Origin of the sequence: Halomonas sp. BMC6 (genome assembly GCF_964204995.1) — a bacterium.
GTDB lineage: Bacteria > Pseudomonadota > Gammaproteobacteria > Pseudomonadales > Halomonadaceae > Vreelandella.
Genome location: NZ_CAXNSH010000001.1, coordinates 569,033 through 1,025,247, shown reverse-complemented (window position 1 = coordinate 1,025,247; position 456,215 = coordinate 569,033). Strand labels below are relative to the sequence as shown.

443 protein-coding genes, 4 tRNA genes, 6 rRNA genes, 1 other RNA gene, 4 pseudogenes, 1 CRISPR repeat array and 1 riboswitch (2 of these 460 running past the window's edge) are annotated in these 456,215 nt (G+C 57.8%); of the genes and pseudogenes, 228 read left to right on the top strand and 230 right to left on the bottom strand.

Translation table 11 applies throughout. The annotated features are described in order from the left end of the window. The 3 genes from glnL to glnA form a co-directional block, all read right to left on the bottom strand. Positions 1-172, bottom strand: the start of a protein-coding gene (gene glnL / locus AB6K10_RS04885) for a nitrogen regulation protein NR(II) (protein ID WP_339119594.1). 887 nt of this gene lie to the left of the window's left edge; 172 of the gene's 1,059 nt are visible here — the first part of the coding sequence; its start codon is at positions 170-172; its stop codon lies beyond the left edge, outside the window. Positions 173-381: 209 nt separating this feature from the next. Further along, positions 382-915 carry a DUF4124 domain-containing protein gene (locus tag AB6K10_RS04880; protein WP_368473612.1) on the bottom strand — a complete coding sequence of 178 codons (534 nt, stop codon included), beginning with the start codon at positions 913-915 and terminating at the stop codon, positions 382-384. Between the two features lie 107 nt (positions 916-1,022). Further along, positions 1,023-2,429 (bottom strand): glutamate--ammonia ligase, encoded by a 1,407-nt coding sequence (glnA, locus tag AB6K10_RS04875; protein ID WP_159340685.1) that lies wholly within the window; start codon positions 2,427-2,429, stop codon positions 1,023-1,025. A gap of 556 nt (positions 2,430-2,985) precedes the next feature. Between glnA and AB6K10_RS04870 the strand changes: the two genes are divergently transcribed. Further along, positions 2,986-3,579, top strand: a complete 594-nt coding sequence (locus AB6K10_RS04870) for a hypothetical protein (RefSeq protein ID WP_339118094.1) — start codon at positions 2,986-2,988, stop codon at positions 3,577-3,579. 54 nt (positions 3,580-3,633) lie between these two features. On the opposite strand, the gene AB6K10_RS04865 is transcribed toward AB6K10_RS04870, so the two are convergent. Continuing rightward, positions 3,634-4,659 carry an acyltransferase family protein gene (locus tag AB6K10_RS04865; RefSeq protein WP_339118093.1) on the bottom strand — a complete coding sequence of 342 codons (1,026 nt, stop codon included), beginning with the start codon at positions 4,657-4,659 and terminating at the stop codon, positions 3,634-3,636. Between the two features lie 152 nt (positions 4,660-4,811). On the opposite strand from AB6K10_RS04865, the gene AB6K10_RS04860 reads away from it, so the two are divergent. After that, positions 4,812-5,723, top strand: a complete 912-nt coding sequence (locus AB6K10_RS04860) for an esterase family protein (RefSeq protein ID WP_305947973.1) — start codon at positions 4,812-4,814, stop codon at positions 5,721-5,723. Here the strand turns inward: AB6K10_RS04860 and AB6K10_RS04855 are convergent. Continuing rightward, positions 5,672-7,318, bottom strand: a complete 1,647-nt coding sequence (locus tag AB6K10_RS04855; protein ID WP_339118092.1) for a diguanylate cyclase — start codon at positions 7,316-7,318, stop codon at positions 5,672-5,674. The genes AB6K10_RS04860 and AB6K10_RS04855 overlap by 52 nt on opposite strands. A gap of 145 nt (positions 7,319-7,463) precedes the next feature. Here AB6K10_RS04855 and AB6K10_RS04850 point away from each other — a divergent pair, with 145 nt between their 5' ends. Next, a complete protein-coding gene (locus tag AB6K10_RS04850) occupies positions 7,464-7,775 on the top strand; it encodes a hypothetical protein (RefSeq protein ID WP_159340681.1) in 312 nt (103 codons plus the stop codon). A 64-nt stretch (positions 7,776-7,839) separates the two neighbouring features. Beyond that, positions 7,840-11,289: direct repeats of the CRISPR family, unit length 28 nt; unit sequence TTTCTGAGCTGCCTGGGCGGCAGCTAAC. A 129-nt stretch (positions 11,290-11,418) separates the two neighbouring features. Here the strand turns inward: AB6K10_RS04850 and cas6f are convergent. From cas6f to cas1f, 6 genes are all read right to left on the bottom strand, one after another. Then, the gene (cas6f, locus tag AB6K10_RS04845) at positions 11,419-11,988 is read right to left on the bottom strand and encodes a type I-F CRISPR-associated endoribonuclease Cas6/Csy4 (RefSeq protein WP_339118091.1); all 570 of its coding nucleotides are present in this window, start codon (positions 11,986-11,988) and stop codon (positions 11,419-11,421) included. 3 nt (positions 11,989-11,991) lie between these two features. Continuing rightward, positions 11,992-13,017: a type I-F CRISPR-associated protein Csy3 gene (csy3, locus tag AB6K10_RS04840; RefSeq protein WP_253019220.1), complete on the bottom strand. Its 1,026-nt coding sequence runs from the start codon at positions 13,015-13,017 to the stop codon at positions 11,992-11,994. A 15-nt stretch (positions 13,018-13,032) separates the two neighbouring features. Beyond that, on the bottom strand, positions 13,033-14,001 hold the full coding sequence (csy2, locus tag AB6K10_RS04835; RefSeq protein ID WP_339118090.1) for a type I-F CRISPR-associated protein Csy2: 969 nt from the start codon (positions 13,999-14,001) through the stop codon (positions 13,033-13,035). Next, the gene (gene csy1, locus AB6K10_RS04830; RefSeq protein WP_339118089.1) at positions 13,994-15,370 is read right to left on the bottom strand and encodes a type I-F CRISPR-associated protein Csy1; all 1,377 of its coding nucleotides are present in this window, start codon (positions 15,368-15,370) and stop codon (positions 13,994-13,996) included. The genes csy2 and csy1 overlap by 8 nt, the downstream gene beginning before the upstream one ends. 224 nt (positions 15,371-15,594) lie before the next feature. Continuing rightward, entirely contained in the window at positions 15,595-18,939 is a 3,345-nt protein-coding gene (gene cas3f, locus AB6K10_RS04825) for a type I-F CRISPR-associated helicase Cas3f (RefSeq protein WP_339118088.1), read from the bottom strand. Then, positions 18,936-19,910: a type I-F CRISPR-associated endonuclease Cas1f gene (gene cas1f, locus AB6K10_RS04820; RefSeq protein ID WP_339118087.1), complete on the bottom strand. Its 975-nt coding sequence runs from the start codon at positions 19,908-19,910 to the stop codon at positions 18,936-18,938. Before cas1f ends, cas3f begins: the two co-directional genes overlap by 4 nt. A gap of 386 nt (positions 19,911-20,296) precedes the next feature. On the opposite strand from cas1f, the gene AB6K10_RS04815 reads away from it, so the two are divergent. From AB6K10_RS04815 to AB6K10_RS04795, 5 genes are all read left to right on the top strand, one after another. Next, positions 20,297-20,452: a hypothetical protein gene (locus tag AB6K10_RS04815; protein WP_159340680.1), complete on the top strand. Its 156-nt coding sequence runs from the start codon at positions 20,297-20,299 to the stop codon at positions 20,450-20,452. Then, positions 20,449-21,183, top strand: a complete 735-nt coding sequence (locus tag AB6K10_RS04810) for a metal ABC transporter ATP-binding protein (RefSeq protein ID WP_159340679.1) — start codon at positions 20,449-20,451, stop codon at positions 21,181-21,183. Before AB6K10_RS04815 ends, AB6K10_RS04810 begins: the two co-directional genes overlap by 4 nt. Further along, a complete protein-coding gene (locus AB6K10_RS04805) occupies positions 21,167-22,057 on the top strand; it encodes a metal ABC transporter permease (RefSeq protein ID WP_159340678.1) in 891 nt (296 codons plus the stop codon). Before AB6K10_RS04810 ends, AB6K10_RS04805 begins: the two co-directional genes overlap by 17 nt. 42 nt (positions 22,058-22,099) lie before the next feature. Continuing rightward, complete coding sequence (locus tag AB6K10_RS04800; RefSeq protein WP_339118086.1) at positions 22,100-23,194, top strand: metal ABC transporter solute-binding protein, Zn/Mn family; 1,095 nt, start codon at positions 22,100-22,102, stop codon at positions 23,192-23,194. Between the two features lie 147 nt (positions 23,195-23,341). Next, positions 23,342-24,016 carry a cupin domain-containing protein gene (locus AB6K10_RS04795; RefSeq protein WP_339118085.1) on the top strand — a complete coding sequence of 225 codons (675 nt, stop codon included), beginning with the start codon at positions 23,342-23,344 and terminating at the stop codon, positions 24,014-24,016. Here AB6K10_RS04795 and AB6K10_RS04790 read toward each other — a convergent pair. Together AB6K10_RS04790 and gloA are read right to left on the bottom strand one after the other, a co-directional pair. After that, positions 24,013-24,378: a DUF6164 family protein gene (locus AB6K10_RS04790; protein WP_159340675.1), complete on the bottom strand. Its 366-nt coding sequence runs from the start codon at positions 24,376-24,378 to the stop codon at positions 24,013-24,015. The genes AB6K10_RS04795 and AB6K10_RS04790 overlap by 4 nt on opposite strands. A gap of 1 nt (position 24,379) precedes the next feature. Further along, the gene (gene gloA / locus AB6K10_RS04785) at positions 24,380-24,913 is read right to left on the bottom strand and encodes a lactoylglutathione lyase (RefSeq protein WP_339118084.1); all 534 of its coding nucleotides are present in this window, start codon (positions 24,911-24,913) and stop codon (positions 24,380-24,382) included. A gap of 206 nt (positions 24,914-25,119) precedes the next feature. Between gloA and AB6K10_RS04780 the strand changes: the two genes are divergently transcribed. The 7 genes from AB6K10_RS04780 (at position 25,120) to AB6K10_RS04750 (ending at position 29,754) form a co-directional block, all read left to right on the top strand. Beyond that, positions 25,120-25,494, top strand: a complete 375-nt coding sequence (locus AB6K10_RS04780) for a DUF2237 family protein (RefSeq protein WP_159340673.1) — start codon at positions 25,120-25,122, stop codon at positions 25,492-25,494. A 125-nt stretch (positions 25,495-25,619) separates the two neighbouring features. Next, the gene (locus tag AB6K10_RS04775; RefSeq protein WP_159340672.1) at positions 25,620-25,964 is read left to right on the top strand and encodes a hypothetical protein; all 345 of its coding nucleotides are present in this window, start codon (positions 25,620-25,622) and stop codon (positions 25,962-25,964) included. A gap of 49 nt (positions 25,965-26,013) precedes the next feature. Beyond that, positions 26,014-26,105: riboswitch (TPP riboswitch) on the top strand. Positions 26,106-26,129: 24 nt separating this feature from the next. Then, complete coding sequence (gene thiM / locus AB6K10_RS04770; RefSeq protein WP_339118083.1) at positions 26,130-26,939, top strand: hydroxyethylthiazole kinase; 810 nt, start codon at positions 26,130-26,132, stop codon at positions 26,937-26,939. Next, positions 26,929-27,543 carry a thiamine phosphate synthase gene (gene thiE, locus AB6K10_RS04765; protein WP_339118082.1) on the top strand — a complete coding sequence of 205 codons (615 nt, stop codon included), beginning with the start codon at positions 26,929-26,931 and terminating at the stop codon, positions 27,541-27,543. The genes thiM and thiE overlap by 11 nt, the downstream gene beginning before the upstream one ends. Next, entirely contained in the window at positions 27,540-28,460 is a 921-nt protein-coding gene (locus AB6K10_RS04760; RefSeq protein WP_339118081.1) for a LysR family transcriptional regulator, read from the top strand. The genes thiE and AB6K10_RS04760 overlap by 4 nt, the downstream gene beginning before the upstream one ends. A gap of 92 nt (positions 28,461-28,552) precedes the next feature. Further along, a complete protein-coding gene (locus tag AB6K10_RS04755; protein WP_159340668.1) occupies positions 28,553-28,960 on the top strand; it encodes a DoxX family protein in 408 nt (135 codons plus the stop codon). A 56-nt stretch (positions 28,961-29,016) separates the two neighbouring features. Next, on the top strand, positions 29,017-29,754 hold the full coding sequence (locus AB6K10_RS04750) for a class III extradiol ring-cleavage dioxygenase (RefSeq protein ID WP_339118080.1): 738 nt from the start codon (positions 29,017-29,019) through the stop codon (positions 29,752-29,754). A 3-nt stretch (positions 29,755-29,757) separates the two neighbouring features. On the opposite strand, the gene AB6K10_RS04745 is transcribed toward AB6K10_RS04750, so the two are convergent. The 48 genes from AB6K10_RS04745 to AB6K10_RS04510 all read right to left on the bottom strand — a co-directional run bounded on the left by AB6K10_RS04745 (position 29,758) and on the right by AB6K10_RS04510 (position 65,657). Continuing rightward, complete coding sequence (locus AB6K10_RS04745; RefSeq protein ID WP_339118079.1) at positions 29,758-30,633, bottom strand: DMT family transporter; 876 nt, start codon at positions 30,631-30,633, stop codon at positions 29,758-29,760. 102 nt (positions 30,634-30,735) lie between these two features. After that, positions 30,736-32,124 (bottom strand): serine hydrolase, encoded by a 1,389-nt coding sequence (locus AB6K10_RS04740; RefSeq protein WP_339118078.1) that lies wholly within the window; start codon positions 32,122-32,124, stop codon positions 30,736-30,738. A gap of 195 nt (positions 32,125-32,319) precedes the next feature. Continuing rightward, the gene (gene rplQ / locus AB6K10_RS04735; RefSeq protein WP_044628819.1) at positions 32,320-32,706 is read right to left on the bottom strand and encodes a 50S ribosomal protein L17; all 387 of its coding nucleotides are present in this window, start codon (positions 32,704-32,706) and stop codon (positions 32,320-32,322) included. Positions 32,707-32,745: 39 nt separating this feature from the next. Next, the gene (gene rpoA, locus AB6K10_RS04730) at positions 32,746-33,741 is read right to left on the bottom strand and encodes a DNA-directed RNA polymerase subunit alpha (protein WP_016915790.1); all 996 of its coding nucleotides are present in this window, start codon (positions 33,739-33,741) and stop codon (positions 32,746-32,748) included. A gap of 125 nt (positions 33,742-33,866) precedes the next feature. Beyond that, entirely contained in the window at positions 33,867-34,487 is a 621-nt protein-coding gene (rpsD, locus tag AB6K10_RS04725; protein WP_058579838.1) for a 30S ribosomal protein S4, read from the bottom strand. Between the two features lie 12 nt (positions 34,488-34,499). After that, positions 34,500-34,886: a 30S ribosomal protein S11 gene (rpsK, locus tag AB6K10_RS04720; RefSeq protein ID WP_009099028.1), complete on the bottom strand. Its 387-nt coding sequence runs from the start codon at positions 34,884-34,886 to the stop codon at positions 34,500-34,502. 39 nt (positions 34,887-34,925) lie between these two features. Continuing rightward, positions 34,926-35,282 (bottom strand): 30S ribosomal protein S13, encoded by a 357-nt coding sequence (rpsM, locus tag AB6K10_RS04715; protein ID WP_159340664.1) that lies wholly within the window; start codon positions 35,280-35,282, stop codon positions 34,926-34,928. 121 nt (positions 35,283-35,403) lie between these two features. Then, positions 35,404-35,517, bottom strand: a complete 114-nt coding sequence (rpmJ, locus tag AB6K10_RS04710; RefSeq protein WP_009099023.1) for a 50S ribosomal protein L36 — start codon at positions 35,515-35,517, stop codon at positions 35,404-35,406. A 28-nt stretch (positions 35,518-35,545) separates the two neighbouring features. Next, positions 35,546-36,877: a preprotein translocase subunit SecY gene (gene secY / locus AB6K10_RS04705; protein WP_159340663.1), complete on the bottom strand. Its 1,332-nt coding sequence runs from the start codon at positions 36,875-36,877 to the stop codon at positions 35,546-35,548. After that, entirely contained in the window at positions 36,878-37,312 is a 435-nt protein-coding gene (gene rplO / locus AB6K10_RS04700; RefSeq protein ID WP_089674586.1) for a 50S ribosomal protein L15, read from the bottom strand. It lies immediately after the preceding gene. A 3-nt stretch (positions 37,313-37,315) separates the two neighbouring features. After that, positions 37,316-37,498 carry a 50S ribosomal protein L30 gene (rpmD, locus tag AB6K10_RS04695; protein ID WP_009723888.1) on the bottom strand — a complete coding sequence of 61 codons (183 nt, stop codon included), beginning with the start codon at positions 37,496-37,498 and terminating at the stop codon, positions 37,316-37,318. Between the two features lie 6 nt (positions 37,499-37,504). After that, positions 37,505-38,005 carry a 30S ribosomal protein S5 gene (rpsE, locus tag AB6K10_RS04690; protein ID WP_044628824.1) on the bottom strand — a complete coding sequence of 167 codons (501 nt, stop codon included), beginning with the start codon at positions 38,003-38,005 and terminating at the stop codon, positions 37,505-37,507. 11 nt (positions 38,006-38,016) lie between these two features. Beyond that, a complete protein-coding gene (gene rplR, locus AB6K10_RS04685; protein ID WP_044628825.1) occupies positions 38,017-38,367 on the bottom strand; it encodes a 50S ribosomal protein L18 in 351 nt (116 codons plus the stop codon). Positions 38,368-38,376: 9 nt separating this feature from the next. Next, positions 38,377-38,907, bottom strand: a complete 531-nt coding sequence (gene rplF / locus AB6K10_RS04680; protein ID WP_159340662.1) for a 50S ribosomal protein L6 — start codon at positions 38,905-38,907, stop codon at positions 38,377-38,379. 9 nt (positions 38,908-38,916) lie between these two features. Continuing rightward, positions 38,917-39,309 (bottom strand): 30S ribosomal protein S8, encoded by a 393-nt coding sequence (rpsH, locus tag AB6K10_RS04675; RefSeq protein WP_009723892.1) that lies wholly within the window; start codon positions 39,307-39,309, stop codon positions 38,917-38,919. Positions 39,310-39,341: 32 nt separating this feature from the next. Beyond that, the gene (rpsN, locus tag AB6K10_RS04670) at positions 39,342-39,647 is read right to left on the bottom strand and encodes a 30S ribosomal protein S14 (RefSeq protein ID WP_044628827.1); all 306 of its coding nucleotides are present in this window, start codon (positions 39,645-39,647) and stop codon (positions 39,342-39,344) included. Positions 39,648-39,657: 10 nt separating this feature from the next. Continuing rightward, positions 39,658-40,197 (bottom strand): 50S ribosomal protein L5, encoded by a 540-nt coding sequence (gene rplE, locus AB6K10_RS04665; RefSeq protein WP_044628828.1) that lies wholly within the window; start codon positions 40,195-40,197, stop codon positions 39,658-39,660. An 18-nt stretch (positions 40,198-40,215) separates the two neighbouring features. Beyond that, positions 40,216-40,530 (bottom strand): 50S ribosomal protein L24, encoded by a 315-nt coding sequence (gene rplX, locus AB6K10_RS04660; RefSeq protein ID WP_054640903.1) that lies wholly within the window; start codon positions 40,528-40,530, stop codon positions 40,216-40,218. Positions 40,531-40,544: 14 nt separating this feature from the next. Continuing rightward, positions 40,545-40,916, bottom strand: coding sequence for a 50S ribosomal protein L14 (gene rplN, locus AB6K10_RS04655; RefSeq protein WP_146803726.1), 372 nt, complete (start codon positions 40,914-40,916; stop codon positions 40,545-40,547). 50 nt (positions 40,917-40,966) lie between these two features. Continuing rightward, positions 40,967-41,227: a 30S ribosomal protein S17 gene (gene rpsQ, locus AB6K10_RS04650; protein ID WP_009723897.1), complete on the bottom strand. Its 261-nt coding sequence runs from the start codon at positions 41,225-41,227 to the stop codon at positions 40,967-40,969. Position 41,228: 1 nt separating this feature from the next. After that, on the bottom strand, positions 41,229-41,420 hold the full coding sequence (gene rpmC, locus AB6K10_RS04645) for a 50S ribosomal protein L29 (protein WP_027337514.1): 192 nt from the start codon (positions 41,418-41,420) through the stop codon (positions 41,229-41,231). Then, on the bottom strand, positions 41,420-41,833 hold the full coding sequence (gene rplP, locus AB6K10_RS04640) for a 50S ribosomal protein L16 (protein ID WP_007112000.1): 414 nt from the start codon (positions 41,831-41,833) through the stop codon (positions 41,420-41,422). Before rplP ends, rpmC begins: the two co-directional genes overlap by 1 nt. A 15-nt stretch (positions 41,834-41,848) precedes the next feature. Beyond that, entirely contained in the window at positions 41,849-42,553 is a 705-nt protein-coding gene (rpsC, locus tag AB6K10_RS04635; protein ID WP_018917731.1) for a 30S ribosomal protein S3, read from the bottom strand. An 11-nt stretch (positions 42,554-42,564) separates the two neighbouring features. Next, positions 42,565-42,897: a 50S ribosomal protein L22 gene (gene rplV, locus AB6K10_RS04630; RefSeq protein ID WP_044628831.1), complete on the bottom strand. Its 333-nt coding sequence runs from the start codon at positions 42,895-42,897 to the stop codon at positions 42,565-42,567. Between the two features lie 18 nt (positions 42,898-42,915). Next, positions 42,916-43,191, bottom strand: coding sequence for a 30S ribosomal protein S19 (gene rpsS / locus AB6K10_RS04625; RefSeq protein ID WP_009098993.1), 276 nt, complete (start codon positions 43,189-43,191; stop codon positions 42,916-42,918). 33 nt (positions 43,192-43,224) lie between these two features. After that, positions 43,225-44,055, bottom strand: a complete 831-nt coding sequence (gene rplB / locus AB6K10_RS04620) for a 50S ribosomal protein L2 (protein WP_044628832.1) — start codon at positions 44,053-44,055, stop codon at positions 43,225-43,227. A gap of 17 nt (positions 44,056-44,072) precedes the next feature. Beyond that, on the bottom strand, positions 44,073-44,369 hold the full coding sequence (gene rplW, locus AB6K10_RS04615; RefSeq protein ID WP_009723902.1) for a 50S ribosomal protein L23: 297 nt from the start codon (positions 44,367-44,369) through the stop codon (positions 44,073-44,075). Further along, the gene (gene rplD / locus AB6K10_RS04610) at positions 44,366-44,971 is read right to left on the bottom strand and encodes a 50S ribosomal protein L4 (protein ID WP_139527871.1); all 606 of its coding nucleotides are present in this window, start codon (positions 44,969-44,971) and stop codon (positions 44,366-44,368) included. The genes rplW and rplD overlap by 4 nt, the downstream gene beginning before the upstream one ends. 15 nt (positions 44,972-44,986) lie before the next feature. Next, on the bottom strand, positions 44,987-45,625 hold the full coding sequence (gene rplC / locus AB6K10_RS04605) for a 50S ribosomal protein L3 (RefSeq protein WP_339118077.1): 639 nt from the start codon (positions 45,623-45,625) through the stop codon (positions 44,987-44,989). A 148-nt stretch (positions 45,626-45,773) separates the two neighbouring features. Further along, complete coding sequence (gene rpsJ, locus AB6K10_RS04600) at positions 45,774-46,085, bottom strand: 30S ribosomal protein S10 (protein WP_009098983.1); 312 nt, start codon at positions 46,083-46,085, stop codon at positions 45,774-45,776. 159 nt (positions 46,086-46,244) lie between these two features. Further along, positions 46,245-47,438, bottom strand: coding sequence for an elongation factor Tu (gene tuf, locus AB6K10_RS04595; RefSeq protein ID WP_139527870.1), 1,194 nt, complete (start codon positions 47,436-47,438; stop codon positions 46,245-46,247). Positions 47,439-47,467: 29 nt separating this feature from the next. Then, on the bottom strand, positions 47,468-49,591 hold the full coding sequence (fusA, locus tag AB6K10_RS04590; RefSeq protein ID WP_159340660.1) for an elongation factor G: 2,124 nt from the start codon (positions 49,589-49,591) through the stop codon (positions 47,468-47,470). Between the two features lie 167 nt (positions 49,592-49,758). After that, positions 49,759-50,229: a 30S ribosomal protein S7 gene (rpsG, locus tag AB6K10_RS04585; protein WP_016915771.1), complete on the bottom strand. Its 471-nt coding sequence runs from the start codon at positions 50,227-50,229 to the stop codon at positions 49,759-49,761. Between the two features lie 137 nt (positions 50,230-50,366). Continuing rightward, positions 50,367-50,741, bottom strand: coding sequence for a 30S ribosomal protein S12 (gene rpsL / locus AB6K10_RS04580; protein ID WP_009098973.1), 375 nt, complete (start codon positions 50,739-50,741; stop codon positions 50,367-50,369). A 193-nt stretch (positions 50,742-50,934) separates the two neighbouring features. After that, on the bottom strand, positions 50,935-55,149 hold the full coding sequence (rpoC, locus tag AB6K10_RS04575) for a DNA-directed RNA polymerase subunit beta' (RefSeq protein ID WP_159340659.1): 4,215 nt from the start codon (positions 55,147-55,149) through the stop codon (positions 50,935-50,937). A 10-nt stretch (positions 55,150-55,159) separates the two neighbouring features. Then, a complete protein-coding gene (gene rpoB / locus AB6K10_RS04570; RefSeq protein WP_159340658.1) occupies positions 55,160-59,236 on the bottom strand; it encodes a DNA-directed RNA polymerase subunit beta in 4,077 nt (1,358 codons plus the stop codon). A 361-nt stretch (positions 59,237-59,597) separates the two neighbouring features. Beyond that, a complete protein-coding gene (gene rplL, locus AB6K10_RS04565; RefSeq protein WP_139527866.1) occupies positions 59,598-59,969 on the bottom strand; it encodes a 50S ribosomal protein L7/L12 in 372 nt (123 codons plus the stop codon). A 112-nt stretch (positions 59,970-60,081) separates the two neighbouring features. Next, complete coding sequence (gene rplJ / locus AB6K10_RS04560) at positions 60,082-60,588, bottom strand: 50S ribosomal protein L10 (protein ID WP_044628843.1); 507 nt, start codon at positions 60,586-60,588, stop codon at positions 60,082-60,084. Positions 60,589-60,886: 298 nt separating this feature from the next. Next, positions 60,887-61,579, bottom strand: a complete 693-nt coding sequence (rplA, locus tag AB6K10_RS04555; protein ID WP_159340657.1) for a 50S ribosomal protein L1 — start codon at positions 61,577-61,579, stop codon at positions 60,887-60,889. A gap of 2 nt (positions 61,580-61,581) precedes the next feature. Beyond that, positions 61,582-62,013 carry a 50S ribosomal protein L11 gene (rplK, locus tag AB6K10_RS04550; protein ID WP_139527863.1) on the bottom strand — a complete coding sequence of 144 codons (432 nt, stop codon included), beginning with the start codon at positions 62,011-62,013 and terminating at the stop codon, positions 61,582-61,584. A gap of 122 nt (positions 62,014-62,135) precedes the next feature. Continuing rightward, complete coding sequence (nusG, locus tag AB6K10_RS04545; protein ID WP_159340656.1) at positions 62,136-62,669, bottom strand: transcription termination/antitermination protein NusG; 534 nt, start codon at positions 62,667-62,669, stop codon at positions 62,136-62,138. Between the two features lie 8 nt (positions 62,670-62,677). Next, positions 62,678-63,061, bottom strand: coding sequence for a preprotein translocase subunit SecE (gene secE / locus AB6K10_RS04540; RefSeq protein WP_339118076.1), 384 nt, complete (start codon positions 63,059-63,061; stop codon positions 62,678-62,680). A 72-nt stretch (positions 63,062-63,133) separates the two neighbouring features. Next, positions 63,134-63,209: transfer RNA gene (locus AB6K10_RS04535), tRNA-Trp, on the bottom strand. 148 nt (positions 63,210-63,357) lie between these two features. Further along, positions 63,358-63,432 (bottom strand) — tRNA-Thr (locus AB6K10_RS04530). 15 nt (positions 63,433-63,447) lie between these two features. After that, a tRNA-Gly gene (locus tag AB6K10_RS04525) sits at positions 63,448-63,521 on the bottom strand. A gap of 106 nt (positions 63,522-63,627) precedes the next feature. Next, positions 63,628-63,711, bottom strand: a tRNA-Tyr gene (locus AB6K10_RS04520). A gap of 126 nt (positions 63,712-63,837) precedes the next feature. After that, positions 63,838-64,677 (bottom strand): type III pantothenate kinase, encoded by an 840-nt coding sequence (locus AB6K10_RS04515; protein ID WP_159340654.1) that lies wholly within the window; start codon positions 64,675-64,677, stop codon positions 63,838-63,840. Then, complete coding sequence (locus AB6K10_RS04510; RefSeq protein ID WP_305947949.1) at positions 64,674-65,657, bottom strand: biotin--[acetyl-CoA-carboxylase] ligase; 984 nt, start codon at positions 65,655-65,657, stop codon at positions 64,674-64,676. Before AB6K10_RS04510 ends, AB6K10_RS04515 begins: the two co-directional genes overlap by 4 nt. 163 nt (positions 65,658-65,820) lie before the next feature. On the opposite strand from AB6K10_RS04510, the gene typA reads away from it, so the two are divergent. The 6 genes from typA (at position 65,821) to AB6K10_RS04480 (ending at position 73,372) form a co-directional block, all read left to right on the top strand. Further along, entirely contained in the window at positions 65,821-67,647 is a 1,827-nt protein-coding gene (gene typA, locus AB6K10_RS04505; protein ID WP_159340652.1) for a translational GTPase TypA, read from the top strand. A gap of 283 nt (positions 67,648-67,930) precedes the next feature. Next, positions 67,931-69,370 (top strand): sodium-dependent transporter, encoded by a 1,440-nt coding sequence (locus AB6K10_RS04500; RefSeq protein ID WP_159340651.1) that lies wholly within the window; start codon positions 67,931-67,933, stop codon positions 69,368-69,370. 51 nt (positions 69,371-69,421) lie between these two features. Beyond that, positions 69,422-70,192 carry an ABC transporter ATP-binding protein gene (locus tag AB6K10_RS04495; protein WP_159340650.1) on the top strand — a complete coding sequence of 257 codons (771 nt, stop codon included), beginning with the start codon at positions 69,422-69,424 and terminating at the stop codon, positions 70,190-70,192. Between the two features lie 105 nt (positions 70,193-70,297). Continuing rightward, complete coding sequence (locus AB6K10_RS04490) at positions 70,298-71,026, top strand: ABC transporter ATP-binding protein (protein ID WP_159340649.1); 729 nt, start codon at positions 70,298-70,300, stop codon at positions 71,024-71,026. Positions 71,027-71,042: 16 nt separating this feature from the next. Continuing rightward, positions 71,043-72,047: a branched-chain amino acid ABC transporter permease gene (locus tag AB6K10_RS04485; protein WP_159340648.1), complete on the top strand. Its 1,005-nt coding sequence runs from the start codon at positions 71,043-71,045 to the stop codon at positions 72,045-72,047. Beyond that, positions 72,047-73,372: a branched-chain amino acid ABC transporter permease gene (locus AB6K10_RS04480; protein WP_253019238.1), complete on the top strand. Its 1,326-nt coding sequence runs from the start codon at positions 72,047-72,049 to the stop codon at positions 73,370-73,372. The genes AB6K10_RS04485 and AB6K10_RS04480 overlap by 1 nt, the downstream gene beginning before the upstream one ends. A 72-nt stretch (positions 73,373-73,444) precedes the next feature. Here the strand turns inward: AB6K10_RS04480 and AB6K10_RS04475 are convergent, their stop codons facing one another. Both AB6K10_RS04475 and AB6K10_RS04470 read right to left on the bottom strand, forming a co-directional pair. Next, positions 73,445-74,653 carry an ABC transporter substrate-binding protein gene (locus tag AB6K10_RS04475; RefSeq protein WP_339118075.1) on the bottom strand — a complete coding sequence of 403 codons (1,209 nt, stop codon included), beginning with the start codon at positions 74,651-74,653 and terminating at the stop codon, positions 73,445-73,447. Positions 74,654-74,750: 97 nt separating this feature from the next. Then, complete coding sequence (locus AB6K10_RS04470) at positions 74,751-74,999, bottom strand: hypothetical protein (RefSeq protein WP_058579851.1); 249 nt, start codon at positions 74,997-74,999, stop codon at positions 74,751-74,753. Positions 75,000-75,065: 66 nt separating this feature from the next. Between AB6K10_RS04470 and AB6K10_RS04465 the strand changes: the two genes are divergently transcribed. Beyond that, on the top strand, positions 75,066-75,875 hold the full coding sequence (locus AB6K10_RS04465) for a TlpA disulfide reductase family protein (RefSeq protein ID WP_339118074.1): 810 nt from the start codon (positions 75,066-75,068) through the stop codon (positions 75,873-75,875). 99 nt (positions 75,876-75,974) lie between these two features. After that, positions 75,975-78,923, top strand: a complete 2,949-nt coding sequence (rapA, locus tag AB6K10_RS04460; protein WP_339118073.1) for an RNA polymerase-associated protein RapA — start codon at positions 75,975-75,977, stop codon at positions 78,921-78,923. Between the two features lie 16 nt (positions 78,924-78,939). On the opposite strand, the gene AB6K10_RS04455 is transcribed toward rapA, so the two are convergent. Next, the gene (locus AB6K10_RS04455; RefSeq protein WP_339118072.1) at positions 78,940-79,842 is read right to left on the bottom strand and encodes a TIGR01777 family oxidoreductase; all 903 of its coding nucleotides are present in this window, start codon (positions 79,840-79,842) and stop codon (positions 78,940-78,942) included. Positions 79,843-80,011: 169 nt separating this feature from the next. On the opposite strand from AB6K10_RS04455, the gene AB6K10_RS04450 reads away from it, so the two are divergent. The 9 genes from AB6K10_RS04450 to AB6K10_RS04410 all read left to right on the top strand — a co-directional run bounded on the left by AB6K10_RS04450 (position 80,012) and on the right by AB6K10_RS04410 (position 88,952). Then, positions 80,012-81,076: an FAD-dependent oxidoreductase gene (locus AB6K10_RS04450; protein WP_339118071.1), complete on the top strand. Its 1,065-nt coding sequence runs from the start codon at positions 80,012-80,014 to the stop codon at positions 81,074-81,076. A 236-nt stretch (positions 81,077-81,312) separates the two neighbouring features. After that, on the top strand, positions 81,313-82,233 hold the full coding sequence (locus AB6K10_RS04445) for a MerR family transcriptional regulator (RefSeq protein WP_174788514.1): 921 nt from the start codon (positions 81,313-81,315) through the stop codon (positions 82,231-82,233). Between the two features lie 33 nt (positions 82,234-82,266). After that, positions 82,267-83,679 carry a deoxyribodipyrimidine photo-lyase gene (gene phrB / locus AB6K10_RS04440; protein ID WP_339118070.1) on the top strand — a complete coding sequence of 471 codons (1,413 nt, stop codon included), beginning with the start codon at positions 82,267-82,269 and terminating at the stop codon, positions 83,677-83,679. 101 nt (positions 83,680-83,780) lie between these two features. After that, positions 83,781-84,212: a nuclear transport factor 2 family protein gene (locus tag AB6K10_RS04435; protein WP_253019291.1), complete on the top strand. Its 432-nt coding sequence runs from the start codon at positions 83,781-83,783 to the stop codon at positions 84,210-84,212. Positions 84,213-84,275: 63 nt separating this feature from the next. Beyond that, complete coding sequence (locus AB6K10_RS04430; protein ID WP_159340639.1) at positions 84,276-85,061, top strand: SDR family oxidoreductase; 786 nt, start codon at positions 84,276-84,278, stop codon at positions 85,059-85,061. Then, positions 85,058-86,407 (top strand): NAD(P)/FAD-dependent oxidoreductase, encoded by a 1,350-nt coding sequence (locus AB6K10_RS04425; protein ID WP_305947942.1) that lies wholly within the window; start codon positions 85,058-85,060, stop codon positions 86,405-86,407. Before AB6K10_RS04430 ends, AB6K10_RS04425 begins: the two co-directional genes overlap by 4 nt. Then, the gene (locus tag AB6K10_RS04420; protein ID WP_253019283.1) at positions 86,404-87,168 is read left to right on the top strand and encodes a DUF1365 domain-containing protein; all 765 of its coding nucleotides are present in this window, start codon (positions 86,404-86,406) and stop codon (positions 87,166-87,168) included. Before AB6K10_RS04425 ends, AB6K10_RS04420 begins: the two co-directional genes overlap by 4 nt. Then, a complete protein-coding gene (locus AB6K10_RS04415; RefSeq protein WP_159340636.1) occupies positions 87,165-88,433 on the top strand; it encodes a cyclopropane-fatty-acyl-phospholipid synthase family protein in 1,269 nt (422 codons plus the stop codon). Before AB6K10_RS04420 ends, AB6K10_RS04415 begins: the two co-directional genes overlap by 4 nt. After that, complete coding sequence (locus tag AB6K10_RS04410) at positions 88,434-88,952, top strand: DUF2878 family protein (RefSeq protein WP_339118069.1); 519 nt, start codon at positions 88,434-88,436, stop codon at positions 88,950-88,952. On the opposite strand, the gene AB6K10_RS04405 is transcribed toward AB6K10_RS04410, so the two are convergent. Then, positions 88,949-90,787, bottom strand: a complete 1,839-nt coding sequence (locus AB6K10_RS04405; protein ID WP_159340634.1) for a bifunctional diguanylate cyclase/phosphodiesterase — start codon at positions 90,785-90,787, stop codon at positions 88,949-88,951. The two genes, AB6K10_RS04410 and AB6K10_RS04405, sit on opposite strands and share 4 nt — an antisense overlap. Before the next feature lie 271 nt (positions 90,788-91,058). Here AB6K10_RS04405 and fabA point away from each other — a divergent pair, with 271 nt between their 5' ends. Next, a complete protein-coding gene (fabA, locus tag AB6K10_RS04400; RefSeq protein WP_139527837.1) occupies positions 91,059-91,574 on the top strand; it encodes a 3-hydroxyacyl-[acyl-carrier-protein] dehydratase FabA in 516 nt (171 codons plus the stop codon). Between the two features lie 12 nt (positions 91,575-91,586). Next, the gene (fabB, locus tag AB6K10_RS04395; protein WP_159340633.1) at positions 91,587-92,804 is read left to right on the top strand and encodes a beta-ketoacyl-ACP synthase I; all 1,218 of its coding nucleotides are present in this window, start codon (positions 91,587-91,589) and stop codon (positions 92,802-92,804) included. A gap of 73 nt (positions 92,805-92,877) precedes the next feature. Here fabB and AB6K10_RS04390 read toward each other — a convergent pair whose 3' ends face one another. From AB6K10_RS04390 to AB6K10_RS04375, 4 genes are all read right to left on the bottom strand, one after another. Beyond that, complete coding sequence (locus AB6K10_RS04390; RefSeq protein ID WP_159340632.1) at positions 92,878-93,612, bottom strand: 1-acyl-sn-glycerol-3-phosphate acyltransferase; 735 nt, start codon at positions 93,610-93,612, stop codon at positions 92,878-92,880. Further along, a complete protein-coding gene (locus AB6K10_RS04385; RefSeq protein WP_159340631.1) occupies positions 93,609-94,502 on the bottom strand; it encodes a sugar nucleotide-binding protein in 894 nt (297 codons plus the stop codon). The genes AB6K10_RS04390 and AB6K10_RS04385 overlap by 4 nt, the downstream gene beginning before the upstream one ends. 73 nt (positions 94,503-94,575) lie before the next feature. Beyond that, complete coding sequence (gene ssb / locus AB6K10_RS04380; RefSeq protein ID WP_339118068.1) at positions 94,576-95,154, bottom strand: single-stranded DNA-binding protein; 579 nt, start codon at positions 95,152-95,154, stop codon at positions 94,576-94,578. A gap of 80 nt (positions 95,155-95,234) precedes the next feature. Then, positions 95,235-96,614 carry an MFS transporter gene (locus AB6K10_RS04375; RefSeq protein WP_285264156.1) on the bottom strand — a complete coding sequence of 460 codons (1,380 nt, stop codon included), beginning with the start codon at positions 96,612-96,614 and terminating at the stop codon, positions 95,235-95,237. Positions 96,615-96,785: 171 nt separating this feature from the next. Here AB6K10_RS04375 and uvrA point away from each other — a divergent pair, with 171 nt between their 5' ends. Continuing rightward, positions 96,786-99,635 (top strand): excinuclease ABC subunit UvrA, encoded by a 2,850-nt coding sequence (gene uvrA, locus AB6K10_RS04370; RefSeq protein WP_339118067.1) that lies wholly within the window; start codon positions 96,786-96,788, stop codon positions 99,633-99,635. Between the two features lie 123 nt (positions 99,636-99,758). Further along, a complete protein-coding gene (locus AB6K10_RS04365; RefSeq protein WP_159340627.1) occupies positions 99,759-100,496 on the top strand; it encodes a Crp/Fnr family transcriptional regulator in 738 nt (245 codons plus the stop codon). A 57-nt stretch (positions 100,497-100,553) separates the two neighbouring features. On the opposite strand, the gene AB6K10_RS04360 is transcribed toward AB6K10_RS04365, so the two are convergent. Together AB6K10_RS04360 and AB6K10_RS04355 are read right to left on the bottom strand one after the other, a co-directional pair. Next, on the bottom strand, positions 100,554-101,303 hold the full coding sequence (locus AB6K10_RS04360) for a ribonucleoside-diphosphate reductase (RefSeq protein ID WP_339118066.1): 750 nt from the start codon (positions 101,301-101,303) through the stop codon (positions 100,554-100,556). Between the two features lie 48 nt (positions 101,304-101,351). Then, positions 101,352-103,463: an adenosylcobalamin-dependent ribonucleoside-diphosphate reductase gene (locus AB6K10_RS04355; protein ID WP_339118065.1), complete on the bottom strand. Its 2,112-nt coding sequence runs from the start codon at positions 103,461-103,463 to the stop codon at positions 101,352-101,354. Positions 103,464-103,668: 205 nt separating this feature from the next. Here AB6K10_RS04355 and AB6K10_RS04350 point away from each other — a divergent pair, with 205 nt between their 5' ends. Beyond that, positions 103,669-104,247, top strand: coding sequence for a hypothetical protein (locus tag AB6K10_RS04350; RefSeq protein WP_339118064.1), 579 nt, complete (start codon positions 103,669-103,671; stop codon positions 104,245-104,247). Here AB6K10_RS04350 and AB6K10_RS04345 read toward each other — a convergent pair. From AB6K10_RS04345 to AB6K10_RS04215, 27 genes are all read right to left on the bottom strand, one after another. Next, positions 104,244-106,256 (bottom strand): diguanylate cyclase, encoded by a 2,013-nt coding sequence (locus AB6K10_RS04345; protein ID WP_305948080.1) that lies wholly within the window; start codon positions 106,254-106,256, stop codon positions 104,244-104,246. The two genes, AB6K10_RS04350 and AB6K10_RS04345, sit on opposite strands and share 4 nt — an antisense overlap. 23 nt (positions 106,257-106,279) lie before the next feature. Continuing rightward, the gene (locus AB6K10_RS04340) at positions 106,280-106,951 is read right to left on the bottom strand and encodes an OmpA family protein (RefSeq protein WP_253019275.1); all 672 of its coding nucleotides are present in this window, start codon (positions 106,949-106,951) and stop codon (positions 106,280-106,282) included. Positions 106,952-106,955: 4 nt separating this feature from the next. Then, entirely contained in the window at positions 106,956-107,771 is an 816-nt protein-coding gene (locus tag AB6K10_RS04335; protein WP_159340622.1) for a motility protein A, read from the bottom strand. 39 nt (positions 107,772-107,810) lie between these two features. Continuing rightward, positions 107,811-108,512 carry an RNA polymerase sigma factor FliA gene (locus AB6K10_RS04330; protein ID WP_253019274.1) on the bottom strand — a complete coding sequence of 234 codons (702 nt, stop codon included), beginning with the start codon at positions 108,510-108,512 and terminating at the stop codon, positions 107,811-107,813. Between the two features lie 26 nt (positions 108,513-108,538). Next, positions 108,539-108,988: a flagellar protein FlhE gene (locus tag AB6K10_RS04325; protein ID WP_253019273.1), complete on the bottom strand. Its 450-nt coding sequence runs from the start codon at positions 108,986-108,988 to the stop codon at positions 108,539-108,541. 46 nt (positions 108,989-109,034) lie between these two features. Further along, on the bottom strand, positions 109,035-109,634 hold the full coding sequence (locus tag AB6K10_RS04320; RefSeq protein WP_159340620.1) for a hypothetical protein: 600 nt from the start codon (positions 109,632-109,634) through the stop codon (positions 109,035-109,037). Then, positions 109,631-111,826 carry a flagellar biosynthesis protein FlhF gene (gene flhF / locus AB6K10_RS04315; RefSeq protein ID WP_339118063.1) on the bottom strand — a complete coding sequence of 732 codons (2,196 nt, stop codon included), beginning with the start codon at positions 111,824-111,826 and terminating at the stop codon, positions 109,631-109,633. Before flhF ends, AB6K10_RS04320 begins: the two co-directional genes overlap by 4 nt. An 18-nt stretch (positions 111,827-111,844) precedes the next feature. Beyond that, entirely contained in the window at positions 111,845-113,926 is a 2,082-nt protein-coding gene (gene flhA / locus AB6K10_RS04310) for a flagellar biosynthesis protein FlhA (RefSeq protein WP_159340618.1), read from the bottom strand. After that, positions 113,923-115,089: a flagellar biosynthesis protein FlhB gene (gene flhB, locus AB6K10_RS04305; RefSeq protein ID WP_159340617.1), complete on the bottom strand. Its 1,167-nt coding sequence runs from the start codon at positions 115,087-115,089 to the stop codon at positions 113,923-113,925. The genes flhA and flhB overlap by 4 nt, the downstream gene beginning before the upstream one ends. 133 nt (positions 115,090-115,222) lie before the next feature. Beyond that, positions 115,223-115,918 (bottom strand): protein phosphatase CheZ, encoded by a 696-nt coding sequence (gene cheZ, locus AB6K10_RS04300; RefSeq protein ID WP_159340616.1) that lies wholly within the window; start codon positions 115,916-115,918, stop codon positions 115,223-115,225. Positions 115,919-115,960: 42 nt separating this feature from the next. Continuing rightward, positions 115,961-116,350, bottom strand: coding sequence for a chemotaxis response regulator CheY (gene cheY, locus AB6K10_RS04295; protein ID WP_139527816.1), 390 nt, complete (start codon positions 116,348-116,350; stop codon positions 115,961-115,963). A gap of 53 nt (positions 116,351-116,403) precedes the next feature. After that, the gene (locus AB6K10_RS04290) at positions 116,404-118,113 is read right to left on the bottom strand and encodes a methyl-accepting chemotaxis protein (protein ID WP_285264146.1); all 1,710 of its coding nucleotides are present in this window, start codon (positions 118,111-118,113) and stop codon (positions 116,404-116,406) included. 53 nt (positions 118,114-118,166) lie between these two features. Further along, positions 118,167-119,228, bottom strand: coding sequence for a chemotaxis response regulator protein-glutamate methylesterase (locus tag AB6K10_RS04285; protein ID WP_253019269.1), 1,062 nt, complete (start codon positions 119,226-119,228; stop codon positions 118,167-118,169). Positions 119,229-119,316: 88 nt separating this feature from the next. Then, the gene (locus tag AB6K10_RS04280) at positions 119,317-120,186 is read right to left on the bottom strand and encodes a CheR family methyltransferase (protein ID WP_159340614.1); all 870 of its coding nucleotides are present in this window, start codon (positions 120,184-120,186) and stop codon (positions 119,317-119,319) included. Next, positions 120,183-122,363, bottom strand: coding sequence for a methyl-accepting chemotaxis protein (locus tag AB6K10_RS04275; protein WP_253019290.1), 2,181 nt, complete (start codon positions 122,361-122,363; stop codon positions 120,183-120,185). The genes AB6K10_RS04280 and AB6K10_RS04275 overlap by 4 nt, the downstream gene beginning before the upstream one ends. A 68-nt stretch (positions 122,364-122,431) precedes the next feature. Next, complete coding sequence (locus AB6K10_RS04270) at positions 122,432-123,712, bottom strand: methyl-accepting chemotaxis protein (RefSeq protein ID WP_339119593.1); 1,281 nt, start codon at positions 123,710-123,712, stop codon at positions 122,432-122,434. Positions 123,713-123,843: 131 nt separating this feature from the next. Next, positions 123,844-124,344, bottom strand: a complete 501-nt coding sequence (cheW, locus tag AB6K10_RS04265) for a chemotaxis protein CheW (protein ID WP_044629561.1) — start codon at positions 124,342-124,344, stop codon at positions 123,844-123,846. Then, on the bottom strand, positions 124,341-126,440 hold the full coding sequence (gene cheA / locus AB6K10_RS04260; RefSeq protein WP_305948083.1) for a chemotaxis protein CheA: 2,100 nt from the start codon (positions 126,438-126,440) through the stop codon (positions 124,341-124,343). Before cheA ends, cheW begins: the two co-directional genes overlap by 4 nt. Positions 126,441-126,485: 45 nt before the next feature. Continuing rightward, positions 126,486-127,466: a flagellar motor protein MotB gene (motB, locus tag AB6K10_RS04255; RefSeq protein ID WP_339118062.1), complete on the bottom strand. Its 981-nt coding sequence runs from the start codon at positions 127,464-127,466 to the stop codon at positions 126,486-126,488. Next, positions 127,463-128,332 carry a flagellar motor stator protein MotA gene (motA, locus tag AB6K10_RS04250; RefSeq protein ID WP_253019267.1) on the bottom strand — a complete coding sequence of 290 codons (870 nt, stop codon included), beginning with the start codon at positions 128,330-128,332 and terminating at the stop codon, positions 127,463-127,465. The genes motB and motA overlap by 4 nt, the downstream gene beginning before the upstream one ends. Positions 128,333-128,552: 220 nt before the next feature. Then, entirely contained in the window at positions 128,553-129,077 is a 525-nt protein-coding gene (flhC, locus tag AB6K10_RS04245) for a flagellar transcriptional regulator FlhC (protein WP_159340610.1), read from the bottom strand. Then, a complete protein-coding gene (gene flhD, locus AB6K10_RS04240) occupies positions 129,074-129,406 on the bottom strand; it encodes a flagellar transcriptional regulator FlhD (RefSeq protein ID WP_339118061.1) in 333 nt (110 codons plus the stop codon). Before flhD ends, flhC begins: the two co-directional genes overlap by 4 nt. A gap of 105 nt (positions 129,407-129,511) precedes the next feature. Next, positions 129,512-129,805, bottom strand: a complete 294-nt coding sequence (locus tag AB6K10_RS04235; protein ID WP_159343668.1) for an EscU/YscU/HrcU family type III secretion system export apparatus switch protein — start codon at positions 129,803-129,805, stop codon at positions 129,512-129,514. Continuing rightward, positions 129,789-131,006 (bottom strand): flagellar hook-length control protein FliK, encoded by a 1,218-nt coding sequence (locus tag AB6K10_RS04230; RefSeq protein WP_339118060.1) that lies wholly within the window; start codon positions 131,004-131,006, stop codon positions 129,789-129,791. Before AB6K10_RS04230 ends, AB6K10_RS04235 begins: the two co-directional genes overlap by 17 nt. Continuing rightward, positions 131,003-131,410 carry a flagellar protein FliT gene (fliT, locus tag AB6K10_RS04225; protein ID WP_159340607.1) on the bottom strand — a complete coding sequence of 136 codons (408 nt, stop codon included), beginning with the start codon at positions 131,408-131,410 and terminating at the stop codon, positions 131,003-131,005. Before fliT ends, AB6K10_RS04230 begins: the two co-directional genes overlap by 4 nt. Before the next feature lie 7 nt (positions 131,411-131,417). Then, positions 131,418-131,834: a flagellar export chaperone FliS gene (gene fliS / locus AB6K10_RS04220; RefSeq protein WP_253019264.1), complete on the bottom strand. Its 417-nt coding sequence runs from the start codon at positions 131,832-131,834 to the stop codon at positions 131,418-131,420. Between the two features lie 172 nt (positions 131,835-132,006). Beyond that, complete coding sequence (locus AB6K10_RS04215; protein ID WP_339118059.1) at positions 132,007-133,698, bottom strand: HD domain-containing phosphohydrolase; 1,692 nt, start codon at positions 133,696-133,698, stop codon at positions 132,007-132,009. A gap of 263 nt (positions 133,699-133,961) precedes the next feature. Between AB6K10_RS04215 and AB6K10_RS04210 the strand changes: the two genes are divergently transcribed. Then, positions 133,962-134,312, top strand: coding sequence for a flagellar protein FlaG (locus tag AB6K10_RS04210; protein ID WP_339118058.1), 351 nt, complete (start codon positions 133,962-133,964; stop codon positions 134,310-134,312). Between the two features lie 129 nt (positions 134,313-134,441). Here AB6K10_RS04210 and fliE read toward each other — a convergent pair whose 3' ends face one another. Continuing rightward, a complete protein-coding gene (fliE, locus tag AB6K10_RS04205; protein ID WP_159340603.1) occupies positions 134,442-134,768 on the bottom strand; it encodes a flagellar hook-basal body complex protein FliE in 327 nt (108 codons plus the stop codon). 256 nt (positions 134,769-135,024) lie between these two features. Between fliE and fliF the strand changes: the two genes are divergently transcribed. The 13 genes from fliF to fliR all read left to right on the top strand — a co-directional run bounded on the left by fliF (position 135,025) and on the right by fliR (position 146,907). After that, on the top strand, positions 135,025-136,791 hold the full coding sequence (gene fliF / locus AB6K10_RS04200; protein WP_253019261.1) for a flagellar basal-body MS-ring/collar protein FliF: 1,767 nt from the start codon (positions 135,025-135,027) through the stop codon (positions 136,789-136,791). Next, positions 136,784-137,788, top strand: a complete 1,005-nt coding sequence (fliG, locus tag AB6K10_RS04195; RefSeq protein ID WP_159340601.1) for a flagellar motor switch protein FliG — start codon at positions 136,784-136,786, stop codon at positions 137,786-137,788. Before fliF ends, fliG begins: the two co-directional genes overlap by 8 nt. Then, on the top strand, positions 137,781-138,539 hold the full coding sequence (locus tag AB6K10_RS04190) for a flagellar assembly protein FliH (protein WP_159340600.1): 759 nt from the start codon (positions 137,781-137,783) through the stop codon (positions 138,537-138,539). The genes fliG and AB6K10_RS04190 overlap by 8 nt, the downstream gene beginning before the upstream one ends. Positions 138,540-138,543: 4 nt before the next feature. Further along, entirely contained in the window at positions 138,544-139,932 is a 1,389-nt protein-coding gene (gene fliI / locus AB6K10_RS04185; RefSeq protein ID WP_159340599.1) for a flagellar protein export ATPase FliI, read from the top strand. Beyond that, entirely contained in the window at positions 139,933-140,385 is a 453-nt protein-coding gene (gene fliJ / locus AB6K10_RS04180; RefSeq protein WP_159340598.1) for a flagellar export protein FliJ, read from the top strand. 22 nt (positions 140,386-140,407) lie between these two features. After that, positions 140,408-142,375, top strand: coding sequence for a flagellar hook-length control protein FliK (locus AB6K10_RS04175; protein ID WP_339118057.1), 1,968 nt, complete (start codon positions 140,408-140,410; stop codon positions 142,373-142,375). 159 nt (positions 142,376-142,534) lie between these two features. Next, positions 142,535-143,011: a flagellar basal body-associated protein FliL gene (fliL, locus tag AB6K10_RS04170; protein ID WP_339118056.1), complete on the top strand. Its 477-nt coding sequence runs from the start codon at positions 142,535-142,537 to the stop codon at positions 143,009-143,011. A gap of 21 nt (positions 143,012-143,032) precedes the next feature. Next, positions 143,033-144,088, top strand: a complete 1,056-nt coding sequence (gene fliM / locus AB6K10_RS04165) for a flagellar motor switch protein FliM (RefSeq protein ID WP_159340595.1) — start codon at positions 143,033-143,035, stop codon at positions 144,086-144,088. Further along, positions 144,085-144,603, top strand: a complete 519-nt coding sequence (gene fliN / locus AB6K10_RS04160; RefSeq protein WP_339118055.1) for a flagellar motor switch protein FliN — start codon at positions 144,085-144,087, stop codon at positions 144,601-144,603. Before fliM ends, fliN begins: the two co-directional genes overlap by 4 nt. Next, positions 144,600-145,034 (top strand): flagellar biosynthetic protein FliO, encoded by a 435-nt coding sequence (gene fliO, locus AB6K10_RS04155; RefSeq protein WP_159340593.1) that lies wholly within the window; start codon positions 144,600-144,602, stop codon positions 145,032-145,034. The genes fliN and fliO overlap by 4 nt, the downstream gene beginning before the upstream one ends. After that, on the top strand, positions 145,031-145,810 hold the full coding sequence (fliP, locus tag AB6K10_RS04150; RefSeq protein WP_339118054.1) for a flagellar type III secretion system pore protein FliP: 780 nt from the start codon (positions 145,031-145,033) through the stop codon (positions 145,808-145,810). The genes fliO and fliP overlap by 4 nt, the downstream gene beginning before the upstream one ends. A gap of 32 nt (positions 145,811-145,842) precedes the next feature. Further along, the gene (fliQ, locus tag AB6K10_RS04145) at positions 145,843-146,112 is read left to right on the top strand and encodes a flagellar biosynthesis protein FliQ (RefSeq protein WP_044629584.1); all 270 of its coding nucleotides are present in this window, start codon (positions 145,843-145,845) and stop codon (positions 146,110-146,112) included. A gap of 3 nt (positions 146,113-146,115) precedes the next feature. Continuing rightward, complete coding sequence (gene fliR, locus AB6K10_RS04140) at positions 146,116-146,907, top strand: flagellar biosynthetic protein FliR (RefSeq protein WP_159340591.1); 792 nt, start codon at positions 146,116-146,118, stop codon at positions 146,905-146,907. Between the two features lie 53 nt (positions 146,908-146,960). Here fliR and flgL read toward each other — a convergent pair whose 3' ends face one another. From flgL to flgB, 11 genes are all read right to left on the bottom strand, one after another. Continuing rightward, a complete protein-coding gene (gene flgL, locus AB6K10_RS04135) occupies positions 146,961-148,205 on the bottom strand; it encodes a flagellar hook-associated protein FlgL (RefSeq protein WP_339118053.1) in 1,245 nt (414 codons plus the stop codon). A 14-nt stretch (positions 148,206-148,219) separates the two neighbouring features. Beyond that, complete coding sequence (gene flgK / locus AB6K10_RS04130; protein ID WP_339118052.1) at positions 148,220-149,878, bottom strand: flagellar hook-associated protein FlgK; 1,659 nt, start codon at positions 149,876-149,878, stop codon at positions 148,220-148,222. Between the two features lie 62 nt (positions 149,879-149,940). Continuing rightward, entirely contained in the window at positions 149,941-150,963 is a 1,023-nt protein-coding gene (gene flgJ, locus AB6K10_RS04125; protein WP_339118051.1) for a flagellar assembly peptidoglycan hydrolase FlgJ, read from the bottom strand. Next, the gene (locus AB6K10_RS04120; RefSeq protein WP_339118050.1) at positions 150,963-152,096 is read right to left on the bottom strand and encodes a flagellar basal body P-ring protein FlgI; all 1,134 of its coding nucleotides are present in this window, start codon (positions 152,094-152,096) and stop codon (positions 150,963-150,965) included. The genes flgJ and AB6K10_RS04120 overlap by 1 nt, the downstream gene beginning before the upstream one ends. 36 nt (positions 152,097-152,132) lie before the next feature. Then, positions 152,133-152,822: a flagellar basal body L-ring protein FlgH gene (locus AB6K10_RS04115; protein WP_339118049.1), complete on the bottom strand. Its 690-nt coding sequence runs from the start codon at positions 152,820-152,822 to the stop codon at positions 152,133-152,135. Positions 152,823-152,859: 37 nt separating this feature from the next. After that, entirely contained in the window at positions 152,860-153,642 is a 783-nt protein-coding gene (flgG, locus tag AB6K10_RS04110; protein ID WP_339118048.1) for a flagellar basal-body rod protein FlgG, read from the bottom strand. 30 nt (positions 153,643-153,672) lie between these two features. Further along, positions 153,673-154,431 (bottom strand): flagellar basal body rod protein FlgF, encoded by a 759-nt coding sequence (locus AB6K10_RS04105; RefSeq protein WP_339118047.1) that lies wholly within the window; start codon positions 154,429-154,431, stop codon positions 153,673-153,675. Between the two features lie 31 nt (positions 154,432-154,462). After that, positions 154,463-155,839: a flagellar hook protein FlgE gene (gene flgE, locus AB6K10_RS04100; protein WP_339118046.1), complete on the bottom strand. Its 1,377-nt coding sequence runs from the start codon at positions 155,837-155,839 to the stop codon at positions 154,463-154,465. 32 nt (positions 155,840-155,871) lie between these two features. Next, entirely contained in the window at positions 155,872-156,561 is a 690-nt protein-coding gene (locus tag AB6K10_RS04095) for a flagellar hook assembly protein FlgD (protein WP_339118045.1), read from the bottom strand. A gap of 2 nt (positions 156,562-156,563) precedes the next feature. Then, complete coding sequence (flgC, locus tag AB6K10_RS04090) at positions 156,564-156,974, bottom strand: flagellar basal body rod protein FlgC (RefSeq protein WP_159340581.1); 411 nt, start codon at positions 156,972-156,974, stop codon at positions 156,564-156,566. Between the two features lie 25 nt (positions 156,975-156,999). Next, on the bottom strand, positions 157,000-157,428 hold the full coding sequence (gene flgB, locus AB6K10_RS04085; RefSeq protein WP_159340580.1) for a flagellar basal body rod protein FlgB: 429 nt from the start codon (positions 157,426-157,428) through the stop codon (positions 157,000-157,002). 134 nt (positions 157,429-157,562) lie between these two features. Here flgB and flgA point away from each other — a divergent pair, with 134 nt between their 5' ends. The 4 genes from flgA to AB6K10_RS04065 all read left to right on the top strand — a co-directional run bounded on the left by flgA (position 157,563) and on the right by AB6K10_RS04065 (position 159,962). After that, positions 157,563-158,339: a flagellar basal body P-ring formation chaperone FlgA gene (gene flgA / locus AB6K10_RS04080; protein WP_339118044.1), complete on the top strand. Its 777-nt coding sequence runs from the start codon at positions 157,563-157,565 to the stop codon at positions 158,337-158,339. Positions 158,340-158,423: 84 nt separating this feature from the next. Next, positions 158,424-158,690 (top strand): flagellar biosynthesis anti-sigma factor FlgM, encoded by a 267-nt coding sequence (gene flgM / locus AB6K10_RS04075; RefSeq protein WP_159340579.1) that lies wholly within the window; start codon positions 158,424-158,426, stop codon positions 158,688-158,690. A gap of 10 nt (positions 158,691-158,700) precedes the next feature. Further along, entirely contained in the window at positions 158,701-159,150 is a 450-nt protein-coding gene (locus AB6K10_RS04070; protein ID WP_285264133.1) for a flagella synthesis protein FlgN, read from the top strand. Between the two features lie 71 nt (positions 159,151-159,221). Then, positions 159,222-159,962 carry an SDR family NAD(P)-dependent oxidoreductase gene (locus AB6K10_RS04065; RefSeq protein ID WP_339118043.1) on the top strand — a complete coding sequence of 247 codons (741 nt, stop codon included), beginning with the start codon at positions 159,222-159,224 and terminating at the stop codon, positions 159,960-159,962. Positions 159,963-160,100: 138 nt separating this feature from the next. On the opposite strand, the gene rrf (AB6K10_RS04060) is transcribed toward AB6K10_RS04065, so the two are convergent. From rrf (AB6K10_RS04060) to lldD, 4 genes are all read right to left on the bottom strand, one after another. Next, positions 160,101-160,216: ribosomal RNA gene (gene rrf, locus AB6K10_RS04060) — 5S ribosomal RNA — on the bottom strand. Positions 160,217-160,358: 142 nt separating this feature from the next. Beyond that, positions 160,359-163,249 (bottom strand): 23S ribosomal RNA (locus tag AB6K10_RS04055). Positions 163,250-163,542: 293 nt separating this feature from the next. Further along, a 16S ribosomal RNA gene (locus tag AB6K10_RS04050) occupies positions 163,543-165,075 on the bottom strand. The 16S, 23S and 5S rRNA genes sit together here, the layout of an rRNA operon. Positions 165,076-165,568: 493 nt before the next feature. Further along, a complete protein-coding gene (lldD, locus tag AB6K10_RS04045; RefSeq protein ID WP_305948139.1) occupies positions 165,569-166,732 on the bottom strand; it encodes an FMN-dependent L-lactate dehydrogenase LldD in 1,164 nt (387 codons plus the stop codon). A gap of 323 nt (positions 166,733-167,055) precedes the next feature. Here lldD and AB6K10_RS04040 point away from each other — a divergent pair, with 323 nt between their 5' ends. The 3 genes from AB6K10_RS04040 to AB6K10_RS04030 are packed head-to-tail and all read left to right on the top strand — an operon-like array spanning position 167,056 to position 171,111. Continuing rightward, on the top strand, positions 167,056-167,826 hold the full coding sequence (locus tag AB6K10_RS04040; protein WP_159340575.1) for a GntR family transcriptional regulator: 771 nt from the start codon (positions 167,056-167,058) through the stop codon (positions 167,824-167,826). Beyond that, complete coding sequence (locus AB6K10_RS04035) at positions 167,823-169,736, top strand: ATP-binding protein (protein WP_253019325.1); 1,914 nt, start codon at positions 167,823-167,825, stop codon at positions 169,734-169,736. The genes AB6K10_RS04040 and AB6K10_RS04035 overlap by 4 nt, the downstream gene beginning before the upstream one ends. Next, positions 169,729-171,111, top strand: a complete 1,383-nt coding sequence (locus AB6K10_RS04030; protein ID WP_159340573.1) for a sigma-54 dependent transcriptional regulator — start codon at positions 169,729-169,731, stop codon at positions 171,109-171,111. Before AB6K10_RS04035 ends, AB6K10_RS04030 begins: the two co-directional genes overlap by 8 nt. Here AB6K10_RS04030 and AB6K10_RS04025 read toward each other — a convergent pair. The 3 genes from AB6K10_RS04025 to AB6K10_RS04015 all read right to left on the bottom strand — a co-directional run bounded on the left by AB6K10_RS04025 (position 171,087) and on the right by AB6K10_RS04015 (position 173,793). After that, positions 171,087-171,758, bottom strand: coding sequence for a metal-dependent hydrolase (locus tag AB6K10_RS04025; protein WP_159340572.1), 672 nt, complete (start codon positions 171,756-171,758; stop codon positions 171,087-171,089). The two genes, AB6K10_RS04030 and AB6K10_RS04025, sit on opposite strands and share 25 nt — an antisense overlap. A gap of 90 nt (positions 171,759-171,848) precedes the next feature. Next, a complete protein-coding gene (locus tag AB6K10_RS04020) occupies positions 171,849-172,400 on the bottom strand; it encodes a gamma carbonic anhydrase family protein (protein ID WP_339118042.1) in 552 nt (183 codons plus the stop codon). Positions 172,401-172,452: 52 nt separating this feature from the next. Next, positions 172,453-173,793: a sodium-dependent transporter gene (locus tag AB6K10_RS04015; RefSeq protein ID WP_339118041.1), complete on the bottom strand. Its 1,341-nt coding sequence runs from the start codon at positions 173,791-173,793 to the stop codon at positions 172,453-172,455. A gap of 201 nt (positions 173,794-173,994) precedes the next feature. Between AB6K10_RS04015 and prlC the strand changes: the two genes are divergently transcribed. The 4 genes from prlC to AB6K10_RS03995 all read left to right on the top strand — a co-directional run bounded on the left by prlC (position 173,995) and on the right by AB6K10_RS03995 (position 179,922). Continuing rightward, positions 173,995-176,043: an oligopeptidase A gene (prlC, locus tag AB6K10_RS04010; protein ID WP_339118040.1), complete on the top strand. Its 2,049-nt coding sequence runs from the start codon at positions 173,995-173,997 to the stop codon at positions 176,041-176,043. A gap of 65 nt (positions 176,044-176,108) precedes the next feature. After that, the gene (locus AB6K10_RS04005; RefSeq protein ID WP_159340568.1) at positions 176,109-176,357 is read left to right on the top strand and encodes a YheV family putative zinc ribbon protein; all 249 of its coding nucleotides are present in this window, start codon (positions 176,109-176,111) and stop codon (positions 176,355-176,357) included. Positions 176,358-176,637: 280 nt separating this feature from the next. Beyond that, complete coding sequence (locus AB6K10_RS04000; protein WP_159340567.1) at positions 176,638-177,618, top strand: TAXI family TRAP transporter solute-binding subunit; 981 nt, start codon at positions 176,638-176,640, stop codon at positions 177,616-177,618. A gap of 99 nt (positions 177,619-177,717) precedes the next feature. After that, positions 177,718-179,922 carry a TRAP transporter fused permease subunit gene (locus AB6K10_RS03995; protein ID WP_339118039.1) on the top strand — a complete coding sequence of 735 codons (2,205 nt, stop codon included), beginning with the start codon at positions 177,718-177,720 and terminating at the stop codon, positions 179,920-179,922. A gap of 103 nt (positions 179,923-180,025) precedes the next feature. Here the strand turns inward: AB6K10_RS03995 and AB6K10_RS03990 are convergent, their stop codons facing one another. Together AB6K10_RS03990 and metF are read right to left on the bottom strand one after the other, a co-directional pair. Beyond that, the gene (locus AB6K10_RS03990; RefSeq protein WP_339118038.1) at positions 180,026-181,237 is read right to left on the bottom strand and encodes an SLC13 family permease; all 1,212 of its coding nucleotides are present in this window, start codon (positions 181,235-181,237) and stop codon (positions 180,026-180,028) included. A gap of 148 nt (positions 181,238-181,385) precedes the next feature. Continuing rightward, positions 181,386-182,225, bottom strand: a complete 840-nt coding sequence (metF, locus tag AB6K10_RS03985) for a methylenetetrahydrofolate reductase [NAD(P)H] (protein WP_044630438.1) — start codon at positions 182,223-182,225, stop codon at positions 181,386-181,388. A 140-nt stretch (positions 182,226-182,365) separates the two neighbouring features. On the opposite strand from metF, the gene AB6K10_RS03980 reads away from it, so the two are divergent. After that, on the top strand, positions 182,366-183,301 hold the full coding sequence (locus AB6K10_RS03980; protein WP_339118037.1) for an AEC family transporter: 936 nt from the start codon (positions 182,366-182,368) through the stop codon (positions 183,299-183,301). Here AB6K10_RS03980 and ligB read toward each other — a convergent pair. Both ligB and metK read right to left on the bottom strand, forming a co-directional pair. Beyond that, a complete protein-coding gene (gene ligB / locus AB6K10_RS03975) occupies positions 183,298-184,980 on the bottom strand; it encodes an NAD-dependent DNA ligase LigB (RefSeq protein ID WP_339118036.1) in 1,683 nt (560 codons plus the stop codon). The genes AB6K10_RS03980 and ligB overlap by 4 nt on opposite strands. Before the next feature lie 205 nt (positions 184,981-185,185). Beyond that, positions 185,186-186,406 (bottom strand): methionine adenosyltransferase, encoded by a 1,221-nt coding sequence (gene metK / locus AB6K10_RS03970; RefSeq protein WP_253019317.1) that lies wholly within the window; start codon positions 186,404-186,406, stop codon positions 185,186-185,188. Positions 186,407-186,652: 246 nt separating this feature from the next. Between metK and tkt the strand changes: the two genes are divergently transcribed. The 7 genes from tkt (at position 186,653) to AB6K10_RS03935 (ending at position 193,658) form a co-directional block, all read left to right on the top strand. Further along, complete coding sequence (gene tkt / locus AB6K10_RS03965; RefSeq protein WP_339118035.1) at positions 186,653-188,644, top strand: transketolase; 1,992 nt, start codon at positions 186,653-186,655, stop codon at positions 188,642-188,644. Between the two features lie 36 nt (positions 188,645-188,680). Next, entirely contained in the window at positions 188,681-189,034 is a 354-nt protein-coding gene (locus AB6K10_RS03960; RefSeq protein WP_083023722.1) for a CidA/LrgA family protein, read from the top strand. Beyond that, a complete protein-coding gene (locus AB6K10_RS03955) occupies positions 189,024-189,746 on the top strand; it encodes an LrgB family protein (RefSeq protein WP_339118034.1) in 723 nt (240 codons plus the stop codon). The genes AB6K10_RS03960 and AB6K10_RS03955 overlap by 11 nt, the downstream gene beginning before the upstream one ends. 59 nt (positions 189,747-189,805) lie before the next feature. Further along, entirely contained in the window at positions 189,806-190,834 is a 1,029-nt protein-coding gene (locus AB6K10_RS03950; RefSeq protein ID WP_339118033.1) for a glyceraldehyde 3-phosphate dehydrogenase NAD-binding domain-containing protein, read from the top strand. 59 nt (positions 190,835-190,893) lie between these two features. Continuing rightward, the gene (locus tag AB6K10_RS03945) at positions 190,894-192,063 is read left to right on the top strand and encodes a phosphoglycerate kinase (RefSeq protein ID WP_339118032.1); all 1,170 of its coding nucleotides are present in this window, start codon (positions 190,894-190,896) and stop codon (positions 192,061-192,063) included. A 64-nt stretch (positions 192,064-192,127) separates the two neighbouring features. Continuing rightward, positions 192,128-193,192, top strand: a complete 1,065-nt coding sequence (fba, locus tag AB6K10_RS03940; protein ID WP_062363362.1) for a class II fructose-bisphosphate aldolase — start codon at positions 192,128-192,130, stop codon at positions 193,190-193,192. A 121-nt stretch (positions 193,193-193,313) separates the two neighbouring features. Beyond that, on the top strand, positions 193,314-193,658 hold the full coding sequence (locus AB6K10_RS03935; RefSeq protein WP_339118031.1) for a hypothetical protein: 345 nt from the start codon (positions 193,314-193,316) through the stop codon (positions 193,656-193,658). Positions 193,659-193,666: 8 nt separating this feature from the next. Here the strand turns inward: AB6K10_RS03935 and AB6K10_RS03930 are convergent, their stop codons facing one another. Then, positions 193,667-194,002, bottom strand: coding sequence for a hypothetical protein (locus AB6K10_RS03930; RefSeq protein ID WP_285264455.1), 336 nt, complete (start codon positions 194,000-194,002; stop codon positions 193,667-193,669). 249 nt (positions 194,003-194,251) lie between these two features. Between AB6K10_RS03930 and AB6K10_RS03925 the strand changes: the two genes are divergently transcribed. The 3 genes from AB6K10_RS03925 to AB6K10_RS03915 are packed head-to-tail and all read left to right on the top strand — an operon-like array spanning position 194,252 to position 196,284. Next, positions 194,252-194,950, top strand: coding sequence for an HAD-IA family hydrolase (locus AB6K10_RS03925; RefSeq protein WP_339118030.1), 699 nt, complete (start codon positions 194,252-194,254; stop codon positions 194,948-194,950). Between the two features lies 1 nt (position 194,951). After that, on the top strand, positions 194,952-195,326 hold the full coding sequence (locus tag AB6K10_RS03920; protein WP_305948149.1) for a translation initiation factor Sui1: 375 nt from the start codon (positions 194,952-194,954) through the stop codon (positions 195,324-195,326). Positions 195,327-195,375: 49 nt separating this feature from the next. Continuing rightward, complete coding sequence (locus tag AB6K10_RS03915; RefSeq protein ID WP_339118029.1) at positions 195,376-196,284, top strand: nuclease-related domain-containing protein; 909 nt, start codon at positions 195,376-195,378, stop codon at positions 196,282-196,284. An 8-nt stretch (positions 196,285-196,292) separates the two neighbouring features. Here AB6K10_RS03915 and AB6K10_RS03910 read toward each other — a convergent pair whose 3' ends face one another. The 4 genes from AB6K10_RS03910 to AB6K10_RS03895 form a co-directional block, all read right to left on the bottom strand. Beyond that, positions 196,293-197,624, bottom strand: coding sequence for a deoxyguanosinetriphosphate triphosphohydrolase (locus AB6K10_RS03910; protein WP_253019307.1), 1,332 nt, complete (start codon positions 197,622-197,624; stop codon positions 196,293-196,295). Between the two features lie 112 nt (positions 197,625-197,736). Then, positions 197,737-197,852: ribosomal RNA gene (gene rrf, locus AB6K10_RS03905) — 5S ribosomal RNA — on the bottom strand. A 142-nt stretch (positions 197,853-197,994) separates the two neighbouring features. Next, positions 197,995-200,885: ribosomal RNA gene (locus AB6K10_RS03900) — 23S ribosomal RNA — on the bottom strand. Between the two features lie 293 nt (positions 200,886-201,178). After that, positions 201,179-202,711 (bottom strand): 16S ribosomal RNA (locus AB6K10_RS03895). A 585-nt stretch (positions 202,712-203,296) separates the two neighbouring features. Here AB6K10_RS03895 and AB6K10_RS03890 point away from each other — a divergent pair. Further along, on the top strand, positions 203,297-204,322 hold the full coding sequence (locus AB6K10_RS03890; protein WP_253018796.1) for an aspartate carbamoyltransferase: 1,026 nt from the start codon (positions 203,297-203,299) through the stop codon (positions 204,320-204,322). Positions 204,323-204,334: 12 nt separating this feature from the next. Here the strand turns inward: AB6K10_RS03890 and ruvX are convergent, their stop codons facing one another. The 7 genes from ruvX to AB6K10_RS03855 all read right to left on the bottom strand — a co-directional run bounded on the left by ruvX (position 204,335) and on the right by AB6K10_RS03855 (position 209,072). After that, complete coding sequence (ruvX, locus tag AB6K10_RS03885; protein ID WP_339118028.1) at positions 204,335-204,790, bottom strand: Holliday junction resolvase RuvX; 456 nt, start codon at positions 204,788-204,790, stop codon at positions 204,335-204,337. A gap of 21 nt (positions 204,791-204,811) precedes the next feature. Further along, positions 204,812-205,369: a YqgE/AlgH family protein gene (locus AB6K10_RS03880; RefSeq protein WP_253018778.1), complete on the bottom strand. Its 558-nt coding sequence runs from the start codon at positions 205,367-205,369 to the stop codon at positions 204,812-204,814. Positions 205,370-205,435: 66 nt separating this feature from the next. Next, the gene (gene gshB / locus AB6K10_RS03875) at positions 205,436-206,392 is read right to left on the bottom strand and encodes a glutathione synthase (RefSeq protein WP_159340549.1); all 957 of its coding nucleotides are present in this window, start codon (positions 206,390-206,392) and stop codon (positions 205,436-205,438) included. Between the two features lie 69 nt (positions 206,393-206,461). Continuing rightward, entirely contained in the window at positions 206,462-207,166 is a 705-nt protein-coding gene (locus AB6K10_RS03870; protein ID WP_159340548.1) for a S1 RNA-binding domain-containing protein, read from the bottom strand. Positions 207,167-207,304: 138 nt separating this feature from the next. Next, on the bottom strand, positions 207,305-208,072 hold the full coding sequence (locus AB6K10_RS03865; protein ID WP_159340547.1) for a 16S rRNA (uracil(1498)-N(3))-methyltransferase: 768 nt from the start codon (positions 208,070-208,072) through the stop codon (positions 207,305-207,307). Between the two features lie 3 nt (positions 208,073-208,075). Continuing rightward, entirely contained in the window at positions 208,076-208,585 is a 510-nt protein-coding gene (secB, locus tag AB6K10_RS03860) for a protein-export chaperone SecB (RefSeq protein ID WP_044628537.1), read from the bottom strand. Between the two features lie 64 nt (positions 208,586-208,649). Next, positions 208,650-209,072, bottom strand: a complete 423-nt coding sequence (locus tag AB6K10_RS03855) for a rhodanese-like domain-containing protein (RefSeq protein WP_159340546.1) — start codon at positions 209,070-209,072, stop codon at positions 208,650-208,652. 254 nt (positions 209,073-209,326) lie between these two features. Between AB6K10_RS03855 and gpmI the strand changes: the two genes are divergently transcribed. From gpmI to AB6K10_RS03840, 3 genes are all read left to right on the top strand, one after another. After that, a complete protein-coding gene (gene gpmI / locus AB6K10_RS03850; RefSeq protein ID WP_159340545.1) occupies positions 209,327-210,889 on the top strand; it encodes a 2,3-bisphosphoglycerate-independent phosphoglycerate mutase in 1,563 nt (520 codons plus the stop codon). Between the two features lie 5 nt (positions 210,890-210,894). Then, the gene (locus AB6K10_RS03845; RefSeq protein ID WP_339118027.1) at positions 210,895-212,031 is read left to right on the top strand and encodes a peptidoglycan DD-metalloendopeptidase family protein; all 1,137 of its coding nucleotides are present in this window, start codon (positions 210,895-210,897) and stop codon (positions 212,029-212,031) included. Positions 212,032-212,133: 102 nt separating this feature from the next. Continuing rightward, positions 212,134-213,435, top strand: coding sequence for a S41 family peptidase (locus AB6K10_RS03840; RefSeq protein WP_285264124.1), 1,302 nt, complete (start codon positions 212,134-212,136; stop codon positions 213,433-213,435). Here the strand turns inward: AB6K10_RS03840 and AB6K10_RS03835 are convergent, their stop codons facing one another. The 4 genes from AB6K10_RS03835 to AB6K10_RS03820 form a co-directional block, all read right to left on the bottom strand. Continuing rightward, positions 213,436-214,692: a UbiH/UbiF/VisC/COQ6 family ubiquinone biosynthesis hydroxylase gene (locus AB6K10_RS03835; RefSeq protein ID WP_339118026.1), complete on the bottom strand. Its 1,257-nt coding sequence runs from the start codon at positions 214,690-214,692 to the stop codon at positions 213,436-213,438. Between the two features lie 43 nt (positions 214,693-214,735). Next, entirely contained in the window at positions 214,736-215,974 is a 1,239-nt protein-coding gene (ubiH, locus tag AB6K10_RS03830; protein ID WP_339118025.1) for a 2-octaprenyl-6-methoxyphenyl hydroxylase, read from the bottom strand. A gap of 90 nt (positions 215,975-216,064) precedes the next feature. Next, positions 216,065-217,402 carry a Xaa-Pro aminopeptidase gene (pepP, locus tag AB6K10_RS03825; protein WP_339118024.1) on the bottom strand — a complete coding sequence of 446 codons (1,338 nt, stop codon included), beginning with the start codon at positions 217,400-217,402 and terminating at the stop codon, positions 216,065-216,067. Positions 217,403-217,426: 24 nt separating this feature from the next. Beyond that, complete coding sequence (locus AB6K10_RS03820) at positions 217,427-218,005, bottom strand: YecA family protein (protein ID WP_339118023.1); 579 nt, start codon at positions 218,003-218,005, stop codon at positions 217,427-217,429. Between the two features lie 167 nt (positions 218,006-218,172). Between AB6K10_RS03820 and AB6K10_RS03815 the strand changes: the two genes are divergently transcribed. The 3 genes from AB6K10_RS03815 to AB6K10_RS03805 all read left to right on the top strand — a co-directional run bounded on the left by AB6K10_RS03815 (position 218,173) and on the right by AB6K10_RS03805 (position 219,365). Then, complete coding sequence (locus AB6K10_RS03815; protein ID WP_305947207.1) at positions 218,173-218,481, top strand: cell division protein ZapA; 309 nt, start codon at positions 218,173-218,175, stop codon at positions 218,479-218,481. Positions 218,482-218,540: 59 nt separating this feature from the next. Then, a non-coding RNA gene (gene ssrS / locus AB6K10_RS03810) (6S RNA) lies at positions 218,541-218,723 on the top strand. Between the two features lie 6 nt (positions 218,724-218,729). After that, positions 218,730-219,365, top strand: a complete 636-nt coding sequence (locus tag AB6K10_RS03805; RefSeq protein ID WP_339118022.1) for a 5-formyltetrahydrofolate cyclo-ligase — start codon at positions 218,730-218,732, stop codon at positions 219,363-219,365. 408 nt (positions 219,366-219,773) lie between these two features. On the opposite strand, the gene ilvA is transcribed toward AB6K10_RS03805, so the two are convergent. Continuing rightward, positions 219,774-221,288, bottom strand: a complete 1,515-nt coding sequence (gene ilvA / locus AB6K10_RS03800) for a threonine ammonia-lyase, biosynthetic (protein ID WP_159340536.1) — start codon at positions 221,286-221,288, stop codon at positions 219,774-219,776. A gap of 157 nt (positions 221,289-221,445) precedes the next feature. On the opposite strand from ilvA, the gene rpiA reads away from it, so the two are divergent. Further along, positions 221,446-222,117, top strand: coding sequence for a ribose-5-phosphate isomerase RpiA (rpiA, locus tag AB6K10_RS03795; RefSeq protein ID WP_339118021.1), 672 nt, complete (start codon positions 221,446-221,448; stop codon positions 222,115-222,117). On the opposite strand, the gene waaA is transcribed toward rpiA, so the two are convergent. From waaA to AB6K10_RS03780, 3 genes are read right to left on the bottom strand one after another with little or no spacing between them, the layout of a single operon-like run. Continuing rightward, a complete protein-coding gene (gene waaA, locus AB6K10_RS03790; protein WP_339118020.1) occupies positions 222,112-223,398 on the bottom strand; it encodes a lipid IV(A) 3-deoxy-D-manno-octulosonic acid transferase in 1,287 nt (428 codons plus the stop codon). The genes rpiA and waaA overlap by 6 nt on opposite strands. Next, on the bottom strand, positions 223,398-224,828 hold the full coding sequence (hldE, locus tag AB6K10_RS03785) for a bifunctional D-glycero-beta-D-manno-heptose-7-phosphate kinase/D-glycero-beta-D-manno-heptose 1-phosphate adenylyltransferase HldE (RefSeq protein WP_339118019.1): 1,431 nt from the start codon (positions 224,826-224,828) through the stop codon (positions 223,398-223,400). Before hldE ends, waaA begins: the two co-directional genes overlap by 1 nt. Then, entirely contained in the window at positions 224,818-225,915 is a 1,098-nt protein-coding gene (locus tag AB6K10_RS03780; RefSeq protein WP_062375148.1) for a glycosyltransferase family 9 protein, read from the bottom strand. The genes hldE and AB6K10_RS03780 overlap by 11 nt, the downstream gene beginning before the upstream one ends. On the opposite strand from AB6K10_RS03780, the gene AB6K10_RS03775 reads away from it, so the two are divergent. Beyond that, a complete protein-coding gene (locus tag AB6K10_RS03775) occupies positions 225,914-226,639 on the top strand; it encodes a 3-deoxy-D-manno-octulosonic acid kinase (RefSeq protein ID WP_339118018.1) in 726 nt (241 codons plus the stop codon). The two genes, AB6K10_RS03780 and AB6K10_RS03775, sit on opposite strands and share 2 nt — an antisense overlap. Here the strand turns inward: AB6K10_RS03775 and AB6K10_RS03770 are convergent, their stop codons facing one another. Beyond that, on the bottom strand, positions 226,640-227,539 hold the full coding sequence (locus AB6K10_RS03770; RefSeq protein ID WP_339118017.1) for a glycosyltransferase family 9 protein: 900 nt from the start codon (positions 227,537-227,539) through the stop codon (positions 226,640-226,642). Beyond that, the gene (locus AB6K10_RS03765; RefSeq protein ID WP_339118016.1) at positions 227,532-228,566 is read right to left on the bottom strand and encodes a glycosyltransferase family 4 protein; all 1,035 of its coding nucleotides are present in this window, start codon (positions 228,564-228,566) and stop codon (positions 227,532-227,534) included. Before AB6K10_RS03765 ends, AB6K10_RS03770 begins: the two co-directional genes overlap by 8 nt. On the opposite strand from AB6K10_RS03765, the gene AB6K10_RS03760 reads away from it, so the two are divergent. Then, positions 228,561-229,406 carry a glycosyltransferase family 2 protein gene (locus tag AB6K10_RS03760; protein ID WP_339118015.1) on the top strand — a complete coding sequence of 282 codons (846 nt, stop codon included), beginning with the start codon at positions 228,561-228,563 and terminating at the stop codon, positions 229,404-229,406. The two genes, AB6K10_RS03765 and AB6K10_RS03760, sit on opposite strands and share 6 nt — an antisense overlap. A 66-nt stretch (positions 229,407-229,472) precedes the next feature. Then, positions 229,473-231,125, top strand: a complete 1,653-nt coding sequence (locus AB6K10_RS03755) for a sulfatase-like hydrolase/transferase (RefSeq protein WP_339118014.1) — start codon at positions 229,473-229,475, stop codon at positions 231,123-231,125. On the opposite strand, the gene waaF is transcribed toward AB6K10_RS03755, so the two are convergent. Together waaF and rfaD are read right to left on the bottom strand one after the other, a co-directional pair. Further along, positions 231,115-232,161, bottom strand: coding sequence for a lipopolysaccharide heptosyltransferase II (gene waaF / locus AB6K10_RS03750; RefSeq protein WP_062361526.1), 1,047 nt, complete (start codon positions 232,159-232,161; stop codon positions 231,115-231,117). The genes AB6K10_RS03755 and waaF overlap by 11 nt on opposite strands. Next, positions 232,154-233,110: an ADP-glyceromanno-heptose 6-epimerase gene (gene rfaD / locus AB6K10_RS03745; RefSeq protein WP_044628559.1), complete on the bottom strand. Its 957-nt coding sequence runs from the start codon at positions 233,108-233,110 to the stop codon at positions 232,154-232,156. The genes waaF and rfaD overlap by 8 nt, the downstream gene beginning before the upstream one ends. Before the next feature lie 109 nt (positions 233,111-233,219). Between rfaD and glyQ the strand changes: the two genes are divergently transcribed. The 3 genes from glyQ (at position 233,220) to gmhB (ending at position 236,991) form a co-directional block, all read left to right on the top strand. Next, the gene (glyQ, locus tag AB6K10_RS03740) at positions 233,220-234,191 is read left to right on the top strand and encodes a glycine--tRNA ligase subunit alpha (protein WP_044628560.1); all 972 of its coding nucleotides are present in this window, start codon (positions 233,220-233,222) and stop codon (positions 234,189-234,191) included. Then, positions 234,191-236,257 carry a glycine--tRNA ligase subunit beta gene (gene glyS, locus AB6K10_RS03735; protein WP_339118013.1) on the top strand — a complete coding sequence of 689 codons (2,067 nt, stop codon included), beginning with the start codon at positions 234,191-234,193 and terminating at the stop codon, positions 236,255-236,257. The genes glyQ and glyS overlap by 1 nt, the downstream gene beginning before the upstream one ends. 173 nt (positions 236,258-236,430) lie before the next feature. Continuing rightward, complete coding sequence (gene gmhB / locus AB6K10_RS03730) at positions 236,431-236,991, top strand: D-glycero-beta-D-manno-heptose 1,7-bisphosphate 7-phosphatase (RefSeq protein ID WP_339118012.1); 561 nt, start codon at positions 236,431-236,433, stop codon at positions 236,989-236,991. A gap of 113 nt (positions 236,992-237,104) precedes the next feature. On the opposite strand, the gene gyrB is transcribed toward gmhB, so the two are convergent. The 4 genes from gyrB to dnaA form a co-directional block, all read right to left on the bottom strand. Next, positions 237,105-239,525, bottom strand: coding sequence for a DNA topoisomerase (ATP-hydrolyzing) subunit B (gene gyrB, locus AB6K10_RS03725; protein WP_159340521.1), 2,421 nt, complete (start codon positions 239,523-239,525; stop codon positions 237,105-237,107). Between the two features lie 39 nt (positions 239,526-239,564). Beyond that, positions 239,565-240,668 carry a DNA replication/repair protein RecF gene (gene recF, locus AB6K10_RS03720; RefSeq protein ID WP_339118011.1) on the bottom strand — a complete coding sequence of 368 codons (1,104 nt, stop codon included), beginning with the start codon at positions 240,666-240,668 and terminating at the stop codon, positions 239,565-239,567. Between the two features lie 103 nt (positions 240,669-240,771). Then, a complete protein-coding gene (gene dnaN, locus AB6K10_RS03715; protein ID WP_253018755.1) occupies positions 240,772-241,875 on the bottom strand; it encodes a DNA polymerase III subunit beta in 1,104 nt (367 codons plus the stop codon). A gap of 59 nt (positions 241,876-241,934) precedes the next feature. Beyond that, complete coding sequence (gene dnaA / locus AB6K10_RS03710; RefSeq protein WP_159340518.1) at positions 241,935-243,404, bottom strand: chromosomal replication initiator protein DnaA; 1,470 nt, start codon at positions 243,402-243,404, stop codon at positions 241,935-241,937. Between the two features lie 534 nt (positions 243,405-243,938). On the opposite strand from dnaA, the gene rpmH reads away from it, so the two are divergent. The 4 genes from rpmH to mnmE all read left to right on the top strand — a co-directional run bounded on the left by rpmH (position 243,939) and on the right by mnmE (position 247,777). Continuing rightward, positions 243,939-244,073, top strand: coding sequence for a 50S ribosomal protein L34 (gene rpmH, locus AB6K10_RS03705; RefSeq protein WP_009723348.1), 135 nt, complete (start codon positions 243,939-243,941; stop codon positions 244,071-244,073). A gap of 13 nt (positions 244,074-244,086) precedes the next feature. Further along, on the top strand, positions 244,087-244,488 hold the full coding sequence (rnpA, locus tag AB6K10_RS03700; protein WP_159343663.1) for a ribonuclease P protein component: 402 nt from the start codon (positions 244,087-244,089) through the stop codon (positions 244,486-244,488). 115 nt (positions 244,489-244,603) lie between these two features. Then, entirely contained in the window at positions 244,604-246,286 is a 1,683-nt protein-coding gene (gene yidC / locus AB6K10_RS03695; protein WP_159343662.1) for a membrane protein insertase YidC, read from the top strand. A 120-nt stretch (positions 246,287-246,406) separates the two neighbouring features. Next, the gene (gene mnmE / locus AB6K10_RS03690; RefSeq protein WP_339118010.1) at positions 246,407-247,777 is read left to right on the top strand and encodes a tRNA uridine-5-carboxymethylaminomethyl(34) synthesis GTPase MnmE; all 1,371 of its coding nucleotides are present in this window, start codon (positions 246,407-246,409) and stop codon (positions 247,775-247,777) included. A 19-nt stretch (positions 247,778-247,796) separates the two neighbouring features. Here mnmE and AB6K10_RS03685 read toward each other — a convergent pair whose 3' ends face one another. From AB6K10_RS03685 to rdgB, 4 genes are all read right to left on the bottom strand, one after another. Next, positions 247,797-248,642, bottom strand: coding sequence for a 23S rRNA (adenine(2030)-N(6))-methyltransferase RlmJ (locus AB6K10_RS03685; RefSeq protein WP_253018753.1), 846 nt, complete (start codon positions 248,640-248,642; stop codon positions 247,797-247,799). An 87-nt stretch (positions 248,643-248,729) separates the two neighbouring features. After that, on the bottom strand, positions 248,730-249,401 hold the full coding sequence (locus AB6K10_RS03680) for an OmpA family protein (RefSeq protein WP_339118009.1): 672 nt from the start codon (positions 249,399-249,401) through the stop codon (positions 248,730-248,732). Between the two features lie 47 nt (positions 249,402-249,448). After that, a complete protein-coding gene (gene hemW, locus AB6K10_RS03675; protein ID WP_339118008.1) occupies positions 249,449-250,618 on the bottom strand; it encodes a radical SAM family heme chaperone HemW in 1,170 nt (389 codons plus the stop codon). After that, entirely contained in the window at positions 250,611-251,219 is a 609-nt protein-coding gene (rdgB, locus tag AB6K10_RS03670) for an RdgB/HAM1 family non-canonical purine NTP pyrophosphatase (RefSeq protein WP_159343657.1), read from the bottom strand. The genes hemW and rdgB overlap by 8 nt, the downstream gene beginning before the upstream one ends. A 267-nt stretch (positions 251,220-251,486) precedes the next feature. Between rdgB and AB6K10_RS03665 the strand changes: the two genes are divergently transcribed. The 6 genes from AB6K10_RS03665 to AB6K10_RS03640 all read left to right on the top strand — a co-directional run bounded on the left by AB6K10_RS03665 (position 251,487) and on the right by AB6K10_RS03640 (position 255,836). Continuing rightward, on the top strand, positions 251,487-252,179 hold the full coding sequence (locus AB6K10_RS03665) for a LuxR C-terminal-related transcriptional regulator (RefSeq protein WP_159343871.1): 693 nt from the start codon (positions 251,487-251,489) through the stop codon (positions 252,177-252,179). 23 nt (positions 252,180-252,202) lie between these two features. Beyond that, positions 252,203-252,715 carry a CsgE family curli-type amyloid fiber assembly protein gene (locus AB6K10_RS03660; RefSeq protein ID WP_305947225.1) on the top strand — a complete coding sequence of 171 codons (513 nt, stop codon included), beginning with the start codon at positions 252,203-252,205 and terminating at the stop codon, positions 252,713-252,715. After that, positions 252,715-253,125, top strand: a complete 411-nt coding sequence (locus tag AB6K10_RS03655; protein WP_285264087.1) for a curli assembly protein CsgF — start codon at positions 252,715-252,717, stop codon at positions 253,123-253,125. The genes AB6K10_RS03660 and AB6K10_RS03655 overlap by 1 nt, the downstream gene beginning before the upstream one ends. 55 nt (positions 253,126-253,180) lie before the next feature. Further along, positions 253,181-254,011 (top strand): CsgG/HfaB family protein, encoded by an 831-nt coding sequence (locus tag AB6K10_RS03650; RefSeq protein WP_044628584.1) that lies wholly within the window; start codon positions 253,181-253,183, stop codon positions 254,009-254,011. A gap of 253 nt (positions 254,012-254,264) precedes the next feature. After that, entirely contained in the window at positions 254,265-254,807 is a 543-nt protein-coding gene (locus tag AB6K10_RS03645; RefSeq protein ID WP_305947226.1) for a hypothetical protein, read from the top strand. Positions 254,808-254,867: 60 nt separating this feature from the next. Further along, positions 254,868-255,836: a hypothetical protein gene (locus tag AB6K10_RS03640; protein ID WP_305947227.1), complete on the top strand. Its 969-nt coding sequence runs from the start codon at positions 254,868-254,870 to the stop codon at positions 255,834-255,836. Positions 255,837-255,893: 57 nt separating this feature from the next. Here AB6K10_RS03640 and AB6K10_RS03635 read toward each other — a convergent pair whose 3' ends face one another. The 5 genes from AB6K10_RS03635 to AB6K10_RS03615 all read right to left on the bottom strand — a co-directional run bounded on the left by AB6K10_RS03635 (position 255,894) and on the right by AB6K10_RS03615 (position 260,743). Further along, positions 255,894-256,271, bottom strand: a complete 378-nt coding sequence (locus tag AB6K10_RS03635) for a hypothetical protein (protein WP_339118007.1) — start codon at positions 256,269-256,271, stop codon at positions 255,894-255,896. Between the two features lie 87 nt (positions 256,272-256,358). Continuing rightward, entirely contained in the window at positions 256,359-257,639 is a 1,281-nt protein-coding gene (gene hemL, locus AB6K10_RS03630) for a glutamate-1-semialdehyde 2,1-aminomutase (protein WP_339118006.1), read from the bottom strand. Between the two features lie 36 nt (positions 257,640-257,675). Continuing rightward, the gene (locus tag AB6K10_RS03625) at positions 257,676-258,485 is read right to left on the bottom strand and encodes a hydroxymethylpyrimidine/phosphomethylpyrimidine kinase (protein ID WP_339118005.1); all 810 of its coding nucleotides are present in this window, start codon (positions 258,483-258,485) and stop codon (positions 257,676-257,678) included. Further along, positions 258,485-258,916, bottom strand: coding sequence for a protoporphyrinogen oxidase HemJ (gene hemJ, locus AB6K10_RS03620; protein ID WP_159343651.1), 432 nt, complete (start codon positions 258,914-258,916; stop codon positions 258,485-258,487). The genes AB6K10_RS03625 and hemJ overlap by 1 nt, the downstream gene beginning before the upstream one ends. Before the next feature lie 27 nt (positions 258,917-258,943). Beyond that, on the bottom strand, positions 258,944-260,743 hold the full coding sequence (locus tag AB6K10_RS03615; protein ID WP_339118004.1) for a chloride channel protein: 1,800 nt from the start codon (positions 260,741-260,743) through the stop codon (positions 258,944-258,946). Between the two features lie 170 nt (positions 260,744-260,913). On the opposite strand from AB6K10_RS03615, the gene argC reads away from it, so the two are divergent. From argC to mgtE, 19 genes are all read left to right on the top strand, one after another. Continuing rightward, complete coding sequence (gene argC, locus AB6K10_RS03610) at positions 260,914-261,948, top strand: N-acetyl-gamma-glutamyl-phosphate reductase (protein ID WP_253018742.1); 1,035 nt, start codon at positions 260,914-260,916, stop codon at positions 261,946-261,948. 102 nt (positions 261,949-262,050) lie between these two features. Beyond that, positions 262,051-262,404, top strand: a complete 354-nt coding sequence (gene erpA, locus AB6K10_RS03605) for an iron-sulfur cluster insertion protein ErpA (protein WP_083025782.1) — start codon at positions 262,051-262,053, stop codon at positions 262,402-262,404. A 149-nt stretch (positions 262,405-262,553) separates the two neighbouring features. Beyond that, entirely contained in the window at positions 262,554-263,321 is a 768-nt protein-coding gene (locus AB6K10_RS03600; protein ID WP_339118003.1) for a transporter substrate-binding domain-containing protein, read from the top strand. A gap of 106 nt (positions 263,322-263,427) precedes the next feature. Further along, complete coding sequence (locus AB6K10_RS03595) at positions 263,428-264,099, top strand: amino acid ABC transporter permease (protein WP_159343647.1); 672 nt, start codon at positions 263,428-263,430, stop codon at positions 264,097-264,099. A gap of 10 nt (positions 264,100-264,109) precedes the next feature. Then, positions 264,110-264,868: an amino acid ABC transporter ATP-binding protein gene (locus tag AB6K10_RS03590; RefSeq protein WP_159343646.1), complete on the top strand. Its 759-nt coding sequence runs from the start codon at positions 264,110-264,112 to the stop codon at positions 264,866-264,868. Positions 264,869-265,446: 578 nt separating this feature from the next. Further along, a complete protein-coding gene (gene mnmG, locus AB6K10_RS03585) occupies positions 265,447-267,351 on the top strand; it encodes a tRNA uridine-5-carboxymethylaminomethyl(34) synthesis enzyme MnmG (RefSeq protein WP_339118002.1) in 1,905 nt (634 codons plus the stop codon). Next, complete coding sequence (rsmG, locus tag AB6K10_RS03580) at positions 267,348-268,013, top strand: 16S rRNA (guanine(527)-N(7))-methyltransferase RsmG (RefSeq protein WP_339118001.1); 666 nt, start codon at positions 267,348-267,350, stop codon at positions 268,011-268,013. The genes mnmG and rsmG overlap by 4 nt, the downstream gene beginning before the upstream one ends. Continuing rightward, entirely contained in the window at positions 268,013-268,780 is a 768-nt protein-coding gene (locus AB6K10_RS03575) for a ParA family protein (RefSeq protein WP_159343643.1), read from the top strand. Before rsmG ends, AB6K10_RS03575 begins: the two co-directional genes overlap by 1 nt. Positions 268,781-268,834: 54 nt before the next feature. After that, positions 268,835-269,764: a ParB/RepB/Spo0J family partition protein gene (locus AB6K10_RS03570; RefSeq protein WP_159343642.1), complete on the top strand. Its 930-nt coding sequence runs from the start codon at positions 268,835-268,837 to the stop codon at positions 269,762-269,764. A 220-nt stretch (positions 269,765-269,984) separates the two neighbouring features. Then, entirely contained in the window at positions 269,985-270,377 is a 393-nt protein-coding gene (locus AB6K10_RS03565) for an ATP synthase subunit I (protein ID WP_159343641.1), read from the top strand. A 16-nt stretch (positions 270,378-270,393) separates the two neighbouring features. Then, a complete protein-coding gene (atpB, locus tag AB6K10_RS03560; protein ID WP_058577370.1) occupies positions 270,394-271,221 on the top strand; it encodes a F0F1 ATP synthase subunit A in 828 nt (275 codons plus the stop codon). A gap of 65 nt (positions 271,222-271,286) precedes the next feature. Then, positions 271,287-271,514: a F0F1 ATP synthase subunit C gene (gene atpE, locus AB6K10_RS03555; protein WP_007112217.1), complete on the top strand. Its 228-nt coding sequence runs from the start codon at positions 271,287-271,289 to the stop codon at positions 271,512-271,514. Between the two features lie 76 nt (positions 271,515-271,590). After that, positions 271,591-272,061 (top strand): F0F1 ATP synthase subunit B, encoded by a 471-nt coding sequence (locus tag AB6K10_RS03550; protein WP_044628601.1) that lies wholly within the window; start codon positions 271,591-271,593, stop codon positions 272,059-272,061. A gap of 11 nt (positions 272,062-272,072) precedes the next feature. Beyond that, positions 272,073-272,606 (top strand): F0F1 ATP synthase subunit delta, encoded by a 534-nt coding sequence (locus AB6K10_RS03545; protein ID WP_159343640.1) that lies wholly within the window; start codon positions 272,073-272,075, stop codon positions 272,604-272,606. A 16-nt stretch (positions 272,607-272,622) separates the two neighbouring features. After that, positions 272,623-274,167, top strand: a complete 1,545-nt coding sequence (gene atpA, locus AB6K10_RS03540; protein WP_159343639.1) for a F0F1 ATP synthase subunit alpha — start codon at positions 272,623-272,625, stop codon at positions 274,165-274,167. A 65-nt stretch (positions 274,168-274,232) separates the two neighbouring features. Then, complete coding sequence (atpG, locus tag AB6K10_RS03535; RefSeq protein ID WP_159343638.1) at positions 274,233-275,120, top strand: F0F1 ATP synthase subunit gamma; 888 nt, start codon at positions 274,233-274,235, stop codon at positions 275,118-275,120. A gap of 76 nt (positions 275,121-275,196) precedes the next feature. Then, a complete protein-coding gene (atpD, locus tag AB6K10_RS03530; RefSeq protein ID WP_062361064.1) occupies positions 275,197-276,576 on the top strand; it encodes a F0F1 ATP synthase subunit beta in 1,380 nt (459 codons plus the stop codon). A gap of 24 nt (positions 276,577-276,600) precedes the next feature. After that, positions 276,601-277,029 carry a F0F1 ATP synthase subunit epsilon gene (locus AB6K10_RS03525; protein ID WP_044628606.1) on the top strand — a complete coding sequence of 143 codons (429 nt, stop codon included), beginning with the start codon at positions 276,601-276,603 and terminating at the stop codon, positions 277,027-277,029. 125 nt (positions 277,030-277,154) lie between these two features. Then, positions 277,155-278,537, top strand: coding sequence for a magnesium transporter (gene mgtE, locus AB6K10_RS03520; protein WP_159343637.1), 1,383 nt, complete (start codon positions 277,155-277,157; stop codon positions 278,535-278,537). A 6-nt stretch (positions 278,538-278,543) separates the two neighbouring features. Here the strand turns inward: mgtE and AB6K10_RS03515 are convergent, their stop codons facing one another. Next, a complete protein-coding gene (locus tag AB6K10_RS03515; protein WP_339118000.1) occupies positions 278,544-279,737 on the bottom strand; it encodes a cation diffusion facilitator family transporter in 1,194 nt (397 codons plus the stop codon). Positions 279,738-279,938: 201 nt separating this feature from the next. Here AB6K10_RS03515 and AB6K10_RS03510 point away from each other — a divergent pair, with 201 nt between their 5' ends. The 5 genes from AB6K10_RS03510 (at position 279,939) to nhaD (ending at position 286,756) form a co-directional block, all read left to right on the top strand. Beyond that, positions 279,939-280,739, top strand: coding sequence for an undecaprenyl-diphosphate phosphatase (locus AB6K10_RS03510; protein WP_339117999.1), 801 nt, complete (start codon positions 279,939-279,941; stop codon positions 280,737-280,739). A 27-nt stretch (positions 280,740-280,766) separates the two neighbouring features. Beyond that, positions 280,767-281,885 carry an FAD:protein FMN transferase gene (locus AB6K10_RS03505; protein ID WP_339117998.1) on the top strand — a complete coding sequence of 373 codons (1,119 nt, stop codon included), beginning with the start codon at positions 280,767-280,769 and terminating at the stop codon, positions 281,883-281,885. 1 nt (position 281,886) lies between these two features. Continuing rightward, positions 281,887-283,254, top strand: coding sequence for a bifunctional UDP-N-acetylglucosamine diphosphorylase/glucosamine-1-phosphate N-acetyltransferase GlmU (gene glmU, locus AB6K10_RS03500; protein WP_339117997.1), 1,368 nt, complete (start codon positions 281,887-281,889; stop codon positions 283,252-283,254). A 53-nt stretch (positions 283,255-283,307) separates the two neighbouring features. Continuing rightward, positions 283,308-285,134, top strand: coding sequence for a glutamine--fructose-6-phosphate transaminase (isomerizing) (glmS, locus tag AB6K10_RS03495; RefSeq protein WP_285264074.1), 1,827 nt, complete (start codon positions 283,308-283,310; stop codon positions 285,132-285,134). A gap of 155 nt (positions 285,135-285,289) precedes the next feature. Continuing rightward, entirely contained in the window at positions 285,290-286,756 is a 1,467-nt protein-coding gene (nhaD, locus tag AB6K10_RS03490; protein ID WP_159343631.1) for a sodium:proton antiporter NhaD, read from the top strand. Between the two features lie 120 nt (positions 286,757-286,876). Here nhaD and AB6K10_RS03485 read toward each other — a convergent pair whose 3' ends face one another. The 3 genes from AB6K10_RS03485 to AB6K10_RS03475 all read right to left on the bottom strand — a co-directional run bounded on the left by AB6K10_RS03485 (position 286,877) and on the right by AB6K10_RS03475 (position 289,686). After that, positions 286,877-287,494, bottom strand: coding sequence for a CBS domain-containing protein (locus AB6K10_RS03485; protein ID WP_339117996.1), 618 nt, complete (start codon positions 287,492-287,494; stop codon positions 286,877-286,879). A 120-nt stretch (positions 287,495-287,614) separates the two neighbouring features. Beyond that, positions 287,615-289,015, bottom strand: coding sequence for an ATP-binding protein (locus tag AB6K10_RS03480; RefSeq protein WP_253018730.1), 1,401 nt, complete (start codon positions 289,013-289,015; stop codon positions 287,615-287,617). Positions 289,016-289,023: 8 nt separating this feature from the next. Continuing rightward, entirely contained in the window at positions 289,024-289,686 is a 663-nt protein-coding gene (locus AB6K10_RS03475; RefSeq protein WP_339117995.1) for a response regulator transcription factor, read from the bottom strand. 60 nt (positions 289,687-289,746) lie between these two features. Here AB6K10_RS03475 and AB6K10_RS03470 point away from each other — a divergent pair, with 60 nt between their 5' ends. Together AB6K10_RS03470 and AB6K10_RS03465 are read left to right on the top strand one after the other, a co-directional pair. Then, on the top strand, positions 289,747-290,637 hold the full coding sequence (locus AB6K10_RS03470) for a GNAT family N-acetyltransferase (RefSeq protein WP_339117994.1): 891 nt from the start codon (positions 289,747-289,749) through the stop codon (positions 290,635-290,637). A 268-nt stretch (positions 290,638-290,905) separates the two neighbouring features. Next, positions 290,906-291,739 carry a c-type cytochrome gene (locus tag AB6K10_RS03465; protein ID WP_339117993.1) on the top strand — a complete coding sequence of 278 codons (834 nt, stop codon included), beginning with the start codon at positions 290,906-290,908 and terminating at the stop codon, positions 291,737-291,739. Positions 291,740-291,858: 119 nt separating this feature from the next. Here the strand turns inward: AB6K10_RS03465 and rep are convergent, their stop codons facing one another. Continuing rightward, positions 291,859-293,928, bottom strand: coding sequence for a DNA helicase Rep (gene rep, locus AB6K10_RS03460; RefSeq protein WP_305947237.1), 2,070 nt, complete (start codon positions 293,926-293,928; stop codon positions 291,859-291,861). Positions 293,929-294,036: 108 nt separating this feature from the next. On the opposite strand from rep, the gene AB6K10_RS03455 reads away from it, so the two are divergent. After that, entirely contained in the window at positions 294,037-294,507 is a 471-nt protein-coding gene (locus tag AB6K10_RS03455) for a tRNA (cytidine(34)-2'-O)-methyltransferase (protein ID WP_305947238.1), read from the top strand. A gap of 2 nt (positions 294,508-294,509) precedes the next feature. Here the strand turns inward: AB6K10_RS03455 and pyrE are convergent, their stop codons facing one another. Next, positions 294,510-295,175 carry an orotate phosphoribosyltransferase gene (pyrE, locus tag AB6K10_RS03450; protein ID WP_253018725.1) on the bottom strand — a complete coding sequence of 222 codons (666 nt, stop codon included), beginning with the start codon at positions 295,173-295,175 and terminating at the stop codon, positions 294,510-294,512. A gap of 141 nt (positions 295,176-295,316) precedes the next feature. Between pyrE and AB6K10_RS03445 the strand changes: the two genes are divergently transcribed. Next, complete coding sequence (locus tag AB6K10_RS03445; RefSeq protein WP_054640729.1) at positions 295,317-296,084, top strand: exodeoxyribonuclease III; 768 nt, start codon at positions 295,317-295,319, stop codon at positions 296,082-296,084. A gap of 87 nt (positions 296,085-296,171) precedes the next feature. On the opposite strand, the gene rph is transcribed toward AB6K10_RS03445, so the two are convergent. After that, positions 296,172-296,909 (bottom strand): ribonuclease PH, encoded by a 738-nt coding sequence (gene rph, locus AB6K10_RS03440; protein WP_339117992.1) that lies wholly within the window; start codon positions 296,907-296,909, stop codon positions 296,172-296,174. A gap of 119 nt (positions 296,910-297,028) precedes the next feature. On the opposite strand from rph, the gene AB6K10_RS03435 reads away from it, so the two are divergent. Both AB6K10_RS03435 and AB6K10_RS03430 read left to right on the top strand, forming a co-directional pair. Continuing rightward, a complete protein-coding gene (locus AB6K10_RS03435; protein ID WP_339117991.1) occupies positions 297,029-297,907 on the top strand; it encodes a YicC/YloC family endoribonuclease in 879 nt (292 codons plus the stop codon). 249 nt (positions 297,908-298,156) lie between these two features. After that, positions 298,157-299,425, top strand: coding sequence for a site-specific integrase (locus AB6K10_RS03430; protein WP_153843648.1), 1,269 nt, complete (start codon positions 298,157-298,159; stop codon positions 299,423-299,425). On the opposite strand, the pseudogene AB6K10_RS03425 reads toward AB6K10_RS03430, so the two are convergent. The 5 genes and pseudogenes from AB6K10_RS03425 to AB6K10_RS03405 form a co-directional block, all read right to left on the bottom strand. Then, positions 299,389-299,478: pseudogene (locus AB6K10_RS03425) on the bottom strand (integrase core domain-containing protein); the annotation flags it as partial. The gene AB6K10_RS03430 and the pseudogene AB6K10_RS03425 sit on opposite strands and share 37 nt — an antisense overlap. Next, positions 299,473-299,839: pseudogene (locus AB6K10_RS03420) on the bottom strand (transposase); the annotation flags it as partial. The pseudogenes AB6K10_RS03425 and AB6K10_RS03420, both read right to left, overlap by 6 nt. Positions 299,840-300,119: 280 nt before the next feature. Next, on the bottom strand, positions 300,120-301,112 hold the full coding sequence (locus AB6K10_RS03415; protein WP_339117985.1) for an IS30 family transposase: 993 nt from the start codon (positions 301,110-301,112) through the stop codon (positions 300,120-300,122). A 234-nt stretch (positions 301,113-301,346) separates the two neighbouring features. Then, a protein-coding gene (locus tag AB6K10_RS03410) for an IS3 family transposase (protein WP_305948193.1) occupies positions 301,347-302,434 on the bottom strand; the annotation gives its coding sequence in 2 pieces (ribosomal slippage) (positions 301,347-302,182 and positions 302,182-302,434; 1,089 coding nt in all). Between the two features lie 592 nt (positions 302,435-303,026). Next, positions 303,027-303,722 carry a hypothetical protein gene (locus AB6K10_RS03405; protein WP_153843649.1) on the bottom strand — a complete coding sequence of 232 codons (696 nt, stop codon included), beginning with the start codon at positions 303,720-303,722 and terminating at the stop codon, positions 303,027-303,029. Between the two features lie 78 nt (positions 303,723-303,800). Here AB6K10_RS03405 and AB6K10_RS03400 point away from each other — a divergent pair, with 78 nt between their 5' ends. From AB6K10_RS03400 to nadS, 5 genes are all read left to right on the top strand, one after another. Continuing rightward, positions 303,801-304,817, top strand: coding sequence for an IS30 family transposase (locus tag AB6K10_RS03400; protein ID WP_339117990.1), 1,017 nt, complete (start codon positions 303,801-303,803; stop codon positions 304,815-304,817). A gap of 328 nt (positions 304,818-305,145) precedes the next feature. Next, complete coding sequence (locus tag AB6K10_RS03395; protein WP_219862300.1) at positions 305,146-306,696, top strand: helix-turn-helix domain-containing protein; 1,551 nt, start codon at positions 305,146-305,148, stop codon at positions 306,694-306,696. Positions 306,697-306,774: 78 nt separating this feature from the next. Continuing rightward, positions 306,775-306,975, top strand: coding sequence for an AlpA family transcriptional regulator (locus AB6K10_RS03390; protein ID WP_153843651.1), 201 nt, complete (start codon positions 306,775-306,777; stop codon positions 306,973-306,975). Between the two features lie 263 nt (positions 306,976-307,238). Continuing rightward, entirely contained in the window at positions 307,239-307,949 is a 711-nt protein-coding gene (locus tag AB6K10_RS03385) for an inovirus Gp2 family protein (protein WP_153843652.1), read from the top strand. Between the two features lie 456 nt (positions 307,950-308,405). Further along, complete coding sequence (gene nadS, locus AB6K10_RS03380) at positions 308,406-308,690, top strand: NadS family protein (RefSeq protein ID WP_039181156.1); 285 nt, start codon at positions 308,406-308,408, stop codon at positions 308,688-308,690. Between the two features lie 550 nt (positions 308,691-309,240). Here the strand turns inward: nadS and cls are convergent. Continuing rightward, entirely contained in the window at positions 309,241-310,719 is a 1,479-nt protein-coding gene (gene cls, locus AB6K10_RS03375) for a cardiolipin synthase (protein WP_050980320.1), read from the bottom strand. A gap of 107 nt (positions 310,720-310,826) precedes the next feature. Here cls and AB6K10_RS03370 point away from each other — a divergent pair, with 107 nt between their 5' ends. Further along, the gene (locus AB6K10_RS03370; RefSeq protein ID WP_275443541.1) at positions 310,827-311,696 is read left to right on the top strand and encodes an MFS transporter; all 870 of its coding nucleotides are present in this window, start codon (positions 310,827-310,829) and stop codon (positions 311,694-311,696) included. A gap of 148 nt (positions 311,697-311,844) precedes the next feature. Next, positions 311,845-312,861 (top strand): IS30 family transposase, encoded by a 1,017-nt coding sequence (locus tag AB6K10_RS03365; RefSeq protein ID WP_339117990.1) that lies wholly within the window; start codon positions 311,845-311,847, stop codon positions 312,859-312,861. Between the two features lie 289 nt (positions 312,862-313,150). Here the strand turns inward: AB6K10_RS03365 and AB6K10_RS03360 are convergent, their stop codons facing one another. From AB6K10_RS03360 to AB6K10_RS03350, 3 genes are read right to left on the bottom strand one after another with little or no spacing between them, the layout of a single operon-like run. After that, positions 313,151-313,591, bottom strand: coding sequence for a DUF411 domain-containing protein (locus tag AB6K10_RS03360; protein WP_008957442.1), 441 nt, complete (start codon positions 313,589-313,591; stop codon positions 313,151-313,153). 13 nt (positions 313,592-313,604) lie between these two features. After that, entirely contained in the window at positions 313,605-313,739 is a 135-nt protein-coding gene (locus AB6K10_RS03355; RefSeq protein ID WP_008957443.1) for a hypothetical protein, read from the bottom strand. A 36-nt stretch (positions 313,740-313,775) separates the two neighbouring features. After that, the gene (locus AB6K10_RS03350) at positions 313,776-314,327 is read right to left on the bottom strand and encodes a Spy/CpxP family protein refolding chaperone (protein WP_153843653.1); all 552 of its coding nucleotides are present in this window, start codon (positions 314,325-314,327) and stop codon (positions 313,776-313,778) included. A 357-nt stretch (positions 314,328-314,684) separates the two neighbouring features. On the opposite strand from AB6K10_RS03350, the gene AB6K10_RS03345 reads away from it, so the two are divergent. The 11 genes from AB6K10_RS03345 to AB6K10_RS03295 all read left to right on the top strand — a co-directional run bounded on the left by AB6K10_RS03345 (position 314,685) and on the right by AB6K10_RS03295 (position 324,594). Beyond that, the gene (locus AB6K10_RS03345) at positions 314,685-315,056 is read left to right on the top strand and encodes a copper resistance CopC family protein (protein ID WP_153843654.1); all 372 of its coding nucleotides are present in this window, start codon (positions 314,685-314,687) and stop codon (positions 315,054-315,056) included. Positions 315,057-315,059: 3 nt separating this feature from the next. Further along, a complete protein-coding gene (locus AB6K10_RS03340; RefSeq protein WP_153843655.1) occupies positions 315,060-315,965 on the top strand; it encodes a copper resistance D family protein in 906 nt (301 codons plus the stop codon). Between the two features lie 283 nt (positions 315,966-316,248). Beyond that, positions 316,249-316,782, top strand: coding sequence for a plastocyanin/azurin family copper-binding protein (locus tag AB6K10_RS03335; protein ID WP_054641625.1), 534 nt, complete (start codon positions 316,249-316,251; stop codon positions 316,780-316,782). Between the two features lie 14 nt (positions 316,783-316,796). After that, entirely contained in the window at positions 316,797-317,462 is a 666-nt protein-coding gene (locus tag AB6K10_RS03330; protein WP_153843656.1) for a response regulator transcription factor, read from the top strand. A gap of 76 nt (positions 317,463-317,538) precedes the next feature. Further along, the gene (locus AB6K10_RS03325; protein ID WP_339117989.1) at positions 317,539-318,783 is read left to right on the top strand and encodes a sensor histidine kinase; all 1,245 of its coding nucleotides are present in this window, start codon (positions 317,539-317,541) and stop codon (positions 318,781-318,783) included. A 68-nt stretch (positions 318,784-318,851) separates the two neighbouring features. Beyond that, complete coding sequence (locus tag AB6K10_RS03320) at positions 318,852-320,732, top strand: copper resistance system multicopper oxidase (RefSeq protein ID WP_339117988.1); 1,881 nt, start codon at positions 318,852-318,854, stop codon at positions 320,730-320,732. 9 nt (positions 320,733-320,741) lie between these two features. After that, positions 320,742-321,512, top strand: a complete 771-nt coding sequence (locus AB6K10_RS03315; protein ID WP_153843659.1) for a copper resistance protein B — start codon at positions 320,742-320,744, stop codon at positions 321,510-321,512. A gap of 130 nt (positions 321,513-321,642) precedes the next feature. Continuing rightward, the gene (locus tag AB6K10_RS03310; protein ID WP_153843660.1) at positions 321,643-322,053 is read left to right on the top strand and encodes a hypothetical protein; all 411 of its coding nucleotides are present in this window, start codon (positions 321,643-321,645) and stop codon (positions 322,051-322,053) included. A 166-nt stretch (positions 322,054-322,219) separates the two neighbouring features. Then, complete coding sequence (locus AB6K10_RS03305) at positions 322,220-322,363, top strand: hypothetical protein (protein WP_339117987.1); 144 nt, start codon at positions 322,220-322,222, stop codon at positions 322,361-322,363. 66 nt (positions 322,364-322,429) lie between these two features. Continuing rightward, a protein-coding gene (locus tag AB6K10_RS03300) for an IS3 family transposase (RefSeq protein WP_305948193.1) occupies positions 322,430-323,517 on the top strand; the annotation gives its coding sequence in 2 pieces (ribosomal slippage) (positions 322,430-322,682 and positions 322,682-323,517; 1,089 coding nt in all). Between the two features lie 39 nt (positions 323,518-323,556). Beyond that, positions 323,557-324,594 carry a DcaP family trimeric outer membrane transporter gene (locus tag AB6K10_RS03295; RefSeq protein ID WP_339117986.1) on the top strand — a complete coding sequence of 346 codons (1,038 nt, stop codon included), beginning with the start codon at positions 323,557-323,559 and terminating at the stop codon, positions 324,592-324,594. Between the two features lie 143 nt (positions 324,595-324,737). On the opposite strand, the pseudogene AB6K10_RS03290 reads toward AB6K10_RS03295, so the two are convergent. The 3 genes and pseudogenes from AB6K10_RS03290 to AB6K10_RS03280 form a co-directional block, all read right to left on the bottom strand. Beyond that, positions 324,738-324,956, bottom strand: a pseudogene (locus AB6K10_RS03290) (transposase); the annotation flags it as partial. 233 nt (positions 324,957-325,189) lie between these two features. Next, the gene (locus tag AB6K10_RS03285) at positions 325,190-325,351 is read right to left on the bottom strand and encodes a four-helix bundle copper-binding protein (RefSeq protein ID WP_231125689.1); all 162 of its coding nucleotides are present in this window, start codon (positions 325,349-325,351) and stop codon (positions 325,190-325,192) included. Positions 325,352-325,940: 589 nt separating this feature from the next. Continuing rightward, entirely contained in the window at positions 325,941-326,663 is a 723-nt protein-coding gene (locus AB6K10_RS03280; RefSeq protein ID WP_022522193.1) for a cytochrome c biogenesis CcdA family protein, read from the bottom strand. A 247-nt stretch (positions 326,664-326,910) separates the two neighbouring features. On the opposite strand from AB6K10_RS03280, the gene AB6K10_RS03275 reads away from it, so the two are divergent. The 10 genes from AB6K10_RS03275 to AB6K10_RS03230 all read left to right on the top strand — a co-directional run bounded on the left by AB6K10_RS03275 (position 326,911) and on the right by AB6K10_RS03230 (position 335,076). Continuing rightward, on the top strand, positions 326,911-327,546 hold the full coding sequence (locus tag AB6K10_RS03275; protein ID WP_074211540.1) for a peroxiredoxin: 636 nt from the start codon (positions 326,911-326,913) through the stop codon (positions 327,544-327,546). 71 nt (positions 327,547-327,617) lie between these two features. Then, positions 327,618-328,025, top strand: coding sequence for a heavy metal-responsive transcriptional regulator (locus tag AB6K10_RS03270; protein WP_058579630.1), 408 nt, complete (start codon positions 327,618-327,620; stop codon positions 328,023-328,025). 78 nt (positions 328,026-328,103) lie between these two features. Further along, positions 328,104-330,578 carry a heavy metal translocating P-type ATPase gene (locus tag AB6K10_RS03265; protein ID WP_172420649.1) on the top strand — a complete coding sequence of 825 codons (2,475 nt, stop codon included), beginning with the start codon at positions 328,104-328,106 and terminating at the stop codon, positions 330,576-330,578. 33 nt (positions 330,579-330,611) lie between these two features. Further along, a complete protein-coding gene (locus tag AB6K10_RS03260; RefSeq protein ID WP_258955997.1) occupies positions 330,612-330,737 on the top strand; it encodes a hypothetical protein in 126 nt (41 codons plus the stop codon). Between the two features lie 65 nt (positions 330,738-330,802). Continuing rightward, positions 330,803-331,633, top strand: coding sequence for a thiol:disulfide interchange protein DsbG (dsbG, locus tag AB6K10_RS03255; RefSeq protein WP_022522190.1), 831 nt, complete (start codon positions 330,803-330,805; stop codon positions 331,631-331,633). 61 nt (positions 331,634-331,694) lie between these two features. Beyond that, the gene (locus tag AB6K10_RS03250; protein ID WP_053856992.1) at positions 331,695-332,372 is read left to right on the top strand and encodes a TVP38/TMEM64 family protein; all 678 of its coding nucleotides are present in this window, start codon (positions 331,695-331,697) and stop codon (positions 332,370-332,372) included. A gap of 90 nt (positions 332,373-332,462) precedes the next feature. Then, positions 332,463-332,990, top strand: a complete 528-nt coding sequence (locus AB6K10_RS03245; RefSeq protein WP_053856991.1) for a DsbE family thiol:disulfide interchange protein — start codon at positions 332,463-332,465, stop codon at positions 332,988-332,990. Positions 332,991-333,058: 68 nt separating this feature from the next. Continuing rightward, positions 333,059-333,871, top strand: a complete 813-nt coding sequence (gene lgt, locus AB6K10_RS03240; protein WP_022522187.1) for a prolipoprotein diacylglyceryl transferase — start codon at positions 333,059-333,061, stop codon at positions 333,869-333,871. Next, the gene (locus AB6K10_RS03235; RefSeq protein ID WP_022522186.1) at positions 333,868-334,410 is read left to right on the top strand and encodes a protein-disulfide reductase DsbD domain-containing protein; all 543 of its coding nucleotides are present in this window, start codon (positions 333,868-333,870) and stop codon (positions 334,408-334,410) included. Before lgt ends, AB6K10_RS03235 begins: the two co-directional genes overlap by 4 nt. After that, on the top strand, positions 334,411-335,076 hold the full coding sequence (locus AB6K10_RS03230; protein WP_153844198.1) for a sulfite exporter TauE/SafE family protein: 666 nt from the start codon (positions 334,411-334,413) through the stop codon (positions 335,074-335,076). Between the two features lie 65 nt (positions 335,077-335,141). On the opposite strand, the gene AB6K10_RS03225 is transcribed toward AB6K10_RS03230, so the two are convergent. Together AB6K10_RS03225 and AB6K10_RS03220 are read right to left on the bottom strand one after the other, a co-directional pair. Beyond that, positions 335,142-335,567 (bottom strand): MerR family transcriptional regulator, encoded by a 426-nt coding sequence (locus AB6K10_RS03225; RefSeq protein ID WP_153844197.1) that lies wholly within the window; start codon positions 335,565-335,567, stop codon positions 335,142-335,144. 282 nt (positions 335,568-335,849) lie between these two features. Next, positions 335,850-336,937, bottom strand: a protein-coding gene (locus tag AB6K10_RS03220) for an IS3 family transposase (RefSeq protein ID WP_305948193.1) whose coding sequence is annotated in 2 segments (ribosomal slippage) — positions 335,850-336,685 and positions 336,685-336,937 — 1,089 coding nt in all. Because the reading frame shifts where the segments join, the coding sequence is not laid out codon by codon here. Positions 336,938-337,013: 76 nt separating this feature from the next. On the opposite strand from AB6K10_RS03220, the gene AB6K10_RS03215 reads away from it, so the two are divergent. From AB6K10_RS03215 to AB6K10_RS03175, 9 genes are all read left to right on the top strand, one after another. Next, positions 337,014-337,250 (top strand): hypothetical protein, encoded by a 237-nt coding sequence (locus tag AB6K10_RS03215; protein WP_044630872.1) that lies wholly within the window; start codon positions 337,014-337,016, stop codon positions 337,248-337,250. A 108-nt stretch (positions 337,251-337,358) separates the two neighbouring features. Continuing rightward, positions 337,359-337,799 (top strand): DUF411 domain-containing protein, encoded by a 441-nt coding sequence (locus AB6K10_RS03210; protein ID WP_082051507.1) that lies wholly within the window; start codon positions 337,359-337,361, stop codon positions 337,797-337,799. A gap of 14 nt (positions 337,800-337,813) precedes the next feature. After that, the gene (locus tag AB6K10_RS03205) at positions 337,814-338,362 is read left to right on the top strand and encodes a TlpA disulfide reductase family protein (RefSeq protein ID WP_044630815.1); all 549 of its coding nucleotides are present in this window, start codon (positions 337,814-337,816) and stop codon (positions 338,360-338,362) included. 12 nt (positions 338,363-338,374) lie between these two features. Next, a complete protein-coding gene (locus AB6K10_RS03200) occupies positions 338,375-338,758 on the top strand; it encodes a hypothetical protein (protein ID WP_044630814.1) in 384 nt (127 codons plus the stop codon). A 16-nt stretch (positions 338,759-338,774) separates the two neighbouring features. Continuing rightward, entirely contained in the window at positions 338,775-339,518 is a 744-nt protein-coding gene (locus AB6K10_RS03195; RefSeq protein ID WP_044630813.1) for a cytochrome c biogenesis CcdA family protein, read from the top strand. 23 nt (positions 339,519-339,541) lie between these two features. Further along, on the top strand, positions 339,542-340,408 hold the full coding sequence (locus tag AB6K10_RS03190) for a YCF48-related protein (RefSeq protein ID WP_008958473.1): 867 nt from the start codon (positions 339,542-339,544) through the stop codon (positions 340,406-340,408). A gap of 52 nt (positions 340,409-340,460) precedes the next feature. Then, the gene (locus tag AB6K10_RS03185) at positions 340,461-340,871 is read left to right on the top strand and encodes a cytochrome c (RefSeq protein ID WP_231125686.1); all 411 of its coding nucleotides are present in this window, start codon (positions 340,461-340,463) and stop codon (positions 340,869-340,871) included. A gap of 265 nt (positions 340,872-341,136) precedes the next feature. Next, positions 341,137-342,129, top strand: coding sequence for an IS30 family transposase (locus AB6K10_RS03180; protein WP_339117985.1), 993 nt, complete (start codon positions 341,137-341,139; stop codon positions 342,127-342,129). A gap of 102 nt (positions 342,130-342,231) precedes the next feature. Continuing rightward, positions 342,232-343,248 (top strand): IS30 family transposase, encoded by a 1,017-nt coding sequence (locus AB6K10_RS03175; RefSeq protein WP_339117984.1) that lies wholly within the window; start codon positions 342,232-342,234, stop codon positions 343,246-343,248. Positions 343,249-343,989: 741 nt separating this feature from the next. Here AB6K10_RS03175 and lnt read toward each other — a convergent pair. Then, positions 343,990-345,522, bottom strand: a complete 1,533-nt coding sequence (gene lnt, locus AB6K10_RS03170) for an apolipoprotein N-acyltransferase (protein WP_008958330.1) — start codon at positions 345,520-345,522, stop codon at positions 343,990-343,992. Positions 345,523-345,631: 109 nt separating this feature from the next. Here lnt and AB6K10_RS03165 point away from each other — a divergent pair. Further along, positions 345,632-346,719, top strand: a protein-coding gene (locus tag AB6K10_RS03165; RefSeq protein ID WP_305948193.1) for an IS3 family transposase whose coding sequence is annotated in 2 segments (ribosomal slippage) — positions 345,632-345,884 and positions 345,884-346,719 — 1,089 coding nt in all. Because the reading frame shifts where the segments join, the coding sequence is not laid out codon by codon here. Positions 346,720-346,722: 3 nt separating this feature from the next. Here the strand turns inward: AB6K10_RS03165 and lspA are convergent. Further along, positions 346,723-347,226: a signal peptidase II gene (gene lspA, locus AB6K10_RS03160; RefSeq protein WP_339117983.1), complete on the bottom strand. Its 504-nt coding sequence runs from the start codon at positions 347,224-347,226 to the stop codon at positions 346,723-346,725. 3 nt (positions 347,227-347,229) lie between these two features. Then, positions 347,230-348,126, bottom strand: coding sequence for a cation transporter (locus tag AB6K10_RS03155; protein ID WP_339117982.1), 897 nt, complete (start codon positions 348,124-348,126; stop codon positions 347,230-347,232). Positions 348,127-348,221: 95 nt separating this feature from the next. Here AB6K10_RS03155 and cadR point away from each other — a divergent pair, with 95 nt between their 5' ends. From cadR to AB6K10_RS03115, 8 genes are all read left to right on the top strand, one after another. Beyond that, a complete protein-coding gene (cadR, locus tag AB6K10_RS03150; protein ID WP_004364961.1) occupies positions 348,222-348,629 on the top strand; it encodes a Cd(II)/Pb(II)-responsive transcriptional regulator in 408 nt (135 codons plus the stop codon). 678 nt (positions 348,630-349,307) lie between these two features. Beyond that, the gene (locus AB6K10_RS03145; protein ID WP_230805127.1) at positions 349,308-349,484 is read left to right on the top strand and encodes a DUF2933 domain-containing protein; all 177 of its coding nucleotides are present in this window, start codon (positions 349,308-349,310) and stop codon (positions 349,482-349,484) included. A 40-nt stretch (positions 349,485-349,524) separates the two neighbouring features. After that, a complete protein-coding gene (locus tag AB6K10_RS03140; RefSeq protein ID WP_022522184.1) occupies positions 349,525-349,869 on the top strand; it encodes a hypothetical protein in 345 nt (114 codons plus the stop codon). 220 nt (positions 349,870-350,089) lie between these two features. Further along, positions 350,090-351,427, top strand: a complete 1,338-nt coding sequence (locus AB6K10_RS03135) for an APC family permease (RefSeq protein ID WP_008958468.1) — start codon at positions 350,090-350,092, stop codon at positions 351,425-351,427. 27 nt (positions 351,428-351,454) lie between these two features. After that, positions 351,455-351,913: an ATPase gene (locus tag AB6K10_RS03130; protein WP_219862292.1), complete on the top strand. Its 459-nt coding sequence runs from the start codon at positions 351,455-351,457 to the stop codon at positions 351,911-351,913. 121 nt (positions 351,914-352,034) lie between these two features. Further along, entirely contained in the window at positions 352,035-352,682 is a 648-nt protein-coding gene (locus AB6K10_RS03125; RefSeq protein ID WP_023004785.1) for a Spy/CpxP family protein refolding chaperone, read from the top strand. Positions 352,683-352,759: 77 nt separating this feature from the next. Continuing rightward, complete coding sequence (locus tag AB6K10_RS03120) at positions 352,760-355,267, top strand: heavy metal translocating P-type ATPase (protein ID WP_153843594.1); 2,508 nt, start codon at positions 352,760-352,762, stop codon at positions 355,265-355,267. After that, a complete protein-coding gene (locus AB6K10_RS03115; RefSeq protein WP_016915536.1) occupies positions 355,264-355,458 on the top strand; it encodes a DUF2933 domain-containing protein in 195 nt (64 codons plus the stop codon). The genes AB6K10_RS03120 and AB6K10_RS03115 overlap by 4 nt, the downstream gene beginning before the upstream one ends. Before the next feature lie 611 nt (positions 355,459-356,069). Here the strand turns inward: AB6K10_RS03115 and radC are convergent. From radC to AB6K10_RS03085, 6 genes are all read right to left on the bottom strand, one after another. Continuing rightward, a complete protein-coding gene (gene radC / locus AB6K10_RS03110; protein WP_153843593.1) occupies positions 356,070-356,567 on the bottom strand; it encodes a DNA repair protein RadC in 498 nt (165 codons plus the stop codon). A 90-nt stretch (positions 356,568-356,657) separates the two neighbouring features. Then, complete coding sequence (locus AB6K10_RS03105; protein ID WP_153843592.1) at positions 356,658-357,269, bottom strand: lambda exonuclease family protein; 612 nt, start codon at positions 357,267-357,269, stop codon at positions 356,658-356,660. Positions 357,270-357,307: 38 nt separating this feature from the next. Continuing rightward, complete coding sequence (locus AB6K10_RS03100) at positions 357,308-358,099, bottom strand: ERF family protein (protein ID WP_219862290.1); 792 nt, start codon at positions 358,097-358,099, stop codon at positions 357,308-357,310. A gap of 62 nt (positions 358,100-358,161) precedes the next feature. After that, entirely contained in the window at positions 358,162-358,356 is a 195-nt protein-coding gene (locus AB6K10_RS03095; protein WP_219862288.1) for a hypothetical protein, read from the bottom strand. A 124-nt stretch (positions 358,357-358,480) separates the two neighbouring features. Further along, a complete protein-coding gene (locus tag AB6K10_RS03090; RefSeq protein WP_219862285.1) occupies positions 358,481-359,449 on the bottom strand; it encodes a DUF932 domain-containing protein in 969 nt (322 codons plus the stop codon). Between the two features lie 98 nt (positions 359,450-359,547). Beyond that, positions 359,548-359,886 carry a hypothetical protein gene (locus tag AB6K10_RS03085; RefSeq protein ID WP_339117981.1) on the bottom strand — a complete coding sequence of 113 codons (339 nt, stop codon included), beginning with the start codon at positions 359,884-359,886 and terminating at the stop codon, positions 359,548-359,550. A gap of 155 nt (positions 359,887-360,041) precedes the next feature. On the opposite strand from AB6K10_RS03085, the gene AB6K10_RS03080 reads away from it, so the two are divergent. After that, on the top strand, positions 360,042-360,491 hold the full coding sequence (locus tag AB6K10_RS03080; protein WP_016915518.1) for a LexA family transcriptional regulator: 450 nt from the start codon (positions 360,042-360,044) through the stop codon (positions 360,489-360,491). A 122-nt stretch (positions 360,492-360,613) separates the two neighbouring features. Here the strand turns inward: AB6K10_RS03080 and AB6K10_RS03075 are convergent, their stop codons facing one another. The 6 genes from AB6K10_RS03075 to merT form a co-directional block, all read right to left on the bottom strand. Continuing rightward, complete coding sequence (locus tag AB6K10_RS03075; protein ID WP_008957399.1) at positions 360,614-360,748, bottom strand: hypothetical protein; 135 nt, start codon at positions 360,746-360,748, stop codon at positions 360,614-360,616. 81 nt (positions 360,749-360,829) lie between these two features. Further along, entirely contained in the window at positions 360,830-362,479 is a 1,650-nt protein-coding gene (merA, locus tag AB6K10_RS03070; RefSeq protein ID WP_082051506.1) for a mercury(II) reductase, read from the bottom strand. Then, positions 362,472-362,711, bottom strand: a complete 240-nt coding sequence (gene merF, locus AB6K10_RS03065) for a mercury resistance system transport protein MerF (protein ID WP_027965777.1) — start codon at positions 362,709-362,711, stop codon at positions 362,472-362,474. The genes merA and merF (AB6K10_RS03065) overlap by 8 nt, the downstream gene beginning before the upstream one ends. Before the next feature lie 73 nt (positions 362,712-362,784). Further along, on the bottom strand, positions 362,785-363,042 hold the full coding sequence (merF, locus tag AB6K10_RS03060; RefSeq protein WP_033988342.1) for a mercury resistance system transport protein MerF: 258 nt from the start codon (positions 363,040-363,042) through the stop codon (positions 362,785-362,787). Between the two features lie 2 nt (positions 363,043-363,044). After that, positions 363,045-363,341, bottom strand: coding sequence for a mercury resistance system periplasmic binding protein MerP (gene merP / locus AB6K10_RS03055; RefSeq protein ID WP_022519794.1), 297 nt, complete (start codon positions 363,339-363,341; stop codon positions 363,045-363,047). A 13-nt stretch (positions 363,342-363,354) separates the two neighbouring features. Continuing rightward, complete coding sequence (gene merT, locus AB6K10_RS03050; RefSeq protein WP_219862281.1) at positions 363,355-363,705, bottom strand: mercuric ion transporter MerT; 351 nt, start codon at positions 363,703-363,705, stop codon at positions 363,355-363,357. A 73-nt stretch (positions 363,706-363,778) separates the two neighbouring features. Here merT and merR point away from each other — a divergent pair, with 73 nt between their 5' ends. The 4 genes and pseudogenes from merR (at position 363,779) to AB6K10_RS03030 (ending at position 366,937) form a co-directional block, all read left to right on the top strand. Further along, entirely contained in the window at positions 363,779-364,225 is a 447-nt protein-coding gene (gene merR / locus AB6K10_RS03045) for an Hg(II)-responsive transcriptional regulator (protein WP_006911920.1), read from the top strand. Between the two features lie 78 nt (positions 364,226-364,303). After that, a complete protein-coding gene (locus tag AB6K10_RS03040) occupies positions 364,304-365,605 on the top strand; it encodes an ISL3 family transposase (protein ID WP_033988338.1) in 1,302 nt (433 codons plus the stop codon). A gap of 54 nt (positions 365,606-365,659) precedes the next feature. Continuing rightward, positions 365,660-366,064, top strand: a pseudogene (locus AB6K10_RS03035) (Y-family DNA polymerase); the annotation flags it as partial. A 159-nt stretch (positions 366,065-366,223) separates the two neighbouring features. Next, positions 366,224-366,937, top strand: coding sequence for a DUF4113 domain-containing protein (locus AB6K10_RS03030; RefSeq protein WP_339119592.1), 714 nt, complete (start codon positions 366,224-366,226; stop codon positions 366,935-366,937). A 729-nt stretch (positions 366,938-367,666) separates the two neighbouring features. On the opposite strand, the gene AB6K10_RS03025 is transcribed toward AB6K10_RS03030, so the two are convergent. The 9 genes from AB6K10_RS03025 to AB6K10_RS02985 form a co-directional block, all read right to left on the bottom strand. Next, positions 367,667-370,447, bottom strand: a complete 2,781-nt coding sequence (locus AB6K10_RS03025) for an AAA domain-containing protein (RefSeq protein ID WP_339117980.1) — start codon at positions 370,445-370,447, stop codon at positions 367,667-367,669. Continuing rightward, positions 370,404-371,210: a hypothetical protein gene (locus AB6K10_RS03020; RefSeq protein ID WP_339117979.1), complete on the bottom strand. Its 807-nt coding sequence runs from the start codon at positions 371,208-371,210 to the stop codon at positions 370,404-370,406. Before AB6K10_RS03020 ends, AB6K10_RS03025 begins: the two co-directional genes overlap by 44 nt. A gap of 323 nt (positions 371,211-371,533) precedes the next feature. Next, positions 371,534-372,160, bottom strand: a complete 627-nt coding sequence (locus AB6K10_RS03015) for a hypothetical protein (RefSeq protein ID WP_339117978.1) — start codon at positions 372,158-372,160, stop codon at positions 371,534-371,536. A 79-nt stretch (positions 372,161-372,239) separates the two neighbouring features. After that, the gene (locus tag AB6K10_RS03010) at positions 372,240-375,641 is read right to left on the bottom strand and encodes a DEAD/DEAH box helicase family protein (protein WP_339117977.1); all 3,402 of its coding nucleotides are present in this window, start codon (positions 375,639-375,641) and stop codon (positions 372,240-372,242) included. A gap of 3 nt (positions 375,642-375,644) precedes the next feature. After that, a complete protein-coding gene (locus AB6K10_RS03005; protein WP_339117976.1) occupies positions 375,645-376,760 on the bottom strand; it encodes a restriction endonuclease subunit S in 1,116 nt (371 codons plus the stop codon). After that, the gene (locus AB6K10_RS03000; RefSeq protein ID WP_339117975.1) at positions 376,757-378,241 is read right to left on the bottom strand and encodes a class I SAM-dependent DNA methyltransferase; all 1,485 of its coding nucleotides are present in this window, start codon (positions 378,239-378,241) and stop codon (positions 376,757-376,759) included. Before AB6K10_RS03000 ends, AB6K10_RS03005 begins: the two co-directional genes overlap by 4 nt. A 254-nt stretch (positions 378,242-378,495) precedes the next feature. After that, complete coding sequence (locus AB6K10_RS02995) at positions 378,496-379,782, bottom strand: type II toxin-antitoxin system HipA family toxin (protein ID WP_339117974.1); 1,287 nt, start codon at positions 379,780-379,782, stop codon at positions 378,496-378,498. Further along, positions 379,772-380,065, bottom strand: coding sequence for a helix-turn-helix transcriptional regulator (locus tag AB6K10_RS02990; protein WP_339117973.1), 294 nt, complete (start codon positions 380,063-380,065; stop codon positions 379,772-379,774). The genes AB6K10_RS02995 and AB6K10_RS02990 overlap by 11 nt, the downstream gene beginning before the upstream one ends. Positions 380,066-380,194: 129 nt before the next feature. After that, the gene (locus tag AB6K10_RS02985) at positions 380,195-380,674 is read right to left on the bottom strand and encodes an Lrp/AsnC family transcriptional regulator (RefSeq protein WP_159343616.1); all 480 of its coding nucleotides are present in this window, start codon (positions 380,672-380,674) and stop codon (positions 380,195-380,197) included. Positions 380,675-380,821: 147 nt separating this feature from the next. Here AB6K10_RS02985 and AB6K10_RS02980 point away from each other — a divergent pair, with 147 nt between their 5' ends. From AB6K10_RS02980 to AB6K10_RS02970, 3 genes are all read left to right on the top strand, one after another. Continuing rightward, entirely contained in the window at positions 380,822-381,862 is a 1,041-nt protein-coding gene (locus tag AB6K10_RS02980) for a zinc-dependent alcohol dehydrogenase family protein (RefSeq protein ID WP_339117972.1), read from the top strand. A 39-nt stretch (positions 381,863-381,901) separates the two neighbouring features. Further along, positions 381,902-382,477 carry a histidine phosphatase family protein gene (locus AB6K10_RS02975; RefSeq protein WP_339117971.1) on the top strand — a complete coding sequence of 192 codons (576 nt, stop codon included), beginning with the start codon at positions 381,902-381,904 and terminating at the stop codon, positions 382,475-382,477. Between the two features lie 98 nt (positions 382,478-382,575). Continuing rightward, positions 382,576-383,451 carry a pirin family protein gene (locus AB6K10_RS02970; protein ID WP_253018688.1) on the top strand — a complete coding sequence of 292 codons (876 nt, stop codon included), beginning with the start codon at positions 382,576-382,578 and terminating at the stop codon, positions 383,449-383,451. 6 nt (positions 383,452-383,457) lie between these two features. On the opposite strand, the gene AB6K10_RS02965 is transcribed toward AB6K10_RS02970, so the two are convergent. After that, the gene (locus AB6K10_RS02965) at positions 383,458-384,069 is read right to left on the bottom strand and encodes a DNA-3-methyladenine glycosylase (protein ID WP_253018687.1); all 612 of its coding nucleotides are present in this window, start codon (positions 384,067-384,069) and stop codon (positions 383,458-383,460) included. Positions 384,070-384,276: 207 nt separating this feature from the next. Between AB6K10_RS02965 and AB6K10_RS02960 the strand changes: the two genes are divergently transcribed. After that, a complete protein-coding gene (locus AB6K10_RS02960; protein WP_253018686.1) occupies positions 384,277-385,482 on the top strand; it encodes an MFS transporter in 1,206 nt (401 codons plus the stop codon). Between the two features lie 75 nt (positions 385,483-385,557). Then, the gene (locus tag AB6K10_RS02955) at positions 385,558-385,809 is read left to right on the top strand and encodes a hypothetical protein (RefSeq protein ID WP_159343611.1); all 252 of its coding nucleotides are present in this window, start codon (positions 385,558-385,560) and stop codon (positions 385,807-385,809) included. Between the two features lie 9 nt (positions 385,810-385,818). On the opposite strand, the gene AB6K10_RS02950 is transcribed toward AB6K10_RS02955, so the two are convergent. Then, positions 385,819-386,514 (bottom strand): extensin family protein, encoded by a 696-nt coding sequence (locus tag AB6K10_RS02950; RefSeq protein ID WP_339117970.1) that lies wholly within the window; start codon positions 386,512-386,514, stop codon positions 385,819-385,821. Positions 386,515-386,649: 135 nt separating this feature from the next. On the opposite strand from AB6K10_RS02950, the gene gmk reads away from it, so the two are divergent. From gmk to AB6K10_RS02930, 4 genes are all read left to right on the top strand, one after another. Beyond that, positions 386,650-387,282 (top strand): guanylate kinase, encoded by a 633-nt coding sequence (gene gmk, locus AB6K10_RS02945; protein ID WP_253018684.1) that lies wholly within the window; start codon positions 386,650-386,652, stop codon positions 387,280-387,282. A gap of 89 nt (positions 387,283-387,371) precedes the next feature. Next, positions 387,372-387,632, top strand: a complete 261-nt coding sequence (gene rpoZ / locus AB6K10_RS02940) for a DNA-directed RNA polymerase subunit omega (RefSeq protein ID WP_188639579.1) — start codon at positions 387,372-387,374, stop codon at positions 387,630-387,632. Between the two features lie 26 nt (positions 387,633-387,658). Next, positions 387,659-389,791 (top strand): RelA/SpoT family protein, encoded by a 2,133-nt coding sequence (locus AB6K10_RS02935; protein WP_339117969.1) that lies wholly within the window; start codon positions 387,659-387,661, stop codon positions 389,789-389,791. Positions 389,792-389,885: 94 nt separating this feature from the next. Continuing rightward, positions 389,886-390,275, top strand: a complete 390-nt coding sequence (locus tag AB6K10_RS02930) for a RidA family protein (protein WP_159343606.1) — start codon at positions 389,886-389,888, stop codon at positions 390,273-390,275. Between the two features lie 97 nt (positions 390,276-390,372). On the opposite strand, the gene AB6K10_RS02925 is transcribed toward AB6K10_RS02930, so the two are convergent. Then, entirely contained in the window at positions 390,373-391,254 is an 882-nt protein-coding gene (locus tag AB6K10_RS02925) for an SDR family oxidoreductase (RefSeq protein ID WP_339117968.1), read from the bottom strand. Positions 391,255-391,398: 144 nt separating this feature from the next. Here AB6K10_RS02925 and AB6K10_RS02920 point away from each other — a divergent pair, with 144 nt between their 5' ends. Both AB6K10_RS02920 and recG read left to right on the top strand, forming a co-directional pair. After that, positions 391,399-392,328, top strand: a complete 930-nt coding sequence (locus AB6K10_RS02920; RefSeq protein ID WP_159343604.1) for a hydrogen peroxide-inducible genes activator — start codon at positions 391,399-391,401, stop codon at positions 392,326-392,328. After that, positions 392,325-394,403: an ATP-dependent DNA helicase RecG gene (gene recG, locus AB6K10_RS02915; RefSeq protein WP_339117967.1), complete on the top strand. Its 2,079-nt coding sequence runs from the start codon at positions 392,325-392,327 to the stop codon at positions 394,401-394,403. The genes AB6K10_RS02920 and recG overlap by 4 nt, the downstream gene beginning before the upstream one ends. A 27-nt stretch (positions 394,404-394,430) precedes the next feature. On the opposite strand, the gene yccS is transcribed toward recG, so the two are convergent. Beyond that, the gene (gene yccS / locus AB6K10_RS02910) at positions 394,431-396,638 is read right to left on the bottom strand and encodes a YccS family putative transporter (protein ID WP_339117966.1); all 2,208 of its coding nucleotides are present in this window, start codon (positions 396,636-396,638) and stop codon (positions 394,431-394,433) included. Between the two features lie 159 nt (positions 396,639-396,797). Between yccS and AB6K10_RS02905 the strand changes: the two genes are divergently transcribed. Further along, positions 396,798-398,021 carry an MFS transporter gene (locus tag AB6K10_RS02905; protein WP_339117965.1) on the top strand — a complete coding sequence of 408 codons (1,224 nt, stop codon included), beginning with the start codon at positions 396,798-396,800 and terminating at the stop codon, positions 398,019-398,021. Positions 398,022-398,091: 70 nt separating this feature from the next. Here AB6K10_RS02905 and AB6K10_RS02900 read toward each other — a convergent pair whose 3' ends face one another. From AB6K10_RS02900 to AB6K10_RS02890, 3 genes are all read right to left on the bottom strand, one after another. Next, positions 398,092-398,448 (bottom strand): hypothetical protein, encoded by a 357-nt coding sequence (locus AB6K10_RS02900; RefSeq protein WP_159343600.1) that lies wholly within the window; start codon positions 398,446-398,448, stop codon positions 398,092-398,094. Beyond that, complete coding sequence (locus tag AB6K10_RS02895) at positions 398,448-398,720, bottom strand: HU family DNA-binding protein (RefSeq protein ID WP_018918476.1); 273 nt, start codon at positions 398,718-398,720, stop codon at positions 398,448-398,450. Before AB6K10_RS02895 ends, AB6K10_RS02900 begins: the two co-directional genes overlap by 1 nt. A 100-nt stretch (positions 398,721-398,820) precedes the next feature. Beyond that, the gene (locus tag AB6K10_RS02890; RefSeq protein ID WP_339117964.1) at positions 398,821-400,017 is read right to left on the bottom strand and encodes an FAD-dependent oxidoreductase; all 1,197 of its coding nucleotides are present in this window, start codon (positions 400,015-400,017) and stop codon (positions 398,821-398,823) included. An 87-nt stretch (positions 400,018-400,104) separates the two neighbouring features. Here AB6K10_RS02890 and AB6K10_RS02885 point away from each other — a divergent pair, with 87 nt between their 5' ends. The 6 genes from AB6K10_RS02885 to AB6K10_RS02860 all read left to right on the top strand — a co-directional run bounded on the left by AB6K10_RS02885 (position 400,105) and on the right by AB6K10_RS02860 (position 405,238). After that, positions 400,105-400,677 (top strand): chorismate lyase, encoded by a 573-nt coding sequence (locus tag AB6K10_RS02885; protein WP_339117963.1) that lies wholly within the window; start codon positions 400,105-400,107, stop codon positions 400,675-400,677. Between the two features lie 38 nt (positions 400,678-400,715). Beyond that, entirely contained in the window at positions 400,716-401,606 is an 891-nt protein-coding gene (gene ubiA / locus AB6K10_RS02880) for a 4-hydroxybenzoate octaprenyltransferase (RefSeq protein WP_339119591.1), read from the top strand. A gap of 111 nt (positions 401,607-401,717) precedes the next feature. Then, complete coding sequence (gene phoB, locus AB6K10_RS02875; RefSeq protein ID WP_159343598.1) at positions 401,718-402,407, top strand: phosphate regulon transcriptional regulator PhoB; 690 nt, start codon at positions 401,718-401,720, stop codon at positions 402,405-402,407. 2 nt (positions 402,408-402,409) lie between these two features. Next, a complete protein-coding gene (gene phoR, locus AB6K10_RS02870) occupies positions 402,410-403,702 on the top strand; it encodes a phosphate regulon sensor histidine kinase PhoR (protein ID WP_339117962.1) in 1,293 nt (430 codons plus the stop codon). Between the two features lie 353 nt (positions 403,703-404,055). Further along, positions 404,056-404,352 (top strand): hypothetical protein, encoded by a 297-nt coding sequence (locus AB6K10_RS02865; protein WP_253018792.1) that lies wholly within the window; start codon positions 404,056-404,058, stop codon positions 404,350-404,352. A 565-nt stretch (positions 404,353-404,917) separates the two neighbouring features. Further along, positions 404,918-405,238, top strand: coding sequence for a hypothetical protein (locus tag AB6K10_RS02860; protein WP_159343596.1), 321 nt, complete (start codon positions 404,918-404,920; stop codon positions 405,236-405,238). A 72-nt stretch (positions 405,239-405,310) separates the two neighbouring features. On the opposite strand, the gene cysZ is transcribed toward AB6K10_RS02860, so the two are convergent. The 6 genes from cysZ to AB6K10_RS02830 all read right to left on the bottom strand — a co-directional run bounded on the left by cysZ (position 405,311) and on the right by AB6K10_RS02830 (position 411,262). Continuing rightward, entirely contained in the window at positions 405,311-406,042 is a 732-nt protein-coding gene (cysZ, locus tag AB6K10_RS02855) for a sulfate transporter CysZ (protein WP_285264059.1), read from the bottom strand. 69 nt (positions 406,043-406,111) lie between these two features. Then, positions 406,112-406,837 carry a phosphate signaling complex protein PhoU gene (phoU, locus tag AB6K10_RS02850; protein WP_159343594.1) on the bottom strand — a complete coding sequence of 242 codons (726 nt, stop codon included), beginning with the start codon at positions 406,835-406,837 and terminating at the stop codon, positions 406,112-406,114. A gap of 30 nt (positions 406,838-406,867) precedes the next feature. Beyond that, a complete protein-coding gene (gene pstB, locus AB6K10_RS02845; protein ID WP_159343593.1) occupies positions 406,868-407,680 on the bottom strand; it encodes a phosphate ABC transporter ATP-binding protein PstB in 813 nt (270 codons plus the stop codon). Beyond that, positions 407,674-409,086: a phosphate ABC transporter permease PstA gene (gene pstA, locus AB6K10_RS02840; RefSeq protein WP_339117961.1), complete on the bottom strand. Its 1,413-nt coding sequence runs from the start codon at positions 409,084-409,086 to the stop codon at positions 407,674-407,676. Before pstA ends, pstB begins: the two co-directional genes overlap by 7 nt. Beyond that, the gene (locus tag AB6K10_RS02835; protein ID WP_339117960.1) at positions 409,086-410,204 is read right to left on the bottom strand and encodes an ABC transporter permease subunit; all 1,119 of its coding nucleotides are present in this window, start codon (positions 410,202-410,204) and stop codon (positions 409,086-409,088) included. The genes pstA and AB6K10_RS02835 overlap by 1 nt, the downstream gene beginning before the upstream one ends. A 95-nt stretch (positions 410,205-410,299) precedes the next feature. Next, positions 410,300-411,262 (bottom strand): PstS family phosphate ABC transporter substrate-binding protein, encoded by a 963-nt coding sequence (locus AB6K10_RS02830; RefSeq protein WP_339117959.1) that lies wholly within the window; start codon positions 411,260-411,262, stop codon positions 410,300-410,302. Positions 411,263-411,378: 116 nt separating this feature from the next. On the opposite strand from AB6K10_RS02830, the gene AB6K10_RS02825 reads away from it, so the two are divergent. Continuing rightward, positions 411,379-411,792 carry an acyl-CoA thioesterase gene (locus AB6K10_RS02825; RefSeq protein ID WP_159343590.1) on the top strand — a complete coding sequence of 138 codons (414 nt, stop codon included), beginning with the start codon at positions 411,379-411,381 and terminating at the stop codon, positions 411,790-411,792. Between the two features lie 70 nt (positions 411,793-411,862). Here the strand turns inward: AB6K10_RS02825 and AB6K10_RS02820 are convergent, their stop codons facing one another. The 3 genes from AB6K10_RS02820 to hexR all read right to left on the bottom strand — a co-directional run bounded on the left by AB6K10_RS02820 (position 411,863) and on the right by hexR (position 416,241). Next, positions 411,863-412,951: a TRAP transporter substrate-binding protein gene (locus tag AB6K10_RS02820; protein ID WP_159343589.1), complete on the bottom strand. Its 1,089-nt coding sequence runs from the start codon at positions 412,949-412,951 to the stop codon at positions 411,863-411,865. Positions 412,952-413,096: 145 nt separating this feature from the next. Beyond that, positions 413,097-415,295: a DNA helicase II gene (uvrD, locus tag AB6K10_RS02815; RefSeq protein WP_339117958.1), complete on the bottom strand. Its 2,199-nt coding sequence runs from the start codon at positions 415,293-415,295 to the stop codon at positions 413,097-413,099. 91 nt (positions 415,296-415,386) lie between these two features. Beyond that, positions 415,387-416,241 carry a transcriptional regulator HexR gene (hexR, locus tag AB6K10_RS02810; RefSeq protein WP_253018661.1) on the bottom strand — a complete coding sequence of 285 codons (855 nt, stop codon included), beginning with the start codon at positions 416,239-416,241 and terminating at the stop codon, positions 415,387-415,389. A 254-nt stretch (positions 416,242-416,495) separates the two neighbouring features. Between hexR and AB6K10_RS02805 the strand changes: the two genes are divergently transcribed. Continuing rightward, complete coding sequence (locus AB6K10_RS02805) at positions 416,496-416,714, top strand: PA3496 family putative envelope integrity protein (protein WP_062374507.1); 219 nt, start codon at positions 416,496-416,498, stop codon at positions 416,712-416,714. A 48-nt stretch (positions 416,715-416,762) separates the two neighbouring features. On the opposite strand, the gene AB6K10_RS02800 is transcribed toward AB6K10_RS02805, so the two are convergent. Both AB6K10_RS02800 and AB6K10_RS02795 read right to left on the bottom strand, forming a co-directional pair. After that, complete coding sequence (locus AB6K10_RS02800) at positions 416,763-418,106, bottom strand: sodium-dependent transporter (protein WP_339117957.1); 1,344 nt, start codon at positions 418,104-418,106, stop codon at positions 416,763-416,765. A gap of 155 nt (positions 418,107-418,261) precedes the next feature. Continuing rightward, entirely contained in the window at positions 418,262-419,131 is an 870-nt protein-coding gene (locus AB6K10_RS02795; protein WP_159343586.1) for a DUF72 domain-containing protein, read from the bottom strand. Positions 419,132-419,326: 195 nt separating this feature from the next. On the opposite strand from AB6K10_RS02795, the gene AB6K10_RS02790 reads away from it, so the two are divergent. From AB6K10_RS02790 to mscL, 3 genes are all read left to right on the top strand, one after another. Continuing rightward, positions 419,327-420,697: a VOC family protein gene (locus AB6K10_RS02790; RefSeq protein WP_339117956.1), complete on the top strand. Its 1,371-nt coding sequence runs from the start codon at positions 419,327-419,329 to the stop codon at positions 420,695-420,697. Positions 420,698-420,750: 53 nt separating this feature from the next. Continuing rightward, positions 420,751-421,197 carry a type II 3-dehydroquinate dehydratase gene (gene aroQ / locus AB6K10_RS02785; RefSeq protein WP_339117955.1) on the top strand — a complete coding sequence of 149 codons (447 nt, stop codon included), beginning with the start codon at positions 420,751-420,753 and terminating at the stop codon, positions 421,195-421,197. Positions 421,198-421,307: 110 nt separating this feature from the next. Next, the gene (mscL, locus tag AB6K10_RS02780) at positions 421,308-421,799 is read left to right on the top strand and encodes a large conductance mechanosensitive channel protein MscL (protein WP_339117954.1); all 492 of its coding nucleotides are present in this window, start codon (positions 421,308-421,310) and stop codon (positions 421,797-421,799) included. Between the two features lie 57 nt (positions 421,800-421,856). On the opposite strand, the gene AB6K10_RS02775 is transcribed toward mscL, so the two are convergent. The 4 genes from AB6K10_RS02775 to hemC are packed head-to-tail and all read right to left on the bottom strand — an operon-like array spanning position 421,857 to position 426,301. Next, positions 421,857-423,119, bottom strand: coding sequence for a heme biosynthesis HemY N-terminal domain-containing protein (locus AB6K10_RS02775; RefSeq protein ID WP_339117953.1), 1,263 nt, complete (start codon positions 423,117-423,119; stop codon positions 421,857-421,859). Further along, positions 423,116-424,564: a uroporphyrinogen-III C-methyltransferase gene (locus tag AB6K10_RS02770; RefSeq protein ID WP_285263987.1), complete on the bottom strand. Its 1,449-nt coding sequence runs from the start codon at positions 424,562-424,564 to the stop codon at positions 423,116-423,118. Before AB6K10_RS02770 ends, AB6K10_RS02775 begins: the two co-directional genes overlap by 4 nt. Positions 424,565-424,607: 43 nt before the next feature. Continuing rightward, complete coding sequence (locus tag AB6K10_RS02765; RefSeq protein WP_339117952.1) at positions 424,608-425,360, bottom strand: uroporphyrinogen-III synthase; 753 nt, start codon at positions 425,358-425,360, stop codon at positions 424,608-424,610. Then, positions 425,357-426,301 (bottom strand): hydroxymethylbilane synthase, encoded by a 945-nt coding sequence (hemC, locus tag AB6K10_RS02760; RefSeq protein WP_253018649.1) that lies wholly within the window; start codon positions 426,299-426,301, stop codon positions 425,357-425,359. The genes AB6K10_RS02765 and hemC overlap by 4 nt, the downstream gene beginning before the upstream one ends. A gap of 138 nt (positions 426,302-426,439) precedes the next feature. On the opposite strand from hemC, the gene AB6K10_RS02755 reads away from it, so the two are divergent. From AB6K10_RS02755 to AB6K10_RS02720, 8 genes are all read left to right on the top strand, one after another. Beyond that, positions 426,440-428,884 (top strand): EAL domain-containing protein, encoded by a 2,445-nt coding sequence (locus tag AB6K10_RS02755; protein WP_339117951.1) that lies wholly within the window; start codon positions 426,440-426,442, stop codon positions 428,882-428,884. A 96-nt stretch (positions 428,885-428,980) separates the two neighbouring features. Next, positions 428,981-430,384 (top strand): argininosuccinate lyase, encoded by a 1,404-nt coding sequence (argH, locus tag AB6K10_RS02750; protein ID WP_159343549.1) that lies wholly within the window; start codon positions 428,981-428,983, stop codon positions 430,382-430,384. Beyond that, a complete protein-coding gene (locus AB6K10_RS02745; protein WP_217353013.1) occupies positions 430,384-430,509 on the top strand; it encodes a lipoprotein in 126 nt (41 codons plus the stop codon). The genes argH and AB6K10_RS02745 overlap by 1 nt, the downstream gene beginning before the upstream one ends. Next, positions 430,509-431,780 carry a diaminopimelate decarboxylase gene (gene lysA / locus AB6K10_RS02740; RefSeq protein WP_253018643.1) on the top strand — a complete coding sequence of 424 codons (1,272 nt, stop codon included), beginning with the start codon at positions 430,509-430,511 and terminating at the stop codon, positions 431,778-431,780. The genes AB6K10_RS02745 and lysA overlap by 1 nt, the downstream gene beginning before the upstream one ends. Then, a complete protein-coding gene (dapF, locus tag AB6K10_RS02735) occupies positions 431,780-432,613 on the top strand; it encodes a diaminopimelate epimerase (RefSeq protein ID WP_253018641.1) in 834 nt (277 codons plus the stop codon). The genes lysA and dapF overlap by 1 nt, the downstream gene beginning before the upstream one ends. Positions 432,614-432,629: 16 nt before the next feature. After that, positions 432,630-433,355 carry a DUF484 family protein gene (locus AB6K10_RS02730; protein ID WP_159343545.1) on the top strand — a complete coding sequence of 242 codons (726 nt, stop codon included), beginning with the start codon at positions 432,630-432,632 and terminating at the stop codon, positions 433,353-433,355. Beyond that, a complete protein-coding gene (locus tag AB6K10_RS02725; RefSeq protein ID WP_339117950.1) occupies positions 433,348-434,262 on the top strand; it encodes a tyrosine recombinase XerC in 915 nt (304 codons plus the stop codon). Before AB6K10_RS02730 ends, AB6K10_RS02725 begins: the two co-directional genes overlap by 8 nt. After that, positions 434,259-434,996 carry an HAD family hydrolase gene (locus AB6K10_RS02720; protein ID WP_159343543.1) on the top strand — a complete coding sequence of 246 codons (738 nt, stop codon included), beginning with the start codon at positions 434,259-434,261 and terminating at the stop codon, positions 434,994-434,996. Before AB6K10_RS02725 ends, AB6K10_RS02720 begins: the two co-directional genes overlap by 4 nt. 6 nt (positions 434,997-435,002) lie before the next feature. On the opposite strand, the gene yihA is transcribed toward AB6K10_RS02720, so the two are convergent. After that, positions 435,003-435,650 (bottom strand): ribosome biogenesis GTP-binding protein YihA/YsxC, encoded by a 648-nt coding sequence (yihA, locus tag AB6K10_RS02715; protein ID WP_159343542.1) that lies wholly within the window; start codon positions 435,648-435,650, stop codon positions 435,003-435,005. A gap of 309 nt (positions 435,651-435,959) precedes the next feature. Between yihA and AB6K10_RS02710 the strand changes: the two genes are divergently transcribed. The 10 genes from AB6K10_RS02710 (at position 435,960) to dtd (ending at position 444,674) form a co-directional block, all read left to right on the top strand. Continuing rightward, on the top strand, positions 435,960-436,589 hold the full coding sequence (locus AB6K10_RS02710) for a c-type cytochrome (RefSeq protein ID WP_159343541.1): 630 nt from the start codon (positions 435,960-435,962) through the stop codon (positions 436,587-436,589). A gap of 117 nt (positions 436,590-436,706) precedes the next feature. Beyond that, the gene (locus AB6K10_RS02705) at positions 436,707-437,339 is read left to right on the top strand and encodes a thiol:disulfide interchange protein DsbA/DsbL (protein ID WP_339117949.1); all 633 of its coding nucleotides are present in this window, start codon (positions 436,707-436,709) and stop codon (positions 437,337-437,339) included. 2 nt (positions 437,340-437,341) lie between these two features. Continuing rightward, entirely contained in the window at positions 437,342-438,190 is an 849-nt protein-coding gene (locus AB6K10_RS02700; protein WP_339117948.1) for an endonuclease/exonuclease/phosphatase family protein, read from the top strand. Between the two features lie 96 nt (positions 438,191-438,286). Continuing rightward, on the top strand, positions 438,287-438,847 hold the full coding sequence (locus tag AB6K10_RS02695) for a TRAP transporter small permease subunit (protein ID WP_339117947.1): 561 nt from the start codon (positions 438,287-438,289) through the stop codon (positions 438,845-438,847). Next, a complete protein-coding gene (locus AB6K10_RS02690) occupies positions 438,847-440,250 on the top strand; it encodes a TRAP transporter large permease subunit (protein ID WP_285263980.1) in 1,404 nt (467 codons plus the stop codon). Before AB6K10_RS02695 ends, AB6K10_RS02690 begins: the two co-directional genes overlap by 1 nt. A 172-nt stretch (positions 440,251-440,422) precedes the next feature. Further along, positions 440,423-441,535: a TRAP transporter substrate-binding protein gene (locus AB6K10_RS02685; RefSeq protein ID WP_159343537.1), complete on the top strand. Its 1,113-nt coding sequence runs from the start codon at positions 440,423-440,425 to the stop codon at positions 441,533-441,535. A gap of 139 nt (positions 441,536-441,674) precedes the next feature. Continuing rightward, positions 441,675-442,505 (top strand): bifunctional hydroxymethylpyrimidine kinase/phosphomethylpyrimidine kinase, encoded by an 831-nt coding sequence (thiD, locus tag AB6K10_RS02680; protein ID WP_339119590.1) that lies wholly within the window; start codon positions 441,675-441,677, stop codon positions 442,503-442,505. Between the two features lie 105 nt (positions 442,506-442,610). Further along, positions 442,611-443,456 carry a universal stress protein gene (locus AB6K10_RS02675; protein WP_339117946.1) on the top strand — a complete coding sequence of 282 codons (846 nt, stop codon included), beginning with the start codon at positions 442,611-442,613 and terminating at the stop codon, positions 443,454-443,456. 104 nt (positions 443,457-443,560) lie between these two features. Further along, positions 443,561-444,142 carry a chalcone isomerase family protein gene (locus tag AB6K10_RS02670; protein ID WP_285263978.1) on the top strand — a complete coding sequence of 194 codons (582 nt, stop codon included), beginning with the start codon at positions 443,561-443,563 and terminating at the stop codon, positions 444,140-444,142. Between the two features lie 94 nt (positions 444,143-444,236). Next, on the top strand, positions 444,237-444,674 hold the full coding sequence (gene dtd, locus AB6K10_RS02665) for a D-aminoacyl-tRNA deacylase (RefSeq protein WP_159343535.1): 438 nt from the start codon (positions 444,237-444,239) through the stop codon (positions 444,672-444,674). 6 nt (positions 444,675-444,680) lie between these two features. Here dtd and AB6K10_RS02660 read toward each other — a convergent pair whose 3' ends face one another. Next, entirely contained in the window at positions 444,681-446,627 is a 1,947-nt protein-coding gene (locus AB6K10_RS02660; protein WP_339117945.1) for an ATP-binding cassette domain-containing protein, read from the bottom strand. A 29-nt stretch (positions 446,628-446,656) separates the two neighbouring features. Between AB6K10_RS02660 and AB6K10_RS02655 the strand changes: the two genes are divergently transcribed. The 7 genes from AB6K10_RS02655 (at position 446,657) to AB6K10_RS02625 (ending at position 452,989) form a co-directional block, all read left to right on the top strand. Continuing rightward, on the top strand, positions 446,657-447,229 hold the full coding sequence (locus tag AB6K10_RS02655; protein ID WP_285263975.1) for a TIGR02444 family protein: 573 nt from the start codon (positions 446,657-446,659) through the stop codon (positions 447,227-447,229). 183 nt (positions 447,230-447,412) lie between these two features. Continuing rightward, positions 447,413-448,462 (top strand): TRAP transporter substrate-binding protein DctP, encoded by a 1,050-nt coding sequence (gene dctP, locus AB6K10_RS02650; RefSeq protein WP_159343532.1) that lies wholly within the window; start codon positions 447,413-447,415, stop codon positions 448,460-448,462. 271 nt (positions 448,463-448,733) lie between these two features. Beyond that, the gene (locus AB6K10_RS02645; RefSeq protein ID WP_159343531.1) at positions 448,734-449,312 is read left to right on the top strand and encodes a TRAP transporter small permease; all 579 of its coding nucleotides are present in this window, start codon (positions 448,734-448,736) and stop codon (positions 449,310-449,312) included. A gap of 28 nt (positions 449,313-449,340) precedes the next feature. Then, a complete protein-coding gene (locus AB6K10_RS02640) occupies positions 449,341-450,624 on the top strand; it encodes a TRAP transporter large permease (RefSeq protein ID WP_159343530.1) in 1,284 nt (427 codons plus the stop codon). A 21-nt stretch (positions 450,625-450,645) separates the two neighbouring features. Continuing rightward, positions 450,646-451,089, top strand: a complete 444-nt coding sequence (locus tag AB6K10_RS02635; protein ID WP_159343529.1) for a universal stress protein — start codon at positions 450,646-450,648, stop codon at positions 451,087-451,089. Positions 451,090-451,237: 148 nt separating this feature from the next. Continuing rightward, positions 451,238-451,918 carry an FKBP-type peptidyl-prolyl cis-trans isomerase gene (locus tag AB6K10_RS02630; protein WP_159343528.1) on the top strand — a complete coding sequence of 227 codons (681 nt, stop codon included), beginning with the start codon at positions 451,238-451,240 and terminating at the stop codon, positions 451,916-451,918. Positions 451,919-451,921: 3 nt separating this feature from the next. Beyond that, a complete protein-coding gene (locus tag AB6K10_RS02625) occupies positions 451,922-452,989 on the top strand; it encodes a PHB depolymerase family esterase (RefSeq protein ID WP_285263974.1) in 1,068 nt (355 codons plus the stop codon). A gap of 43 nt (positions 452,990-453,032) precedes the next feature. Here the strand turns inward: AB6K10_RS02625 and AB6K10_RS02620 are convergent, their stop codons facing one another. Both AB6K10_RS02620 and AB6K10_RS02615 read right to left on the bottom strand, forming a co-directional pair. Continuing rightward, positions 453,033-453,635 carry an SCO family protein gene (locus AB6K10_RS02620; RefSeq protein WP_305947274.1) on the bottom strand — a complete coding sequence of 201 codons (603 nt, stop codon included), beginning with the start codon at positions 453,633-453,635 and terminating at the stop codon, positions 453,033-453,035. Between the two features lie 4 nt (positions 453,636-453,639). Continuing rightward, positions 453,640-454,143, bottom strand: a complete 504-nt coding sequence (locus tag AB6K10_RS02615; RefSeq protein WP_285263973.1) for a hypothetical protein — start codon at positions 454,141-454,143, stop codon at positions 453,640-453,642. 121 nt (positions 454,144-454,264) lie between these two features. Here AB6K10_RS02615 and AB6K10_RS02610 point away from each other — a divergent pair, with 121 nt between their 5' ends. Together AB6K10_RS02610 and AB6K10_RS02605 are read left to right on the top strand one after the other, a co-directional pair. Then, positions 454,265-455,179 carry an AEC family transporter gene (locus AB6K10_RS02610; RefSeq protein ID WP_305947276.1) on the top strand — a complete coding sequence of 305 codons (915 nt, stop codon included), beginning with the start codon at positions 454,265-454,267 and terminating at the stop codon, positions 455,177-455,179. A 256-nt stretch (positions 455,180-455,435) separates the two neighbouring features. Then, the gene (locus AB6K10_RS02605) at positions 455,436-456,038 is read left to right on the top strand and encodes a glutathione S-transferase family protein (RefSeq protein ID WP_339117944.1); all 603 of its coding nucleotides are present in this window, start codon (positions 455,436-455,438) and stop codon (positions 456,036-456,038) included. 3 nt (positions 456,039-456,041) lie between these two features. Here AB6K10_RS02605 and trmB read toward each other — a convergent pair whose 3' ends face one another. Further along, on the bottom strand, positions 456,042-456,215 hold the 3' portion of the coding sequence (gene trmB / locus AB6K10_RS02600) for a tRNA (guanosine(46)-N7)-methyltransferase TrmB (RefSeq protein WP_339117943.1). It continues 576 nt past the right edge of the window; the window shows 174 of its 750 coding nt (coding positions 577-750); its start codon lies off the right edge, out of view; the stop codon is at positions 456,042-456,044.

Here is a 456,215-nt window from a genome sequence, read left to right as displayed (position 1 = left end):
CTTCATCGATGCTTTCATCACCGCCGAGCAACGTATCCAAACTGATGCCCTGCACGCGGCTGAAGCTCACCGCCAGCAGCGCTTCCGCGGCCGGGTTCATCCAGCGCACGCAGAGTTCACCGTCGAGCAGCAGAACTGCGGTGGTGAGGTGTTCGAGTAAACGCTGATACATGGCGTGTCCTGAAGCGTCGCTCCGACCAATACTCATGGGCACTGATCCATTAAAGAGGGGTGTTAGGGGAGGAGCTGCAAAAAGCGCGCCAATTCAGCGCAAACCGCGGCTTGCACGGCTTGTGGGCAGATGACGGGCGCATGGCGAGCCTTTATAGCGCAATGCGCTGTCGCCCTCGCCGCCCTAATGCACCATTATAGTGCACAAGACTATTCAGCGATAAAAATAGTCACCGGATCGGTGCGGTGCTGCACACGGCCCTGGCTATCCAGCAGCTCGGCGTACACTTGGTGCGCCCCTGCAGGCAAGCCTGCCAACCAGAAAGCGTCACTATGCAGGGCCGACTGGCTGAGTTCGCCATTCACCCGCAGTTGAATCTGATGGTCGTCTCGCAGCGGTGGCACCACCTGCACTTCCACTGGCGTCATACCGCCCCGCACGGAAGCACCGCTAGCGGGATTAGCAATCGTAAAACGGTCATAAGGCATAAACGGCTGACCCGGCCTGCCCAGGCTGCGCGGTGCCGCTGTTGAAGGGCGCGACGCCGATGGTATGCTGGGCAGCGGTGCCAGCGTAATGGCATCCCCACCCCGCTCAGGGTTATCGGTAAACGTCACGTTGCCCTGCTCATCCACCACGCGATACACCGTTTGCGACTGGGCCACGCTTACCCACAGGCACAGTAGAAGCACCGCCGCTGTGGATAAACCTATTCTGTTTTGCAAACGTCGTCTGCTTATCATTACTAGCCCCTGCGTATTTCGCTTCCATAAAAAAACCCCGCCGAGGCGGGGTTTTCTGGCTAATCACACCGCAAGGGTGATTTTAGCACCGTCATTAAAGACCGTTCTTAGCAAGAGTAGTACATGTCGAACTCAATCGGGTGAGTCGTCATGCGGATACGCTCAACGTCTTCCATCTTCAGTTCGATGTAGGCATCAATCATATCGTCGGTGAACACGCCACCTTCGGTCAGGAACGCACGGTCAGCATCGAGTGCTTCCAGTGCTTGATCCAGGCTGTTGGCAACGGTCGGTACGGACTTGCCTTCTTCCGGCGGCAGGTCGTACAGGTTCTTATCCATGGCATCGCCAGGGTGGATCTTGTTCTTGATACCGTCGATACCCGCCATCAGCATCGCGGCAAACGCCAGGTAGGGGTTGGCGGTCGGATCCGGGAAGCGAGTCTCGACACGCTTGCCTTTCGGGCTAGCGGTGTACGGAATACGGATAGACGCAGAACGGTTACGGGCACTGTAGGCCAGCATGACCGGTGCTTCGAAGCCCGGTACCAGACGCTTGTACGAGTTGGTAGAAGCGTTGGTGAAGGCGTTCAGGGCACGAGCGTGCTTGATGATACCGCCAATGTAGTACAGCGCCATTTCAGACAGGCCCGCGTACTCGTCGCCAGCAAACTGGTTCTGGCCATCTTTCCAGAACGACTGGTGTACGTGCATACCCGAACCGTTGTCGCCTACCAGCGGCTTCGGCATGAAGGTAGCGGTTTTGCCGTAAGCGTGTGCCACGTTGTGGATCACGTACTTCATTTCCTGAACTTCGTCAGCTTTCTTCACCAGCGTGTTGAATTTAACGCCGATTTCGTTCTGACCCGCGTTAGCTACTTCGTGGTGGTGTACTTCCACGGTCTGACCGATCGCTTCCAGGGTATTACACATCGCGCCACGGATATCGTGGAAGCTATCGACCGGGGGAACCGGGAAGTAGCCGCCTTTCACGCGGGGACGGTGGCCCAGGTTGCCACCTTCGACTTGGTTGCTGGTCGCCCATGCACCTTCATCAGAGGTGATTTTGTACATGGCACCTTGGATGTCGGCTTTCCAGTGTACTTCGTCGAAGATGAAGAATTCCGGCTCCGGACCGAAGAAGGCCGTGTCGCCCAGACCGGTAGACTGCAGGTACGCTTCGGCACGCTTAGCGATGGAGCGCGGGTCGCGATCGTAGCCCTGCATGGTCGCCGGCTCGATGATGTCGCAACGCAGAATCAGGGTAGCGTCTTCGGTGAAAGGGTCCAAGAAACCGGTGCCGTCTTCCGGACGCAGGATCATGTCAGACTCGTTGATGCCCTTCCAACCGTTGATGGAAGAGCCATCGAACATCTGGCCATTTTCAAAAAACTCTTCGTTCACGTCACGTGCCGGTACGGTGACGTGCTGCTCTTTACCGCGCGTGTCGGTGAAACGCAGGTCTACCCACTTAACATCATGTTCTTCGATTAGCGCGAGAGTCTTGGCTGACATAGTGTCCTCCGGTATGAGCGTGGCTTAAAGCGTGTAACTGTAAGCTATCGATAAAAGTGTTATTCAACAAATCGTTCAACACGCAATTGCATGTGGCGCGTTTGTCTTTTTTGTTCGCTTAACGTTTGTCTGACGATGGATAACAAACCGCCCAGCGATCATTTCAGACCGGCTATCGTTGTAGCACGCCTGGAGGCGTCTGCCTACGCTTCAATAGCCGCTGATGAAACTATCTATGATTCATAAGCACAGAGCATGCCAATCCTGCACCATAATGGCCATAAAAAACAGCAAGCCATTGTTTTTAAATACGAAAAATCACTAAACGTCTGCGTCTTAATGTGGCAACACATCGTCACGCTTCGTACGGAAAGGGCATCTCGTGTCTCATATGCACAAAAATAGTGCACGCAAGCCACAGAGCGCACCAAATTGGTTAGAGGAGAGGCGCTTGCACCTCCCTGTTGTTAAAAAAGTTTCTCTTGCTACGCAAAGAAACCCACATCTACAATAAATTACAATCGGAGATGCTTCATAACAAAAGGAAGCCGCGTGCATGGGTACGGTTTGCTTTATCGTAGACGCTTCAGTGACAGGGGCTTTGCTACCGCGCCACTTGCGCTCCATTCGCCAGTCCGGCCTGGCCGACCATGTGATGCCGATCATCGTCACCTGCGCGCAGGCGGACGAGCGGCTCACCGCCCTCGAACAGCGTTATCATGCCCACTGCCTGGTGACCCCCTCGCAAATGCTCGGCGCGCGCCTCAATCAGGCGGCTTATATCAGTCAAGCAGAGTGGCTGCTGATTGCGCTGCATAAAGAACCTATGGCGGCACAGCTTTGGTACCTGCTCTATCCTCAGCTCAACACGGCGATGGATGCACTGCTCATCAACGCGGCTACGCCCCGGTTTTCGGAGCGATTGCTGCTGCACTTTCTCAGTACGGCCGTGTCCGTACCGCCCTACATTGCCATTCGGCGCACCTGGTTAGAGCGCATTGGTGGCTTCGATCCCGAGCTGGATGAGCCAGCCCTGCTCGATTTTTTACAGCGCCTTTACGCTTGCCCGACCCGGCTTAAAACCTTGAGCGGCGAATCGTTGGGGTTGGCCCGTGGCTCACCAAACAGCCAGTCATCCACCTCGCCCTAGCCTTTTCTGGTTCCGCGCATCGATGCCCGCCCTGTCACCTACCCTACCCTGTACTCATACCTTCAACCGCTTACCCAACAGCATGGCCCCCATCGTCGTGGTATTGGCCGCTTTGTTGAGCAAAATAGAGCCAACGCTGCCTACGACGATGAGCAGCACCGCGTAAACCACCAGCGGCAGTGTCGTCACGCCCACGAACGTATCGGTGAGCGTGAAAAACATCGGATGCGCCAGATAAATACCAAACGAGTAAGCATTGATATAGCGCACCCAGCCAGGCGCTCTGCGTCCTTTCAAGCCACGCATCAGCGCCAGGGTGAACAGTACGAAGAAGGGAATGACCCAGACTTCCTTCGATGAGAACGCCAGCCAATGCTCGAACGTGGCCAGCACGATTACGCCGACGAACAGGAAAAGCCAACGCGGTTGGGAAAGGAGTTGCAGCCATACGGGCCGCTCGACCAGCGTAGCCGAGGGCGTTAACGGGTAGTAACGCACCAGAACCAGGGCCAAAAAAAACAGATACACCCAGCCCAGCGGTGCCACCCAGAGCAAGTAGCCCGGCGGCTCGATCTCGAAGGCATAGGCCAAGCCCCAATACGCCATGCTCACCCAGCAGGCAGCCACCAGCCACGGTACCGGGTGATAGCGCCATAGCCGCCAGCGCGTGTACGCCCAGTACGCCGCATAGAACTGCATGGCGATAATCAAAAAGTAGCCATGCCACTCGGCGTAAAGAAAATAGACTTTGGCATTTTCCCAAAACCCCACGGCGTTCTCGCTTCCCGCCAGCTGCCGCCACTGGGCCATGGAGTAGATACTCCCGTACACCACATAGGGCAACATGACGTACTTCACCCGCTGCAGCAGAAAGCCTGGCGGCACCTGTTGATCGTATCGAACGGCAAAGACGAAGACCGAAATGAACAAGAAAACCGGCGTGCCCAGCACCAGCGGTATGCGCATCAGGTCCGTGGCGACGTTATCCACACGCTGGTTGATATGATCGAGCCAATGGAATAGAAAGACGGCGACACAGCCGTAAGCGCGCAGCCAATAGATCTCCTCGATTTTTTGCATCGAACCTCCACCAAACCACCGCTGCTAAGCTGATGTATGGGCTTACGGCAATGAACACGCCGAGTTACACCGCTGTCCGACCCTTTAACCGACGGTAAATTCCTGGAGGCTTCGTGCGCAGACACTTTTCCCTCGCTCGCTTTATCCGCTGGATGAGCACGACGATCGGCGTGATGAGCGGGCTGATGCTCAGCGGCGCGACCCTGGCTGGCGACGTGTCCCGTGAACAGTTCTTCTCGCCCACCCTAGGGTACGACTATCCGTACACGGTCTATTTACCGGACGATTATGATCCACACGCCTCGACGCCCTATCCGGTGGTGTATCTACTGCATGGCTCGTTTGGTAACGAGCTCGACTGGGCCACCAAGGGGAACCTTCCCAACACCGCCGACCGGTTGATCGACGCGGGACATGTGCCCCCGGCCGTCTTCGTGATGCCCGGCAGCCGCAGCTGGTGGGTCGACGGATATAACGAAGCCGCCCGCAGCGCCTTTTTCAACGACCTGATGCCGCATATCGAGGCAACCTATCATGTCGGCACGACACGCCAGCAGCGCGGCGTCGCCGGACTCTCGGCCGGAGGGTATGGAGCCGTCAACTTCGCCCTCGAACGGCCGGAGCTGTTCGCCGCTGCGGCCGCCCTCAGCCCTGCCAGCTACGTTCCCGCCCCGCCTGAGAATTCGTCAGCCCACCGGCATCCGGCGTTTTTGAACGCGCAAGGGGCGTTCGATCAGACGCTCTGGGAGCGGCTCAATTACACTGCCCATTTGGAAAGCTACCGACTGCGCGTGACGCCGCGCCCGGAAGCCGAACGAAGCGACACACCCCCGGTGCCGCTCTATATCAGCGCTGGTCGCAGCGATGTGTACGATGCCGAGTTCCATGCCCGCCAGCTTCGTCAGGCCATGGAGCGTATACAGCCCGGCGCGGTGCGGCTCGACCTGTATCCCGGTGGCCATACCTGGCGTGTTTGGCGAGCCAGCCTGCCCGCAGCACTGACGTTCATGTTTCAGTACGTCGGCTCGCCGCAAACGGCCCTATCCGAGGCGCCAGCGGAGTAGAGAACCGCGCGATTGCGACCTTGGGCTTTGGCGTGGTACATCGCCTGATCCGCACAGTGAACCAAGGAGGCTTCATCCCGGGCATGCTGCGGAAAGAGCGCTACGCCGATACTGGCGGAGACGCGCACGTCGCCCACCGTCAGAGCAAACGGCTCGGCCAGCGCACGGCAGAGCTGGTTGGCAACGGCCAGCGCCTCCTCTTCCATGACCGGGCCGCCCAACAGCGCCACAAACTCATCACCGCCAATCCGCCCCACCATATCCGTGCCGCGCAGCCGACATCGCATACGCTGGGCAACGTCTTTCAGCAATTGATCCCCCACACCGTGTCCCCAGCGGTCATTCACCGGCTTGAAGTTATCCAAGTCGATGAACAAGAACGCCAACTGACCACCCGAGCGCAGCGCCTTGGCCAGCGCCTGCCCCAGCTCATCAAAGAACATCGCCCGGTTGGGCAGGTCGGTCAGGGTGTCGTGCTGGGCAAGATGCAGTACTCGCTGCTCCATCTCGCGCCGCGGGGTAATATCGTGGGAAATACCGAGAAAGCTGGTCACATTGCCCTGGTCATCCAACAGTGGCGCACCGTTGGTGAAGTGCCAACGCCACTCGCCGTTGGCATGCTGTACGCGGTACTCGATCAGCCCCTGCGGCTCGGCCGTCACGAACACTTTCTCGATATAGCGGCGGCACGCTTCCAAATCCTCCGGGTGCAGCACGGCACTCATATTACGGCCGAGCACATCGCTCACTTCGTGGCCTAAAATGCGCTGCCAGTTAGGAGAGATATAGGTCATCGTGCCGTCCGCGCTGAGCGTGTAGATGATATCGTTCGCCTGCTCCACCAACTGGCGAAAACGCTGCTCGCTGGATTTCAGTGCCGATTCCAGCGCTTTGCGCTGGGTAATATCGTTGGCGTACCCCGTCCACAGCACGCTGCCATCCGGCTCGCGTCGGGGTTGGTCACTGGCTTCCACCCACAGCATTTCGCCACGACGGTGGAACATTCGAAATTCCTGTTTCCACGGCGTCATCGTGCGTGCGCTCTCCAGCGAACTTTCGATGACCGCATCGCGATCCCCAGGGTGAATGTTGGCTAGCAGCGTCTGCGCATCGGCCAGCGCTTCTTCCACGCTCACCCCAAACATCTCCTCGACCCGCTGCCCCACATAGGTGTAACGCCAGCTGCCCGTGCGCGAGTAGTGCAACTGGTAAATGAAGCCCGGTAGCTGCGAGAGCAACGCATCCAACGACTCGCCAAACGGAAGCGCGGGCTGATGCAACGCCCCATACACGGCGCGATACTCGCCGTCCACCACGGGCGAGAGCTGCAGTTGCCAACGCCGTGAGGCGTCTGCCCAGGTCACCATCAGTTCCTGAACGGCCTGCTGCTGGTCACAAGCCTGTACGGCGGCCAGCACGTTAGTCACGTCGAGGGGAAAGCAGTTGGCCAGCGCCATCTCGCTGTTATCGGCGGCCCATCCCACCACGCGCCGAAAGGCTGCGTTCGCGTACACGTTCATTGCATCAGGGGCTGAACGCTCGACGACGAAAAGCGGTGTGCCCGACTGCTCGAATAGCGCTCGGTACGGATGCATCGCGGCCTCTCCACCAGGTTCCCTTAAACTCGTAAGTTAAGCGCATAGGCCACAGCTGTCTATGCACATTGGCCGAGTGCCGCCAACGCACACTACACTGAAAGCGTCTGCTTGTTTTCTAACGACTTATGTAAGGACACTGACCATGCATCAACACGTCGAATGGGACGACCCCGGCAGCGCCAGCGTCGCCGCCTTCTTCAAAAACGACCCCGACCACACGCCCCCTTACCCCGGCGCTATACTCTCTGCCCGTTATCAAGGCCGTATCGTACGGGTCAAGGTCGAAGCCTACCGGGAGGAAGATGCCGTGAGCATCGGCAGCGTCGCCGCCATTCTCGACCAGCACGGCCACCGCTTTAAATCGCATCACAAGCTCACTGTGGGCGACATGGTCCGCCTACCTGACGACAAACGCGCCATGGAACGCTGGGAAGAGGATGAGGAGAAGGAGTAAGTGATGACGGCCCCGCTAGCGGGGCTTGGCACTACCCACCACTGCCAGCGCTAACTATTCTCATATTGAACGCAGCCTGGGCGGCATCTAACGGCGACCAGCAAGAGAACGAACGCTTGCGCCTTTTCTGAGCTGCCTGGGCGGCAGCTAACCGGCCACGATCAACGAGTGACCACCGGTAGTTTTTCTGAGCTGCCTGGGCGGCAGCTAACTACGGTCGGCTTGCCATGTCACGCGACCCACTTTTCTGAGCTGCCTGGGCGGCAGCTAACCTTGACCAACTCGCCAGGCGCGGCCTGGTTAATTTCTGAGCTGCCTGGGCGGCAGCTAACGCCCGGGTCGTCGCTTCGCTTTGAATCGCGGCTTTCTGAGCTGCCTGGGCGGCAGCTAACCTGGACTGCGTACTTGAGCAACGCGATGCCATTTTCTGAGCTGCCTGGGCGGCAGCTAACTGAATCTCGCCTGTGGCCACGTCCACGTAGTGTTTCTGAGCTGCCTGGGCGGCAGCTAACTTAGACAAAGCGCTGTCGGCATTAGCGCGAGCTTTCTGAGCTGCCTGGGCGGCAGCTAACAATCCAGTCATCCAGAAGCAGAACGGCGTGAATTTCTGAGCTGCCTGGGCGGCAGCTAACAATGGCTTGCCACTCGCGGGAAAGCTCCTCGCTTTCTGAGCTGCCTGGGCGGCAGCTAACAGGCTGGGTAGGTTTGCCGGAGTCGTCAAAATTTTCTGAGCTGCCTGGGCGGCAGCTAACCGTGTCAAGCAGACTGGACAGCTGCTTCTCGTTTTCTGAGCTGCCTGGGCGGCAGCTAACTCATCGTTACACCTGGTTCTGATGGGGCCGGATTTCTGAGCTGCCTGGGCGGCAGCTAACCATCAAGACTTCTCACACCGTCAAGATGTTCATTTCTGAGCTGCCTGGGCGGCAGCTAACATGCGGACGACGACCCGCGAGCCTAGCGGGGATTTCTGAGCTGCCTGGGCGGCAGCTAACATGTTGATTTCATTAGCAGAGTGGCGCTGAACTTTTCTGAGCTGCCTGGGCGGCAGCTAACCCGGTTCAGTAATACCGGCTATTTGTCTCACTTTTCTGAGCTGCCTGGGCGGCAGCTAACGTTACCATCGCCGGGATCGGTGGGCTCTTGTTTTTCTGAGCTGCCTGGGCGGCAGCTAACAGCATCGGCTAAACCACTAATCTCAGAGCCAATTTCTGAGCTGCCTGGGCGGCAGCTAACCTGAAGCAACTGACAAGCTCGGCAGCATTGATTTTCTGAGCTGCCTGGGCGGCAGCTAACGTCTGCTACTCTTTCCGGCATTGTTTCACGCTTTTCTGAGCTGCCTGGGCGGCAGCTAACGAACATCACAAAGAATTGCAAAACCGGAGCCATTTCTGAGCTGCCTGGGCGGCAGCTAACACTGCTATAGATAAACACCGTCATTATAACTGTTTCTGAGCTGCCTGGGCGGCAGCTAACCTCGAACTCTACCCGGCCATAGCTGCCGTTTATTTCTGAGCTGCCTGGGCGGCAGCTAACCGCAATACCCACGGCAGCCTAGAGGGGGCGTGTTTCTGAGCTGCCTGGGCGGCAGCTAACACCTCCTAAGTGCAGAAGGCGGTCTTTAACGTTTTCTGAGCTGCCTGGGCGGCAGCTAACGATGATCAACCATGCGATTGAGCAATTAGAGTTTTCTGAGCTGCCTGGGCGGCAGCTAACATGTAGATGAAGAGGGCTACCCCCTTACAGAATTTCTGAGCTGCCTGGGCGGCAGCTAACGAGTACCTGGCATCGCTGCAGCGGGTGATGATTTTCTGAGCTGCCTGGGCGGCAGCTAACTATACGACAACGGCATACCGCTGACGTATGACTTTCTGAGCTGCCTGGGCGGCAGCTAACTCTAGCGCGACCTGTAATAGGTAGCTCATGTTTTTCTGAGCTGCCTGGGCGGCAGCTAACATCAATACGCTAGGCGTGGCCCAAGCCGAGGTTTTCTGAGCTGCCTGGGCGGCAGCTAACCTGGCGGAAGATGCTAGCCAAGCCATCACAGATTTCTGAGCTGCCTGGGCGGCAGCTAACGTTTTACCTTTATTGTCAGCGCCTTTTTTAATTTTCTGAGCTGCCTGGGCGGCAGCTAACGTTCTACTGGTGGCGACTCCGGCGGCTCTACTTTTCTGAGCTGCCTGGGCGGCAGCTAACCCCGCGACCAGCTGCAAGAGCTAACCGGGCTGTTTCTGAGCTGCCTGGGCGGCAGCTAACGGAAATGACCCGCACCACGGATCAATTCGTGGTTTCTGAGCTGCCTGGGCGGCAGCTAACTAAAAGAGCTTCCGCGCTTGCGCGGGCATTGTTTTCTGAGCTGCCTGGGCGGCAGCTAACGCGTGGGCCGCTGCCTGCTGTGCTCGAGCACGTTTCTGAGCTGCCTGGGCGGCAGCTAACGGCGGCCAAACGCTGGTAGCCGGGCTGTTAACTTTCTGAGCTGCCTGGGCGGCAGCTAACATGGCATTAGGCAGCAATCACACGTCAATGATTTTCTGAGCTGCCTGGGCGGCAGCTAACAGGCGCGCCACGCGCTTCGATTTTTTGCACTATTTCTGAGCTGCCTGGGCGGCAGCTAACGCTAATGACTCTTATGGGCATGGTTCGGTGCGGTTTCTGAGCTGCCTGGGCGGCAGCTAACCTCAAGTCTGAGAATGAATGGGACCACCGTCATTTCTGAGCTGCCTGGGCGGCAGCTAACGTACGCAGTCTATACGGCACAACCCTTATCAATTTCTGAGCTGCCTGGGCGGCAGCTAACGCGGTGTACGCGTCGTTGATCTCACGGATTTTTTTCTGAGCTGCCTGGGCGGCAGCTAACGGCGGCGCGGGCGTGGAGGTTGACCGCTTACTTTTCTGAGCTGCCTGGGCGGCAGCTAACTGGGCGTTTGACGATGTGGTGATCGACGTGCCTTTCTGAGCTGCCTGGGCGGCAGCTAACACTGGCAGAGGCGAAAGCAGGCGTCGGGCCACTTTCTGAGCTGCCTGGGCGGCAGCTAACCACGCGAGTGGCTCTCCAGCGCTTACCATCATTTTCTGAGCTGCCTGGGCGGCAGCTAACTGAAGCTGGTCACGCCTGCCAACGTCATCGACTTTCTGAGCTGCCTGGGCGGCAGCTAACTCTCAGGTGTGGTGTCAGTGGTTGCCTGTACCTTTCTGAGCTGCCTGGGCGGCAGCTAACCTGCTCATTCACCACCGTTTGCGCTTCCCACTTTTCTGAGCTGCCTGGGCGGCAGCTAACAAGCGGCGATCTTAGGCGCCCTCCCCAGCGACTTTCTGAGCTGCCTGGGCGGCAGCTAACTTGGTGAAAGCGGTGCGGGCGGCTGGGACGGTTTTCTGAGCTGCCTGGGCGGCAGCTAACCCGAACGCTAGTGAGGAAGGCGTCAGTAAGCATTTCTGAGCTGCCTGGGCGGCAGCTAACACTCAGCAGCAGATCGTGACAGCGCACCTGATTTTCTGAGCTGCCTGGGCGGCAGCTAACTAGAGCATATCAAATATAGTGTGCTGATTGTTAAAGAGCTTTAGGTGAAAAAAGCGGCACCACCCTTTTCAAAGTGATACCGCTAAGTGGTTGATTATTAGTTACCTATTTCGTCAACGAAAAAAAGGGTCAAAACCAGGGCACCGTCGCTTGAGGGCTTAGCCCATAGTGGTTGAATGCTCCTCCAAGCGCGGTATCCGTCGGCTTATTGTGCTCAATAAACAAGCTGAAACGCTGCTGAGTGGAGCGACTATTGATCATCATAAAAGGCAGCTCAATGCGTTTGTCGGCCACTTTGGCATATAGCTGTTTGGCTTCTTCTTCCGTGATGTTGTGACGCTTGGCATAGCGTTTGGCACGGCTGGGGCTGCCCGTATTAAACTGCCGCCTCGACACATTAATTTGCTTGGCATGGTCAGGTACCGCCAGCACTTCGCTTACGCTAACGTGGTCTCGCATCCCCGTTAGCCATGCGTCACTCATCAGCTGTTTTAGACGCGCTTGAGTGCCATGCAATCGCAAGTGTTCGCCCAAGCTTCGCGCGCGAACGCCGTGTTTATGCATGGGAAAACTGACGCCGATATCGTCGCTTTCCAGATCAAACAGCGCCCGGTGCAGTTTGTTATATAGCGCGCCCATTAGCATCGCTGGAGCAAAGTCAGGATCAGGTCGCAGCCGGATATCAATATAGTGATCCATGGCTTACCCCGCTTCGCCGAACACACCGCCTCGGATCAGCGTTGCCATCACAAAGTGCTGATTTTCCTTGGAGGGCACTTGGTCTTTAATCATCCAGTTGTCTAGCAATGAGTAAAAGTCGGCCTTCTGCTTGGGCTGGCGATACGCTTTGCCCTGGGTGGTCACCGAGCCATAAGGCTCGACAGCAATAGGCCCCAGATCCTCATCGTTTTCATTGGGGTACCAAGTGTCGATGGTACGGATGGCGTTACCCAGTTTCTGAGAGTGAATACCGGCAATCTCGCTGACGTGATACAGCGTCTTGCTCTTGTCGCCTCGGCCTCGATCAAGAATTAGCTCTTGAGAGGGGAACACCTCTTGTCCGCTACCCATGCGGACATAGGCCACCACTTCTAGCAGTAAGTGCTGCTCGCCCGCCAACGCGGAAGCGATGACACCCGCAAGCTCTTTAAGCTCGGTCGTATCCTCGAAGGCACGCAACGAAAGTGACAGTGCATCAAACGTCCACTCTTTGGTGGCTTTGCCTTGCGCTAACTGGCGAATGCTGACTTCTACTTGCTCTGCGCCCATGCGGTTGCGCCACAAAAAACGGCCATTGGCGAGGTTATTAGCGTAACGATGCGCCAGTTCGCCGAAGCCTTGTGCTTGTTTATATTCGGCAACGGCCTGTTCTAGCTTGGCTTGGTACTCAGCGTTATTACAGGCTGACGGTGTTCCAGCACCCGCAAGTACGCGCAGAGTGAAGCGGGCAACTAGGGTATCTGCATCATGGGGCAGTGTGGCTACATCGACGGTTTGTAGGTTGGGGTTTTCAATCTGCGCATCTAGTTTTGCGGGGTCTTGGTCTTTGGCTTTCAAGCGGTTGGAAATGGTGCCGCGCACCGATTTTTCGCGCACCTCAACCGGCTGCCACTGCTGTTCATCTTGCCGCTTATCCCAGTTGCTGGCGTATAGCAGTGCATCGGAAGGGTCGAGCTTGCGCTCAAACGCGAGGACGGAAGCGGTTTTGAGGGTATCATTTTTAGCCATGATAAAGCTCCTTGTTTACTGTGCTGAGGCGCGAAGGTGATAGTCGTTATTGAGACGGTAGAGGCCCGCTTCTTCGTCGTTATCAACGTACCAAAGCAGGTCTTCAGGTTGCTTCATGCGGTGCGGGCTAACCCATTCACCCATGGAATAGAGGCTTTCGACAAAGCGGAACGGGGTCTTGGTATCGCGGGCGTTGGTGACTTCACCTGGTTGGAAAAGATCTGAAATAGCGCCATAACCCACTGGAATGGGCACCAGCCAGCCGCGATAGGGCCGCTGCGCCTGCCAAACGGGCTTCTCGTTGGGTTCGCCTTCATTTTCTAACGTGCACACATGGTTAAGACGAGAGAGGTCTAACCATGCATCCAGTAAACTGGCGTCTGGATGTTGCTGTTGCAGTGTTTGAAGATGCTCGGTGAGGTAGTCATCGCGCAGTGTGAGGGCAAAGCCCGGCAGCCAGCGCCGCTTTAAGCGCGCGAACTGCGTTTGACGCCGCTCTTCATCGTCATCAAGCATGACCCATTGCGGGCGTTGTTTGTGGCTTGGTACCGCACGGTTAGGGATGACACTGCCTCCGGCAATGCGCATGCCCGATACAGTCTCTCCGATTTGTTTAGCGATATGCTCATGCTCGCTTTCTGCAGCGCCGGTATCAATCGAGAAGATCAGCGTGATATCCAGATGGATACGCCCTTCTTCTACAATTGCTGCCGTACCGCCTGTCTTATCCACCGGATTACGCGTCAGGTGAAAGCCACGGATATAACCACCCTCAGTGGCCTGGGCTTCAAAGTCATGGCAAATAACCCCAACGCGGCCTAACGAAACGGGAAGACTCGCCTCTGCTAACTTCCGCTCTAGAGCATGCATCAAACCTACAAATGCACTCATGGCAGGAAAGCCCCAAGTCATTGGGCTGGAAATCGCGTTGGCGTTTTGCACCCGCAGGCGCGGCAGGACTAGGAGGTTTTTTACTTCACTCATCGTCATCACCTCCTGGCAGGTTGGTTAAGTCTTCCGTTAGGCTTTCCATCCAGCGGCGATCACGATCCTGCAGGCGTTGATGGGTCGCATCTTTTGCGAGCGCTTTCTTCCAGTGCCGGAACTCCACATCCCCCAAAGGCAGCTTTCCGCCTAACGCGGTATTGAGCCAGCTAGCAAAGCGGTGGCGAATATCGTCGGCCCACTCCACGCTGTTTCGCGCTTCACGAAAAGCGATATCCTCTTCGGCGCGACCAGGGTCTAGCCAATACATTTCTTCTACTGATAATTCGCACTTTTCATCGTCGCTCCAGCCCGCAGGCAGGCTATGCATCTGCATGGCAAACAGCGCCAACTCATCCATCAACATGGCAGTGTAGTCATCGCGCAGGTCGCGGGTGTGCATGTCTGACGTAGGGTTCGTTTCAAGAAACTGTTTGAGGTCTTTAACCAGCGAACGTACGTCTGAACGACTACCAAAGACGCCAGGGTGAGAGAAAACCGATGCGACTTTCAGCGGTGGGCGAATATCGCGCACATTCCAACTGGGTGGCATGGAAGCTAACAAATAGTTATTACCGCCCCGCTCGCTATTCAGCTGCGAGATGTTTTGTGGCTTGGTACCGCCCATTTTCTGTGCGGCCAAGTTGGGATAACTGCGCACCGATTGCTCAGCGTATTTGCCTTCCCGTTTGGCTTTACGTGCCTCTTTGGCCTCTTCGCTAAAACGGTCATGGTTAATGGTTTGAAAGACACGGTGCGCCAGAGAGGTGGCATAGAGCGGTGCTAGCAAATGGAAGTTCTCAGCGTCATTTTCTACGTCTGCGGCATCATCTCCCACCAGCCAGTAGAGCTGTTTGCCTCGGGTATGCGAGGCATGCTCACCACGCGGTTCGGTAATCGCTGCAAAGGCGCTGATCCACGCCTGAGCTTGCTCAGGATTATCGCTTAACGCTTTTGCCAGCTCAGTGTCATTTTCCAGCGCCCGCTCAAGTAGCGACTTTCCCTCAAATTGCAGCTTCAAGAACTTATAAACATCCAAAGCTGCAGCATTTCCCACAACATCGCCCGCAAAATCAGCGGATAGCGTGTGGCTGCCAACAAGATGATGATTATTTAGCGATTCAGGTGGGGCGTAAAGATTGGAGCCTTTGGCATCCGGATGAATAGGTTTGAGGGAGTGGGTGACGACTTGCAGTTGACCAACGCGTCTGGCTGCATCGTTGATCCAGGTATCGAATTGGAACTGCTCAACCAGCGCTTGATATTTAGGATCATCAGGAGCTAGCTTTTCTGCCTTGGTATCAAAGCGCTCTTTTAAGAAGGCTTCAATCCCAGAGCGTATTTCTGACGCTCTACTATTATCTGCCATACATTCTCCTTGTCGTTATCCCACCCTGCTGGCATAGAAATGATGATAAATCACAGCGACCACATCTTTATTATTCTTTGGCCTGCAGAAGATCAGCAGTTTGTAGGTTTATGCTCTCATTTCCCAAGTCTTTTCTGGCTTGCTAATGACAGCGCTGAAGCTCTTGCTGGCATCAAAACGCTTGTACGCGAAACGCTCGCGGATACTAACGAGCATGTTTAATGTCATTTGCTCCGCCAAAACCCCAATACGGAGTGGTACCCCCATCGCTGGTTTCTAGCCGACGCAGTCACCGTGCCGAAGGTACGGGCGGCGCGTTCAAGGGAGATATTCAAGTCTTCCGCTAAGTCAGCCAGCGCCGTTAAGTAGTCGCTTGCGCCCCAGGGTTGTATCCGCTCGCCCTGTTCTTTTGATAGCTCTACCCGCACCAGCAGACTTTCTTCCACTGGAACGTAGAGTTTTTCGCCTCGCCTTGCGCCATCGTCTACACGGTGTAGCGTCCAGGTTTCACCGCCCTCATCAGGCAGCAACGCTAACGTTATTTCAGGTTCGAGCTGCTGGCGAAATGGATCACGCTGAATCAATACACCGGTTAAATGTAGTTGCGGCATCACATGCCAGCTGTAGGCTCCTAAGGGCGGAGGCTTGGGCGTTTTGCCAATTCGTAGCTCTTTTTTGGTTAACGGCTCGGCGGGCTGCTCGATCATCAGTTGGCGTAGCCGCTCGTGCTCCAGGTCTACCAGGCTATCTTTGGCGTGCAGCGTTTCCCGCGCCAGCACGCGGGGGCGGGCATCAATTACCTTGTACTCATCTTCCGTTAATAACTCACTAAGAGAGTGGCTACTTAGCCGCCATTGAAGATCTGTTTCAAAGCCAGGTTTGTGGAAGGCAGGCTTTCCAGATTGCTCTAAATGTTTGAGGTTAGTATCGAGCAGCAAGATATTGGGCGATTCACAAACTTGCTCGCGGTGTCGGCGTACGCGGCCCGCTAGTTGGATAATTGAGCGCATAGAAGAAGGCTCGACAATGGCCCAGTCGTAATCGTGATCGCGACCCACTTCTGTTACCGGCGAGCCGAGCACGATAAACAGGTGGTCGTTTTCTTCGCTGCTATCTAGCAGGCGGCGGATATCCGGCTGCTGGAAAACGCGATCTGGCTCCGCCCGTTGCAGTGTTCTGTCTAACTGGCGCTCAATGCCAGAGCGCATCACCAACGGGTGGCGTGAGTGATAAACGCAGAGGTGAATGCGAACACCTTCTGGCGCGCCCTGTTGAAACAGTGCCCTGGCCACATCTACCAGTGGGTCGATATTAGCCATGCGAACCAACCCAAAGCTGGCGCGTTTGCCCGAATGCGGGTCAACGGAGTGATGCTGCTGGTGGAGCGCTAGCGCATGTTCACGCAGTAGGGTCGCAATGGCGGGCCTTATCTCTTCAGGGCGTTTGCCCAGCGGCGGCAACGCTACAATATCCGCACGGCGGCGTACCGGGCTTTTAGCGAGGCGCTCTAACCGGCGCTTGGCAAAAGCAATGTGCGCGGCCTTGAAGGTCTCGCTACTGGCACAGCTTTCATGCTGGCGGTCGTGCTCATCGAACCAGGCGCAGCAAATATCCACCGCCAAACCCGGCTCGCCCCGGTGGCGCTGAAAGGCTTCGCGACCGCTGCGATAGGCTTCATACAAACCTTCCACCAGCGCAGGCGGCAAGGTGGCCGATGAAAGCAGCACCCGTGACCCTAGCAGCCCCGCCCAATTGACTAATCGAGTAAGCGCAGGTAGGTCGTTGATATCGAAATCGTCGATTTCATCGAGCACTAAATCGCTGCTCATCAGGCGCAGCATGGGTACGATCTGTCGCCCACCGCGTGTGCTTTCCGTGGCAGGCACGAGATGGTCAACGGTACATACCAAAATGGGCGCGGCGATTAGCGCGCGAGTGCCCGGCTCACCGCTTAAACGACGCAGCACCGGGTGGCTATCAAAATTACCGTCAAACACAACATGGGCATCTTCTTCGATCAGCGCTTGTTTGGAGGCTGAACCACTAGCTTCGGCTTCTTGCTCGTAGTGCTCAAACAGGGCTTTATTAGCGCTGCCACCCACGCGCACGGCGAGTTCATCTTCACCCAAATTCAAACGGTCACGGAGGGCTTGGCCGGTTTGCAGGGTTAATGTGCGTAGCCCCAGTGCAATACTAAAGCGCGCGCCCTGCTGAGGGTCGGCCAGGGCGTACATAATGCGCCCATTGGCGAGGGTTTTGCCGCAGCCGGTAGACGCCATGTTAATGCCAAAAAAGCCTTGGCGCTGGCTGCGCTCCCTAAGCGATTGCGCCAGGTCGAAAGCTTTATCTTGCCAGCGAAAGCGTGGGTGGCTACTGCGCTTACGAAAGCCTTTATGGCGCGCTAGACGGGGTAAGTGGCTGTCTACGCTGGGTAGTGCGCGGGCAACCGCAGCGGCATGTTTTTCAACCCCTAAAATATGCTCATCCAACGGCTGATTGGGCTTGCCGGTTTTGCGCACGGTATTGGCTATTAACGGGTAGTTAGGTTCGCCGCGCACGCGGTGCTGGAGGTCTTCCAGGCTTGAATAGTGGTGGTCGGCCAGCATTAAGCTAAGCCGGGCTAAATGCATAACGTAGCGGCTTTCCAGCCAGTGGCTACCATTGTGCAGCCGTGCCTGTAACCGCATGGCAAGCTTTGTGGCACGCTCACGCCATCGTGACGTACTAACGGGCAACCCTCTTTTAAACTGCCAGTAGGGCGCAATGCGTTTAGGATCTTGGGTCTCAGGAATCTCGTTCCACTCGGCATGAATAGAAGCAAACAACCCGCCTAGCTGCTCCGATTGAAGTGGTGCCTTTCCTCTACCCCAGCGCCGTTCAGCCTCGCCATCGCGTTCCGGGGGCTTTAACGGTAGCCGGTGGTGGCTAAGCACTAGCCAACCCAACGCAGCCGCCAGCGGGGGCAAACGGCTAAACACCGCAGAGGTGGGTGTATCTAGCCCGTCGCGCTCTAATCCCTCCAGCCAGTCTTGCTCTTGATAATTACCTTCAGCCAGACGCGCCAACCAGGCAGCGTCGTCATCACTTCCTACAAACGCTTGGAATAGGCGGAGCGATATCCACTCATGACGGTATAGGTTGCGTCCATCTACTTTGCCTTTGAGCCGCTGCTGAAAAGCATCACAAGCTTTGCCCAGATCGTGCAGTAACGCGGCCAAGGCGGTGAGCAGGAGAATATCTTCACCGCTATGCCAGTCGTTTTCATCACGGCGGCGCAGAATATCTCGGGCGGTGGTATTGGTCGGTACGGCTCCATTGAGATTGAACTGGGCAGCATCCCCCACTACCCACATCAGCTCGCTGTGGTCGTGGCCACGAATCCAGTGGCAGGCAACGGCGGTATTCTTACGGGCGGTTTTACGCAACAGCTTACGCAGAGTCTCCAGCCCAGCTTGGGTAATCGGCGTTTGCCAAGTGCGGTCACCCCGGCGCTCGGCAAACTGGTCGAGGATGCGGCGTGTTTCCTTAAGGGCATTTTTATTGCACTGGGAAATCAGCAGCACGTTCATGAATCAGTGCTCCCCAGCGCTTGGGCGACGTCCTTGAGTGTATCAATCATGAAATCGAGGGATTCGGTACGGGTTAAGCGCTCAATGCACGCTTGGCGGAACTCTTGCTCTTCATCGCCGCGCATGGCGGAAATAAACGCTTGAGGCAGGATGACGGCGTCTTTTACCAAGTCCGCCACATCAAAAACCAAGCCGCCCCGGCGGGTTTTGCCATGAAGTACCGCTAGGCCGTGGGGAATCCCCAACACCCAAGTGGCGGTGGCTGCTAATCCGTAAGCCAAATAGTTGCCGTGATCGAGAAAGCGGTTGGCGGGGTCGGTGCCTGCGCCCCGCTTGGCTCGGGTGAAATCGCCGTAATCGACTGCATTTACGGCGAGCTTAAACAGGGTTTTAGTTAATCGCGCTTCTAAGGTGAGCAGGTCGACAGTGCTGGGGGCTTGCTTGATCGCTTCGCGGTGATGGTTGAGCGCGCTGTACAGGTGATCGGTGGCAATAGTAAAGCCTGCATCTTTCATCACTCGGCTTGTCCACAGCGCTTCAATACGCGCAAGGCGCGCTTGCTGAAATGCGCGGGCGGCATCCAAGCGTTTGGCATCATCAAACCAAAAACGCACCCAATATTGCAGATACTCGGTGGGCCGGTACTCGCTTTGTGGCGTCAGCCAAGCGACATCCACATCCACTTCATTGGCAGCAAACAGCGGTGTGCCACCGCCTCCACAGAATCCGACTAACACACCCGCTTTGGCGAGTTCGCGCATGGCGGCTTGGGTAATCGAGGTGCCCGTTCCCAGCAACAGGGAAGTGGTATTGGCGATGGGGATATTCCAATAGCGAGACTTGCTGCCCTCATCGGTCACGTACTCCACCCGGCCACCGTTCACCAATACTCGGCAGTGTTGAAGGTAATACAGATTGGCACGCTTGGAATGCAGGATAGTTTTAAGATCAGAAGGCGAAAAGTCATCCATGGCCACTCTCCTATTATTTTACTGCCATCTAACCATTCTTTACTTTATAACACCATGATCGTCGCCCTCCTTCGCCTCCCTCCTGTGTGCGGTTATTGCGCTCACTTGCCATACTACGTTTGATGCTTCCTTGCCTATGGCTCATGGGCTTGGTTACATCAACGTCCATGGTGGCGCTGATGGCACCCACCAGCTCTCGCCTCTTCGTTTGCCCGCCCTTCTCCTCACTCGTTAGTGATAGCGTTGGGAAGAGCGCTTATTACGCAGCTCAAAGATTAGCGCGCTCACCGTTGTCAGCGCGCTGTGAGCGCGTAAAATATCCGCCACTTTTTTGGTTTTACCGAATGTTATGTTATAACTTATTTATACGTTAGCGAGGTCGCTCGATGAGTGAGCACATGCATCGCCATAACAAGGAAGGTCCTTGTCATTTTTCGCTGATGTCGCTGTCGGCCCGTAAGCGGCTGGGATTGGTGGCACTGCCGCTGTTTGCGCTATGGGGCCTTGTGGTGTGGGCTGGCGCTGGCGGGTGGCCGCTATGAGCGAACGTTCCTCTTCGCGCTTGCAGCTCCACGATCTGCACCTGGCGCAGGGTCGCCGCACGGTGCTCGAACATGTGGATGGCGATATCAAATCCGGCGCGATTACCGCACTCATTGGCGCGAATGGCGCCGGTAAGAGCACGCTGATTCAGGCCATCATGGGCGAACTCAGGCCCATTAGTGGCAAGGTGATATGCACGGTAGATAACGCCCGCCGCGCTTGGCTGCCTCAGCAGCTGGCGCTCGACCTGACCTTCCCAATGAGCGTGGAAGAGCTGGTGATGACCGGCAGCTGGCCTAGCCACGGGGCCATGAAAGGTTACTGTGCGGCCCACTACCGCAAAGGCCGTGACATCATGGCACGCCTGGGCATTTCTCACTTGGCTCACCGCCCGCTGGGCGAGCTGTCTGGGGGCCAGCGCCAGCGGGCGCTAATTGGCCGAACGTTGATGCAAGAGGCCGAGCTGCTGCTACTGGATGAGCCGTTTGCCAACGTGGACAGCGACACCGTCGATATCTTGATTCGTATTTTTCGCCAAATGGCCGATGAGGGCGTGACGATCATCATCGTGCTGCATGACATGGATCACCTGCGCCGCTTGGCCGACGAAGTGCTGATGCTAAGCGGTGGTCATGGCCGTTGGGTCGCGCCCAGCGCGCTGAACCAGCAGCACGCGCCTGCTCAAGTGGTGCCGTTTACCTTAGGAGGCCGCCATGCTGGCACTGCTTGATGCGTGGCTGATCGCGCCGTTCGATTACGGCTTTATGCGCCGTGCCGTGGTCGGCGGGCTAGCGCTTTCACTAGCCGCTCCGCCCCTTGGGGTATTTTTGGTGCTGCGCGGCATGAGCCTGATTGGCGATGCCATGGCCCACGCGATCTTACCCGGCGTGGCGCTGGGCTTTTTGCTAGCGGGCTTTTCGCTGCCGGTGATGAGTGTCGGTGGCGTGCTGTTTGGGGTCATGGTGGCGTTGCTGGCGGGGGCGGTCTCGAAGATGGGCGGCCAGCGGGAAGATGCGGCCATGGCGAGCTTTTTTATCATTTCGTTGGCCGCCGGGGTCATGCTGATCTCCATGGGGGGCAGCAGCGTCGACTTAACCCACGTGCTGTTCGGCTCCATTTTGGCGATTAACTCCACGGCGCTACTGCTGATCGCCTCGATCAGCACGCTGATCGTCATCACCCTGGCGGTTATTTTCCGCGCCTTGGTGGTGGAGTGTTTAGACCCGCTGTTTCTACGCGGCCAAAACCGCCGCAGCGGTTGGGTACATAGCGTCTTTTTAGGTCTGCTGGTGCTCAACTTGACGGCGGGCTTCCAAACCCTGGGCACGCTGATGGCCGTTGGCTTAATGATGTTGCCCGCCACGGCAGCGCGGTTTTGGAGCAAGCGGTTAGAGGGCTTGATGGGCATCGCCGTGGTGTTAGCGATGCTGGCCAGTACCGGCGGGCTGCTGCTGTCGTTCCATTTGGACACGCCATCTGGCCCGAGCATTATCTTACTGGCCGGGGGAGCGTACTTGTTCTCGGCGCTGTTTGGCCGCTACCACAGCTTGGCCGCGAAGTTACGGCGTAAAACCACGCCGCTGGCGATGGAGCAGTCGCATTAGCGGATGATCGTCTCACGTTTATTTCATCATCAGGAGCATGTTATGTCGCTTATCTCTTCATCGCGCTGGTTAGTCGGCGTCTCGGCCATGTTGGCACTGCCCGCGGCCATGGCGAACGAGCGGGTTCAGGTCGTCACCAGTTTCTCCATCTTGGCGGATATGGTCGAGAACGTCGGTGGAGAGCATGTGGACGTCAGCTCCCTGGTCGGCCCGGATGGCGATGCCCACGTTTACTCCCCGAGCCCTGGCGATGCCCGCGCGCTGGCCAGCGCCGATCTGGTGGTTTTCAATGGCCTGCTGTTCGAAGGCTGGATGGAGCGACTGATCGACTCCAGCGACTACCGCGGGGCGCTGGTGACGGCGACGGATGGCATCGCCCCACGTGCGTTCGCAGCGCATGACGAGCACGGGCATGACGAGCACGACGATCATGAAGCGCACGATGAACACGACCACGACGCGCACGCTCATGACGCGCATCACGACGAGCATGCAGAGGACGATCACAGCGAGCACGTCCATGGCGATGACGACCCTCATGCGTGGCAAGATCTGCAGCAGGCGAGGGTCTACGTCACCAATATTCGTGATGGCCTGATCGAGGCCGATGGTGCCAACGCGCAGAGCTACCAAGCCAATGCCGAGCGCTACCTGGCAGAGCTGGATAGCGTTGATGCCGAGATTCGTGAGCTGCTCAGCGAGATTCCTGCGTCGGCCAGCGTGATCACCGGGCACGATTCGTTTGGCTACTTCTCCAGCGCCTACGGCGTAAATTTCCTCTCGCCGGTTGGTCTCTCGACCGAAGCCGATCCCAGCGGTGCCAGCATGGCCGCCCTGATCGATGTGATCGAGCAAGAGAACGTACAGGCGCTGTTCCACGAGAACATGACCAACCAGGCGATCATTACGCAGTTGGCAGAAGAGACTGGCCTTCCCATCGCCGGCACGCTGTATGCGGATGCGCTGGCCAGTGAAGGCGATGCCAGCACCTACCTGGGCATGATGCGCCACAACGCCCAGGTGCTCCACGATGCTCTGGCAGCGCCGGGCCATAATGATCCTGGTCATGACGACCACGACCACGACCACGACCACGACCACGACCACGACCACGACGATCATGGTCATGATCACTGAGCCATGTCGTAAAGACGTGCCGTAAAGAATCGAATACCGCCTGCGCCAGGCGGTATTTTTTTGCGTTGCATTTTGTCGTGAGGATGGGGAGACTGGCTCCACCATGCGCCGCTAACGTTGTTTAAACCCCTGCAAAGAGCCACTACCATGCGCCTAAACGCCGACTTTAGCCACTTTGCCTGTGTCACGCCGGAGCAGTATCGCTGGGTCGCCTCGCCCAGCGCAGGCGTAGAACGAATGATGCTGGACCGCATTGGCGATGAGGTGGCCCGCGCCACGAGCCTGGTACGCTATGCGCCCAATAGTCAGTTCAGCCGCCACACCCACGGCGGCGGTGAAGAGATTCTCGTGCTCGAGGGCGTGTTTGCCGACGAACATGGCCGCTACCCGGCGGGCAGCTACCTGCGCAACCCCATCGGCACGGGCCATACGCCCCACATTGGCGATGAGGGCGCGCTGATTCTCGTGAAGCTCCACCAGTTCGATGAGAACGACCTGCTCCAACTCGCCATTCCCGCCCACCGTTTGCCCTGGCAGCCTGATCGTCGGCCCGGCATCACGTACAAAATGCTGCATACCTATCAAAGCGAGCGTATCAGCCTGGAGCGCTGGGAGTGTGACATCGTCACCGACTATCCTGCCCTACCGGGCGGATTGGAGCTGTTCGTGCTGGAAGGGTCGCTGTGCGATGCGGACACCGAGTACCCGGAAGGGAGCTGGTGCCGCTACCCGCCGGGGGCTGCGCCACGGCTTCGCGCAGGCCAGGCCGGGGTAATGATGTACGTCAAGCGCGGGCATCTGTCTGACGCTTCTGACGACTAGCGAGCTAGCCCAATAAACGGCAGCAGGGTGAGCAGAGCGATCATGAGCACCGCAACGATCACTAGCGTGACCTGCAGCGGGTGCGCCACGAAACGTCGCCACAACGTCGGCGCCTCATCGCGGGCCAACGCGTTTTCATGCGCTTTGCGCGCCTTTGCTTGCCGCTCGGCCTGATAGTGCGCCAGCACCGTTTCGGCATCGTCTCGCTGGGCAGGGTTGCGCAGCCAAATGGCATCGACTCCCAGGCGAAAAAAGCCCGCCTGGGTTTCGTACACATCGAAGCCATGCGCTTCCAGCAGCTGGCGAACCTCCATGGCCTCTTCGTCGGTCACGTGACGCAACCGAAACAGCAGATGCGCCATATCAATCGCCCATGGCGGCCATACGGTCTGCTTGAATCACTTCGATCCAGTAGCCGTCGGCGTCCTTGACGAAGATCACGTCCTTCATCTTGCCCTGGTCGGCGCGCTTGACGAAGGTCACGTCATGCTCATCGAACCACGCCTGCGCGGCTTCCAAATCCGGTACGCTAAAACAGATATGCCCGAAGCCCTGCGGCTCTGCATTGCCGTCATGGTAGGCAAAGTCCTGCTCGTTTTCGGTACCCCAGTTGTGGGTCAGCTCCAATAGACCTTTCTGGCTAAAGGTCCACGCGGTCCGCGCTTGGGTCTCTTCCGGCACGTTATCACCGGCCTCTACGTTAGCCAGGAAGTAGAGCGAGAACTGCATCTCCTCGAAGTCCAAGCGCCGCAGTACCTGCATTCCAAACACCTTGGAGTAGAACGCCAGCGCGCGCTCGGGGTCTTTGACCCGCAGCATGGTGTGGTTTAAGCGAAAACCCTGTGTTTGCGGGGCGGCTGGGGCAACGCCTGGATGCTGTTCACCTTGATACGACATGAGACTCTCCTTATGGGGGGTGACGCTTTCGTGGATACGGTGCAAATTCTTTGACGAACGTAGTACTTTGTACAAGGCTTAGGCTGCTAAGCGCCCGCCATTTGACCATCGCTCCAGCGCATCGGTCATAACGTGCGATGGCGCGTTTAATGTCTAGTTATGAGGGCAAGGCGCTTGGAATTCCAGCCCGGCCCGAAGGAGTCTCTATGTCCCGTGATCGAAACGTACTGGGTGAGCCACTCACGCCCTGCTGCCATGCCCCAAAAACCGGCTTCTACCGCGACGGCTTCTGTCGCGTCGGGCCTGACGATGTCGGCATCCATTCGGTGTGCGCCATGGTGACCGAGGAGTTTCTGGCTTTCTCCAAGGCTCAAGGTAACGATCTAGTGACCCCGCGCCCGGCCTTCGGCTTTCCCGGCTTGAAGCCCGGCGACCGCTGGTGCCTGTGCGCCCACCGCTGGGCCGAAGCAGCCCAAGTGGGGCTTGCACCACCGGTGATTCTCTCGGGCACAAACGAGCGCACGCTGGAGATCATCCCTCTGACCAAACTTCAGCAACACGCGCTGGATGCCGTGCACTGACCTCTCGGCACGCGCTCTGATCGAATGCGCCTGGAAAAACGATGCAGACCTTCTACACTTCTATCTCGATAGTTTTACAAATTCAACCGTGATGCCCTGCGAATGGCGTCAGATAGGAGAGCGTCATGACAGCCATCGATATGACCCTTGGCGATCGCCTGACTCTGAAGCAGCTGAGCCATGCGATTCAAAACGGCTTTTCCCCTATTGTCGAAGTCGAGTCCATGGACGGTATCTACAAGGTGCGCTTTCACCATGCCAACGGTGTATCGGACCTGAGCGACGCCGAAGGCCGCGTCAGTACCTTTTTGGGAACCGGTGAAATCCGTGACACCCTGGGCCAGCTTGGTCTGACCCACGGCGTGCTGACTTTCGCCGACCAGTGCGGCGATGAGATGATTGGCGTGTCGGGCCGTGCCATCACCCCTGATGAAATGCTTACCTACGGCACGCGCATCGCGTTTCGTTAAGTCTCTTCCGGCGGGGCTTTACAGCTCCGTCCAAGGCTAGGATAGTAGCCACCAACGACAGGGGCGCCGCCCAGCGGCTGAGAAGCACCCTTCGAACCTGAACCGGATAACGCCGGCGTAGGGAGTCGTGGTGCCTCTCACCACCTCCCTGGCCGGGAGGATACTATGACCTACCCCCCGCTTGGCGATATGCTCGCCGCTCTGCGCGAAACCACGCCGCTCGTCCACTGCATGACCAATTACGTGGCCATGAACAGCACGGCCAACCTGCTGCTGGCCACGGGGGCATCGCCCGCGATGCTGCACGCCCCCGAAGAGGTCGCCGAATTTACCGCGCTGGCAGGTGCGCTTTCTATCAATATCGGCACGCTCTCTACGCCCTGGGCCGAATCGATGCAGCTGGCGGCTCGCACGGCCAACGCAAGCCAAACGCCGTGGGTGCTAGACCCGGTGGCGGTCGGGGCAACCGCCTTTCGCCAGCAGGTGTGCCAGGCGCTGCTGCCCCACTGGCCCAGCGTCATTCGCGCCAATGCCTCTGAAGTGATGGCGCTCACCGGCTTGGCAAGCCAAGGACGCGGAGTCGATGCAACGGCATCCACCGATGACGCCGCTCAAGCAGCCATATCGCTCGCGCAACGGCAGCACTGCATCGTCGCCATGACCGGCGAGACCGACTTTTTGACCGACGGTACCCACCATTTCCGGCTGACCGGGGGCCACCCGTTGATGCCCCGTGTCACGACGCTGGGCTGTGGATTGAGTGCGCTGGTGGCCGGGTTCGTCGCCGCTAACCGCGAGCACCCGCTGACGGCAACGCTGGCCGCCCTGGCGTGCTTTAGCATCGCCGGGCATCGTGCTGGCCAACGGGCCGATGGGCCGGGCAGCTTTCAGGTTGCCCTCTTGGATGCTCTGTACCAGCTCACCCCGGATGATCTCTCGTCGCTCAGCCAGGTGGAGGCGCTCCATGCAGTGTGATCTCTCGCTCTATCTAGTCACCGATGCCATCCTGTGCGCGGACGCTGGCCTTGAGGCGACGGTGGAGGCCGCCGTCAAAGGCGGTGTCACCGTGGTACAGCTGCGCGACAAACACGCCAGCGACGCGGCGATGGTCGCCCAAGCCAAGCGGCTCAAAGCGCTGCTGGCGGGCACCAGCGTGCCGCTGATCATCAACGACCGGCTAGCCGTGGCCATCGCCAGCGGCGCCGATGGCCTGCACGTGGGGCAAAGCGATACCGCCGTACAAGAGGCGCGTGAGGTGCTGGGACCGCATGCCATTTTGGGGCTGTCGATCAACACCGTCGCGCAGCTTCGTAACGCGCCCATCGCGCTGTTGGACTATGTCGGGCTAGGCCCCATTTTCGCCACCGCCAGCAAGCAGGATCACGCTCAGCCGATAGGCTTCGATGGTTTGGCCGAACTCGTCCGCGCCTGCCCGCTGCCCAACGTGGCGATCGGCGGCTTGAAGGCGCAGCACGCCGCCCAAGTCAGGGCCGCCGGTGCCAACGGTTTAGCGGTGATTTCCGCCATCTGCGGCCAGCCTGACCCTTATCAGGCGGCGCTGGCGTTTCGCGCCCCATGAGCAAGCTCGATCAGCTCGCCGCCTTCGTCAAAGTGGCCGAGCTCGGCAGCTACACCCGTGCCGCCGAGGCCTTGGACCTCTCACGCACACGCGTCTCGCGGCAGGTCATGGCGCTGGAGGAGACGCTGGGCGCTCGCTTGATTCAGCGTACGACTCGGCGGCTGCATCTCACCGATGCCGGAGAGCGCTATCTGGCTCGCGCTCAAGCCATTCTGCTGGCCTTGGACGAGGCCGCTGCCGATGTCGGTAGCGGCACCAGCACCGTCAGTGGACGCCTGCGCATCAATGGTCCGATGAGTTTTGGTACCCGCTACCTTGCCCCGCAGGTAGCGCACTTCATGCAGGCACACCCGGCGTTAGACGTACGCTTGGACCTGAACGACCGTCGCGTGGATTTGCTGGAAGAGGGCTACGATGTCGCGATTCGCATCGGCAGCCTGCCGGATTCCAGCCTGATCGCCAAGCGTCTGACCCGCTGCCAGCTGGTGCTGTGCGCGTCCCCCGGCTACTTGGCACAGCATGGCACCCCTCAGCGCATCGAGGATCTGACCCAGCACCACTGCCTGCGCTATCGCAGCGGGCAGAACAGCGGCGACTGGCGCTTCAATCAGCAGCACGTCAGCGTCACGGGGCCACTAGAGAGCAATAATGGCGACATGCTGACGTATGCCGCCGAAGCGGGGTTAGGCATTGCCCAGCAGCCCAGCTTTCTGATTCATGAGAGCATCCAACGGGGGCACTTGGTGCCGCTTCTGTTAGACCTTCCGCCGACCTACCTAGACATACACGCCATCTACCCCGCGCGGCGCTTTCTGCCCGCCAAGGTGACGCGCTTCATCGACCAGTTGGTCGATGCCTGGGGAGACCCACCGGTATGGGAACAGGGGCTGGGATTGTCGCGCATTTCGCAACAGTGAAGTGCCAATCGGCGGGATTATCATCTCGCTCTGCTGACGTACAGTTGTCTCATCGCATCCACGGTGATGCACACACACAGCGAGAGAGAGCTATGACAACCTTAACGACCCCTGCTGCAACCCTACATGCCACCGCCTTACTGCGCATTAGCCTGGGCGTGATGGCCCTGGCCCACGGCTTAATGAAAGTGTTCGTGTTTACGCTTCCTGGCACGGTGGGCTACTTCGAATCGCTCGGCCTGCCCGGTTTCATGGCTTACTTGACCATTGCGGCCGAAGTCGGCGGCGGCCTGGCTTTGGTGCTGGGCCTATACACCCGCTGGGTGAGCCTTGCGCTAGTGCCGGTGCTGCTCGGCGCCGCCTGGGTACACCTGGGTAACGGCTGGGTATTCTCCAACCCCGGCGGCGGCTGGGAGTTCCCAGTGTTCTGGGCCGTGGCTCTCCTGGTACAGGCAGGCCTAGGCAGCGGTAGCCTCGTCATCAGCCGCCGACTGGCATGATCCAATGGCCTGCCGAGCCCCTCGTCTCGGCAGGCCAATCGACTGGAGTGCGTTCCATGTTACCGAGTCTCTTCATCTCCCACGGCTCTCCCATGCTGGCCCTCACCCCCACCCCTGCCCATCACTTCTTACGGGCACTGGGCCGCCACCTTCGCCCCAAAGCCGTCTTGGTGGTCTCTGCACATTGGGAGACGGACCACCTACAGGTCAGCCGCAGCGCCGCGCCTGCGACCCTCCATGATTTTGGCGGTTTTCCCGACGCGCTGTTTGCCGTGCAGTACCCAGCGCCCGGTGACCCCGCCTTGGCAAGCCGACTGGCCGAGCAACTAGGGGCCACAGAGGTGGAGCGCGGTCTGGATCATGGGGCCTGGGTGCCGCTGTCACTGATGTATCCTGACGCCGACGTACCAGTGGTATCGCTCTCGCTACCCAGCCGCTGGGGAGCTGAGGCGTTGCTAACGTTAGGTGAACAGCTAGCGCCGCTGCGCCAAGAAGGGATACTGGTGATCGGTTCGGGCAGCTTGACCCATAACCTCTACGAGCTACAGCCTCAAGGTAGCCAGGTGCCGACCTGGGTCGACCGTTTCGCCGAGTGGGTGCATGCACGGCTGCGAGAGGATGATCGCGACGCGCTCGTCCACTGGCAAAACGCGCCCGATGCCCAGCGCAATCACCCCACACCGGAGCACTTTCAGCCGCTGTTGGTGGCGATGGGGGCGGGCGGCCGCGCAACACAACGACACCATAGCGTCGAGCACGGCGTGCTAGCGATGGATGTCTATCAGTTTGCCTAACGTCTACGCCGTGGGGCGGCGTTTCAAGGTGGTGCGTCGGTCATGATAAGCAATGGCCAAACCACTTAGCATAATCAGCGCACTGCCTACCCAGACCCAAAGGTCCGGCAATTCTCCCCAGAACCACCAGCCCAACAGCACCGCCCACAGCATGGCGGTGTAATCAAAGGGCGCGGCAATGGCGGCAGGCGCATAGCGAAAAGCCAAGGTAATAAACGCCGTCGCCCCCACTCCCAACACGCCCGATACCAAAAATCCGAGCCAATGCCATGGCTGTGGCGTTTGCCATACCCACGGCAGGCTCACCGCGGTGACTGCCAGCGGCACCATGGTCATATAGAACACCATCGCCCACAGATGCTCGTTGGCACCATAACGTCGCGCCGTCACCATCATCAGAGCATAGAACACCGCCGCTGCGAGAACGATCATCGCGCCCAGTTGAAACGCATCGCCGCCGGGACGCACGACGATCAGCACCCCCACAAAGCCTAAAAGCGACGCCACCAGCACCGGCGGGTCGATACGCTCACCCAGCAGCGGTACGGAGAGTAGCGTCACGAACAGCGGCGCCACGAAGGCAATCGCCGTGGCCTCGGCCAACGGCAGCAGGGTCAGGCCCCATACGAAACAGACCATCGTGGCGGTGTAAATCACCCCCCGCAGCAGATGCACGCCTGGACGCCGGGTACGCAGCTTGCGCAATCCGCCACTAAAATGGGCCAGCAGAGCAATCAACGGCAGCGATACCAAGGTGCGGAAAAAGATGATCTGTAGCGGGGAGTGCACGGCGCCCAACCATTTGGACACCGCATCACCCAGGGCCAAAAACAGCACACCTAAACACATGCATAAAATGCCTTTTAGCGAGGGTGTCATCCGTCACCTCCTACGACGATTATTATTGTCTTCACAGCACCGGTAGCACTGCATAAAAAAGCCCCGCCAACCTGCGATTGGCGGGGCAGCGATGTCATGCTTTCAAAGACTCGCGTTGACCACCATGCAGTCCATCCCCTGCGCCTGGAGCGTTTGACACGCTTGTCGTGCCTGGGACTCGTTCAACGAAACGACACGTGCTCGAAATACCGTGGTTGCCCCCTGAAGCGGGTCAATGGCGACACGCCCCCCCACGCTGTTCGGCAGGCGCTGCACGGCCTGGCGGGCCAGCTGCTCTGCCTGCGCGGCTTGGCTGAACGCGCCCACCTGAATGCCCCATCCCGCCGAGGCTGCTTGCGCGCCCGGCGAGGCGTCAGCCAAAACCCGCTCTCGCTCGATGAATGCCTGTAGCGGATCTGGAGAGGCAGGAGCATCCCCACGGGCCGCCTCTGCTTCGACGAGCTGGGCCTCGACCGTTTGTGCAGGCGTGCTGCGCGCAGCGGGCGGCGTGGGGGACAGTGACGTCGCCGAGACGCTGGCCACCATCGGCTGCGTCATGGGACGCGTCGGCGCTGGCTGTCTCAACGGCTGAGCGGATCCGGTGAAACCCATGAATTCACTGGAAAAGCGAGTACTGGCCAACCACGTGCGCTGATCCCTGAGCGATGCCCGCATAAAGCTGCGATCCAACAGATCGGCCATGTGCGTATCGCGGGAGGAGGAGCTAAATCCCCCCATGACGACGGCGACCATGCGTCGACCGTCGTGCACGGCGGTCGTCGCCACGTTGAATCCCGAGGCTCGGATAAACCCGGTTTTCAACCCATCGGCACCGGGGTAGTCGCGCACAAGACGATTATGGCTGGTGTGCCGTGTGCCGCGATAGGTAAACTCCTGCAGTCCAAAATAGTGGTAGTACTGCGGAAAATCCTGCATCACCCGTACCGAAAGCGTCAGCATGTCGCGCGCGGTCGTCATCTGCTGGTCATCGGGCAAACCAGAAGCGTTACGAAAGGTGGTGGCGTTCATGCCCAGCTCGCGGGCTTTCACGGTCATTAGATTGGCAAAGCGCTGCTCGCTCCCTCCCAAGGCTTCGGCGACGACGACGGCAACATCGTTGGCCGAGCGGACGGCCAGGGCGCGAATCGCCGTATCCACCGGAATAGAACTTCCTGCCGAGAGCCACAGCTTGGTCGCCGGCATGGCCGCTGCCTGCGCAGACACGGGCAGCGGCTGATCGAGGCTCAACGTGCCGTTTTCCAGCGCTTCGAATGTGAGATAGAGCGTCATCATCTTGGTCAGCGAGGCTGGATAGCGAGGTTCATCAGCATTCTCGGCATACAGTACTTCACCGTTTTCCAGGTCCACCACGATGCCTGCATAGCGAGGGTTCGCCTGGGCAGCGGCACTGCCGAGCAACATCAAGAGCAGCGCCACCCACAGCCAATTCGCCACCCACACCGCAGAGCCCACTCCCCGAGTTGTTGCCATACCGACCTCTCGCTGATTGATCACGCACCGACGCTCGGTCGCTCTCACGACCGCTGCATTAGCCTAGCATGCCTTGTCGATAAATTGATCTTCCCTCGGTGTATTCATACGATAATCCAGCGCAGAACCATACGCTCATAAAAAAACCGACCCCTTGGGGTCGGTTTTCATTGTGCCTATTAGAAGGAGCAGCGCTTACTCAGCGACGGCTTCTTCTTCGGCAACCGGACGGTCTACGAGCTCAACGTATGCCATGGGCGCGTTGTCGCCTGTACGGTAACCGCACTTGAGAATACGGATGTAACCACCCGGACGCTCTGCGTAACGCGGACCCAGCTCGTTGAACAGTTTGCCGACGGCTTCTTTGGAGCGCGTGCGGGCAAACGCCAAACGGCGGTTTGCAACGCTGTCCTGCTTGGCCAGGGTGATCAGCGGCTCGATGACGCGACGCAGTTCCTTGGCCTTAGGCAGGGTTGTCTTGATGACTTCATGTTCGACCAGCGAGACAGACATGTTCTTGAACATGGCCTGACGGTGCGAGCTGGTACGATTCAGATGACGACCACTCTTACGATGACGCATGGTTGTGATTCCTTACCAAACTGGGACTCGAGTCGACACTCACGCGGAGGCCTTGTCGTCCTTCAGGCTAGCGGGTGGCCAATTTTCCAACCGCATACCGAGAGACAAGCCACGCGCTGCCAATACGTCTTTGATTTCATTCAAAGACTTCTTACCGAGGTTCGGGGTCTTCAACAGCTCCACTTCTGTGCGCTGAATCAGATCACCGATGTAGTAAATATTCTCGGCTTTTAGGCAGTTCGCGCTGCGTACGGTCAACTCAAGATCGTCTACGGGGCGCAATAGGATCGGATCGACGTGATCCTCTTCCTCTTCGACTTCCTGCTCTTTGTCAGCTTCCAGGTCGACGAAGGCGGCCAGCTGCTCTTGCAGAATGGTCGCACTGCGACGGATAGCCTCTTCCGGATCCAGGGTACCGTCAGTTTCCAGATCGATAATCAGCTTATCGAGGTCGGTACGCTGCTCGACACGAGCGGCTTCGACCGAGTAGGAAACGCGGCGAACAGGGCTGAAGGTGGCATCCAGCTGCAGGCGGCCAATAGCACGGGTCTCTTCATCAGAGCCACGAGCGTCAGCCGGTTCGTAACCACGACCCAGCGCGACCTTAAGCTGAATTTTCAGCTCGGCACCTTCATTGACGTGTGCAATGACGTGGTCCGGGTTGACGATTTCGACGCTATGATCAAGCGCAATGTCGCCAGCGGTGACGACGGCTGGGCCCTGCTTGTTCAGCGAGAGCACCGCCTCATCGCGGCTGTGCATCTTGATCGCAACATCTTTCAAGTTCAGGAGGATTTCGATGACATCTTCCTGCACCCCTTCGAGCGCACTGTATTCGTGCTCTACACCGGCAATTTCAGCCTCTACCACGGCTGCGCCGGGCATGGATGAAAGCAGAATGCGACGAAGTGCATTCCCCAGGGTGTGACCAAAGCCGCGCTCGAACGGTTCGAGGACGATTTTGGCATGATGTGCGCTGATTTCTTCGACCTTGATGTCGCGAGGACGAAGAAACTCTGTCACTGAACGCTGCATATGAACACCTTTCAGGCTGCCAAACGGATACTGAGTACTCTAAAGCACAATACTCAAGAGCATCTGGGCGGTTAGCTTTGCTATCCCGCCCAGGCCTCAAGAAGCAGAAACGTAAATCAAACTGCTTACTTGGAGTACAGCTCGACGATCAGGTTTTCGTTGATGTCGGCAGTCAGGTCACCGCGTTCAGGCAGAGCCTTGAAAGTGCCTTCCATCTTCTTGGCGTCGATTTCGATCCAAGCGATGTCGCCACGGTTGGCCGCAATGGTCAACGCGTTTTGAATACGGGCTTGGTTCTTCGCCTTTTCACGGATAGCCACTACGTCACCGGGCTTCACTTGGTAGGAAGCAACGTTAACGGTACGGCCATTCACGGAAATCGCCTTGTGGCTGACCAGCTGACGCGCTTCAGAGCGAGTCGAGCCGAAGCCCATGCGGTAGACGACGTTGTCCAGTCGGGATTCGAGCAGCTGCAACAACACTTCACCGGTCGCACCTTTCAGGCGAGCGGCTTCTTTGTAGTAGTTGCGGAACTGCTTTTCGAGTACGCCATACATACGGCGTACTTTTTGCTTCTCACGAAGCTGCAAGCCGTAGTCGGAAAGACGCTGACGACGCTGGCCGTGTACACCCGGGATTTGCTCGGATTTACACTTTTTCTCGAAGGGAGTCACGCCACTCTTCAGGAAGAGGTCGGTGCCTTCACGACGAGACAATTTGCACTTAGGTCCAATATAACGAGCCATGAATCTGTCTCCTTAAACGCGGCGTTTCTTAGGCGGACGGCAGCCATTATGGGGAATGGGCGTCGCGTCTACGATGCTTTGCACGCGGAAGCCGGCGGCATTCAGTGCGCGCACGGCGGATTCACGGCCGGGACCGGGGCCTTTGACCAGCACGTCTACGTTTTTCACACCATACTCGGCTGCAGCAGTCGCTGCACGTTCGCTTGCAACTTGCGCAGCGAACGGGGTGCTCTTACGAGAACCACGAAAACCCGAACCACCGGCAGTTGCCCAAGAGAGAGCATTGCCCTGGCGGTCTGTGATCGTCACGATCGTGTTGTTAAAAGAGGCATGGATGTGCGCAACGGCGTCCACTACCTGCTTTTTAACCTTTTTACGGTTACTACGCGGGTTAGCCATGTTGATGTCTATTCCTGTCTTTACGCCAGAACGTGCGTGTTATTTGCGGATCGGCTTACGCGGGCCCTTACGGGTACGCGCGTTAGTCTTGGTCCGCTGACCACGCAGCGGAAGACTACGACGATGACGCAGACCACGGTAGCAGCCTAAGTCCATGAGACGCTTGATGTTAAGCGTGACATCACGACGAAGGTCGCCTTCTACGGTGAACTTACCAACTTCAGAACGCAGGGTGTCCAGCTCGTCGCTAGACAGGTCCTGGATCTTGGCAGTCGGCGCGATACCGGCAGCAGCACAGATGTGCTGAGCGCGAGTACGGCCAATCCCGAAGATATAGGTCAGCGAGATCGCCGCATGCTTGTTGTCCGGGATATTGACGCCTGCAATACGGGCCATCAGCTTACTCCGAAATTTGAGCGGCTTGCTCGTTTATTCATCTACAAAAGGCGCAACAGCATACCCCTTTATAAGCCCTAAGGCAAGGGGTATGCCGGCACCCGCTTAATACAGCCCAGGTTTAGCCCTGGCGCTGTTTGTGCCGCGGCTCGATGCAAATGACGCGAACAGCGCCATTGCGACGAATGATCTTGCAGTTACGGCACATCTTCTTTACGGAAGCTCGAACTTTCATCGTTCTCTCCAATTCGCAACGGCGCGCCTCAGCGCGTGATGCCGCCGCTACCGTAGCCTTTCAGGTTGGACTTCTTCATCACTGAGTCATATTGATGCGACATGAGATGCGACTGCACCTGGGCCATGAAGTCCATGATGACCACCACCACGATCAGAAGCGACGTACCGCCAAAGAAGAACGGAACGTTCCACGCTACGATCAAGAACTGGGGCATCAGGGAAACCGCAGTGATATACAAGGCACCGAACAGAGTGAGACGAGTCATCACTTTGTCGATATAGCGAGCGGTCTGCTCGCCGGGGCGAATGCCCGGCAGGAAGGCGCCTGACTTTTTCAAATTGTCAGCCACATCCTTGGGGTTGAAGACCAGCGCTGTGTAAAAGAAGCAGAAGAATACCACTGCCGCCGCGAAAAGCAAGATGTAAAGCGGTTGGCCAGGGCCTAACGCTTGCGATGCACGCTGCAACCACTCCATTCCTTCGCCAGCTCCTACCCACTGACCGATCGAAGCCGGAAAGAGGAGGATGCTGGAAGCAAAGATGGCTGGAATAACACCGGCCATGTTCACCTTCAAAGGCAAGTAGCTGCTTTGGCCTGCATACATCTTATTGCCGACCTGGCGTCGCGGATAGTTCACTTTGAGGCGGCGTTGGCCGCGCTCGATGAACACCACGAACGCAACGGTGGCAATACCTAGCACTGACAGCGCTAACAGCGGAAGAACATTCCAGGCCCCTTCATTGCGAGCAAGCTCGAACGCTTGCCCCACGGCACTGGGCAGCCCAGCGACGATCCCCGCGAAGATCAGCAGCGAAATACCGTTGCCAATGCCCTTCTCGGTGATCTGCTCACCTAGCCACATCATAAACACCGCGCCCGACACAAACGTGATGATCGCAGTGAAATAGAAGCTGAAGTCAGCGCTGTAAGCGATGCCTTGGCTAGCCAGACCCACGGACATGCCGGTAGCCTGGACAAGTGCCAGTATCACCGTGCCGTAGCGGGTGTACTGGCTGATCTTGCGGCGGCCAGCCTCGCCCTCTTTCTTGAGCTGCTCAAGATGAGGGGAGACCGCAGTCATAAGCTGCATGATAATCGACGCCGAGATATAGGGCATAATGCCCAGGGCGAGGACGCTCATGCGCTCCAGGGCGCCACCCGAGAACATGTTGAACATGCCTAGGATGGTGCCCTGTTGCTCCCTAAACAAGGCAGCAAGCTGGTCAGGATTGATACCGGGAACGGGAATGTGGGCACCGATACGGTACACCACGATGGCGAGGAGCACGAAGCGCAAACGCGCCCACAGTTCACTCAGACCGCTGCCCATCGCCGGCATATTTCCTGACTTGGCCATTTAGTCCTCTACCTTGCCGCCAGCGGCTTCGATCGCTTCACGGGCACCTTTGGTGACCTTGATACCACGAACGGTAACCGCCTTGTTCAGTTCGCCAGAAAGGATGATCTTCGCGTGTTGCGTTGCATCCTTCAGCACGTTGGCTTGCTTCAGGGTTTCCATGGTGACTTCGTCACCGGCTACCTTGGCAAGCTCGGCCAGACGGACTTCTTCAGATACCAGCGACTTGGCAGACGTGAAGCCGAACTTCGGCAGACGACGCTGCAGCGGCATCTGACCGCCTTCGAAACCAGGCTTGACGCTACCGCCACTGCGAGATTTCTGACCTTTGTGGCCACGGCCACCGGTCTTACCAAGACCGGAACCGATACCACGACCAACGCGCTTTTCAGCGTGTTTGGAGCCCGGTGCCGGGCTCAGGGTATTGAGTTTCATGGATTACTCTCCCTCAACGCGCACAAGGTAGTTAACCTTGTGGATCATGCCGCGTACGGCAGGGGTGTCTTCCAGCTCAACCGTATGACCGATGCGACGCAGGCCCAGGCCTTTCATAGTAGCCTTGTGCTTGGGCAAAACGCCGATGGTGCTGCGGATCTGGGTAACCTTGATCGTTGCTGCCATGGTGCCTTACCCCGTGATCGCTTCGACAGACAGACCGCGCTTGGCGGCCACGTCTTCCGGTGCTTGCATGGAGGAGAGACCTTTGACAGTCGCCCGTACCACGTTAACCGGGTTGGTGGAACCGTAGCACTTGGCCAGTACATCGTGGACACCGGCCAGCTCTAGTACAGAGCGCATGGCGCCACCGGCGATGATACCGGTACCTTCAGAGGCCGGCTGCATGTACACCTTGGAAGCACCGTGACGGGCTTTTACCGGGTACTGCAGCGTGTTGCCTGCAAGGTTGACCTTGACCATGTTGCGACGAGCTTGGTCCATCGCTTTCTGGATTGCGACCGGCACTTCACGCGCCTTGCCACGACCGAAACCGACACGACCTTTACCATCACCAACGACGGTCAGTGCGGTGAAGCCGAAAATACGACCACCTTTGACCACCTTGGCGACGCGGTTGACCTGCACTAACTTCTCTTGCAGATCGCCGCTTTGCTGTTCGTTCTTCGCCATCGTAAAACCCTTTAGAATTCCAGGCCGCCTTCACGAGCGGCGTCGGCCAGAGCCTTGACGCGACCGTGATACTTAAAGCCAGCACGGTCGAAGGCCACCTGGGTGATGCCTGCTTCTTTAGCGCGCTCGGCAATCAGAGCACCGACCTTAGAGGCCGCGTCTGTGTTGCCGGTCGCACCCTCGCGCAGTGCTTTGTCCAGCGTAGAAGCACTGGCTAGCACTTTGCCACCATCCGGCGAGATAATCTGCGCGTAGATGTGACGCGGGGTACGGTTGACGCACAGGCGATACACGCCCAGCTCGCGAATCTTGGCGCGAGCGCGGCGGGCACGACGGAGACGAGATTCTTTCTTCGCGTTCATAACCCTGCCTTACTTCTTCTTGGCTTCTTTGCGACGCACCTGCTCGTCGGCGTACCGAACACCCTTGCCTTTGTACGGCTCAGGCGGACGGAAGGCGCGGATTTCCGCGGCGCACTGACCGAGCATCTGCTTGTCCGCGCTTTTCAGCACGATCACGGTGTTTTTCGGCGTTTCCGCTGTAACACCCTTAGGCAGTTCGTAGTCGACCGGGTGCGAGAAGCCCAGTGAAAGATTGAGCGTCTGGCCCTTAGCTTGGGCACGATAACCGACGCCAACAATTTCGAGAGTTTTTGTGAAACCCTCAGATACGCCCGTTACCAGGTTCTGAACCAAGGCGCGGGTAGTACCGGCCATTGCCCAGCTCTTGGCAGACTCACTCGGGGCGAAGGTCAGCTGGCCATCTTCTTGACCGATCACCACGTCCTGGTGAATGGTCATAGACAGCGTGCCCTGGCCGCCTTTGGCGGTCAGCTGGCCAGCGTCGATTTTGATATCGACACCAGCAGGCACTTTAACCGGATATTTCGCTATGCGGGACATTCCAGCCTCCTAGAATACGGTGCAGATGACTTCGCCACCGACGCCTGCTTGGCGCGCGGCACGATCGGTCATGACACCATTAGAGGTGGTGACAATCGCGATACCCAGACCATCGGCGACCTTAGGCAGGTTGTCCTTGCCCTTGTACTGGCGCAGAGACGGCTTGGAAACCCGCTGAATGTGCTCAATAACCGGCTTACCCTCAAAGTACTTGAGAGTAACGGTCAGCTCGGGTTTAACGCCTTCAGCCACCGTAAAGTCGGTAATGTAGCCTTCTTCCTTTAGCACGCGGGCCACTTCGACTTTCAGCTTGGAGGACGGCATGGTAGCCGTCTCCTTGGTGGCCATCTGCGCATTGCGGATACGGGTGAACATATCCGCCAGAGTGTCTTGCATGCTCATTTAATGTGCGCTCCTGATGATTCTACGTGGCGTTACCAGCTGGACTTCTTCAGACCAGGGACGTCGCCACGCATGGCGGCTTCACGCAGCTTGTTACGGCCGAGACCGAACTTGTTGTAAAAACCGTGCGGACGGCCAGTCACGCGGCAGCGGTTACGCTGACGCACCGGGCTTGAGTCGCGCGGCAGTTGCTGCAGCTTCAGCGTCGCCTCGAAACGATCTTCTTCAGAAGCGTTCACGTCCGAGATGATTTTCTTGAGCTCTGCGCGCTTAGCCGCATACTTCTCGACTAGCTGAGTACGCTTGAGCTCACGCTCTACCATACTTTTCTTAGCCATGATCCAACCCTTATTTCTTGAACGGGAAGTTCAGTGCAGCTAGCAGCGCACGACCTTCCTCGTCGGTGTTGGCGGTAGTAGTGATAGTGACGTCCAGCCCCCGAACGCGATCGATTTTATCATACTCGATCTCCGGGAAGATGATCTGCTCACGCACACCCATAGAGTAATTGCCGCGACCGTCAAAAGACTTCGGGTTAAGACCACGGAAGTCACGCACGCGGGGAATCGCAATGTTTACCAGGCGGTCCAGGAAGTCCCACATACGCTCAGAGCGCAGTGTCACTTTGATACCGATCGGCCAACCTTCGCGCACCTTGAAGCCCGCGATGGACTTGCGTGCCTTGGTCACCAGCGGCTTTTGACCAGAGAGCTTCTCCAGGTCGCCGATGGCGTTGTCGATCAGCTTTTTATCGCTGACCGCTTCGCCGATACCCATGTTCAGAGTCACTTTCGTGATCCGGGGTACCTGCATTACGTTGGCGTAGCTGAACTGCTCTTTGAGTTGAGCCACCACCTCGTTTTGATAACGTTCTTTCAAGTTCGCCATTTTGCTACCCGACTCGCGTTAGGCGTCGATCTGCGTCTGCGTCGACTTGTAGATACGTACCTTGGTACCGTCTTCCTTAACTTGGAAGCCGACGCGATCCGCCTTACCGGTCTCCGAATTGAAGATGGCTACGTTGGACGCGTGAATCGGAGCCTCACGCTCGACGATACCGCCCTGATTTCCCGCCATGGGATTGGGCTTGGTGTGACGTTTAATCATGTTCACACCGGACACCACGAAGCGGTTGTCTAACACCCGCTTAACGGTGCCGCGCTTGCCCTTATCCTTCCCGGCGATGACGATGACTTCATCGTCACGTTTGATCTTTTGCATATCCGCCTCGCTCCTTACAGCACTTCAGGCGCTAGGGAAATGATCTTCATGAACTTCTCAGTACGAAGTTCACGAGTTACCGGCCCGAAGATACGCGTGCCGATCGGCTGTTCGTTGGTGTTGTTCAACAAAACTGCCGCATTTCCATCGAAACGGATCAGCGAACCGTCACTACGACGGACGCCACTACGGGTACGAACGACTACCGCTTTCAGCACTTGGCCTTTTTTGACCTTACCGCGCGGAATCGCTTCTTTCACCGTTACTTTAATGACGTCACCAACGCGGGCGTAACGACGGTGTGAACCGCCTAGCACCTTGATGCATTGCACCCGGCGCGCTCCGCTGTTGTCGGCGACATCCAGCATTGTCTGAGTCTGAATCATCGGTTTTCTCCAAACCTAATCTGACTGCACTGGTTGGACAGACGCAGGGGTTAACCTTTGGCCTGCTCGACCACCTCGACCAGCGTCCAGGCTTTCTTCTTGGAAAGCGGACGGCACTCCTGAATGGAAACCGTATCGCCTGCCTTTGCCTGGTTCGCCTCATCATGGGCGTGCAGCTTGGTGGAGCGCTTAACGTATTTTCCGTAGATCGGGTGACGCTCACGACGCTCGATCATAACGACGATGGACTTATCCATCTTGTCGCTGACCACCTTGCCGGTCAGCGTACGTGTTTTCTTCTCTTCGGCCATCTCAATCACCTGCCTTCTCGTTGAGCACAGTCTTAACGCGGGCGATATCCCGACGGACCTGCTTGAGCAGATGAGTCTGGCTCAGTTGGCCAGTGGCCTTCTGCATGCGCAGGTTAAACTGCTCGCGGAGGAGCTCGAGGAGCTGCTCTTTGAGCTCTCCTGCGGACTTTTCACGAATTTCCTGGGCTTTCATCACATCACCGTCCGTTTCGCAAAGGTGGTGGACAGGGGCATCTTCTGGGCGGCCAGTTCAAATGCTTCACGGGCCAGCTCTTCGGATACACCTTCAATTTCGTACAGGACCCGACCCGGCTGGATCTGGGCTACCCAGTACTCAACTGAACCTTTACCCTTACCCATACGAACTTCGAGCGGCTTCTTGGAGATCGGCTTATCAGGGAATACGCGGATCCAAATCTTACCGCCACGTTTGACGTGACGTGTGATCGCACGACGGCCGGCTTCGATCTGACGCGCAGTGATGCGGCCACGACCGGTTGCTTTGAGACCGTACTCCCCGAAGCTGATCTTGCTTCCGCGATGCGCTAGGCCACGGTTGCGGCCTTTCATCATCTTGCGGAATTTCATACGCTTGGGCTGTAACATCGACTCGCTCTCCCCTTACCTGGAACCTTTCTTCTTGGGCGCGTTGCCGGCAGGCTGCTGTTGCTTAGCCTTGGCACGTACTTCCTCGATACCGCCGAGGATTTCGCCCTTGAAGATCCACACTTTGACGCCGATGACGCCGTAGGTGGTGTGAGCTTCGTAAGTGGCGTAGTCGATGTCCGCACGCAGAGTGTGCAGCGGAACGCGACCTTCGCGGTACCATTCGGTACGTGCGATTTCGGCACCACCCAGACGACCTGACAGCTGAATCTTGATGCCGCCAGCGCCAAGACGCATTGCGTTCTGTACCGCGCGCTTCATGGCACGACGGAACATCACGCGACGCTCAAGCTGACCGGCTACGTTAGCAGCGACCAGCTTGGCATCCAGCTCCGGCTTGCGAACTTCTTCGATGTTCACATGAACCGGTACGCCCATCATCTCGGTCAGATCACGACGCAGACGGTCGACATCTTCACCTTTTTTACCAATCACGATACCCGGACGGGCAGTGTGGATGGTGATGCGGGCATTGTTCGCCGGACGCTCGATGTGGATGCGGCTTACGGAAGCGTTTTTAAGACGCTCTTCCAGGAAGCTGCGCACTTCGAGATCGTTGTTGAGCTTATCGGCATAGGCGCCGCGCTCGGCATACCAGACAGAAGCATGGTCTTTGACGATGCCCAGTCGAATGCCTGTTGGATTGACTTTCTGACCCATCTGGTCGACTCCTACTTCTCGGCTACCTTGACGGTGATGTGGCAGGTGCGCTTCAAGATACGATCCGCACGGCCTTTGGCGCGCGGCTTGATACGCTTGAGCGTCATGCCCTCATCGACGCAGATGGTCGAGACACGCAGCTCGTCGATGTCCATGCCGTTGTTTTCTTCCGCATTCGCGATGGCGGACTGAAGCACTTTCTTGACCAGTTTGGCAGCCTTCTTCGGGGAGAAGGTCAGCAGGTCAAGCGCTTCGGCGACCGGTTTACCGCGCACCTGGTCAGCCACCAAACGGGCCTTCTGTGCGGATAAAGCAGCGCCACTCAGCTTAGCTGTGACTTCCATCTCTTAATCCTCTCTGGCTTACCGTTTGGCTTTCTTGTCCGCCGCATGCCCGCGATACGTGCGAGTGGCAGCGAATTCGCCCAGCTTGTGGCCAACCATTTCCTCGGAAACATGCACCGGGACGTGTTGGCGACCGTTATGGACAGCGATTGTGAGGCCTACCATGTTTGGCAGGATCATCGAACGACGCGACCAAGTCTTGATCGGTTTACGGTCGTTCTTCTCCACTGCAGCCTCTACCTTCTTCAAAAGATGAAGGTCAATGAAGGGACCTTTCTTTAGTGAACGTGGCACAGCCGTTACCTCTTAATGTCTTGGCAATTTAGATCAACGTGTCTTATTACGACGACGAACGATCAGCTTGTCGGTGCGCTTGTTCTTACGCGTCTTGTGACCCTTAGTCGGTACGCCCCACGGGGATACCGGGTGACGACCACCACTGGTGCGGCCTTCACCACCACCGTGCGGGTGATCCACCGGGTTCATCGCGACACCACGAACAGTCGGACGCACACCTCTCCAGCGCTTCGCACCGGCCTTGCCAAGTTGACGCAGGCTGTGCTCGGAGTTGCTCACTTCACCCAACGTTGCGCGGCACTCTGCCAACACTTTGCGCATTTCGCCAGAGCGAAGACGCAGCGTGGCGTAGTTACCTTCACGAGCAACCAGCTGAGCGCTAGTACCGGCACTGCGAGCAATCTGCGCGCCTTTACCCGGCTTCAGCTCGATACCGTGAACGGTAGAACCCAGCGGGATGTTGCGCAGCGGCAAGGCATTGCCTTTCTTGATGGGCGCGTTAACACCAGATTCCAGCACGTCACCCGCGCTGACACCTTTCGGTGCAATGATGTAACGACGCTCGCCATCGGCATACTTCAGCAGTGCAATGTGCGCACTGCGGTTCGGGTCGTGCTCCAGACGCTCAACGGTGGCCGGGATGCCATCTTTGGTGCGTTTGAAGTCGATCAACCGATAGTGATGACGGTGACCACCGCCCACGTGGCGGGTGGTGATGCGACCGTAGTTGTTACGGCCACCGGACTTGGACTGTTTTTCCAAAAGCGGCGCATAAGCACGGCCTTTGTACAGTTCCTCACCAACGATCTTGACGACGTGGCGACGACCGGCGGATGTGGGTTTGGTCTTGACGATTGCCATTATCCGTACTCCTGCCCTTATTCGGCGCCAGAGAAGTCTTCGAGCGTTTCACCCGCAGCCAGGGTCACATACGCTTTGCGGTAACCCTTACGCAGGCCAACGCCGTGAGCAGTACGCTTAGTTTTACCCTTGACGTTCAGCACCTGAACGCTGCCGACCTTCTTGCCGAACAGTGCTTCAACGGCTTTCTTGATCTCGGGCTTGGTAGCATCGCTTGCCACCTTGAAAACGTACTGGTTGCGCTCGGCTGCCATCGCGGCCTTTTCGGTCACGTGCGGTCCAAGCAGAACCTTGAATACGCGTTCCTGGTTCATGCCAGCTTCTCCTCGAATTTACGCAGGGCGGAGACGGTGACCAGGACCTTATCAAAGGCAACCAGGCTCACCGGATCAGCTGCAGCGACATCCACCACGTCAACGTGGGGAAGGTTGCGTGCGGCCAGATAGAGCGTTTCGTCGACTTCTTCAGTGACGATCAACACTTTCTCAAGGTTGAGCTCTTTCAGCTTGGCAGCGACCTGCTTGGTCTTCGGCGCTTCTACGCTGAACTCTTCAACAGCGACCAAGCGCTCTTGACGTACCAGCTCAGACAGGATGGAACGCATCGCCGCGCGGTACATTTTGCGGTTAACTTTCTGGGTGTAGTCCTGAGGACGCGCCGCGAAAGTCACACCGCCGCTGCGCCACAGCGGAGAGCGGATAGTACCGGCACGTGCACGGCCGGTACCCTTCTGACGCCACGGCTTTTTACCACCACCACGTACGTCGGAACGGTTCTTTTGAGCGCGCGTACCCTGACGGCCACCAGCCAAGTAGGCAGTAACGACCTGGTGCACCAGCGCTTCGTTGAATTCTTTGCCAAAAGTGGCGTCGGCTACTTCAACGGTACCCGTGCCTGCAGCAAGATTCAGATTCATTGGTAATTATCCCCTTCAGCCAGCTTTCACGGCGCTGCGAACGATAACGTCGCTACCGGTAGCACCCGGTACTGCGCCCTTGATCAGCAGCAGGTTACGCTCGGCGTCGACACGGACGATCTCAAGGCTCTGTACGGTGCAACGGGTGTTACCCATTTGACCGGCCATTTTCTTGCCTTTAAATACGCGACCCGGTGTCTGACACATGCCGATAGAACCCGGCGCACGGTGCGACAGGGAGTTACCATGGCTGTTGTCTTGGGTACGGAAGTTCCAGCGCTTAACAGCACCCTGGAAGCCTTTACCCTTAGAGGTGCCGGTCACGTCAATCATTTGACCAGCTTCGAAGAGGGATACGGTGAGTTCGCCACCCACTTCAGGAGCTTCTTCGCCTTCTGCAAGACGGAATTCCATCAGTGAACGACCAGCCTCAACACCCGCCTTGGCAAACTGTCCAGCTTGCGCTTTGGTGAGGTGCTTGGCTTTACGAGAACCTATAGTCACCTGAACCGCTGCGTAACCGTCAGACTCGATGGTCTTGACGCGTGTTACACGGTTAGGATCAACTTCAATAACGGTCACGGGCACGGATGCGCCATCTTCGGTAAAGACACGGGTCATCCCGGCCTTTTTACCGACTAAACCGATAGTCATACTCAGTCTCCTATAGTGTACGGGGCTATCACCCGCTATGGCTGCCCTTTCCAGAGCATTCCACTAGCACATTGTGTGGCGCCTCACGGCGCGGCGGCTGCTGCTCAAACATGTTCAATGAGCGCTGGGCCGCAAAGTGTCTAGTGTATTAGTCGAGCTTGATTTGCACGTCTACGCCAGCGGCGAGGTCGAGCTTCATCAGCGCATCAACGGTTTTCTCGGTCGGCTCAACGATGTCGAGCACACGCTTGTGAGTACGAATCTCATACTGATCACGCGCATCTTTGTTGACGTGCGGTGAAATCAGGATGGTATAGCGCTCGCGGTTGGTCGGCAGCGGAATCGGACCACGGACCTGAGCACCAGTACGCTTAGCGGTTTCAACGATCTCCGCTGTGGACTGATCGATCAGGCGGTGGTCGAACGCTTTCAACCGAATGCGAATCTTTTGGTTCTGCATTTGCCCTAAACTCCAATGGATGTCGACGGCGCGAGCCGTCTACCCACGCATTCAAAGGATGCGCATTATAGGCACGCCAACAGCACATGTCAAACATTTGCGATTGGTGCGCAGAAAAGGGGGCTCACAAGAGCCCCCTCTTATCATCAAGTAATCAGATTACTTGACGATTTTGGCCACAACGCCAGCACCAACGGTACGACCACCTTCGCGGATCGCGAAGCGCAGACCGTCGTCCATAGCGATCGGAGCGATCAGGGTAACAACCATTTTCACGTTGTCGCCCGGCATGACCATTTCAACGCCTTCCGGCAGTTCACAAGTACCGGTAACGTCAGTGGTACGGAAGTAGAACTGCGGACGGTAGCCTTTGAAGAACGGGGTGTGACGACCACCTTCTTCTTTGGACAGCACGTATACTTCGGCTTCGAAGACAGTGTGCGGGTTGATGGTGCCCGGCTTCGCCAGTACCTGACCACGCTCAACGTCATCACGCTTAGTACCACGCAGCAGCGCACCAACGTTCTCACCTGCACGACCTTCGTCGAGCAGCTTACGGAACATTTCTACGCCAGTAACGGTGGTTTTGGTGGTGTCGCGGATACCCACGATTTCCACTTCTTCACCGGCTTTCACGATACCGCGCTCTACACGACCGGTAACAACGGTACCACGGCCAGAAATAGAGAATACGTCTTCGATCGGCATCAGGAACGGCTGGTCGATAGCACGCTCCGGCTCAGGGATGTAGTCATCCAGAGCTTTGATCAGGTTAGCTACCGCAGTAGTACCCATGCCGTTCTCGTCTTCACCGTTCAGTGCCATCAGGGCAGAACCAGTGATGATCGGCGTGTCGTCACCCGGGAAGTCGTACTCAGACAGAAGTTCACGAACTTCCATCTCGACCAGCTCGAGCAGCTCTTCGTCATCGACCATGTCCGCTTTGTTCAGGAACACAACGATGAACGGAACGCCAACCTGACGAGACAGCAGGATGTGCTCACGAGTCTGCGGCATGGGGCCGTCAGCGGCAGAACATACCAGGATCGCGCCGTCCATCTGGGCAGCACCGGTGATCATGTTCTTGACGTAGTCAGCGTGTCCCGGGCAGTCAACGTGCGCGTAGTGACGCACTTCAGACTGGTATTCAACGTGAGATGTCGCGATGGTGATACCACGCTCACGCTCTTCCGGAGCGTTATCGATGGTATCGAATTCACGCCAGTCGCCGCCGAAAACCTCAGCAGACACGCGGGTCAGGGCCGCTGTCAGAGTCGTTTTACCGTGGTCGACGTGACCGATGGTGCCGACGTTGACGTGCGGTTTGGAACGTTCAAATTTTTCCTTAGCCACTGCTATAACCTCTTTACGTTAGCTAACGGTTAACCGTTTTGGTTGATGACGGCTTCAACGACGCTGGAGGGCGCCTCCTCGTACTTCGCGAACTCCATAGAGTAGCTCGCACGGCCCTGGGTTTGTGAGCGCAGATCGGTTGCATAACCGAACATCTCACCCAGTGGCACCGTTGCACGAATGACTTTACCAGAAGAGGAGTCATCCATGCCCTGCACCAGGCCGCGACGACGGTTCAGGTCGCCCATGACGTCACCCATAAACTCTTCGGGGGTCACGACTTCGACCTTCATCACCGGCTCCAGCAGCACGGCCTTGGCCTTCCTGGCACCTTCTTTCACTGCCATAGAAGAAGCAATCTTGAACGCAGTCTCGTTGGAGTCCACGTCATGGTAGGAACCATCGAACAGCGATACTTTAACGTCGATCATCGGGTAGCCCGCGATGACACCGTTTTGCAACTGCTCGAAAGCACCTTTCTCAACCGCAGGTACGTATTCCTTCGGAACCACACCACCTACGATCTCGGAGTTGAACTTGAAGAAGATCTCTTCTTCGCCTTCACCCTTCTCTTCTGCAGTCAGCGGCTCGATACGTAGCCACACGTGACCGTACTGACCACGACCACCGGACTGACGTACGAACTTACCTTCCTGCTCGACGCTGCCACGAATCGTTTCACGGTAGGCAACCTGCGGCTTACCGATGTTCGCTTCTACCTTGAACTCGCGACGCATACGGTCAACGATGATGTCCAGGTGCAGCTCGCCCATACCAGAAATGATGGTCTGGCCGGTCTCTTCGTCGGTCTTGACCTGGAAAGAGGGGTCTTCCTGGGCCAGTTTACCCAGTGCAACGCCCATCTTCTCTTGGTCGGCCTTGGACTTCGGCTCAACGGCAACCGAGATTACCGGATCCGGGAACTCCATGCGCTCGAGAACGATTTTGTTATCGATGTCGCACAGGGTGTCACCTGTCGTGACGTCCTTCAGACCGATACAAGCAGCGATGTCGCCTGCGAGTACTTCTTTGATCTCTTCGCGAGAGTTGGCGTGCATCTGAACGATACGACCAACACGCTCTTTCTTCTGTTTGACGGAGTTGTAGACGCCATCACCAGATTTCAGAACACCCGAGTAGACGCGGATGAAGGTCAGCGTACCAACGAAGGGGTCGGTGGCAATTTTGAACGCCAGAGCGGCGAACGGAGCGCTATCGTCTGCTTCACGCGTCGCGACGGTGCCGTCTTTGTCGTCCAGCTCACCCTCGATGGCCTTAACTTCTGTCGGCGAAGGCATGTACTCGATAACGCCGTCCAGTACCGCCTGAACACCTTTGTTCTTGAAGGCAGAACCACAGGTAACCAGGACGATTTCGTTAGCCAGCGTACGAGCACGCAGACCCGCCTTGATTTCAGCGACGGTCAGCTCGCCTTCTTCAAGGTACTTGTCCATCAGCTCTTCGGAAGCTTCGGCAGCGGCTTCGACCATCTGCTCACGGTACTCTTCAGCGGTCTCTTGCAGCTCCGCCGGAATGTCCACGAGCTCGAAGTTCATGCCCAGGCTCTCTTCGTCCCACAAGATGGCTTTCATCTCGATCAGGTCGATAACGCCTTTGAAGTCTTCTTCCGTGCCCCAGTTGATCTGGATCGGCACGGCGTTGGCACCCAGACGCTCTTTGAGCTGGTTGACCACCATGAAGAAATCAGCGCCGGTACGGTCCATCTTGTTGACGAAAACCATACGCGGAACTTCGTATTTGTTGGCCTGACGCCATACGGTCTCGGTCTGCGGCTGAACGCCGGAGGAACCGCACAGTACGACGACCGCGCCATCGAGAACACGCAGAGAACGCTCAACTTCGATGGTGAAGTCAACGTGCCCGGGGGTATCGATGATGTTGATGCGGTGCTCGTCGAACTGCTTACTCATGCCCTGCCAGAAACAGGTCGTCGCAGCTGAGGTGATAGTGATACCACGCTCCTGCTCCTGCTCCATCCAGTCCATGGTCGCCGCACCATCGTGCACTTCACCCACTTTGTGGGAAAGGCCGGTGTAAAACAGTACGCGCTCGGTTGTTGTGGTTTTACCCGCATCAACGTGTGCCACGATACCGATATTGCGATAACGCTTAAGTGGAGTCTTGCGTGCCACGGTGAAACTCCCGTTAGTTGGCGATGCTCGTTAATCCAGCGGTGTACTTTTTGCTTATGCCACCGCCGCCATCGACAACGATAGCGGCGGCGTGTTGCAACATGACGAAAATCTTTCCCACCACACCACAACTGGCAAAAAGCGACACAAACTTAGAAGCGCCGAGCTTAGAAACGATAGTGAGAGAAGGCCTTGTTGGCTTCTGCCATGCGGTGAACGTCTTCACGCTTCTTAACGGCAGAACCTTTACCTTCAGCGGCATCCAGCATTTCACCTGCCAGACGCTGAACCATCGTTTTTTCACCGCGACGACGCGCAGCGTCTACCAGCCAGCGCATGGCTAGCGCTTGACGGCGTGACGGACGAACTTCAACCGGCACCTGATAGGTCGCACCACCTACGCGGCGAGACTTCACTTCGACCATCGGCTGGATGGTTTCCAGCGCCTTGTCGAAGATTTCCAGCGGCTCTTCTTTACTACGCTCGGCAACCTTGTCCAACGCACCGTATACGATGCGCTCAGCTACGGACTTCTTGCCGCTGACCATCAGGTGGTTCATGAACTTCGCCAGACGCTCACTTCCGAACTTAGGATCCGGCAGGATTTCGCGTTTAGCTACAACTCTTCTTCTAGGCATGATAAGCCCTCAATTAAGGATCCTTCAGGTAAACCCGGGACTCACGTCGCTTTTGCGCCGCCCGACCTTACTCTTATCAGACCGTCATATTCGTGTGAAAGGTAACGCCGCAGCGCTGCACGCTGCGATAAGCCGTCTTAGGACTTCGGACGCTTAGTACCGTACTTAGAACGACCCTGCTTACGATTCTGTACGCCAGAGGTGTCCAGGGCGCCACGAACGGTGTGATAACGCACACCCGGCAAATCCTTTACACGACCGCCGCGGATCAGAACAACAGAGTGCTCTTGCAGGTTGTGACCTTCACCACCGATGTAAGAAGACACTTCAAAGCCGTTGGTCAGGCGCACACGGCAGACCTTACGCAGGGCCGAGTTCGGCTTCTTAGGGGTAGTGGTGTAAACGCGCGTACATACGCCACGTTTTTGCGGGCATGCCTGAAGCGCAGGCACGTCACTCTTGGTGACGGGGCGCTTGCGCGGCTTGCGCACTAGCTGATTAATCGTTGCCATGGTGTTTAGCTGACTCCAATGGTTGCCTTAGCCTTTAACAAGTACTAGCAGCGGATGCGGGCGCACCCGCCCCACTGTTAAAGGCTGCGCATTCTAAAGGCTGACCCTAGGTGGCGTCAAGTCTTGCCGACGGATTCGCCGCCAAGACCGTGCTCTTTGGGCCAGCCACTCGTGTTGCTCGTTGTACCGGTGGTTACAGATCGTCGTCTGAATCCAGGGCGGTCAACTGAGCGCCAAGCTCCTGCTCTACCTCGGTCGCCGAGGGGTTGAACAGACGCTCTACGTCTTCGCGCTTGCGACGACGCTCTGCGTGGTGGGTCAGACCGGTACCTGCCGGAATCAGACGTCCAACCACCACGTTCTCTTTCAGGCCGCGCAGGTAGTCGCGCTTGCCGGTGACCGCTGCTTCGGTCAGTACGCGGGTCGTTTCCTGGAACGACGCGGCGGAGATGAACGATTCAGTGGCCAAGCTGGCCTTGGTGATACCCAGCAGCAAGCGTTGATACTTGGCCGGGAACTTACCTTCTTTCTCGAGTCGTGCGTTCTGTTCGAGGACGCGCACGAGCTCGGCCTGGTCGCCGGTGATGAAGTCAGAGTCGCCGGAGTCGGTGATCTCTACCTTACGCAGCATCTGACGCACGATCACTTCGATGTGCTTGTCGTTGATGCCAACACCCTGCAGACGATAAACGTCCTGGACTTCAGCCGTGATGTACTTGGCCAGTTCCGCAACACCCAGCAGACGCAGGATATCGTGCGGGTTACTGGGGCCATCGGAGATCACTTCACCCTTCTCGACCGCTTCACCTTCGAACACGGCGATTTGACGCCATTTCGGGATCAGCGCTTCGAACGGATCGCCAGATTCCGGGGTAATCGTCAGACGACGCTTACCTTTGGTCTCTTTGCCGAAGCTCACCACACCGCTGATTTCCGCCAGAATGGCAGACTCTTTCGGTTTACGCGCTTCGAACAGGTCGGCCACGCGCGGCAGACCACCGGTGATGTCCTTGTTACCAGACGCCTCGACCGGAATACGAGCAACGACTTCACCGACGCCGATGGTGGCGCCATCGTCTACGGAGATAATCGAGTTACCCGGCAGCAGGTACTGAACCGGCGTGTTGGAGCCGGATACAGAAACGTACTCGCCAGCAGCGTCTTTCAGCATCACCATCGGGCGCTTGTCACGACCCGCCATCGGGCGTGCGGCCGATTCGATGACTTCGATAGACGATAGACCGGTCATCTCATCGACGCTGCGGTGCATGGTGACACCCTCGTCGAGATCGATGAACTGCGCCTTACCTTCTACCTCGGCAATGATCGGGTGCGTGTGCGGATCCCACTTGGCCACGACCGCACCGGCATCGACCACGTCACCGTCGCGTACGGAGAGCTCAGCACCGTAGGGCAGCTTATAGTACTCACGCTCACGACCGTGATCGTCGGCGACCGCCAGGGCGCTCGAACGAGACACCACGACCAGTTTGCCGTCGGCACGCTCAACGTGCTTGATGTTGTGCAGGCGCACTTTACCGCCGTGCTTGACCTGAACGCTATCCACCGCAGAAGAACGCGAGGCCGCACCACCGATGTGGAACGTACGCATGGTCAGCTGGGTACCCGGCTCACCGATCGACTGGGCGGCGATAACACCGACAGACTCACCGATGTTGACCTGGTGGCCACGGGCAAGGTCACGACCGTAACAGGACGAACACACGCCGTGCGCAGTGTCACAAGTAATCGTGGAGCGTACGACGATCTCGTCCACGCCCATGGTGTCCAGCGACGCACACCACTTCTCGTCCAGCAGCGTGTTGCGCGGAATCAGCACTTCTTCCGTGCTCGGATCGACCACGTCCTGCGCGACGACACGGCCCAGTACGCGCTGAGACAGCGGTACGATGATGTCGCCACCCTCGATGATCGGGTGCAGCGTCAGGCCGTTTTCGGTGCCACAGTCGGTCTCGGTAATGACCAGATCCTGCGCCACGTCGACCAGACGACGGGTCAGGTAACCGGAGTTAGCCGTTTTCAGAGCCGTATCCGCCAGACCTTTACGTGCACCGTGGGTCGAGATGAAGTACTGCAGTACGTTCAGACCTTCACGGAAGTTGGCCACGATCGGCGTTTCGATGATCGAGCCATCCGGCTTGGCCATCAGGCCACGCATACCCGCCAGCTGGCGGATCTGGGCGGCACTACCACGGGCACCGGAGTCGGCCATGATGAAGACGCTGTTGAAGGAGTCTTGCTCGACTTCATTACCGTCACGATCGACGACCGTCTCTTTCGAGATGCCAACCATCATCGCCTTGGCCACTTTATCGTTGGCCTTGGACCAGATATCGATGACCTTGTTGTACTTCTCCCCTGCCGTTACCAGACCGGAAGAGAACTGATCTTCGATCTCTTTAACTTCTGCTTCTGCCGCGTCGACGATTTCGGTTTTGGCTTCGGGGATAACGAAGTCGTTCACACCGATCGAGGCACCGGACCAGGTCGCCAGACGGAAGCCGGTGTACATCAGCTGGTCTGCGAAGATGACCGTGGGCTTCAGGCCCGCACGACGGTATACCTCGTTGATCAGGCTGGAGATCGCCTTCTTCTTCATCGGCTGATCGATCAGCGCGAACGGCACGCCTTCCGGCAGAATGCGGAATAGCAGCGCACGACCCACGGTGGTGTCGTAAAGGCGACGATGCTCGGAGCGCTCACCGGTCTCTTCGTCGACATCCACTTCATCCAGACGCACCTTGACGCGGGCATGCAGCGACACGGACTGAGTGCCGAACGCACGCTCCACCTCGTTGAGGTCAGAGAACACCATGCCTTCGCCTTTGGCGTTGATCTTCTCACGGGTCATGTAGTACAGACCCAGAACAACGTCCTGCGACGGTACGATGATCGGCTCGCCGTTAGCAGGCGACAGCACGTTGTTAGTCGCCATCATCAGCGCACGTGCTTCGAGCTGTGCTTCCAGGGTCAGCGGTACGTGAACCGCCATCTGGTCACCATCGAAGTCGGCGTTGTAGGCCGCACAGACGAGCGGGTGCAGTTGGATCGCCTTACCTTCGATCAGCAGCGGCTCGAACGCCTGGATACCCAGACGGTGCAGCGTTGGCGCACGGTTGAGCAGTACCGGGTGTTCGCGAATAACGTCGGCCAGGATGTCCCACACTTCCGGCAGCTCGCGCTCGACCATCTTCTTCGCCGCTTTGATCGTGGACGCATGGCCCAGCGACTGCAGCTTGGAGTAGATGAACGGCTTGAACAGCTCGAGCGCCATTTTCTTCGGCAGACCACACTGGTGCAGACGCAGGGTCGGACCAACGGTGATGACCGAACGGCCAGAGTAGTCCACGCGCTTACCGAGCAAGTTCTGACGGAAGCGACCCTGCTTACCCTTGATCATGTCGGCCAGGGATTTCAGCGGGCGCTTGTTGGAACCGGTAATCGCACGGCCACGGCGGCCGTTGTCCAGCAGCGCGTCGACCGCTTCCTGGAGCATCCGCTTCTCGTTGCGCACGATGATGTCCGGCGCGTTGAGGTCCAGCAGACGCTTCAGGCGGTTGTTACGGTTGATCACACGACGGTAAAGGTCGTTGAGATCCGATGTCGCGAAGCGGCCACCGTCCAGCGGTACCAGCGGACGCAGATCCGGCGGCAGCACGGGCAGCACTTCCATGACCATCCACGCCGGCGCATTGCCGGAGTGGTAGAACGCTTCCAGCAGCTTCAGGCGCTTAGACAGCTTCTTGATCTTGGTTTCAGAGTTCGTCTGCGGAATTTCTTCACGCAGATGGTTGATCTCTTCTTCCAGGTCGATGTCTTTCAGCAGCTCTTGGACCGCTTCGGCACCCATGCGGGCGTCGAAGTCATCGCCGAACTCTTCCAGCGCTTCGAAGTACTGCTCGTCGTTGAGCAGCTGACCACGCTCCAGCGTGGTCATGCCGGGGTCGATGACCACGAAGCTTTCGAAATAGAGCACGCGCTCGATATCACGCAGGGTCATATCGAGGAACATGCCGATACGCGACGGCAGAGACTTCAGGAACCAAATGTGAGCGACCGGCGATGCCAGCTCGATGTGGCCCATGCGCTCACGGCGCACGGCTGCCTTGGTGACTTCGACGCCACACTTCTCACAGATGATACCGCGGTGCTTCATGCGCTTATATTTGCCGCACAAGCACTCGTAGTCTTTGACCGGGCCGAAAATCTTGGCGCAGAACAGACCATCCCGTTCCGGCTTAAAGGTACGGTAGTTGATGGTCTCAGGCTTCTTCACCTCGCCGAAGGACCAGGAGCGAATCATGTCCGGCGACGCCAGGGTAATCTTGATCGCGTCAAACTCTTCGGACTGAGATTGCGATTTGAGTACTTTCACCAAATCTTTCATTGGACGGCTCCTAGCTCTCTAACTCGATATCGATGCCCAGCGAGCGGATTTCCTTCACGAGTACGTTGAAGGATTCCGGCATGCCTGCCTGCATGGTGTGGTCGCCATCCACGATGTTCTTGTACATCTTGGTGCGGCCTTCGACGTCGTCCGACTTGACGGTGAGCATCTCTTGCAGCGTGTACGCGGCGCCATAGGCTTCCAGCGCCCACACTTCCATCTCACCAAAGCGCTGACCACCGAACTGCGCCTTACCACCCAGCGGCTGCTGCGTAACAAGCGAGTAAGAGCCGGTAGAACGCGCGTGCATCTTGTCGTCTACCAGGTGGTTGAGCTTCAGCATGTACATGTAGCCAACGGTCACCGGACGGTCAAACGCATCGCCGGTACGGCCATCGTACAGCGTCATTTGGCCCGACTCCGGAATGTCTGCCAGCTTCAGCAGGTGCTTGATTTCGTGCTCTTTGGCACCGTCAAACACCGGCGTGGCCATCGGCACACCGCCTTTGAGGTTCTTCGCCAGCGCGATGACTTCGTCATCGGTCAGGGAGTCGATGTCCTCGACGCGGGTACCCGGCGTGTTATACACCTGGCCCAGGAAGTCACGGATTTCCGCGACCTGCTGGCCACGGGCATCACGCAGCATGGCATCGATCTTGACCCCAAGGCCGCGCGCCGCCATGCCCAGGTGGGTTTCCAGGATCTGACCAACGTTCATACGCGACGGTACACCCAGCGGGTTCAGCACCACATCCACCGGCTCGCCCTTCTCGTCGAACGGCATGTCTTCGATGGGCATGATCGCGGAGATAACACCTTTGTTACCGTGACGACCAGCCATCTTGTCACCGGGCTGGATACGACGCTTCACCGCCATGTAGACCTTGACGATTTTCAGCACGCCCGGCGCGAGATCGTCGCCCTGGGTCAGCTTGCGCTTCTTGTCTTCGAAACGCTCGTCCATCTCTTTACGACGGTTTTCGAGCTGTTCGTCGGCCTGGGCCAGCAGCTCGTTGTACGACTCGTCCTGCATGCGCAGCTTGAACCACTGCTGACGGGGCAGTTCGTCCAGGTACGCTTCGTCCAGCACGTCGCCTTTCTTCAGCTGCGGTCCACCGTTGACGGCTTGACCGGCCAGCGTGCGCTTCAGACGCTCGAAGGTGGCATCTTCGGCGATGCGGTAGGTCTCTTGAAGATCCTTACGCACTTCGTCCAGCTGCATCTGCTCGATGGAGAGCGCACGGGAGTCTTTTTCGACGCCGTCACGGGTGAAGACCTGAACGTCGATGACCGTCCCTTTCATGCCGGTGGGGGCACGCAGAGAGGTATCTTTTACGTCGGACGCTTTCTCACCGAAGATGGCGCGCAGCAGCTTCTCTTCGGGCGTCAGCTGGGTTTCGCCTTTGGGCGTAACCTTACCGACCAGAATGTCACCAGGGCCGACTTCGGCACCGATGTAGACGACGCCTGCTTCATCCAATTTGCCCAGCGCGGACTCACCGACGTTGGGAATATCGGAGGTGATCTCTTCCGGCCCCAACTTGGTGTCGCGGGACACACAGGTCAGTTCCTGAATGTGGATCGTGGTGAAACGGTCTTCTTGAACGACCCGCTCGGAGAGCAGAATGGAGTCCTCGAAGTTGTAGCCGTTCCAGGGCATGAACGCGATACGCATGTTCTGACCCAGCGCCAGATCCCCCATGTCGACGGACGGACCGTCGGCGAGGATATCGCCACGTGCCACGTTGTCGCCAGGACGCACGATGGGACGTTGGTTCATGCAGGTGTTCTGGTTAGAACGGGTGTACTTGGTCAGGTTGTAGATGTCGACACCGGCTTCACCGCCGATGATTTCATCTTCGTTGACCCGCACCACGACACGACGCGCGTCGACGGAGTCAATGACGCCGCCACGGCGCGCCACGGCACACACGCCGGAGTCGCGTGCCACGAAACGCTCCATGCCGGTACCGACCAGCGGCTTGTCGGCGCGCAGGGTCGGCACGGCCTGACGCTGCATGTTCGCACCCATCAAGGCGCGGTTAGCATCGTCGTGCTCGAGGAACGGAATCAGCGCGGCGGCCACGGAAACGACCTGACGCGGAGACACGTCCATCAGCGTCACTTGCTCGGGACGCATGAAGGTCGTCTCGCCACGGTGACGCACCTGCACCAGGTCATCGCTCAGCTTGCCAGACTCATCCACGGCGGCAGAGGCCTGCGCGATAACGAAATCGCCCTCCTCGATCGCGGAGAGATGCACCACCTCATCGGTCACCTGGCTGTTGATGACTTTACGGTAAGGCGTTTCCAGGAAGCCGTAGCTGTTGGTGTGGCTGTACGTCGCCAGTGAGTTGATCAGGCCGATGTTCGGGCCTTCCGGCGTTTCGATCGGGCATAGACGGCCATAGTGCGTGGCGTGTACGTCGCGCACTTCGAAGCCTGCACGCTCACGGGTCAGACCACCCGGGCCGAGTGCGGACACACGACGCTTGTGAGTCACCTCGGAGAGCGGGTTGTTCTGGTCCATGAACTGAGACAGCTGGCTGGAGCCAAAGAACTCTTTCACCGCCGCCGCAACGGGCTTGGCGTTGATCAGGTCTTGCGGCATCAGGCCTTCGCTTTCCGCCATGGAAAGGCGCTCTTTCACTGCGCGCTCGACACGCACCAGACCGACGCGGAACTGGTTCTCGGCCATTTCGCCCACACAGCGAATACGACGGTTACCCAGGTGATCGATATCGTCCACGTCGCCGAAGCCGTTACGAATATTGATCAACTCACGCAGGACATCGAGGATGTCTTTACGATCCAATACACCAGAGCCCGTATCGCTTTCACGACGCAGACGACGGTTGAACTTCATCCGACCGACGCCCGACAGGTCGTAGCGGTCTTCAGTGAAGAACAGGTTGTGGAACAGCGTCTCGGCAGCCTCTTTGGTGGGCGGTTCGCCGGGGCGCATCATGCGGTAAATTTCGACCAGCGCTTCCAACTGTGAGCCGGTCGTATCCAGCTTCAGGGTGTCGGAAATGAACGAACCACAGTCGAGGTCGTTGGTGTAGAGGGTTTCGATATGCGTGATACCGCCCTGCGCCATACGCTCCAGGACTTCCGGAGTGATTTCCGTATTACACGGACAGATCAGCTCACCGGTTTTGGTATCGATCTGGTCTTTGGCCAGCGTTTTGCCGAACAGGTACTCCATCGGCACTTCCAGACGCTCAAGACCCGCTTTTTCAAGCTGACGAATGTGCTTCTGGGTAATGCGGCGCCCTTCTTCCACAATCACGTTGCCTTCGCCATCTTTGATGTCGAAGGTGGCCGTTTCGCCGCGCAGGCGTGACGGTACCAGCTCCACAGAGAAACCGGTCTTCTCGATGTGGAATTTGCTGGTTTCAAAGAACTCCGTCAGGATCTCTTCGGTGCTCATGCCCAGCGCACGCATCAGTACTGACGCCGGCAGTTTGCGGCGACGGTCGATACGGACGAAGACGTTGTCTTTCGGGTCGAACTCGAAGTCGAGCCAAGAACCACGGTAAGGAATCACGCGAGCAGAGTAGAGCAACTTACCAGAAGAGTGGCTCTTGCCTTTGTCGTGATCGAAGAACACACCGGGCGAGCGGTGGAGCTGGGAAACGATAACCCGCTCAGTACCGTTGATCACGAAGGTACCGTTCTCGGTCATCAGGGGGATTTCCCCCATGTAGACTTCCTGCTCTTTGATATCCTTGATGGCCTTGTTCGAAGAGTCGCGATCATAGATGATCAAGCGAACCTTGACACGCAGCGGAGCGGAATAGGTCACGCCACGCAGCTGACACTCTTTGACATCGAATGCCGGCGTACCGAAACGGTAGCTGACGTACTCCAGGGCCGCATTACCTGAGAAGCTCTCGATCGGGAACACGGACTTGAACGCCGCGTGCAGGCCAACCTCGTGGCGCTCGTCGGGCGAACGATCCTGCTGGAGAAAGTCGTAGTAGGAATCAAGCTGGATGGCCAGCAAGTAAGGCACATCCATCACTTGGGGCAGTTTGCCGAAATCCTTGCGGATGCGTTTTTTCTCAGTATATGAGTAAGCCATCTGTATTCCCCAGCTTGTTCACCATGGGTGACCGATGCGTGGTCATCTGCCCCGCGGGCGTTTCAGACGCAGACAGCAAGCTCCTAAATCGGTAGCTCGCCGTCAAAAATCTTGATAGATAACAGTGTTACAGTAGTGCTGTTCGCGCTTTGCTGTCGCTTGCTAACATCACTCGCGCTTCACAACTTACGCGTTACAACAACGTACGCTTCACAACAACGGTCTTACTGTTTTGCTGCTTTTTACCGCAGCGCTTCTGCTGTTGCCTTGCAGCATATTACAACAGAAAAAGGCCGGCAGCGGGATAGCCCGCCGCCAGCCGTGGAAGCTTACGCAGCGCGTAAAGCCATCAGCACAAGGATTACTTGAGCTCGACGGTTGCGCCCGCTTCTTCCAGCTTCTTCTTAGCTGCTTCAGCGTCTTCTTTAGACATGGCTTCTTTGATGGTCGCCGGCGCGCCGTCAACGGCACCTTTGGCTTCTTTCAGGCCAAGACCGGTGATTTCACGAACTGCTTTGATGACGTTAACTTTCTTGTCACCAGCAGATGCCAGTACCAGGTCAAATTCAGTCTGCTCTTCAGCAGCTGCTTCGCCGCCAGCAGCCGGGCCAGCCATAACGGCCGCCGCTGCAGAAACGCCGAACTTCTCTTCCATCGCTTCGATCAGCTCGACAACTTCCATTACGGACATGTCGGCTACAGCATTGATGATATCGTCTTTGGTCAGTGCCATTGTTTCATTCCTAACTTTGCGGGAGTCTCGGTCGACCGAGAACTCAGGGTTCATTGCTTGGTTCAGGCAGCGTTGCGATCACATCGTTCACGCCGCCTGCAAGAAACGCTGCTTAGGCAGCTTCGGCTTCTTGCTTCTGGTCGCGCAGGGCGGCCAGAGTACGAACCAGCTTGCCAGCGGAGGCTTCTTTCATGACCGACATCAACTTGGCAATGGCCTCGTCGTAAGTCGGCAGGGTTGCTAGACGATCGATGTCAGCAGCCGGAATCAGCTCACCTTCGTAGGCCAGCGCTTTGACTTCGAAGTTCTTCTCGTCTTTAGCGAACTCTTTGAACAGACGAGCGGCAGCGCCCGGGTGTTCGGTAGAGAAAGCCAGCAGAGTAGGACCAACAAAGCTCTCGTTCAGACACTCCCACTGAGTGCCTTCGAGTGCGCGGCGAGCCAGCGTGTTACGAACAACACGAAGCTCAACACCGTTCTCACGGGCCTGCTTACGCAGATCGGTCATTTTGCTGACCGTAACGCCACGAGAATCGGCAACTACGACGGAGAGTGCGCCCTTGGCCGCTTCACTGACCTCGGCAACAATCGCTTTCTTGCCTTCAAGTGCTAGTGGCACAGTGATCACTCCTTCGTGCCGGAACCCATAAAGGCTCCGGTGGTTACCATCTCTTCCAAGACATACTGCTCACCTTGGAAGCCTTAGGGGATGGTGCTCACCAGAAAGCGGCTTGCGAAAAGCGTTAACCAACTGGCGGCCACACCATCTGCGCAGGCGCTCTAAGGCGATTAAGCCGCCCAATCTTCAGTAGATCTGGCGGCACCTGCGGTCTTTGACGGCGCCTCGACCGACTGAGCCAGACGAGGGACCGCAAAGTTCTTGCTCGGTACTTACTAAAAACCTGCCGACGACTCGCTTATACCAGCGCAGAGTGGTCGATGGTCAGACCCGGGCCCATGGTAGTGGACAGGGTGATTTTCTTAAAGTAGATACCTTTAGAGGAGCTCGGCTTAAGCTTCTTCAGGTCAGCTACCAGCGCTTCCAGGTTGCCCTGAACGGAAGCTGCGTCAAAGTCCACTTTACCCAGGGTAGTGTGGATGATGCCGTTCTTGTCGGTACGGAAACGCACCTGACCCGCTTTGGCGTTCTTGACCGCAGTCGCCACGTCAGGCGTTACGGTGCCTACTTTCGGGTTCGGCATCAGGCCGCGCGGGCCAAGAATTTGGCCCAGCTGACCCACAACGCGCATCGCATCTGGAGAAGCGATAACGACGTCGAAATCCATCACGCCTTTTTTGACTTGCTCAGCCAGATCGTCCATACCCACGATGTCAGCGCCGGCTTCTTTAGCAGCATCAGCGTTAGCACCCTGGGTGAAGACCGCTACGCGTACGTCTTTGCCAGTACCGTTAGGCATAACGGTGGCACCACGTACAACCTGGTCAGATTTACGCGGATCGACACCCAGGTTGATCGCAACGTCCAGAGACTCTTTGAATTTGACAGTCGACAGTTCGGACAGCAGCGCAACGGCTTCTTCCAAAGAGTATGCTTTATTCGGGTCTACTTTCTCGCGAATGACTTTCGCGCGCTTAGACAGTTTAGCCATGATCAGAGACCCTCCACGTTTAAGCCCATGCTACGAGCGCTACCAGCGATGGTGCGCACTGCGGCATCGAGATCAGCAGCCGTCATATCCGGCTCTTTGGTTTTAGCGATCTCTTCGAGCTGCTCGCGAGTCACGGTACCAACTTTCTTCTTGTTCGGCTCACCAGAACCTGACTTGATGCCCGCTGCTTTTTTCAGCAGTACGGCAGCAGGCGGCGTCTTGGTGACGAACGTGAAGCTGCGGTCAGAGTAGACAGTGATCACGACAGGCGTCGGCAGACCCGGCTCAATTTCTTGAGTCGCTGCGTTGAACGCCTTACAGAATTCCATGATGTTCACGCCGTGCTGACCCAGCGCGGGGCCTACGGGCGGACTCGGGTTGGCTTTACCTGCAGCAACCTGCAGTTTGATGTAAGCCTGTACTTTCTTGGCCATGGTAAATACTCCAGTTGGGTGATAGCGCCTGACGGCTCCCCGGTACGCGTAAAGCAGCGCTGGGCTGCTTTACATGAATCCAGGATGGCACGCACTGCGCACCACCCTGCAACATCTTAAAATTACTCTTTTTCTACCTGTGAGAACTCAAGCTCAACAGGCGTCGCACGCCCAAAGATCAGCACACTGACCTGCAGACGGCTCTTGTCGTAGTTCACTTCTTCAACAACACCGTTGAAGTCAGCAAACGGACCATCAATAACGCGGACAGACTGACCCGGCTCAAACATCGTTTTAGGCCGCGGCTTGTCGGTACCGTCTTTCACGCGACGCAAGATTGCTTCGGCTTCGCGAGTAGTAATTGCGGCGGGCTTCTCTTTGGTGCCACCAATAAAACCCATGACACGTGGCGTTTCATTCACCAAGTGCCAGGTTTCATCCACCATCTCCATCTCGACCAATACATAGCCGGGATAGAACTTGCGCTCACTCTTGCGGCGCTTGCCGTCGCGCATCTCGACCACTTCTTCCGTCGGCACCAGGATTTCGCCAAAGCGATCTTCCATGCCGTACATCTTCACACGCTCGATCAGCGAGCGCATGACATGCTTTTCAAAGCCGGAATAAGCGTGGACGACGTACCAACGTTTGGACATGAATGCTCCTAACCAATGACGCCGGACATCGCCCAGCCAAGAAGAGTATCGATCAACCACAGCATCAGACCCACCACCAATACAGCCACCAGCACAATAGCGGTGGTCTGAATGGTTTCAGGACGGGTCGGCCATACAACGCGCTGAATCTCTTTCTTGGCGCTGATGGCCAGCTCGACTAAGTCGCGACCTTTAGTGGTTGTTAAGGCGATCAAACCCGCAAGCGCACACAACACCACCACACCCAAGACGCGGTAGAGCAGGCCAACATCGGCGAAATAGGTATTACCAACGACTGCAACGACAAGCAGCGCCATAACCGCCGCCCACTTGAGCCCGTCATGGCGCGTCTGTTGCACCTCTGCGCCATGTTTTACGGAACTAGGCTTCATAAAAACGAGACTCCTAAGGGTGCAGCGAGCGACAAAGGAATTCTAGAAAAGACATACCAACCTGGGGAAGGTTGGCAGGCCAGGAGGGAATCGAACCCCCAACCTGCGGTTTTGGAGACCGCTGCTCTGCCAATTGAGCTACTGGCCTGTATCGTCATGTGCGCAAGCCAAACGCCTACGCAACAGCGGGCGCCATGATAGCGGAGAAACCTCCACCTGACAACCCCTACTTCCACCCCCACTCAATTGGAGGGAAAAGACAAAAAAAGCGAGCTTCGCTCGCTTTCTTCGCAATATGGAGCTCATGGACGGAATTGAACCGTCGACCTCACCCTTACCAAGGGTGTGCTCTACCCCTGAGCTACATGAGCCAAAACACATCAAACTGGAGCGGGCGGCGGGAATCGAACCCGCACCATCAGCTTGGAAGGCTGAGGTTCTACCATTGAACTACGCCCGCCGAACTTGCCTATAGAATGACAATCCGTTGCACGAGTAACAGTAGCTAATGCCCGCTTACCGGCGTTTCATTCCCAAACGCTGACTAGCTCAACGCTTGCTCAATCTGGTGGAGAGGGAAGGATTCGAACCTTCGAAGCTTTCGCGGCAGATTTACAGTCTGCTCCCTTTGGCCACTCGGGAACCTCTCCAGCTGTGGCGGCACATTATGCCAGCCTCCAAAGCGGTGTCAAGCCTGCAAACTCTTTATTTATCAAAGCTTGCTGGAGGCGGCGCTTCTAAAACGCTGCTTCCGCTCTGGAACGCGCTGCATTCTGTCAAAGCAGCATGGAGAATGCAAGGCCTGCGCGAATTTTTTCTAACGATACTGGCTCGGGCACTCGCGGTGCTCCCGACATCTTTCCCGCCCGCTCGGCAAACGTAAGCGGATAGCAGGCTTCCAACCCGCCGTATACCATATCGGGCCACACCGCGTGAGGCACTTGAACACCACGGGAAACCACGCGCGCATCGCCGCCGGTCAACAGCACCGGCAGCGCCACGCCCTGCTGATCACATACCTCACTATAAATGCGGTTGATGGCACTGACGGCCGCCATGTAAATGCCGTGGTTCACCGCATCCACCGTGCGTCGCCCAGGCTCCAGCAGCGCATCGGCTTCGCTTTCAGGATCGATGGCGACATTACGCGTTCCCAGCTTCAGGCTCTCTTTCATCAGCCGCAGTCCGGGAATGATAAAGCCACCCAAGTGCACACCGCCTGGCAGGACGAAGTCGATGGTGATGGCGCTGCCGCAATCCACCGCGCAACACCCTCCCGCCAACTGATAGCCCGCTAGCGCGCCCATCCAGCGGTCGACCCCTAGACGCCCTGGCTCGTCGTACCCGTTGACGACGCCAAGCGCTTCCGGCGTGGAGCGGGCCACATAGACGTGTCGTACTTGGCGGCGTAACAGCGCAACAGTCTCTTCGAGCACGGCGGCCCTGGCCACGCTGGAGATACGCACTGCCTCCACGACATCCAAGTCGGGAATGTCTGCCCCGGGACGCCACTCTTCCCGCGTCCACACGGCACCTCGTGAGCGGATCTCACTACTCTCGGCATCCTTTAGCCGCCATTTCGACAGCGTGTTGCCGATATCCAAATCCAAAATCATAGGCGCCTACGTACGCTGATCTCACCGCCCGACAGGCGTCGCGAGTGACCGTTTTCAGTAACCCAAAGGTTACCACTTTCATCCACATCTCCCGCCACGGCGTCGCTGGAACGCTCTCCTTGAATCACGCGGATGGGCAGTCCCGAGTAGGCATGGCGCTGGTTCCAAGCCTCCAACCAGGGTGCAAAGCCGTCAGCTTCGAACCCAGCCAACATGTTGAGCAGCCCCGACACCATATTCGCGGCCAGTTGATTGCGAGAGATACCCGGTTGCGCATCAAACAGCGCCGCCACTGGCTGGTCGATGGTGGCACGCAGGCTATCCGGTAGCGAGAGGTTCATACCGATACCGATGACCACTTCGCAAGGGCCTGCCGCATCACCGGTCACCTCGATCAGAATGCCGGCCAACTTACCCAGCTCATCCCCCTTTTCAGCCAGCAACACGTCGTTAGGCCACTTCAGCTTGGGCGATACGCCATACTGCTCGAGCACCTGGGAAACCACCACCCCCACCGCCAGGCTCAACCCCTCCAGCGCATTGATGCCAGACTCGAAGCGCCAGCCCATCGAGACCATCAAGCTCTGGCCCCACGGGGTCGACCACACGCGTCCACGACGGCCACGCCCAGCGGTTTGCAACTCGACGAAGCAAACTTCGCCATGCCCAGCCCCTTGGGAGAAGCGCTCGCGCAGATATTCGTTGCTGGAAGGCAGCTGATCCTCTACGAACAGCCGCGTCAGTAGATGACGCGCCTCGGCGGGCAGCCGCTCGACGATCTTGGCACCTTCTAGGGGCTCCAGCGGGTACGCGAGCCGATAGCCGCGCCCTTTGACGGCCACCAGCTCCACGCCCAGCGCCTCTAATTTCTTTAGCTGTTTCCACACGGCGGCTCGGGAAACGCCCAGCGCTTCGCCTAATTGTTCACCGGAATGAACCTCGCCATCGCTCAACAAACGCATCAGGTTACCGATGGTCATGTGCTTGCCCCAACTGGGAAAACGCCTATCTTAACGGAAGCGTCACAACAGCGAAAACTGCCGCGTTTAGGTTATTGACTTGCTGCTTTATTTAAGACAGCGCTGGTAGTCGACCGCCCCCAGACCCTATAATGCCGCCCTATTTTTCCAGCAGGATCGCGTCGTGATCGAGAATCTTCGCAACATTGCCATCATCGCCCACGTTGACCACGGTAAAACTACCTTGGTAGACAAACTGTTAAGCCAGTCCGGCACGCTCGACCGCAAGGCCGAAGGCCAAGAGCGTATCATGGACTCTAATGACCAGGAGAAGGAGCGCGGTATTACCATCCTGGCCAAAAACACCGCTATTCAGTGGCAGGATGGGAATGGTAAGGGCTACCACATCAATATCGTGGACACCCCTGGGCACGCTGACTTCGGTGGTGAGGTCGAGCGCGTCATGTCCATGGTGGACTCGGTACTGCTGCTGGTCGACGCCGTCGACGGCCCGATGCCGCAGACCCGCTTCGTGACCCAAAAAGCCTTCTCTCAAGGCCTGAAGCCGATCGTCGTCGTCAACAAGATCGACCGCCCTGGCGCGCGCCCTGACTGGGTCATCGATCAGATTTTCGACCTGTTCGACAACCTGGGTGCCACCGACGAGCAGCTCGACTTCCCGATCATCTACTGCTCGGCGCTGAACGGGATTGCCGGTATGGACCCGGAAGAGCTGTCCGACAACATGGACCCGATGTTCCAAGCCATCGTGGACATCGTCGAGCCGCCGAAGGTCGAAGTCGACGGTCCCTTCCAGATGCAGATCTCTGCCCTGGACTACAACAGCTATGTTGGCGTTATCGGCCTAGGCCGCATCACCCGCGGCAGCGTCAAGCCGAACCAGCAAATCAGCGTGATCACCAAGGAAGGCAAGACCCGTAAGGGTAAGGTCGGCCAGGTGATGACACACATGGGCCTCGAACGTGTGCAAACCGACGAAGCCACCGCTGGCGATATCGTCTGCATCACCGGCATCGAAGATCTGGCGATCTCCGACACGCTGTGCGACGTGAACAACGTCGAAGCGCTGCCGCCGCTGACCGTCGACGAGCCGACCGTTTCCATGACCTTCCAGGTCAACGACTCGCCGTTCGCCGGCAAAGACGGTAAGTTCGTCACCAGCCGTAACATTAAAGACCGTCTGGATCAGGAGCTGATCCACAACGTGGCGCTGCGCGTTGAGCAGGGCGAAACGCCCGAGAAATTCAAGGTATCAGGCCGTGGTGAACTGCACCTGTCGGTGCTGATCGAAACCATGCGTCGTGAAGGCTTCGAGCTGGCCGTGGGCCGCCCGGAAGTCATCATCAAAGAGATCGACGGCGTCAAGCAAGAGCCCTACGAAGAAGTCATCATCGACTGTGAAGAGCAGCACCAGGGCTCGATCATGGAAGAGCTCGGCTACCGTAAGGGCGAAATGACCAACATGAACCCGGACGGCAAAGGCCGCGTTCGTTTGGACTTCATCATCCCCGCCCGTGGCTTGATCGGTTTCCGTGGCCAGTTCCTGACCCTGACCTCCGGCACCGGCATTCTGACCAGCCGCTTTGACCACTACGGCCCGCTGAAGCCCGACGCCGCCATCGAGCGTCGTAACGGCGTCATGGTCTCCATGGTCGACGGTAAAGCGCTGGCGTACGCGCTTTATACGCTGCAAGAGCGCGGTAAGCTGATCGTCGATCACGGTACCGAAGTGTACGAAGGCATGCTGATCGGTATCCATAGCCGTGCCAACGATCTGGTGGTCAACCCCACCAAAGGTAAGAAGCTGGACAACATGCGCGCCTCGGGTAACGACGAAAACATCGTGCTGACGCCGCCAGTGAAGTTCACCCTGGAACAAGCCATCGAGTTCCTCGACTCCGATGAGCTGGTCGAGGTGACGCCGAGCTTCATCCGCCTGCGTAAGAAGCTGCTCAAAGAGAACGAGCGCAAGCGTTCCAGCAAAAAATAAGCTGACCGCCGCCTCAAAGCCCGCCACCGTGCGGGCTTTTTTGTGTAAGTTCGCAGCGTGGCGCTCTTTTTGCTTCTTCAGCGCCTATGGCCGAGTGGCCTGCGCCGTCGCCAAGCCAGCCCATTAACGCAACCTAAACGCTATCACGCTGGAAAGCGCCGGCGTTCTATCGCAAAGTAGCGCTATTCTCAGCGCGCCCTAGGGCCGCTGACACGCCATAATTCATACAAGTGTTTGGATACCTACCCCCATCCTTACACCCTTAATACGGACACTCCTTCACATGAGCGGTCATAACGTCTGGACGCATAAAGGCACGTTTCTGCTGGCAGCGGTTGGTTCTGCCGTCGGTCTTGGTAATCTCTGGCGCTTTCCCTATCTCACCGGTGAAAACGGGGGCGGTGCGTTCATCCTCATCTATGCGCTGACCATCTTTGCCGTAGGCATTCCCATCCTCATCGCCGAAACCATGCTGGGACGCACCAGTCGTCGAAGCCCGATCATGGGCATGCGGCATTTGACCAAAACGCATCGCACCTCACGGGCGTGGGAGTCGATTGGTTGGCTGGGCGCCGCCTCTGCCTTTTTGATTTTGAGTTTCTACTCGGTGATCGCGGGCTGGGCGCTGCACTACACCTGGCTGATGCTCACCGGCTCGCTGGTCGGCGCCGATGCCCAAACCATCAGCGACGGCTTCAACGCCCTCCTCGCCTCCCCCGGGCTGATGACGATGTACCATACGCTGTTCATCGCGGGATCTGCGCTAATCGTTGGCATGGGCATCCATAAAGGCATCGAATCGGGCCTACGCATCATGATGCCTGCGCTGTTCGTCATTCTGATCGTGGTGCTGATCTACGGCATCATCAACGGTGATGTGGGCGCTGCGGCCAGCTTCCTGTTCACCTTCAACATTGGCGATCTCAGCTTGGAAGGCTGGCTGCAGGCCATGGGGCAGTCGTTCTTCACCTTGAGTCTCGGCATGGGCGCGATCATGGCCTACGGCGCTTACATGTCCAGCGACGCCTCGCTGACGCGCACCGCTATTGCCGTGGCGTTCGTAGATACGGCCGTGGCCATGGTCGCAGGCCTGGCGATTTTCTCGCTAGTGTTTGGCGCAGGGCTGGAAACGGGCCAAGGCCCTGGGCTGATGTTCGTGACGCTGCCGCTAGCGTTTGCCGACATGCCGTTTGGCGCGCTGGTGGGCGGCGTCTTCTTCATCCTGGTGCTCGGCGCAGCGCTCAGCTCGTCGATCTCACTGATCGAGCCCGTCGCGGCGTTCCTGGTGGAGCGTTTCGACATGACCCGCCCCCAGGCCGTGACCATCATGGTCGTCGCCGCCTGGGCCATGGGTCTGCTGACCGTGGTGAGTTTCAACGTATGGGCGGAAGGCACGATCTTCCACAGCCTGTTTGGGCGCAGCGCCTTTGAGTTCATCGAACTGCTGACCAATATCTTCATGCCGCTAGGCGGCCTGATGATTGCCCTGTTTGCCGGATGGGCGCTGACCCAGAGCGAAGTCATGAAAGAGCTGGGCACTCACCCCACTTGGTTCGCTCTCTGGCGCTTTCTAGTGCGTTTCGTTGGACCGGCAGCGGTATCGTTCGTGTTCCTGCGCACAATCCCCCAGGTCGAGGGGTATCTGATTCCGACGCTCGGCTCGCTGATCATCGTGGCGGCTTTTGCGATTGGCCAGCGCCTGCGGCACTCTAACCCCTCATAATAATATCCATACAGCAGGCGGCGACGAGGCCGCCTGCCTTACGAGGACACCATGCAACCGCTTATCGAAGTACAACACGTTAATAAAGCGTTCGGTGGGCTACACGTCATCAACGATTGCTCCATCCGGGTGGAGAAAGGATCGATCACCGGCATGATCGGCCCCAACGGGGCCGGCAAGTCGACGCTGTTCAACCTGATCGCCGGCGCGCTGATGCCCGACAGCGGCCACATTCTGCTGGATGGCGAAGACATCACCTCGTTAAGCGCCGACCAGCGCTTTCATAAAGGGCTGCTGCGCACCTTCCAGATTGCCCACGAGTTCAGCCAGATGAGCGCGCTGGAAAACTTGATGATGGTGCCCCCTCAGCAGGCCGGCGAAAGCCTGTTCAACACCTGGTTCAAGCCATCGCTGGTGCGCGAACAGGAGGCCGAAGTGCGCCGCCGCGCGCTGGAGGTGATCGACTTTGTCGGGCTACACCACGTGCGCAACGAGCTGGCGGGGAATCTGTCCGGCGGCCAGAAAAAGCTCTTGGAGCTTGGCCGCACCATGATGACCGATGCCAAGATCGTTCTGCTCGATGAAATCGCCGCTGGGGTGAACCGTACCCTGCTGGGCGATTTGATGGGCAATATCGAGCGGCTCAACCGCGAAATGGGCTACACCTTCCTGGTCATCGAGCACGACATGGACATGATTTCGCGACTTTGCGATCCCGTCATCGTCCTGGCTCAGGGTAGCGTCATGGTGGAAGGGCACATCGAAGCGATACAGAACGATCCGGCGGTCATCGAGGCCTACTTCGGCTCGGACGCCGCCTAACTCCCGGCAATACGCTTCACACTGTCACGACCAACAGCCCACCCACGGCTATAACAACATGATCGCGCCTGGAGACCCCAGCGCGACGTTTGCTGAGACGCGTTTATGTCATCGACACAGGCATCACCCCAGCCACTGCTTGAAGCACGCGACGTGCACGGCGGCTATGGCAGCATGAATATCCTGAACGGGGTCAATATGACCCTGTATGCCGATGAGGTCGGCGTAATCGTCGGCCCCAACGGCGCGGGCAAGTCCACCATGCTCAAAGCGGTATTTGGGCTTTTGAACGTCAACCAGGGCGAGATCCTGCTTAACGGCCAGCCGATTCACAACTTACCGCCCAACCAGCTGGTGGAGCGCGGTATGGGCTTCGTGCCCCAGGAGAAAAACGTCTTCCCCAGTCTCTCGGTCAAAGAGAACCTGGAGATGGGCGCCTACCTGAAGCCGCAAAACGTTAAGCGCATGCTGGAACAGGTCTACGAATTCTTCCCCCCGCTGGTCGAAAAGCGCCACCAGCCTGCTGGCGAGCTGTCAGGCGGGCAGCGCCAGATGGTCGCCATGGGGCGCGCCTTAATGGCGGAACCTAGCCTGCTGCTCCTGGATGAGCCCACGGCGGGCCTATCACCGCTCTACATGAATGAGATCTTTGACCGCGTGAAGAAGATCAACGCCGCAGGCGTGGGCATTTTAATGGTCGAGCAGAACGCTAAGCAGGCCTTGGCCATTGCTGACAAGGGCTTTGTACTGGCAGCAGGCCAGAACCGCTTTACGGATACCGGGGCGGCCCTACTGGCCGACCCTGATGTCGCCAAAAGCTTTTTGGGCGGCTAGCCCGGGGGAGAAACGCGTGAACGAACTGGCTTTTTTTATTAATAACGTGGTGATTGCGGGCAGTGTCACTGGCTCGATTTACGCCATTGGCGCGATTGGCGTCACGCTGATTTTCAGCATTATGCGCTTTGCCCATTTTGCCCATGCCGACATGATGACCTTCGGTGCCTTTATGGTGCTGCTGCTCACCACGGCGTTCCCTGCCGTCGGCGCCAGCATCGGCGTGCCCACGGCGCTGATCATGCTGCCGCTGGCGATGCTGCTGACCGCGCTGCTGGCAGTGGGTATCGATAAGGCGTTTTACAAGCCGCTGCGCGCCCATGGCGTGAAACCGATCGTGATGGTGATTGGCTCGTTGGGCGTCACGCTGATGCTGCAGGGCCTCATTCGTCTGTTCTCAGGTACCGGCGGGCAGAGCCTCTACGTGGATGACCGCAAAGAGATCTTCCGCATTGCTCTACCGTTCGAGGGTGCACGGGCACCCATCGTCGTCACCGAGCCGCAGATCTATCTGTTCGTGATTACCATCGTGGCGGTGATCGCGCTACACCTATTCCTAAACCGTTCGCGGTTAGGCAAAGCCATGCGCGCCATGTCGGACAACCCGGAGCTGGCTCAGGCATCGGGCATTAATACCAATACCATCGTAGCGGTCACCTGGGTGATTGCGGGCGGCTTGGCCGCCATTGCGGGCACGCTGCTCTCGCTGGACGTAACCTTCAAGCCCGACCTGAGCTTCTTCCTGCTGCTACCGATTTTCGCGGCGGCGATTGTCGGCGGCGTGGGCCACCCCTACGGCGCGATTGCCGGTGGTTTTGTGGTGGGCTTTGCCGAAACCCTGGCGGTATTCAATTGGAACGTGCTGCTGCGCCCCTTCCAAGACAGCTTCCCCGAGTGGCTGACGCTGCCATCGAATCTCGCCTTCGTGGGCACTGAATATAAGATTGTGGTGCCGTTCTTTATTCTGGTGGCCATCTTGGTGTGGCGCCCGACCGGCCTGTTTAAAGGCAAGGTGATCTAATGAGCCATCCAACCAATACTCGAAATCCGGCCTACACGCCGAAAGACGCTACGCCACAGCGCCGCTTCCCGCTGCGCGAGCTGGTGCTGTTTGGCGCGCTGCTGGTCGCCGTCCTGGCGGTTTATGCCATGATGGGCGCGGCGTATAGCACGCGCATGCTGGTCGAAGCCGCCTGTTACGCCATTCTGGCGTTGGGCCTGACGATTCAGTGGGGCTACGCCGGGCAGTTTAATGCCGGGGTGATGGGCTTTGTGGCTCTGGGCGGCTTCTGCGCCATGCTATTTAGCGTACCGGTCAACGATGCCTTCTGGGGCACGGAGCTGCCGGGCGAACTCGGCCAAGTGCTGCTCTATGGCCTTGCGGCCACTGTGCTGGTCATCGGTGCCACCAAGCTTGACCGATTGGGCGTCCCTAAAACGTTGCGTACCGTCATCGCCGTGGTGCTGGCGGTGGTGCTCTATCTGGTGGTGATCAGTCTGCTGCGCGACGTGACCAGCCAAATCCAATCCCAGGCGGGCTTCGTGGGCGGGTTTGGCCTACCGCCCTGGGTGGGTTGGATCGTCGGCGGCGCGCTGGCCGGTGGCGTAGGCTACTTTATTGGCCATGTGTGCCTTGGCCTGCGCAGCGACTATCTCGCCATTGCCACGCTGGGCATTGCCGAGATCATCAAAGCGTTTTTGAAAAACTCCGACTGGCTCACACGCGGCACAGCAACCGTCTCGCCGCTGCCCTGGCCAACCCCTGGCCCCGCCGAGCTGGGGTTTACCCTTTCCCGCGCGATTTACCTGTCGGTGACAGCGGTGGTCATTGCGGTGATTTTCTTCCTGCTGCATCGCGCTTACCACGCTCCTTGGGGGCGGATGATTCGCGCGATACGCGATAACGAAGTCTCATCGGCGGCCATGGGGAAGGACATCAACAAGCGTCGCTTGGAGATTTTCGTGCTGGGCTGCATTTTGATGGGCCTGGGGGGCGGCATGCTGGGCACGTTCAACAGTCTGTTCGACCCACAGGGCTACTTGCCTTTGAACCACACCTTCCTGGTACTGGTAATGGTTATTCTGGGCGGCCCCGGCAATAACCTGGGCACCATCTTTGGGGCGGTGGCCGTCTACATTATCTGGATCATGTCGGAGCCACTGGCGCTTTTTTTGATGGAGCTGTTTGTCGCGCTCGGAGAGAACGCCTTTGGCTGGGAGGCACCCAGCAATATGGACAGCCGAGCGCTACAGGCGAGGGTCTTGGTGATCGGCATGCTGATTACCCTGGTACTGCGCTTTGCGCCCAAAGGGCTGCTGCCTGAAAAGATCAAAAGCCACGGTTAATACCATCAGCGCCACAAAAAAACGCCCCGCTCATTTGAGCGGGGCGTTTTGCTATCGGCAGATGGTAAGTAATTACAGATCCACCTGACCTTTGCTGGTAAAGGTGCCGTTCTCTACGGCCATCTCGACCACTACCCCCGGTACGTCGCCGTTGTCATCGAACTCGTGAGAGCCGGAGGCCCCTTCGTAGTTGATGTCGGTACCGGCAGCGATCAGCTCGACCGCTTTTTCCCACTCGCCCGGTAGAATCACTTCACCCGGCGCGCTGGAAACGTTACGCAGCGCTTCTGAAAGCCCTTCACGGTCGGTGCTGCCGTTCTGCTCGATGGCCAGCGCGATCAGGAAGGCGGCATCGTACGCCTGGGCTGCAAACACGGCGCTGGGATCGATCTCTGCTTCAGCGGCCGCGTCATTGAATAGCTCGGTGCCGGGAAGCTCTGGGCTGCCGGGCCGGGTGGCAATCATGCCATTCAACACGTCGGCACCAATCGCCTCGACTAAGCTGTCACCCACCATGCCGTCGGCCCCCACGTACTGGGTGAACATGCCGCTCTCGTAGGCCTGGCGCAGCACCGTTTGGCCGGAGGTATCGGCATACGCCAGCACGACGAGGGTATCGGCGCCGCTGGCGGAGAGTGAGCCCAGCTCCGAACGGTAGTCGGCACGGTTATCTTCGTGGGCGAGGTTCTCGGCGACTTCGCCACCACCAGCGGTAAACGCGGCGCTAAAGGCGTCCGACAGGCCACGGCCATAGTCGTTGTTGACGAAGGTGACGGCCACGTAATCGATGCCTTTATCCAGCAGCAGCTTGGCCAGAATTTCACCCTGGAAGGCATCGGACGGCACGGTACGGAAGACCAAGTCATTGTCGTCCAGCTCCGACACCGCAGGCGCCGTCGACGCAGGAGACACCATCAGTACACCGCCAGGAATCGCGGCATTGTTGGCAGCGGCAATCGTGGCACCGGTGCACAGCGCGCCGACGATGGCCGTCACGTTTTCAGAGTTCACCATACGATCGGCGGCGTTGGAGGCAGCCGACGCATCGGAACAGGTGGTGTCGCCCGATGGCATGGCCAGGGTTTGGCCACCCAAAATACCGCCCTGCTCGTTGACCTGCTCGACCGCCAGCTGCGCCCCTGCAAAGATGGGCGGTGTCAGACTCTCAATTCCCCCGGTAAAGCCGCCCAAGAAGCCAACTTTGACCTCCGCCTGGGCCATCCCGGTTAAGGCAAGTGATGAGGCCGCTACGGCAATGGCTAATGCGCGCTTATTAATCATATTGTTTGTCGCTCCCAGTGTGTTGAGTGCCCCGACTGTCCAGCGCAGGGCTCCCCTTAATCTGGAACCGTCGCGCCAAAAACACAAGCAACGGTTTCTAACGCTCGTGGTTTTCTGACGCCGACGCGTCTAGTCGCTCTGCCAAGCGCTTCTGGCGGCGCTTGTTGCGGTACATACGCACCAGCGCAATGACCAGTGCACACGCCACCATGGCGGCCAGCACGCCGCCCTGCCAGGGGCGTGCGGCGTCGCCGAGGACGGTTTCGAGGGTAATGATGAGCGCCAGGCCAAGTGCCTGGGTGCCTATGGCCAGGGCGCGCAGGGTGTCAAAAGAGGATTGCGGCATCGACATCTCCGTCATGAGTAGCGTGCATGGTATGGTGGCCCAGTGTACCTGCTTACCGGAACGACTATGAATGCCATTGCCCTCGGTCCACTGCTGATGTCGACGCCACGGCTCTACGCGTTTGCCTGTGCGCTCCTGCTGCTGTTGAGCAGCCGCTACCTGCTGGGACTGCCGGCCAAGCCCCATGGCCGCTGGTTCAACGGCTTGCTGATCGCTTGGCTCATCGGCGCGCGGATGACGTTCGTTGCCCTCCATTGGGACAGCTATAGCGCCACACCGCTGGACGCGCTGAAAGTATGGCAGCCTGGCTATCACGCCCTTGGCGGGCTGCTTGCTGGCTTGCTGTGGACCGCCTGGGCACTGCGCGCACGGCTGCTGGCGATGATCGGCGGTCTCGCCATGACGGTCGGCGCCGCCAGTCTCTGGCTGGTGCTGGTGACACTGGCCCCGCTCAGCCAGCCGTTTGCCGTGGCATCGCTGCCCGATGTGGCTCTGAAAGATCTCGACGGTAACACGGTCCACCTTCCGTCGCTGGCCAATCAAGGCGACCGAATCATCGTCAATTTATGGGCCACTTGGTGCCCGCCCTGCCTGCGCGAGATGCCGCTATTGGAAGAGGCGGATCAGCACGATGGCATCACCGTCGTCGTTGCCAACCAAGGGGAGGACTTGCTGCCCATCGCCCGCTATTTGGATGAGCAGTCGCTCCACTTTCGCTACCCACTACGCGACCCACAGCAAACCCTGATGGCACAGTTCCAGGCGCCGGGACTACCGACGACCGTGCTCTTCGACACCGACGGCAAAACCCTCGACGTGCACGTGGGTGAACTGACCCGCACCCAGTTAGAGCGCTGGTTGAGCGATAGACCTTAATCCCCCCGCTGCTTTGCGTTAGAATCCCCCGCCCTGTTAGCCGCCGGTGACCTGCCCCGGCGGCGTACGACCCGATTTTGACGACTTCCTCGAGGCATCATGAGCGATTTTTCTCCCGGCCAGCGCTGGATTAGCGACGGCGAGGCCGAGCTTGGACTCGGCACCGTGCTTAACTGCGACGCCCGTAGCGTTACCATCTTGTTCAGTGCCAGCCAGGAAACCCGCACCTACAACACCCGCCAAGCGCCGCTCACCCGTGTGATGTTCGGCAGCGGCGACCGCGTCCTCTCTGCCGATGGTTGGCAGATGATCGTCGATGACAGCAAAGAGAGCCGTGGCCTGATCACCTACATCGGCGAAGACAGCGACGGCAACCTGCGCGAGCTGCCCGAGGCCAAGCTGGCCGACACCATGCAGTTCGATCAAGCCCGCGACCGCCTGCTCACCGGTCAAGTCGACCGCAACGACTGGTTCGATCTGCGCTTTCGTACGCTGCACCACTTTCAGCGCATCGAGCAGCACAGCGCGCTGGGCTTCGCCGGGCCGCGTATCGATCTGATTCCCCATCAGCTCTACATCGCTGACGAAGTCGCCGGGCGCCATGCGCCGCGGGTTCTGCTGGCCGATGAGGTAGGCCTGGGTAAAACCATCGAGGCAGGTCTGATTCTGCATCGTCTGCTGCTGGCAGGCCGGGTAGAGCGCGCGCTGATTCTGGTTCCCGACAGCCTGACCCACCAGTGGCTGGTGGAGCTGCTGCGCCGCTTCTCGCTGAACGTCACCCTACTGGATGAGCACCAGAGCCAAGCCCACGGCAGCGCCAACCCGTTCGAGAGCGCCCAGCTCGTGCTGGCCAGCCAAGGCTGGCTGTTCGCCAACATTCATCGCCAGGACCAAGCCCTGGCCAGCCGCTTCGATCTGCTGATCGTCGATGAAGCGCATCACCTGGATTGGAGCCCGGAGAAGAGTGGCCCCGGCTACCAGTGCGTGGAGCAGCTCGCCGCCGAGATTCCCGGCCTGCTGCTGCTCACCGCCACGCCGGAGCAGATGGGGCTGGAGAGCCACTTCGCCCGCCTGCGCCTGCTAGATGCCGAGCGCTACCACGATATCGAGCGCTTCAAAGAGGAGGAGCAGCACTACGTGGCGGTGGCCGAGGCCATCGATGCTCTCGAGGAACTGCCCCAGACCGCGAGCGCCCGTGAACGCGTCGCCGCCGTAGCCGACGACCGGGATAGCCAAGCGCTGCTCGCCACGCTGTGCCATCCAGAGGCAAGCCCCGAGCAGCAGGACGCCGCCCGCGCCCAGCTGCGCGACGCGTTGCTCGACCGCCATGGCACCGGCCGCGTGATGTTCCGCAACAGCCGCCGCCATGTGGGCGGCTTCCCTGAGCGCCGCCTGCACCTGGCCGAGCTGGAGCTGCCGTCGGCTTACCGCCGCGTGTTGCGCCGCCTGGAGCGCGACGACGACTACCTGGACGAGCTGCTGATCGAAACCGGCATGGACCACCCGGACGTGCTGATCTACCCGGATGCCATGTACCGGGAGCTCAGCAACGACCCGTTGAATACCGAGTCCTGGTGGCATATCGACCCACGCGTCAACTGGCTGCTCGAAAAGCTCAGCGACGACAGCGAGACGGGCTTTGCCAACGACAAAGTACTGGTCATTGCCCACCACCGTGAAACGGCGGAAGGGCTCGCCGAGGGCTTACGGGTATTAGGCGGCTACCACGCGCCGGTCTTCCACGAAGGGCTGTCGCTCGTCGAGCGCGACCGAGCCGCCGCCGCATTTGCCAATGAAGAGGATGGCTGCCAGGTCTTGGTGTGTTCTGAGATTGGCTCCGAAGGGCGTAACTTCCAGTTCTGCCGCCATCTGGTGATGTTCGACATGCCGCAACATCCCGACCAGCTTGAACAGCGCATCGGCCGTCTGGACCGGATCGGCCAGCGCCACGCCATCGAGCTGCATGTGCCCAACTTCACCGGCAGCCCCGGCGAGCGTCTGATGCGCTGGTACCACGAGGGCATGGACGCCTTTAGCGCGCCTCACGGCATTGGCAGCGACCTGTTCGACGCCTTTGGCGATGCCTTGGCCGATGCGCTGCTCGACGATGAGATGCTCGACGAGATCATCGAAGAGACTCGGGAGATGTTCACCGCCAAGCTCGCCGAACGGGACGCGGGCCGCAACCGCCTGCTGGAACTCAACGCCTGCCGCCCCGGGCGAGCGCAGCAGGTGATCGATGCCGTGCGCGAGCTGGACGAGGATCCGGCGCTGCCTCGCTATGTGGAGCGCGCGCTGGATATCTTCGGCGTCGACAGCCAGGAGATCGGCAACGGTCTGCTGCACCTTCAGCCCAGTCAGCACATGCTGGATGGCCTGCCCGGGTTGGTCAAAGGCGAAGAGGGCTTCTCTGCCACTTACAGTCGCGCCCAGGCACTGGCGCGGGATGACGTACAGCGACTCTCCTGGGAGCATCCGCTGGTGCGCGAAATGATGGGCCGGGTCCTCGATGGTACCATGGGCAATACCGCGCTGGCGCTGCTACGCCACCCGGCGATTCCCAGCGGGCGTTTGATGGCCGAACTGGTGTTTCGCACCCACTGCCCGGCCCCCAAATCGCTGCACCTGAACCGCTTCTTGCCGCCCACCGCCGTACGCGTACTGCTGGATGAATCGGGCGCTAACCTGACCAGCAAGATCTCCTTCACCGGGTTGGGCAAAAACCTGCAGAAGGTGAATAAATCGCTGGCGCGGGATTTGATCAAGAGCCGCCACGATCAGCTTCGTGAACTGCTCACCCAAGGGGAAGGCGAAGCCGAGCGTGAACTGCCGAGTATCGTGGAAGCCGCAGAAACTCGCATGCGCGCCCAGCTGGACGCCGAGCTGGCCCGCCTGACGGCGCTAGCGGAGCATAATCCGGCGGTGCGCAGCGAAGAGCTGGAAGCGCTGACACAGGAGCGTCAGGCACTGAGCAGCGCCATCGAAAACACCCGCCTGCGACTCGACTCGGTGCGGGTGATCATCACTGTCGATCCCAACGCGAACTAACGCTCGCCACTGGCGGCTAGAGGATGGCCGCCAGCGCTTTCGAAAGCGTTGGGTACTGGAACTCGAAGCCCGCTTCGCGTAGCCGCTCGGGGCGCATGTCTGCCCCGGTCAACAGCAGCTGCGACATCTCCCCAAAGCCCGCTTTCAGCACGAACGCGGGCACCGGAAACATGGCCGGACGATGCAACTGCTTGGCCAGCGTCTGAGTGAATTCCGCGTTGGTCACCGGATGCGGAGCACTGCCGTTGAATGCTCCAGAGAGTGCCGGCTGGTTGATCAAGTAGATGATCGCCGCCACCAAGTCGTCCCGATGAATCCAGGGCATGAACTGGGTGCCATCGCCAAACCGCCCGCCTACACCTAACTTGAACGGTGGTAGCATTTTTTGCAGCGTGCCACCGCCCGCCTCGAGCACTAACCCAATGCGTAGAATGGCTAGCCGGATGCCCATGGCCTCCACGGGCTTGGCCGCCGCTTCCCACTGCGCGCACAGCCGATGGGCGAACTCGTCATGGGGAGGTGTGGACTCATCCACCACCTTGTCCCCCTGATCGCCGTAATAGCCCATCGCCGAACCGCTCACCATCACGCTCGGCAGCGGCTGGCCGTTGGCCGCGAGCTGCTCACACAGGGCGATGAGCTGCTGAGTACTCTCGACCCGTGAACGGATCAGCCGCTCTTTCTGCTCGGCGCTCCAGCGCTTTGCCGCGATGGATTCTCCAGCCAAGTTCACCAGCGCGTCCGGCGGCGTATCCACGAAGGCTTGCGCGCTGTCGCGGATGTCGCACGCCTTGGGCAGCCTGCTGCGCACCTTTTGGGGCGTTCGAGACACCACCTGAACCTCATGCCCCTGGGCGATGAGCTGTTGACAGAGCCGCTGGCCTACGAAGCCGCTGCCCCCGGTGATCAATACCCGCATGGTGTCACTCCTTTGCCGTTAAACGTGGTGTGCACGAGAATCCGCCGACGGCGGTGGCGACACGATCCACTCGACCGCTCGTACACATTGCAACCTGTTTAATTGTACGATATTTATACACAACTGCTACAATCAATTTAGACAAGCACTGCTGATACCGTGAGGATGTATGGCTGAACCGGCGAACGAGACCTTCTCTTCTGCGGCCGCGCAACGCGTGGCGATTATTGGTGCCGGGCTATCCGGGTTAGCCTGCGCTCATCGACTGGCACAGCAGGGTGTCAATGTTCAGCTATTTGATAAAGCACGCGGTCCTGGCGGGCGAATGTCGAGTAAACAGCGCCCCTCTGCCACGCTCGATTTAGGCGCTCAGGCCTTTACCGTTCGCGATGCACGCTTTGCGAGCAAAGTTGCCGAGTGGCAAGCCGCTGGCTGTGTCGCTATGTGGCCAGTACACAGCTATCAGGCTAGTGCATCCGGCTGGCAAACACACGATGACGGCCAAGTGCGCTACTGTGGAGCACCGCGCATGAGCGCGATTACCCGCCACCTCGCCGATGGGCTTAACGCTTTTCCCCATGCGGCGCTCTTATTGGAAACGACCATTACAGCACTAGAGAGCACGCCCCAAGGGTGGCAGCTTCGCGATGCCAACGACCACCAGTACGGGACGTTCGACCGTGTGGTGATCAGCGCCCCACCCCCTCAAGCAAAAGCGCTGCTGGCCGACTGGGAACTGATGCTGTCCGACGCCTGCGATGCACGACCACAGCGGGGCTGCTGGACGGCATGGGCGATCGTCGATGCTCCTCTACCGCCCCCGCCGGGCGTCGATGCCGATTGGCAGAGTCTACATGTCCAGCATCCAGCGCTACGCTTGGTGTCTCGTAATCACACCAAGCCGGGGAGAGAGCATCAGCCGGAAAGTTTGAGCCTGCTGGCCCAGCTCGACTGGAGCGACGCGCATATCGAGGAGACGCCGGAAGCCGCGGCGCAGCAGTTATGGGAGGCCTTCATCACGACGCTGCCCCCCGACACCGCGCTTCCCCCCCTCGTGGAGCTAGGCGCCCACCGATGGCGCTATGCCCAACCCGCCTCGGCGGGAAGCCAGTCGTTCTTATACAGCAAGTGCGGTTTAGCGCTGTGCGGCGACAGCTTTCGCGGCAGCCGAGTCGAGGATGCCTGGCTCTCTGGCGATGAGCTGGGAGAGGCGTTATTAGGCCGGTCGGTCTAATGTCAGCCAAGGCAGTGATGCACTTACCTGGACACAGCAAAGGTTGTACCCAGTGGCTACAAGTTGTACAAAGGTGCCTATAATAGCGTGATCCTATCTAACCGATTAGGTGCTCTTCGACGACGCGCTATACGACTACGTGACCTGGCGCCGAGCTGGCGCAACAACGCGGTCATCGCAATTATTGACAGACCCCTGCAGCGCTCGCTGCAGGCAACCAAGAGGCAATGGCGCCCATGAGCAACAAGGCGACCCACCCACCCGATACCCCGCTCTATCCGATTCGGGAAGTTTCCCGCTTAACGGGTGTGAACTCGGTCACCCTGCGCGCCTGGGAGCGACGCTACGGATTGATTCGCCCGCAGCGCACGCCCAAGGGCCACCGACTCTACGCCCAGGACGACATCAGCCGTATCGAGCGTATTTTGCAGTGGCTCAACCGCGGCGTGCCGGTCAGCCAAGTGGCCGACCTGCTCGATCAGCCCGAAACGGTCGAGACCCCCGCTCCCAACGCCGGTGACTGGGCCAGCCAGCGCCAACAGCTGCAGGCGGTGATCGAAGCCGTCGACCTGCCCAAGCTGGAAGCGCTGTATCATCAGAGCTTGGCGCTCTACCCGCTGAGCGTGGCGATCAACGAACTTTGGCAGCCCGTCATACTGACCCTGGAAGCCAAATGGGCCGCGCAGCCAGATGACCTGGTACGTCGTACGTTCGAAGCTTTTTTACGTAGCCAAGTCGGCATTCGTTTGCACTACGCGAACCAAGCGACCCGTGGCCCGCTGATCCTACTCAGCGCCATGCCCGACGATCCAGGCCCGCTGTGGGTGCTGATGTGTGCGCTCATGGCCAGCGAACAGGGTTACCGCGTGCAGCTCTTTGACCACTCGCTGTCCCTCGACGATTTGCCGCAAGCGGTGTCTCGCCTGCACTCGTCGATGGTGTTGCTCTCCAGCGGCCAGCGAGAGAGCGATCAATATATTCGGGTCGATTTACCCAAAGCGGCCGACGCCCTGGGCGTGCCTATCGGCGTTTGCGGCGAAGTCGCTCGGCTACGCGAGAACGACCTCCGAGACGGTGCCGTTCACATGTTGGGTGACGACCTTCCCCAAGCGATTGCCCGTTTGCGCCCGCTGCTGCGGGAATCCGGCATTCTGTGAGCGTAGGCCAACCGGCCCACTTAAGGAGTTTGCATGAGCTTGCAGCTTGTTTGGTTCCGCAGCGACCTTCGTATTCATGACAATTCCGCACTGGCCGCCGCGGCCGCCAAAGGGCCGGTCGTGGCGGTTTTTTTGCGCAGCATTGAGCAGTGGCGCGACCACGGTCACGGCGCCAACAAACTCGATTTTTGGGCGCGCGGCGTTAGCGCGCTCAAGGCGTCGCTCAATGGCTTGAACATCCCGCTGCTGCACCGCGATATCGAGCGCTACGACGACGCTCCTCAAGCGTTGCTGGAGATTGCCCGGGACTACGGCGTCAAACAGCTTCACTTCAACTACGAGTATCCGCTGAACGAACAGCGCCGCGATCAGGCGGTGCTGGACGCCTTTCAGCAGGCAGAGATAGGCGCTCAAGGGCACCACGACGCCGTTGCCTTTGCCCCAGGCAGCTTGCTGACCGGCAAAGGCGATTACTACGGGGTGTTTACGCCCTTTTCGAAAGCGTGGCACAAACAGGTAACGGCAGAGCAGCTTGCCCTGCGTGACACGCCTAAGGCGCAGTCGCCCCTCGACATCCCAAGCGACGCGCTTCCGTCACTGCCTGCGCTCGACGACGCGCCGCTGGATGGCCGCCAGTGGCCCGCAGGTGAGAATGCCGCCAGCGACAACTTGGAGCGCTTTCTGCGTTTTCGCGGGCGGCACTACAAAGAGCAGCGCGATTTCCCCAAGGTACGGGGCACCAGCGAGCTGTCACCCTATTTGGCACTGGGGATGATCTCTCACCGCCAGTGCCTGCAAGCGGTCATGAGCGAAAACGGTGGGCACCTGGCCGACGGCGATGCTGGCTTGACGGCCTGGGTGAACGAGCTGGTCTGGCGGGAGTTTTATCAGCACGTCGCGGTCGGCTTTCCCCAAGTATGTCGCTATCAACCGTTTCAAGAGCACACCCAGCAGCTCCAATGGCGCGATGACGACGATGGGTTTGCCGCTTGGTGCGAGGGTCGCACCGGCTACCCTATCGTGGATGCCGCCATGCGCCAGCTCGTGTCGACCGGCTGGATGCACAATCGTCTGCGCATGATTACGGCGATGTTCCTGAGCAAGCACCTGCTGATCGACTGGCGACGTGGCGAAGCCTTTTTCATGCGCCACTTGGTCGATGGCGAGTTTTGCGCCAATAACGGTGGCTGGCAGTGGGCCGCCTCGACGGGGACCGATGCGGCGCCGTACTTCCGCATTTTCAACCCGACGACCCAATCGACCCGCTTCGACCCCAATGGCGACTTCATCGCCCAGTGGCTGCCCGAGCTCGCATCGCTGCCAGCCAAAGCGCGCCATGCGCCGCCTCACGACATGCTCAACCCCATCGACTACCCGGCGCCCATCGTCGACCATAAAGCGGCGCGCCAACGGGCGCTCGACGCTTTCAAAGCGCTCTCCAAGTAACGCGCCTGACGCCTCTCCCCATAGCGGCACTGCGCCGCTATGCTCCTTAACGACGCACCTTTCCTCTTCCATGCCGTCTTACCGCTTGTAAGGAGTGTGTGATGACCAACGACACAGCTTTGGCCAACTTTTGCGCCTTCTTCAATAAACTAGACAACACCTGTACAGAAAAACTATACGAGGTATATACTGAGGAGGTTGTTTTCAACGATCCGCTACATCACATTGAAGGTCGCGAGGCGCTGGAGCGCTACTTCGCCACCATGTACGAGAACGTTGAGCGCTGCCATTTCACTTTTCACACGCAGCAACAGCAGGGAAACCAAGCCTTCGTAACGTGGACCATGGAGTTCGTTCACCCCCGCTTGGCCCGCGGCAAGCCGGTAAGCGTGGAGGGCTGCAGCGCGCTCACGTTTGCTGACGACGGAAAAGTGGCGCGTCACCGCGACTATTTCGACGCCGGGGCCATGCTCTACGAGCACCTTCCCGTCATGGGGCGTGTCATACGCTGGTTAAAGCAGCGCCTTGGTTGAATCGTGTGACCTCGTTGATCTGCACGCAGGCTGCGTGCTAACAGGCCGCTACAGGAGAGCAGGATGAGCACATGGAAAACGCCCCAACGCATCTGGTTAACCGGCGCGACGTCCGGCATTGGTGAAGCGCTGGCCAAGCAGCTGATCGAGCAAGGCCATCGCGTCGTCTTGAGCGCTCGTAATGAAGAGGCGCTGCACAAACTGTGCGATGGCCATGACAACGCCTACCCGTTGCCGCTGGATGTTAGCGACCATCAAGCCGTCCTCGCTGCGGGTGAGCAGATTCGCGAGTGGCTCGGCGCGTTGGACGTTGCGTTGTTCAATGCGGGCACCTGCGAATACCTCGATGCACGCCACTTCGATATGGCACTCGTCGAGCGGGTCTTCACTCCGAACCTATTTGGCACGCTGTACGGCGTCGACGCCGCTCTACCGCTGCTGCGTGCCGCTCGTAAGGAAGGCAAGCCCGCCCGCTTGGCCGCCACCTCGAGCGCGTCGGCCTACCTGCCGCTACCCCGCGCGGAGGCGTATGGCGCGTCGAAAGCAGCGGTCAGCTACTTCTTGGAGTCTCTGCGACTCGACCTGCACCAGGAGGGCATCGACGTGAGCTTGATTCATCCTGGCTTCGTCAAAACGCCACTCACCGACCGCAACGATTTTCCCATGCCCATGCAGGTTACCGCCGACGAAGCTGCGAAGGCGATCATTGCCGGGCTGGCCAAAGGCCGCCTGGATATTCATTTTCCACGGCGGTTTACCTATATCGTCAAATGTTTGGGAATTTTACCCCCCGCCCTGCGGCGGTGGATCGGCCTGCGCATGACGCGGCAAACCAAGGAGTCTCCATGAGCGTCACAGCGTCACAGCGCATCGCGGTTATTGGCAGCGGCATCAGCGGGATGGCTGCCGGGTGGTACCTCTCCTCACAGCACGAGGTGACCCTGTTCGAAGCCGATAGTCGACTAGGGGGCCATACGGCCACCATGGACGTTGAGGTCAACGGCGTCCCGTACGCCATCGATACCGGCTTCATCGTCTTCAATGACTGGACCTACCCCCACTTCCAACGCCTATTGGCTACCCTTGGCGTGCCCAGCCAAGCCACCGAGATGAGTTTCTCGGTGCATGAAACGGACGTCGATTTCGAGTACAACGGCCACACGTTGGCATCGCTTTTCGCCCAGCGCCGCAACCTGCTCAACCCTTCGTTCTATCGTCTGCTGCGCGACATCTTGCGCTTCAACAAGCAGGCCACCGCCGATCTGGAAAGCAAACGACTGCCCGCAGACATGACGTTGGGCGCGTACCTGGACCAACACGGCTACGGCGAAGCGTTTCAGCGTCGTTACTTGCTGCCCATGGGGGCCGCTATTTGGTCGGCGAGCATTGGTGACCTGCGCGCTTTCCCGCTGACGTTTTTCGTACGCTTTTTCCGCAACCACGGGCTGCTGTCGGTGAACCACCGTCCCCAGTGGTACACCCTCGTGGGCGGCTCCAAACGCTATATACCCAGCTTGACCGCGCCCTATGCGTCGCGCATCCGCCTCAATACCCCGGTGACCCACATTACCCGAAGCGACACGGGCGTCGTGGTGACCACGGCCCAGGGCAGCGAACGTTTCGACCAGGTCGTATTGGCGTGCCACGCCGACCAAGCCCTGGCCATGTTAGGGGATGCCTCGGCTGCCGAGCGCGAGATCCTGAGCGCAATGCCCTACCAGGACAACGAGGTGGTGCTGCACACCGACACCTCCCTGCTGCCCCGCCGCCAACGCGCGTGGGCAAGCTGGAATTATCGGCTGGATGGTCGCGGTGCCGATGAGCGGGTATCGGTGACCTACAACATGAATATCCTGCAGCGCTTAGAGGCAGACACGACGTTTTGCGTCACGCTGAACGACTCCGACAGCATCGACCCGGCCAAGGTGCTGGGCCGCTATGTCTATGCACACCCACAGTTCACGCTGGCGGGCCAGGCCGCCCAAATGCGCCACGATGAGATCTCATCGGTGGCGCGGCGCACCCACTTCTGCGGCGCTTACTGGCGCAACGGCTTTCATGAAGACGGCGTCTGGAGCGCGCTGCGCGTGGCACAGGCGCTGGGCTGTGACGAAGCCGCCGAGCCGCCCACCACGCCGACGGCGCTGCCCGCCCATGAGTTGATGCCCAACAGCGTTGGGGAGGGGTTGGGATGATTGCTGCGCCGCGCTCGCGCATCTATCGCGGTACGCTCCGCCACCGCCGCTTTACGCCCAAGACGCATACGTTTAGCTATCAGGTGTGGATGGCGTGGCTCGATCTCGACGAGCTCCCCACGCTCTTCGACGGCGTGCCGGGGTTTAGCGCACGACGCCCGGCGTTGGCACGTTTTCGCCGCGAGGATTATCTGGCCCCCACGGATCGCCCGCTGCGCACTGCCGTGCGGGAGGAGTTGACGCGCCAGCTTGGCAGCGCCCCTAACGGGCGCATTTGCATGCTGACCCAGCTGCGTACGCTCGGCACGATGTTCAATCCCATCACCGTTTACTATGCCTACGACGAACATGGCCGCTTGGCAGCGGTGCTCGGCGAGGTCACCAACATGCCCTGGCGCGAGCGCACCTGTTACGCCTGCCATGTCGAGACCGACCGCCACGCGCATCAGGCAAGCTTTGCCAAAGCCATGCACGTCTCCCCCTTCAATCCCATGGAGATGACCTATCGCTGGAAATTCAATGCGCCCGGCGATCAGCTCTATCTACATATGGAAAACTGGCAGCACGAGCAGCGCCATTTCGACGCCACGCTCACGCTCGACGCAGCCCCCGCTACGCGCGGCGTGCTGCTGGCCACCCTCGCCAAGCACCCTTGGATGAGTCTGAAAACGGTCGCGGGAATCCATTTTGAAGCGCTTCGCCTGTGGCTCAAGCGCGTCCCCGTTTATAACCACCCTAAGCGCAAGGAGACTTCAAAGTGACCACCCTGCGTACCACACCTCCCAGTAGTCAGCCCGCCCGCCAAGATCGCTTTACCCGCTGGTTAAAGCCTCGTTTGCTGGCCCAGTTGGACGCGTTTCGCGGCGGACGTATCACGCTGATCGAAGGCAACCAGTGCCATCACCTGGGCCAAGAAGGCCCGCTGCAGGTCACCGTGGTGATTCGCCACTCTCGCGCCTGGAAGCGGCTCGCCTTTGGCGGCACCGTGGGCGCTGCGGAATCCTACATGGATGGCGACTGGGATGCCGATGACTTGGTGGCCTTGGTGCGCCTGTTTGCGGCCAACCTAGAGCACGTCAATGGCAAGATGGAGAACGGCAGCGCCCGTTTCACCCGCTGGTTGCTGGGCCTGGCTTACCGCTTCCAGCGCAACAGCCTGTCCGGTTCCAAGCGCAATATCGCCGCCCATTACGACATTGGTAACGACCTCTTTGCAACGTTCCTGGATAAACGCCACTGGATGTACTCCAGCGCCGTCTTCCCCTACCCGGAAGCCAGTTTGGAAGAGGCCTCGACCTACAAACTCGACATCATGCTCGAGAAGTTGGACGTTCGTCCCGAGCATCATTTGCTGGAGATCGGCACGGGCTGGGGCGGGCTGGCCATTCATGCCGCCAAGACACGCGGCTGCCGGGTGACCACCACGACGATTTCCGAGGAGCAGCATGCACATACGGCCCAGCGCATCAAAGAAGAGGGCCTGGAAGACAAGATTACGCTGCTAAAGCAGGATTATCGGGAACTCACCGGGCGCTTTGACCGCTTGATCTCGGTGGAAATGATCGAGGCCGTGGGGCACCAGTACCTCAACACGTATCTCGAAAAGGTCGATAGTCTGCTGACCGACGATGGTCAGGCGATGCTGCAAGCGATCACCATTCGCGACCAGCGCTTCGAAGAAGCCAAGCGCGACATGGACTTCATCAAACGCTACATCTTCCCCGGCGGCTTTTTGCCCTCCCACCACGCCATGCTGTCTGGCGTGATGCGCAAAACGTCCCTCAACGTGGTGGCGCTCGATGAGATCGGTCAGCACTACGCACGGACGCTGCGGGAGTGGCGGCACCGTTTCGAGGCGAGCCTCGATCAGGTCCGCAGCCAAGGCTACGACGAGCGCTTTATCCGCATGTGGCGCTACTATCTGTGCTACTGCGAGGGAGGCTTCATCGAGCGCTCCATTGGCACCTGCCACCTACTGCTGGCAAAGCCTGCTGCAAAACCGGTACCGCTGACGGGAGCCCTGTAAATGGCATCGCCCTCCCCATGGCCCGTGCGCGCGTTGCTGTTCAACGCGCTGCGCTTCGAGGCAGGCTGGACGCTGTGCGTGCTGGGTGGCTCGTGGGTCGCTGCGGCCACGGGGGTGGCGCTGCTGGGCTGGCACTTTTGGCACTGGGCCAGACCCGGCGAATGGCGCTTCATCGGCTTGTTTGCCCTGCTAGGGCTGGTGCTGGACGGCGGGCTGCACTTGGCGGGCGGTTTCGATTTTGGTGACCAGGCGCTCGTCGCGGGCCTGCTGCCCCTATGGCTGTGGATGCTGTGGCCGCTGTTCGCCACGCTGGTGTTTCACTCGTTGGCCTGGCTGTGGCGCTATCCGCTCGTCGCCGCTGCCTGCGGTGCCATCAGCGGCCCGCTCTCTTACCTGGGTGGGGCAGCGTTGGCCAACGTGAGTTTGGCGCCGTGGCTACTGCCCGTGCAGGCAGTCATCTGGGCAGCGCTCTGTCTGGGTATTTGCCGTTACGCTGGGCGAGTCATCACGACGCGTTAGTGGGCACCTTCTGCCAGTGCGACGGGCGACCAGCGCTGCTCTAGCTCAGCAGCGGGTAACGGCTTGGCAAAGTAGAATCCCTGCACCAGCGTACAGCCCGCGTTGACCAGGAACTGGCACTGGGCTTGCGTTTCGACGCCCTCCGCGACGACTTCCAACCCCATCCCCTCGGCCATGGCCAAGACCGCCGTTACGATCGCCGCATCCGCCTGGTCGTTGGGAAGCTCGCGAATGAAGGCACGGTCCAGCTTGATCTTATCCACCGGCAGCCGCTTCAAGTAACCTAACGATGAGTAGCCGGTGCCGAAATCGTCGATGGCAATGGCGTAACCAAGCTCTCGGAGCGCCTGCAGGCGCGGCCCCATATCACCGGCCCGCTCATCCAGCAGCACCGATTCGGTCAGCTCCAGACCAATTTGTGACGGTTTGAGCTGATAGCGCTCCAGGCAGGTCGCCAGCTGGGTTTCCAGATCGCCCTGAAAGAGCTGTAGCGCGGAGATATTGATCCACACGGTCACCTTGGGCATACCGCTGTTTTGCCAGTGCGCCTGTTGAGCGCATGCTTTCTCGATCACCCAACTGCCCAGCTCGGCCATCAGGCCATGGCGCTCCGCCAGTGGAATGAACTCGCCCGGTGAAACCATACCATCTTGGGGGTGGCGCCAGCGCAGCAGTGCCTCCATGCCCATCAGCTCACCGCTGCCAGGATGGTGCTGGGTCTGGTAGTGAAGCTCTAGCTGGTCACCGGAGATCAGTGCGGCGCGCAGGTCACTGACCAGCGCAAGCTGGGGGTTATCCTGCTTATCCAGCGCTGGGCGAAAGCGCTGGCTATGGTTGCGACCCAATCGTTTGGCACTGTACAGCGCGGACTCCAGCCGCTGGAACAGCACGCCGGAATCGCGGCCATCCTCGGGGGCGCGACAGCTACCGATGGTCAATCCTAAACGCAGCGACTGATCGTTGATCTCGAACGGACTGCACATGTGGTCACGCAGGGTCATGATCCACTGATCATGATCATCGAAGGTAGTGGTGCGAATCACCAAGAACTCATCACCCCCCAGGCGGCCGACGACGCTGCCCGCCATGTAGCTGGTAAGCCGCTGAGCAAAGCGCGCCAACAGACGGTCGCCCTGCTCGACGCCCAAGCTGTCGTTGACCGATTTCAGACCATCGATGTCGATCAGCGCCATGTCCAGACTCTCGCCGGCACGCAAGTGACGAAGCCGTGAGGACATCAAATCGTGCAGGCGGCGTCGGTTAGGCAGGCCGGTCAGGGGGTCTTCGTAGCCGATGCGGCGCAGGTCGCGCTCGCGGGCTTTTTGCGCGGAAATATCGGTGAACAGGCTGATGAAGTGGGTGATCTTGCCGCGTTTGTCGGTCACCGCGCGAACCTTGAGCCACTCTGGGTACTCGTCGCCATGTTTACGACGGTTCCACATCTCCCCTTCCCACCGCCCGGTGGCTTTCAGGGTGCTCCAGAAACTTTGGTAGAAGGCTTTGTCGTGACGCTGTGCGGCCAGGGTTTCGAGCTTGCGGCCGACCATCTCCTGGCTCTCGTAGCCGGTAATGTCGGTAAAGGCGGGATTGACGGCCAACACACGGTTCTGCACATCGCTGATGACCATGGCATCCCCTGCGAGCCCCATGGCGTCTTGGGCAAGCTTCAAACGCAAGCGCTGTTGACGCACCTGGTGCCAAGCGTCCCACAACCCCAACGCCACCAGGCTGGCGGCCACCATGCGCAGCGCAGTATCGGGAATCCATACACATGCAGGCAGCGCCATGAGCGCCACCCAAACCAGCGGACGATTAAGAGAAACAGGCAGCCACATGGCGGTTCTTGTTGTCCTATCAGCAGTCACTACAAAACATCACGTGGACGACATCATGCCGCCTAACCAAAAACTTGGATAGAGCATATTACGTCAATAGGCCGTTTATTGTGCGAATTCGCCTCGACGATTGTCACAATAACGTCATTTGCTTTATCGGCAAGCCCTTAAAAAGGGTTAGAAAGTCACGATAAAGCGCCTGCGACGTGCATTCGGAGGTTTCGGGAAGTAGACTAGGCGCAACAACCATCTTCATACTCGGAACGATTCAGTGACCAAGCAACATTCCTTTGATCGCGAAGAACTGCTGGCCTGCTCGCGCGGCGAGCTTTTTGGCCCAGGCAATGCCCAGCTGCCAGCGCCTAACATGCTGATGCTTGATCGCATCACGCACATTCATGAAGAGGGCGGTGAGCATGGTAAGGGCGAGCTGATCGCCGAGCTGGATATCACCCCGGATCTGTGGTTTTTCGACTGTCACTTTCCCGGTGACCCGGTGATGCCCGGCTGCTTGGGTCTCGACGCGATGTGGCAGCTGGTCGGTTTCTACCTGGGCTGGCTCGGCCATCCTGGCCGTGGCCGTGCGCTAGGCTGCGGCGAAGTGAAATTCAGCGGCCAAATTTTGCCCGACGCTCAAAAAGTGACGTACCGCATCAACATGAAACGCGTCATTACCCGTCGGCTTATCCTAGGCATCGCCGACGGCACCGTGTCCGTCGACGGGCGCGATATCTACCAGGCTAATGACCTGCGCGTTGGCCTATTCACCTCCACTGCGAATTTCTAACAGGAGGCTCCCATGCGACGAGTGGTAGTCACCGGCCTTGGCATCGTGTCGTGCTTAGGCAACGACCAGCAACAGGTCTTAGACGCGCTCAAAAGCGGGCGCAGCGGTATTCGTTTCAAGGAAGAGTACGCCGAGCGCGGCTTCCGTAGCCATGTGGCAGGCAGCGTCGATATCGACCTAGACGCGTTGATCGACCGCAAACTGCGCCGCTTCATGGGCGATGCAGCGGCCTACGCCTACGTTTCGATGGCTCAGGCCATCGAAGACGCAGGCTTGACCGACGCGCAAGTGTCGAACGAGCGCACCGGCCTGATTGCCGGCTCGGGCGGCGCGTCCAGCGCCAACCAGGTCGAAGCCGCCGATGCAATGCGTGAGAAAGGCCTGCGCCGCGTTGGCCCTTACCGTGTGACCCGCACCATGGGCAGCACGGTGTCAGCCTGCTTGGCCACGCCGTTCAAAATCAAAGGCGTGAATTACTCCATCTCCTCTGCCTGTGCGACTTCCGCTCACTGCATCGGTAGCGCCATGGAGCAGATTCAGCTCGGCAAGCAGGACGTGGTCTTTGCTGGCGGTGGCGAAGAGGAGCACTGGACGCTGTCGTGCTTGTTCGACGCCATGGGCGCGCTCTCCACGCACTACAACGACACCCCGGACAAAGCCTCTCGCCCCTACGATCAGGCCCGCGACGGCTTCGTCATCGCGGGCGGTGGCGGCATGCTGGTGCTTGAAGAGCTCGAGCACGCGAAAGCGCGCGGCGCGAAGATCTACGGCGAGCTGGTAGGCTATGGTGCGACCTCCGACGGTCATGACATGGTCGCCCCTTCTGGAGAGGGTGCCATGCGCTGCATGCATCAGGCCATGGCCACGGTGCAGGGCGACATCGACTACATCAACACCCACGGCACGTCGACGCCGGTAGGCGACGTCGCCGAGCTGAAAGCGATCCGCAGCGTGTTCGGCAACTCCACGCCCGCCATGAGCTCGACCAAGTCGCTGACCGGCCACTCGCTGGGCGCTACCGGTGTCCAGGAAGCGATCTACTCGCTGCTGATGATGCAGCATAACTTCGTCGCCGCGTCTGCCAACGTCGAGACACTCGACGAGCAGGCCGACGGTTTCGATATCGTAACCCAGCGTCGCGACGACGTTACCCTCGAGCGCGTGCTTTCCAACAGCTTCGGCTTTGGCGGCACCAACGCCTGCCTGGTGTTCCAGCGTTACGACGGCTGAGGCACATCAGCAGCCATCAAAAACGGCGCCTTCGGGCGCCGTTTTTTGTGCTGCGTTCTCTGCCCCGCGCTGCTTAGCGCGCCGTGGGCCTGGGGACCTCGGAAATCTCCTGTAGCTGACCCTCGATCCAGGCTTCGACATCCGCCAACACCTCGTCCGGTGTGCGCCCTTCGGTCGCAATGGGGGCGCCAATGCGTACGCGGAGCACCCCTGGGCGCTTGACCCAGTGCCGCCCGGGCCAACGCTCACCGGCATTGTGAGCCACGGGAAGCACCGGCACACCGGCACGGCAGGCAACGACGCTACCGCTTTTGTTGTAGCGCTTGCGCACGCCAGGATCTACCCGTGTTCCCTCCGGAAAAATCAGGACGGACAACCCCGTCCCCAGGCGCTCAACGCCCTGGGTCAGCACCTGCTTCATGGCCCGGGCAGGCTTGGAGCGATCCAAACTGATCGGGCGTAGCAAACGCAGGCCCCACCCAAAGACCGGGATGCGCAGCAGCTCGCGTTTGAGCACGGTGCACACCGGCGGCTTCATCACTTGTAGAAAGACCGTCTCCCACTCGCACTGGTGATTGGCTTGAATTACGCAGGGGCCTGTCGGGATATTCTCCCGCCCTTGAATCTCGTAGCGCACGCCGCAGGCAATGCGAAACCACACCATCAGGAAGTAGTTATAAAGATTCAACAGCCGGTAGCGCGCCGCCAGTGGCAGAAACGGTGCGATGGGTAGAAAAAGCACGCCAATGAGCAGCATGGCAGTGAAATAACCTACATAAAACAGCAGGCTGCGTACCACATTGATCAAACTGACTCTCCTGTCCCAACGTCATCGGGCTGCTGGTCGCGCGTGAGGCACCAGGCATCCAGCATCCGTCCTACTTCCAACCGCCATGGCTTTTGATGAACGCCAAACACGTCCAGCACGCGGCGACAGTTCAACACGCGGCGCAGTTTGGCATCGTGATGGTGATTCAGCGCTTGAACGTCGCCGAGCGCGACCGTCTCCCCCCGCCCTTCCAAGTGCGTGGCCAGTTGGGTGCGCACCATCGACGTGAACGTGAACGCACTGACCGGCTCGGTACCTGCCAAATGGTAGGCCCCCCAAGCGTCGGCCCCGCAGGCCTGCTGCTGCAGCATGCCAATGAGCGCCATGGCGACCGCATCGGCCGACGTGGGGCAGAAGACGACATCTTCGGCGGCACGCACCGCTTGTCCGGTCACCAGACTGTCGATGATTTCATTCAGCCAAGCGTGGCTGCCTTCTAGCGCAAACAGCGGCCCCAAACGTACGATCAGGTGGCGATGGTATTCGGCGCGAATGCGGTCGCCGGTCTGTACGAGGCGGCGTAAACACTCGTCGCGCGGAGCAGGCACGACGTGCTCATCGATGGGGATATCGAATCCCTCCTCGTAGAGCTGATCGGACACGCACCATACCAGCGCCACCCCTTGGGTTTGACACGCATCCACGCAGCGATCCACGGCGTCCGCATGGGCTTTCACCTCGGCAGGGGTCATGCTCAGCGGATGCGCCAGCGGTGGAATGATCACCGCATCGGGCGCGATGGCCTGTAGCTGGCTCGGCGTGACGTCGAGGCCCTGTTCAATCACGAGCTCGGTATCGGTGCGCCGGCTCGCTTCCCGGGCGAGTGCTAAACTCAAGCAGTGCCCGGCATCCAGTATCAGCAGCTTCAAGACAGACCCTCTCCCTCAACCCAAGAACATAGCGGCTCGCGCGTCACCCCATGACGACGCAGCAAGACGCGAATCAGAACGGAATTTCGTCATCGAAATCGTCGAAATTGCCCGGATCGGGCGCGCCGTAGCTGCTGTTCTGCTGGTTGGGTGCAGGCTGCTGAGGCTGCGGGGCAGGGGCGTTACGCTGGGGAGCACCCTGCGACGGATAGCCACCCTGCTGAGGGCCATAGTGTTGCTGCGGCGGCGCCTGCTGAGCGGGAGTCTGCTGGGCGTAGCCACCTTGCGGCGCACCGCCGCCCTGGTAATCGCCGCTGCGGCCATCGAGCATCTGCATGTCGTTGGCGACGATTTCCGTGCTGTAGCGCTCCTGACCATTTTGATCCTGCCACTTGCGCGTTTGCAGGCGGCCTTCGATGTAGACCTTCGAACCTTTTTTCAGGTACTGCTGGGCAATCTCGGCCGTCTTATTGAACAGCACCACTCGGTGCCACTCGGTGCGCTCCTGGCGCTGGCCGCTCTGACGATCCATCCAAGTGTCGGAGGTGGCCAAGTTCAGGTTCGCCACGGCAGTGCCGGAGGGCGTGAAACGAACTTCCGGGTCTTGGCCCAGGTTGCCAATCAAGATTACTTTGTTAATACCGCGCGCCATAAGGTCGCTCCTCGTCATCATTCATCGTATACATTAACGGCTCACTGACTGCCCGTCACAGCATAGCCAGCGGTAAGTCGTTAGGTTCGTGGCGGTGACATCAATCTCGCCAGCGCCGCTTGGTCCAGCGCGTCCCGATTGACTTTCAAATAGACCAACCGCTCTTCGGGCACGACCATCACATCTTCCACACCGACCACGTCGGCGAGATGCTCCATCAACAGGTTCATCGCATCGGGCTGCGTCTCGTGCAGCGCCATCACTTCACTCGAGAGCGGCGGCGGCGAGGGCATGCGCCACATGGCCGCCCACCACCCCAGCGCCAGCACGGCACAGCCGATAAAGACAGCGTTGAGCCCCCACACGTTGGCTAACAAGCCGCCCAGCGTGCCGCCCAAAAATGCGCCTAAAAACTGGCTGGTGGAGTACACCCCCATCGCCGTTCCTTTGGCGCCGGCGGGAGCCAGCTTACTGAGCATGGAAGGCAGCGTCGCCTCCAGCAAATTAAATCCGGTAAAAAACACGAACAGCCACACGAACAGCCAGTGCCCTTGGGAGAGCGGCATCCCCAGGCTCGCCAGGCTCAAGGCAATGGCCCCAATGGCCAGCAGGCACATCAGCTTCATCCGCTGACGCTTCTCCGCGACGATGACCAGCGGCACCATGGCGACGAACGACAGTGCCATGATGCCGAGATAGGCAAGCCCATGGTACTCCACCGCTACGCCAGCGTTGAGCAGGCGAAACGGAATGGCGACGAAAATGGCCATCAGCACCAGGTGCAGGGCAAAAATCGATAGATCCAGCCGCCACAGGTCTGGCCGGGTGATCACACTCTTGAACTGCTGACGGTCCAGCCCTACGTCGCGATGACGCAACCGACGTGGCGCGGGCGGTACCCAGCGCCACAGCACGACCAGCCCCACGAGCGTCAGCAGCGCGGTAAACCAAAACACCCCGGAGAGCCCGGCCCAGGCGGCCAGCCAGGGGCCAAGCACCATGGCAATGGCGAACGAGACGCCAATCGAGAGACCGATAGTGGCCATGGCGGCGGTGCGAACCTGCTCGCGGGTTTGATCGGCGAGCAGCGCCATGATGGCGGCGGCCACGGCGCCGCCGCCCTGCAGCGCGCGCCCGGCGATCACGCCGACAATCGTATCCGCCATCGCGGCGACCACGCTGCCGACGGCAAAGATCAAAAGCCCCATGGCAATCACGCGTTTGCGCCCGATACGATCAGAGAGCAGGCCAAACGGAATCTGCAGCGACGCTTGGGTCAGGCCATAGATGCCTAGCGCTACCCCAACGAGCAGCGGCGTCGCGCCTGCCAGCGTATCGGCATAGAGCGCGAGCACCGGCAGAACCATGAAGAGTCCCAGCATACGAGACGCATAAAGGCCAGCCAAGCCGCTGATTGCACGGCGTTCAGCGGCCAGCAGCAGTGCGGAAACCTTGCGCATAGTGCCCTTGTGTATGGTGGATGGGCCAGAACGGCCTGAGGTAACCCCCCATTCTAGCGCTTTGTCATCACGCTGGAAACGCCAAGCACAGCGGCGACAGCCGAGACAGTTTTGCCGGGAAGGGTACAGCAAACGTATAATTACGCTTTTGCCACGCGATTCGAGGTGTTGATGGACAGCATTCTGGTCAGGGGTGCCCGCACCCACAACCTCAAGCAGATCGATGTGGAGCTGCCCCGTGACAAACTGATTGTCATTACCGGGCTCTCCGGCTCCGGCAAGTCATCGCTGGCGTTCGATACGCTTTACGCGGAGGGGCAGCGTCGCTACGTGGAGTCGCTCTCCACCTATGCGCGCCAGTTCCTGTCGATGATGGAAAAACCCGATGTGGATCACATCGAAGGACTCTCTCCTGCCATCTCCATCGAGCAGAAATCCACCTCGCACAACCCCCGCTCGACGGTCGGCACGATCACCGAAATTTACGACTACCTGCGCCTGCTGTTTGCCCGCGCGGGCACACCGCGCTGCCCTGAGCACGGGGAAGACCTGGAAGCACAAACCATCTCGCAAATGGTCGACCAGGTGATGAACCTCGCCGAGGGCACCAAGCTGATGCTGCTGGCCCCGGTGGTGAAGGGCCGCAAAGGTGAGCACCTGCAGCTGCTCAGTGAGCTACGCGCCCAGGGCTTCGTGCGGGTTCAGATCGACGGTCAAGTGCTCGAACTCGACGACATCGCGCCGCTGGATAAGCGTAAAAAGCATGACATCAGCGTGGTGGTCGACCGCTTCAAAGTGCGCAACGACATTGCTCAGCGACTCGCGGAGTCGTTTGAAACGGCGCTGAACCTTGCCGACGGCACGGCGATGATTCACTTCATGGACGGCGAGCAGGAAGACCTCGCCTTCTCGTCGCGCTTTGCCTGCCCGGTGTGTGGCTACTCGCTCTCCGAGCTCGAGCCGCGCATGTTCTCCTTCAACAACCCGGCGGGTGCCTGCCCGACCTGCGACGGCTTGGGCGTTCAACAATACTTCGACCCCGACAAGCTCATCAGCCACCCAGAGCTCTCTTTGGCGGAGGGCGTGATCAAGGGCTGGGATCGCCGCAACATCTACTACTTCACCCAGCTACAGGCCCTGGCCAAGCACTATCGCTTCGAGCTGGAAACGCCGTGGCAGGAGCTGGCGCGCCACGAGCGTGAGATCATCCTCAACGGTAGCGGCAATGAGCAAATTCCGTTCGTGTACGTCGGGGATCGCGGCCGCAAAGTCACCCGGGAGCATGCCTTCGAAGGCGTGCTGCCCAACATGCAGCGCCGCTATCGGGAAACCGAATCCAACATGGTGCGTGACGATCTTGCCAAGTATATCGCCGTGCAGCCGTGTACCACCTGCGGCGGCTCGCGGCTGCGCAAAGAGTCGCGCCATGTGTACGTGGACGACCAAAACATTGCGGATATCGTTCACCTGCCGATTGGCGACGCGTGGCGCTACTTTGCCGAGCTGGCCCTGCCGGGCCGCAAAGGCGAAATCGCCGACAAGATCGTCAACGAGATCCACGCGCGCCTAGAGTTCCTGGTCAACGTGGGCCTGGACTACCTGAACCTAGAGCGCAGCGCCGACACCCTCTCCGGCGGCGAAGCCCAGCGCATCCGTCTGGCCAGCCAGATCGGCGCGGGGCTGGTAGGCGTCATGTACATCCTGGACGAGCCCTCCATCGGCCTGCACCAGCGGGATAACGATCGCCTGTTGAAAACCCTGGAGCGGCTGCGCGACCTGGGCAACACCGTGATCGTAGTCGAGCACGACGAAGACGCCATTCGCGCGGCGGACCATGTCCTGGACATTGGCCCCGGTGCCGGGGTGCACGGCGGTGAAATCGTCGCCCAAGGCACGCCGCAGCAGGTGATGGACAACCCCCACTCACTGACCGGTCAATACCTCTCCGGCACCCGCGAAATTGCCGTGCCGCCCTACCGCATTCCCGGCAACCCGGAAAAGCAGCTGGTCGTGCGCGGCGCTACGGGTAATAACTTACAGAACGTTACCCTCAGCCTGCCGCTGGGGCTGTTCATTGCCGTGACCGGGGTCTCCGGCTCGGGCAAGTCGACGCTGATCAACGGCACGCTGATGCCCATTGCGGCCCGCGAACTCAACCGCGCCACCACCTTGACCCCAGCGCCCTACGAGAAGGTCGAAGGTCTCGATCAGCTCGATAAAGTGATCGATATCGACCAGAGCCCCATTGGCCGGACACCGCGCTCCAATCCAGCGACGTACACCGGTATTTTCACACCCATTCGCGAGCTGTTTGCGGGAACCCAAGAGGCGCGCTCGCGGGGCTATAAGCCGGGCCGCTTCAGCTTTAACGTCAAGGGCGGGCGCTGCGAGGCGTGCCAGGGCGAAGGGATGATCAAGGTAGAGATGCACTTCCTGCCAGATATCTACGTGCCCTGCGACGTGTGTAAAGGCAAGCGCTATAACCGTGAAACGCTGGACATTCACTACAAAGGCAAGACCATCCACGAAGTGCTGGAAATGACCGTGGAAGACGCGCTGGCGTTCTTCAGCCCGGTGCCTGCCATTGCCCGCCGTCTGCAAACGCTGATGGATGTCGGCCTGTCGTACATTCGCTTGGGGCAGAGCGCGACCACGCTCTCCGGCGGCGAGGCCCAGCGGGTCAAGCTGGCCCGCGAGCTGGCCAAGCGCGATACCGGTAAAACGCTCTACATTCTGGATGAGCCCACCACGGGGCTGCATTTCGAGGATATTCGTCAACTGCTCACGGTACTGCACCGCCTGCGCGACCACGGCAATACCATCGTGGTCATCGAGCACAATCTGGATGTGATCAAGACCGCGGACTGGCTGATCGACCTTGGCCCAGAAGGGGGGTCCGGGGGCGGACAAATCATCGCCGAAGGCACCCCAGAGCAGATTGCCAAGCAGAGCGTTTCCCACACGGGGCGCTTCTTGGCTCCTCTTCTTGAGCGGGGTAACCGTGCGTCGTCCACGTCCTAAGCGGCCTCTCCCCGGCGCGAGCGCGCCGGGGAGAGTAAAAGAGCAGGCATGCCCCGCATAGACTGCTTATAGTAAGTAGCGACGCCGTTTAACAAAGGTGGATTGCATCGAGGAGAAGGACGCGTGGAACAGGATAAGAGCTGCATTATTCGCCACTTTAGCCACTACTGCACGCTGACAGACGACGAAAAGCAGTTGCTCGACTCGCTGGAAGAGAGCCCGACCGACATCAAGTCTGGCTCGCTACTTTGGGAGATGGGCGCCCCCGCCAACGAGTTTTGTACGCTGCGCAGCGGCTGGGCTTACTCTTACCGTCACTTGGAAAACGGTGATCGGCAAATTTTGGAAGTGTTTCTCCCCGGCGACATCATCGGCTTGAGGGAATTCGCCTTTTCTCAACGGCTTGAGAACGTGCGCATGATTACCGACGGGGTAGTGTGCCACTTCCCCCACAAGCGGATGTTGGAGCTGTTTCGCCAGTCGCTGCCATTGACCTCGGTGATGTTTGCCATCGGCAGTCGTCAACAGGCGCTGCTCACCGAGCGGTTGGTGAATCTCGCTCGGCGCAGCGCGCGCCAAAAAATGGCGCATTTTCTCCATGAAATGTACCTGCGCCTACGCCAAACCAATGACGATATCAGCGGGCAGTTTCGTTTACCGCTCTCCCAGGAGCAGCTGGCGGATATTCTCGGGCTGAGTCCGGTGCATGTCAGCCGCACGTTCAGTGCACTCAGCGAGGATGGACTGGTCTTCCGTGACCGCCACCACGTGTCGATTCCCGATCTCGAGGCGCTGGCCACAGAAGGAGAATTCGATGACTGCTACCTGACCGATAACGTTCGCCCCTTATTCAATGATTGATGGCTTCACGAGGGCCTCTTTCCGTCGCCCTGCTGGAGGGCGACGAGACGGGAGGCGTTAGCCGCATTTGGACCAGCCGCAACCGGCATAACAGGTAGGGCAGCCATCCATCATGATCAAGTCCCCTCGGCATTCGGGGCAGGTGCCCACGGTGGCTGGAGTGCCGCTGGCGGATGTAGGCGTGGCTGCGGCCTCATCGACGGTTGGGCGCTCGTCGGGCTGCCACGCATGGCCGTGCTGCATCCGATGGGCATAGCGAGCCACCAGCGTCTCCACCGGCACTTGGTTGCCCTCCTGATCCAAGAAACCTCGCCGATAGAGAATTTGCTGAATCGACCAGGCAATCGCCGCCACTTCCGAATCGTGAAACATCGGTTTGTTCCAGCGGTTCATTCCGCAGCGCACCAGCCCTTTGTCCCAGGCCACCTTGCGCAGGTCCGCCACGGCCTGCGTGACATAGCCACCCCGCGCAGCCAGCGATAGGCTGCGCATGGTGGCGGTGATCCACTGGTGCTCGCTGGAGAGCTGGCCCGACGGGAAGAAGAACTCTACCGGGCGCTCGATCACGACGCGCTGCCCGCCGACCACACCCTCCACGGGCATGAACGACACCAGCAAATAGACCTTCTTGCGCCCTTCGGCCCCCACGTAGGAGATCTTCTCCGACACCGCCTCCAGCGTCCCCTCTGGGCGCGATGGAATACGGACCGTCAGCGGGTCCTCTTCGGCCAACACGGGCTCGAGGGCTGGCTGCTCCGGCTGCTTGATCCGGTAACCGACAATTTTCGACGTAATTTCGACCGCCATAACGTTCTCTCCAGGTCTTTCGACAGTTCATCAAGCCAGCGTTGGCGCTTACCACTTGCCGTAGGTGCCCTCTTTCAAGGCATCGAACAGATTGGCGGCGTTATGCTCCTCACCGTCGTAAAGCACTTTTTCGTCACCCGTTAGCTCCAGCGTCTCGCCACTCTCCAGCTCGAACACGTAAGTGGTGTTCTTCAGGTCATCCTCACGCACCAGCACGCCCTGGAAAGCTTCCGGGTTGAAGCGGAAGGTAGTACAGCCTTTCAAACGGCTCTCATACGCCTGCAAATAGAGGTCTTGGAACTGCTCGAACGGGAACTCGGTCGGCACGTTGACCGTTTTGGAAATGGCAGAATCCACCCACTGCTGTGCCGCTGCTTGTACCGCCACGTGCTGCTCTGGGGACACCGAATCAGCGGTAATGAAGTAGTCCGGCAGATCGCTTTCTACCGCATCGGCAGCGATGAAGTGGCGATAGGCGGCCAGCTCGAAGGAGACCACTTCCACCTGCTCCTTGGTCTTTTTGCCGGACTGAATGATGTTGCGGAAATAGCGATGAGAGAACGACGGCTCGATACCATTCGAGGCGTTGTTACCCATGGAGAGCGAGATAGTACCCGTAGGGGCAATCGAACTGTGGTGGGTAAAGCGTGCGCCGTGTTCAGCAAGCTGTGCCACCAGCTCCGGCTCCAGCTCGGCCACTTTGGCCATGTATTGACTGTAGCGGGCGTGAAGGATGCGGCCCGGCACCTTGTCGCCTACCTCGTAACCGTCGCTGGCCAGTTGTGGGCGCTCGCGCATCATCTTGGGCGTAATGGTGTGCTCCTCTTCAAGCACAGGCGCCATGCCCTTCTCTTTAGAAAGCACAAGGGCCTGCTTCCATCCCTCTAACGCCAGATGACGGCTCACCTCTTCGGTGAAGGCCAACGACGCTTGAGAACCGTAGGGAATTTTCAGCATCGTCAGCGTCGAGCCCAGACCCAAAAAGCCCATGCCGTGGCGACGCTTGGCTTCGATTTCACGCTGCTGCTGGGGAAGCGGCAGGCCAGCAATGTCCACCACGTTATCGAGCATGCGCGTAAAGATCGCCACGACGTTGCGATAGCGCTCCCAATCAAACCGCGGCTCGGCGCCGAACGGTTCGATCACGAACTTGGTCAGGTTGACCGAGCCCAGCAGGCAAGCTCCCTCTGGCGGTAGCGGCTGCTCGCCGCAAGGGTTGGTCGCGCGGATATCTTCGCAGAACCAGTTGTTGTTCATGCGATTGACCTGATCGATCAAGATGAAGCCCGGCTCGGCGTAGTCGTAGGTGGAGGCCATGATCGTGTCCCACAGCTCGCGGGCCTTGATCACCTCGACAATACGGCAGGCCACACGCCCCTGATCATCCACCGTGTAGCCCTCTTCTACCACCGGCCAGTCGCGGTAAATGATGTCGTCAGCGCTCACGTCCTCTTTTTCACCTGGGTGCAGCGGAAAGGCCAGCGGCCAGTCGGCGTTGTGCTTCACGGCTTCCATGAACTCGTCGGTGATCAGCAGGCTCAGATTGAACTGACGCAGCCGCCCGGCTTCGCGCTTGGCCTGAATGAACGCCCGCACGTCAGGGTGGCCCACATCGAAGGTACCCATCTGCGCACCGCGACGGCCCCCGGCAGATGCCACGGTGAAACACATCTTGTCGTAGATATCCATGAAGGCCAACGGGCCATTGGTGCCCGCGCCTGCGCCAAACACGAACGCGCCCTTATGGCGCAGAGTGGAAAAGTCGTAGCCGATCCCGGCCCCTGATTTCAGCGTCATTCCCGCATCGACCACGGAATCGAGAATATCGCGCATGGAATCCCGAATGGTGCGCGACACGGTGCAGTTGATCAGGCTGACGGCGGGCTTATAGGCTTCGGCGCCGGCATTGGAGAGAATGCGCCCGGCGGGAATGGCACCGTTCTCCAGCGCCCAGCGGAACTTGGGCAGCCACTCGTCAGCGCGATCTCCCTCGACGGCCGCCAGCGCCCGCGCTACGCGCTCGAACGTCGCCGAGACGTCCTGATCCACCGGATGGCCATGGCGATCTTTCAATCGATATTTGGCATCCCAGATCTCTCTAGAGGGGGCCTGTAGAGGGACCTCACTGGATGTCTTCATCGCCTTGGCTGCGGTGTTCATGTCAAGAAACTCCTTCACGAGGGATCAATAGCGGCTGAGAACAGCCCGATTATACGAGGCATCGCCAAGGAGTATAGACCCGACTTTCTACTATATGGGCCGTCTTTTTTCATCAAACACACTAGATATAGAAAAATCAGCACCTTACCCTTTTGCTTATTCCCAACACGCTATAGGCTTAGGGATTTCGATGACGATACGACCTATGAACCTCACACGCGCCCTTAACGCTATCCCCTACGCCCTCTCCGCCCTACTTCTCGCCAGTCCAGCGCTGACGCAGGCAGCGACGTTCAATGTCAACGCCACCGAGCGTCACGAGCACTGGCAGTCGATGGCCCTCACCCTGGGCGACGAACGTCACTTCCGTGCCGTAGAAACCCACAGCTACTCCGACGCTACGCTCAGCGTGAACGCGACCCAAGGCGTCTGCGATCTGCCTTGGCTAGAGATGCGGGTCACGCTAGAACAGCAGCAAGGAGAGAGTCGCGCGGTAAACCTCGTGCCCACGCGGCTGCGCATCGATGATCAGCCAATCGTCGATACCATGGCCGAGTTCATCACCGAACGCGGTGATGACGGTTTCTACGCCCACTTCTATCTGGGCGATATGGCGCAGCTGATCGAGGAGATGCAAACGGGGGAACGGCTCTTTCTGGGCTTCGATCAGAACGAGCAGGAGCCGTGGTACATGACCTTTAGCCTGGCGGGGGCAGACGAAGCCTTGGCGCGGATGCAGGCGCTATGCGCTGGCGCGGCTGCCGAGGCACCCAGCGCGCCTTAGAGCACGCGCTCTTCGGCCAGCTCTACCCGGTTGCGTCCGCTGCGTTTGGCTCGATACATGGCCACGTCGGCGCGGGCCATGAGCGTTTTACAGCTATCGCCTGGCTGCCAAATCGCCACGCCAATGCTCACCGTGATGGGTTGCTCAAGACCGTTGACGTGCAGCGTCGCGACGAGGCTACGCAGCCGCTCCGCCAGGCCGACGGCAGCGTCCATGTCCGAGTGGGTCGCCAGTACCACGAACTCTTCGCCGCCCCAACGCCCCAGGTGGTCGCAGCCGCGCAGGGACGTCTCCACTAGGCGCGCCAGCGACACCAGCACGTCGTCGCCGACGCTGTGGCCATGGGTATCGTTGATCTGTTTGAAGTGATCCACGTCGAACAGCAGCAGCGCAAAGGCCGCGCCGTATCGCTTGGCCGCCACCAGCTCTGCATCGATGGCTTGTTCGATACGGTAGCGGTTCCACACCTGAGTGAGCGGATCGAAGTGCGCCAGCTGCTCCAAGCGCTGGTTCGCGGCGGCCAGCGCTTTACGCTCACGCTCTAAATGCATGTTCAGCGTGCTGATCTCATAGGCGGAGATGGCCAGAGTCAGATCTTCCCCCAAGTCCATGACGGCCAGTCGCTCGACGCGCTGCCACGCCTCGCTCTTGCCCACCACCTCTTCGCACCAGGCCGCCGACGGCGCGACCATCACCGACGGTAACGGTGCCGAGGTCGGCTGCATTGCCCAGTAGAGGGTTTCCACCTGCTCGGGCCGGAAGAACATCAGCCAGCCACGCTGGGCAGGGCTCATGGGTAGCGGTACGGCCAGAATGCCGCACTGTTCGGGCATGCGCAGCGATGCGGTCAGCGGCTCGCTTGCAGCCCCTCGTGTGCACCAGGGGCCGCTATGCCGATGGGCTTTCTCCAGGCGTTTGACGAACTGGCAAATCACCGCCGCTTCGGGAGTATGACCACAGGCGTAAACACTGCCTTTCAACCACAGCGCCACACCGTGGGCGCGGAACAGCGAGCACCACGTCTCTGCCTGAGCCTCCAACAAGTCGGCGGGACTTTGCGGCTCGCTCCGGGCATTCGTGGATAGCACCAGGCTATCCTGCACGCGCTGCAAATAGCGGGCCTCTTGTCGCGCCCGAAGTAGCAACAGCCGCTGGGTCGCCATCTGCACCAGCGTGCGTACGGCATCGCGCACCGGGGGCGATACGGGATGCGGCGCTGCCGAGTGACAAAACAGCAGGCCCCATAGCCCATTATCGCCCTGCATGGCCAGGCTCAGCGAACCGCGTACGCCTAGCCGCTGCAAGTAGCGCTGGCGCTCCGGCGCAGGGGCTCGTAGAAAACAGTGGCGCAGATCGACGTTCTCACCATCTGGCGTACACGGCAGCGGCGGTTCGGCGGGGGCACAAACGTCATAAATCAGGCGAACGGGATGCCGTTCGTAGGTTCGGCGTAGCGTGACGGGGAAGTCACTGGCCGGGAAGCGCTGCCCCAGCAGCGCAGGCAAAGGACCACCTTGCGCCTCGGCGACGATCAGCCCGTGCCAGTCGCTATCGAAATGGCACACCGACACACGGTCGTGGCCGGTCAACTGCTGCACGGCGCTCACCAGCACATCCAACAGCTCTTCTTGATGGGTCGCTTCGGCCAAACGCATCAAGCGCTCGTTGACAGTGCCTAGCAGTCGCCGTTTGCCCAACGGATTAAGAGGTTCGAGCTCGACGATCACATGGTGATGGGTGCGGTGAGCGTGGATCTGCAGCCGCGTGGTGGTATTCGGTGGCCGGAAGGCCAGGGGGCTCGCCAGCCGCTGCTGCCCTTGAAGCTCTTGGCGCAACCGCTGACTCAATCGTTTACCCAGGACGCTGGCAGGCGTCAGCGCCTGGTGCTCTTGATCCACCACCCCTAGCAGCTTGGTCAAATGACGGCTGACCGCTTGAATGTGCTTACTCTCAGCATCGAGCACCATGACGGCGCCAAACGATTGGAGTAGCGAGTGATGCTTCGACACGAAGATAGCCTCGAGATAGTGCTTTACCCCTCGACCTGCTGCCGTAGCAACAGTTCAACGCGCCGGTTGGCTGCTCGCCCTTCCGAGGTAGCGTTACTTTCCATGGGTTGGGTGTCGGCGTAACCGACCGCCCGCATACGTGAAATGGCAATGCCTTGCCGTTCTAATTGGCGCACGACCGCAATGGCACGCCCTACCGACAGTTCCCAGTTTGAAGGAAACCGCGACGTCGAGATAGGCACATTATCGGTGTGGCCTTCAACGGAGATTTGACCGTCGAAGGTCTCCAGTACGGAGGAGAGCCGTTCTAACACATCTTGCCCTTGAGGCGTTAGCACATCGTTCCCGCTGGGAAACAAAAGGCTGTCATCGATGCGCAGGGTCACCCCTTCTTGACCCTGGGAGACGCTCACACCGGGTATATCCAGCCCTGCCATCTGAGGCTGCAAGCCATCATAACGGGGGTGGATACCGGTGGCGAGACTGGCCAGCGGCAGCGATGTCACGGCGTTGGCGGCACGCATGGCATCGCTGTCGTCCCCTTCGCCACCGTCCGGCGGCGTCAGGGCCAGCAGCAGAACGAACAGCGTGATGAGCAGGGTGAGGACATCCAGATAGCTGGTCAACCAGCTTTCGTCGCTCTCCCCCGCCGCAGCGGGCAGCTCCAGGGCATGCCGTGAGTCGCGGTCGAGCATGGCATTACCCTTTGAGTGCGGAGCCTACGTCGGGACGCGGTTTGACGTTGGCGTCACGGATTTCATCATGGTAGTTCGCCACGAAAGAGTTGAGCGTCTCTTCGATGAACGATGGCAGGCGACGCTTGGTGATCAGAGAAATGCCTTCTAGCACCATGTTCATGGTGATCAAACGCTCTTCGGTGCGCCGCTCTAGTTTGACCGCGATGGGCTTAAACACGAGATTGGCCAACAAAATGCCGTAGAACGTGGTCAATAGCGCCACCGCCATACGCGGGCCGATGACCTGCAGATCACCCGCATCCATCACTTCGAGCATGTTGACCAACCCCACCAGCGTACCAATCATCCCGAAGGCGGGTGCGTAGGTCGCCATGGTGCGAAAAATCTGCGCTTCGGCGTGTTCGCGGGCTTTCAAGCGGGCGATACGCCAGCGCAACATGTCGAAAATCTCATCCTCTTTGGTGTTGGCGATCACCAGTTGGATGCCGGTGCGCAGAAACGGGTTACGGGTGTGCTCGAGCTCCCGCTCTACGGCACGCACATCGCCTTTGAACCATAGCCGCGACATGGCGACCAGTTCGTTGATGTCGTCGCGCACGTACGTATTTTCACGGCGGAATACCAAGCCCACCAGACGAACCACCCGCAATACTTCCTTCAACGGATAGCTGATGAAGGTCGCCGCCAGCGTACCGGTGATCACGATGGCCAAACCCGGCAAATTGATAAAACTTTCGGGCGACTCTGCGGTAAAGAACAGCACGCTCACCAGCAGCAACATGCTGGCAAAGATACCGATCAGCGTAGATGGGTTCATCAACGGCTCCTCGCCGGTTAGGGTTAGTGAGTTCCAGGGTTAATCGTGTTCGTGCAGGCGCGCCCGCAGGCGGCTCACCGCCTGGCTGTGCAACTGGGACACCCGCGACTCGGTGACGCCCAGCACGGCACCGACCTCTTTAAGATTCATCTCTTCTTGGTAGTAGAGCGCCATCAAGAGCTTTTCACGCTCGGGCAGTGCTTCGATGGCCTCGATCAGCGTTTGCCGCTGCTGCTCGTCGAGCAGCTGGTCGAACGGCCGGTGCTGGGCATCGTCCCCGGCGGGCTCGCCGCCATCGGCGACCAGCTCTTCGAACGGCAGCAGTTGGCCGCTATTGGTGTCGTTCAACAGCTGTTGGTATTCGCTCAGCGGCATCTCCAGTTCGCGGGCAATTTCACCCTCTTCAGGAGGACGCCCCAACCGCTGCTCTAGACGACGCACTGCGTCATCCACCGCCCGCGCCGAACGGCGCACGCTGCGCGGCAGCCAATCGCGGGTGCGCAGCTCATCCATCATGGCACCGCGAATCCGCTGGCTGGCAAACGTTGCAAACGTTGCGCCCTGGGCAGCGTCGAAGCGTCCCAGCGCTTCCAACAGCCCGACCATGCCCGCCTGGATCAGATCATCTAGCTCAATACTCGCGGGCAACCTTACCTGCAGCGTTAAGGCCTGACGTCGCACCAGTGGCATGTATTGGGTTAACAGCTCACTCTGTTTGATCCTGCCTTGTGCTGTATACATCCTCGTGCCTCGCGGCTAAACGACCTTTACTGATAGTTCACTATCACCTGTAAACCCTGCACGCGTACCGGCCGCTGGCCGGGGGACAGGGCAAATCGGAAGTGCAGCGGCGCATTCGCCAGCGCACCTTCCAGCGCGGTGGTGCTGCCACGCATGCCCGACAGTGCTACACAGCGCTCTGGGTGACACAGCCACGCGTTGATAGGCTGGCTGGGAGGCGCCTCGAACCGCCACTGAACACGGGACAGGGTCGCCGCCCCCAACGGGATGCCTGCCGGTGGCGCAATCGCCTGACTGTTGCTGGTGCGGTCACTCATGGCCACCAGTACGCCTGGCACGTCGCGACTCCAGCTGCCGGGGGTCGCCGCCTGTACGTCAAGCGACAGCAGGGCAGCACTCAGCATTGCGGCGAGCGCTAACCGCCCAATGCACGACTGTACAACGTTTTTCCACACCGGTAAGGCCATCGGTCTCATACGTTGGTCCCCATGCTGCATCATTTTCACCTCGGCGGACAGCCGTTCAGCGCGCCAGCAGTAGCAGCTCGATGTCCAAGTAGTGCGCGGCGGCATCACGCAAATTCTCCAGCAGCCCTTGGCGCGGTAGGTGCGGCTCGTGGAGCGCTAGCAGACGTCGCGGGCCGCCGTGCTCCCGCACTTGGCGAAGCACCCGATACATACTGGCGAAGGCATCGGCATCGCTGCTGACCCATAGCGCCCAGCGGGCATGCGCCTTCGCCAGCGTGGCCAGCGACGGCGTGTCGGCCATGACCACCTGAATCTTCCAATCCTGGGGATCGCCTGCCCATTGGCGGCCCAACGCAGACCACTGCCCCAAGCGGCCGCGCACTTTATCCACCTGCGCGGCCCCCGTGTTCGGGAGCCCTACCACGACCAGCGGTTTTTGAGGGCGCGGTGGCGTCACCGTCGCGGGCTCGGCGGCCGAGGCGACCGTGGGTGCCATGGCGTCCTGGGTATGCACCGCGGCCTCTTCGGCAGTGACGGGCGCGGCAGGAGCCGCTGTTGCGTCCTGGGCATCTTGCGGCTCGTCCTCTGCGGCCCGCTGCTGGCGCTGCAGATCGGCCCATTTACGCAGGCCCGCCGCTTGATCTTGACCGCTCATACCAAGCCCTCACGACTGACACTGCCTAGCTGACGAATGGCATCGCGGGCCATCAATACATGCACCAAGGCGTCCAGCAGCGCGGTGTCGCGGCGTTTTCGCTGGGTACCTAGCAGACGCAGCAGATCGGCCCGTAAGGCTTGGGCCGCTTCGTCATCGGCCAGGTCCAAATGGCCCGCCACTGCGGCGGCACCGCTGGCCATGAGTAGCCGCAGCTCACTGCTCACTTCGCCGCCATCCGCTTCTTTCAACTGCTGCCAAGCCCGCTTGGTGAGCGCCGACAACCCGTCACTCTGTAACTGGGTGACCAGCAGCGATAGCACATCGCTTCCCAGTCGGGCAGGCGTCAGCCAGTAGCGGCGCACCACGCGCTTGCTGCTCTCTGGATCGCGAACCTCGCCGACCCAGGCCAGCACGGCGTTGCCAGCGGCATCTGTCGCCTCCACGTAGGCGGTCAGCAGCTGCATACCTTGCCCGCGAAACCGAATGTTCACGGCGTGAGTGAGCGTACTCTCTTGAAACAGCGTGCGCAGGGTGTAGCGCTCGCCCTGACAGTGTACGCGTTGACTCGCGGACACGGCGCTGACCCAGGTCAAGTGTTGGTCGGCGAGCCATGCCAGCGTGTCTGGCTCCGGTAGAGCGGGCAGCAAGTGGACGGCAATGTCTGTCGGGCAGTGCGCCAAGCGTGGCTGCCATCCCGCCGGTTGGCGGTGCTGTAAACGCGTTAGCGCCAGCCAAGCGCCCTGTTCGTTCAGCGCCACGTCCGGCATCGACCAGTCGCAGCCACGCTCGTTGCGTCTTGGCGACCACACGATGCCCATCGCGTCATGGGTGGCCTGCGCGCCGGTCAGCAGCGCCTCCAGGCGCTGGTCTTGCACTACGCTGGGCAACGCAGCGATGTCCCAGGCGGCCTCTAACCGATGAAAATCGACGACCCGCTGACGCAACCGCGTCAGGACCGACGACAGCCTGCGTCCTTGGCCCAGCACGTCCCGGGACCAGCGCGGCAAGCTCACCGGCGCGGACCGGTTCGCCGAAACGTTGGAAGCACGGGTAGATAGCGCTTGATCGATCAACCCAGAGGGCGTTGCCACGGCCATGTCCTCGGGCACCTGCTGGCCGTATGAGCCAAACAGCACGCGCATACCGTGACGCATCACGATATCCAGCACGGGTGCCAGCCGCCCGGCTTCGTCTTGCTTGGTGATGATGCAGTCGTCGAGTTCGGCTCCAGCGGCACGTGCCGCCTGACGATAGCGCAGCACCACTTCTTCGAGGGTCTCCGGCTGACTGGCGGCATTGAGCAGCAGCACCAGCCTGACGGTCGACTGCCCGCCCTGTAAATGCGCAATTTGCTCGATGACCCGCTGATCCCGCTGGCTCATGCCGACGGTGTCGATGATCACCCACTGCTTGCCTTGCAGCCGCCCTACCAGCTCGTCGATGGGCTGCTCGACGTCGAGGGCATACATGGGCGTATCCAGCAGCCGGGCGTAGATACGCAGCTGCTCGTGGGCACCGATCCGGAAACTGTCGGTGGTCACCAGGGCCACGGGCCGGGTACCGTGGCGCATCACAAAGCGCGCCGCCAGTTTGGCCGTGGTGGTGGTTTTACCGACACCGGTAGGCCCTACCAGCGCCACGATACCGGTTTGATCGAAAAAGCGCTCTTCGTGCGTGAGCACTTTCAAGCGCGCCATGAGCTGCTCGCGCAGCCAGGCGGTGGCAGCGTCCTGGCTGCCTTCCCGTGTCATCAGCTCGTCGGGCAGCGCTTCGAGCACCTCATGGCTCAGCTCGGCGCTAAAGCCTACCCGCGCCAGCAGCTCTTGAAGGTGCTCGTAGGTCGTTTGTGCGCCGCGCGAGGGGTCAGCGACCGGCTGACGGCGGGAGAGAAGCTCACGCATATCCTGCATTTCCCGCAGCAGGCGCTCGCTCATCGCTTCCAGCGGGTCCGGCTGCGTCGGCAGCGAGAAAGCGGGGGCTGAGGCGGGAGCCGGTGCTTCACGGGGGGGCTCTACGGGGGTCGTCGGCGACGGGTCGAACTGATCGACGGCGTCGTCGGCCATGGCCAGAATTTCAACGCCGCCTTCGGTGCGGCGATTGGCGACGATTAGCGCATCGTCGCCCAGTACTTCGCGCACTTGGCGCATTACATCGCGACTATTTGCTCCGACAAAACGTCTCACGCTCATATGTCACCTGTTACCAATTTAGCGGCCACCCACGAGGGTGGTCACACGCAGGGTGCGGTCGTCGGGAATCTCGGCCTGGGACATGACCACTAGGTGGCGCATCCGGCGGCGCAAAAAGCGCGACAGCACGGCTCGCAGCGAGTGCTGAACGACCAGGACCGGCGCTTCACCACTGCCTTCGTGCTTCTCCAGCGCCTGCTGCGCCTGATTCATCAGCGTATCCGCCAGTCCCGGCTCCATGGCACCGTTACCGTTCATGGCCTGCATCAATACTTGTTCAAGCTGCGCATCGAGGCCCATGACGTGCAGCGTCTCTTGGCCTGCGAACCACTGCTGGGTAATCGCGCGACCCAGCGCGATACGCACCAGCGCAGTCAGCTCGTTGGGGTCTTTCTGCTGCCCAGCGTACTCGGCCAGGGTATCCAATACGGTGCGCATGTCGCGAATCGAGACGTCCTCGTCCAGCAAATTCTGCAGAATCCGCTGCAGTACGGTGAGCGAGATCGCTTTGGGCACCACTTCCTCGACCAGCGATTTTTGATCTTCGCCCAGCTTGTCCAGCAGCTTTTGCACTTCCTGGCGGCCCAACATTTCAGGAGAGTGGCGATGTAACAAGTGGTTCAGGTGCGTGGCAATCACCGTGCTGGCATCCACGACCGTGTAACCGTAGACCTGGGCATGCTCGCGCTGATTGGCGTCGATCCATACCGCGGGCAGACCAAAGGCGGGGTCTTGGGTCGGTGTGCCCTGCAGCTCCCCAGACACTTGGCCAGGGTCGATGGCGAGCCACTTACCGGGCTGCGCCTCGGCGCGACCGATTTCGGCACCCTTCATGGAAAGCACGTAGGTGTTGGGTGGCAGCTCTAAGTTATCGCGAATATGCACCACCGGCGGCAGGAAGCCCACCTCCTGGGCGAATTTCTTGCGCACGCTTTTGATACGCCCCAACAGCTCGCCTTTTTGCCGTGAATCCACCAGCGGAATCAAACGGTGGCCCACTTCCAGGCCCAGCGTATCTACCAGCTGGACGTCTTCCCAGCTGGCCTCTGGCGTTTCCTGAACCGGCGGTGGTGCCGTGGATATCTCTTCTTTGACTAGCTTATGCTCTTTGCGACGGATCAGATACCACGCCAAACCGCCCAGCAGCGCAGTGAAGACCAGGAACACGAAGTTCGGCATGCCGGGCACGAGGCCAAGCAAGCCCATGACCATGGCCGCCAGAATCATGACTTGGGGATTGACGAACAGCTGGCTGATCATCTGCTGACCCACGTCCTGCTCGGTGTTCACGCGGGAGACGGTAACGCCTGCAGCGGTCGAGATGACCAGCGCCGGAATCTGTGCGACCAAGCCGTCACCAATCGTCAGCAGCGTGTAGGTACGCGCGGCATCGGCAAAGCCCAGGTCGTGCTGCATCATACCGATCAGCAAACCGCCAATGATGTTGACCACCATGATGACCAGACCCGCCACTGCATCACCGCGGACGAATTTACTGGCACCGTCCATGGAGCCGTAGAAGTCGGCTTCCTGGGCCACTTCGGCACGGCGCTTCTTCGCTTCGTCTTCCCCGATCAGACCAGCGTTCAAGTCGGCATCGATGGCCATCTGCTTGCCAGGCATGGCATCGAGCACGAAGCGAGCGCCCACTTCGGCAATACGCCCGGCACCCTTGGTGATAACCATGAAGTTAATGATGACCAGAATGAGGAAGACCACCAACCCCACCGCGAAGTTACCGCCCACGAGAAAGGTACCAAATGCCTCGATGACCTTGCCCGCCGCGTCGCCGCCTTCGTGCCCTTCCATCAGCACCACGCGGGTGGAGGCAACGTTTAGAGAGAGTCGCAGCAGCGTCGTGAATAGCAGTACCGCCGGGAACGCCGCAAAATCCAGCGGCTTTTCGGCAAACATGCTGACCAGCAGCACCATGATCGACAGCGCAATATTGAAGGTGAACAGCAGATCCAGCGCGAACGGTGGGAGGGGCAGAATCATCATGCCCAGAATCATTAAAATCAGCAGCGGGCCAGCGAGCAGCTTCATGCTCACGTCGTTCATCCAGGGTCGCTGATTGATCAACTGGCTTAAGCCTTTCATGTTTGCGCCTCATTGCCACCGGCGCGACGGCCGGGACTGTCCATTTCCGGGGGAACCGGTAAATTATCGGGAGTGGGGGGCACCTCGCCTCCTTGCTGTGCAACGTGCTTCAGACGGTAGGCCCAGGCCATGACCTCGGCCACGGCGGTGTATAGCTCTGCGGGCACCTCGGCCTCTAAGTCCACGTGATGATACAGGGCACGCGCCAGAGGCGCTGCTTCCAATCGCGGCACGCCGGCCTCTTCGCCTATGTCACGGATGCGGGCCGCCACGGCATCCGCCCCTTTGGCCACTAGCCGCGGAGCCCCCATGCGCCCCTCTTGGTACACCAGTGCCACCGCATAATGCGTCGGGTTGGTGATGATCACATCGGCTTCGGGCACTTTGCTCATCATGCGCCCACGTGCCATGGCCTGCTGCTGCTGGCGAATGCGCCCTTTGACGTGAGGGTCGCCTTCGGAGTCCTTGTGCTCCTGCTTCACCTCTTCTTTGGTCATGCGCAGCTGCTTGGCGTTGTTCCAAAGCTGGAACGGCACGTCAATCAAGATCACCACGATCAATGACAAAACGATGAGCCCTGCCGCGAGCGCGGCCATGTTCAGCGCGCTCACCAGCGCCTGCTGAACGGGCTGATCCATCAACCCTAAGAAGCGCCCCATATTAAAATATAAAAAGCTAAACGCCACGCTCCCCACCAGCACCGACTTGGCAATCGCCTTGGCCAGCTCGGCCAGCGCCTGGGTGGAGAAGAGGCGTTTGATCCCCTTGATGGGATTGAGCTTCGAAAATTTAGGCTGCAGGGATTTGGCGGAGACGAGCCAGCCGCCCAGCAGAGCGGGCGCAACCAGCGCAATGACCGTGAGCAGAAGGAAGAGCGGCAGCATCGCTATCAGCGTTCGCTGGCCCAAGTCGAGTGCGTTGACCAGCATCGGCATGCTTTCCATGGCGTGGCGGCGCTCGAACAAGAACGCCTGCTCCATCACCATACCGAGCTGGTCGTAGAGCATCTGCCCCATGCCCCACAGACCCAGCACACCTCCGAGCAGCATCATGAAGGTCGTCAGCTCTCGGGACCGAGGCACCTGACCCTCTTCCCGCGCTTTGTCCAAGCGTCGGGGCGTGGCCTCTTCGGTTTTTTCCTGATCGCTGTCGTTATCTGCCATGCTGTCATCCGGCTGACGAGTGGTCGGTTGACCAAAATAAGGCATACCATAAGCACAGCCGCCCTTGAGGACGGCTGAACTGAGGTCTTATTTTGCCAGATGCAGGGGGTTACAATGTGCTAATAACCCGGCATTAAAAGCCTAATTCGTCCAATAAGTCGTCTACCTGATCCTGTCCGGTGACGATATCGGGGGCGTTCTCTTTGACCTGAGGCCCATTGAGAAGGTCTTCGTTACGGCGAGCGTTCTCGTTTTTCCACTGATCTTCGGCCTTGCGCTGCATCGTTTCACGCGCTTCTGCGCCGGGCACGTTGTCGATCAGCACCTGAACCAGCTGGTGTTCGATCTCGCGGATCACGTCCATCATCTTCTTGATGACCTGACCGGTGAGATCCTGGAAGTCCTGCGCCATCATAATGTCCAGCAACTCTTTGTTGGTCGCTGCAGTCATCTGCGGTACATCGCCCAGGTAGGTACGCGTCTCTTTGACCAGCGCCTTGGCGTCATCCAACTCCTTGGGCGCTTCGAACCACTCGGCCCAGCGCTTATCCAAGGCTTCGGCGCGTTCAGAGAGCTGGTCCTGCAGCGGCTGTGCACGGTCGATGGCATTGAGCGCCTTGTCCGCAGCCTGCTCGGTCATCGTCGCCACATAGTGCAGTCGGTCACGGGCGTCGGGAATCGCTTCGGCAGCCTTCTCGATCTCTTTGTCCAAGCCCAATTCACGCATGTTGTCACGCAGCATGCGGGTGAGCTTACCGATACGAAAGATCAGGTCTTCAGCGGCTTCTTCGGACAGTTGGGCAGAACCACCCTGCTCATTCTGACTCATTGTGTTGTCTCCTCGTTAACCGAGCACCTTGGCTCAGCCGCGTCATTTACCCATTTTCTCGAAGATTTTATTCAGCTTCTCTTCCAGGGTGGCGGCAGTGAACGGCTTGACGACGTAACCATTGGCACCTGCTTGTGCGGCAGCAATGATGTTCTCTTTTTTGGCTTCCGCCGTCACCATGAGAACCGGCAGGTCTTTCAACGCATCATCCTGACGGATCTCCTTCAGCATCTCCAGGCCGTCAAGGTTCGGCATGTTCCAATCTGACACGACGAACTCAAAGTTGCCAGCGCGCAGCTTGTTGAGCGCGTCTTGCCCATCTTCGGCTTCATCCACGTTGGTAAAGCCAAGCTCTTTGAGCAGGCTGCGGACGATCCGGCGCATGGTGGGAAAGTCGTCTACTACCAAGAAGCTCATGTTCTTATCGGCCATGGGTCATCCTCTCACTAACATCATGTATTGGGTGACTGTCAATTCAGTCAGGGTTAAAACTCTTCCCACTCATCGTGGTGTTGGGGTGTCGCTTGACGCGGCGACGGCGTAGCGGCAGACGGTGCTGCTTTCCCCAGCGCGGGTTTGCTAGGCGCGCTCGACGCCGCGACACGCTGCGGCGGTAACGCGCTGCGCGCGGACTGGGCGCTCACCACCTGAAAGACCGCGACGGCTTCCTCTAAGCGATTCGCCTGCTCTTCGAGCGACGCCGCAGCGGCAGAGGCTTGCTGCACCAGCGCAGCGTTTTGCTGCGTCACCTGATCCATCTGGCCAACGGCCTGACTCACCTGCTCGATACCATCGCTCTGCTCCTGAGACGCAGCGGAGATCTCATCCATGATATCGGTCACGCGGCGCACCGCCGTGACCACGTCGGTCATGGTTTGCCCCGCCTTTTCTACCAGAGAAGAGCCCTGGTTGATTTGGCTAACAGAGGCGTCAATCAGCGTTTTAATCTCTTTTGCGGCATCGGCACTCCGGCTAGCGAGGTTACGCACCTCGCCCGCTACGACGGCAAAGCCGCGCCCCTGCTCACCGGCCCGCGCCGCTTCAACGGAGGCGTTGAGCGCTAGAATATTGGTCTGAAAAGCAATCGAATCGATCACACTGGTAATGTCGGCCACTTTCTGCGAGCTCGTGGAGATACCCTGCATGGTCTCGACCACTTGCTGAACCACGTCGCCGCCCTGCTCGGCCGTGGTCGAGGCGTCCGCGGCCAAGGTGCTGGCCTGACGGGCATTGTCAGCGTTCTGCTTCACGGTCGCGGTCATCTGCTCCATGCTGGCCGCCGTTTGCTCGATCGAGGCAGCCTGCTGCTCGGTGCGTGACGAAAGATCCGCATTGCCGCTGGCGATTTCTCGGGTACCGTGGTGAATCTCGCGGCTGCCTTCGCGTACGCGTGTCACGGTCGCGCTGAGGTTCTGTTGCATGGTCGCCATGGCCGCGAAAAGGCGTCCAATTTCATTCTTACCGGCTTCGGGCAATGGCTGGGTCAGATCCGCCTCGGCGATGCGATCCAGCCGTTGAACGGCATTGTTCAACGGCGCAATGACCGTACGGCGCAAGCCGAGATAGATCAACAGCGTGACCAGAAGCGCCAACCCAACGGCAAGAGCGTTAATCAGCGTAAAGGTATCGCCCTGGGACTCGGCATCAGTACGGATATTGTCAACCCGATTAAATCCATATTCGACAAAGGCTGTAATACTGGCTGAAAGCGCTTCAAGCGGTTGAGCCAATTCACCGCGCAACTGATTGAAGGTATTAATATCCATGAACTCGAAGCTGGCGTGCTGCTGTTTGACCAGCTCGAGTACCGTGCGGAAATTGTCATCCACCGCCTCACCCAATACTTGCCCTTGGGGCGTACGTGGTGCGGCCGCGAACTTATTGAAGCGCTGCTCGGCCCGCTCGATGCGGTTGGCCGCCACATCGACCTGCTCGTTGGATTGCTGCGTACGCCCCACCATCAACAGATTCGACGCCGTTTCCATCGCCAGCATGGCCTGATTGAGCAACGAATCCGCGCGGTTCAGCTCGTTGAGCTGCTCATTGCCAATCAAATTGAGCGTAGCCAGATTGGTTTGCGCGTTACGGTCGGCCATGACCCCTAGCCCGGCCACCACCAAAATGAGGGCGACGAAGCATGTAAGTGCCGTGACGACGGCGGCATGAATACTGAGATTGCGCAGCAAGCGAGTCATTGTTGTAGCTTCCCTTGTCAATATCTGTCCTGGTGATGATCGTTATCGTGTCGTCAAACGCGCTGGGCGCGACCGGAGGCGGCGATGAGCGCCATCAACCGTGACGGGATGTCGTCGAGCGCGACGACTTCGACGGCGCCGCCAACGGCAATCGCTTCACGAGGCATGCCGAACACCACGCAGGACTCTTCGTTCTGGGCGATGGTGGGCGCGCCTGCCTGGCGCATCTCCAACAGCCCCGCCGCGCCGTCTTTCCCCATCCCAGTGAGAATCACGCCGATGGCGTTCTTACCGGCATGCTTCGAAGCCGAGTGAAACAGCACATCGACCGACGGACGGTGACGGTTCACCGGCGGTCCATCGTTGAGCCGGGCCACGTAGTTCGCACCGCTACGCGCCAGCTCTAGGTGCTGATCGCCGGGCGCAATGTAAGCGTGACCGGGTAGCACACGCTCGCCGTCGGTGGCCTCTTTCACGGTGATGCGGCACAAACGATCCAGACGCTCGGCGAAAGAGCGGGTAAAGCCCCCCGGCATGTGCTGAGTGATCAAAATGGCAGGCGCGTTGGCGGGCAACGGCTCCAGTACCGCGCGGATGGCCTCGGTACCTCCCGTGGAGGCGCCGATGATGATGAGCTTTTCACTGGTCGTCATCGGCGCTTTTAACTGGCTGGGCGGGGGCGTGTTCTTATGACGCGCCTGACGCGGGCGAGAGCGTGCGGCAGCGCGGAGCTTATCGGCGATCTCGTTGGCGTACTCCATCATGCCGCTACGAATGCCCAGGCTCGGCTTGGCAACAAAATCCAGCGCGCCCAGCTCCAGCGCTCGCAGGGTGATTTCAGAACCGCTTTGCGTCAGCGATGACACCATCAGCACCGGCATCGGGCGCAAACGCATCAAGCGCTCCAAAAAGTCGAGTCCGTCCATACGCGGCATCTCGACATCCAGCGTCAGCACATCAGGGTTGTGCTGCTTGATCAAATCACGGGCAGCAATGGGGTCAGGCGCAACGGCGACGACTTCCATGTCGGGCTGTGAGTTAATGATTTCCGTCAGCAAATCACGAATCAACGCCGAATCATCGACGCACAACACTTTAATCTTGGCTGCGCTCAAAGCACGCCTCCTCTTACGGTAGCCATTGCCGCGTCGCTCGTGGGGGGATAACGCCCACGGCCGAGCGAAGCGCGCATCTTTTGTTCACTTATTTCGCGAGGGTGTAAACCGTCTGCCCGCGCAACTTAAACGCATCGCTGATATACGAGAAGTTTTCGGAATGCCCTGCAAAAAGCAGACCGTCGGGCTTCATGAGCGGTGCGAACCGCTTCAAAATCTTGGCCTGCGTGTCTTTATCGAAATAAATCATGATATTACGGCAAAACACTGCATCGAACGGCCCTTTGACCGGCCACTGGGGTGCCAATAGATTGAGTGGCATGAACTCTACCAGTGCCGACACCTCCGGCCGCACACGGGCAAGCCCGATATGGTTGCCGGTCCCCTTCTGAAAGAACCGCTTAACCCGCGCTTCGTCGAGTTTGCGCACCTGCTCCTGGGGATAGATGCCCTTACGCGCTTTGGCCAACGCTTCGGTGTCGATATCCGTGGCAATGACCTTGGCCTGGGACGCTTTGGGCCCCAGGGTTTCCAACAGCGTCATGGCGATGGAGTAGGGCTCTTCCCCCGTCGATGCCGCCGAGCACCAAATGGTGACGGGATCAGGCTTGTGCTTGATGTGGTCGGCAAGCAGCGGAAAGTGGTGTGACTCACGGAAAAAAGCCGTGAGATTGGTCGTCAGCGCGTTAGTGAACGCTTCCCACTCTTTCGCGTCAGGCTGACGCTCCAGCCGCGACAGGTAGTCGGTAAAGCGCGTCATGCCGTGATGACGCAGCCGCTTGGCCAAGCGGCTGTAGACCATTTCACGCTTATGCTCGGCCAAAACGATGCCTGCGCGCTGATAAATCAACTCTCGAATACGCGCAAAATCCGCATCGGTCAGCACCAGATCACGCTCGATCTGTCCACTGGACGCCCATTGGCCGGCGTCGCTACCCCGTTCGCGTTGGTCTGTCAAAACTCTTCCCACTCCTCTACAGAGGCCATCTGCCGCTTCTTATGACTCGGCGCAGGCGTTGTGGCGCTGCTGATCTTGTCTGCCGCAGGCGGTGCCTTGGCGCTCGGTAAAGCGGCCATGCCAGATTGACCGGCTGGCGGCGTCAACGGCCCCTGGCTCGTGAGCCGGAACGCTTCCACCGATAGCGCCAACAGGCTTGCCTGCTGCTCTAATGCCATTGCCGCTTGCGCCGTTTCTTGAACGCGCAGGGCGTTTTGCTGTGTTGCTTGATCCATCTCTGCGACGGCCTGATTGACCTCCGCAATCCCGCTGCTCTGCTCTTCGGAGGCTGCCGAGATATCGTGCATGATGTGGGTCACGCTGCGGGCGGCGTCAGCAACGTCAACGATGGCTGCTTCGGCTTTCTCCACCAGACCGGCACCCGCACTGACTTGCTGGTTGGATGCGTCGATCAACGAACGAATCTCTTGCGATGCCCCAGCACTGCGTCCGGCCAACTTGCGCACTTCTTCGGCCACTACGGCGAATCCCCGGCCATGCTCACCAGCGCGAGCGGCCTCTACCGATGCATTCAAGGCCAAAATATTGGTCTGAAAGGCAATCGAATCGATGACGTTGATGATCTCGGTCATTTTCTGTGAGCTTTGGGTAATCCGCTGCATATTGGCGACCAGTTGTGTCATCAATTCGCCGGTTTGTGTAACCCTTGTTGCATTATTATCGGCCAGCCGCCGCGCTTCTTGAGCATTATCACTGTTTTGCCGTACCGTCGTGGTCATTTCCTCCATGCTCGAGGCGGTTTGCTGCAGCGATGCGGCCTGCTGCTCGGTACGCGACGAAAGCGCTTCGTTACCGCTGGCGATCTCTTTGGCGGCGGGCGTGACGACTTCGATGCCCCCTTTCACGTCACTAATGATGCTGCTCAGGCTTTTGCGCATGGTATTGAGCGAGTCCATCAACTGACCAATCTCATCGCGCCGTTTGGGCGGTACGCGGGCCGCCAGGTTGCCACCGGCAATTTGCAGCGTGAAACGCGAGGCGCGCTTGAGCGGCGTAATGATCGAGCGCAGCGTCACGACGCTGATGAGCACCAGCAGCAATAGTCCTATGCCCAGCATCGCGGCCTGTGCCGTGAACATGGCTGTCTGGCCACGCTCGGCATCTGCGGCCATGGCCTCGGCGGCCGCCTGTTTTTGCGCTATCAGCTCGTTGACCATGCCCGATAGCGCACGCCCATCCTCATTCATGACGTTGATCACCCCGTCCAGGCCGGTGAAGGCTTGGTACGTCTCTTCGGCTTGTAGCACGCTTGCCGCTTGGTTCATGCCGTTCGTCAAGAAGGCTTGCAACTGTTCGTTGAAGGCATCGGCAAGCGGGGTCGCGTTCACGTCACGGCGGTAGAACGCCTCCCACACACTGGCCACTTCAGCAGCATTGTCAGCAACGGCCTCGCCCATCTCGAAGCGCTGGTTGATCAGTTCCATACGCTCGGGCTCGATCATCGATTGACGGGTCTGAGCGATGGTTTGGTCGATCTGCTGTAACCGAATAACGTCTCTGAGTCCGTCGTCGTTTAGCTCGCCCAACCGATCACCCGCCACGTTCAGGCCGTAAAGCCCTAATCCACCGCTGGCCGTCAGTAGCGCTCCCGCGACCACCACCATGCCGATCAACTTGGCACGAATGGTGTCGAGCCGAGTGCGCTTGATACGCTGCCACACCCCTTTCTGGCGTACACGACCCTTATCGAGGTAGAGACGCTTTTGGCGCCCCTCACGCATGTCGGCGTAGTGCCGTTCCGCTTGCGCAATCGCCTCACGGGTTGCCTGCACGCGAACCGAGGTGTAACCAATCACTTGGTCGTTTTCCACGATCGGCGTTACGCTGGCGTCGACCCAGTAGTGGTCGCCGTTCTTACAGCGGTTCTTCACCAGTCCCCGCCAGGTGTCACCGGCCTGAACGGTTTTCCAAAGATTTTCAAACGCGGGCGACGGCATATCCGGATGACGTATCAGGTTATGCGGTGCCCCGATCAGCTCGTCGTGCTGATAGCCGCTTATCTCGATGAACGCCGGATTGGCGTAGGTAATCCGCCCTTTCAAATCCGTGCGTGAGACAAGAAAATCATCTTGTTTAAGCTCAACTTCCCGTTGAGTCACTGGCTGGTTATTACGCATCATGCTGCCTTATTGTTGATGTTGTGGCACGTCTTCGGGTCATTCTGGTGGCGGAAAATGCCGCCCTCTTAAAAAGCTTCCCATTCGTCGGTGCTGGTGGTCGCGACGGGTTTCGCAACAGGCTGGGGGGCGCGAGGCGCGGGGGCGATAGCCGGCGCGGCCGCTCGGGTGTGTGACAGCGCTTGACCGGAGCCTGCTACTTGGAAGCGTTCGACGGCTTCACGCAGACGCGCCGCCTCACTTTCGAGTTCGTTGGCACTGCGAGCGGCTTGCTGCACCAACTGCGCGTTCTGTTGCACGACTTGGTCCATTTGGGCAACGGCCTGATTCACCTGACCAATACCATTGCTCTGCTCTTCGGAGGCGGACGCAATTTCATCCATGATATCGCTGACGCGTTGCACGGCGGCCACCAGATCCTGCATGGTCTGACCTGCCTGATTGACACGCTGGGTGCCGACATCCACTTTGCCGAGCGAGGTATCGATCAGCGTGCGGATCTCTTTGGCCGCGCTGGCGCTTCGGCTAGCAAGGCTCCGCACTTCCTGAGCCACCACGGCAAACCCTTTGCCGTGCTCGCCAGCGCGCGCCGCCTCGACCGACGCATTCAGCGCCAGGATGTTGGTTTGAAAGGCAATGTTATCGATCAGCGTGATGATGTCAGCGACCTGATGGGAACTGGCGCTGATCTCTTGCATGGTATCGACGATCTGACTGACTTCCTCGCCGCTGCGCCGTGCCGTGAGTGTCGCGTCACCCGCTAACTGGCTGGCCTGACGGGCATTGTCGGCATTGTGACTGACGGTCGAGGCGAGCTGCTCCATGCTAGACGCGGTCTCTTCGAGGGAGGAGGCCTGCTGTTCGGTACGCGAGGAGAGGTCGTTGTTACCGCTGGCAATATGCTGCGAACGCTCGAAGATGGTCGTTCCACTGCGCCGGACGACACCAACGGTCTCGGAGAGCGAGCCTTGCATGTGCGCCATCGCGCTATAGAGCTTGCCGATCTCGTTATTACCGGGCGAGCGGATCTGTTGATTGAGATCTCCCTGCGCCATGCGCTCGAAATAACCCACCAGTCGATCTAGCGGGCGCAGCACGTTGGCGCTCACGCCCCACACCACCACCGCGACCGTGAGCAAGGTCATGGCGACCACGCCGATCAACACCCAGCGAATTTGGGTGGCAAAGGCACTGAACGCCAGCTGCTGCGCCTGCGGGTCGTTGGCACTCTGGACGATGTTCGCCCCATGATGCAGCGCATAAAGCCCAATCCCACAGGCGATGAGTACCCAGACGCTGAAGGTGGCGAGCACCAGCCCCCAACTGAGTCGGACGGTCATGTTACTCATCAGTTGACGTACTAGCTGTGTCACACGCTTTTCTCCAAACACAACCGTACTGGCCAGCGCTATCCATGGCGCCAGAGCGGGTTGTTCATTGGCTCGAGGCGGGCACGCTCCGTGTGCCCCGTGGCAGGTCGTTAGCGGTTACTGGTGCTGTCGACCAGTGCCATTTCTTCGCTGGTCAGCAGTTTGTCGATATCGACCAAGACGAGCATCCGGTCGTCTAGGCTACCGAGGCCGCTCAGGAAATCGGAGGAGAGCGTGACGCCAAACTCGGGCGCCGGCTTGATTTGATCCGGCGTCAGGGTCATGACGTCGGAGACGCCATCGACCACGATACCGACGATACGATCGGCCACGTTGACGACGATCACCACGGTCTGGCCGCCGTACTCGACGTTATCTAGGTGGAACTTGATACGCAGGTCCACGATGGGCACGATCACACCGCGAAGGTTCGTCACCCCTTTGATGAAGTCGGGCGCATTGGCAATCCGGGTCACGTTTTCGTAACCGCGGATCTCCTGCACCTTCAAAATATCGATGGCGTACTCTTCATCGCCCAGCGAGAACACCAAAAATTCGCGATTTTCCGCTTCGGCGGCGGCTAGCACCGCCTCATTAGATGCTTGACTCATGACGGCTCAGCCTCCTTGTAATAAGAGAGATGGGGTGGATTAGCGACTTTCCCTGCTTCTTTCTTGGCACGGCTCAAACGGTGTAAGCCAGTGATATCGAGAATTAGCGCAACGCTGCCATCCCCCAAGATGGTAGCGGCCGATACGCCGGGCACTTTGCGATAATTGTCTTCGAGGTTCTTTACCACGACCTGCTGCTGGCCGATCAACTCGTCCACCAGCATGGCGTAACGCCGTCCTTCCCCTTGGACGATCACGGCAATGCTTTTGGTCGGGTCGGTAATGGCGTTTTCGACGTCCAGCACTTCGTGAATGGCGATGACCGGGAGGTACTCATCGCGCACCTTGAGTACCACGTCGTCTCCGGCCATGGCATACATATCGCCTTTGGCAGGCTGCAGCGACTCAAGCACGGTAGAGAGCGGCAGAATAAAGGTTTCGTTGCCGACTTTGATCGACATACCGTCCAAGATGGCCAGCGTCAGCGGCAGCACGATACGTGTATTGGTGCCTTCGCCTTTCTTGGATTGAATTTCTACCCGGCCACCCATTCCTTGAATGTTCCGCTTGACCACGTCCATCCCCACGCCACGGCCGGAGACATCGGTCACCTCCTTCGCCGTGGAGAAGCCGGGAGCGAAGATCAATTGATAGACGTCCTCGTCCGACATGGTGTCCGAGACGTTCAAGCCGTTTTCACGGGCTTTGGCCAGCAAGCGATCACGATCCATGCCGGCACCGTCGTCGCGCACTTCAATCAGGATGTTGCCCCCCTGATGGCGGGCAGAGAGGACCAGCTTGCCGGTACGTGGCTTGCCCAGCGCTTCCCGCTCATCGGGCATTTCGATGCCGTGATCCAAGCTGTTACGCACCAAGTGCGTTAGCGGGTCGGTGATACGTTCGACCAAGCTTTTATCCAGCTCGGTGGATTTTCCTTCCGTCACCAGCTCGATCTCTTTACCGAGCTTGCCAGCGGTGTCGCGTACTACGCGAGGGAAGCGGCTGAACACGAACTCCATGGGGATCATACGGATCGACATGACCGCTTCTTGCAGATCACGCGCGTTACGCTGCAGCAGGCTCATGCCATTTTGCAGTGAGCTGTTGCCTACCGACTGGTCGCCCAGGTCGCTAACCGTTTGATCGAGCATGGACTGGGTAATGATCAGCTCGCCCACCAGGTTGATGATCTGGTCGACTTTATCCACCGAGACACGAATGGAGGAGGACTCAGCAGCCGCTTTCTTGGGCGCAGCCTTCGTCGATTTGTTGGCGGGTGCTTTGGCAGGCGCTTTTTCCAGAGCCGGTGCGGCCGGTTTCTCTTCAACTACCGGTGCTTCTGCGGTAGGGGTGACGTTGTCTGCTTTCGCGTCGGGTGCTGGTGCCGCAGCGGGGGCTGCCTCGCCCAGCGTCGTGATTTCGATTTGATCCGGCTCGATGATGAAGCACATGACCGCTTCGATATCATCGGCACTGACGCCACCCGTCAGCGTGACTTCGTAGCGCTTTTCGTCCCCCGACTGGGATTGAATATCGCCTAGCTGCTCTAGCTCTTCGACGAGCAGTCCACGATCTTTATCACCGACGTTCAGAAGCGCCACTTTGAGCCTCTGCTCACCGCCACTGCTCGCGGACGCGGTCTCTTTCTCTTCTTTGGGCGCCTCTTGTTTGGGTGCAGGGGCAGCCGCAGGAGCATCGAGCGTTTTGCCTATCTCTTCGAGGGCAATTTGCTGCAGCGTTTGGCAGATTCGCTCATACGCTTCTTGATTGGGCTCTTCCTCGTTGCGGTAGGCATCGAGCTGCTCGTGCATGATGTCTTTGGCCTCTAAAAAGGTATCCACGTGCTCCGCACGCAGGGTCAGTTCGCCTTTGCGAGCATGATCCAACAGGTTTTCGAAAATGTGCGTGGTTTTCTGTAGCACGCTAAAACCGAAGGTTCCTGCGCCACCTTTGATAGAGTGGGCTGCGCGGAAGATAGCGTTTAGCTGCTCGCTATCCGGATCATCGACATCCAGTTCCAGTAAGTGCTGCTCCATGTCGGCAAGCAGCTCTTCAGCCTCTTCAAAAAAGGTGTCAAAAAAATCCGCTATATCCATGCACCGCTCCACGTGAACGTCATATTTTTTTGTGACAAGCCGCGATTACCCTTCATCGTCGACCTGTGGCGTATTTGGTGGCACTTGTTCTGCTGGTACCGGCTCATCGAGCGCCGTGTCACTGGGCAAGGCGTCGTCGGGAAGCAGTGCCTCGGGCATCTCGCCCTCTGGCAGGGTGTCGTCCGCCGAGAGAATGCCTGGGTTGCGAATGGCTTCGGCGATCTCTGGCAGCAGCACGACGAGCTCGATACGACGATTGATCGGATCCGTGGGCGCAGTGTCAGACAACAGCACGCGATCCGCAAAGCCCGATACGCGTAAAAGCTGATCTGGATCAAGCCCACCGGCCACTAATTCACGACGCGACGCATTGGCACGGTCGTTGGAGAGCTCCCAGTTACTGTACCCGCGATAACCACCGGCATAAGGAACGCTGTCGGTGTGACCGCTGATGCTGAGATCGTTAGGTAAATCGTTCAACAACGGAGCCATGGTACGCAGCAGGCTGCGCATGTACGGCGCTACCTGATCGCTCCCTAACTCAAACATGGGGCGCTGCTCGGTATCCAGTAGCTGAATCCGTAACCCTTCCCGGGTTAAGTCGAAACGCATCTGGTTACGCAGTTCACGCAGCTCCGGGTCACGCTCGATGGCGCGCTCGATACGCTCTTGCAAGTCATCGAAGAAGCGTCGTTCTTGAGCGCTGGGGCGAGTGTGCTGCAGCACGTCGATGCGCGCGCGCTCACCATCGCTGTGCGTAGGGTCAGGCCCACCACCGGGAATGACGCTGGTGCTTCCCGACATATCTCCCCCGGTAATGGCCGTGACGAGTGGGGTACTGAAGTACTCCGCCACGCCCCGCCGAGTCTCTTCACTGGACACACTCAGAATCCACATCACCAAGAAGAGCGCCATCAGCGCGGTCATAAAGTCCGCCAGCGCGATCTTCCATGCCCCCCCATGGTGGGCATGGACCACTTTTTTGCGCCGGATGACAATCGGACGCTTATCCCCACCCTTACTCATGCATTACCGCCCTTTTTGGCGTCGCGCACGTACTCTTCCAATTCGGTGAAGCTGGGACGCTCTGCGGTATGCAGCGCTTTACGGCCAAATTCGACGGCAAGCTGAGGCGCATAGCCATGCAGGCTCGCCAGCAGCGTGACGCGGATACACTGCAGCATTTTCTCCGCTTCTTTGGCCTGACGGTCGGCGTAGCTCGCAATCGGGCTGATGAAGCCGTAACCCAGCAGAATCCCTAGGAACGTACCGACCAGTGCCAGTGCGATCATCTCCCCCATCTGCGCAGCGGTGGCGTCCGCATAGGTCAACGCCTTGATGACCCCCATGACCGCCGCCACGATGCCGAACGCAGGCATGGCATCACCCACTTTGGCAATGGCGTCGATGGGCACGTGCGCTTCCTGTTCGAAGACCTCGATCTCATGCAGCATCAGCTCGTCGATTTCCATGGGCTCCATACCGCCACTCACCATTAGGCGAAGATAGTCGGTCAAGAAGTTCATGATATGCGGGTCTGCCAGCACCGACGGGTGCTCTTGAAACAGCGGGCTTTCCTCGGGGTTGTCGATATCGCGCTCGATGCCAAGCATCCCCTCACGGCGTACCTTGGAGAGAATTTTGTACTGCAGCGCCATTAATTCCATATAGAGCGCTTTGTTATATTTTTTGGTTCGCTTTAGCCGCGGCAGAATTTTGAACGTTGCTTTGATGGCCTTGCCGTTGTTGGCGGCAATGAACGCCCCCACGCCCGCCCCACCGATCATCAGCAGCTCCGTCGGCTGATACAGCGGCCCCAAGCTGCCACCTGCCAGTACATAGCCGCCGAATACGCACACCAGTACGACCACATAACCTAAAAGAATCAGCACAAGCAGAGTCCTTGCGATATCAGTTTTTTCAAAAAGAGCAGGGCCTCAGGCTTGACCACACAGGCACCGCTCCATCCCGAGTGCTACTTAGCCACATCATACTAAGACGAGTGCGCTGTTTAATGAAAAAGTACCACCGCCTTTTACCGCTATCTAACCGTTAAAGAGGTAGTTTATTAATTCTCGGCCTCGCCGCTAGGGGCGTGACAATTTTATACGTTCAACGCGATGCTTTACGGGTCTTGCCAGCACGCGAGGGGGGCTGACAAATACCGCACACGTAATCGTGCGTCGGGCTGTGGGCGTGAGCGACAAAGTGGCCTTCACAGCGCGTGCAGGTAGTCAGCTGTAGCAGATCGCTTTCAAAAAAGCGCACCAGTGTCCAAGCGCGCGTTAACCCTAATACTGGCTCCACATCCTCCAGCGAAATTTGCTCTTCGTACAAGCGATACGCCTTGACGAAAGCATCGATGCGCTCACAGCCCGCGCCTTTCAACAGCCCGACATAGATGTTGTAGAAAAAAGAGGAGTGCACGTTGGGCAGCCAAGTGACGAACCAATCTGCAGAGAATGGCAACATCCCTTTGGGCGGCGACATGCCCCGCACCTCTTTATAAAGTTTGATCAGGCGCGTGCGGCTCAGCTCCGTTTCCGTTTCCAGCACCTGCAAACGTGCACCTAACTCAATCAGCTCGATTGCCAGCTGCACTTGGTGCATTTCATCAACCAAGCTCTTCTGGCTCACTTCGACTCTCCTGACGTTAGCGATGTCATCGGCTCACAGGCAGATAACAGCGACGCATGCAGGCCTGATAGCTCTTGATCCCTGGGGTTTTCGAGAATTTCGCGTAGCCGTTGACCACTCGAATGGCTGAACCGGCATACCAACTGATTGCTACGCGCAAGCTTGGTGAGCTGCCATGCATTGAGCGATACCAAAAGGTCGGCGAGCTCGCCGTCGATTTTTAGGCGAAACATGGCCGCCTCGCGATCTTCGCTTAGCAGGCGTTGCGCAAGTAGCAAATACGCTAAGTTAATTTCTTGAATCTCATCGAGAAAGCTTGTTTGACTCATAGTGTCCCATCGAACGACACAGGCGCGACATTGTGACCATTATACTGGCGCCATTGATGACTTTTTCTTACCCAGTATCATGGTTGCATACAACGCTTGTATTGGCTACTTGAGCCTTTCACGCTGATTCAGCCCTCCGTCCGATAGCTCGAAGACCCAGACGAGCAGCTCAGCGACGACTTGGTACAAACTGGCGGGTATCTCTGCATCCAAGTCCAATTGCATCAGTAGTGCTACCAACTCCGGGGCATCGTGTACGTAGATCCCCTGGCGCTGCGCTTCCGCCATGATGCGCTCCGCGAGTTCGCCATACCCTTTCGCTACCACACGAGGGGCTTGCTCTCCCTCTTGATAGGCCAGCGCGACGGCTTGGCGGCGTCGATCACCCGAGGTCGCCATCATCGCTCTCCAATGTTACATGTCTAACCATGACCTTAACTTTACGAAAATCGAACGCGCTCAATCGTTGTTCCAGTGCGCCCACCCCCTCTTCCAGGCGCTGTCGCGTCTCGGCGTCCTCGGCCGTTAGGTCGATCGTCAAGGCTCCCTGGTAAAGTGCAAGTGCAATGTTGAAACGCCCCAGGTTAGGGACATCGAGCTGCATTTCAGAACGCCACCCCTTGTCGGCTTCGCCTTCGTCACCCGCTCCCTCTTTTTGCCCGTCGCGGCCGGGCAGGTTGATGACGAGCGCCATAAAAATGCCCGCCCAAACATCCCCTTCCCAACGCAGCGTCGGCGTTACCATCATCTCTAGCTGTTGACGCACCAGCCCTTGAAGACTCTCGTGCACAATCTCTCTTGGCCCACGACTCGACACGTCCCATTCGCTGCTTGCCGGCAGGGCGGCAGGCACCTGGGGGAGCTCTCGACTGTTCGTCAGGGGCGATGGCACGGCATTGGGGCTGGGCGGCAACATGGCGGGCCGCTCCAGCAACGGTTGATTGCCTGTCAAAGGGGTCAGTGGGGTATTCGGCAAAATGGTGAATGGCGCGGTGCTTGTCACCAGCGCCGAGGCGGGCGCAGTGGCGGTGGCACTCAGCACTGCCGACGTGAAACTGGGTACGAAAACAGCGGCAGGGCGAGGCCCTGGCTGCATCTGCGGCTCACGCATCAACTGCTGCCGAGAGGTATCGCCTTGAAACCAGCGCTTGAGATGCGCTTCGTAAAAGAGCCCACTATCACGAATGCTCGACTCTAACCGATTGGCCACTACGGGTGCCGAAGGCGGCTCCTGCGTCGACATTAACGGGGCCTGGGGGCGCAGCACGGTGGGAGGCGCAGGAAAACGCAGCAACACATCGGCGATGGTGCGTGCAGCAGGGCTAAAGTGGGTTTGTGTCGAGCTGGGCGCATTACCGGGCAGCGTACCAGGAGGCGCCTGACGAACCCCATCGGGAGAGCCTGGCAGGCGCTTTAGGTCACCGAGTAGCGGTGCCAGTGGGCGCCCATCCAGCCCGGCATCTCCTTGCAGTGCTCGCGGACCGTCACCGGCATACACGGGTTGCACGGGGGCATTCAGCGCACGCTGCGTGGACACCTCGGCTTGGCGACCAAGCACTTGATGTAAAAGAGTGTCGATAAGCGGCGTAATGCCACTCACGATGCCCCCTTATCGCGAGAGGGGTCGCTCTCGTAACCGTTGTATGCCCCCTGCTGCGGCGCATACGCACGGTGCAGGTCGCGCTGACGCTGGGTCACGCCAATCAACTTACCAAGCTCATCGCGTCGGGCGACCAAACGGCGGCGAATCTCGACATCGTGCTCCAGGATTTGCTCCAACAGCTCGGACTTGCGCTGCTTGGCCTGAGCATCGAGCACCACCGTGACATCTAATTCACGCACCTCTTCGACCAGCACTACATAGTTGCTGCGCTGCTCGATCAGTTCTGCCCACTTTTCTGCGTTGGCGAGCTCGTGCATATAGTGCACGCGCACCAACAGCTTTGCATAGGCATCCAGGAGTGCCTGCTGCGAATGACGATGGGCTGTTTCGGAAGCTGCCATGCTTGCCTCATGCACTCTGCTGTTGACCGATTTCACGCCAGGCGGAAGCGATATCTTCAAGCAACCGTTCGGCTTGATTGAGGCTCTCTTCGTCGTTGCGCAGGTTAGCCGTCAACAGCAAGCGAGCAATGTAGTCGTAGAGCGATGCGAGTCGCTCGGCAATCACACCGCCTTTCTCTTGGTCGAGGGCAGCTGCCAAACCGTTATTGATGATATCGAGGGCTTTGGAAATCGAGCGCCCTTTCTCTGCCCGATTACCAGCCTGCATGTGAATACGCGCCGCACGGATGGCTGCCTGAGCACCGTCAAAGAGCATCACGATCAGCTGATGCGGATCAGCAGACATAACACCACTTTCAACGCCGACACGGGCATACGCATTTGCACCACGTCCGTTAGCGGCGCCACCGCGAGTGTAAGTCATTAGCGGGCACTCCTGTTTGAGGTAAAACCACAGCCGCGCCCATCGCGGCAAACGGCTGTTTCATCTTGATGGTTGAGCGTGCTTGCTCACTTACTGAATATATCGGCGCAGGCAGCGCGGACTTTAAGCCTAATTACGTTTTAATTTTGGCCGGTTGCACTGCCCTGGTGCTTTACGTTGAGACCGCCACTTCTCGAATGGGTTTACCCAAACGCTCCAAGACATCACCGCGAACAACCGCTCCCAGAGTGTCACGCATGGGCGGCTCTGACTGCTGCGTCAGCACCACCTCCGACGGCGCGCCACTCTCATCGAGGCGTAGAATCCAGGCCAACTGCTCGCTCGAGAAGAGCGCCAGCGAACCCACCGGCAACGTTTTGAAATGCTCGATGTAACGCTTGATCCAGCGCGGGTCGAACTGGTGAGGATGCGCGAGAAGATGACGATAGATCTGCTGAGCCGTGCGCGCAGGACGATCGGCCCGATCACGCCGCATAGCTTCAACCACGTCGACGATCGCACTCGCTTTCGCCAGCTCGTTGATATCGTCTCCCGTCAACCCTTCTGGATAACCGCTGCCGTCGAGACGCTCATTGATTCCGCCAATCACCGCTTGCGCCACGGTGGCAGACAGCCACTGACAGGTATGCAAACGCGCCAATAGCAGTGATACGTGCTCGCTTAACGCGCGGCGGTGGTTCGCCTCGAAGTGGGGCGCCTTGAACACCACCTGAGGGACCAGCGCCTTGCCCAGGTCGTGCACCAGCCCGCTCGCCACGATCGCTTTGCGCACTTCTCGGGGCATGTTATCGCCCACCAAATCCAGCAAATGCACCGCGACGGCAATCCCGTGGCGCACCAGCAGTGGCTCCAAAGAGAGGCAGCGAGAGGCAAAAAGCAAGCCCTCACGATCCTCTTCGTGAAGCATCAACAAACGATCTGCGTTGCGCGACAGCTGGCGCGAATCGATGTCACTCCCCTGCTGTAACAGCAGCAGCTGAGCATCCAAATACGCCGCCACTTTGACCAAGCGGCGCGCCATCGGCGTCGCGTAGCGGCGAATATCGCGTCGTCCTACATGCTCGGTATCCGGCGTCCGCCGACCGGGCTGCTCGAAGAGTGGCGACGGCTGACGCTCTTCCTGAACGTCCTTCTTATAGCGCGATGCCTCGCGTTCGATCTCGCAGACGAAGTACCAAATCTGCCGCTCTTGCTCAGACGTGCAGCCGGCAAAACGGAAGCCAACGCGAAGCAAGTGGCGCTCAGGATCGGTCTTTTGGTGACGGGCGACCGCGTGAACTTCAAAATAAGTGCCGTTTGGAAAGGTAAAAGCGAGCTTCAGCGGCGCATCGGTCTCGGCCAGGACACCGCTGGCCGTCAGCGGCAATTCGAGCTGACAGCCGTCTTGAGATAGGTCGCGCAGCTCTCCCAACGCGCTGTCGCCCCCCTCCCCAAACACGGTTGCCGCAACCACCATACCCATGCGCAGTTCGGCACGGTAAGATTCACGACGCTGCAACACGTCAACCGAGGCCGGATAATCACTACAGCATAAAAAACGACCGCCAGAACGGCGGGTTTCGGTCAACGAGAGAAGCGGCGTTCTGACCACTTTCCCCTGGGACTGACCACGTAGGAAGAACTGCTCCCCCTGCTGCAAACGACTGAGCAGATAATCAACGGACGACAGATCCATGACGAGCGTGTCGCCCTCGTGCTGCTCCATCAACACGATAGGCTCGGGCCGCGCATCAGGAGTTGCCAAGCACAGAGAAACGCCGCCGCTCTCGATCATGGTATTTAACAGAGAGCTAATGGCCGACGGACTCGTGATGCTCTCGTACTCATCTTGCTGGACTTCCATGCGTGCCTCGCTTTCCCCGAACGCGTTATGCGTTAACACTCATCACAAAGCAGCAGAGCATAACAGAAGCTTTTATGGAGCCGTATGCCCGCCATAGGGCTAATAACACTTTCTTTTCGTCTATAGTAAAAACTATAAAGTTGGCGGCAAATACGCCGATAGACTTCTGAAGAGGCTCATCACCGAACGGTAAACGGCCTCGCGCCTTTACTCGGTTACGTTACCCAGCCATGACAGGCTTAGCTTAAAGAGGAACGTTGTACATGGGCCCACTCATCATCGACTCAACCACACCCCCGCTCGTCGCTGCTCTACCCCAGGAACGCTCACGCATCGACACTCACTCCGCCAAGATCGCGGCCATCACGGAGGCACCTTCGGACGCCGAACAGACCACGAAAGACGCCCTGATCGAGCACCTCCAGCGCATCAATGACGTCATGCGACCGCGAGGGCTAGAGTTCGATATCAGCGAACACTCTTCACGCATCATCACCCGGGTCATCGATCGTGAAACGGGCGATGTCATACGTCAGATACCCGCCGAGGAGCTACTGCAGATGGCTGAGCGTCTGGAGGAGTTACAAGGCAAGCTCATCTCGCTACAGGCGTAACAACAAGGCATCCGACCCTCTCATCCAGACCGAGCGCCCAAGGATGAGCGCTACCACCAAGAGATGACAGACCATCAACTGCCCTATGCCCATGCCGACCTCATGTCCCGTCGACCTAAGCCAGTCGCATTACACCTGCATGTTCATGACATCGCGGTAGGCGGTTACTAAGCGGTTGCGCACCTGCATCCCCATTTGGAAGGCCACGCTCGCTTTTTGCATGTCGACCATGACATCGTTGAGCTCGATGTTCGGCTCGCCAGCCTGAAAGGCCATGGCTTTTGCATTCGCCGACTGCTGCAAACGATTGATGCGCTGGATAGAGGCCTGTAGCTCGCTGCCAAAGCCAGACTGCCCGACCGCCGTCGTCAGTTGCTCGCCCTTGATAGGCTGGGCCGCTTGGGCGGCGAGCCCCTGCATCTGCTGCAGCGCAGACTGTATGGAAGGTGAACTCATACGCTTGCCTCAATGTGCGGGTGTTCATTTAATGCCGCAAGCCTACCATCGGTACGAAAAGCCTCATACGAACAAATGCGTGTGAAAAGCCAAGCTTTTCGTTCATTTATGGTCGACGCACCCCCGGATAATGGCGTCCATCACAATTCCGCTTCATTCTTTCAGCGGATAACCGCGATTGACGGATATAGCCTATGCCTTCTTTGGTGATGCGCCTTGGTCGACCCCCGTTTTGCCTTCCCTTGTGGAGGGACGCATGAGCGAAACGGGTGCGACGGCAGGCCGTCAAAACAGCACGACACAAAGCCCTCCGCGTAGCGGAGCCGCAGAGAACGAACCCAGCAACCCATCGGCTTTTGAGCGCACTATGAAACAGCTGCGCGGCAATCCGCTTGTGGTGGTACTGGTGGCGGCTGCCGCGTCCATCGCGGTGGTGGCGGCCCTTTTCATGTGGGCCAGCAGTCCCGACTACCGGGTGCTCTACAGCAATCTCAGCGAAGCCGACGGCGGCCGAATCATCACTGAGCTAGATACCCGCGGCGTTCCTTACCAGTTCAGCCAGGGCGGCCAAGCACTGCTAGTCCCGAGCGACCAAGTGCACACGCTGCGCCTTCAACTGGCTGAGCAGGGTCTCCCGCAAGGGGGCAATCTTGGCCTTGAACTCATGGAAACCCAGGCGTTCGGGATCAGTCAGTTTGCTGAGCAGGTCAACTTCCAACGCGGCCTGGAAGGCGAGCTTGCTCGCTCCATCGAGTCGCTTGGCCCCGTCGAAAGCGTGCGGGTTCACCTATCCATGGCGAAGCCGTCGGTGTTCATCCGCGACCGCGAGCCTGCTAAAGCGTCGGTGGTGCTGACCCTGCTGCCGGGCCGAGTGCTGGGCGAGGGACAAGTGAGCGCCATCGTTCATATGGTCTCCAGCAGCGTGCCAGAGCTTGCCATCGAAGATGTCACCGTCGTCGATCAAAACGGGCGTCTCCTCACAGCCAACAGCGCCCAGGGGGGTGACCTCGACGGCACTCAGTTGGCGTACATCACGGAAGTCGAGCGCTCTTACCAGCAGCGTATCGAAAACATCCTGTCGCCCATCATGGGCAGTGATAACGTGCGCGCCCAAGTAGCCGCGCAGATCGATTTTTCACGTCGTGAGCAGACTTCCGAGCGCTATAGCCCCAACCAGGCGCCCAACGAATCAGCCGTGCGCAGCCGTCAATTGAGCCTCTCTTATGATGGCGAAGACCCTCTTGCCACCGGCATTCCCGGCGCCCTCAGCAACACCCCGCCGGGTGTGGCGCCCTCCCCGATCAATCAGCCCGATGCCGAAGAGGGCGATGGCGAAGGAGACGGCGAGGCCGAACCGGGCGCGTTACGCAATCTGCGCCAAGAAGACGTCGTGAATTACGAAGTTGATCGTAGCATCGAGCACATTCAGCATCGTCTGGGCCAAGTGCAAAGACTCTCTGCAGCGGTCGTGGTCAACTTCCGTAACGTCACGAACGAAGAGGGCGAAGTAGAGCAAGTGGCCCTCAGCGCCGAAGAGATCGCACAAATCGAGCGCTTGGTTCAGCAGGCCATGGGGTTCTCTGAGCTGCGAGGCGATCAGGTAGAAGTGGTGAATACGCCCTTTGCTGGCGACGATGACACTCGCGTCGAGCCTGTTTGGTGGCAACACCCCGACAACATCGCCATGGCAGCGACCTTGGGTCGCTACCTTCTTGTTGCTATCGCTGCCCTACTGCTCTATTGGCTGATTTTGCGTCCGCTGATCAAACGCTATACACAACCCCCGGTCATGGCGGCTGCCATGCCTGGCGGCACGCTGAACACCAGCGTAGGCGGTGAAGAGGACGAGCAAGAAGGCAGCGAAGGCGAGGGCGACGAGGAAGACACCTACAGCAACAAGCCCAAGCGTCGTCGTAAAACGTCGCTCTACGAACACAATCTTAACGACCTGCGGGAGATGGCCCAGGAAGATCCCCGCATGGTCGCTATGATCATTCGCAGCTGGATGAACGCCAATGACTAGCATTGCTGAAATGAGCGGCGCACGTAAAAGTGCCATTCTCCTGCTGGCACTGGATGAAGACAGCGCCGCCGAGGTCTTCAAGTTCCTCAGCGCCAGCGAAGTGCAAGAGATCAGTACCGAAATGGCACGGCTTCACCAAGTTTCGCATGAAGACATGAAAGCCGTGCTGGAAGCGTTCCACCGTGAAACCGAAGAGTTCGTGGCGCTGAACCTCAACTCGAGCGAGCACATTCGCTCGGTGCTGACCAAAGCGCTCGGCAGTGAGCGGGCTACCAGCCTCATCGAAGACATTCTCGAAACCACGGGCGAAAATTCAGGTATCGATGCCCTGAACCTGATGGAAGCGTCCATGGTCTCCGAGCTCATCCGCGACGAGCACCCGCAGATCATTGCCACCATTCTGGTACACCTGGACCGCCATCAGGCGGCCGATATTCTCGAGCTGTTCGAAGAGAAGCTGCGCAACGATGTCGTCCTACGGATTGCGACGTTCAGTGGCGTACAGCCAGCGGCTCTCCAAGAGCTCACCGAGGTACTCACCAGCATGCTCGACGGTCAAAACCTCAAGCGCAGCAAGATGGGCGGCGTAAGAACGGCCGCAGAGATCCTCAACCTGATGAACTCTTCTCAGGAAGAGGTGGCCATCGAAACCGTTCGCTCGCACAGCGAAGACCTTGCCCAGAAGATCATCGACGAGATGTTCCTCTTCGAGAACCTGCTGGACCTGGACAACCGCGCCATTCAGATGGTCCTACAGGAAGTCGAAACCAACTCCTTGGTGGTGGCCCTCAAGGGTGCCCAGGACGCGTTGGTGGACAAGTTCCTGCGCAACATGTCGCAGCGCGCCGCCGATTTGGTACGCGAAGACATGGAGGCCCGTGGCCCCATTCGCGTCTCTCAGGTAGAAACCGAGCAGAAAGCGATCCTGCAGATCGTCCGCCGTCTGGCCGATTCCGGAGAGATCGTCCTAGCGGGCGGAGACGACGAGTATGTCTAATACGCATACGCCAGAGTTCGATCGCCACGGCGAGTGGCGGCGCTGGCAGATGGACGAGCTGGCAGCGCCCAGCCGTGCACAGCCTGACAGCCGCGCCGCCGTGCCAAGCGAGCACCAGCGTAAAGTCGAGGCCGCCCGGCGCGCCGCAGAAGAGGCGCGTGCCCGTGAAGAGCAAGAGCGCCAAGAGATTTACGAACGTCTTCGCCAAGCTGCCGAAGAGGAGGGGTATCAGGCAGGGTTGACGCGTGGCCACGACGAGGGCTATGCCCAAGGACTAAGCGAAGGGCGTGAGCACGCCGCGCAAGAACTCAATGAACAGATTCGCAAGAGCGTGACCCCGCTAGCGGCTTTGGCCAAACAGTTTTCGGAGGCCCTCGAGCGTCTCGACGAAACCATCGCCCACGATCTGGCAGAGCTGGCGTTGACCACCGGTAAGCAGCTAGCAGGCGACGCACTAGACGCGCACCCCGAGCATATCCTCGCCATCGTGCGGGAACTGCTGCACACGGAGCCTCCACTGGTGGGTAAACAGCGACTGTGGCTCAACCCCACCGATCACGAGCTGGTCACCGAGCACTTAGGCAGCGAACTGGAAGCCGCCGGCTGGACGCTGCAACCAGACGACCAACTGACTCGGGGGGGGTGCCGCCTGACCAGTGCCCAGGGCGAACTGGATGCCACGTTCGAGAGCCGTTGGCACAGCGTTCAGGCTCAGCTCCGTAAACGCCATAGCGCGGCATCCTCGGGGTAATGCGATGAACCACCTCCGTTGCCCCCATCAACAACGATGGCAAAAAGCCCTTCAGCGCACGACTCAGCGCGTTGGTCGGCTGCCGTATTACCGCTCTAGCGGTCGTGTGGTGCGTGCAACGGGCATGGTGATCGAAGTGGTCGGTTTACGCGTCGCCGTTGGCAGCGCCTGCCAGATCGAACTTCCGGGCGCAGATGGCCGCTTGAACGACAGCGATAAGCATGCCGAAGCCGAAGTCGTCGGCTTCTCGGGCGATAAGCTCTACCTGATGCCCCTCGAAGAAATTTCCGGCTTGATGCCGGGCGCACGCGTCACTCCCCTGGTCGATGGCAATGGTCACAGTGCGCGCCGCTTCCCGATCGGTGACGAGCTACTCGGGCGAGTCTTGGATGGTAATGGCAATCCGCTCGATGATCGTGAAGGCGTGGAGGAAGCTCCCCGCACGACGCTCCAATCTCGGCCGCTCAATCCGCTGTCACGTGCGCCCATCGAATCACAAATCGATGTTGGCATTCGCGCCATCAATGCACTGCTCAGCGTGGGTCGTGGCCAGCGCATGGGGCTATTCGCAGGTTCCGGCGTGGGTAAATCGGTTCTGCTGGGCATGATGGCGCGCTATACCCAAGCCGATGTGATCGTGGTGGGCTTGATTGGCGAGCGTGGTCGCGAAGTACAGGACTTTATTGACAATATTTTGGGGCCAGAGGGGCGCAGACGAGCAGTGGTTGTCGCCGCCCCTGCTGACACGTCGCCGCTACAGCGCTTACAAGGGGCTGCCTATGCAACGCGCATCGCCGAAGGGTTTCGCGATGCCGGTCGCAACGTGCTGCTGATCATGGACTCCCTGACACGTTATGCGATGGCACAGCGGGAGATCGCCCTCGCCATTGGCGAACCGCCCGCCACGAAAGGCTATCCGCCGTCCGTCTTCGCCAAATTGCCTGGTTTGGTAGAGAGAGCCGGCAATGCAGAGCGAGGTGGCGGTTCGATTACGGCGTTCTATACCGTGCTCACCGAGGGGGATGACCAGCAGGATCCCATCGCCGACTCGGCCAGGGCGATCTTGGATGGCCATATCGTGCTGTCTCGCACGCTAGCCGAGGCCGGTCACTACCCTGCCATCGATATAGAAGCCTCTATCAGCCGTGCGATGACCGCCATCGTGACGCCAGCGCAGCAGCAAGAGGCGCGCACGTTCAAACAGATTTTTTCACGCTATCAGCGCAACCGCGATCTGATTAGCGTAGGTGCCTATAGCCCAGGACATGACCCTCGGCTAGACGAAGCCGTCAATCGCTTTCCTGACTTGGAGCGATTCCTTCAACAAAATATCGAGGAGTGTGCGACGCTTGAAGAGTCACGCCAAGCCCTGCACACGGTAGTGGGAGGCTAAATGAGTCATCAACAGCTCGATATGCTGACAGATCTCGCGCGCGATGCGCGCGATCAAGCCGGCAAACTGCTGGCGCAAGAGCGTCAAACGCAGCAGCAAACCGAAGCACAGTTACACTCGCTCAACCGCTATCGCGTCGAGTATGCCGAGCGTTTGCAGCAGGCCATGCGTGACGGTATCGACCCCGCTACCATGTACAACTATCAACAGTTCTTGGCGTCGCTGGACGCCGCCCTGAGCCGTGCTCGGCAAGCGTTGGCGGCGCAGCAAAAACGCGTGCAACAAAGCCAACAGCACTGGCAGCAGGAGCAGCGCAAACTCTCCTCTTACGATACACTGGCCTCGCGTCGGTTATTAGAGGAGCACCGCCGCCAAGCACGCCACGAGCAAAAAGTGAGCGATGACATGGTGACTAACCGTCTGGCTCGTCAGCAGTCTGATAAACCCCTTTAGCGTCGCGTCAGGAAGCCTATTCATGAATATTCAACTGTTACTTTCTGCGAATCCTAGTCAGGGAAGTGGCGCGTCGACGTCGCAGACGACGGGGGCTCAAAGCGTCTCGAACGGCCTTTTTCGTCAAGCCATGCTGCAGGCCAACGAAGGACAACCGCGACTGCCCCAAGCGCTTTCTGCCAGCTCGACACCTACTTCGCAGGCCACGACCGATCTAAAAGAGTTCGCGGCACTGCTAGACTCACTGGGCATTGAGCTTGATCAAGAAGGTTTGGCAGCGCTATTTGCGCAGCTGCAAAACACAGAGCAACCCTCTGCAGAGCAGCTGGCGATGCTGCCAGGCGTGCTCGACGGCACGACCGATGTTTCTCTGTCAGCGCTGGATGAAATCGCCAGCCGTCTCTCGTTGGTCGCAGCGTTTAGCGATTCGCCAGCTCAATCGAGCGCATCTACGACAGACACCTTGTCGATTGCCGACATTGCAGAGCAGTTAGCGATCAGCCACCAGGACGCTGCCGCCCTGGTGACCGCCTATCAACAGCTCACTGCCAACACGGACACGACGGGGTCTCGCCAGCGTGTTGACACACTCAATCAGCAAATTGCCGCGCTACTCAGTCACACGCCCGCCCATTCCCCCACGGAGGGCAAGCCAGCCACCCCTGGCATGTTGACAGTACCGTCGGTGCAAGATGCATACACAACTTCTGAGAAGACGCTCTATCAACAAATTGACTTTGCTAGTCAGCTATCGCTCAGCCCACAAGACACCGCACCACTCGCTGCATTATATCCTCAGTCCAATGTAAGCACTGAATCAATACACATTGAGGCCCCCTATCAGCGATTAACCTCCTTATTCTCAGCTAATGCGCCATCAGATAACCAAACAGCGCATCTTTCCATACTGACTGTACCAATTTTGCAAATTGACACGCCTAACCTTCGCCTAAGCAGTGAAGCTACGGAACTTATTAAGATTAGCAATAGTGCAAAAAATCCGATAACGCTACAAAGTAACCTCATTTCTTCTGAGAGCTTGCTTTCGAAACAAGACCACCTTATTGCCCAACTTTCCATGATATCTGGGAACACCGATTTCAAGGGTAAGTTAGACTTTCCAGTGACATACACTTTGTCGATTGCCGACATTGCAGAGCAGTTAGCGATCAGCCACCAGGACGCTGCCGCCCTGGTGACCGCCTATCAACAGCTCACTGCCAACACGGACACGGCGGGGTCTCCTCAGCGTGTTGACACACTCAATCAGCAAATTGCCGCGCTACTCAGTCACACGCCCGCCCATTCCCCCACGGAGGGCAAGCCAGCCACCCCTGGCACGTTAACGGCACCGACGCTGCCAACACCCCCGCCTCACCCAGGGATCAGTAGCGAGGCCATCGCGAGCGCTCTGGCGGTCAGCAGTGGTGCAAGCGAGGGAACTGCACGGTTTGGCAGTGCAGGCGAGCTAGCCTTGAGCTTACCGGGCACCGCCAACAGTGCCAATCCAGCTTCGACACCTATCGCCGCGTCATCGAGTACGCCACTGCCCCCATCCATTGGGACGCCAGTGTCGCATCCTGCGTGGCCATCACAGCTTGGCCAGCAGCTCGTGCAATTTGCCCAGCGAGGCGGTGAGCAGCACATTCAAATGAAGCTGCACCCAGCCGAGCTGGGACCCCTCTCCATTTCACTGAAGATGACCGAGCATGGCGCTCAAGCGCATTTCCTGTCGGCTCATGCGCAGGTGCGCCAAGTCGTAGAGCAAGCGATTCCACAGCTTCGCGAAGCGCTGGCAGAACAGGGAATTTCGCTAGGAGAGACCTCTGTAGGTGAGCAAAATGCCTCCAACGAGCAAACTTTCGCCCAACAAAGCGGTGGCGGTGCCTCGGCCTCGGGTGATGGCAGTAGCGTAGAGGGCGACATGGGAGCGCCTACGTCGGAAAGCACGCCCGTGACGCTGGATGGGCGAGTCGACCTGTATGCGTAAGGCAACGTATACCTTGGTCATGACGTACGTAGTAATGATCGGATTAACTAGCTAAACCAAAAGATAGGCTCCCCAAGGAAGCCTGTTCGTTTCTTCACCATCACCCGCGTTAGGCATAATGCTTGGCTAGCGTCATGCGTGAACATCATGGGAACAACAATGGCAGAATCAAGCGGCGGATCAAAAAAACTGCTTTGGGTAATGATCGTTCTTGTCTTGCTCTCCTCTGCAGGAGCAGCAGCAGCGATCTATCTCGTACTCGACCAGCGCGATAACAGCGCCGAGGGTGACGCTCAGCAGCAAACGGTGGAGCACACCCCTCCGGTGTTTACCCAGATCGAGCCCTTTACCGTCAACTTAGCGGATGACCGCTACGGGTCACGCCTTCTCTATACAGGCATTACCCTGCGTGTTGGTAACGAGGAGAGCAAGGCGCTCATCGAAGAGCACATGCCGCAAGTGCGTAGCCGTCTCCTGATTCTTTTATCCGGCAAGCAGGCAGAACAGCTGACTTCGACCGAAGGTAAAGAGACGCTCGCCCAAGAGATCATTCGCCGATTGAGCGTTCCGCTAACGGAAAACCAGCCTCCCTTGGATCTTCAGGAAGTGCTGTTTACCGAATTTATTGTGCAATAGCCTAGGGAACGGGAGCCGTTCATGTCGCAGGACGATCTACTGTCCCAGGAAGAGATCGATGCCTTACTCAAAGGCGTCAGCGGAGATGACGAGCCGTCGGCAACGTCGTCTCCAACCCAGGATGAGTCGCGGATTCGCCCCTATGACCCGTCGACACAACACCGGGTCATTCGCGAGCGCCTGCACGCGCTCGACTTTATCAACGAACGCTTTGCTCGTTACTTCCGCAACGGGCTGTTCAACCTGATTCGCCGTAGCTCTGACATTACTGTCGAGTCAGTGCGCTACCAAAGCTTCAGTGACTTTTCACGCAACGTACCGGTGCCGACCAACCTTAACATCGTGTCGATGAAACCGCTGCGTGGCTCGGGTCTTGTCGTTTTCCCACCAAACCTGGTCTTCATGGTGGTAGACAACCTGTTTGGGGGCGACGGACGCTTCGTTACCAAGTCGGATGGGCGCGAATTTACGAATACCGAACAGCGCATTATTCAGCGGTTATTGAATCTTGCCATCGATGCGTATCAAGAAGCTTGGAAAGTGGTCTATCCGATCGATGTCCACTTTTTACGCTCCGAGGTACAGTCGAAGTTTGCCAACATTACCAATTCACCCAACGAAATCGTGGTGAATACCAAGTTCAACATCGAAGTTGGCAATCTCTCGAGCAGCTTCCAAGTCTGCATGCCCTACGCCATGATCGAGCCGCTGCGCGACTTGCTGGTCAACCCGATCAACGACAGCAACCACGATAGCGACGGTTCTTGGTCACGCCGTATGGCCAGCGAGCTACGCCAGTCGGAGGTGGAGCTGGTCGCGGAATTTGCACAAATTCCCAGCCGTATCGCTCAGGTAATGGGACTGAAAAAGGGGGATGTCTTGCCGGTGGATATTCCCAGCACGATTACTGCACGCGTTGATGGGGTCCCCGTCATGGAGTGCGAGTACGGTAGTCAGCGTCAGCAGCGCGCGTTACGGGTGCTACGTATGATCGACCATGCTGCTATGAATAACGTATCGTCCAAGGACTTTATTAAAGGTTCAACGCGACAGAAAGCCAAGGAATCCAAAGCATGACTGACCCTAACAAACCCGATCAAAAAGTCTCTGATGACGATTGGGCGGAAGCCATGTCTGAGCAAGAAGAGCCGTCCTCTGACGCGGATGCCGCCAGCGAAGACGAGGACCCCTGGGCAGCCGCCATAGCGGAACAGGAGGCAGCCGAGCAATCCGATGCAGAGGATGAGCCGGAACCCGAGCCCCCCCAGGCTAAATCCGCCAGCGACGAAGTATTCCGCCCGCTGAGCGGTGAGCAGGGTAGCGCCCCTTCTCGTGATCTCGAAATGATCATGGATATTCCGGTCAAGCTGACGGTGGAGCTGGGTCGTACGAAGCTTACGATCAAACAGCTGCTAGAGCTGGCACAGGGTTCCGTCATCGAGCTAGAAGGCCTGGCCGGGGAGCCTATGGATATCCTGATCAATGGTTATCTGATTGCCCAGGGCGAAGTGGTCGTCATCGAAGACAAATACGGTATCCGCATTACGGAAATCATTACGCCCTCCGAGCGGATTCATAAACTCAACCGATGAGCGTGGCAACCTCCAGCGCCCAATCCTCGGTGGATGCACTAAGCGGCGGCGACGCTCTCATTGGTATGGCGGCACTGGGCAAAACCGCCGCTGCGCTTGCGCTGGTGATTGCGATCATTCTGCTCTGCACCTCGCTGCTCAAGCGCTGGCAACAGCATCGTTTCGACCAGGGCGCGCGATTGCGGATCGTCGGAACCACCGCAGTGGGTAACCGCGAACGCGTCGTCGTGGTCGAAGTGGAAGACACGTGGCTGGTACTGGGCGTGAGCAGCGGTCGCATCAGCAAGTTGCATGAGCGGCCGGCACCGGCAAACCGCCCCCACACACCCGAAACTCCGCCGTCTCGTTTCGCTCAGCGCTTGGCCAATGCGCTGGCCAAGAACCGTGACAAAAGCGACCGCTCCCCTTCAGACTCTCAGCACTCACCATGACACACGTTTTGTATGTTGCTCGGTTCTTTTCGCGTCGCTGGTGGCTATTTGCGCTACTGCTTGCGGGCGGTCTGATGGCCTTCCCCGCCGTAGCACAGCAGTTACCCGGCCTCGTCTCACAGCCCACCGAAGATGGCGGGCAGCAGTGGTCACTCTCGTTACAAACGCTGCTTTTTTTAAGCTCTCTGGCCTTCTTGCCAGCGATGCTGTTGATGATGACCAGCTTTACGCGCATTATCATCGTGCTTAGCCTACTGCGTACCGCCATGGGTACACAGGCAACGCCGCCCAATCAGGTGCTGCTGGGTATTGCACTGTTTCTGACGTTTTTTATCATGTCTCCCGTGTTGAATCAGGTGTACGACACCGCCTGGGTGCCTCTCACGGATGAGGTGATCAACTTCGAAGAGTTTCTACTGCGTGCTCAACTCCCATTTCGTGAGTTCATGCTGGCTCAAACACGGGAACCTGATATTGCTTTGTTCGTTCGCCTCGCCGATATCGGCCCTCTGCAAGGTCCAGAGGAGCTACCGATGCGCGTGTTGCTCCCCGCCTTTGTCACCAGCGAACTCAAAACGGCGTTTCAAATTGGCTTTACCATTTTCATTCCTTTTTTGATTATCGATTTGGTGGTGGCCAGTACACTGATGGCGCTGGGGATGATGATGGTGCCTCCTGTCACCATCTCACTGCCTTTCAAACTCATGCTCTTCGTGTTGGTCGATGGCTGGCAGCTCATCATTGGCTCGCTAGCAGAAAGTTTTTACATGATTTAACGTCGCGGGGGCGCGGCAAGGAGCATCTATCCATGACACCCGAAATGGTGATGAGCGTCGCTTATCAAGGCATGCGCGTAACGCTGTTCCTGGCAGGCCCCATGCTACTCGCCGCCCTTTTTACGGGCCTCATTATCAGCTTGTTTCAGGCGGCCACTCAAATTAACGAGATGACGCTCACGTTCATTCCCAAGATTCTGGCTGTTTTTGCCGTTTTAGTGCTGGCGGGCCCCTGGCTCATTGGCTTGATTACCGATTTCACAACGCGCCTGTTCACCAATATCCCTGCAATGGTGATGTAAGCAGTGGTCGAGGTCACCTTTGCACAGTTACAAGGATGGCTGGTTGCCTTCTTTTGGCCTTTCGTACGCATCACTGCGTTTATGACGGCCACCCCGCTCTGGGGACACTCCAGCATTCCCACACCAGCAAAGGTGTCGTTAGCGGCTGTCATTGCCATCGTGATTGCGCCGGTGCTGCCTCCCATGCCCGCCGTACCGCTCATGTCGTGGGCAGGCCTTGGCATCATCATCGAACAAATGCTGATCGGCATCGCGATTGGGCTGGTCATGCATGTCGTATTTGCTGTCGTGCAGGCCGCCGGTGAGTTTATCGGTTTACAGATGGGTCTGGCCTTTGCGAGCTTTTTCGACATGTCGAGCGGCACGAACATCATGGTGCTATCACGTATTCTCTACATGATCACGCTGCTGATGTTTCTCGCGTTTAATGGGCATTTGATGGTACTAGAGACGCTGGTGATGAGCTTTCAAACGCTCCCCATCGGGGTTGGCAGTTTAAATCCGAATGCCTTCGAGCTGCTGGCAAGGTATGCAGGGACAATTTTTGCCTCCGGCATGCTGCTCGCCCTTCCGTTGGTGGCTTCGCTGCTGATTATTAGCTTATCGCTAGGTATCTTGAACCGCTCAGCGCCGCAGCTGACCGTTTTCAATATCGGCTTTCCTACGTCGTTGACCGTTGGCATCGTCCTGCTAATGGTATTGATGAGTGATATTGGCAGCTTTCTGCAACAGCTGTTTAGCCAAGGCATCAGCTTCACCCAAAGTCTTATCGAAACGATGGCGCCCTTGAACTAAAAAGCCCCGGCATGATGGCCGAGGCTTTCCATAAGACGTTACACGCTGGAAGACTACATGAAGTCGAACAGCGACATGCCTTTGATGTCTACGAACGCTTTCTGAGCCGCCTGAAGGCCTACTTGGCGCAAGCTGTACTCGGAAATAGCGTCGGCATAATCGAGATCAACCAAGTCCGAAAGCGTTTGTTCGTAGTTGAGCATGCGGTTACTGCCAACTGCATCGATGACGTCTAGCTCGTTGAGCCGGGCACCGGCGGAGGCACGGACCGTCAATACGTTGTCCAACGAGTTATCCAACTCACGCATGGACGTGTTCAGCGTATTCCGCAGGGCTGCTTTCTGCGTGCCATTTTCTGCTGGCGTTTCTAGTACACGGATAGCCGCTTCCATCGTTTGAAACAGATCGGCCGAAAGCTGATCACTGCCAGGCTGAGCGACTAGAATTTCATCGCCAACTTCAGGCGCCCCTTTCAGAGTCAGGCTCACCCCTCCAAAACTCACTTGCTCGCCTGCTGACTCGTCGTAAGCTTGATTCTCAAGACCGGCGACTGGCTGCCAAGCAGCCCCATCGAACTGCTCGACGGTGTAAGTCGGGTTACCACCTCCATCTTCGTCGAAAAGAACGCGGAAGCTTTCACCATAATCTGGATCGTTGACATTGGTCACTTGTGGACCACTGAACGTCACGCTGCCCTGGTTGGCTGACTCGGCTTTGGCTATATAGCCTGCGCCGCTTGGCACTCCTTGGAAAATCGTCGCCCCATTTTCCGTCACGGGCATTAGGCGAGACGCATCGACGCGCTGAACGCGCGCGTTCGTATCACCGTTGTATTGGACGTTGCCAGCGGCAGACTTAACAAAGGGCGGAGCGTCGTCTTTGTAACCACCAAAGATATAGCGGCCGTTACCATCGGTGGCATTTGCCTGACCGATCATCGTCTCGTAAACACCCTTCAACTCACTGGCAATGGATTCACGGTCAACATCACTCAACGTATCGCTGGACGCTTGGATCAGCAGCGTCTTGGCGCTAGTCACCGCATCGCTAATACTGTTGAGAATGCTTTCCGTTTGTGCCAATGAGTTACGCGCAGATACACGAGAGTCTTCGTACTGCTGTGTGATGGCTTTCGACTGGTCGACACCTACCGCACGGGATGCCGCTTGTGGGTCATCCGACGGATTGACGACACGCCGCCCACTGGCAACTTGTTGCCCCACTTTCAAAAAGTCATTTTGCTGACGATTGATAGAAGCCGTACTCTGCTCATACATCGTGACCGTACTGACACGCATCGCCTAAGCTCCTATTAGTTACGCAGATTCAAAATGGTGTCCATGATCGTACCGGCGGTATCGATCACACGGGCATTGGCTTGATAGAACTGTTGGTAACGAATCAAGTTGGCCGCCTCTTCGTCAAGGTTCACCCCAGACTCCGACTGCTGTATGGCGCGTAGTTGATCCGTCAGGCCCTGGCGTGCATCCAGATTGACCTGAGTAATGTTGGTGCGATTACCCACGTCACTGACAAGCGCGCCATAGGCACCGCTTACGGACGCGCTGCCGCCAACAATATCCTGGCCTTGCAAATCTTGGAGCAATAATGCATTGCTATTATCACCCGTGCCTGCGGCAATCCAATCTGCAGGATCGTCATTAGGATTAATAGGTAAGCCCGCGGCAATTTTATCAGCATCAATAAGATTAACTTCCATACCGTTAGCGGCTCGACGAACGGGCTGAACCTCAAACTGGTCCCCGTCGGCCGGCGTGTTGCTAAACGTCATGGATAGGCCGCCAAACGATAGCGTATTATTGGCAGCGTCCCAGCTTGTACCGATCTCGACGTCTGCACCGCTATCGTTACGAGTCACGGTAGGTGCGCCGCCTGCAAAACTGATGGTGTAATCCGTTGCACGTAGCTGATCGATAGCATCAGCATCAAACTCGATGGCGTCGATCGTTACAGGACTGTTGTCTTCGTAACTGTAGGCTTGAGGTGCGCGCACATTGAAAAAGTCGCCGCCCTGCTCGCCGTCCAAATCGACGCCTTGCTTGTGCTGTTCGTTAAATACGACGGACAGCGATACGGCAAGCTGACCAACCTGATTCTGCGTTTTATCGAGAGTTTCTGACCGGAATGTCATCAATCCCCCCAGCGCGCCCCCTTTGACCGTGGACTCGTCCAACTGAATCAGGTTACCGCCTCCATCGCGATAGCCCACGATCGTCCGCTGCGGATCGTAATCGGCCTGCACGGGTTCTAATTTGAACGAGCTGGTCCCCGCGACGAGCGGCTGACCGTTGGGCAAGCTGATGTTGTACGTCTTGCCATCCTGCACGTTCAGCCGCAAATCCATGCGCTCGTTGAGCTCGGAGACAAGAAAGTCGCGCTGGTTCAACAGGCTGTTGGGCGCTTCGCCCGTGCGTGCGCGAGCCAATGCGATCTCTTTATTGAGACTGGCAATTTGCTCCACCGTATTGTTGACCTGAGTGATCTCATCTTTGATCTGGTTGTTGATGTTGCTCTGCATGTCCTGCAAGTAGCCATCGAACGAGCGGAACTGCGCACTCAGCGTGTTCGCCGTCCCAAGCACTCCCTGGCGTGCCGCAGGATCAGAGGGAGAGCTTGCCAGATCTTCCAGCGAAGAAAAGAACGTCTGCATGAGCGGGGAAAGGCCCGCATCCCGGTCGGCTAGCAGGTTATCGATCTGCGAGACTTGGTTGTAGTACGTATCTAACGCGCTGGACTGGGTCTTGGCGTTATTGAGCTGATCGGCCACATAGGTATTGAACTGGCGCTCAGTATTATTTACCCGAACACCTCCACCACTCAGCCCTTCACCAAGCTGTGTTAGCTCACGGTTGTAACCAGGAGTGTAAACGTTACTGATGTTGTTACTCGTGGTATTGAGGGCATTCTGCGCCGCGTTGAGGCCGCTTAAGCCGATCGAAAACATGCTCATGGTTCAATTCCTTAGGCCGATTCTCTACTTATCGGCAATACGCAGACAAACTTGAGGTGTCGCTAGCGAGAATCCGCTAGAAGGCTTCCTGCGGCATTTAATGGGCCCATGGTATTCATCACCGATACCAGCTTATCGGCGTAACGCGGATCGGTCGCATAACCGCCACGCTGCAGCTCACGTGCTGCCTGCTCGGCATTGGCCGCTTGCAAAACACCCGCATAGCGAGGGTTGTTGCCAATCAAGTTGGCATAATCGGTAAAGGCGTGCTCGAAAGAGTCGTACACACGGAAAGTATCGACGACTTGCGTACGGCGACCGTCCACGTACTCGTGTGTCACGATATCGGTGGTTTTGCCTTGCCACTGGCTACCCGCTTTAATGCCAAATACGTTGTAGCTGTTGCGGCCTTGCTGGGTGGCTATTTCATGCCGCCCCCAGCCTGTCTCCAGGGCTGCCTGCGCCAAAATAAGCTCGGCAGGCACACCGGTAACAGCGCTGGCCGCCTGCGCAGGCGTGGCCAGCGTTTGCACGAACCGTTCGACATGCTCATGTGAAGACGCCGCCGGACGCGGGGCGTCTGCTAACGCGGCGGGGGCACTGCTCACCTCCTCCTGTTGGCGAATAGCGTCCAGCTCGTCATAAAAACGGCCGCTGCCCGTACTGGCAGGCGCCTGGGCGTTGTTAGGCTGTAGCGGATTGTCTAACACGCGCGGCGTCCCACGGGGGATGCCTGCAATCAGTGCCTGAAGCTCTTGGTCCGGGTTGCTGGCTTGTCCAACTGCGCCTTGACGCTGCAACTGCTCCACTAGCGCATCGGCCAGACCAATGCCACGGGAGGCCATGACTTGGGACCACTGCTGGTCGAGCATGGATTGATAGAACGTAGTATCGCGACTCTCCAACAGTCCCGAGGTCGGCGTGGCATCCCGCATGCTTTTGACCATCATTTGGATGAACAAAGCTTCGAATTGCTGTGCCGCACCTTGCACACCGGCTTCAGGGTCGACGCGGGCATTGTGCTGCAGGCGCTGGAATCCGTTCATATCCAGCGCAAACTGGCTGGTCATATCGCCCATGCTCATCAGATGATCTCCAGCTCAGCACGTAAAGAGCCTGACGCTCTCAACGCTTCCAAAATCGACATCAAATCTTGAGGAGTGGCCCCCAACGCGTTCAATGCGTTCACCACATCTGCCAAATCGGCGCCTTCGACGATTTGTAGATAGGCTTCTTGCTGTTCGATATCGATATCCGCGTCAGGCACGACCACGGTCTCGCCCTGCCCTAAGGGGTTAGGCTGGCTGACGCCAAACTGGGTATCGATCATGATGGAGAGATTGCCATGCGCGACGGCGGCGCGACGAAGCGTCACTGCACTATTCATCACGACGGAGCCAGTGCGTGCATTCAGCACGACTTTGGCGGGCGCCTCGGTCGGTGTCACCTGGACGTTCTCAACGCGCGCCATGAAGTTGACCCGCTCATTGGCATCCATAGGGCCGTCCAAAGCGATGACACGGCCATTGCGCGCATAGGCGACGGATTGCCCAAACTCGCTATTAATCGCGGAAACCATACGCTGCACGGTCCCAAAGTCGGCATCGTTGAGCTGCAACTCCAATATTCCCCCGTTGCCTCCCAGGTTCAACGGAACTTCTCGCTCGACGAGGGCACCGTTGGGAATACGGCCTGATGCCTGCTGGTTGATCTGCACACTGCTGCCACCCGCTTGTGCCCCCGCACCGCCTACCAGCATATTGCCCTGGGCAATCGCATACGTATCACCATCGGCACCTTTGAGGGGCGTCATGAGCAGCGTGCCACCGCGCAAACTGCTCGCGTTGGCAATGGAGGACACGACGATGTCCAAACGTTGGCCTGGACGAGAAAAGGGGGGCAGATCTGCTGTGACCATGACGGCGGCCACGTTACGCAGCTGCAGGTTGGTACCCGGCGGCACCGTCACACCCAACTGCGACAGCATGTTGGTCAAACTCTGACTGGTGAAGGGCGCTTGGGTCGTTTGGTCGCCGCTTCCGTCGAGACCCACGACCAAACCGTAACCGACTAATTGGTTATCACGAACGCCTGCAAAGCTTGCCAGCTCACGCACGCGCTCAGCGTGGGCTGGCAACATCACCAAACAGAGTGCCACGAACGCTGCGACACGCACGGTAGCTGTTAGACGTTGATACGCTTTCCACTGCATAGCCATTTCACCAGGTCTCTGTTGTCGAGCTCGTTAACACGCCTAGAACGGCGACACATTCAGGAAAAAGCGCTGCAGCCACCCCATATGCTGCGCTTCGTTGATGTAGCCATCGCCCACGTACTCGATCCGTGCATCGGCCACTTGAGTCGACGGCACGGTATTTTGCGCGGTGATCGTACGAGGATTCACGACACCCGAGAAGCGAATGAATTCGGTGCCCTGGTTGATCGCGATCTGTTTCTCGCCGCGCACCCGCAAGTTGCCGTTATTCATCACTTCTAATACGGAGACGGTGATCGTACCGGTAAACGTATTGTTCGCCTGAGAGCCGCCGCCGCCCGCAAAATCGCTGGCGCCCTCGATATCGAAACCGTACTTGGCCAACGTATCCAGCACATCTGGAAGCTGGGCTAAGTCCAGACTCGCACTGCCGGAGCGGTTGGCGTTGGATTGGGCATTCTTACTCGCGCTCACCTCTTCATCGAGCACGATGGTGAGAATATCGCCTATGGTACGCGGGCGACGGTCTTCGAATAGCGGCTGATAGCCCCGGCGCGCCTGATAGATGGAGCCGTTAGGCACCGGCGGTGGCCGATCGACGATGGTGATCTGCTCTTGCTCGCCCACGACGGACGCGCGGGGTATCTGCGCGCACCCTGCGGCCAGCAGCACCAGCAGCGCTAAGCTAGCCAGCACGACGCGGCGTAACATAAGGTTTGATTTCAACATAGCGCGATCCGTTAAGAAGCTCTGACGAACAGTGGCATTAGAGCTGGCTTAAGCGCGCTAGCATTTCGTCACTGGTCGAGACGGCTTTACTGTTGATCTCGTAGGCTCGTTGCGTTTGGATCAAATTAACCATTTCTTCAACCACATTAACGTTTGAGGTCTCTACATAGCCTTGAAACAATCGTCCAGCACCATTATTGCCTGGGATATCCTGGTTAGGTGCGCCTGATGCGCCGGTTTCAAGGTAGAGGTTGCCACCAATACTCTCGAGGCCGGCGGGATTAATAAAGGTGCTGAGTGAGATTTGCCCCACTTCTGTATCCGTTGCAATCCCTGGCTGGCGAACGCTGACGATTCCGTCTTCACCAATAGTGACAGAAAGCGCATTCACAGGAAGGAAAATGGCTGGCTCAATTGGGTAACCGTTTGCTGTCACCATCTGACCATTTTCGTTGAGTTGAAAGCTGCCATCTCGTGTGTAACCCGCCGTACCGTCCGGCAGTAACACCTCGAAGAAACCGTTCCCTTCAATGGCTAAGTCACGAGAATTTTGTGTTTCTTCTAGGCTTCCCTGCGTATGTAAACGCTCAGTAGCAACCGCACGCACACCTGTACCTACTTGCATCCCAGACGGTAGCCGGTCCTGAATATTGTTCTGGGCACCTGGCTGGCGCATGTTTTGATAAAGCAGGTCTTCGAAAACAGGCCGCGAACGCTTGAAGCCATTGGTACTGACGTTCGCGAGGTTGTTGGAAATGACATCCAGCTTGGTTTGCTGAGACTCTAGTCCGGTTTTGGCAGTCCACAAAGACTTGATCATACGTAGGTTCCCTTGGCTGAGTGGCTGCGATTAGCCCTGAATAGCGAGAATACTGTTGGCTCGCTGGGCATTTTCGTCCGCCGAGCTGAGCATTTTCATTTGCATGTCGTAACGGCGCGCCACATCGATCATCGATACCATGGCATCGACGGCACTCACGTTACTGCCTTCCAGCGCACCACTGACCAAACGAGCATCCTCATCCGCTTGCAGCACGCCAGGCGCACCATCCTCACCGGGTGGCGCTCTAAAAAGTCCGTCGTCGCCGCGTTCTAATCCCTGCTCATCCGGCGTGACGAGTTTGATACGGCCAACGTTCACGATTGCTTCAGGTCCTTCCCCCTGAGGAATGGCACTGATCGTACCGTCGGCCCCAAATGAAATTTGCGCGCCCTGCGGCACCGCAATGGGACCGGCATCTCCCATGACAGGCCGACTTACGCTCAACAGCACCCCATCGCTGTCGAGCTGCAAGTCGCCTCGGCGGGTATACGTCTCGGTCCCATCGTCTGCTAACACCGCCATCCAAGCATTTCCCTGCATGGCCACGTCCAACGTACGTCCAGTACGCTCGATAGGGCCTTGTGAGAAATCGGTTCCCGGCGTCGTGGCTACTGCCGAGACCCGAGTGGGTAGTGCGCCATCGCCCTGCACGGGCACCGAGCGCACGGACTGAAGCTGAGCGCGGAACCCAGCGGTCGACACGTTCGATAGGTTGTTGCTCACTACCGACTGTTGATCCATCGTGTGTTTTGCGCCGCTCATGGCGGTGTATAGCATGCGATCCAAGACGCTTACTCCTTAATTTAATTATTGATCATTAAAGATTAATAATCGTCTGCAAGAGCTCGTCTTGAGTACTGATAGAGGTTGAGTTTGCCTGATAAGCACGCTGGGCAACGATGGTATCTACCAACTGTTTAGCCAAATCAACGTTCGAATTTTCTAATACACCAGATTCAATGGTACCGAACACCCCAGCCCCTGCCGTTCCGATAATACCTATTCCTGAGGCATTGGTTTCACGCCAAGCATTGTCACCAATGGGTTGAAGCCCTTCCTCATTGGCAAAATTTGCTAACACAATTTGTCCTGCATCACGCCGTTCTTCGTTGGTATAAAGACGAATAACGCGCCCTTCACGGGTTACTTCTAGTCCGGCAAGGCTGCCAGAAGAATAGCCGTCTTGGGTCAACGTATTTTGCACCGAATTATTATTAAACTGAGTAGTGCCTTCTAAGTCCAACTCAAAGTTCACTTGATCAGCACCGCCTCCTGGGGCAAATGCAATATTTGCAACAGTGGCACCAGGGCCTGTGCCAACCGTGGTACCATTAATATTTTGTATCGCCGTAATATCACCATCAGCATTGCGCGGAAGCTGACCATTCGAATTGAATGAGATAGCGAAGGCATTCGTACCATAGTCAGCAACTGCACCTTGATTAGGAACATTATTAGGGGCAGGTCCGGGATTACGTGCATAACCTGCAATCTCGCCATTAACCGCAACTTGCGCTATCCACTGATTATTTTGATTTTTCAAAAAATAAGTAGAAACAACATGGGTATTTCCTAGCGAGTCGTAAACTGTATAGCTGTTTGAATAATGGTAATCTACAGCCATCTCTGCACCATTTCCTCCTACAATAGTTGCAGATTGAGTTGGTGTATTACCTTCTGCTTGGCCTACCACAACACTAGCATTCAGATTGTAGGTGGCCGTCACGGCTTCGGTTGCATTGGCTGGAATATCATCCGCTGGTATTTGAAGGGCTTGTGGAGCTCCTCCAGCCACCACCTCAGAAAAAGGATCGTTAGGGTCAGATAAACCATAACCTGTTAGGCGTTGGCCAGAAGCATTGACTAAAAAGCCTTGATTATCCTGGCTAAATTGTCCATTCCTTGTATAAGCAGCTTCACCGTTTGTCTGCTCTACCCGATAAAAGCCTTCACCAGCAACTGCTAGATCCAGCGTACGTCCCGTAGTTTCCAAATCACCTGCTGTAAAATCTTGAAGTACACTAGCAATTTTAACGCCTAAGCCCACTTGGCTATTTGCACCTGCAAACACATCGGCAAAAATAGCGCCGGAGCTTTTAAAGCCTACGGTTTGCGAGTTAGCAATATTATTACCGAGAATTTTCAGGTTTTCGGACTGGGCATTCAGACCACTTAATGCTTGAGAAAAGCTCATTTTTTTCTCCTAGAAACAGGTTATGTTAGAGATCAAAGAATTTGTTTCACGTCATTCAGGCTGATTTGCCCGTAAATGGCCCCAAGGTCCAGCCGAACACCGCCATTGCCATCGTTGGGTGTCACGCTATTAACAATGGCGTAGTTAAGGGCAGTAGACTCAATCACTTCGCCTTCGGCATCCGTTGCTTCTAGCTGCACTGTATAGCGATTACTGGCGACAACGTCACCCTGATCATTTTTCCCATCCCACTGGAAAGACTGCACGCCCTCTTCAACAGATCCCAAGTCGTAGCGACGGATTACCTGGCCGCCTTGACCCAAAATCGTTGCCTGCACATTTGCTGCTGGTTGCGCTAGCTCAATGCCAAAGGGCGTAGAGTAAGGCTGGCCTTCACCATCCTGCTCCAACATGATCTGACGACCAGGCACCATGACGCCTTGGCCAATTAGCCCACTCGCCTGCAGCGCCTGGTTGGCATTCATTTGGCTGGTAATGCTTTCCAACGTCGAGTTGAGCTGCTCAATACCACTGACGGTGTTGATTTGAGCAATCTGTGACGTCATCTCCGCATTTTCCATCGGCTTCAGGGGGTCTTGGTTCTGAAGCTGGGTGATAAGCAACGTCATAAAGCTATTACGTAGTTCTTCTGACTGGCTCTGCTGTAGCTGAACGCCACCACCATTAATACTAGATAACGTTGCTGGGTTAATTGTGCTCATCGTTAGCCCTCACCGAGCGATAGCGTTTGAACCATCATTTGCTTGGTTGTGTTGAAAACTTCCACGTTTGCTTGATAAGAGCGTGACGCAGAAATCATATTGACCATCTCGTGCACCGGCTCGACGTTGGGCTTGGCAACGTAGCCTTCTTCGTCCGCTGCGGGGTGGTTCGGCATGTACTCCATCCGTAGCGGAGAGTCGTCTTCCAGTACTTCCGTGACCCGTACGCCCCCCACCCCATAACGGTTATTCTGGGCCTGAGCTTCGAACATGACCTGTTTGGCGCGGTAGGTTTCTCCATCGGGCCCTGCCACACTATCGGCATTCGCCATGTTGCTCGCCGTGACGTTCATCCGCTGGGCTTGGGCGCTCATGGCCGAACCGGCAATATCAAACGCTGAAAACATCGACATCGCTTATTCTTCTCCTATCACTAGGTTATTCAGGCTGCATCGCATTTTTCAGGCCTTGAATACGACGGTTCATGATGGTGAGCGCAGCCTGATAGCGCACCGCATTGTCGGCAAACTGTGTTCGCTCGCGATCCATGTCGACGGTATTGCCATCGAGACTTGGCTGGTCAGGAATTCGATACAGCAAATCTGCACTTCCTGCGCCTTGCCAGGCAGGCCCCTCACCCGCCAAATGGCGATCGGAGGTACGCGCCAATGCCAACCCACCGTTCTGCTGCTGGGCCTGGCTGCCGTCCACGGCTTTCTTCAGCTCGCTGGCAAAGTCGATATCCCGCGCCTTATAGTTAGGCGTGTCGGCATTGGCAATGTTAGCGGCTAGCACTTGGTGCCGTTGCTGCCGCAACCCCAGTGCCTGCTGATGGAAGTTAAAGGCAGATTCAAGCTGATCAATCATGCCGACCCTCGCTCGCTGAGAGGCAAAAATAAATCGGAAATTGTTGATGATGAATGATAGGCGTGCGGCTTTCACCTTAAAGCATGGAACAGCTACCGTTTACACCAGCATTTCCCATGATGCGGGAGGTACTTTTGCATTACACTCCCGGGCTGATGCTAGCCGTCTGTTCTTCTAACCTGAGCGACTTTCCCATGCGCCACTTGCTGCATTTTGCTGCACGCTGCTCAGCAATTTTTAATGGTTTGTTATTACTTTTGTATGTCGGCGCGCCTCAGCCCGCCTGGGCACAAACGACAGACCAAGCACTGGTCGACGCCGTGCAGCAGTTCTTGTACCAAGAAGCTCAAGCGCTGGGCGAGGAAGTGGTCATCGATATCGCGCCGCCGTCACCGCACCTACCCGCCTGTTTGCAGCCCACCCCATTTTTACCCAATGCGGATCAGGCTCCTATTGGTCGTGTATCTGTGGGCGTTCGCTGCGGTGAAGCAGGCCGCCAGACCCGCTATCTGCAGGCGCAGGTGGACGTGATTGGTCGTTATATCGTAGCGAGCCAAGATATCGAGCGCGGAGCATTGATTACAGCAGCCATGCTGACTCAGCGTGAAGGCAACTTGAGCGATCTCTCCTCTCAAGCACTTACGAGTGAAGATGACGTCGTAGGCAAGGTCGCACAGCGGCCTATCCGCAGCGGCAGCACCTTCCAAGCACATTTTTTACAAGCCCCTAGCCTCGTGGAACGTGGCCAGCGTGTCACGGTCATAGCGGAAGGTACCGGCTTTCGCGTGTCTCGGGAAGGGGAGGCACTTGCGGATGGTGCCCAAGGTGAAACCATCCGTGTACGTTTTGGTCCTCGTGAAATCATGAACGCGCGAGTGATTGGCCAAGGGACTTTAATGGTGGATTTTTAGTCGATCATCTAAAGTTTCTCTATAGAAAGCCGATAAAAGTAATATAGCGCGCGGCGCCCCAACGTTGACGATGAGGCCAACAACGTGAAAATCGATAATCTCAATCCGCTGCTTCGCAACACCCCCGCGCAGCAGCGTGATGATGCTCAAAAAATTGGTGGCACTAAGCCACCGGAAACGGGTAATTCGACCCGTGAAACGACTCAGCTTAGCCCATCTAGTATCGATGACAGCCAAGACATCGACATGGCTAAGGTCCAAGAGATTCGTGATGCCATCCGTGAAGGTCGACTCGAAGTGCGTGCCGATCGTATCGCAGATGGCCTTATCGCCAATTTGAACGACCTGTAACGTTTATCCTATGAGCCTTTCACGCCTTCTTTCCAGCCAGTTGCAGCGCCTTGAAGATCTCATTGCGCTACTTTCCAATGAGCAGGAGCAGCTGACCAAAGGCAGTATCGACGGTGACGTATTAACGCAGATCGCTGCTAAAAAACAGGCACTACTGGACGAGTTGGAGCGCATGGAAGTGTTGCGCCGTGGCGTCCAAGCCAAGCTTGGCTATCCGGAAGGTGCCCTGGGAGCCAACCAAGCCGCTACTGACGCAGCGTGCCTACCGACATGGGAAAGCCTGCTCGAAAAGAGTGAACGCGTCTCACGAATGAATGCATTGACCGGCCAAATGCTGTCGTTACGCATGAAGCATAACCAAGAGATGCTCGACTACATTCGACAAATTGCCGAAAAAACACTGTATAAGCCGAATGGTCGTAACAGCGCCCAGCCAGGTCGTATCAATGCATCGGCTTGAACGGCTATCCTAGACAAAATCTATACAAAGCGCTTCAATGAGAACAAGAGTGTTCATTATTGGAGCGTGTCATGTTTCCTCATCTCCCCGAAGGCTTTAACGCAGTCATTACAGGCGCCAATGGCGGCATTGGTCATGCAATGCTGCAATGCCTTTTATCATCCCCTCAAACGGGGCGTGTCATCGCAGTTAGCCGCTCAGCGATAGCTGCACATCACCCCAAACTCGATGCGCTGGCTGCAGACATCACTACTCCATCAGGCCGAGAGGCGCTATGTAGCGCCTTAGACGGCCAACCGGTTCACTTACTCTTCAATGCGGTGGGCCTACTCCATGATGATTCCCGAGGTATACAGCCTGAAAAGCGCCTAGAGCAACTGGATGACGAGGCATTCGCCCACGTCATGCACATCAATGCGGCAACGCCTGCGCTGCTAATTGCCGCCCTCAAGCCCTCGCTGCAAGGGAAGCACCCCACGATCATCGCTAGCCTCTCAGCCCGTGTCGGCTCCATCACTGACAATGGGTATGGCGGTTGGTATAGCTACCGTGCCAGCAAAGCCGCGCACAATATGTTGATGAAGACCGCCTCGATCGAGCTAACACGGTTGAATAAGCAGTCGATCGTTCTCTGCCTGCACCCAGGCACGACAGATACGTCTCTCTCGAAGCCGTTCCAAGCCCGGGTTCCAAGCGGTAAGCTGTTTACCGCTGACTTCGTGGCGAAACAGCTGATCGACGTGATGGCCAAACGGTCGCCGGAAGAGACTGGCAGTTTCTGGGACTGGGCAGGCGAGTCGATCGAGTGGTAACGACGTCTTTCATCAACGTCTGACACCACCCACACAACCAAAAGCCCCGAGCACAGGGTGCCCGGGGCTGGTCATGGCGCGCTTTCAAGCGCGCAACAAAAAACCCAGCCGTTTGGCTGGGTTCTTTGCGGTATAAGTGCCTGACGATGACCTACTCTCGCATGGGGAGACCCCACACTACCATCGGCGCTAAGCGGTTTCACTTCTGAGTTCGGCAAGGGATCAGGTGGTTCACGCGTGCTATGGTCGTCAGGCGTAACAGGTAATGCATATCATGCTGAGTATTGTGTGATCGTCTCTTGTCCGTCAGCGCCTTGGCTGGCGGATGCGTATCCGGTTCTCTGAGTGGCAATCCACTCGATCGTTATCATCGCGACCAGACCCCTTGGGTGTTATAGGGTCAAGCCTCACGGGCCATTAGTACACGTTAGCTCAACGCCTTGCAGCGCTTCCACACCGTGCCTATCAACCAGCTGGTCTCGCTGGGCCCTTTAGGAGACTCTAGGTCTCAGGGATGTCTCATCTTGAAGGGGGCTTCCCGCTTAGATGCTTTCAGCGGTTATCCCGTCCGACCATAGCTACCCGGCAATGCCACTGGCGTGACAACCGGAACACCAGAGGGTCGTCCACTCCGGTCCTCTCGTACTAGGAGCAGCTCTTCTCAAACATCCAACGCCCACGGCAGATAGGGACCGAACTGTCTCACGACGTTCTAAACCCAGCTCGCGTACCACTTTAAATGGCGAACAGCCATACCCTTGGGACCGACTTCAGCCCCAGGATGTGATGAGCCGACATCGAGGTGCCAAACACCGCCGTCGATGTGAACTCTTGGGCGGTATCAGCCTGTTATCCCCGGAGTACCTTTTATCCGTTGAGCGATGGCCCTTCCATACAGAACCACCGGATCACTAGAACCTGCTTTCGCACCTGCTCGACGTGTCTGTCTCGCAGTCAAGCACCCTTATGCTCTTGCACTCATTGCACGATGTCCGACCGTGCTGAGGGTACCTTCGTGCTCCTCCGTTACTCTTTGGGAGGAGACCGCCCCAGTCAAACTACCCACCACACACTGTCCTCGATCCGGATCACGGACCTGAGTGAGAACGCCAATGATGCCAGGCTGGTATTTCAAGGTTGGCTCCACCCGAACTGGCGTTCGGGGTTCAAAGCCTCCCAGCTATCCTACACAGGCAACATCAGCGTCCAGTGTGAAGCTATAGTAAAGGTTCACGGGGTCTTTCCGTCTAGCCGCGGGTACACCGCATCTTCACGGCGATTTCAATTTCACTGAGTCTCGGGTGGAGACAGCGTGGCCATCATTACGCCATTCGTGCAGGTCGGAACTTACCCGACAAGGAATTTCGCTACCTTAGGACCGTTATAGTTACGGCCGCCGTTTACCGGGGCTTCGATCAAGAGCTTCGGACGAATCCTAACACCATCACTTAACCTTCCGGCACCGGGCAGGCGTCACACCCTATACGTCCGCTTGCGCGTTAGCAGAGTGCTGTGTTTTTACTAAACAGTTGCAGCCACCTGGTATCTTCGACCGGTTCGGGCTCGGGGAGCAAGTCCCATTACCCTACGCCGGCGTGCCTTCTCCCGAAGTTACGGCACCATTTTGCCTAGTTCCTTCACCCGAGTTCTCTCAAGCGCCTTGGGATTCTCACCCTGACCACCTGTGTCGGTTTGGGGTACGGTCGCACATGATCTGAAGCTTAGAGGCTTTTCCTGGAAGCGTGGCATCAATGACTTCCGGACCGTGGTCCGTTCGTTTCGTGTCTCGGCCTTAGCGTCCCGGATTTACCTAAGACACCAGCCTACTCACTTTCACCAGGACAACCAACGCCTGGCTCACCTAGCCTTCTCCGTCCCCCCATCGCAATCATGTCCGGTACGGGAATATTGACCCGTTTCCCATCGACTACGCCTTTCGGCCTCGCCTTAGGGGCCGACTCACTCTGCTCCGATTAGCGTCGAACAGAAACCCTTGGTCTTCCGGCGAGGGAGTTTTTCACTCCCTTTATCGTTACTCATGTCAGCATTCGCACTCGTGATACCTCCAGCATGCTTCTCAACACACCTTCATTGGCTTACACGACGCTCCTCTACCGCTCATCCAGAGGATGAACCCGTAGCTTCGGTACCTGGTTTAGCCCCGTTACATCTTCCGCGCAGGCCGACTCGACTAGTGAGCTATTACGCTTTCTTTAAAGGATGGCTGCTTCTAAGCCAACCTCCTAGCTGTCTGAGCCTTCCCACATCGTTTCCCACTTAACCAGGATTTGGGGACCTTAGCTGACGGTCTGGGTTGTTTCCCTTTTCACGACGGACGTTAGCACCCGCCGTGTGTCTCCCACGCTCGCACTCACCGGTATTCGGAGTTTGCCTCGGGTTGGTAAGTCGGGATGACCCCCTAGCCGAAACAGTGCTCTACCCCCGGCGGTGATACGTGAGGCGCTACCTAAATAGCTTTCGAGGAGAACCAGCTATCTCCGAGCTTGATTAGCCTTTCACTCCGATCCACAAGTCATCCAAATCTTTTTCAACAGATCCTGGTTCGGGCCTCCAATTGATGTTACTCAATCTTCACCCTGCTCATGGATAGATCGCTCGGTTTCGGGTCTATATCCAGCGACTGTGTCGCCCAGTTAAGACTCGGTTTCCCTACGGCTCCCCTATACGGTTAACCTCGCCACTGAATATAAGTCGCTGACCCATTATACAAAAGGTACGCAGTCACGGAACGAGTCCGCTCCTACTGCTTGTACGCACACGGTTTCAGGATCTATTTCACTCCCCTCTCCGGGGTTCTTTTCGCCTTTCCCTCACGGTACTGGTTCACTATCGGTCAGCCAGGAGTATTTAGCCTTGGAGGATGGTCCCCCCGTCTTCAGTCAAGGTTTCTCGTGCCCCGACCTACTCGATTTCACATGATCAGATTTTCGGCTACGGGGCTATCACCCACTATGGCCACGCTTCCCAGCGTATTCGCCTAATCAGTCACATGCTTAAGGGCTGGTCCCCGTTCGCTCGCCGCTACTAGGGGAATCTCGGTTGATTTCTTTTCCTCAGGGTACTTAGATGTTTCAGTTCCCCTGGTTCGCCTCCTACACCTATGTATTCAGCGTAGGATACTCAGCTGATGCTGAGTGGGTTTCCCCATTCAGAGATGTCCGGGTCACAGGTCGTTTGCCACCTCACCGAACCTTATCGCAGGCTACCACGTCTTTCATCGCCTCTGGCTGCCTAGGCATCCACCGTGTGCGCTTCATTGCTTGACCCTATAACCCGAAGGGGTCTGGACTCTCGCAATGACAACGATTGCCGGATACGCTTGAGACGTATCACTTAACAATTACGTATGAACATTTCAATAAACGTTCATGTCAGCATGATATACATTGTTAAAGAGCGACTGCTATGCGCAGTGATAAGCGGATGCTTTTTTCACTTTAAAAGGAAAAGAAAGACCTTTTCTTTTTTTAACGTGAAAACAGCGCTTATCACTGCGTAACAACAGCATTCTGATCAGGTAATTCATTGTGAGCGCTTACCGCGAGGGGAAGACATCGTTTAAGGAGGTGATCCAGCCGCAGGTTCCCCTACGGCTACCTTGTTACGACTTCACCCCAGTCATGAACCACACCGTGGTGATCGCCCTCTTGCGTTAGGCTAACCACTTCTGGTGCAGTCCACTCCCATGGTGTGACGGGCGGTGTGTACAAGGCCCGGGAACGTATTCACCGTAGCATTCTGATCTACGATTACTAGCGATTCCGACTTCACGGAGTCGAGTTGCAGACTCCGATCCGGACTGAGATCGGCTTTTCGGGATTGGCTCACTCTCGCGAGTTGGCAACCCTTTGTACCGACCATTGTAGCACGTGTGTAGCCCTACTCGTAAGGGCCATGATGACTTGACGTCGTCCCCACCTTCCTCCGGTTTGTCACCGGCAGTCTCCTTAGAGTTCCCGCCATTACGCGCTGGCAAATAAGGACAAGGGTTGCGCTCGTTACGGGACTTAACCCAACATTTCACAACACGAGCTGACGACAGCCATGCAGCACCTGTCTCTGCGCTCCCGAAGGCACTAAGGTATCTCCACCAAATTCGCAGGATGTCAAGAGTAGGTAAGGTTCTTCGCGTTGCATCGAATTAAACCACATGCTCCACCGCTTGTGCGGGCCCCCGTCAATTCATTTGAGTTTTAACCTTGCGGCCGTACTCCCCAGGCGGTCGACTTATCGCGTTAACTTCGCCACAAAGTGCGCTAGGCACCCAACGGCTGGTCGACATCGTTTACGGCGTGGACTACCAGGGTATCTAATCCTGTTTGCTACCCACGCTTTCGCACCTCAGTGTCAGTGTCAGTCCAGAAGGCCGCCTTCGCCACTGGTATTCCTCCCGATCTCTACGCATTTCACCGCTACACCGGGAATTCTACCTTCCTCTCCTGCACTCTAGCTTGACAGTTCCGGATGCCGTTCCCAGGTTGAGCCCGGGGCTTTCACAACCGGCTTATCAAGCCACCTACGCGCGCTTTACGCCCAGTAATTCCGATTAACGCTTGCACCCTCCGTATTACCGCGGCTGCTGGCACGGAGTTAGCCGGTGCTTCTTCTGCGAGTGATGTCTTTCCTAGCGGGTATTAACCGCTAGGCGTTCTTCCTCGCTGAAAGTGCTTTACAACCCGAGGGCCTTCTTCACACACGCGGCATGGCTGGATCAGGGTTTCCCCCATTGTCCAATATTCCCCACTGCTGCCTCCCGTAGGAGTTCGGGCCGTGTCTCAGTCCCGATGTGGCTGATCATCCTCTCAGACCAGCTACGGATCGTTGCCTTGGTGAGCCTTTACCTCACCAACTAGCTAATCCGACATAGGCTCATCCGATAGCGGGAGCCGAAGCCCCCTTTCTCCCGTAGGACGTATGCGGTATTAGCCTGGGTTTCCCCAGGTTATCCCCCACTATCGGGCAGATTCCTATGCATTACTCACCCGTCCGCCGCTCGTCAGCATCCAGCAAGCTGGATCTGTTACCGCTCGACTTGCATGTGTTAGGCCTGCCGCCAGCGTTCAATCTGAGCCATGATCAAACTCTTCAGTTTAAGATCAATGCGGTTCTTGCCTGTGACCGAGGCCACAGAAGCGAACCAAACTTGGCTCAAGGGTCAAACGAATTCATTCATTAGGCCGAAGCCTGTTTGACGAGTCGCTTGCCTTGATAATAGGTGATGATTCACCCTCATCGGCAAGCGCCCACATGAATTACCTGATCAAATTGTTAAAGAGCTGTTTCGCTGTGCGGGCTCGATGACCTGAACCGTGTTGCCTCAGCGAGGAAGGCGTATTATACGCACTTCCTGGTGTTTGTCAACCGCTGTTTTCAGCGAGCGAAGCGAGCGACCCAATCGATAACGAGACAGCGCTAACTTCCTGACAAACCAGAGGTTTTTAACCTCATTCACCGCTGGTAACGCTTGGCGTCCCCGGCAGCGGATGCGTACTTTACGGATTCGAAGCCGGGTTGGCAAGAGGGTTTTGTAAAAAAACTCCAACATGACCCTGCTAAGCTGAAACGTTGTGTGTCTCTCCACTCTACTAAGCTGAATGATTCAGCGTACTCATCGCTTCAGATACCAGCGATTCAGAGTTTAAGTCTGCAATCGTACGAGCGCCTGTCAGGGTCATGGCAACCTTCATCTCTTTTTCGAACAGGTCGAGCAGGTGGGCCACCCCTGCTTCACCCGCCGTTGCCAGTGCATAGATGAAAGCACGGCCAATGAGCGCAGTGTCCGCCCCCATGGCAATCATTCGCACCACATCTAGTCCGCTGCGTACGCCAGAGTCAGCCAAAATGGCCAAGTCACCTTTGACAGCATCTGCAATGGCAGGGAGCGCACGTGCGGTAGAGGGCACGCCATCCAACTGTCGGCCGCCATGATTCGACACCACGATTCCATCGGCACCAAAACGCACGGCATCTCTCGCATCTTCTGGGTCTAAAATCCCTTTGATGATCATCGGGCCATCCCAGAACTCACGGATCCACTCCAAATCTTTCCAAGAGATAGCCGGGTCGAAGTTATTACCCAGCCAGGCAATGTAGTCTTCCAGCTCGGTGGGCTTGCCTCGGTAGTCGGACACATTCCCCAGATCGTGGGGGCGGCCATGAATGCCGACGTCCCATGCCCATAGAGGATGCAGCGCTGCCTGAAGCATGCGCCTCATGGGGCCATGCTTACCACTCATACCGGAGTGGGCATCACGATAGCGAGCGCCAGGCACCGGCATATCGACGGTGAAAATTAGCGTTTTCACACCTGCAGCTTTCGCGCGCTCCAGCACGTGCTTCATGAAGCCACGATCTTTCAGCACGTAGAGCTGAAACCAGATGGGACGCTCCACGGCGGCGGCGACTTCCGCTATGGGGCATACCGACACGGTAGAGAGCGTGAACGGCACCCCCTTCTTGGTGGCTGCGCGCGCCGCCTGCACTTCGCCACGCCTAGCATACATACCCGCAAGCCCAACGGGGGCTAGTGCGAGCGGCATGGCGAGCTTTTCACCCAATAGCTCGGTTTCCAGTGAAAGCGACGACATATCTTTGAGCACACGCTGACGCAGCGCGACATCGCGCAAATCATCGACATTGCGACGCAACGTATGCTCGGCATACGACCCGCCATCGGCATAATGGAAGAGAAAGGGAGGAAGGCGGCGCTTGGCAGCCTGGCGGTAATCCGTTGAAGCAGAGATGATCATGACGGGCCCTATGCACGGAAGAAGTTATTGTAAGTAGCCACTAAGAGTAGGCGCGAAATCGCTGGCGATGGCTTTACACTACGACTGACCGTACACAGCGATACACCTGCCATTCAGCTTTCATTGGTCATACCAATTGACAACCAACGTTCAGTAACGTTAATGACAAGCTGATGGCATGTCAAACGAAGATCCCACCTGACGGGTAGCCGAGCTATAGACCTTAGTTTAGCCACGATCTCTGGCGAACACGGTATTCGCTGCTTGAGTCGCCCTCTAAAACGCCCTATTATTGGTCTTACCAATTAAGGGAGCACTTATCGATGACCTACCCTCCGCTCCGTCAACAGCGCCTTGCCGACGTGATAACGGAACGCCTGGAAGCCATGATTTTGGAAGGCAGCCTCAAGCCCGGCCAGCGTTTACCCCCAGAAAGGGAGCTGGCCGAGCGTTTCGGCGTATCGCGCCCATCGCTGCGAGAGGCCATTCAAAAGCTGGCAGCCCGAGGCCTGCTCACCAGCCGCCAGGGCGGCGGCACGTTCGTGAACGAAACGCTGAACAGCGGTTACACCGATCCGCTGCTGGAAATGCTTTCGCGCCATAACGAATTCCATTTGGATCTGTTGGAATTCCGTGACGCCATGGAGGGCATTTCCGCCTACTACGCGGCCCTTCGCTCCACGCCTGCCGACAAAGCCGTTCTCATTCAGCGCTTCGAGGAGCTCGATGGTGGCTTCGTCGGTGCCGACCCGGCTCAGGAAGCAAAACTAGACGCAGCCTTTCATCTCGCCATCGCGGAAGCCGCGCACAACGTGCTGCTGCTGCACACCATCCGCGGCATTTTCCACCTGCTCGAACAGAGCATCGTGGATAACTTGGCCCATCTGTTCGCCAAGCCCGACTCTCGCACCCAACTCATGAAGCAGCACCGCGCCTTGCTGGATGCCATCCTAGAAGGCCGTGCGGAAGACGCCCGAGCACGCGCCCACGAGCACTTGGTGTATGTGGAAGAGGGGCTACTTGAAATGGCTAGAGCCGAAACCCGCGCCCAGCGGGCCTTACGCCGCGCCCAGGGCACCAGCAGTCCGGCATGAGTAATCACCTCAGTCCTACCGCACGGCGCTGGCGTCGGCTATGGCTGATCGCCATTCCTGTGGGGCTATTGCTGTGCATGTGGCAGGCGGCCCAGCTCGCCCGTGAACAGGCGCTGTCGAATCTGCAGGATGACGCCGAGAACGAGCTACGTCTCTCAGCCGCCAACTTGAACGGCTATCTGCTGCGCTACGACTACCTGCCACAAATGCTCGCCACTCGGGAAGGCGTTCAGCGCTTTTTGGACTCTCCTGATAGCCAAGACCCTATGCCGCTCAACCTGCTGCTGGATCGCTTTCGCTTCACCTCAGGCGTCTCGGACGTGTACCTGCTGGATCGCGATGCCAACACCATTGCCGCCAGCAACTGGCATCGTCCGAACACCTTCATTGGCCAGAACTATGCCTTCCGTAGCTACTACTCGGATGCCATCGCAGGCGGCCAGGGACGGTTTTTTGGGCTAGGTATCAAGTCCCTGGAGCGCGGCTACTACTTCTCCTCACCGGTATGGTTGGACGATACCTCTCCCGATGCCAAGCCCGATGGCGTGATCGTCGTCAAAGTGCTGCTCGATGATGTCGAAGAGAGCTGGGCCGAACAGGACGCCGAGCTGTTCGTCACCGACAGCGACAACATCATCTTCATGGCCAGCCACCCCGAACTGCGTATGAACGCTCTCTATCCGCTGAGCGACGAACAGCGTGATGCGCTCCGTGACACCCGCCGATATGCCATGGAGCCGCTCACGCCATCCGGCATTCAACTGGATACCCCCTACGGGCCCGGCAGTTACCTTGTGAGCTTTGCCCATGGCCCGCTAAGCGGCGGGCGCTATTTGAGCCTGACGCGCCCCATCCCCGAGTTTGGCTGGCAAATGCATATTCTCAAGCCGCTGACGCCGGTCATGAACGCCCAGTGGATTGCCGCCCTGATGGCGGGCGGGCTTTACGGCGTCATCGCCCTGGCGGGCGGCATTGGCTGGCAACGTCTCCGACTGCGCCGAGAGCGCGAAGCCTTTGCCGAGCGGGAGCGCCAAACGCTCGCCCGCGTACGCGATGAGCTCGAAGTCAGCGTCGAGCGGCGAACCCGCGACCTGGTCGCCAGCAACCAGCGCCTCTCCGATGAGATCGAAGAGCGGCGACGGGCAGAGGCCAACCTACGCCAAACCCAGGACGAACTGATTCAAGCTGCCAAGCTCGCCGTGCTAGGGCAACTGGCAGCAGGCATCAATCACGAACTCAACCAGCCCCTGGCCGCCATTCGCGCCTATGCGGAAAACGCTCGACGTTTCATCGAACTGGCACGGATCGAACGCGCCGACGCCAACTTGGCGCACATTGTCGAGCTCACCGAGCGCATGGCCGACATTAGCGCCCAGTTGCGCCAGTTCTCCCGCAAGAGCAGCGAGCGCCAGGAAACGATTTCGGTACAGGCGTGTATCGAGTACGCCCTGCGGCTGTTCCATAGCCGCCTTCGCGATGACGGCATCCACGTCGTCCAGCAGTGGCCGGAAGAGACCCTCTGGGTAGAGGGCGACCTGGTGCGCCTGGAGCAGGTGCTGGTGAATCTGATCGGTAACGCGGTTCAGGCCATGAAGGAGATCGAAGCGCCTGTGCTCACGCTTAGCACCCACGTAGACGATCACTACGTGGTCATCAGCGTGGCAGACAATGGCCCAGGCATTGCAACGGATCATCTGGGACACATTTTTGAGCCCTTTTTTACCACCAAAGCACCGGGCAGCGGATTAGGGCTAGGACTCTCGATCTCCTCGCGTATTATGGAAGACCTGGGAGGCAAGCTACAGGCCAACAATCTGGCCAATGGCGGTGCCTGTTTTACGGTAACCCTGCCACGCTCGCCAGCGCCTTCCCCCTCCCGCCATGAACAGGAGAACCCATCCCATGCATGAGCCGTCGACACTGCCGGTCATGGTGATCGACGACGAGCCGCATCTTCGCATCACCGCCAGCCAAACCTTAGAACTCGCGGGCTATACGCCCCACTGCTTCGAGTCCGCCGAACAGGCGCTGGCCGCTTTGCCACCCGACTTTCCCGGCGTCATCGTCAGCGATATACGCATGCCCGGCATGGACGGCATGGCGCTGCTGCATGAACTGCATAGCCGCGATGCCACGCTGCCGATCATTCTGATTACCGGCCATGGCGATATCTCCACTGCGGTAGAGGCGATGCGGGCAGGTGCCTGGGACTTTCTGGAAAAACCCTTCGCGGGCGACCAGCTGCTGGATGTGGTGAGGCGTGGCATCGAAAAGCGCCAGCTAAGCCTCGAAAACCTGCGCTTGAAAGCCGAGCTAGAGGTGCAGCAAGCTGCGCTGGGCCCGCGCCTGGTTGGGCGAACGCCAGTGATCTCACGGCTTGCCGCCATGATCCAGCGCATCAGCCAGGTGGAAGCCGACGTGCTGCTGTTTGGCGAAACGGGCACCGGCAAAGACCTCGTCGCCCGTGCCATTCACGAGCGCAGTGCCCGGCGTAACAGCCCCTTCATGGCCATTAACTGCGGCGCGGTGCCGGAAAACACCATCGAGTCCGAGCTGTTTGGCCATGAGAAAGGCGCCTTTACCGGTGCAGTCGAACGGCGCATTGGCAAATTCGAGCACGCCAACGGCGGCACGGTCTTTTTAGATGAGATCGAGTCGATGCCGTTGGCTCTACAGGTGAAGCTGCTGCGCGTGCTGCAAGAGCGCAGCGTGGAGCGCCTAGGGGCCAACGAAGCGGTGCCGCTCAATATTCGCGTTATCGCCGCTACCAAAGTGGACCTGAAAGTCGCCGCTGACGAGGGGCGCTTTCGCGAAGATCTTTATTACCGGCTCAATGTGGTGACGCTCCCGCTGCCTGCTCTTCGGGAAAGGCGGGAAGATATCCCGCTGCTGTTCCAACACTTTGCCGTGGTCGCCGCCAACCGCAGCGGCCTGGAAGCACCAACCCTGGATAGCCATGCCGTGGCCGCGCTGCTGGCCCACGACTGGCCCGGCAACGTTCGCGAGCTGCGTAATTTAGCAGAACGCTATGTACTGTTAGGCGCGGCGTTCGACTACCGCCTAGATGTCCTGCTGGAGGGGGTTGCCGCAGATACGCAAGAACCCACGCTACCGCGTCAGGTAGAGCTATTCGAGAAGAGTTTGATCAGCCAGTCCCTGGCCCGCCACCATGGCCGCGTGACCGATGTTTGTCGCCATCTGGGGATTCCCCGCAAAACCTTTTACGACAAGCTAAAGAAGCATGGCCTCAGCGCCGACGACTATCGCCACAGCAGTGAGCCTTGATGAAAGAGCTCCAGCAGCACCCCCCACGGGGGCACCCAGGGCACCAGCACCAGCAGGGCAATCAGCATCAGCAGGTTAGAAAGCGGGCGGCGGCTATCGCCCAGCTTCAGCGCCGTACCGAACGAGCGCTTCAGCCGCGCGCCCTCCAAGTCGACGCTAAACAGCTCGTCCAGGCTCAGATGGATGATGAAGCCGAGCAGCACCGCCGCCCCGTGGGACCACGCCAGCCAAGCCGGCTGCACCAATAAATGGTAGCTAATGGCAGCGGTGGCCAGCGCGCAAAGCCCGGCGGCCATCAGCGAATGCCAGATGCCACGGTGCACGGTCAGGCGCGAAAACAGCACCGCTGCTAAATAGCGCACCGAAAAGTAGATGCCCCCGCAGGCCACCAGCAGCAACCCAGGCGTCAGCCAGGGTTGGAGCAGCAGCACGCCCAGCACCAGCGACGGAACGGATAATAGATTGAAAATCAGGCGGATAGAGCGGGACCGATCGGCGTCGATATCGGGCAGAATGCCGCCAAAGGCCACCAAAGCAATGACCAGCAGCGCTTGCGGCGCTCCCCACCACTGGGCCTGCCAGCCAACGTAGGCCATTAGCGTGCCGCCTGCTGCTGCTACCGTAATATGCGTGCGAAAATTAGCCATGTCGCGGCACCCTGGAAAACTGGATAAATTACCAGATTTTTAGAGCGTGCAACATGGCTATGTTAGAAAAAAGAGTGGTAGGGCAAGCGCTTAGCGACCGCTTTCGGCATCGCCGAAAAACTGATCTTTTAACTTCACGTAATTGCCAGCGGTATAGGGAAAGAACGCGCGCTCTTTCTCCTTGAGCGGGCGCAGCGCCTTTGCCGGGTTGCCTGCGTAAACATAGCCGCTCTCCAGCCGCTTCCCGGGCGTCACCACGGCGCCAGCGGCAATGATCACCTCATCTTCCACCACGGCACCGTCCATGACGATCGCTCCCATGCCCACCAAGATACGGCTACCTAGCGTGCAGCCATGCAGGATGGCCTTATGGCCAATGGTGACATCCTCGCCAATGGTGAGCGGAAAGCCGTCGGGGTTAAAGTCACTCGCGTGAGTGATGTGCAGCACGCTGCCATCTTGAACGCTGGTACGCGCGCCGATGGTAATGCGGTGCATATCGCCACGAATCACCGTCATGGGCCAGACTGAGCAGTCATCGCCGAGCGTGACATTGCCAATCACCACGCTGGCGGGATCAATGTAGACACGCTCACCCAACTGCGGCGAGACGCCTTGATACGTTCGTAGGGCACTGCTCATGGCACACTCCTCTAAAGCGTTTTGCGTTTCGTGACGACGCGGGATGACATCACTATAGCAACCCGCCGAGTAGAACAATAAACGTCAATGGAATCGAGACCCAGCGAACGATATTACGCCACATGACATAGCCACCATCGCCCACGCCCAGCGCTTTCACGACCAGCGCTTGCGGCATCACCCAAGCGGCAAAGGTAGCAATCAGCAAACCACCCAAGGGCAGGAAAATATCGGGCGGAATACTGCTCACCAGTTCGAACACGTTACGCCCAAACAGCGGCCTAAACTCGGCCAGCGTCGAGAACGAGAACGCCGATAGCAGGCCCAGAAGCCAGACGCTGATCGCCACCACGGCGGTCGAAAGACTGCGCCGCCAGCCCAGCCCCTGCAGCGTGGCCACCATCGGCTCGGCAAGGTTAATCGCCGAGGTCCAGGTGGCCAGCAGCAGCAGCAGGAAAAATACGCTGAGCCAGAGTGAGCCCCAGGGCAGCTCGGAAAAAGCGATGGGCAGCGTCACGAACATGAGTCCTGGTCCATCGGCGGGGTCCATGCCCTGGGCAAACACCACCGAGAAAATCGCAATGCCTGCCAGCAGCGCCACGCTAATGTCCAGCACCGCCACGGCAAAGGCCGCCTTTGGCAGGCTCTGCTCATCGGGCATGTAAGCCCCGTACGCCATCAGCGCACAGGCACCGACTGCCAGCGTAAAGAAGGCATGGCCCATGGCATGTAACACGACAGTAGGCGTCACGTCCTCGAAGGAGGGCAGAAAGAGCCACGACAGCGCGGTACCAAAGCCCGACGTAGTAGTGGCATAAATAGCTAATAGCAGCAGCAACCCGTAAAGCAGCGGCATCAGCAGGTTGTTGAGCCGCTCGAGCCCTTTGGCCACCCCGGCTGCCACCACCGTCATGGTCATGAAGAGGAACAGCGAGTGGTTGAAGATCAGCAGCCCAGGGTTCGCCAGAAACGCGTCGAACCCCGCGCCGATCTCGGCAGCGCTGGCACCGTCAAAATTGCCGTTCACCGAGGCCACTAAAAACTCAATCGACCAGCCGGAGACCACCGAGTAAAACGACAAAATACAGAACACGGTGAACGCGCCAAACAGCCCCAACCAGCGCCAATGGCGGGAAGCCCCGGCTTCTGACGCCAGCACGCCGAGCGCCTGCACCGGCCCACGCCGCCCGGCACGCCCAATCAGGATTTCCGCCATCATCACGGGAATGCCTAACAGCAGCACGAACGCTACGTAAATCAACAGGAAAGCAGCACCGCCGTTCTCTCCCGCCACATAGGGAAAGCGCCAAATATTACCCAGCCCAACCGCAGCACCTGTTACCGCCAAGATAAAGGCCCGTTTCGACCCCCAGCGCTCTAGCGTTTCACTCATTACTTGCTCCTGCCATGGGTGGCATTGTTGGTGACACTTGCAGATTACGGATATGGAAAGGCGGCAAGACTAGCAGGCGCCTGCCCCCAGGCCAAACGCTTGCAGCGGGTCAAGCATTGAAACAACGCCTCACTGCCCGCACTGTGTCATCATCAGCGCACGTTTTTGTGCGCCCCTAACTTGATTGCTACCGAGGTGCTTATGTCCCGCAACCCGTTGCTAGAGAGCCACGAGCTTCCCCCTTTCGCCGACATTCGTGCCGACCACGTGGTGCCTGCCGTGGACACGCTGCTCGATGAGAGCCGCGAGGCGATTGATCGCCTAGCCCAGCAGTCCGCTACCACACCCCCAACGTGGGAGAACTTTGCCGCCCCGCTGGAAGCAGTGAATGACCGTCTTTCTCAAGCTTGGTCGCCGGTGTCGCACCTCAACGGCACCATGAACACCCCCGAGCTGCGCGATGCTTACCAAGCCTGCCTGGAAAAACTCTCTGCATTTGGCACTTGGGTCGGTCAGCACGAAGGGCTGTTCAAAGGCTGGCAGGCGCTAAAGGAGAGCGAGAGTTGGCCAACGCTCACGGCTGCTCAACAGCGTACGGTGGATAACGCCCTGCGGGATTTCCATTTGGCCGGGGTCGACCTACCGGCGGATAAGAAAGCCCGTTACGGCGAGATTCAGTCCCGCCTCTCTACGCTTTCTAACCAGTTCTCTAACAACGTGCTGGACGCCACTCAGGCGTGGCACAAAGACATTCAGGATCGCGAGGCGCTGGCGGGCGTTCCGGAGAGCGCCCTGGAGACCCTTAAAGCGCTAGCAGACGCCAAAGGCGTGGAGGGTTATCGCATTACGCTGGATTTCCCCAGCTTCTTCCCCATCGTCAGTTACGCCGACAGCCGCGAGCTGCGCGAGGAGGTGTATACCGCTTTCGTGACCCGCGCCTCCGACCAGGGCCCCAACGCAGGCAAATTCGACAACGCCCCCATTTTGGAAGAAATACTGACCCTGCGTCAGGAACTGGCGGGACTGCTGGGCTTCGACACCTACGCCGACTACTCGCTGACCACCAAAATGGCAGACTCCCCCGCGCAGGTGCTGGACTTCCTGGAAGATCTCGCCCGCCGCGCCAAACCGCAAGCGCAGGAGGAGTTTGCCGAACTCAGCGCCTACGCCCGTGACGAGCTAGGTATCGAGACGCTCAAACCCTGGGATGTCGCCTACGCCAGCGAGAAACTGCGCGAAGCACGCTACGCTATTTCCCAAGAGCAGCTGCGCCCCTACTTCCCCGCGCCGCGGGTCGTCGATGGTTTGTTCCAAGTCGTCGAGCGCCTTTATGGCGTTCAAGTAACAGAAGACAGCAGCGCTCCGAGCTACCATGACGATGTGCGCTTCTTCCGTATTACCGAACAGGGCACGCCGATTGCCGGGTTCTACCTGGATCTCTACGCCCGCGAAGGTAAACGGGGCGGTGCGTGGATGGCCGACTGCCGGGTACGCCGCAAAACCGAAAACGGCGTGCAGCTCCCCGTGGCCTTCTTGACCTGCAACTTCACCGCGCCGGTGGGCGGCAAGCCTGCACTCCTCACCCATGACGAAGTGACCACGCTGTTCCACGAATTTGGCCACGGCCTGCACCATATGCTGACCAAGCAAGAGGTGGCAGACGTCTCGGGCATCAACGGCGTCGCCTGGGATGCCGTCGAGCTGCCCAGCCAGTTCATGGAAAACTACTGCTGGGAGCGGGAAGGCCTCGACCTGCTGGCCAAACATGTGGACACCGGCGAACCGCTGCCGGACGTTCTGTTCGAGCGGCTGCAAGCGGCGAAAAACTTCCAGTCCGCCATGGGCATGGTGCGTCAGATCGAGTTTTCACTGTTCGACCTGCGCCTTCACCACGAGCTGGAAGCGCCTTCGGCCAGCGATGTTCAAGCGCTGCTCGACGACGTGCGTCGCCAAACCTCCGTCGTGCCCGTGGTCGACTTCAACCGCTTTCAAAATAGCTTCAGCCATATTTTTGCGGGCGGTTACGCTGCCGGCTACTACAGCTACAAGTGGGCAGAAGTGCTCTCCGCCGACGCCTGGAGCGCTTTTGAGGAGGCGGGTGTCTTTGATCCCACCACTGGTCAGCGCTTCCGTGAAGAGATTCTGGAGCAAGGCGGCGCGCGGGATGCCGCCGAGCTATTCCGCGCCTTCCGAGGCCGTGAACCCAGCGTCGAGCCGCTGCTGCGCCATAGCGGTATTCGCGCGGCCTGAGCCGCCCCGACCGTTTGTTTCGATACGGTGTGGCGGCATGGCCGTCACACCTTGGGAGTAAAGGTATGTCGAGTGTTAAACGATTTATCGCGGGCGTGACCTGCCCACGCTGCGCCGCCATGGATCGCATCCGCGCCTGGGAGCAGAACGGTATTCGCTACCGGGAGTGCGTCAGCTGCGATTTTTTCGAACAGCTGCCCATCGAAGACGAAGCGGCCCCGGAGCTCACCACCCGAGTGAACCAGGTCCGCGACGAGCAGAAAGTTCAGGACATCCAGCCCGTGCGTATTCTAGATCCTGGCAAAAAGAAGTAACGCCCCTCGCCGCCCCGTCGCAGGGTGCGGCGAACACCCCGCCTGCCAAGTGTGCGGAATTCCGCACATCTGCCTGCCTAATCCGTGCGAAAAGCCAGACACTCCGCGCCTTTTGTGTTTCAACCAAAGTTGAAGACCGACTTTTCAATTCATTGATTTAAAAATAAAAATGCATACATGGCACGAGTATCGCTCTGTATAAGCTGCTTAATGATGAAGCACTGGCGGTGTCCCGCACACGCCAGACGATAATCCCAATAACAGCTTAGGAAATCTCGCCATGCGCAATACGATGCCCAAAACGATTGCCCTGCTCGCAGGTAGCGCACTTCTCGCCGCTGGCACTGCCCAAGCGGACCGCTCCGAGTGGCCGACCAACTTCACCGTAGGGACTGCCAGCCAGGGCGGCACCTACTTCGTTTACGGTTCTGGCTGGGCAAACTTCATTGCCGAAGAGCTAGACGTTTCTGGCGGCGGCGAAGTCACCGGCGGCCCGACCCAAAACCTGGCGCTGGTGCACAGTGGCGATATGGCCTTCGGCCTGACCACCATGGGCCCGGCATCCGATGCCATGAAAGGCGAAAGCCCGCTGGCCCCCGGCCTGGTGATGGACAACGTGTGCGCGCTGTTCCCGATGTACGAGACACCGTTCTCCATCGCGGCGCTCTCTAGCTCCGGCATTACCTCCATCTCAGACATTCCTGATGGCGCGCGCATCGGTTTCGGCCCGGCGGCGTCTACCTCTGACACTTACTTCCCGGCCATGCTGGAGACCCTGGGCGTGAACTTCGAGCGTCGTAACGGTGGCTGGTCGGATCTGGGCGGCCAGCTTCAGGACGGTCTGCTCGACGTTGTCGCCTTTGCAGCGGGTATCCCGATTCCGGCGGTTAGCCAGCTAGAAGTACAAACCGACGTGAACATCATCGAATTTACCGAAGAAGAGCTGGCCACCGTGCTGGACAACTATCCGGTTGCTGAGTTCACCATCCCCGCCAGCACCTACACCACGCTGGAAGAGGACGCTCGTGCCGTTTCCATGTGGAACTTCGCCATTGCCGGTTGCGACCTGCCGGAAGACTTCATCTACGAAGTCACCAAAGCGACCATGGAAAACAACGATCGGATGCGCGACGTACACCGCAGTGCTGAAACCAGCATTCCGGAGAACATCGTTCATAACACCGTCCTACCCTTCCACCCGGGTGCAGCACGCTGGTACGAAGAGAACGGTTACGACATCTCTGACGACATGATCAAGTAAGTACGACGCACCATCGCGCTGCCCCGCTGCCGATCCTGTCGGGCGGGGCAGCGTTCGCTACTGCCCCTTTCTCTGCTTTTGCTGTGAGGGTGACCTCTGATGAGTCACAATACCGACCAAGACCCCAACGGCCTCAAGGATGACGCCCTAGCGGCTTCATCAACGCCCGACTCGATTGCCGATGGCGTCGATGAAGAAGTTGTTGAGCCCAACCGCCGCCTATTCGTTGGCTGGCAGTTCCTGCTATTTGCAGCACTGGCGATTGCCTACTCAGGTTTCCACCTGTTTTCACTCAACGTGTACCCCATGGAAACCTGGTCGTTCCGTATCGTTCACATCGCCGGTGCGTTGATTTTGGGTTACGGGCTGTTTGCCGGTGCCCGCTTTGCTGAAGATGACCAGCAAGCCTCCCCTGCTTGGCTGAAATGGGTGAGCTATGCGCTGTTGATCCCTGCGGTGTACTCGCTGGTCCAAGTGGTTTTGATGCAGCAGACCATCAACGGCGGGGCGATGCGTATCGACCCGGCCGTAGAAACGCTGCACTTTGGCTACCCACTGATGGCCACCACGGCGGTCGCCATCATGCTCTCCTGGTTCTACCGCCAGGCGCGCCACCGTTTCAACGCCGCTGATCTCGTGCTCATGGTGTGCGCACTGGCCAGCGCGGGCTACCTACTGATGGCCTTCAACACCACCATGCGGATGTCCACCGGCACCTCGTTTGCGCCGCCCGGCATCTCTTGGGCAGCCATCGCAGGCTCGCTGCTGATTCTCGAACTGACTCGCCGGGTGGCAGGGTTGGCGCTGGTCGTTATTTCGGCCGTGTTCCTGACCTATGTCTTCGCAGGTCCCTATTTACCCGGCTTCCTGGGCTACCCTGGCCTGTCGGTCCAGCGCTTCTTTAGTCAGGTCTATACCGATGCGGGCATTCTTGGCCCGACGACGGCGGTCTCGTCCACCTATATCATTCTGTTCATCATTTTTGCCGCGTTCCTGCAGGCCTCCAAAGTGGGCGACTACTTCGTCAACTTCGCCTTTGCCGCGGCAGGCCGTGCCCGCGGCGGCCCAGCGAAAGTGGCCATCTTTGCCTCTGGCTTGATGGGGATGATCAACGGTACGTCGGCTGGTAACGTGGTCTCCACCGGCTCCCTGACCATCCCGCTGATGAAGAAAGTAGGTTACCCCGCTCGTAGTGCAGGGGCGATCGAAGCAGCCGCCTCGACCGGTGGTCAGATCATGCCGCCCATCATGGGGGCGGGTGCGTTCATCATGGCGGAAGTGACCGGTATCCCCTATACCGAAATCGCCATTGCCGCCGTCATTCCGGCCATTCTCTACTTTGCATCGATCTACTTCATGGTAGATTTCGAAGCCGCCCGTAAAGGCATGCGCGGCATGCGCAAAGACGAGATTCCCCTGTTCTCCAAGCTAGTGAAGCAGGTCTACCTGTTCGCACCGATCATCATTTTGATCGTGGCGCTGTTCATGGGCTACTCGGTGATTCGTGCGGGTACGCTGGCCACTGCCTCTGCGGCCGTCGTCAGCTGGATTTCACCCAACAAGATGGGCCTGCGCGCCATTCTAAGAGCGCTGCAGCTTGCCGGTACCATGTCCATCCAGATCATTGCCGTGTGTGCCTGCGCGGGGTTGATCGTGGGCGTGATCTCGCTGACCGGCGTTGGCGCGCGCTTCTCTTCGCTGCTGCTGGGCTTGGCGGGCGTTAGCCAACTGCTGGCGCTGTTCTTCGCCATGCTGATCAGCATTCTGCTGGGCATGGGGATGCCGACCACAGCGGCCTACGCAGTGGCCGCATCGGTAGTCGCACCAGGGTTGATCAACATCGGCATCGAGCCGCTGATTGCCCACTTCTTCGTGTTCTACTTCGCCGTGGTCTCGGCCATTACGCCGCCGGTGGCGCTGGCCTCTTACGCGGCCGCCGGTATCTCTGGGGACAACCCCATGGGCACCTCGGTGGCGTCGTTCAAGATCGGCTTGGCGGCGTTTATCGTGCCGTTCATGTTCTTCTACAGCCCGGCCATGCTGATGGAAGGCTCGGCGATGCAGATCCTGCGCGTTGGCCTCACCGCCACGCTGGGCATCGTGCTGCTCTCCGGTATGGTGCAGAAGTGGTTCTTCGGGCCGGTGAATGTAGTGCAACGCTCGGTGATGTTAGTGGGCGCGCTATTCCTGATTTACGGCGGTATCTATACCGACGTGGCAGGCTTGGCGATTGGTGCCGTGCTCTTCCTCATGCAGCGCAAGCAGCACGGCGGCAAAGGCAAGGCAACGGCAAACGCTACCTAAACCGTTACGTTTACCAGAGCCACGCTACGCAAAACCGCGTACCACCCACGCAACAGCCGGAACCGAAAGGTTCCGGCTTTTTTATTCGCCTAGCGGATGGCGCTCAGCCCAGCGTGAACCAGAGCGCTGCGGCCAGCATCGATAGCAGGGTGACCGGCACACCCACTTTAGCGAACTCTATAAACCCAAGGTGGACCCCTTGACGCTTCGCGCCTTCTGCCACAATCAGGTTCACCACGCTGCCGATCAGCAGCAGGTTCCCGGCCAGGGTCGACATCACCGCCAGCATAACGAGGGTGGGCTCTGACAGCGCAGGGAATAACCCCAACAGCAGCACCACAAAAGGCACGTTGCCAATCACGTTACTGGCCACCAGCGAAATACCCGCGATACTCCACGCATCACTGGGCAGCCCGCCTTCACCGACCAGACGATTCACTACCGCGCTAGCCTCTGGCAGCGATGCCACGCTGCCCGTGACAATAAACAAGCCCACAAACAGCAGAAGCAGGTTCCAATCGACGGCGTGGGTATAGCGGTGGCTGGCTACCCGGCGCGACATCATCAATACCAGCGCCACGGCCAGCGCTGACCACTCTCTGGGTAGCGGTGTCGAGAACAGCACCAGCAAGGCAACAGCAGCCAACAGTGGCTTATAGCGAAGGCTTTCTGCCACAGGCGCCGTTGCCAATGGCACCGAAGCTGGGCCACTGAGCCACCAGCGTCGCCGCCAGGCGAGCCAGATGACGCTGTAGGTTGTCATCAGCGCGACCAGCGCAGGGACAGCGGCTTGCAGGCTGTAATCCCAAAACGCTAAGTCGCCCGCCTGACCAATCAGAATATTTTGCGGGTTGCCAATCAGGCTAGCTGCCGATCCGGCGTTACAGGACATCGCCAGGGCCAACAAGAACGGGCGTGGATCTAACCCCCGCGCTAGCAGGGTCTGGCACAGCAGCGGTGTCAGCGCAAAAGCGACAATATCGTTGACCAGCAGCGCCGATAGCACGCCGCCTAACAGCACCACGCCGAGTAGCAGCTTGCTGGGATGCTCCGCATACCGGGCCATCCACTCTGACAGCTGGTGATACACCCCTGAAAAGCCAAACTGCGCCGACACCAGCATGAGCGCCATAAGCAGCACCAGTGCTCCGATGTCGATATGGCTGGCAATCTCCTCCAACTGAACGGTGCCGGTCACCAGCAGCACACACGCCGCCGCGAGGGCCATCCAAGAGCGGTCTACCTGCAGGCCAGGCAATCGGCCCACTGCCATGCCCAGGTAGGTGAATGCGAACATGGCAGTGATCAACCACATCGTGTGGTGCTCCTTCTCAAAGCGCAAAACGAGCAGGCATCATACGGCGCGTGCCGAACGCCACAAAGCGCTAGATACCGGTTAAATGGCCATAAAAAAACCGGCCTGCATCAAGGATGCAGGCCGGTATCATCAACAGGAGACAGCGTTAGCTCAGGTTATCCACCACCTTCAACACCGGGGCTGCCTGATTCAGCGTGTAGAAGTGCAGGCCTGGCGCGCCGCCGTCCAGTAGCCGCTCGCACAGGCGAGTCACTACATCGGTACCGAAGGCGGCAATGGCGTCGCTGTCATCGCCGTAGGCTTCTAACTGCTTGCGAATCCAGCGGGGAATTTCCGCGCCGCAGGCATCGGAAAACCGCGCCAGCTTGGTGTAGTTGGTGATCGGCATGATGCCGGGAATGATCGGCTGCTCGACGCCCAGCGCACGCGCTTTATCGACGAAGTGGAAGTAGGCATCGGCGGTAAAGAAGTACTGGGTAATCGCCATGTTGGCACCCGCGTTCATCTTGCGGGCAAAGTTTTCCACATCCTTATCGAGGCTGGGGGCCTGTGGATGAGATTCCGGATACGCCGCGACCGCGATGTCGAAGTGGTCGCCTGTCTCGTCACGAATGAACTCGACCAATTCATTGGCGTAGCGCAGCTCGCCGATACTGGCCATCCCGGAGGGCATGTCACCGCGCAGGGCCACTAGGCTATCGACGCCCTCTTCGCGGTACTGCGCCAGCAGATCACGGAGCTGGGCCTTTTCGCTGCCGATGCAGGAGAGGTGCGGCGCCGTGGTGATGCCACTTTGGCTAACGGTGCGCACGATATCCCGAGTGCGCGCCTGGGTGGAGCCACCCGCGCCGTAGGTGACCGAGAAGAAACGCGGGTTACGAGCGGCCAGCTCATCACGCACGTGAATTAGCTTCTCCCGACCGGCATCGGTGTTGGGCGGAAAGAATTCAAAGCTAATACCTAACGGGTGCTCTTGGCTGCTCATAGTTTGTCCTCGCAGTGCGATAACGTGATCATTATTTAGGGTATTCTCGCTGCTTCGCCGCGCAGCGGCTAATGAAAGATTCCACGGTCGACCTTCAATTCGGCTCATGTTGGCACCACCGCGTCTATCAAGGAGGAGATATGGACTTAGCACCCAGCGCGTTAATGGGCCCGCTGCTCATGCTGTTAGGGTATGTGGGGCTGGGCTTTATTGCCGCCCAACGGTTGAAAATAGACCCGCGCCCGATTGCTACCTTGTTGGTGTACCTGATCGCGCCGCTGACAATTTTTCGCGCGCTGATGAATGGCGGCCCCACTTTAGAGTATTTGGTGCTCACCCTGGCGATGTTTCTATTGGTCAGCGCCATGGCCCTGGCCGTGCGCTGGGCTACCCAGCACCGCTTTGGCCCGCAGGAAGGCGCGCTGCTGGCGTTCTCTTCTGGCACCGGTAATACCGGCTACTTTGGACTGCCCGTCGCACTAATTCTGCTGCCGCCGGAAGGGGTGACGCTGTATCTCTTCTGTATGCTGGGTATCAACCTGTATGAGTTCACGGTGGGATTTTATTTGAGCGCCCGGGGCCACTTCTCGGTACGCCAGAGCTTGGCCAAAATTGTTCGTCTGCCGCTGGTCTATGCGTTTCTCTTAGCGCTACTGCTAAACGCGCTCAACGCCACGCTGCCGGAATCACTGATGAGTTCATTAGCGGTCTTTCCCGCCACCTATACCCTGCTGGGCATGATGATCATTGGCATGACGTTAAGCCAGGTCACCCTCGCCGCGTGGGATACGCGCTTTGTGGCGACCTGCGTGGGCCTGCGCTATTTGCTCTGGCCGCTGGTGATGCTGGGAGCGGTGCTGGTGCTCCAGCAGTTCACGCCGCTGGCACCAGAGCTGGCGATGGCGCTGCTGCTATTGGGCGTGGTGCCCATGGCCTCTAACGTCGTCGTGGTGGCCATGGAGTTGGGCATTCAGCCGCAGAAAGGTGCTTTAGCGGTACTCACCACCACACTGCTGGCACCGCTGTTGATCCCGCTCTACCTGGGGCTGATGCTGCGGCTCACCGGACTCGCTTAAAACCCATCGACGCCCGCCTGCTGCAGCTGGCGGGCCATGCGCTGAACGGCTGGGTGACTGAAGAAGGCAACGAGCGCCTCGCTTCGCACCGGGCCAACGCCGGGCACGGCTTGCCAGTCGGTTCGGGAGTAACCCGCGAGGGTGTACCAATCACCTAGCCGGGCATCGCCTCCTGGCGGCATCCCCAGCGCCTTCAGCCATGTTGCATACGGCGCTTGGCGCGCCGCATTGAATTGCGCCATCAGCGCTGTGGCGGTGGTCGCGCCAATACCGTGGGCTTGCTGTAGCTGCCCCGGCGTCAGCTCCAACCAGCCAAGCAGCTCCGTCACCACACCGGCCTCCATCAGCGCCTGCCACGTGCCTTCGCCAATCCCCCGCATGCCCAGCTGCTCGCTGAGATAGGTTAAGCGGGCCAGCAGTTGGGCGTTGCATCCTGATGTTAGGTCTGAACTTAGCGTAAAGCAGCTCAACAGATGGTAGCGCTCGGGTGGCGGGGCGCTTAGGGCGGCTCTTTCACGGGTTTGCCACACCACGCTGTCTACCTGAGGAATCGTCAAGCCCGCCAGCGTCACCGCCACTTGGTCACCTGGGCGCACGTCCCACGCCTGCCAGCGCTCCAATGAGCCAAGCGACACGCGGCTGATGCGCCGCCCTTCCAGAGTCACCGGGTAGAGCCATAGCAGCGGCGTTACGCGCCCGGTGCGCCCCACCCGAAACTCGACCCCGCGCACCTGGGCTAGCGCCTGCTGAGACGGATACTTCCAGGCCACCGCCCACTCGGGGGGCGATGACGACCAGCGGCGCACGCCAGGGCGCTCAGCCTGTTTTAATACCACGCCGTCGGTGGCAAACGGCAGCGGGCCGTTAAACCACCGCTCGCGCCACTCGGCGGCCGCCTCCTGGCCGCTGATCGAGTGGGTGTAATCGGCCGTATTGAACCCCAGCGCCGTCAGTTGTTCCAGCCGTTCAGCCATCTGCGTCGGGCCATCCGGCCAGTCCCATACGAATAAGCCGATGCGATTCAGCGTCTCTTGGCTCGGGTCGCGCTGCGCCATGGCACCGGCCACGGCACCTCGGGCACCCGAATCTGGCTGGCGTGCCTGCACGTGGTTCTCCAGCCGCCAGTAAAGCTCGCCCTGCAGCACTGCAGAGACGGGGGCAGGAAGCGTAACGGGCACACCGGGCAGCTGCTGAACCCGCGCCGTCCAATCCTGCCCCCGCTCGCCGTCTCCACGGCTAACCGCCTCGACGAGCTCCCCATTCTGATAACGCAGCGTCACCGCCACGCCATCCACCTTGGGTTGAATCCATAGGTCTTCGCGGCGGCTGATAAAGCGTCGAATACCTTCTTCATCGGCTTTAGTGAGTCCGGTTTGAGCGGCCGGATGCGTGCGGGTACCGTCGCTGCTGGTCACTCGGGTAAGCGGCTGATGGGGAGTCGGGGAATCCAAGCAAGCTTGCCAGTTTTCCAAGCGTGCCAGCGCTTGGTCGTACAGCTCATCAGCAATCAGCGATTCGCCATTATCATGGTAAGCGCGGTCCCACACTTTGATATGTTCAGCTAGCGCCTGGGTTTCCAGCGCCAGCCGCTCGGCGGGCCAGTCGGGGCACATGTCTGCCTGTGCGGAAAAAGTGACACTCATTAACCAAGCTGCCGCTAGGCTCGCTATTCCTGTCATTCGCCAACCCGACATACGCATCCTCACGTGGTGAACGGGAAATTTTTCAGTCCTTATTAAAGTTAACTTATAGGAAACTGACAGAGATGCAATGCGCAGCAAGCCGCTCTCGGAACCGTGTTCGACCCATAAAAAAAGCGCCCCCTGGCGTGAACCAAGGGGCGCTTTTCGCTAACCCATGACGCTCATTGCGCTTGCGGGAAGCTTATAGGCCAGCGGCCTGACGCAGCGCGTCTGCTTTGTCAGTTTTTTCCCACGGGAAGGCTGTAAACGTCTCGGTATGCGTTTCGCCTTTGTCGTCTACCCAGCTGTAGCTGTGCTCGAACGGCTCGCGGCCAAAGTGGCCATACGCAGACGTGAGGCGATACATCGGATGCAGCAGGTCGAGCATCTTGGTGATTGCGTAGGGGCGCAAATCGAAGTGCTCGCGCACCAGCTCAACGATTTTCGCGTCGTCGATTTTGCCAGTACCGAAGGTGTCGATAGACACCGAGGTAGGCTCGGCCACGCCAATGGCGTAGGAGACCTGAATCTCGCACTTGTCCGCCAAGCCCGCTGCTACGACGTTTTTCGCCACATAGCGGCCAGCGTACGCGGCGCTGCGGTCTACTTTCGACGGATCTTTGCCCGAGAACGCGCCGCCACCGTGGCGCGCCATGCCGCCGTAGGTATCGACGATGATCTTACGACCGGTCAGGCCACAGTCGCCCACCGGGCCGCCAATCACGAACTTGCCGGTCGGGTTGATGTGGTACTGGGTATTGGCATCCAACCACTCAGCGGGAATCACCTGCTCAATGACTTCACGCTTAATCATTTTGCGCAGGTCTTCTTGATCGATTTCCGGGTCGTGCTGAGTCGACAGGACAATCGCATCCACGCCACACGGTTGGCCTTCAGCGTTATAGCGGAAAGTGACCTGGCTCTTGGCATCCGGACGCAGCCACGGCAGCAGGCCGTTTTTACGCAACTCCGCCTGACGCTCGACCAAACGGTGCGAGTAGTGGATCGGCGCTGGCATGAACGAATCGGTTTCGTTCGTGGCGTAGCCAAACATCAGGCCCTGGTCGCCCGCGCCTTGGTCTTCCGGCTTGGTACGATCAACGCCCTGAGCAATATCGACACTCTGCTTGCCAATCAGGTTGATGACGCCGCACGTGGCACCGTCGAAGCCCACCTGAGAAGAGGTGTAGCCGATATCGGTAATCACATCACGCACCAGCGTCTCTAGATCCACCCACGCGGAGGTGGTGATCTCACCGGCAATAATGGCAACGCCCGTCTTCACCATCGTTTCACAGGCAACGCGGGCCTGTTTATCCCGGGCGATAATGGCATCTAACACCGCGTCTGAAATCTGGTCGGCAATCTTATCGGGATGGCCTTCGGAAACGGACTCGGAGGTAAACAGGGAATATTCGCTCATCGCGCACTCGACCCTCTGTATGACGGCTGCTCTGTTATGACCGCAGCATCAGCAGGAAATCATGGCAGGAAGTCCCCTGCCCGTATAAAGAAGCGGCACCATCACTTTCACCACCACTTCGGGAGCCAGAGTCTACACGCTGTTGCAAGTTCTTCCCACAACGTGCCCCTGAGAATTTGCCGCCGCCGGGGAAGTCAGCGACAATAGCGCCTTTATTCTTTCCGTTTTCAGGCGAGGAGCACCCCCATGCCGTCCCGTTTTGAGCTGGCCAATGCCATTCGCGCCCTTTCCATGGATGCTGTTCAGAAGGCCAAATCCGGCCACCCTGGCGCCCCCATGGGTATGGCTGATATTGCCGAGGTGCTGTGGAATGACTACCTCAAGCACAACCCCGAAGACCCCAAGTGGGCCGATCGTGATCGGTTCGTGCTGTCGAATGGTCACGGCTCCATGCTGCTCTACTCGCTTTTACACCTAAGCGGCTATGAGCTGAGCCTGGAACAGCTGCAAAACTTCCGCCAGCTGCACTCGCCCACCGCTGGCCACCCAGAGTTTGGCTACGCCCCCGGCATCGAAACCACTACCGGCCCGCTGGGCCAAGGCTTTGCCAACGCAGTGGGTTTCGCGATTGCCGAGAAAACCCTGGCCGCGCAGTTCAACCGCCCCGGCCATACCATCGTTGACCACCACACCTGGTGTTTCTTGGGCGATGGCTGCTTGATGGAGGGTATCTCCCACGAAGCGGCGTCCCTGGCGGGCACTCAGCAGTTGGGCAAACTGATAGCCCTTTACGACGACAACGGCATCTCTATCGATGGCGAAGTCGAAGGCTGGTTCACCGACGACACCGCCAAGCGCTTTGAGTCCTACGGCTGGCACGTGGTACCGAACGTCGACGGTCACAAGCCTGACGAGATCAAGGCGGCCATTGAGCTGGCGAAGAGCCATGACGACAAGCCTAGCCTGATCATCTGCAAAACCATTATCGGTTTTGGTGCCCCCAACAAGCAGGGCAAAGAAGAAGCTCACGGCGCACCGCTGGGTGACGACGAAGTGGCCCTGGCACGTAAACAGTTGGGCTGGGAGCACGCGCCTTTCCATATCCCCGAGCCGATTTACTCCGCCTGGGATGCCCGCGACGCCGGTAAAACGCGCCAGCAAGAGTGGGAAGGCCGCTTCGCTCGCTACACTGAAGCCTTCCCGGAAGAAGCGCGTGAATTCAAGCGCCGCATGAAAGCGCAGCTGCCCACGGAATTGGCGACCGAAGCGCTGATCCAGCAGGCCCAAGAGAAAGGCGACAGCATTGCCTCGCGTAAAGCGTCGTTTGAAGCGCTGAACGTGATTGGCCCGCAAATGCCGGAACTGCTCGGCGGCAGCGCTGACCTAGCGCCGTCTAACCTGACCTTCTGGAAGGGCGCGAAAGCGATCACCCCCGACGACGCCAGCGGCAACTACCTGCACTACGGGGTGCGTGAATTCGGCATGGGCGCGGTGATGAACGGTATCGCTCTGCACGGCGGTTTTGTGCCGTACGGCGCCACCTTCCTGATCTTTATGGAGTACATGCGTAACGCCGTGCGTATGGCGGCGCTGATGGGTCAGCAGGCTATTTATGTGTTTACCCACGACTCTATTGGCCTGGGCGAAGATGGCCCGACACACCAGCCGATTGAGCAGCTCACCAGTCTGCGCACCACGCCGAACCTCAACACGTGGCGCCCCTGTGACGCCGTGGAGACCGCTGCTTCCTGGGATGCCGCGATTAAGCGCCATTCTGGCCCGACAGCGCTGGTACTCTCGCGCCAGAACCTGCCGCACCAGCCGCGTACCAAGGCCCAGCTCGCGTCTATCCAGCGCGGCGGCTATGTGCTGAAAGATAGCGACGGCACGCCAGAGCTGATCCTGATTGCCACGGGTTCAGAAGTCTCCCTGGCGATGGACGCCGCGGCCGAGCTGGAGCAGCAGGGTAAAGCCGTGCGCGTGGTCTCCATGCCGTCCGCTTACCGCTTTAACGGCCAAGACGCTGACTACCGTGAAAGCGTGCTGCCCAAAGCCGTGACCAAGCGTATTGCTATCGAAGCTGGCCATGCCGACTACTGGTACAAATACGTTGGCCTAGATGGCCGCGTGATTGGCATGACCACCTTTGGTGAGTCGGCCCCGGCTGGCGAGCTGTTCAAGCACTTCGGCTTTACCGTCGAGAACATTGTTAAACAAGCCAATGAGCTGCTGGGTTAATCCCCCGCTCACGGGTCACGCAGTGCGGGCATCGCGATGCCCGCGCTAAACGGTCTGCTATGGCTAATTAGCTACTGGTTAATCGGAGAAGTGGTCATTCACTTCTCCGGTTTACCCATCTCTTCTGGGGTGGTGGGCATGCTGCTGCTGTGCGCCACCCTCGCTATGATCGGCAGAGTGCCCTCCAGCCTTGCTGCCGCTGCCCAACCGCTGATTGCGCTTCTGGCTATGCTGATTATGCCGGGTGTGGTGGGTGTGTTCTTTATTCTGGATGAGCTGGCGGGCCAATGGCTGGCCATTGTGGCCGCCCTGCTACTCGGCACGCTGCTCAGCGTGTTCACCACGCTATGGTTACTAACGCGTTTGATGGGACGCAGCCATGCTGACTAACCTGCTGCCCACCTTAACCGCAACGCCTTTACTGGCCGTTGGGCTAACGCTGGCCGCTTATTTGGTGGGCAGCGCAGTTTTTATACGGCTGGGTAAGCCCTCCTGGCTGCCCGCTATTTTGATCGCGGCACTCCTTTTGGCCGCAATACTGGCGCTGCTGGGGCTGCCTTACGCCACCTACCAGCAGGGCGCTACGTGGCTAACCGTGCTGTTAGGCCCCGCTACGGTGGCGTTGGGTATGCCGCTTTACCAGCAACTGCCGCGCATCCGTGAACTCTGGCGACCGCTAGCCGCCTGCCTGCCTATTGCTGCCTCCTTAGCTGCTTGCTACGCCTTAGGCATTGCCTGGCTGCTAGGTGCTGGCCCAGACATTTTGGCCTCCATCGCGGCAAAGTCGGTGACCGCGCCGATTGCCATCGGCATCACCGAACAGCTCGGCGGCAACGTTGCGCTGTTAATGGGCTCGCTGCTGGTGACCGGCGTGCTGACCATCCCCTTTGTTAGCTTGGCGGCTCGGCTGCTACGTATCAACGATGAGCGCATCATCGGTTTTGCTCTGGGGCTCAATGGGCACGCCATTGGTACCGTGCGGGCGTTTGATATTAGCCCTACCGCCGGGGCGTTTGCCTCGCTCGGAATGAGCCTAACCGGTATCTTTACCGCGCTGCTGTTGCCGCTGGCGTGGCGGCTAGTGGGCATCGGGGCTGGGTAAGCAACCCCCGGTGAAATACGCTATCATCGGGCCACTTTTTCTAAGAGCCGCATCGCAACATGGCGAACGCTTCCACTAAATATCGCATTGCTATCAATGGTTATGGGCGCATTGGCCAGTGCGTGCTGAGAGCACTGGTGGAACGCCAACACCCAGAGCTTGAGGTGGTGGCGATTAATGAGCTGTCTGACCTCGCCACCATCACGTATCTCACCCGTTACGACACCACCCACGGACGCTTCCCTGGTGAGGTGGACAACGATGGCAGCGCTCTGCTCGTCAACGGCCAGCGCATCCACGTGCTGTGCGAACGCGACCCGCAAGCGCTGCCCTGGGGTGAGTTGGATATCGACCTAGTGTTGGAGTGCTCGGGTAGCTTTAAGGATCGCGCCACCGCCGAGCAGCACTTAACGGCTGGGGCCAAGCGGCTGCTGTTCTCCCAGCCCGCTGAAAACGATGTGGATGCCACCATCGTGTGGGGCATCAACGAGCATGAGCTTATCCCCACCCAGCGCATCCTCTCTGCGGCGTCCTGCACCACGAACTGTTTGGTGCCGCTGCTCACCGTGCTGGATGAAGCATTGGGCCTGGAGCACGGCGTCACCACCACGATTCACTCGGCGATGAACGATCAGCCGGTGATCGATGCGTATCATCAAACCGACCTGCGCCTGACCCGCTCCGCCATGCAGTCGATCGTGCCGGTGGATACCGGCTTGGCAGTGGGTATCAGCCGTCTGATGCCGAGCCTGGCCGGGCGTTTTGAGTGCCTGCACGTGCGGGTACCCACCATCAACGTCTCGGCCATGGATGCCGCGCTGACCGTACGCCGCGATACCAGCGCCGCCCAAGTGAACGCGCTGCTACACAGCGCCAGCCAGCAGCGCTTGCAAGGGGTGCTAGGCTATACCGAAGCCCCCATGGCATCGATCGATTTTAATCATGACCCCCGCTCTGGCATTCTAGACGCCACCCAAACCCGGGTGGCTGGCACACGCTTGATCAAGCTGCTGTGCTGGTTTGATAACGAGTGGGGCTTTGCCAACCGCATGCTGGATATCAGCCAGCGCTTGGCAACGTTTCGCTAATTGATGGGTAGCACCACCTAGAGCTCTTACATTCGCTTGAACACGAGGAAACCGCTCACATGAACGTGCAAAAAATGACCGACCTGCCCCTGGAAGGGCAGCGCGTGCTGATTCGTGAAGACCTGAACGTGCCGATCAAAAACGGCCGTGTTTCCAGCGATGCCCGCCTGCGCGCCGCACTGCCGACCATTCAAGCGGCAGCCAAGGCGGGAGCCAAAGTAATGCTCATGAGCCATCTGGGCCGCCCCACGGAAGGCGAGCCTGCTGAAGAGTTCTCCTTAGCTCCCGTGGCCGAACACCTTAGCGAGCTGCTGGGTAGCCCCGTCAAACTGGTCGACGACTACCTCGACACCGCGCCCACGCTCAGCAACGGCGACGTGGTGCTGCTTGAGAACGTGCGTTTTAACAACGGCGAGAAGAAAGACGACGAACCGCTGGCCAAGCAGTACGCCGCGCTGTGCGATATCTTCGTGATGGACGCCTTCGGCACCGCCCACCGTGCTCAAGCGTCCACCCACGGCGTGGCCCGCTTTGCGCCCACCGCCTGTGCAGGCCCGCTGCTGGCCCAGGAGCTGGACGCACTGGAGAAAGCCTTAGCGAACCCGGCGCGACCCATGGCGGCGATTGTGGGCGGCTCCAAGGTCTCCACGAAGCTCGACGTGCTGACCGCCCTCTCCGACAAGTGCGACCAGCTCATCGTCGGCGGCGGGATCGCCAACACCTTTATCGCGGCGGCAGGCTATAATGTGGGCAAATCGCTCTACGAAGCCGACCTAATCGGTCAAGCCAAAGCGCTAATGGAGAAAGTCTCTATTCCGCTGCCCACTGACGTCGTTGTGGCCACGGAGTTCTCTGAATCCGCAGAAGCGGTAGTCAAACCGGTGGACCAGGTCGCTGATAACGAGATGATTCTGGATATTGGCCCGGACACCGCGGCCCACTTGGCCAGCCTGCTCAAAGATGCCGGCACCATTTTGTGGAACGGCCCCGTGGGCGTTTTTGAGATCGATCAATTTGGCAAAGGCACCGAAGTACTCTCTCTTGCCATTGCCGAAAGTAGCGCGTTTTCGATTGCTGGCGGTGGCGATACCCTGGCCGCTATCGACAAGTACGCCATTGCCGACCGTGTTTCCTATATCTCTACCGGCGGCGGCGCGTTCCTAGAGTACGTCGAGGGCAAACAGCTACCGGCGGTAGCCGCATTAGAAGCCGCAGCAAAGCGCGGCTGAACCATCACGCTGACACTGCACGCTCACTGCACCCGTTCACACTGACAACCTACAAGGTGACCCCATGGCTTTAATTAGCATGCGCCAGATGCTCGACCACGCCGCCGAATACGGCTACGGCATCCCCGCGTTCAACGTCAACAACCTCGAGCAGATGCGGGCCATCATGGAAGCCGCCGATGCCACCGACTCTCCGGTGATCGTGCAGGCCTCCGCTGGCGCGCGCAAATACGCAGGCGCCCCTTTCCTGCGCCACCTGATTTTGGCGGCGGTAGAAGAGTTTCCGCATATTCCGGTAGTGATGCACCAGGATCACGGCACCAGCCCCGCCGTGTGCCAGCGCTCTATCCAGCTCGGTTTCTCCTCCGTCATGATGGACGGCTCGCTGGGTGAAGATGGCAAGACGCCGATGGATTACGACTACAACGTTGACGTCACTCGTCGCGCAGTAGAAATGGCCCACGCCTGTGGCGTATCGGTTGAAGGCGAGCTGGGCTGCCTAGGTAGCCTGGAAACCGGCATGGCCGGTGAAGAGGACGGCATTGGTGCCGAAGGCAAGCTGGACATGGAACAGCTGTTGACCGATCCCGAAGAAGCCGCCGCGTTCGTCAAAGCGACTCAGGTCGACGCGCTGGCGATTGCCATCGGCACCAGCCACGGCGCATACAAGTTCACCAAGCCGCCCACCGGCGACACGCTCTCTATTCAGCGTATCAAAGAGATCCACGCGCGCATCCCGGACACCCACTTGGTCATGCACGGCTCCTCTTCCGTGCCGCAGGAGTGGCTTGAAGTCATCAACCGTTACGGCGGTCAAATTCCGGAAACCTACGGCGTGCCGGTTGAGGAAATCGTCGAAGGCATCAAGCACGGCGTGCGCAAGGTGAACATCGACACCGATCTGCGCCTAGCGTCCACCGGTGCCGTGCGCCGTTTTATGGCAGAGAATCCGTCGGAGTTTGATCCGCGCAAATTCTTGAAAGAGACCGTCACCGCTATGCGCGATCTGTGTATCGCCCGTTACGAAGCCTTTGGCACCGCTGGCAACGCAAGCAAAATCAAGCCGATCAGCCTGGAAGCGATGTTCCAGCGCTACGAGCGCGGCGAGTTGGCTCCTAAAATTAAGTAAGCAGCTAAGCAATTAGCAACGCTAAGGCGGCCTTCGGGCCGCCTTTTTTGTTGCAATGCAGCACAAATAGGCTATTACTAGAGAGCGCTACCCCACATTTCTTCACCAGGCAGCTCTCACTATGAAGCACTCCCCAATGCCCCTGTTTACCCCGCCCACCGCTATGTTCGATTTGTGGAAAGTCGGCATGATGGGGATGGAACTATGGAGTTCGTCGCTGTCCACGATCGCTATGCGCCAACAGCTATGGCAAACCCAGCCCTTTTTTAGCCCCGCCATGATGCGTGAAAACCAGCGCATGGTGACCGAAAAGATCGAGGCCAGCATAGAAGCTGGCCTCGTGATGCAAAAAGCATTTTTCAGCGCGATGAGCGGTCAATACGCCCCCTGGTGGATTACCAGCCAGAAAGCGATGAAACCTTATCATCGACGCAGTAGCGCCAACTCACGACGCCTCTCCCGCTAACGGCACACTCACTCGTTATCGTCGTTACTCTGCTCGTCCTCGCCGTTTTCAATGGCATCTTCGGCGCTACCGGTACCACCGGTGCCGCCTTCGGTGTTGTCGCTATCGTCACCACCGTTGTCGGTGTTTTCTTCCGTCTCGTCAGCCGTGGCCATATCGGCGGTCGACTCGTCACGCTGAACGGCCCCGGCCTTGATGCCGTACTTCTCCTCCAGCGCCGCATCATCCAGCGCTTGGTGCTGCTCGCTATCGGCATCGGCTTCAGGCTCTGCCAACACGCTACCTGCAGAAGCCATCAGCGCGGTGCCCACGACCAATGAGAGGAACCAAGGGGTGAATCGCATATACATCTCCATTTTATGGTTATCGCGGCGTCGCCTACCTACTATAGCCGGTCTCTCGATGATTCACATAGATTGCCTTGAAAACCGGGCAGTTAACCGAGGGTAGCGAGCGCTCAGCGGTATGGTCGCGCAGCTTCACTGTAAAAAATTATAAAACAGTGTTCACAAAGCCAGAAAAATCTCGTTCAATAGTCGTCTAGTCGGCTTAAATTAACGCGAGTAGCGCTTGTCACGCTGCAAGGAACTCCCATGCCGCTCCCACTTCTGCTGTTTGATTGTGATGGCACCCTCGTCGATAGCGAACCCCTACTGGCCGAAGAGATGGCTCGCGGCCTAAATACGGTCGGTCTCCCCTTTGCTTCTTCCGATTATCTTGGCGAGTTTCGGGGGGCACGCTTCCGACGTATCGTGGCAGAACTGCAAACCCGCTATGGCGAGGTCGATGCCGAGCGCTTGAACCACATGGAACAGGCCATGCGTGCCAAACTGGCAGAGCGCCTCGCCAATGAGCTCACCACCATTCCCGGCGCGCGTGAGTCGCTCGATGCACTGGCCCACTACCCCAGCGCCGTGGTCTCCAATGGGCCTGAAACCAAGATTCGTACCGCTCTAAAGGCGACCGGTCTCAGCGACTATTTCGGTCATCGGCTGTTTAGTGGCTATACCGCTAACTGTTGGAAGCCGGAGCCCTGTTTACATCTGCACGCAGCCAGTATCATGGGGTTTGCGGCGAAGGACTGCATTGCCATCGACGATGCGCTGGTCGGTGTTCACGCGGCGCTGCAAGCAGGCATGACCGTGATCCATCTGAATCGCTTTCCCGATGCCGAAGCAACGCCGGAAGGCGCTATCATGATGAGTAACATGTATCAGCTGCCTGCCGTTGTCGAGCAACTGACCCACGAGCGATGGCAGGCCGCAATGCCTCATCACTCAACAGAGAAATAGTATGGCTTCATTACGTGATCAGCTAGGTGGCCTCGTTTACTCCACCGAGCATGGCAAAACGTGCCCTGACTGCCGAGCTCCCATCGACGACTGCCGCTGTGAGGACACCAGCGAGCAAGCGCGGCTTGCCGAATTGGATGGGATCGTCCGTATCCGCCGTGAGACCAGCGGTCGTAAAGGCAAGGGAGTCACGACCATCAGCGGCGTGCCGCTCCCCCAAGGGGAGCTCAAGGCACTGGCCAAAACACTCAAACAGCGCTGCGGCACCGGCGGCGCCGTTAAAGAGGGTGTGATAGAAATCCAGGGCGACCATCGCGAAACACTGCGCGATGCCTTAACCTCAATGGGTTATCAGGTGAAATTGGCGGGCGGTTGAAGCGGACAACGCACATCCCCGGCTCATGGCGAAAGGGCAAGGCACGATAATGGTTTGGTTGGAATACTTGCTACCGCTCATCTTCTTGTTTCCCATGGCAGCGATGGGCGGCATCGTATTAGCCTTGCGTAGTCTTCACGATGCCCGCGTTCACTCACCCTTCGATGCGCCGCTCCGCGAGCCGGGGCAGGCGCTTCGCCATCGACTCGATCAAGCGTTTTCAAGCCTGTTTCTTAACGGCACTTTAGGGCCTCTGGTCAGCCTTGCACCGCTGGTCTACGGCATGGGACGAATGCTCTTCGTCGATAAACAGGACTGGGTCGAGTGGGCGCTGTATGGCCTGCTGAGCACGCTCTTGGTGCTGGCGTTTTCGCTGCTGTTGGTGCGTGACTATCAGCGCATCCGCCGCTTGAAGCTGGGGCTTGCCTGCGAACTTGCCGTAGGCCAAGAGCTGGAACGTCTGGTTCGCCCTGAAGCGCACCCCTATTACGTGTTTCATGACGTCCCTACGGATAGCTTCACCATTGACCATGTGGTGGTCACCCCTCACGGCGTATTCGTCGTGGAAACCCGCGCCAGGGCACTGGCCATTGGTAGCAATGGCAGAGAGTTGAACTGCGTGGCGGTAGAGCGTGAGCGGCTGCGCTTCCCGCACTGGCAGGAGCGGCGGCCGCTGCACAAAACGCGCCAGGGTGTCAGCTGGCTGAGCCAGTGGTTAGAGCGCCGCTGCGGTGTACCGGTACCGGTGAAAGGGGTCCTGGTTTTGCCCGGCTGGGAAATCGACACCAGCGAAGCCTCGCCGGATATTCTCGTGGTCAGCGGCGAACAGCTGGCCAAGCAGCTGACCGACATCACGCCAGGACAGCTAAGCGATGCCATTCATGACAAGGTCATTCATGTTTTGCTAGAGCGGGCACGGTTGATGGAGCTCAAGCACCTCCGTCAACCGTCTGTCTAATGCCTCATTTAGTCGCCGCGTAACCGCCCGCCCATCTCTTGGGCAAGATCGACCGCGTAGTGGTCGGTCATCCCGCCAATGAAGTCCAGCATGCGCCGGTAGCTGTCATAGAGGGTCCAAGAGGGTAGCGGTGTGTTCTCGCCAATTAACGCCAGTACCCGCTGGTGTTTAAAAGAGCTTTGCCCGGTGTGGTGCAGCTCATGAGCGGCACCGATGAAGGCTTCTAACAGGATACCCAGCGTAGTGTAGGCACCAATCTCCAGCTTCGCCTTGCGCTCATTCTGAAAAATGCGCTCTCGGGCAAGCTGCTTGGCGGACTGCACTCCCCAGCCTAAATCCGGGTGACACAGCTCCAACAAATCTTCGCTGAGAGTACCGCTGAGCAGCGCCTGCTCATGCTGTACAAAGACAGCCCCCACATCGTTGACGGCACGCTCCATGGCGGCGCCTCTGAGTAGGGCGATCCGGCGGCGTTGCGAGACATTTTTACGCTGCATCTCGGCATATTCGGGCGGAAACTCACCAGCGATTTGACGCAGAATCTCGACCACTTCCTCGTAGCGCAGAATGCCCATCTCCAGACCGTCTTCCAGGTCTAGCAAGGCGTAGCAAATATCATCGGCTGCTTCGACCAGCCAGGCCAGCGGGTGGCGACACCAGCGCTGCTCTCCTTGGGGAAGTAATCCCACCGCATCCGCTACCTCTTTCAATAGCGCCTGCTCTGACTGGTAGCAGCCAAACTTACCCGCCCGCCCGCTATAGCGGACCGTCCATGGATATTTCAGCAGCGTGCCTAAGGTTGCCGCCGATAGGCGCATGCCACCGTTGAACTGGTTGTACTCGATCTGTGTGATGACGCGGAAGCCCTGCGCGTTGCCTTCATAGGTCAACAGGTCGTCTCGCTCGGCATCGGACAAGCCATCCAGCAGGCCACTGCCCTGGGCACGGCGAAACCAGTCGCGTATCGCGTACTCACCGGCGTGACCAAAGGGCGGGTTGCCGATATCGTGGCCAAGGCATGCGGTTTGTACGATCACGCCCAAATCTGCGGGGGTGATCCAGTCAGGGAGGCGGTCGCGCAGCAGCTCGCCCACGATCATCCCAAGCGAACGGCCGACGCAGCCAACTTCGAGAGAGTGGGTCAAGCGGGTATGAATGTGGTCGTTTTCCGTCAGAGGGTGCACTTGGGTTTTACGGCCCAAGCGTCGGAAAGAGCCGGAAAAAACAATGCGATCATGATCTTTATGAAAGGGACTACGCCCAATTTCCCGGGTGCTGTCCGTTCGTTTATCGTGAAGGCGTCGTGGGGAAAGTAACTGATCCCATTGCATTTGTGTCATAGCGCTCCTCCTTGGAGTGCACATTCTGACATAAAAATGCTGACATAAAACGACGGGATCGACGGGCAAACAAAAAACCCAGCCGTTTGGCTGGGTTCTTTGCGGTATAAGTGCCTGACGATGACCTACTCTCGCATGGGGAGACCCCACACTACCATCGGCGCTAAGCGGTTTCACTTCTGAGTTCGGCAAGGGATCAGGTGGTTCACGCGTGCTATGGTCGTCAGGCGTAACAGGTAATGCATATCATGCTGAGTATTGTGTGATCGTCTCTTGTCCGTCAGCGCCTTGGCTGGCGGATGCGTATCCGGTTCTCTGAGTGGCAATCCACTCGATCGTTATCATCGCGACCAGACCCCTTGGGTGTTATAGGGTCAAGCCTCACGGGCCATTAGTACACGTTAGCTCAACGCCTTGCAGCGCTTCCACACCGTGCCTATCAACCAGCTGGTCTCGCTGGGCCCTTTAGGAGGCTCTAGGCCTCAGGGATGTCTCATCTTGAAGGGGGCTTCCCGCTTAGATGCTTTCAGCGGTTATCCCGTCCGACCATAGCTACCCGGCAATGCCACTGGCGTGACAACCGGAACACCAGAGGGTCGTCCACTCCGGTCCTCTCGTACTAGGAGCAGCTCTTCTCAAACATCCAACGCCCACGGCAGATAGGGACCGAACTGTCTCACGACGTTCTAAACCCAGCTCGCGTACCACTTTAAATGGCGAACAGCCATACCCTTGGGACCGACTTCAGCCCCAGGATGTGATGAGCCGACATCGAGGTGCCAAACACCGCCGTCGATGTGAACTCTTGGGCGGTATCAGCCTGTTATCCCCGGAGTACCTTTTATCCGTTGAGCGATGGCCCTTCCATACAGAACCACCGGATCACTAGAACCTGCTTTCGCACCTGCTCGACGTGTCTGTCTCGCAGTCAAGCACCCTTATGCTCTTGCACTCATTGCACGATGTCCGACCGTGCTGAGGGTACCTTCGTGCTCCTCCGTTACTCTTTGGGAGGAGACCGCCCCAGTCAAACTACCCACCACACACTGTCCTCGATCCGGATCACGGACCTGAGTGAGAACGCCAATGATGCCAGGCTGGTATTTCAAGGTTGGCTCCACCCGAACTGGCGTCCGGGGTTCAAAGCCTCCCAGCTATCCTACACAGGCAACATCAGCGTCCAGTGTGAAGCTATAGTAAAGGTTCACGGGGTCTTTCCGTCTAGCCGCGGGTACACCGCATCTTCACGGCGATTTCAATTTCACTGAGTCTCGGGTGGAGACAGCGTGGCCATCATTACGCCATTCGTGCAGGTCGGAACTTACCCGACAAGGAATTTCGCTACCTTAGGACCGTTATAGTTACGGCCGCCGTTTACCGGGGCTTCGATCAAGAGCTTCGGACGAATCCTAACACCATCACTTAACCTTCCGGCACCGGGCAGGCGTCACACCCTATACGTCCGCTTGCGCGTTAGCAGAGTGCTGTGTTTTTACTAAACAGTTGCAGCCACCTGGTATCTTCGACCGGTTCGGGCTCGGGGAGCAAGTCCCATTACCCTACGCCGGCGTGCCTTCTCCCGAAGTTACGGCACCATTTTGCCTAGTTCCTTCACCCGAGTTCTCTCAAGCGCCTTGGGATTCTCACCCTGACCACCTGTGTCGGTTTGGGGTACGGTCGCACATGATCTGAAGCTTAGAGGCTTTTCCTGGAAGCGTGGCATCAATGACTTCCGGACCGTGGTCCGTTCGTTTCGTGTCTCGGCCTTAGCGTCCCGGATTTACCTAAGACACCAGCCTACTCACTTTCACCAGGACAACCAACGCCTGGCTCACCTAGCCTTCTCCGTCCCCCCATCGCAATCATGTCCGGTACGGGAATATTGACCCGTTTCCCATCGACTACGCCTTTCGGCCTCGCCTTAGGGGCCGACTCACTCTGCTCCGATTAGCGTCGAACAGAAACCCTTGGTCTTCCGGCGAGGGAGTTTTTCACTCCCTTTATCGTTACTCATGTCAGCATTCGCACTCGTGATACCTCCAGCATGCTTCTCAACACACCTTCATTGGCTTACACGACGCTCCTCTACCGCTCATCCAGAGGATGAACCCGTAGCTTCGGTACCTGGTTTAGCCCCGTTACATCTTCCGCGCAGGCCGACTCGACTAGTGAGCTATTACGCTTTCTTTAAAGGATGGCTGCTTCTAAGCCAACCTCCTAGCTGTCTGAGCCTTCCCACATCGTTTCCCACTTAACCAGGATTTGGGGACCTTAGCTGACGGTCTGGGTTGTTTCCCTTTTCACGACGGACGTTAGCACCCGCCGTGTGTCTCCCACGCTCGCACTCACCGGTATTCGGAGTTTGCCTCGGGTTGGTAAGTCGGGATGACCCCCTAGCCGAAACAGTGCTCTACCCCCGGCGGTGATACGTGAGGCGCTACCTAAATAGCTTTCGAGGAGAACCAGCTATCTCCGAGCTTGATTAGCCTTTCACTCCGATCCACAAGTCATCCAAATCTTTTTCAACAGATCCTGGTTCGGGCCTCCAATTGATGTTACTCAATCTTCACCCTGCTCATGGATAGATCGCTCGGTTTCGGGTCTATATCCAGCGACTGTGTCGCCCAGTTAAGACTCGGTTTCCCTACGGCTCCCCTATACGGTTAACCTCGCCACTGAATATAAGTCGCTGACCCATTATACAAAAGGTACGCAGTCACGGAACGAGTCCGCTCCTACTGCTTGTACGCACACGGTTTCAGGATCTATTTCACTCCCCTCTCCGGGGTTCTTTTCGCCTTTCCCTCACGGTACTGGTTCACTATCGGTCAGCCAGGAGTATTTAGCCTTGGAGGATGGTCCCCCCGTCTTCAGTCAAGGTTTCTCGTGCCCCGACCTACTCGATTTCACATGATCAGATTTTCGGCTACGGGGCTATCACCCACTATGGCCACGCTTCCCAGCGTATTCGCCTAATCAGTCACATGCTTAAGGGCTGGTCCCCGTTCGCTCGCCGCTACTAGGGGAATCTCGGTTGATTTCTTTTCCTCAGGGTACTTAGATGTTTCAGTTCCCCTGGTTCGCCTCCTACACCTATGTATTCAGCGTAGGATACTCAGCTGATGCTGAGTGGGTTTCCCCATTCAGAGATGTCCGGGTCACAGGTCGTTTGCCACCTCACCGAACCTTATCGCAGGCTACCACGTCTTTCATCGCCTCTGGCTGCCTAGGCATCCACCGTGTGCGCTTCATTGCTTGACCCTATAACCCGAAGGGGTCTGGACTCTCGCAATGACAACGATTGCCGGATACGCTTGAGACGTATCACTTAACAATTACGTATGAACATTTCAATAAACGTTCATGTCAGCATGATATACATTGTTAAAGAGCGACTGCTATGCGCAGTGATAAGCGGATGCTTTTTTCACTTTAAAAGGAAAAGAAAGACCTTTTCTTTTTTTAACGTGAAAACAGCGCTTATCACTGCGTAACAACAGCATTCTGATCAGGTAATTCATTGTGAGCGCTTACCGCGAGGGGAAGACATCGTTTAAGGAGGTGATCCAGCCGCAGGTTCCCCTACGGCTACCTTGTTACGACTTCACCCCAGTCATGAACCACACCGTGGTGATCGCCCTCTTGCGTTAGGCTAACCACTTCTGGTGCAGTCCACTCCCATGGTGTGACGGGCGGTGTGTACAAGGCCCGGGAACGTATTCACCGTAGCATTCTGATCTACGATTACTAGCGATTCCGACTTCACGGAGTCGAGTTGCAGACTCCGATCCGGACTGAGATCGGCTTTTCGGGATTGGCTGACTCTCGCGAGCTCGCAACCCTTTGTACCGACCATTGTAGCACGTGTGTAGCCCTACTCGTAAGGGCCATGATGACTTGACGTCGTCCCCACCTTCCTCCGGTTTGTCACCGGCAGTCTCCTTAGAGTTCCCGCCATTACGCGCTGGCAAATAAGGACAAGGGTTGCGCTCGTTACGGGACTTAACCCAACATTTCACAACACGAGCTGACGACAGCCATGCAGCACCTGTCTCTGCGTTCCCGAAGGCACTAAGGTATCTCTACCGAATTCGCAGGATGTCAAGAGTAGGTAAGGTTCTTCGCGTTGCATCGAATTAAACCACATGCTCCACCGCTTGTGCGGGCCCCCGTCAATTCATTTGAGTTTTAACCTTGCGGCCGTACTCCCCAGGCGGTCGACTTATCGCGTTAACTTCGCCACAAAGTGCGCTAGGCACCCAACGGCTGGTCGACATCGTTTACGGCGTGGACTACCAGGGTATCTAATCCTGTTTGCTACCCACGCTTTCGCACCTCAGTGTCAGTGTCAGTCCAGAAGGCCGCCTTCGCCACTGGTATTCCTCCCGATCTCTACGCATTTCACCGCTACACCGGGAATTCTACCTTCCTCTCCTGCACTCTAGCTTGACAGTTCCGGATGCCGTTCCCAGGTTGAGCCCGGGGCTTTCACAACCGGCTTATCAAGCCACCTACGCGCGCTTTACGCCCAGTAATTCCGATTAACGCTTGCACCCTCCGTATTACCGCGGCTGCTGGCACGGAGTTAGCCGGTGCTTCTTCTGCGAGTGATGTCTTTCCTAGCGGGTATTAACCGCTAGGCGTTCTTCCTCGCTGAAAGTGCTTTACAACCCGAGGGCCTTCTTCACACACGCGGCATGGCTGGATCAGGGTTGCCCCCATTGTCCAATATTCCCCACTGCTGCCTCCCGTAGGAGTTCGGGCCGTGTCTCAGTCCCGATGTGGCTGATCATCCTCTCAGACCAGCTACGGATCGTTGCCTTGGTAAGCCTTTACCTCACCAACTAGCTAATCCGACATAGGCTCATCCGATAGCAGGAGCCGAAGCCCCCTTTCTCCCGTAGGACGTATGCGGTATTAGCCTGGGTTTCCCCAGGTTATCCCCCACTATCGGGCAGATTCCTATGCATTACTCACCCGTCCGCCGCTCGTCAGCATCCAGCAAGCTGGATCTGTTACCGCTCGACTTGCATGTGTTAGGCCTGCCGCCAGCGTTCAATCTGAGCCATGATCAAACTCTTCAGTTTAAGATCAATGCGGTTCTTGCCTGTGACCGAGGCCACAGAAGCGAACCAAGCTTGGCTCAAGGGTCAAACGAATTCATTCATTAGGCCGAAGCCTGTTTGACGAGTCGCTTGCCTTGATAATAGGTGATGATTCACCCTCATCGGCAAGCGCCCACATGAATTACCTGATCAAATTGTTAAAGAGCTGTTTCGCTGTGCGGGCTCGATGACCTGAACCGTGTTGCCTCAGCGAGGAAGGCGTATTATACGCACTTCCTGGTGTTTGTCAACCGCTGTTTTCAGCGAGCGAAGCGAGCGACCCAATCGATAACGAGACAGCGCTAACTTCCTGACAAACCAGAGGTTTTTAACCTCATTCACCGCTGGTAACGCTTGGCGTCCCCGGCAGCGGATGCGTACTTTACGGGTTCAAAGCCGGGTTGGCAAGAGCTAATTATCAAATAGTCGAAAAAAGTCTCGGCCAGAACATCTGCCCACTTATATTGGACAGCGGAAACCGCTTCGGCACGTCTGGATTGGCGGTTACACTTAGCGCCGTAATACAGCGGCCACCTTCACCCACGCCCACTTATGATGAGGTCCATGATGAGCCAGCACCTATTAACCGTCGATTCATTAAACCGCGAGAGCGTTGATCACTTATTACGCGTGGCGGCACGCATGGAGCCGATTGCTAGTCGCCGCCAGGTGACGAGGGTGTTGGAAGGGGCCGTGCTGGGCAACCTGTTTTTTGAAGCGAGCACTCGGACACGAGTGAGCTTCAATGCCGCGTTCTGCCGACTGGGGGGAAGCGTGTGCGACACCACAGGTTTTACCTTCTCGTCCATGGCCAAGGGCGAGTCGCTTTACGACACCAGCCGCGTCATGAGCGGCTACTGCGATGCGATCGTGATGCGTCACCCCGACCAAGGTTCGGTAGCCGAGTTCGCCGCTGCCACCCATGTCCCCGTCATTAACGGTGGCGATGGCCCAGGCGAGCACCCAAGCCAAGCCCTGCTGGATCTTTATACCATCGACAAGGAGTTCCAGCGGCTGGGTAAGCGCTTGAGCGGGGCGCACATTCTGCTGACCGGTGATTTGAAATATGGGCGTACGGTGCATTCGCTGATTAAGTTGCTGTCACTCTATGACCCGCTGCGCATTACGCTGGTGTCGCCACCAGGGTTGGAGATGCCTTCCTACTTAATTGATCTAGTCGCTTCTCGCGGGCATCGCATTGAGCAACGCGACTCATTGGCCAGTGACTTTGCCGATTTAGATGTGGTGTACACCACCCGAATTCAGAAAGAGCGCTTTACGGATGAAATGAACGAGAGCTTCCAGGGGCTTTCCGATGACTTTATGGTCAACCGCGATTTTCTTGACCAGCGCTGCAGTCAAAGCACGATCGTAATGCACCCGCTGCCCCGCGATAGCCGCCCTGGCGCCAATGATTTGAACGTCGATTTGAACGGCGACCCGCGGTTGGCGATTTTCCGCCAAACCGATAATGGCATCCCCATGCGGATGGCGATTTTTGCCACGCTGCTCAAGGTGGATGATCTGATCGAGAAAGACCTTCGACCTGTCCGCTGGTTCGTGCCCACTCAAACCGGCACGCTCGATCGTTAATACTGTGCTGGATCAGTACGCGCTGCGCCCACCGGGAAGGCCTTCCTGGTGGGCAAACCAACCTTCCAAAATCAGTACAGCGGCGATGCCATCCACGCTCTCTTCTCGGTAGTTGCCTCGGTGGCCCGCCGTACGCGCAATCTGCTTGGCCTCGCGCGTCGAGCCCCGCTCATCGACCATTTCACAGGGCTTCCCATAACGGCCGTGTAAGCGATTGCCAAACTTGCGGGCACGGGTGCTCATCAATGACTCGGTGCCGTCCATATTGAGCGGCAAGCCGACGACGAATAGGTCTGGCTGCCACTCTTCGATGAGACGCGTGACCAAATGCCAATCGGGTATACCATCCCGCGCCGTCAGCGGCGGCAACTCACGGGCACTGTGGAGCAACTCGTTACCCACGGCGACCCCAATGCGGCGCGTACCGAAATCGAAGGCCAAGATGAGACGCTGCCCTTGCTCTGCCATGCTAGGTCTTCTCCGCACAGGTCATGCATGACCCGCGTTGCGCGTCATCAAATTGAGATCGACACCCAAAATACCGGCCGCTGCCGCTAGCCGCTCTGCAGGAGGCGTATCGAACAGCACACTGCCTTGGCCTTCGACGGTCAGCCAAGCGTTCTCTTTGAGCTCCTCTTCCAACTGCCCCACGTCCCACCCCGCGCAGCCTAAACAAACCAGGAAGTGTTCGGGGCCGGTACCGTCTGCCAAGGCTTGCAGAATATCCATGGAGGTCGTCAGCGCGATACCGTCCTCCACCTGGATGCTGGAATCCCACGCTTGGCTATCTCCCATGTGGAGGATGAAGCCACGATCCTTATGCATCGGGCCGCCGTAGTAAACGGGCGCATTGCGATGCGGGCTATCGTCGCCTCCTAGTGAAAGCTGCTCGAACAGCGCATCTAGCGTGATGTCCATTGGGCGGTTGGCAATCACGCCCATGCAACCGTTGTGGTCGTGATCACATAGATAGATCAGGCTGCCCGCGAAGTTGGGGTCTTCCAAATGGGGCATCGCCATCAAAAAATGGTGCTTTAAACTTTGCATGCGTCTCCTACGGCTTGCCGATGGTTCGGCAAGCCTCGCGTCATAGGGCGGGTGCGCCGTGACCGGTTAAGCCAGACGACGCTCGATCGCGTCCAGCAGCATTCCGGAAATGTCGGTGCCACGCTGATCATCGATTTCACGAACGCAGGTAGGGCTCGTCACGTTGATTTCCGTGATGTAGTCGCCAATCACGTCCAGGCCGACAAACATCAGGCCTTTCTCACGAATCATCGGCTGCACCTGTTGAATCAGCCAGTGGTCGCGTTCGGTCAGTTCACGGCTCACGCCGCGCCCGCCTGCGGCCAGGTTGCCACGGGTTTCGCCCGCCGACGGGATGCGCGCCAGCCCGTAAGGCACCGGCTCGCCATCGACCAAGAGAATCCGCGTGTCGCCATCCTTGATGTCCGGCAGGTAGCGCTGGGCCATGATTTGGCGCTGACCGCGTAGGGTCAATTGTTCGATCACCGCGCCAATGTTGCGGCCCTCGGGGCCAATATGAAAAATCCCCGTGCCGCCCATGCCGTCGAGCGGCTTGAAGATCACATCGCCATGCTCGGCATGAAAGGCGCGTAGCACGTCATCGCGGCTGGCGACGACCGTCGGCGCGCAGCACTGGGGAAACTGCTGGGCAAAAAGCTTTTCGTTACACTGCAGCAGCGCGGCGGTGGGGTTCACCACCAGCACGCCCTCACGCTCGGCAAAGCCCAGCAGGTGTACCGCGTTGATGAATTCGGCATCCACCGGCGGGTCTTTTCGCATCAGCACTACGTCCAGCTCGGCCAACGGGCGTTGAGTCGCTTCGCCCAGGTCGTACCAGTGTTCAGGGTTGCGGTGCACGGTGAGAGGACGCATCCGCGCATAGGCCTTACCCGCCTGCAAGAAAAGATCGTCCTGCTCCATGTAGTGGAGCGTATAGCCGCGCTCTTGGGCGGCCCAGAGCATGGCTAAGGTGGTGTCTTTCTTGTACGCGATGTCGCTGATGGGATCCATCACCACACCGAGATGCAACGTTGATTGGCTCATCGAAATACAGTCCATGCAGGATCAATAGGTCATCAGTATGCCGCACTGCAGGCACGGCTCCAACCGCGGCTAGGTATCCGACGTATCGGAGAGCGCACCGGGTACCAGGCGGATCGCATCCGGCGCCAGGGTGATCAACTGCTGTTTATAGAGTCGGCCAATCGCCTGTTTGTAGGCGCTTTTGCTCACCCCTAGTCGCGTTTTGATATCATGCGCCGAACTTTTATCGCCTAGCGGTAAATAGCCACCGCTCTCGCGCAGCGCCTTCAGCACTTTGTCACCCACCACGTCCAGACGTGCCGCGCCGGGCGGTAGCAGCGAAATATCCACGCGGCCATCCTCGCGGCGCTGTTTCACAAAGCCTTTTAGCGACTGCCCACGGCGCAACGGCTGAGTGATGTCGTCTTGGTAGATCAGCCCCCAGTAGCGGTGATTGACCACCACTTTCATGCCTAAATCCGTGCGGTCGGCCACCACCACATCGACTTCGTCGCCTTTCTCTAGCGCCCAGGCGTCGTCCGTTAGGAAACGGTCGAGTCGCATGGTAGCAACCGGTCGCCCCTGGTCATCGCTATACAGCATCACCAGCACCCGCTTGCCGGGGTCGGGGCGAAAGCGCTGCTCGCTATAAGGGAGCAGCACGTCTTTGGGCTGCCCCCAACGCAAAAACGCCCCGGTGCTGTTCACCGCTGTCACGGTTAAATAGGCCACATCGCCCAGTTGGGCAGACGCATCGCTGACAGATCGAGGGGTGGCGTGTGATTCACGGACCATGGGTGCCGTCCTTACAGGAAGTAGATCTTCATTATGGTACCTTGCCAAAGCAAGGCAAAGCGGCGTCGAGTGACGCGAGCGCCGGATACAAAAAAACCGCTGCCGCAGCAAAGACGGCAGCGGTTCGATAGTGAGCGCTTACAAATCGCCGAAGTGGTGCTGCAAGAGCGTGAGCGCAACAACGGGAGCGGTTTCGGTGCGCAGCACTCGCGGTCCCAGGGTGAGAGGCGTGAAGTGGCTGGCCGTCGCAGCCTGAATATCCGTGTCGCTCAGCCCGCCTTCCGGACCGATCAGCAGCGCGGCGGACGTAGGCCGCTCTGACTGAGCAAAGCCGTTACCCGTCGCTAGATGCAACATCAAGCGCAGCGGCTCTTGGCGCTCGGCCAGCCACTCGCCTAACGTCTGCGGGGGGTGAACAGGCGGCACTACTGCCCGGCCGCTCTGCTCGCAGGCGCTGGCCGCCACGGCCTGCCAATGCGCCAGCTTCTTTTCTTCACGGTCGCCTTTCAAACGCACATCGCCCCGCTCGGTATAGAGCGGGGTAATCGCCGCCACTCCGAGTTCGACGGCTTTTTGAATGGCGTAATCCATGCGATCGCCCTTGGAAATCGCTTGCCCAAGATGCACCGCCAGCGGTGACTCGCCGCTACCCGCCCATACCGCTTCCACGGTCACGGTCGTCTGCTTGCGGCTCACCTCGGCTAACCGCACGCCCGCCTCATGCCCACTGCCATCGAATACGATCAGCGGCGCGCCTTCACCCATGCGCAGTACGCGGGTCACGTGCTTGGCCGGGCCGTCAGGGAGCGCCAGCGTCGTGCCCGCGGCTAACTCGGCAGGCACATACAGACGGGGCATTTTACCGTGTTGGGCCTGCCAGTCGGCGGCGGTCAGCGTGTCCGACATGGGTTAGTGCGTGTTCTCAGCCGCTTGGCTGGCCTGCTGCGCTTCGCGCTGCTTGCGCTGGGCGTACATGGCTTCGAAGTTGACCGGCGCCAGCATCAGCGGCGGGAAGCCACCACGGTTGACGAGGTTATCAACGCACTCACGGGCGTACGGGAACAGCAGGTTGGGGCAGAACGCACCCAAGGTTTGCTCGAGCTGTGCGCCTTCGATGCCCGAAATACGGAACAGGCCCGCCTGCTCGACTTCCGCCAAGAACGAGGTAGTGCCGGTTTCGCTGTCGTTGACCTGTGCGGTCACTTTGACGACCACTTCATACTGGTCATCGGCCACTTTCTGGCTGGTGGTATTGAGGTCCAGGTTGACCTTCGGCTTGAACGCTTGCTTGAACACGGACGGAGAGTTCGGCGCTTCGAAAGAAATGTCTTTCACGTAAATACGCTGTAACGAGAATTTCAGCTGAGGCTTTTCGCCTTCTGCGGCGCCTGCCTGCGGGGTGTTGTTATCTTCCGCCATGGGATACTCCTGATTGTTCATCCATTAAAAAGGGGTGCGGCGTTACCGCGACGTATGCTCTCGTTTACTTCTTGACCACCGGAAGGCCATCCGCCTGCCACTGCATCATGCCGCCGCGCAGCTTCATTGCCCGCTCAAACCCGGCTTTGGCAAGCTTTGCCTGGGCAGCGCCAGAACTTTGGCCATGCTTGCACACCACGATGATCGGCTGGCTCTTCACTTTCTCCAGCTCGTTCATGCGGCTATCCAGGCTGCTTTGGGGAATGTTACGAGCGCCTGCGATGTGGCCGGCTTTGAAGTCTTTGCTCTCACGGATGTCCAGCACCACCGCGTCTTCGCGGTTGATGAGCTGAGTGGCCTGGGTAGAGGACACCGCATTCGAGGAGGCGCTGCGCGTTTCGTAAACGATCCACGCTATGAGCACCAGCAAAAATGCCCCTACGAGAAGGGGGTGGTTCATTACGAATTCGAACAGCTGATCGATCATCGCGAACACAATCTCTTGGTCTATGCAGAAAAAAGCGGCGTCACCGCCCTCAGAAACGCGACAAGTATACACGTCACAGGGCATACCGCGCAGGCCATGACGCCCGACGGCTGCCTGCGTTATGATGCCCCAAGCGCGCGCCTGTCGCGACCCCGATTATCAGGTGTTGTCTGAAAACTGGCTGAGCTGGCCTCACCAGCGTTTCAAACAGTACCTCACGTCGCTTGGCTGACCCACAAACGAGGGATTCTTTCATGGCATCATCTGCACCGCGCCCCGTGGCGCTGATCATCCTAGACGGCTACGGCCACAACCCCGATAGTGCTCACAACGCCGTGGCAGCGGCCAATACGCCGGTGATGGACGCGCTATGGGCCAATCGCCCCCACGCCTTCGTGCATACCGATGGCCGTCATGTGGGGCTACCCGACGGCCAGATGGGCAACTCCGAAGTCGGCCATATGAACCTGGGTGCCGGGCGTATCGTTTACCAGGACTTCACTCGTATCACCAAAGCCATCGAAGAGGGTGACCTGGACACCAACGAGGTGCTCACCAAGCCCATCGACGACGCGGTCGCCAATGGCCGTGCCGTGCATCTGCTCGGCCTGCTCTCACCCGGCGGCGTGCACAGCCACGAAGACCACTTTATCGCCATGGCCGAGCTGGCGGCGCGACGCGGTGCCCAGCGCATCTATGTACACGCCTTTCTAGATGGCCGGGACATGCCGCCGCAAAGCGCGCTGGCGTCTATCGAGCGCGCCAACGCCCGTCTAGCAGAACTGGTCGGTGCTGATAACGGCTTTGTCGCGTCCATCATTGGCCGCTTCTTCGCCATGGACCGCGACAACCGCTGGGAACGCGTCGAGCAAGCCTACCGCCTGCTCACCGACGGCCACGCGGAGTACACCGCCACCAGCGCGGAAAGCGGCCTGCGTGACGCCTACGAACGCGGCGAAACCGATGAGTTCGTCGCCGCCACGCGCGTACCGGGCAACGGTAACGCCGTGACGTTACAGGATGGCGACGCCGCCTTGTTCCTGAACTTCCGCTCCGACCGCGCCCGCGAACTCACTCGCGCCTTCACCGAGGCAGACTTCGACGGCTTCGAGCGTCAGGTGCGCCCAACGCTGGCGGGCGATGGGTTGGTGATGATGACCCAATACGCCGCCGACATCGATGCCCCTGCGGCGTTTCCGCCTACCGACCTCACCGACACCCTAGGCGAAGTGGTGGCCAAGCGTGGCCTCACCCAGCTGCGCATTGCCGAAACAGAGAAGTACCCTCACGTGACGTTCTTCTTCTCCGGCGGTAACGAAGCCGAGTACGAAGGCGAAGAGCGCATCTTGGTGCCTTCCCCCCGCGACGTGAAAACCTACGACGAAAAGCCGGAAATGAGCGCGTTCGAGATTACCGACAAGCTCGTGGAGGCCATCGATAGCGGCCGTTTCGATCTCATGGTGTGCAACTACGCCAATGGCGACATGGTCGGCCACACCGGGGATTTCGACGCTGCCGTGAAAGCGATCGAGACCGTCGACATTTGCGTTGGCCGCGTGGTGGAAGCAATCGAGCGCGCGGGTGGAGCCTGCCTGATTACCGCCGACCACGGCAATGCCGAACAGATGGTCCACCCGGAAACCGGCGCCCCGCAAACCGCTCACACCACGTTTGTGGTGCCGCTGGTGTACGTGGGAGAGCGGGCGGCAGAACTCGACGACGGCCGCCTGTGCGACCTGGCCCCCACGCTGCTGACCATGATGAATCAACCACAGCCTGAGGCGATGACCGGCACACCGCTGCTGCGCTTCACGTAATGCCCATGTGGCGACCACTCGCCCTTGCCACTCTGCTGCTGGCCTTGGGCCAGCAGCCCGCCTTGGCGCAGCCGGACGAACGCGCTGCTCGTGAGCAGCTCGATGCGCTCGGGCAGGAGATCGACGCCATGGCCGAGCGGCTCAGCGCGACCGGCCAAGCCCGCGATAGCGCTCAACGCGAGCTAAAGGCGGTGGAAACCGAGCTCGCCCAGACCCACCAGCGGCTGGACCAGCTTCAGGCGGAGCGGCGCCAACTCAATGACGAGACCACCCAATTACGTCAGCACCGCGAACGCTTGCAGAGCGAACGGGAAGCGCAATATCAAGCGCTCGGGCAGCAGCTCGCCGCGCTCTATCGGCTAGGGCCTACGCCCCAGCTCAAGCTGTTGCTCAACCAACGCGACCCTGCCGAGCTGGACCGTATGCAGGCCTATTTGAACCGGCTAACACAGGCGCGCCAGCAGCGCCTGGCCGATATTGCGCGGCTGGACACGGCACTTGCCGATACCGAACAAGCACTGGCAGAGCGCCAAACGCGTTTGGATACCTTGGCGGACGAGCTGGAGACCCAAAGCGCCCTGCTCGCCGAGCGCACCGAAGCGCGCCGGGGCGTCGTCAATACGCTCGATGATCGCTACGGGAGCGAGGCGGAACGCTTGGCCGACCTGAACCAGAGCCGCGAGCAGGCAGAGCAGCAGCTCCGCGCGATTCAAGCCGAATTGGCACGCCTGGCAGAGCCCACGCCCACTACGCACATCACCCGCACACAAGGGGATCTGCCCTGGCCCGTGCAGGGCAGCATCACCGCCAGCTTTCAGCGGCGGGATGGGGTGCACTACAACGGTATCGTGATTCAGGCCAGCGAAGGCACGGCGGTCACGGCGGTCCACTCGGGTCGCGTGGTCTTCGCCGATTGGATGCGAGGGTTCGGCAACTTATTGATCATCGACCATGGCGACCAGATCATGACGCTTTATGCGCACCTGCAGCAGTTCAGCGCCCGCCCCGGACAGCAGGTGAATCGTGGCGACGCTATTGGCCGGGTGGGCAACAGCGGCGGGCAGCCCCAGCCAGCGCTCTACTTCGAAGTGCGGCGAGGCGGGGAACCCATTAATCCGCAACGTTGGATTGCGCGCCGTTGACGGGATAAGCTGATGCTACTCTCTTTATAGTTACTCTCTTGACCATGACCCTCACAACCCGCGCAGTGCCACTGGCGCTGCCTTTCGCCTAGCGGAGTCCGCATGACGCTATCTGTTACCGAGGTATCGGCCCCTGCCAAGCGTTTCTTGGCCACCCTGCTTCCGCTCGCGCTGCTGGCTGCCCCGCTCCCCTTGGCCGCCCAGCCGGCGAACAGCGTCGCCGATGACCTGCCGTTGGAGGAGATTCAAACCTTCGCCGAAGTATTCGAGCGTATCAAACGCGGTTACGTCGAAGAGGTCGACGACCGCACGCTGCTGCGCAACGCCATGCGGGGCATGCTCAGCGAGCTCGACCCTCACTCGGCCTACCTGGATGAAGAGGAGTACCAAAGCCTGCGGGAATCCACGCAGGGCGAGTTTGGCGGCATCGGTATCGAAGTCGGCACCCAAAATGGCCAACTGATGGTCGTCACTCCCATCGATGACACGCCCGCCTCACGGGCAGGCCTGCTGTCTCAGGACATCATCGTGGCCATCGATGGCACCCCCACCGATAGCCTCTCACTGCAGGAAGCCGTCAACTTGATGCGTGGCGAACCCGGCACGCCACTGCGTTTGACGATTCTGCGCTCCGGCGAAGAGTCACCGCGGGAGTTCACCCTCACCCGTGAAGTGATCCGCAGTGAGAGCGTCAAGCAAGAGGTGCTGGAGCCCGGCTACGGCTATTTGCGCATTAGCCAATTTCAGTCCCGCACGCCAGAACAGGCTCGCCGTGCTCTCGAGCGTATGGCCCGAGAGCAGCCCTTAGAAGGTTTGATTCTGGATCTGCGCAATAACCCCGGTGGCGTCCTCCAGGCAGCGGTGGGCGTCGCCGATCTGTTCCTCGATGATGGGCTGATCGTGTATACCGAAGGGCGACTCTCGGATACCGAAATGTCGTTTTCGGCGTCTCCGGATACACCAGCGGGCGACATCCCGCTCGTGGTCCTCATCAACAGCGGCAGCGCGTCGGCGGCGGAAATCGTCGCGGGCGCGCTGCAAGATCAGCGCCGGGGCGTCATCATGGGGACCGAGAGCTTCGGTAAGGGCTCGGTGCAACAAATCATGCCGCTGGGCAATGGCGAAGGCTTGAAGCTGACGACCGCCCTTTACTACACCCCGAATGGCCGCTCGATCCAGGCGCAAGGCATCGAGCCGGACGTCGAAGTGGTGCGCGGCCGCCTGGAAGTGGCGGAAGGGCGTCGCGAAATCCGCGAATCGGATTTAGACGGCCATCTAGGCAGCCAAAGTGATATGCCACCCGAGCGCGCCGCCATGTCTCAGCGGCTGCGCGAGGATTACCAGCTCAGCGAAGCGCTGAACCTGCTGAAAGCGCTGAACGTGGTGGATCGTCGTCGCGGCTAGCTAGCGGCACGATAGCGGCAGGCGGCCTCGCTCTCCGGTCGCCTGCCGCATTACCAAGCGTTTAAGCGGCACGAGCTGGTTCATACCGCTCATACCCACGTTGCGCGCCAGCGTAAACACCGGATGCTGGCTGCCAAACAGCCCCTTAAACCCCTTCATCAAGCCCAGCATGGCGCTGTTATCGAAGCGTCGACGACGCTCGTAGCGGCGCAGCGTGGCCACACTGCCCCACGGCGCGCCGCGCCGCCAAGCCAAGACCACTTCTTCCGCTAACACTGCCGCGTCCATCAATCCTAAATTGACGCCCTGCCCGGCCAGCGGATGCAGGCTGTGGGCGGCATCGCCGACTAACGCGAAGTTGGGCTGCACATAATGCTGGGCGTGGCGCTGTACCAGCGGAAACCGATAGGCGCTATCCACGGGCATGACATCACCCAGACGATGATCAAACGCCTCGCCCAGCGCCTGCCCCAGCGCCTCTGCCGAGCACGCCGTCAGCGCTTGGGCATGTTCAGGCGTGGTGGACCAGACAATGGAGCAGTAGCGATCATCCTCGTCGACGGTGAGGGGTAAGAACGCCAGTGGACGACCCGCGATAAAGGCTTGCCGTGCGGTGGCCCCATGGGGCTGTGCGCAGCGCACCGTGGTGACGACGGCCTCTTGCGCCATGGACTCCTCCGCTACCGAGATGCCCGCTAGCGCGCGCAAGGCAGAGCGCGCACCATCGGCCGCGACAAGCAGCGGCGTTTGCAGCTGCCGGCCATCGTCGAGCACCAGCCAGCGGCCACGCGCCGTGGTTTGCAGCGCCTCTACCCGCACGCCATTCAAGCGCGTTAGGGTCGGCTGCTTGGCGACCTGCTCGTTCAACGCGGCCAGCGTCACGTCATTCTCGACGATATGACCCAACACGGCGGTCCCCGCTTCGTCTGCCGAGAAGCGAATATGACCACTGCCTTCGGCATCCCATACCTCCATGTAACGGTACGGCGTGACGCGTGCCGTCTGCATAGCGGGCCAGGCACCCAAATGGGTGAGCAGTTGCTGGGACACCGGGGTCAGCGCGCTGACGCGGGGGGCGGGAATCTCGCCAGCGACGTCATCCAGGTGCAACGTCGATGCTTTGGCTTCCACCAGCGCCACCTGCATTCCCGCTTCTGCCAATAGCCCGGCCAGCGCAGTGCCCACCATACCCGCGCCAACAATTACCGCATCGAAACGCGTGACGGGCGGCTTAGCTGCTTGTGATTGCGTTGTCATAACACTCCTTGGCTTGGGTCATTGAGGGCGCTGGATGAGAGCGTCAGCGCTCCAGGCCCATCGCGCGGCGTGCCAAGCCACGGCGCAGCGGGCCGATCAAATTAAGGCCGATCAACCCAGCGCCACGGGCGTGGGGCAGCAGCGGTAGCGAGTAACCAAACAGCCGCACTAAGCCGTCACTAAAGCGGATCACATTGGCGCGGTCTTGGGCGCGGCGGCGCTCAAACGCCTGCAACGTGCTCATATCTCCCAAGGAGCGCTGCTGCTGAGCCCCTTGGGAGAGCGCTTCCACTAAATCCATCACCGAGCGCAGCGCTAAATTGAAGCCCTGGCCAGCCACCGGGTGCAGCGCATGGGCCGCATTGCCCAACACGGCTAAGCCGGGGCGAACGGGCTCTTCTGCCGTCACTAGCGACAGCGGATAGCTAAACCGCTGGCCAACGCGGGTGAAGCGCCCGACGCGGTCGCCAAACGCCTGCTGAAGCTGGCGCAAGAACGCTGCATCCGGCAGCGCCATTCGAATGCCTTCACTGCCGCTGGCGTGGGTCCAGACCAGCTCCATGGCCTGCCCCGGCAGTGGCAGCAGCGCAATGGGCCCCTCGGAGGTAAAGCGCTCGTAAGCAACCCCTTGATGGGGCTGGCTAATGCCTACATGGGCAATGACCGCCGTTTGCTCATAGGAGTGACGGCGGCTGGCGATTCCGAGCTGCTCCTTCAGCCCCGAGCGGCCGCCATCGGCCAAAATGGTCAACGCCGCCGTTAGCTCGCTTCCATCGGAAAGCCGCAAATAGTGGCCGCTGGCCGTGGGCGTTAGCCGTGCCACCGTGGCCGGGCAGTACCACTCGATAGGCAGTTGCTGCAGCTTTTGATGCAGCACGCGCCCCATCCAGGCGTTGGGAATCACGTGCCCCAAGGCAGCGACGCCTAGCTCTTGTGCATTAAGGCGCGTCGCGCCCAAACGGCCCCGCTCGCTAATATGAATACGATTAATCGGTGTGGCCTCGACCTGCATCGCTTCCCACACGCCTAGCTGGCGAAAGCGCTGCGCCGAGCCTTCGGCAATGGCGCTTGCCCGGGCATCGAAGCTCGGCTGCCACGTCGTGTCCTCAGTGCTCTGCGGTAGCGCATTGGCTTCGATGATGGCGACCCGCCAACCGTGGCGCTCGATGAGCGGTGCCAATGCACAGCCCAAACTGGCCCCCACCAGTCCTCCGCCCACGATCACGATGTCATGGGTGGGCGACGGCGCTTGTGGACGTGGTCCCTGCTCAGCCCCATGCATTGGCCTCTCCTCGTTCATATCGCACGATCACTGCGATTCGTAATTTCGTAACGTAGCTTACATAATCAATTAGCCGCGTGATGCAGCTGGTTATTTATTCGCCATTAACTGCTCGATATCGGCCACCTGTTTCGGTACGTCCGCGGTCAAGATGTCATGGCCCTGGTCGGTGACCACCACGTTATCCTCGATACGAATACCGATACCGCGATAAGCCTCGGGAATATCGTTGTCGCTGGGAATGTAAAGGCCGGGCTCGACGGTCAGCACCATGCCGGGTTCCAGCGGCCGTGGAGTGGCCTCGTCGAGGCGATAGGTGCCCACGTCGTGAACATCCAGCCCTAGCCAGTGCGAGGTAGAGTGAAGATAGAAGCGCCGATAGCTCTCGTCATCGATACGCGCTTGCACGTCGCCCGACAGCAGGCCTAGCTCGATGAGGCCAGCGGTGAGATCCGCCACGACTCCTTGATGGATCTCCGCTAACGTCGCGCCGGGGGCGATGGCATTCACCGCGCGCACTTGGGCATCGAGCACCACTTGGTAGAGCGCCCGCTGAGCGTCATTGAAGCGACCGCTGACCGGAAAGGTGCGCGTGATGTCACCTGCGTAGAGATCGAACTCTGCCCCAGCATCGATCAGTACCAGCGTGTCTTCCTCCAGCACATCGCTGTTTTCAATATAGTGCAGCACACAGGCATTGGCCCCGCCGCCGACGATCGTGCTGTAAGCAGGCCCGCTAGCGCCGTGCCAAACAAAGGTGTGCTCCAGCTCGGCCTGGAGCTGATATTCGCTCAGCCCAGCTTGGCAGGTGCGCATGGCGCGCACGTGGGCCTGAGCGGAAATCGCCGCCGCATGGCGCAGCAGTGCAATTTCGGCGGGGCTTTTGATCAAGCGCATCTCGTGAATCAGCGGGCGACTATCCAACCAGCCTTTTAGCGCGGGCTTGCCACGGCGCATGCCCGCCTGCGCGTAGGCCAACGCGTCTTCGGCAATGCTCAGCGCGTCGGGATTATCCAGCGGCACATAAAGCAGCTCACGGCCATCGAGCAGCGTGGGCAGCAGAGCGTCACGCTCGGCATTTTCGAACGCTTGGTCGAGGCCATGCTGGCTGACAACGCCCTGCGCCCCTAAACGGCGGCCGGTCCAGGCTTCCAGGGTGGGGTCGCGGTCTTGGCAGAACACCACGCTTTGGCCTTCAGCACGGCCCGGCAACAGCAGCAGTAGCGCCTCCGGCTCCTGAAGGCCGGTCAAGTAGTAAAAATCGCTCTGCTGACGGAAGGGGTACTCGCTGTCGTGGGAGCGGGTCACCAAAGACGCCCCAGGCACCAGCAGCGCGGCATGGCTCGGCAGCTTGGCCATGAGCCTCTCTCGACGCTGACGGTACTCCTCAGGCTGAATGGCAGCGGGGCGAGGCAGTTGCGTGGGCATAACGGCTCCTTTAGGCGTGGTGGCTCAATGAACGGGGGCGTCGGTTTGCTCTACCTGGGGCTGCCCCGGATGCTGTTCGGTATAGAGCAGCATGGCCGCCATCCGAGCGTGTTCGGTCAAGGCAAACAGATCGTTCTCGTTCTCGGGGCTATCGTCGATGTCGGTCTCGATCTGACCGAGGCCTTCCAGGTCATCGATCGCTTCTTTTAGGGTTTGCGACCAGCGCTCCCGCAGGGTGTCGTCGGCGACCTCCTCGATCACTTCCATGAAACCCAATGTCCACTCTTTCAGCCCCTGCGCCTGCTCGGCAAGAGAGAACAGCTCGTCGGGCAGCAGCGGCGCGTAGTTCATATCGCTCGCGCTCAATGCTTCCAACGTCTGGCGCCGCCAGCCCAACAGGCGCTCGGCGCTGGCCGGGTCACGGGGTTGCTCGACCCCTAGACTGAGGCACACTTCTTCCAGCCATGCGTCGGCGGTGACATCGCGCAGCGCCAACAAGCCGCACAGTCGTCCATCCAGAAAGGCTGGGGACTGCATGCTGCCGTGGAGTAAAAATACATCCGCTACGTCAGAAAAATCCTGGCGCTCGTCAATCAATGACATGATTCTTGCTCGCTTTACCAAAGATGAAGGTATGACCACAGGGATAGGGCGGGGTGCCTGCGCGTTGACCCCGCATGAGCGGCTCTCTTATAGTGAACGCCGTCTATCCTTCCTATGTAGTGATGTTAACGCATCGGGCCCCTTGCTGGCCCGTGCTGGAGCCTTTGATGAGTCACGCAAAGCGGCCAACGAAAGAGATTACCCTACTGGGTCGCAGCTATATGATTGCCTGCGACACCGGCGAAGAAGCCCAGCTCGAACGCGCTGCTCGCTATTTGGACCGCGCCATGCACGGCATTCATGCCCAAAGCAGCGTCCTGGGCAGCGAGCGCATCGCAATCATGGCCGCGCTCAATATTACCCATGAACTGCTGGAAGCGCTGGATGAGCACCGTGCGGGTGAAGCCAGCCTCAGCCGTTTGAACGACCGGCTCGAACGTGCATTGGCCGGTGCCCGGCCGCGCAAAGAGCCTTGAGCGGCTCGCCCACTGCAACCGAGACTTTGGCATTGGCAGCGGCTCTGTTAGGATAGCGGTGTTCTCTGGGATGTACGCCAGTCGTTATAGTCCCTCGAGCCTATGCGCAGTACCCAGGGGGCCAAATGCTAGCCAGACCCGTGTGCATGTCCGTGCGTCGGAAAGCCTGACGGTTTGGCTGCGGCCACCCACCTGAACCAGTAGGTTCAGGGCCAGAACGACAGCGGCATTCTGGGGAACACTTTGTGATGACCTTTCGCGAGATGACCTCTACCTCACCTAGCGACAAGCAGGCCCTTCGGCGCGATTTGAAACGCCGCCGCCGTGCGCTCTCCGCCCAGCAGCAACGGCAAGCCGCCTTGGCTCTGTGTCAGCGCTTGAAACAGCTTCCTGAAATTCGTCGCGCCAAGCGCATCAGCCTCTACTTGCCGGTCAATGGCGAGATTGATCCTACGCCACTGATTCCTTGGCTACGCCAACGCCGTGTGGCCATCTACCTGCCCGTACTTCGCCCGTTTAGCGGCAACCGCCTCTGGTTCGTGGCGTATGATGCCAACACCCCGATGATCAACAATCGTTTCGGCATTGCTGAGCCCAGCCCCCGATTTGCTGCCCAGCGCCGCCATCGGCTGCCCGCCTGGGCCCTGGATACGCTCATCGTGCCGCTGGTGGGGTTCGATCAGCAGGCCAACCGGATGGGTATGGGCGGCGGATTCTATGACCGCAGTTTGGCGTTTATGCGTCGTCCGGGGCCTGCGCCTGCGCTGATTGGCGTGGCCCACGCCTGCCAGCAGGTAGAAGCGCTGCCCGTGGAACCTTGGGATATTCCGCTGACTGCGGTCGCCAGCGATATCGGCGTGGCGCGCCCAAACAAAACGGGCTGATCACAAGGATCAGCCCGTTTTGTTATCTAGTCACCCAGTAGGTGCAGCATGAGTGCTGAGCGCGCTATCATTAACCATTGGTTAACTCCCCGACAGCGCCTGTGCATATCCAGTGGCTAATACACCGAGCAAAAACACCACTGTCAATGCCATCACCATATCAGGCTTTCTACGCCGCATGCCTCTTCTCCAACGTCTTTCGCAGTTGCCAAATGCCCTTAGTGCGTCACCAAGCTTTTCATTTTGGGAAGATGACACACCTCATTAATTTCGATCACGACTATAGGGCCATAAGGGGCTCGATGACAACTGCTAAAAGCACTATTTTAGCCCCGCAATTAAACGTTTCAGACTCCCTCAACTGCCTAGCAGCTCTAGCTTGCGCCGTTAGCGGGCACTTACATTACGTTACGCCATGAAGAGTCGGTAGGCGGGGTTGTCGCTCTCTTGCCAGTAGCGGTAACCGATGGCATCTAAGTACTCGGTCACGTGAACCCGGTCTTCGCTCGGCACTTGCATTCCCACGAGTACACGCCCATAAGCGGCCCCATGATTGCGATAGTGAAACAGCGAAATATTCCAGTCGTGTGGCAATTGGGTTAAGAAATTCATCAAGGCCCCGGGACGCTCTGGAAACTCGAAACGATACAGCTCTTCTTCGAAACGCTCGCTGGGGCGGCCGCCGCTTAAATGTCGAATATGCAGCTTGGCTAACTCGTTATCGGTCAAATCTTCGACGTGATAACCGCCTTCGCGCAGTTTATCGATCACCGCTTGGCGGTCTTCACCACCCGGCTTGACCTGTACGCCAACGAAAATGTGCGCTTCGCTATCGTCGGCATAGCGGTAGCTAAATTCGGTCACCATGCGTTTGCCCAGCGTGCGGCAGAACTTCTTAAAGCTGCCGGGTTTTTCGGCGATGGTGACGGCCAGAATGGCTTCGCGCTGCTCGCCCAGCTCGGTGCGTTCGGCAATATGCTGCAAACGGTCGAAGTTGGTGTTGGCGCCCGAGTTAATGCACAGCAGCGTCTCGCCTTCTGCACCGGTTTGCTGCACGTACTTCTTTAGGCCCGCTAACGACAGCGCGCCGGAGGTTTCAGCGACGGCGCGGGTATCCTCGAAGATATCTTTCACCGCGGCGCACATTTCATCGGTATTCACGGTAATCACATCGTCGATGAGATCACGCACCAGCGAGAACGGCACCTCGCCAATTTGCGCGACCGCCACACCTTCGGCAAAGACGCCCACTTGGTCCAGCACCACGCGCTCACCGGCGTCCAGCGCAGCTTTCAAGCAGGCGCTATCCTCCGCTTCCACACCGATGATTTTGATATCCGGGCGCAGGTACTTCACGTAGGCAGCCACCCCGGCAATCAGCCCGCCGCCGCCCACGGGGATGAAGATTGCATCCAAACGGCCGCTGTGCTGACGCAGAATCTCGACGCCAATGGTGCCTTGCCCGGCCACCACGTCGATATCGTCGAACGGGGGAATATAAGTGTAGCCATGCTCTTTGATCAGCTCTTGGGCGTGTTCGGCAGCGGCGGCAAAGGCATCGCCTTTCAGCACGACTTTCGCCCCACGGGCACGCACCGCCTGTACTTTGATGTCTGGCGTGATGCGTGGCATGACGATCACCGCTTTCACTCCCATCAGCTTGGCTGCCATGGCCAACCCTTGTGCGTGGTTGCCCGCGGAAGCGGCGATCACGCCCTTGGCTTTCTGCTCATCGGTCAACTGGGCCATTTTGTTGTAGGCCCCGCGAATTTTGAACGAAAAGACCGGCTGCAAATCTTCCCGCTTAATCAAAATCTGGTTGTTGAAACGACGCGACAAAAAGGGAGCGGGCGAAATGGGCGTCTCACAAGCGGCTTCATAAACGCGGGCTTGGAGGATCTTTTTGACGGTTGCTTCGAGCATGCTGACATCCCAGAAAAATGACGTGGCCCTGGCGGGTGCGAACAAAACCTTTATTGGTAGCAGATTACGACTGGCAACGTCTAGCGGCGTTTCCATCGGCACTCGCCGCTTAGGCCGTTATACTAAGGGCGACTGCCTCCCTGATACTGGAACCATCATGACACAAGATGAACTAAAAGCCGCTGTGGCGGATGCCGCTATTCGCGAAATTGAGCCGTACCTGGAAAAAGAGACGGTACTAGGTATCGGCACGGGTTCGACAGCCAACCTGTTTATCGACCGCTTAGGCCCTCTGCGTGACCGATTCAAGGGCGCCGTGGCCAGCTCGGAAGCCAGCGCCGAACGACTCAAAGGCCTGGGCATCGAGGTATTTGAACTGAACCATGTGGGTGACGTGCCTTTCTACATCGATGGTGCAGACGAAGTGAATGCTCACCTACATATGATCAAAGGCGGCGGTGCAGCGCTGACTCGAGAAAAGATCGTCGCCGCCTGCGCCAAGCGCTTCATCTGTATCGCCGATGGTTCTAAATACGTGGCACAGCTAGGCCACTTTCCGCTGCCGGTGGAGGTGATTCCCATGGCGCGCTCCTACGTGGCGCGGGAGCTGGTCAAGCTAGGCGCCGAGCCCGTCTATCGTCAGGGCGTGGTGACCGATAACGGTAACCATATCATCGACTGCTTTAACTTTATGATCGATGATCCGGTCGCCATGGAAGCGCGCATTAACAGCATCGTGGGCGTCGTGACCAACGGCCTGTTCGCCGCACGCGGAGCCGACGTACTGCTGCTCGGCAAAGCAGAAGGGGTAGAGCGGACGGCGCTATAAATAGCGACTCAGCCCATCCAGGGTGCGCGACAGCGCCCCGCGATGGGCTTCGATCACCACCTGCCCTGCCTCACCCGCCTGCCGAGCACGTTGAGGGTAGGCGATATACTCTGCCAGGGTGCTTGCCAACGCTTCTGGGGTATCCACCACGGTCAGCGCCTTGGCCGCCAGCAGTGGCTCAGCGACATCGCTAAAGTTCTCCAGCGACGGCCCACACAGGACGGGCTTACCCAATGCGGCAGGCTCTAACACGTTGTGCCCACCCAGCGGTACCAGGCTGCCGCCCACGTAGGCCACGCTCCCCGCGCCGTACAGCGCCGCCAGCTCACCCAATGTATCGCCCAGGTAAATCTGGGTGGCGGGTGTAACGGGTTGCTGCTGGCTATGGCGACTGACCTTCCAGCCCTCGCGTTCGCACAGTGCCGCCACCTCGTCAAATCGCTGAGGATGGCGAGGCACCAGTACCAGCAGTGCGTCTGGAAAGCGTTTAAGCAGTTGGCAGTGGGCCGTGAGCAGCAGCGCTTCTTCCCCGTCGCGGGTAGAGCCCGCGACCCAGACGGGCCGCTCTCCCCACGCCTGAAGTAAGCGTTCACTTTCCGCCAACGCCTTCTCAGGCAGTGCTTGTTCAAATTTCAGCGACCCCACCACGGTGGTGGCGTCGGCCGCACACCCCAGCGCTTGAAAGCGCGCGGCGTCCTCTGACGATTTGGCGGCAAGCCACGTCACGTTGGCTAACGCGCTGTGCATCAGCGGGCGAAGACGCTGGTAGCGGGCAAACGCGCGGGGCGATAGTCGGCCGTTGACCACTGCAACAGGCACCGCCTGCCGGTGGCAGGCGTGAAGCAGATTCGGCCACAGCTCGGTTTCAAACAGGATGGCAAGCTCAGGCTGTACGCGGGCCACAAAGCGCTTGGCCGCGCCGGGGAAATCCAGCGGAAGAAACCGATGGGCAAGACGAGGCTGATCGGTAGCGCCCTGTTCTGCTATCAGCGCCAACGCCTGCTGGGCACCGGTGGCGGTCATGGTGGTCAACAGCAGACTATAGCGAGGAAAGCGCGCCAGCAGCCCTTCGATCAGCGGGCGGGCAGCGCGTACCTCGCCTACCGAGGCACAGTGCAACCAAATGCGCGGTGGGGGCGGCAGTGGTTCGAGGCACAACCCCAGCCGCTGGAGCCGTGAGTAAGTGGGCACTTGCTCACGCCAGATGCGCCAGCCAATCAGCGGCGCTAGCCCATAGAGCGCCGCCGAATAGGCCAGCCGTGGCCAGCGGGGGGCTGCCATTAACTTTCGCGGTCCAGAATGGAGCTGATCATCGCCGTGGTGGAAACGCCATCTTCAAAGCCCAGCACTTTCACCTCGCCACCGTTGGCAATCACGGCGCTGCCTCCAGCGATATCCTCGGGGCGGTAGTCGCCGCCTTTAACCAGGATATCCGGCAGTACTTGCTCAATCAGGGCGGCGGGCGTGTCGTCACTAAATGGCACGACCCAATCCACCGCACCGAGCCCGGCCAGCACTTGCATCCGTCGGTTCAACGGGTTGATGGGGCGCTTTGGCCCTTTCAACCGGCCAATGGACGCATCATCGTTCACCGCCACGACCAGCCGGTCACCCAGGCGCTTGGCCTGCTCCAGGTAGGCCACATGGCCTGCGTGGAGAATATCGAAGCAGCCATTGGTCATCACCACCCGCTCACCGCGCAGCTGCGCAGCGCGAACGGCATCGACCAGAGGCGCTGGCTCGATCACGCCGAACTCGGCCAGCTTGTCGCCATGCAGCGCGGTGTAAAGCTCGGCAATGGAGAGCGTGGCGGTACCCGGCTTGGCCACCACCAGGCCCGCGCCCAAGTTGGCCAGCATCATGGCTTCCGGCAGCGCATGGTTAGCGGCCAGGGCCAGACCCATCAGGCCAATCACGGTATCGCCGGCCCCCGTGACATCAAACACTTCCTGGGCACGGGTGGGCAGGTGCAGTGGTGCTTGGCCTTCACGAATCAGCGTCATGCCCTTCTCACTGCGGGTAATCAGCAGCGCTTCTAACTCAAGTTCAGCACGCAGCGCTTCGCCTCGCTCGGCCAGTATGGCGTCGGTGGCGCATGGGCCCGCCACGGCTTCAAACTCGGTTAAGTTGGGGGTAATCAAGCTGGCCCCCCGGTACTTGGTGAAGTCTTGGCCCTTGGGGTCGATCAGCACTCGCTTGCCGTGGTAGCGAGCCATCTCGATCAGCCGCTCCACTTGGTTGAGCGTGCCCTTGCCGTAGTCCGATAAAATCACCACGTCGCACTCAGGCAGGGCTTGCTCAACCTGTGTCAGCAGGCCGCTAGTATCCACACTGTCGAGGCGCTGCTCAAAGTCCAAGCGCAGCAACTGCTGGTTACGGCTCATCACTCGCAGCTTGGTGATCGTGGGAATCTCGGCACTGCGCTGAAAGTAAGTGCTTACATCAGATGCAGCCAGGCGTTTGGTGAGCAGCTCGGCATTCTCATCCTCGCCCACCACACCCGCCAGTGCCGCATGGCCGCCTAATGACGCCACGTTGAGCGCTACGTTGGCTGCGCCACCGGGGCGGTCGTCGGCATCTTCCACGCGTACCACGGGCACCGGCGCTTCTGGGGAGATCCGCGAGGTGCCGCCGTGCCAGTAGCGGTCGAGCATGACGTCGCCTACCACCAGTACGCGGGCATGTTCCAGGGCGGTTAAATCAACTTTCATCCGAGGGTCCTGTTGTGGTCTGCGCTGCGGTGTGCGCCAACAGCGCGTCTAGCTTGGCAATCACATCGTCAGCCTTGATCAAGTCCATGGCATCGGCATGGCGTACTCGCTGCCCCCAGCTCACCTCGTCCACCGATTTATGCAGGTAGGTGCGTACCGCATCAGGGTAGGCATTGACGGCAAAATCGCGCCACAAGTAGGGGGCGGCCCGCTGAGGGTTGGTGGTGGCATAGAGGCCAAGCGTCGGCGTGCCCATGGCGTTGCCCATATGAGCCGGGCCAGTATCCGGGGCAATCACCGCGCGGGCGTTATCGATCAGCGCCAATACGCCTTTCAACGAGGTGCCGCCAATGGCGTTGATCACACTACCTGACTGGCAGAGCGCTTCGATATGGTCACCCATTTCCCGCTCAAGCGGGCTGCCGCCACCGGTGAGTACGCTCTTAAGACCGTGCTGCACCCACGCGTGTTCAATCACGCTGGCGTAGCCTTCCACCGACCAGTTGCGGAAGTTGCGCAACCGCGCGTTGCTACAAGGGTTAATCACTAAATAAGGCGCATCGCCACTAATAGCGCGGGCTTCCTCATAGGCCACTGCGGGCACCGCGAGATTCCACTCTAGGCGGTCGTCTTCGACGCCCAGTAAACGGGCGAAGTCCATGAATGACTCCAGCACGTGGGCGTTGGCATGGGGCGCTAGCTGGTGTTGGGTAAACCAGTGCTGGGCGTCCTTGGCACGGGCTTTGTCATAGCCGACGCGCACATTGGCTTTAAGCCCGAGCGAGAGCACGCTGGCGCGAATGGCCTGCTGCATATGCAGCAGCACATCGAAGCGGGTATCCGCCAGTTCGCGCCAGATAGCGCGCATGCCGGAGAGCCCCGTCGATTTGTCGTACACGACGAACTCGACCCCGGAAAGCCCGGCCAGTAAACTGTGCTCCCCCTTGCCGATAATCCAGGTAATGCGCGCGTTCGGCCACTGGCGCTGCAACGCTCGCACCGTGGGCACGAGATTGCATACGTCTCCCAGAGCGGAGAGGCGCAAAATAGCAATATGGTTTGGTTGAGCAGGCAGAGAGGGCTTCATGCGCTTAGCGGCACTCCAGCAGAAAAATGGGCTGATTTTACATGATGCAGACAGTTTAAGTGACGCCTGCGCATCACACCAACTGTCCTCCCCGACTCACCCACTGAGCACGGCGCTGTTCGAGTCAGATTACTGGCAATCGCAAGGCCTGATAGTCGGCGAAGCACCTGGCCGGGGCAGCAGCCTGTTCCTGCAAGCACGCGACCACGAGCAGTGGGTGCTGCGCCCTTACCAGCGCGGCGGGCTCATCGCCAAGGTCAGCAAGCAACGCTATGTCTGGCTGGGGGCAGAGCGCACACGAGCGTTTCGTGAAGTGCGCTTGACCGCCGCGCTGTATGAGCAAGGGCTTCCCGTGCCTCGCCCAGTGGCCTGCTGCGTCACTCGGTTCGGTTTGACCTATGAGGCGGCCCTGCTGACCGTGCGCATCCCCGGTGCTCGGGCGTTGGCCTCCTTACTGAGCGCCGAAGAGGCAGACGAGGCGCTGTTGATGCGCGTAGGCGCCATGATCAAGCGGTTTCACCAGGCAGGGCTCGATCATGTGGATCTCAACGCCCGCAACATTCTGGTGGATGAGGCTGGCAAGCCCTGGCTCATCGATCTCGACCGCTGCCGACTGCGCCCGCCGGGCAAATGGCAGGCACGTAACCTGCAGCGGCTGGAGCGGTCTGTGGTGAAGTTTCATGCTGGAGAAGGATTAAACACCATTCTGCAAGGCTATAAATAACTAACAGCGACTTATTAATGCAGCGACTTTACTCCTAACCAATTCAGGTGTTATTGTCTTCAAACCTCCCGCAGAAGTTAAGTAAACACTATTACTTCTCTCTAGGAACCATTCAGGCAAATAACTCTTAAAAATAACAACTTGATTCACACCCATAACATGGGCTATGTGTGAAGGGCCACAATCATTACTAACGAAAACTTTGCAATTACTTATGATTTCAAATAATAGATTCACACTCGGGTTATGCATTACATCAAACCCAGCATTTAAAAGATTTATTTTTTCTTCCTCTTCTTGAGGCCCTGTCAAAAATATTACGCCACCCAAATTTGAATCAATTATTTGACTAGCAAGAGACATATAATGTGATAGTGGCCATTTTTTATCTGCACCTCCAGCTCCAGGAGCTATAATAATTTTCCTAGATCTTGAAGAGTTAGAAGCTATATTTTTTTTAACATGTGGTGCTGCATCTAAGGTAGAGATATCGCCAAGAAGACTTAAAAATAAGTCAGCTCGATAAATACTGATATTCAAAGGTTGTGTATGTGTATAGCAACCACCAAATTTTTTAAATCCTACTCTCTTTCCAATACCAAGCCGGAACATTCCCAGCGCGCTTGCAATGCTTGATGGCCTAAGGTTATAGCCAGCAATAAACGTATGCTTTTTTTTTAGGTTGATGAGGCTTTTTTTCTCTTCTATTTCAAGAGCATCTAAAAAACCCATATCAACCAAAAAACTTCCACCTGATGCTTTGGTGACACCTATCAATGAAGCGTTTGAATATTTTTTTCTGAGCATTACTAAAAAAGGAATATGAACAACATAAGCTCCGAAAAACGGTCTATTATGCAGAATAACCAAAACTTTTGGGTCAGGCGGAATACTAGGCATTAAGGTTCAACTCCTTATATATTGCAAGGTACTTTTCAGCCATTACATCTTTACTATAAAGCTTCAAATCACGGCAAGCATTAGCAACAATATTCTTTTTAATGGACTCATTTTTAATAAGTAAAAAAATATACTCAATCATGCTTTCTGTGTCAGTAGCGTCGACTAAAAAGCCATTATACTCATGCTTTATTATATCAGGAATACCACCAGTATTATTAGCTATAATAGGCACTCCAGCTTTCATTACATCTAGTAGCACAGACCCTAAGCCTTCATTGCGAGAGGGAAACAAAAATATATCTAATGCCGGAAGATAGTCATTAACATTACCTTTAAAGCCTTCCCATACAACATTATCTAGCTGATCTGACGCTTTCTCAAGCATATCTCTATCAGCCCCATCTCCAAAAAAAACAAATAGTAACTCAGGAGCTCGCTCTTTTAGTTTTCTGGCAACTTTAATTAATTCGAGCTGCCCTTTATGACGATCCACCAATGCACCAACATGGCCAATGATTATCTTTCCTGGGTAACGGGCGCGATATTCACATACCAGTTCAGCGTTATTTTGACTATTCGATATTGCGCTGGGGATGATTGGAATGGGACGTGGGGACCAACCAGCTAACTCTTGCTGAATAATAGAGGATATAGCTACACAACTATCCGCATCTCCATAAAACAACCGATTTGTCCACTTGCGTTTGATCGGAGTATCTACGCGCCGAGTGAGTACGTAAGGTGTGCGGAAACGCTTTTTGTGCAGCCAAGCCCAGTGTGCTGCCTTTGCCTCATGAGCATGCACAACCGATGCATGACCGACCCTCTCATGCCCTTGAAACAAATGATTCGCATCAACAAATGTTAAAAAACTCAAACGCTCTAACTCATTACGCAGGGGTGAATCAGAGCGACAAACTAATGTCTGCTGCTTAACTCTGCCTGAAAGTGCTTGAATCAGTAGCGCCGTTTGACGCTCACCGCCGCGAAACCCTTTCGCTAAATTGACATGAATAATATGCAAATTTACCTCGCTCTAGATGACGCTCTTGGTCATCTTGTTATAGTAACGCACTCCTTAGCGATGAAAGTAGAGGTTTACGGCATGTACATAAATGTCAGTGTCGTCATCATTACCCGCAATGCAGCAGCCACTCTGGCTCGCACCCTGGAGGCAACACAGCAGTATGCCGATGTGGTGATATACGATAATGGTTCGACGGATGAGACTTGTGACATTGCTCGTTCCTACCCTAACGCAACACTCTATAAAGGTACGTTCAAAGGATTTGGACCTACGAAACGCCATGCCGTTTCGTTGGCTAAATATGATTGGATTCTCTCATTAGACGCTGATGAGGCACCGTCTGATGAGCTAAACACTGCTATCCAACGGTGGGTTACAAACGCTTCTCCTCATGAAGCCATGGAAATTTTACGAGAAAATTGGATGCTGGGACAGCCTGTCCGCCACTCTGGATGGGGAAACGATTGGTTAGTACGGCTTTTCAATCGGTCTGTATGCAATTTCAACGAGGCAATGGTGCATGAATCGGTCTTACTGCCAAAAAACGTTCATGTGAATAGGTTGGATGGCAAAATTAAGCATCTTGCTGTTACAGACTTGGCACAATTTCTTGATAAGATAAATCGCTATTCTGATTTGAGGGCATCTTCTGGCAGGCTCACAAGTTACTCCTTCCCGGTCATTTTTCTCAAGTCTATATTTGCTTTTTTTCGGACTTATTTCTTACGTTTAGGTGTGCTTGATGGTTGGAGAGGGCTCACCATAGCTGTTGCTAATGCTAATGGTGTGTTCTGGAAATATGCAAAGACCCGCACAGAGCAATATCGAAAACACTGACTCCCACTATCGCTAGATTGCGCTTATCAATATTGGATGTAGGCATATAAATATGCAGGGAGATACATGCCCGCCTTAAGGTCACTCAAACTTACCCCCTGGCTGCCTCTGGTTGTGATTGGCCTCAGCCTCGGCTATGCCGTTACTGTGCTAACTCGCCTGCCCTGGTGGACACTCTTTTTGACCGCAGCCGTATGGATTGGGGTCGGCCTAAAACTGCGTTGGGGTGCACCGCTCAATGCTCGCTACCGGGCTATGTGGCCGTGGTCGCTTGCGCCACTTAGCCTATTTAGCATCTATGTTTATTTGGCCGACAGCTTCGGAAACGTCGACCTCGGGGCGGTGTTTTTTCATTTACAGGCGGGCATGGCGGAGCATGGCGGGGCAGGTAAAATGCTGCTGGCACTGTCCTACACGCTCACCGTACTGGCGGTGCTGGCATCCGTAACGTGGCTGTCGCGCCACGATCAGCGCTGGCGGTTAACCGAGCGCTTCTTTGCCATCGCGCTATTGGCGGCCAACCCACTGCTCTACGGCATTGGCCAGCGCAGTGCCGCCATTGTGACTGACGACGGCGCGTGGCTCGACCGCCGCTATGTGTCACCGCCTACCGGCGACCAGCCCGATGCCCCCAACCTACTGCTGATGTATTTAGAGAGCATAGAGCGCACCTACAGCAACGAGCTGTTTGGTGATGCGTATGCGGACTTAACCGCGCTGGGCGAACGCGGGCTGGTGTTTGAGGGCATTCACCAGATGGAGAATACCGGCTGGACCATGGCCGGGATGATCGCCAGCCAGTGCGGCGTGCCGCTTATGCCTGCGGGGCTTCTACACGATAGCCAGTTTGAACCGCTTTCCAAGGTAGTACCTGGCGTTGACTGCTTGGGAGATGTGCTGGCTGAACAAGGCTATCGGCTTAGCTTTTTGGGCGGTGCCAGCACGCAGTTTGCCGGGAAGGGGCTTTTCTATCGCGGCCACCAGTTCAATACCGTGAAAGGCAAAGAGGAGCTGCTGCCTGAACTCGATGACCCAGAGTATGTGAATAGCTGGGGGCTGTATGACGATACGCTATACGACTTTACTGCTGACGAAATACGCCGCCTGAACGAAGAAGATAACGGCCCCTGGGCGGTGGTGAACTTGAGCATCGCGGGGCACGCGCCTAGTGGGTTCCCCTCACAAACCTGCCAGGACCGCCAGGGCGAATTCGATGGTCAGGATATTCTCTACTCGGTGGAGTGCTCTGCGCGCCAAGCGCGTGATTTTATCGAACAGTTAGAGCAAGAGGGGCTACTGGAGAATACGCTGGTCGTAGTGTTAAGTGATCATCTCACCATGCGCGTATCGGTATGGGATCAACTCACCGCGCTGGATCGCGACAATACGCTCATCATGCTAGGTGATGGCATTAGGCCACAGCGGGTGCGTCGAAGCGCTACCATGCTGGATGTGTTTCCCACTATTTTGGATGCCATGGGCCTGCCGCTGAACGATAACCGTGCCGGGTTAGGTGCGTCACTGCTGAGCAGTCAGCCCACGCTGGTCGAAATTCATGGGCTTGAGACGCTGAATGAGCGGCTACGGGAGGAGACAGCCCTCCAGCATCGACTCTGGGAAGGGCTCGCCCCACAGCGGCGTGAAAGCGAAGAGAGCATCGCTGAACAGGTCACAGAGACACCCGCCGATCTCGCCGACGAAGTAGAGATTATGCGCTAACGATCACCCCGTTAGCGTTCTGCCGGTCAGCACGCATGGCTTGGTAAACGCGCTCTACGTCTAGCTCATTTAAGCAGTTGGTGTGGCCCAGGGGGCAAGTTCGCTGAAAGCACGGCGAGCAGGAGAGCCCCAGGTAGTGAATTACCGCATTGTTCGTGAGCGGTGGCGTGTAGGCAGGTGAGGAGGAGCCATAAAGCGCATGGATTCTTACGCCCACGGCGGCTGCCACATGCATCAGGCCCGAATCGTTGGTCACAACCTGACGGCAGTCGGCCAGCAAATCCACCGCATCCGCTAGCTGCGTTTTTCCACATAGGTTATGCGCGTGGGGTAAGCCCTGCACAATGGCTTGCCCCGCCGCCTGATCTTTGGCCCCGCCCAGTACGCGTACCTCAAAGCCATCTTTGATTAGCCTTGCTGCCAGTTGGTGGAAGTACTCAAGCGGCCACTGTTTGGCCGGGCCATACTCTGCGCCCGGCATCATGCCTATGGCGGGGCGTGATGACAGCGCGTGGGTAAGACGCAGGTTCACCAAATTATCCCGATCAATGGTGAGCCGTGGTTTGGGGATCGCAAACTGACCGGTTTGCGCCTCCTCCAAAGGCAGCCCTAGTGACACAAAGCGTTTAACGGTTTGGTCCAGCACCTGCTTGTCTAGCTTGCGGCGCTCTTTTAACAGCCCGTAGCGGTGCTCACCTAAAAAACCCACCCGCTCGGGAATGCGCGCCATAAAGGGCACCAGCGCTGCTTTCCAGGAGCGCGGCAGCACGATGGCGCGGTCAAAGCGGCCGCGCAATCTGGCCGCCAGCTCGCGGCGGCTTGCCAGTCCAAACTCACCGTGGCCCACCGCCAATGGCAACACCTCATCTACTTCTGGCATACGCTCAAGAATCGGCTGAGACCAAGCGGGGGCGACCACCCCAAGGGTGGCACCCGGGTAGCGCGCTTTTAAGGTCATAAACAGGCTCTGTGCCATGACCATATCGCCTACCCAGGAGGGGCCTACTACCAGCAGTCGCTTGGCAGAGTTAGCCATTTAGCCACTCCAAGTACGCCTTAACGCCCTGAGCGACGGTTTTGAATTCCACGTCACAACCTGCCGCACGCAGTTGGCTAATATCGGCACGCGTGTAGCTTTGGTAGCGCCCTTTCAACTCTTGGGGGAAGGGAATGTAATCGATCTTGCCCTGGCCATAGAAGTCGATGACCGCTTCGCCAATCGCCTTGAACGGCTCCGCACGGCCAGTGCCCAGGTTGAAAATGCCCGACGCACTGGGGTTATCCAGAAACCAGAGGTTTACATCGACCACATCGCCCACGTAAACAAAATCACGGCTCTGCATGCCCGCCTCGTAGCCGCCGTAAGCACCGAACAGCTTCAGCGTTTCGCCGTTACGAATCTGCAGGTGGTTGTGGTACGCCACGCTGGCCATCTTGCCTTTATGCTGCTCTCGCGGCCCGTAAACGTTGAAGTAGCGGAAGCCCACCACCTGCGTAGTCAGCTCGTTCCAGCGCGAGCGCACGTGCTGATCAAACAGCAGCTTGGAGTAGCCGTACACGTTGAGCGGCTTTTCATACTCCGGCGCTTCCTTAAACACCTCACTGCCGCCGTAGGTCGCCGCTGACGACGCGTACAGAAAAGGAATACCCAGTTTTTCACAGTAGTTGAGCAACACTTTGGAGTACTCGAAGTTATTCTCCATCATATAGTGCCCGTCCCACTCGGTTGTATCCGAACAGGCCCCTTCATGGAAAATCGCATCGATGGTGGGCAAGTCCACCGTTTCACCACGTAGCGCGGCTTTCACGCGGGCGATGAAATCGTCTTTATCCAAGTAGTCAGCCAGCGTGCAGTCCGCCAAATTGACAAACTTAGTGCCATCACGTAGGTCGTCGACCACCATCACATCGTCACGGCCACGAGCATTTAGCGCTTTGACAATATTGGCGCCGATGAACCCGGCCCCGCCTGTTACCACGATCATCTCGTTCTCCTTACCAAAAGCGGCTCTTTGGCTAACGTGCCTATAACCCATCTGCCTGTGATTGTATACTTGACGGCTTATGAATTCATGGCCAACGGTGCTTTCCGCGATGAGTGTTTCGACAAACCAATCGACACCCGATGTGTCGACCTTTCAAGGCTTGATCCTTGCTCTGCAACAGTATTGGGCAGAACAGGGCTGCGTCATCCTTCAGCCCCTCGATATGGAAGTCGGCGCGGGCACCTTCCACCCTGCGACTTTCCTGCGGGCGATTGGCCCAGAAACTTGGAACGCTGCGTATGTGCAGCCTTCCCGCCGTCCAACCGACGGCCGCTACGGCGAAAACCCCAACCGCCTGCAGCACTACTACCAGTTTCAGGTGGTGATGAAGCCCTCCCCCAGCAACCTACAGGATCTTTACCTAGGCTCGTTGAAGCGTTTGGGGCTCGACCCGCTGATCCACGACGTGCGCTTCGTGGAAGACAACTGGGAGTCCCCCACGTTAGGTGCCTGGGGCCTTGGTTGGGAAGTATGGCTCAACGGCATGGAAGTGACTCAGTTCACCTACTTCCAGCAGGCGGGCGGCATCGAGTGCTACCCCGTCACCGGCGAGCTGACCTATGGGCTTGAGCGTATCGCCATGTACCTGCAGAACGTCGATAGCGTTTACGACCTGGTATGGGCCATCGCGCCGGACGGCAGCAAAGTGAGTTATGGCGATGTCTACCTGCAAAACGAGCGCGAGCAGTCTGCGTATAACTTTGAGCACGCAGATGTGGATCAGCTCTTCGCGGCGTTTGATCACCAGGAAAAAGAGTGCAGCAAACTCTTGGCCGCAAGCCTGCCGCTGCCCGCTTACGAGCAGGTGCTGAAAGCGTCCCATACGTTTAACCTGCTGGACGCACGCCACGCGATCTCCGTCACAGAACGCCAGCGCTTCATCCTGCGCGTACGCACCATGGCGCGTGACGTAGCCACCGCCTACTACGAGTCACGCAAAGTGGCAGGCTTCCCCATGGCCCCCGAGGCATTGCGCCGTGAACTGTTACCCGAGCTATTCGCCGATCAGGGAGACGCATAATGGCTGTTGATACGCTTTTATTAGAATTAGGCGCAGAAGAGCTCCCGCCAAAGGCGCTCGACGCGCTCTCTGATGCCTTTGCTGCAGGCATCGAGAAAGGTTTGCAAGACGCTGAAATTCCGTTCCAAACCGTGACTGCCTTTGCTACCCCACGCCGCTTAGCGGTGCAGGTGACCGGACTTGCGGACAAGCAGCCAGACCGTGAAGTGGAGCGCCGAGGCCCCGCGCTGGCCGCTGCCTTTAAAGATGGCACCCCTACCAAAGCAGCGGAAGGCTTTGCTCGCTCATGCGGCGTCAGCGTGGATGAGCTGATCCACCTGGAAACAGACAACGGCACCTGGCTTGGCTACCGCGAACAGCAGCAGGGTGACAGCGTTCAAGCGCTGCTGCCGGAGATGATTCGCAAAACGCTACAGTCGCTGCCCGTACCCAAAAACATGCGCTGGGGCGCATCACGCGCTGAGTTCTCGCGCCCGGTGCACTGGCTGGTCGCCCTGTATGGCAGCGATGTCATTGCTGCTGAAGCACTGGGTCTAGAGGCCAGCCGCACCACCTACGGCCACCGCTTCCACGCGCCGGATGCCATCCAACTCGAGCACGCCGATGACTATCTAGCGGCACTCGAGAATGCCTACGTTCTGGCCGACCGCCAGCAGCGCCGCGAGCGTATTCGTGTGCAGGTGCTCGCCGAGGCCGAGGTTCAGGAAGCCAACGCCGTCATCGATGAAGACCTGCTGGTCGAGGTGAGCGGTTTGGTGGAGTGGCCCGTGGCGCTCACCGGCAGCTTCGACGAGCGCTTCCTGGAAGTACCTGCCGAGTGTCTGATCTCCTCCATGAAGGCCAATCAGAAGTACTTCCACCTGCTGGATGATCAGGGCAAGTTGAAGCCGTTGTTCATCACTATCTCGAACATCGAGAGCCAAGACCCTGATCAGGTGATCTCCGGCAATGAAAAGGTCATTCGCCCACGCTTGGCGGATGCGGCCTTCTTCTACGATACCGACCGCAAGCACACGCTGGCCTCGCGCATTCCGCAATTAGAAAGCGTGGTCTTCCAGCAGCAGCTGGGCACGCTGGCGGATAAAGCCCGCCGCAGCACGGCCATCGCCACCTTTATCGCCGAGCGTATTCATGGCGATGTGGCCCACGCCCAGCGTGCCGTGGCATTAGCCAAGTGTGATCTTGTCACTGAGATGGTACTCGAATTCCCCGAGCTGCAGGGCATTATGGGCCGCTACTACGCCGAGCAGGATGGCGAACCGGCGGAGGTTGCCCAGGCGCTGGAGGAGCAGTATCTACCCCGCTTTGCCAGCGACGCGATTCCGCAAAGTTTGACCGGCCAAGCGCTGGCTCTGGCCGACCGCCTGGATACGCTGGTAGGCATTTTCGGTATAGGCCAACGCCCCACCGGCGCGAAAGACCCCTTCGCCCTGCGCCGCGCCTCCATTGGCGTGCTGAACATTCTGGTGAAAGGCGAGTTGAACCTCGACCTGCGCGAGCTGCTGCAAGTGGCGGCTGACCAACACCAGAGCCTACCGAAAGCCGAGGGCCTCGTAGAAGACGTGTTGACCTACATACTCGACCGCTTCCGCGCCTGGGGCCAGGAGGAGGGTATCTCTGCTGAGATGTACCTCGCCGTTCGTGCTCGCCCGGTGACCAAACCGCTGGATTTTGCGCGTCGCTTACGTGCCGTCAAAGCCTTTGCTCAACGTGAAGAAGCCGCAGCCCTGGCCGCTGCCAACAAGCGTGTCTCCAACATTCTGAGCAAGCAGGAGCATGATGGCAGCACTCAGGTAGAAGCTTCGCTTCTTCAAGAAGCGGCGGAAAAAGCGCTGTTTGAAGCGGTCACGGCTAGCCAGCAGCAGGTAGCCCCGTTGTTTGCCAAAGGAGATTACCAGCAGGCATTAGACGCACTGGCCACGCTGCGCGAGCCAGTCGATGCCTTCTTTGATCAGGTGATGGTCATGGCAGATGACGATGCTATTCGTCGTAACCGCCTTGCCCTGCTTGCCAGCCTGCAGGCGCTGTTCCTGGAAGTGGCCGATATCTCTCAGCTACCCCAGTGACACGATGAGTATTTAGAGCGTCGACTGCTCTGAAGGCGTAACCGATAGCCCGGCTTTTGATAAGTCGGGCTTTTTATTAACACATGAATGTTTCACGTGAAACACTCGCTCATTCGCGCTTCAGGGCTTACGCTAATGTTGACGTTTTTGCCCACCGCAATAAGAGGAGCCCCATGATTACCGCTCAGCAGCTTGTGATACTGGATCGCGATGGCGTGATTAATCACGACTCGGATGCCTATATCAAATCCTTGGACGAGTGGATCCCCTATCCATCTGCCATTCGCGCGATTGCGCGGTTAACCCAGGCAGGCTTTACCGTGGCGGTGGCTACTAATCAATCCGGCATCGCCCGTGGCTTCTACGATGAAGCTACGCTGAACACTATGAATGAGCGCTTACATGGGCTGGTGGAAGCGGAAGGCGGCCAAATTGCCCATATCGCTTACTGCCCTCATGGCCCCGATGATCAGTGCGGCTGCCGTAAACCGCTTCCTGGGTTATTTACCGAGATACAGGACAAACTAACGCTTTCCAGTCTGAAAGGCAGTTGGATGGTGGGCGACAGCTTACGCGACCTGCAAGCGGGTGAATCGGTGGGATGCCGTAGCGTTCTCGTGAAAACGGGTAAAGGGGAAAAGACACTCGCCAAAGGGGACGGACTGGAGCACGCACTGGTCTACGCAGACCTGGCTGCCTTTGTAGACGACCTATTATCAGAGGCCTTGGACTAACCTTTTGATGCGATTTTCACGCTGGTCTTAACTACATATAAAAAACCGCAGGCGCGCTTCGCCTGCGGTTTTTACTTTTCAATGTTTCACGTGAAACACATTGAAGAGACTTTTTAGATATCGAGGTTAGCGACGAGCGCGTTGGTTTCGATAAAGTCGCGACGCGGCTCCACTTCGTCACCCATCAGGGTGTTGAACATCATATCTGCCGCTACCGCATCTTCGATGGTAACCCGCAGCATACGACGGCTATCCGGATCCATGGTGGTTTCCCACAGCTGATCCGGGTTCATCTCACCTAGCCCTTTATAGCGCTGCACAGAGAGGCCACGCTGGCCTTCCTGCATCAGCCACGTCAGCACTTCAGAGAAGTGTGCAACGGGCTTCTGGCGCTCACCACGGGCGATATAGGCACCCTCATCCAGCAAGCCGTTGAGGGTTTCCCCTAAGCCTGCCATGGCGCGGTAATCGGCGCTTTCGAAGAAGTCCAGGCCCCACACATATTCCGTGGTGACGCCGTGGGCAATCAGCGATACCGCCGGTAGATGCAGGCCACGCTCGGTGTCTTCTTGCAGGTAGAACTGATAGCGCGGGCCGCCTTCATAGGCCACCATGTCGTCCATGGCTTTTTGCAGCTCGGCAATCCAGTTTTCCATGGTGACGCGATCTTTCAAGCTGCCCTCACCCTGCAACGCTGTCGCATTGACGGCTTGCTTGAGCACTTCGATGGGGTAGACCCGTGCCAAGCGATCGATACGCTTCATCACGTTACGGTACTGATTGACCAGTGCTTCTAACTGCGACCCGGTAATGCCAGGCGCGTCTGCATTGACGTGCAGCCCTGCCCCATCCAGTGCGGTGGTGGTCAGGTAATCGATCATCGCCTGCTCATCTTTCAGATAGAGCTCTTGCTTACCGCGCTTGATTTTATAAAGCGGCGGCTGCGCGATGAAAATGTGGCCACGCTCGATGAGCTCCGGCATTTGACGGAAGAAAAACGTCAGCAGCAGCGTTCTGATGTGCGAGCCGTCAACGTCGGCGTCGGTCATGATGATGACCGAGTGATAGCGCAGCTTATCGGGATTGAATTCTTCCCGACCAATGCCGCACCCCAGCGCCGTAATCAGCGTCCCCACTTCGGCGGAGGAGAGCATCTTGTCGAAGCGCGCTTTTTCGACGTTCAGGATTTTACCTTTTAGCGGCAAAATGGCCTGGGTACGACGGTCACGTCCCTGCTTGGCACTTCCCCCCGCCGAATCACCCTCCACCAAGTAAAGCTCTGATTGGCTGGGATCTTTCTCTTGGCAGTCGGCCAGTTTGCCCGGCAAGCCCGCGATATCTAGCGCGCCTTTGCGACGCGTCATGTCTCTGGCTTTCCGCGCTGCCTCACGAGCACGTGCGGCGTCCAGCATCTTGTTGACGATGGCTTTGGCTTCGTTGGGTTTTTCGATCAGGTAGTCGGCGAACAAGCGCCCCATCTCCTGCTCCACCGCTGTCTTCACCTCGGACGAGACGAGCTTGTCCTTGGTTTGCGATGAGAACTTCGGATCCGGCACTTTGACGGATATGATGGCCGTCAAGCCTTCGCGCGCATCGTCACCTGACGTGTTCACTTTGGCTTTTTTCAGCAGGCCTTCCGCTTCGATATAGTGGTTGAGCGTCCGCGTTAGCGCAGCACGGAACCCTGCCAAGTGGGTACCGCCATCCCGCTGAGGAATGTTGTTGGTGTAGCAGAAGATGTTTTCTGTAAAGGCATCGCTCCACTGCATCGCCACTTCTACTTCGACACCATCCTCGCGCACGGCATTAAAGTGGAAGACCGGGTTGAGGACAGTCTTGTTCTTATTCAGGTGGTCGACGAATGCCTTCAAGCCACCCTCATAGTGGAACAGCTCCTCTTTGCCGCTACGCTCATCCATCAGGCGAATGGCCACACCCGAGTTGAGGAAGGAGAGCTCGCGCAGGCGTTTCGCCAGAATATCGTAGTGGAATTCGATATTGGCAAACGTCGCCGGTGACGGACGAAAATGCACGCGGGTACCGCTTTTTTCCGTTTTGCCTACGACGCCTAGCGGCGCTTGCGGCACGCCGTGGTGGTAAATTTGCTCGAACACTTCCCCTTGGCGCCAAATCGTCAGGCGCAGCTCTTCAGAGAGAGCGTTCACCACCGATACACCCACACCGTGCAAGCCGCCCGATACTTTATAAGAGTTATCGTCGAACTTACCGCCCGCGTGGAGCACCGTCATAATGACTTCAGCCGCAGAGACACCCTCGCCTTCGTGCAGCTCGGTTGGAATCCCCCGACCATTATCGCTCACGGTTACCGATTCATCCGGGTGGATCACCACGCGAATTTCGCTACAGTGACCGGCCAAAGCTTCATCGATGGAGTTATCCACCAGCTCGAAAACCATGTGGTGCAGCCCGGTGCCGTCGTCGGTGTCACCGATGTACATGCCTGGACGCTTACGTACTGCGTCTAGCCCTTTGAGCACCTTGATGCTTGATGAATCGTAAGCCTGCTCGCTCATTGACCACTCCGTCGTGAAGTCTGTCTCGTTCCGTGTCGTCTACCCATCTGGCTGGCACTGGCTGAGCCCTTGCGCGGAGTGTTTCACGTGAAACATCTCGACGGCTGTAGAAGGCTGCCAAACGTCGCTTAGCGCGGTGGGTTCGACGCTGGTAATAAATGCTTGGCACTGCATCTCTTCGAGTAACGTACAGAACTGGCGGCGGTGATGCTCATCCAGCTCTGCCGGTAAGTCGTCGATCAAATAGATACAGTGCCGCTGTGCGGTACTTTCCAGAAGCCTACCCTGAGCAAGTTTCAATGCACTCACCACGAGCTTCTGCTGGCCTCTGGAAAGCACCTCAATGGCAGGCTGTTTATTCAGCCGGATGCGCAAATCCGCACGCTGAGGGCCTTGCTGGGTAAACCCCATCTGCTGGTCCGTATCACGGCTATCGTGCAGCACTTCTGCCAACGAGCGCTGCTTGTCCCAGCCGCGGGCATAGCGCAACGTTAATCCCGGTAGCGGCAATAGCGTCTTCAGAGTTTTATCGAACATGGGGAGAAATTCGCTGAACCATGCTTGGCGAAGCGCATCCATTTGTTCGCCCCAGAGTGCTAACTCTTGCTCCCAAACCGCTATTTCATTGGGCACTATTCTACCACGCCTGAGAAGCGCATTCCGATGTTTCACCGCACGCCGGGTCCGACGCCAAGCATCCAGAAAGTGGTGTTTCACGTGAAACACGCCCCAATCCAAAAACTCACGACGCCCTGCTGGCGACCCCTCCAGCAAACGAAATGCATCTGGATTGATGAGCTGCAGCGGCATGGCCTCGACGAGTTCGGCTAACCTCACGCCCTTCTCTCCCCTCAGGCGTAGCTCCAACTCACGCTGAGCGCGCATACGCCTCACGCCAAGGGTCACCTCAGGATCCCCTGCCAAGCGGCCGTGCAGCGTCATATAGGGGGCGTCCGATTGGATGACGTTTTTGAGCTGGCGAGTGCGAAAGGAACGCCCCATGCCGAGGATATGAATGCCCTCTAGCAGACTGGTCTTTCCGCTGCCGTTGACGCCATGGATCACGTTAATACGCGATGAGGGATGAAGCGTGACCGGCGCTAAATTACGCAGCCCCTGAAAAGTGAGTTGTGTCACGCTCATCCGTCAATGCACCTTGTAAGACCGTTCAAATCGGCAGACGTGCCCTATGCGAAAACGGCGCTTCTGCAACCAGAAGCGCCGTTCTTCAACTCCCTTCCGTGCGTTACAGGCGCATCGGCATCACGACATAGAGCGCATCGCCACCGCCTGGCTCTTCCAGCAGCGCACTGCTGTTGGGGTCGGCTAGGGTCATCTGTACCCGCTCTTCGTCCAGCACGGAGAGCACATCGACCAGATAGCCCACGTTGAACCCCACTTCCATGGCGCTACCGTTGTACTCCACGGCGACGTTCTCTTCGGCCTCTTCCTGCTCAGGGTTATTGGCCATGACCTTGAGGTTGCCTTCTTCCAAGTAGAGGCGCACCCCGCGGTACTTTTCGTTGGAGAGAATAGCAGTACGCGACAGCACTTGACGAAGCTCGGCACGCTCGGCGATGAGTACTTTGTCGCCATTACGCGGCACCACGCGCTCGTAGTCCGGAAACTTGCCGTCGATCAGCTTCGACGTGAACGTGAAGTCTCCCGTATGGGCGCGTACATGGGTAGCGCCAAGCGTCAGACTAACCGGCTCGTCACTGTCATCCAAAAGACGGGACAGCTCCAAAATACCTTTACGAGGCACGATCAGCTTTTGGGATTGGCTGACCGCGACCTCGATAGGACGCGAGCACATCGCCAACCGGTGCCCGTCGGTGGCGACCGTGCGCAGCAGGTTGCTCTGAATCTCTAGCAGCATGCCGTTGAGGTAATAACGTACGTCCTGCTGAGCCATGGCAAAGGAGGTGGACTCAATCAAATGCTTTAACGTGCCACGGGGAACGCTAAGCTCCTGACTTCCGTCGGCATCTTCGATATTGGGAAACTCTGCCACAGGAAGTGTAGAAAGTGTAAAGCGCGAACGACCGCTACGTAAAACCGCACGCCCTTCTTCGACCGCCAGTTGAATGTCGGACTGATCGGGCAGCGACTTACAGATATCCATCAGCTTTCTAGCCGGCACCGTAGCAGCGCCCGCTTGGTCAACTTGGCTGGCGACCGTGCGGCCTACTAGTTCAACTTCTAGGTCCGTACCGGTCAGGGCGACCTGGTCGCCTTCTACTTGAATCAGTACGTTAGAGAGCACAGGCAGCGTTTGGCGCCGTTCTACTACGCCCGCCACCAGAGTCAGCGGGCGAAGCAGCGCCTCTCGGGAAATGGTAAATTTCATCGAAACTCCGGTTTTCTATCCTGAAAGGCCTGCCGCTTGGCAGGCGTAAACGAAAAAGGTTAACTGGTTAGCAGACGAAGAAGGTTTTTGTAATCCTCGCGAATATCCGCATTCTCTTCTTGCAACGCTTTTACTTTGCGGCAGGCATGCAGCACGGTGGTGTGATCACGGCCACCAAACGCATCGCCAATTTCTGGCAAGCTATGATTGGTGAGCTCTTTCGCCAGCGCCATCGCGACTTGTCGGGGGCGCGCTACCGAGCGTGAACGCCGCTTGGAAAGCAGATCCGCCACTTTGATTTTGTAATATTCAGCCACCGTGCGCTGAATATTATCCACCCCCACCTGCTTATCCTGCAGCGCTAAAAGATCTTTTAACGACTCACGGATAAAATCTTGGGTGATGGTCTTACCCATAAAGTGTGAGTCAGCAATGACTTTCTTCAACGCGCCTTCCAATTCACGCACGTTAGACCGAATCTTCTGGGCAATGAAGAAGGCAGCATCGTGAGGCAGGTCCACTTTGGCCTGATCGGCCTTCTTCATCAAAATCGCTACCCGGGTCTCGAGCTCCGGCGGCTCGATGGCGACGGTGAGCCCCCAGCCAAAGCGCGACTTCAGACGCTCTTCGACGCCGCTGATCTCTTTTGGGTAGCGGTCAGAGGTCAGGATCATCTGCTGACCGCCCTCTAACAGCGCATTGAACGTATGAAAGAACTCTTCCTGGGAGCGCTCTTTACCGGCAAAAAACTGAATGTCATCGATCAGGAGGGCATCGACGCTGCGGTAGAAACGCTTGAAATCGTTGATCGCATTGAGCTGTAGCGCCTTCACCATGTCGGCCACGAAGCGCTCAGAGTGGAGATAAACCACGCGAGCATTCTCCCGGCGACCTGCCAGCGCATTGCCCACAGCGTGCATCAAGTGCGTTTTACCCAAGCCGACGCCACCGTATAAAAACAGCGGGTTATAGGCACCGCCAGGATTTTCCGACACCTGGCGGGACGCCGCACGGGCCAGCTGGTTAGATTTACCTTCCACGAAAGTATCAAACGTGAAATTGGGATTCAGGCCGCTATTGTGCTTCAAGCTGCCTTCGACTTGAACCTGACGCTCATTACCGCGTCGATTGGCGGCGCTCTCTTCACGCAGTTGATCGATTTCACGCTCGTCGGCGATGTCTCCCCGGGGCGGCGTATGCACTGCAGGCGACGCTGGCTGCGCCGGTGCAGCTGACACCGGATGGCCTAGATCGCGAGGCTGAGGGGCGGGGGCTGCGGCCCGGCGGCTACCCACCGTCAAGCTGACTTTGGGAGGCTTGGAGGGCGCCAGCTCGCGCATCAGTTCACTAATACGCTTGGCGTACTTATCACTCACCCAGTCGCGCACAAAACGATTCGGCGCCAACAAGCGCAGCTCATTGGTCTCTCCTTCTTCTGCCTGCAGCGGACGTATCCAGGTATTGAACTGCTGTGAATTCAGTTCGTCCTGCAGGTAGTCCAGGCACTGTTGCCAAAGCGCGAGTGACACTCATCTCACCATCGGTTGAAAACGGCCGACCATTGTAGCGCCCAACGAGACGGTTATCCACACGGGCTAGCGGCTCTTTTTCGCCTGTGGACAACTTACCATAAGCTCTTAGGAAAACCCGGTGACGTCATGGGTACAAGCCTCTTTTTGGGCAAGATGTCTCTGCTTGGCCACACCAAATTCACAGTTTATTCGCGCGTTATTCGATGCTTATACACAGATTTTTTATCCCTTCAAACTGTTGATAAAAATATATTAAAATGACTTATCCACAAATAGTATCCCCACTATTAATAACAGTAGGTTTTAAATAACTTCGTTAGTAATAGTAGTGTGATGCATGAAAACGAGTGGTGGGCGTCAAGCCGCGCCGCTATTGCCTTTTTCACGCTTTTTATGCAAGGAAAAATTGCACCCGGCGCGGGAAGTCTCTACAATTTCCGGTCTTGAATTGAAACTCCCCGGCTAGTTCCTCACTGGACCGGGTCTTTTGGAATTCACTTTCCGTCCTAAACCACGTGGGAATAACGAGTTATGAAACGCACTTTTCAACCCAGCGTTCTCAAGCGCAAGCGCGCGCATGGCTTCCGTGCTCGTATGGCAACAAAAAACGGTCGCGCCGTGATCGCACGCCGCCGTGCCAAAGGCCGCAAGCGTCTGAGCGCCTGATCTCGGATTGCGTGTGTCGCCTCAAGGCTTTCCCCGGTGCTTACGTTTGCTAACTGCCGGGGACTTTAGTCACGTGTTTGAACAAGCCGACCTCAAAGTTCATGGCAAAGGTATGATGGCGCTAGCGCGCATGAGTACTCGGGGATACCCCCGCGTTGGACTGGTGGTCAGCAAGAAAAATGTGAAGCTCGCTGTGGATCGTAACCGCTTCAAGCGACTCGTTCGGGAATCCGTTCGCCTACGTCAGGATCACCTACCCTCTGTGGATATCGTGATATTGGCAAAACGAGGCGTACAGGATGTCGATAACGAAACGCTCACCCGCCAGCTACACGGCATGTGGAAACGGCTTCAGCGCGACGCACAGGCGGTGTCTGCACCTCCCCCGCCTCATGGCGTAACACGTGACGCTTGACGACACACCTCGCCGCTCGACCTCGGCCTGCCGCTTGGCAGGCTTTCGTGTGTCATGGGTCGAGTAAATGACACTGCGCCATTAGCATGTTCACCACCCATCGGGCAGAACCCTCATGGACGTAAAACGACTTTTATTACTGATTCCACTGGCAGTGCTTGCCTACCTTTTGGTTGTACAGTGGAATCAGGATTACGGGCAGACCACCTACGACTCGACGCCAGAGATCACCCAAAGCAGCAATGGGACTCCTGCGAGCGAGAACGCTAGTAACGATCTTTCCGTCCCCAGTACCTCCGCACCGGATAACGCCATCAGTGAAGGCGTTGGCGACGAGCAGAGCGACACCGCTAGCCGTGACTTCATTGCGGTCACCACGGATGTCCTGGATGTCCGTATTGACCCCTTCGGTGGCGATATCGTCTACGCGGCCTTACCGCAGCATAAGCTGACGCTGGATTCCGACCGCAACTACGTGCTGCTGTCGGACAACGCCACGCGCAGCTACGTCGCCCGCTCTGGCCTGCAGCTGGATGGCCAAGCAAGCCGCATCGCTTTCACGCCCGAGCGTAACGAATATCGCCTCGGCGATGACGAAGAGCAGCTCAGCGTTGACTTGACGGCCGACGTGAATGGCGTCGATGTCATCAAGCGCCTCACGTTTGATCGTGGCAGCTATGCCGTGAACGTGAGCTACTACCTGGCCAACAACACCGAAGCCCCGGTTACCGCTCGCTTCATTGGCCAATTGGCTCGCGATAACAGCCCGGATCCGTCCAGCGGTGTGGCCATGGGCATGAACTCCTATCTAGGGGCGGCCTACTCTACGCCGGAAGCACGCTACGAAAAGATCGACTTCGATACCATTCAAAGCCGTAACTTCGACAATCGCGAGGCCCAAGGGGGCTGGATCGCGATGATCCAGCACTACTTCGTATCGGCTTGGGCACCTGCTCAAAACCAGCAGAACCTCTACTACGTGACGACCGATTCTCGTGATCGTAACGTAGTGGCCTTTGCTGGCCCTACCAGCAGCGTGGCCGCCGAGGGTGAAGCTACGCTGAGCGCTACGCTCTACATGGGTCCGAAGGTTCAAGACTACCTTGAGCAAGTCGCACCGAACCTTAAGCTCACCGTGGATTACGGCTGGCTGTGGTTCATTGCCAACCCGCTGTTCTGGCTGCTAGATAAGATCCACGACATCGTCGGTAACTGGGGCTGGTCGATCGTTCTGCTGACCGTGCTGGTAAAACTGGTGCTCTTCCCGCTGTCTGCCAAGGCCTACAAGTCCATGGCGCGTATGCGCAAACTGGGCCCAGAGATGCAGCGTCTCAAAGAGATGTATGGCGACGACCGCCAGAAAATGTCTCAAGAGATGATGAAGTTCTACCAGAAAGAGAAGATCAATCCGCTGGGTGGCTGTTTGCCGATTCTGGTACAGATGCCGGTATTTATCGCCCTGTACTGGATGTTGCTGGAATCTGTCGAGCTGCGCCACGCGCCGTTCATGTTCTGGATCCAGGATCTCTCGGTGAAAGACCCCTACTTCATCCTGCCGATTCTGATGGGTATTTCGATGTTCGTTCAGCAGATGCTGAACCCGACACCGCCAGACCCCATGCAGGCAAAGATCATGAAGATGCTGCCGATCATCTTCACCTTCTTCTTCCTGTGGTTCCCGGCAGGTCTGGTCATCTACTGGGTGGTCAACAACATCATCTCGGTGGCGCAGCAGTACTTCATTACGCGCAGCATCGAGAATGACCCAAGCGTCGGCAAAGGGATGCGAACCAAGTAATCGCTCTCCTCTGCTACTCCCAGACCCCCGCCTTTGCGGGGGTCTGGCGTTTTAGGCCTAACCTGCTCATCATGAGCGCCATCGCGATACACTCTCCCTTTTTCGTCTTTAGGAAGCGTCATGGCCGACCGACTCTATACCCAAGACACCATTACCGCCTTGGCAACCCCACCTGGCCGTGGCGGTGTGGGCATCATTCGCGTATCAGGCCCCGCCTGCCGCTCGATAGCCGCTGAGATACTGGGTGATTGCCCTGCTCCCCGTTACGCCCACTACGGTCCGTTTCACGGCGCTGAGGGCATTATTGACGAGGGCATCGCGCTCCTGTTTAACGGCCCCCACTCCTTCACCGGTGAAGACGTGTTGGAGCTTCAAGGCCACGGCGGCCCCATCATTATGGATATGCTGCTTGAGCGCTGCCTGCAGCTAGGTGCTCGCCTGGCCCGGCCTGGGGAGTTCTCTGAACGGGCTTTTCTTAACGACAAGCTGGATCTGGCACAGGCGGAAGCGATTGCCGACCTAATTGATGCCACCTCCCGCTCCGCCGCTGAGAACGCCGTGCGCTCGCTTCAGGGCGAGTTCTCACAGCGGGTTGCTGCACTGGTCGAACGGCTGATTGAGCTGCGCGTTTACGTTGAAGCTGCCATTGATTTTCCGGAGGAGGAGATCGACTTTCTCGCCGATGGCCATGTCGCCACGCACTTAGAGAGTGTTCAGCAGGCGCTGGCTGCTGTTCGTAAGGCCGCTGGGCAAGGCGCTCTGCTACGCGAGGGCATGAGCGTGGTGATTGCAGGACGCCCCAATGCGGGCAAATCGAGCCTGTTGAACGCGCTGACCGAGCAGGATACGGCTATTGTGACAGACATCGCGGGCACCACTCGGGACGTACTGAGGGAGTACATTCACCTAGACGGCATGCCGCTGCATATTATCGATACTGCCGGGCTGCGTGATACGCCCGATGCGGTAGAGAAAATCGGTGTTGCCCGGGCATGGGAAGAGATCGAAAAGGCCGACCGAGTACTGCTCATGGTGGATGCATCCACCACAGCGGCTACCGACCCAATGAGCATCTGGCCTGAGTTCGTGGAGCGCCTCCCCGATCAAAGCAGGCTTACCCTGGTGCGTAATAAAATTGATGCCAGTGCCGAAACGCCGGGCATTGACTTATCCACAGCCACTCCCATTGTTCGGCTGTCTGCAAAAACCGGAGAGGGTGTGGACAGTTTGAAAACGCATTTAAAAGACGTCATGGGGTTCTCTGCAACGACGGAGGGCCGCTTCTCCGCCCGCCGCCGCCACCTGGATGCCCTTGACCGCGCCATGGCTGCCCTTGATACCGGCCGCGCCCAGTTGGATGGCTACGGCGCTGGCGAGCTTCTCGCCGAAGACCTGCGAGACGCACAGCAAGCGCTGGGAGAGATCACCGGTGAATTTAGCGCCGATGATCTGCTTGGCGAAATTTTTGGCAGCTTCTGCATCGGCAAATAGCCGCTGCCACTCACTACCACTACTCGCCCACTCGCCATTTGGCGCGGTAGCGGCTGTCGCTCCCCAGCAGCGGTGTCACCTGGGACATCGCTGCAGCTAGCTGCTCATCCAGCCCCCAGGGCGGATTGATGACCACCATGCCGCTTCCATACATGCCGTGCGTGCTCTCCGCCGCGGCCCGTAACAGCAGCTCGCTGTGCCAAATCTTGCGAATGCCGCTCGCTTCAAGGCCGCTGAGCAACGTGTCATGATGCCCAGCGGGCAGCAGCGGGTACCAAATCATCACCACGGCGTGGCGCGCTTTTTCGAGGCTGTAGGCCACCGCATCGACGACCTCTTGATACTCCACTTTGCGCTCGTAACTCGGATCTATCAACACGCACAGCCGTGGCGTCGCCACCGGTAACAGCTGCTTCAAGCCAAGCAACCCATCGCCATAAATACGTCGGGCCTGTTTGGGCAGCGCTTGCCCGCTCAAATGTTCGTGCTCACCAGGGTGCAGCTCAAATAGGCGCAGTGAGTCCTGCTCACGCAGCCCCTGAGCCAGCCACCAGGGTGAACCAGGGTAGTGCGAAAGCTCTGTGGACTGTGGCTGTACGCTTTCCAGCGACGCCACCCATTTTTCAAGTAAGGGATCGCTCAACTGCTGCCGAGCCTGCCAGAGCGGTGCGACGCCTTCTCGATACTCCTTAAGCCGCTGGGTCTCTTTCGTGACCAGCGGATAGAGCCCTCTACCTGCATGGGTATCAATATATGTAATCGCTGATTTTTTACGTAATAAATAATCCCTCACTGCGTAAAGCGTTAAATGCTTATGAACATCGGCAAAGTTACCGGCGTGGTAGGCGTGTTGATACGACAGCATGGCAGCTCGCTAGCAGTTGAACGAAAAAAAGCCCGCTATGTGAGCATAGCGGGCGTTGGACGGCAATGCCGAGATTAACGCATGAGGTTACTGGCCGTTGCTGGTAGGCGTCAGGGTGATTTCGACGCGACGGTTTTGCGCACGCCCCTGCTCGGTATCGTTGCTTGCCACCGGCTGGTTAGCACCATAGCCCATGGTGTTCAACCGCATGGAGGACACGCCGTTCTGACTCAGGTAGCTACCAACCGACTGGGCACGGCGCTCTGAAAGGCGCTGGTTGTAGCTGGGATCACCGGTACTGTCCGTGTGGCCGGCAATGTTTACACGGGTATCGGTGTACTGAGTGAGGACATTCGCCACTTCGTTCAGGGCGCTGCGCGCATCCGAGGTGAGTTCGGCGGAATCGAAGCCAAACGTGACGCTGCTAGGCATGTTGAGCACGATATCGTCGCCACGGCGGTCAATCTCGATACGCGATCCTTGCAGGTTATCGCGAAGCTGCTGCTCTTGACGGTCCATGTAGGCACCCACACCCGCACCGGCGGCCGCGCCAACAGCGGCACCGATCAGCGCGCGGTCGCGACGACTCGTGCTGCCGTCACCGGATAAAGCGCCCGCCGCCGCGCCAATCGCCGCACCAATACCGGTGCCCATGGCAGTGCTAGAGCGCTGCGTTTGACCGCCGTAAGGATCGGGCGTCGCGCAGCCAGCCAGTAACATCGCCGCTGCCAGTGGGGTCAGTAGTCGAGAAATACGCATCACTCACTCCTTGTTTATGATTGAGATAGTACCGAATCCATCGCTGGTCACTCTTCGCTCATCAAGGCCAGCAACTCGTTCAAGAATAATAGACCTTGGGGCGATGCACGCAGCTTTTCAGGCATTTCCATTAAAAGTCCTTTTTCTTGAGCACTTTGTAAACGCGCAAGTAACCGTGCCTGTGGCTGGCCAGTGTGGGCCGTCCAATCCGCTAGGGGGACGCCCTCGGTCAGGCGCAGCGCGTTCATGGCAAACTCCAGCGGTAACTCGTTTGGCTCAATGAGCTGCTGGCCTGCTACGAAGCCACGCGGATCATTGGCACGGCGCAAGTACGCATCGGGCTGACGCGTTTTCCAACGCCGTTCGATCTGCCATTTCCCTTGGGAGTCTATGTAGGAGAGCTTTCCATGAGCACCTGCACCGATTCCCAGGTAGTCGCCAAATCGCCAGTAGTTCAGGTTATGGCGGCTCTGACATCTTGGGCGGGCATAAGCCGATATCTCGTATCGACTTAGCCCGGCTTGCTCCAGTCGCTGATGCCCTGCCTCCTGAATGTCCCATAGCGCCTCCTCCTCTGGCAGGGGGGGCGGATGCGAGAAAAACGCCGTATTGGGCTCCAGGGTTAACTGATACCAGGAAAGATGTTCTGGATTGAGGGCAAGCGCCTGGTCAATATCTTCCATGGCTTGCTCGGGCGTTTGCTGAGGAAGCCCGTGCATGAGATCGATATTGAGGTTATCGAATCCCGCCGCTCTGGCTTCAGCGATGGCGGTCACCGCTTCGTTGCCGGTATGAATTCGCCCCAGTGCACTCAGTTGAGTGGGCCGGAAACTCTGTACGCCCAGCGACAAGCGATTGATACCAGCGTCCCGATAGCCGATGAACCGCTGCTGCTCGGTCGTGCCTGGATTGGCTTCCAGGGTGATTTCAATCGTAGGCGAAAAGGAGAGGCGCTCACGAATGCCATCGAATAACTGTCGATAAAACGTTGGCGATAGCAAGCTAGGCGTACCGCCCCCAATAAAAATGGTTTGAAGAGGGCGGCCAGACGCCAACGCCAAATCGCCGTCCAAATCACTCAGCAACGCGGCCAAGTAGGCCGCTTCGGGTAGTGCGTTGGTGCCAGGTTCGTGAGAATTGAAGTCGCAATAGGGGCACTTGCGCACACACCAAGGCGTATGAATGTAAAGCGATAGTGGCGGCAACTGTTCAGCCATGCGCCACCTTCAAAATGTCGACCAAGGCATGCAGTGCACGCCCCCGATGACTCAAGCGATTCTTCGTTTCGCTGGGGAGCTCTGCCGCGCTCATGCCCTGGTCAGGTAGCCAAAAGAGAGGATCGTAGCCAAAGCCCCCCTCACCCCGCGGATGGGCCAGCACCTCACCTTCCCAGCTACGCTGAACGATGACCGGTACCGGGTCTTCTGCATGGCGTAAATAAACCAAGACACACCAATAGCGGCCCGTACGCTGGCCTTCCGCGCACTCACTGAGTGCTGCCAGCAGTTTCTCATTGTTACGCTCGTCGCTTTTCGGCTCACCGGCATAGCGGGCGGAGTAAATGCCAGGTGCCCCATGCAACGCATCGACCTCCAGACCTGAGTCGTCGGCGAGCGCCGGTAACCCGCTTACACGACTCGCTTCACGGGCTTTTAACAGCGCATTTTCAACGAACGTTAGTCCTGTCTCTTCGACATCGTGCACACCAAACTCCGCCTGGGGGCGTACATCCAGCCCAAGGGGCGATAGCAACTGATTGAATTCTTTTAATTTTCCAGAATTTCCACTGGCTAAAACGAGCGTTTTGGCTGCATTCATAGGGGCGACCTCCTCACATGAGGCGATCAGTTTACGCCTACCGAGAGCGCAGCTAAAGGCGACAAAATGTAACTAAAGGTATATTAGAAAAATGAGTAAATAATTTTTATATTGAAATAATTTATTTAAAATCAATAGCTTATTTAAATTAAATTTTTAATTACCATTTTCTTCATGTTTTTTAATAACAAAACTTTACGAAAAGGACGTATTGGGCAACACTCTTCGTACCACCTGATTGCTTTCAATCCAACCGAGGCCTCCACAATGTCACATGAGAAGACGCACGGCTTGGTGTACATCGTCACCGAAAAAAGCCCCCAGTCGCAGCTCTTTGCCGACTATTTACATGACCACACAGGTTGTACGGTGAGCATCCACTCGCCAAGAAGCCAACTGCCTGCCGCCATCCCAAGTAAGCTGCTGATCCTCATCGATAGCGACCATATCGGTGTGGACGCCTTGCCCGAATGGCAGGACAAACTTCCCGATAGCTTGGCTAAAACCTCACTGGCCGCCTTCAACATCCGCGATATGGATCATGCGCTGGAAGCTTTGTCCTGCGCACAGCTCAAGGGCGTCTTTTATCGCAACGAAAGCTTGGAGGTCATTTGCAAAGGCATTCATGCCCTGCTGGAAGGTGAGCTATGGATGTCTCGAGATTTAATGGCGCGTTTGATCCTTTTTTACCGTAAGTATCAAAGCAACGCGTTCCGACCTGCCTGCGGCTTGACCAACCGAGAAATGGAGATCATTTCGTTACTCAGTGCAGGCTCTTCCAATCAACAAATTGCCGACAAACTCTTTGTGAGTGAGCACACGGTTAAATCACATCTTTACAACATCTTCAGAAAAATCAATGTGCATAACCGCATTCAAGCACTGAATTGGATTCACCAAAACTTGGGTCCGATTCTGCCTAATATCGAAACGGCACGCAGCTTACAGCGGCATCGGTAAAAACTTGATAAGAGATAAGCATCATGGCAGCTAAGCATAAAATATCAATTGCTCTCTTATGGTGTTTAACAAGCGTTGCAAACGCTCAACCTAATGGGCTAGTTGATGCATCGTCACTTACCAGGAATGAGCAGGCCGAAGTAGATGCGATTAACCAATTATCGAGTCCGGACGGGCCCGAAATTCATGGTAGGCCCAATGGTAGTAGTGAGCTAACCGGCATCATGGTGGACCGCACTATCACAATGGCGGGTAAAACGTTCTATCGAGCATTTAGTCAGCAGGCGATGGATAACGTCATCATCGGCAATGCCACTATCACCATTCAAGAGCGTCCTGACGCTCGCTGGGGCAGTCAAGTATGGGTCATGGAAGGCAACCGGATGTACTTCAGAACACAGCTTTCTCCAAGAATCAGCGAAGCTGATCGCGTAGCGGGAGACGCTGTAAAAACCGTCGAGGAAGCGCTGCTTCAACAGCAGCTATCAGCCGCTTTGACCTCGGACAAAGACTTGGGGAAAGAGGAGCTATTCTAATGAAAATGCTAAAAAAAGCAGCCAGCGTAGGGCTGATAATAATAGCAGTTACGCAAGCACACGCAGGCGACTTAATCTATCAGCCCATCAACCCTTCGTTTGGTGGTGATCCTTTTGTGGGTAGCTACCTACTCGGTAAAGCACAAGCACAGGATACAACGACAGATCCGAACACACGCAGTGTACAGTCACTCTCATCAACGGAACGCCTACTACAAAATTTAGAAAGCCGATTAATTTCTCAACTGATTTCTGACGTCAGTCGTGGTGAAGTTGAAGAAGGCAGTTTTGATAGCGATGAGTTTGGCGTCGTCGTGAGTGACAGCAGCGGCCAATTAGTGGTTCGCGTCGTCGATAAAATAACTGGCGATGTAACTGAAATTAGCGTAGGCGGCTTATTTAACCCTTAATTATCAAAAAAGTACGCGAAAAATAGCACGGCTTAAAGTATTTCAGGGGAACACCATGAAAATAATCGCCTCGATTGTCATTGCTGGGTTACTCAGCGGATGCGCTGGGATGGTAGCCACGTCGGAAAATTTAGAGGGGGCACAAGCAACGCTGACACCAAGAGGTGCTACCTATCAAGACCTGGTGTCGTTACCACCTCCCGCCGGAAAAATCTTTGTCTCTGTGTATGATTTTCGAGACCAAACCGGACAATATCGACCCGCCCCGGCTAGCACCTTTTCAACGGCCGTCACCCAAGGGGCCGCTGCTATGCTCACCGGCGCGCTCGCTGATTCAGGCTGGTTCATACCACTGGAACGGGTAGGCTTACAGAACCTATTAACCGAGCGACGCATCATTCGCGCTGAGTTCGAGCGTTTTGGCCAGCCCGATACCTTGCCGTCACTACGCGCGGCTTCCGTCATGCTCGAAGGAGGAATCATCGCTTATGAATCCAATATTCGAACAGGAGGAGCGGGAGCGGAGTACTTCGGTATCGGTGCATCAGGTCAATATCAAGTAGACCAAGTAACCGTCAATTTGCGTGCGGTAGAAATATCCACCGGTGAAATACTTGCCAACGTCACCACCACCAAAACTATCTACTCCAAAGAACTCAGAGCCGGCGTGTACCGGTTTATCGACTTTAGGCGTTTGCTAGAGGCAGAGGCAGGTATCACCACGAACGAACCTGTACAGTTAGCGGTGATGTCCGCTATCGAGTCTGCGGTGATTCACTTGATTGCACGTGGGGTGGAAAACCGTCTTTGGAACCTATCACCAGGGACCAATCTACAGGATACGGTTCTAGGTGACTACCTCAACGAACCTATACCTATGCTTTAATTAGCTATTCTATCTATTAATTAAAGCCGCTTCCTTAAGCGGCTTTTTTATTAAAGGCTTCTATCTTTCAGGCTATAGGTACTAGTATTAAAAAACTCATCAATTAAGATTAAAACCATAACCTATATATTCATAAAAAACACCAACTTTATAAGTTAAGGATTAGAAAAATTTCCGATAGCGCCTTCTTTTAAATCGTCCAAACTCAACACAGGAAACAAAAAGACACATAACGTTTCAAAAGGAAGACCCAATGAAACCGTTCAACCAATTACCAGCCCATCAAAAGACAGGATCCGTAGCCTCCTGCATGGCATTGGTAATGAGTGTCTTACTAACCAGTTTAAATCCAGAAGCTTCAGCAAACGACCAGTTCATTGACAGCATGTCTAGAGTCACACAATACGTAGAGTCTCAAGATGTCAGCCATTTAAAAGGCAATGTGAGCATCATTCAGCAGCAAGGCATTAACAACAGCGCGAGCGTCGTTCAATCTCGTTCAGCGAATTACCAATTTAAAAACTTCGCTTACATTAAACAAACTGGATATAACAATCAGGCCAATTTGACCCAGCACAATGGCAACAATATTGGCGTGATTGTTCAGCAAGGCCATAACCATAGCGTTACGGCTATTCAAGAAGGGAACAGTGTTGGAGTTGCGTTGAATGCTATTCAAATTGGCTTTAACAGTAACCTAATGATTTCACAATCGGGCAGTGGCCTACGCGATGTAAATGTCCACCAACAAAACTACTCGGACACTTCACGACCGGTCACTATCGATATCAACTGAGTCGCACCTGGCTTCTCAGTTAAACACCAAAGCAAGTCGATCGAAAAAAGGGGAAAGACCATGAAACTGCAATTAACTACTCTCGCTGCTGCTATTAGCCTTACTGTAACTAGTGCTGCTTTAGCTCAAACACCACCTAACAGTTCTTATACACCACCTATTATAACAAGCACAAATCTAATTTCACCGACAACGGGCACAGCTCCTAACTGGGGCGCTGATAATGGTGACTTCCAAGAAGATAATACTCAATGGGAAAGCACTACGCCGGGTCAGAATAACTTTACTTGGGCAAGTGGAGAACTATTACCAGAACCACTTAATCCAATTGATGGTCAAAATAAAGTCGACTCTGTAATTGACCAAAATAACACAGGTACTGCATTAAATATGGCTACTGTATCTCAAGATGGAGCTACAGGTGGGCAATGGTCTAGAGTGCGTCAAGATGGTCAAAACTTAATGGCTGACGTAGATCAACGAGGAAGTAACAATTATTCAGACGTTAATCAAGAACTTTCATCTGGTGGCATTGTTAATGTTCTACAAGAAGGTGATAGTGATGCTTCTCGTGTTGAACAATTTGGAGGGGAAAATAACAAAGCCGACATTACACAATCAGGTTTTGAAAACAACTCATTTGTCCGTCAGGGTGGTATTGGCGGTGGCGCAAACCTAAATGATGCACATGTAGTCCAAACTGGTACGAATAACGACAGCTACATCGGCCAAACCCATGGCGATATGAACTGGGCTTTTGCTACTCAGAATGGTACTGATGGAACTAGCTACATTATCCAGCAAGGTAGTGATAATAGAGCAGAACTATATCAAGTCGATGGTACTGACAACGAGTCTTATATTATACAGAATAATAGTTTTGGTCCAACGGCTATTACTAATTATGCTTATGTACAGCAGAGTGGCGATAGCAACGTATCTACAGTCACACAGGCGAGTGACTCTGTTGGAAATGCGGTGGTTTATCAATCTGGTGGCAACAACTTAGCATCTACTTTGCAATATTAATTGTAGAATCAATAAACCCTCAACTGAACCGCCCCCACGGGGGCGGTTTTTTATGCCTTAACGCACCACCACCGTCAGCGTGCCGCCTTTGCCTTGGGTCGAAGAACGTGAGCGGTTGCTGCCTTTGACGATATCGACTTCTAGTCGCTCGTCATCACTTAACAGCTTGACCGTTCCTTCTAGGGTGTCGCCTTCGAAGGTGAATTCTGCGGGTACAGTGCCGCGGGTTTCAGGATGTTCGACAGTTTCGCCGTTATGGGTAATGCGCCACTGGGCTGAGAATTCTGCGCCAGGGGAGCCGCTCATGGTGATGTGGATCTGGGTCATATCCTGCTCCTGTGCGGCTAGCCCTGTTAAGGGAAAGCCAAAGGTGAGCACGGCGGTAAACAGAACGCCGTGTAAACGTAAAGCCTGCCAAGCCGATGGTTGTTTCATGGTTAGCTACCTCGTTAACCACAAGAGCCGCTCAACATGGGCGGCTCTTGCAGTGTAGCAGGCGATCTCTCTACCGTTTACTCAACGTTACATTACGGCAAAGGCCTTTTCGGCCGCTTCTAGCGTACGCTGGATATCTTCTGGCGTATGGGCACTAGACATAAAGCCAGCTTCATAAGCAGAAGGCGCGAGATAAACGCCATGATCAAGCATCGCACCAAAGAAGCGGCGGAAGGCATCCGGGTTACAGGCAGTCGCCTGGGCAAAGTTATCGACCCGCGATTGAGAGGTAAAGAAAAGACCAAACATGCCGCCCGCTGATTGCGTCATCATCGGCACTCGCGCTGCGTTGGCGCGCTCTTGCAGGCCGTTACACAGTGTTTGTACGCGCTGGCTCAAGGCGTCGTGGAAGCCCGGTACCTGCAGCTTGGTGAGTAGTGCCACCCCGGCGGCCATGGCCAGCGGGTTACCCGAAAGGGTGCCCGCCTGATATACCGGCCCCAGCGGAGAGATGTTTTGCATAATGTCGCGCTTACCACCAAACGCGCCGACCGGCATACCACCACCGACGATCTTACCCAAGCAGGTTAAATCCGGCGTGACACCGTAGTAAGCCTGGGCACCGCCCAACGCTACGCGGAAACCCGTCATCACCTCATCAAAAATCAGGATGCTGCCGTACTCGTTACAAACATGGCGCAGGGTTTCCAAGAAACCTGGCTGAGGCGGAATACAGTTCATATTGCCCGCCACCGGCTCGACGATAATGCAAGCAATCTGCTCACCGATCTCTGCAAAGCACGCTTCCACCCCTTCCGGGTCGTTGTAGGAGAGCGTGATGGTGTGCTCGGCAAGCGAGGCAGGCACGCCCGGTGAGCTGGGCTCGCCGTGGGTCAAAGCACCGGAGCCCGCTTTTACCAGCAGGGAGTCCGAGTGGCCGTGGTAGTTACCCTCGAATTTAACGATCTTATCTCGCCCCGTGGTGCCCCGCGCCAGCCGAATCGCTGACATGGTGGCCTCGGTGCCCGAGCTGGTCATGCGCACCATTTCCATGGAGGGAATCATGTCGCAGATCAGGTCTGCCATGGTGGTTTCCACGGCGGTGGGGGTACCGAACGAGAGCCCGTTATCCAACCGCGCACGCACGGCTGCCAGCACGTCTTGATCGGCGTGACCGGTGATCATTGGCCCCCAGGAACCAATGTAATCGACGTAGCGGTTGCCCTCCACATCAAAGAGGTAGGCGCCCTGCGCACGCTCCATGAAGACCGGCGGGCGGTGCAACCCTTTGAAGGCTCGCACGGGAGAGTTCACGCCCCCAGGAATATGGCGACTCGCGAGGTCAAACAGTTCAGCAGATGTGGTCATGGCATCCTCTATATAAATGACTTACTACCAATGAGATCAAAAGCGCACGGGGCGTGGCAAGCGATTCGGCAAGCACTGCCCGCTCGGGGGCTGGTAGCCGTGAGACAAGCTCTCCCAGGTAAAGTGCTGCGCCTGTTCGCACGCCGTTGGTAAGCGATCACCTACCGCTAGGCGCGCTGCCAAGGCTGCCGCGAGCGTGCAGCCGGAACCATGAAATACTTCCGGCAGCCGCGGCCATTGCCACTGGCGAGTAGTGTCGGGCGAATGCAGTGTATGCACCACTTGCTGTGCCGTACCGGGTAATGGGTCATCCGTTGCCGTCACCAGCACCGCTTGGCAACCCTGAGACAGTAGTGACACCGCACGGGCGGTATCGTCATAAGGCTCATGGATCTCAGGCGTCAGCGCCGCTAGCTCAAAGCGGTTAGGGGTTAAGATATCCACAAGCGGTAGCAGCCGATCACGGTAGAGCGACTGCAAAGCAGCTGTGGATAACATAGTGCCTCCCCCGGCTTTGAGAACCGGGTCGGCAACCACGGGTACCCCAGGAAAACGGCGAATGATCTGCTCCGCAGCGCGTAGCGTAGCTTCATCCGCCAGCAGGCCGAGCTTGATCGCGGCAACCTGCATATCACCGACGGCTTCGGCCATTTGCCGCATGGCACCAGGGTCGGCGGGCATCACCCTAGAGACGTTATGGCAGTTCTGCACGGTCATCGCCGTGGGGATCGTCACCGCCCAACCGCCGCAGGCGGCAATGGCTTCGCTGTCGGCGATCAGTCCGGCACCGCCCGTGGGGTCATGGCCCGCTAACACTAAAACGACGGGGGGAAGGGGTTGGCGCATCAAAAGGGCTTCACAACCGCCAGGAGAATAATCGCGACCAACGCAATCACAGGGGCTTCATTGAACCAGCGAAAGAATACGTGACTCTTGGTGCAGCGCGACTGGTCAAACTGTTTCAGATAGATCAGGCAAACGTGGTGGTAGGCAATCAACAGCACGACCAGCGTGAGCTTAACGTGCATCCAGCCCTGGCTAAACCACGCGGGCACCAAATAGAGCATCCAACCACCAAAAATCAGCACCAGGATCATCGATGGCGTCATGATGCCGCGATAGAGCTTACGCTCCATGGTTTTGAAGTAAGTGATCGCTTGCTCATCGCCTTTGTCGCGTGCCATGGCGTGGTACACATAAAGTCTTGGCAGGTAGAACAGTGCGGCAAACCAAGTAACAACGGCCATCAAGTGAATAGCCTTTACCCATTCGTACATGGTCTCTCCTTAGGCGGTGACGTATGGCTAGGAATCGGTCTCGCGGGCATCTGTTTGCCGAGCGTCAGTGTAGTGGTAATAACGCTCGATCGCGCCCCGGGTAATGATACCTGAAATTCGCTGCTGCTTTGGTCGATAGCCATGCACCACATAAAGCGCCCCAAGCGCGCTGTCTTGAAGCTTTAAAAACGCTTCCGATAGCGTGGCCTGCAAACCAATCGGGGCCATTTCCAGCCGCTGGCCGGGAATCTCCAACAGATCTACCAGCTCATCCTCCGGCGGTGCTTCGCCATCGAGTGCCTCATCGTGCTCCAGCAGCCAGCGGGCAAGCTCCGCTGCCTTCAGCGCCAGCACGGGCTTGTCGTCACTGGAGCGCTCGATCACCAGCCACATGGGGTTGGTTTCCAGCAAGCGGCGGGCTTGGTCTGGCGTAATCATCCGTTCGGTACGCACCAATTGGCGCTCCATCACCGCCGGAACCGATACTCGGGAGAGCGCCTGCATCAGCGGCTGCTGCAGCGGGTGTAAACCGTAGCGCACCGAGCTAATGAAGAAACCTTCACAGCCCGTCAGCTGGCGCGACGTCAAGCAGGCCACCACCACGACCAGCATTCCTGGCAGCATAATATTGGGTGTATGCGTCAATTCTAATAACGCCATTAGTGCAGCAAGAGGCGCCTGAAGGACAGCCCCCATCATCGCCGCCATGCCGAGCATGGCGTAAATGCCCGGATCGGCAGCTTTCTCGGGCCATAACCAACCGCCGAGCATGCCGCCGAGCGCACCAGTGGCGGCCCCCGCCACCAGCACCGGGCCGATAATGCCGATGGGCACACCGCCTGCCACGGTTATCGCCGTCATCAGCAGCTTGGCCACCATCAGCGCCAGCAGCACCGTGATCGTCAGCTGATTATTCAGTGCTGCGGCGACGCTGTCGTAGCCGATCCCCTGAATCTCAGGGAACCACCACGCTAACGCCCCAGTGGCCACACCCACTACTCCTAATCTCAACCACAACGGCAATTTTTGTAAGCGTTGGCTGCGGGAAATGTGGATGAAGAGCCCTGCCATTAAACCAATCACTAGGCCAATCACCACGATCCAGGGCAGATTCATCAGCGAGCCAAGCGCCACCTCCGGAATCCGAAAGGCAGGTTCGTTGCCATACATCACCTGCGCCACCAGCGCGCCCATGGTGGAGGCTAAGATCACCGGCATAAAGCTCATCAGGGTGTACTCCATCATCACCACTTCCATGGCAAAGATCACCCCAGCGATGGGCGTGTTGAACGAGGCCGAAATGCCTGCTGCCGTGCCGCAGGCCACCAGCACCCGCAAACTATTATTGGGCAGCCGCAGCTTTAGTCCTAACCCGCTGGAAGCCGCCGCGCCTAAATGAATCGCAGGGCCTTCGCGCCCAGCGGACAAGCCACCCAACACGGAGACGACCCCCACCCACCACTGGTTCAGCCAATTACGCAGTGGGAAACGCCCCTGGTGATAGGTGAGACGCTCGATCACATGGCTGACCCCGAGCTTGCGCGCAGCGGAGCGCTGCCGATATAGCAACAGGCCAATCAATGTGACGGCGACGATCGGCAGAAGTGCTCTCAGCCACGGTGACAATCCTTCGAAGGCTTCCGGATCCCCCTGCGGCATATAGAGCACCGCCCCGGCTTCAAGCAGCAGGCGAAACGCCACCATCACTGCCCCAGTAATCACCCCAGACACCAACCCCAGCACACACAGCTGCGGTAAGGCATCCACGTTCGCCAACTGGCGGCGAAAGCTCTCTAGAGTGAAATCTGACCGAGAAAAACGTGCCACAACGTCCGTCCTTGCGTTTGTTGTTCGTTTCATTGTCTCGCGTTGCGCAGCGCTCTTAAGCGCTGGCTCTCTTGTGTATCATAGCTGGATACACTTCAACAGCCTGGCCACACTCATTAGGCTGTTAATTATTCAAGCGTTGGCTGTGCGAAGCACACAAGGAGTGGTTTGTGATTAACGTTGGCATTGTAGGCGGCACCGGTTACACCGGCGTCGAACTTCTCAGGCTGCTGGCCCAGCATCCCCAGGTAAGCGTGAAAGCCATCACCTCTCGCTCAGAGGCGGGCGTGAAAGTGTGCGACATGTACCCCAATTTACGCGGCCACTACGACACACTGGCGTTTAGCGAACCTGACGCCAAAGCGCTGGGCGCGATGGATGCGGTCTTTTTCGCCACACCCCACGGCGTTGCCCATGCGCTTGCAGGCGAGCTGCTGGCTAACGGAACCCGGGTAATCGATCTCTCCGCCGACTTCCGCCTGCGAGATGCCGACGAGTGGAGCCGCTGGTACGACCAACCCCACGGCGCGCCGGAACTGCTGGAAGAAGCCGTCTACGGCCTGCCCGAAATGCACCGCGAAAAGATCAAAACAGCGCGTTTGATTGCCGTTCCTGGCTGCTACCCCACCGCCGTTCAACTCGGCTACCTGCCGCTGTTAGAAGCGGGCTTAATTGATCCAAACCAGCTGATTGCCGACTGTAAATCCGGTGTGACCGGTGCTGGCCGCGGCGCTAAGGTCGCCTCGCTGCTCGCCGAGGCCAGCGAATCGATGAAAGCCTACGGCGCGGGCGGCCACCGCCATCTGCCGGAAATTCGTCAAGGCTTGGGCGACATGCAGCCCAACCCGGTGGGATTGACCTTTGTGCCCCATCTAACGCCCATGATCCGCGGCATTCACGCCACGCTCTACAGCACGCTGACCGCCGAGCCCGACGACTTACAGGCCCTGTTCGAGCAGCGCTACGCCAACGAGCCGTTCGTGGATGTGATGCCCGCTGGCAGCCACCCGGAAACCCGCAGCGTCAAAGGCAACAATACCTGCCGGATCGCGGTCCACCGCCCGGGTAACGGCAATACGGTCGTGGTGCTCTCGGTCATTGATAACCTGGTGAAGGGCGCCTCTGGTCAAGCCATTCAAAACCTTAATTTAATGTTTGGCTTTGACGAGCACATGGGGCTCAACGCCCCCGCGCTGATGCCCTAACGTTCGAGGAATTCCCAGCAATAGTTGACCAATTTGCTGGGAATTACCCATAATCACCCCCCAATGCGGATTATTCGTTCTTAAAGCTCGCGGGAGGTACCCATGAGCGGTGCAGAAGCTTTTGTTCCAACTCCTCTGTTACTGTCAGACAGCGCACGCAAACGCATCAAAGCGTTAATGGCTGAAGAGAGTAACCCGGCGCTGAAACTGCGCGTGTACGTTACCGGTGGCGGCTGCTCAGGTTTTCAATACGGTTTTGACTTCGCGGACAACGTTGCCGAAGACGACACGCTGATTGAGTTTGGCGATGCCACGCTGGTCGTCGACCCGCTCTCGTATCAGTACTTGGTCGGCTCCACGGTCGATTATGAAGAGGGTCTGGCGGGCGCACGTTTTCGTGTCCAAAACCCAAATGCCACCACTACTTGCGGGTGCGGTGCCTCGTTTATGGTGTGACCAACGTTGGTGGCAACCCCTTCCCCATGACTTGACGCCTTGGCGGTTTCTCGCCAAGGTTGAAAGGTCAATAACGTTTGCTTGCCCGATTTATAAGAAAAAAAATTCTATAAACAGCGCGGCAAACCACATAAAACATGGGGAAACTAATGAAACACTTATTCACTACCTCTGCCGTGGCAACCGCCATCACACTGGGCTTGGGCAGTACCACCGCGTTTGCACAAACGCCGTCCGTTAACGTGGCCACTGACCCAAGCTTTGTGCCTTTCGAGATGCTCGACCCCGAGACCGGCGAAATGATCGGTTTCGACATGGACATCATCAACGAAGTCGCCGAGCGCGCCGGCTTTGAAGTCAACCTCACCACCATGGAGTTCTCTGGCATCATTCCCGCCGTACAAACCGGCAGCCAGGAGATCGCCATTGCGGGTACCACCATCACCGACGAGCGCTCCCAGGTCGTCGACTTCTCTGACCCCTACTACGATTCTGGTCTGCGCATCATCGTTCGCGCCGATAACGAAGAGGTGTCTTCCATCGACGACCTAGAAGGTCTGGCGGTGGCAACCAAAATCGGCTCCACCAGCTACGACTTCCTCCAGCAAGAGTTCGGCGAAGACGCCGACATCACGCCTTACCCCGGCACCGCCGATATGTACATGGCACTGCTGGGCCGCAACGTCGATGCCGTGCTTTACGATGCGCCGAACGTTGCCTACTTCTCGCAAACCCGTGGCGAAGGCCGTACCAAGGTGGTCGGCCCGCTGTATGAGGGTCAGCAGTACGGCATCGTGTTCCACAAAGGCAGCGAGTGGGTAGAACCGACCAATGAAGCGCTGGCCGCTATGCGTGAAGACGGCACCTACGACGAGATCTACACGAAGTGGTTCGGTGAAGCACCCAGCGCTGAGTAATTCGCGCGCTATGCCATAACCAACGCTTAAAGCGACTCTCACCACAGGGCCGGGCGGCCATTTCCCCCGGCCCTGTGTCGTTGTTCCTCTTGCCTGGAGATAACGCGTGGACGTTAACTTTCAGTTCGACTGGTCGGCTGCGTTTAGCTCGATCCCCTATTTGTTACCCGGTATTCCCTGGACCCTACTGATTTCGTTTGGTGGTCTGGCGATTGGTTTTTTCATCGGCATTTTCTTTGGCCTGTTGCGCATTAGCCCGGTGCGCTGGTTACGCTGGCCAGCCATCGTCTATATCGAAGTGTTCCGTGGTACGCCCATTCTGGTGCAGGTACTGTTCATTTTTTATGGCTTGCCACAGCTCTTGGGCGGGCCTATCAACGCGTTGGTCGCCGGTATTGCCGCCATTGCCGTCAACTCCGGTGCCTATATCTCTGAGATCGTGCGCGGCGGCGTGCAGTCCATCGAGCGCGGCCAGCGGGAAGCATCGCTATCGCTTGGCCTCTCCCGAGTACAGTCCTTCCGGTATGTCATTTGGCCCCAAGCCCTGCGCCGTATGATTCCACCGCTGGGCAACCAGGGCATTATCAGTATCAAAGATACCTCGCTTTTCTCCGTCATCGGGGTCAGTGAGCTGGTACGTCAAGGGCAGATCTATATCGCCACCACCTTCACCGCGCTGGAGGTCTACTTCATGGTGGCATTGATGTATCTCGCCATTACCTGGACCCTCTCACTGGTGCTGCGTCAACTCGAAAGCCGCGGCCTCGCCGGCCAATAAGGAGCGCACAATGACTTCTACTCAAACGCCTATTGTGCGTATGCAAAAGCTCCACAAGCACTTTGGTAACCTGCACGTACTCAATGACATCGACCTGGAGATCGTGCCGGGTGAAGTCGTCGTGGTCATCGGAGCCAGCGGTTCCGGTAAATCCACACTCATTCGCTGTATCAACGGCTTGGAAGAGTTTCAGTCAGGCAGCCTGGATGTGGACGGCAATACGCTGCTACCCAACGGTAAAAGCAGTCAGGCGCTGCAAACCATCCGCACCGAAGTGGGCATGGTGTTTCAGCAGTTCAATCTGTTTCCCCACTTGAGCGTGCTCGACAACATCACGCTCGCACCGATGAAGGTGCGCGGCTGGAGCCGTCAGGACGCCGAAGAGACTGCCAAGCGGCTGCTGGAGCGTGTCGGCATTGCCGATCAGGCCGACAAGTACCCAAGTCAGCTCTCCGGCGGCCAGCAGCAGCGGGTGGCGCTGGCCCGTGCGTTGGCGATGGAACCGCGCCTCATGCTGTTCGATGAGCCAACCTCAGCCCTCGATCCCGAGATGATTGGTGAAGTGCTGGATGCCATGCGTGAGCTTGCCAAAGAGGGCATGACCATGGTGATCGTTACCCACGAGATGGGCTTTGCCCGTGAGGTGGCCGACCGCATCATCTTTATTCATAAGGGCGAAATTGCCGAACAAGGCCCACCCGAACAGCTCTTTGATGCGCCTCAACACGAGCGCACCCAGTCGTTTTTGGCGCGCGTACTCAAACACTAATACGCTCTCGATTTCCGCTCTGTTCAGGGCAAAAACAGCATAAAAAGCGAGTCACCCGATGGCCTGTCTTCCTGACAGGCCATTTTTTTTGCCTGTGGATACTATTTTTTACACACACCCCGCTATATCGCCACAGCCCCCAGCATGTGCACTTCTCCAAGCACGACGGTAATGCCAACGCACTTGTTCACAGGTGCGGTAACAAGCGCGGTATTCATAGGTGGATAACCCGTTGTCAGGCAGCGCTGTGGGTAAGTCGACGTTTCATCCACAGCTCCATCACCGCTTCTACGCAGGTACTCCGCGCTTTAATCACGTAAAGGTCAACAATGTAAGATATTGATAAATATAAGATATACTCACTTATCAACAGAATCTGTCCACACCAGTAGTTACTACATCAACAGAACTTCTCTTATTTATTTTTATTTTGTTATTAATAAAGACTGAACCCTTAGATTGGGGTGTGGAAAAACCTGACGGTTACCCACAGGAGGTTTATACTGGCGGGCTTATTCCAACAGCGCTGAATCGCTGACCACATCATCCGTGCCAACAGGCGCAAGACGAGGTGTCTCTTGAACTACCCCGACCGCTTTGACGTGATTGTCATCGGCGGTGGCCATGCGGGAACTGAAGCCGCACTGGCCTCTGCTCGTATGGGCTGTCAAACCCTATTGCTCACCCACAACATCGAGACGCTCGGCCAAATGTCGTGCAATCCCGCCATCGGCGGCATTGGCAAGAGCCATTTGGTGAAAGAAATCGATGCACTCGGCGGTGCAATGGGGCTAGCCACGGATTTAGGCGGCATCCAATTTCGCGTGCTCAACGCACGTAAAGGGCCCGCAGTACGCGCAACTCGTGCTCAAGCCGATCGCATTCGCTACAAAGCCGCCATTCGCGGCATGTTGGAAAACCAGCCCAACCTGACGATTTTTCAGCAGGCGGCTGGCGATCTCATTGTGGATAACGACACCGTACGCGGCGTCGTGACTGAAACCGGCATTCGCTTTCACGCGGAGTCCGTCGTACTCTCGACCGGCACCTTCCTAGGTGGGGTGATCCACATCGGGTTGGATCAAAGCCGAGGCGGCCGAGCGGGTGATCCGCCCTCCAACGCGCTAGCGGAACGTCTGCGTGCGTTGCCGTTTCACGTTGACCGACTCAAAACCGGTACGCCGCCGCGTATCGACGCCAAGACCGTCGATTTTTCGCAGTTGGAAGAGCAGCCGGGCGATACGCCAACGCCAGTGATGTCTTATCTCGGCTCGCGGGAAATGCACCCCCAGCAGGTGAGCTGCCATATTGCTCACACCAACGAGCGTACCCACGAGATCATCCTGGGTAACTTGGATCGCTCGCCAATGTACTCCGGCGTAATCGAAGGGATTGGCCCGCGCTACTGCCCGTCGATTGAAGACAAAGTGCACCGCTTTGCCGACAAGTCGAGCCACCAGGTATTCATTGAACCGGAAGGCCTGGATACCCACGAGCTCTACCCCAACGGCATCTCAACCTCACTGCCGTTTGATGTGCAGCTGCAGGTGGTGCGCTCGATCAAAGGGTTAGAAAACGCGCACATCACGCGTCCTGGCTACGCCATTGAGTACGATTTCTTCGATCCACGGGATTTGAAACACTCGCTGGAAACGAAATTTATCCACAACCTGTTTTTTGCCGGACAGATCAACGGCACGACCGGTTACGAAGAAGCGGGTGCCCAAGGGCTACTGGCGGGCCTGAACGCCGCTCGCCGCGCCAAGCAACTCGAGGCGTGGTATCCACGTCGCGATGAGGCTTACTTGGGCGTACTGGTAGACGACTTGATCACTATGGGCACCAAAGAGCCCTATCGTATGTTCACGTCCCGTGCGGAGTACCGTCTGCTACTGCGCGAAGACAATGCCGATCTGCGTCTAACCGAAAAGGGCCGCGAGCTGGGTCTGGTCGACGACGCCCGTTGGGCAGCCTTCAGCCAAAAGCGTGACGCCATCGAACGCGAAACGGCGCGCTTGGCCACTGCTTGGGTGCAGCCCAACAGCCCGGCAGCCGCAAAGATTGCCGAAAAGACCGGTAAACCACTGCCGCGTGAGTACAGCCTGAGTGATCTGCTAAAGCGCCCCGAGCTGACCTATGCCGATATCGCAGCGTTACCCGGCATGGAGCACGGCGGTATCGACGACGACGCGGTCGCCGAACAGGTGCAAATTCAAGCCAAATATCAGGGCTATATTGATCGTCAGCAGGATGAAATCGATAAGCTAAAGCGCCATGAATCGACCCCACTGCCCGCCGAGCTGGATTATCAGAAGGTGGAAGGGCTGTCCCATGAGATTCGCCAGAAGCTCAGCGCAGCGCGTCCGGAAACCCTCGCACAAGCCGCGCGTATTTCCGGTGTGACGCCAGCGGCAGTATCGATTCTGCTGATTCACCTGAAAAAGCGCCGCTTGGTCAGCCATACCGAGGTCGCCAACGGATGAGCGCACTACAGCCATTGATCGATCTGTTGCCCACCCCCGTAGCGCCCAAGTTGGATCAAGGACTGGCCGATTTGGGCGTATCCGTGACGGCAGCACAGCGAGAGCAGCTGCTCGGGCTACTGGCGCTGTTGCACAAGTGGAATCGGGCTTATAACCTCACCGCAGTGCGCGATGTCGAAGAGATGGTCTCGCGCCATGTGCTGGATAGCGCCGCCGTGGCGCCCTACGTTCATGGCCCAGCGCTTCTCGACGTGGGCGCGGGGCCAGGACTGCCGGGGTTGGTATTGGCCATTCTGAATCCCGAGCTGCAGGTCACGCTGTTGGATAGCAATGGCAAAAAAGTACGTTTTCAGCGCCAAGCAGTGATGGAACTGTCGCTGACCAACGTGACCCCGACCCAAGCCCGCGTCGAGCAGTTCGCCGGGCAGTCGTTCGATCAAGTCATCTCACGGGCGTTTGCTAGCTTGGTCGACTTCGTGACGTTGACCCGCGCGCTGCCCGCCGCCCACGGCCAGTGGTTAGCGATGAAAGGACCCGGTGCCGATGACGAGCTGCGTGAGTTGCCCGAAGGCATTGCACTGAGTGAGCGCCACCTGTTGAATGTACCCTCCGAAACCGCCGAGCGGCAGCTGTTGATCCTGACCCCAAAAGGAGTTGAGTAGTGAGCCAGATCATTGCCCTGACCAACCAAAAAGGCGGCGTGGGCAAGACCACTTCAGCCGTTAACTTGGCCGCGAGCCTAGCGGCTCTGGATCGCCGCGTGCTGCTGGTGGATCTCGACCCCCAAGGGCATGCCAGCATGGGCAGCGGGATCGACAAGTACGACCTCGAGAAAAGCGTACTCGACGTGCTGCTTGGTGAAGCCACCGCCCGGGACGTCATCGTGCGCGGGCTACCGGTGCACTACGATGTGCTGCCCGGTAACGGTGATCTGACCGCGGCGGAAGTGGAGCTACTGGATAGCGAACAGCGCCAAAGCCGGCTGTCGTTGGCCCTTGCCAGCGTCGCCGACGATTACGACGTGGTGCTGATCGACTGCCCGCCGTCGCTGAATATGCTGACCGTGAATGCCCTGACGGCAGCCCACGGCGTACTGATTCCGCTGCAGTGCGAGTTTTATGCGTTGGAAGGTCTCTCGGCATTGTTGGATACCGTGGAGCAGATCAAGCAGAGCGTGAATCCTGAGCTTGCCGTCTCCGGCATTCTGCGCACCATGTACGACAAACGCACCAGCCTCACTCGGGAAGTGGACAAGCAGCTGCGCGACTTCTTTGGCGACGCGCTGCTCAAAACGACCATTCCGCGCAACGTCAAAGTCGCTGAAGCGCCGAGCCATGGCGTTCCTGTGACCCAATATGCCCGTTTTTCGCGGGGCAGCCAGGCCTATCGCGTGCTGGCCAAAGAGATGATTCGGCGCCTGTCGTTGTAACGGTGGCTGCCGTGGCGTTCAAAGTACGTAACGAAACAGTACGAGGGAAAGCGAATGACGCGTAAACGCGCGCTAGGACGTGGCCTGGATGCCCTGATTGGTGCGGGCGCCCGTCGTCGTGACAGTTTGGATCTCACCGGCGGAACGACGCTGGAGAACGCAGAGACGCCGCTGCCCGAGGGCATGCCGGATGATGCAACCGCCGAACGCTTAGAACGCCTGCCGCTTGGGCAACTGACGCGGGGCAAGTATCAGCCGCGTCGGGACATTCAGCCCGAAGCGTTGGAAGAGCTTGCCGACTCCATTCGCGCCCAAGGGGTGATGCAGCCCATCGTCGTGCGTCCCATTGGCAACGACCGTTACGAAATCATTGCCGGTGAGCGCCGCTGGCGCGCGGCACAGCTGGCCGAGCTCGACGTCATTCCTGCCGTGATCCGCTACGTCAGCGATGAGGTAGCGCTGGCGCTGGCGCTGATCGAGAACATTCAGCGGGAAAACCTCAACGCGATCGAAGAGGCGCTGGCCTTGAAGCGCCTGGGCGAGGAGTTCGAGCTGACGCAGCAGCAGATCGCCGACGCGGTGGGGAAATCCCGCACTCAGGTCGCCAATCTTCTGCGCCTGCTTGCCCTCGACCCGGAAGTGCAGACGCTGCTGGAGCGAGGGGATCTCGATATGGGCCACGCCCGAGCGCTGCTATCGCTCACCAGCGCCCAACAGCGCCAGGTCGCCCATGAAGTGGTCAATAAAGACCTCACCGTACGCGACACCGAGGCGTTGGTGAAAAAGGTACAAACGCAACAGGCGCCTGTTGCCCCCACCAAACAATCGCCCAAAACGCCGGATGTCGCCCGACTCGAGACACATTTAGGTGAACTGCTGGGCGCGCCGGTGTCGATCGATCATGGCCAAAAAGGCAAGGGGAAGGTCACCATCCGCTACACCAGTCTCGAAGAATTGGATGGCATCCTGTCGCACATTAAATAGCAGGCTAATGAAAGATGCGGTCAGTTTTTCACCCTTTGGTCGCAAGTCGGCGCTGAAACGCGCGAAATCCGTGCAACTTCGGTTGAAGGTGTGATAGCGCTTCCCTATAATCGCGCAAGATTTGTGCAGGTTGCTGACAGGTGTGTCGAAAGGCGTATCCCCAGCAGCCTGTCTAACGCGCTGAGGAATCACGTGCCAACAGGCACGATGTTGAATGCATATGCAGCGAATTGAAACCCAGCGTCGGCGAGCCTACGTTGTCCGGCTTATCTGCGCCCAGCTCGTGGTCATGCTCTTCGGTGCGCTGCTCGCTTACTTCGCTGCTCAGGTGTCTGGAGTCGTATCGGTCATCACGGGAGCCCTGGTAGCTCTGCTACCGCACGCTTTCTTCATACAGCGGTTGGGAATTTTTCGTAATACGCGCCGGGGATCGGTTGCGATGGACCTGTTTCGCGCCGAAGCAGGCAAGTTTGGTTTGACGGTGGCGCTGTTTGCACTGGTGTTCGTGGTAGTGCCCCCCTCAAACCCCGCTTTCTTTTTTAGTGCTTATGTTGCGGTTGTTCTAACGCATTGGCTTGCGCCTTGGTTAATGCCTGGAAAATCGCACAACTGATTGAGGTGACATGTCTATGGCCGCAGGAAACGAAGTCTCGTCGACTTACTATATCCAGCACCACTTGCAGAACCTGACCTTTGGTAAACACCCAGAGAATGGCTGGTCGCTGGCGCACTCCGCCGAAGAAGCTCGTGAAATGGGCTTTTGGGCCATTCACCTGGACACCATGGGCTGGTCCATCGCCATGGGCCTTCTGTTCATCTGGATTTTCCGTAAAGCCGGTAAAGCGGCGACCACCGGCGTTCCCAGCGGTCTGCAAAATGCCGTTGAGATGGTCGTTGAGTTCATCGAAAACCTCACACGGGCCACGTTCCATGGCCGCAACCCCATCATTGCTCCTCTGGCGCTGACGCTGTTCGTGTGGATTCTGCTCATGAACACGCTGAAGATCATCCCGGTCGACTATGGTCCCGAGCTCTTCAAGCGTCTGGGCGTTGAGTACATGAAAATCGTACCGACGACGGATCCGAATGCCACGCTGGGTATGGCGCTAGGCGTGTTCTGTTTGATCATCTACTACAGCATCAAAGTCAAAGGTGCCGGTGGTTTCGCCAAAGAGCTGTCACTGACGCCGTTCAATCACTGGGCGCTGATTCCCTTCAACCTGGTACTTGAAGTGATCGGCCTGCTGGTGAAGCCGCTGGGTCTCGGCCTGCGTCTGTTCGGTAACATGTTTGCCGGTGAAGTTATCTTTATCCTGATTGCGCTACTGCCGTTCTGGGCAATCTGGCTGTTGGACGTGCCATGGGCCATCTTCCACATCCTCGTGGTAACGCTGCAGGCCTTTATTTTCACCACGCTGTCGGTGGTTTACCTCAGCGCGGCGCACGAACACCACTAAACCAAGCAACGACGTTTTCATTAACCCTCAACCCTTAACCAAAACTTAAACTCAGGAGCAACATCATGGAAATGGTTTATCTCTCAGCTGCCATCATCATCGGTCTGGGCGCACTGGCTACCGGCATTGGCTTCGCTCTGTTGGGCGGCAAACTGCTTGAGTCGACTGCGCGTCAGCCGGAACTGGGTGACCAGCTGCAAACCAAAACCTTCATCATGGCCGGTCTGCTGGACGCCGTTCCGATGATCGGTGTTGGTATCGCGATGTACCTGATCTTCGTTGTCGCCGGTTAATGCAGCTTGACCGAGCGGCCATCCGCTCGGTTTTGTTTCACTCCGGTCGCCACGAACTTGTCAGAGGTACATCCCTGTGAATATCAACATGACGCTTATCGGGCAGACGATCGCCTTCGCGATCTTTGTCTGGTTTTGCATAAAGTATGTGTGGCCTCCGATCAGCAACGCGCTTCACGAGCGTCAGAAGAAAATTGCTGATGGCTTGGACGCAGCCAGCCGTGCGACGCGCGACCTTGAGCTAGCTCAAGAGCGTGCCGAGCAAACGCTGCGTGAAAGCAAGGAGCAGGCTTCTCAAATTCTCGAGCAAGCCAACAAGCGCTCTGCTCAAATGATCGAAGAAGCACGCGAACAGGCTCGCGCTGAAGGCGAACGCCTGATGGCAAGCGCTCGTTCCGAAATTGAGCAAGAAGTGAATCGTGCAAAAGACGAGCTTCGTGCCCAGGTTTCTCACCTCGCCATCCTAGGTGCCGAGCGTGTCCTCGAAGCTTCGGTCGACGAGAAAGCACATCGCAAGTTACTTGATGAGCTTGCTGCTGAACTGTAAGGAGGTGACCCATGGCGGAATTACTTACCGTCGCTCGTCCTTACGCTAAGGCGGCGTTTGAATACGCGCGTGATCATGAGGCGCTTGATAGCTGGTCCAAAGCGCTGGGTTTTTTAAGCGCAGCGGTTGCCAACAGCGATGTACGTCGCTTGCTGGGCAGTCCAAAGCTCGAGAACGACAAAAAGGTCGCCCTGCTCTCCGATATGTTGCCGGAGCAGAGCACCGACGTGTCGCGCTTTTTGGATACCCTGGCCGACCAAGGTCGTTTGATGGCTCTGCCCTTCATCGCTGAACAGTTCGAGCACCTGCGTGCCGATCATGAGCAGCGGGTCGAGGTATTGGTCACGTCCGCCTACGAGCTGGACAGCCAACAGCAGACCAAGCTAGCAAACGCGCTCAAGAAACGTCTGAATCGCGAAATCTCCATTACTACTCAGGTGGACAAGGCGCTGATTGGCGGTGTCATCCTGCGTGCCGGCGATACCGTCATTGACGGCTCGGTGCGTGGTCGATTGAACCGACTTTCCGAAGCGCTGACCGCTTGAGTCTGAGGGACATGGCATGCAGCAACTGAATCCTTCCGAGATCAGCGACATCATCAAGCAGCGAATCGAGAAGCTTGACGTCGCATCTGAAGCCCGTAATCAGGGCACCATCGTCAGCGTTTCCGACGGTATCGTGAAAATTCACGGCCTCGAAGACGCGATGTTTGGTGAAATGATCGAATTCCCCAACAGCATCTTCGGCATGGTACTGAACCTGGAGCGTGACTCCGTCGGTGCCGTTGTCCTGGGTGACTACCTGCAGCTCGAAGAAGGCATGACCGCCCAGTGTACCGGTCGCATTCTGGAAGTGCCGGTAGGCCCCGAGCTGGTGGGTCGTGTGGTCGATGCGCTGGGTAACCCCATCGACGGCAAAGGCGACATCAACGCCAAACTGACCGACGCGGTAGAAAAAGTAGCGCCTGGCGTTATTACCCGTCAGTCCGTTGACGAGCCGATCCAAACCGGTCTGAAATCCATCGACGCCATGGTGCCAATCGGTCGTGGTCAGCGTGAGCTGATCATCGGTGACCGTCAGATTGGTAAATCTGCCATTGCCATCGATGCGATCATCAACCAGAAAGGCAAAGGCGTGACCTGTGTCTACGTCGCCATCGGTCAGAAGCAGTCGACCATTGCCAACGTGGTGCGCAAGCTTGAAGAGCACGGCGCGATGGAACACACCATCGTCGTGGCTGCTGGCGCTGCCGACCCTGCACCGATGCAGTTCCTGGCCGCTTACTCTGGCTGCACCATGGGCGAGTACTTCCGTGACCGCGGTGAAGACGCGCTGATCGTGTATGACGATCTCTCCAAGCAGGCCGTTGCCTACCGTCAGGTATCGCTGCTGCTGCGTCGTCCGCCGGGCCGTGAAGCTTACCCGGGTGACGTGTTCTATCTCCACTCACGTCTGCTGGAGCGCGCTGCGCGCGTCAACGCCGACTACGTCGAGAAGTTCACCAACGGCGAAGTGAAGGGCAAAACCGGTTCCTTGACCGCACTGCCGATCATCGAAACGCAAGGTGGTGACGTATCGGCGTTCGTTCCGACCAACGTTATCTCCATCACCGATGGTCAGATCTTCCTGGAAACCAACCTGTTCAACTCCGGTATCCGTCCGGCGATCAACGCAGGTCTCTCGGTTTCTCGTGTAGGTGGTGCTGCGCAGACCAAGATCATCAAGAAGCTGGGTGGCGGTGTGCGTCTGGCTCTGGCTCAGTACCGCGAACTGGCGGCATTCTCGCAGTTTGCTTCTGACCTGGATGAAGCGACCCGCAAGCAGCTCGAGCACGGTCAACGCGTTACCGAACTGATGAAGCAGAAGCAGTACTCGCCGATGTCAGTTGCAGAAATGGCGCTGTCGCTGTACGCCGCTAACGAAGGTCACCTGGATGACGTGAGCGTCGACAAGGTGCTGGACTTCGAACGTGCCCTGCACGACTACATGAAGTCCGAGCACAGCGAGCTGCTCGACAAGATCAACCAGACCGGCGACTACAACGGCGAGATTCAGGACGGCTTGAAGTCAGGTCTCGAGAAGTTCAAGGCGACTCAGAGCTGGTAATGTCCGGCCCGCCTGCGGGCGGGCTTGCATGCTTTCTGAGAGCCACGAACGAAAGGTAGATCGCTATGGCAGCTGCAAAAGAGATACGCACCCAGATCGGGAGCATTAAAAATACGCAGAAGATTACCAGCGCCATGGAAATGGTGGCTGCATCGAAAATGCGTAAAGCGCAAGATCTGATGAAGGCTGGCCAGCCGTACGCCAAGCAGATTCGTAACGTGGTAGGCCACATTGCCGACGCAAACCCCGAGTACAAGCACGACTACATGGTCGAGCGTAGCGAGGTGAAGCGCGTTGGTTACATTGTGGTCTCCACCGACCGCGGCCTGTGTGGCGGCTTGAACGTCAACCTGTTCAAGGCAGTGGTGAAAGACGCCGTTGCCTGGAAGCAGCAAGGCGCTGAGCTAGACTTCTGCGCCCTCGGTTCGAAAGCCGGCGCTTTCTTCCGCAACTACGGCGGCAATTTGATTGCGGCCAAGAGCGGGTTAGGGGAAGCACCGACCGTCGAGGGTTTGATCGGTAGTGTCAAGGTCATGCTCGAAGCGTATGACGAAGGACGCCTGGACCGTCTGTACGTGGTGTATAACGAGTTCGTGAACACCATGACCCAGCGGCCCGTCGTGCGTCAGCTTCTTCCTCTGTCGTCCGATATGGGCGCAGACGCTAAGCATGACGAAGAAAACGCCCGTCCCGGAAGCTGGGACTACCTGTATGAACCGGATGCCAAGGCGTTGCTAGACAGCCTGTTGGTTCGATTCATCGAATCGCAGGTGTATCAGGCGGTAGTCGAAAACGGTGCGTGCGAACAGGCCGCCCGAATGATCGCTATGAAGAGTGCCACTGATAACGCGGGCAACCTGATCGACGATCTGGAGATGGTGTACAACAAGGCCCGTCAGGCCGCCATCACCCAGGAAATTTCCGAGATCGTCGGCGGCGCTTCAGCCGTATAACGCCTAGGGAGCCTGCCATCGCTTAGGTGGCTCCCGGCAGACAGGTTTCATTTGCAGGTTTTTGAGAGGAACCAAGATGAGCGGACGTATCGTACAAATCATCGGCGCGGTGATTGACGTAGAGTTTCCGCGGGACTCTGTGCCCAAGGTCTACGACGCGCTGAAGGTCTCCAACGTTGAGACCATCCTCGAAGTCCAGCAGCAGCTGGGCGACGGCGTAGTACGCGCCATTGCCATGGGCTCCACCGAGGGCTTGAAACGTGGCTTGGACGTAACCAACACAGGTGCCGCGATTTCCGTACCGGTCGGTAAGGAAACGCTGGGTCGCATCATGAACGTGCTCGGCGAGCCGATCGATGAAGCTGGCCCGATCGGTGAGCAAGAGCGCATGCCGATCCACCGCAAGGCCCCGAGCTATGCCGATCAGGCAGCCTCTAACGAGCTGCTGGAAACCGGTATCAAAGTCATCGATCTGGTGTGCCCCTTCGCGAAAGGCGGTAAGGTCGGTCTGTTCGGCGGTGCGGGTGTAGGTAAAACCGTTAACATGATGGAGCTTATCCGCAACATCGCCACCGAGCACAGCGGCTACTCTGTATTCGCCGGTGTTGGTGAGCGTACGCGTGAGGGTAACGACTTCTATCATGAAATGACCGAATCCAACGTTATCGACAAGGTAGCGCTGGTCTATGGTCAGATGAACGAGCCGCCCGGCAACCGTCTGCGCGTCGCGCTGACCGGTCTGACCATCGCTGAGAAATTCCGTGATGAAGGCCGTGACGTTCTGCTGTTCGTCGATAACATCTATCGTTACACCCTGGCCGGTACCGAAGTATCCGCCCTGCTGGGTCGTATGCCGTCTGCGGTAGGTTATCAGCCGACGCTGGCCGAAGAGATGGGCGTTCTGCAGGAGCGTATCACCTCCACGAAAACCGGTTCTATCACCTCCGTACAGGCCGTTTACGTCCCTGCGGATGACTTGACCGACCCGTCGCCGGCCACCACCTTCTCGCACCTGGATGCGACCGTGGTACTGGCACGCTCCATCGCCGAGCTGGGTATCTATCCCGCGATCGACCCGCTGGACTCCACCTCGCGTCAGCTGGATCCGCTGGTCGTCGGTGAAGAGCACTATGACGTGGCGCGTGGCGTTCAGAACGTTCTGCAGCGTTACAAGGAACTGAAGGACATCATCGCGATTCTGGGTATGGACGAGCTGTCTGACGAAGACAAGCTGGCCGTTGCCCGTGCGCGTAAGATCCAGCGCTTCCTGTCGCAGCCGTTCTTCGTGGCCGAGGTCTTCACTGGCTCGCCCGGTAAGTACGTGTCGCTGAAAGACACCATCCGTGGCTTCCAGGGCATCCTCGCGGGTGACTACGACGATCTGCCGGAACAGGCCTTCTACATGGTCGGCTCCATCGACGAAGCTGTCGAAAAAGCCAACCAGATGAAGAAGTAATCCCGTCCATTAGGGGGATTCGCTATGGCGAATAGCTTCACTTGCAATATCGTCAGCGCAGAAGCATCCATCTTCTCAGGTAAGGTTGAGCAGGTGATTGCTTCCGGGATTATGGGTGACCTCGGCATTTTGCCGGGGCACGCCCCGCTGCTGACCGAGCTTCAGCCGGGCCCGATCCGCGTGATCCACGATGATGGCAAGGAAGAGAACTTCTTTGTCTCTGGCGGCTTCATGGAAGTTCAGCCAGATGTCGTGACGATCCTGGCAGACGCTGCGGCGCGTGCCAGCGACCTCGACGAGGCCGCTGCTGAAGAAGCGCGTCAGCAGGCGCTGAAAGCCTTTAACGAGAAGTCAGCGGAGCTGGATTATACCCGCGCTGCCGCTGAACTCGCCGAAGCCGTTGCCCAACTGCGAACGATTCAGCAGTTGCGTAAGAAGGCGGGTAAAGGCTAACGACACGCGCTGCGTGACTAAAACGCCTCTTGAGCCCGTCACTGGGCTCAAGGGGCGTTTTTTTTGCCCGATAGTAAAGAAGACGAATATCAGTATGGCGCTGGTCTGCACACAAGGAGATGGCGATGGCACTCAACGAAGAAGCCTTACAAGCCCTAAAAAGCGAGCTGCTGGAAGAGCTGACCCAAGACGCGCCGAATAAAGCACGGCTAGCAGAGCGGCTCGCGGAAATTCGCTCGGCGGATATCGGCGAGGTGCTGGAAGAGCTGATCGAGGAGGACGACGCGCTGTCGGCAGCCCTTGCCGTGTTGGCGATACTCTCCGCCGAGCGTGCGGCCAACGTGCTGGGCTACCTGCCCAAAGAGAGCCAGCTCGAAGTCGTGGGAGAGCTGACCGATACCCAGGTGCTCAAGCTGCTCGAAGAGATGGGCTCCGATGAGCGGGCGGACTTGTTCAACTTGCTCGGCGAAGATCGCCGCGAAGCGCTGCTGCGTCGTATGGCGCACCAAGAGCGTGAGGATCTCAAACGCCTAGCCAGCTATGAAGAGGGCACCGCTGGCGCCATCATGACCTCTGACTATGTGGCCATAGCCAGTGGCATGACGGTGTCACAAGCGATGATGCGCGTTCGCCAGACCGCCCCGGATGCAGAAACGGTGTATCAGCTCTATGTCCTGGATAGCGACGGCCATCTGATCGGCACCATGTCACTGCGCCAGTTGATGGTCGCGCGACCTGGCGCAATGGTCGACGACATCATGATCAAGGATGTGATCAAAACGCCCGTGGACAAAGCGCAGGAGGAAGTGGCCAGAATCGTCGCCCGCTACGATTTGCTGGCGCTGCCGGTGATCGATGCCGATGGTCGCATGGTGGGCATCGTCACCCACGATGACGCCATGGACGTCGCCGAATCGGAGGCCACCGAAGATATCCACAAGGGCATGTCCATCGGGCAGTTAGAGGATGGCGTGAGCCGGGTACCGCTGTGGAGCCTTTATCGCAAGCGGGTGTTCTGGCTGGTCCTGCTGGTGTTTGCCAACCTCTTTTCAGGGGCCGGCATTGCCTATTTCGAGGACACCATCGCCGCGCAAGTGGCGCTGGTCTTCTTCTTACCACTGCTGATTGGCAGCGGTGGCAACGCAGGGGCGCAGGCAGCGACGCTGATGGTGCGTGGCATGGCCACCGGCGATGTGGGCGTAAAGGATTGGAGCAAGATGCTCGGACGTGAGCTGTTGGTGGCGGGATCATTAGGGCTGACCATGGCGATTGCCGTTGCCCCGATTGGTATTGTGCGCGGCGGTGAAGCGGTGGCCATCATCGTCGCGCTCAGCATGGTGACCATCGTGCTGTTTGGCAGCTTGATCGGCATGTGTTTACCGTTCGTGCTGGAGCGCTTCAACGTGGACCCGGCCACCGCGTCTGCGCCGCTGGTGACCACGCTCATCGACGCCTCGGGGGTGCTGATCTATTTCAGCATTGCCACCGCCGTGCTGGCCAGCGCCTAGCCGAACCTAGCGCATGGCGCTGCTGGCAGCACGGGTGATGAACATGACTTCCACGTGGCCTAGCCACTCGATGTCGCTGGCCAGCGCCTTGAGCTGGCTCGCCAGGCACTGAGGCGGCTGGTGAACGGCATCGCCGATGATCAGCGATACCGACACTTTATCGTCCAAGTAGTGCAGCTGTAGTTCGTTCAGCGTGCGCCACACCGGGTGGCGGTACCAGCGCTCGTTCAGCGCCGCTTCCACTTCCGGGCGTAGCGGCAGGCCGGGTAGGCGGCTGGGGTCGCCTTCGCCGGCGTCATCTTCCGGGTCGACGTGGAAAATCACGTCGGTCAATAAAGGAAATTCATGGCGCAGGCGACGGCTCACTTCATTGCCGATTTCATGGGCTTCTGACACAGTGATCTTCGGCCCGACCACTACGTGCAGATCCACCATCACCCACCCGGCAGATTGGCGGGTGCGCAGATCGTGAACGCTGTCGACCCCCGGTACGCTGCAAGCAACGTCGTGCATCTGCTGCTGGATATCTTCTGGCAAAGCCGTATCGACAAGCTCGCGGGCGGATTCCCACAGCAGATCCCAACCCACCTTGCCGACCAGCAGGCCGACGATGATCGCGGCGATGGCGTCCAGCCAGCCCAGGCCGAATTGCGCGCCTACCAGTGCGACCAGCACCACCGCCGTGGAAAGCGCGTCGCTGCGCGAATGCCAAGCGTTGGCCTCGAGCAGTTTGGACTTCACCCGCTTTGCCACGCGCATGGTGTAGCGGAAAATCCACTCTTTGCTGAGCAGTGCCAAGACGGTGATGGCGATGGCGATGAGTCCAGGCGCGTTGACCTCTGCGCCACTGAATAGGCGATCGAGGCTCGACCAGGCAATGCCCCCAGCCACGAAAATCAGCACGCTGCCCAGTAGCAGCGTGGTCAGCGTTTCGATACGGCCATGGCCGTAGTGGTGGTCGTTATCCGGCTCTTGGCGGCCATAATGAATGGCTGCCAGTACGAACCCGTCGGTCACGAGGTCGGAGAGCGAGTGAATGCCGTCAGCAATAAGCGCGGCCGAGCCGACCAAAAAGCCCACGGCCACTTTGATGACGCTCAGTAAACCGTCTAGCCAAGCGCCGATGTAGGTCACGCGCTTGGCTTCTTGGCTATCCAGCTCGTGGTTGGGAACCACTGGCGTTTCTACGGTCTGAGTCATGAGGTACCTTGCAGGGACGCACACTTCCAATAGACGCCCATTGTAGCTTACCGCCGGGCAAGCTCTATACCCTATTGTGAATTCGCAGGCGTTGCCGGTGCGGACAAGGCAGGGCGGGATGTGTATCCTAAGCGCCGCTGCAGGTGAGACAACCTCCTTTCATAACGACACATCGAACACAGAACACAGACAGGACGACCTATGGATTGGCTCCAAGTGGTGGTATTGGCGGTGGTGCAAGGGCTCACTGAATTCCTACCGATTTCTAGCTCTGCCCATCTGATTTTGGTGCCGGTGCTGACCCGCTGGGAAGATCAAGGTCTCGCGTTCGATGTGGCGCTCCATTTGGGCAGTTTGAGCGCCGTGGTGATCTATTTTCGTCAAGAAATTTGGCAAATGATCGCCAGCAGCCTCACGGCGGTCAAAGGCAACGGCGTCGATGACGACGCGCGCTTGGCGTTTTGGGTCACCGTGGCCACTTTACCGGTGTGCATCGTCGGTTTTTTACTCCACGACCTGATCGCAGGCTACATGCGTTCGACGCTGATCATCGGCCTTAGCCTGATCGGATTCGGTTTACTGCTAGGCTACGCCGACTGGAAAATGCGCGGCACTCGCAGCGAGTACCAGATGACCTTGAAAGACGTGCTGATCATCGGCGGCGCTCAAGTGCTGGCGCTAATTCCCGGGACGTCGCGTTCGGGGATCACCATGACCGCGGCGCTGATGGTCGGCATGAGCCGAGAAGGCGCTGCGCGCTTCTCGTTTTTGCTCTCGATTCCCGTCATCGTGCTGGCCGGTGGGCTCGAAGCGGTGAACCTGCTCAAAGCGCCTCACCTGATCGACGTACCCGCTATGCTAGTAGGGGCGCTGTTATCGGGTATCAGCGCTTATCTGTGTATTCACTACTTCCTGGTGGTGATTAAAAAGCTAGGCATGCAGCCGTTCGTGGTCTATCGAGTACTGTTTGGTGCTTGGTTACTCTGGTTTTTTCACTTCTGACCCGGCGCGTTCAATTAAGGAAATCGGATGAAGGGCTATCAAACCGCGTGTGGGCGTGTGGGGATCGTGGCACTGGTCGGACTGCTACTGGCAGGCTGCTCGGAGAGTGACCGTCCTTTGGAGTCGCCAGTGCGCTTCGAAGGCGGCATTTTTGGAACCTACTATCAAGTGACGCTGGTCGACCCGCTCACCCAAGGCGATGCTAAAGCGCTGGAAGAGGGCATCCTGGCCGAGATGGAAGACGTGGACCAGGCCATGTCGACCTACCGCGACGACTCTGAACTGGTCGCGTTCAATGGTGCGCCGATTGGTGAGTGGCAGCCGCTCTCCAACGAGTTGATCGAAGTGATGGCCATTAGCCGCTCGGTGGCAGAAGCCAGCGGTGGAGCGTTCGACATCACCATTGGCGACGTCGTCAATCTATGGAGCTTCGGCCCCGAAGCGCGGCCCGAGGAAGTCCCCAGCGATGCCGAACTCAGCGAGCGCCTGGCGACCGTTGGCTTCGATGCGGTAGAGGTCGATACCCAGCGGATGCAGGCGCGCCGCTTACGCGATGTCTTCGCCGACCTCTCTGGCGTGGCGAAAGGCCACGCTACCGACCGCGTAGCGGCGTATCTAGACCAGCAAGGCATCGACAACTATCTGGTCAATATCGGTGGCGGGCTGACTGCCCGCGGTTACCGCGATATCGACGCGCAGACGCCCTGGCGTATCGGCATCGAAGTGCCGCAAAGCGGCGTGCCGGAAGCACAGCACGTGATAGCGCTGGAGGGCATGTCGGTGGCCACCTCCGGCGATTATCGCAATTACTTCGACGTCGACGGCGAGCGCTTCTCCCATCTTCTGGACCCGCGAACCGGGCGGCCCATCAAGCATCAATTGGCGTCGGTATCGGTGTTTCACCCCTCGAACGCCTGGGCCGATGCCTGGGCCACGGCACTCACCGTCGTCGGGAGCGAACAAGGGATGCAGCTGGCCGTCGAGAACAATCTCAATATATTGATGCTAGTACGCGAAGGGGATCGCTGGCGCAGCCTGGCGAGTCCGGCCTTCGTCAACTATTTCGGTGATGCGCTGATCGACGAATTGGGCATCGAACCCTGGGCGGCGCCCACGGCGAATCGCCAAACGGAGACAGGTGAATAACATGTACGACCTCGATATCGTCATCCTTGCGGCGGGCAAAGGCACACGGATGCGCTCTCAACTTCCCAAAGTGCTGCACACGCTGGCGGGCAAGCCCATGGTGCAGCACCTGCTGGAAACGGCCAATGGCTTGAACCCTAGCCGTACTCACGTGGTGATTGGTCACGGTGCCGACCAGCTGCGAGAGGCGCTGGCGGAGTTCAAGGTCTCGTTTGCGTTGCAGGAAGAGCAGAAGGGCACCGGACACGCGGTCGCTCAGGCGCAGCCTCAACTGGGCAGCGGCATCGTGCTGGTACTGTATGGGGACGTGCCGCTGATTCGCCGCGAGACGCTGGCGAGTCTGCTGACCCAGGTGGATGAGCAGCACATGGGACTGCTCACCGTCACGCTGGATGACCCCAGCGGCTATGGGCGTATCGTACGCGATAGCGATGGCCACGCCGTGGCGATCGTCGAGCAGAAAGATGCTACCGACGAGCAGTTGGCGATTACCGAGTGCAACACCGGCATCATGGCCATGACCAGCGCCCAATTGAAGCGCTGGCTACCCCAGCTGTCGGCAGAGAATGCCCAGGGTGAGTACTACCTGACCGATGTGATCGCCATGGCGGCCAATGAGGGCATTAAGGTGGCCACCGCGCAGCCGCAGCAGGCTATCGAGGTAGAAGGGGTCAATAATCGTGCGCAAATGGCCCGCCTCGAGCGTGCCTATCAGCAGCAGATAGCGGAGACGTTGATGGCCCAAGGCGTTGCCTTGGCCGACCCAGCACGCATCGACGTGCGCGGTAAACTCACCTGCGGTCACGACGTCTTCATCGACGTGGGTTGCGTGTTCGAAGGGGATGTCGAGCTTGGCGAAGGCGTGCGCGTTGGCCCCTACTGCATCATCAAGAACAGCACCATCGGCGCGGAAAGCGAGATTCACAGCCATAGCGTGATCGATACGACCGTGGCGGCGGGCCTTAATCAGGTGGGGCCCTACGCGCGGCTGCGTCCCGGCACGCGCTTGGCGGTCAAAGCCAAAGTCGGTAATTTTGTCGAAACCAAAAATGCCGATGTGGGTGAAGGTAGCAAAATCAATCATTTAAGCTACGTGGGTGATGCTCGCTTGGGGCGCGATGTGAACGTAGGCGCGGGGACCATTACTTGCAACTACGACGGTGTTAACAAGCATCGCACCGAGATAGGCGATAACGCCTTCATCGGCTCCAATACCGCGTTGGTAGCCCCCGTCACGGTGGGTAAAGGAGCCACCGTCGGTGCAGGTTCCACGATCGCCAAAGACGTGGCCGAGCACGCCCTAGCCGTGACGCGCAGCCGACAGCTAGAAAAGCCCGACTGGCCTCGCCCGGTGAAAACGACTAAATAAGTGCATCGACACGTTGAATAACACGGCGTGAGAACGCCCTAGGAGAAAGAGTTATGTGTGGCATCGTCGCAGCGGTTGCACAGCGCAATGTGCAGGGAATTTTGCTGGAAGGCCTTAAACGCTTGGAGTATCGCGGCTACGACTCCTCTGGCATGACGGTGCTGAACGGCGGTGACTTAACACGGCACCGCGCCTTGGGCAAAGTCTCGGCGTTGGCCGAGCGGTTGGATGCCGAAGCGCTGCCGGGCCACAGCGGAATCGCCCACACCCGCTGGGCCACCCACGGCAAACCCTCCGAGGCCAATGCGCATCCGCACCACAGTAGCGATCACGTGGCCGTGGTGCATAACGGCATCATCGAAAACTACGAGCAGATCAAAGAGACGCTACAAGGCAGCGGCTATGCCTTCACCTCGGACACCGATACCGAGGTGATCGCCCACCTGCTGGCGGAAAAACTCGCCACGGGGAAGACGCTGTTCGACGCGACCCAAGAGATCGTGCATGGCCTGGGTGGCGCTTACGCGCTCGGCGTGATGAGCGCAGCCGAACCTGAGGTGGTGGTGGGCGCACGCCAAGGCAGCCCGCTGGTCGTCGGGGTCGGGATCGACGAAGCTTTTCTAGCCTCGGATCCGCTGGCGCTTTTGCAGGTCACCGATCGCTTTATCTACCTGGAAGAGGGCGACGTGGTCGAGCTTCGTGAGGGCGGCACCCTTCGCATCGTCGACCGGCAAGGCAACCCGGTCGAGCGCCCCGTGCAAACGTTCGAACACGGCGACGGTGCGGCCAGCAAGGGTGACTATCGTCACTACATGCTCAAAGAGATTTTCGAGCAGCCCAAGGTCATCGAAGCCGCCCTGGAAGGACGGCTAAGCGCTAGCAGCGTGCTGGTCGAAAGCTTTGGACCGGACGCCCAGGCGTTGTTTCAGAAGACGCGCCAGGTGCATATCATCGCTTGTGGCACCAGCTATCATGCTGGCTTGGTCGCGCGTTATTGGCTGGAGCGTTACGCCGGGGTACCGGTACAGGTCGAGGTGGCGTCCGAGTATCGCTACCGTCATCCGGTCGTGCCGGAAGGCACGCTGTTCGTAACGCTCTCTCAGTCCGGGGAGACTGCCGATACGCTGGCGGCGCTGCGCTTTGCCAAGACGCTGGGGTATGTTGGCTCGCTGGCGATCTGCAACGTACCCGGCAGCTCCTTGGTGCGGGAGTCAGACATGTCGCTGATGACCCGCGCAGGCCCCGAAATCGGCGTGGCCTCGACCAAAGCCTTCACCACCCAGTTGATTGCGCTGATGCTGCTGACGCTGTCCGTCAGCAAAGCGAAGGGCCAGCCCGAGCAGCCAGAGATCATTCGTGCCCTGCAGACGCTGCCCGCGATCTGTCAGCAGGTGCTGGGGCTCGACCGGCAAATCGAAGCGCTTTCCCAGGCGTTCGCTGAAAAGCATCATGCGCTGTTCCTGGGGCGTGGAGCGCACTACCCGATTGCTCTAGAAGGCGCACTGAAGCTCAAGGAGATCTCCTACATCCATGCCGAGGCCTACCCGGCCGGCGAGCTAAAACACGGCCCGCTGGCGCTGGTGGATAGCGAGATGCCTGTCATCTCGGTAGCCCCCAACGATGACCTGCTGGAAAAGCTGAAATCCAATCTCCAGGAAGTACGCGCCCGAGGGGGGCAACTGTTCGTGTTTGCCGACCACAAGGTAGGCATCAGCCCCCAAGACGACATTCGCGTACTGGAGCTGCCAGACGTCCACGAAGCGCTGGCTCCTCTGCTCTACACCTTGCCGCTACAGCTGCTGAGCTACCATGTCGCGGTCTTGAAAGGCACCGATGTGGACCAGCCGCGTAACCTTGCCAAGAGCGTGACCGTCGAATGATCGGTGCGTCACAAATAATTGCAATTGGATGAATAAAGCGCTTTACAAGATGCGGCAAATGGCCGCATCTTATGCGCCATCGCTGCGTTGCAGCACATAGTTAGTGTGCTTATTATCGTGGCGGTATTCTTTAACCCTGCCAGGATCACGCTGCTATGAAACCACCTAACGCCCTTGCAACTCGGCATCCTGCTTGCCGCGTTGCTTGGTTGTTGACCGCACTCTGCCTATTCGCTTTTCCATCGCTCTCCTTTGCTGCTGCCGGCCCTCTCGATCTCACCGCCTCCCTGACCGGTATTGCCTCCGTCACTATTTTCATTCTGGCCTATGCCCTGGTCATGAGTGAAGAAATCATCCACATGCGTAAATCCAAGCCCGTGCTGGTGGCCGCTGGCCTGATCTGGGCTATGGTGGCGTGGGTCTACGTGCAGGCGGGTATGCCCCATGAGGCAGAGAGCGCCTTCAAGGAGACACTGCTCGAGTACACCGAGCTGCTGCTGTTCCTGCTGGTGGCGATGACCTATATCAATGCCATGGAAGAGCGTCGCGTGTTCGATGCACTACGCGCGTGGCTGGTGCGTAAGGGGTTTAGCTACCGCAGCTTGTTCTGGATTACCGGCTGTTTGGCCTTCGGTATTTCGTCCATCGCCAACAACATGACCACCGCCATGCTGATGTGTGCCGTGGTGCTGAAGGTGGCCGAGGGGGATAACAAGTTCATCGGCCTGTGCTGCGTGAACGTGGTGGTGGCCTCCAACGCGGGTGGTGCGTTCAGTCCGTTTGGCGATATCACCACGCTGATGGTATGGCAGGCCGGTCAGGTGCCGTTCGAAGGTTTCTTCGCGCTGTTGGTGCCCGCGATCGTGAATTTCATGGTGCCTGCGGTGATCATGAACTTCTTCATCGTCAATCGTCAGCCCGCTGCGCTGATCGAAAACGTGTGGTTGAAGCGTGGTGCCCGGCGCATCATCGTTTTGTTCTTGATCACCGTGGCGATCTCGGTGCTGTGCCACTCGATTCTGTACTTACCGCCCGCCATGGGCATGATGTTTGGTCTAGGCCTGCTGCAATTCTTTGGCTATTACCTGCGTCGCAGTCTGCCCCGCTCGCTGGAGCGCAAACGTGAGCGTTACTCACGCCGGGGCGACTGGAAGAAGCTCGAGCAGTTAGGCAGCGTGGTGCCGTTCGATATCTTCAGCAAAATTGCCCGCTCCGAATGGGACACGCTATTGTTCTTCTACGGGGTCGTGATGTGTGTCGGTGGCCTTGGGTTCATGGGCTACCTGAGCCTGCTGTCAGAGACGCTCTACGGCGGCTGGGACCCGGTTTGGGCCAACGTCGTGCTGGGGCTGATTTCAGCGGTAGTGGATAACATCCCAGTGATGTTCGCGGTGCTCTCCATGGCCCCGGATATGTCGGAAGGCAACTGGCTGCTGATTACTCTGACGGCAGGGGTGGGGGGCAGTCTGCTCTCCATGGGGTCTGCTGCCGGGGTGGCGCTGATGGGCCAAGCTCGAGGCATCTACACCTTCGCGGTCCATCTGCGTTGGGTGCCCGCCATTTTGTTGGGCTACGCCGCCAGCATTGCAGCGCATCTGCTGATCAACGCCAACCTGTTCTAAGCGTCGCTTGGACGTTTGCCTAGTCATATGGCTAGGCAAAAAACGCCCCTTATCGGTTCGATAAGGGGCGTTTGCGTAATAAAGCGATTAAATTCTGACGGGTAATGTGCCTTGCGAGGGTTACAGGTCGTGTCCGGTAATCACCTGGCAGATATCGGCGAAGCTGCGAGCCATGGGGACCACCGTCGTTGGAAGCTTGGCTGGGATTCGACTTCCCATCACCGTTTGAATATCGGTGGCGGAGATGATGCCTCTCACGCTCAGCTCTTCGTTCGGCTTGCGTTCGGTGATCAGCAGGTGCTGTTCGGTAAAGCTTTCCATCGAGAGCACGAGGTCTTCGATGGTGAGCGAGGCGAGCTGCTCCAGCGGCATGGCGCTGAGTTTCTCCCAAGGCGTCATGATCATCGCGGCCGTCACTTCGGAGCGCTCCAAATTGCGCTGCTGCATGGCCAGGTTGATGCGCCGGGTGCCGATGACCTCTTTCGCGGTGAGCACGCCCACGCAGTGAGACTGTTTGTCCATCACGAACAGCAGGCGGATACCGCCATGACGCATTTTCAAATGAGCCTCATCGATGGGCGTGTCGCCCGCGATGGATTGCGGCATGACGTGGGTAAAGTCGGTGAGTACCGACATGGCCGGGCTTTCAGGAGTGAGCTGCTTGGGTACCGGGGTCGTGAGTAGCGGGGTAGCACCAAACTGAACGAGCGGCTTATGGGAGTGCAGGGATTGGTTCATCGTGGGGTACCTCCGTGGTTGTGAAGAAGCAGGTCATTCACTACGCGCCTGCTCTGTACCTTCACATTTGCACGGAATTCTTATCACAATCTTAAGAGCCTGCCGACGTTACATTTTTTCTCATTCTTTCGCATGGCGCAGTGTCAGCGCCTCTCTTGCCAATACTGCTCGAACGCGCAGGCCGCGGCCCGGAGCGTCCTCCAAGTGCAATTGGCCCTCATGGCGTTTGACCAGACGTTCAACGATGGATAACCCCAGCCCCGCACCGGCACCTGGGCCCGCTCGCTGAAAACGCTCGATCACCCGGCTGCGCTCTTCGGCAGGGATACCGGGGCCTTGGTCGTCCACCATCAGCGTAATGCTTTGCGGGGCGGCTTCGAGGGTCACGGTAATGGTGCTCTGCTCGGGAGCATGCTGAAGGGCGTTGCCGACCAAGTTCTGTACCAAGGTTTCAATGGCACCAGGCTCCTCTTCCATACGCCAATCGGCGTGGTCATCGGCAGTGAGCAGTAACTGCTGCTGGCGCTCGGCGGCCAGCGGCGAGAGCTTTGCCAGTGTCTCCTGGGTTTCCAGCAGCACGTTGGCGTAGCGCAGCTCAGGCAGCGGCTCCTCTTCGGGGTCGAGGCGGGCCAGGGTCAGCAGTTGGGAGACCAGCCGTGTCGAGCGGGCGACGCCGCTGCGCAGGTGATGAAGCGACTCTTCACGATCTTCGGCGTTCTCGGCCGCCAGCGCATTTTGGGCGTGAAGATCCAGCACGGCCAGCGGAGTGCGCAGCTCGTGGGCGGCGTCGGCAATGAAGCGTTTTTCGCGCACGCGCAGTTGGCGCAGCCGCTCCAGCAGCCGGTTCAACGCTCCGGCAATGGTGCCCAGCTCTTGAGGCAGCGGGTAGAGCGGTAACGGTTTTAGATTGTGCGGGTCGCGGTTACGGATCTGCTCTGCCATGCGAGACAGGGGGGCCAGCCCCCAACCAATGGACCACCATAGCAGCAGCGTCAAAAAGGGTAGCCCAATCAAATCGGGCAGCAGGGTACGCAGCGCCACGGCGCTGATCAGCTCACCGCGCACGTCTGCGCGCTCGCTGACCACCACGCGTTGGGTGCTGCCAGGTACGTCGAGCACATAGACGCGCCAAGCGTACTCATCCACCGTCAGCGTCGAGTAGCCAACGGGTTGCTGCACCAGTGGCGTGCTGGGTCCGCTGGCAGAGCGTAGCAGCAGACGGTCCTCTTCCCAGAGTTGAAAGGCCAGTTCACGTAAGCTGCCGTCTAAAGGCGTTGCAGCACGCTGATTGGGGGCTGAGAGCGCCGTTTCCAGGCTTTTAATAAGCAACGACTGATCGTGCGCAGGCAGCGGGGCTTGCAGTAGTCCCTCTAACAACGCGGCGTTTTGCGCCAAGCTCCTATCGTGCAACGCTTCGATTTCGCGCGCGGCATAGCGGTAGCTAATGTAGCCAATGATCAGCATGCTAATGCCAAAGACGAGCAGGACGAGGCCTAACGTGCGGCGGCGAATGGATGTCATGGAGCGGCCTACTCGGGTTTATCCATGACGTAGCCGATTCCTCGTACCGTTCGCACCACATCGGGAAACAGCTTACGCCGTAAATGGTGGATATGGACCTCGATGGCATTGCTCTCGACATCCTCTTCCCATCCATAAATCAACCGTGTGAGCGTATCGCGGGTAAAGACACGTCCAGGATGGCTCATGAACTCTTGCAGAAGCGCGAGCTCACGGCGTGAGAGGGGAACCGTCTGGTGCTGGTACGTCACGATCAGCGTTTGAGGGTCCAGGCTAATACCACGAAATTTGAGCACGCCGTTGGTTTGACCTTGGCTACGACGCAGCAGGGCACGTAAACGCGCCTTGAGTTCATCCACCTCAAATGGTTTGGTGAGGTAATCATCGGCCCCCGCATCGAGCCCTTCGATGCGATGGTCCACGGCGTCACGGGCAGTGAGCACTAAAATGGGCACTTGGCTGCCCAGGCGCCTAATCGTCCGTAACACGTCCATGCCGTCCACGTGAGGTAAACCGAGGTCCAAAATCACTGCATCGAAGGGTTCGCTTTGAAGAGCACTAAGCGCCGCATCTCCATCGGTAAGATGATCCACCGTATAGTGTTCGGGTTTTAGGGCGATGCGAATTCCCGATGCTAAGCTGGGGTCGTCTTCTACTAATAAGAGGCGCATAACGTGGGATGAACCCTCCTTGACGCATAGGGGCTTTTTCAAATTACCCGGTTATCTAACATGACACGTTGTTCGTTACTCAGCCACATTGTCGTTCAGCCCTGTCCAGAGCACCAGCGGCGTGAAGCCCTGCTGCATCTGGCCGCCGTCCACGATCCTGCCCTTCAGGCTGGGTTGCAACATGCCCTCACCACGGCCAGTGCGGACGCTTGGCGCGGCCTGTGGGTCGCGATGGAAGACGAACACATACGCGCGGTCGCCTGGGTGCAGCCGCTGGCGAACCACACGGCGCAGCTATGGCTCCCCCGGCACAACGACGCTGCTGTCCCACCGCTGCTGAGTGCCTTGCAAGGGTGGGTACATCGCCAGCCCATCACGCTTTGCCATGTGGCGCTACCTGCGCCGTGGGCCGCGTGGGAGGACGTGTTAGTCAATGGGGGGATGCGGGCCATGGCTACGTTGGAGCATCGTGTATGGACGTGCCAACCCCCCGTTGCTCCCCAGGCATCGCTAGGATTACGCCCGTTCACGACGTTACCCCTGGCCGAGCAGCATGCGCTGTTGGCGCGAGTAGGGGAAGCGTCGTTGGACTGCCCGGCGCTGCGCGACGCGCTGCCGGTGAAGACGCTGCTAGCGGGGTTCCAAGCCCAAGCGGCATCGGCTCACCCGCCGCACTGGTATTGGTTGGAACACCAAGAAAAGCCGGTAGGAGTATTGCTGCTCGCTACCCTTTCTTCGCACTGGAGCCTGCAACTGATGGGGTTGCTGCCCGACTGGCGGGGGCGAGGATTAGGACGAGCCATCGTTCGCCATGCGCAAACCTTGGCCGCTCAATCAGGGGCACACTACCTCAGTTTGACGGTAGATGCGCAGAACACGCCGGCTAGGCGGGTATACGACCAGACGGGCTTCGAATCGCTGGGACGTGAGCGCCTCCTGGGTTGGTACTGAAACGGGCTTTCGACCCGCGTATGGCGGCCGTGGGTTGAATTGCCGCGCTTAGTAGCATTTTCTTACCCTTTATGTTCTCGGTATACTAACTCTATACGTATGTCTTGGCGTTTCGGTGCCCCGGTGGCAGCGTCCATCGGAAGTGGCACGGCCGCACCCTGGTAAGAGCGGTGTCTCCAAGCGCTAGGTATCCAGCATAAGCAAAAAACGGACGCACTCGTTTTGAAGCGCAACGCGTTTACTACATAAAACTCAAGAGGTGGTGAGAGTGAAATCTAAGCTGATCATGAGCGGGCTGGCGGCCCTCGGCGTCATGGCAGGCACATCCGGTGCTTATGCCCAAGATGCAGCGCGTAACGCAATCGCTGAGCGCCTAGCGCCGGTAGGACAACTCTGCCTTCAAGGCCAAGACTGCGGCACGGCAGCAGCCCCCGCGGCTTCTAGCAGTGGCGGTGATGGTGAAGTAGATGGCGAGGGTATCTACAACAACGTCTGTATGGCGTGCCACGAAACCGGCGCGGCCGGTGCGCCGGTACGCGGTGACGAAGCCGCTTGGGCAGAGCGTACCGAGCAAGGCTTTGCCACCCTGCTAGACCACGCCATTAACGGTATTGGCGCGATGCCTGCCCGTGGCGGCAACCCGAACCTCTCTGATGAAGAGATGGAAGCCGCGGTTGCCTATATGGTCGAGCCCGTCATGGAAGTGCCTGAGCTAGGGGGCGGTGAAGAAGAAGCCGCAGCAGAAGCCTCTGAAGAGGGCGCGAGCGACGACATGGCAGCAGCCGACGACGCTGCAGAAGAAGAGTCTGCGAGCGAAGCCGCCGCCGCCAATGAAGAAGAAGCTGCCGGTGGCGACAGCGGTTTAGACGGTGAAGCACTCTACGCCAGCGTTGGCTGTGCAGCGTGCCACGGTGCTGGTGTTGCCGGTGCACCGAAGCTGGGCGATGCGGAAGCCTGGGGCCCGCGTATTGAGCAGGGTACCGACGCACTCTACCAAAGCGTCTTCAACGGTAAAGGCGTGATGCCGCCGCGTGGTGGCAGCAGCGCTTCCGATGAAGAGATCATGGCCGTGGTGGATTACATGGTCTCGCAAGCACAGTAAAGGCGAGCGGCCCGCCCTCATGGGCGGGTAAGCCAAGCGCCATAAACTATCCACAGGTGGGTGCTCCAAACTCCCTGTGGATATTTTTTTGTGCGATACATCGCGCTTGCCCTGCCCGCTTATCCCAGCAGCGAGCGCAGCCCGGCAATCGCATCTTTACCGCGTGCCTGCTTTTTCTCCGGGTCTTCTTTATCGGCGCGGCCCTCCCACTCCAAATCATCCGCGGGCAGCTCATCCAAAAAGCGGCTGGGTTGGCAGTCCATCAGTTCGCCATACGCCTTGCGCTGGCGGGCCAGCGTCAGCGTTAGCGTACGCCGTGCGCGGGTAATACCCACGTAGGCCAAGCGGCGCTCCTCCTCCACGGTATCCATCTCGATGGCGTTGCGGTGGGGCAGCAAATCCTCTTCCAGGCCCATCAGATACACATGGGGGAACTCCAACCCTTTGGAGGCGTGCATGGTGAGCAGCTGAACCCGATCCGAGTCATCCTCCTCTGCCTGCTGTTCGAGAATATCCCGCAGCACTAGGCGCGAAATGGCCGCTTCCACCCCGTCGGTTTCTGTTTCGGTGGAATCTGTCGCGTCTTCCGGGTCGCGGTTCAGCGACTTCTCCAACTGATCAATCAATATCCACACGTTGGCCATGCGCCGCTCGGCAATAGTAGGGGCGCTGGCGTTTTGGTAGAGCCACGCTTCGTAATCCATATCCCGCAGCATGTCGCGGATCGCGGCAATGGCATCGCCCTGGTCCATCCGTTTGCGCACGCCATCGATAAAGTGGGTAAAACGTGATAACCGCTCCACGGCGCGGGTAGGTAGGGTTTGCTCAAGCCCTAATTCATGGCAGGCGGCGAAAAGCGAAATCGAGCGCTCAGTGGCATAGTTGGCGAGCTTCTCCAGCGTGCCGGGGCCAATTTCGCGGCGGGGCACGTTGACGATGCGCAAAAAGGCGTTGTCGTCGGCGGGATTAATCAGCAGGCGCAGGTACGCCATGGCGTCTTTGATCTCGTTACGAGAGAAAAACGACGTGCCGCCGGAGAGCTTGTACGGAATTTGGTAGTGCTGCAGCTTTAGCTCCAGCAGCCGTGCCTGGAAGTTGCCCCGGTAGAGCACCGCAAAATCCCGCCATTCGGCTTTTTCTTTAATGCGCCGGGTGAGCATTTCGCTAGCGACCCGCTCGGCCTCGGCCTCTTCATGACGATTCACCACCACGCGAATCGGCGCGCCGTCGCCCATATCCGACCACAGGGTTTTGTCGTAGACGTGGGGGTTGTTAGCAATCAGCGTGTTGGCGGCGCGCAGGATAGTGCCGGTGGAGCGGTAGTTCTGCTCCAGTTTGATGACTTTCAAACGAGGGAAATCCTCCCCCAGCGTAACCAAGTTTTCTGGCCGCGCGCCCCGCCACGCGTAAATCGACTGGTCGTCGTCGCCTACCACGGTAAAGGTAGCCCGTTCCGCCATCAGCAGCTTTACCAGCAGGTACTGGGAGACGTTGGTGTCCTGATACTCATCCACCAGCATGTAGTGGATTTTACGCCGCCAGCGGGCTAGCGCCTCTGGGTCGCGCTGTAAGAGCACCACCGGCAGCAGAATCAGGTCGTCGAAATCCACCGCGTTGTAGGCTTTCAGGTGGCGAACGTAGGCTTCATAGACGCGCGCGGCGAAGTGTTCGTCATCGTCGGCCGCGAACGAGAGCGCATCCCCTGGCAGCACCAGGTCGTTTTTCCAGGTCGAAATTTTGGCCTGCACGGCGTTGATCTGCTCGGCATCGACCTGGGCATCCTTGTTCATCAAATCCCGCAGCAGCGCCTTGGCATCTTCCGGGTCGAACAGCGAAAACCCCGGCTTGTAGCCCAGGGTTTTCAGCTCGCCGCGAATGATATTGAGCCCCAGGTTGTGGAACGTAGAGACCGTCAGCCCGTGGCCCTCTTTGCCCTTTAGCATCTGGCCCACCCGCTCTTTCATCTCCCGAGCGGCCTTGTTGGTAAAGGTCACCGCGGCAATTTTGCGTGCGCTCATGCCACACTCTTGCACGAGGTAGGCAATCTTGGTGGTGATGACGCTGGTTTTGCCCGACCCCGCGCCCGCCAGTACCAGGCAAGGGCCATCGATGTAGCGCACCGCTTCTTGCTGGCGTGGGTTGAGCCCTTTGATACGGCTAAGAATGCTCTTTGGCGGTTGGGGCGTCATGGCGCAGGGTGACCTCTACAAGTGTTTCAGGGCAATTTCTATTACAATCAGCGGCGCTGACGAAGGCGCAGCAGGCAAATACAGCAGGTAACTCATAGGCAGGTGGTGATGTTTGAAGTAGCGCTATTCGAGCCGCGCATGGCTCCCAATACGGGCAACATTATGCGCCTAGTGGCGAACAACGGCTGCCGTCTCCATTTGATCGAGCCGCTGGGCTTTGATCTCGAAGAGAAAAAGCTGCGCCGCGCTGGTTTAGACTACCGCGACCTTGCCAACGTGACCCGCCACGCAGATTTTACGGCGTTTTACACCGCCATGCAGGGGCGCACTATCTGGGCGATTACCACCAAGGGCACCCGCGCCCACAGCGATGCTAACTTCGCACCGGGGGATGTACTGCTGTTCGGTTCAGAAACCGCCGGGCTCTCTCCAGACGTGCACGCCATGCTTCCGGCGGAGCATAAACTGCGCATCCCCATGCAGCCTAATAACCGTAGTTTGAATCTTTCCAACGCGGTAGCGGTGGTGAGCTATGAAGCGTGGCGCCAGCAGGATTACGCCGGCGCCCTCGAGATCTAGACTTACCCGGCAATGCCGTATTGGTCGCGGTAAGCGCGTACCGCATCGGCGTAGGCGAGCATCTCGCCGCCTGCGTGCTCTTCAAGATACGTCAGCACTTGCTCAAGGGTGACGATGCTGACCACCGGCATGCCGTACTGGGCCTGTACTTCTTGAATGGCGCTCTGTTCGCCTTGGCCGCGCTCCTGGCGGTCCAGGGCAATGATCACCCCACCGGCACGGGCACCGCTCTGCTCGATCAGGCTCATCACTTCACGGATCGCGGTGCCTGCGGTGATCACGTCATCGATGATCAAGATATCGCCTGAAAGCGGCGCACCCACAATGTTGCCGCCTTCGCCGTGGGTTTTGGCCTCTTTGCGATTGAAGGAGTAAGGCATATCCAGGTCGTGGTGGTCGGCCAGCGCCGCCGCGGTGACCGCCGCCAGCGGAATGCCTTTGTAGGCCGGGCCAAACAGCACGTCGGCTTTCAAGCCACTATCCACAATCGCCTGGGCGTAAAAGCGGCCCAGTTTGGCCAGCGCCCGACCGGTTTGGAACAGCCCAGCATTGAAAAAGTAGGGGCTAACGCGGCCAGATTTCAGCGTAAACTCGCCAAACTTAAGTACGCCCTGTTCAATGGCAAAAGCAATGAAATCGCGCTGGTAGGGTTGTAGAGTGGTGGCCACGGCATTCCTCACTAAGCGGTAGGTTTCAATCGGCACGAAAGCAACAATAAAAGTAGGGTAAATGGCAAGTTTTACTCGCTGCCTTTACCCAAACGTCTAAACGTCGGGTATCATACAGCAGCGACGCAAAAGGGACGATTTATGAAAATTGCCAGCATTAATGTCAATGGTATACGTGATGCCGTCGACCGTGGCTTCCTGGACTGGCTGGCTCAGCAGGATGCCGACGTGGTCTGCGTGCAGAACATCAAGGCGAAAAGTTTTGAACTGGGTGACCACATCCTCTATCCGGAAGGCTACGAAGGCTACTTCCTGGATGCCGAGGAAGATGGTTTCTCCGGTGTGGCACTCTATTGCCGCAAAATCCCCAAAGCCATCATGTACGGCTTGGGGTTCCCTCAGTGCGACCACGAAGGGCGCTTTCTGCAGGCGGATTACGACCGCTTCAGTATTGCTACCTTCCTGATGCCTGATGGCAGTGACCAAAAAGCCAAACAGGCGTTTATGGAGCAGTACCAGGAGTACCTGACGAAGATGTCGCGCAAACGCCGCGAATACATCATCTGCGGTACCTGGCACATTGCCCACAAAACCATCGATTTGGCCAACTGGTCGGACAACCAGCTCACTTCCGGCTTCCGCCCGGAAGAGCGTGCCTGGATGGATCAGGTGCTTGGCCCCACCGGTTTTATCGACACCTTCCGCGAAATCAATCGCGATGCAGGCGAGTACACCTGGTGGCCAAAACTTGACCAAGACGTGCCCCGTGACCGTCAAGAAGGCTGGCGGATCGACTACCAGCTGGTCGGCCCCAACTTCCGTCGTCACGTGGTGGACGCGTGGATTGATTACGATGCGACCTTCTCTGAGTTCGCACCGCTGATCGTTGAGTATGATCTAGCGCTTTAAGCGTTAGCTACTTCCCGCGTCGCACCGCCAACAGGCCAGCTTACCGCTGGCCTGTTGCGTTTCAGGGCTCCGTAATACCGAGTTCCCTTAACCGCGAATCCCCAGCGCTTCCCTCTGCTTCTCACGCAGTTCATCACCGGCTTTCTCGGCCAAATCCAGCATCGCGTTCAGCTCTTTGCGGTTGAACGCGCCCGCTTCCGCCGTGCCCTGTACTTCAATCAGCTCGCCGCTTTCGGTCATCACCACGTTCAGGTCGGTGTCGGCTTTGCTATCTTCGGGGTAATCCAGGTCCAGCACCGGCACGCCTTTGTAGATGCCCACCGAGATCGCGCTGACCAACTGCTTGAAGGGGTCGCCTTTGATCTTCTTTTCCCGCTGCAGGTAGCGAAGCGCATCCACCAGCGCCACGCAGCCACCGGTAATGGCTGCCGTGCGCGTGCCACCATCGGCCTGGATAACATCGCAATCCACGGTGATGGTGAACTCGCCCAGCTTCTTCAAATTCACCGCCGCACGCAGGCTGCGGCCAATCAGGCGCTGAATCTCCAGCGTGCGGCCACCCTGTTTGCCACGGGTCGCTTCGCGGCCACTGCGGGTATGAGTCGCGCGGGGCAACATGCCGTATTCGGCAGTAATCCAGCCCTGATGTTTACCGCGCAGCCAGCGCGGCACGCCCGCTTCCACGCTCGCGTTGCACAGCACCTTGGTATCGCCAAACTCCACCAGCACGGAGCCTTCCGCATGGCGGGTGTAATCACGGGTTAAGCGAATATCACGGAGCTGGTCGGCCTCGCGACCGCTGGGGCGAACTACATCAGGACGCATAGCACCTCACATCATGTTTAAAGTGGAAAAGCCCTCTATTGTACACGTCTAAGCGTGCGCGGATGGACCTATCGGTTAGACTGTTCGGCATCACATTGATGGAAAGGATGCATCGACTTATGGCCGCTTCACGCCGCGTACACAGCATGACCGCCTTCGCCCGCACCGAGCAGGCCGCCCCGTTTGGCACCCTGCAGGTCGAGATTCGCTCGGTGAACCAGCGCTACCTAGAGCCGCACTTTCGCCTCCATGAAAGCCTACGGGATTTAGAGCCGGTGCTGCGCGAAGCACTGCGCACGCGCCTGGCCCGAGGCAAGGTAGAGTGCAGCGTGCGGTTCGAGAGCGCCGACACCGCCCAAGCACCGGCAGTGAACGCCCAGCGCCTAAAAGAGATTGCAGACGCCCTGGCTGCCATTCAGCAGCAGGTGCCCAGCGCCGTGCCGCCCACCACGCTGGCACTGCTCAACCAGCCCGGCGTGATGGAAACCCAGCACCTCGACCAAGACGCCATCAAAGCCGCCGCCAAAGCGCTCTTTAACCAAGCGCTGGATGAGCTGATCGACGCCCGTGCCCGCGAAGGCGAAAAACTGGCCGAGATGATCACCACCCGCCTAGACGCAGTGAGCGAGCAGGTGGCCACCGTACGCAACCTGCTGCCGCAGATTTTGGAACGCCAGCGCGCCCAGCTGCTAGAGCGCTTAGAGGTCGCCAAAACCGAACTCGACCCCCAACGCCTGGAAGCCGAGCTGGTACTGGTGGCCCAAAAAGCCGATGTGGACGAAGAGTTAGACCGCCTCACCGCGCACATTGAAGAAGTGCGCCACCAGCTCGCCCAAAAAGGCCCCAAAGGCCGCCGCCTGGACTTCCTGATGCAGGAGCTTAACCGCGAAGCCAATACGCTCTCGTCAAAATCCGTGGTAGCAGAGACGACCCGCTGCGCGGTGGAGTTGAAGGTGCTGATCGAGCAGATGCGGGAGCAGATTCAGAATATTGAGTGATGCCTATGGTCGTTTTTTTAATTCTATAAAATACTGTTTTATATATTTTTAATAAAATTAGTGTCTATGCTCGTCCACCGAAATCCCGCTTAATCCACCGCCAAGTGGGTAGTAAAGTGGGTAGTAAAATGCCATGCTATCCACCAGATGGGCGTATTTCTGAGGTTTTGCTACCCAATATTAATATAAGTATTTGAAATATAAATAAATATATGGTTTTAGACGTTGGCGGAGGGGGGGAGAAGAGCGATGGGGAGTTTTACTGCCAAGAAAATTCAATCATTGATCAGAGAAGCCAAGCCTGGGCGCTACGGTGATGGCAACGGTTTGTACTTGATGATTCCGAAGTCAGGAGCGGCCTATTGGATGTGCCGCTACACCTTCGCGGGTAAGCGTCGCGGTATGACACTGGGTAAATGCTCTGAACTCTCCTTGCTCGAAGCTCGTGAGCAAGTGGTTGAGACTCAGAAAGCCATTCGTAGCGGTACAGACCCTCTTGTAGAGCGCGTACGTGAAGAAAAAATAACCATTAGCACGGTGCAGGATCTGTTTGACGATTGGTATCAGGAGCTCGAGAAGCGACTCAAGCATCCCAACATCCCTAAACGCGTCTTTGAAAAGGATATTGCTCCTGCCATCGGTTCGCTAACGCTGGCTAGCGTTACCCCTATGGATGTGCGTACCATTATCAGAAGGGTAACTAACAGCGGTCGCCCAACCGTTGCAAATGACGCCTTGATGTACTTAAAACAGCTATTTAACCATGGCATCAAGCTAGGGTTTTTGACCTATAACCCTGCGTCTGCTTTCAACGTCAACGATGCGGGCGGGGTCGAGAAAAGCCGTGATAGAGCACTTAGCGTTGAAGAGCTCAGGTTTGCCTTTGAGGTTTTCAGAGAAAATCGCACTAGCTTTACGCGTGACAACTATCTCGCATGCGCACTGCTTGTTGTGCTTGGAGTGCGTAAAACAGAGCTCACTGAAGCCACGTGGTCAGAATTTGACTTGAACAATGCGAAATGGAACTTACCCGGAGAGCGCAGCAAATCGGGTGTGGGAATGGCGATTCCTTTGCCACCACAAGCAGTCGAGTGGTTAGAGGAGCTTCACATCCGTGCTTGTGGTTCACCTTACGTATTTCCTAGCCGTCGTAGCAGTAAGCAGCCCCATATGGGCAGGGATACACTCAATCGCGCCATTGCTAAGCTATTTGGTAAAGAACCAGGCAAGAAGCAGCAACCTGAAAATAGAATGGGTGATTTACCCGAGTTTACGGTGCATGACCTTAGGCGCACTTGCCGCAGTCTGTTGGCTGAGACCGGCGTACCTAGCCATGTGGCTGAGCGCTGTTTGAATCATAAGCTGAAAGGTGTTGAAGGCGTCTATGATCGGTATGATTATTATGAGGAACGAAAGCGTGCTTTGATAAAAGTAGCAAATTTAGTTAATTCTGTAATGCTACCAAGTTCCTGCACACCCTACGCTGCTAATGCTGGGTGTGCTCTGGGTGCCACATAGCCTAATGACTGATGTGGCCGTTCTTCGTTGTAATACTGGACCCAGCGATTCAAATCGGTGTACCCAAATACACTCCTCTTTCAAGGAGCGAAAGAAGCCTTCCACTAGGCCGTTCTGCTCTGGTGTGTAGGGCGTTGTATACTCCTGATTCAGTCCATAGGCCCTGACGGTGCTCGTGTAGTGCCGATTGCTGAACACCAGACCGTTGTCAGAGCGCAGTGCCAGAGATGAGTGAACACGCCCCAGCGCTCCCAGACGATAGATCAGCGCTTCTTCCAACGCCGCCTCAGCCGTCTTGCTACTGCCGTTGACCGATAACCGCCAGCCGAGGATCTCACGTGTACAGCAGTCAATGATGACCGTTAGGCTACCTATCCTTACTACACCATAGTGTGACAAGTCGGTTGCCCAACGCTCATCCGTCCTTGAGGAAGCTGACGGTAGGCTCCTGGCTCAAGACCGAAAGTCTTGAGGCCGCTTGCGTACCTGCCAAACCTTCAGTCGAAAGATGTGCTGTATAGGCTTGCGGTTCACACTCCAGACGGCGATAGCCGTATGTAGGAGAGTGCTCCAAGGCTAGTTTTACTTGGCTGACCAGCTCAGTATTGATCAAGCTGGGTTGGTTTATAACGTCCTCCTGATGGCTGCACTATAACCTGTGCAGCTACGAAGGGGCACTTCAATAGTCCTGAATTCAAACATTAAGCGCAGCACCCGCGGTTTCCAGCGCTCCTGAATACTCTCCCAGGAACACTTGTGCCGGTGTCCGATACCCCAAGCGTTTTCTGGGGCGATTATTCAGCTTGGCAACGACTCGCCTCAGTGCTGAGTCGCTCACCTTTCGGAAGTCCGTCCCTTTCGGGAAATATTGGCGAATCAGTCCGTTGGTGTTTTCATTGGTGCCACGCTGGCATGAGCGGTACGGGTCGCAAAAATAGGTCTTGGCCGAGACGGCCTTGGCAACCTGTCGGTGCTCGGCGAATTCCGAACCGTTATCCAAGGTGATGGTCTGCACTGCACCTCGGCGTGGTTTTAATAACCGGGTCATCGCTTTGGCCGTTCCTGTGGCCGTGATTGTCGGCAGGCGCGCTGCCAAGAGGTATCCGCTGCGTCTCTCGACCAGGGTCACCAGGCCGGATTCTTTGTGGCCCTTGAGCACCGTATCGCCTTCCCAATGGCCGATATGGCGCCTTTCTTCCACTTCGGCGGGACGTTGTTCAATACCTACCCGGTGTGGAATTTTGCCCAATCCCGCATGCTTGGCCAATCGGCGCTGATAGCGCCGCTGGTGTGGTAAGCGGAGTCGCTTCCATAATTCGCCGCCGTGTTTCTTGTCGTCCCAGATTAACGCATAGATCCACTGATGGCTTACGCAAACGCCGTTGGCATTCGCCATGAAGCCACTAATTTGCTGGGGGCTCCATTCGTCCATCAGTTGATCAGTGACCCATCGAATTAGGCTGGGCAGTCGCTTCGTCACTTTCCAGGCGCTGCGTCGACGCTGATCACTTCTCAATTGAGCCTGCTCAGGCGCATAGCCAGCAGTAAGCCCATTGCGCTTTATCTCCCGGCTAATGGTGCTGCTGTGAACCCCAATAGCCTTGGCTATCTGTCGCTGGCTGATGCCAGTCTCGAGGTAAGCGAAAATTTGGTATCGTTGGGCCTGGGTCAGTTGTCGGTATCCCATTCTCTGCTTCACTTTGGTCGGTAAAGTCGAGAGGGTACCGGCGCTGGCCCTCCTTCCTCTACTGTGTGATCCAAAGTGCTGCGGTTATTCTATGAATCCAGGGTTCAAGGGTAATCTAAAATACTTTTGGAATTTAATGGCTTCACCTTTTTCACAGTATTGATGTTATTGCTTTGATTGCTATGGTTTTCATGGGGTAATCCCCCCATTTTTAGCGGGGTTCAAAAGTAGACCTCAGGCCATCATAGCCAACTTCTGTTGAGGGGTAATCCCTCCGAGTCCCATATTGGGTCGTTCGTGATTGTAGTGCCAGAGCCAACGAGTGGCATAATCCTGGACTTCTTCGGTGCTGTCGAATAGATATTGTGCCAGCCAATCGTAACGCACCGTTCGGTTGTAGCGTTCGATATAGGCATTTTGCTGGGGTTTGCCGGGCTGGATAAACGCCAAAGCAATGCCTTGGTTCTCCGCCCAGGTCGCCAGCTTGCCACTGATGTACTCTGGGCCGTTGTCACAGCGAATAGAACGAGGCTTGCCCCGCCATTCGATGATCTGCTCCAGTGATCGGATAACACGCTCTGCCGGAAGCGAGAAGTCCACTTCAATGCCAAGGCCTTCGCGGTTAAAGTCATCGATCACATTCAGCAGCCGGTAACTGCGTCCGTCGTTGAGCTGGTCGTGCATGAAGTCCATCGACCAGCTGTCGTTGATCGTGTCCGGCACAGCCAAAGGCTCCGGCTTTTCACGAACCAGGCGCTTCTTGGGCTTGATGCGCAGATTCAGTTCCAGCTCCCGGTAAATCCGGTACACCCGCTTGTGATTCCAGGCAAAGCCTTTCACATTGCGCAAATGCAGGAAACACAGACCAAAGCCCCAGTTCCGCTGATTATGGGTCAATCGAATCAGCCAGTCGGCAATCTCGGCATTCTCGCTGCTGAGCTTGGCCTGGTAGCGATAGCAGGTCTCGCTGATGCTGAACATCCAACACGCCAGGCGAATGCTGACACGCTTCTCAGTGACGGCCTTCTGCGCCATCTCACGGCGACGAGACGGCTTCACCACTTTTTTTCGATGGCTTCCTTGAGGATGTCAGCCTTCAGCCGTTCTTCGGCATACATCTTCTTGAGCCGGCGGTTTTCATCCTCCAGCTCTTTCAAACGGGCCATCATCGATGCGTCCATTCCGCCGAACTTCGCGCGCCATTTGTAAAAGCTGGCGCTGCTCATGCCGTGCTCACGGCACAGCTCCGGAACCGGGGCGCCGTTCTCGGCTTGCTTCAGGATCGACAGAATCTGGCTGTCGGAAAAACGTGACTTCTTCATGCAGAATCTCCCTGCGTGTAGCTTACGGAAAATTCTACTTTCGATCACCGCTGTTTTTCGGGGGGATTACCATGGGACTCAGCAGTGGATTATCACTAACCCAGCCAATAGCCTCAACCAACGCTAAATAGGAAATCGAATTAATTGTGAATCGCCAATGACGTTCTAGGCCATCGTGCGGACTTTAGTGTTATTTTTGATACCACCAGGAGCGTGTGTTTGCATTTTTAAAGTGAGCGATAAGGTGGTCTTAGTAAGGGCTTTTGTATTCTCCATAGAGGTTAAAGAGCTTGGTTTTTTCTCTGAAACCTCTAGCTAAATATTGAGTTTGACCATGATTCGTTAAAATAGAATTAAAACTTTTATTTACACTTCTTGAACTGCGATTTTTGTTAATTTTGCCCTGTCTGGTACGTGCTCATCACGTTAATAAGAGCCCTCCGTTAATCAAGTTGTAATAAGCCGAACTGTGTTTGCTCTGTGGAATTTCACGAAATAGGCAGTCTTTATGTTTAGGTTGATGTAAGTGTTAAGTGTGACGATATTGCTGAATTTCAGGTTGCCATCTTAAAGTTTTAATGATTGGCGTTTTTTAGTAGTAGTAAAAGCCATATTTACAACCTTTTTCTAAGGCTTTTTCAAGTGTTTCAGGGTTTATAGAGCCGTCAGGAGACTGCATGATAGAGATTGTAGTTGCTAGCTCTGTAACGCGTTCTCTGACTAATTTAAAATAAATGGTGCGTAGGTTAAAGTCTTTAGATGGATCTCCTCCGTTCTTCAGTACTTCAAGGCTACAGCGGTGGTTGATTTCGTTCATCAATTCATCGATCAAACTATCCACGTCACTTTGATGTATATATTGTTGTGCTATATCTAAAAACGAATCGCTTAAATTGCTGGTTTCTTTAGCTATAAAATTCTTTTTTCCCAGCGCCTCGTTAATAAGATCGCTGAGTGTTTGTGCTTGAGACTGTTTACGCTTTTTCGCTAAAAGCTTTAGTTGCTTTATTTTTTTCTCTGGGATTTGAAGAGAGACTGGGTTGCCATTCTTCTTACGGTATTGGTACGTATTCCAGGCTCCTTTCATTTGCCTGCTGGCTTCTCGATATTCAGCTTCATCAGGAAGCTTCTTCAAGCTTTTAGCCATCTCAACATAACCGTACTCAGCAGGCGGTTTTACCGAAATGAACGCCGTAGAACCTTTGAAAATCTTACGCGCCAAGTAACTAGCTATCCACTCCAGCTGAGCAGGATCACGAGTTACGATCCAATCGAAAGGTTGAGTCATGAACAATTTCCACTAGTGAATTAGCTTGGCCGCAGAAACTGAGTGCAACACCTGAGTATTTCGCTAAGGTGTTGCCCCATGTCTTACCTCGAACTCAGCATTGAAGAACGCGCCAGCATCCAGGTGGGTCGCGCCCAAGGGATGAGCCTTCGGCATATTGCCCAGCTTCTGGGGCGAGCGCCTTCAACCATCTCGCGTGAAATACGCCGTAACCAAATGGACCAGAACGGTTACTGTGCCCGGCATGCCCAACGTCAGCGAGAACAGCGTCGAGTGTCCTGTCGTCCTACGCGTAAGCTTTTGCCAGGCACCGAACGGTTTGATCTCATCGTGCATATGTTGCGGCGACGCTTGTCTCCCGAACAAATTAGCGGCAAGCTCAAGGTGATGAAACTACCTGATTTGCGCGATGCCTACGTCTGTCGAGAGACGATCTACACAGCCATTTATGCTCTGCCTGTTGGTCACCTTCGCAAGGAGCTGATTCACTGCTTGCGGCAAGGTAAAACGACACGCAAGCCTCGCCGTGGCGAAGTGGATCGGCGTGGCCAGATTCCTGACATGGTCAGCATTCACTTACGCCCACCCGAGGTCAGTAAGCGTGAAATGCCCGGCCACTGGGAGGGTGATCTGATCAAGGGCAAGAATAATGCGTCTGCTGTTGGCACGCTGGTAGAGCTCAGTAGTGGCTATCTGATCCTGGCCAAAATGGCCGACGCTACCGCTACCTCAGCGGTAGCAGGCTTCAGCGCCGCCTTGAACCGGATGCCGACCACTGCTCGAAAAAGCATGACCTATGACCAGGGGCGCGAAATGGCAAAGCATACGGAGATCACTCAGAATACCGGCGTAGCGATTTATTTTTGCGATCCCCACAGCCCCTGGCAACGGGGCGCCAACGAGAATATCAATGGCCTGATCCGTCAATATTTACCGAAAGGAACGGACCTATCGGTGCATAGCCAGGAAGAGCTGGATGCTATTGCCCTGGAATTGAATATGCGACCTCGAAAACGCTTTGATTTTAAATGTCCGATAGAGGTGATGAGTGAACTGATGGCCAAGTACCATGAAAGCCCATCAACCCTCCAATGAGTGTGTTGCGCTCAGAGTCTGCATCCGCCTAGATATATCTAATTTTTTTGAGTCGGCTGTCACATGTCAAATACATTGTACACATGCAATGTACGGTTTCAATGGTTAATTACAATGTAATAGAACAACGTAAAAAAATGAATCGATAAAAGTCCGTGAAATCGGATTTTTATTTTTTGTAGAATGCCGTAAGCTGCATGCTATGCACACATCCATTCTGACCTACAAGAACGCTCGCCTAACGCCCGAAGAACGATGGCTACTGATGCAGTGGGCGTCTGTGATAGGCGCTGACCAGAGCTTTGATGGCACTTTGAAGGATCTCTTCATGAGCCTAGGCATGACGTATGCGCAAGGCCGTCGAGCCTGGGGTTGTCTCATAAAAAAACACGGAGAAAGGCAAAACCAGTTTATTGAGATTGAGCGCCTACCTATTAAAGGACCAGGACGGCCAGCGGCACGTTATCGTTTATCAGCAAAGTTTGTGAAAGAACTACAGAAGTATCCGTTGTCTTCTACGCACCACGTAGAAGAAATAGCCACACTTACCAAAACGACCCTACTATCTGCTGAAAATAAAAATAAGGATCTGGTAAGAGATGGACGTCGCCGCCGTTCAAGGTTGACCTTGCCTAACCGGTGGCTATTAATGGTGTTGCTAGCTCATGCTGATACGCCAGGTGTAATAACCAGCCTTGGAATATCAACAATACGTCACCTCACTGGGATGTCACGCTCCCGCATAGATAGGCAACTGAAGAAATTGGTCGATTTAGGTATCGTTGCTCACCATGAGCCAGGGCGATACTCACACCAAGCTAAAAAACGCAAAACCTCTATTTATCTGCTTGATTTAGCCCACCCCTCATTTGGAAAACACACAAGAACGCCCATTACAATTGTGTCGCCGCCTTCAAGCACCAAACCCGAGGTAACGGAATCAACAAAAGGTGAAATAAAAAGAACGGAGTTAGTCGGTGGAATAGTGGATGCAGTGATGACTGCAGGGGTATGCAGCTTGCAAATCGAAGCATTGTTGAAGGAGTACAATGCCAACAAGGGTTCTGATAGTACCGTGTCAGACGATACTAAGGATGAATCAAAACGAGAGCATGATCCTTATCGCGAGGCTAAAAAATACCAAGAGAGATACAACGAAATCAAAATGGTTTTTGACCTGGCGCTATCAATGCTGCCAAGCACACGTTATCTAGAAGGTGGCGTTGAAGAACTTCTTAAGCGCTACGATGTGGAGGATGCAAACTGGTTACTTACCAGTGTTCATATCGATACTTGTCGTCTGCTAACTTCCTCCTGGAATGAATTGAAAGAAGGTTGTTCCGGGCCTGAACAGCCACAACATGACGTTATAGTGGCGACTGCTCGTCGTTTAGGCATAACGCCTGAATATGTGATCGAAACGAAACCTGAGCAGGAGTCAGAATGGGCGTCTGAAAAAGCAGACAACTATACAAAGGCCTTGGACGATAAGCCTCCCACAGTAGAACCAATAACAGAACAATTCTCTTATCACCCCTTGGCGCTACTGTTTTATGCCCTGTCACATCACCTAGCCAAACAGCTTCAGCGTGACATCATCCGTAATGGACACGGAGACGACGAAGCAATGACCTACATGCTTGTGCCTGTTTTTCCCAATTCACCTAACGGCTCGACCTTACCCGCGTTTCAACTACGTAGCTATGGCCTGCGTTCCGAAGATGCCGGTAAAGAGCCAACGACCACTATATCCCGCAGCCCTGTCAGCGAGGATCTAAAAACCTATTGGCAAACACATCATCAGGATTGCCTTTCAGCTATCAATGATGAGCCAGATGATGGCACAGAGTCTGACGCTCAAGAGCCGAGCGACGCATGACCACCAGTAGCCAAAGTCACTCTCCAATTAAAAAATACTCACCAGCCTCATCTCATGAACGAATAACAGGAGTTCGTCATGAGCAACCGACTCATCCGCATCAAAGACGTCATGGATCGCACCGGGCTGGCTAGATCGACGGTCTACAAGTACATCAACCTTGGGCAGTTCCCTCAGCCCATCAAGCTGGGCACTCGGGCTGTTGCCTGGGTCGAGCGCGAGGTGGAAGCCTGGATCTGCGAAAGCATCGAGCGCAGAGATCAAGTAGTGCTGAAGTAACTCAACCTTTCCTCATTTAATTGAAGAGTGATTATTCGCTAACGGCGACTCACTCCCACCAGCAACCATCAGTACCTATCGGTCACTACCCATTCCCAAGAACCTTGTTTAATTATTATTATTTAAATCAATTAGTTAAATCAAAGGGTAATGGAAGGGGCATCAAGCCCCGTACCTGAGTAGCGAGCGTAAAGGTAGCCATCCACACGTATCCGTCTCAATGAATCCAGCCTCCGCTGGAGGCTTCGTCGTGCCTGACATACATGCTCATGCCTCCGAAGGCATGGGTCGATCTCACTATCGAGGTAATTAAAATGCTTCAACGACACCCATCAAACGCTAATTTGTGCTTGAACGCTGCTCCTACCTTCAACGGGCTTGCTCTCCAAGTGAAACACCTCCCAATGGCCGATGAATACCTTCAGGCCCTTTACAATACAATGCACAAGGCTCTCGCTGACTACCCTCGCGTGCTAGCCTTCAGAGTCGATCCTGTCATTCCTACAACGATAAGTGACCGGATGAGGCCGGAGGATCACAAAGGCCTTATCGCAAGGTTCATCGCTTCCTTTAAAGCGATTATCAAACATGATCGTGAGAGTAAACGCCAAGCTGGCTGGGTGCCTGACACTAAGGTGCGCTACGTGTGGTGTCGGGAGATTGGCCTTAACGGCAAGCCGCACTATCACTTCTTCTTCCTACTGAATCGTGACGCGTATCACATGCCAGGTAAGGCAGGCTCTCAAAACGAGAACCTTATCAGCCGTGTGTCACGTGCTTGGTACAGCGCGCTGGGAATCACTTGGAACCCTCAAGAGCCATGGGTACACATACCTGATAACCCGTACTACTGGATCGACCGAGGTGACCTGACTAGCTTTGAGCAGGCTTTCACACGCGCTTCGTATCTCTGCAAAGCGAATACAAAGCAGTATGGGCTAGGTGTACGAGCGTTTGGCACCAGTCGCCACTGAAAGCCTCGTTACGATCATTGAGCAAGGCTGCTAAGCAGCGCTTTGCCCCCATGCCCCCACACCGCTAAACTCGGTTCACTATTTTGTTGGGGCGATGTATCAGCCATGCCCACGGTTACTGCCATACATGGAATCATCAATGAGCCACACCGTTACGCTGCAACAGCTGGAAACCCCAGTAGGACTTTAACCTGTGAGCAAGGGATTATGAGTGCAACCAAACAAACTTTGGGATCGCGCCTGCAATGCGGAAACCAAGAATTATCAATACGTTATCTTTTCCAGGGATTACATTACTCACATGTCTTTCATCCTGTTAGCAGCCAGATGACAACCAGGCGGCGACCATATATCTGTGATATTGGCCTACCCTAAGAACATGAAGGACAACATAACACTTGCTGAAAAGGCCGCATTGAAAACACTGACCCACCAATTAAAGGAGGAAGTTTCTGGATGAGCATTTTTGACGAACTCCAAACATCGCTGCAGGAAGCCGTTGAGATTAATCAGGGCAACACTGAGGCTAGCCGCACAGCACGCCATGAAGTAGCCGATGTAAAAGCCATTCGTACCAAGCTCAATGTTTCTCAGGCGGAATTTGCCAGCGCAATGGGAACCAGCGTGGATACGATCAAAAGCTGGGAAGGCAAACGTAATAATCCTACGGGGCTAGCCGCTAAGGTACTGGCGACGATTCGGAATAACCCAGACTTTTTCAATGAAATTGCTTCACACTAACACCTACTTTCCTGACATAAGAATAATGGTAATTTGACGTGAGTGTGAAAAGCGCATTCTTAGACGCGCACTCCCGGAAAAATTGCGCCATCACCTGAAGCCCTTGAATCCGCATGCGAATACAATGGCCTTGTTCAGCCAGCTACATACTACTGTCAACCACCGTAAGGTTGTCTTGGTCTGCGCAACAATATCTTCTTCATTAACTAAGACCCTCTCCTAGGGAATCTGCGCAGTCAACGAATCGGAGGCGTCCAATAGCCTGCTCGTCACAGAGTCAACAGCCGTTGCACAGATCTCGTTACGGTTGTACCAGACCCTAACGAGTTTAATGGCGTACAGTTACCACACCAGCCCGAGCCAACTCGGTGAATCGCATTACCTTTTCTTCAACTGTTCATTTTATTTCAGCTTAAAACCGAGAGGTTGCCTGAAGTTTACTATCTGGATTGAGTATTGCACGAGGGGCTTTCATCATGGCCTGAAACTCCAAAGCGAAGACTTGAATGCAAAATCACAGGCCAGCGGGCAATAGAGTGATCAAGCACACTCATAAGACCGGCGCAAACAAATAGGCCGCTCGAGCCGCCACCCGATGCCAAAGCGGCTTATCGCTGATCTCTTCTGGCTGCATCTGCCGTGCCCGCGCGAAATCCGCCTTGAACATCGCATCAACCTCGGCGGCAAAGTCGGCGTCCATCACCATCGCCGTCACCTCGAAGTTGAGTCGAAAGGAGCGGTTGTCGAGGTTAACGGTACCCACTGCCGCACCGATTTCGTCAACCAAAAAGGCTTTGCCATGTAAGAAGCCCCCCTCGTAGCGATAGACCTCGACCCCCGCCTCGAGAAGCGAATCGAGAAAGGCATAGGCCGCAAAGTAGGTTAGAAGGTTATCTGGACGTTCGGGAATCAGGATTTTCACCTCTACTCCGCTTAACGAGGCTAGTTTAAGCATCGCCAGCACCCCCTCATCTGGCACAAAGTAGGGACTGGATATCCAGATACGCTCTTGCGCGGCGTGAATTGCCTGTTGAATCATCAGACTAGCCGTCTCAAATCGGTCTGCGGGCCCACTCGGAAGAATGAGCACCGGTGTACCATGGCCGCTTGGAATTAGCGGTGACCAGGGAAGCTCGGGGATTTCCTCAGTCGCCCAGTGCCAATCTTCAAGAAACACCAGCTGCAGCGCCAAGGCCGCAGGCCCCTCAATCATTAGGTGGGTATCACGCCACGGGCCAATTCGTGGGTGGCCTTCCAAGTATTCATCGCCAACATTGAATCCACCGACCCAAGCTCTTTCCCCATCGGCCACCATTATCTTGCGATGGTTGCGAAAGTTGAGCTGGAAGCGATTACCTGTCCCCCGCGTAGAATGAAAGCGATGTACTCGAACACCCGCCTCTTCCAGCGTCTGGAGATAGTGGCTCGGCAACGCATAACTTCCAATTTCATCGTATAGAAAGAAGACCTCCACGCCCTGCCTAGCCTTCTCAATCAGCCGTGCCTGCAGCGCCAATCCCACTGCATCAGCCCGAACGATATAAAACTGCACAAGCAGATAGCGCTCAGCAGCATCAATACCGGCAAACAAGCTCTCGAAGGTCTGCTCACCGTCGATCAGCAGTTCCACCCGGTTGCCACCTAGAAACGGCAGCTTGGCCAGCTGTTCGACACCCACCAGATGCTTGTCAGCGTGTTCATCCGAAACCCCATGAGCCCGCAGCTCGGCCAGTTTTTCAGCAAGCGCCTGCCCCAACACCGAGTTCTCGTCGCGTCGTGCAGAGACATAGCCCTGGAATTTCGTGCGGCCGAACACCCAGTAGGCTGGCACCGCCACATAGGGCAATGTGTTTAGTGAAACGATCCAGGCCACAGCTCCCTGAGAGGTACGGCTCGACATCATCGCATCCAGTGACGACACAAACCCAACCAGATGAGCAACTCCCACCACGAGCAGTAAACGACGCCAGAATCGACGTCGCCTGGAGGGCAGCGTTACTGCCCCCGGCTTTTCCCTTTCATCGCTCATGCTCCCCCTAAACCACCTTTTTTCGCTGTAAAATCAGTTTTATCATTGCCGCAACCTGAACGGTAAAGACAATACTCACGAGCCCTACAAACCAGAACCGAAACCAATTGGGCCCAGACACCCCACTCTGGAAAATCTCTGCCGCCCTGGTTATATCGGTGATCCTGCCTGCGTCTCACCCCCTAGAGGAAGCCCCCGGCGTCTGGCGTCGCGTTACTCATGGTATGCGGATTTACCTGAAGACGCCCCGGTTGCGCGGGCTACTGGCGTTGAACCTGGCTGTTTCAGCCGCCGGGACCATGCAGATCGTCAACACGGTGGTACTCGTACGCTCGGTGTTGAATTTGGGCGAGAAAGAAGTCGCACTGGCCTTTGCCGCCGCAGGCGGGGGCTCCATGCTAATAGCCTTACTGCTGCCCAAGGTGCTGGAACGGGTGTCCGAGCGGCCAGTCATGCTGCTGGGTGGCGTTATGATGGCACTCAGCCTCTACCTGGGCTGGCTGGGCCCATCGTTTGCGGGGCTTGTCGGGCTATGGTTACTGCTGGGCGCTGGGGCCTCGTTGGTCATGACCCCCACCGGGCGCCTGCTCAAACGTTCATGCCAGCCGGAGGAGCGTCCAGCGCTGTTTGCTGCCCAGTTCTCGTTGTCACACAGCTGTTGGCTAGTCACCTATCCGTTGGCAGGCTGGCTGGGAGTGAACCTGGGACTGACGGGTACGTTCGCTTTGCTGGGAACGGTGGCCCTGGCGGCAACGGGGCTCGCGGCCCTTATCTGGCACGCACATGACCCGATGGCTCTTGAGCACGAGCACGCTGCCCAAAGTCACACCCACCTGCACTACCACGATGAACATCATCAGCACGAACATGAGGGATGGGAGGGGCCGGAACCTCATCGCCATTCCCACCATCATTCCCCAGGCTCACATGGGCACGTCTTTGTTATCGATGACCACCATTCCCATTGGCCATCGTAAAACGAGTAAGGACGCGGGCTTGGGAAATAAACGTGGGATGCGAACTGCCAATCTTACTAACGCGGGTATACAACATGCTCACCTTTTATTAAGGCTTGGCCGCAGAAACTGAGTGCAACACCTGAGTATTTCGCTAAGGTGTTGCCCCATGTCTTACCTCGAACTCAGCATTGAAGAACGCGCCAGCATCCAGGTGGGTCGCGCCCAAGGGATGAGCCTTCGGCATATTGCCCAGCTTCTGGGGCGAGCGCCTTCAACCATCTCGCGTGAAATACGCCGTAACCAAATGGACCAGAACGGTTACTGTGCCCGGCATGCCCAACGTCAGCGAGAACAGCGTCGAGTGTCCTGTCGTCCTACGCGTAAGCTTTTGCCAGGCACCGAACGGTTTGATCTCATCGTGCATATGTTGCGGCGACGCTTGTCTCCCGAACAAATTAGCGGCAAGCTCAAGGTGATGAAACTACCTGATTTGCGCGATGCCTACGTCTGTCGAGAGACGATCTACACAGCCATTTATGCTCTGCCTGTTGGTCACCTTCGCAAGGAGCTGATTCACTGCTTGCGGCAAGGTAAAACGACACGCAAGCCTCGCCGTGGCGAAGTGGATCGGCGTGGCCAGATTCCTGACATGGTCAGCATTCACTTACGCCCACCCGAGGTCAGTAAGCGTGAAATGCCCGGCCACTGGGAGGGTGATCTGATCAAGGGCAAGAATAATGCGTCTGCTGTTGGCACGCTGGTAGAGCTCAGTAGTGGCTATCTGATCCTGGCCAAAATGGCCGACGCTACCGCTACCTCAGCGGTAGCAGGCTTCAGCGCCGCCTTGAACCGGATGCCGACCACTGCTCGAAAAAGCATGACCTATGACCAGGGGCGCGAAATGGCAAAGCATACGGAGATCACTCAGAATACCGGCGTAGCGATTTATTTTTGCGATCCCCACAGCCCCTGGCAACGGGGCGCCAACGAGAATATCAATGGCCTGATCCGTCAATATTTACCGAAAGGAACGGACCTATCGGTGCATAGCCAGGAAGAGCTGGATGCTATTGCCCTGGAATTGAATATGCGACCTCGAAAACGCTTTGATTTTAAATGTCCGATAGAGGTGATGAGTGAACTGATGGCCAAGTACCATGAAAGCCCATCAACCCTCCAATGAGTGTGTTGCGCTCAGAGTCTGCATCCGCCAGGCGTAATATTAATAGGAGGTTTTTGCGCAAAGTAAGCTTTAACAGGCTTGCTAGTGTGGCAATGTGTAGGTGTAAAGAAAACGACGCAATCTTATTTTTAGCTTACCGTAACGAATCGACCCGTAACGCACTAGCAAAGTAAATCCTAAGTTTAATACAGCGCTTTCGTTTTAGTAATGTATGACTTGAATGCGCCTGCTGTACTACAAGAGTCCGTTAGAACGGCGTGCAGACAGCAGGCGAGCTTTTATCACCCTACTAAAGGGTCATAAATGGCTCATCTTCCTGGCCTGTAAACGTGTACACATTGTAAGGGCTTTCTTGTGGCCCCGGCATACCCGGTGTGCCAATGGGCATACCCGCCAAACCGATACCGTCAATATCGGGTTGTTCCTCAAACAGCGCCTGCACGGCTTCCATTGGAACGTGGCCTTCGATCCAATACTCGCCCATCTCAATGGTATGGCATGAACCCAGGCCATAGGGCACGCCTGCCTGCTGCTTAATATCACCCAGCTCTACATCGTCAATAATCGTCACTTCTACGCCGAGCTCTTCAAGATGGCGTGCATAAGCGTCACAGCAGCCGCACTGGGGGTTTTTATACAATGTTGCCTCTGGCGGTAACGCCGCCTGGGCGGAGACCGCCCCAAGCAGCATGGAACCAGAGAGTAAAAGCTTGGTGCTCATATGTTGCATTATTTTCAACTCCTTAGCGTGAACGACTGAAGAGGTATTTTGCCAGCGAAGCGATCGCCAAGCCAATTAATAACAGCATGGCCAGGGGCATCAACCAGCCTAGCCACCCCATTGACCCCATAAAAGCAAAACATTCCGCGTTCATCATGCCATCACTCCTAAAAAAAGAGGCAATCGCCAAGGCTTATTGCGGGCCATGGTGGCTGGGCATGCTTCCTCTCATCTGTTCACGCTGCTCATCGGTCAGTAAGTCCTGCATCTGATTATGCATGCGCACGTTATCAGCCATCATATCGCCATGAAGGTTGGCCATTTGAGCATGCAGCGCCTTTATTTCCTCTGGTTCAGGGCGTTCAGTCTGCATGGTTTGCATCATGTCGTCGCGCAGGTTCATCAATTCGCCCATCCGCTCAAGCTGGGCCGCGCGGTGTTCTTGGCGCATCTCACGCATGGTACTCATCTGCTGCTCGTCGAGCATACCGCCAATGCCGAACATACTCCCCATGCCTTCCATCATTGGACAAGGCATCATCCCGCTTTGCCCTCCCATCATCATTCCTGGGTACATGCCTTCTTGACTGCCCATCATCATGCCCGAACCCATACCGACTTGGCCGTCCATCATATTGCCCTGACCTTGGGCGCCTTGGCTCATACCTTGAGCGAAGATGGCGCTGCTGGGGACACTGAGGCTTGCAGCCAGACCAATGACAAAGATCATCTTGTGCTTAACCATGATATTTCCTCTTATCATGTTGCTGGTCGAGACATCGCCTTATCCATTAAAAATGGAAGAAGGCGGAGTTAGCTTTCGTTATAAGCCTACAACCTATAGGTGGCCCAAAGGTAAAGGAGAAACCGATCCCAATACCTAAGTGTTGTCACAGATCATTTTTTCCGCCATTTTCAGCCCTGCTTCAGGTTGGCACGCTATAACACCTACACATTTCTTTGAAGATTCATACGACGCCATGCGCCTTGTTCGCCAAACAGGGAAAATGAACGATGTAAGAAGGCTCAACCGAATCAGTTTTAGCGCCTCCGCGATGAAGTAACAATATCCATTCAACCCTGAAAAACATAAGGATACGGTATGCAAAAGAAGACGAGTTCGCTCCCTATCATTCACGCTTCCTTAGCAACGCTGTTGCTGTCGCTAGCAATCCCAGTGCTGGCCCATGAAGGGGCCGCAAGCACTTCGCCTAAGGATGGCGTCACCATTCAGGATTCCCCAGCAGAGATTGGCATCGAGTTTGGTGGCATGATGCGCATCACCCAGTTTGAAGTGGCAGGCCCGGACGGCCACGTTCCTCTTGATGGTCAGCCAGGCAGTGAACAGGTCGATCGCTACTTCGTAAAGCCCAGTGACACTCTTTCGGCTGGGGATTACCAGGTGCGCTGGCGTGGCCTATCGGATGACGGGCACATGATGTCCGACGGTTTTAACTTCTCGGTCGAGCCCTGACCCGTGGCCTGGTGGTTCTCCGTAAATAGCCTCGACGTCTGGACCGTCGCGATGATTCTCGTGGCGGCTGGGGTTTACCTTAGTGCCCTAGTCGCGACGGGGGCCGTGTTGTTTCGTCTAGCGTTTCCCCGCCTCCCTGATCACGACCGGAGGCGCGTCGCCCGCATGGGCGTCTTTGCTGCCTGGGCGGGGGTCATTCTGATTCTGTTCCAGTGGCCTTTAGAAGCTGGTTACCTTGGGGGCGGCAATATATCTGCTGCAACCAACCCAATGCTGCTCGGAATCGTGTTTGAGGGTGCGTCCGGGGGCCGGCTAATGCTGGCGGTAGCTGGCTTGCTGCTGGTTCAGGCGATTCAGCTTAATAACTTAGCGCACTCGAAAACAGCCAACAGCGTGAGCCTAGTAGGCGTTTTATTGGTGATGCTGGCATTCGTGCAGGTGGGGCATACAGTAAACACCCCACGCCTCGTTCTGGCTGGCTTGCTGATCGTTCACCTGATGGCGGCAGCATTTTGGGTGGCCTCGCTTTGGCCGCTGTTCCATTTAGTTGGACGGGGTCACAACCAGGACAATACCGCCCACATTCTGACCCGTTTCGGGAAAATCGCCATGGGCGGAGTTGGCGTGTTGGTACTGGCGGGCGTCACTTTGGCCACGCTGCTAACAGGCGGTCTCACACCCCTGCTCACCACGGCATATGGACAGTTCTTGATCGGCAAGGTATTGATTGTGGCGGCGCTACTGTTATTTGCTGCCGCGAACAAGTGGCGGCTTGTGCCGGCCTTTGAGAGCGGCGACGCAACAGCCCCAGGACGGTTACAGAGAAGTATTGCACTGGAGATGGTGCTGGTCGCGGTTATCTTGTTGATCACGGCAGTGCTGACAAGAGTGTCATCACCGAATGGGTGACTAACAGGTCAACCACCTTGTTGAGCCGTTCCAGAGCTCGAAATTAACGGTCTCCTTCTTATGGGCCTTACGCTGAGGTTTAGGCGGAGGCTGCCATAGGCAATTGCACCAACAAGACGAAAAGTCATTGCTGCAGCGTTGACTCTAATCAGGGGGGGCAGGATCCATCATCATGTTAGAAATGCTTTTGGGTAGCAGGCCATATTTTTACGTTAGGTTCAGGCTCGTTTCAGGTTAACGCCGTATAAAGAACAAGTGACAATAACCTCTGAGGTAAATGACCATGCGCAACATCTCCTTAACAACGTCTTTGTTTGCCCTTTCACTCAGTTTGATAACGAGTGCGGCATGGGCTTCGCCCGGCCAAGGCAGTGGTGACAATGGCCTAACCGAGGCTGACGTTGACCGCACGATCAGCCTTGAGGCTGGCGATATGTGGTTCGACCCTGAAGAGCTAGAACTGGCGGCTGGGGAGGTGGTTAAATTTGAAATCACCAACACCGGCAATTTAGAGCATGAATTTGTGATTGGTAGCAAAGAAGCCCAAGAAGAACATCGCCAGATGATGCTAAACATGGCCAATGGCGGAGGCCATGACATGTCGAATATGGCACACGGTGAAGGCCACGATATGTCCAATATGTCAAACGGCGATGGTCACGATATGGCCAATATGAGTATGGCAGGTGTCACCATTGCGCCTGGTGAAACCGGGACTTTATTATGGAGTGTCCCTGACAATGTTAACGAGCTAGAGTATGCCTGTAACATTCCTGGTCATTATGAATCCGGCATGTACGGCAATTTTTCTCTCTAATCTGACGTATATCCATGAAACTGTTGCTACTTGAAGATGATGACTTGCTAGCGGAAAGCTTGGCAGAGAGTCTCAAAGACAACGGTTACCTGGTTGATTTGGCCGCCTCATTGAAAGCGGCCAAGTCGCTGATGGCAACCGAGCATTATGAACTGGCGATCTTAGATGTCGGTTTGCCCGACGGCTCAGGGCTGGATCTGCTCGCCCAGTGGCGCAGGCAAAAACGCGACACGCCTATTTTGATCCTGACGGCCCGCGATACCTGGGAAGATAAAGTTGTCGGTCTTGAGACGGGGGCCGATGACTATCTTACCAAGCCCTTCCACGAAGCCGAACTGATGGCCCGGCTGAAGGCCTTGCTACGCAGGCAGTCTGGTCAGTTATCTCAAGTGATCACGCTTAACGGCATTTCGTTGGATGAAGCGGGTCAACGAGTGTGCTTAGAAGGTGAAACGTGGCGTTCGCTCACAGCGACCGAGTTTCGGTTACTGCGCTACTTAATGCTTCATCCAGACCGTATTCACTCGAAAGATCAGCTACTAGAGCAGCTCTACGCCTTGGATCAGGACGCTGCCGCACCTAACTTGGTGGAAGTCTACATCGCTCGTCTGCGCCGTTATCTCGGTAAATCAGTCATTCAAACGCGACGTGGTCAGGGGTATTTCTTTGCTTCACATTGATAGACGCAGTTTACGCATTCGGCTACTCGCATGGTTAGGCGGCGTCGCGCTACTGGTGGTGGTCACCACGTGGCTATTGCACGGGATCTTTTTACAGAGCCTGGCAAGGGATTTTTTAGGTGAACGCTTACAACGTGAAGCAAACCACGCGGTCGCGCAGCTAGAGCAAGACCAAACGGCTGTACCGACTGCGCTCGACTCGGTTAGCCAAGGCTATCAAGTCTTTCATCATCTCTACGTACTCCGTTTCAATGGCTCGGTCAACGCTTCTGACCCGCAATGGCAGCAACAGCTGGCTCCGTTGCTAGATGAGAGCGGCGATGCCCTAATAGATGTGAATCGCGGAACACAGCACATGCTCGTCTATCGCCGCCATTTTGAGTGGCAGGGCACGCAGGGTGTGCTATTGGTGGGCGAGGATTTTTCCCAAGTAGAAGCAGGGCTTGCAACTTTACACTGGTGGGTCGGTGGGATCGCCGCCGTGCTTTTAGGGGTGCTCATCATACTCAACATGCTAGCGGTTAACCGTGGACTCATACCACTCTGGCAACTGCGCCAACAACTTGAAGCATTGCGATCAGGCAAACGTGATCGCTTGTCATTAGTAGCCCCTTCGGAGCTAGATGAATTAGTCGACCAGTTGAACTGGTTCATGGACGACATTGATCTTCGTCTGAAGCGCTCGCGAGAATCGGTCGCCAACCTATCACACGCATTAAAAACCCCGCTGGCAGCAATTACCCAAGTACTGCGCGGCAATCGGCCCATTGATGAAAACCGACGGCATAAACTGCTCAGTCGTATTGAAGATATTAACGCTCAGTTAGCTGCAGAGCTGCGTCGTTCGCGTATTGCAGGGCCTAACGCGGGTCGAATGGCGAACGTCACGCGAGATAGTTCACGGCTCATCGAGATGTTCCGTAGTCTTTACCCTGAGCGCATTTTCAACCTTACCCACTCGGCACACGAGAAAGACCAAGTGCCTATTGAGGCTCACGACTTTTCTGAAATATTAGGCATCGTGCTCGATAACGCTGGCAAATGGTCGAATAGGTGCATTAATTGCGATATTGCCGTCTCCACTACCACACTCACGCTCACCACTGATGATGACGGTTTCGGCGTTGCAGAAGAAGATCTTTCGCGCTTGGGAGAGCGTGGCACACGATTGGATGAACGCCGTCCCGGCTACGGCTTAGGCCTGTCGATTCTTGCGCAGTTAATTGCCCGCTACTCAGGGCACTCGCGCTTTGAGCGTAGTCCACTGGGTGGACTGCGCGTTACGGTTACGTTGCCTCTTGCAGTTGAAGTGATTAATTAATCACTATTCAGCTTTGATTCAGCTTCTTCCATCAAGATGGTGTCATTCATCATTGATGGGAGTTACACATGGCACGCTCAAGTATCATTTCTCACCCTCTTTCTCGTCGGCAAGTGTTAAAAGGAGGCGCTGCCTTAGGCTTAGGTTCTGCTGCGGCAATGGGGTTAACCCCCGCCTGGGCAAACCCCTGGGGCCGTACCAACGTCTATGCTCAGGGCGTTGAAGAAGGGCCCGAAGTATCGCTGGCGATCCGCCGTGAATCGTTGCCTATTGACGGACAAGAAGCCCAACCCATTACCATTAACGGTACCAGTCCTGGCCCGCTGATTCGTTTGAAAGAAGGTCAAGACGCAGTACTGCGTGTCACCAACCTGCTGGACGAGCCCACCTCCATCCACTGGCATGGTCTCATTCTACCGCCGGAAATGGATGGTGTGCCTGGCGTTAGCTTTGCAGGTATCGCCCCTGGTGAAACCTTTACCTACCGTTTTCCCGTCCGTCAGAACGGTACCTACTGGTACCACAGCCACTCCGGCTTGCAGGAACAGCTCGGCCACGCCGGGCCGTTGATAATTGACGCCGCCGAGCGCGAACCCATCCGCTATGACCGTGAGCATGTGCTACTGCTCACCGACTGGACCTTTGAAGACCCCATGTCGGTATTTCGTAATCTGAAAACCATGGAAGGCTATTACAACTTCCAAGAGCGCACGATTGCTGACTTCTTTGCCGATGTTCGTAACAACGGTTTTGCTCAGACCGCTGAAATGCGCGGCATGTGGGCTCAAATGCGCATGAGTTCGCGGGATATCGCCGATGTCACCGGTAGTACTTATACTTATCTTCTCAACGGCTATTCTCCTCAAGAAAACTGGAATGCCTTGTTCAAAGCTGGTGAGCGGATACGACTACGCGTGATTAACGGGTCGGCGATGTCATACTTTGATGTACGTATACCTGGTTTGAAGATGACCGTCGTTGCTGCCGATGGCCAGCCAGTGCAACCCGTGCCTGTTGATGAGTTCCGTATTGGCGTGGCGGAAACCTACGATGTGCTGGTTTCACCTGAAGACGACCGGGCATACACCATCTTCGCCGAAGCCATGGATCGGAGCGGCTATGCACGCGCCACGCTAGCTCCACGTGAAGGCATGCAGGCGGAGATTCCTGAACGCCGTCAAATTGCAGACCGCGGTATGGAAGCCATGGGTGCCCACGGCATGGGCGGTATGGATCACTCCAACATGGCGGGGATGGATCACTCTGGCATGTCCAATATGCAAGGCATGGATCATTCCAACATGTCGGGGATGGATCATTCTGGGATGTCGAATATGGAAGGCATGGATCATTCCAGCATGGCTGGGATGGATCACTCTGGTATGTCCAACATGCAAGGCATGGATCACTCTACTATGGGGGGGATGGCAGCCGAGCAGGCCAAAATAGGTGCAAATGGTTTGCTTCTCGCCGGTGAAGCTCAGCCGGGTTCTCGCTATAACCAGGCGGGAATCGGCATTGATCCCGACGAACGACGCGTATTGGTTTACCGGGATCTCAAAGCGTTCACACCATGGCCTGATCGCCGCGAGCCAGGCCGTGAGCTTGAGCTGCACCTGACCGGCAATATGGAGCGTTATATGTGGTCGTTCGACGGTAAGAAGTTTAGCGAAGTGACCGGCCCTATTCATTTTGAGAAAGATGAGCGGCTGCGCCTAATCCTCATTAACGACACCATGATGGAGCATCCTATCCACCTCCACGGTATGTGGATGGAGCTGGAAAACGGCCAAGGGGAATTGATACCACGCAAACACACCCTAAATGTGAAGCCTGGTGAGCGCGTGTCTGCGTTGATCACCGCAGACGCAGAGGGCAGTTGGGCGTTCCACTGCCACCTTCTCTATCACATGGATGCTGGCATGTTCCGCGTTGTTCAAGTTTCTTAAGGAGGCAGTATGAAAATTAAGCGCTACTTAACCCTCGCCAGCGCCGCCCTTGGCATGGCCGCCGCCACGACCGCTCAAGCCGAAGATGGCTATGCGGCACCAGACAGTTGGCCAGCGCCCACTGAGGAACATAATATGGGTATGGCACTGTTTGATCGGCTCGAATATAGCGTGCCTGATAAAGGCCCAGAAGCCGTGGTATGGGACTTTCAAGGCTGGTACGGCGGCGATATCAACCGCATTTACCTAAAGTCAGAAGGCGAAAATGTCCAGGGCGACGGCGAAGATGCTGAGTTTGAGTCTTTGGAACTACTCTATAGTCGTTTAGTGGCTGATTTTTGGGAGTTACAGGGGGGGATCGGTTATCAAGGCGGTGTTTTCTCCGATGATCACGCTGAACGCACCTATGGGGTTGTCGGCCTGCAAGGCGTAATGCCCTACGGCATTGAAACCGACGTGGCATTACAAGTGAGTGAAGATGGCGACGTGGCCGCCAGTTTTGAAGGCGAATACGATCTGCGCCTGACTCAGCGGCTCTACCTACAGCCGCGCACCGAAATTGCCGTGGCCGCCAGTGAAGTTGAGGAGTTTGGTGTGGGTGAGGGCCTTAACTCAGTGCGTGTCGGCATGCGCCTGGGCTACGAAGTGACCAGACGCTTTGCGCCTTACGTGGGCGCTTACTGGGTAAAAGAGTATGGCGATACCGCTGACCTTTCTCGTGCTGGCGGGAATAATACCGAAGATACCGGCGTGGTGGCAGGTGTCAGGTTAATGTTTTAAATCGTTAAGCACTCTATAACTTGCGCCACCGAAAGGTGGCGTTTTTTTTTGCTAATAAACCACTAAATTCAGCTTCATTTCAAAAATCACAGCTAATATAACCATGTAACCAACCACTGGAGTAGTTATCATGAAAGTTAAATCAATTCTCTTTGGAGCGCTTGTCGCTAGCATTTTTTCAACGCCAGCATTGGCTAACTTTGGCACGACCACCCAAGACCTGCCTCTCCTTGAAAGAGGTGTCTCTTCTACACAATTGCTGGCCCAAGGCCAATCAAAGCGTTTCAATATCAACATTCAACAAGCGACTACGCTGAAGATAGCAAGTGAGCACTTTCCAGGATTTACCAGCACTGGCAACCGCATTTCAGCTGTTCTTTATAATGAGGCGGGACAGCAGGTAGCAGAAGCTTCCAGCCCACGGGGGCACTTCGAACTTGTTCGTCAGCTGCAACCGGGTAATTATCAGCTTGAGGTAACAGGAAGATCAAGGGGAGGCAGTGATGATAACCGTTATTATGAACTACATGTCGCCTATTGATATCCTTTAGTCTTGACATGAATTAAGAAGGTCAGCCATGAGCTGACCTTTTTTATGAAAAACTAGTATCTCGGCAAACAAATTCAGCTTTAATTCAGGAGTTTTCGCTAACTTTATAGTGCCGCAATCGGCGTAAAAACAAGACAATTCATAAAGAGGTGTCATCATGTGGAATAACAAGAAGATTCCCTTGGTCAGCATGACGGTTATGGCCTTGGCAATCGGCTCGACGTATGTTTCGGCCCTGGAAACCCAAGTGGGAGAGACCACCGCGGGGCTTTATGGCTACGCCAGGCTGAACATGGGGTAATCCCCCCGAAAAACAGCGGTGATCGAAAGTAGAATTTTCCGTAAGCTACACGCAGGGAGATTCTGCATGAAGAAGTCACGTTTTTCCGACAGCCAGATTCTGTCGATCCTGAAGCAAGCCGAGAACGGCGCCCCGGTTCCGGAGCTGTGCCGTGAGCACGGCATGAGCAGCGCCAGCTTTTACAAATGGCGCGCGAAGTTCGGCGGAATGGACGCATCGATGATGGCCCGTTTGAAAGAGCTGGAGGATGAAAACCGCCGGCTCAAGAAGATGTATGCCGAAGAACGGCTGAAGGCTGACATCCTCAAGGAAGCCATCGAAAAAAAGTGGTGAAGCCGTCTCGTCGCCGTGAGATGGCGCAGAAGGCCGTCACTGAGAAGCGTGTCAGCATTCGCCTGGCGTGTTGGATGTTCAGCATCAGCGAGACCTGCTATCGCTACCAGGCCAAGCTCAGCAGCGAGAATGCCGAGATTGCCGACTGGCTGATTCGATTGACCCATAATCAGCGGAACTGGGGCTTTGGTCTGTGTTTCCTGCATTTGCGCAATGTGAAAGGCTTTGCCTGGAATCACAAGCGGGTGTACCGGATTTACCGGGAGCTGGAACTGAATCTGCGCATCAAGCCCAAGAAGCGCCTGGTTCGTGAAAAGCCGGAGCCTTTGGCTGTGCCGGACACGATCAACGACAGCTGGTCGATGGACTTCATGCACGACCAGCTCAACGACGGACGCAGTTACCGGCTGCTGAATGTGATCGATGACTTTAACCGCGAAGGCCTTGGCATTGAAGTGGACTTCTCGCTTCCGGCAGAGCGTGTTATCCGATCACTGGAGCAGATCATCGAATGGCGGGGCAAGCCTCGTTCTATTCGCTGTGACAACGGCCCAGAGTACATCAGTGGCAAGCTGGCGACCTGGGCGGAGAACCAAGGCATTGCTTTGGCGTTTATCCAGCCCGGCAAACCCCAGCAAAATGCCTATATCGAACGCTACAACCGAACGGTGCGTTACGATTGGCTGGCACAATATCTATTCGACAGCACCGAAGAAGTCCAGGATTATGCCACTCGTTGGCTCTGGCACTACAATCACGAACGACCCAATATGGGACTCGGAGGGATTACCCCTCAACAGAAGTTGGCTATGATGGCCTGAGGTCTACTTTTGAACCCCGCTAAAAATGGGGGGATTACCATGGCTTACAACTTCGATCGGGATGCCGGATCAGCTAACGAAGGTTACTTTGCTGAAGTCGCAGGATCGGAAGATGAGAGGGGTGTCGGGGATCAGTTTCAAGTCACCGCGACACAAAGCCGTATCGGCTTTCGGACCAGTACGCCTGTCGAGGGGGGCACGCTAGACACCGTTATCGAAGGGGATTTCTGGTCCTACAACGATGATAATACGCGCTTCAGACTACGGCATGCCTATGGGTCCTGGAATGGCATTCTGGCAGGGCAAACCTGGTCGAATTACACCACCTTCGTCGCCGCCACGCCCACACTGGATTTCCTCGGCACGGCGGGAAGCAATGGCTATGGGTCGCGCCTAGCCCAGTTGCGCTACACCATGGGAGGATTCTCGATAGCCGCGGAAGACCCTCAAGCTCAATTGGCTGAGAATATAGATGGCTCAGTGCCAGAAGATGATTTGCTACCGGATAATGACGATGCCGTATCATCGATGCCCGCGTTGAGCCTGCGCTATGAAGATAGTATGGGTGACTTTTCCTACTCAATCGCCGGCATCGCCCGGCAGCTGAAGTACGATACCGGAAGCGAAAAGGATACGGAAATGGGCTATGGGGCCTTCGCCGCAGGTGCCTACCATGCCGGACCGGTGACCTTGAGAGCGATCGTGAACGCCAGCGAGGGGGCGAACAGTTACCTCTATCTGTCTGGCGATTACTTCAACGGTGCCGATGCCTACGTCGATACCAACGGTAAGCTGCAAACGCTATCTGGCGATGGCGGAGCCCTTGGTCTTTCTTATCAAATATCACCACAGTATTCACTGAACGCGTCCCATGGCTATACCGATGTCGAATTGGGCGACCCTACCGTAGGTGGGAATGCAGGTAGAAAGAACAAGAATACATTTCTTAATCTGATATGGACTCCCAACGAACGCTTGATGTACGGAATTGAGTACGGCTATTTCGAAACGGAGTTGGCCGATGGCCGTGAAGAAGATGCGAGCCGTGTGATGGTGGCTGCCCAGTATAGTTTCTAGGGTGAGTTAGTAGCATAGCAGAGAAGCTGTTTTGATCGATTGCTTGGGCGTATGCCCAAGCTTTTTTATGGTTCTTCGTCACTTCATGTGGGGCCTGATCGAACAGGCGACCCACAATACCACTGTCACTAAACTGAATAAGAAAGATCAGTCGCGTCGGGAACACTTTTGATGACCAAATCGATACAGATGAAGTCGCGCATGGCCTGGCTGTCATAGATGGCATCTTCAAGCGCTTCGTCGACCAGTGCATACCATTGCTGAAGGAAGTAGATCCGCAACATCTGTCCCAGGAACCGTTCCCGGCGGGTGACCTTCTTATTGTTCTGGTGCTCAGCCTGAGCAAACGAGATCTGTTTCATCGAGAACTCTGGCGGGTAGTGGAAAACTGTATTTTGCCCTGCCGGTGGCACTTAGGCAGCAACGGTCGTATTTATGCAGTGTTTCCTTAAAAGAGGCTCGCAGTAGGCTTGCTTCTACTAGAGTTTATTTCAAAATAATTACCTCAATAATTTGAAAGCCTGAGTTAAAGCAAATGAATTTCTCCATAGAAGTTCACGTCGAGCCGGAGCGCTTGCCCCGGCTGGTTTGAAGCTTAGCTGGCCATTGCGGCACATTCTTCAGCGCAGCGATGACAAGATTGAGCACACTCTTGACAATGGGTTGCATCATGTTTTGCACACTCATCACCACACTTTTTACAAATGTCGGCACATAGACGGCAGATCTCGTGCGCAAACTCGCTTTCTTGTGCCATGAATGAAGCGGCTAACCGGCAAATTTGAGCACATTGCATGTTAAGGCGAATACATTCCGCCATCATTTTTACGTCGTCTTCTTTTAGGCACTCAGTTGCACACTTGTCACAATACGCTGCACATACGTGACAAGCTTCAATGCAATTCTCATATTTTCCAAAATCCATCTCGATTCTCCATTTATTAAATCAGATTTTATTCACCATAGCTCTTGCTTGGCATAATAAAGCTAGAACAACCTAAAAGAAAAATCAAGGAAAGGTAATCAGGTAACTACTCACGAAATATAAAGTTAAAAAGGTAGCTGTGCGCTACTTGCCAATAATTTTTAATTATTCAGTTAAGATTCAGGAAGGCCTACTATAGTAAATGTTTTTCAAAAAATACTGCAGCATTCGCTGCGCCTGGAAGTTAGCTCGCCACGAAGCCCCTAATTAAAGTAAGTAGGTGAGAAAACTAAATTAATAATGAGAGGAATCAAGTTCTAAGCTTTATAAAAAATAATCTCCTTTTAGGAGACTAGCTCAGCCTAATAAGCTTCCTAAGGAGTCAGTATGAAAATTAATATCTACTTCTCTGACGGCCTGGCTACCCCAGGGTCGCCAGGGAGGGAAAAAGGTCGACCATGATACTGGAAAGCCGCGTCATGGTACCCGAGACGATGGCGATGCCCATCAGGATCACAACCGTGCCCGCCACGGGGCGAGCATAGGCGCTCCACCTTCCTAGGCTTTGCCGATGCAGAGCGAATCGGTTAATCAGTAAAGTGCTGGCAAGAAAAGGTAGCGCTAGGCCAGCCGAGTAGGCACTGAGATATATCATTCCAGCCTGGGCACTAGCAGCATTGGACGTGGCCATCAAGATGGCGCCCAGGATGGGGCCGATACAGGGCGTCCAGCCGATGGCAAAAGATACCCCGAACACAGTAGCCGAAAGCGGAGAGCCACCCTGGACATTGGGGGTGAACTGAAAGGTACGCTGGAAAAGCGGCAATCGGAACACGCCGGTCATGAAGAGGCCCAGCACGATCACCGCCGAGCCGGCAACCCAGTTGAATTCTTGGCGATACCCTCGCATCAGTTGCCCGATACTACTGGCGCCGAGCCCGAGTAGGATGAACACGATGCTGAAGCCGAAGACGAAGAAGGCACTGAGGGTCAATGCCTCTAACCGCCTGTCGGCTTTACCGGCACTACCGCCTGTGACCACCGACAGGTAGGCCGGTAACAGGGGCAGCGTGCAGGGCGAGAAGAAGGAGACCAATCCGCCGATAAAGGCGCCGACCAAGCCGATGGAAGAGAGAGATTCCAATGTGTTATCGCAACTTAAGTTATGGAGACGGCCAACAAGGGTATTGATACCAATCCCATGGTGCTACCTCCTATCATATCCATTTTAACGCCGTAAGAATTTTAAGGCTTACAGCTGCTTTAAGGTCAACCTTTATTGACAAATTATTTGTCTCCTATCGAATTGCAAATATTACACATCAGGCTTGACCTTAAAGTTGACTTCAAAGTTATGGTGGCTACTCAATGAATGACATGAGGACATTTCCATGGCGCTACAACTGGGCGAGACAGCACCAAACTTCACGATCGAATCCACACAAGGCACGGTCAACTTTCACCAATGGCTTGACGACAGCTGGGCGGTTCTGTTCTCGCACCCCGCTGATTTTACGCCAGTATGCACCACAGAACTGGGCGCGTTTGCCAAGCGAAAGAACGAATTCACCAAGCGGGGTGCCAAACTGGTTGGGGTTTCGGTGGATCCCCTCAGCTCTCACCACGACTGGCTGGGGGATATTGAACAGACTCAGGGCACGGCCCTGAACTACCCCTTGCTGGCTGACGAAGATCAGGTGGTAGCGAAGCTTTATGGAATGATCCATCCCAAAGCCGACCCCAAACTGACGGTGCGTACGGTCTTCATCATCGATTCTGACAAGAAAATTCGTCTCACTTTGACGTATCCACCCAGCACAGGACGTAATGTCGACGAGATACTGCGGGTTCTCGATTCGCTTCAGCTAACTGACAAGCACAAAGTGGCCACCCCAGTTGACTGGCAAAACGGTGACGATGTCATCATCTCGCCATCGCTATCGAATGATGACGCTAGGCAACACTTTCCCGAAGGCTGGAACACCAAGACGCCCTACCTTAGGGTCGTGCGCCAACCGGAGCAATAGGAGCCCCGACCGGTAGATTCGTTGAGTCAGGCTGCCAGAAGCTTAGATTAATAATGTCGTGAGGTAACGCTATGCAAACACTAAGTATCGGCGAGCTTGCCGAACGAAGCGGGGTCGCTAGCCAGGCGATTCGATTCTACGAAAAAGAGAAACTTATGCCTCCTCCGAGGAGGACCGATGCCAACTATCGGCGTTACCCACTGGAAGCTGTGGATCGGTTGCAGTTTATCGTCCATGCCAAGCAGTGGGGCTTCACGCTGCAAGAGATTCGGGAGCTGCTAATGCTTCAGGATGCTAATGGCGACCGGGCGCAAGCTAAACGCATCGCCGGGGAGAAGCTGCACAAGGTGCGCGAGCAGATCAAACACCTCACGCGGATTGAAGCCGTATTATCGAAAACACTGAGCGAGTGTGCAGGCGAAGGGCCTATGCAGGAAGGCTGCCCGATTGTTGAAGCTATCGCTGAGCAGGCTGAATGATCAGCACTTTCTCGACAGCGAACATGGGGAATCAAGCTCGCATATCGGGTCGTCAATAAATAACAGGAGATCTTCATTATGGCGCAAAACGTCGATATCGAGATTCGTGGTATGTCCTGTGCTTCCTGTGTTGGACGTGTGGAACGTGCACTCAGCCAGCAGCCAGGCGTGATCAACGCTCAAGTGAACCTCGCCACCCAGAAGGCGGCTATCCAGGTCGAAGCAGTTACCACGACCACTAGCCTACTCGACGCCATTGAAACAGCGGGCTATCAACCGGTAGTGGAAAGTATCGAGATTCCTGTTACCGGCATGAGTTGCGGATCTTGTGTCTCTCGGATAGAGCGAACGCTAACGAAGCTGCCCGGCATGGTGGAAGTGAGTGTTAACCTTGCTACCCAGAAGGCCTTCGTTCGTTTCCTGCCAGGAGCCGTTTCGTTAACGCGTATTCAGCATGCCATCCGCGAAGCAGGCTATGAACCGCAGGATACCGATACGCCGCCACCAACGGACAGCGAGGATCGGGAAAGAGCCGAGCTTCGCCGTCGAGTCGTGCTCGCGGCAATATTTACGATTCCGGTAGTCATCATCGCCATGGGGAAAATGATTCCCACTTTTGACGCGCTGTTAACGAGTCTAATGCCGCATCGCGGCTGGATGGGCGTTGAGTGGTTGTTGGCCACACCGGTGCAGTTCTATGCCGGGGCACGCTTCTATCGTACTGGCTTCGCCGAACTCCGGCATTTTAATCCTGGCATGAATAGCCTCGTTATGATCGGATCGAGCGCTGCCTATTTTTATTCGGTCGCCGCCCTGCTAATGCCCGCGCTCTTCCCCGTCGGAACCGCCGTGAGCTATTTCGAAGCGGCGGCGGTCATCGTGACGCTAATTCTGCTCGGTCGCTATTTTGAACACATTGCCAAGGGCCGCACCTCCGAGGCTATCAAGAAGCTTCTGCAATTACAGGCGAAAACTGCCCGCGTCATCCGCGAAGATGAAACCGTCGAGCTGCCTATCGACGCCGTCGTCACGGGCGATCGTATTTTGGTTCGCCCAGGGGAGCGTGTTCCAGTAGATGGCATCGTTGAGGAGGGCCACTCCTACGTTGATGAGTCGATGATCAGCGGTGAGCCAGTGCCGGTCGTCAAACAGAAGGATTCCGAAGTCGTCGGTGGCACTATCAACAAGAACGGTGCACTTACCTTTCGGGCCACGCGAGTCGGTGCCGACACTGTCTTGTCGCAGATCGTCAAGATGGTGGAAACGGCCCAAGCGGAGAAGCCCCCCATCCAGCAGTTGGCCGACAAGGTTGCTGGTGTATTTGTTCCCGTAGTCATCGCTATCGCCACGATGACCTTTGCACTCTGGTTCGCTTTCGGACCGGCGCCGTCCTTGTCCTTTGCCTTTGTCACTACCGTTAGCGTGCTGCTAATTGCCTGCCCATGTGCGATGGGCCTGGCCACCCCAACGGCCATCATGGTCAGTACCGGGAAAGGGGCCGAGATGGGGGTGCTATTTCGCAAAGGGGCGGCGCTTGAGACGCTGGCCAAGATGAATACGGTGGTGCTGGACAAGACCGGCACTTTGACCCAAGGACGCCCCGAACTGACTGATTTCGAAGCTATTAACGGTCATGAAAACGACGTGCTGCGACTGGTCGCGGCGGTGGAAGCTCAAAGCGAGCACCCCATCGCTGAGGCTATTGTGCAGGGCGCCAAGACCCGTGGGCTGGAATTACCCCCTGTCAGTCGCTTTAGTGCCGAGCCAGGCTACGGCATTGAAGCCGAGGTCGACGGCCACTTGGTACATGTAGGGGCTGATCGTTACATGCGTCGGCTGGAAATCGACCTCGGCCAGGCAGAAACACGCGCCAAGGTGTTGGCCGAGAACGCCAAGAGCCCGCTCTATGCCGCGGTAGACGGTCAGCTTGCTGCAGTCATCGCGGTGGCGGATCCCCTCAAGGAGGGCTCTGCCGACGCTATCGCAGCACTCAAAGCGCAAGGGCTGGAAGTGGCCATGCTCACCGGCGATAACCGTGCCACTGCCGATGCTATCGCCCGACAGGTTGGCATCCAGCAGATTCTCGCTGAGGTACTGCCCGACCAGAAAGCGGCAGAGATCCGGCGTCTCCAGGCGGAGGGCAAGCGCGTCGCTTTTGTGGGGGACGGGATCAATGATGCGCCCGCTTTGGCCCAGGCCGACGTGGGCATTGCGATCGGCACTGGCACCGATATTGCCATCGAGTCCGGCGATGTGGTGCTGATGAGTGGCGATTTGCGAGGCATCGTCAATGCCACGGCGCTCTCCAAGCGTACCCACCGGACCATTATCGGCAATTTCGTTTGGGCCTATGGCTACAACGTAGCGTTGATCCCCGTGGCGGCGGGCGTGCTCTATCCGTTCATCGGCGTATTGCTCAGCCCCATGCTGGCGGCGGCGGCCATGAGCATTTCCAGTGTTTTTGTGCTGACTAACTCGTTGCGGCTACGCCGTTTCACATCGGATACCGGCAATGCCACACCACGTCCAAACGATGCTGTTCATCGCGCCTAAACCAAACAATGTCGTGTTAACGAGGAATTCAAAATGATGGGAAGTGAAAGCTGCATGTGGGGTATGGCAGGGATGGGCCTAATAGCGATCTTGTTGATTATTGCGCTGGGGCTTGGTGTTGCTGCGCTCATCAAATACCTGTTTTTTAATAAGAAGTGATGAAGCTGGCAACCGAATACAATCGTCCCCCTTGGGTAGATCAGAAACTAATAAAGAGAGCATCCATGAGATATATCCTACCTATCACTTATTGCCTAGCTGCTGCAGGTCTGTTAGGTCTTATAACGTTGCCTGCGTTGGCGCAGGAAGCAAGTACTGATGCCACTGAGAGTCGTCAGGCCAGCAGTGCCACGAATACTGAGTCTCCCTTGCCCAAATCGATTACCGCATTGGTGGATCAAGGGTTCACCTTCCATGGCAGCTTCGAAGCGCCTGACGGTCTCCAAGGCTATGCCTTGTCTTATGATAATGAGCCTATGGCAGCTTATATCTCCTCCTCTTCCGACTACGCCGTCATTGGTACGTTAATCGACCCGCAGGGCAATGCCGTTATGGAAAGCCAGCTTCAGGCTCTGGTGCTGGACCCCATGCTGGAAGCTACCTGGAGTGCGTTTGAAAACACTCGTTTTATCTCGGAGGGGAATGATGATGCTTCGCATATTGTGTACACACTAACAGACCCCAACTGCCCCTACTGCAATGCACTCTGGAAAAATTCGCGCCCGCTCATTGAGCAAGGCGTGTTACAGCTTCGTCACGTGCTGGTCGGTGTGCTATCAGAGGACAGTCTTCGCAAAGCTGCTGCAATCCTTGAATCCGACAATCCGGCCAGTGCTCTCGAAACTCATGAACTGGAATTTCGCAATGGCGGCATAAGGCCGGTGGAGCCGTCGGAGGAGAGTCAAGCGCTTCTTAGAAATCACGCCCAGATCATGCGTGAGGCCGGTGCTACGGGAACGCCAACCAGCTACTACCGTGATGAAGCCGGGAAAGTTCAGCGTATCAATGGCGCAGTGTCGACCGACCAGTTTCGCGAAATATTGGGCGTTGAATGATACACCATAACGGTACAGGGCTGAGATGCGAGTCTCCCCAATCACGACCACTGAGATGCACATGGCAACCAAGCTTAGCGTAAAGCAAACGCTCTTTTTGGGGCTCACTCTATTGATGGGCTTGGCGGCCCTTTATTGGATTCTGATGGAGACCGGCGCCTTGTCGGTCTTGACCGACAAGCAGGCCTTGCGTGAGTGGCTTGATAGGCTGGGCGTCTGGGGGCCGTTGGCCATCATCTTTATGATGATGGCGGCCATTGTCATGAGCCCGATTCCCAGTGGCCCAATTGCGATGGTGGCTGGTGCGCTTTACGGCCCAGTTTGGGGGACGATCTATGTCGTTATCGGTGCCGAAGCCGGTGCTCTGCTCGCTTTCTGCATTGCTCGTTTGCTCGGCTATGAAGTGATGCAACGCTGGCCGCGTACGCGGCCCATCCTCAACTGGCTGGGAAAGGAGCGCTCTCAGACAGGCTTGATGCTCATCGTTTTTGCATCCCGATTGGTGCCCTTCCTTTCGTTTGATGCCGTCAGCTATGCGGCAGGTATCACCCCCCTGTCTTTCTGGCGCTTTTTGATCGCCACACTGGCCGGCGTGATCCCCACGGCGTATCTAATCGTCATGTTCGGCGAAGTGCTGATTACGGCCGACTCCCGTGGCCTCACAATCGCGCTGATTCTCATCAGTGGCATTACATTGCTGCCTCTGCTGGCGAAACGCTTATGGGCTCGACAGCCATGACCGATAGCAACCGAGTGCTCTAAATCAACTTTCGTAAGCATTAACAATGCTCAGCAGGCACTTACCCGCTACTACCTGTGAGACGTACACGTGAAATTTCGGACATTGCTATTTTTACCCCTATTGGGCTTTTTTGGTTTGAGCTTTTTCTTTTATCAGGGCTTATCAATGGATCCTAGCGCCAGAGATTCACCCTTGTTAGCTCAGCCGTTTCCGCCATTCAGCCTGACAACGCTGGAAGACCCCTCAAGGCTCGTTGATGAATCTCTTTTTAAAGGAAAGGTGACATTAGTCAATGTGTGGGGAGAGTGGTGTCCGACTTGCAAACATGAAATGCCGCAGTTATTGGATTTAGCCGCGCGAGGCGTCCGCTTGGTTGGCATCAACTACAAGGATACCCAGGCAAAGGGGCTCGAGTTTCTTGACGAGTTCGGGAACCCTTTTGAAGTCAACATCTTTGATCCAGAGGGTAACCTAGGTTTTGAGCTAGGTGTGTATGGCGCCCCAGAAAGCTATCTGGTCGATACCGAAGGCACTATTCGTTACAAACATACAGGTTACATAACGTCTGAAGATGTTGAGCGAGTCATCCAAGAAGTCGAGAAGTGGAAACGATAAAACGGTTATGAAAACGCATTATTTTTTTATTAATGACTCCATCTGTAACGCTAAGTTAAGGAAGGTATATGTTGCAATACCCTCAAATTGATCCGATCGCCATCGCCATAGGCCCTCTTCAGATCCACTGGTATGGCTTAATGTATGTCATCGGGCTAGTCGCTGCTTGGTGGTTGGGTCGGCATCGAGCCCACCGACTCGGCCTAAGCCACGATGATATGGGCGACCTGATCTTCTACGGCGCCATCGGCATCATCGTTGGCGGCCGTCTTGGCTATGCGCTGTTTTACGGGCTCGAACAACTGCAAGCAAACCCCCTTTGGTTATTAAAAATCTGGGAAGGAGGCATGAGCTTTCATGGCGGCCTTGCCGGTGTGTTAGTGGCTGCCTGGCTGTTTGCTCGCAAACATCAACTGGCTTTTATTCAACTGACTGACTTCATTGCTCCGTTAGTCCCGATCGGCCTGGGAGCGGGTCGCCTCGGTAACTTCATCAATCACGAGTTACCGGGAAGAGTTAGTGATGTACCTTGGGCAATGGTGTTTCCATCCATGATGGAGCTGGGCCCAGAGCCACGCCATCCTTCGGCTCTCTACGAGTTTGCCCTTGAAGGTGTCGTGTTGTTTGCCGTGCTGTGGTGGCTATCGCGCCGACCGCGTCAGCGAGGCCTCATCTCTGGGTTGTTCCTGCTTCTGTACGGAGCCTTTCGCTTCATCGTGGAGTTCGTGCGCCTCCCAGACCCTCAGTTGGGATTCATCGCTTTTGGCTGGTTGACCATGGGGCAGCTGTTGACACTACCGATGCTCATAGCGGGTTTTGCTCTGGTCGCTTGGTCCAGACGTCAGCCAGTGGATAAGCCAAAGGCGGCGTTAAACTCATGAAACAAGTCTTCGCTTTTCTAATGGTGGCACTCTTTATAGTCACACCGGTAGCGGCACGTGAAGAGATATTTGGGGTTGGTGACAAAAGCTCCCCTTTTAACCGTTCGACGCAACGTGACTTTCTACCGGCTACAGAAGCCTTCCGAACCACCGCTTGGCGAGACGATGATCGGGTTTATGTCGGTTTCACCGTCGCCGAAGACTATTACCTTCATCGGCATCAGTTTGCGATTGAGAGTCTCTCTCGAAGTATCAATTTCGGAGAGCTGGCTTTGCCACCTGGTGAGCCAATGTCGCACGCATCTTTGGGGGACATTAATGTTTTCTACAATCAGGTGTTGGTGAGTGCGCCCATCGAGGCGAGCGAGACCGTGATCGGACCGTTGGCCGTCGTGGTGACCTTTCAGGGCTGTTCCGATCAAGGACTTTGCTATCCACCCGAACAGGTCGAACTTATCTCACCGTACGGCTCCCCTCCGGCGACCTTCGCCACCAGCCCCTCCCTTGGTACGGCGGATAGCACCAAAGGCGCTCCTTAAATGAATCCCGCCGACCTGAGCCTGCCGCCGATGGCGGCGGCCTTCGTCTTCGGCTTGCTGGGAGGCGCGCACTGTATCGGCATGTGTGGCGGCATCATGAGTGCCCTGACCTTTGCTGTGCCCCCCAGCATGCGACAACCTAGCCGTTTAGCAGCTCTGTTGCTCGGCTATAATTTAGGCCGTATCAGCAGCTACATGATCGCTGGTGCCTTGGTGGCCCTGCTCGGTTCCGTGCTCAACCATGCACTGGACAGCTTCGCCCTGGTGTTGCGTATCCTGGCGGCGGTCATGTTGATACTAATGACACTGTATATCGCCAACTGGTGGAAGGGCTTGCTACGTATCGAGGCACTAGGGCGCGTTCTGTGGCGCCGCATCGAACCAATAGGACGTCGCTTGATGCCTGTTGTAAAAGTGCCCCAAGCGTTCGCACTTGGCTCGCTATGGGGCTGGATGCCTTGTGGGCTAATCTATTCGATGCTGGCCTGGAGTCTGGCCGTAGCCGAGCCATTGCGTGCCGCCGCGATGATGGGGGCCTTTGGGCTCGGCACCTTGCCTGCCGTCCTAGCGACCGGAGTGGCAGCGCGCCGTGTCTCAATATGGATACGTAGCCCCGCGACTCGTACGCTAGCAGCGCTGCTGATTATTACGTTTGCCGTCTGGTAACTCTGGCATCTGCAATCCATGATAGGGATGGTGGATACGCACAGTGCCATGACTTCGCAGCATCACTAATGATTACTTCCCGAATCATTAGCCTCGAAAACTAATTTACCTGTCCCAAGCGATTCGATTAGTTCCTTCAGCCTGAAGCTTTCAGTCATCTTGTCTTGGTTCATGTTATCTAACCATCGCGCTATCACCTGGAGTTCTTGGGTCCGCAAGTGAAGACGTCGCCTTTGAGTGGCGAGTGGTACTGGTTCATTAAACTCTACGGTGCCTTGATCCGCCCAAGATAATATTTGTTTGATCTCTGGAAGACTAACGCCCAGCGAACGCAGGCAGTCGATAAAACGTAGGCGCCCCAAGGACTCTATATCGTAGAGTTGATAACCGTTGCGCGGGTCGCGGTGCGGTTGCAACAACCCTTCCCTTGTATAGTGACGTACCGTTTCTGCCGTTACCCCTCCCGTCTGAGCCAGCTCGGAGACTCGCATTGGCTTACCCTCATTTGTTTACTCGTAGCCAGCTTACAACCGCCAGGCTGCCCAAAGGTCAAGTCTTCAACGGGCGCTTATGGCAAACCTTTCGGTTGTACATCGAAATTTAAAATGAGGCCTTGACCTTGAAGTCTGCTTTAAGGATATCTTACAAAAGCTGCTCTGCCACAGGTTAAAAACCTTCATCACGTCCTACCCTCAGCTCGTTTGGCAGAGTGATTCACACACAAAGGAGAGTGTGGTAATCCCCCCATTTTTAGCGGGGTTCAAAAGTAGACCTCAGGCCATCATAGCCAACTTCTGTTGAGGGGTAATCCCTCCGAGTCCCATATTGGGTCGTTCGTGATTGTAGTGCCAGAGCCAACGAGTGGCATAATCCTGGACTTCTTCGGTGCTGTCGAATAGATATTGTGCCAGCCAATCGTAACGCACCGTTCGGTTGTAGCGTTCGATATAGGCATTTTGCTGGGGTTTGCCGGGCTGGATAAACGCCAAAGCAATGCCTTGGTTCTCCGCCCAGGTCGCCAGCTTGCCACTGATGTACTCTGGGCCGTTGTCACAGCGAATAGAACGAGGCTTGCCCCGCCATTCGATGATCTGCTCCAGTGATCGGATAACACGCTCTGCCGGAAGCGAGAAGTCCACTTCAATGCCAAGGCCTTCGCGGTTAAAGTCATCGATCACATTCAGCAGCCGGTAACTGCGTCCGTCGTTGAGCTGGTCGTGCATGAAGTCCATCGACCAGCTGTCGTTGATCGTGTCCGGCACAGCCAAAGGCTCCGGCTTTTCACGAACCAGGCGCTTCTTGGGCTTGATGCGCAGATTCAGTTCCAGCTCCCGGTAAATCCGGTACACCCGCTTGTGATTCCAGGCAAAGCCTTTCACATTGCGCAAATGCAGGAAACACAGACCAAAGCCCCAGTTCCGCTGATTATGGGTCAATCGAATCAGCCAGTCGGCAATCTCGGCATTCTCGCTGCTGAGCTTGGCCTGGTAGCGATAGCAGGTCTCGCTGATGCTGAACATCCAACACGCCAGGCGAATGCTGACACGCTTCTCAGTGACGGCCTTCTGCGCCATCTCACGGCGACGAGACGGCTTCACCACTTTTTTTCGATGGCTTCCTTGAGGATGTCAGCCTTCAGCCGTTCTTCGGCATACATCTTCTTGAGCCGGCGGTTTTCATCCTCCAGCTCTTTCAAACGGGCCATCATCGATGCGTCCATTCCGCCGAACTTCGCGCGCCATTTGTAAAAGCTGGCGCTGCTCATGCCGTGCTCACGGCACAGCTCCGGAACCGGGGCGCCGTTCTCGGCTTGCTTCAGGATCGACAGAATCTGGCTGTCGGAAAAACGTGACTTCTTCATGCAGAATCTCCCTGCGTGTAGCTTACGGAAAATTCTACTTTCGATCACCGCTGTTTTTCGGGGGGATTACCGTGTCATGCGTAAACGTAATACTGCGATCCTGTTTACCGCCATTGTTGCTGCCAGTAGCTTCGGAGCTAGCTCGCTTCTTGCCCAAGAAGAGAATCAGCAGAAGCCGATGGAGGGCAATGACATGCATAGCAATATGATGCAAGCAGGTGGTATGCACGACATGATGGGCGATATGAAGTCCATGATGGAAAAATGTAACGCCATGATGGAAAACATGCAGCATGAGAACGATGACGCTTAAAGCGGCTCGGATAGGGTTGCTTGTACGTTGTACGCAAGCAACCTTTTCACTTATGCGGGTAGCGTCGCTTAGACCTTCCTCACTGTTATCTCACCGGACACTCAACATATGAAACATTGGAAAGCGCTAGCCGTTACGTCTTTACTGGCTTTTCCCGTATCGGGATTGGCGGCTGATATATCAGCGACCCTCTACAAAAATCCCAATTGCGGGTGTTGTGCCGAATATGCCAAGTATTTGGAACAAAACGGCTTCGACGTGGAGACGGTCGACACCCATGACCTCGTTGAAATGAAAGCCGAGTATAACGTCCCTGAAGAACTGCATGGCTGCCATACCACGGTCGTAGAAGACTATCTCTTCGAAGGGCATGTGCCTGTTGAGAGCGTGACCCAAGTGCTTGATGCAAAGCCCTCTATCATAGGGCTGAGTGTGCCGGGAATGCCGCTTGGTTCACCGGGCATGTCGGGAGAAAAACGCGGCCCGCTGGAGGTCTATGTCATAGCCTCGCAACCGACCGATAGCCCCGACATTTACGCGACTCACTAAGGGGTAGTGTGGCGATGAAACTACCCATCCTGGCAGGACATCTCGTAGCCGTATTTCTGATGACGGCCACCTCCCTTGCCATGGCCGCCCCGTCAGAAAGCTCAGGGCCACAAGGGTTTCTTCTCTGGGCCACCCCCAACGACGTGGCACAAATCAGTTTCGAGGATAGTGGCGGTACCCCTTTAACACTGGCTGACTTTGAAGGGAAACTGATTCTACTCAACATCTGGGCAACATGGTGTGGGCCTTGCCGAGAGGAAATGCCCACTTTAGATGCCCTGCAAGCTGAGCTTGGCAGCGATGACTTTGAAGTGGTCGCCTTATCGATCGACCGTAAGGGGGTCGAGATTGTTAATGAATTTTATCAAGAGATAGGCATTGAACATCTGGCTCCCTATATAGATAAAACCGGGATGGCCAGTGCAGATCTTGGGGCCGTAGGTATTCCCACGACGCTGCTACTTGACCGCCAAGGCAAAGAAATTGGGCGCCTCGTGGGGGAAGCCGAGTGGAACACTCAAGACATGATCGACTTTCTTGCCGAAATGATTGCAACCAGATAATGAGGTAGCACCATGAGTTGTTGTGACGACAAAACCCAACAGAACAAACAAAAATCGGGGCTACAAGGCCTGTTGACAGGGCCACGCGGCCTGATGTTGCTGGGTGGCGTGGCAGTGGCTGGCGGCCTTGCTTTTGGCTGGGATAACCTGGTTTTGCTGGGCATCGCGCCTATACTATTGAGCCTATTGCCATGTCTCATTATGTGCGGATTAGGCCTATGCATGATGAAGTGCAAAGACAAAAAAGGTGAAGCGACCGAGCAAAGCGACGCTAACAATGTTCAGGCTCGGGTAGAAGACGCTTCAGAAGTGAATGCTGGCACAGCGTCCACCACTCGCCAAATAGTAGATCAAAACGAGTCAATCAAGCATTCCTCATCAAATTTCCAAGCCTAGCCATGGGTAAAGGGTAATGCTTGAAGTAGCCAATATAGGACTGGTCACTGCCTTTCTGGCAGGCCTGATCTCGTTCATTTCACCCTGTGTTTTGCCACTTGTGCCTGGCTATCTTTCTTTCATGACCGGCCGCTCGCTCGGACAATTACAGAAGGCGGATAGACGAGAGCGACTCCGGGTGTTAACCCAGTCGATATGGTTCGTGCTCGGTTTTTCAACCGTTTTTTTGTTGCTGGGAGCCAGCTCCACCGCCATTGGTCGTCTGCTATTGGTGTATCGCCAAGAAGCAAACCTAGTCGGTGGCCTTATCGTTATACTGTTTGGTGCCTTCATGACCGGGCTCATGCCATGGCGCTGGTTTCATCAAGAATGGCGGTTTATGGGTCGACTGAAGGACGTCGGCGGAAGCCGCAGTGCGGCTTATCTGCTTGGTTTAGCGTTTGCATTTGGCTGGACCCCCTGCATTGGCCCGATTCTAGGTGCCATTCTTACCGTCAGCGCTTCCACGGCCAACGCCTGGAGCGGCATGGCGTTGCTCGGCGTTTATTCTTTGGGTCTGGGTGTGCCCTTCATGCTGAGTGCCCTTTCACTTGATCGCTTCATAAAGCACCAGAAATTCCTGCGTCGCTGGGGGCATTTCATACATATAGCGGCTGGGTTGATCATGATCCTGATGGGTAGCTTAATGATCACAGGCAAACTATCCGAGCTGTCATATTGGTTATTGCGTACTTTCCCTGCCCTAGGTGTTATCGGCTAATCGTTATTTAAGGAAATATTGAAATGCACATGATCGTGAGTCGTTTTTTACGTGTCTTCTTACTGACAGGCTTGGCCGCAGTCAGCTTTGGCAGCGCCATTACGGCCTTGGCAACTGAAGAAGGGTTGCTTGCACTGCAATATGACGTAACAGGCAAACGACTGTTTAAAATTGAGGCTAACCAACTATTCCAGCGTGCCGATGAAGGCATGACCTGGAATGCGATTCCCTTGCCCGAAGACGTGAATGAAGGCCAGTTGCGCGCGGTATCGGTCCCCTCCACTGATCCGCAAGCGCTCTATATCGCAGGCCCCTCAATCGGGGTGCAGCGTAGCACCGACAATGGAGAAACCTGGCAAGAGCTTAGCGCTAACCTACCTAGCCGAGAGGTTACTGCGCTAGCTGTACATCGCCGTCAGAACGAAACACTTTATGCGGTAATTGAAGAAGACGGCATCTACCAAAGCGAGGATGCTGGCACCACCTGGAAAAAAATGGACAGTGGTCCTTCACAAAAGATTAACCGACTCGTCCACTCTGACATGGAAGGCAGCATGCAGACCGGCTGGCTCTACGGGGTATCGGACGATGCGGTGCGTCTATCGATGGACTGCTTTTGCGGTTGGAGACCGACCGGAGCACTTGATGCTGGCAGCGTCTATGATGTGGCTTATAGCCTTGGCAACCCAAAGCGAGTCTATGTGGTTACACAGCAAGGACTATGGCGTAGTGAAACGGGTGGTCAAGAGTGGCAACAAGTAGCTGGTGACGGCACAGAGCTCGTTGCACTCACACTCTCCGCCAAAGACACTCTCTATGGTTTAAACCAGAAAGGGGAACTTCTACACAGTGAAGACGAAGGCCAATCCTGGACTTATCCCGATGCGTAAGCACTGTTTTTTCACTGCCTCATGGCTGACGCTAATGGTTGTGGGGCACGCCATGGCTGAGGACCGTCCTTTTTCAAGCGATACTCCTCAGCTGGAAGACGGAAAAAGAGTTTACCGACAATACTGTGCTAGTTGCCACGGTACACAAGGTGAAGGCATGCCCAACTGGGAAGAGCAAAATGCTCTAGGCGAGTTACCTGCTCCACCACATGGGCCAGAGGGCCATACCTGGAAACACTCTGATGCCATGCTCTACCGAATTATTGCCGAGGGTTGGCGCGACCCCTGGAATAAAACCGATAGGCTAACGATGCCAGCGTATCAGGAAGTTTTGGCTCCCAGCGAGATACGAGATGTGGTGAATTATCTCAAGACATTATGGACACAAGAGCAAAGGCGTCACCAAGCAGACGAAAGTATTGAGAACCCCTTTCCAATACAAACTGGAATACCCCCAGAGTAAATAATAGTGTCTATGCCCTATAACAAATTTTCTTAGTCACCTTATGGGTCACCACACTGTTAGCTACCGTCTCAACCGCCCACTTGTGTTATTAAGTAGAAAACAACCTCTTGGTCCTTTTAACTCCGACAAACCTGCTCCCGGCGAATGCTAGCCCTTACTTCCTGGATTCATAGAATAACCGCAGCACTTTGGATCACACAGTAGAGGAAGGAGGGCCAGCGCCGGTACCCTCTCGACTTTACCGACCAAAGTGAAGCAGAGAATGGGATACCGACAACTGACCCAGGCCCAACGATACCAAATTTTCGCTTACCTCGAGACTGGCATCAGCCAGCGACAGATAGCCAAGGCTATTGGGGTTCACAGCAGCACCATTAGCCGGGAGATAAAGCGCAATGGGCTTACTGCTGGCTATGCGCCTGAGCAGGCTCAATTGAGAAGTGATCAGCGTCGACGCAGCGCCTGGAAAGTGACGAAGCGACTGCCCAGCCTAATTCGATGGGTCACTGATCAACTGATGGACGAATGGAGCCCCCAGCAAATTAGTGGCTTCATGGCGAATGCCAACGGCGTTTGCGTAAGCCATCAGTGGATCTATGCGTTAATCTGGGACGACAAGAAACACGGCGGCGAATTATGGAAGCGACTCCGCTTACCACACCAGCGGCGCTATCAGCGCCGATTGGCCAAGCATGCGGGATTGGGCAAAATTCCACACCGGGTAGGTATTGAACAACGTCCCGCCGAAGTGGAAGAAAGGCGCCATATCGGCCATTGGGAAGGCGATACGGTGCTCAAGGGCCACAAAGAATCCGGCCTGGTGACCCTGGTCGAGAGACGCAGCGGATACCTCTTGGCAGCGCGCCTGCCGACAATCACGGCCACAGGAACGGCCAAAGCGATGACCCGGTTATTAAAACCACGCCGAGGTGCAGTGCAGACCATCACCTTGGATAACGGTTCGGAATTCGCCGAGCACCGACAGGTTGCCAAGGCCGTCTCGGCCAAGACCTATTTTTGCGACCCGTACCGCTCATGCCAGCGTGGCACCAATGAAAACACCAACGGACTGATTCGCCAATATTTCCCGAAAGGGACGGACTTCCGAAAGGTGAGCGACTCAGCACTGAGGCGAGTCGTTGCCAAGCTGAATAATCGCCCCAGAAAACGCTTGGGGTATCGGACACCGGCACAAGTGTTCCTGGGAGAGTATTCAGGAGCGCTGGAAACCGCGGGTGCTGCGCTTAATGTTTGAATTCAGGTTAGAAAACCAACTTCGCATTGTCAGCGAATAAATATACACCTTGGCCGCAGAAACTGAGTGCAACACCTGAGCATTTCGCTAAGGTGTTGTCCCATGTCTTACCTCGAACTCAGTATTGAAGAACGTGCCAGCATCCAAGTGGGTCAAGCCCAAGGGATGAGCCTTCGGCATATTGCCCAGCTCCTGGGGCGAGCTCCTTCAACCATCTCTCGTGAAATACGCCGTAACCAAATGGCCCAGAACGGTTACTGCGCCCGGTACGCCCAACGTCAGCGAGAAAAGCGTCGAGAGGTCTGTCGTCCTGCGCGTAAGCTTTTGCCAGGCACCGAGCGGTTTGATCTCATCGTGCATATGTTGCGGCGATGCTTGTCTCCCGAACAAATTAGCGGCAAGCTCAAGACGATGAAACTCCCTGATTTGCGCGATGCCTACGTCTGCCGAGAGACCATCTACACGGCCATTTATGCCTTGCCTGTTGGCCACCTTCGCAAGGAACTGATTCACTGCTTGCGACAAGGTAAAACCACACGCAAGCCTCGCCGTGGCGAAGTGGATCGACGTGGACAGATCCCTGACATGGTCAGCATTCACTTACGTCCGCCCGAGGTCAGTAAGCGTGAAATGCCCGGCCACTGGGAAGGCGATCTGATCAAAGGTAAGAATAACGCGTCCGCGGTAGGCACCTTGGTAGAGCTTAGCAGTGGCTATCTGATCCTCGCAAAAATGGACGACGCCACCGCCACATCCGCCGTAGCAGGGTTTAGTGCCGCCCTGAACCGAATGCCGGCCACCGCTCGAAAAAGCATGACCTATGATCAGGGGCGTGAAATGGCACAGCATGCAAAAATCACTCAAGAAACGGGCGTTGCGATTTATTTTTGCGATCCCCACAGCCCCTGGCAACGTGGGGCCAATGAGAATATCAATGGTCTTATCCGTCAATATTTACCGAAAGGAACGGACCTTTCAGCACATAGCCAGGAAGAGCTGGACGCCATTGCCTTTGAGCTGAATATGCGACCTCGAAAACGCTTTGGATTTAAATGTCCGATAGAAGTGATGAGCGAGCTGATGGCCAAGTACCATGAAAGCCCATCAACCATCCAATGAGTGTGTTGCACTCAGAGTCTGCATCCGCCCACTTTAGCGAATCTCAAATGTTTATGTTGAGACATGGAAGTTAACAAATTTCATATAAAATAAACTTATTACCTAACGACTGAGGCGCCTTCAGGCTTAGTAAGATCGACTGGCTCACTTCACAATAAAGTTTTCGTCGCGCCACATATTTGATCTGAAGGCTGTGGAAGGGAGTTAGATTATTATGTTAGGTAAGCAATATAGTGTTAATAAACAACTAAGAGGTTCATAACGGTGACAACGACCCACTCCAGCGCTCGCGCTTATGGTTGCAAACAGGAGAGTACATATGTCCGTTTGGCTTGTAGATCGTTGACCTGCTCGTGCACATGGGCCTTAGGTGAACGTAAACCTGCTGACTTCGCGATAAGAGATTGACGCGTTTACAGAGCAGGAACATGTCGATACGATTTCCCAGGGATATCTGGGCTATGAACGTATTGGCGGCTATGAAGAGCTTCATGAGCACCTGGGAGTTAGCGTTTCAGACCCTAATGCGACCACCTATCGCCCTGTGCTGGCAATTTTTGCCACTGCGTTACTCATCGATTTTTCTGCCAGTTGGGAGGTTCAGTGCATAATATTCAGGTTAAGGCGTGTCATGGTCTCTGTGAGTGCGGTCATACTGTGCTCTTCTTCTCCAAGCGGCGGAAAGGCTTGAATCAGCGGCTGACCGCCTTCCCAACCTATCTTGATTTGCCAGGAGCATCGCTAGGTTCCTTTTTCATCTAATGCGTCGTTTTTTGATCGAGATAAGTTCAGTTTTAACCCGAGCAGCGTCAGTAAGGCAGCGAGTATCCAAGCGGGGCCACTACCGGTGCGTGTGAAAGGAGTTAGGCCCTGCATCGGGGTCACCTCGCCAGTTAAACTGGCCTGTTCAAACTGTGGGGCACGGGCTGTGACGTGACCTTGTGAATCGATGATGGCCGTCACGCCATTACTGGTAGCTCGAAGTAGGTGACGACCATTTTCAAGGGCACGTAGACGCGCCATTTGAAGATGTTGGTGTGGGCCAATGGAACGCCCAAACCACGTGTCGTTGGAAACCGTTAATAGCAGCTCGGCATTACGCGCCTGTTGGGCGACATGGTCGGCGAAAATGATCTCGTAACAGATAGCATTGCCAATGGTGGTTCCAGCCACGTGTAACGGAGCCTGTACGTCTGAACCAGGGGTCAGCCGGGGTGTTGGCAAGTCGAAAAAAGCAAGGGTGTCAGCGAGGAGGCTTTGGAATGGCAAATACTCGCCAAAGGGCACTAAGTGCGCTTTTTGGTATTCGCCTTGCACATCATTTAGCCCTATGACGCTGTTATAAGAGCGCCCTTCACTGTCGCGTTGCAAAATGCCGGTCAACAAGGCGGTGTCAGGCCCCAGGTCGGACGCTACTTGTTCCAGTATTTGCTGTGCTTCCTGCTCAAGCATGGGAAGGGCTGCCTCAGGCCAAACGATGAGGTCGATATCCCTTGCTTGCACCCGTGTCATCGTCGTGTAGATACTGATCGCTTCGCGCTGCCCTTGGGCAGTCCACTTAATGCGCTGATCAAGATTCCCTTGCAACAATGCCACCTGGATGGGCTTGCCAGCCGGGGTTGTCCATTGGGCGGGCAATAGGAATGGAACGATCCACAGGGCGGCCATTGGGACGAGGAAAATCCAGCGGCGACGCAGTACCTCTACCCCTAACGTACCTGTCAGCGCGGTCATGAGTGACAGCAAGTACACACCACCAACGGGCGCCCATGGGGCTAGTGGAGAATCTATCTGAGAGGTGCCCAGCAATAACCAGGGAAAGCCGGTGAGCAACCAGGTGCGTAGCCATTCGCTCACCACCCACATACCGGCAAAGCTAAGAAAGGCGAACCGTGGCCCCGTGATGCGTCGATAGAGCCCAAAGGGGACTGCAAAGAAGAGCGCCAGGACGCTAACAAATAGCGTGGTGAGGAACATCGCCACCAAGGCCCCGGTGCCACCGAAATCGTGAATAGCAACGAAGACCCACGACGTGCCTGAACCGAACAGGCCTACCCCATAACACCACCCTCGCAGGGTGGCCATGGCGGGCGTTAGCGACGCTATTCTCCAATAGACCAGTGCCACGCTCACTGGGCCAAGCCACCATAGGGAAAAAGGGGCGGCACTCAAGGTAGTCAGTACCCCAGCGGCGAGCGCTACAACGCAATCGACTATTGGTGAGCGTCGCCCAGCAAAAAACGTATATTCTTTATCTTTATCGACCACATCCATAGCGTTACTCAGTGCGCTTAAATGTAAGCCGCTCACGCGGTAATCCCCCCGAAAAACAGCGGTGATCGAAAGTAGAATTTTCCGTAAGCTACACGCAGGGAGATTCTGCATGAAGAAGTCACGTTTTTCCGACAGCCAGATTCTGTCGATCCTGAAGCAAGCCGAGAACGGCGCCCCGGTTCCGGAGCTGTGCCGTGAGCACGGCATGAGCAGCGCCAGCTTTTACAAATGGCGCGCGAAGTTCGGCGGAATGGACGCATCGATGATGGCCCGTTTGAAAGAGCTGGAGGATGAAAACCGCCGGCTCAAGAAGATGTATGCCGAAGAACGGCTGAAGGCTGACATCCTCAAGGAAGCCATCGAAAAAAAGTGGTGAAGCCGTCTCGTCGCCGTGAGATGGCGCAGAAGGCCGTCACTGAGAAGCGTGTCAGCATTCGCCTGGCGTGTTGGATGTTCAGCATCAGCGAGACCTGCTATCGCTACCAGGCCAAGCTCAGCAGCGAGAATGCCGAGATTGCCGACTGGCTGATTCGATTGACCCATAATCAGCGGAACTGGGGCTTTGGTCTGTGTTTCCTGCATTTGCGCAATGTGAAAGGCTTTGCCTGGAATCACAAGCGGGTGTACCGGATTTACCGGGAGCTGGAACTGAATCTGCGCATCAAGCCCAAGAAGCGCCTGGTTCGTGAAAAGCCGGAGCCTTTGGCTGTGCCGGACACGATCAACGACAGCTGGTCGATGGACTTCATGCACGACCAGCTCAACGACGGACGCAGTTACCGGCTGCTGAATGTGATCGATGACTTTAACCGCGAAGGCCTTGGCATTGAAGTGGACTTCTCGCTTCCGGCAGAGCGTGTTATCCGATCACTGGAGCAGATCATCGAATGGCGGGGCAAGCCTCGTTCTATTCGCTGTGACAACGGCCCAGAGTACATCAGTGGCAAGCTGGCGACCTGGGCGGAGAACCAAGGCATTGCTTTGGCGTTTATCCAGCCCGGCAAACCCCAGCAAAATGCCTATATCGAACGCTACAACCGAACGGTGCGTTACGATTGGCTGGCACAATATCTATTCGACAGCACCGAAGAAGTCCAGGATTATGCCACTCGTTGGCTCTGGCACTACAATCACGAACGACCCAATATGGGACTCGGAGGGATTACCCCTCAACAGAAGTTGGCTATGATGGCCTGAGGTCTACTTTTGAACCCCGCTAAAAATGGGGGGATTACCACGCCATAGCGCCACTGCGTATACCACGACACCTGCCAATAACGCGATATCAGCCAGGTTGAAGGCCGGCCAATGCCAGTCTCGCCAATAGAAATCAAAGGAATCCACAACATAGCCGCGAAAGACCCGGTCAATCAGGTTGCCCATGGCGCCACCGAGGATAAGACTGTAAGCGATGGCTTCTCCTTTATGACGATTTTCAAGGATCAGCTTGATCAGAAAAATCGAGACCACTACCGCGATTCCGATAAAAAAGTAGCGCTGCCAGCCTCCACCATTCGCAAAAAGACTGAATGCGGCACCGGTGTTCCATAGGTGCACCCAGTTAAAGAACGGGGTCACCGAAACATACTCGCCATAGGCCATTGATTGCTGCACCAGCCACTTTACAGCCTGATCAGACGCTGCCAGCAGGCCCGATATGGACAATAGGGCATACGGCGAGAGCTTTTTGCCAATAATGAGCATTATTTAACCCTTCAACGCCAAAATGCGTCTGGCACCGTTAAGTACAATGCCCCCCGCGATGGTGCCGATAATCAGATCCGGATAATTGAAACCGGTCCACGCGACCAAGGCGCCGGCGGTGATGACCCCCAGGTTGATCACCACGTCGTTGGCCGAGAATATCCAGCTTGCCTTCATGTGCGCCCCGCCTTCCCGATGTTTGGATATGAGCAGCAGACAACTGGTATTGGCAATCAATGCGACGAATGCGATAGCCATCATCACCAGCGATTCAGGCTCACTACCGAATACAAAGCGTCTCACCACCTCTACGAGCACGCCCACAGCCAAGATCAGTTGCAGTACACCAGCAAGATGCGCGGCACGTACCTGCATTTTCACGCTATGTCCAACCGCATAAAGGGCAAGCCCGTACACCGCCGCATCGGCAAAATTGTCCAGGGATTCTCCAATCAGGCCGGTGGACTGGGCGATCAGACCGGCTGTCATTTCCACCACGAACAGAAGTGCATTGATGCCGAGCAACCAGCGCAGGGTCCCGGATTCTTGCTTAGCAGAAGCTGCCGAAAACTCGGCGGCCTTGATGGTCTCCGGATTTGCAGCGACGGTTTCCTGAAGCGAGGCGCCTAGCCCCAAGGTCTTCAGTTTCGAGGTGACGGGCTCGACCTCGCCGTCATGCACGACCTTCAGCCGGCGGTTCGACAAGTCGAAGGACAGCGCCCGAATCTCCTCAAAGCCGTTCAGGGCTAGGCGAATCATTCGTTCTTCTGATGGACAGTCCATTTTCGGCACGGCATAAACACTGACCCATCTCCCTGGCGCCTCGGAGGAGGCCTGTATATCGGTATCCGCTGCGGACGTTGCATCACCGCCACAGGCGCCACCACAGGATTTGCTCATGATACGACTCCACTTGAACAATGTTGTGGTACCATTTAAAACTATAAAGCTACTATAAGGTCAATAGAGTAAAGAATCCGTTGGGGAGGAGGCTGATGCGCATTGGTCAGTTGGCGCAGTTGGTAGGGGTCGAAACACAGACGATCCGCTTCTATGAACAGCAGGGCTTGTTGCCGCCGCCTGATCGGCAGGACAACGGTTACCGTGTCTATACCGAGAAGCATGGTGAGGGGCTGGCCTTCATCCGTCGCTGCAGAATCCTGGGCCTGTCACTGGCTGAGATTCACGAACTACAGAGCTATCAGGACGACCCTCATCAGCCTTGTACCGCCGTCAACGCCTTGCTCGATGATCACATCTCTCATGTGCGGTCGCAGATAACCGCTCTGCAAGCGCTTGAGAAACAACTCGTTTCACTGAGAGCGAGTTGCAACGATGACCGGGAAGTTGAGGCGTGTGGGGTTCTTGCTGGAATTAGCGAAGGAAACATGCACCAGCAGTAGGTGAAGCATCAACCAGATAATCCGATGAGATGCCGGTCTGTCTCACTCTCATGCAAAGGTAAGATCAACCATTAAATCCGTATACCCAATATTCACTGCACGCGTGCTAGAGTATGCCGTAGCCACAGCGATCATACCCCCGGGTCTGCAAAAGCTGCAGGGCGTAGCGAGCTTTAGCGCCATGTTTCTCAACTATGACCTGCACGCCCAGCGCCAAGTCCCCTTCAGTTACGTTTACCTTCACGCCTAGATACTTCCGAAGCTACTAATTGCTGGCCGATACGCTTATCTGGCTGGCTGCGCCACTGGCGCTATTCGTTGGCACCGTGTGACAGGTTCTGTCTTTAAAGCGATATACCTCGATAAACGTGAGCTCAAGTGCGCCTGTGTCGGCAACAGTAATACCCATTAAGCTTTGTATCGCTCACCGAAAACCTAATGATGATGGGAATGAGGCTATGGATACCGCTTGGGTAATTATCGCCTACTTTTTGCGAGGCGCTTGATCAGGATCATATTTCCCTCCGATGCTGTTCAGGTTGCGTTCAGACAAATCATCCATGCTGTTATTGGGATTATTTATTTGATTTTTCCCAAACCAACGGCCTTAACTGCTGTTGGCTCTTTGGGCGAGTTACTGAGGTGATTATGAGTAACAGTACAAGTAGTCGTTTGCTGATGTTGTGGGTGCCACTTGCTGGGTTTGTCATTTGGGCGGGATACCTGATTGGAACCGAGCACCGTCTCCACCTATTTCAGTTCTTACCTTTCCTCTTTTTGGCAGCATGCCCACTGATGCATATTTTCATGCATAAACACCACGGCGGTCATAAGAACAAAATAGACAAGGACTGAACCACTCTATATATACATGTACGCGCCTGGGAGAAAGACCATGAAAACGACACAACAAGAGCACCGCTTGGGTGTTTCCAAAAACACACTGGTGACTCGGAATTTAAAAATCAAGCCTAGTAAATCCAAACGCATTGAAGAAGCGCTGTCAGATATCGACCGACTCTATGGAATGGATAAGGTGGTCTACAACGAGAAAAACCGAAATATCAGCCTTGCTTACGATGCGCTGAGGCTCTGCATCGATGACGTTGAAAAAATTCTCAAGCTCCATGACATACAGGTCAGCGCTGATCGGTGGAACCGCTTTAAGAAGGAGTATTACCGTTTCGTCGATCAGAACGTTAAAGACAACGCTAAACAGGAACCTTGGAGCTGTCATTAATAGTCATAACGGCTACATGACACAACCAGGAGCAAGACTAGCTAGTTTAGGGTAAGAGCTGCTTGCCTGTGGCCTCGCAAAATCAGACCTTCCGTTAGTCATTTGCCATGTGGCTGCACATAGGTTCTATATTTAATTTATATAGCATCAAAAAACACCGCACAGGAGTCCTTGGCAGTTATTGCTGCTGTGGTTGCCGTTAATACAAGGAGTCGCTTTCATGGTTGGGCAGGATAGAACGCCACAATATAAAGAAAACAGTCTTTCGTTGGTCGGTGCCGTTGCATTAGGCACCGGCGTGATGATTGGGGCCGGTATTTTTGCGCTAACCGGCCAAATGGCCGAAATGACTGGTCGGCTATTTCCTCTAGCCTTTCTGGCCGCTGCCGTCATTGTCTCTTTCAGCGCTTATTCTTACGTTAAAATGTCCAATACCTTCCCATCAGCAGGTGGGATTGGCATGTATTTACAGAAAGCGTATGGCCCGACGCTTCCCACCGCCTTTCATGCCCTCCTGATGTATTTTTCCATGGTGATCGCACAGAGTTTTTTGGCGAGAACGTTTGGTTCCTACACGCTTGAGTTGTTTGACCTGGGGGATCGTTCACTATTTGTGCCCCTACTCGGGGTTGGTTTACTGCTAATAGCCTTTTTGATCAATTTATCCGCCAACCGCTTGATCGAGACCGTCGCCTCGGTGCTCGGATTTATCAAAATAGGTGGCATTATAGTGTTTGGTATTGTCGGCGTGTTTATTGCCGACTCCATCGAAATGGGTGCTGGCAACGATGCACCTACGCCTACGATAACGGGCTTTTTAGGTGCTACGGCGCTCGGCATACTGGCATTTAAAGGCTTCACGACGATTACCAATAGTGGTTCGGAGCTTAAAGATCCTAAGCGGAATCTTGGCAAAGCTATCACGATCTCGATTGCGCTATGCGTGGTGATCTATGCCCTTGTCGGTTTTGCCGTTGCCAGCAACCTATCTTTGCCTGAAATTATCGAAACCCAAGACTACTCCCTGGCCGCCGCTGCCCGTCCCGCACTGGGTGAAGCGGCAGTTGCGTTTACCGTCATTCTCGCCATGTTGGCAACGGCGGGCGGTATCATCGCCAGCGTCTTTGCCGTTTCACGCATGCTCGCCATGCTGACAGAAATGAAGCTGGTTCCTCACCGCCATTTCCACATGCCCGGCAGTGTACAAAAGCATACACTGGTGTACACCATCGTATTTGGCTTAGTGCTCACCGCTTTTTTTGACCTGAGCCGCATCGCAGCATTAGGCATCATTTTCTACCTGATCATGGATATGGCCATCCACTGGGGTGTGCTTCGTCATCTCAAGGACAGAGTGGGGGCTAATCCTGTTATTCCTAGCATTGCCATACTACTAGATGCTGTCGTGTTAATCGGCTTTTTATGGGTAAAAGCCATCTCGGACCCCATGGTGCTCATCGTTGCTGGCGTAGTAATGGCTACTCTTTTACTCGGCGAATGGATTTTCCTATCCAAACGCGACGCTTCAAACGATAGCGAGCACTCTCACACTCATTAACGTTAATAGCGTTATAGGAGGTACCAAATGGACGTTAGAACCTTTGGTGAATTGATCGATTGGACCCGTCAGTTACACGAGCATCTTGCAGCTTGCCTTGCTCATTGCGCCGATATACACGAAGAAGAGCGCGCTCGCATGTTGCTCAATTACTTAGCTGCACAGGAAGCGGAAATGCAGCGCGTTGTGGCGCGTTTTGAACAGACTACTGACGCGAAAGCATTAAAAACCTACGTTTATGACTATTTGGAGCATAAACCTATCCGTACGCATCGTACCTGCGATGCGCCCTATTCCACGCTAAGTGTTGACGACATTTGCCGAGAGGTTTTTGATTTCCATGAACAAACGATAAACCTTTATCGAACCCTCGTTGGCAAAGCGGAAATTCCTGAGGCTAAAGAGCTCTTAGATTCCCTTTTAGCACTTGAAGAGCACGAAGCCATGCGCCTTGTTCGCCAAACGGGGAGAATGAACGATGTCTGAAGACCATAACGAGACAAAGGTGAAAGTCACTGTTACATGGGATTGACCTCTGTGCAGCACGTAGCCGAATAATGTCAGCAAAGGGCCTGAATGGGCCCAACAGCTCGCTAGGAGAAGGATCATGGAAATTCGCAAGCATACTCTCGCTCTCGGACTCGCCCTGGCACTCGGTGCCAGTGGTAGCGGCATCGCTCTCGCCCAGAGCATGCCGACCAATCAGCCCAATCAGGGTAGCGGCATGACGGGCGGCAGCGGCGGCCAAGGCGGCATGGGCCCTGACATGATGGGCGGAATGATGGGCGGCGGCCAGGGCGACATGGGGCCCGGCATGATGGGGGGAATGATGAGTGGCGGCCAGGGCGGCATGGGGCCCGGCATGATGAAAGGCATGATGGGTGGCGGGATGATGACCTGCCCGATGATGGGAGGCGCCGGCATGGGCATGATGCGGGAGGTGCTCGACCCGGAGCAGCACGACGAGATGCGCGCGCTGATGCAGGAGCATCGCCCCGCCCAGTTCGAGCGCATGGGCCGCCTGATGAACCTACGCGAGGACCTGATGGCGGAGATGCGCGGCGAGCGCCCCGATCCTGAGGAGGTCCAGGCCCTGCACGGTCGGATGGCCGAGCTTCACGGCGAGATGATGGCCGAGAGGGTGCGTCTGGAAAATACCATGAACGACCTGCTCACCGACGAGCAACGCCAGCAGCTTCAGCAGGCCACCCCTGAGAGTGACGTCGACCCCGAGGACCACGAGGCCCATCACTGACCGGGAGTGTCACAGACTCAGGCAACAGGACGGCCATTGTTGGCCGTCCACTCGGCAACGCCCGCAGGAGACAAGCGATGAGCGATTCACCCCCCAACACGATCACCCTGACGGTCCCCGGCATGGGCAGTGACCACTGTGCCGGCATCGTGCGCAAGACGCTGGAACGCCTCGATGGCGTGGGCGAGATCCAGACCAATATCGCCAACCACCATGTCAGCGTGACCATCGAAGCAGGCGGGCCCGACGGCGACACCTTGAAGGAAGCCGTCGAAGGCGCCGGCTATGACGTGGCCGCCGTCAGTGGTGGTACCGGCATGCAACAGGTCCGCCTGACCGTTCCCGGCATGGGCTCGGACCACTGCGCCGGCATCATCCGCAGTACCCTGGAGCGGCTCGAGGGTATCGAATCAATCGACACCAATATCGCCAGCCATCGCGTCTCTGTGAGTATTGCCGCCGATGGCCCCGATGGCGATGCGCTCAAGCGCGCCGTGGAAGGGGCCGGCTATGAGGTGGCCGCCGTGCAGGCCGACGAGGCGGAGGATGCTGACAGCGACGCCGAGATCGAGGAGGCCTATCTTTCCCAGGCCCGCAAGCGGCTGATCATCGCTGCGGTACCCACCACCCTGATCATGCTGCTGATGATGCCGCACATGTTCTGGCAGCCGATTCCCGGCTACCTGGCCATCATCGCCGTGCTGGCCTTCCCGGTGGTGTTTCTCTATGGCGGTATCGCCACCCACAAGTCGACCTGGCGCTCGCTGAAGAACGGCACCTTCAACATGGACGTGCTGATCTCCATGGGCAGCCTGCCGCCCTACTTGATCGGCCTAGTCGGCTTCGTCTACCCCATGACCTCATTCATCGAGATGGCCGCCACCATCATGACCTTCCACCTGCTGGGCCGTTACCTGGAGGCACTCGCCAAGGGACGCGCCTCCCAGGCCATCCGCCGCCTAATGACCCTGGGTGCCAAGACAGCACGCGTCGAGCGCGATGGCGAGGAAGTCGAGGTGGCGGTGAAGGAGCTGGCCCCGGGCGACATCATGGTCGTGCGCCCCGGCGACAAGATCCCCACCGACGGCGAGGTGGTCGAGGGCGAGAGCCATCTCGACGAGTCCATCGCCACCGGCGAGTCGATACCGGTCTACAAGAGCACCGGCGACAGCGTGATCGGCGCCACCATCAACAAGGAGGGCCGATTGCGGGTCAAGGCGACCCGCGTCGGCGCCGATACTTTTCTCTCCCAAGTGGTGCGTCTGATCGACCAGGCTCAGGGCTCACGGGTGCCAATCCAAGAATTCGCCGACCGTATGACCGGCCGCTTCGTGCCAGCGGTACTGGCTATTTCACTGGCTAGCCTGATTGCATGGGCGCTGTTTCCAGACGTCCTGCGGCCGATTCTGGACTGGGGCGCGACCTTCCTGCCTTGGGTGAATCCAGATGCCAGCACACCAACGCTAGCCCTGATTGCCGCCGTCGCCGTGCTTGTCATCGCCTGTCCCTGCGCCCTCGGCCTAGCCACCCCCACCGCGCTGATGGTCGGCTCCGGCATCGGTGCCGAGCGTGGCATCCTGATCCGCTCCGGCGAAGCGATCCAGACCTTCAAGGACGTCAAAGTGATGGTGCTCGACAAGACCGGCACCATTACCCGCGGCGAGCCGAAGCTCACCGATGCCGTCACCGCCGAAGGAGTCGAGGAAACGCGCCTGCTGACCCTCGCCGCGAGCGTGGAGAACGCCTCGGAGCACCCCATCGCCCGGGCCATCGTGGATGGTGCCAAGGAACGCGATGTGAAGCCCGGTGAAGTCAGCGATTTTCGCTCCACCGGAGCGCGGGGCGTCTCGGGCAAGGTGGGCGATGAAACCGTGCTGATCGGCAATCGTCGACTGCTGGAAGAGGAAGGCGTGACAGGCCTTGAGGCTCTTGATGACGCCATGGCAGAGCTCGAGGGCAAGGGGCGCACCGTTGTGATCGTCGCCGCCGACGGTCAGGCCCTGGGCCTGGTGGCAGTGGCCGATACCCTCAAGGAAAAATCCGTAGAGGCCATCCGCGGCATGCATGACCTGGGCCTGCACGTGGTGATGATCACCGGCGACAACGAGCGCGCCGCCCGTGCCGTAGCAGACGAGGTGGGCATCGACGAGGTTCAGGCCGGGGTGTTGCCGGAAGGTAAGGTCGATGCCATCCGTAAACTTCAGGAGAAACATGGCAACCACGTGGCCATGGTCGGCGATGGCATCAATGATGCCGCGGCGTTGAAGCAAGCCAACGTTGGCATAGCCATCGGCGCGGGGGCAGATGTGGCCATTGAGGCCGCCGATGTGACCCTGGTGCGCGGCGAACTGACCGCCGTGGTGGATGCCATGCACCTATCTCGCGCCACCTTCGGCAAAATCGTCCAAAACCTGATCTGGGCCAGCGCTTATAACGTGGCAGCCATTCCCATCGCCGCGATTGGTCTGCTGCACCCGATGATCGGCGTCATCGCCATGACCGCAAGCTCTCTCTCCGTCATTGGCAACTCGCTGCTACTCAAGCGGCGCTTCGCCACAAACAACCCACAAGGAGACGCCAAATGAACCGCATTCACCACTGGATGATGACTGCTTGCTTAGTAATTATGGGCGTGGCCATGTTCTTTCTAATGTGGCGCGGCCAGTCACTGGGCACTGGGGCCTGGCTGTTGCTTCCCCTGACACTCTGTCTTGGCATGCATTTCCTCATGCATCGCCATTTCGGTCATCATCAAAGAAATAAGGATGAGAAGTGAGCCAGCGTCATTGCGTTCATGAAATCGATGTCTTCGGCATCAAATATAGCCAGTACTAGCTTCAGTCTTCCTTAAAGAGACAGGTGGCCAAGTAGTGACCACCTGCTATTTAAATATATAGATTTTGCTGGACTAGCATAGGTACTACTCAATATCCTGGATTTGAATATAGATAGAAAAAATAAAAACAAATAAAAACAAATACTTAATTTAACAAGAAGGAAATAACCATTGCCCTACTACCCAAACTGCATGGGCATAAGCTAGCAAGCAACCGGCCAGTTACTAAATCATGATCGCCAAAATATTCAGGTTTCTCGCTCTGTTCCTCCTGGCAATCATGGCTGGTTCTTCCGTAACCGCAATGACAACGATGTGACCATTGTCTTGCGCGTGGACGGAGATTATGGCGAGTTAGTGAAGGCCCTTTAACGGACTAGCCCCTAGTGCTCTCTAGAGTGCTAGGGGCTTCATGACTGTCATACATCGTTAAACAATTAACGCACTTTATACTCAAGAGCCTTGATACCAATAGCATCTGTTTCAGCCAAAAAAAGAAGCTTTTTTGAGAGCTACCACATTGGGCAGCTCTTGCTTTACCTCCCGTATCACTACAAATACCCCAACTCCGCAAATGACTGGCACCCTTCGCTCGCCACCACTACGTGATCAATCACCTTGATATCCATTAGCTCCAAGGCTTCCTTCAGGCGCTCAGTGATACGCCGATCCGCATCGCTAGGCTCAGGATCACCGCTGGGGTGGTTATGAACGAGGATGACTGCGGCGGCGTTGTAGGCGAGTGCCGCCTTTAGTACCTCTCGTGGGTACACGCTGGCTGAATCAATGGTTCCGCGAAACAGCTCTTCAAAGCGGATAACACGGTGTTGGCTGTCGAGAAACAACACGCTGAAGACTTCGTACTCATAGTCCTGCAGCAACAGCTGCAGGTGCTCAAATGCCTGCGAAGGCTGAGTAATCTTGCGGCCTTTGGCGAGCTTGCGGCGTGCGAACCGCTTGGCCATGGCGATGATGTCAGTTTCCGTGACAGGTGACGTGACTAAGTAGGTGCCCGCCACTTCACCGGCTTTGAGCTTGCTATGGGGCATAATGACCTCCAAAAAAATAAAGATGTCGGGGTGGTGACCCCGGCATCTATGTCGTTAGTAGTGAGTAAGTGTTGTGATTCAGTGGGTAAGTCACGCTGCCATCACTTGGCTGATGCGTCGCTCCATCTCTTCATGAAAGACCTCAACCCGCTCGGCAATCGTGCGGATCAGAGCCTCGTCTCGGTAGGCACGTTTCACAAACAGCGGCATACCCGGCCAGTAGCTCACAAAATCGATCCATTCCCGTTCACTGACCCAGAGCCCTCCCTGGCATTGGGGCACGTGTTCGTCGGGTATTTCCCCACTGAGCAGTACCTCGATCTGAAACTTGGGCAGCTTGGTTTTGATCTCCAGCAGGCCGTTTGTCCCAATCAAGCTATCCGGTGAGTAGCCTACGTTGTGGTTAAGGATCAGGCCCACTTCTTTAGGCTTCGGTGCGCCGGTCATATCGCGATACAGCGAGCGGGCGACGCTCTCTAGCTCCTGGCCCCGCTTGGTGTGGGCATTGCCTTGAAACGGCTCGGCCAGCTCGCCGGTCATACGCTCGCCGATCAACTGGTGCATGTAGGTAATGGCTCCGGTACCCAACCCACCGGGGCCTTTGCCGTTCACCAGCAGTGCCTTGAGTTCTGACATGGTGACGCGCCCAAGACGCGCCGCCAGCCACTCAGGAGAGCCTTGTGGCATGGTGAGTATCTTCATAACGCCTCCTGTAGGCGGTGAGTGAGCAGGCTGCGCCGCTATTTCACGGCTCGCTTGGTGAGGGATGCGCGGAGCTTGTCGAAGTCCGCCTGAGGCACCTGAACCGCAGCGCCGTATTTGCCGCTGAACCACTCTTGCGTGGTGGCTGGGCACTGGCTGATCAAACGCTGAATCTGCCCCGCCTGGAAGGCCGTGACTCTCTTCACGACGGCACGTGTGCTGGCCTGACCGTTATCGTCTTGCCCGCGAGTGGTGATGTTGAGCAAGGCGCACAGTACGTAGCGCTTGCCGTAGCTGGTGGATGAACCAAAGGCCTGGACGGCGTTCTTGTTACCGCTCATGTCCGCAGGCAATAGCATGCTGGTCTCTTCCCGATGACCGTCCTTGTGCATCAGCACACCTGTGACCTGGATACCGCGTTCCTGGGTCTGAATACGGAAACTCACCGCAAAGCCATGCTTTTGTAGGATAGGGCGAACGGTATCGACGATATCCTCCAGCGTGGCATAGCAACCGTTGTTGGTTTGGCCACGCTCTTCAATGCTGGGCAACTCGGTCTGCATCGCTGCCATGGCCGCGCTGTAGGCCATCATGGCCTGGCGGTCCATCACGCGCTCCTGCATTTGCAGCAGGCGCTCCATCTTGTCGATATCGACGTCCGGGTTAAGCGCGGCACGCTCAATGACCTGGATAATGGCGGTGCTATCAGCCGTCGGATGCGCTTCTAGCGCCGCCGAACTTGGGGAGTGCTGAGCGTTGGCGTCTGCTTGAATGGAAGGTACTGGGCCTTTTTGGGGAGACGCATTTACTACATGAGTACGCTGTGCCATGGGGCACCTCCTTTTATGTGAATAGAGAAATGCGGGCTAGTCAGCCCTGTTCATGGGGTGTGTCATTTAACGAGCGCAGGAACATCAGGTAAGTGACGCGCAATGTCAGCGGGATCGATACGCTCCAGGCGTATTTCCGCGCGATAGAACTCGCCCTGGGCACACACCAGCGACGTTGCTTTGTGGGCGTCGTGTTCTAGTAGTTGTTTGGTTAGTCGAGTGAGCGCCATCTCAATAGCGTCGGAAACAAAGCTCATGCGGGTACCTCGCGGCATAAGCCCCACAGCAAAACGCCCAGCCTTTTTAGGGGCTGGGCGTCTATGCCGTGAGGGTTAGGATGATCATTAGGTGAATCGCTTGTGGGAATGGGTGTATGGATAGTTACGACACCAGCTGCAGGGCGGCATCCAAGGCCTCTTGTTTGAGCTGTGCCCCCTGACCAAACCAGGCTGAGTCCATACGGGTATCGTTACTGCGTGCCCGCTTGTCGTGATCGACGTACTCAGTCACGGCATTGAGCAAGCCCCAGGCCGTGTCTTTGGCGGTCACCAAGTGAGCGCCACGCCCTTCGCCGTGGTAGAGCTTCTGCACCTTATTCAGCGCTCGGTAGTTGGGCAGTTTGGAGGGATCGTCCAGCGGCTTCTCGGCCCCACAAATTACCGACTGAAGATACTGCTGTGCTTCCTGCCGAGTAATTTTACGCTCCGCTAGGGTTTTCATCCGGTACATGAAGTCATTCCATTGCGACACCGAAATGCCTAACTGACGCTTCACGGCACGCGGATCAAACTCTGAACGATGGGGCACTTTCACCGCTTGCGACGTGCCATCGACGGCAATTTGCAGCGTGTTGTTGCACACCACCCGCACCGTGGTGGGTGTGGCCATGGTGGCAAGGGTGCCATCGCAGGAAGTGGCCAACAGCAGGTAGTCATTGACTTCATCCTGACCTTTGAGCGACGTGCTTAAGCCACTACGGGCTAACGCCCAGAACTTACGTCCGCCTTTCAGCACGCCTGCTGTCTCCAGCTCATACCCGGCGTATTCCGTCAGGTCGCGATAGAACTCCAGGATCTCTTCAGGCTGTACCACCTTATAGCGCTGAGACACCACCGATAGCGGTGCTTTGGTATCTGAGCGGTAGAGCACCTTTTGCTCAGGGAACGAGTGAATGCTGCCAAGGTGGCTAGCTCCTTCGGCGATAAAGCGCACCGGCGCTTCTTCGATATGCCAGTTCATACCGGCCTGTTGCTGCCAGACCTCCAGCGGTTGATGACGAGACAGCTGTTGCCCCAGGCCATGCCAAGGGGTATCGCCTACGTAAGCCATGTGTTCAACGAGATGTGCCATGAGTCATTCTCCAGACATAAAAAAAGCGCCGACCAAAGGCCAGCGTGAGAAGGTGAATAAGCGGATCATTCGCCCCACACAGGGCGAACAACGATAGGTTAAGCGTTAGGTGCTAAAGGCGGGTAGGCGTCGCGGTAGGTGCAGCCGCAAGACAAGCATAACCACAGTGTCCCGCTGCCAACTGGCAGCCACTGCTCAAACAGCGAGGTGGCCATGCGTGAGCCGGTTTGACCTCCGGCCACGGCACCCATCATGGCGGCAGGCAGTTTTGCCAATGGAAAGCGAGTCACCGCCAATGGCAGTGGGCCGGAGATGGCCGTCGCGCGCCATGCGCCAATAGCACCGCCAATCAAGGTGCTGCCTACCACGCTCACGCGTTGGGTAGTCTCCAGGTTCAGCATGCGCGTTGATGCACAACGCTTACAGGGTGGGGGCATATTGAAGCTCCTATGCAAGGGAAAAAGGTTCCATGGGGATGGATGCATAGGAGTGATATAGGTCTGAAATCGGTTGGGATACGCCGATGAGGTATTGCGTTAAGTAAGCGCTTTTTAGATGCTGTTTTTATATACAGCTATCGATGGAGGTGCTCATGACTTTACCAGTGACATTACTGGGACAATCAGACGCTTTAACGGCGTCGCAGTCCATACCGCTCTATACCTGTGCCGTGCGCGCAGGCTTTCCATCACCCGCAGATGACCACTTGGACACCGATCTTGATCTTCACCGCTATGTGGTGAAACGGCCTGCTGCAACGTATTTCGTACGTTCTGAAGGAGACTCCATGATTGGTGATGGAATTCATCATGGGGATTTGCTGGTGGTGGATCGCAGTCTCGAAGCCTTACCAGGTCGCATTATCGTCATTTGTGTTGATGGTGAGCTCACAGTAAAGCGCCTTGAGCGAGTAGGGCAGCGGACTTATCTCCGGGCAAGTAATCCTGCTTACCCTCCCATTCCTTTAGATGGTCGTGAGTCGCACGTCTGGGGCGTCGTAACTCATGTGCTTCACAGCTTTCCAGGGGCAACGCTGCAATGATGGCCTTGATCGACTGTAACAATTTCGGGTATCCGGATTATCTGGTTGGTATGCGAGAGAGAAAGGTGGCCGACAAACTCAACCCACAACGGATTAGCTGGTTGATGGCTCGCTCAGTACGCTCACTTGCTAGAGAGCAGATACTTCACCAAACAGGCGATGCCCAGGACCAGCAGCAATAGTAGGGCAATTCCGATCACTGGCATTATCCAGCCCATCGCCCCCATCATCCCGCAATCGGGTAGTGTCGTGTTCATCGTGACAGAGCTCCCTGTGGTGTCCATGCCCAAAACCCGTGGTGCCGCCGCCCAGTGGCACCACGGTCGCGCTCATATCGTTCACCCGGCACAGCAGGACAACTGCGTCACATCCTTGGTGAAAGTCTGGGCACAGAGCTTGAGCCCTTCCACCATGGTCAGGTAGGGAAATAGCTCATTGGCGATGTCGTGTACGGTCATGCGTGCGCGTAGCGCCATCACCGCCGTCTGGATCAGCTCACCGGCTTCCCCCGCCACCGCCTGCACCCCCAGCAACCGGCCCGAGTCGCGTTCGGCCACCAGCTTGATGAAACCACCGGTGTCGAAATTCACCAGCGCACGCGGCACGTTTTCCAGGTCCAGCTCGCGGGTATCGACGCTGAAGCCTTGCTCGATGGCCTCGGCTTCCGTCAGGCCGACGGTGGCCACCTGGGGGTCGGTGAAGATCACCGCCGGCATGGCGCTCAGGTCCAGGGTGGCTTCGCCCCCGGTCATGTTGACGGCAGCCCGGCTGCCCCCGGCGGCGGCGACATAGACGAACTCCGGCTGATCGGTGCAGTCACCGGCGGCATAGAGCCCCGGCACCGTGGTGTGCAGATGCTCATCGACCAGAATCGCCCCACGTGCGGTTTCCACGCCGAGGCTCGCCAGGTTCAGGGCCTCGGTATTGGGTGTCCGTCCGGTGGCCACCAGCAGTTGATCCGCCCGCAAGGTGCCGGCGTTGGTGTCGACAATGAATTCATTGTCGGTGTAGTCCACGCGGCTCGCCTGGGTCTGCTTGAGGACCTCGATGCTCTCGCGGCGAAACGCCGCCTCCACCGCATCCCCTACCGCCGGGTCTTCCTGGGAGAGCAGGCGGCTGCGGGCCAGCACCGTGACCCGGCTGCCCAGCCGGGCGAAGGCCTGGGCCAGTTCCAGGGCCACCACCGAGGCGCCGATCACAATCAGCCGCTCGGGAAGGGTGTCCAGGGCCAGCGCACTGGTAGAGGTCAGGTAGGGGGTGTCGGCAAGACCCGGGATCGGCGGTACTGCCGGTCGGGCGCCAGTACCGATTAAGGCGCGGTCGAAGTGGACGACCTGCTCGCCGCCCTCGTTCAGCTTGACCATCAGGCTATGGGCATCGATAAACCGGGCCTCGCCGTGCAGGACCGTGATGGCCGGGTGGTCGCGCAGAATCCCCTCGTACTTGGCGTCACGCAGTTCCTCGACACGTCGCTGCTGCTGCTCGAGCAGCTTGGCCCGATCCACCACCGGCGCCTGGGCGCTCAGGCCTGCATCGAAGGGACTTTCCGTACGCAAGTGGGCAATATGGGCCGCGCGAATCATGATCTTCGAAGGCACACAGCCTGTATTGACACAGGTACCGCCGACGGTGCCGCGTTCGATCAGGGTGATCCGGGCGCCGCGCTCGGCGGCTTTCAGGGCCGCCGCCATGGCGGCGCCGCCGCTGCCGATCACCGCGATGTGCGGGGCGTCTTCATCACGGCCCTTGGACACCGATGCGCCTGCCGGGGAAGTGGGCCCACTGTTGGCCAGTCGAGCTTGGTAGCCAAGTCGGGTCACGGCAAACGTCAACGCCGAGGCCGGTGTCTCCGGATCAACGGCTACCGATGCCGTCCCCTGAGGATAGGATACCTCCACCGACTGCACGCCGGGCAGCTTCTCCAGGGCTTCCCTGACATGATCCGCACAGCGGTCACAGGTCATGCCACTCACGTTGAGTTCAATCATCACGTTTCTCCGAGTCTTCATTAGTAAAGCCGGCATCCTGCTTCCGCTTGTGGTATCGCGCGTAGAGAGGTAAGCCGATGGCCAGGGCGGCAAACAGCAGGTAATCGAGATAGCCTGCCAACGCGGCCAGGCCCGCCGTACCGAATAGCACCAGGGCGATTGGCGCGGCGCAACACAGCACCATCAACCCGGTGCCAAGCACGACGCTTAAAAATTTCTGCGAATCTTTCACGCTTATTCCTTCACCATGGCGGGCAAGCTCGTAAACAACTCACCCGATGACCGCGATGTGCAGCTGCTTGATGTCACTCAGGGGGCGTATTCCTTGATTTGATAGAGCCGTTGTCACAACAGGCGTCGAACTGCTTCTTACGCCAAATCGCATAAATGGTCAGGCCGATGAAGAAGGCCAGGGCCGGCAATAACACAACGTCGAGATAGCCCGTCAGCCCCGCCAGGCCCACCGTGCCAAGCAGGATCACCAGGATCGGCGTAAAGCAGCACAATGCCACCAGGACGGTGCCGATCACGCTCACGCGCAGCAGGGGCTTGGGATTCTTCATGATCACTCTCGATCCGCTTGCGAGGATGTCGGGGTTGATGGATACCCAGCGTTGATGGTGGCCTCGGTCAATGCCTCCACCGACGTTCGGGCGTCGTCAAAGGTGACCACGGCCTCGAGATCCGCGTAGCTCACGTCGACTTGCGAGACGCCGTCCACCTTGTTGAGGGCGGCCTTGACGGTGATCGGGCAGGCGGCACAGGTCATGCCCGGCACCGACAGCGTCACGGTCTGCAGGGCCGCTAAGGCGGGCGTGCTGAGCAGGGCGAGTAGCGCGATGAAGGCGAAACGAGCTTTCATGGTAGATCTCCTTTTAATAGAACAGGGGCAAGATGTAGGGGAATACCAGGGCGATTAGCACCAGCAGCGATACGAGCCAGAAGATCGCCTTGTAGCCCGTCCTGACCCGTGGCACGGCACACACCTCTCCCGGCTGGCACTTTTCCACTGGCCGAAAGACGCGACGCCAGGCGAAGAACATCGCCACCAGCGCGATGCCGATAAAGAGCGGGCGATAGGGCTCCAACGCCGCCAGATTGCTGATCCAGGCGCCGGAAACGCCCAGCGTGATCAGCACCAGCGGGCCGAGGCAACACGCCGAGGCCAGGAGGGCCGCGACTCCTCCGGCGGCCAGGGGCCCTCGCCCCGTTTTAGATGTCCGCATTGACGATTCTCCTTTCGGGATGGGGGGAGCTACGATAAGGTTACTTCCGTAGCTTGGTACGGAGTCAAGCATCATGAAGAGACATGCAGATAAAGTGGCGGACACCATGACCATCGGCGGCCTGGCCAAGGCGGCCGGCGTCAATGTCGAGACAATCCGCTATTACCAGCGACGAGGGCTATTATCGGAGCCCGAACGCCCTCCCGGAGGTATTCGACGCTATAGTGCCGCCGATATCGACAGGTTGACGTTCGTGAAAACGGCGCAGCAGCTGGGCTTTAGTCTGGATGAGATCAGTGACCTACTTCGGCTGGAAGATGGCGCCCACTGTCAAGAAGCCAGTGCTCTCGCAGAGCACAAGTTAGGGGACGTTCGCGAGAAGATCGACAGGCTTGAAAGAATTGAGAAGGTGCTGAGCGAAATGGTCGACAGATGCCATGCACAACAAGGCAATATCACTTGCCCGCTAATTGCGTCATTGCATGAAGGGCTCAGAGAAGCAGAAGACCCAAGGGAGTAACTCACCTTCAGTTCGTTGAAAACAACGCGGTCAAAGAGTCGCGATCATCTATGGACCATGTCGACAAGGAAAGTTTGCATGACTAGCTTGCCTGACAACATCCTTCACCTTCCCGAGTACCACGTCCTAGGCACCAAGATGGAAGAGCATGATCTCCACTACCAGGTCGAAGCTCCTGAGCCTCTAGCTTGCGAGGAATGCGGCGTTGAGAGTGAGTTTGTCAGGTTCGGCAAGCGCGATGTGGCCTATCGCGACCTACCCATCCACGGAAAGCGGGTCACCCTCTGGGTGGTCCGTCGCCGCTACACCTGCCGGGCGTGTGGAAGGACGTTCCGGCCAGCTCTTCCGGAAATGGTAGACGATCACCGCATGACGCGGAGGCTTTACAACCACGTCGAGAAGGAAGCCTTCAATCACCCCTACGCCTACGTGGCTGATACCACGGGCCTCGACGAGAAGACTGTCCGCGAGATATTCAAGAAGAAGGCTGAGTTCCTGGCAGCCTGGCATCGTTTCGAGACACCCCGCTGCCTGGGGATCGACGAGCTGTACCTGAACCGCCGCTACCGCTGCATCCTGACCAACCTGGAGGAGCGTACCCTACTGGACCTGCTGCCCGGTCGCCAGCAGGACGCGGTGACGAGGCGCCTCATGAGCATGACCGAGCGCCACCAGGTCGAGATCGTCAGCATGGATATGTGGAAACCCTACCGCCGTGCTGTCCAGGCGGTACTGCCGCAGGCTCGCATTGTGGTCGATAAGTTCCATGTGGTGCGGATGGCCAACGAAGCCCTGGAGAAGGTGCGTAAGGGACTCAGGAAGGATCTGAAGCCAAACCAGCGGCGGACCCTCAAGGGCGATAGGAAGATCCTGCTGAAGCGTGCCCACGACGTTTCAGATCGCGAGCGGCTTATCATGGAGACATGGACAGGGGCCTTCCCTCAGCTCCTGGCGGCCTACGAGCACAAGGAGCGGTTCTACCACATCTGGGACAGCACCACCCGGCGTGATGCCGAAAAGGCGCTGGCCCGCTGGATTGACGACATTCCACAGGGGCAGAAAGAGGTGTGGAAGGATCTCGTCAGCGCCGTCAGCGGATGGCGCGAGGAGGTGCTGGCCTACTTCGAAACCGACACCCCAATCACCAACGCCTTCACGGAGTCGATCAATCGGCTGGCCAAGGACAAGAACCGCGATGGCCGGGGCTACTCATTCGAGGTGATGCGGGCCCGGATGCTCTACACCACCAAGCACAAGAAGAAGGTGCCGCAGATCAAGGAATCCCCCTTCCTGGGCAAGGCCACCATGACCTACAGCATGGGTCTTCCCGAGCCTGAGAAAAACTACGGCGTCGATCTATCAACCTTCTGGGAGAGTTAAGGGTTCGAAGGAGCAAGGGGGCTCCATCTACCACTTAATCCGGATACCCACAATTTCTATGTCTCCTGCGAACGTGTCTTCAACCCGTCACTGGAAGGTCGTCCTGTAGGGGTACTATCCAATAACGATGGTTGCGTCGTCGCCCGCTCTAACGAGTTAAAAGCACTGGGCGTTGAAATGGGGGCTGCCATGCACCTGCTACCACCAAGTGTGCGCCGCCAAGCTGTGCTGCTATCCAGCAACTATGCGTTGTATGGAGACATGTCTCAGCGGGTAACCGAGGTGCTGGGCGAGTTCTCACCCCATGTAGAGGTGTATTCCATTGATGAGAGTTTTGTCGGGTTTCAGGGATTTGAGGTAGACACCCTGGAGCAACGAGGCCAAGCTCTGCGGGATACGGTGAAGCAGTGGACAGGTATACCTGTGTCAGTGGGTTTTGCGCCGACTCGGGTGTTGGCCAAGGTCGCCAATCATGCCGCTAAAAAACACCCTGCATATAGAGACCAAGGTGTATGCACGTTGCTTGCAGAAGGCGCGCCTACTAAAGCGTTGTTGAAGCAGTTGCCTGTCACCGAACTATGGGGCATTGCACGCCGCACCAGCGAGCGATTACGCGTCATGGGCATTGAGACTGCCTGGGACCTGCGAGAGGCAGACCCGAAACATATCCGTCGGCAATTTAGTGTGGTGCAGGAGCGCATTGTCTGGGAGTTGCGGGGGCAACCCTCCATTCAGCTAGATGACATGGGCCAGCCTAAACAACAGATCATGGTGTCTCGTTCGTTTGGGCGGCTTACCAACGATCCCCATCAGTTAAGGGAGGCGCTACGGCATCATGCTGCCAGGGCGGGCGAAAAACTTCGTAAGCAGCAAAGCGTCACTAGCGCCGTCATGGTGTTTATCCGCACCAACTCGTTTCGTACGGATTTACCCCAATATCGTCAACGAATGGTCATTTCTCTGGATCGGCCCACTGATGATAGTCGTGAGATCATCGCCGCTGCGGTACAGGGTTTGCGTCGTCTCTGGCGAAAAGGGTACGCCTTTCACAAAGTGGGTCTCATGCTGCTTGATCTATCGCCTAAAGCTAACCGACAGCTCACTCTCACTGAAACCCTTCAGACTGATGAAGAAGACAAACGTAGCGAACGACTGATGAACACTATGGACATGCTCAACCGTGAGCTAGGCAGAGGTGCTGTGCAAATTGGCTTGGCGCGCTCTAACAACGCATGGTCACTGCGAAGCGAGCGACGAACGCCGCGTTACACCACTCAGTGGGGCGAGCTGCTAATAGCAAGGACTGGATTCAAAAAATTAAGAACACCTTAGCCATCAGGGAAGCTCTCAGCTCCATGCCATGATATTTCTTTAGAGTCTATCTTTAGATTCGTTAAGATGAGATCCCCTGCGATCAGGAGAGTCTAGCCCATTGCATTGATCACCGACTGATCAAGTCTGTTAGGCTGCAAATGAATTGCATGATGGAGTACCTCAACAGCCGTACTAGCGACGTGCTGACGACTCGTCGCTAACTTTAGGCAGAAAATCTGGAGCATACGCGACAAGCGATACTGCTAGCTGATCAGTCACCCTGCCTTGTGGAAAGTGCTACATCATCAATCGCCGATCACGGGGATGAGGAAATGGCAGGCCGAGGGCCCCGGGTTATTTGCCAAGCTGGCAGGCAATCACATAGGGCCCTACAGCTATGACCTTGGAGGGAGCTTCTCTAGACCAAATGGGTAGTATATTGGGTAGTGAAATTATTTTTTTTATGTTTTTTTGTAATATTTAATTGATTTTTAAGATATTTTTTTATAAATCAATATTAAGATTCAGAATATTGAGTGAAAAGTAGGAGCCGAGCGACAGCTTGGAGTGCAAGGGAGGTAGAGGCAACCTTTGCTACCTACCGGTAGATGCTAGTAGCGGATCTGAGTGTGCGTGAATGTATTGGGCCAGATGTTCGGCCAAGCAGCGAACATCTGGCACTGGAGGCGTTTGGTTAAATCCATTCATTTGATTTTATCAAGATAGACTCGGCCCAACGCATGTTTCCTATACAGTGTTTTCGGGATGCTGACGCCTCACACGCTTATCCAGAGCTGCGCGCTGAAGCTTCAATTCCTCTACCAGTTCGCCGCTGTAAAGTATCGATGTTTCCATGTTTCGGTACGGCCCGTGACGCGCAGCGCAGGCCCAGTTGTAGGAGCCCGCACACATAACGTAATCATCGACCATGACGAGTTTGCTGTGAACTTGGTTGACCACCTTCACCGTCACCTTGTCCTCGGCGAGTGCTTCACAGCACCTTTCGAAGCGAGCCGCTTTCTGGGTATCCGGCTGATCACCGTTAGCGGTATTGAAGCGATGGTCGGTATAGATCGTAACGGCAATGCCACGGGCGGTCGCTTTTTGCAGTGCCGTCAGTATTCCGGTTTCATCTAGGCGTCTGTAAGAGATCCAGGGCGAGACTATATCGAGGCGTGAGCTGGCGTGTTCAAGCAGCTCCTTTATGCAGTCGTCATGCTCCTCGGCATCGTTGATCACTCGTGGCTTTCGACAAAGTTCGAGCAGGTCGGGGCGTGAAATGCTGGCAGTAAACAGTAGTTCGTTTTCTTCACGACTGAACAGGTACCGCCCCAGCAGGTGACGTGGCGTTCCCCGTGGGGCAGCATCAATAACGTCCATGTCGCCAAATACGAGAAAGCTGTCTTTCGCGCGTGATACCGCTACGTTCAAAATCGAAGGGTCATTGTCGATAAAACTGCCATCGTCGTGGCGCGAATAGACCGCAGAAAACAGCACGACCGGGCGCTCTGCCCCTTGCAAAGCGTGTACCGTGCCCACCGTCATTGCCGCACTGCCCCCGCCGACCTTGATATCCCGCGCCTGGCACTCCTGCTCGATCAGCTTGGCCTGGGCCTTGAAGGGCGTGACGACGCCGACGATCTGTTCAAGTGGCTTGCCGTGCGTGGATTCCAACTGCTCGCGCTGGGTGGCCAGCCACTCGGCTACCGTAATGGCTTCCAGCCGGTTGATGCGGCTTCCCGAAGGTGGCGTTTCCGCCCGGCCATCCACCTGCACGTAGCCAAAGGGCGGCAGTTCGGTATCGGTGGCCGGTTTGTCTCGCAGCGGCTGCAATACCCCCTGGTAGCAGAGGTCGTTGCAGTAGGCGATGATCTCGTTGAGGCAGCGCCGGTGCTCGCGCAGGAACATGCCCGGCTCGGCCTGCTCTAGGTAATGGTAGCGGCTGGCCTGCTGGGCAATGCGCATCACGCTGCCATCCACCACCGAGCGGCCGCCCTCGCGCAGTTCTTCATACTCATCGACGGTGGTAAGCAGCCCCTGATGGTATAAATTGCCCACATCGACGGTCGGCGACTGGGTGGCCACCGGCTTGATCTGGTGCACATCGCCAATCGCCAGCACGCGTTTGGTCAACGCCATGGAAGCGCCTGCCACATCCGGCGCGACCTGGCCCGCTTCGTCGATGATCAAGAGATCGATTTCATTCACCAGATAATCAGGCCGGAACTGGCCTGGGCCTTCGAACACCTTGTGGATCATGTGCGACGGCAGCGAGTGCAGCGTCGAGACGATACAAGGGGTCAGCATCATGCGTCGACGCCAGCGCGGGCGCACTGAAGCAAGTCCCTGTTTCTCATTGCCCTTGGCCGTCTGCTCGGCCAGCTCGTCAGCGCGTTCGGCGCACGCTTGTAGCCAGCGCGCTTCCCAGTAGTGCACCGCCAGTTGAAAGAGGGTGAAGCGAAGCGTGGTATCCAGCGCCTGATCGAAGGCGTCGAACGTCGCCGGCAGTGGCTTGCCGATGTGTTCGCGAAAGGCCGCCTCCAGTGCTGCCGTGGCCTGCTCGATCGCCCGCATGGCTTGTTGGCATTTGGCAACGAAGACGTGCTTCTCGTCCAGCGCGGCGCGCTGCTGATCGCGCCGTGCCTTCAGCACCGCCTCGGGAGGCTCTGCCGACTGGTCGATCAGATGCTGCCCGTCACTGCTCAGGTGCTCGCTGATGAACAGATCACGCCGCATGCGCCGCCTTTTGGCCACCGGCGGCAGCACGGCCAGCAGGGAGAGCCACATGGGCTCGTCGGCGCAAAAGCGCTGCCAACGCTTGAGATCCGCCTCGAACGTATCGAACTCGCCTTGTAGCGCGGTGATCGCCGCTTGCTCGCGCTCAAGTGCTTGGTCGGGCGCCTCGCCCAGCTGCTCGGCAAGCTGTGCCTGAAGCGTTGCCCGCCCCGCCCAGCGCTGGTGAAAATCATCAAGCTGGGCCTGGTGCGCTTTTAACCGCTGATGAAGCCGCTGGCGAACGGCGTCTACGTCGGTGAGCGCGTCATCGTCGAACGCTTGGCGGGCATGTGCCAGAAACGCTATCTTGGCGCGCTCGAGATATGTCGGGGATTCGACCTCGCGATAAAACGACGGGGTCTGGTAGTGCTGCGATGCGTCGCCTTCCCGGCTGCGCGCGCAGTAGAAACCGCCGTAGCTGTCAATGCCCGGCAGCCAGCGTCCGCCGAAGGCGTCCTCGGTTTCCTCGAAATCCTTGGCAAAGGCCTCGAGCACGTTGGTTACGGCCTGGTTGTTGGTGGAGGCGGCCATGATCAGCGGCGGTTCGCGTTCACCGAGGGCAGCGTTCACCCACAGCGAGGCCACGGCCGAGAGCACGAAGGTGGTCTTGCCCGTGCCCGGCGGGCCGTTGACCGCCAGCACCTCGCCTTCCTCCATGGCCATGACCTGTGCCAGCGCATCGCGCTGGGCAATGGCCAGCGGGTACTGGCTAGTGGCATGGCCCAGCCGGGGGCATGCCGGGCAGAGGCGCAACGCAGGGCTGGTACGTCTCGTTGCGTGAAAGCGCGTAGCTTTCCAGCAGCGGCAGCGCTGGCTTGTTTTCCGAGAGCCAGTCGTAGAGGCCGATGATCTTCTCAGCCGCGCCCAGCTGTTCATCGACCTTGGCAATGCGCGCCTCGTCGGCGCTGATGTATACCTCTTTCAACCGATCCGTCGGGCAAAGCGCTTCGAATAGTTTTTGCGACAGCGCGTAGTACGGCTTCCAATACTCGCTGTGCGCCTCGAATGTGGTGGCCTCGAGCAATGCCTGCGCTTCGCTTTCCGACCAGACCCGCGGCTCGGCCTTGCTAAGAAAACGATCCTGCTCGGCGACATCGTTGAGCGTGAAGCGGTCGTCGGCCTGGGGCGCCAGCAGGTCGCGGGGAATCACCGGCGGCTCGGCGGGAATCAAGCGGCCGTCGCGGGCGACCCACAACCCGCAGATTAGCGGCGTGATGATCGCGGGGTAGAGCGCGAGTTTTTCCACGCCATGCTCCTGCAGCCCTTTGTACACCGCTGGGCGTAGCGCTATCCGCACCAGCTGAGTCGCTTCCTTTTCCCCCTCGAACAGCCGCTTGAGTACCGGGTGGTTGGAGGGCAGGTAGCCATCGCGATAAACCGTCCGCTCAAGGTACTCGGTCTGATCCAGCGCCTTTTGGGTCAGCGCGCCTTGCCCGCTTTCGGCATCCGCCAGCGAGTTGCGCCAGTAGCGAAGCCAGCGTTGGGCCGCGGGCTGGAGAGTCTCTGCTTGACTCATATCGTTGCCTTCTTTCGCGTTCGTTTTTTCGGTGCCTGGGCGGCGAGCTCGATCTGGATGCGCCCGAACAACGCCCGGTTTAAAGCACTCAACTCGGCCTGCTTGCTAATCATGGTTGGTCCCTGGTGTAAATAAGACGCTTCTCTGCGTATCTAGGGTAAGTGTGCTGCTGCTAGACGTTGACTTATTACCTTAGAGGTAACTCACTTCTTGTTAAATGGACTGGAAGAGCCCGGTCGGCGTCTAAACCTCGGTGAGTTTCATCAGGGTTTTTCGCTATATAGGAATCGGCTGTCGAGCTCAGAAATACTCTACGAGTATATTTATTCGAATGAGGGTGGCTCAAAGTCGCTAGGCATTGCCTCTCCCACTGTGAGCGGAACACCCATTCTTGAAAGTTCCGAAGTGAATAGCGCCACGCTTTTCGTCAGAAGGATACATCCCGCGATAATCAGCTTAATTCGGTTACTGCTAGTCGCATATTCCAACTGCTGTGTGGCGGCCTCACCCGATGGCAATATGCCGCCAATCCCAAGGTGCAACTTCCTGACTTTCAAGTCATCGTTTTCCTTGATCCCCGTGACTATATTGTCCGTTAAAGCAGCCATCGACTCGACTTGAGCGTCGGATAGCTCTTCGGTTTTGGCATGCGCAATCTGATTTCTAACCTTGTTGATATGACCATAGGCTTTGGCAAGGTCTTGTGGCAATCCACTCCCTTCAGCCAGTGCCAATTTATGCGCAAAGCTGAACCTCCCGTGCGCCAGAATCTCAGGGTGCTGAGTGGCCTTGGAAACCCAGAGCTCGAGAATGTTTTCAATAACCAGGTGCAACCTGAGCACTGTAGCTATATCGTCGTTCACATTGACGAGCTTTAAAATTCTTTCGTACCTGAACGCTTTCTCGAAGTCACCTCCGATAGCCGTGTATCCTTGTCGCGCACTTTCCATATCGATGCTCCAGGATCAGCTTTAGTCCCATCCATAAAATTCGACTCAAAAAATGAGCATTCTGGACGAAAATAGTGACTTATCCTGCTTTCGTGGAAGTCACCGGCTTCGTTTTTTCCAATGCACCGAAGATGCCATCGATAACGTTCTCTCGTCCCGCGAATAGTCCATCCGGGCCGCCGGCGTGCAGGTGGCTGAATGGTGCCTCGTAAAGCGCATTCGCCTCCATGACGCCCCGCGAGGTTAGCTGATCGATAATCAGCTCGATGAATCGCATCTGAGCGGAGGTCAGCGTGCGATCAGAGAGAAACTCGGAAAACTCAGCCTGAGCGGCTTCGCGATCCATGCCCACCAAACTGCGAATGAAGTAGGCAAGCGAAGGCGCCTGACGCTGCTCCAGAAGATTCGCCAGCAGCGTTTCGCCATCCTCTTCGCCAATCTGTTTCAGCGTGGCCTCGAGGCTTTCCAGATCCGTGGGTGTCAGCGGCTGATTGGTGCGAAGTTTGTGCACGACGATGTTGTTCCAGTGGCTATTCAGGTAAGCCTCGACCTTCTTGGCGTACTGAACGCCGGTCATCTTTGGCATTTCAAAAACCGTCTCCTCGCGCACGTCCAGTATTTCGTCCTTGAAGTGTGTATAGACGATCTCGCGGCGCCCCTTGTCGATGAACGGCACCAGCCCCCGCAAACGCAAGCGCATCTCTTCGAGTATCGCAACGTCGATATCTTCCCAGAAGCCGGGCTCTTGCATGGCCTGAAGGTAGCCAAGCTGCTCCTTGACCAAGGGAATGGTGGTTTTCTCTTCCAACATGGCGGCGATATCCATTACCCGAGCGCGCAGCCTGTTAAAGCTCCCGGCATCGGCCTCGATCAACGCCAATTGCATGCGCAGCGCCGTGAGATCGAACATACGGGACTCGGTATCATCGATCGGCGTTTCACTGGGAAGATCGGCAACCTCGTTGAGTAGCGTTTCCTGCGCGTGCAGATCCAACTGATCCCACCGCTTGCGGTCCTGAAAGCGCTCCACGGCTTCCCAATGCAGCCGCACGATGAAATTGTCCGAATTCATGGCGGCGACCTCACCATGAAGCGTTGAGGCGAGCTTGGATGTCACAGCGCTATCGGGGTCGAGAGCCGGGGTCGACTGCAGGTGGCTGAGAAGCTGGACGCGCGAGCGAAACAGCCGGGTGCCTAGCGAGGCATTACCGCTCGCCTCGATGCCGTCCGGGTTCTCGCGGAAGAAGTCGAAGTTGAAGCAGAAGTCGAAGACCCGAAAGTCTTTCTTGTCGTCTTCTTCACCCCCGGGGCCGAAGAGGCCCGGGCAGAGCCGCGTACCGCGCCCGATCATCTGCCAGAACTTGATCTTCGAGAACACCGGTTTGAAAAATACCAGATTGGCGACTTCCGGCACGTCGATACCGGTATCCAGCATGTCGACCGAAATGGCGATATGCGGCGGTTTGTCGGGCTGGGAAAAGTCATCAATCAGGCTCTGGGGGTACTTGGCCTGGTTGTCGATGACTCGGGCGAAATGCCCGGCGAAGTGCGGGTAGTGATGATTGAAGCGTTCCTCAATGAACGCGGCATGCTTATGATTGCGCGCGAAGATAATGGTCTTGGCCAGACGGTCGCCGCCTTCCACGCGATAGCCGTTCTCCATCAGGTGCTTGAGCACCTTGTCAGCCGTATCGGTATTGAACAGCCAGTTATTGATGGCGGAGGCGTTCACCTCGACCGGCATCACCGCCTCGCCCGCTTCGTCTCCCCAATCGAGGCTCTCCCACTCGGCTTTCTCGTCGTCGCTGAGATCTTCATAGTCGATCCCTTCCCGCGGGAATTTGAGGTCCACCTGCTGCACCTTGGGCGGGACCAAAAAGCCATCCTTCACCGCGCGATCCAGCTCGTAGGCGTCGGTCGGCACGCCCGGCTCCAGCTCGAAGAGGTCGTAGGTGTTCTTGTCTACCTGTTCTCGCGGGGTGGCAGTGAGGCCGACCAGCAGCGAATCGAAGTAGCGAAAAATCGCCCCGTACTTCTGATACACCGAACGGTGGGCCTCATCGATGATCACCAGATCGAAGTGTCCCACGCCAAAACGCGCTTCATCGCCCTGGGTGTCATCGATCAGCCCCATCATGGTCGGATAGGTACAGACGTAAACGCGTCCCTCCTTGTGCTTCTCGGTCACCAGATTGACAGGGCTCGATTCCGGCAGGTGCGCCTTGAAGGCATTGGCGGCCTGATTGACCAGCGAAACGCGATCGGCCAGAAACAGCGCCCGTTTCACCCAGCCAGCGCGCTGCAACACATCCACCAGCGCCACGGCGGTCCGGGTCTTGCCGGTGCCGGTGGCCATCACCAAAAGCGCCTTACGCCGCGCCTGGGCGAACTGCTCGAAGATGCTGGCGATGGCACGCTTCTGGTAATAGCGCCCGGCGATCTCATCCTTTACCGCGTGGGCCGCCAGCGCGTTGCGCTGATCGCGCCGGCGAATCAGGCTCGCCAGTTCGCTCTGCTTGTAGAACCCGGCGACGCTGCGCGGGGTGTAAAAGGTGTCATCCCACAGCCAGGTCTGATAGCCGTTGGTGTAGAAGATCAGCGGGCGCTGGCCGTGCATTGTCTCCAGACAATCCGCGTAGAGTTTGGCCTGCTGACGGCCGCTTTTGGCATCGGTCGTGGTCTTTTTCGCCTCGACCACCGCCAGCGGCTTGCCGTCTTCTCCCCACAGTACATAGTCGACGTAGCCCACGCCCTGCGCGTTGGGCATACCGCTGACCTTGTACTCCCGGTCCTCGAGGTTATCCAACAGCCAGCCGGCGCGGCGCAGCTCGACATCGATCAGGTAGTCCCGCGTCTCGGCTTCGGAGTAGTCGTGGGTATCCGGCGTTGCCTCGGCCGCCGCTTTCGCCTCGGCGATCTGCTCGCGTAGCTGTTGCACTTCGGCATCCAGCGCGTCCCGCGCCTGCTGCTGCTTGAGCGCGGCCTTGTTCTGCTCGGCGAGCTGCTGCTCCAACACCTCCAATTCCTGACGCGGCACGACATCATCAGAGCTGACCGGCTGGGGAATTCGCGCATCCTGCCACGCAGCCCCGTCGCGGGGGGCCTCCGGCGTGTAGGTACGCGTCAGCCAGTAGCCAATATGATGCAGCTCCTTCACCACCTGCCGCGCATCGCTCTCCTTGACCGGGCGCGCATCATGCACCGCCTGGTTGCCCATCTTCTGAATCACCCGCGCCTTCTGGAATACCGCCTGCGGCAGCAGGTTCTGAAAGCTCGGCTCGTGCAGCAGCGCGCCCAGGTTGCGGTCGTAGGGCATGGTGAGCGCGGCGTCATGCCGGTAAAGCCAGTGCACCGCCGCCTCCAGCGCGAAGCGGGCGTGAAAGCAGGACGCCCGTGGATCACCCATGATATGGCCCTCCGCCCGAATAGCGGACTCGGCAACGGTGCTGAATTCACGTGGCAGGAAGGCAAAATTGGTCATGGGCTACAGCTCCCCGTTGAAGGCGCGGTGTTGGAGTGAGGCGAATAGCACATCCAGCTCGGCAAGGTGGGCGCGCATTTTGGCTTTTTGTTGTTCGACGGATTCGACGATGGTGGCGAAGCGGCGTTGTAGTTCGACCGGGGGCTTCGGAATCGGGATTGCTTTAAATTCTTTGGCATTTATATTAGCCATGCCGACAATATTCTTACACTTGCTCTGGAGAAATAATTTCATCTGTGGCGTATTCATAAAAGCGCCGATATATTCAGGATCCGCTGAATCGTTCGCAATTCCTCTGACAAGATAGCCGGCGAAAGCCATCGGGCTTTCTTTTCTATAGACAGCCGTCTTTCCAACCAGCTCTTTACTATTGGTTCGGTTAAAAAGGATATGGCCGCGATGAGCGAGGTGTTTCGAAAGCTCCTTTTCCTCCAAATCTATAAACTTCAGACTACTAAAGTTCCATTCGCCAGAATAAGTAATATTGTTCATTCGCAAAACTGGATACTGGCCCTTATCCAAACTGGCTTTTTTGCTTGTTCCGTAATTTGCGGAAGCCAAGAGGTCACCAACTACGCCCATTTTCCACTCTTTCGGATTGGAAATAGGATCACCAAACATTTCGATAAAAGTCGACTGCAGAAAAGCGTCGAGCTGGGCAATCGCCTCGCGTCGTTTGGCGCGCAATTCATCAGCCGCATCGAGAATGGCCGCGATACGTTTTTGTTCGGCGAGGGGGGGGAGGGGGATTTCTGTTTCTTTTAGAAACTTGTAATGACGGCTATAACCTGCACTAGGGAGGTCGATATTCTTAAGCGCATGGAATAGATACCTCAGGTCTGCCTCAATCTTTGGGACCAAAACCTTAGTGCCATCAGCCCCCATGGCAAACTCAAAATCCACATATTTTATCGCCCGCGTGTGATCGCCGAAGACGATAACTGGCGGCGAGGACTTGCAAATTTTCGCACTGTCATCGACATATCCAGCTACGATATTTTGACCTTGGTCCACAACCGGAATTTTTCCGGTGAGTAGAAACTCACTTTGGGGTGTCTTAACATTGCCACCGGAGGCGTCCTTGAAAATATCTAGGAAAGGAGCTTTCTGAAAACTCATTCTAACAGCCCCTCCAGCACTTTTCGCCCCTCGGCAATTTCATCCTCCAAAGCCGCCAACCGCTGCAGAATATCCCGTGGCGCTTCATGCTCGACCGCTTCGTATTCGACTTCCTTGTAGCGGTTGATCGAAAGATCGTAGTCGTGGCTAGCGATCTCCGACTTGGGTACCAGGAAGCTCTGTTCGGTGCGCTTGCGGCCCATCTCCCACCCAGGGTTTTGCCAGCGGGCGATGATGTCCGGCAGGTCGCTCTTGTCCGGCTGGGGGGTGCGCTTGTCATCCAGCGAGAAGCCGTCGGCCTTCATGTCGTAGAACCAGACCCGATCCGTGCCGCCGGAGTTGGTCTTGGTGAAGAGTAGAATCGCGGTGGAGACGCCGGCGTAGGGTTTGAATACGCCGGAGGGCATCGAGATGATGGCGTCGAGCTTCTGCTCTTCCACCAGCATCTTGCGCAGCGATTTGTGCGCCTTGCTGGAGCCGAACAGCACGCCATCCGGCACGATGACGGCCGCGCGGCCGCCAGTCTTGAGCAGGCGCAGAAACAGCGTCAGAAACAGCAGCTCGGTCTTTTTGGTCTTGACGATCTGCAGCAAATCCTTCGCCGTTGATTCGTAATCCAGACTGCCGGCGAAGGGCGGATTTGCGAGGATCAGCGAGTATTTATCTGCATCGCTTTCGTCCGCCTGGGCCAGCGAATCCTTGTAGCGAATATCCGGATTTTCCACGCCGTGCAGCAGCATGTTCATGCTGCCGATGCGCAGCATGGTGGAGTCGAAGTCGTAGCCGTGGAATGTTTCGTCGTTGAAGCGGCGGCGGGAGGCCTCGTCGCGGTAGATCTCGCCGCTGTGGTGGCGCTGCAAATACTCGGAGGCGGCGTTCAAAAAGCCCGCCGTGCCGCAGGCCGGGTCGCAGATCACGTCATTCGGCGTCGGCTCGGTCATCTCCACCATCAGCTTGATGATATGACGCGGGGTGCGGAACTGGCCGTTCTGCCCGGCGCTGGCGATCTTGCCGAGCATATATTCGTAGAGATCGCCCTTGGTATCGGCGTCGTTCATGTCGATGCCATCGAGCTGGTCGACCACGTTGGAGAGCACCCGCGGCGTCGGCATCAAAAAGAGCGCGTCGCGCATGTGATGGGTGTAGGTAGAGCCCTCTTCGCCCTCGGCGTCGCTTTTCTGACCGAGTGTTTTGATGAAGGGGAACACCTCGTCGCGCACGGTGGCGAACATCGGCTCCGGCGCCAGCTCGCTGAAGTGCGACCAACGCAGGTGTTCTTGATTCTCCGTAAAAATGGGGTCTTCGATAGACGTCTTCGTGCGCGTTGCCTTGCGCTCCTTGAGCGTATGCAGCTCATCCAGTCGCTTGATGAAAAGCAGATAGGTCAACTGTTCGATAACGGTCAACGGGTTGGAAATACCGCCCGACCACATCGTGTCCCAGATGCGATCGACTTTGGATTTCAGTTCGCCGGTAATCATGACTGTCCTTTCTATAAATTGAACCGCTGACTGCTTTTATGGGCCGGAGTGGCCAATACAGCTGGCATAATATGTTGGCCGTGGCCTGATGAACGCTGATAAACCCGTATTCTTCCACGATCCGATGATATGAGTCGATTGCGTACTCCTGTTATTTAAAACGGGATGCCTTTCACGCATTCAACCAATGGACCCGCGAGGTGTTGGCCCTGCTTGGCCGCTTCAGCCCGCTGCTCTACGGTTTAGCCGAGGTGCTAAGTTAGTAGGCCCTTGTTGTCTCGCCACGTCTGGTTCAACTGCCGAGTCATCAGCGCCACCGTACTGGCTTTGATACCCAACTCTTTTGCCTTGTCAGGGAACGTACTGAGCACGTCGACGATCTCCTGAACGTGCGGCTGCGCCTGTTTCCAGGTCGAGAAACCGGCATGCGTTGCCAATTGCTGAATCGCTTTAAGCGGCGGCTGCTTGCCGTGGCCCGCAAAGGCGGTGGCGTGTTCTGCAAAGGGGTGAGGGCTGAAGGTCACGTCATAGAAGGGCGCGGGTTGCCATTGGCCCTGGTCGTTTTGCAAGAACGCCCAGTTTTTGCTGTGATCATCCTGGTTGCAGGCAAATAGGTTAAATAGCGCGCGCCGGAACTGAAGCTGGCCAACAGCGGGGGATTTACACAGCTGGCGGCTGGCCTTGATCAGGTCGATGTAATCCAGGCTGGGTGTTCGAAAGTCGGCATCCAGCAGCCCGCAGGCGCTATGCATATGCACTCGCCCCGGCGTACTGGCATGGCTGATCCAATCGAACCGCTTGATGCCAAGCCAGGCGCGCTCACCCTGCGGTGTCGCTGTGCGTATCAACTGCCACGTAGGTGGCGCCAAGCCTGCCTTTTTAGCCAATGCCAGATAGGCCGCCTCGCATAGCCCTTCTTCGTGGCCCAGGGGCAAATGCTGCGAGGTGAATTTGACCAGCCACGCGTCATCGCCGGGCCGGGCAGTGGTTCGACACCGGCTCGATTGGCCTGGGGGCATGAAAAGCTGTGCTTTGGGTCTCGCTCCTCCAGAGCTGCCCGCGGCCACTAACGCGCTCAGCACCTCGTCGGTCTGCCCATCAAACAAGGCCTGGGCCTGAAGTCCGAGTGTTGCCAGGTCTTCGTCACCGCCTAGTGTCGGTGCAGCCTGCGAGGCTGGCTCGAAGGCCAATGCACCCATGCCGCGCTGGCCCACAAAGGCCAGCCGATCCATCGCCGTCAGCTGCGTCGGCGCGATGCCATGCTGGCGAAATATTCGGTCTTGTAGCAGTAGCCCCCAGCCATCGGGCAAACAGTCGCCAAACACGCCGTGAAGCCCCTGGTGCGGTGTTTTCGGGGCCGCATGAAGCGTTGGGCCGGGCGGCAACGTAAAGGGCGATAGACTGCCATGGCGCTGCTCATAGCCTTGTGCGTATTGAAAAAAGACTCCTTGGCGGTTTTGCGCCAGGACGCCCACAGTGACCTGTTCACCGGTCGATAGCGTGCGTGTGACGTTGAGCCGCTGTATTGGCTTAAAAGCCATGTTTGAGTACCTCATCAATCGAGGAGGGCGGGCTTGCGCTATTCGTATCGTGTTGGGTCAGCGCATAGAGCCGTGCCAGGTCATCCAGGCTTTGCCAGAGCAACAGCAGTTGGCGAAACGATATCTGGCCGGTCGTTTCGAATTTCTTGATGGTGGGGGCGGGCACGTTGCTGCGCTGCGCCAGCGCCGCGCGGGATAGCTTGGCCTGCTCGCGCAACCTGCGTAGGTGGGCAGCAAAGGCCTGCTGAACATCGGTATCGTCCAACAACAGAACACGGGACATAAGCTGATATCTTTTTTTGGATATTCCTATGTCCATTTTAGGCTATTTTAGCTATTTATGGATACGGATGTATCCGTTTTATGGCTACTTAGTAGACCTTCTTTCAGCGCTCTTCGCTATTGGCTTCACTCACAGCCCCAACAACTCCTCAACCGGCAAATGACTGGTCGCCTTCATTTCCCTCAGCGAGAGGTTGGAGCGGATGCTCGACACGCCGGGCAGCTGGCGCAGCACCGTTTCGACGAAGTGGCTGTAGTCGTCTAGGTCTTTGGCGACCACTTGCAGCAGGAAGTCGGCCTCGCCGGTGGTGTTGTGGCAGCTCAGCACCCGAGAGCTTGATTGGATGATGCGCTCGAACTCTGCCGTCGCGGCTTCGCTGTGTTGGGTGCAGGTAATCTGCACGAAGGCCAGTACGCTGGCGCCGACTTTGCGTCGATTGAAGATGGCTTGATAGCCCTCGATCACCCCCAGTTCTTCCAGGCGTTTGTGCCGTCGCCAGCAGGTGGCTTCGCTCAGGTGCAGCTGTTCGGCCAGCCGCGCGTTGGGCATTCTGCCATCAATCTGGAGTAACGCTGCTAACTTGGCGTCTTTTTTATCCAATGCGCTCATATCGCAAGTCTCTTTCTTATCAACACTATAAAGAGAAAGAGTGCTTCACATTGATGAGTGTTGTCCACGATATGGAAAGCTCATTTCAGGCCAGGCTCGCTATAGTAGCATTAGCGAATCCGCAGCCTAAACGTTCAGGAGTGCTCCATGAAAGCCGTCGTATTTGAGCAGTTTTCCGCCCCGCCCACTATTCAGCAGGTGCCGGATCCGACTCCCGAACCTCACGGCGTCGTGGTCAAGGTGATGGCTAACGGCGTATGCCGCAGTGATTGGCATGGCTGGATGGGCCACGACCCGGATATCCGGCTTCCCCATGTGCCGGGGCACGAGCTGTCCGGCGTGGTGGAAGCGGTGGGCAAGGATGTGACGAAGTGGCGGGTCGGGGATCGTGTGACCGTGCCGTTCGTGGGCGGCTGCGGCATTTGCCCGGAGTGCAACGCAGGCCACCATCAGGTATGCGATAGCCAGTTCCAACCAGGGTTTACTCACTGGGGCTCGTTTGCCGAGTATGTGGGCATTCACTACGCCGATGTGAACCTAGTCGCCCTGCCAGATACCCTAGCGTTCGACACCGCCGCCAGCCTGGGCTGCCGGTTCGTGACCTCTTTTCGTGCGGTGGTGGATCAGGGCCGCGTGTCGGCAGGGCAGTGGGTGGCCGTGCACGGCTGCGGCGGTGTGGGGTTGTCGGCCATCATGATCGCCAGCGCGGCGGGCGCGAACGTGGTGGCGGTGGATATATCCGAACAGGCGCTCGCCCTGGCGCGTCAGTTGGGCGCGGTGGCCACGGTAAATGCCAACCACGTGGCCGATGTGGTGGAGGCGGTGGTGGAGATCACTCAAGGGGGCGCGCACGTCTCGCTGGACGCGCTGGGCCACCCCACCACCTGCTTCAACTCCATCAGCAATTTGCGCAAGCGCGGCAAGCATGTTCAGGTCGGGCTGATGCTGGCGGACCACAGCACGCCCGCCGTGCCGATGAGCAAGGTGATCGCCAACGAGCTGGAAATTTTGGGCAGCCATGGCATGCAGGCGCATCGCTACGGTGCCATGCTGGCGATGATCCAGTCAGGCAAGCTGGCGCCTGAAAAATTGATTGGCCGCCGTATCACGCTGGAAGAGTCCGTGCAGGCGTTGGTCAACATGGGCAAGTTCGAAGGCGCGGGGGTCACCGTGGTGACGAAATTCTGATAAAAGAGGGGAAGACTGTTCTCACCAGAGGGCTTGCCCGTGTTCAACCTGCGTTTCTTCACTCTGTGCATGCTCTCAGGCCTGCTTAGCCTCTTACCCCTCACCACCTACGCCAACACCGCCACTTGGCAAGCGCTCCAAGAGGGCGGTTTGGTCATCCTCATGCGCCACTCCCTGGCGCCCGGTATCGGCGACCCGCCGGGGTTTGTGTTGGAAGCGTGCGAGACCCAGCGCAACCTTTCTAGCGAAGGGCGTGCCCATGCGGTGGCAGCAGGGCAGGCGTTGCGGGAGCGGGGCGTGGCGATTGATGCGGTGTACAGCTCACAGTGGTGCCGGGCGCTGGAAACCGCTGAGCTGATGGCGCTGGGGTCGGTGGTGCCTGCGCCTTGGCTGAATTCGTTCTTTCGTGGGCGTGGGGATCAGGTGGCCATTACCCAAGCGGCTCGTGAGCGTATGGCGGGGTGGCAGGGGCCGGGGAATATGCTGCTGGTGACGCATCAGGTGAATATCACGGCGCTGACCGGTGGGGGCGTTAGCTCTGGGGAAATGGTGGTCGTGCGCCCGCAAGAGGAGGGTTTCACGGTGGTGGGGCGGCTGAGCGTTCCCAGCCGTTAAGGCTTTCTATTCATTTCCTTCAATGAACCGGGGCAAATTATTCGCTCCTCATCCGTCAGTTGAGGTTTTACGCTGGGCGTATTGATAAGGAGAGCATTATGTCATCAGCCAATACTCCATCCGTTCGCCGTGTGGTCGCTCAGCATCCTGCCCATCGGGATGATATCGGTGATCTGGTCACCCGCCGGCCGCTGCCGGGGCCGGGGTTAGATCAGCTCGATCCATTTCTATTCTTGAATCACCACGGCCCGCAGGTTTACCCGGCCAATAACCGTGGGCTGCCCTTTGGGCCGCACCCGCACCGTGGGTTTGAAACGGTAACGTTTATTTTAGAAGGCTCGCTGGCCCATGCCGACAGCGCCAAACACCAGAGCGTGATTCACGCAGGCGGCGTGCAGTGGATGACCGCCGGTAGCGGCATCGTCCATGCTGAAATTTCGCCGGAGGAGTTTCTGCGCGAGGGCGGCCCGCTGGAAATCTTGCAGCTGTGGGTCAACCTGCCGTCACGGCTGAAGATGAGCGAGCCGCGCTATGTGGGCTTGCAGCAAGAGGGTATCCCCGCTGTTCAACTGGCAGGCGGCGGTACGCTCAACCTGATTGCCGGGGAGTGGCAGGGGCAAGCAGGCCCGATTGAATCGCTGACGGGCGTGTTCATGTCGACGCTAGCGCTGCCTGGGGGCGCGCGTGAGCAGCTACCCGTGGCTCCTGGCCGGCAGGTGTTCCTGTACGTAGTGAGTGGCGACGTGACGGTGGGTGGCGAGCCTGCCAAGGCGCACCATTTGATCGAAGTCGACCGTGACGGTGAAAGCTTGAGCATTGAAGCAGCGAGCGATACGCGCCTGCTGTTTGGCCATGGCGACGTCATCGACGAGCCGGTTTATTCTCACGGCCCCTTCGTGATGACTAACCGCGATGAGATCGTCCAGGCGGTGGAGGATTACCAGAACGGTAAATTTGGCGGGCTTACGCTTTAAAGACCGCTAAACCGGCTCGCCGCGATAGTAGTGCCATAAAAACAGCGACCCCACGCTGCGCCAGGGCGCCCAGTGCTCCACCATTTGGCGCGCCTGTGTCGGCGTGGGTTTGTTCTCCATGCCCTTCAAGCGGCCTAGCGCTACCCTTAAGGCGAGGTCGTCGGCGGGGAAAATATCGGGCCGCTGGAGCGAGAACATCAGGTAGATCTCCGCGCTCCAGCGGCCAAACCCGCGCAGTTGAGTAATGGCGGCAATGGCTTCGTCATCGCTGAGATGCGCTAAGCCATCGGCGCTAAACGTGCCCGAAAGCTCGGCGTCTGCCAGCCCTTTGGCATACTCGATTTTACGCCACGATAGCCCCGCATCGCGTAGCGCCTGGCCTTCCACCTCCATCACCGCCTTGGCATGCAGTTCCGGCAGCAGCGTATTCACCCGGCCCATAATCGCCCGGGCGGCTTCGGTGGAGATCTGCTGGCTGACGATAGTCGAGAAGAAGGTGGCAAAGCCTGGGTCGCGCTGGCGCGGGTTGGGCGCGCCGACTAAGGGGTAAGCGCGGGCAATGTCGGGGTCGGCATTGGCCAGTGCCTGCATGGCGTGCTCGATGGTGTTGGAGGTCATAACCGGCCCTCTTAATGAAAAGATAATCGTCACATCCTAGCAGTTGCCTCTTGGTTGCTGCCGCGTCAGTGTCCACGGGTTACCCCTTTGCACGCTAACTTTTTTAACGTCATATATTCCTACTTTCGTCTAATCCTGCCATCATTTGACGCAATCTAAGACCGTTTTGATAAGCAGGCGTTTTATCCAGCGCCTGGGGAGAGAGGTATGCAAGAGTCGTCAACGGGGCTGGCGCGTAACCCGCGATTGGCAGAGTTTGTACTGGCGCTGGGTGGGTTCGGCATTGGTACCAGCGAGTTCGTGATCATGGGACTGATGAACCGCGTGGCGGAGGATTTAGCCGTAACGGTGCCGCAAGTGGGCTATGCAATCAGTAGCTACGCCCTGGGCGTGGTCGTGGGCGCGCCGTTGATTTCCGCGCTGGCCGCGCGGGTGCCTAAACGGGCGCTGCTGATTGCGCTGATGCTGGTGTTTGCCGTGGGCAACATTGCCAGCGCCATGGCACCGGGGTTCTGGTCGTTTGTGGGCCTGCGTTTTATCGCCGGTCTGCCCCATGGTGCTTACTTTGGCGTGGCGGCGCTGGTCGCAGCCGGAGCGGTACCGGTCGACCAGCGGGCGCGGGCCATCGCCAGGGTCATGCTGGGCCTGACAGTGGCTATTTTGATTGGTGCTCCGCTGGGCACCTGGGCAGGCAATCTATTGGGCTGGCAAATTGCGTTTGCGGCGGTTGGAGGCATTGCACTGCTGACGGCGCTGTTAATCCGTGTGTGGGTGCCGGTACAGCCCTTCGATGCCCATGCCAGCCCGTTGAGAGAGCTCTCGGCGCTGGTGAAACAGCGCGTGTTGGTCACCGTTGCCATTGCCTGTATCGGCTGCGGCGGTATGTTTTCGATCTTCAGCTACGTGATGCCGACGCTGACCCAGCAGGCGGGCATGAGCGAGGCGCTAGGGCCGCTGGTGCTGGTGATTTTTGGTCTGGGCTCCATCGCCGGTAACTTGGTGGGCGGGCGCATGGCGGACAAAAACCTGATGCGGGCCATTCCTACCATTTTGGTGTGGTGCGCGGTGGTGCAGGGGCTGTTCTACTTTGCTGCGAACGAGGTGTGGTCCGGGCTGCTATTTGTAGGCTTGGTGGGCACCAGCATGGCGCTTGCGCCGTCGCTGCAAACCCGCCTGATGGACGTGGCCGAAGACGCCCAAACCATGGCGGCCTCCATGAATCATGCGGCCTTTAACGGGGCGAACGCGCTGGGGGCGTGGCTGGCGGGCTTGGCGATTAGCGCTGGGTTCAGCTGGTCGAGCACCGGGCTGGTAGGCTCGGGGCTTGCGCTATGCGGCCTAGTGATTTTCGCTTGGGGGCGGTGGCTGGAAAAACGCACCTACCCCGCCAAACCTGCCGTCGCGCGGGGCTAGCAAAAAGCATAAGCAGTGGCGAAATGCGCGTATCGTTCCTAGGGTATATAGGTGCAACCCATAAGGAGGTGACCTATGCATAACCCAGTAATGAAGACATCGCGTGTTGTGACGTTAAGTGCCATGGCCGCACTGATCATCGCGTTAGCGGGCTGTGGTTCGACCACGGGTGAGCGGGCGACCAGCGGTGCCGGAGTGGGGGCCGCCGTTGGCGCAGGCGCCGCTGCCGTCACGGGCGGCAGCGTCACTCAAGGCGCCGTGATTGGTGGTGGCGTGGGTGCTGCCACGGGAGCGGCCACCGATGAAGAGGACATCAACCTCGAATAACCCAACGCACTAGCGGCACAGCCTGAAGCCGCGCATGCCTAAATGAAAATGGTCGGCATGCGCGGCGTTATAGTCTGGCCCCAGTACGTTGCCAAAGGTATCACACGCGCCATCTCGCGCTGCGCGTAAAAACTTCCCCGCGTTACCCGCGTCATCCCAGTCGTTAATCAGCGATATTTGCCGGCCATCCTCGAACTGAAACCCCACCACATCCAGCGCGTCGGCGGTGGCGTGCTCGCTGCGTCGGCCGGTGTCTCGGCCATAGACGTTGCGGCAGGCAAAGCTACCCACGTGGTTTATCTGGGCGACCCGGCTACCCATAATCGCCTGCGCCGCAGGCTGCAGTGCATGGCGTTCATACATCACCCAGGCCAATGCCAGCGGGCAGGAGGCCACGAAACTCTGGTTAAAGCGCACGCTGCTGCTCTGCATGCGCACGACGTTGGTGAGCGGGCAGCTGGCAGTAGGCGTGTAATCGGCCAACGGCGTGTAGCGCAGCTCGTCTTCGGGCACGGTATCCAGCGCAGCTAGGCAGGCGGCGCGGTCATCGTTCAAGCGCTTGAGCTTCAGTTGGGTGACGGGCGTGATGGGGTCATCCACGTATAGCGGCGCCCAGGGCGTCCAGTGGCGGGGAATGTCGATGATGCCTTTCTGCAGCGCGACCCCCAGCGCAATCAGGCCTAAAATGAACAGTGTGCCGCGCATGCTGACCTCCTTGTGGCCGTATCGAAACGCTACAGTCCCTGCTATGGGTGTGCGATACTGCGCTCCCCATAATGTCGGCGGTGGCCGGCCTGCGTGATGACGAACGACCATTTTGACTAACTAGGGAAGCGCTTCATGTCCCAGGGTACGCTGTTTATTGTTTCTGCCCCGTCGGGCGCGGGTAAAACCAGCCTCGTTCGCGAGCTGATCGAAAGCCTGGATGGCATTCAGGTGTCGGTGTCGCACACCACGCGCGCCAAGCGCGACGGTGAGGTCGATGGCGTGAATTACCACTTTACCCAAGTGCATGATTTCGAGGCGATGATCGCCCGTGGCGACTTCTTTGAGTATGCCAAGGTCTTCGACAATTACTATGGCACTTCGCGCGAGGCGGTCCAAACGCTGCTGGACGCCGGGCAGGACGTCATTTTAGAAATCGACTGGCAAGGCGCGCAGCAGGTGCGCGAACAGATGCCCTCTGCGGTGTCGATCTTCATCTTGCCACCGTCGCGCAGCGAATTGGAGCGCCGCCTGTCGAGCCGGGGCACCGACGAGCACGCGGTCATTGCCCGGCGCATGCGCGATGCGGTCAGTGAGATGTCCCATTACGACGAGTATGACTATCTGGTGATCAACGACGACTTCACCACGGCGCTGCAGGAACTCCAGTCGCTGGTCATTAGCCGCCGTCTCACGCGTGTTGCCATGCAGGAACGCCACGCACCCTTGCTCGATGCACTCTTGTCACAGGCGCCTAGCGTCGAGTAATCTATCAGGTCCTATCACCACTCTTTTCGCTGGGTCGGCGGCGTTATCCAACAACGCCGGCCCGGCGTCGTTATTACAGGAAGGCCCCCATGGCTCGCGTAACCGTTGAAGATTGTCTGGAAAATGTAGAAAACCGCTTCAAACTGGTGATGATTTCCACCCAGCGTGCTCGTCAGCTGGCTCGCGGCTCCCGCGATGCGCTGCTGCCCTGGGAAAACGACAAGCCCACCGTCATGGCGCTGCGCGAAATTGCCGCTGGCCTTGTGGACCACACCGTTCTTGATGAACCGGTTGAAGCGCCTGTACGTGCGCGTCCTGCCATGGCACCTAGCACTCACATCGACGATTAAGCCAGTATCGATTAGGGGCGCGGTACATGTTCACCATTGATGACCTGGCCGACCGACTCGGCGGCTATTTACCCCCGGACGAGATCCAGCAGGTCAAGCGCGCCTTCTACTACGCTGAGCAGGCCCACGACGGCCAGCGCCGCCGCTCTGGCGAGCCCTACGTCACCCATCCGCTCGCAGTCGCTAATATTCTCGCTAACATGCACATGGACCATCAGAGCCTGATGGCCGCCATGCTGCATGATGTGATTGAAGACACCGGCGTCTCCAAAAAAGCCCTGGCGGCCCAGTTCGGCAAGCCCGTGGCGGAGCTGGTGGATGGCGTCTCCAAACTGACCCAAATCACCTTTGAAGATAAAGCCGTCGCCCAGGCGGAGAATTTTCAAAAGATGGTGTTGGCGATGTCGCGGGATATTCGCGTCATTATCGTCAAGCTGGCGGATCGGCTGCACAACATGCGCACCTTGGGCGCACTGCGGCCCGATAAAAAACGCCGCATTGCCCGTGAAACGTTAGAAATCTACGCACGCATTGCCGGGCGTCTGGGTATCAATACCATCCGTATTGAGCTGGAAGACCTCTCTTTTCAAGCGATTCACCCCATGCGCGCTGAGCGTATCAAGCGTGCAGTGGCCAGCGCGCGGGGCAACCGCCGTGGCGCCATGCGGGAAATTCAGTCGTCGCTGCAGCAGAGCCTGGACGATGAAAGCCTAAAAGGCACCGTGATTGGCCGCCAGAAGCATCTGCTCTCGATCTACAAGAAGATGCGCGACCAGCGTAAGCCATTCGCCGAGATTATGGACGTGTTCGGTTTTCGAATTATTACCGAAGACGTGGCCAGCTGTTACCGTATCTTAGGCGTGGTGCATAACCTCTATAAGCCGGTGCCGGGGCGCTTTAAAGATTATATTGCGATCCCCAAAGCGAACGGCTACCAAAGCCTGCACACCACGCTGTTTGGCCAGCGGGGCATGCCGATTGAAGTGCAGATCCGCACCCGTGAAATGGAAGCCATGGCCAATAACGGCATTGCCGCGCACTGGCTTTATAAAGCCGGGCAGACGGCGCATCCGATTGCCGAAGGCAGCCATGCCCGCGCCCGCGCCTGGGTGAAAGGGTTGCTGGAGATGCAGCGCCACGCGGGGGATTCGCTGGAGTTTATCGAACACGTCAAAAATGACCTGTTCCCCGACGATATCTACGTGTTTACGCCTAAAGGCGACATCATGGAGCTGCCCCAGGGCGCCACGGTGATCGACTTTGCCTACAGCGTGCACACCGATATCGGCAACAACTGCATCGCCTGCCGCATCGACCGCCACCTTGCGCCGCTCTCAACGCGCCTGGAGAGCGGCCAAACCCTGGAAATTATTACCGCCCCTGGCGCGCGGCCCAACTTGGCGTGGCTGAATTTCGTGACCACTGCCAAGGCGCGCTCAGCGATCCGCCATGCCTTGAAGCATCAGCAGCAGGCCGAAGCGGTGATGCTCGGGCGGCGGTTGCTCAATAAAGCCCTGGCGCCCTTCGAAACGAGTCTGGAAGAGCTGGACGAGAGCATCTTCGAGCAGGCGTTCAAAGAGTTGGATGTAGCGTCGCTAGACGCTTTGCTCGAGTCGCTGGGGTTAGGCAATCGCATGGCGCACGTAGTGGCGCGCCGTTTAGTGGATGTCGCCCATGGCGACAGCTTCGATAAGACGCTTTCCGACAACGGCGACAAGGCCGTGGTCATCAGCGGTAGCGAAGGAATGGTGATCAACTTCGCTCGCTGCTGTCACCCCTTGCCCGGCGACCCGGTGGTAGGACATCTGTCGGTCGGTAAAGGGCTGGTGGTACACCGTAGCGAGTGCAAAAACCTCGCCGAGCGCAAAAACGACCCCGAAAAGCTGTTTGCTCTGGAGTGGTCCGAGCATATCGACGAAGACTTCCCGGTGGCGCTGCGTATTGAGATCGAAAGCCGTCGCGGCCTCGTAGCCGAGCTGGCGGGACTGGTGACCGATGCCGATGCCAACATCGAGCGCATTGGGATCGAAGAGCGCGATGCGCGCCTGTCCACCGTCAATCTCACGCTGGCAGTCAAAGGGCGTGTTCACCTCGCACGCATCATCAAACGCATCCGCAACCTGCCCAACGTTGGCAAGATTACCCGCACCGCTAACTAAACGCCCCTGTGCCTACCGCTGGCGATGTACGCCAGTCTGCGTAGGCCATGGCGATAATAATCAACGTTTCATTCCTACAGGAGCATGACACCCTATGAGCAATAAAGCGGTTATCAACACAGAAAAAGCCCCTGCCGCCATCGGCCCGTACTCCCAGGCCATCAAAGCCGGCAACACGGTTTACCTGTCGGGTCAGATTCCGCTCGACCCGGACACCATGGAGATCGTCTCCGACGATTTCGAAGCTCAGGCGCGTCAGGTGTTCACCAACCTGCAAGCCGTGTGTGAAGAAGCCGCAGGCTCGTTGGGCGATATCGTCAAACTCAACCTCTACCTAGTCGATCTGGACAACTTTGCGATCGTGAACAAGGTGATGGAAGAGTTCTTTGCCATGCCGTTCCCCGCTCGCGCGGCAGTGGGTGTTAAAGCGCTGCCTAAAGGCAGCCAGGTAGAAGCCGAAGCCGTGATGGTGATTGGCGACTAATCGCCACGCTTACGCTAGGCGCGGCGTTGAATCGCTGCATAAAAGAAGAGCGAGCTGTGATCAGCTCGCTCTTTGCGTTTGGATAGCGCTAGGGTAACTAGGCTTTTTGCAGCTCTAGAAATCCACCCTCTTTCAATACCTGGGCGTACCCCTCTTTATAGGTGGGGTAGCGGAATTGATAGCCGGTTTCGAGAATGCGGCGGTTGTCACAACGCTTGCTGGCGCGACGGCGCAGCGGCGACTGCATGGTATCGGTCGACTCCACCTTCAATTGCTTGGCCAGCCATGCCATCACGTTATGCATGGTGACCGGCTCGCAGTCGCTGCCCAGGTAGAGGTCGGCCAGTGGCGTGCCGCTCTCCTGGCAGCGAATCAGGTGCGCCAGAATGCCGGTGCAGTCGTCGCGGTGAATGCGGTTGGAGTAGATCACGGGCGTCACCGCAGCAATGCGGCCCTCGGCCACTTGGTGAATCAAACGATCACGCCCCGGGCCATAGATGCCGGAGAAACGCACGACGGTGCCGGGGAGCGGATGATTCAGCAGCGCCTGCTCAGCTTCGCACATCAGGTTGCCGGAGAAGCTGGTGGATTCCGTGGGGCTCTCTTCGTTGACGACTTCGCCCTCTTGCTGGCCATAGACACTCGTAGAGGAGACGAAGAAGATGCGCCGCGGCGGCGTGTCGTGCTGTTCCAGAACGCTGAGCACACGCTTGAGACCGTCTGGATAGGCGCTTTGGTAAGCACTCTCTTCAAAGCGGTCTGCGCTGACGGTGTAAATCACGTAGTCGGCTTGGGGTAGGTCGCTGGCATCGGCCCCGTCCAGGCTGTTGAGATCGAGGGCTAATGGCTCGATGCCGGTAGACTCCAACGCCTTGGCTTGGCGGCGCACACCAATCACCCGATGCCCCTCGTCCAGCAGCTCTTGTCCAAGCGTGACGCCGATGTCTCCACAGCCGATAATCAGTACCGTTAGCTTCACCTTGCTCACCCCTCTTGATAAATATTCCCTATCAGATACAAAGTCCCTATGAGATGTGCCATCTTCAATAGGGCTTGTCTGTCCTTTTCCGTCTCGCTAACACGATGACTCGAGCTGCAACGAGAGGATGCCACTGGCACCGCTATGACTTTAACAGAACTTCGCTACATCGTAACCCTTGCCCAAGAGCGTCACTTTGGCCGCGCCGCCGAGCGCTGCCATGTTTCCCAACCGACGCTCTCGGTCGCCGTGAAAAAGCTCGAAGACGAGCTGGAGATCCCGCTGTTCGAACGCTCCAAATCCACCGTGCAAGTCACCCCCTTGGGTGAAAAAATCGTCGCTCAGGCGCAGCGCGTGTTGGAGCAGAGTGGGCTGATCTACGAGCTGGCCAGCGCTGGCAAAGACCAGCTCGCCAACCCGCTGCGCATTGGCGCGATTTACACCATTGGGCCTTATCTGTTCCCCCACTTGGTACCGGCACTGGCGAGTGCTGCGCCGCAAATGCCGCTCTACATCGAAGAGGGCATGACCGGCACGCTGCGGGCCAAGCTGCGCAGCGGCGAGCTGGACGTGATTATCGTCGCGCTACCGTTTACCGAAACCGACGTGGTCACCAAGCCGATCTACGACGAACATTTCGAGGTGTTGATGCCCGCCAGCCATCCATGGGTGGCGCGGGAGGCGATTCATAAAGAAGATCTATTGGAAGAGCGGCTGCTGCTGCTGGGTGAAGGCCACTGCTTTCGCGATCAAATTTTGGAAGCCTGCCCGGCGATTACCCAGAAGCTCAACAGCCCCAACAACACGCTGATTGCCGAAGGCGGCTCGCTCGAGACGATTCGCCACATGGTGGCCTCCAAGCTGGGAATCACCGTGTTGCCGCAATCGGCGCTCGGCACCGACCAGTACGAGAACGCCATGCTGGTCAGCCGCCCGTTCGTCGAGCCGGCACCTTCACGCACGGTGGCCATTGCTTGGCGAGCCAGTTTTCCGCGTCCTAAGGCCATCGATGCGTTGGCCAAAGCGATCAGCCAGTGCCAGCAGCCGGTGCATAAGGTGAATCGCGCCTCATGAGTGAGCTGTCCGCACCGGTGACGGCGCTGAAGGGCGTAGGCGAAGCGCTGGCCATCAAGCTGGCCCGGCTGGGGGTCGAGCGTGTCAGTGACCTGCTGTTTCACCTGCCGCTGCGTTACCAAGACCGTACGCGGCTCACCCCCATTGGTCTGCTGCGGGCAGGCCATGAAGCCGTGGTCGAGGGGGAAGTGACGGCCAGCGATATCGTCAAAGGCCGTCGGCGCAGCCTGCTGATTCGTCTGCGCGATGGTAGCGGCATCTTGAGCCTGCGCTTTTTTCACTTCTCGCCCGCTCAACAGCAGCAGCTTCGCCCTGGCGTGACCGTTCGGGCGTTTGGCGAAGCGCGGGCAGGCGCCACGGGGCTAGAGATCTATCACCCAGAGTATCGGCTTAGCGGCGGTAGCGAAACGCCGGTCGAGGAGTACTACACGCCTATTTACCCGACTACCGAGGGGCTTCACCAAACCCGTCTGCGAGCGCTGACCCAGCAGGCGCTGCGCCTGTTAGAGCAAGCGCCCGAATCGCTGCCCGATGTGATTCCCGATGCGCTGCGCCAGCGCTTCCAGCTGCCGGGGCTACACGCCAGCTTGCAGTTACTGCACCAGCCGCCGCCGGATGTGGATTTAGAGCAGCTTGCCTACGGCCTTCACCCCGCTACGCGGCGACTCGCCTTGGAAGAGCTGCTGGCCCATCAGCTTAGCCTGCGAGAAGTGCGCTTGCGTATTCAAGCTGACGGCGCGCCAGAGCTGCCCTCTGGGCGCAGCCTGCAAACGCGCTTCTTAGCGCAACTGCCGTTTGCGCTCACCGGCGCCCAGCGCCGGGTGCTGGAAGAGATCGCCCTCGACCTGGCCCGCCCCGCGCCCATGCTGCGGCTGGTGCAGGGGGATGTGGGCTCTGGCAAAACCGTGGTGGCCGCCATGGCGGCACTCTCGGCGCTGGCGGGCAATTGCCAAGCGGCGATGATGGCACCGACGGAAATCCTCGCTGAGCAGCACTACCGCGCATTTAAGGCCTGGTTCGAGCCGCTGGGCATCGAAGTCGCGTGGTTGGCAGGCAAGCTGAAGGGCAAAGCCAGGCTGGATGCCAAAGCCGCCATTGCCGATGGGCGGGCGCGTATGGTGGTAGGTACCCACGCGCTGTTTCAAGACGACGTGCACTTCCAGTGCCTGGGGCTGGCGATTATCGATGAGCAGCACCGCTTTGGGGTTCACCAGCGCCTTGCCCTGCGGGAAAAGGGCGAAGCGGGTGGGTTAACCCCCCATCAGCTGATCATGACCGCCACGCCGATTCCCCGCACGCTGGCCATGAGCGCCTACGCGGATCTGGATGTGTCGGTGATTGATGAACTGCCCCCAGGGCGCACACCGGTGAAAACCGTGGTGGTGTCTGACGAGCGCCGCCCGGAAGTGGTCGAGCGGATTCGTAATGCCTGCAGCGACGGCCGCCAAGCGTATTGGGTGTGCACGCTGATCGAGGAGTCTGAGGCGCTGCAGTGTCAGGCCGCCGAGGTGACGCGCGACGAGCTGACCCAAGCGCTGCCGGAATTGGGCGTTGGGCTGATTCATGGGCGCATGAAAGCCGCGGAAAAGGCCGAAGTGATGGATGCCTTCAAGACCGGCGAGCTGGATCTCCTGGTGGCCACTACGGTGATTGAGGTGGGCGTAGATGTGCCCAACGCCAGCCTGATGATCATCGAAAACCCGGAGCGCTTGGGGCTTTCCCAACTTCACCAGCTGCGCGGTCGGGTAGGGCGCGGCAGCACCGAAAGCTTCTGCGTGCTGCTTTACCATCCGCCGCTCTCCAAAAGCTCCCGGGAACGGCTCGGCGTGATGCGGGAAACCACCGATGGCTTCCGCATTGCCGAAAAAGACCTGGAGATTCGAGGCCCTGGCGAAGTGCTGGGCACGCGCCAAACCGGCCTTGCCCAAATGAAGATCGCGGATTTAGAGCGCGATGCCGACCAGCTAGAGCGGGTGACCGCCCTGGCCCAGGCGTTGCAGGGCAACGCCGAGGTGACGGCCGTGTTGGTGCGCCGCTGGCTGGGTGAAGCGGTAGGCCGCTACGGGCAGGTGTAGCGGCAGGGCGTGGGTATGCGCGCGGTGCTAAGCCGCTGCGTTAGGTTCGTGGAGCTTTTCGGCGCTTGGGCTTGTCAAGCGGTTGGCGGCGTCGCTTAGCGGGCCAAGCTGACTGGCAATCAGGCGCAGCTGGCTTTGGATGGGCCGATAGAGCGTGACGGCGTTCTCTTCCGCTGCGCCGCTTTGCTCCTCTAACTGACTCAGCAGCTCGTTGGCAGGCTCGCTCAGCGGCTCCACAGGCAGGCGTTTATCCAACTGTTCGGCCAATTGCTCTAACAGGGCGCTGATCCGCTTGGCCTGAGGCACGAAGGCGGCATCGTCCTCATCTTCGGCCAGCCGATGGCGGTGGGCCCCCAGCGCGGAGAGGTGGCTTAACAGCGTGTTGGAGAGCACCAAAAAGCGCAGCCCGTTATCGGCATCCTGCTTCCGGTAGTGCCCCGGCTCATGGAGCATGTTGGTGAGTAGCGTCGAGAGCGCCGCATCCGCGTTATGGGCGTTACGCCGTGCTAAGCGGTAGGCCAGATCATCCTGCTTGCCCTCTTCATACTGGTGAACGATCTCGTCCAAATAGCGGCGGTGGTTGGTGAGCACCTTGGCTGCTTCGCGGTACAGGCGGCGGCCTTGCCAGTCCGGCAGAATGAAGAACACCGCCAGCCCCGCAATCAGCGAGCCAATTAACGTATCGAATAGCCGCGGCCAGATCAGGTCAAAGCCATCCCCCACTTGGTTAAAGCTGCACAGTACCAGCAGGGTGATCGACGCGGTAGCGATCACATAGTGCTTTTCCCGGTTGGCAAAGAACGACACACCCGCTGCTACGGCAATCATGCTCTGGATGAGCGGTTGGGGGAACAGGCTGATAGACGCCCAGCCTGCAATCAGCCCAAGCACCGTGCCCAGAATCCGCTGGGAGAGAAAGCGCCGGGTGGTGGCGAAGTTAGGGCGGCACACGAACAGCGTGGTGAGCAAAATCCAAAAGCCCTGCTGCGGGTCGATCCACTGTAACAGCCCGTAGCCCACCACCAGTGCCGTGGTTAAACGCACCGCGTGGCGAAAGGTGGGCGAGCCCAGCGTAAAGTTCAGCCGCACCCGTTTCCAGGCTTCCAGCAGGCTCGAAGGGGAGCGGTCATAAAGCGCGCTGTCCCGACGCTCGCTGCCGGTGTCCGGGTTGTGGGCGCTGGCAATCTGCGCCTCGAGCGTGGTGAGGTTGTCCGCTAACGCATTCAATGGGCGCATGAGAGGCCGCCACTCCGGCTTGCCGCGCTCGCTGAGGTTATCAATCGAAGCGCGTAGGTCGGCCAGCGCCTGTTCGCTCTGCTCGTGACTGAAAGGGCGGTTGAGCAGCAGCGACTTGGCTAGCTGGCGGCAGGCGCGGCCCTGCTGGTCCAGCAGCCGCTGGCAGCGAAACAGTACGTCGTGATGAAAAAAGGCTTCAGTAAGTGCGCTGTAGGGGTAGTGGGTGGAGCTAGCCCGCTCATGGATATCTTGAGCGATAAAGTAAATCTGCAGATAGCGGTTGAGCTTACGGCTGCCGCGCTGGCCTTCTAGGCGGCGAAAGATCATCTCTTTTGCCTGATTGAGCGCATCCACCACCTTGCCGTTCTGGCGGGCGAGCGCCACGCGGCGGGCCTCTACATCGACGCCCCGTACCGGCTCGAACAGCGCCGATTTTAAAATCAAAAACTCGCCCAGAGCTTTATACACCCGCGCCATGCTCTGTTTCACCGGCTGGCGGGAGAACAGTGCGCACCACACCACCGAAATCGCTCCGTACCAGGCGGCACCGGCCAACAGCAGCAGCTGGCGGGAGGCGACGTCCTCATCCACACCGCCGTGCTGTTCAATATTGATCATGGAGTAGATCGAAAGAATCAGCGTGCCGGAGGCAATCGTCGCGTAACGCTGGCCAATCGCCCCCAGCATAATCAGCGTGAAGGTGGAGACCGCCAAGCCCACCGCAAACAGCCACGGCCACGGAAACAGCCACTGCACCACGAACGACGCCGAGGCAAAGCAGAGCAGCGTCACCATCAACGCCTGCAAACGCCCCTGCCAGCTATCGTCGGTCTCTGATAAGGCGCTGGCGATGATGCCTAGAAACAGCGGAATGACCAGCGCTACATCCCCCGCCAGCCCACTAAACAGCAGCGCTCCGCTGAAGGCGATGAACACCCGCAGGCTGTAGGCGAACTTATCCAGTGTCCAAAGGCGGCGCAGAGAAAGGGTTAGGGGCATAGAGGCTCGTGTGAAGTTGCTGTTATTATACTTTAGTATAAATAGTGTGGCGTCACGTGGCTACGGTACTCGCCTATGAGACGTTAAACGCCGTCTTGTACGATGTTTGTAAAAATCTGTTATAAGGAAAACTCTGCCTGCACACAATAGGATAGCGCCATGAGCCCACGTGCCGCCTCGCTCCGTTCAACCCGTACGCTGTCGATGCTGAACTTCTCACTGGCGGACGTTCGCGATGGTCTGGGGCCCTTCTTAGGCATCTATTTAGTGGGTTTAGGTTGGGCGCCCGATGAAATCGGATTCGTGATGACCGTCGCCGGGCTCGCCAGCCTGCTAGCCACCACGCCTGCTGGGATGTTAGCAGATGCGACTCGGTTTAAACGTTTACTGGTAATTGTCTGTGCCTTGCTGGTGGCGGTCGTCAATCTAGTGCTACTGCTGTGGCCACAAACGTGGTTGATCGCTTTTTCACAAATTGCCACCGGGCTTGCCGCAGCCGCCATTGGCCCTGCCATCCTTAGCCTGACGCTTGGCTTGGTGGGGCAGTCTGGGCTTGCCCATCAGTTAGGCCAAAACCAAGCTTATAACCATGCCGGTAACGCCACCGCTGCCGTACTGGCGGCACTAGCAGGCTACGTTTATGGGGTAGAGGCAGTGTTCTATCTCATGGCGCTGATGGCCATGGTGACGGTGCTGCTCGTATTAATGATTCGCCCTGAAGAGATTGATTACGACGAGGCTCGGGGCCTGGATAAAACCAGTCATCAAAGTGAAAGCATCATGAATGTGTTTCGCCGCCACCCTATGCTGCTGGTGGTGGGCGCCACGCTGCTGCTGTTTCACTTGGGTAACGCCGCCATGCTGCCCCTACTCGGCCAGCGCGTGGCAGCAAACGAGGTGATGAACCCTGCGGTTTACACGGCGGGTACGGTGGTGATTGCCCAGATGACGATGATTCCCATGGCGCTATTAGCGGCTTGGTACTCTCAAAAGAATGGCTACTGGCTGCTGTTTTTAATTGCGCTGGTGGTGCTGCCGATTCGCGGTGTGATCGCCGCTACCGTGCCAGGGCTATGGACGGTGATTCCCGTACAGATGCTGGATGGCATCGGAGCGGGATTACTGGGCGTTGCCACACCGGGCATTGTGGCGCAGATACTGCGTGGCACCGGGCGGGTCAATATGGGGCTGGGTGCTGTCATGACCATTCAGGGCATAGGTGCAGCACTCAGCGCGAGTTACGCCGGTGTGATTGCCAGCTGGCTAAGCTATGAGGCCGCCTTTTTAGCCCTAGCAGGCGTGGCTGCCTTGGCGGTAGTGGTGTGGTTACTGCTCTTTGACCGCTCGGTGTCGTCATCGGCGCTTCACAGGGCAGCGACATAAATTTGCACAAAAAACCCCGCAGCATGACAGCGGCGGGGTTCGAGTGTTGCTTTAGGCTACGTTGGCGAGCCTACAAATACTTCAGCAGCTTTTGCAGCTTGTTCATATCGGAGGAGTCGCCGACGAGGCGGACGTCTCCCGCTACCATGCCGTCTAGGAACGCCTGCTGGGTAGGCTTCTTGAGAATGCGCAGCGCGGCGTCTTGGTCGCGAAAACGTAGCTCAAGGTCTAGATCGACGGGCAGCCCTTTTCCGGTACTGATGCCGTTCGGCGTCATCCGGTAGTAGCGGGCAATACTCAGGTCTTCCGTGGCCACACCCCAGTCGAGGCCGCGCATGCGTTCAAGCTGCTCACGAAAGCGCGGCTTGCGGCGCAGGGCTCGCTTGAGCATAAAGCCCAGCAGCCACAGCGTCAGCGAAAGCTTCATTAGGAAACGGCGTCCTTGAGCGCTTTGCCTGGCTTGAATGCCACGTTCTTGCTGGCCGGAATCTGCAGCGGCGCGCCGGTTTGCGGGTTTTTGCCGGTGCGGGCAGCACGCTCGCGAACGGTAAACGTGCCAAAACCGATCAGGGCAACATCTTCGCCTTTGGCGACGCTATTGGTGATTTCGTCCAAAATGACGTTGAGCACTTGGCCCGCTTTGTCCTTGGACAGGTCAGCACTTTCAGCGATGGCGGCAGCGAGTTCAGGTTTGCGCATAAAGGAATCTCCCTTGTGAAAACAGACATCAATGTTGTTGGTAGCTCAGCTCACCCCAGCAGGCGGAGCTTCTTTAGCCTAGTCGCGAACGCGGCGAAAATCAGCCTAGCAGGGCGGGGGCCGCTCTGGAAAGCTCCACTTTCCTTCTCACGCAGCCGCCTGTCAACGCAAAACCAATCAAACGTCCGTCTTTATCTTCCGCCAGTGCCGTCAAGTCGTCGCCATCGCCTTCGATTCGCCAGCGCTCGGGAGGCTGCACGGGTGGGTAGGCCACCACGGGCAGCAGTGGGGTTTTCACCACCACCGGCCAAGCGCCAAAACTGACCGAGGTGGGTGTGCCGGTCAGAGTCGCCGCCAGCGCTTTGATGCTGGCTTGCAGCGGTTGGACGTACATGGCATTCACACCGTCGATGCAGGCCGCATCGCCCAGGGCGTACACGTTAGGCGAGTGGGTGCGTAGCTGGCGGTCGACGTGGATGCCGGTGGCGCTCACGTTGAGGCCAGCGGCCTCTGCTAGCGCCGTGCGCGGCACCAGGCCGGTGGCGAACAGGACGAGGTCCACCGTGTGCCGCTCGCCGTTATCCAGTTGCAGCGCTAGGGCGTTATCGGCATCTTGGGAAAGCGTGTCTAGGCTGCGCCCCAATGCGAGGCGAATGCCAGCGGTGTGAAACGCGTCGGCCAGCGCATGGCCCAGCGGTTCGGGTAGCAGTCGCGGCAGTGGGGCGCTCTCCGGCGCGATCACGGTGACTAGGTGCCCGCCCGCGTGCAGGTCGTTGGCAAATTCGCAGCCGACGAGCCCGGCTCCGATGATGGCCACTCGGCTTAGCTGGACGAGCGCTGCGTGCAGGCGTCGGTAGTCGTCCAAATCGTTGACGGTGAAGCAGCGCTCCGCCAGTGTGCTGGGCACGCTGAACGGCCTGCGGGGAGCCGCGCCGGTCGCGAGCACCACGTTATCGTAACGCAACGTGTCGCCGCTGCTCAGCTGCAGCGTTTGGTTATCCACATCCAGATGCGTGACTTGGGTGTGGGTAATGACCTGGGCATCGAGCTCGTCGGCCAGCGCTGTCGCGTCACGCTGGGCGAGCTTGTCGGGGCTCAAGCGTTTGGCAAAGCCGGTGGAGAGCAGCGGCTTGCTGTAGTCATCACCGCTGTCAGCGCTGACCAGGGTGATGGTACGGGTATCTCCCTGGCGCCGTAGGGCGCGCGCTAGCCCCACGCCAGCCATACCGGTTCCCACGATCACCAGCGCAGCTGAGTGGTGAGATGGCGTGGAAGAGGTCGTGTGTGAGTTGGGCATACCGTCCCCAAACGTCGGTGGAACAAAAGCCAGTCAAGGCACCATGTTACACTAGCCCGCTCTGAATTGACTGCCCTGGAGGCTTTGGTGACCGCCCCCGAGTTATCCGCTTCTGCTTTTTCGCTCTTTCCTCAGTGGTTGCCGGTAGCCGCCGCTCAGCCAGCCATGAGCACGGCTTGGTGGCAGTGGGTCGCCTCCACCGATTCATTGACCGCTCGCCTGATGGCTGCCGGTGAGCCGGGCGCTTTTCGGGTGCGCTTGCTGCGCCAAACCGTCGGCTTGCCCCAGCGCGATGAAGCCCTGGCACTTGGCATCGCGTCTCGCCGTTACGCGTGGCTGCGCGAGGTGGCGCTGTGTATCGATGAAACGCCGTGGGTCGTGGCGCGTTCGGTGGCCCCGCTTCACCAGCTACAAGGCAAAGGGTTAGGGAAGTTGGGTGAGCGCTCGCTAGGCAGCTGGTTGTTTCAGCAGCCCGACTTGGTGCGCGGCCCGCTAGAAGCGACGGCGACGCGGCCGCGCTTTATCCGCTCGCAGCCAGGGCTGGCGGCCCAGAGCTTATGGGGGCGGCGCTCGGTCTTTGAGCACGGTGGGCTTTCGTTATTGGTTCAAGAGTATTTTTTATCCACCATGGCAGATGCACTGGGCCTGCCGTCGCGCTAGGCTAACGCAGCGACTTTTTCGACGAGGTAAGCATGAGCATGGACCGTTCTCTGTTGCGCCCGACCGGGTGGGCCCGCTTGACCGATTTCTTACAGCTAATGCGTTTGGACCGACCCATCGGCACCTGGCTGTTGATGTGGCCAACGCTATGGGCGCTGTGGGTCGCCTCTGAGGGCGTGCCGGGCCGCGATGTGCTGCTGATTTTTATCGCTGGGGTATATGTGATGCGCGCGGCAGGCTGCGTGGTGAACGACTACGCCGACCGCCACTTTGATGGTCATGTTAAGCGCACCAAGCAGAGGCCTTTAGCAACGGGGCGGATTAGCGAAACCGAAGCGCAACTGCTGTTTGTGGCGTTGGTGGCCGCCGCCTTTATTTTAGTACTGCTGACCAACTGGTTTACCGTGCTGCTTTCGCTTGGGGGTGTGCTGCTGGCCTCCATTTATCCGTTCATGAAGCGTTACACCCATTTTCCCCAGGTGGTGCTCGGGGCGGCGTTCTCCTGGGCGATCCCGATGGCGTTTGGTGCCGTGCTTGGTGAGGTGCCGTTAGACGCGTGGATACTGTTCAGTGCCAACGTGCTCTGGACGGTCGCGTATGACACCCAGTACGCCATGGTGGATCGCGACGATGATCTCAAAATTGGCATTAAGTCCACCGCGGTGCTGTTTGGCAGTGCCGACCGTTTCATCATTGGCCTGCTGCAGTTGGCGACGCTGGCTCTGCTTACCTGGGTAGGTATACGGGTTGGGTTAGGCGGTTTCTTCTGGCTGGGTTTGGCAGGCATGGCCGCAACGTTTGCCCATCAGCAGCGGTTAATTTTTCACTGTGACCGCGACCGCTGCTTCCAGGCGTTTCTGAACAATCACTGGTCCGGGCTTTTGGTTTTTGCTGGCATCGCGCTTAGCGGGTGGCCGGTGACTGGCTAATTATGCTGGGTGTCATAGAATTGTCATTAAGTCATGGTGTTATCGTCACAGACATGTCATTGAACTGTTTTCGCATAGATGAGCTTTCTTAGAACACCGTGAGGCCCTGGAATGACCGCCAAGACCGTACTGATCGTCGATGATGAGGCGCCCATTCGCGAGATGATCGCTGTGGCGCTGGAAATGGCTGACTATCGCGTGCTTGAAGCGGACAACGCCCAGGATGCTCACGCGATGGTGGTCGATCACCAGCCTGACCTGCTGCTGCTGGACTGGATGATGCCGGGCACCAGCGGCATCGAGTTGGCCCGTCGTCTCAAGCGTGAAGAGGCCACGGCCGAGTTGCCGATCATCATGCTGACCGCCAAGGGCGAAGAGGATAATAAGATTCAGGGTCTGGAAGCGGGCGCGGATGACTACATCACCAAGCCGTTTTCGCCCCGTGAATTGGTGGCGCGTCTGAAAGCCGTGCTGCGCCGAGCGACCCCGCGTGGTGTGGAAGACCCCATCGAAATCAATGGCCTGCTGTTAGATCCGGTGAGCCATCGTGTGAGCGCGTACGGCAAGGCCCTGGAGATGGGCCCTACCGAGTATCGCTTACTGCAGTTTTTCATGACCCACCAAGAGCGTGCCTATACCCGTAGCCAGTTACTCGATCAGGTGTGGGGCGGCAACGTATACGTCGAAGAGCGCACGGTGGACGTGCATATTCGCCGGTTGCGCAAAGCGCTGGGTGAAGCGCACCAGAATCTGATTCAAACAGTGCGGGGCACTGGGTATCGTTTCTCTGCTCGGGTGTAATCGTGCGCCTGTGGAGCCGTGAACTGTGGCGAATCATCTGGCTGGCTTTCCTAGGGATGTGCCTGGGATGGCTGCTGGGCTACCCGGGGTTCGGGCTGGCGGCAGGTCTGACGCTCTGTTTGGTCTATCAACTCCGTCAGCTTAGAGCCCTGTTCAAATGGCTTACGCTGAACCCCCACGATGAGCCACCTGCGGCCACTGGCATGTGGGGCGAACTCTTCGATCGCCTTTATCGTTACCAAAAAAGCCAGCGCATAACGCAAAGCCGCCTGCGAGCCACCCTCGCGCGTATTCAAGAGTCCTCTGAGGCGATGCGTGATAGCGTCGTGATGCTGGATCGCCACGGAGATTTAGAGTGGTGGAACAGTGCCGCCACCGACATGCTCGGCCTGCAAACGGCCCATGACCGCGGCCAGCACATTACCAACTTGCTGCGCGACCCGCGTTTTATCAGCTACTTCAATGCCCGTGAATATAGCGAGCCACTGACCCTCACCTCGCCCATCGACGAGCGACGCATTTTACAGTATCAAATCACGCTCTATGGTGATGACGAGCGCTTGGTCATGGCCCGGGACATTACGCGCCTGCATCGCCTGGAACAGATGCGCCGCGACTTCGTGGCCAACGTGTCTCACGAGCTGCGCACACCACTGACCGTCCTTTCGGGCTACCTGGAAACGTACGGCGATTTGAAAGAGCTATTGCCGCCTCGTTTGGGCAAAGGCATCGGTCAGATGGAAGAGCAGACCAAGCGCATGCAGAACTTGGTCAACGACCTGCTACTACTCTCTCGGCTCGAAATCGACCGAGGGGGAGAAGATCACCAGCCGCTTGCCGTAGGGCCGATGCTAGAGAGTATTCGTCGCGATGCGCTGGCGCTGTCTCACCAGAAACACAGCGTGCAGGTCGTGCTCGATTGCGAAGCGCGCCTAGTCGGCAGCGAGCAGGAGCTGCGCAGTGCGATCTCCAACTTGGCGTTCAACGCGGTGCGCTATACGCCAGCGGGAAGCCAGATCACCCTCCGCTGGGCGGCTCTGCCCAATGGCAGTGCCTGCATCGAAGTGGACGACGACGGTGAAGGGATCGATCCTGTCCATATTCCTCGCCTCACCGAGCGCTTCTACCGTGTCGATAAGGGGCGCAGTACGGCCACCGGCGGCACTGGGCTGGGCCTTGCCATTGTGAAACACGTTCTACTACGCCACGACGCGCAGCTCCAAGTGGAGTCGTTGCCCGGTGAGGGGGCGCTGTTCCGCTGCGTGTTCCCGGCTACGCGGGTAGTCCACGACTAACGTGTCGATCGGGCCACCTGCGCCTCTCTCCTCACCTACGCGTTACTGCCCTCTCTCTGGTTTGCATAATCTATGTATAAGTGTGTCATATTGGCATGTAAGCATGGTCAAACACCGCGCATGTGCCATATGTAGCCACCGTATTCGCTTTCGATTCCATGCTAAGCCTACTTTTGGCACGGTGCTATTTTTCATAAGCATTTGTATTTTAATGTCTTTTTTTTGATGCGCGGATTGTTGGCATATCGGCTGCAACGTTATGAGTAAGGAAGATTACCGCAGGAACTGGTAAGACACGAAGTCACTCTTCCTTTTAAAGCGGTATTTCACAGCGATCGAGGAGGCGGAATATGATGTCCAAGGAACTACTCAAGAAAGCTGGTATTTTAGGTGTAACGTTCGGTTTGGTAGCGAGCCCACTGGCTTTTGCCCAAGAGCCTGCCGACCCGGCCGATAACATCTCTCCAGATGAGCAACCGGTTGAATCTCAATCCAGCGGCTCGGCCATGTCATCTGATCATGACAACCAGGATTTAACCCATGACGAGGGCGATCATGCCAGCGACATGGAGCCGAATTCCATGAGCGACGACTCGGATGCGACGTATGACAGCACCGAGGAGCTGCCGGAAGAAAATAGCGGCATGTAACTCGTAACATTTATTTGCAAAGCTGTAAAAAACTCTTACGCTTAAGGTTGAGCATTTAAGAGGCAAGGATGTCTCACAGCAAGGATGCTCGAAGATTCAAGGAATGAATCATACAACGATCAATACGCTGGTTAGGGTGAACTCCAAGGTTGGAATCCCGCAAAAGGACAGGAAGCCAGACGTCGGTATCGTTCACAAGTAAGAGTGATCAAGACCCCGCCCTGCGGGGTCTAATTTTTTGTGCCTACGACATACGCGAAGTGCTCTACGAGGCACGTCAGCATGAAAGGACTGTGGAGGCGTTCTGGGAAAGTGAGTCATTTTGCGTCACTTAGAAAGCGCATGTGTCATTGTTGCACAATATTTTTGAGGTATTTTTGACGCTGCAACATTATATTGCGCGCTATTTAAATTTAATAAATATTTGTTTTTATTGGTTTTTTTATTTTTTTTGGAAAAGTGGCATCCTGCATGCAATAGCTAGGTGTAAAGTTAGCCATTAGTCGTAGACGCTCATTGGTTCTCGCCTACGCCGATTGGTTCCATGTTAAAGGAGTACGTATCAATGTTATTCAACGAGTTAGCGAAAAAGACGGCTGTTCTAGGCGTTGCGTTTGGTTTGGTTGCAAGCCCAATGGCCTTTGCCCACACGTCCATTGAATTGAATAAAGACCGCTCTGCAGGTCACGACATCATCGAGCCAAGCTCGCACAATACGTCGGGCCCTGCCCAGTACTCCACTAGCGACCTGACCCATGACGAAGGCGACACGCTGGATTACTCCACGTCTAGCAGCGCCAACGATTCAACCGACACAGCGACCAGCAAAACGGGCTATGACGCCAATGAGCTGAACCGCGACGAAGGTGACGGTATCCGTTGGTAAGCCCAGCGCTATATCCACAAAAACCCCGCCTAGGCGGGGTTTTTTGTGGCGATGCCTCTGCCTGTCGCGTCGTTAAGGGGTAGCCACATCGTGCGTGCCGCGGTAATGACCATCCCACATGAGCACCGCCCCTGCGACGGCGCCGGGAATCAAGAACAGATTGGCCAGGGGAATCCAGGTGATCAGCATGATCAGCCCACCGTAGGTGAGGCTGGGCCACCAGCGTCGTGAGAGACGGCTGCGCATATCGCGAAACGTGACCTTGTTGTTATCCATCGGATAATCAAGGTAAGTGATGGCCATCACCCAGGCAGAAAACAGGGCCCACAAGATCGGTGCCAACAGATTGAGGCCGGGTATCCAGCTGAGAATGAACAGTGCCGCCATGCGCGGCAGAATATAGCCGAGCTTGACCAGTTCGCGACCCAGCGCGTCGACGGCCGTTTTAGCCAGTCCGCGATCATCCAGCGGTTCTCGCCCGGTGGCTTGTCGCTCGACTTTTGCGGCAAGAAAGCCGTAAAACGGTGCGGCAATCAGGTGAGTCACGAGGGTGAAGGTGAAAAAGATCACCACCAGCAGACTAACGAAGAAGAGCGGCCAGATCAGCCAGGAGAGCCACTCCAACCAACCGGGTACCATGGTCATGGCGCTATCCAACCAGCCTGAAAAGCGCTGAAAGACGACGCTGAGCATACTGGCGTAGACGATGAGGTTGACCAGGATCGGTAGGAAAATATAGCGCCGCAGCCCTTTTTGGTACACCAAGCGCGTGCCTTGGCTCAACGCCGTGATGGCATCCACCATGCTTACTCCTTTAAAAAAAACGCCCAGATGAATCATCTGGGCGTATTGCAGGAGGAATGGCCTGCTAGGTCAAGACTTTTTCAGTACCTTCTGATCTAGGGTGTCGGGATCGCTGTGGCGAATATCCAAGCCTTTCACCAGGTAGACCACGTACTCCGCCAAGTTGTTGGCGTGGTCGCCGACGCGCTCCAGTGCCCGCAGTACCCACATGATGCTGAGCACCGAGCTGATCGAGCGCGAGTCTTCCATCATGAACGTCATTAGAGAGCGCATGGCGCTGCCATACTCGTCGTCCACGGACTCATCTTCCCGCACGACCTGCATGGCCAGCTCGGTGTCGAAGCGGGCAAAGGCCGTCAGCGCATCGCGCAGCATCTTCCGCACGTGTTCGCTGATATGGCGCACTTCCACCAAACCGCGAATACCGCTGCTGCTTTCACTCAGCAGCAGCGCGTTACGGGCGATTTTGCTGGCTTCGTCACCGATCCGCTCGAGATCCGAGGTGGCGCGAATGACGGCAAGTACCAAGCGCAGGTCAGAGGCGGCCGGCTGGCGACGTGCCAGGACGCGGGTACACTCGTCATCGATTTGAAGCTGCAGGTCGTTGACCTGGCGGTCGTTGTCACGCACTTTTTCGGCCAAGCGGCTGTCGCCTTCCAGCAGAGCGTGAACGGCGTCTTGCACCTGTTTTTCCACCAGACCGCCCATGGCCATCAGGTGGGTTTTCAGCTCTTCCAGCTCCTGGTTGAACTGGCGAGAGATATGCTGGCTGTGGGTATCGCTCGTAATATCCATTGAGCACTCCTGACGTAACGTCGGTTGGGCCTAGGTCATGCGGCCGGTAATGTAGTTTTCGGTGCGTTGTAAACGCGGGTTGGTGAACACTTGATCCGTTGGCCCGTATTCAACGAGTTCACCTTGCTGCAAAAAAGCCGTGTAGTCGGATACCCTTGCGGCTTGCTGCATATTGTGGGTAACCAGTACCAGCGTGAGCTGGGATTTCAGGTTACGAATCAACTCTTCGATTTTCAGCGTCGAGATCGGATCCAGCGCCGAGGCGGGCTCGTCCAGCAGCAGCACGTCGGGTTGGACGGCGAGCGTTCGGGCAATCACCAAACGCTGCTGCTGTCCGCCGGATAACTGCCACGCCGAGCGGTGCAGGCGGTCTTTCACCTCATCCCACAAGGCGGCAGACGTTAGCGCCCACTCGATAATGTCATCCCGTTTGCGCTTGGGCATGCGCCCTTGTAAACGCAGCCCGAAGGCGACGTTTTCATAAATGGACATCGGGAACGGATTGGGCGTTTGAAACACCATGCCCACGCGGCGGCGCAGTTCGGTGACGTTCATCTGTGGGGCGTGAATGTCCTGGCCCTCCAGCTGAATCTGGCCTTGATGCGTCACCGACTCGTTGAGATCGTGCAGCCGATTGATGGCACGCAGCAGGGTCGACTTGCCACAGCCCGACGGGCCGATGAAGGCGGTGACCCGATGGCGAGGCACATCGAGCGTTAGGTCGCGCAACGCCGTTTTCCCCGCATACGCGAGGTGAAACTGGTTGATGCTCAAACAGCAGGTTTCGGCAGTAAAGCGAGTCACCGGTGTTTGAGTCGGGTGGGCGGACGATAACGCTAGCATTCGTTCCCTCGTTGACGCCTTAGATAATGACGCAGAAATATGGCAGTTAAGTTAAGCACTAGCACGATCAGCACGAGCAGCAGGGCGGTGGCAAACACCAGTGGGATGGCGGCTTGAACGTCTTCGCCGTGAAACGCGGTATCAAATAAATGATAGCCGAGGTGCATGAATTTGCGCTCTAGGTGCAAATAGGGAAATTCGTCATCGACGGGCATTTGTGGGGCCAGTTTCGCCACGCCGACCAGCATCAGCGGCGCCACTTCTCCGGCGGCCCGGGCCACGGCCAAGATGACCCCGGTGAGCATCGCTGGAGTCGCCATGGGCAGTACCACGCGGGTCAGCATTTCTAAGCGGGTCGCGCCTAGCGCCACCGCGCCCTCTCGCTGCGCGTCAGGAATGCGCGCCAGTCCCTCTTCGGTGGCGACGATGACGACGGGCAGCGTCAGCAGCGCCAGGGTCAACGATGCCCAGAGCAGGCCGCCCGTGCCAAACGTGGGCGACGGCAGCGCATCCTCGAAAAACCAGCTATCGATGGAGCCCCCGATACCGTAAACGAAGACCCCCAAGCCAAATACCCCATATACGATCGACGGCACGCCAGCAAGGTTGCGTACGCCGATACGGACCAAGCGGGTCAGGCGGTTTTGATGCGCGATCTCGTTGAGATAAATGGCGGCCAGCACGCCGAACGGTGTCACGATCACCGACATCAGAATCACCATCATGACCGTGCCGAAGATGGCCGGCCAGACGCCGCCGCCGGTATTGGCCGCACGCGGACCCTCGCTGAGGAATTGCCAGATACGTCCGCTCCAGGCGGCGACTTTTTGATGCCAGGACATGGCGTTGGGCGCTTGGAAGCGCATGACGCCCGCCAACGGTTGGGTCACGCGATGGCCATCGGCAGCGGTGAGCCGTAGCTGGGCGACGGGGCGCTGGCTCTCGGGAAGCGCCATGGCCTGGGCGACAAATGCCCAGGCGGCATCTCCCTCGAAACGCTGGCCATCGCTCTCGACGGTTTCCAGGCGGCCAATGAAGTCGCCCCAGGGGGCCCGTTCTAGGCGGATGAGGTCGTTGGGTACGGCGACGGTGGCGATGTCGTCCAAGGCCACCCAGCGCCAGCTATTACCGTCGATATCGCGGTTGCCGGTAAAGTAGAGCCGCTCTGTGCCCGCCGCATTGGGCAGTGGGGCCTCCCGCACCGCCTGGCCGATCACCGTCTCACCGGAGCGTAGAGTGACTTCTTCCAGCATGGCGGGCCAAAAGTGGCCAAGGCCACGGGCGGCCAGCAGCGTCAGCAGGGTTGCCAACATCAACAGCGATAATGCAACGCTGGCTGCGCATAGCCATGGCCATAGCAGGCTGCCCATGGCCTTGAGACGGGGCGGGCGTGGGAGCCAACGCATTAGCGGTTACCCCCTAGTCGTTGATAGCGCTGACGCAGCCGCTGGCGAACCACCTCGGCGAGCGTGTTGACTAAAAAGGTGAACAAAAACAGCGCTAGAGCAGCAAAAATCAGCAGGTGGTAGGTCATACCACCGGGGGAAGCTTCCGGCAGCTCGATGGCAATCGACGCCGATAGGGAGCGAAGCCCCTCAAAGGGGCTAGCCCTAAAGAGCGCCGTATTACCGCTGGCCATCAAAACGATCATGGTTTCGCCCACGGCGCGCCCGGCACCAATCATGACCGCCGAGAAGACCCCAGGCCCGGCCGTAGGAAGGGCTACCTTCCAGAGCGCCTGCCAGCGGCTCGCGCCGAGCGCTTGGGCACCTTCCATCAAGTTGGCGGGCACATCGGCGAGGGCATCCTCTGCCAGCGAGTAGATGCTGGGAATCACCGCAAACCCCATGGCGATCCCCACGATCAGCGCGTTGCGGGTGGCGTAGTCCAGGCCGTACTGCTGGTCGAACATGCGGCGCAGGTCGCCGCCAAACCATGCGTGCTCCAAGAGCGGGGCTAGCCATAGTGCGAGTGTGATCATGATGGCGAGCCACGGCATTAGCCACACGCCCGCCCAAGAGAGCGGCAGCCACTGGCGCACCTTGGCGCTGGCAACATACCAGAGCATACCGGCCAAGCCCGCGCTTAGCGGCAGCCACACCAGCACCAGTAGGGTACTGGCCAAGTGTTGTTCCACCCAGGGGGCTAACAGTAGTCCGGCAATGAAACCTACTACCACGCCGGGAATGGCTTCCATTAGCTCCAGCATGGGTTTGATACGGCCACGCAGCCGAGCCGACATGAACAGCGCCGAGTACATGGCGGCACCTAGCGCGATGGGCGTGGCGAACAGCATGGCGGCAAGTGCCGCTTTGAGTGTGCCCCAGGCCAGGGGCGATAAGGTATTGAGCGATAAGGCGTCGCCAAACGTCAGCAGTGGCAGCGTTTCCCACACGAGGAACACGCCAATGGCAAGAATGGCCAACAGAACGCCGATGCCACCGGCGGTAATCAATCCGGTAGCGATACGGTCGTGAATGAGGCGCAGCGGCTGACGCGAAAGAGGTAGCCGTGGGGGAGTCATGTCGACATCATAAAGAAACGAGTGCCGTGGCAAAAAGTACGTACATGGCCGAAGCGTCCCACCCTACGGTATGTTTATGACAGTTAAGTGACAGCTCAGGGAGCCAGTAGCGGCGGCTGGCGCTGAGCTTGGGGCAACGGCACGAATCCCGCCGCTTGAACGATTTGCTGACCCTCCTCAGAGAAGATCAGTTCAATGAACGCCTGCTCGGCCGGGGGCAGCGTGTCGCCGGGCGGGAGGTTAACGTATAGGTAGAGATCTCTCGATAGCGGATAGGTATCGTCCTGAATCGTCGCGACGCTTGGACGGATGGCGTGGCCCGTGTCGTCGATCAACGGTAGCGCGCGGACCATGGGGTTCAGGTGGTTATAGCCGGCATAGCCCATGGCGTTGGGTGACTCGCCCACGGCGGCAATCACCGCCGAAGAGCCGGGGTGTTCGCTGATATCGCGGCGAAATTGGCCATTGCACAGGGCGCGGTCTTGAAACAGCCCGTGCGTGCCGGAGGCCAGGTTGCGACCATGCAGCGCAATCTTGCCGTAGGGCCACTGGTCGCTGGGCAGCAGTTGTTCCCAGCGCCGGATGGGGCGCAGCCCACCGCAATCTAACGAGGTGGAGAAAATCGCGTCGGCCTGCTCGCGGGTGAGCGATGCCAGCGGATTATGGCGATGCACCACTAGCAGCAGCGCATCTCGGGCCACCTTCAACTCTCGGGGCGGGTATCCATATCGCTCGATGAATTGCTGGCGTTCGGTGTCGGACATAGGGCGCGACATAGGGCCAAAGCGTGTCGTCCCCGCGACCAACGCGGTGGGCGCGCTGGCGGAGCCGCCCGCTTGAAACTGCAGGTTAATGTCGGGATAGCGGTGATCAAGCGCTTCCCCCCAGCGGAGCATCAGTCCGGCCATGGTATCGGAGCCAACGGCGCCCAAGGTGCCACTGACCGACGTTGGCTGCCCCACGGCAACCGTGCAGCAAAGCAGCCAGGCGATCGCCACCAAGAGGCGATAACACCGCTGAATCCGCCCACAATGGCGCGTCAAACGATTGCCCTTCAAACGTTACCCCTCTTATGATTAACTATCCCCAACCTGTTGCGATGCAGCAACGCTACGCTCCTCCGTGCCACCGACCGACCTTCACCACAACAATAACCTTACAAAGCGACCACCTTATGACACCGCTGGACACCGACTTGGACGACGTACCGGCCCCTAAAGGGCAGCTCACTTTAAAGTTACTGGCTTCTCGGCAAGATACCAATCTCTACGGCGATATTCCTGGCGGCTGGTTGGTCAATCATATGGATCAAGCGGCGGAGCTGGCAGCCGGGCGTGAAGCGGGTGGCCGCACCGCGACGGTCGCCATCGAAGCCATGGACTTTTTGAGTCCGGTGCGAGTAGGGTCCATGGTGAGCGTTTATACCCAAGTGCAGGAGATTGGCCACAGCTCGATCAAAATCGATGTCGAGGTGTGGGTACGCCCACCCCATGGCCGCCACATCGAGGAGCGCCAGAAAGTCACCGAAGCGCGTTTTGTCATGGTGGCGCTGGATGACAATGGCCGTATCCGCGCCGTGCATGGCTAGCACGCCCTCGCCTTAGCCATTCACAGCAGCAAAAAGGGCGCCGAGGCGCCCTTTGACGTTGGCCGGTAGGTTAGGCGCCGACGTTGTCGCGGCTCTTCAGGTAAGCGTACTCACCCGCGTCGCTAAACGGGCGCACCACTTTCTGGAAGGCCGAGTAGGATTCGTAAACGCGGCGAGACTCTTCATCGCTCTCTACCTGACGCTGAATCGCCTGCTTGGAGGATTCGTACAGCGCGGCCATAACGTCTTCCGGGAACGTGCGTAGCTGCACGCCGTGCTCTTCCACCAGTGTTTCCAGGGCCTGGGCGTTGCGGTAGGCAAACTCGCTGATCATTGCGAGGTTAGAGGCGCGTGCCGCTTCACGGATCACGTCCTGCAGATCTTCCGGCAGCGCGTTCCACGCATCCAGGTTGATGGTGCCTTCGAGGACGGCAGAGGGCTCGTTCCACACGGACGTATAGTAGTAGTCCGCCACTTGGTGCAGGCCAAAGGCCAGGTCGTTGTAGGGGCCCACCCAGTCCGCCGCGTCAAGCGCACCGGTTTGCAGCGAGGTGAAGATCTCAGAACCGGCCATGTTCACGGTGCTCACACCGATGCCGTTCATGGCTTCACCAGCGAGACCCGGCAGGCGCAGCTTCAAGCCCTGCATGTCTTCGAGGGAGTTGATCTCTTTTTTGAACCAGCCCGCCATCTGGGTGCCGGTGTTGCCTACGGCAAATGGCTTAAGATTGTGGTTGGCGTAGATCTCGTCCCACAGCTCCTGGCCACCGCCGTGGTACAGCCACGCGTTCATTTCGGTGGTGGTCATGCCAAACGGCACGGCGGTAAAGAACTGGGACGCAGCCACTTTGCCGCGCCAGTAGTAAGACGCGGAGTGACCCATTTCAGCCGTGCCAGCGGCGACGGCATCAAAGACTTCCAGTGCCGGTACCAGCTCACCCGCACCGTGTACACGAATGCGCATACGGCCGTTGGAGAGTTGCTCCACACGACGCGCAAAGTCGTTGGCGCCGGTCCCGAGGGCGGGGAAATTCTTCGGCCAGGAGGTGACCATGTCCCAGGTGTAGGTTTCGTTAGCGCTGGCGGTAGAAACGAAAGGGGCAGCAGCGACACCGGCGGCACCCAGGCCGGCGGTTTTCAAAAATTGGCGGCGTTGCATGGCGGGCATGACTCCGAAATTATAGGCTGTTTTTTTATAAGCGCAGTGAGCGCAGTGTCCGCCCGCCAGTATGCGCTAAGCCGCTTTTATAGGGCAAGTCTCTGTCTTGCCTTGCCCTTTTTTTGGGTTGATCGGGGCGGTCGGTTCAACGCGGCGTTAGTTTGGCAAACCCCAGTACGAGCCACTTCACGCCCTCGCCATCGAAGCTGACTTGTACCCGCGCCCGGGCGCCTTCGCCTTCGGCATTGAGGATGATGCCTTCGCCAAACACCGGATGCTCGACGCGCTGGCCGACATGCAGCGCGGGGAGCTCGCCGTCGCTCTCGATACTGGTTTGGGCGAAGCTTTGCCGCGAGGCGGTCACCGGGCGAGACACATGGCCCCGCAGGCGGACCTCCTCCAGCAGGTGGGGTGGCAGTTCACGCAAGAAGCGCGACGGACGCGGAAACACCTCTTTACCATGCAGGCGGCGGGTTTCCGCGTGGGTGAGGTAGAGCTTCTGCATGGCGCGGGTAACACCCACGTAGCAAAGCCTGCGCTCCTCTTCGAGTCGCCCCGGCTCCTCCACCGACATCTTATGCGGGAACAGCCCTTCCTCCACACCGGCGATGAACACCACGGGGAACTCTAGCCCTTTCGCCGAGTGCAGCGTCATCAGCTGCACACTGTCTTCGAACTCTTCGGCTTCGTGGTCGCCCGCATTCAGAGCGGCTTCTGATAAAAATGCTTCCAGTGCCGCCATACCTTCGCCCGCTTCTGGGGTTTCAAAGGCGTCGCCATGGATGAAGGCGCGGGCGGCGGTGACCAGCTCTTCCAAGTTTTCGACCCGCGCCTGGCCCTTCTCGCCACGCTCGCTTTTGTGGTGCTCGATCAACCCGGTGTGCGCGGTGACATGGTCGATGATCTCATGCAGCGGCAGCCCGGCGGCGTCGTTATCGAGCTGCTCGATTAGGTTGGCGAAGGCCTGCACGGCGTTGCCCGCCCGGCCTCTTAAGGTGCCATCCTGAATCGCGTCGTGGAGCGCCTGCCAAAGCGAAACTCCCTGCTCCCGTGCGCGGTGGCGAACAATTTCCACCGTGCGAGTGCCGATGCCTCGGGTGGGCACGTTGATGACGCGTTCAAGGGAGGCGTCGTCGTCCCGGTTGAGCAGCAGGCGAAGGTAGGCCAGGGCGTTTTTGATCTCCAGCCGCTCATAAAAGCGGTGGCCTCCGTAAATGCGGTAGGGCATGCCTTGGCGAATCAGCGTCTCTTCCAGCAGCCGTGACTGGGCGTTAGAGCGGTAAAGAATGGCCACATCACGGCGGTTAAAGCCTTCATCGACTTTCTCTTTGATGGTGTCGACGATATAGCGGGCTTCTTCCAGGTCGTTAAACCCGGCGTATACCGAGATCGGTTCGCCCTCGATACCGTCGGTCCAGAGGTTTTTGCCCAGCCGCTCGGTGTTGTGGCTAATCAACGCGTTGGCGGCATCCAGAATGGCGCTGGTCGAGCGGTAGTTCTGCTCCAGGCGCACCGTCTGGGTATGGGGAAACTCCTCTTCAAAGCGGCGGATGTTTTCCACTTTGGCGCCCCGCCAGCCGTAAATCGACTGGTCATCATCGCCGACCGCCGTCATCGGCGTTTGTTGGCCGGTGAGCAGTTTCAGCCACGCGTACTGCAGGGTGTTGGTGTCTTGGAACTCGTCTACCAGCACATGCCCAAAACGCTCGCGGTAGTGGTTCAGCAGCGGCGGGTTATCGCGCAGAAGTTCCAGGCTGCGCAGGAGTAGCTCGCCAAAATCCACCAGCCCGCCGCGCTCACAGGTGAACTGATAGCGCTCGTACAGCTCGACCATTTGGGCGAGGTACGCATCGCCATTCACGTTCACCTGATGAGGGCGCAGCCCTTCCTCTTTGCAGCCAGATATAAACCCCTGTACCTGGCGGGGCGGGAAGCGCTCATCGTCAATCGAGTAATCTTTGAGCAGCCGTTTGATCAGCCGGAGCTGGTCGTCGGAGTCAATGATTTGGAAGTGTTGCGGCAGGCGGGCATCTTGCCAGTGGGTGCGCAGCAGCCGGTGGGCAATGGAGTGGAAGGTGCCGACCCACACGTGGCGCATGGAAATACCCAGCAGCGCTTCAAGGCGCGTGCGCATTTCCCGTGCCGCTTTGTTGGTAAACGTGACCGCCAGCAGCGCGTAAGGAGAGAGCCCCTCGGCCTGCATCAGCCAGGCAATGCGGTGAACCAGCACGCGGGTTTTACCGGAGCCAGCCCCCGCCAGTACCAGTAGATTGCCCTGGGGGGCGCTCACTGCCTCCCGCTGAGCGGGGTTGAGCTGATCAAGTATCGCCGTGACGTCGTCCATATAAGCCGCTGCCGGTTCGGAAAATGGGCGGTTAGTTTAGCACAGCCCGCCCACTGGCTGGGTATACAGCGTACGTCGCGCTGGTCCGCCGTTAGTGGTCGTCTGGGTAACGCAGCGTGGTCAGGCTCTTTTTCACCGCTTTGAGCTGCTCGGCGAGTTTGGGGCCACGGGTTTTCGCGACACCGACGGCCAGTACGTCGATCAGCACCAGGTGCGCGATGCGTGAGCTGAGCGGCGTGTAAATCTCGGTATCTTCATGCACATCGATAAACAGCGGTAGGCTCACTTCATGGGCCAGCGGCGACTCGCTGGGGCACAGGCCAATCACCGTCGCCCCCGCTTCGCGGGCCAAACGCACGCTGGCCACCAGCGCCTTGGTTCGCCCGGTTTGTGAAATCGCCACCACCACATCGCCCTCTTGCAGCGTCACCGCCGACATGTTCTGCATGTGGGGGTCGGCGTAGGCGGAGGTCGAGATCTGCAGGCGGAAGAACTTGTGCTGGGCATCGAAGGCCACGGCACCAGAGGCTCCAAAGCCGTAAAACTCCACCCGGTTGGCCATGGCCAGCGCGTTCACGGCCCGTCCCAGCGCATCATTATCGAGCCGGTCGCGCACCGACAGCAGCGTACCGACGGTGGAGTCAAAAATGCTATGAGAGAACTCCGCCACTGAGTCGCTATCGTTCATCGAGAACTGAGCAAACTGGCTGCCGCTGGCCAGCATCTGGGCGAGCTGGAGCTTGAAGTCCTGGAAACCGTTGCAGCCAAGGGCACGGCAGAAGCGCACCACGGTGGGCTCGCTCACCTTCGCCTCGGTGGCCAGGTCCACGATCCGCATATGGATCACTTCATCGGGGTTACGCAGCACGAACCGCGCTACCTTTTGTTCGGAGCGACGGAAATGCTCCATGCGGCGTCTCATTTCATCGAACAGGGCGCGGCTCACGTTCAGCTCCTTCAATTCTCGATCGTGCTTATGCAGCCTAGGTGGCTACAGTATGCCTGAGTGACGCGAAGAGGGCAGCGGGATTCACTGATGATCACTGCCGTTTAAAGGGCGTTAACCCCTTTCTTCAAGATTCGTCATCATTTTGTCAAGTAGGTTATAGTAAGAAGTGACGTGCCGCACTGCATCATTTAAAAATCAGTCGTCACGGATGCAGGTGGACGTAGGCAACTTCACCTGGAGGAGCGTCGATCATGAGAAACGTCGAACGAATGACCTCGGTAAAAAGCGAATTGCTCGACATATTCATGAGTATGGAGGTCGATGAGCATGCCCAACGTCGGCGCAGCGCCGCCCAGCGTAGCCTAAGGGCACGCAGAGGGATTGAGCTGCATCGGGAGTTTCAGAAATTGTCGCGGGATATCGCTCCCTTGCCGGACGATGACGAACCGCAAGAGAGCGAATTGCACTAACAACAGCGTGCGATAGACAGCCCCGCCAGCTAGCGGGGCCGTGACGGCTTAGAGTAAGCCTGTGACGAAGACAGCGATGACGCCTGCGGGCGCTACATAGCGCGCGATGATGTTCCATACGCTGATGCCCGTGGCTGATAGCCCAAGCTCAGCCTCGACACTCTTGCGCTCTAAGCACCACGCAGCGAAGAGAATCGCACCCAGGCCGGTGAGCGGCAGCATGATTTTGCTGGTCAGCGTATCCAGCAGGTCGAACACGCCCATACCGAACATGAGCGGCTCGCTCCACACGTTGAAGGAGAGCAGAGCGGCAATACCCAGCGCCCAAGCACCCGCCCCGGCAACAATGGTCGCCATCACGCGAGACAGCGGCGTGCGCTCTTCAATAAACTCAACCACGGGCTCAAGCAGCGAAATGGCCGAGGTCAGCGCTGCGAAGGTGAGTAGCAGGAAGAACATCAAACCCAGCAGAGAGCCACCGTCCATGTTGCCAAATGCCAATGGCAGCGTGACGAAAATCAGCCCAGGTCCCGAGGCGAGGTCCAGGTTGTTCGCAAACACGATGGGGAAGATCGCAAGACCTGCGCCGAGAGCGATCACTGTATCCATAATGATGACGGTACGAGCGGTTTGAATCAGGTTGATCTCTTTGCCCAAGTAAGAGCCATACGCCATCATAATGCCCATACCCAGCGAAAGCGTGAAGAAAGCGTGCCCTAACGCGGCCAGTACCGTCTCTGCGCTTAGCTTGCTCCAATCCGGGTTGAACATGTATACCAGCGCCTGGCCGAAATGGCCGGTCGACATGCCATAACCGATCAGCACGACCAGCAGAAGCGCCAGCACCGGCATCAAGATGCGCACAGCGCCTTCAAGACCCTTCGTGACACCCTGAGCCACAATGCCAATCACCAAGAGCATAAAGGCCGAGTGGCCTAGCAACAGCAACCCAGGATTGCTGAGCATGCCATTAAACAGCGCGCCGATGCCGTCAGCATCTTGACCGCTGAAGGTGCCAGTGACGGAGTTCAGGGTGTAGTAGAGCGACCAGCCGCCAATCACGCTATAGAACGACAGAATTAAAAACGCCCCAATGATGCCGCTGATGCCTACCACGGCCCACATACTGGATTTATTGGCTTGGCGTGCCAGCTCGGACATCGTGCTTGCGGGGTTCTTCTGACCGCGCCGCCCGATAAGCCACTCAGAGACAAGAATGGGCAAGCCAATGAGCCCAATACAAAGCAGATAAACAAATACGAAAGCAGCCCCGCCGCTTTCGCCCACCATATAAGGGAACTTCCAAATATTCCCTAAGCCAACCGCTGAACCCGCTGCGGCCAGCACAAAGGTCATACGCGATGACCACTGTGCATGTGCAAGTTTTGCCATAAATCACCTGTGTTACGTTCAATTGTAATGAGTCGTTATCGGCGTGCTGCGCCGATTTTCGGAAATAGAGAAATTGCCAGCGTACTTTTCCGAAAGAACGCGCAATTTATCCGATCATGCTAGGGCTTGCCAGTCAGCCCGCCTAAAAAGACGGCCTAAAATAGCTGGCTCTGCTTCTCGTTGGCGAAGGCTTCAAGCGCAGGCAGTGCCATCTGCTGTTGAAGAAGGCCGTAGAGCGCGCGCGCCATCTCGGGCGACTCGCGGTTATCTGCTGTATGCACAAATAAGAAAGGGGTTTTCCCCTGACTTATCCACAGCTTTAGGCGCTCTATCCACGGCGCGAAATAGCGAGTATTGATGGTTTTGTCAATATGGCCGATGAAGCGAATAATCGGTTGCTCTGCCGTGGAGAGTACGTGTAACGGGAGTTTCGGTTTTTCCTGCTGAGCGTGAGCAAGACCCGGATGGCCGTTGGCAGGGGTCGAGAACACAGGCCGCACATCCAGCATTACGCGGTTGGCCCCATAAGTTATCAACAATCGGTTGAGGGCTTTCTCCTCCTCACCCTTGTGGAAAAAAACAGGATGGCGCACCTCGACAGCGCAGGGTAGCTGCGTTGGCCAGTGGGCGAGCAAGGCTTCGAGTTTAGGCAGCTCTGAGGGGCCGAAATCACGCGGCAGTTGGACCATGGTCGGGCCAAGCCGGTCATGGAGCGGCGTCAGTGCCTCTATGAACTCCCAAGCAGAGGCTAAACTGCCGAGCCGCTGGTCGTGCGTCACGCTGGCGGGCAGTTTAAAGCAAAAGCGAAAATGGGCGGGTGCTTGGCGCGCCCAGGCAGCGATGGTATCGGGCTTGGGGGCGCCGCTGTAAAACGTCGTATTGCCCTCCACGCTGGAAAACACCGCGGCGTAATCACTGAGCAAGTCGGTTTTGGCTTGGCGCGGGTAGAGGCTGCCCTGCCAATCCTGGTTGGCCCACATGGGCAAGCCCAGATAGAGCGGTAGCGGCGAGCGTGAGGCAGTCATCTAAACGGTGGCCTTTGTCGAAGCGTAGAATTGTCGAAACAGAAAGGCTTAGTGTAACCGTAACACCATGGGCTGTGGCGGGGGCTCAAGGCGTGTTAATGAAGATAACGGCCAAATTTATGCAATTTTCCCCGTCGCTGCAGCGCTACTATGGTAATCGTCATAACCCCCACAAGATGACCAACAGGACGCCCCATGGATGCTGCTTATGTAAGCGCCGACGATATTCGCGATCAGTTTTCCAAAGCGATGTCGGCGATGTATCAACAGGAAGTGCCGCAATACGGCACGCTGCTCTCGCTGGTGGAGAGCGTGAATCGTGATGTATTGGCCCAAAATGCCACCTTAGCCCACACACTCGAAGCATCGGACGAGCTAGCGCGCCTTAGCGTTGAGCGGCATGGAGCGATCCGCGTTGGTTTGCCTGAAGAGCTATCACTGCTACGGCGTATGTTTGCAGTGATGGGCATGCACCCCGTGGGGTATTACGACTTGGCCGCCGCCGGTGTACCGGTTCACTCCACGGCGTTTCGCCCGGTGGATGATGACGCCTTGAAGCGCAATCCCTTCCGCGTATTTACTTCCTTGTTACGTCTTGAGCTCATCGAGAACCCACAGCTGCGTGAGCAGGCGCGGGACATTCTCTCTCGCCGTGAGATCGTCACGCCCGCGGCCCAGGCGCTGATCGCCCGCTGTGAAGCGCAAGGTGGCCTAAACGCGGCCGATGCCAGGGCGTTTGTTCAGGCCGCGCTGGATACGTTCCGCTGGCACCACGATGCCACCGTTGACCGCGCCACCTATGACCGCTTACACCAAGAGCATCGGCTTATTGCCGACGTGGTGAGCTTTCGTGGCCCGCATATCAACCATTTAACCCCGCGCACTTTGGATATTGATGCAGTACAGCAGCAGATGCCGAACGTTGGCATCGACCCCAAGGCGGTGATCGAAGGCCCGCCCCGTCGCCGCTGCCCGATTCTACTGCGCCAAACCAGTTTCAAAGCGCTGGAAGAGACCATTACCTTTGCCGACAGCGTGGCGGGGCATCACACCGCCCGCTTCGGTGAAATCGAGCAGCGCGGCGTTGCCCTCACCCAGAAAGGGCGTGCGCTATACGACCGCCTGTTGGCCCAGTCGCAGCAATTGCCTTCCGCCAAAGATAACAGCGCTCATCAGGCGCAGTTGGCCGCGGTGTTCCAAGCATTCCCAGACGACCACGCCACGCTGCGTCGTGAAGGGCTGGCGTTCTTCCACTATCACGCCGTGCCGGGTACCACTGCATCACTACCCGCGCAGATTAACGCGGATACCCTTGAAGCACTCATCGAGCAAGGCGCGCTGACTTGCCAGCCCATGATTTATGAGGACTTCCTGCCGGTTAGCGCGGCGGGCATCTTCCAATCGAACCTGGGCGGCGAGCAGCGCGACGAATACGCCAGCCAAGCTAACCAAGCCCAGTTCGAGCGTGACCTAGGGGCCTCCGTGATTGATGAGATCGCGCTGTATGCAAGCCGCCAGCAGGCGTCACTGGATAAGGCGCTGGCCGTACTTTGGGGAAGGTGTTAGAACGTGCTGATTAACACAAGACATGGTTAACCACATTACTGCGGGAGAGCGTTATGCAGCAGGGCAAAGTATTGGTGTTACATGGGCCTAATCTCAATTTATTAGGCACGCGTCAGCCGGAGATTTATGGCTATGACACGCTGGACGATGTGAATAACCTGCTGCGTGAAAAAGCGGTGATGGCAGGCTGGGAGATCACCTGCCTGCAAAGTAACCATGAAGGCACACTCATCGACGCCATCCACGCAGCGAGGGTGGATGGCACGCAGGCCATCATCATCAATCCGGCGGCTTATACCCATACCTCGGTAGCGATTCTCGATGCGTTGAACGCCTTTGATGGCCAAGTCATCGAAGTCCACCTCTCTAACGTGCACAAGCGCGAGTCGTTTCGCCACCACTCCTATGTTTCGCTACGCGCCGATGGCGTAATAGCGGGCCTGGGGGTTCAGGGATACAAGGCTGCATTGGACGCAGTGATGGCGGCCTTCAAGCAGTGATCTGCGTCGCGCCCTGTTCACCTCTTGCCGCGTTTGTCGCCTTGGCCCATTCTTCTCTCAGGGCAACTTAGCCCTTGGCGTTTCATTGGCTTGGTGAGGTTAAACGGCGTATGGCTAAATTTTTTCGGGAATTCCGCGAGTTTGCTGTTAAGGGCAACGTCATTGATATGGCGGTGGGTATCATCATTGGCGGAGCGTTTACGCTGATCGTGCAAAGCCTCGTCAAAGACGTGATGAATCCGCTGATTGGCCTGTTGGTGGGTGGGATCGATTTTTCGAATCTGTTTGTTGTATTGCGGGAAGGCGTGGCTGGAGCGCCCTATGCCACCTTGGCGGAAGCTCAAGCGGCGGGGGCGGTGACGCTGAACGTGGGGCTGTTTATCAACGCGGTGGTGAGCTTCTCCATCGTCGCGTTCGTGGTCTTTTTGCTGGTGCGTACCATCAACCGCTTAAAGCGCGAAGAGGCGGTGGCACCGGCAGACCCGACTGAAAAGCCCTGCCCTTACTGTTTGATGGTGGTGCCGATCAAGGCCGTTCGCTGTGGTCACTGTACGTCTGAGCTGCAGGCGGCGACCCCAGAGAAGCCTGTCGAAAGCGTGTAGCGACGCGTCATTAAAAAAGGGTGCCCGTGGGCACCCTTTTTGCGTTACAGAAGGCGGTTACGCCGTCTTTTTCGCTGCTTTCTTATCGCTTTGCGTGCTGTCACTGGCATCGCTGGGTTGGGGCAGCGATGGCAGAGATTGGGCGAGCATATCCACACTGTGACGATAGTAGAGCTGGCTCTTGTTGTGCTCGCCTAGGCTTGCGTAGAGGCGGGCAAGCTCGGCACACACTTCGCCATTGGGGCGCTGGCGCTGGCTGGCTTCAAAGTACTCCAGCGCTTTTTCCCACTGGCCCACACGCAGCGACAGGCGACCACATGCGAGCAGCAGCTCGGGGTCGTTGGGGCGCTCTTGCAGCCACTTTTCGGCCTTGGCCAGCTGGCGAGCGGCATCGACATTGAGCAGACCGTAGCGCTTGACCAAACGGGCGTCCCAGTGGTTATCCAGCGAGTGGTTCAGCAGACGCTCGGCAATCGGCTCTTCGTTGGCGTGTAGCAGTGCCTCGGTATAGAGCACGATCAGCTCGGTATTGCCGCGCAGGTAGTCGGGCATATCCGCCCACAGCCCGCGAACCCGTTCGATATTGGTAGGGTTCTTCGCTTCGAAGATGATCAGCTCGCGATACGCTTTGAACTCCAGCTGTTCGCGCTCCTGCTGCGTGATGAGCTTCTGCGCGGCCAAGCGTGGAATCAGGCGACGCAGGCCTTCCCAATCGTTGACGCTCAGGTGTACCTGCTTCAGAAGCTTCAGTACCTGAGGATGATTGGTGAGCTGCTTATCCAGGCGATTGAGAATCGCCAGGGCCTCTTCCGGCTGCTGACGGTCGATCATCAGCTGCGCCTGCATCAAGCCAATGGCGGTATCCGCACCGTCGGTGGTCAGCTGGGCCTGGTTCAGATGCTCTTGAGACTTCTCGTGGTGGCCTTGGTAGTGAGCGGCCAACGCGGCCGAGAGGTAGTTCACCAGCGGCGTGCTGGAGTCGTCGGCAGCGCGCACCAAGGTTTTCTCCGCTTTCTTCCAGCGGCCTTCGGTGAGTGCCACCAAGCCGCGCACGGTGCGTTTCATGGCGCGACGGTTACGGGCACGGCTGTTCCAGGTGCGGAAACGACCCACTGGGCGAATAATGCCGGTGAGCAGGCGCAGCGCGAAGTGCAGCACAATAAAGGCACCCAGCAACAGCACCAGACCAAACCAGAACGAGGTTTGAACCGACGTGTCACCGACCCGAATCAGCCAGTAGCCGGGCACCGACATCATCAGGTGCCCGAAGAGTGCGCCAACCGCAAGGCCCGCAACAATTAGCAGGATGAGTTTTCTCATGCATCACCTCCATCCTGACGGCGCGACTCAAAGCGATTGTCGATGAAGCTGGCCAGCGCTTGTTGAGAGGCGCTGATATCGGGCAGCTCGGGCTGTACCTGAACCTGTTTCAGCTCTTGCAGGCGGGCAATCACGCTCTGGGTCTCTTCACGCTCGGTGTCGTAGTAGCCGTTCAGCAGTTCCAAAGCTTTGTCGATGCTCGCTTCGTACAGCTCAGGCTCCTCTTTGAGCAGCGCTAGCTGAGACTGCTCAAGAATCAGGCGCAGGCTCTGGCGCAGATAGGACTCTTGTTCAGGGGTGATCAGCGCTTCCAGTGCTTCATCGTGCTGACGAATGACGACGAGGTCTTTGAGCTCTTCACCGAACCGGGCAAGCTGGCGCTGGAACGTGCCGGTAGGCGGCTGTTCGATGCTCGACGTCACGGCGCGCTCTTCGATTTCTTGAGACAGACGTAGACCTGCCACGCGCTCTTGCTGGGCATTCAGGGCCAAGTAAATACCGGTGCGGTCCACTTGAGGCACGGCATCCAGCGCGGCGAGCTCGTTGGCAATCTCGCGACGCACGGGCGTCAGTGCCGGGTTATCGGCATCGGCCAACCGGGCATCGGCAGTGCGCAGTAGGGCGGCAGCACCCTCTACGTCACCTTCCAGCTGTAGGCGCTGGTTCGCCAAGCGCAGCAGGTAGGCGGCTTCGGCGTGGAGCCAGTCGCGCTCGTCGGTGTCCTGCTCTTGGGAAAGCTGCGCCAACACGTCATCCAGCGTGCCGTTGACTTCGCTGCGGTAGCTATCCAGCTCGCTACGCAGCTCGCTCATAGTGCTATCTAGTGCCTGGCTACGTTCGGCTTCGCCTTCATCGATACGTGTTTCAAGCTCGCTGACTGCTTGCTGGGAGGCGCTGTTTTGCGCTTGCTGTGCCAGCTCATCCAAGCGCTGCTGCTGACTATCCAGGCGCTGCCATCCTTGCCAAGCGACCAGCCCCAGGGCGAGTGCCAGGATAATCACCAGGGCAAGGGCTACGCCGCCACCTTTGCTGCCACCACCACCGGTAGAAGTGGGCGGCGTCGGTTTGCCTGTGCTGCCCGTAGCGGATGTGTTGCCACTTTTAGCAGATGTGGACGCTGCAGGCGTAGCTGTGGCAGTCGGTTTGGTATCTGCTGCCGTCGCTTTGGTATCGTTAGGGGCGCTTGTCTGTTTAGAGGCGCTTTCCTGAGCGGGGCTGGACGTGGTTGCACTGGCGCTGGATGCGCTCGTGTGGGAATTAGTCGGGCCACCTTTGTTACGGCGGCGCGAGCGGCTATTTTTGGCCGCGTAAGACGAGGAGGCGCTGCCAGCAGTCGACTCGCTTTTCGCCGAGGAGGCCGCAGTATCGCTCGACGGCGTGCTCGCTTGGGATGCATCGGCAGACGTGTTGTTGACGCCTTCCTGCTCGTTTGGTTGTTTGCTCATCTGTCGCTAGCCCTTATTAAGTTCCTTGATCGACATCGGCACCCTATGGGTTGCAGGACCGATCCAACGCGGCCACCAGCGCAGCCGGCGTTGCTCCCGACGCCACCTTGAGGTCACAAAAACCCAGTTTACCGGCCAGTGTAGCTAAACGGTGACTGGAAACGATTAGCGGTTGGTTCAACGCTGCTGGACCACACCATTTTGCCAGATATTCAAGCAGTTCGCCGCTGGTGACGATCAGCGCCCGGTAGTCGCCACTGTGTAGGCGCTCGCGCAGGGCGGGGGGCGGCGGCTGATACGTTCGCCGGTAGACCGCCAAACGAGTCACCTGGGCGCCGCGTGCCGCCAGGGTGTCGGCGATTAGCGTGCGGCCCCCTTCGCCTGCCACCAGTAGTACGCGCTGGTGCGTCAACTGGCGAAGCGATGCCAGCGAGAGCAGCGCTTCACTGGTGTCCTCCCCCTGTTGGGGCGGAGGAATACGCACCCGCACCCCAAGCTGATCGGACAGTATGCTGGCAGTGCCCCGTCCAACGCTATAGTAATCAATCCCGACGGGGAGCTGGGGCCAGTAGCGATCCAGCGCCTCGCTCAAACAGTGCGCAGCGAAGGGGCTGACCACCACTATCTTATGGTACTGATCAATATCCAACCAGACTTGGCGCTGGGCGGCCTCTTCAGGCAGCGCCTCCAGGCGCATCACGTCAAGCGGCTCCACCCAGCCATGGCGTTCGCGTAAGGCATCCGCCAGGGCTTGCCCCCGCTCTCCGGGGCGGCAAATCAGTACCGGTTGGTTCATACGTGGCGGCCGTACACCTCGGCCAGGATATCGCCAGCGCCTTGATCCAGCAGCTCTTCGGCAATCCGAATGCCGAGCGCTTCCGGCTCGTGGATAGAGCCACGGCCTTCGGCGCGCAGCACTTCCGTGCCTTCGGGGTTACCGACAAGCCCGCGTAGCCACAGGGTGTCGTTGGCTTTATCCAGAATGGCATGCCCGGCAATGGGCACTTGGCAGCCGCCTTCCAGGCGGGTATTCATGGCGCGCTCGGCGCGCACGCGGGTGGCGGTGTCCTGGTCGTCCAAGGGGGCCAGCAGCGCAATCAGCTCGGGGTCGTGCAGGCGGCACTCGATGCCCAGCGCGCCTTGGCCACAGGCAGGCAGGCAGATTTCGGGAGGCAGCGCTTGCGCGATCCGTGCGTCGAGACCCAAACGCTGCAGGCCGGAGGTCGCCAGGATAATGGCATCGAATTCGCCGTCGTCGAGCTTGCCAAGACGGGTTTGTACGTTACCGCGTAGGTTGAGAATCTGGAGATCCGGGCGTGCTTCGCGCATTTGCAGGCCACGGCGCAGGCTGGCGGTGCCGATACGTGCACCTTCGGGCAGCTCGTCGATACTGTTATAGTGATTGGACACAAACGCATCGGTGGGATCTGCCCCTTCCAAAATCACCGAGAGCCCCAAGCCTTCTGGAAAGTGCATCGGCACGTCTTTCATCGAATGCACGGCAATGTCGGCGCGCCCATCCAGCATGGCGTCTTCGAGCTCCTTGACGAATAGCCCTTTCCCGCCAATTTTGGAGAGAGGCGTATCGAGAATTTTGTCACCTTTGGTGGAGAGGGGGACAAGCTCAACTTCCAGACCGCTATGTGCCGCCATCAAGCGGTCGCGGACGTACTCGGCCTGCCACATGGCCAACTGACTTTTACGCGTGGCGATGCGCAATTTAGTGATGGATGACACCTGATTCTCCCTTTGCCGCTGACACGGCGCGTCGAACTGTGATAATTCTCATCATAAAGCACCCAGCCACACAGTAAAAATAACCGGCCATATTTAAGGCCAGCACTGAATGCGTTGAACGCCTATTTAGGAAACGCCATGCCCCTCGCTGAACCGCAAGGCAAGCTCGACCAGTTCTTCCTGCTCTCGCAGGATTTGTTCTGTTGCATTGACTTTGCGGGTACGCTGCTCAGCGTCAACCCCACCTTCGAGACGCTGCTCGGCTACTCAGCGGACGCCCTCCTGGGAAAGCCGTGCGGTGTCGTGATCGAGACGCGTGATCATCCCGTGATCGAAGCGGCGCTGGCAAGCTTGTGCCGCGGGGAGAAGGTCAGTGCTTTTGACGTGTGCGCGCTGACGTTAGACGGTAAGCGGGTTTGGTTGGAAGTGTCGGCCTCCGCCGGTGATCGGGTGATCTACGTCATCGCGCGGGACATTACCCGGCGCAAAGCGGTGGAGAAGCAGCTTAGGCGCAACCAGCGCCTGTTTCGCATTGCCGGTGAAACGGCGCATATCGGCGGTTGGTATTTGGACATGGCGGTGGGGCTGCCCATCTGGTCCGAGGAGGTGTGCCGTCTGCACGATATGCCGGTGGGGCATCAGCCTACTTTGGAAGAAGCCATTGGGTTTTACACTCCCAGCGCGCGGCCGCGTCTGCAAGCCGTCTTCTCCGCCTGCTGCGAGCAGGGGGTAAGCTTCGATGAAGAGTTCGAAATCATTACCCAGCGAGGACGGCGGCGCTGGGTGCGGGTGATTGGCCGTGCCGTGCGCGATGAGCTGGGGCAGATCATTCAGGTGCAGGGGTCGACCCAGGACATCACCGAACGCAAAGACACCGAGCGGCAGCTGACGCTGTTGGAGCGCAGCGTGGAGTCCAGCACCAACGGGGTGGTGATCGTGGATGCCCAGCGCCCCGATTTGCCCATGGTCTATGTCAATGCCGCGTTCGAGCGCATTACCGGCTACTCCCGCGAGGATGCTCTGGGTCGCAACTGCCGCTTTTTACAGGGCACCGATACCGACCCCGCTACCCTGGCGCAGCTGCGTGAGGGCATCAAAGCGCAGCGCGATGTCCACGTGGTGATTCGTAACTATCGCCGCAGCGGCGCTCCTTTCTGGAATGACCTCTATATTTCACCAGTGCGCGATGAGGGGGGCGTCGTGACGCACTTCATCGGCGCGCAAAACGACATTACCGCCCAGCGAGAGTACCAGGCTCAGCTGAGTCATAACGCCAACCACGACGCGCTGACCGGGCTGCCCAACCGGCTCATGCTCGACCAGCGTCTCGATCAAGGCTGCTTGCTGGCCCGGCGCTATCACCGGTACTTGGCCGTACTGTTCATCGATCTGGATGACTTCAAACCGATCAACGACACCCTGGGCCATGAAGTGGGCGACTATATCCTGCGCGACGTCGCCAAGCGCCTGGAGGAAGAGCTGCGCCCTTGGGATACCGTAGCGCGCTTTGGAGGCGACGAATTCATCGTGCTGCTGCCGGACTTGGCCCACGAAGATGACGTGCTGCAGGTGGTCGAGCGGCTGCTGGCGAGAGTGTCGGCACCCTATTGGTATCGTGGTAGCGAGCTACGCATTACCGCCAGTATCGGCATCGCCACCGACGATGGGACGATTCAAGCGCCCCGCCAACTGATTCAACAAGCCGATCTTGCCATGTATAAAGCCAAGCGGCGGGGGCGTAACACCTTCCAGTGGTACACCGACGAGCTTAACCGCAAGGTCACCGAGCGGGTGAACCTGCGCCACGCGCTGCAGCAGGCCATCGAACAGCAGCAGTTCGAGCTTCATTACCAGCCGCAGATACATCACAGCGGTCGCGTCGCCGGGGTCGAAGCGCTCATTCGGTGGCACCACCCCGAGCGTGGCAACATTCCGCCGGGTCAGTTCATTGCTCTGGCCGAGGATACCGGTCAAATCATCCCGATCAGTGAGTGGGTGCTGGAAACGGCCTGTCGTGACGCGGTCGCGCTCAATGCACAAAGCGCGGCACCCATGACCATGGCGATCAACGTGTCGCCCATGCAGTTTCAGCGTCCGGGCTTTTTGGATTCTGTACAGCAGGTGCTGGCGCACAGCGGTTTACCACCGGCCTTGTTGGAGTTGGAGCTGACCGAAGGCGTGTTGATGGATAGTGCCGAGCACACCATTCAAGCCCTGCAAGCGCTGCGCCAGTTGGGCGTTCACATCGCGCTCGACGACTTCGGCACCGGCTTCTCCAGCCTGAGTTATCTAAAACGACTGCCGATCAACAAGCTGAAAGTCGACCGCTCGTTCGTGCGCGACGTGGCCACGGACTCCCGCGACGCGGCCATTGTCGAGGGCGTGGTCACCATGGCCGACAAGCTGGGGCTGGAGGTGCTCGTCGAAGGCATCGAAACCGCCGAACAGTTTCATCACCTGCGCACTCTGCAGTGTGACCACTTCCAGGGCTACTACTTCGCCCGCCCGATGTCGCTGAGCGCGCTTCGGCACTTTTTGGAGTCGCCGGTGGACACCACCAGCCCCGCCGCCCCGACCTCGTAAGGGGCGCGATCGCAAATGGCATGCCGCTCCACGCAGTGACTCTGGTACACTTTCTCTTAACGACTCCATTAGATTTGTCAGCAGGATATCTCACCGATGAGCCAAGCTACGAACCAGTCTTGGGGCGGTCGCTTCAGCGAGCCCACCGATGCCTTTGTTGCGCGCTTTACCGCGTCTGTGACCTTCGACCAGCGCCTGGCGCGCCAGGATATTCAGGGCTCGATCGCCCACGCCACCATGCTGGCGCGAGTGGGCGTGCTGACCGACGACGAGCGTGATGCCATCATCAACGGCTTGACCGAGATCCAGGGCGAAATCGAGCGGGGCGAGTTCAACTGGTCGGTGCCGCTGGAAGACGTGCACATGAACATCGAAGCCCGCCTGACCGACAAAATCGGCATTACTGGCAAGAAGCTGCACACCGGCCGCTCGCGCAACGACCAGGTCGCGACCGACATTCGCCTGTTCATGCGCGATGAGATCGACGTGATCGAAGCGGAGCTGACACGCCTGCGCGACGGCATGATCGAACTTGCCGAGCGCGAAGCCGACACCATCATGCCGGGCTTCACCCATCTGCAAACCGCCCAGCCGGTCACTTTTGGCCATCATCTGCTGGCGTGGCAAGAGATGCTGGCCCGTGACCACGAGCGCCTGCTGGATTGCCGCAAGCGTGTGAACGTGATGCCGCTGGGTGCCGCCGCCCTGGCGGGCACGACGTACCCCATCGACCGCCACGTAACCGCCGAGTTGCTCGGCTTCGACCGCCCGGCGGAAAACTCGCTGGATGCGGTGTCGGATCGCGACTTCGCCATCGAATTCACCAGCTTTGCCAGCATTCTGCTCATGCACCTGTCGCGCATGAGCGAAGAGCTGGTGCTGTGGACCAGCGCCCAGTTCGACTTCATCGACCTGCCCGACCGCTTCTGCACCGGCTCCTCCATCATGCCGCAGAAGAAGAACCCCGACGTGCCCGAGTTGGTGCGTGGTAAAACCGGCCGCGTGTATGGCCATCTGATGGCGCTGCTGACGCTGATGAAGTCGCAGCCGCTGGCCTACAACAAGGACAACCAGGAAGACAAAGAGCCGCTGTTCGACGCCGTCGACACCGTGCGCGACTGTCTGAAAGCCTTTGCGGACATGGTGCCTGCCATCGAGCCGAAGAAAGAGAGCATGTACGAAGCGGCGCGTCGCGGCTTCTCCACCGCGACCGATCTGGCGGACTACCTGGTGCGTAAAGGCGTGGCCTTCCGCGATGCCCATGAAATCGTTGGTTTGTCAGTCGCCTACGGCCTGAAAACCAAGAAGGACCTCTCTGAAATGACGCTGGAAGAGCTTCAGCAGTTCTCCGATATCATCGCGCAGGACGTCTTTGACGTACTGACCCTGGAGGGCTCGGTGGCCGCCCGTAACCATATTGGCGGCACCGCGCCTGACCAAGTGCGCGCGGCGGCCAGCCGTGCCCGTGAAGCGCTGGCGGCGCTCAAGGGTACGTCATGATGCGTCACGCGATCACACTTAGCGCGCTGCTGCTGGCCGCGCTGCTACTCGTCGGCTGTGGCCAGAAAGGGCCACTCTATTTGCCTGATGACACATCCGATTCGGCCGCCGAGCAGGAGGGGTAATGGATCACTTTAACTACCGCGACGGCGTGCTCTACGCCGAGGACGTACCGTTAACGCAGCTGGCGGATAAGCTGGGAACACCCTGCTACGTCTACTCCAAAGCGACCCTGGAGCGCCACTTTCGTGCCTACACCGAAGCGCTTGGCGGTCACCCGCACCTGATTTGCTACGCGGTGAAGGCCAACTCGAACCTGGCCGTGCTGGGCCTGTTGGCGCGCCTAGGCGCCGGGTTCGACATCGTCTCCGTGGGCGAGCTGGAGCGAGTGCTCAAAGCCGGTGGTGACCCCGCCAAAGTGGTGTTTTCTGGCGTCGCCAAGCAGCCCCAGGAGATGGCGCGTGCGCTGGAGGTCGGCATCAAATGCTTCAACGTCGAGTCGCGCCCGGAACTCGAGCGCTTGAACGCCGTGGCGGGCGAGCTGGGGAAAGTCGCTCCGGTCTCGCTGCGCGTCAATCCCGATGTGGATGCGGGGACCCACCCGTACATTTCCACCGGTTTGAAGGACAACAAGTTCGGTATTCCGGTGGACGAGGCGCTGGAGGTGTACCAGCTGGCCGCTAGCCTGCCCAACCTGCGGGTGACCGGGCTTGACTGCCACATCGGCTCGCAGCTCACCGAAACCGCGCCGTTCCTGGATGCCCTGGAGCGCCTGCTGGTGCTGATGGAGCGCCTGCGTGAGCGCGGCATCGAGATCGACCATCTGGATTTGGGCGGCGGCTTAGGCGTCCCCTACCGGGACGAGAAGCCACCCCAGCCCTTCGATTACGCCAGCCAACTGTTGGCGCGTCTCTCCCGCTGGGAAGGCGGTGAACAGCTCACGCTGCTGTTCGAGCCGGGCCGCTCCATTGCGGCCAACGCCGGATTGATGCTCACCCGGGTAGAGTTCTTGAAACCCGGCGAGACCAAGAACTTCGCCATCGTCGATGCGGCCATGAACGACCTGATTCGTCCGGCGCTTTATCAAGCGTGGCAGGCCATCGTGCCGGTGGATACCCGCCAAGTACGGAATACCGCCACCTACGACGTGGTCGGCCCTGTGTGTGAAACCGGTGACTTCCTAGGCAAAGAGCGCGAGCTTGCTATCGCCGAAGGCGACCTGTTGGCAGTGCGCTCGGCCGGGGCGTATGGCTTCGTCATGGCCTCGAACTACAACAGCCGCCCGCGCCCGCCGGAGGTGATGGTGGATGGTGACACCTACCACGTGGTGCGCGCTCGGGAAACGCTGGAAAGCCTGTGGGCCGGCGAGGCGCTGCTGCCGGAAGGGGCACGCTGATGCTGCTGCACTTCACCAAAATGCACGGCCTGGGCAACGACTTCATGGTGGTGGACCTGGTCACCCAGCGGGCGCGCCTGCGGGACGAGCAGATCCGTCAGCTGGCGGACCGGCGCTTTGGCATTGGCTTTGACCAACTGCTGATCGTCGAGCCGCCCCGCGATCCGGACATGGACTTTCGCTACCGCATCTATAACGCCGACGGCAGCGAAGTAGAAAACTGCGGTAACGGCGCGCGCTGCTTTGCCCGCTTCGTGCGTGACCAGCGCCTGACCCACAAGCATGAAATCCATGTGGAAACCGCCGGTGGCCCGTTAGTGCTCAACGTGCAGCACGACGGCATGGTGCGGGTGGACATGGGCAGGCCGCGCTTCAACCCGGCAACGCTGCCTTTCGACGCGTCGGGGGACCAGCCGCTGCACGAGGTAGAGGTCGAAGGCGACACGCTACAGCTTGGCGTGGTCTCCATGGGCAATCCGCATGCTGTTCTCCAGGTCGAAAGCGTGGAGCGCGCGCCGGTGGAACGCTTGGGGCCGCTGTTGGAGTCGCATCCTCGGTTTCCCAAGCGGGTCAACGTCGGCTTCATGCAGGTGGTCTCGCCCAGCGAGATTCGTCTGCGGGTGTTCGAGCGTGGCAGCGGTGAAACTCTGGCCTGTGGCACGGGCGCCTGTGCGGCGGTGGCCAGCGGTATTCGCCAAGGGCTGTTAAAAAGTCCGGTGAAAGTCCATTTGCCCGGCGGCGAGTTAAGCATCGAGTGGCCGGATCCCGAGGCGTCGCTGGTCATGGTAGGCCCCGCGACGCGGGTATTTGACGGTCGGGTATCACTCAACTAATTCGAGGAGAACGGCGATGTCTCAAGCTCCTGAGCCGCGCAAAACGCTCGATCCGGATCAAGTGGCGTTTTGGCTGGCCCGTCACCCCGACTTTTTTATTGGCCGTGAAGGGCTGCTGCAGCAGCTCAAAGTCCCGCATCCCCATATCGATGGCGCGGTATCGCTGCTGGAGCGGCTGGTGATCGACCTGCGTCAGCGAGCCGAAACGGCAGAAGGGCGGCTTGAGCATCTGTTGGAAACCGCACGCCATAACGAAGCTCAGTACCGTCGCCTGCGGGAAACGCTGCTCAGCCTGGTCGAAGCGGAAGATCGCGATGCGCTGGCCCAGGCGCTGGCGACGCAGTTGAGCGAGCGTTTCCAAACCCCGGCAATGGCCTTATGGTGCCCCGCTGCGTTGAGCGATGCCGAGCCGACGCCGCCTCAGCCGCCGCGCCATATTCTCGATCAGCACGCCAGCGCCCGCCTAGCGGCGCTGCTGGATGGCCGTACCAGCCGCTGCGCCAAGCTGAGCGTCAGCGACTGGAAGTGCCTGCTGCCCCACACCAAGGCGCCCCGCAAGGCAGGCTCCTGTGCGATCACACGGCTCTCGGCTGGCGAGCAACTGGGCTATTTACTGCTCGCCAGCCCCGACCCCGAGTGCTATCGCGCCAGTATGGACACGCTGTTTACCGAGTACCTGGGCGATATCGTCGCCCGACTGCTGCTGCGGTTAGGGCCGCATGGTGCGGAGCACCATGGGTAGCCCAGAGACCCTGGTAGACGCCGTGGCGGGCTATTTGGCGACACTGGCCAGCCACGCGAGCCCCGCGACGGTCGCGGCCTATCGTCAGGATTTATCCGCGTTCTGTCAGTTTGCCGAACAGCGAGGTGTGACCCAGGCCAGCGCGCTGGACACGGCGCTGGCAAGGGCTTTCCTTGGTGCCGAGCGTAGCCGGGGGCTGTCGCCGCGCAGCTTGGCCCGCCGTCGCGCAGCGCTATCGCGCTTTGCCGACGCGCTGGTACGGGATCAGGTGCTGATGGATAACCCGATCCGTTTGCTGCGCACCCCCAAACAGCCCAGCCATCTGCCAAAACCACTGGATGTGGATGCGCTGGCACGCTTTCTCGATACGCCCCACGACGGCTCGCCGCTCTCGCTTCGTGACCAGGCCATGCTGGAGCTGTTCTACTCCAGCGGTCTGCGTTTGGCCGAGCTGGCGGCGTTGGACGTGAGCCAGTTAGCGGCCAACCATGTGCGGGTGATGGGGAAAGGCAGCAAACCTCGCCAGGTGCCCGTAGGGCGACGCGCCCAGCAGGCACTCACCGCGTGGCTCACCTGCCGGGCCAGTTTGGCGGCCAGCGCTGAAACGGCGCTCTTCGTCGGTCAACGGGGGCAGCGGTTGGGGCATCGAGCAATCCAGAAGCGCCTAGCGCAGCTCTCGGTGGTGCGCGGCCTACCGGAGCACCTTCATCCCCACCGCCTGCGCCACTCCTTCGCCAGCCATTTGCTGGAATCCAGTCAGGATCTGCGCGCCGTGCAGGAGCTGCTGGGCCACGCCAATTTATCCACGACCCAGGTGTACACGCGCCTGGACTGGCAGCATCTCGCCGAAAGCTACGATGCCGCCCACCCGCGCGCCAAGCGCCGCCCGAGTGAGAGCGAATCATGATCACGTTAGACGCCATCACCTTTGATCTGGACGACACCCTGTGGGACAACCAGGGGGTGATGCTGAAAACCGAAGAGGGGCACTACCGCTGGTTGCTGGACGCGCTCACGGCATGGCGGTCGGCGCGTCAGGAGGCACCGTTGCCGCTTACCTACGAGGCGGGGGTGGCGGACTACTTGCAGCGTCGCCAACAGTGGGCCAGCCAAGTACCGGAGCGGCGTGGCGACTTTACCTGGCTTCGGCTGCGGGCGCTGGAAGACCAGCTCGAAGCGAGCGGCCTGCCGCGCAGCGCCGCGCTTTTATGGGCTGCCGCCGCCATGAACGAGTTCCACCGCCTGCGCGTGCAGGTCACTCCGCACCCGGAAGCGGCCGGGCTGCTGTCGGCGCTGGCCGAGCGCTATCGGCTCGCGGCGATCACCAACGGCAACATTCATCTCAAGCGTCAGCCATTGGCGGCCCACTTTCCGGTGGCGATTGCCGCCGGAGAGCTGCTGGCTCCCAAACCTGACCCCAAGCCTTTTCTCACCGCGTTGGAGCGGCTTAAGACCGTACCGCAGCGCGCCATGCACGTGGGCGACTCCTGGGCAGAAGACGTGCTTCCCGCCCAGCAGCTCGGTATGCACGCCGCCTGGGTGGCCGAGCGCGGCGATCACGCACTGCCCGAGCGCGTTCATCGCATTGCCCACGTCAAAGAGCTACCCGAGCTGATTGCGTGGCTGGAACGGCGGGCTTAGCCCCGCTTAATCGTGGGTGTCTTCAGGGGTGTAGAGCCACTGGTCGAGCTTTTGGGAGAGAGTGTCGACGCCGTCGCGCTTGAGCGATGAGAAGAGCTGAACCGATACCAGATCTTCCCACTCCCGCAGGCGAGAGCGCACCTTCTGGAGGGCGGCGCTGGCCGGGCCGCGCTTCAGTTTGTCGGCCTTGGTCAGCAGGATATGCACCGGCATGCCGCGCTGGTCGGCATAATCGAGCATCATTTGGTCGAACTCGGTCAGTGGATGGCGCACGTCCATGAGTAGCACCAGACCCCGCAGGCTGAAACGGCCCCGCAGGTAGTCCGACAGGTGCTTTTGCCACTCGATCTTGACCGCTTCCGGCACCTTGGCGTAGCCATAGCCGGGTAGATCCACCAGGCGGCGCGACTCATCGTTCATCACGGTGAAGAAGTTGATGAGCTGGGTGCGGCCCGGCGTACGCGAGGTGCGCGCCAGGGCGTTTTGCTGGGTCAGGGCGTTGATGGCGCTGGATTTACCGGCATTGGAGCGTCCGGCAAAGGCCACTTCTGCGCCCGTATCGTCCGGACACAGGGCCAGCGTCGGCGCGCTGATCATAAAACGCGCGGTGGGGTAGTTCAGCCGAGGGACTGGGCTATCATGAGGGGTAGACATGGAGTTCATCCTGAAAAACAAACGTATAACACGGCCTGCAAGCGTCCTGTGACGTGGAAGCGTGCGGTGCCGCGACGAATTACCCCAAAAGCAGATCTGGACTTGCATTCCCGCCGCTAGGGTGATTCGTTATAATGCAAGCGTCTTATAACTGCGACCTGGGGCGCTAGTGTACCATCGCGCTCTAGCCAGCAGCGACCAACACGACACGTTGTTCGTTTTGGCGGAGCTGACCCTGGTAATGTGCTGAACCTGGGCAGCGCCCAGGGTGCGTACCAGTCAATAATCAAACGGCATAGTGGAAAAGCAATGAGAAAGTTACTGGCAAGCCTGGCAATTACCATGGGTGCCGTTGGCACCGTCCACGCCCAAGCGGACCTTCAAGCCGACGCTGACGCAGCGGCAGGTCGTGAACTCGCGCAAACTTGTGCCGCCTGTCATGGCCAGCAAGGGATCAGCGCAGTGGGCACTTTCCCTAACCTGGCAGGGCAGCAGATGTCCTACCTCGCCAAGCAGATCATGGATATCCGTGACGGCAACCGCGTCGTTGCCCAGATGGCCGGTTTGGTCGATAACTTCTCTGACCAAGACGCCTGGGACGTGGCGGCGCACTTTGCAGGCCAAGACGCGAACCTTGGCCAAACCAGCGATGAAGACGCTGAGCTGCTCGCTCGCGGTGAAGAGCTGTACCGTGCGGGTGATATGTCCAAAGGCATTCCCGCTTGTAGCGCTTGCCACTCGCCTACGGGCGTAGGCATCGGCAGCGCGGTGTATCCGGCGCTGTCGGGTCAGCATGCGGAGTACACCGTCTCTACGCTGCAAGCCTTTGCGTCCGGTGAGCGCGCCAACAGCCCGAACAACGTGATGGGCGATATCGCGTCCAAAATGAGCGACCAAGATATGGAAGCCGTCGCCAACTACGTGCTGGGCTTGAACTAATTTCCCTGCCGCAGGCCTCCCCGTTTTGTGCATTATCCGCAGGATGGGGAACCTGCCTGCCCTGCTAGGGGTCATAGCCTCACTTTTGTTGGCCCGCTTTTTTGGAGAGTTCTCGCTATGTTAAAAACGTTGATGGTCGCACTGGCCGGTCTTGGCCTGTCTGCATCGGTAAGCGCTCAGGAGCTGGTCGAAGGCCAGCACTACACGCTGCTGGAGTCGCCGGTGGCGACCCAGGTAGACGATGACCAGATCGAAGTGACCGAAGCGTTCTGGTTTGGCTGCCCGCACTGCTACCGGCTGCAAACGTCCGTGAACGAGTGGTACGAGACGCTGGACGATGACGTGAGCATCGTGAAAATGCCGGCCACCATGGGCGGTGACTGGAATACCCATGCGACGGCCTTCTATGCCGCTCAGTCGCTGGGTATCGAAGAAGAGCTGCATCAGGACTTCTTCGACGCCATTCACCAGGATGGCCTCTCGCTGACCGAGGCAGACGACATCGCCGAGTTCTTCTCTGATTACGGCGTGAGCGAAGAAGAGGCCGAAAAAGCGCTGACGGCGTTCAGCGTGCGCAGCGAGGTCAACAAGGCTAACAGCCGTATGCGTGACATGCGCCTGATGGGTGTGCCCGCGCTGATCGTGGATGGCCGTTACGTGGTATCGCCTCAGTCGGCCGGCAGCCTGGAAAACATGCCGCAAATCGCCGATGCGCTGATCGAGAAAGTTCGCAGCGAGCGTGCGCAATAACGGTGCTTGAGCACGGCCACACGGGCGGGCCAACCCGCTCGCCCGGGGCGCTGCCCACCTCTGCGTTGCTGGAGCGCGGCCAACTTCGGCTGCTGACCTTCAACCTGCAGGTGGGTATTCAAACGTCTGCCTATCACCACTACCTCACGCGGAGCTGGCAGCACGTGTTGCCCAACCCGCAGCGCCTCAAGCGATTAGCGCTGGTAGGTAGCGTGTTAGAGCAGTTCGACGTAGTGGGGTTGCAAGAGGTCGATGGCGGCAGCTTTCGCTCCAGCCGGGTCAACCAAGTGGAGTATTTGGCGGCACAAGCCAAGTTTCCTCATTATTTCCAGCAGCTTAACCGCAACTTAGGCCAATTCGCCCAGCACAGCAACGGTCTGCTCTCCCGCTTGACGCCTAGCCATATCGAAGAGCATCGGTTACCGGGCATGCTGCCTGGGCGCGGTGCGATTCACGTTCGCTACGGTGACGGTCCCGACGCGCTGCATATCTTCGTGGCGCATTTGGCGCTCAGCCACCGTGGTCGCGTGCGTCAGCTCGACTACCTGAGCGACATCATCGAGCCGCTGCGGCACGTGGTGGTGATGGGCGACTTGAACTGCACGCCTGAGCAGCTTCACGCCCACGAGCGGTTTAGCACGTCGCTGCCGCTGCACCCTGTGAAGCCGCTACTGAGCTACCCCTCTTGGCAGCCGCGCCGCGCGTTGGATCATATTCTGCTCTCGCAAACCCTGGAGGCCGCAGAGGTGCGCGTGCTGGATCATCTCTTCTCCGATCATCTGCCGATCGCGGTGGATTTACCGCTGCCAGCGCCGTGTCTCGCGACAATTCGCGCAAGCGTTAAACAATAAGCCGCACGAGCGGCTGTCGGGCGCTGCATTGTCCGCGTATATGCGCTATTGTCTGGGGCGCTGACTCCCCTTAGCCGTTTTACGCGAGACACTTCCATGTCGGACACAACACAACTACCTGCGTTTATCGGTGCGCTGGACCGCGCTTCGGAGTGGTTCGGGCGTACCCTTGCGTGGCTGATCATCATCATGATGTTGATTCAGTTCGCGATTGTACTGCTTCGCTATATGTTCAGTATCAACAGTATCTTCATGCAAGAGCTGGTGATGTACATGCACGCCAGCGTCTTCATGCTCGCGGCTGCCTACACCTTTCGCCACGATGGCCATGTCCGCGTCGATATTTTTTACCGCGGTATGACGCCTCGTCGTCAGGCGTTGGTGAACATTTTCGGCATTTTGCTGCTGCTGATTCCGGTGATGCTCTTCATCATCGCATCCAGCTATGGCTATGTGGCGAACTCCTGGCGCATTTTGGAAACCTCCTCGGATTACGGTGGCATACCGGCTGTTTTCGCACTGAAAACGCTGATTCCGGTGTTTGCCGTCCTGATGATCCTTCAGGGGCTGATCGAAGTCGTGCGCAATGGCTATGTCTTCACCGGGCGGATCACGCCTCCAGCCGCCGATGACCATCACCTTGAGGAGCGCGTTTGATGCTCGAATTTATGCCGCTTATTCTGTTTGCCGCCATCTGTATCGTGCTGATGTTCGGCTTTCCCGTGGCGCTATCGCTAGCGGGCACCGCGCTGCTGTTTGCCGGCATGGGCTTGGGCCTGGAAGCCGTGGGCATCGATGCCAACTTCGACAGTGGCTATCTAGCCGCGCTGCCCAATCGCCTGTACGGCATCATGACCAACCAGACGCTCTTGGCGGTACCCCTGTTCGTCTTGATGGGCGTGCTGCTGGAGAAATCCAAAGTCGCTGAAACGCTGCTGGATGCCATGGCGCTGCTGTTTGGCTCCATGCGCGGTGGCTTGGGGATTTCGGTCACGCTGGTGGGCATGCTGATGGCCGCGTCCACGGGCATCGTCGGGGCAACCGTGGTCACTATGGGACTGATGTCACTGCCCACCATGCTCAAGCGGGGCTACAGCACGTCGCTGGCCACCGGTACCATCTGTGCCACCGGCACGCTGGGACAGATTATTCCCCCCTCCATCGCCCTGGTGCTGCTGGGCGACGTTCTTTCGTCGGCCTACCAGCAGGCGCAGCTCGATATGGGCATCTTTAGCCCGAAAACGGTCTCTGTGGGCGATCTGTTCATGGGCGCACTGGTGCCGGGGTTGATCCTCGTCGTCATGTACATGATCTACGTGGGCTTGGTAGCGTTCTTCCGGCCCAGTATGGCGCCCGCGGCCGACCGCGAAGAGCTGATGGCCGAGCTTGGCCACACCTCGGGCCTGGGGATTTTGCTGCTCAAAGGCTTGGTGCCCCCGGTGGTGCTGATCGTAGCGGTGTTGGGCTCGATTTTGAGCGGCTTTGCCACACCCACCGAAGCCTCGGCCGTCGGGGCTTTTGGCGCGCTGGTGCTGGCGTTGGCCTATCGCCAGTTGGACTGGGCCACCCTGAAAGAGGTGCTGCGCTCGACGACCCACGTCACCACCATGGTGTTTCTGATCTTGATCGGCGCGGCGCTGTTCTCGCTGGTCTTCCGTGCTTACGGCGGTGAGCACATGGTCACCGAGCTGTTCGAGGGTATGCCGGGCGGCGTGATTGGCGCGACGATCATCGTCATGCTGGTGATCTTCCTCCTCGGCTTCATTCTCGACTTCATCGAAATCACTTTCGTGGTGGTGCCGATCGTCGGGCCGATTCTGCTGGCCATGGGGCTAGACCCGATCTGGCTAGGGATCATGATCGCTATCAACCTGCAGACCTCGTTCCTGACGCCGCCGTTCGGTTTCGCGCTGTTTTATCTGCGCGGCGTGGCGCCGCCTTCGGTGCCCACATCGGCCATTTATCGTGGCGTGGTGCCGTTTATCTTGATGCAGTTGGGCATGCTGCTGTTGCTGACCTTCTTCCCGCAATTGGCGACCTGGCTACCAACGCAGTTCTAAGAGGAGCTCAGTTGAAAAATAACCCTGCTATCAACGCAAGGGCGTGGCAACCTTAATCAAAAGCAGCCAAGCTGCAGACACACAATGGCTTGTAACAACCCGCCTGGCGGCAAACGTCAGGCGGGGTATTCCCTACCCATAACAGCAATAAAATAAGCAAGAGGGTTCACGCATGAAAGCCAAAGCACTGCCTGTCGCCATTGCCATGACGACCGCTCTTTCTGCCAGCCTGCTGGTCGTTTCCAGCTTCGATAACCAGGCCCAGGCACAAGAAGAGACCTTCCGCTGGAAAATGGTCACGTCCTGGCCGAAAAACTTCCCCGGTGTAGGCCAAGGCCCTGAGCGGCTCTCCCAGCTCGTCGAGGAGATGTCCGATGGCCGCTTGACCATCGAAGTCTTCGGAGCGGGGCAGCTCGTACCAGGGTTCGAAGTGTTCGACGCCGTGTCGGATGGCACCGCCGAGTTGGGCCACTCCGCCTCCTACTACTGGAAAGGCAAAGCGCCAGCGGCACAGTTTTTCGCCGCCGTACCGTTTGGCATGAACGCTCAGGAAATGAACGCCTGGCTCAGCTACGGCGGTGGCATGGAGCTGTGGAACGAGCTTTACGATGAGTTCGGTGTCGACGTATTGGTTGCCGGTGCCTCCGGTGTCCAGATGGGTGGCTGGTACAACAAAGAGATCAACTCGGTGGACGATCTGGAAGGCTTGAAAATGCGCATGCCGGGTCTGGGGGGCGAGGTGATGAGCCGCATGGGCGTGGCGATCGTCAACATGCCCGGCGGTGAAATCTTCACGTCGCTGCAGTCCGGTGCCATCGACGCCACCGAATGGATCGGCCCTTACAACGATCTCGCCTTCGGCTTGCACCAAGCGGCCGATTACTACTACTACCCCGGCTGGCACGAGCCGACGGTGATGTTCGAAGCCATCGTGAACGAAGAGGCGTGGGCCGAACTGCCCGCTGATCTTCAAGCGATTCTGCGCACGGCCATCAGCGACATCAACCAAAGCGTTTTAGATGAGTACACCGCTCGTAACAACGATGCGCTGGAAACCCTAGTCAACGAGCACGAGGTGGAACTGCGCCGCATTCCTGACGATGTACTGGCACAAGCCCGCGAACATTCGGCCGACGTCGTGGGTGAGCTGGCTGCGTCCAGCGAGCTGGCGACCCGTATCTACGACTCCTATCGGGAGTTCCAGGATAAAGTCGAGGATTACCACGCGATTTCCGAGCAGGCGTACTACAACGCCCGCAATCCGGAAGGCGATACCACTCAGTAACGTCAGCTCTTTCCAGGCCGCCTTCGGGCGGCCTTTTCGTATCCGTCGATTAAAGCAGCGTAAGTGGCGCGGCTTGGGTATCCTATGGCTGATACTGTTCTGCCGTGTAAGGTGCTCTATGTCTACCCCCGCTAACTCGATGCCGACCGAACCTCGCCTGCGTAATGTGCTGACCATTGCAGGGTCCGACCCCTCCGGTGGCGCGGGGCTGCAGGGCGACCTCAAGACATTTTCCGCGCTCGGTGTGTATGGCACGAACGTGATCACGGCGGTGATTGCCCAGAATACCTGCGGCGTGGCCTCGGTGTACCCCGTGTCTCCCCAAGCCATTCGTGAGCAGCTCGAGCATTTGTTGAGCGATGTGACCATCGATGCGGTGAAAATCGGCATGGTGGCCAGTCGCGACGTGGCGGAGGTCATCGCCGACGTATTGCGCCAACAGCGCCCGCGCTGGATCGTACTCGATCCGGTAATGGTGGCGAAGAGCGGCGATATCCTGGTCGATAACGCGGGCATTCGTGCCGTGCGGGAGGTGCTGGTACCGCTGGCCGACGTGATTACCCCCAACCTGCCGGAAGCTGCCGTGCTGCTGGATGCTCCCGCCCCTGCGAGTTTGGATGAGATGGAAGCGCTGCTGCCCAAGCTGGTGGCGTTGGGCGCCCCCTTTGTGGTGCTGAAAGGCGGCCATTTACGCGGTGATACTTGCCCGGATCTGTTGGCCACCCCCAACGGTCACCAGTGGTTACCGGCTTCCCGCATTGCCACCGAGAACCTGCATGGCACGGGCTGCGCGCTCTCGTCTGCGATCGCCGCCTGTCTGGCAAAGCTGCCGGAAGTAGCTGAGGCAGACGCGCCAGAGCAGGCCATTACCGACGCGAAGCAGTGGCTGCATAGCGCACTGGCGGCCAGCCACCGCTTGGCGGTCGGCAAAGGGCGCGGTCCGGTACACCACTTCCATGCGTGGTGGTAAGCCGCCGGGGCAGAGTCTCCTTGCGGGATAGGGCAACGGGCACCATGCTGAAGGGTGCCCGTTTGTTTGCCTATGAGGCTGAGCCATTCGGCCAAGGAGCTGCTCATGTCCCGCACGCTGCTATTTGCCACCGACCTCTCCCAGGAAAATCGCGCGGCCTTTGCCCGAGCATTGCGCCTCGCCCATCAACAGGGAGCGCAGCTGGATGTGCTCCACGTGCTCGACCCCTACCTTCCTCACCGAATGCTGCATGACCTTGAGCGAGCGGTGAGCGATGACATCAGCGCCACGCTCACCGATCTTCGGGAGGATTACGCGCTCGAACTTCCTGCGCTAATGATCCAAACGGTGGTGGGCGACGCACACGTGGAGATCGTTCGGGAGGCCCATGAGCGTCACGCTTCGTTGATCGTTCTGGGCATGCACCGCAAGCGCGGTCAGAAAGATCTGCTCTATGGCACGACCTTGATGCGTATTCTGCGCAGCGCCCCTTGCCCCGTGGTGGTGGCGTCCTATCTACCGACGCAGCCGTGGCAGCATATCGTGGTACCCATCGACTTCTCGCTTACCGCACGACAAACCCTGAAAGAGGCGCTGATCCGCTTTCCTGAAGCCCAGCTGACCCTACTACATGCGTGGAACCTGCCGGGTGAACGGGAGTTGGGTAACCAAGCGTTTTATGCACAGTGGCGCGATCATGAGGTCGCTCGCCTACGGGAGGCGTTGGACAACGAGGTCGAAAGCCTCATGCGCGATCTGGACGGTGTCCCCGACATCGAGCTGGTGCTGGAGCCGGGCCAGCCCTGCGACGTGCTCCACGACTACATCAAACGGCACTCGCCAGAGCTGGTCATGTTGGGTAGCCGCAGCCGACCGCATCATCCCAACCCACTCACCGACATGCTGCTGAGCGAACCCCATTGTGACGTCATGGTGTGTCGACCCTGGTAACTGAAAAACTCGTCGTACGGTTGGTTGTACGGAACCTTTATGGATAAGGTGTGTATGTATAGCTGTGCGTTATGCCAGCCAAGCCAATAAGGGAGGACGACACCGTGCAACGACGTCATATGCCAGCGCTGCTATCGGCCGCGCTATGGATGGGAGCGGCGCTATTATCCAGCAGTGCCGCCGCCGAGAGCGTGACCGAGCGGGGGGAGCGCTTTGAGCGCGTGGTCGAAGAGAATGGCCAGCGCTATACCCTGCTGGGGAGCGGCGTATTCCGTTACATGATCTGGACCGCTTACGCAGGTGCTTACTATCAGTTGGAGGGCGAACGCGACCCTCAACCGCTCAGCGATGTGCCCCGGCGGCTAGAACTCGCCTATTTCCATGACATCGCCGCCGAGGATTTCGCAGATGCGACCGAAAAGACCCTCAGCGACTCGCTCACGCTCTACGAATTCAATCAGGTGAAAGAGAATCTGGAGCAGCTAAAGCGGCAGTATCGCGACGTGGCACCCGGCGACCGCTATCTGTTGAGCTGGGATGGCGAGCAGTTACGCCTCGCTCTCAACGGTGAGACGCTCTACGAGGACAGCAGCGCCGAGTTTGCCAGCGCGATGTTCGGTATTTGGCTGGGCGAGCGCCCGCTAGGTGACGAGTTTCGCGATGCGCTACTGGGCGTGAACGGATAGACGCAGACCTCGCGCCATCACGCTTGGGCCAGCCCTCGCCTCGGTTTACACTCGCCCCCTTCGATAGGCCAAGTGAAGGGACGAAGGGGGCAGCGTGAAAGCACTGATTCAGCGGGTCAAGCACGCCAGCGTCACGGTGGAGGGCAGCACCATCGGTGCGATCGACCACGGGCTGCTGGCGCTGGTGGGCGTCGAGAAAGGCGATCGTGAAGCGGATGCCGATAAACTGCTGCACAAGCTACTGCACTATCGCGTGTTCAGCGATGACGCGGGCAAGATGAACCACAACCTGCAGCAGGCCGGGGGAGGATTGCTGCTGGTGTCGCAATTCACGCTCGCGGCCGATACGCGCAAGGGGCTGCGCCCCAGTTTTTCCAGCGCTGCGCCGCCTGAGGAGGGGCAACGTCTGTTTCATTACCTCGTCGATCAAGCGCGCGCTGCGTGGCCCCAGGTAGCCACCGGCCAGTTTGGCGCGGACATGCAGGTGACGCTTACGAACGATGGTCCGGTCACCTTCCTGCTGGAAAGCTAGCGTTCCTCAGGCACTTTCGCTGGCGAGCAGTTCGGCCTCCATGGCTTCTAGCGCCTCTTCGGCGGCCAGCCACGACTGCTCGGCGTCGTCTAGCTGCGCTTTGATCGTTGCCTGCTTGGCCAGCGCATCGGTCAGCTCTGCTTTGCGGGCGCTGTCGGTGTAGAGCTCAGGGTCGGCGAGTATGGTTTCGACCGCTTCCAGGGAGTGCTGCGCTGCTTCCATGGCCTTTTCTGCCTTGTCGCGCTCTTTTTTCAATGGGCGCAGCTTTTCGCGCAGCTCGGCTGCCGCTTTGCGGGCGGCTTTACGGTCGCTGCTGGGCTGTTGGCTCTGGCGTTCGTTCTTTTCGCTCCGCGCGTCGCGGCGGTTCTCTTCCAGACGCGCTTTGAGCCAGGCCCGATAATCCTCCAAGTCGCCGTCGAAGGGTTCGACCCGGTGGTCGGCGACTCGCCAAAACTCATCCACCGTGGCACGCAGCAGGTGACGGTCGTGGGAAACCAGAATGACCGTACCCTCGAAGCCCGCCAGCGCTTCGGTAAGCGCCTCGCGCATCTCTAAATCCAGGTGGTTGGTCGGCTCGTCCAGCAGCAGCAGGTTGGGCTTTTGCCAAGCGACCAGCGCCAGGGCCAGCCGCGCTTTCTCACCGCCTGAGAAGGTGGCGACCTCCCCGAAGGCATCGTCGCCCTTGAAACCGAAGCCGCCAAGAAAGTTGCGAATCTCTTGATCGCTGGCAGTGGGAGAGAGCCGCTGCACGTGGACGAACGGCGTCGTGGTCACGTCTAGCCCTTCCAACTGGTGCTGGGCAAAGTAGCCAATCGCTAAGTGCTCGCCGGGCACACGTTTGCCGTTCAATAGCGCTAGCTCGCCGGTGAGCGACTTGATGAGCGTGGATTTACCCGCCCCATTGGGGCCCAGCAGGCCAATGCGGCTACCGGGGAGCAGCGTAATGTTCACCTTGTCGAGCTGTGCGACATCGCCCGCCTGGCTGCGGTAGCCTAACGTGGCCTGGTCCAGCACCAGCAGCGGATGGGAGGTTTTATCGGCGGCCGGCAGGGTGAAGTGGAACGGTGAATCCACGTGGGCCATGGCAATATCTTCCATGCGCTCCAACATCTTGACGCGGCTCTGGGCTTGGCGCGCTTTGGTGGCTTTGGCCTTGAAGCGGGCGATAAAGCGCTCGATCTCTTCGCGGCGCGCCTGCTGTTTGGCCGCTTCCGCCTGCTGCAGCGCGAGTTTCTCCGCCCGCGTGCGCTCGAAGCGAGAGTAGTTGCCCCGATAAAGCTCCAGCGTTTGGTGATGCATGTGCACGATGTGATCGCAGACGGCATCGAGAAAGTCCCGGTCGTGGGAGATCAGCAGCAGCGTACCGGGGTAGCGGGTGAGCCACTGCTCTAGCCACAGCAGCGCGTCCAGGTCCAGGTGGTTGGTCGGCTCATCGAGCAGCAGTAAGTCGGACGGCATGAACAGCGTGCGGGCGAGGTTGACGCGCATCCGCCAGCCGCCGGAAAAGTCGGACAGGGGGCGGGTCATGTCTGCTTGTACAAAACCCAATCCCACCAGAAGCTGGGCAGCACGGGATTCGGCGGTGTAGCCATCCAGTGTCTCTATCAGCCCGTGTAGTTCTGCTTCGCGGTGCGCATCGCCCGCCTCTCGGGCGGCAAGCAGGTCGGCTTGCGCCTTCCGTAGCGCATGGTCGCCATCCAACACGTACTCGACGATGGGGCGATCCAGGGCCTCCACTTCCTGAGCCATGTGGGCGATTCGCTGACCGCCGCTCATCTCGACATCGCCTTGATCAGGGCCCAATTCGCCCAGCAGGAGTTTGAACAGGCTCGACTTACCGGCACCGTTGGCCCCAATGATGCCGGCCTTCACGCCGTTGTGAAGCGTAAGGTCGGCGTTTTCTAGGAGCGTTTGCGTGCCCCGTTGCAGGGCGACTTGGCGCAGTGCGATCATGTTTTCTCCCGAAAAAAGTGGGTAAACCAATGCGCGATTCTAACCGATTGCAGGGCTTGCAGCAGAGGCCGCTATGGGATTTTGCCTTGGCGTTGTATGCCAAGCCCGGCGTCGAGCAGGCCTGTCTCACCTTACAAGACGAGGCGGGCGTGGATGTGTGTGAACTGCTCTTTCACTGTTGGCTCTACCAGCATGGCCTGGCGGCCAAACCGGCGCCGCTCGACGCGATACGCGCTGAGCGTTTGGCTTGGCAGCAGCAGGTGACGGCCCCGCTGCGGGCACTGCGCCGTCGATTGAAGCCCGAGGCCGCCCAGAACGAGGCCATTGAAGCGCTGCGTGCGACCTTACAGCGTGCCGAGCTGCAGGCTGAGCGTGAAAACCTTCAACGTTGGCAGCAGTGGGCGCTCGCATCGTCGACAAATGACGTTCGTTTAACAAAAAGCGACATAAGCCAGCACAATGTTGCACAGTGGCTGCAAGATACGCTGTTTTCGGCACCGCTTGACAAACATTTTCCACAAGCGCAACGCGTGCGCGAAAGCACGACAACGGCACTTTTCACCCTGGCAAGCCAGCTTGACCGCTGTGAGCCACCACGCTAGCCTGAAATTAAGCTGTTTTTGAATAACCCGCGCTGGCCGCGCTGATATCGCCCGCTAACCCACAGCAATGAACGACGTTACTGCGTGTTAGCGGCTGAGAAAACGTGTAGCGGCATGGGATAGACAAAAATTAGATTCTAGCGCTCTCGTACGGCGCGCTTACCACTGCTAGGGGAACTCTGCATGAAGGCAAGCAAATTAGTTTCGACTCGTTCCGTTTCCACCAAGTTACTCACCACGGCGAGCGTAGGGGCTCTGCTGCTGGGCCTGAGCGCGACAGCCCAGGCGGATAACTGGCGTTACGCTCACGAAGAGTACGAAGGCGACGTGCAGGATGTATTCGCTTACGCGTTCAAAGAGTACATCGAAGAGAACTCTGACCACTCCGTACAAGTGTACCGTTTTGGCGAGCTGGGTGAGTCCGATGACATCATGGAGCAAACCCAAAACGGCATTCTCCAGTTCGTGAACCAGTCGCCTGGCTTCACTGGCGCACTGATCCCGGAAGCGCAAATCTTCTTTATTCCGTATCTGCTGCCGACCGACGAAGAGACCGTACTGACGTTCTTCGACGAGAGTAAAGCGATCAACGAAATGTTCCCGGAGCTTTACGCGGAGCAGGGTCTCGAACTTCTGAAGATGTACCCAGAGGGTGAAATGGTGGTCACCACCGACGAGCCAATCAGCTCGCCGGAAGACATGGATAACAAGAAAATCCGCACCATGACCAACCCGCTGCTGTCGGAAACCTACGACGCCTTTGGCGCGACGCCGACACCGCTGCCCTGGGGCGAAGTATACGGCGGCCTGCAGACCGGCATCATCGATGGCCAGGAAAACCCGATCTTTTGGATCGAGTCTGGCGGCCTGTATGAAGTGTCTCCGCACCTGACCTTCACCGGTCACGGCTGGTTCACCACCGCCATGATGGCGAACCAAGACTTCTACGAAGGCCTGTCCGATGAGGATAAAGAGCTGGTGCAGGAAGCCTCTGACGCGGCCTATGATCACACGATCGAGCACATCAAGGGTCTGGCTGACGAAGCACTCGCCAAGATTCAGGAAGCGTCCGACGAAGTGACCGTCACACGCTTGAACGAAGAGCAGATTCAAGCGTTCCGTGAGCGCGCGCCGCAGGTCGAAGATGCCTTCCTCGAAATGACGGGTGAGCGTGGCGCTGAGCTGCTGGAGCAGTTCAAGGCCGATCTCGAAGCCGTCAACAGTGAGTCCTAATGGGTTAGCGCGTTCGCGTTGATCAGATGACATCACGAAGGGGCAGCCAGCGCTGCCCCTTTTTTATTGTTCGCCCAGGCAGCGAAAAAACACGTGCTTTCGCGTTGGAACACAGAAAAATCTACGTCCATCCAGCGTTGAAGCGAAAAGAGTCATTACCCGTTACGCTACAAAATGAGCAAGGCCGAACCTACTCCGTTCGGTGTCAGTGATGGGAATGTCGCGTCGCGGATCGAGCAAGCGACCACGCTGCGTTTAAAGGAGAACGGCCATGTCCGAAGAAGAGTCCGAAAAGAATTACCGGTCGGGTTTGCCCGGTGTATTGGGAGTGATCGACACTGCAATTAGCAAAATCGAGTCAGTCATACTGGCGATGGGGGTTTTGCTAATGGCGCTGAACACGGTCACCAACGTCATTGCCCGCTTCGTATTCGGCAATAGCATCATGTTTTCAGGTGAGCTAAACCGTATCCTGATCATCATGATCACCTTTGCGGGTATTGGTTATGCCGCCCGTCACGGTCGCCATATTCGCATGTCGGCGATTTACGACGCGCTGCCGGTGGGTGGGCGCAAAGTGTTGATGATCGGCATTGCGTTCTTTACCTCGCTGGTGATGTTCTTCCTGCTTTATTACTCCGTGGTGTACATCCTCGACTTGTATAGCAAAGGGCGCGTACTTCCGTCTCTGGGCTTGCCGGTGTGGATCATTTACGTCTGGGTACCCATGGGCTTTTTGATTACCGGGATTCAATACCTGCTGACCGCCATTAAAAACCTTTCCACTCGGGACGTTTACCTCTCCACCGGGGTCGTGGACGGCTACAAAGATACCGAAACAGAAGTGTAACGCAGGGATTGCACCCTAGGGGAACGCTATGACGACGATAATGGTAGTCACCATGATTGCCCTGCTGCTGCTGGGCTTTCCAATGATGATCCCGCTGATCACCGCTGCGGTGATCGGCTTCTATATGATGTTCAACGGTTTTGGCCAGATGGATACGCTGATTCAGCAGATGATGGCGGGCATACGTCCGGCGTCGCTGATTGCCGTGCCGATGTTCATTCTCGCTGCCGACATCATGACCCGAGGGCAGTCGGCTAACCGCCTCATCGATATGGTGATGTCCTTCATTGGCCATATCAAAGGCGGCTTGGCGGTCAGTACCGCGGCCTCTTGTACGCTGTTTGGTGCCGTGTCGGGGTCGACCCAGGCCACCGTGGTCGCGGTGGGCTCACCGCTGCGCCCGAAGATGCTTAAAGCGGGCTACTCGGACCCCTTTACGCTGGCGCTGATTATCAATGCCAGCGACATTGCCTTTTTGATCCCGCCCAGCATCGGCATGATTATTTATGGGGTCATTTCCGGTACGTCGATCGGCGAGCTGTTCATCGCCGGTATCGGGCCGGGGCTTCTGATTTTGTTCATGTTCTCCACTTACTGCATCATTTACGCCATCGTGAAGGACGTGCCCACCGAAGAGCGCGCGAGCTGGAAAGAGCGTGCTACGGCCGTGCAAAAAGCGCTCTGGCCGCTGGGCTTTCCGGTGATCATCGTCGGTGGGATCTATGGCGGTATCTTCAGCCCCACCGAAGCGGCGGCCGCCTGCGTGCTGTATGCCGTGCTGTTGGAGTTCGTCGTTTTCCGCTCGCTGAAAATGCGCGACATCTACGCCATTGCTAAATCCACCGGCCTGATTACCGCTGTGGTGTTCATTCTGGTGGCCGTCGGCAACGGCTTCTCGTGGATCATCTCGTTCGCGCAGATTCCTCAGGCGATTCTCGAGGCCGTCGGGGTCAACGAGGCCGGGCCCACGGGCGTACTGATCGCCATCTGTATTTCGTTCTTCGTGGCATGTATGTTCGTCGACCCCATCGTGGTCATTCTGGTGCTAACGCCGATTTTTGCACCGGCGATTGCGGCCACCGGGCTCGACCCGGTCCTGGTGGGTATTCTGATTACCCTGCAGGTCGCGATAGGCTCGGCCACGCCACCCTTTGGCTGCGATATCTTTACCGCTATTGCGATCTTCAAGCGCCCCTACTGGGAGGTGATCAAAGGGACGCCACCGTTCATCTTTATGCTGATTCTGGCGGCGGCCCTGCTGATCATGTTCCCGCAAATTGCGCTGTTCCTGCGTGATGTTGCCTTCCGTTAAGCAGTCACAAGGAGAACGCGGATGTTCAATCGCATTCTGATTCCCGTCGATGGCTCCAAGGGGGCCATCAAAGCGCTCGAAAAAGCCGTTGGGCTGCACATGCTTACCGGGGCTGAGCTCTATCTGCTGTGCGTGTTCAAACACCATAGCCTGTTGGAAGCGTCGCTCTCCATGGTGCGTCCCAACCGTCTGGATATTCCTGATGACGCGCTCAAAGAGTACGCCACCGAGATTGCCGTGCACGCCAAGTCCCATGCCATCGAGCTGGGCGCCGACAGCGTTCGCGTGCGGGCTTTTGTCAAAGGCGGACGTCCCTCCCGCACCATCGTGCGCTTTGCTCGTAAGCGGGAGTGCGATCTGATCGTGATTGGCGCACAGGGAACCAACGGGGAAAAGAATTTGCTGCTAGGCAGCGTTTCCCAACGCGTGGCCGGGGCCGCGCATTGCCCGACGTTAGTGGTCTAATGTGAGGCCATCAGGCTAAACCTCTACGCAACCGCGTGGTCCGAAGAGCACCCGTCGTTTCAGGTAATGCAGCCTGAGGCGGCGGGTGTTAGTCTTTGAGGCACCCAAAAACATTTGGCGCGCTGCGCCGCTGGATAAGGTTTTTTCCATGAAAGCATTACTCTCTTCTACCGCGCTCACTGGCCTGCTGCTGGTGGCGCCGTTTGCCGCCGCCGCTCCGGAAACCGACGAGCAGCGCTTGGCGTATAGCCTGGGCGTGACCCTGGGCGAAAGCATGCAGGCAGACATCGACGATCTCGATCTGGATGCGTTCACCGATGGTATGCGCGATGTCTTTGATGGCAACGAGCTAGCGATGAACGAAGAAGAGATGATGGAAGCGCTGATGGCCTTCCAAGAGCGTTCGATGGAAGCACGCGAGCAGGAGGCCGCCGAGCTGGCCCAGTCGAACCTGGAAGAGGGACAAGACTTCCTGGCCGACAATGCCGAGCGTGACGAGGTCGAAGTGACCGAGTCGGGCCTGCAGTACGAAGTGATCGAATCCGGTGACGGCGCCACACCAGGGCCCGAAGACACCGTCGAAGTGAACTACGAAGGCATGCTGCTGGATGGCACCGTGTTCGATAGCTCCTTCGAGCGTGGCGAGTCGGTGAGCTTCCAGGTCAACCAGGTGATCGAAGGCTGGCAAGAAGCGCTGCAGCTCATGAGCGTGGGTGATAGCTGGATGCTCTACATTCCGGCGGATCTCGCCTACGGCGAACGCGGTCAGGGTCCGATCGGCCCGAACGAAATGCTGACCTTCCGCGTCGAACTACTAGGCATCGAATAAGCCATGGGCATGGCCGTTCGTCAGCGCCGCTGGATGGCGGCGCTTATTGTCTTGGGTAGCAGCGCTGCCCATGCCCAAGAAGAGACGCCTGGCTTACCTGCGCTGGCGGCAGCGAGCGATCAGGCGAGCGTGGTGGGCGTCTCCTCAGGGGGCTACATGGCCACTCAGCTCGCGGTAGCGTGGCCCGAGCGTTTTAGCGGGTTGGGTGTCCTGGCGGCTGGACCGTGGGGCTGTGCGCAGGGGGCATTAAGTACGGCCCTCAATCAGTGCATGATGACCCGACGTGGCTTGCCGTCTTTGGACGAGCTGGCGCAGCGCCGCGAGCGCTACGCAGAGATGGAGCAGGTAGGCAGCCAAGAGGCGCTTCGCCAGCTTCGCGCCTTCGTGTGGCATGGCGCGTCAGACGAAACGATCTCGCCTGCGCTGGGCGATCTGCTCGCGCAGCAGTGGCAGCGCTGGCTAGCGGACCCGGAGCAGCAGCTACGTTTCGTTCAGCGGGACAACACCGGACACGGCTGGCCAGTGGCAATGCCCAACGACGCGTCCCTCGACCCGCAGTCGCTGGGCGACTGCCATAACGGCGGCGCTAGCCACCTGCTGGCCTGCGGCGACGACGTGGCGGGGGAGATGCAGGCGTGGCTTTATCCCGAGCGCGAGGCGAACGCCAGCGAAGGTGAGCTGTTGGCCTTTGACCAGTCTGACTTCGCAGTGAAGGGCTTTGCCGATACGGGCTATCTGTTCGTGCCCGAGGCGTGTGAAGCGGGCGGCTGCCCGGTTACCGTGGCGCTGCACGGTTGCCAGATGAACGCAGAGACTATTGGGGATACGTTCGTGCGTTACAGCGGTTTGAACCGCTGGGCGGCGGAACATGCCCAGGTGGTGCTGTATCCACAGGCGGAGAGCAGTATGGCCAATCCGCAAGCGTGCTGGGACTGGTGGGGGTTCGCGGAGAGTACGTGGCAGATCAATCCGCTACACGATACCCGCGATGGCACCCAGGCGCAGGCGCTGATGGCCATGTTGGACCGCCTGCAGGCCGATCAGACGAGCGAAACGTCCTCAGACCGCTAAGGTATCCAGCCACGGCGCCACGGTCGTTTGAAGGACGGTTTCGTCACGATGAGCCGCTAAGCTCGCTCTCCAACGCCGAAACTAACCCGTGTGGCGTTGGGGAGTAGAGCACCCGCTGCAGGATCTCCCCATCGCGGTTGACCAAAAACAGTGACGCACTGTGGTCGATGGTATACGCCATGGCCGACTCTGGTGCGTCGACCCGCCGCCAAATCACCCCGTAGCGCTCAGCGACATCGGTCAGCTGTGCTTGGCTACCCACCAAGCCAATGAACTCTTCGCCGAAGAACTGCATATACTCGCTCATCCGGTCGAGCGTATCGCGTTCTGGATCTACCGTAATCATGACAGGCACCACCCGTTCACGCTGGGTATCGCTCAATTGCGCCAGGGCCTGGCGTTTGACCGCCTGGTTCATGGGGCAGACATCAGGGCAGTAGGTGTAACCGAAGGAGACGATGGCAATCTCGTCGTCGCCGAGCTGAGCCAGGGAGAAGTCGCCTTGTGTCGACGGCATGGCGATGGGACCGCCTGTCGGTTCGTCGGGATCCTCACCTGCGCGGAGTTGGTACAGGCCAACGCTTGCCACGACCAGTAGAAGGGCAAGTAGGGCGATGCCTAGCCACAGTGGCTTGCGTATTGCCATGTGCTTAACTCCTTGTCACGTCGAAATCGAACCAGCTACCCAGCTTACCGTCCGGCGTTTCCAGAATGACCCGCGCCCGCCAAGGCATGACGGCTTGCGTACACACGCCGACTTGCCCCTGACCGTGAAAGTGGCCCGGCGCCGTGGCGGTGAGCGCGAAGCGGTTGAGCCCCATGTCCATGCCGCGACCCACAAAATCGACCGTCACTTGGTTAGGGGCTACGCCCTCTACCTCGACATCCAGCGGCAGCACTTCCAGTGCCTCGATGCGGCCGTCGGTATCGATGGCTAGCGTGAGATGGCCTTTGTCGCCCAGCGTTACCGAACAGGGCGTTTGATGCAAATTGCATTCACCGCTGGGGGAGAACCACACGATATCGCTATCGTCGCGCAGCCAGTTAGCAAAGACGTACCACGTGCATGCGGCCAGCGCGAGGCCAGTCACCAGGATAAGCACTTTGAGCGCTGGAAAACCCGTCACCTCGACAGGTTTAAGCAAATTCTTCATGGCAGAATAGTCGCTACGCAGGCCATAAGGCGGGAAATTTGTTTCATGGTATGCAATTCATGGTAACAGCTATCCCGCAGATGTCGCTGTGCTGGGATGTCGCACTTGATAAGGAATAACAATGGAGAGCATTACCGGAGCGTTAGGGCCGCTGTTTTTATTGATTTTATTGGGCGCCGCCTTGGGAGCGGGCCGCTGGCCGAGCGTCGAATTTTGGGCGCAGATGGAGCGGCTGATCTATTTCGTGCTGTTCCCGGCCATGCTGATCGGCACGCTGGCAACGGCCGACGTGAGCCAAGTGCCCGTCGGTCGATTAGCGCTGGCGCTGCTGGGAGCGATGGTGCTGTTTGGCCTGCTGCTGTGGCATTTTCGCGCCTGGTTGGCACTCGACGCGCCGGCGTTCACCTCGGTGTTTCAAGGGGCCGTGCGTTTCAACACGTACGTGGGCGTGGCAGGGGCGGCGGCGCTGCATGGCTCGTTGGGGGCCACCACGGCAGCGGTGGCCGTGGCGCTCATGGTGCCTGTGGTGAACGTTATGTGCGTGGCCAGTTTCGTGGCGGCGGGCACGTTGGGTAGCGCAAGTCTGGGCAAGAGCGCGTTGGCATTGGCGAAAAATCCGCTCATTTTGGCGTGTCTGGCCGGTATTGGGCTGAATCTTAGCGGTATTGGCCTGCCTGGATGGAGCGAGGCGACCGTCTCGCTGCTGGGGCGCGCAGCCTTGCCGCTGGGCCTAGTGGCCGTGGGCGTGGCGCTCAGGCCCATGGCGCTGCTGCGTCTTGACCGTGGCGTGATCGCCACAAACGCGATCAAGCTGCTGCTGATGCCCGCCTTGGTACTGCTGTTGGCGTGGCTACTGAGGCTCGACCCCGTGAGCCGAGACGTCGCGCTGCTGTTTGCCGCGCTGCCCACGGCGACCTCGGCCTACATTCTTGCCCGTCAGTTGGGAGGTAATGCGGAATTAATGGCAGCCATCATTACCGGACAAACGCTGCTCGCCATGCTGACGCTGCCGTTGTGGCTCCAGCTCATCAGTTGATCTAAAAAAATAAATAAAAAGTATTCGCATTTGTGTTGACGGGGTAAATGAGAATGATTATATTGTGATGGTCAGCGTTTGATGAGACGCTGGCAACCACGACAGAAACCGCCAGTTTCCTGTCATGGTTTCTCCCTCTCATTGCTAGTCACGGTCTTTTGCCGCTCCCCCATGGAGCGGCTTTCTTTTTTTGGGGCTCCTGTAGTGTCTTCCCGTGATTTACGATACGGATTCATGACCTCGATGGGAGACCACTATGCAGCTCTACCTCAATACTTCTTCCCCCTACGCTCGTGTGGTACGGATCTGCCTGTATGAAAAAGGGCTGATGGCACACACTGAGCTTTGCTGGTGCGACCCCTGGGCGGCGGATAGCGAGCTTTTAAAGATTACCCCGCTGAGTCGTATTCCGACGCTGGTGACGGAAGGCGGCGAGGTGCTGACCGAATCGCTGCTGATTGCCCACTATCTGGATGCCGTGGGCGAAGGCGCGAAGCTGCTACCAGCGGACGGTTTAGCGGACACCCTGGCGCTGGCGGGGTTGGGGCAGGGCTTGATGGAGGCGGCGTTTAACGTGGTGATTGGCCGCAAGCATGGTGGGCCAGACGTGGATGAGACGCTGTTAGGAAGCCGGCGGTTAAAAGCGATTGAGCGCACGCTGGTGACGCTGGAAGCGCACCCTAGCGTGCTGGCCGGTCATACCCAGCGCACGCTAGGGGCGATTGTGGTCGCTGTCGCCTTGGCGTACCTCAGCTTTCGCTTACCGGCCTTTGAGTGGCCGAACCGCTTTCCACGGCTGCAGGCGTGGTTTGCCAAGGTGGCCGAGTGCGACAGCTTTGCACTCACGGCGTTTGAGTAAGCGTTACGCTTCCCGCCGGTAAATCAGATCCCACACGCCGTGGCCAAGCTTTTCGCCGCGGGCCTCAAACTTGGTGAGCGGGCGGAAGGCCGGGCGGGGCACGTAAGGCGCGGTCTCGGCGGTGGCGGTGTTGGCGTAGCCGGGGGCGGCTTCCATCACTTCCGCCATCCACTCGGC

Excerpts from the sequence above, each read along its gene's own strand:
- AB6K10_RS04880 (WP_368473612.1), bottom strand. The coding sequence starts at position 915 with ATGATAAGCAGACGACGTTTGCAAAACAGAATAGGTTTATCCACAGCG.
- glnA (WP_159340685.1), bottom strand. The coding sequence starts at position 2,429 with ATGTCAGCCAAGACTCTCGCGCTAATCGAAGAACATGATGTTAAGTGG.
- AB6K10_RS04870 (WP_339118094.1), top strand. The coding sequence starts at position 2,986 with ATGGGTACGGTTTGCTTTATCGTAGACGCTTCAGTGACAGGGGCTTTG.
- AB6K10_RS04865 (WP_339118093.1), bottom strand. The coding sequence starts at position 4,659 with ATGCAAAAAATCGAGGAGATCTATTGGCTGCGCGCTTACGGCTGTGTC.
- AB6K10_RS04860 (WP_305947973.1), top strand. The coding sequence starts at position 4,812 with ATGAGCACGACGATCGGCGTGATGAGCGGGCTGATGCTCAGCGGCGCG.
- AB6K10_RS04855 (WP_339118092.1), bottom strand. The coding sequence starts at position 7,318 with ATGCATCCGTACCGAGCGCTATTCGAGCAGTCGGGCACACCGCTTTTC.
- AB6K10_RS04850 (WP_159340681.1), top strand. The coding sequence starts at position 7,464 with ATGCATCAACACGTCGAATGGGACGACCCCGGCAGCGCCAGCGTCGCC.
- cas6f (WP_339118091.1), bottom strand. The coding sequence starts at position 11,988 with ATGGATCACTATATTGATATCCGGCTGCGACCTGATCCTGACTTTGCT.
- csy3 (WP_253019220.1), bottom strand. The coding sequence starts at position 13,017 with ATGGCTAAAAATGATACCCTCAAAACCGCTTCCGTCCTCGCGTTTGAG.
- csy2 (WP_339118090.1), bottom strand. The coding sequence starts at position 14,001 with ATGAGTGAAGTAAAAAACCTCCTAGTCCTGCCGCGCCTGCGGGTGCAA.
- csy1 (WP_339118089.1), bottom strand. The coding sequence starts at position 15,370 with ATGGCAGATAATAGTAGAGCGTCAGAAATACGCTCTGGGATTGAAGCC.
- cas3f (WP_339118088.1), bottom strand. The coding sequence starts at position 18,939 with ATGAACGTGCTGCTGATTTCCCAGTGCAATAAAAATGCCCTTAAGGAA.
- cas1f (WP_339118087.1), bottom strand. The coding sequence starts at position 19,910 with ATGGATGACTTTTCGCCTTCTGATCTTAAAACTATCCTGCATTCCAAG.
- AB6K10_RS04815 (WP_159340680.1), top strand. The coding sequence starts at position 20,297 with ATGAGTGAGCACATGCATCGCCATAACAAGGAAGGTCCTTGTCATTTT.
- AB6K10_RS04810 (WP_159340679.1), top strand. The coding sequence starts at position 20,449 with ATGAGCGAACGTTCCTCTTCGCGCTTGCAGCTCCACGATCTGCACCTG.
- AB6K10_RS04805 (WP_159340678.1), top strand. The coding sequence starts at position 21,167 with ATGCTGGCACTGCTTGATGCGTGGCTGATCGCGCCGTTCGATTACGGC.
- AB6K10_RS04800 (WP_339118086.1), top strand. The coding sequence starts at position 22,100 with ATGTCGCTTATCTCTTCATCGCGCTGGTTAGTCGGCGTCTCGGCCATG.
- AB6K10_RS04795 (WP_339118085.1), top strand. The coding sequence starts at position 23,342 with ATGCGCCTAAACGCCGACTTTAGCCACTTTGCCTGTGTCACGCCGGAG.
- AB6K10_RS04790 (WP_159340675.1), bottom strand. The coding sequence starts at position 24,378 with ATGGCGCATCTGCTGTTTCGGTTGCGTCACGTGACCGACGAAGAGGCC.
- gloA (WP_339118084.1), bottom strand. The coding sequence starts at position 24,913 with ATGTCGTATCAAGGTGAACAGCATCCAGGCGTTGCCCCAGCCGCCCCG.
- AB6K10_RS04780 (WP_159340673.1), top strand. The coding sequence starts at position 25,120 with ATGTCCCGTGATCGAAACGTACTGGGTGAGCCACTCACGCCCTGCTGC.
- AB6K10_RS04775 (WP_159340672.1), top strand. The coding sequence starts at position 25,620 with ATGACAGCCATCGATATGACCCTTGGCGATCGCCTGACTCTGAAGCAG.
- thiM (WP_339118083.1), top strand. The coding sequence starts at position 26,130 with ATGACCTACCCCCCGCTTGGCGATATGCTCGCCGCTCTGCGCGAAACC.
- thiE (WP_339118082.1), top strand. The coding sequence starts at position 26,929 with ATGCAGTGTGATCTCTCGCTCTATCTAGTCACCGATGCCATCCTGTGC.
- AB6K10_RS04760 (WP_339118081.1), top strand. The coding sequence starts at position 27,540 with ATGAGCAAGCTCGATCAGCTCGCCGCCTTCGTCAAAGTGGCCGAGCTC.
- AB6K10_RS04755 (WP_159340668.1), top strand. The coding sequence starts at position 28,553 with ATGACAACCTTAACGACCCCTGCTGCAACCCTACATGCCACCGCCTTA.
- AB6K10_RS04750 (WP_339118080.1), top strand. The coding sequence starts at position 29,017 with ATGTTACCGAGTCTCTTCATCTCCCACGGCTCTCCCATGCTGGCCCTC.
- AB6K10_RS04745 (WP_339118079.1), bottom strand. The coding sequence starts at position 30,633 with ATGACACCCTCGCTAAAAGGCATTTTATGCATGTGTTTAGGTGTGCTG.
- AB6K10_RS04740 (WP_339118078.1), bottom strand. The coding sequence starts at position 32,124 with ATGGCAACAACTCGGGGAGTGGGCTCTGCGGTGTGGGTGGCGAATTGG.
- rplQ (WP_044628819.1), bottom strand. The coding sequence starts at position 32,706 with ATGCGTCATCGTAAGAGTGGTCGTCATCTGAATCGTACCAGCTCGCAC.
- rpoA (WP_016915790.1), bottom strand. The coding sequence starts at position 33,741 with ATGCAGCGTTCAGTGACAGAGTTTCTTCGTCCTCGCGACATCAAGGTC.
- rpsD (WP_058579838.1), bottom strand. The coding sequence starts at position 34,487 with ATGGCTCGTTATATTGGACCTAAGTGCAAATTGTCTCGTCGTGAAGGC.
- rpsK (WP_009099028.1), bottom strand. The coding sequence starts at position 34,886 with ATGGCTAACCCGCGTAGTAACCGTAAAAAGGTTAAAAAGCAGGTAGTG.
- rpsM (WP_159340664.1), bottom strand. The coding sequence starts at position 35,282 with ATGGCCCGTATTGCAGGCGTCAATATCCCGGACAACAAGCATGCGGCG.
- rpmJ (WP_009099023.1), bottom strand. The coding sequence starts at position 35,517 with ATGAAAGTTCGAGCTTCCGTAAAGAAGATGTGCCGTAACTGCAAGATC.
- secY (WP_159340663.1), bottom strand. The coding sequence starts at position 36,877 with ATGGCCAAGTCAGGAAATATGCCGGCGATGGGCAGCGGTCTGAGTGAA.
- rplO (WP_089674586.1), bottom strand. The coding sequence starts at position 37,312 with ATGAAACTCAATACCCTGAGCCCGGCACCGGGCTCCAAACACGCTGAA.
- rpmD (WP_009723888.1), bottom strand. The coding sequence starts at position 37,498 with ATGGCAGCAACGATCAAGGTTACCCAGATCCGCAGCACCATCGGCGTT.
- rpsE (WP_044628824.1), bottom strand. The coding sequence starts at position 38,005 with ATGGCGAAGAACGAACAGCAAAGCGGCGATCTGCAAGAGAAGTTAGTG.
- rplR (WP_044628825.1), bottom strand. The coding sequence starts at position 38,367 with ATGAACGCGAAGAAAGAATCTCGTCTCCGTCGTGCCCGCCGCGCTCGC.
- rplF (WP_159340662.1), bottom strand. The coding sequence starts at position 38,907 with ATGTCCCGCATAGCGAAATATCCGGTTAAAGTGCCTGCTGGTGTCGAT.
- rpsH (WP_009723892.1), bottom strand. The coding sequence starts at position 39,309 with ATGAGCATGCAAGACACTCTGGCGGATATGTTCACCCGTATCCGCAAT.
- rpsN (WP_044628827.1), bottom strand. The coding sequence starts at position 39,647 with ATGGCTAAGAAAAGTATGGTAGAGCGTGAGCTCAAGCGTACTCAGCTA.
- rplE (WP_044628828.1), bottom strand. The coding sequence starts at position 40,197 with ATGGCGAACTTGAAAGAACGTTATCAAAACGAGGTGGTGGCTCAACTC.
- rplX (WP_054640903.1), bottom strand. The coding sequence starts at position 40,530 with ATGCAAAAGATCAAACGTGACGATGAAGTCATCGTCATCGCCGGGAAG.
- rplN (WP_146803726.1), bottom strand. The coding sequence starts at position 40,916 with ATGATTCAGACTCAGACAATGCTGGATGTCGCCGACAACAGCGGAGCG.
- rpsQ (WP_009723897.1), bottom strand. The coding sequence starts at position 41,227 with ATGGCCGAAGAGAAGAAAACACGTACGCTGACCGGCAAGGTGGTCAGC.
- rpmC (WP_027337514.1), bottom strand. The coding sequence starts at position 41,420 with ATGAAAGCCCAGGAAATTCGTGAAAAGTCCGCAGGAGAGCTCAAAGAG.
- rplP (WP_007112000.1), bottom strand. The coding sequence starts at position 41,833 with ATGTTACAGCCCAAGCGTATGAAATTCCGCAAGATGATGAAAGGCCGC.
- rpsC (WP_018917731.1), bottom strand. The coding sequence starts at position 42,553 with ATGGGTCAGAAAGTCAATCCAACAGGCATTCGACTGGGCATCGTCAAA.
- rplV (WP_044628831.1), bottom strand. The coding sequence starts at position 42,897 with ATGGAAGTCACAGCTAAGCTGAGTGGCGCTGCTTTATCCGCACAGAAG.
- rplB (WP_044628832.1), bottom strand. The coding sequence starts at position 44,055 with ATGGCAATCGTCAAGACCAAACCCACATCCGCCGGTCGTCGCCACGTC.
- rplW (WP_009723902.1), bottom strand. The coding sequence starts at position 44,369 with ATGAACCAGGAACGCGTATTCAAGGTTCTGCTTGGACCGCACGTGACC.
- rplD (WP_139527871.1), bottom strand. The coding sequence starts at position 44,971 with ATGAATCTGAATCTTGCTGCAGGCACGGGTACCGTTGAAGTAGCCGAC.
- rplC (WP_339118077.1), bottom strand. The coding sequence starts at position 45,625 with ATGACTATCGGTTTAGTCGGTAAAAAGGCCGGGATGACCCGTGTCTTT.
- rpsJ (WP_009098983.1), bottom strand. The coding sequence starts at position 46,085 with ATGCAGAACCAAAAGATTCGCATTCGGTTGAAAGCGTTCGACCACCGC.
- rpsG (WP_016915771.1), bottom strand. The coding sequence starts at position 50,229 with ATGCCTAGAAGAAGAGTTGTAGCTAAACGCGAAATCCTGCCGGATCCT.
- rpsL (WP_009098973.1), bottom strand. The coding sequence starts at position 50,741 with ATGGCAACGATTAATCAGCTAGTGCGCAAGCCGCGCAAGCGCCCCGTC.
- rpoC (WP_159340659.1), bottom strand. The coding sequence starts at position 55,149 with ATGAAAGATTTGGTGAAAGTACTCAAATCGCAATCTCAGTCCGAAGAG.
- rpoB (WP_159340658.1), bottom strand. The coding sequence starts at position 59,236 with ATGGCTTACTCATATACTGAGAAAAAACGCATCCGCAAGGATTTCGGC.
- rplL (WP_139527866.1), bottom strand. The coding sequence starts at position 59,969 with ATGGCACTGACCAAAGACGATATCATCAATGCTGTAGCCGACATGTCC.
- rplA (WP_159340657.1), bottom strand. The coding sequence starts at position 61,579 with ATGGCTAAACTGTCTAAGCGCGCGAAAGTCATTCGCGAGAAAGTAGAC.
- rplK (WP_139527863.1), bottom strand. The coding sequence starts at position 62,013 with ATGGCCAAGAAAGTACAGGCTTACATCAAACTGCAGGTTGCTGCAGGT.
- nusG (WP_159340656.1), bottom strand. The coding sequence starts at position 62,669 with ATGTCCAAACGTTGGTACGTCGTCCACGCTTATTCCGGCTTTGAAAAG.
- secE (WP_339118076.1), bottom strand. The coding sequence starts at position 63,061 with ATGAAGCCTAGTTCCGTAAAACATGGCGCAGAGGTGCAACAGACGCGC.
- AB6K10_RS04515 (WP_159340654.1), bottom strand. The coding sequence starts at position 64,677 with ATGATTTTGGATTTGGATATCGGCAACACGCTGTCGAAATGGCGGCTA.
- AB6K10_RS04510 (WP_305947949.1), bottom strand. The coding sequence starts at position 65,657 with ATGACCATCGGTAACCTGATGCGTTTGTTGAGCGATGGCGAGGTTCAT.
- AB6K10_RS04500 (WP_159340651.1), top strand. The coding sequence starts at position 67,931 with ATGAGCGGTCATAACGTCTGGACGCATAAAGGCACGTTTCTGCTGGCA.
- AB6K10_RS04495 (WP_159340650.1), top strand. The coding sequence starts at position 69,422 with ATGCAACCGCTTATCGAAGTACAACACGTTAATAAAGCGTTCGGTGGG.
- AB6K10_RS04490 (WP_159340649.1), top strand. The coding sequence starts at position 70,298 with ATGTCATCGACACAGGCATCACCCCAGCCACTGCTTGAAGCACGCGAC.
- AB6K10_RS04480 (WP_253019238.1), top strand. The coding sequence starts at position 72,047 with ATGAGCCATCCAACCAATACTCGAAATCCGGCCTACACGCCGAAAGAC.
- AB6K10_RS04475 (WP_339118075.1), bottom strand. The coding sequence starts at position 74,653 with ATGATTAATAAGCGCGCATTAGCCATTGCCGTAGCGGCCTCATCACTT.
- AB6K10_RS04470 (WP_058579851.1), bottom strand. The coding sequence starts at position 74,999 with ATGCCGCAATCCTCTTTTGACACCCTGCGCGCCCTGGCCATAGGCACC.
- AB6K10_RS04465 (WP_339118074.1), top strand. The coding sequence starts at position 75,066 with ATGAATGCCATTGCCCTCGGTCCACTGCTGATGTCGACGCCACGGCTC.
- rapA (WP_339118073.1), top strand. The coding sequence starts at position 75,975 with ATGAGCGATTTTTCTCCCGGCCAGCGCTGGATTAGCGACGGCGAGGCC.
- AB6K10_RS04455 (WP_339118072.1), bottom strand. The coding sequence starts at position 79,842 with ATGCGGGTATTGATCACCGGGGGCAGCGGCTTCGTAGGCCAGCGGCTC.
- AB6K10_RS04450 (WP_339118071.1), top strand. The coding sequence starts at position 80,012 with ATGGCTGAACCGGCGAACGAGACCTTCTCTTCTGCGGCCGCGCAACGC.
- AB6K10_RS04445 (WP_174788514.1), top strand. The coding sequence starts at position 81,313 with ATGAGCAACAAGGCGACCCACCCACCCGATACCCCGCTCTATCCGATT.
- phrB (WP_339118070.1), top strand. The coding sequence starts at position 82,267 with ATGAGCTTGCAGCTTGTTTGGTTCCGCAGCGACCTTCGTATTCATGAC.
- AB6K10_RS04435 (WP_253019291.1), top strand. The coding sequence starts at position 83,781 with ATGACCAACGACACAGCTTTGGCCAACTTTTGCGCCTTCTTCAATAAA.
- AB6K10_RS04430 (WP_159340639.1), top strand. The coding sequence starts at position 84,276 with ATGAGCACATGGAAAACGCCCCAACGCATCTGGTTAACCGGCGCGACG.
- AB6K10_RS04425 (WP_305947942.1), top strand. The coding sequence starts at position 85,058 with ATGAGCGTCACAGCGTCACAGCGCATCGCGGTTATTGGCAGCGGCATC.
- AB6K10_RS04420 (WP_253019283.1), top strand. The coding sequence starts at position 86,404 with ATGATTGCTGCGCCGCGCTCGCGCATCTATCGCGGTACGCTCCGCCAC.
- AB6K10_RS04410 (WP_339118069.1), top strand. The coding sequence starts at position 88,434 with ATGGCATCGCCCTCCCCATGGCCCGTGCGCGCGTTGCTGTTCAACGCG.
- AB6K10_RS04405 (WP_159340634.1), bottom strand. The coding sequence starts at position 90,787 with ATGTGGCTGCCTGTTTCTCTTAATCGTCCGCTGGTTTGGGTGGCGCTC.
- fabB (WP_159340633.1), top strand. The coding sequence starts at position 91,587 with ATGCGACGAGTGGTAGTCACCGGCCTTGGCATCGTGTCGTGCTTAGGC.
- ssb (WP_339118068.1), bottom strand. The coding sequence starts at position 95,154 with ATGGCGCGCGGTATTAACAAAGTAATCTTGATTGGCAACCTGGGCCAA.
- AB6K10_RS04375 (WP_285264156.1), bottom strand. The coding sequence starts at position 96,614 with ATGCGCAAGGTTTCCGCACTGCTGCTGGCCGCTGAACGCCGTGCAATC.
- uvrA (WP_339118067.1), top strand. The coding sequence starts at position 96,786 with ATGGACAGCATTCTGGTCAGGGGTGCCCGCACCCACAACCTCAAGCAG.
- AB6K10_RS04360 (WP_339118066.1), bottom strand. The coding sequence starts at position 101,303 with ATGGCGGTCGAAATTACGTCGAAAATTGTCGGTTACCGGATCAAGCAG.
- AB6K10_RS04355 (WP_339118065.1), bottom strand. The coding sequence starts at position 103,463 with ATGAACACCGCAGCCAAGGCGATGAAGACATCCAGTGAGGTCCCTCTA.
- AB6K10_RS04350 (WP_339118064.1), top strand. The coding sequence starts at position 103,669 with ATGAACCTCACACGCGCCCTTAACGCTATCCCCTACGCCCTCTCCGCC.
- AB6K10_RS04340 (WP_253019275.1), bottom strand. The coding sequence starts at position 106,951 with ATGCTCGACCGCGACTCACGGCATGCCCTGGAGCTGCCCGCTGCGGCG.
- AB6K10_RS04335 (WP_159340622.1), bottom strand. The coding sequence starts at position 107,771 with ATGAACCCATCTACGCTGATCGGTATCTTTGCCAGCATGTTGCTGCTG.
- AB6K10_RS04330 (WP_253019274.1), bottom strand. The coding sequence starts at position 108,512 with ATGTATACAGCACAAGGCAGGATCAAACAGAGTGAGCTGTTAACCCAA.
- AB6K10_RS04325 (WP_253019273.1), bottom strand. The coding sequence starts at position 108,988 with ATGAGACCGATGGCCTTACCGGTGTGGAAAAACGTTGTACAGTCGTGC.
- AB6K10_RS04320 (WP_159340620.1), bottom strand. The coding sequence starts at position 109,634 with ATGAGCGGTCAAGATCAAGCGGCGGGCCTGCGTAAATGGGCCGATCTG.
- flhF (WP_339118063.1), bottom strand. The coding sequence starts at position 111,826 with ATGAGCGTGAGACGTTTTGTCGGAGCAAATAGTCGCGATGTAATGCGC.
- flhA (WP_159340618.1), bottom strand. The coding sequence starts at position 113,926 with ATGAAAGGCTTAAGCCAGTTGATCAATCAGCGACCCTGGATGAACGAC.
- flhB (WP_159340617.1), bottom strand. The coding sequence starts at position 115,089 with ATGGCAGATAACGACAGCGATCAGGAAAAAACCGAAGAGGCCACGCCC.
- cheZ (WP_159340616.1), bottom strand. The coding sequence starts at position 115,918 with ATGAGTCAGAATGAGCAGGGTGGTTCTGCCCAACTGTCCGAAGAAGCC.
- cheY (WP_139527816.1), bottom strand. The coding sequence starts at position 116,350 with ATGGCCGATAAGAACATGAGCTTCTTGGTAGTAGACGACTTTCCCACC.
- AB6K10_RS04290 (WP_285264146.1), bottom strand. The coding sequence starts at position 118,113 with ATGACTCGCTTGCTGCGCAATCTCAGTATTCATGCCGCCGTCGTCACG.
- AB6K10_RS04275 (WP_253019290.1), bottom strand. The coding sequence starts at position 122,363 with ATGCGTAATAACCAGCCAGTGACTCAACGGGAAGTTGAGCTTAAACAA.
- AB6K10_RS04270 (WP_339119593.1), bottom strand. The coding sequence starts at position 123,712 with ATGAGTAACATGACCGTCCGACTCAGTTGGGGGCTGGTGCTCGCCACC.
- cheW (WP_044629561.1), bottom strand. The coding sequence starts at position 124,344 with ATGAGTCAAGCATCTAATGAGGCGGTGCTAGCCGCCGCCGAAGCGGAA.
- cheA (WP_305948083.1), bottom strand. The coding sequence starts at position 126,440 with ATGGATATAGCGGATTTTTTTGACACCTTTTTTGAAGAGGCTGAAGAG.
- motB (WP_339118062.1), bottom strand. The coding sequence starts at position 127,466 with ATGAGTAAGGGTGGGGATAAGCGTCCGATTGTCATCCGGCGCAAAAAA.
- flhD (WP_339118061.1), bottom strand. The coding sequence starts at position 129,406 with ATGAGTCAAACAAGCTTTCTCGATGAGATTCAAGAAATTAACTTAGCG.
- AB6K10_RS04235 (WP_159343668.1), bottom strand. The coding sequence starts at position 129,805 with ATGGCGACCTCGGGTGATCGACGCCGCCAAGCCGTCGCGCTGGCCTAT.
- fliT (WP_159340607.1), bottom strand. The coding sequence starts at position 131,410 with ATGGCAGCTTCCGAAACAGCCCATCGTCATTCGCAGCAGGCACTCCTG.
- fliS (WP_253019264.1), bottom strand. The coding sequence starts at position 131,834 with ATGACTTACACTCGCGGTGGCGCCGCTAACGGACGTGGTGCAAATGCG.
- AB6K10_RS04215 (WP_339118059.1), bottom strand. The coding sequence starts at position 133,698 with ATGGAAGTCCAGCAAGATGAGTACGAGAGCATCACGAGTCCGTCGGCC.
- AB6K10_RS04210 (WP_339118058.1), top strand. The coding sequence starts at position 133,962 with ATGGGCCCACTCATCATCGACTCAACCACACCCCCGCTCGTCGCTGCT.
- fliE (WP_159340603.1), bottom strand. The coding sequence starts at position 134,768 with ATGAGTTCACCTTCCATACAGTCTGCGCTGCAGCAGATGCAGGGGCTC.
- fliF (WP_253019261.1), top strand. The coding sequence starts at position 135,025 with ATGAGCGAAACGGGTGCGACGGCAGGCCGTCAAAACAGCACGACACAA.
- fliG (WP_159340601.1), top strand. The coding sequence starts at position 136,784 with ATGACTAGCATTGCTGAAATGAGCGGCGCACGTAAAAGTGCCATTCTC.
- AB6K10_RS04190 (WP_159340600.1), top strand. The coding sequence starts at position 137,781 with ATGTCTAATACGCATACGCCAGAGTTCGATCGCCACGGCGAGTGGCGG.
- fliI (WP_159340599.1), top strand. The coding sequence starts at position 138,544 with ATGAACCACCTCCGTTGCCCCCATCAACAACGATGGCAAAAAGCCCTT.
- fliJ (WP_159340598.1), top strand. The coding sequence starts at position 139,933 with ATGAGTCATCAACAGCTCGATATGCTGACAGATCTCGCGCGCGATGCG.
- AB6K10_RS04175 (WP_339118057.1), top strand. The coding sequence starts at position 140,408 with ATGAATATTCAACTGTTACTTTCTGCGAATCCTAGTCAGGGAAGTGGC.
- fliL (WP_339118056.1), top strand. The coding sequence starts at position 142,535 with ATGGCAGAATCAAGCGGCGGATCAAAAAAACTGCTTTGGGTAATGATC.
- fliM (WP_159340595.1), top strand. The coding sequence starts at position 143,033 with ATGTCGCAGGACGATCTACTGTCCCAGGAAGAGATCGATGCCTTACTC.
- fliN (WP_339118055.1), top strand. The coding sequence starts at position 144,085 with ATGACTGACCCTAACAAACCCGATCAAAAAGTCTCTGATGACGATTGG.
- fliO (WP_159340593.1), top strand. The coding sequence starts at position 144,600 with ATGAGCGTGGCAACCTCCAGCGCCCAATCCTCGGTGGATGCACTAAGC.
- fliP (WP_339118054.1), top strand. The coding sequence starts at position 145,031 with ATGACACACGTTTTGTATGTTGCTCGGTTCTTTTCGCGTCGCTGGTGG.
- fliQ (WP_044629584.1), top strand. The coding sequence starts at position 145,843 with ATGACACCCGAAATGGTGATGAGCGTCGCTTATCAAGGCATGCGCGTA.
- flgL (WP_339118053.1), bottom strand. The coding sequence starts at position 148,205 with ATGCGTGTCAGTACGGTCACGATGTATGAGCAGAGTACGGCTTCTATC.
- flgK (WP_339118052.1), bottom strand. The coding sequence starts at position 149,878 with ATGAGCATGTTTTCGATCGGCTTAAGCGGCCTCAACGCGGCGCAGAAT.
- flgJ (WP_339118051.1), bottom strand. The coding sequence starts at position 150,963 with ATGAGCATGGGCGATATGACCAGCCAGTTTGCGCTGGATATGAACGGA.
- AB6K10_RS04120 (WP_339118050.1), bottom strand. The coding sequence starts at position 152,096 with ATGGCTATGCAGTGGAAAGCGTATCAACGTCTAACAGCTACCGTGCGT.
- AB6K10_RS04115 (WP_339118049.1), bottom strand. The coding sequence starts at position 152,822 with ATGTTGAAATCAAACCTTATGTTACGCCGCGTCGTGCTGGCTAGCTTA.
- flgG (WP_339118048.1), bottom strand. The coding sequence starts at position 153,642 with ATGATCAAGTCTTTGTGGACTGCCAAAACCGGACTAGAGTCTCAGCAA.
- flgE (WP_339118046.1), bottom strand. The coding sequence starts at position 155,839 with ATGAGCTTTTCTCAAGCATTAAGTGGTCTGAATGCCCAGTCCGAAAAC.
- AB6K10_RS04095 (WP_339118045.1), bottom strand. The coding sequence starts at position 156,561 with ATGAGCACAATTAACCCAGCAACGTTATCTAGTATTAATGGTGGTGGC.
- flgC (WP_159340581.1), bottom strand. The coding sequence starts at position 156,974 with ATGTCGATGTTTTCAGCGTTTGATATTGCCGGTTCGGCCATGAGCGCC.
- flgB (WP_159340580.1), bottom strand. The coding sequence starts at position 157,428 with ATGATTGATCAGCTTGAATCTGCCTTTAACTTCCATCAGCAGGCACTG.
- AB6K10_RS04070 (WP_285264133.1), top strand. The coding sequence starts at position 158,701 with ATGAGCCTTTCACGCCTTCTTTCCAGCCAGTTGCAGCGCCTTGAAGAT.
- AB6K10_RS04065 (WP_339118043.1), top strand. The coding sequence starts at position 159,222 with ATGTTTCCTCATCTCCCCGAAGGCTTTAACGCAGTCATTACAGGCGCC.
- lldD (WP_305948139.1), bottom strand. The coding sequence starts at position 166,732 with ATGATCATCTCTGCTTCAACGGATTACCGCCAGGCTGCCAAGCGCCGC.
- AB6K10_RS04040 (WP_159340575.1), top strand. The coding sequence starts at position 167,056 with ATGACCTACCCTCCGCTCCGTCAACAGCGCCTTGCCGACGTGATAACG.
- AB6K10_RS04035 (WP_253019325.1), top strand. The coding sequence starts at position 167,823 with ATGAGTAATCACCTCAGTCCTACCGCACGGCGCTGGCGTCGGCTATGG.
- AB6K10_RS04030 (WP_159340573.1), top strand. The coding sequence starts at position 169,729 with ATGCATGAGCCGTCGACACTGCCGGTCATGGTGATCGACGACGAGCCG.
- AB6K10_RS04025 (WP_159340572.1), bottom strand. The coding sequence starts at position 171,758 with ATGGCTAATTTTCGCACGCATATTACGGTAGCAGCAGCAGGCGGCACG.
- AB6K10_RS04020 (WP_339118042.1), bottom strand. The coding sequence starts at position 172,400 with ATGAGCAGTGCCCTACGAACGTATCAAGGCGTCTCGCCGCAGTTGGGT.
- AB6K10_RS04015 (WP_339118041.1), bottom strand. The coding sequence starts at position 173,793 with ATGAGTGAAACGCTAGAGCGCTGGGGGTCGAAACGGGCCTTTATCTTG.
- prlC (WP_339118040.1), top strand. The coding sequence starts at position 173,995 with ATGTCCCGCAACCCGTTGCTAGAGAGCCACGAGCTTCCCCCTTTCGCC.
- AB6K10_RS04005 (WP_159340568.1), top strand. The coding sequence starts at position 176,109 with ATGTCGAGTGTTAAACGATTTATCGCGGGCGTGACCTGCCCACGCTGC.
- AB6K10_RS04000 (WP_159340567.1), top strand. The coding sequence starts at position 176,638 with ATGCGCAATACGATGCCCAAAACGATTGCCCTGCTCGCAGGTAGCGCA.
- AB6K10_RS03995 (WP_339118039.1), top strand. The coding sequence starts at position 177,718 with ATGAGTCACAATACCGACCAAGACCCCAACGGCCTCAAGGATGACGCC.
- AB6K10_RS03990 (WP_339118038.1), bottom strand. The coding sequence starts at position 181,237 with ATGTGGTTGATCACTGCCATGTTCGCATTCACCTACCTGGGCATGGCA.
- metF (WP_044630438.1), bottom strand. The coding sequence starts at position 182,225 with ATGAGCAGCCAAGAGCACCCGTTAGGTATTAGCTTTGAATTCTTTCCG.
- AB6K10_RS03980 (WP_339118037.1), top strand. The coding sequence starts at position 182,366 with ATGGACTTAGCACCCAGCGCGTTAATGGGCCCGCTGCTCATGCTGTTA.
- ligB (WP_339118036.1), bottom strand. The coding sequence starts at position 184,980 with ATGACAGGAATAGCGAGCCTAGCGGCAGCTTGGTTAATGAGTGTCACT.
- metK (WP_253019317.1), bottom strand. The coding sequence starts at position 186,406 with ATGAGCGAATATTCCCTGTTTACCTCCGAGTCCGTTTCCGAAGGCCAT.
- tkt (WP_339118035.1), top strand. The coding sequence starts at position 186,653 with ATGCCGTCCCGTTTTGAGCTGGCCAATGCCATTCGCGCCCTTTCCATG.
- AB6K10_RS03960 (WP_083023722.1), top strand. The coding sequence starts at position 188,681 with ATGCCCGCGCTAAACGGTCTGCTATGGCTAATTAGCTACTGGTTAATC.
- AB6K10_RS03955 (WP_339118034.1), top strand. The coding sequence starts at position 189,024 with ATGCTGACTAACCTGCTGCCCACCTTAACCGCAACGCCTTTACTGGCC.
- AB6K10_RS03950 (WP_339118033.1), top strand. The coding sequence starts at position 189,806 with ATGGCGAACGCTTCCACTAAATATCGCATTGCTATCAATGGTTATGGG.
- AB6K10_RS03945 (WP_339118032.1), top strand. The coding sequence starts at position 190,894 with ATGAACGTGCAAAAAATGACCGACCTGCCCCTGGAAGGGCAGCGCGTG.
- fba (WP_062363362.1), top strand. The coding sequence starts at position 192,128 with ATGGCTTTAATTAGCATGCGCCAGATGCTCGACCACGCCGCCGAATAC.
- AB6K10_RS03935 (WP_339118031.1), top strand. The coding sequence starts at position 193,314 with ATGAAGCACTCCCCAATGCCCCTGTTTACCCCGCCCACCGCTATGTTC.
- AB6K10_RS03930 (WP_285264455.1), bottom strand. The coding sequence starts at position 194,002 with ATGCGATTCACCCCTTGGTTCCTCTCATTGGTCGTGGGCACCGCGCTG.
- AB6K10_RS03925 (WP_339118030.1), top strand. The coding sequence starts at position 194,252 with ATGCCGCTCCCACTTCTGCTGTTTGATTGTGATGGCACCCTCGTCGAT.
- AB6K10_RS03920 (WP_305948149.1), top strand. The coding sequence starts at position 194,952 with ATGGCTTCATTACGTGATCAGCTAGGTGGCCTCGTTTACTCCACCGAG.
- AB6K10_RS03915 (WP_339118029.1), top strand. The coding sequence starts at position 195,376 with ATGGTTTGGTTGGAATACTTGCTACCGCTCATCTTCTTGTTTCCCATG.
- AB6K10_RS03910 (WP_253019307.1), bottom strand. The coding sequence starts at position 197,624 with ATGACACAAATGCAATGGGATCAGTTACTTTCCCCACGACGCCTTCAC.
- AB6K10_RS03890 (WP_253018796.1), top strand. The coding sequence starts at position 203,297 with ATGAGCCAGCACCTATTAACCGTCGATTCATTAAACCGCGAGAGCGTT.
- ruvX (WP_339118028.1), bottom strand. The coding sequence starts at position 204,790 with ATGGCAGAGCAAGGGCAGCGTCTCATCTTGGCCTTCGATTTCGGTACG.
- AB6K10_RS03880 (WP_253018778.1), bottom strand. The coding sequence starts at position 205,369 with ATGCAAAGTTTAAAGCACCATTTTTTGATGGCGATGCCCCATTTGGAA.
- gshB (WP_159340549.1), bottom strand. The coding sequence starts at position 206,392 with ATGAGCCAATCAACGTTGCATCTCGGTGTGGTGATGGATCCCATCAGC.
- AB6K10_RS03870 (WP_159340548.1), bottom strand. The coding sequence starts at position 207,166 with ATGGTCCGTGAATCACACGCCACCCCTCGATCTGTCAGCGATGCGTCT.
- AB6K10_RS03865 (WP_159340547.1), bottom strand. The coding sequence starts at position 208,072 with ATGTCGGACACGCTGACCGCCGCCGACTGGCAGGCCCAACACGGTAAA.
- secB (WP_044628537.1), bottom strand. The coding sequence starts at position 208,585 with ATGGCGGAAGATAACAACACCCCGCAGGCAGGCGCCGCAGAAGGCGAA.
- AB6K10_RS03855 (WP_159340546.1), bottom strand. The coding sequence starts at position 209,072 with ATGATCGATCAGCTGTTCGAATTCGTAATGAACCACCCCCTTCTCGTA.
- gpmI (WP_159340545.1), top strand. The coding sequence starts at position 209,327 with ATGGCATCATCTGCACCGCGCCCCGTGGCGCTGATCATCCTAGACGGC.
- AB6K10_RS03845 (WP_339118027.1), top strand. The coding sequence starts at position 210,895 with ATGTGGCGACCACTCGCCCTTGCCACTCTGCTGCTGGCCTTGGGCCAG.
- AB6K10_RS03840 (WP_285264124.1), top strand. The coding sequence starts at position 212,134 with ATGACGCTATCTGTTACCGAGGTATCGGCCCCTGCCAAGCGTTTCTTG.
- AB6K10_RS03835 (WP_339118026.1), bottom strand. The coding sequence starts at position 214,692 with ATGACAACGCAATCACAAGCAGCTAAGCCGCCCGTCACGCGTTTCGAT.
- ubiH (WP_339118025.1), bottom strand. The coding sequence starts at position 215,974 with ATGCATGGGGCTGAGCAGGGACCACGTCCACAAGCGCCGTCGCCCACC.
- pepP (WP_339118024.1), bottom strand. The coding sequence starts at position 217,402 with ATGCCCACGCAACTGCCTCGCCCCGCTGCCATTCAGCCTGAGGAGTAC.
- AB6K10_RS03820 (WP_339118023.1), bottom strand. The coding sequence starts at position 218,005 with ATGTCATTGATTGACGAGCGCCAGGATTTTTCTGACGTAGCGGATGTA.
- AB6K10_RS03815 (WP_305947207.1), top strand. The coding sequence starts at position 218,173 with ATGAGTCACGCAAAGCGGCCAACGAAAGAGATTACCCTACTGGGTCGC.
- AB6K10_RS03805 (WP_339118022.1), top strand. The coding sequence starts at position 218,730 with ATGACCTTTCGCGAGATGACCTCTACCTCACCTAGCGACAAGCAGGCC.
- ilvA (WP_159340536.1), bottom strand. The coding sequence starts at position 221,288 with ATGCTCGAAGCAACCGTCAAAAAGATCCTCCAAGCCCGCGTTTATGAA.
- rpiA (WP_339118021.1), top strand. The coding sequence starts at position 221,446 with ATGACACAAGATGAACTAAAAGCCGCTGTGGCGGATGCCGCTATTCGC.
- waaA (WP_339118020.1), bottom strand. The coding sequence starts at position 223,398 with ATGGCAGCCCCCCGCTGGCCACGGCTGGCCTATTCGGCGGCGCTCTAT.
- hldE (WP_339118019.1), bottom strand. The coding sequence starts at position 224,828 with ATGAAAGTTGATTTAACCGCCCTGGAACATGCCCGCGTACTGGTGGTA.
- AB6K10_RS03775 (WP_339118018.1), top strand. The coding sequence starts at position 225,914 with ATGCGCTTAGCGGCACTCCAGCAGAAAAATGGGCTGATTTTACATGAT.
- AB6K10_RS03780 (WP_062375148.1), bottom strand. The coding sequence starts at position 225,915 with ATGAAGCCCTCTCTGCCTGCTCAACCAAACCATATTGCTATTTTGCGC.
- AB6K10_RS03770 (WP_339118017.1), bottom strand. The coding sequence starts at position 227,539 with ATGCCTAGTATTCCGCCTGACCCAAAAGTTTTGGTTATTCTGCATAAT.
- AB6K10_RS03760 (WP_339118015.1), top strand. The coding sequence starts at position 228,561 with ATGCAAATTTACCTCGCTCTAGATGACGCTCTTGGTCATCTTGTTATA.
- AB6K10_RS03755 (WP_339118014.1), top strand. The coding sequence starts at position 229,473 with ATGCCCGCCTTAAGGTCACTCAAACTTACCCCCTGGCTGCCTCTGGTT.
- waaF (WP_062361526.1), bottom strand. The coding sequence starts at position 232,161 with ATGGCTAACTCTGCCAAGCGACTGCTGGTAGTAGGCCCCTCCTGGGTA.
- rfaD (WP_044628559.1), bottom strand. The coding sequence starts at position 233,110 with ATGATCGTGGTAACAGGCGGGGCCGGGTTCATCGGCGCCAATATTGTC.
- glyQ (WP_044628560.1), top strand. The coding sequence starts at position 233,220 with ATGAGTGTTTCGACAAACCAATCGACACCCGATGTGTCGACCTTTCAA.
- glyS (WP_339118013.1), top strand. The coding sequence starts at position 234,191 with ATGGCTGTTGATACGCTTTTATTAGAATTAGGCGCAGAAGAGCTCCCG.
- gmhB (WP_339118012.1), top strand. The coding sequence starts at position 236,431 with ATGATTACCGCTCAGCAGCTTGTGATACTGGATCGCGATGGCGTGATT.
- gyrB (WP_159340521.1), bottom strand. The coding sequence starts at position 239,525 with ATGAGCGAGCAGGCTTACGATTCATCAAGCATCAAGGTGCTCAAAGGG.
- recF (WP_339118011.1), bottom strand. The coding sequence starts at position 240,668 with ATGAGCGTGACACAACTCACTTTTCAGGGGCTGCGTAATTTAGCGCCG.
- dnaN (WP_253018755.1), bottom strand. The coding sequence starts at position 241,875 with ATGAAATTTACCATTTCCCGAGAGGCGCTGCTTCGCCCGCTGACTCTG.
- rpmH (WP_009723348.1), top strand. The coding sequence starts at position 243,939 with ATGAAACGCACTTTTCAACCCAGCGTTCTCAAGCGCAAGCGCGCGCAT.
- yidC (WP_159343662.1), top strand. The coding sequence starts at position 244,604 with ATGGACGTAAAACGACTTTTATTACTGATTCCACTGGCAGTGCTTGCC.
- mnmE (WP_339118010.1), top strand. The coding sequence starts at position 246,407 with ATGGCCGACCGACTCTATACCCAAGACACCATTACCGCCTTGGCAACC.
- AB6K10_RS03685 (WP_253018753.1), bottom strand. The coding sequence starts at position 248,642 with ATGCTGTCGTATCAACACGCCTACCACGCCGGTAACTTTGCCGATGTT.
- AB6K10_RS03680 (WP_339118009.1), bottom strand. The coding sequence starts at position 249,401 with ATGCGTATTTCTCGACTACTGACCCCACTGGCAGCGGCGATGTTACTG.
- hemW (WP_339118008.1), bottom strand. The coding sequence starts at position 250,618 with ATGGCTGAACAGTTGCCGCCACTATCGCTTTACATTCATACGCCTTGG.
- rdgB (WP_159343657.1), bottom strand. The coding sequence starts at position 251,219 with ATGAATGCAGCCAAAACGCTCGTTTTAGCCAGTGGAAATTCTGGAAAA.
- AB6K10_RS03665 (WP_159343871.1), top strand. The coding sequence starts at position 251,487 with ATGTCACATGAGAAGACGCACGGCTTGGTGTACATCGTCACCGAAAAA.
- AB6K10_RS03660 (WP_305947225.1), top strand. The coding sequence starts at position 252,203 with ATGGCAGCTAAGCATAAAATATCAATTGCTCTCTTATGGTGTTTAACA.
- AB6K10_RS03655 (WP_285264087.1), top strand. The coding sequence starts at position 252,715 with ATGAAAATGCTAAAAAAAGCAGCCAGCGTAGGGCTGATAATAATAGCA.
- AB6K10_RS03650 (WP_044628584.1), top strand. The coding sequence starts at position 253,181 with ATGAAAATAATCGCCTCGATTGTCATTGCTGGGTTACTCAGCGGATGC.
- AB6K10_RS03645 (WP_305947226.1), top strand. The coding sequence starts at position 254,265 with ATGAAACCGTTCAACCAATTACCAGCCCATCAAAAGACAGGATCCGTA.
- AB6K10_RS03640 (WP_305947227.1), top strand. The coding sequence starts at position 254,868 with ATGAAACTGCAATTAACTACTCTCGCTGCTGCTATTAGCCTTACTGTA.
- AB6K10_RS03635 (WP_339118007.1), bottom strand. The coding sequence starts at position 256,271 with ATGAAACAACCATCGGCTTGGCAGGCTTTACGTTTACACGGCGTTCTG.
- hemL (WP_339118006.1), bottom strand. The coding sequence starts at position 257,639 with ATGACCACATCTGCTGAACTGTTTGACCTCGCGAGTCGCCATATTCCT.
- AB6K10_RS03625 (WP_339118005.1), bottom strand. The coding sequence starts at position 258,485 with ATGCGCCAACCCCTTCCCCCCGTCGTTTTAGTGTTAGCGGGCCATGAC.
- hemJ (WP_159343651.1), bottom strand. The coding sequence starts at position 258,916 with ATGTACGAATGGGTAAAGGCTATTCACTTGATGGCCGTTGTTACTTGG.
- erpA (WP_083025782.1), top strand. The coding sequence starts at position 262,051 with ATGAGCGGTGCAGAAGCTTTTGTTCCAACTCCTCTGTTACTGTCAGAC.
- AB6K10_RS03600 (WP_339118003.1), top strand. The coding sequence starts at position 262,554 with ATGAAACACTTATTCACTACCTCTGCCGTGGCAACCGCCATCACACTG.
- AB6K10_RS03590 (WP_159343646.1), top strand. The coding sequence starts at position 264,110 with ATGACTTCTACTCAAACGCCTATTGTGCGTATGCAAAAGCTCCACAAG.
- rsmG (WP_339118001.1), top strand. The coding sequence starts at position 267,348 with ATGAGCGCACTACAGCCATTGATCGATCTGTTGCCCACCCCCGTAGCG.
- AB6K10_RS03570 (WP_159343642.1), top strand. The coding sequence starts at position 268,835 with ATGACGCGTAAACGCGCGCTAGGACGTGGCCTGGATGCCCTGATTGGT.
- AB6K10_RS03565 (WP_159343641.1), top strand. The coding sequence starts at position 269,985 with ATGCAGCGAATTGAAACCCAGCGTCGGCGAGCCTACGTTGTCCGGCTT.
- atpB (WP_058577370.1), top strand. The coding sequence starts at position 270,394 with ATGGCCGCAGGAAACGAAGTCTCGTCGACTTACTATATCCAGCACCAC.
- atpE (WP_007112217.1), top strand. The coding sequence starts at position 271,287 with ATGGAAATGGTTTATCTCTCAGCTGCCATCATCATCGGTCTGGGCGCA.
- AB6K10_RS03545 (WP_159343640.1), top strand. The coding sequence starts at position 272,073 with ATGGCGGAATTACTTACCGTCGCTCGTCCTTACGCTAAGGCGGCGTTT.
- atpA (WP_159343639.1), top strand. The coding sequence starts at position 272,623 with ATGCAGCAACTGAATCCTTCCGAGATCAGCGACATCATCAAGCAGCGA.
- atpG (WP_159343638.1), top strand. The coding sequence starts at position 274,233 with ATGGCAGCTGCAAAAGAGATACGCACCCAGATCGGGAGCATTAAAAAT.
- atpD (WP_062361064.1), top strand. The coding sequence starts at position 275,197 with ATGAGCGGACGTATCGTACAAATCATCGGCGCGGTGATTGACGTAGAG.
- AB6K10_RS03525 (WP_044628606.1), top strand. The coding sequence starts at position 276,601 with ATGGCGAATAGCTTCACTTGCAATATCGTCAGCGCAGAAGCATCCATC.
- mgtE (WP_159343637.1), top strand. The coding sequence starts at position 277,155 with ATGGCACTCAACGAAGAAGCCTTACAAGCCCTAAAAAGCGAGCTGCTG.
- AB6K10_RS03515 (WP_339118000.1), bottom strand. The coding sequence starts at position 279,737 with ATGACTCAGACCGTAGAAACGCCAGTGGTTCCCAACCACGAGCTGGAT.
- AB6K10_RS03510 (WP_339117999.1), top strand. The coding sequence starts at position 279,939 with ATGGATTGGCTCCAAGTGGTGGTATTGGCGGTGGTGCAAGGGCTCACT.
- AB6K10_RS03505 (WP_339117998.1), top strand. The coding sequence starts at position 280,767 with ATGAAGGGCTATCAAACCGCGTGTGGGCGTGTGGGGATCGTGGCACTG.
- glmU (WP_339117997.1), top strand. The coding sequence starts at position 281,887 with ATGTACGACCTCGATATCGTCATCCTTGCGGCGGGCAAAGGCACACGG.
- glmS (WP_285264074.1), top strand. The coding sequence starts at position 283,308 with ATGTGTGGCATCGTCGCAGCGGTTGCACAGCGCAATGTGCAGGGAATT.
- nhaD (WP_159343631.1), top strand. The coding sequence starts at position 285,290 with ATGAAACCACCTAACGCCCTTGCAACTCGGCATCCTGCTTGCCGCGTT.
- AB6K10_RS03485 (WP_339117996.1), bottom strand. The coding sequence starts at position 287,494 with ATGAACCAATCCCTGCACTCCCATAAGCCGCTCGTTCAGTTTGGTGCT.
- AB6K10_RS03480 (WP_253018730.1), bottom strand. The coding sequence starts at position 289,015 with ATGACATCCATTCGCCGCCGCACGTTAGGCCTCGTCCTGCTCGTCTTT.
- AB6K10_RS03475 (WP_339117995.1), bottom strand. The coding sequence starts at position 289,686 with ATGCGCCTCTTATTAGTAGAAGACGACCCCAGCTTAGCATCGGGAATT.
- AB6K10_RS03470 (WP_339117994.1), top strand. The coding sequence starts at position 289,747 with ATGACACGTTGTTCGTTACTCAGCCACATTGTCGTTCAGCCCTGTCCA.
- rep (WP_305947237.1), bottom strand. The coding sequence starts at position 293,928 with ATGACGCCCCAACCGCCAAAGAGCATTCTTAGCCGTATCAAAGGGCTC.
- AB6K10_RS03455 (WP_305947238.1), top strand. The coding sequence starts at position 294,037 with ATGTTTGAAGTAGCGCTATTCGAGCCGCGCATGGCTCCCAATACGGGC.
- AB6K10_RS03445 (WP_054640729.1), top strand. The coding sequence starts at position 295,317 with ATGAAAATTGCCAGCATTAATGTCAATGGTATACGTGATGCCGTCGAC.
- rph (WP_339117992.1), bottom strand. The coding sequence starts at position 296,909 with ATGCGTCCTGATGTAGTTCGCCCCAGCGGTCGCGAGGCCGACCAGCTC.
- AB6K10_RS03435 (WP_339117991.1), top strand. The coding sequence starts at position 297,029 with ATGGCCGCTTCACGCCGCGTACACAGCATGACCGCCTTCGCCCGCACC.
- AB6K10_RS03430 (WP_153843648.1), top strand. The coding sequence starts at position 298,157 with ATGGGGAGTTTTACTGCCAAGAAAATTCAATCATTGATCAGAGAAGCC.
- AB6K10_RS03415 (WP_339117985.1), bottom strand. The coding sequence starts at position 301,112 with ATGGGATACCGACAACTGACCCAGGCCCAACGATACCAAATTTTCGCT.
- AB6K10_RS03405 (WP_153843649.1), bottom strand. The coding sequence starts at position 303,722 with ATGACTCAACCTTTCGATTGGATCGTAACTCGTGATCCTGCTCAGCTG.
- AB6K10_RS03400 (WP_339117990.1), top strand. The coding sequence starts at position 303,801 with ATGTCTTACCTCGAACTCAGCATTGAAGAACGCGCCAGCATCCAGGTG.
- AB6K10_RS03395 (WP_219862300.1), top strand. The coding sequence starts at position 305,146 with ATGAGCCTAGGCATGACGTATGCGCAAGGCCGTCGAGCCTGGGGTTGT.
- AB6K10_RS03390 (WP_153843651.1), top strand. The coding sequence starts at position 306,775 with ATGAGCAACCGACTCATCCGCATCAAAGACGTCATGGATCGCACCGGG.
- AB6K10_RS03385 (WP_153843652.1), top strand. The coding sequence starts at position 307,239 with ATGCTCATGCCTCCGAAGGCATGGGTCGATCTCACTATCGAGGTAATT.
- nadS (WP_039181156.1), top strand. The coding sequence starts at position 308,406 with ATGAGCATTTTTGACGAACTCCAAACATCGCTGCAGGAAGCCGTTGAG.
- cls (WP_050980320.1), bottom strand. The coding sequence starts at position 310,719 with ATGAGCGATGAAAGGGAAAAGCCGGGGGCAGTAACGCTGCCCTCCAGG.
- AB6K10_RS03365 (WP_339117990.1), top strand. The coding sequence starts at position 311,845 with ATGTCTTACCTCGAACTCAGCATTGAAGAACGCGCCAGCATCCAGGTG.
- AB6K10_RS03360 (WP_008957442.1), bottom strand. The coding sequence starts at position 313,591 with ATGCAACATATGAGCACCAAGCTTTTACTCTCTGGTTCCATGCTGCTT.
- AB6K10_RS03355 (WP_008957443.1), bottom strand. The coding sequence starts at position 313,739 with ATGATGAACGCGGAATGTTTTGCTTTTATGGGGTCAATGGGGTGGCTA.
- AB6K10_RS03350 (WP_153843653.1), bottom strand. The coding sequence starts at position 314,327 with ATGGTTAAGCACAAGATGATCTTTGTCATTGGTCTGGCTGCAAGCCTC.
- AB6K10_RS03345 (WP_153843654.1), top strand. The coding sequence starts at position 314,685 with ATGCAAAAGAAGACGAGTTCGCTCCCTATCATTCACGCTTCCTTAGCA.
- AB6K10_RS03335 (WP_054641625.1), top strand. The coding sequence starts at position 316,249 with ATGCGCAACATCTCCTTAACAACGTCTTTGTTTGCCCTTTCACTCAGT.
- AB6K10_RS03330 (WP_153843656.1), top strand. The coding sequence starts at position 316,797 with ATGAAACTGTTGCTACTTGAAGATGATGACTTGCTAGCGGAAAGCTTG.
- AB6K10_RS03320 (WP_339117988.1), top strand. The coding sequence starts at position 318,852 with ATGGCACGCTCAAGTATCATTTCTCACCCTCTTTCTCGTCGGCAAGTG.
- AB6K10_RS03315 (WP_153843659.1), top strand. The coding sequence starts at position 320,742 with ATGAAAATTAAGCGCTACTTAACCCTCGCCAGCGCCGCCCTTGGCATG.
- AB6K10_RS03310 (WP_153843660.1), top strand. The coding sequence starts at position 321,643 with ATGAAAGTTAAATCAATTCTCTTTGGAGCGCTTGTCGCTAGCATTTTT.
- AB6K10_RS03305 (WP_339117987.1), top strand. The coding sequence starts at position 322,220 with ATGTGGAATAACAAGAAGATTCCCTTGGTCAGCATGACGGTTATGGCC.
- AB6K10_RS03295 (WP_339117986.1), top strand. The coding sequence starts at position 323,557 with ATGGCTTACAACTTCGATCGGGATGCCGGATCAGCTAACGAAGGTTAC.
- AB6K10_RS03285 (WP_231125689.1), bottom strand. The coding sequence starts at position 325,351 with ATGGCACAAGAAAGCGAGTTTGCGCACGAGATCTGCCGTCTATGTGCC.
- AB6K10_RS03275 (WP_074211540.1), top strand. The coding sequence starts at position 326,911 with ATGGCGCTACAACTGGGCGAGACAGCACCAAACTTCACGATCGAATCC.
- AB6K10_RS03270 (WP_058579630.1), top strand. The coding sequence starts at position 327,618 with ATGCAAACACTAAGTATCGGCGAGCTTGCCGAACGAAGCGGGGTCGCT.
- AB6K10_RS03265 (WP_172420649.1), top strand. The coding sequence starts at position 328,104 with ATGGCGCAAAACGTCGATATCGAGATTCGTGGTATGTCCTGTGCTTCC.
- AB6K10_RS03260 (WP_258955997.1), top strand. The coding sequence starts at position 330,612 with ATGATGGGAAGTGAAAGCTGCATGTGGGGTATGGCAGGGATGGGCCTA.
- dsbG (WP_022522190.1), top strand. The coding sequence starts at position 330,803 with ATGAGATATATCCTACCTATCACTTATTGCCTAGCTGCTGCAGGTCTG.
- AB6K10_RS03250 (WP_053856992.1), top strand. The coding sequence starts at position 331,695 with ATGGCAACCAAGCTTAGCGTAAAGCAAACGCTCTTTTTGGGGCTCACT.
- lgt (WP_022522187.1), top strand. The coding sequence starts at position 333,059 with ATGTTGCAATACCCTCAAATTGATCCGATCGCCATCGCCATAGGCCCT.
- AB6K10_RS03235 (WP_022522186.1), top strand. The coding sequence starts at position 333,868 with ATGAAACAAGTCTTCGCTTTTCTAATGGTGGCACTCTTTATAGTCACA.
- AB6K10_RS03230 (WP_153844198.1), top strand. The coding sequence starts at position 334,411 with ATGAATCCCGCCGACCTGAGCCTGCCGCCGATGGCGGCGGCCTTCGTC.
- AB6K10_RS03225 (WP_153844197.1), bottom strand. The coding sequence starts at position 335,567 with ATGCGAGTCTCCGAGCTGGCTCAGACGGGAGGGGTAACGGCAGAAACG.
- AB6K10_RS03215 (WP_044630872.1), top strand. The coding sequence starts at position 337,014 with ATGCGTAAACGTAATACTGCGATCCTGTTTACCGCCATTGTTGCTGCC.
- AB6K10_RS03210 (WP_082051507.1), top strand. The coding sequence starts at position 337,359 with ATGAAACATTGGAAAGCGCTAGCCGTTACGTCTTTACTGGCTTTTCCC.
- AB6K10_RS03205 (WP_044630815.1), top strand. The coding sequence starts at position 337,814 with ATGAAACTACCCATCCTGGCAGGACATCTCGTAGCCGTATTTCTGATG.
- AB6K10_RS03200 (WP_044630814.1), top strand. The coding sequence starts at position 338,375 with ATGAGTTGTTGTGACGACAAAACCCAACAGAACAAACAAAAATCGGGG.
- AB6K10_RS03195 (WP_044630813.1), top strand. The coding sequence starts at position 338,775 with ATGCTTGAAGTAGCCAATATAGGACTGGTCACTGCCTTTCTGGCAGGC.
- AB6K10_RS03190 (WP_008958473.1), top strand. The coding sequence starts at position 339,542 with ATGCACATGATCGTGAGTCGTTTTTTACGTGTCTTCTTACTGACAGGC.
- AB6K10_RS03185 (WP_231125686.1), top strand. The coding sequence starts at position 340,461 with ATGGCTGAGGACCGTCCTTTTTCAAGCGATACTCCTCAGCTGGAAGAC.
- AB6K10_RS03180 (WP_339117985.1), top strand. The coding sequence starts at position 341,137 with ATGGGATACCGACAACTGACCCAGGCCCAACGATACCAAATTTTCGCT.
- AB6K10_RS03175 (WP_339117984.1), top strand. The coding sequence starts at position 342,232 with ATGTCTTACCTCGAACTCAGTATTGAAGAACGTGCCAGCATCCAAGTG.
- lnt (WP_008958330.1), bottom strand. The coding sequence starts at position 345,522 with ATGGATGTGGTCGATAAAGATAAAGAATATACGTTTTTTGCTGGGCGA.
- lspA (WP_339117983.1), bottom strand. The coding sequence starts at position 347,226 with ATGCTCATTATTGGCAAAAAGCTCTCGCCGTATGCCCTATTGTCCATA.
- AB6K10_RS03155 (WP_339117982.1), bottom strand. The coding sequence starts at position 348,126 with ATGAGCAAATCCTGTGGTGGCGCCTGTGGCGGTGATGCAACGTCCGCA.
- cadR (WP_004364961.1), top strand. The coding sequence starts at position 348,222 with ATGCGCATTGGTCAGTTGGCGCAGTTGGTAGGGGTCGAAACACAGACG.
- AB6K10_RS03145 (WP_230805127.1), top strand. The coding sequence starts at position 349,308 with ATGTTGTGGGTGCCACTTGCTGGGTTTGTCATTTGGGCGGGATACCTG.
- AB6K10_RS03140 (WP_022522184.1), top strand. The coding sequence starts at position 349,525 with ATGAAAACGACACAACAAGAGCACCGCTTGGGTGTTTCCAAAAACACA.
- AB6K10_RS03135 (WP_008958468.1), top strand. The coding sequence starts at position 350,090 with ATGGTTGGGCAGGATAGAACGCCACAATATAAAGAAAACAGTCTTTCG.
- AB6K10_RS03130 (WP_219862292.1), top strand. The coding sequence starts at position 351,455 with ATGGACGTTAGAACCTTTGGTGAATTGATCGATTGGACCCGTCAGTTA.
- AB6K10_RS03125 (WP_023004785.1), top strand. The coding sequence starts at position 352,035 with ATGGAAATTCGCAAGCATACTCTCGCTCTCGGACTCGCCCTGGCACTC.
- AB6K10_RS03120 (WP_153843594.1), top strand. The coding sequence starts at position 352,760 with ATGAGCGATTCACCCCCCAACACGATCACCCTGACGGTCCCCGGCATG.
- AB6K10_RS03115 (WP_016915536.1), top strand. The coding sequence starts at position 355,264 with ATGAACCGCATTCACCACTGGATGATGACTGCTTGCTTAGTAATTATG.
- radC (WP_153843593.1), bottom strand. The coding sequence starts at position 356,567 with ATGCCCCATAGCAAGCTCAAAGCCGGTGAAGTGGCGGGCACCTACTTA.
- AB6K10_RS03105 (WP_153843592.1), bottom strand. The coding sequence starts at position 357,269 with ATGAAGATACTCACCATGCCACAAGGCTCTCCTGAGTGGCTGGCGGCG.
- AB6K10_RS03100 (WP_219862290.1), bottom strand. The coding sequence starts at position 358,099 with ATGGCACAGCGTACTCATGTAGTAAATGCGTCTCCCCAAAAAGGCCCA.
- AB6K10_RS03095 (WP_219862288.1), bottom strand. The coding sequence starts at position 358,356 with ATGAGCTTTGTTTCCGACGCTATTGAGATGGCGCTCACTCGACTAACC.
- AB6K10_RS03090 (WP_219862285.1), bottom strand. The coding sequence starts at position 359,449 with ATGGCACATCTCGTTGAACACATGGCTTACGTAGGCGATACCCCTTGG.
- AB6K10_RS03085 (WP_339117981.1), bottom strand. The coding sequence starts at position 359,886 with ATGCCCCCACCCTGTAAGCGTTGTGCATCAACGCGCATGCTGAACCTG.
- AB6K10_RS03080 (WP_016915518.1), top strand. The coding sequence starts at position 360,042 with ATGACTTTACCAGTGACATTACTGGGACAATCAGACGCTTTAACGGCG.
- AB6K10_RS03075 (WP_008957399.1), bottom strand. The coding sequence starts at position 360,748 with ATGAACACGACACTACCCGATTGCGGGATGATGGGGGCGATGGGCTGG.
- merA (WP_082051506.1), bottom strand. The coding sequence starts at position 362,479 with ATGATTGAACTCAACGTGAGTGGCATGACCTGTGACCGCTGTGCGGAT.
- merF (WP_033988342.1), bottom strand. The coding sequence starts at position 363,042 with ATGAAGAATCCCAAGCCCCTGCTGCGCGTGAGCGTGATCGGCACCGTC.
- merP (WP_022519794.1), bottom strand. The coding sequence starts at position 363,341 with ATGAAAGCTCGTTTCGCCTTCATCGCGCTACTCGCCCTGCTCAGCACG.
- merT (WP_219862281.1), bottom strand. The coding sequence starts at position 363,705 with ATGCGGACATCTAAAACGGGGCGAGGGCCCCTGGCCGCCGGAGGAGTC.
- merR (WP_006911920.1), top strand. The coding sequence starts at position 363,779 with ATGAAGAGACATGCAGATAAAGTGGCGGACACCATGACCATCGGCGGC.
- AB6K10_RS03040 (WP_033988338.1), top strand. The coding sequence starts at position 364,304 with ATGACTAGCTTGCCTGACAACATCCTTCACCTTCCCGAGTACCACGTC.
- AB6K10_RS03030 (WP_339119592.1), top strand. The coding sequence starts at position 366,224 with ATGGGCATTGAGACTGCCTGGGACCTGCGAGAGGCAGACCCGAAACAT.
- AB6K10_RS03020 (WP_339117979.1), bottom strand. The coding sequence starts at position 371,210 with ATGAGTCAAGCAGAGACTCTCCAGCCCGCGGCCCAACGCTGGCTTCGC.
- AB6K10_RS03015 (WP_339117978.1), bottom strand. The coding sequence starts at position 372,160 with ATGGAAAGTGCGCGACAAGGATACACGGCTATCGGAGGTGACTTCGAG.
- AB6K10_RS03010 (WP_339117977.1), bottom strand. The coding sequence starts at position 375,641 with ATGACCAATTTTGCCTTCCTGCCACGTGAATTCAGCACCGTTGCCGAG.
- AB6K10_RS03005 (WP_339117976.1), bottom strand. The coding sequence starts at position 376,760 with ATGAGTTTTCAGAAAGCTCCTTTCCTAGATATTTTCAAGGACGCCTCC.
- AB6K10_RS03000 (WP_339117975.1), bottom strand. The coding sequence starts at position 378,241 with ATGATTACCGGCGAACTGAAATCCAAAGTCGATCGCATCTGGGACACG.
- AB6K10_RS02995 (WP_339117974.1), bottom strand. The coding sequence starts at position 379,782 with ATGGCTTTTAAGCCAATACAGCGGCTCAACGTCACACGCACGCTATCG.
- AB6K10_RS02990 (WP_339117973.1), bottom strand. The coding sequence starts at position 380,065 with ATGTCCCGTGTTCTGTTGTTGGACGATACCGATGTTCAGCAGGCCTTT.
- AB6K10_RS02985 (WP_159343616.1), bottom strand. The coding sequence starts at position 380,674 with ATGAGCGCATTGGATAAAAAAGACGCCAAGTTAGCAGCGTTACTCCAG.
- AB6K10_RS02980 (WP_339117972.1), top strand. The coding sequence starts at position 380,822 with ATGAAAGCCGTCGTATTTGAGCAGTTTTCCGCCCCGCCCACTATTCAG.
- AB6K10_RS02970 (WP_253018688.1), top strand. The coding sequence starts at position 382,576 with ATGTCATCAGCCAATACTCCATCCGTTCGCCGTGTGGTCGCTCAGCAT.
- AB6K10_RS02965 (WP_253018687.1), bottom strand. The coding sequence starts at position 384,069 with ATGACCTCCAACACCATCGAGCACGCCATGCAGGCACTGGCCAATGCC.
- AB6K10_RS02960 (WP_253018686.1), top strand. The coding sequence starts at position 384,277 with ATGCAAGAGTCGTCAACGGGGCTGGCGCGTAACCCGCGATTGGCAGAG.
- AB6K10_RS02955 (WP_159343611.1), top strand. The coding sequence starts at position 385,558 with ATGCATAACCCAGTAATGAAGACATCGCGTGTTGTGACGTTAAGTGCC.
- AB6K10_RS02950 (WP_339117970.1), bottom strand. The coding sequence starts at position 386,514 with ATGCGCGGCACACTGTTCATTTTAGGCCTGATTGCGCTGGGGGTCGCG.
- gmk (WP_253018684.1), top strand. The coding sequence starts at position 386,650 with ATGTCCCAGGGTACGCTGTTTATTGTTTCTGCCCCGTCGGGCGCGGGT.
- rpoZ (WP_188639579.1), top strand. The coding sequence starts at position 387,372 with ATGGCTCGCGTAACCGTTGAAGATTGTCTGGAAAATGTAGAAAACCGC.
- AB6K10_RS02935 (WP_339117969.1), top strand. The coding sequence starts at position 387,659 with ATGTTCACCATTGATGACCTGGCCGACCGACTCGGCGGCTATTTACCC.
- AB6K10_RS02930 (WP_159343606.1), top strand. The coding sequence starts at position 389,886 with ATGAGCAATAAAGCGGTTATCAACACAGAAAAAGCCCCTGCCGCCATC.
- AB6K10_RS02920 (WP_159343604.1), top strand. The coding sequence starts at position 391,399 with ATGACTTTAACAGAACTTCGCTACATCGTAACCCTTGCCCAAGAGCGT.
- recG (WP_339117967.1), top strand. The coding sequence starts at position 392,325 with ATGAGTGAGCTGTCCGCACCGGTGACGGCGCTGAAGGGCGTAGGCGAA.
- yccS (WP_339117966.1), bottom strand. The coding sequence starts at position 396,638 with ATGCCCCTAACCCTTTCTCTGCGCCGCCTTTGGACACTGGATAAGTTC.
- AB6K10_RS02905 (WP_339117965.1), top strand. The coding sequence starts at position 396,798 with ATGAGCCCACGTGCCGCCTCGCTCCGTTCAACCCGTACGCTGTCGATG.
- AB6K10_RS02900 (WP_159343600.1), bottom strand. The coding sequence starts at position 398,448 with ATGAAGCTTTCGCTGACGCTGTGGCTGCTGGGCTTTATGCTCAAGCGA.
- AB6K10_RS02895 (WP_018918476.1), bottom strand. The coding sequence starts at position 398,720 with ATGCGCAAACCTGAACTCGCTGCCGCCATCGCTGAAAGTGCTGACCTG.
- AB6K10_RS02890 (WP_339117964.1), bottom strand. The coding sequence starts at position 400,017 with ATGCCCAACTCACACACGACCTCTTCCACGCCATCTCACCACTCAGCT.
- ubiA (WP_339119591.1), top strand. The coding sequence starts at position 400,716 with ATGGACCGTTCTCTGTTGCGCCCGACCGGGTGGGCCCGCTTGACCGAT.
- phoB (WP_159343598.1), top strand. The coding sequence starts at position 401,718 with ATGACCGCCAAGACCGTACTGATCGTCGATGATGAGGCGCCCATTCGC.
- AB6K10_RS02865 (WP_253018792.1), top strand. The coding sequence starts at position 404,056 with ATGTCCAAGGAACTACTCAAGAAAGCTGGTATTTTAGGTGTAACGTTC.
- AB6K10_RS02860 (WP_159343596.1), top strand. The coding sequence starts at position 404,918 with ATGTTATTCAACGAGTTAGCGAAAAAGACGGCTGTTCTAGGCGTTGCG.
- cysZ (WP_285264059.1), bottom strand. The coding sequence starts at position 406,042 with ATGGTGGATGCCATCACGGCGTTGAGCCAAGGCACGCGCTTGGTGTAC.
- phoU (WP_159343594.1), bottom strand. The coding sequence starts at position 406,837 with ATGGATATTACGAGCGATACCCACAGCCAGCATATCTCTCGCCAGTTC.
- pstB (WP_159343593.1), bottom strand. The coding sequence starts at position 407,680 with ATGCTAGCGTTATCGTCCGCCCACCCGACTCAAACACCGGTGACTCGC.
- pstA (WP_339117961.1), bottom strand. The coding sequence starts at position 409,086 with ATGCGTTGGCTCCCACGCCCGCCCCGTCTCAAGGCCATGGGCAGCCTG.
- AB6K10_RS02835 (WP_339117960.1), bottom strand. The coding sequence starts at position 410,204 with ATGACTCCCCCACGGCTACCTCTTTCGCGTCAGCCGCTGCGCCTCATT.
- AB6K10_RS02825 (WP_159343590.1), top strand. The coding sequence starts at position 411,379 with ATGACACCGCTGGACACCGACTTGGACGACGTACCGGCCCCTAAAGGG.
- AB6K10_RS02820 (WP_159343589.1), bottom strand. The coding sequence starts at position 412,951 with ATGCAACGCCGCCAATTTTTGAAAACCGCCGGCCTGGGTGCCGCCGGT.
- uvrD (WP_339117958.1), bottom strand. The coding sequence starts at position 415,295 with ATGGACGACGTCACGGCGATACTTGATCAGCTCAACCCCGCTCAGCGG.
- AB6K10_RS02805 (WP_062374507.1), top strand. The coding sequence starts at position 416,496 with ATGAGAAACGTCGAACGAATGACCTCGGTAAAAAGCGAATTGCTCGAC.
- AB6K10_RS02800 (WP_339117957.1), bottom strand. The coding sequence starts at position 418,106 with ATGGCAAAACTTGCACATGCACAGTGGTCATCGCGTATGACCTTTGTG.
- AB6K10_RS02795 (WP_159343586.1), bottom strand. The coding sequence starts at position 419,131 with ATGACTGCCTCACGCTCGCCGCTACCGCTCTATCTGGGCTTGCCCATG.
- AB6K10_RS02790 (WP_339117956.1), top strand. The coding sequence starts at position 419,327 with ATGGATGCTGCTTATGTAAGCGCCGACGATATTCGCGATCAGTTTTCC.
- aroQ (WP_339117955.1), top strand. The coding sequence starts at position 420,751 with ATGCAGCAGGGCAAAGTATTGGTGTTACATGGGCCTAATCTCAATTTA.
- mscL (WP_339117954.1), top strand. The coding sequence starts at position 421,308 with ATGGCTAAATTTTTTCGGGAATTCCGCGAGTTTGCTGTTAAGGGCAAC.
- AB6K10_RS02775 (WP_339117953.1), bottom strand. The coding sequence starts at position 423,119 with ATGAGAAAACTCATCCTGCTAATTGTTGCGGGCCTTGCGGTTGGCGCA.
- AB6K10_RS02770 (WP_285263987.1), bottom strand. The coding sequence starts at position 424,564 with ATGAGCAAACAACCAAACGAGCAGGAAGGCGTCAACAACACGTCTGCC.
- AB6K10_RS02765 (WP_339117952.1), bottom strand. The coding sequence starts at position 425,360 with ATGAACCAACCGGTACTGATTTGCCGCCCCGGAGAGCGGGGGCAAGCC.
- AB6K10_RS02755 (WP_339117951.1), top strand. The coding sequence starts at position 426,440 with ATGCCCCTCGCTGAACCGCAAGGCAAGCTCGACCAGTTCTTCCTGCTC.
- argH (WP_159343549.1), top strand. The coding sequence starts at position 428,981 with ATGAGCCAAGCTACGAACCAGTCTTGGGGCGGTCGCTTCAGCGAGCCC.
- AB6K10_RS02745 (WP_217353013.1), top strand. The coding sequence starts at position 430,384 with ATGCGTCACGCGATCACACTTAGCGCGCTGCTGCTGGCCGCGCTGCTA.
- lysA (WP_253018643.1), top strand. The coding sequence starts at position 430,509 with ATGGATCACTTTAACTACCGCGACGGCGTGCTCTACGCCGAGGACGTA.
- dapF (WP_253018641.1), top strand. The coding sequence starts at position 431,780 with ATGCTGCTGCACTTCACCAAAATGCACGGCCTGGGCAACGACTTCATG.
- AB6K10_RS02730 (WP_159343545.1), top strand. The coding sequence starts at position 432,630 with ATGTCTCAAGCTCCTGAGCCGCGCAAAACGCTCGATCCGGATCAAGTG.
- AB6K10_RS02725 (WP_339117950.1), top strand. The coding sequence starts at position 433,348 with ATGGGTAGCCCAGAGACCCTGGTAGACGCCGTGGCGGGCTATTTGGCG.
- AB6K10_RS02720 (WP_159343543.1), top strand. The coding sequence starts at position 434,259 with ATGATCACGTTAGACGCCATCACCTTTGATCTGGACGACACCCTGTGG.
- yihA (WP_159343542.1), bottom strand. The coding sequence starts at position 435,650 with ATGTCTACCCCTCATGATAGCCCAGTCCCTCGGCTGAACTACCCCACC.
- AB6K10_RS02710 (WP_159343541.1), top strand. The coding sequence starts at position 435,960 with ATGAGAAAGTTACTGGCAAGCCTGGCAATTACCATGGGTGCCGTTGGC.
- AB6K10_RS02705 (WP_339117949.1), top strand. The coding sequence starts at position 436,707 with ATGTTAAAAACGTTGATGGTCGCACTGGCCGGTCTTGGCCTGTCTGCA.
- AB6K10_RS02695 (WP_339117947.1), top strand. The coding sequence starts at position 438,287 with ATGTCGGACACAACACAACTACCTGCGTTTATCGGTGCGCTGGACCGC.
- AB6K10_RS02690 (WP_285263980.1), top strand. The coding sequence starts at position 438,847 with ATGCTCGAATTTATGCCGCTTATTCTGTTTGCCGCCATCTGTATCGTG.
- AB6K10_RS02685 (WP_159343537.1), top strand. The coding sequence starts at position 440,423 with ATGAAAGCCAAAGCACTGCCTGTCGCCATTGCCATGACGACCGCTCTT.
- thiD (WP_339119590.1), top strand. The coding sequence starts at position 441,675 with ATGCCGACCGAACCTCGCCTGCGTAATGTGCTGACCATTGCAGGGTCC.
- AB6K10_RS02675 (WP_339117946.1), top strand. The coding sequence starts at position 442,611 with ATGTCCCGCACGCTGCTATTTGCCACCGACCTCTCCCAGGAAAATCGC.
- AB6K10_RS02660 (WP_339117945.1), bottom strand. The coding sequence starts at position 446,627 with ATGATCGCACTGCGCCAAGTCGCCCTGCAACGGGGCACGCAAACGCTC.
- AB6K10_RS02655 (WP_285263975.1), top strand. The coding sequence starts at position 446,657 with ATGCGCGATTCTAACCGATTGCAGGGCTTGCAGCAGAGGCCGCTATGG.
- dctP (WP_159343532.1), top strand. The coding sequence starts at position 447,413 with ATGAAGGCAAGCAAATTAGTTTCGACTCGTTCCGTTTCCACCAAGTTA.
- AB6K10_RS02645 (WP_159343531.1), top strand. The coding sequence starts at position 448,734 with ATGTCCGAAGAAGAGTCCGAAAAGAATTACCGGTCGGGTTTGCCCGGT.
- AB6K10_RS02640 (WP_159343530.1), top strand. The coding sequence starts at position 449,341 with ATGACGACGATAATGGTAGTCACCATGATTGCCCTGCTGCTGCTGGGC.
- AB6K10_RS02635 (WP_159343529.1), top strand. The coding sequence starts at position 450,646 with ATGTTCAATCGCATTCTGATTCCCGTCGATGGCTCCAAGGGGGCCATC.
- AB6K10_RS02630 (WP_159343528.1), top strand. The coding sequence starts at position 451,238 with ATGAAAGCATTACTCTCTTCTACCGCGCTCACTGGCCTGCTGCTGGTG.
- AB6K10_RS02625 (WP_285263974.1), top strand. The coding sequence starts at position 451,922 with ATGGGCATGGCCGTTCGTCAGCGCCGCTGGATGGCGGCGCTTATTGTC.
- AB6K10_RS02620 (WP_305947274.1), bottom strand. The coding sequence starts at position 453,635 with ATGGCAATACGCAAGCCACTGTGGCTAGGCATCGCCCTACTTGCCCTT.
- AB6K10_RS02615 (WP_285263973.1), bottom strand. The coding sequence starts at position 454,143 with ATGAAGAATTTGCTTAAACCTGTCGAGGTGACGGGTTTTCCAGCGCTC.
- AB6K10_RS02610 (WP_305947276.1), top strand. The coding sequence starts at position 454,265 with ATGGAGAGCATTACCGGAGCGTTAGGGCCGCTGTTTTTATTGATTTTA.
- AB6K10_RS02605 (WP_339117944.1), top strand. The coding sequence starts at position 455,436 with ATGCAGCTCTACCTCAATACTTCTTCCCCCTACGCTCGTGTGGTACGG.